Origin of the sequence: Rathayibacter sp. AY1F8, assembly GCF_002932165.1 — a bacterium.
Taxonomy (GTDB): Bacteria; Actinomycetota; Actinomycetes; order Actinomycetales; family Microbacteriaceae; genus Rathayibacter.
In genome coordinates, this window is record NZ_PSVB01000001.1 from 1 (window position 1) to 359121 (window position 359121).

The following is a 359121-nucleotide window of genomic DNA, read 5'->3' on the forward strand; positions in this document are numbered from 1 at the left end:
CCCATGGAGGGCGTCTGCACGATGAACCAGCGTCCGCCGGACGCGTGGAACAGGAGCGCCCCCGCCGGTCCCTCCTCCGCACCGCCCTCATCTGGACGACGACCGCTCTGCTGGCCGTCCTGGTCGCGGCGGCGCTCCTGTTCCACGCGTCCGGCGGACGCTGGTTCATCGTGCAGACGCCCTCCATGGGTACGGCCGCCCCCGTCGGCACCCTCGTCCTCACCGAGCCGACGGCCCTCGAGGACGTCCGGGTCGGCGACGCGGTCAGCTTCCACCCCACCACCACGCCCGACGAGACCTACACCCACCGGGTCGTCGAGATCGCGGACGACGGCACGCTCCGCACCCAGGGCGACATCAACGGTGCCGTCGATCCGTGGGCCACCGGCCAGGACCAGCTCATCGGAGTCGTCACCACGGCGCTGCCGGTGCTCGGCTGGCTCGTGCGCGGCCTGCCGCTGCTGATCATCGGCGCCGTCCTCGTGCAGCTGCTCACCCGCTTCATCGCCTCGCCCACCCAGCGGGCGTCGATGCGGATCCTCGGCCTCTCGCTCGTCGCGTCCGTCACCGTCTTCGTGCTCCGCCCGCTGGTCGGCATCGTCGTCCTCGAGGCCACGGCCGACAGCGGCACGACGAACGCCACGCTCGTCTCGACGGGCGTCCTCCCCATCCGCGTGAGCGCCGAGGGCGCCGACCCCGTCGACCTGGTCTCCGGACAGGTCGGCCGCCTGCAGATCCCGGCGCACGACGGAGACGCCTACGCCCTCTCCTCCGCTCTGCACCTGCCGTTCTGGGGCTGGGTCCTCTTCGTCCTGCTCTGCGCGATCCCGGTGCTCTACACGGTCTTCGTCGGCCTCCCCGGCGAGCCGGAGCGGACCGCCGAGCGCGGCCGCCGCGCCGCCCGCGAGGAGGAGACGGCATGAGCCGGCACCGCCTCTCCGCCGCCTCGCCGGCCGCGCGGCTGCGCACCCTCCTCGCCCGCCCGAGGTCTGCCGTCGCCGCCCTCGCCGCCGCCGCCCTGGCCGCCGTGCTGCTCACCGCCCCTGCCACCTCCGGCGCGTACACCGCCTCGATCCTGAACTCGACCAACACGGTCGGCAGCGCCGCCGCGTTCTTCACCTGCGACGGCGCCCTCGCCGCCGACCGCGGGGCCGCGCTCTTCGCCTACACGCTCGCGCAGCCGAGCGGATCGACGACCGCGCCCGACACGGACTCCGGCCAGTACCCGGGCACCTACCGCTCCACCAGCATCTTCCCGACCGCGATGGTCAGCTCCGCCGCGACGCCCAAGGCCTGCCCGCGCGACGCGGGCGGCTCCTGGACGCCGAACGGCACCAACCAGTACCTGAGCACGCCGCTGGAGATCAGGAACCCCGGCACCTTCAGCACCGAGATCTGGTTCAAGACCACGAACGCGGGCGGCAAGCTCTTCAGCTTCAGCGCGGGAGCCACCGCTCCCGGCGGCCAGTACGACCGCCACACCTACATCGGTGCCGACGGCAAGCTCGTCTTCGGCGTCTACAACGGCGCCGCGCAGACCATCACGAGCACCCGAGCCGTCAACGACGGGCTCTGGCACCACGTCGTCTCCACGCTCTCGCCGACGGCGGGCATCGCGCTCTGGGTCGACGGCGTGAAGGTCGCCTCGAACAGCACGTACCGCACGGCCGAGAACACGACGGGCACCTGGAAGATCGGATACGACAGCCTGGGCGGCCAGTGGCCGAACGTCGGCTCCTCGTACTTCGGCGGGAGCCTGCGCTACGCCGCGGTGTACTCGACGGTCCTCACGCCGGAGCAGATCCAGACGCACTACGCGGCAGGACGCTGAGCGAACGGCCCGGTCGGCGGCGCCTCCGCAGCCCTAGGGTGAGCGGATGAGCACCCCCGCCCTCTCGCGCCGCGCCCGCTTCCACCAGCGGTTCCTCGTGGAGGAGCGCGTGATGGCCCCGGAGGCGCGCCGCGGCCTCGACCGGGCCGGCTTCGGCCTCATCGGCGTCGGCGTCGTCCTCTTCGCGGCCTTCACCGCGCAGGTCGCGAGCGGCACCGGCCTCACCGTCCTCGATCCGGTCGTCGCCGAGTGGTTCCGCGAGAAGCGCTCCGCCGAGGGCACGGTCGTGATGGACGCGCTCGCCACCGTCTTCGGGCCGGTCTACCTGCCGGTCATCATCCTGGCGGTGCTCGTGCTCTGGTTCGTCCTCGCGCGGCACCTCTGGCGGCCGATCCTCCTGGCCGGCGGCATGCTCGTCGGGATGCTCAGCGTGCAGCTGGCCGCTCACCTCGTGATGCGGATGCGCCCGCCGGTTGAGTACATGCTGCTCGGGCCCGACGTCACGTTCTCGTTCCCCTCCGGCCACGTCACCGGCGTGAGCGACTTCTTCCTGATCACCACGTTCCTCCTCGCCTCCCGCCGCTCCTCCCGGAGCTGGATGATCGGGGGCTTCGCGCTCTCGCTCGGGATGATCGCCGGCCAGATCGTCGCCCGGCTCTACCTCGGCTACCACTGGCTGACCGACACGCTCGCCTCGGTGTCGCTCGCCCTGATCGTGCTCGGCTCGGTGATCGTCATCGACACCCGCCGGACCGCGGTCGTGCGGGGCGACGCGGGCTGACCGGCGGGGCGGCTCCCTCTGCGGCGAGGAGCCGACCGCGGGAGCAGGCCCTGTCGTCAGCCCCGGTCGGCCGGATCCTCCTCGGTGACGATCGGCACCGGCTCCGTCACGCCGATCGTGCTGACGATCGGGACGATCCCGGTGCGGGTGAACGGCTCCTCGGCGGCCGGCGCCGGCTCGTCGGGCAGCGGTGCGGGGTCGACCGCGGCCGGCGCCGACGGGTCGGACGCCGTGAGGCCGGATCCGCCGCCCGGCGCCGTGACGACCTGCGCGGTGTCCGCCTGCCCGGCCTCGGCGCCGTCGGGGTAGAGGACGTCGGCGGCGAGGGCCTGCTCGATCCCGCGGTCCCGGCGGGTCCGGGCGCGGACCGGCGCCACCGCCCGCACGATCGGGGTGCGCAGGCGGCGGTAGGCGATCCGGCCGAGCGTGACTCCGCCGGCGAGGCCCAGCGCGATCATGCCCGCCTGGAGCAGGAGCTCGATCCCGGCGCTCGGGCCGGCGTTCGAGGTGAGGCCGAGGACGCCGCGGTAGAGGGTGAGGCCGGGCAGGAGGGGGACGATCGCGCACGCGGTCGTCACCACGGTGGGCACCCGCATCCGCTCGGCCAGCATCTCGCCGAGCAGGCCGATCGCCAGCGCCGGGAGGGCGTTGGCCATGAGCGGCGCGAAGCCCGAGGTGGTCAGCGAGTCGGAGACAAGGAACGCGCCGGCTCCGGTGAGGGCGGCGATGAGCGCGGGCCGCGGCGGGGTGTGCGACGAGAGCGCCCAGGCGCCGGCCGCGACCCCGGCGCCGAGCACCTGCACGGCCGCCGGCCAGGGGCGGGCGTAGGAGTCGACCAGCACCAGCTCGACCCCGAGCGAGCGCGCGCCGTCGAGCACCACGGCGATGCCGACGACGATGCCCAGCGTCAGCAGCCCGACCTCGAGCAGCCGGCCGCCCGCGGTGATCGGGAACCCGTTGATCGCGTCGTCCGCCGCTCCCACGAACGAGAGCCCGGCGAGGAGCACGACCACCCCCGACGCGACGACGAGCGCGGGCGGCAGTACCGCCAGCTCCACGGGCAGCCGCGGCACGACCGCGAGCAGCACCACCGCCACTCCGGTCGCCAGCGCGGCGCCCGCGATCTGCTGGAAGAAGGCGGGCAGGCCCCAGCGGGCGAGCAGCTGGTTGACCAGGTCGATCGCGGCGGCCGTCGCGGCGGCGAGGAGCACGACGAGGGGTCCGCCCCCGAGCAGGAGCGCGACGCCCGCGGCCATCAGCGCGAGCGTGAGGGTGACGACTCCGCGGCGGTAGCGGTGCGGCTGGACGAGGATCGCGTCGAGCCGGTCGTGCGCGGCCTCGAACTGGTGCCGGGCCTCCTCGCGGGCCTCGGCGGAATCGACGGCGTCGGCGACCCGCACCTCCGGCGAGCCCTCGGTGATGGCGGTGACGAGCGCCGTCACGCGGGCGAGCCGCTCGTAGTCGGCGCTGCGGGAGGGGACGACGCGCAGCACGCTCACGCTGGGGGAGTCGTCGCCTCCGTCGTGCACGACCAGGATCGACGTGAAGGTGAGGTCGACCTGGCACTCGATGCCGTACGCGCGGCACACCCGCTGGATCGTCTCGGTCACCTCGGCGGCCGCGGACCCCAGCGAGAGCAGCGTCTCGCCCAGCCGCACGGCCAGCTCGAGCACTCCGCGGACCGTCTGCTCGGCGAGGAGCGCGCGCTGCGCCCGACGGCTCACCGGGGCCGCGGGCCGCTGCCCGCCGAGCTTGCCGACGACCTGCTGCAGAAGACGAGGAGAGCGCACCGTCCAGGGTAGGCACGCAGGGGCCGGTCCGGGGACGGGTTGCGCCGGCTTTCCCGCGGATGTCCGAGCAGCAGTCCTCAGAAGCAGGCGAGCACCCGGGTCGTCAGCCAGAGGGCGGCCTCGAGCTCGGTGTGCAACTCCCGGCCGAGGGCGAGCCAGCGCTCCTCCGCCTCGGCGCTCCTCCAGCCCTCGAACACGTCGCATCCGGACGCCCAGAGCTCCTGCCAGCGGAGCAGCGGTCCGTGCAGGGCCTCCGGGACGCCGATCGCACCCGGATCGTCGATCGGGCCGTCGACCGCCCAGAGCGGATACTCCGCGCAGTGGTCCGGGTACAGGCGGAGGTCGGCGAGCCGCCCCTCCCGATCGGCCCGCGCGCGGGCGAGGGTGTCCTCCTCGGTCGCGAACGGCGGGACGATCCACTCGATCTGCGTGACGGGATCGACGACTCGGCGTTCCACGGCTCCTCCTCCGCTCCTCGATGCGCGCACGACGGTAGCAGGGCCGTTCCGCGCCGCATCGGAGGGGGCCTGCCTACACTGGCGAGCGACTGCGTCCGCGAACGGGCGGGCGGGGCGAGGGGTGGGAGCGCATGAGGGTTCACGAGCGCGCGGTGCGGCACGGGCGGCTCCGGCGGCGGTCCGGGGTGCGGACAGTGGTGGTCGGGATCGCGGCGGTGGTCGGCGTCCTCGCTGTCAGCGCCACCTCGCTCGTGGCGATCGCGACGGTGAGCATCAGCCGGAACGTCGCCGACAACGCGGTCGACCTCGGCGTCGCTCCTCCCACCGCCGGGAACGTGCAGATGGGCGCGGTCGAGGGCGGCTTCGACGTCCTGGTGGTCGGCACCGACAACGACGCCACGCAGGGCGACTCCTTCGGCGTCCGCGACGACACGCTCAACGACGTCAACATCCTGCTCCACGTCTCGGCCGACCACCGCAGCGCGACGGTGATCAGCTTCCCGCGCGACCTGATCCTGGACCGTCCCGCGTGCACCGACCCCGAGACGGGCGTCGTCACCGAGGCGGCCGCCGGCGTCCCGCTCAACTCCGCGTTCCAGTACGGCGGGCTCGCCTGCGTCAACGACACCCTGCAGCAGTTCACCGGCCTGACGGTGCCCTACGCCGGCTGGGTGTCCTTCAACGGCGTCATCGAGATGAGCAACGCCGTCGGCGGGGTCCCGATCTGCCTCACCGGTCCGATCCTCGACACCGACTCGGGCCTGGACCTGCCCGCCGGCACCTCCACCGTCTCCGGGTCGATGGCCCTCTCGTTCCTCCGCAGCCGCCACGGCGTCGGCGACCAGAGCGACCTCAGCCGCATCTCGTCGCAGCAGCAGTACCTGGCCTCCCTGATGCGCACCGTCCGCTCGGCCGACACCCTCTCGAACATCCCCGCCCTCTACGGACTCGCGCAGGCGACTTCGTCGAACGTGCACCTGTCGACGTCGCTCACGAGCCCGGCGACGATGATCTCGCTCGCCCTCGCGCTGAAGGACGTCGACCTCTCGAAGATGGTGTTCGTGCAGTACCCGGCGCTCGACGACCCGGACTACCCGGGCAAGGTCGTGCCGAACGCCGAGGTCGGCGCCGAGCTCATGAGCCGCGTCCTCAACGACCAGCCGGTGACCCTCGCGTCCGACGCTCCGGCGGAGGAGGCGCCCGCGGCGGAGACGCCCGCGGAGGGCGGCGCGGCTCCGACGGATCCCGCTCCCGTCGCCGTCGACGCTCCGGGTCAGACCGCGGCGGAGGAGACCTGCGCGGTGCCGTCCGACTGACCCGACAGGTCTCGCGACGACGAAGGCGCCCGGGCGGTGTGCCCGGGCGCCTTCGTCGTGCGCGGTGCGCGGCCGTCTACGCGCGGCGGCGGCGGAGCACCGTCAGGGCGAGACCGCCGAGGATGCCGAAGGCGGCCAGGGCGAGCGGCGCGGTCGTCGAGACGCCGGTCGAGGCGAGGACGGGGCGGTGGCCGCCCGTCTGCGCCGCGGGTCCGGAGCCGGCCGGGTGCACTGCGGGCCCGGCGCCGGCAGGGTGCGCCGTGACGGCGGCGACCGCGGCGGAGCAGTCGGCCTCTCCGGCGATCGGGTCCTCCTCCGTCAGCGTGTAGTCGTAGGAGGTGCTCGCCACGAGACCGCTCGACGTGCCGCGGGCGATGACGCAGTAGATCTCGCTCGCCGGGTCCTGCAGAGGGTACTCGCCGAGGGAGATCAGGCTCCAGCCGAGCCCGTCGACGCCGACCTCGAGGCTCGAGCCGCCGCCCGTGAGCGTCTGGCGCGCACCCGAGGTCGAGAAGACGCCGATCGAGACGGTCTCGTCCGCGCCGAAGCCGAGGAGAGCGCCACCGCTGGTGGGCTGTCCGTCCGCCGGGGCGGGCTCGGGCGAAGCCCCCTGGGGCCAGATCCGGATCGCGGTGCGCGAGGGGACCTGCTCCAGCGACGACGTCACGGAGCGTCCGCTGGTCTCTCCCGTGGCGGTGACGGAGAAGGTGCCCAGCTGGTCCGCCATGGTGTCGGCGTCGAGCAGGACGAAGGCCTCGCCCGAGAGCGGGGTCGGCGCGGGGGGCACGAGGGCGGAGGTGCTGCCGTCGGGCGCGGTGAGCGTGACGGACACGTCCTCGCCGCGGTCGAATCCGCGGAACGAGGCGACGACGCCGTAGATCCGGAACTCTCCGACCTGGATGTCCGCACCGGCCGGGAGCACCCCGCCGTCCTCCCGGTTCTGGAAGACGACGCTCGTGTCGGGCTGCGTCACGGTCAGCTCGACGGCATCGGAGGCGACACGGGCGCCCGAGGCGTCGAGTCCCTCCGCGACGACGGAGATCGTCTCGCCGGGGAGCGGGAGGTGGGGGTCCACCGCGACGCCGTCCGCGTCGGTGGGGAGCCAGTCCTGGAGGCGGAGCTCGCCGGAGGCGGTGATCACGCTGGTGGTGACGGCCTCCTCCGAGGCGCCGTCGCGGAGCACGACGACGGCGACGGTGCCGGGCTGGAAACCGGTCCCGGACACGTCCAGGCCGCCGGCCCAGCCCTCCGCCGAGGGGATCGCGGAGAACGCCGAGCCCGCTTCGTAGGTGGTGCGGTCGAGGGCGATCGCCAGGGGCGACTGCGCGCTCTCGACGGGCGCGGTGGTCGGAGCCGGAGTGGGCGCCGGAGTCGAGGCCGGCTGCGGCGTCGCCGTGGGCTCCGGAGTCGCGGTCGGCTCCGCGGTGGGAGCCGGCTCGGCCGGTGCGGGGCTCGAGGCGGCGTCAGGGACGACCTCGGTGGCCAGGGCGACGGACGGGAACGCGAGCGCCCCCAGCAGTGCCGCAGTGGTGATGATGGTGACGCCGTGGCGTCGTCGCGCAGAACGCACGATTCCTGCTTTCTCCGAGCCGCTGATCGCGGTCGGCTTCCCCATGAGCGGGGGACGATCGCCCCCTGTGGCCGAGTGTGTCCTATGCGGAACCTCAGCCGGTGCCGGATCCTGCAACGATCCGATCACGCCGCGCGGCGCGAGGTGACGGTTCGGTCACGGCCGGGCGCGGCGATTCTGACGGGCCGGTGGTCGTCGCTCTCCGGAGGCTCCTCAGGCCGGCGGCACGACCAGCAGGACCACGCCGATCGCGGCGCTCACCGCGGCGACCACGCACCAGCGCTCCGCCCGGGTTCCCGCGGGTCCGCGCGTCCGCGCCACGGCGCCGAGACCGATCGCGAGCACGGCGATGCCGATCTGCAGGGCCACCGTCGTCCGGATCAGCGCCCACGCCTCGAAGGCGCTCGCTCCGGTCGATCCGGTGGCGAGGAGCGGCACTCCGCCGACGCCCGCCGGGACGAGCAGCAGGCCGGATCCGATCGCCAGCGCCGCGATCAGGTGGGCGAGCACGTCGTCCAGCGCGGTCCGAGGCGGCGCGCCGACCGGCGCGAGGGCGGCGGTGCCGGGCCTGATCGCGACCGTGCGGAGGTGCATGGGGCGAGCGTAGGCCCGGACCGCACCCGAGCGGACCCCCTGCGGAGGCCCCTGTCCGGTGGGCATTCCGGGGGAGGATCGGCGCTGAGCGAGTAGTCGAGGGCCCCGCCCTCCGGTCGCTCGTCGACGCCGTCCGTGCGGCTCGCTTCACGCCCGTCAGTCGCTGCTCCCGGTCCAGGTCCCTTCGATCACCTGGATCAGGTCGTGCCGCTCATCGGGGCCCAGATCCGGTTCGAACTCGACGACGAGCCGGTCCGACCGGTAGACGTCCCTCGTGTTGTACACCGTCGCCTGCCGCGCGAGATCGAGGGAGTGGTAGCGGTGGATCGACGCCCCGGGCCCGTCGACGCCCTCCACGCACCCACGACGATCTCCGCAGGCCTCCCTGCTCGGAGCGGCAGCGCGCTCGAGTCCGTCCAGCTCCGCGCGGGTGACGTCCCGGATCGTGATCCTCGATCTCGAGTCGTCGAGGAGGAGCCCCGCTCCGAAGACGGCGGCTCCGCCGACGACGGCCCCGACGACGAGACCCGCCGCCCCGAAGACGACGGCGGTCCGGCCGACCGTTCCCGTGGCTCTGCTCGTCGCTGTCATGGAGGTCCTCTCTTCGGCCGGCTGCTCGGGCGGACGGCGGAGTGCCACCGCATCCGGAGAACCTCCCAGCGCTCATCGGCGGAGTCAAGAGCGCACACCTCGATGGCAGGAGATGTGGCGCGATCGTCGACGCAGAGGGTGCAGCAGCAGGCTCCGCATCCGCCCGGCGCCTCCGCCTCAGGCGCCGTCTCCGGCAGGATCAGGGGATGCGCCTGCAGACCCTCACCACCGGATCCGGACCACGACACGTCGGGCTGGTGCACGGTCTCGGCGCGTCGGCGACGACCTGGGGGCCGTTCGTCGAGCGGCTCGTCGCGACCGGCCGCTACACGGTCACGGCCGTCGATCTGCGTGGGCACGGCGCGAGCCCGCGGGCGGAGTCGTACCGGATCGACGACATGGCCGCTGATCTGGTCGAGTCGCTGCCGGCGGGGCTCGACAGCGTGGTCGGCCACTCGCTCGGCGGCGCGGTGCTGCAGCGCGCCGTCGCCGCACTCGCGCCCGGCCGGGCCGTCTACCTCGATCCCGGGTTCGCCCTGTCGCTGCCGACGAGCGGCCTCGCCGGACGGCTGTTCTGGGCGGTGCCGCTCCTGTCGCTCGGCCTCGCTCAGCTCGGACAGGCGCGGGCGGGCGCCGCGGTCCGCGCCGCCTACAGCCCCGAGACCCGCGCGCTCCTCGACGACGCGAAGAAGCGGTTCGACGCGCGGATGGCCGTCGGCGTGTTCCGGGACGTCGCCTTCCACCCGGTCCCGGTCGAGGCGCCGACGGTCCCGTCGACGGTCGTGCTCTCCGACCAGTCGCCGGCGGTGCTGCCGGACGCCCTGGCCGCGCGGCTCGAGCAGCGGGGCTGGCAGGTGCGCCGGCTCCCGGGCGTGCACCACGACATGCAGCTCGAGGACCCGGACAGGACGTTCGCCGCGATCGCGGACGTGCTCTAGCCGCCCCCTCCGCGGGTCGGGCGCCGGTGAACGGGGATTCCGGGTGCATCCGTACCTCGCGGATCAAGACGTCGGGCGATCCCGGAGGCCCGCCCGCTGTCCTCCTGCGCCCGCGGTCAGCGGACGGTCGTCGCGGCGTTGTCGGCGTTGCTGCGCATCGACGGGTCCGGTGTCCTGACCGAGAACGCGGCGGCGAAGGCGGTCGCGGTGCCGGTGCGCGTGGCCGTGACGGTGATCCTCTCGGTGACGGTCTGCCCGTTCGCGAGACTCGAGCGCGGGAAGATCACGATGCTCCCGATGCGGCTGTACGAGCCCGTGGCGGACTCGAACTGCACGGTCGGGGGGAGGATCACCTTCGAGTAGACGGACGTCGACGCGGAGGGTCCGGCGTTCTTCGTGATGAGCGTGTACGTGAACGTCCTCCCCTTCACCGCGGTGGTCGGAGCGGAGACGTCGACGCGCAGGTCGGCCCTCGTGGTCGCCTTCTGCGGAGAGACGGTCAGCGTGCTCGCCGCCTCGACGGTGCCCGCCGGGTTCACCGCGCGGAGGGTGAAGCCGTACGTCCCCGCGGTGGTCGGAGTACCGGTGAGGCGCCCCGAGCCGTCGAGGGCGAGCCCAGGAGGCAGAGTGCCCGACGCGACGGTGACGACCGGCGCCGGGGATCCGGTCGCCGTGTACGTGAAGTCGTAGGCGGAGCCGACCACGCCGGCCGCGGCCGTCCCCGAGAGGGTCGGAGCGGTCGCCGCCGGTCCAACGGCGAGGGTGTGGGGCGTGCCGGTGGTGGTGCCGAAGGTGGTGCGGGCGGACACGGTGAAGGAGGACGCTCCCTCGACGGTCGGGGTGCCGGAGAGGACGCCCGCGGAGGTGAGGGTCAGGCCGGCCGGGAGGGACCCGGAGGCGAGCTCGAACGTCGACGCGCCGCCGGTGGCGAAGGTGTAGGAGAAGGGCGCTCCGAGAGGCGCCGTCGCCGGAGGGGCGTCGGCCGTGAAGACGGGCCGAGCGCCGAGGGCGAGGCTGTGGAAGCTGCCGCCGGACACGGCGGTGGCGCCGGTGAGTCCCGTCGGCACGGAGGCCTCGCCGAAGCCGTCGTAGCCCCAGGCGGTGACGGTGCCGTCGCGGCGCACAGCGAGGCTGTGGTACCCGCCGGCGGCGACGGCGGTGACGTCCGCGAGGCCGTCGGGGACATCGGACTGGCCGTCGCTGTCGCTGCCCCAGGCGACGACGGTCCCGTCCGAGCGCAGCGCGAGGCTGTGGGAGGCTCCGGCGGAGACGGCGGTGACGCCGGTGAGTCCCGGGGGCACGTCGGTCTGCCCGAAGGCGTCGTATCCCCAGGCGGTGACGGTGCCATCGCGGTGCAGCGCGAGGTCGTGGAATCGGCCGGCGGCGATGGCGACGACTCCGCTGAGCCCGTCCGGCACGGTCGCCTGGCCGTAGAAGTCGTATCCCCAGGCGGTGACGGTCCCGTCGCCGTGCAGGGCGAGGTTGTGGTAGCCGCCGGCAGCGATGGCGGTGACGTCGGCGAGCCCGTCCGGCACTGTGGCCTGCCCGTCGCCGTCGTCGCCCCAGGCGGTGACGGTCCCGTCTCTCCGCAGGGCGAGGCTGTGGTTCACGCCGGCGTCGACGGCGACGACGTCGTCCAGACCGGTCGGCACGGTGGCCTGCCCGCTGCTGTCCTCGCCCCAGGCGGCGACGGTGCCGTCGCTGCGCAGGGCGAGGCTGTGGGAGCCGCCCGCGGCGATCGCCGTCGCGTCGGTGAGCCCAGCCGGCGCAGTGACCTGCCCGCTGGAGTCGTCACCCCAGCCGACGACACCGGTCGCAGCGGGAGCCGCGGCGACCGCGGACAGGGGAGCCGTGGTCCCGAGGAGGAGCGCGACGGTCGCCGTCAGCGCGAGCAGGCCGAGCGCCGGCCGAGGCCTCGTCCTCCGCTCAGGGGTCGAGCGGGCCGTACCGGCGTCCGGGTCGGTCGGGCGGGAGGCGGAGGGAGAGCGCATGCTGGAGCCTTCGATCGGGTCGACCGTGGGCGGCCGTCTCCGAACAGTGGCACCCGGTCCCACCGCCGACAACAGCCTCTAGCGGACATGTCCGCAACAGGGCAGGGGCCGGTGCGCGGAGGATGCGGTGGCCTCGTCTCGTCCCCCGCGGAGCATCCCCCACCGGTGCCCGGGGCCGGTCCCGACGGATCGCGCGCAGGCGTCTCGCGCGGACCGATCGCGGCGAGACGTTCTCCTCCCGGCCACCCGTGCCGGACGGCCCGGCCCCTACCGTGGCCGCATGACAGCAGCGGAGTCAGGACGTCCCGGAGCCCGAGAGCGGAGCTCGAGCCGGATCCTCGCGGCCGGCGCCCTGATGCTCGCCTCGGCCGGGCTGCAGCAGCTCGCAGCCGCCCAGCGCTGGGCCGTCGCCGGGCCGATCCTGGGCGAGCAGGCGATCGAGGACCACCGGTACGACTACTCGTGGCCCTCCGATCCGTGGGAGAACGTCGGATCGGCAGCGCAGCTGCTCGGGATCGGGCACCTCCTCGTCGCTCTCGCCGTCCTCGCCGCGGTCGGTCCAGGACGGCGGCGCTCGGTCGCGGTGCTGCGGACCGTGGTCGCCGCGGCGTTCGGCTGCCTCGGCCTGCACGCGGTCCTGTCAGGGATCCTCGGAGCACCGACGATCCTGCAGGCGATGCTCCCGGCGGTCCTGCTGGGTCTGGCCGCACCCGCCGGCCTGCTCGTCCTCGCGGTCCTCGTGGCGAGGACGTCGCCCCTCCGCGCCGCGTCCTTCGTCCTCCTGATCGGATCGACGCTGCCCGGCTACCTCGTCGCGACGTTCGCGATCGCTCCCGCGCTCGTCGGCTACCAGTCGTACGACACCACGCCCTGGACGGAGTCGGTCGTCGCCGCCTCGGTGGCGCTCGCCGGGGCGTCGCTCCTGCTCGAAGCGCTGATCCGCTCGATCGTGCATCGCGCGGGGGCCGTGCCGCGTCGCGAGTCGCCGGGAGCCGACGCGTCCTGATCGAACGGCGGGCTCACCCGGCCCGCTCGGTCGTGCCGATCCCCCCGGACGCGAGGAAGGGCCGCCCCGAGGGACGGCCCTTCCCGCGACTCCGTCGGCCCGCGCTCCTCCAGAGGAGCCGGGCCGACGAGTGCTCAGTGCTGGCGGATCTTGTCGATCAGCTTCCCGCCGAGGTCCTTGACCTTGTCGGTGATGGGGGTGCTCGACTTCGGGCGCTCGGTGACGGTGAACGGCAGGGTGATCGCCTTGCCGGTCTGGTCGCCGGTCACCGTGACGCTGTAGTCGCCGGGCGTGGTGGGCGCCTTCGCCGTGACGGTGAGGCCGCCGCCGGCGAGGTCGCGGGTCGCGGTGCGGTCCGTGAAGAGGGGCGCGGAGCCGATCAGCTGCGTGTCCCCGTTGAAGCCCTTCGCGGTGAGGGTGACGTCGGCTCCGGGGGCGAACGACGAGCCGGAGAGCTCGGCGGTGGCTCCGAAGCTCATCGAGCGGATGTCGCGGTCCACTCCGAGCGCGTTCGTGATGGTGAAGAACGTGTCGGTCTGGTCGGTGAGCCCGGCGACGTTCGCCGCGCCCGGCCCGTAGGCGGCGATGCGCAGCTGCGTTCCGGTGTGCTGCTGCGATCCGCCCTCGGCGGCGGTGCCGTACGACACCTTCATGGTGCTGCCGTCGGCGGTCTTCAGCGCGGTGCTGAGCGAGGTCGGCGGGGTGGAGTCGACGATCTGGCTGGAGTGGGCGTGGTCGGCGGTGACGATGACGAGGGTGTTCCCGTCCGCCTCGGCGAACGCGAGCGCGGCCTGGACGGCCTCGTCGAGGTCGACGGTCTCGCCGATCTGGCCGCACGCGTTCGCGGCGTGGTCCTGCTTGTCGATGCTCGCGCCCTCGACCTGGAGGAAGAAGCCCTTGTCGCCGGTGTCGAGGAGGTCGATCGCCTTCTCGGTCATGGAGCGGAGCGTCGGCTGCTCGGCCGGACGGTCGGGGTTCGCGACGCAGGTCTGCGGGGCGGCGTCCGCTCCGCCGACCGTCGCCGGGGTGGGCGCGTAGCGGACGGGCAGGTTGCCGGAGTTGAACAGTCCGAGCACGGGCGCGTCCTGGTCGGCGACGGTCAGCGCGTCGAGCTGCGCGGCGGTGGCGGCAGTCGTGGCGTCCCCGAGCACCTGGAAGCCGCGCTCCGCGGCCTGCTGGAACAGCGGCTCGCCGCTCCAGTCGCCGGCGCGGGCGACCTGCGCGAAGCTGGCCGAGCCTCCGCCGAGGGTCAGGTCGGCGCGGGTGTCGAGGATCTGCTCGCTGATCGAGCCGAGTCCGCCGTTCTCCAGCGCGTCGTCGCCGCAGCTCGCGCTGTCGGGTCCGTAGCAGCTGCGGGCGTCGACGTGGGCGGCCTGCACGGCCGGGGTGGCGTCCTGGATCTCGGCGGTGGTGACGTTGCCGGTCTTCAGGCCGTTCGCCTTCGCGATCTCGAGGAGGGTGTCCTTGCGCTGCTGGTCGATGTCGACCGAGATGGCGTTGTCGTAGGTCTTGGTGCCGGTGGCCCAGGCGCTGCCGGTGGCGGCGGAGTCGGGCACGTAGTCCGGGGCGCCCTTGACGGCGCCCGTCGCCGGGTCGTCCGCGCGGTAGAGCGAGTAGGTCGTGTACTGGCCGGTGATCGGCAGGGCGTCGATCCCGGGGAAGCGGCCGGCCGCTCCGTACTGGTAGTTGCGAGCGACGGTGATCTCCGAATCGCCCATGCCGTCCCCGATGAGGAGGATGACGTTCTTCGCGTCCTGCTCCTTCACCGCTGCGCGCAGCGAGTCGGAGAGGTCGGCGTCGACCGGGGAGATGCGGGCGGCTCCGCCGGTGGCGGAGAGGTCGGCGGCACCGACGGCAGTGGCGGCGCCGGGTGCGGCCAGGGCGGCGGCGCAGACCAGAGCAGCGGCCGAGAGGGCCAGAGCGGAGCGTCCGCGGTTCGCGGAGCGGAACAGTCGTGTCACGTCGTGGATTCCTTGAGAGGTGAGACCCCGGAAAGGGGCACGCTCATCTCACTCCTCATCGCCGCGTCGGTGGGTGAACGGTGATGCATAGCTGAGTGAACTTTCCGACGAGGGCTCTCGGCCCCGGCGGCCCGCCGGAGCGTCCTGCCGACCGGCGTCCTGCCGACCGGCGCTCACCGGGAGCGTCGGTCGGCAGGGGCGCGGTCGCCGGGAGCCTTTCGGGTCAGCGCTGGACGAGCGGAACGGCGATGTCCGTGACGTTCGCCCCGATGGCGCCGAGCGGAGTCGCCGTGCCGTTCAGCAGTCCGATCTCGTAGAGCGACCCGTTGACGGCGGCGAGGCCGACCGAGCCGATGGAGCTGCCGTTGCGGAGGACGGAGTAGATGTCGAAGCCGGTCGCACCCGCTGCGTCGAGGCCGAGCTTCCCGGTCGGCGCCAGGGTGCCGGCGTTGGCCGGGGACTGGATCGCGATCTGGTCGAGGGCCGTGTCGAGGACGAACAGGGTGGTCGCGCTGTTCGCGTCGAGGTCGTTGTTCGTGTACGCGGCCCCGGCGACACCGGTGGCCACGGCGGGCGCGGCGTAGCTGAGCGTGCCGTCGGCGACCGTCGCGGCGCCCGCGGTGGCGAACGGCTGACGGAGGTTCTGGCCCGTGTCGCTGACCACGCGCAGCGCGTTGGCGGCGGGGTTGAAGTCGACGCCGAAGGAGGTGCCGCTCAGCGCCACGGTGAGACGGGTCACCTGAGTGGCCACGCCGGTGGACGGGTTGATGGAGTAGACGCCGGCGCTCGCCGCGTTGTCGCCGACGCCGTAGAGGGCGCCGTCCTGGACCCGGTAGTCGATGCCGACGAGCGCGGTGTCGCCGCCGGTGAGGCCGGTGACGGCGACGCGGTTCGTGACCTTGCCGGGCTTGGTCGGGTTGAACTGCACGAGCTTCGTGCCGCCGTCGGAGAGTCCGACGACCCGCAGCTTCGCCGCCACGGAGCGGACCGCGTTGATCAGGTTCCTGTCCGACGCGCTGCTGGAGTCGCTGGTCGCCGCGGCGGGAGCGACGCTGCTCGCACCGGCGAGCACGGGTGCCACCGCCATCACGCCCGCGACGGCGACAGCTGCGATACCGACTCTGATGTTCCTGGTCATCGTGCACTCCTCGAGACTTGCGGTCGCCGGAGATCGGCGGCTCGGAGGGGGATACCGTCCGGAGCGCGCGAGCGTTCATCCGATCCGGAGATCCGTGCCCCGTCACTCCAGAGAGCCGTCGGCGAACCGTCGGAGCGCGGCGGCGTAGCGGTCCGGGTCCCGGTGGTCGCTGTCGGTCAGGATCAGCACCGAGCCGGAGACGGCGCGGGTGTACTCGCCGCGGCAGGGGAGGGTGACCACCGTCCTCAGTCCGGCCTCCCAGGCGGGGACGAGGGAGCCGAGGCAGCGCCGCTCGGGGGCGGCGTCCAGCGGGACGTCCCGCGCGTCCATCCGGGCGGATCGCAGCTCGTCGTGCCAGGCGCGGAAAGGCGCTCCGAGGGAGTCGTCGCCGAAGCGCTCCCGCCAGCCGGGGCCGCGCGCGAGGTCGAGGAGGCGTGCGCGCTCGGGGGATCCGTCGGCGGTGCTGGAGAGCTGCCGGAGGAGCGGGCCGGTCTCGACCGCCAGATGCTCGACGCAGTCCTGCCACAGCTGAGGCCAGGCGCGCTGCTCGTCGGCGCCGGGCTCCGCCGACCCGACCCGCTCCGGGGACCGCTCGAGCGGCGGAGGCCCGTCGACCGCCGGAGTGAAGCCCCACGCTTCGCGGATCCAGAGGAGCTCGAGCAGCGCCGAGGGGTTGTCCTCGACCGTGATGACCATCTGCGACGGCCAGGGGTCGCCGGGAAGAGGACGGGATGCGCGCATGGGAGGGGCTCCTTCCGAGGGGATGAGGTCGGATCGTGCCGGAGAAGGCTCCAGGGAGGCTGGGCTCGCGTCGGCCGATGCGCCACTCCTCCCGGCGACCGGCGGCATCGCCGATGATCGTCCCCGCCGGCGATCGAGGACGGCGCCGAGCGCCTCCCGAATGTCGGTGCCCCCGACCTACACTCGGACGCGTTCGAACACATGTTCGATGCGACGAGGAGGGAGCCGACCATGGGCGTGACCGTCGTGGAGCGCATCGCGACTCCGGCCTCGGACACCGTCGCCGTCACCTTCCTCGTCACCAGCGAGGCCGTGGCGGCGGGATTCCCGTCGCCGGCGCAGGACTACTTCGACGGGTCCCTCGACCTCAACGACCACCTGATCCGCGACAGGACGTCGACGTTCATCGTCCGCGTCTCGGGCGAGAGCATGGTCGGCACGGGCATCAGCGACGGCGACGAGCTCGTGGTCGACCGGTCGATCACGCCGACGCACGGGAGCGTGGTCATCGCGATCCTCGACGGCGAGCTGACCGTCAAGCGCCTCGAGCTGCACCCCGGGGGAGTGGTGCTGCGGGCCGAGAACCCGGAGTACCCGCCGATCCACGTCGCCGAGCTGAGCGACCTCCAGGTGTGGGGCGTCGTCACCGTCTGCCTCCACCGGCTGCACCGTGCGCTCTGAGCGGCGCATCGCCCTGGTCGACGTGAACTCGTTCTACGTCTCCTGCGAGCGGCTGTTCGACCCCAAGCTCGCCGGCCGGCCCGTCGTCGTCCTCTCGAACAACGACGGCTGCGTGGTCGCGCGCTCCGACGAGGTGAAGAGGCTCGGAATCGAGAACGGCACGCCTTGGTTCCAGATCGAGCCGCTCATCCGCTCCGGTCGCCTCCCGGAGGTGATCGCCCGATCGAGCAACTACGAGCTGTACGGCGAGCTGTCCGCGCGCGTCATGGAGCTGCTGGGCCGCTACTCCGCCTGGCAGGAGGTGTACTCGATCGACGAGTCCTTCCTCGGCGTCGACGGCGACGTGGCGGAGCGGGCGAAGGTCGGGCGGGCGATGCGGGCGGCCGTCGCGAAGAACGTCGGGCTGCCCGTCTGCGTCGGCTTCGGCCCGAGCAAGACGCTCGCGAAGTTCGTCAACAAGGGCGGAGCGAAGAAGCACCCGCGCCTGGGGGGCGTCTGCGACACCGACTGGTACACGCCCGAGCAGCTCGACGCGCTGATGGCCTCCCAGCACGTCACCGAGCTGTGGGGAGTCGCCGGCCGCACAGGGAAGCGCCTCGCGGAGCTGTCCATCCACACCGTCCGCGACCTCCGCGACGCGGACCCCGCGCTGATTCGCAAGAAGTTCTCGGTCGTCCTGCAGCGCTCCGTCTACGAGCTGCGCGGCATCGACTGCATCCCCCTCGAGCCCGCCCGCACCGTCCGGGACCAGCTGATCTTCTCCCGGTCGTTCGCCACTCCCGTGACGACGATCAGCGACATGGAGCAGGTGCTCTCCGTCTACGCGCAGCGCGCCGCCCACCGCCTCCGCGCGCAGGAGTCGGTCACCAGGACGATGAGCGTGTTCGCGTCGACGTCGCCGTTCGCGGACGCACCCTACGAGTCCGCCGGCGGCCTGGCCGGCTTCCCCGTTCCCACGGACGACCCGGTGGCGATGGTGAGGGCCGCGATCGGCACCCTGCGCCCGCGGCTGCGGGAGGGCGCGCGCTACGTGCGGGCCGGCGTCATCCTCACGAACCTGTCGCCGCGGCACTCCCACGCGCTGCTCGAGATCTTCGACACTGCCTTCGACACGAAGGGCCTCGGCGCCACCATCGACGCCGTGACCAAGCGCCACGGCCGGTCCGCGGTCGGCCTCGGGCTGGCGGGCATCCGCACGGGGCCGGTGTGGACGATGAAGCGCGACGCCCTCTCGCTCCGGGCGACGACGCACTGGGGCGAGCTGGCGACGGCCCACGCGCGGTGAGCCCGCCGGCGGGGAGATCGGGTCATCCGACGCGTAGGCGCCCGGGGCGCTCTCGGGCAGGCTCGTCGCCATCGACGAGTGTCGGTGCGGGGACGGCGGGAGGACCCATGGCCGAGAGCTGGCAGGACGCGTCGGTGCGGGGAGTCGCGATGATCGAGAACGAGCTGGTCGTGCGCGACTTCCTCGAGGTGTGGAGCGCTCGCGACAGCCGCCAGCTCGTCCCGTTCCTGCATCCGGAGGTCGTCTACAGCGCGTCGAGCTCGCAGGAGATCGCGGGGCGGGCGCGGGTCCTCGAGATGTGCGACGAGGTCCATCGGGCGTTCACCGAGATCCGGATCGCCCTCGTCACGATCGCCGTGGCCGGCAGCGTCGTCCTCACCGAGCACGCCCTGCACCTCCGCTCGGACACGGGGGAGGGCCACTGGCTCCGCTGCTTCGGGAGCTACGAGCTCCGCGGAGAGCAGATCGTCACCTGGCGGCAGCTCCATGGCTGATGGCCTCGCGTGACGGCGGTGACCGGGCCCGCGCGCCTCAGGCTCGCCCTGGTGCTGCTGGCGATCGCCTCGGGCGCGACCGACGCGTTCGCGTTCCTCCTGCTCGGCGGCATCTTCACCGCGAACATGACGGGCAACCTGGTGCTGCTGGGGCTGTACCCCCGCTCCGCCTGGCTGACGACCGCGGCCGGAGCGGTCACGGCGATCGTCTTCTTCGCCGGAGCGGCCTACGCCGGGTTCCGCGCGACACGGGCGCGCACGCCGTCGACCGGCGACGGGAGACGTCCGCTCCGCGCGATCGCGCTCGTGGGGGTCGTCCTGCAGCTCGCCGTCGCGGTCGCCTGGCCGACGGTGCAGGGCGGCACGTCGCTGCTCGTGGACTGCGCGTTCATCGCGACCAGCGCGGCGGCGCTGGGGCTGCAGACCGTGCTCGCGAAGCGGATCTCCGGCGCCGCCGGCCTGACGACCACGTTCGTCACGGGCACGCTCACGAGCCTGATGCAGGAGCTCGCCGAGCGCTCGTCCGGGTCGAGGACCCTCCAGGCGCTCATCGTCGCGAGCCTCGCGGTCGGGGCCGTCGTCGGAGCGGCGACCGTGACGCTCGCTCCGGCCTGGGCCCCGACGCCGGCCCTCGTGCTCTCGGCGCTCGCCGTCGTGCTGCTCTTCGCGCACCGCGCGCGAGCCGTGCCCGCGGGAGCGGAGCCCGGGGCCCCGCGTCCCGCGTGACCGGGATCAGGCGTCGAGCGCCCACTTCGGCCGGACCCAGTGGCAGGTGTAGCCGCCGGGGTGCTTGCGCAGGTAGTCCTGGTGCTCCTCCTCGGCGTCCCAGAACTCTCCCGCGGGCTCGACCTCGGTGACGACCGGTCCGGGCCAGCGGCCCGACGCGTCGATCTCGGTGATCGTCTGGCGCGCGACCCTCTCCTGCTCAGGCGAGAGGAAGAGGATCACGGAGCGGTAGGCCGTGCCGATGTCGTTGCCCTGACGGTTCTTCGTCGTCGGGTCGTGCACCTGGAAGAAGAACTCGAGCAGGTCGCGGTAGGAGAGCTGGTCGGGATCGAACTCGATCTCGACCGCCTCCGCGTGGTCGCCGTGGTGGCGGTAGGTCGCGTTCGGCGTGCTGCCGCCGGCGTACCCGGCGCGGGTGCTGAAGACGCCCGGCATGTCGCGGATGAGCTCCTGGAGCCCCCAGAAGCATCCGCCCGCGAGGATCGCGCGCTCCTCGGCCATCAGACGCCTGCCTTCGTGTCGTGCGCGGACTCGCGCGGAGAGATCATCATGCGGGCAAGTCCATCACGACCGGGGACGTCGCGGCGAGCGTCGGACGACTCTCGGAGCAGACCGTCGGCGGGGGAGCCGAGCGTGTCCCGGCCGAGCGCTCCGTCACTGCGATCGGTACGCCGCCGGAGATGCACCGGTGGGAACGAGTCATCTGACCGGGTCGCTCCGGGTGCCCCCGTTCCTACGCTCGTCGGTACAACCGAGGAGAGAGCGGAGCGGACCATGGAGCAGCCGAACGTCGAGACGCGCAGTGCACGGCGGGTGATCGAGACCCTGACCGCCAACGGCGTGAAGTACGTCTTCGGGATCCCGGGAGCGAAGATCGATGCGGTCTTCGACGTCCTCGCCGACGAGGGGCCGGAGCTGATCGTCTGCCGGCACGAGCAGAACGCCGCCTTCATGGCCGCCGCGGTGGGGCGGCTCACGGGCAGCCCGGGCGTCGTCCTGGTGACCTCCGGCCCCGGCACGACCAACCTCGCCACCGGCCTGCTCACGGCCAACACGGAGCAGGACCCGGTCGTCGCGCTCGCCGGGGCCGTGCAGCTCTCCGACCGCCTCAAGCGCACGCACCAGTCGATGGATGCGGCCGCCTTCCTCTCCACCGTGACGAAGTACACGGTCGAGTCGACGGATCCGGACGACGTCTCGGAGGCGGTCAGCAACGCCTTCCGCGCCGCCGTCACCGAGCCCCGAGGCGCCGCGGCGGTCGTCCTCTCGGCCAGCGTGATGGCCGCGCCGACCTCGCAGGTCATCACCCGGGCGGCCACGGGGCCGACGAGCGGTCCGGCGCGCGCCGAGGACCTCACCCACGCCGCCGACCTGATCAACACCGCGGAGCGGCCCGTCCTCCTCGTGGGACTCCGCGCGTCGGAGCCGGCGACCGTGGCGGCACTGCGGGTCCTGATCAGCGAGACGGAGCTGCCGGTGATCGAGACGTTCCAGGCGGCCGGCCTCGTCTCCCGCGAGCTCGAGGACCACTACCTCGGCCGCGTCGGCCTGTTCAAGAACCAGCCCGCCGACCTCGCCCTCGCCGAGTCCGACCTCGTCGTCGCGATCGGCTACGACGCCGTCGAGTACGACCCGGTGATCTGGAACAGCGACGTCGACCGCCGGATCGTCCACATCGACTCCGTCGACGCCCCGCTGGACAACCACTACCTGCCCGCGCTGGAGCTGAAGGGCGATCTCGCGCAGACCGTCGCGGCCCTCACGCCGCTCGTCTCCGGCCTGCAGCTCGACGAGGACGCGGCCGACCGGGTCGCCCGGCACCGGAGCGAGCTGGAGCGGATCGACGACGCGGCGCGGACGGCCGAGGCGGCTCCCGGGACCGTCGATCCCGCCCGCCTCGTGCTCCTGATGCGCGACCTGCTCTCGGACGACGCCACCGTGGCCTGCGACATCGGCTCGAACTACATCTTCATGGCCCGGCACTTCCGCGTGTACGAGCCCAAGCACCTGCTCTTCTCGAACGGGCAGCAGACCCTCGGCGTCTCCTTCCCGTGGGGCATGGCGGCGAGCCTCCTGCGCCCCGGGACCCCGGTGGTCTCCGTCTCGGGTGACGGAGGGTTCCTGTTCTCCGCGACGGAGATCGAGACGGCGACGCGGCTCGGCCTCTCGTTCACGCACGTGATCATGCGGGACGACACCTACGACATGGTCGGCTTCCAGCAGCTGCTGAAGTACGGCCGCAAGTCCGGGGTCCAGCTCGGCGACTACGACATCGAGAAGTTCGCCGCGGCGTTCGGCGCCACGGGCAGGCGGGTGAGCGGCCTCGCCGAGTTCGAGGAGGCCTTCCGCGCCTCCCTCGCCGAGCCGGGCGTCTCGATCATCGACGTCGCGGTGGACTACAGCCGCAACGTCGACATCGCCGCCCACCTGGTCGAGGACGCCTTCGAATGAGCACGCACACGGTCGACTCGACCGACGACTACGCGATCTACCAGAGCTCGACCATGGCCGCCCTGCTGGCCGGGGTCTACGACGGGGACCTGACGATCGGCGAGCTGCTCACCCACGGCGATCTCGGGCTGGGCACCTTCAACCACCTGGACGGCGAGATGGTGATCGTCGACGGCGTCTGCTACCACCTGCGCAGCGACGGCTCCGTCCAGGTCGCGGACGGCGACGACCGGACGCCCTTCGCCGCCGTGCTGCCCTTCCACGCGACCACGACGTTCACGGTCGAGGAGCCGACCGGTCTCGCCGGACTCACCCGGCTGATCGACGACGCGGTCGACGGCGGGAACATCCCCGTCGCCCTGCGGATCGACGGCCGGTTCACCGAGGTCCGCACCCGGACCGTCGGCGAGCAGACGGAGCCGTACCCGCCCCTGATCGAGGCGACCGCCCACCAGAGCGTCACCGGCATCGCCGACACCCGCGGCACGATCGCGGGCTTCCGCACTCCGCAGTTCGAGCAGGCCGTGTCGGTCCCCGGGTACCACCTGCACTACGTCGACGACGCCCGCGAGAAGGGCGGGCACGTCCTCGACGTGACCGTGGCCGAGGTGACGGTCTCGCTCACGACCGTCGCCGGACTGCACCTCGCGCTTCCGGAGACGGACCAGTTCCGCCGCGCGGACCTGGCGATGAAGGACATCGCGGCGCAGGAGGCGCGAGCGGAGGGGTGAGGCGGGCGGGACCTCCGGGGAGACGGGCCGGCTGCGACCCGTCTCTCCGGAGGCCCGTCAGGGCGCGAGCTCCTCGCGGACGATCGCTGCTCCCGCGCTCAGCGCACTGAGCTTCCCCCAGGCGAGGTCGCGGGGCAGCGGCGCCATGCCGCAGTTCGTGCTCGGGAGGAGCAGGTCCGCGTCGACGAACCGGAGGGCGCGTCGCAGGGTGTCGGCGACCTCCTCGGGCGTCTCGACGGTCCCGCTCGCCACGTCGATCGCTCCGAGCATGACCTTCTTGCCGCGGACGAGCTCGATCAGCTCCATCGGCACGTGGGAGTGGTGGCTCTCCAGCGAGACGATGTCGAGCGAGGACTGCTGGAGGAGCGGCAACGACTCCTCGTACTGCCGCCACTCCGACCCGAGGGTCGCCTTCCAGTCGGTGTTCGCCTTGATCCCGTAGCCGTAGCAGATGTGCACCGCGGTCTCGATGCGGAGTCCCTCCGCCGCCCTCTCCAGCGCGGCCACACCCCAGTCGTGCACCTCGTCGAAGAAGACGGTGAAGGCGGGCTCGTCGAACTGGACGATGTCGACTCCGGCGTCCTGGAGGGCTCGCGCCTCCTCGTTGAGGATGGTCGCGAACTCCCACGCCAGCTTCTCGCGACTCCCGTAGTGCCGGTCGGAGAGAGTGTCGATCATCGTCATCGGGCCGGGCAGCGCCCACTTGATGGGCTGATCGGTCTGCTCGCGAAGGAACCGGGCGTCGTCGGCGAACACGGGCCTCTCGAGCCCCACGGCGCCGACGACGGTCGGCACGCTCGCGTCGTACCGGTCGCGGATGCGCACCGTCTCGCGCCGCTCGAAGTCGACACCCGTGAGGTGCTCGATGAACGTCGTGACGAAGTGCTGCCGGGTCTGCTCCCCGTCGCTGACGATGTCCAGGCCCCGGTGGTGCTGCTCGTGGACGGCGGCGCGCAGGGCGTCCTGCTTGCCCTCGGCCAGGGCGTCGCCGGTCAGCCGCCACGGGGACCACAGGGTCTCCGGCTGCGCGAGCCACGACGGCTTCGGCAGGCTGCCGGCGATCGAGGTGGGCAGGAGCGGGAGGGCCGCCGAGGCTCCGCGCGCGCTCATCGGACCGCTTCCGCGTACTCGGCGGCCCACTGCCGCAGCCGCTCCCCGTGCGGCTTCATGAGGTGCTCCTCCGCGAACCGCCCCTGCTCGGCCGCGAGCCGACCGCGCTCCTCGCGGTCGTAGGAGACCGCGGGCCGCACGTAGTCCTGCTGCTCCAGGTCCGGCCGGTAGACGTCGGCGGCGGCCGAGCGCGCGCCGTAGATCTCGGGCCGGTAGATCCTCTGGAACGTCTCCATCGTGCTGATCGTGGCGATGAGCTGGAGGTCCGAGTAGTCCTCCAGCAGGTCGCCGCCGCAGTAGAACGCGAGCGGCGCCGTGCTGCCGGGCGGCATGAAGAAGCGGACCCCGAGGCCCATCTCCGAGAAGTACCGGTCGGTCAGCGAGAGCTCGTCCTGCCGGTACTCGACGCCGAGGATCGGATGGAGGGTCCCGGTGCGCCGGTACGTCCTGCTCGTCGAGACGCTGATGCAGATGACGGGCGGCGTCGACGAGAGCTCCGCGTACTGCGCGGAGTCCCGGAAGTGCTGGAAGAGCGCGCCGTGCAGGACGCCGAAGTCGTCGGGGACGGTGAAGCCGGCCTGCGAGGTGTTGACCGCCGGCAGCCGCACGCTGAAGTCGTGGTCGCGGAGGTAGGAGGAGAAGTTGTTCCCCAGTGTCCCCGGCTGACATCGGCCGGTGCGGCGGTCGAGGATCCGGGTGCGCAGGACCTCCAGCAGGGGGAACTCCCGGTCCTCGCCGTCCGCGGTGAGCCGCAGCCCGACGGAGACGATGTCGAGCCCGACCGTGTAGCGGCCGCGGCTCGGATCGTCGCCCGGCACGAGATCGTTCAACCGGTCGTCGATCATCCGCAGCGCGGTCCGGAGGTTCTCCCGGCGGCGCTCGCCGCGGGCCAGATTCGCGAAGTTGGTGGTGATCCGGGAGCTCCGGGCCGGCGAGTAGTCCTCGTCGAAGGGGGTGAGGGTGATGCTGAAGGCGGGTTCGTTCGTCATGATCGGCCGATCGGTAGGAGGGACTGGGGCGGGGGCACGATCAGTGCGGGTGGTCCTCGGTCAGCTTGAAGCCGAGTCGGCCGTGCGCGAAGGCGGCTCCGGCTCCGATGGCGGCCGCGACCCAGGCTGATTCGGCGAGCTCGGTCTCGGTCGCACCGGCGCGCACGGCGTTCTGGCCGTGGCCGTCGATGCAGTAGACGCACTGCTTGCTGATGCCCACGGCGTAGGCGATGAGCTCGCGGTACTTGAGCGGGATCTCGCGACCCTGCGGAGCGAAGACGGCGGTGTCGAAGGCGGTGAACGCCGCAAGGACGTCGGGGGTCTCCTTCTTGTAGGCGGCGGTGTAGCGGCGGTCGGCTGCGCGGTCGTAGTAGGCGTCGGTCATGGTCTTCCTTCGGAGGTCGGAGAGGGGGCGGAGGGGATGAGGTCACGGCCGGGCGGGGATCTCCAGGCCGAGGTTCTCCCGCAGGGTCGTGCCCTCGTACTCGGTGCGCAGCGAACCGCGCTCCTGCAGCAGCGGCACGACGCGGTCGACGAACTCGTCCAGACCACCCGGGTGCAGGTGCGATCCGAGGACGACCCCGTCGCCGCCTCCGCTCTGCACGAACTCGTCGAGACGGTCGGCGACCTGCTCAGCCGTGCCCACGTACTCCGTGCGGTCGAAGACGGTCTCGGCGAGACCGCGGAGGGTGAGGTCGCGCTCCTGAGCGAGCGCACGCCAGGCGCGCACGGTCCCCGCGCGATCACCGTGGATCAGTGCGCGGCCCTCGATCAGCGGCGGCGCCTCGAGGTCGGGCTCGAGATCGGGTACCGGCCCGTCGACGTCGAAGCCCGACAGGTCCCGGTTCCAGACCTGCTCGAAGAGCACCTGGATCGTGCGCGGTGTGAGTTGCTGATCGCGGATCCACCGCGCTCTCTCCTCCGCCTCCGCAGCGGTGCCGCCGAGGACGACGGCGGCTGACGGGAGGATCCGCACGGAGCCGGCCGGGCGACCCGCCGCCGCGACCCGGGCCGCGATGTCGCGCGCGAACTCGTGCGCCTCAGGTCCCCGGTGGTAGGGGGAGAAGATCACGTCGGCGCTCGACGCCGCGAAGTCGCGACCCTGCGGAGAGACGCCCGCCTGCACGATCACCGGGCGGCCCTGCGGGCTGCGCGGCACGGTGAAACGGCCGGAGACGTCGAACTGGCTGCTCGAGACGGCGAACGACCCCGTCGACGAGTCGGCGAGGAACTCGCCGGAGGGGGCATCGGCTCGCACGGCGTCGGAGGTCCAGGTGTCCCAGAGCGTCGTCACCGCGCGGACGGCCTCCTCGGCACGGGCGTAGCGGTCGGCGCGGTCGAGGAAGCCGCCGCGGCGGAAGTTCGCGCCCGTGAAGGCGTCGAAGGACGTGACCACGTTCCACCCCGCTCGTCCGCCTGAGAGGTGGTCGAGGGTCGCGATCTGACGGGCGAGCTCGAAGGGCTCGTTGAACGTCGCGTTGAGCGTGCCGACCAGGCCGATGTGCTCCGTGACCGCGGCCAGCGCGGCGAGGAGCGGCAGAGTGTCCGGTCGTCCGGCGATGTCATGGTCGAACGGGCGCCCCGCGCGCTCCCGCAGGGCCAGACCCTCGGCGAGGAAGAAGTAGTCGAACCGCCCGCGCTCCGCGGTCTCTGCGACGCGGCGGAACGTCGAGAAGTCGACCTGGCTGCCGGCGTCGGGGTGCTCCCACAGGGTGTGCTCGTTCACCCCGCCCACGTAGGCGGCGAGGACGATCTGCTTCGGTCGCCGCTTCATGACTGCTCCTCGGAGGCGTAGCGGTTCGGGATCGACGTGGGCAGGCCCAGGGCTGAGCGGAGGGTGCGGCCCTCCTCCGTCCCGACGAGCAGACCGCGTCGGCGCAGCTCGGGCACGAGGTCGTCGGCGATCAGCGGCAGATCGGTGGCGAGAACCGCGGGTCGGAGGCGGACGCCGTCGTAGCCGAGCCGTGAGAGCTCGGCGATGCGGTCGGCGACGGACGCGGCCGACCCGGCGGCGACGGCGGCGTCGCCGGTGAGCGGTCGGCCGAGAGCGTCGAGGCGCGAGAGTCTGGCCGCGGCGGACTCCGCCGGGGTGTCGAGGACGACGACGAGGTCGGCGAGGACCCGCAGGCGCTCGCCCGTGCGCCCCGCCCCGCGCTCCGCCTCGGCGATCTCCTGGAGGATCCTCTCGGCGTCCGCTGCGTTCTGAGGCGTCGCGAACACGACGTCGGCCGAGCGCGCGGCGAAACGGTAGGGGATGTCGGCGTGTGCGAGCGCGGCGACGACGGGCTGCCCCTGCGGCGGCCGGGGAGTGATCGCGGGGCCGCGCACCGAGAACCAGCGTCCTGCGAAGTCGACGCGGTGCACCTTGTCGGCGTCGAGGAATCGATCGGTGGCGACGTCGCGGATCTCGGCGTCGTCCTCCCAGCTGTCCCAGAGTCTCCGTGCGACCTCGACGGCGTCGGCCGCCTCCTCGAAGAGCTCGTCGACGACGGCGCGGATCGCGGGGTCCTCGAGAAGGGGCGTGCCCGGCTCCGGCGGCACGATCGCCACGATTCGTCGTCCGACGTGCGAGGCTTCGTCGACGCGTGACGACACCCTGACCTGCCAACCGCCCCGCCCCCGGCTCAGGTGGTCGAGCGTCGCCACGGCCTTCGACACGTGGAAGGGCTCCGTGTGCGTCACGGTGACCGTGGGCACGAGACCGATGCGGCTCGTGAGGGGGGCGACGTAGGAGGCGATCAGCAGCGCGTCGAGCCGGCCGCGGACCTCGTCGGTGCGGTCGTCGGCCAGGAAGGGGTCCGCCGATTGCAGGGCGAAGGAGTCCTCGATCGTCACGAAGTCGATCCCGCCGCGCTCCGCCCGCTGCACGATGTCCGCCCAGTACGCGCCGGTGAAGAGCGCGTCGGGACGGGCGCCAGGCTCGCGCCAGGACGCGGGGTGCCAGCCGGCGCCCTCGAGGGCGACGGCGAGGCTGAGGGGTGGGGCGGCGGTCATCGTGCTCCTCGGATCAGGGTGCCGGCTCGGACGAGCTCCTCGTCGTCGAGTGCGCGGAGGCGGCGCAGCAGCGCGCGCGCGACCTTGTCGTTCTCGCGGAACGACACCGCGTTCGTGCCCGGCCGGGAGAAGGCGCCGACGAACGGCGAGTCGGTGTACGGGCCGATCGCGTACCGGCGGCCGACGCGGCCTCCCGCCGTCGAGCGCAGCAGGGTGTCGTCCTGGTGCACGCGCAGCCTCCCGGTCGACAGGAGAGTGTCGCCGACGTCGACGAGGTCCTCGACCGCCGACCCCGACGCGACGAGCGCTCGCATCAGCGCGTCGTCACTCCTCGCAACGGACGTCCGGGGGAGGCGCGCGTCGACGAGAGCGTCAGCGAGGACGACCTGATCGGTCGCCCCGCCGCTCGCGACGAAGCGGCCCTCCTCTTCGGAGGTCTCCACACGGATGCCCGGGCCGAGGAAGTCGACGACGCCCGCGTCCGAGAGTGCGAGCAGCTCCTCGAGACGGTGCGCGGGCGGCCCGCTCGCGAGGAAGCTGAACCAGCCGAGCCACCATCCGTGCAGATCCTCGATCCGCGAGCGGGGCGTCCACCTCGCGGACGCGGTGAGATCGGCGACGAGGAAGTGGCTGCGCAGAAGCGCGAGGAAGAGCGCCATCGTGGCGCTGTGCTCCTGCCGGCTGCGCAGAGCCAGGTCGTCCCGGATGTAGGCGCGCACCGCCTCCTGCAGCGCCGAGCCGTCGGCGAACCGCACATCGGCGAACGGGCGGTCGAGATCGGGGAGGAGCAGCCTGTCGAGGCTGTCCGGCACAGTGTCCGCGACGAGCGCGGTCAGGGTCCGCGCATCTCCGAGGACCCGCTCGGCGTCGGCCCCGAGTGCGGGGAGAGCGTACCCCCGTCCCGCTTCGGGTCGCGGGCCGCGGGAGCCGGCGAGGACCGAGGCGCGCGGGTCGAGCCGCGAGAACACCTCCGAGAAGTGCGTCCAGTCGGTGCTCACCCGGTCGGGGTGCCCGGTGAAGAGCTCACGGTAGTAGCCCCAGAGCATCTCCTGGGCGATCAGGGGCCAGACGTCCTCGCTGAAGTCGAGCGGGCGGTGTCGCGAGCGCAGCTCCTCGACGACGGACGCCGAGAACCAGCGGGGCTCGGGCGCGGCTCCCTGGAGCGTCGAGCCGATCTTCGAGTGGTAGGGGACCCCGCGGCGGCTGCCGATCAGGATGCGCGGCTCACGTCCCGACGGGTGGTAGCGCAGTCCGCCGGCGTCGTCCCGTTCGAAGCGGCCGCCCCGGCCCTCGGTGAGCAGCACCAGGAGGTCGACCGCGACGAGGCCGAGGCCGCGCACGATCACGTCGTGTCCGGCGCGGAGGGATCCGAGGTCGGCGTCGGCCGTGAACGACGGCGGCAGGTAGGCGAGGCCGTGGCGCTCGGCGAACCCGGCCAGCCGGGTCTCGTCGACCGTCGGCAGAGCGCCGCTGTGCCCGAGCGAGAACAGGACCAGGTCCGCCTCGATCACGTCGCCGGAGTCGAGGACGACCCGCTGCGCACCGTCGTCGCGGCCGAGCACCTCGACGACGCGCGCCGCGTGCTCGCGGACCTCGACGTCAGGGCGGAGAGCGGCGAGCGTCTCCCGGTGGAACCAGCGCAGATAGAGGCTCTGCAGCCGGCGGGTGGGGAAGCTGTCGGCGCGGAGCCCGTCGAGCTCGCGGCGCACGGCTTCGTCGCCCTCTGCGAGCGCGATCCGGCCGGCCCGCACCGCCTCCGCCCACTCGATCAGCGAGGGTCCGGGGCGCACCGGCCCCTCGATCGTCGCGCTCGCGTCGGTGAACATCGTTACGTCGGCTGCGCGCGAGTTGAGCTTCAGCAGCGGCGACTGCTCGTAGCGCCAGATCCGGCCGGGGCCGACGGGGTACGGGTCGACGACGTGGACGACGAGCGCGGCCGGCCCGAGGGCGTCCTCGGCGGCATTCGCGGCGAGGCGCTCGACGACCCCGACCGCGCGGGGACCTCCCCCGACGATCACGAGGGAGCGGGTCCCGTCCGATGGCGCTGACATGCGTCCACGATGACCCTTCCCCCGTGAGGACGCCGCTCTGTGACGACTCGTGACGATGTGAAGAAGTGTGTAGCGGCGGGGTTGGAGCCGGGTGGCCGCGGACCCTAGCGTCGGCCCCCACGGCGTGCAGAACGGTGCGCCCCGACAGGCAGGAGCCTCGAGTGCCCATCGAATTCCTCGGCATCGCCGCGCTCAACGACGGCAGCGAGACACGAGCACGCAGCGGCGCGAGCTTCGACCCGGAGTACACGGTGCGTCTGGCCGCGGCTCATGAGGACAGCGGGTGGGACCGCATCCTGTTCGCCTACCACTCCGGAGCCCCCGACCCCGCCGTCGCCGCCGCTTTCATCGCGTCGCGGCTCGAGCGCATCCAGCTGCTGCTGGCGCACCGGCCCAACGTCTCCTACCCCACGGTCGCGGCGAAAGCCTTCGCGACCCTCGATCAGCTGAGTGGAGGCCGCCTGAGCGTCCACGTGATCACGGGCGGGTCGGACGCGGACCAGGCCGCGGAGGGCGACTACCTGAGCAAGGACGAGCGCTACGCGCGCACCGCCGAGTACATCAGGATCGTCAAGCAGGTCTGGACGACCCGTGAGCCGTTCGATCACGTCGGGGAGCACTACCGCTTCTCCCGGTTCGTCAGCGACGTCTGGCCGGTGCAGCAGCCTCGGCCGCAGATCTCGTTTGGAGGCTCCTCTCCCGCCGCTCTGTCCGTCGGTGCCGCCGAGAGCGACGTCTACGCGCTCTGGGGCGAGCCGCTGCGGGACACCGCCGAGCAGATCCGCAGCATCCGGGAGGCGGCGGCGGCGGCCGGCCGCGACGTCGCGCCGCGCATCCAGGTCGCCTTCCGACCCATCCTCGGGGCCACCGAGGAGCAGGCCTGGGAGAAGGCGGAGGGGATCCTCCGCCGCATCGAGGCGCGCACCCGCGAGACCGCCCCCGGAGGCCTCGCCGCGCCGGAGAACACCGGCTCGCAGCGCCTCCTCGCGATCGCCGCCGCAGGCGACCGTTTCGATCGCGCGCTCTGGACCAGGGCGGGAGTCGCCGCGGGAGCGCGCGGCAACTCGAACGCCCTCGTCGGGACGCCGGAGACGGTGGCCGCCGCGCTGCTCGACTACGTCGATCTCGGGGTCGACATCATCTCGGCGCGCGGCTACGACTACGTCGACGACACCCTCGACTTCGGTCGCCACGTGATACCGCTGGTGCGCGAGGAGGTCGCTCGACGCGACGCCGCGGCCGCCCAGGCCGCCGAGGAGGCCGCTCGTGTCCTCGTCTGACACCGTCGCGGCCGACGAGTTCGTCCATGTGCGGGCCGATGACCCGCGGGCCCGGCCCCTGCTCGACGAGCTCGAGCGCGAGTACGACACCCGCTACGGCACCGCCTGGGGCGAGCCGGCATCGGCCGAGCTCGCGCGCTACCCGAGCGAGGTGTTCGCCCCGCCGGAGGGATCCTTCGTCCTGCTTCTGCGCGACGGCACCGCGATCGCCGGAGGCGCGCTGAAGAGATTCGACGACACGACCGCCGAGCTCAAGCGCATCTGGACATCCTCGGCGCACCGTCGGCAGGGACTCGCCCTGCGCGTGGTCGCAGAGCTCGAGGCGGAGGCCCGCCGGCTCGGCTACTCGACCGTCTACCTCACGACCGGGCCGCTCCAGCCGGAGGCGCAGCGGCTCTACCTCACCGCGGGCTACACACCGCTCTACGACGTGACCCAGCCTCCGGAGGTGGTCGTCCTGCACGGCTATGCGCGGACGCTCACCGATCGGCCGCTCGACGTCGCGAGGATCCGGACCGCGCACGACGACTCCTTCGCGCAGCTCACCGCGTCCCTGCCCGACGGCGGAGCACGCCTGCGCGGTGGCGTCACGGGGCGTGCCTCATGAGCGGCACGATCGCGCCGCCTCGACCGCGGGACACGTCCGGCCCCCTTCCCGGAGGCATCGACCTCGCCCGACTCGGCGAGCGGCCGGTGCTGCCGCTGCGCCACCCGGTGCGCTGGGTGGTCGCCGCACTGGTCCTCGTGCTCCTGCTGAACGCCGGACAGACCCTCTTCACGAACCCGTCGTGGGAATGGCCGAAGGTCGGGACCTGGCTCTTCAGTCCGGCGATCCTGAAGGGGCTGCAGCTGACGCTCCTCGCCACCGCCATCAGCGCCGTGATCAGCTTCGTCGGAGGCATCGTCGTCGCCGTAGCCCGGCTCTCGGGCAATCCGGTGCTGTCGACGCTCAGCTGGGTCTACATCTGGCTGTTCCGCTCGGTGCCGCTGATCCTCGTCCTCATCTTCCTGTTCAATCTCGGCAACCTGTATCCGACCGTCGGCATCGGCATCCCCTTCGGTCCGCAGTGGTCGGTGCCGACGGTGTCGCTGCTGCCTCCGCTCGCCCTCGGCGTGATCGGCCTAAGCCTGTCCGAGATCGCCTACAGCGCCGAGGTCGTCCGTTCCGGGGTGCTCGCGGTCGATCAGGGGCAGCACGAAGCGGCGAAGGCGCTCGGGATCCCGCAGCGCCGCCAGTTCACCCGCATCGTCCTCCCGCAGGCGCTCCGCTCGATCGTGCCCGCCTACGTGAACCAGATCATCGGCCTGCTGAAGGCGAGCTCGCTGCTGTTCTACGTCTCGCTGCTCGACCTGTTCGGGGTCGCTCAGAACCTCGGCAGCACGTACCCGACGGACATCATCCCCCTGCTCGTCGTCGCGACGATCTGGTACCTGGTGCTGACCTCGGCGATCTCGGTCGTGCAGTTCTACATCGAGCGCTTCTACGCCCGCGGCGCGCACCGGGAGCTCGCGCCCACGCCCCTCCAGCGGGTGCGGCGCTCGCTCGCCGGCCTGAGGAGTGCGCGATGACCGCCGCCATCGAGATCCACAACGCGACCAAGTCCTACGGCGACCGGACCGTGCTCCGGGGAGTCGACCTGCGCGTCGAGGCGGGCACCGTCACGGTTATCCTCGGTCCGAGCGGCTCGGGCAAGTCGACCCTGCTGCGGGCGATCAACCATCTCGAGAAGCTCGACGAGGGGTTCGTCTCCGTGAACGGCGAGCTGATTGGGGTGCGGCTGCGCGGCGGTCGGCTCAAGGAGCTGCGCGAGAAGGAGATCCTGCGCCAGAGGGCGAGGATCGGCTTCGTCTTCCAGAGCTTCAACCTCTTCCCGCACCTGACGATCCTCGAGAACGTCACCGAGGCGCCGATCTCGCAGGGGCAGCCGCCCGCGGAGGCCCGCGAGCGGGCACGCGCCCTGCTCGAGCACGTCCGTCTCGCCGACAAGGCGGCGGCCTATCCGAGGCAGCTCTCCGGCGGCCAGCAGCAGCGCGTGGCCATCGCGCGTGCGCTCGCGCTCGACCCCGAGGTGATCCTCTTCGACGAGCCGACCTCGGCTCTCGATCCCGAGCTCGTCGGGGAGGTGCTGCAGGTCATCCGGTCGCTGGCCGAGAGCGGCCGCACCCTCATCGTCGTGACCCACGAGATCGGCTTCGCCCGCGAGGTCGCCGACCGGGTGGTGTTCGTCGACGACGGCCTCGTCGTCGAGCAGGGCAGCCCGAGCGAGGTCCTCGACCGCCCGCAGAATCCGCGGACCCGCGACTTCCTCGGCCGAGTCCTCGGCTGAGCCCCCGCACTCCTCCTCCTCTCCATCCGCACGACAGACACAGGAATCGAATCATGACCAGACCGCACATCACTCGTTGGACCAGAGTCGGGGCGCTTCTCGCTGCCGCCGCGCTGACGACGGGCCTCGCGGCCTGCTCCGGTGCCGCCGCCTCCGACCCGGCCTCCCCGGGAGCCGCCTCCGGCACCACCACCGTCACCGTGGGTGCCCTCTCCAACGGAGCGGCGACCGAGACGGACATCGACGTGCCGGTCGTCGACGAGATCCGCGGCACGCTGCCGCAGGAGATCCTCGACCGCGGGACCCTGACGATCGGCGTCGGCGCTCTCCCCGCAGGCTTCCCTCCGCTCGCGTTCACCGGGACCGACACCGAGACCCTCACCGGCTCGGAGCCCGATCTCGGCCGCCTCGTCGCCGCCGTCCTCGGGCTGCAGCCCGAGGTGGAGAACTCCACCTGGGACAACCTCTTCGTGGGCATCGACACCGGAGGCAGCGACGTCGGCTTCTCGAACATCACCGTCACGGAGAAGCGCAAGGAGAAGTACGACTTCGCCTCCTACCGCGCCGACACCCTCGCATTCCAGGTCCTCGCCTCGAACGACTGGGAGTTCGACGGCGACTACGAGAACCTCGACGGACTCACCGTCGCGGTCAGCAGCGGCACCAACCAGGAGAAGATCCTGCTCGAGTGGCAGGCCCGTCTGCAGTCCGAGGGCAGGTCCCTGGAGATCACGCGATTGCCCGATGCCAACTCCGTCACTCTCGCTCTCGGCTCCGGCCGGATCGACGCCTACTTCGGGCCCAACCCGACGACGGTCTACCAGAACCGGATCTCGGAGGACGGCGCCGACCCGACCCGCAACGCCGGCACGTTCTCCGGAGCGGGCGAATCGCTCGACGGGCTGATCGCGGCGACTGTGAAGAAGGACTCCGGACTCGCCGAGCCGATCGCCCAGGCCCTCGGCTACCTCATCGGGAACGGTCAGTACCAGGACTGGCTGTCGGCCTACGGCCTGCAGGACGAGGCCGTGGACGAGGCCCTGGTGAACCCGCCCGGGCTCCCGCTCGACAACAGCTGAGCCGCCCCCGCCTCGGGCGCCCCGATCGACCAGCGGGGGCGCCCTCCGCCCGCTTCCCCGAGGACTCCCATGCACCTGTTCGACTCGCTCACGCGCGAACGACTCGACCGCCCGACGAGCCGCAAGTGGAGCCTCCGCCCCGGCACCATCGGAGCCTGGGTCGCCGAGATGGACTTCGGTACGGCGCCGGCCGTTCGGAGGGCACTGCACGACGCCGTGGCCGGCGACGTGCTGGGCTATCTGTCCCCCTCGACTGCGGGCGAGCTGGGCGAGGCCGCCGCGGAGTACCTCGCTGAGCAGTACGCGTGGACGGTCGACCCCGCCCGCGTGCACTCCGTCTCGGATGTCATGGCCGCGCTCGGAGTGGCCGTCACCGAGTTCTCCCGCCCCGGCTCACCTGTGATCGTGCCTACCCCCGCTTACATGCCGTTCCTCACCTACCTGTCGGCCATCGGACGCGAGGTGATCGAGGTCCCGGGAACGATCGTCGACGGCCGCTGGGAGCACGACCTCGACGGGATCGATGCGGCCTTCGCGCAGGGAGCGGGCACCCTGGTGCTCTGCAATCCGCACAACCCGACGGGCTCGGTCCTGCCGCGGTCCGAGCTCGAAGGTCTCGCCGCTGTCGTCGAGCGCCACGGCGGGCGGGTCTTCGCCGACGAGATCCACGCGCCGCTGCGGTTCGACGGCGTCCCCCACATCCCTTACGCCTCGGTCTCGGAGGAGGCCGCCCGGCATTCCGTCACCGGAACGAGCGCCTCGAAGGCGTGGAACATCCCCGGCCTGAAGGCCGCGCAGCTGATCACCACGAATGACGCAGACGAGGACGTCTACTCGCGCTTCGGGTTCGCGGTGCAGCACGGCGCTTCGAATCTCGGCGTGATCGCCTCGACGGCCGCCTACCGGGAGGGCGGAGCGTGGCTCGACGAGGTCGTCGACTACCTCGACGGCAACCGGCGCCTCATCGCCGACTTCCTCGCCTCCGAGCTGCCCCGGATCGGGCACCGCACCCCGGAGGCGACGTATCTCGCCTGGTTCGACCTGGGTGCTCTCGGCCTCGCCGATCCCGCGCAGCACCTGCAGCGCGAGGCGGGAGTGACGCTCACCTCCGGACGCCTGTGCGGCGCCGGATACGCCGACCACGTGCGTCTCGTCTTCGCCATGCCGCGTCCCCTCCTCCTCGAGACGCTCGAAGCCGTGCGGGCCGCCGTGTGAACGGCGGAGCGCCTTCGCGGGGACTCGACGAGGTGGGACGGCGGAGCACCGAGGCGGGCGGCATCGCACGACAGTGGCGAGGAGCCGTCCTTCAGCGCCTCCGCTCCCTCTGCACCCCCGATGAGGCCGGGCCGCCGGCGGTGGACCGGGCGGCCTCGCGTGTCGAGGCTGTGCAGCTCGCCCACGAGATCGAGCACGGGTTCTTTTGCCCGGTGCCCGGCCGGGCGCAGGATCCGGAGTGAGACGGGGCGGACCCCCCCTACGTCCCGAAGAGGTTGGCGCGGGTCCCGCCGGGAGCGAGCTCGTCGCGGAGGATCCCGCGGCGGCGCAGGACGGGGACGAGGTCGTCGAGCATCCGGTGCAGGGTGACCGGGTGCAGGTCCCCGGAGAGGAGGAGCCCGTCGCTGCCGCCGTCGTCGCCGAGCTCCTCGACGAAGTCGGCGAACTCCTCCGCGGTGCCGACGAAGCCGGCGCGCTCGGCGACGCGGCCCTTGCGCGCCTTCCTGGTGAGCAGCTCCCGCAGCGGAGCGTCCTCCGTGCCGCCGTACAGGCCGGCGATGGTGCCGTGCGAGACGTGCTCGCCGAACACCGACCGCGGGACGGGGAGGTCCAGGTCCAGCCCGGTGAGGTCGGTCTCCAGGTCGCTCGACCAGCCGAGCGCGATCCGCCGCAGCGCGCCCTCGTCGGGGTGGCGCGACGCCTCGACGACGCGCGCGGCCTCCTCCGGGCTCGACACGATCTCGGGCTTCACGACGAAGAGCACGCGCAGGTCGTCCGCCGTCCGCCCGTGCTGCTCGGCCGCGGCGAGCACGCGCGCCCGGTAGTCGCGCACCGCCCGGGCCTCCAGCGGCGCGAGGGCGAGCTGCACGTCCGACTGCGTGCCGGCGAAGGCCAGGCCGCGGGGGGAGCCGCCTGGGGAGACGACGATCGGGTCGCCGTTCGCGAAGGGGACGGCGTTCAGGGGTCCGTCCACGCGGAAGTGCTCCCCGCGGTGCCGGAACGCGTCGATCCGGGTGCCGTCGGCGTAGCGGCCCGACTCGGGGTCGGCGACCAGCGCGCCCTCCCCCCAGCTGTGCCAGAGCCGGCGGACGACCGCCATCCACTCGTCGGCCCGGTCGTAGGCCGCGTCGTGCGACAGCGGCTCGAGGCCCACGTGGCGGGCGCTGCCGACGTCGGTGACCAGGTTGATCCCGAAGCGGTCGGAGCTGAGGTGCTGCAGCGTCGCCGCCTGCCGGGCGGCGAGGTACGGGGGCGTGATGCCGGCGTTGATCGTCGGCGCCAGCCCGATCCGCTCGGTCGCCGCGAACAGGTACGGCGCCAGGAGGAGCGGATCGTGCTTCGGCCCGCCGTACGCTCCCCGCACCCGCAGGTCGAGCGTCTCCGGGGAGCCGAGCGAGACGGCGTCCTCCATCACGATCAGCTCGAAGCCGGCCTGCTCCAGCTCGCGGGCCGACTGCTGGTAGAGGCCGGGCTTCGTCCAGTCGTGGTTCCACTCCCGGTAGGGGTGCCCCCATCCCTGCGGGCCGAAGCCGCGGGAGAAGAACCAGCCGAAGTGCTGACGGCGCGCCACGCTCACACCTCCGCGAGCGCGGGGAGGGCGCGTGCGCGCACCGCGGCGAGCCCGCGTTCGAGGTCGCGGAGGAGGTCGTCGACGTCCTCGATCCCGATCGACAGCCGGAGGAGCCCGGGGTGGATCCCGGCGGCGGCGCGCTCGGCGGGGGTGCGTCCGGCGTGGGTGGTCGACGCGGGATGCAGCACCAGCGAGCGCACGTCGCCGAGGTGGGTCATGTGGCTGAACAGCTCGACGGCGTCGATGAAGGCGGCCGCGCCCGCCTCGCCTCCGGCGACGGTGAAGGAGAAGACGGAGCCCTGCCCGCGGGGGAGCAGGCGCTGCGCGAGGGCGAACGACGGGCTCGACTCCAGGCCGGAGTAGTCGACCGACACGACCTCGGGCCGCCCCTCGAGGAAGCGGGCGACGGCGAGGGCGTTCGCCGAGTGCCGCTCGACCCGGAGCGACAGCGTCTCGACGCCCTGCCGCAGCAGGAAGGAGTTCAGCGGTGACGGCGTCGGTCCGAGGCGGGAGACCACGATGTCCCGCGTGTACAAGACGAAGGCGCGCCGGCCGTGCTGCTCGGTCCAGCTGCGGCCGCCGAACGACCGCTCCTCCTGGTTGAGGTGCGGGAAGAGCGCGGGGCGCGCCGCCCAGTCGAACGTGCCGGCGTCGACGATCACGCCGCCGAGGGCGGAGCCGTGCCCGGCGAGGAACTTGCTGGTCGAGTGCACGACCACGTCGGCCCCGTGCTCGATCGGGCGGAGGAGGTACGGGGTCGCGAGCGTGTTGTCGACCACGAACGGGAGCCCGTGCCGGTGCGCGATCGCGGCCAGCGCCGGGAGGTCCAGCAGATCGTTCTTCGGGTTCGGGATCGGCTCGCCGAAGAGGACCCGGGTGTCGGGCCCGATCCGCCGCTCCCACTCGCCGAGGTCCGACGCGTCGTCGACGAAGTCCACGCCGATCCCGAGCCGACCGAAGTTCTGCACCAGCAGCCCCCGGTTGCCCTCGTACAAGCGGCGCGACGAGAGCACCCGGTCGCCGGCCTGCAGGATCCCCAGGAGAGCGGAGGCGGTGGCCGCCTGGCCGCTCGCCACCAGGATCGCCTCGGCGCCGCCCTCGAGATCGGCGAGCCGACGCTCGACCTCCTCGGTGGTCGGGTTCCCGTTGCGGGTGTAGAGGAAGCCCTCGTCCTCGCCGGCGAACCGCTCGCGGGCGTGCTCGAAGCTGTCGAACACGAAGCCGGCGCTGAGGTGCACGGGCGTGACGCGCGCTCCGTGGGCGCCGTCGGGCGCGGCACCGGCGTGCACCTGGCGCGTGGAGAAGCCGGCCGCCGCGGAGGCGCGGGATGCGGGCGCGGAGGTCATGGTCGCGGTGGTCGCCGCAGCAGTGGTCGCGGTGGTCGCCGGTGCAGTGATCGTCACGGTGTGCTCCTGTCCAGACGCCCGGAAGGCGGATGCCGGGAGCCTGTCAGGCCGAGGGGAGTGCGCGCCGGATCGTGACGGAGTGTGACTGCGCGGGTCGTGGACGTCGACCGCTCGGCGTCCACGGGTCGTGCCTCAGCTGTGCGTCGTGTTCGCCCGGATCTCCTCGACGGACAGCTCCGGCGCACCGCCCGCCGCAGCCGCCGGGTCCATCCAGACGAAGTCCCAGTGGTGGCCGTCGAGGTCGTCGAAGCTCTTCGAGTACATGAAACCGTGGTCCTGCTCGCCGGCCGGGGTCGCGCCCGCGGCGAGGGCCCTCCCGTGGAGGGTGTCGACCTCCTCCCTGCTGTCGGCGCTGAGGGCGAGCTGCACCTCGGTCGAGGTGGTGGCGTCGATGATCGGCTTGCTGGTGAACTCGGCGAAGAACTCCCGCGTGAGCAGCATCGCGGTGATCGTGTCGCTGATCACCACGCTGACGGCGTTCTCGTCGCTGAAGCCCTCGTTGATCGAGTAGCCGAGCGACTCGTAGAAGGCCCTCGCCCGGGCGAGATCGGCGACGGCCAGGTTGACGAAGAGCATGGTGGGCATCGGTGCACCGTTCCTGTCGGGTCGCCGGTGGCACGCCGCCGCCGGTCGTGACTGCATGATGATGACCGGCCGGCGGCGGTGTCAAGGAAGCGCCGTCGAGAAGGCGGCGGATGCCCGGTGCGGGGCGCCCGGGTGAGACTGCGGCGCGCGAGCGGGGAGCGGCTCATCGTCGTGAAGCCCTTTGGGAAGGGTCGTCACGGCTCCGCGTCCGCGCCAGTTCTGGTGGAAGCCGCGCCTGTACGGAGAAGGCTGTTGTTCCCTCGGCCGCTCGAACCTATGGTCGGCGATCGTGACCGCGGCGGCGGGGCTCCTCCTCCGTGACGGACCGCTCGGAAGGGTTGACCATGCGACGAAGCAGAACGTTCCACCTCTCGATCACCGCTGTGATCGCCTGCCTGACCGTCGGGACGGTCGCACCGGCCCCAGTCGCTCCTGCCGCCTCGACGAGTGTCCCGGTCGTCGTGAGCCGCGTCGACGGCATGTCCACGGGATTCCTCAGCGGTGTCGACGTCTCCTCCGTCCTCTCCCTCGAGGAGAGCGGGGTCGTCTTCCGCGAGAGGAGCGGCTCTCCGGCGGATCTCTTCGCCGTCCTCGCTGATGCGGGCGTCACGGCGGTCCGGGTCAGGGTGTGGAACGATCCGTTCGATGACCGCGGCCGAGGCTACGGCGGCGGGAACGTCGACGTCGGGCGAGCCGTCGAGGTCGGCAGACGCGCCACGGCTGCTGGACTGGGAGTGCTGGTCGACTTCCACTACTCCGACTTCTGGGCGGACCCCGGTCGTCAGCTGGCTCCGAAGTCGTGGGCCGGCTCGACGCCGGAGGCGACGGCAGCAGCCGTGCGAGGCTTCACGGTCAGCGCGCTGCGGAGGTTCGAGGACGCCGGCGTCGACGTGCGCGTCGTTCAGGTCGGAAACGAGACGAACACCGGGATGGCCGGCTACTCCCGCGACGCCACATCGATGGACGCCTCCCTCGCAGCGCTCTTCGCAGCGGGTGCTTCCGCCGTGCGGGAAGTGCTGCCGCATGCTCTTGTCGCTCTGCACTTCACGAACCCGGAATCCGTCGGGCGGTACTCGGCGATCGCCGCGGGGCTCCACCGCTTCGGAGTCGACTACGACGTCTTCGCGAGCTCCTACTATCCGTACTGGCACGGCTCGACCGCGAACCTCACCGAGGTGCTGGCCCAGGTCTCACGGACCTACGGCAAGAAGGTGATGGTCGCCGAGACCTCGTGGCCGTACACCCTGACGGACGGCGACGGGCATCCGAACGTCATCGCCACTGCTCCCTCTTCGAGCCGGTACCCGATCAGTGTGCAGGGCCAGGCGACGGCTCTCCGGGATGTCGTCGCAGCAGTGCGCGATGTCGGATCGACGGGCATCGGCGTCTTCTACTGGGAGCCGGCCTGGCTGCCCGTCGGTCCTCCATCGGCTCTCGCCGCGAACCGGTCGCTCTGGGAGCGCTTCGGCGCGGGATGGGCGACGAGCCGCGCCGCGGGCTACGACCCGGTCCACGTCGGCGGGAGTCACGGCGGATCGGCCTGGGACAACCAGGCCATGTTCGCTGCGGACGGCCGTCCCCTTGAATCCCTGCGCACCTTCGAGTACCTTCGCGGCACCCGCGGTTCCCGCGAGGTCTCGACCTCGGAGTGAAGCAGGTGGTCGATCCTCAGTGGTCCCGCCGCACGACCCGGACGCCCTTCCCCGGAACGACCACGGTCCCGTCCACGGTGCTGCCGGTGATGAGCTCGAGCGTGCCGGGGCTCGCGACCGCCGCGTCCGTCTCGGCATGGTTGATCAGGAAGGTGAAGTCCGCGACGTCACCGTGGCGGACGACGACTTCGAGCCCTTCCACTGTCTCGGCGGGTGGAGTGATGCCGGCGTCCGTGAGCAGGGTGTCGACGAAGTCCGCGAGGTCGTCGCCCCGGAGCCGCGTGGAGAGGTACCAGGCCGATCCGTCGCCGAGCACGTTGCGGGTGATCGCCGGTCCTCCGGCAGCTGGTCCGGTGGCGTACCGCGCTCTCTCGACCGCGCCCTCGAGGGCGATGTCGTCGGTCCAGCCGCTTCCTCGCGCTCCGGAGTCGAGCTCGACGACCTCGCCGTCGCGGAGCGGCAGGAACTCGGGGATCGAGAGGCCGAGGACCTCGCGAAGGGCGCCGGGGAAGCCGCCCTCGTGCACGGCGTCGTTCTCGTCGACGATCCCTGAGAAGTAGGAGGCGGCGAACGTGCCGCCGGCGCGGACGTACTCGGTCACGTTCGAGGACGACGTCCGGTCCATCAGGTAGAGCGAGGGGGCGAGGACGAGGCCGTAGCCGCTGAGATCGGAGTGGGGGTGGGCGAAGTCGACCGTGACACCGCGCTTCCAGAGCGCGGAGTAGAAGGCCTCGATCCGCTCGCGGTGATCGAGCTCGACCGAGGGCCGCCACTCCAGATCGTGCGCCCAGAAGGACTCGATGTCCCACAGGATCGCGACGCGAGTCCGGACGACGGAGCCGAGGACCGCTGAGAGGCGGTCGAGGTCGGCGCCGAACTCGACGACCTCCTTCCAGACCCGCGTCCGCGCCCCGGCGTGGGGGAGCATCGCGGAGTGGAACTTCTCGGCTCCGTACCGGGAGGCCCGGAACTGGAAGAAGAGGACCGCGTCGGCCCCGCGCGCGAGATGGCTCGCGGCGTTGCGTGCGAGCTCACCGGGGCGTTTCGCGATGTTGCGCGGCTGCCAGTTCACCGCCGACGTCGAGTGCTCCATGAGGATCCACGGACGCCCTCCGGCGAAAGATCGCGTGAGGTCGGCGTCCATCGCCAGCAGCACGTGGTTGTCGTGGCGCTCTGCGGCCAGGTAGTGGTCGTTCGAGACCAGGTCGACCTCGCTGCTCCATCTCCAGTAGTCGATCGAGGGGCAGTTGGTGGCCATGAAGTTCGTGGTGACCGGCTTGTCCGAGTAGCGCTTGATCGCGTCGCGCTCCGCCGTGAAGCAGGCGAGGAGCGCGTCCGAGGTGAAGCGGGCGAAATCGAGCCGCTGCGTCTGGTTCACGACGGTGGCCGCGACCCGTGGCGCGTCGATCTCGTCCCACTCCCCGTACACCTGGCCCCAGAAGAGCGTGCCCCACGCCGCGTTCAGAGCGCCGAGCGTCGCGTACTTCGCCTGCAGCCAGGCGCGGAAGGCCGCGACAGAGTAGTCGGAGTAGTCCTCGCTGACCGGAGCGCCGTACTCGTTGTGCACGTGCCAGAGGACCACCGCGGGATGCGCGGCGTAGCGCTGCGCGAGCTGCTCCGTGACGGCGACGGCCGCCGCCCGGTACTCGGGCGAGCTCGGGCTGACCATGCCGCGCGAGCCCCGGCCCAGGGTGACGCCCTCCCGGGTGACAGGGTGGGAGTCCGGGTACGCCTTCCAGAACCAGGCGGGCGGGACGGTCGTCGGGGTCGCGAGGTCGACATCGATCCCGGCGCCGTGCAGCAGATCGAGCAGCTCGTCGAGGAACCCGAAGTCGTACCGGCCCTCCTGCGGCTCGAGCAGTGCCCAGGAGAAGATCCCGACGCTGACGAGGTCGACGCCCGCCTCGCGCATCAGGGCGACGTCCTCCGCCCAGACCTCCCGCGGCCACTGCTCGGGGTTGTAGTCGCCTCCGTAACGCAGCCCCGGCCGCCCCGGGATCCACGGAGCCCGGGGGAGCGGACGCCCGTCGGCTCCGGGGAGCCGGTAGCGGAAGGCGGAGGGGGTGTCGCCGGTAGCGGTGGTCATGCGAGCTGTCTCCTTCGGCTGTGCGCGGTCCCAGTGTCGTGCCCTGGTGCGGGTGGCTGCGCCACTGTTGACAGGATCATACACGTATGGCTAACTGTAACCGCTCACAGGGCACGCCGCCGTCCTCCTCCCGAGCGGAGGCGCCGGGGATCGACAAACCAGCTTCTTCAAGGAGGACGAATGCACATCCCGTTCCGCAGGATCCGCTCCCTCGGCGCCGCCGCTGTCACCGGAGCGCTCCTGCTCACCGGTTGCTCCACCGGCTTCGACGACGGAGCCTCGGGCACTGTCGAGCTGACGTATTGGGCCTGGGCGCCGAACCTCGATCAGGTCGTCGACATCTGGAACGAGGACCACCCGGAGATCCAGGTCACCGTCAGCAAGCAGGACGGCGGCGACCCCGCCATCACCAAGCTGCTCACCGCCGTCAAGGCGGGCAGCGGAGCCCCCGATCTGGTTCAGGCCGAGTACCAGAAGATCCCCACCCTCGTCGCGGCGGATGCTCTGGCCGACATCTCCGACGAAGGCGCCGGCGATCTGGAGGGCAGCTTCTCCGACGGCACCTGGTCGGCCGTCACGCTCGGAGGTGATGCCGTCTACGCGATCCCCCAGGACTCGGGGCCGATGATGGCCTACTATCGCGCGGACATCCTCGAGAGCCTCGGCCTCGGCGTCCCGACGACGTGGGAGGAGTACGCCGCGGCCGCGGAGGCCGTCCACGCCTCCGACCCGGCCCGACACCTGGGCACCTTCTCCTCCAACGACGCGGGCTGGTTCGCCGGCCTCGCGCAGCAGGCCGGAGCCTCCTGGTGGTCGACGGACGACCGGAGCTGGGGCGTCGACATCGACGCCGGACCGACCGAGAAGGTCGCGGCCTACTGGGGAGAGCTCGTCGAATCCGGGGCGATCGGCAACACGCCGATGTACACGCCGGAGTGGAACGCAGGGTTGAACGACGGTTCGCAGGTCGGCTGGATCAGCGCCGTCTGGGCACCCGGCGTGCTCAGCGGCAACGCCCCCGACACGAAAGGCGCGTGGATCGCCGCAGCTCTGCCGCAGTGGGACGCCGCGAACCCCTCCAGCGGGAACTGGGGAGGAAGCACCACGGCAGTCACCAGTCAGACGAAGAAGACCGCGGCCGCTACCGAGTTCGCGACCTGGCTGAACACGGATCCGGTGGCGGTCGCGGCACTCGCCGAGGTCGCGGGCGTCTACCCGGCGGCGACCGAGGCGGCGAGAGCAGCGCTCAGCAGCCCGCCCGACTTCTTCAGCACCCAGGGGGACTTCTCCGACATCGCCGCCGCCGTCTCCGAGTCGGTCGCTCCGTTCACCTACGGGCCGAACGTGAACGTCGCCTTCAGCGCGTACAACGACGAGTTCGCTAAGGCCGCCGCCGCGAGGACGCGGTCCGCCTTCGTCGACGCCGTGGCCGAGATGCAGCGGATCACCTCCGACGACCTCGTGAAGAGCGGCTTCTCCGTGGAGTGACCGGTGCGCGGCCCGCGTCCACCATCGGGCCGCGCGCCTCCCGGCGGCGAGGATCCGGCGCCGCTTCCCGACCGCTCTCGTTCCGAAGGACTCGGCATGGCTCCCCCACCCCTGACTCTCCCGACCGCGCCGCCGAGGAGAGGTCGACTCGGCACCGGCTTCCGCGCCCGAGTACTCGCTCCCTATGCGATGCTCGCACCGGCGATCGTGCTCTTCGCCGCCTTCATGGCCGCGCCGATCCTCTACACCGTCATGCTCAGCTTCCAGAAGAAGCAGGCCGTTGGGCTCGGCCTGGGTTCCGGCGGCCGGAAGCAGGTCTTCGCCGGCATCGAGAACTACCTCGGGTCGCTCAGCGATCCGGAGTTCGGGGCCAGCGTCGGACGGGTGCTCCTCTACGGGCTCGTCCTCATCCCGTGCATGCTCGGTCTCGCGCTCCTCTTCGCTCTCCTCCTCGACGCGAGGCGGGCCCGTGCGGTCTCGTTCTCGAGGGTCTCGATCTTCCTGCCTTACGCCGTACCGGCCGTCATCTCCTCGCTGCTCTGGGGATTCCTCTACCTGCCGGCCGTCTCGCCTTTCGCGTACGTGATTGAGCGGCTGGGCGGGGAAGCCCCCGACATCCTGTCCTCCGGCGCCGTCGTCTTCGGGATCGCGAACATCGCGCTCTGGGGCGGCGTCGGATTCAACATGATCGTCATCCACACCGCCCTCCAGGCCATTCCCTCCGACGTCTACGAGGCGGCACGGATCGACGGGGCGAGCGATCTGCAGATCGCGCTGCGCATCAAGATCCCGATCGTCACCCCCGCTCTGGTGATGACGGCGCTCTTCTCGATGGTCGCAACTCTGCAGGTGTTCGCCGAGCCGACGACGCTGCGACCGCTGACCAACAGCCTCTCGACCTCCTGGTCCCCGCTGATGCTCGTCTACCGGGACGCGTTCACCCGCGACGACATCCACTCCGCCGCCGCGACCTCCGTCGTGATCGCGCTCGCCAGTTTCGCCGTCTCCTTCCTCTTCCTCCGGGTCGTGCAGAAGCGAGCCTTCGGACAGGAGGACTGATCCGTGCCCGGCATCCTTCAGCGGCCCCCCGCCCGCACCGTCGGGCGGACACGGTCCAGGACCGCACGCCGCGACCCCGATCGCGGACGTCCGGGCTGGATCGCGACGACGATCCTGCTGATCGGCGCCGTCTACTGCCTCTTCCCCGTGCTGTGGGTGGTGACGGCGTCCACGAAGAGCGGCGGCGAGCTCTTCTCCACCTTCACGCTCGCGCCCGGCTCGCATCTGATCGACAACGTGGTCGCTCTCGCGCAGTACCGGGGAGGTCTGTTCTGGCGCTGGATGCTGAACACCGCGCTCTACGCGGGCGTCGGTGCAGTGGCCTCTACCTGGGTATCGGCACTGTCGGGATACGTGCTCGCGAAGTTCGACTTCCCAGGCAGGAAGGGCGTCTTCGCCGTCCTGCTGATGGGCGTCCTCGTCCCCGGCGTGATCCTCGCGATCCCTCAGTACTTCCTGCTGGCCGAGGTGGGGCTGACCAACTCGTTCTGGGGAGTGCTGCTGCCGCAGATCATCAGCCCCTACGGCATCTACCTCGCGCGGATCTACGCCGCGGCCGCCGTGCCGACGGAGGTCATCGAGGCCGCCCGGACCGACGGCGCCCGGGAGATGGGGATCTTCACCCGGATCGCCGTTCCGATGCTCCTGCCGGGGCTGGTGACGATCTTCCTCTTCCAGTTCGTCGCGACCTGGAACAACTTCATGCTGCCGTACATCATGCTCGGCGACGACTCGCTCTTCCCGCTCACGGTCGGCCTGAACGGGCTGCTCAACCAGGGCGCCTCCGCGCCGGCGCTCTACACGCTGGTCATCACCGGGGCACTCCTCTCGATCCTGCCGCTGATCGCGATGTTCCTCGTCCTGCAGCGGTTCTGGCGGGTCGACCTGGCGGCCGGGGCGGTGAAGTGACGCGGATGCCTTCGCGCGGAAGAGGCGGGACGCCCTCACGCCCCACGATTCAGGACGTCGCTGTCGAGGCCGGTGTCTCGCGCGGGACGGTCTCGCGCGTGCTGAACGGCGGAAGATGGGTCAGCCCCGAAGCGCACGCGCGAGTGGAGGCGGCGATCACGAGGACCGGCTACCGCGCCAATCCCCACGCCCGGAGCCTGTCCCGCAGCCGCACCGACACGGTGGCCTTCCTCCTCACGGAGGACGCGCGCTCGCTCTTCGAGGATCCGAACTTCGCCACTCTGCTCCGAGGCGCCTCAGCCGCACTCGCGGAGCACGACGTCGCCCTCGTCCTCATCCTCGCGGGGACGGAGCACGAGCAGAGGCGAGCCCTCGCCTACATCGACGCGGGCCACGTCGACGGGGTCCTGCTCATCTCCGCCCACGTCGGCGCACGGCTGCTCACGGACATCCAGAGATCCTCAGTGCCGGCCATCGCCTGCGGCGTGCCGGTCGGCTACGAGAAGCGCATGGGCTATGTCGCCGCCGACGACGAGGAGGGAGCGCGGGAGATGGTCGCTCATCTGCGGAGCCTCGGACGCTCGCGCATCGCCACGATCGCCGGACCGCCCGACACTACGGGAGGGATCGCGCGGCTCGCGGGCTACCGCGCGGAGGTGGGCGGTGCGGAGGCGGTGGAGTTCGGCGACTACGGACGGGCCGGTGGGGCCACTGCGATGGAGGCGCTTCTCGCCGCGCATCCCGACATCGACGCCGTCTTCGCCGCCAACGACCGCATGGCAGCAGGCGCTATCGACGCACTCGCCCGGCTCGGCAAGCGTGTGCCGGAGGACGTCGCCGTCGGCGGATTCGACGATTCGGCCGTCGCCCTCACGACGGACCCGCCGCTGACGACCATGCGGCAGCCCTTCGAGCGGATCAGCGCGGAGATGGTCCGCCTCCTCCTGCAGGCGATCGAGGGGGAGCGCCCGGCTGCCATCACCCTGCCTACGGACCTGGTGAGGCGCGGGTCGACCCAGCCCGGCGTGAGCCCCTGACGACGGCGGTGCCGGTCTGGGCCTCGCGATCACCCGGGCGATCCTCGCCCGGGCAGGCGGGACCGTCACCGTCTCGACGTCGTTCACCCGGCCCGCCGGGGGCCGGTCTTCACGGCGACCCTCTCGGTACCGGCCTGACGGCGACTGCCCGGCAGCGGTCATCATGGGAGGCGTGCGCCGGTGGTCGGGTCCGACACCGCAGCACGGGCAGGAGGGAGCGGGAGTGGTCCGGACCCTCGTCCTCACCGCCGTCGCGGCAGCCCTCCTCGCCGCCGCCTGGACCGCGATCGGACCCTCGCATCCGGTCTTCGCCGCGGTCGCGCAGATGGTCCTCACCAGCTGGGCGGCAATGACCTTCGGCGGGCGCACGCGTCCGATCGAGCAGTCCTGGTTCGACGTGGGTCGCCGCGAGCCGGCGCTGCTGCGAGCGCTCGGGGTCGGCGTCTTCGGCCGGCTGCTCGACGTCGTCGGGTGGAACCGCCTCGTCACCCGCGAGCGCGGCTTCGACGGCACGCGCGCGGGGCTGGCCGCACTCGATCAGCACACCCGCCGCTCCGAGGCGGTGCACCTCGCGTGCACGGCCGTCGGAGTCGCGCTCGCCCTCGCCGCGACGGTCACGGGTGCGACGGGCGGCGCGGCCTGGCTGCTCGGGTCGACGATCGCCGTCCAGCTCTACCCCGCGCTGCTGCAGCGGCTGGTGCGGGCGCGCATCCAGCGGGCGGGGCGGGCGGCGCGCGGTGCACTTCACGTCGCGGACTCGGGAGACAGCGCCCCCGGCGGCGGACCGACCACGGCTCCCGAAGGGCGGTGATCACGGGGTCCCCGACGCGCCGCGATCGTCACCGGGATCGGCCAGGGGATGGCGGCGCGCGAGGACATCGCGAGCCACGTCGGGCGGATCGCGCCGGTCGTCCTCCGCCGCCGTCAGCAGGAGAGCGAGGGCCGTGTCGGCGGGGACCCGCTGCGCTGCGCTGATGAAGCCGACGGCCTGCAGCACGGCGATCGTCCCCGGCGTGAGCGGGGCGCGGGACGCCGCCCAGCGACGGACCTCGGCGTCGTCCGTGTCCCCGGTCAGAGCGTCGGCCAGGGGGCGTGGAGGGAGGGCATGGGCGGGCCGGTCAGTGTCCGAAGCCGTGCTCGTGCTCGAGCTCGACGTCGAAGGTGATGTCGTCCTCGCTCGGCTGCACGGGGAACACTCCCGTGAGCGCCCTGGTGCGTTCGCGGATGCGGGCGACCTCGGCCGTGTTGTCCGGCTCGGGGAGATCGGAGGGAGTGGTCTCGGCGACCAGGGCGGCGCCGGCGTTGAGCAGGAACACCGCCTGCACGGTGCCGCCGTCGGCGCCGATGCCGGTGTACTCCACGCGGTCCGCCGTGCTGCTCGCGGCGAGGGCGACGCCGTACTCGACCAGAGCGTCCGCCGCGTCGTCTCCCACGAGGATCGTCTTGTTCGCGAAGAGGAGGTGCTTCATGCCCCCAGCGTGCGCAGCGCCGAGGCCGACGGGGGAGAGACTTGACAGCTCCTGGGGCGGTCGACAGACGCGACCGCGGCACCCGGTGACGCCCGGTCGTCCTCGGCGTCGCCGAGACGGCACCCGTGGCGTCGGCCGTCCTCTGAGCAGGTCCGCGTCACAGGGACGTGGATCGACGGACCCGTGCTGATGTCGGCCGCCGAGACACCCGGCCGAGAGCAGGGCGACGTGACAGGCGGTGTCAGCGGACCATTCGCCGACGCCCGCGCCGCTTCTCCCCTCTGAGGATCAGGGTCGCGAGGAACGCGGCGAGGAGTGCGCCGATGGTGTTCATGAACCAGTCGTTCGTGTCGCAGGAGCGGCCGATCGCCGGAACGCCCGCCTGGACCAGCTCGATCAGGGCGGACAGGCCGGAGACGGCGGCGGCGACGAGCAGGGGCCGGCCGACCGCGACCGCGAGCAGCAGGGCCCCGGGGAGCAGGAGCGCGATGTTCGCGAGGGTGTCGATGCCGTCGAACGGCACCGAGAACTGCACGGTGCAGAAGACCCGCGGCGTCCCGTCGGGCGGATACACGGTCAGCGCGATCCCCACGACGAAGGCGAGCGCGGCGAGGACGAGAAGAGACCTTTCCGCGCCGCGCCGGTGCAGCAGCCAGGCGATCGCCGTGACCACCGCGACCGCGATCCAGAAGGCGATCGGGACGAGCGCGGCGTGGTCGACGAGGAACGTGCTGATCACGGTGCTCCGCTTCGAGGTGTCGGGTTGCGGGATCGGAAGAGGCCTTCCATTGACGGACGGCCCGCTCCCTCCAGGTCGGCCTGTGCCGACGGCCGGCAGGCCTTCGGCGCGAGTCAGCTCCGGAGGGGAGAGCCTGCTGCGTCGAAGCGGTAGCCGCCGAAGGCGCCGCTGAGCAGCGGGCGCGCCGTCGCGATCGCGGCCTGGACCCGGGGGAGGGCGAGGGAGGCCCGATGCGCCTCGGCGCTCTCCCACAGCTCGACGACGAAGACGGTGTCGGGCTGCTCGTCGTCGACCCCGACCTCGTAGAGCAGGCAGCCGGCGTCGACGAGGTCGTCGTTGTGCTCGGTGAGGACGGCGACGAGCTCGTCGCGTCTGCCGGGGACGGCCCCGAGGGCGCCGACGTTCACGAAGGTCATGCCGCGAGGGTACCGCCGAGGACACCGGCGGCGGGTGGCCGTCCCGACGGTCGGAGTGCGGTCGGGACGTCACGCTGGACGGAGTCGCCGTGCTCCCGCCTGCGACCCGCAGACCGATCGCGCTCGGCCCGAGGCCACGCCCGCTCGGGAGGATCGCCTCGCGAGAGAGGATCCCCGGTGGTCTCCGCGATCCCCGTCGGGTCCCACCGGCCAGGCATGGGCGTGCTCGGACCGACGGAGTGCGCCCGATCAGCCCGCGGGCCTGCTGAACAGGTTGACGACGTTCCCGTCCGGGTCGCGGACGAGGGCGGAGCGGTTGCCCCACGGCATGGTGCTCGGCGGGAGCACCACGTCCTCGCTCCGGGGTGCGAGCTCGGCGAAGGCGCGGTCGACGTCGGCCACCTCGAACTCGAGCAGGACGGAGCGGTTCGACGCGGGGACGACGGCGCCGTCGAGCATCGCGACCGTCGAGGTGCGGGCGATCGCGAGGGTCGCACCCGCTCCCGTGAACTGCGCGAAGACCGGCGCCGGGCGCTCGGCCGGTCGGCCGACGACCTGCTCGTAGAAGGCGACGAGGCCGTCGAGGTCGTCGGTGACAATGCGGAGGGAGGTGAACGACATGGGGCTCCTTCAGGGCCGGGATGAGGTGATGGCACCAGGCTCGCCGGTCGTCGCGACACCGTCCTGTCGGTGTTTCCGCAGATCGTCCGCGACTCCGCGAGGTCCGCGGCGGCCGTCCCCGGAGCAGGTCAGTCGTCGACTACGGACCGCAGCCGTCCGTACTGGAGCGCGAGGTCCTCGGCTCGCAGGGTGCGCTGCGGAGGCCGCTCGTCGGTCACCTCGACCGACAGCATCCGGTCGCCGCGGAACGCCCTGACCCCCTCCCGCAGCCGGCACCACGCGATCAGGTACCAGTGCTCCTCCTTCCCGATCGAGCCGAGCGGTTCGACGTCGCGGACCGATTCCGCGCCGCTGCTGTCGCGGTAGCGGAGCCGGACGACACGATCCGCTCGGAGGGCCGTCGCGAACTCCGCCGGGACGACCGCCTCCTCCTCGCTCTCGAGGAAGTGCACCCGGGAGGCGACCGCGCCGGCGCGGGCGGCCACGTCGTCCGGCAGGACCGCGAGCGTCTTCCGGGCAGCGGTCCTGGCTGCCTGCCGGAACGGACTGCGCTGCAGCGCGCTGAGGCCGATCAGCACGGCGACGGCCTCCTCCACCGTGAACCCGGCCGGACCGAGGGTCGCGGACGCGTCGATGACGTAGCCGCCCGTGCGGCCGGGCTCCGCCCAGATCGGCAGACCCGCCTGCTGCAGCGCGGACAGGTCCCGCTCGATGGTCCGCACCGACACCTCGAACCGCTCGGCGAGACGGCGCGCGCTCCGCGGCCGGGGCGAGACCGCCCGCAACTCCTCGACGAGCCCATACAGACGATCGGTGCGGTTCACCCGACCATCATCCGCCCGAGGCCGCCGCGAGCGCCCGCAGAGCTGGGCTCAGTACTGCGCCTGCTCGTGCACCTCGACCGAGCCGTAGAGGGGGGCGCGTCGGGCGTACCGCACGGCGTCGTCCCGGGTCGGGCAGTCGAGCAGGTAGTAGCCGACGAGGGCTGACCGCTCCTCCGCTCGGGAAGGGGCCGGAGCGCCGCTTCCTCTTCGCGCCGCGGTCAGATCGGTCTCGACGGAGACGTCCCCGGTGGCGTCGGCGAAGCGTCCGGAGCCGACGAGGACGCCGTCCGCCTTCAGCGACGCGTCGTAGTCCGCCCAGGCCGCGTAGTCCTCGGGTGCATCGCCCCCGGCGTAACTGCCGTCGGACCGCATCACGAGCATGATCTTCATCGCGCCTCCTCGTTCATCCGACCACCGTTCCCCCGGCGGCCGCCTCCGCGGGCGGATCGCCCCCGGGAACCGGCACGCCGAGCCTCCGACCATTCTGGGTCGAGGCGACCGTGCGGGGAAGGGATCGCTACGGAGCGGGATCGTCTGCGTCGAGGGCCTGCTGGAGGAGCCGGAGCGCCTTCGGCCCGACTCCGTGGAGGGTTGCGAGACGGTCGAGGCCCACCCGCCTCACGTCGTCCACATCGTGCACGCCCGCGTCCTCGAGCGCACGGGTGGCCGGGGCGCCGACGGCGGGAAGCGGTCGCGGATCCATACGTCCGACACTACGAACCGGACGACCGTGCCGACAGCCGATCATTCGGCGACTTCTGGCGGCGGGTGATTCCGGCGGCTGCCGTCACGACAGCAGCGGCGGCGAAGGCGACCATCGTGCCCGGCCCGTCGAGCAGCGCTCCGAGCCCCACTGCGCCCACGGCCTGTCCGGCGATCAGCACTACGAAGAGCAGGGCCGTGCCGGTCGCCGCGCGGTCCGAGTCGAGAGCGGCGGTCCAGGCGATGAGCGACCCGGTGGCGGCGGTGTATCCCCATCCGAAGAGCAGGCAGGCCGCGAGGGCGGACGGAGTGTCGGCGGCGAGCGCCAGGCCCAGAGTTCCCGCGGCGGCGGTCGCGGTGGTGATGGTCCACGCGGTGCGAGGCGACAGGGTACTGGTCCAGCGGGCGGTGGCGATCGTGACGGCGGAGCGCGAGCCGCTGCGTCGAGCGAGACCTGTCGTCCGCCCGGCCCGTGCTCGTGGTGCCGGAAGGCCGTCGACCGTTCCGCCGATCGGAGGTCGGCACGACGCTCCGGAGGGACTCGAGAACGAGGGACGGAGAAGACCACTGTCTCGATAGCCTCTGGATCGAGACGCCCGGTCTCACGCCCTCCTCCTGCCACCGAGGCAGGGCCCTGCAGCCCCGAGAGGACCGCTATGAGCTTCCCGCCTGTCGACTACGCCACGTACCAGGCCCTGCGTGACGAGGAGATCAGCCATCCCGATGTGGAGGGAGGAGGCTGGAAGCTCGGGCACGCGACGTCCTGGGCGAGGTGGGGCGAGCGCGGTGATCTGGCCGGCCCCGTCACGGCGAGCAGTCCCGAGGAGTTCGTCGAGCTGCAGCCCATGACGACATCCGTCGTGCTGTTCGCGATCAACTGGGGCGGGAAGAACCCTCCCTCCGACCCGACGTTCTGGCAGACCTTCCATTCGCCTGGTCATCGGGGCGACGGCGCACTCCGGAACAGTGTGCGCGCCGCCTACGACGAGGTCCTCGACTCGAGTGCGCCTGTCGCCTACATGTCGGACGTCTTCAAACTGGTTCCGACCCGTGACGCGGGGGCTCTTCGGACGACTCTGCGCGACGAGCAGCAGGCGGGCAGGGACCACGTCGAACGCTGCGCCGAGCTGCTGACCTGGGAGCTGATCACCTGTCGCGAAGGAGCCGACGGCCGGACGCCGGTGGTGGTCGGCATGGGCGACGCCGCGTTCGAATGGCTGTCGGGCACAGGACCGGACACCCGGATCGCCGAAGCACTGGAGAAGGCTCTCGGACCCGACGCCCGGTCGTTCGTGAGGAGGATGCCCCACTACACGTTCGGATCGGCCACCAATCACGAGAGGACGACAGCGCTGACCCGCATCCTTCGGGAGGTTCTCGACGACCTCTGAATCCGCGGCTGATGCTCTCGCTGGTCGCGACTGCTGCCGGACTCCGGGGTCCCGACACCCTCCTGCGGTCCGCGGCCGACGCCTCGTGGTCGTGGTCCCGGGTGGAGGGAGAGGGCGCCCGGGAGAGGTCGTACGCTCAGGCCGCGGGAGCCGGACGCGGAGGCGCCGTGCTGCCACGTTCGACGATCTCAGGGCCGAGGAGGCGCACGACGTACGCCTCCTCGGTGTCGGTCGCGCCTTCGATCCGGCGGACGAGCTGACGCACCGCCATGCTCCCTAGCCGGTCGGGTGCGCTCTCCACGAAGGAGTAGGGGAGCGAGAAGGTGCGCGCGAACTCCTCCGAGAACCGGCCGAGCACGGAGACGTCCTCCGGGCTCCTCGTGCTCCGCGCTCCCAGAACGCTCGGAAGTGCCGCTGCGGCCGCCTCGTTGTTGACGAGCAGGCCCGTCGCCCGAGGGTGCGCGTCGAGCAGGTCTCCGAGCGCCCGGCCGACGTCCGGCTGGGTGGAGGGCGCGAACGACGTGTGCAGTCGGATGCCGTGGGCGTCGGCGGCCTCGAGAGCGGCGTCCTGCAGGCGCCAGACGTAGGCGCCGCCGCGATCGACGACGTGCTGGGGCGGGGACACGAGCACGAGCTCCCGATGCCCGAGGGCGTGGAAGTGCTCGATCATCGCGCGACCGGTCTCCTCGAAGTCGAGGTCGAAGACGTCGACGCCGGAGCAGTCCCTCGGCAGGCCGACGAGGGCGCCCGGCTGCCGGGCGTTGCGCAGGATGTCCAGCCGCGGATCGTCCACGGCGACGTTGAGCAGGACGATCCCGTCGACCATGCGGGAGTCGCTGATGCGTCGCAGGGCGCTCGTGCCGTCGGCGTCGGTGACCAGCAGGATGTCGTATCCGAGCTCGCGGGCCATGTTCGAGACGCCGAGGGTGTACTGCAGCATCGCGGGGGCGAACTCGTCCTCGAGGAACTGCGCCAGCAGGCCGATGACCCGGGTCTGCGAGGTCGCCAGCGATCGCGCGCCCGCGTTGGGCGTGAACTCCAGGCGACGAGCCGCAGCGAGCACTCGTCGGCGCACTTCGGCCGAGATCGGGCGGTTGCCCGAGAACGCGTAGGACGCGGTGCTGCGGGAGACGCCCGCTTCGCGGGCGACGTCTGCGATGGTGGCCACTGTCGTTCTCCTCGGAGGCTGTCGGACGGCGAGGACCGGTCGGACTGCTGCCGGCTCTCCGCTCAGGTGCAGGAGAGCACGCGGCGGTCGCACCTCATGCTCCTGCATCCAGGGGCCGCTGCCGGTCCGGGTGGGGGGCGCCCCAGCTGCGCCCAGCCTGCCGTGGCATGCCCCGCACACGCTCGAGGCGCCCCGTACGGATACGGGGCGCCTCGAGGTCCGGGTCAGTTCAGGGTGAACTGGACGGTGGTGGTGTTCCCGGCGACGTCGTGGACGACCATGGTGTTGGCACCCTTGACCGCGCCGAAGACGCCCGGCTTGATGAAGTTCACGTCGGACCACGCGTTGTCGGTGAGATCCTTCACGCGACCGTTGATGACCGCCCTGTCGATCCTGCCCGCGTCGTACAGCTTGAAGCTCACCTGGTCGTAGACGCCCTTCTCACCGGTGGTGAAGGAGGGCTCGGTCTTGACCGTGGCCGTCGGCGCCGTGCTGTCCAGCGTCACCGCGAAGGTCTTCGTGGGCGCGATGTTGCCCGCGAGATCCTCCGCGTTGTACTTGACGGTGTAGTTCCCGTCGGGCAGCTGCACCGTGGCCGAGTGCGATCCGGTCCTCGCTCCACCGGCGACCGGGGACTGCGTGCTCGTGATGAGCTTGCCGTCCTTGTAGATGTTGGCCACGATGCGCTTCAGTCCGCGGTCGTCCGTCGCGTCGACCTGGACGGCCAGTGCGGAGAAGGGGCCCGCCGTGGTGGGCGACACCAGCGTGACCGCCGGCTTGGTCGTGTCGGCGACGGCGACCGGCGTGAGCGTCCAGAACCGGTCGGCGGTCTGGGCGTCGGTCGCGGTGCTGGTGGTGGCTCCGTCGGTTCCGAGCACGATGGTCCCGTTCCGGTTGTTCCCCGAGGAGTCCTGGAGCGCGACTCCGGACGCCTCGTCGAACGCGTACTGCGCGACGGTGCCCGCCGCCGCCCGGCCGCCGGCCAGAGCGGCCACGTCGGCCGCGGACAGCGCCCGGTCGTAGACGGCGAAGTCGTCGATCGCGCCGTCGTAGGCCGGGTCCCCGTACTGCGACTTGCCCAGGTAGTTCCGGTTGGTGTTCCCGAGAGCCGACGGCTTCACCGTCATGTTCGGGTTCGTGGAGACGACCGTGCCGTTGAGGTACATCGTGCCCTGCGTGCCCGAGACGGTGACGACCACGTTCGACCACTGGTTGAGCGGGAAGTTCTGACCGCCGTAGGTCAGTCGCTGCTCGCCCCCGGCGCCGGTGTTCGTGATGGCGAACCGCGGTCCGGCGCCCCCGGCGTTGAGGGTGAGGAACATGTTGACGTTCTGGCCCGTGCCGAAGTCGAAGACGCGGGAGTAGTTCGTCAGCGACGCCGGCTTGATCCAGGTCGAGACCGACCAGTCGCCGGTGAGTCCGCTGACGATTCCGCTGGGGAGCGACCCGTACGACGCCGTCTTGCAGAAGTCCAGTGCCGTGCCGAACCTGCCCGGCTGGCGGGCTCCGCTGACCTGGCAGTTGGAGGTCGGTGCGCCGTCGGACCACTGGATGACCGCAGCGCCCGCGTCCTTGCTCAGGTTGAGGACCCCGAGCGTCTTGCCCGTCGCGTAGTTCGCGAGGCGGACCTTCCCCTTCCCGTCGGGGATGAGCTGCCACAGCTGCTCGTCTCCGCCGTTCGCGTCGGCGATCACCGCGGCTGCTCCGTTGGACGTTGCGGCGCCGGCGATGGTCAGGGCGCGCCCGCTGGGGGTGTGGACGACGCGGTAGAGGCCCTGGCCCGCTGCCGTGATCCTCCACGCCTGTCCGGTCGCGGTCGCGGAGTCGGCCTGGACGACCGGCGTCCCGTTCGCGGTCGCGCCGCCCTGCGTGGCGAGCTGCAGACCGGAGTTCGCGTTGCCCACGGTGTAGTCGCCCGCCAGGCTGGTCGGGCTCTTCTCCGGGGTGACGATCACCTGGTAGCCGTAGGTCGGGTTCATCACGATGGGCACCGTGATCGATCCGTCGGCGGCGACCTCGTAGGTCGTGTTCGAGATGGTGACCGGGCCGTCGGTCTTCACCGTGCGGCCGTAGGAGGCGGTGAAGTCCACCTGGACGTCGACCTTCGAGCCGAGCGACAGCTCGTCGAGCCCGTTGACCTTGATGGACGTGGCTCCGGTGTTGCCGCCGGCGATGACGCGCACTTCGTCGCCCTCGTCGCTGACGGAGGCGGCGCCGTCGAGCGGGCTCTCGTTCGACGGCGGCGTGGTGGTCACCATCTGGCCGCTCATCTGGGCGTACCAGGTGTAGAGCCAGTACGCGCCGTTGGGGTCGCCGTTCCGTCCGGTGAGGAGGTCGCCCAGGGCGCCCGACTGGTTCCAGAACGGGAGCTCGGCGCGGGTGATCCCGTAGCGCTCGAGCTTCGCGATGTAGCCGACCAGCGGGCCGGACAGGCCGACCTCGGCGGGTGCCGCGTACTCGGTGATGTCGATGGGCGGCTCGGGGAGGTCGAGGTCGTCGAGGATGGCCCGGACCTTCTCGACGTCGCCCTTGATCTTCGAGGAGCGGATCAGCTCGTGCCACTCGAGGACGTCCGGGAGGGTGTCGGTCGCCTTCGCGTGCTCGTAGAACGCGCGCATGTTCGTGATGTTGTCGGAGTAGGCGGGGCCCTGGATCGGCATCTCGGGGTCGAGGGTGCGGATCAGACGGTAGGTCTCGGTCCAGAGATCGAAGAAGGAGCCGTTCGACGCCTGCCAGGTGATATCGGGCTCGTTCCAGATGGCATAGGCGACGATGTTCGTCTTGCCGGACGCCTGGGTGTCCTGGACCATCTTCTCGACGGCCGGGAGCCAGGAGGCCTTGTCGTATCGATAGGGCCAGCCGGGCAGGTAGTCCACCAGGCGGACGACGACGCCCGCACCGGCCGCCTTCGCGGTGTCGGCGACCGACAGAGCGTCACCGGTCGGCTGCTGGGTGCCCCCCTCGGGCTTCTGCACGAAGGTGTGCGGCTTGATGGGGAGGATCTTGTCGAGGGACGGGACGCCGGCGCTCGCCAGTCCGTACAGGGACCCGCTGGCCATGTGAGTGACGGGACGGAAGGGCTGGTCGGCTTCTACGACGAGCGTGGCTGCGGCTCCGGGTGCCGCTTCCGCGGGAGCGCCCACGGCGAGGACGCTCCCCGCTGCGACGACCGCGGCTGAGACGACTGCTGCGAGGACACGACGCCCGCGGATCCGACGGCGCTGTCGCCGGTCGGCATCCGTGGGAGGCGTCTCGCGTAGAGCGATGGATCTGTTCATCTGCTGTATCTCCATTGATCGAGCGATTGGTCGAACCTGTCCGCACAGTGCTGCATAGATCATCGAACCGGTTCGATGTGGATTAAAGCATTAACTGGCCGAGGCCTCAATACCTCTGAGCTCTTCGAGCCTTTCGCGCCTGATGCGACATGATGCGTTCGTATCTTTCCGACACCTCTGCACCAGAAGTTGCGAAAGCTTATGAGGACCGTCGAGTGACGCAGGAAAGAGCTGTCGACGGCGTCTCGTCCTGGGCGCGTCTCACGGGGAGGACCGTGCGGGAGCGGATCCCGGCTGGGCCGCATCGTCCAAGGTCTCGGCCCGGACCGTTCACCGGGGCGGGGTCGAGGGAGAAGCCCCTCCGCCGCGACGAGCGGCAGAGCAGCGACCCTCAAGCGGTTCGGACCTCTACCGTTGCACCCGTGCCCCTCCTTCTCGCCGGCCAGCTGTCGTGAGAGCGCTCGTCGCCTGGCTCGAGCACCGCCAGATCCCGCTCTACCTCGCCGCGATCGCCGCCGGCGCCGCTCTCGGACTGCTGCTGCCCGCCGCGCACCACCTCGAGGTCGCGATCGAACCGGTGCTCGCGCTGCTGCTGTTCGCCACGTTCCTCGGGGTCCCGTTCGCCGCGATCGGACGGTCTCTGCGCGACGGCCGCTTCCTCGCCGCGGTCGGGGTGCTGAACTTCGTCGTCGTGCCGCTCGTCGCCTACGGGCTGTCCCGATTCGTCGCCGACACTCCGGTGCTGCTGTTCGGGGTCCTCCTGGTGCTCCTGACGCCGTGCATCGACTACGTGATCGTGTTCGCCGGGCTCGCCGGAGGGGCGTCCGACCGGCTGCTCGCCGCCGCACCGCTGCTGATGCTCGCGCAGATCCTCCTCCTCCCCGCGTATCTGCTGCTCTTCATCGGTCCTGCGGGGGTGGCGGTGGTCGACGCCGGTCCGTTCGCGCGGGCGTTCCTGCTGCTGATCGTGGTGCCGTTGTCCGCGGCCGGGCTGGTGCAGGCCCTGGCGCGCCGACACAGAGCCGGCCGGATCGTCGAGTCCACGATGCTCGGGCTCATGGTGCCGCTCATGACGGCCACGCTCTTCACCGTCGTCGCCTCCCAGGCCGGCGCCGTGGGCGCCTCGGCCGGCCGGCTTCTCGTCCTCGTCCCGCTCTACGCGGGATTCCTCGTGGTCATGACCGCTCTGGGGCTGGGTGCTGGACGCGTCTTCCGGCTCGACGTGCCCGCGACGCGCGCCCTCGTGTTCAGCGGCGCGACCCGCAACTCGCTCGTCGTGCTGCCCCTCGCACTCGCGCTCCCGGCACCGCTGTCGCTCGCGCCCGTCGTCGTCACGCAGACCCTCGTGGAACTCGTCGGCATGGTCGTCCTCGTCCGACTGCTCCCTCGGCTCGCCCGAGACCGAGCAGTGCGGGCCGGCCCGGTCTGACGCGGACTCACCAGCGCCCGAGACGACTCGGGCCTGCAGAAGGGTCGCCCGGGGAGTCGCCCGGGAGGTGCTCGCTGGTCAGTCCTTCTCCGGTCTGCCCGCAGTCCCCGCGTCAGCGGGCTCATCGGCCGGGGCGACAGGAGCTGCGGACTCGACCGCGGTGGGCTGGACCTCGGCTGATCTCGCATTCCTGGCGGCGAGGCGCTTCTTCTGGGACTTGCCGGTGCTGAACGGGCTCACCCACAGCCAGGAGAAGCGCCGCAGCGACTGGAAGATGAACAGCGACGCCCAGAGGGAGAACACCGTCAGGGCGACCGGGAAGACCGTCGCCGGAAGGGGTGGGACATTCGTCTCGCCGAGCAGGGGGACGAATGCGACGACGACCGCGATCACGAAGAGGTGCAGGAGATAGATCTGGAAGCTCTGCTGCCCCATGGTGACGAAGATCTTCAGTGCGCGGACCTTGACGAGGTACTGGGAGCCGGCGATGCCCGCGATGATCGCGACCGAACTGGCGATCAGGATGACGCCCGGAATGCGGTTGGCGTCGAAGGCGACGATCACCGCGATGATGCCGAGGTAGGCCACCGCGAGCGCGAGCGCCTGCCAGAGCTTCACGCGAGCGGCGAAGCGGTAGAACGTGCGGGGGATGAACATCGCCACGAGGAAGAAGATGAAGTTCTGGAGCACCCGGTCCCAGCCGATGTTGTCGGTGTCCAGCAGGCCGGTGGTCGTCGCCGCGACGGCCAGCAGCCCGGCCACCGAGAGCTGGATCCATCGGGGCACCTTGCGGATCAGCCAGGCGAGGATGCTGAAGATCGCGAGAGCCCAGATGAACCAGTAGCTGCTCGACGGCAGGATGGGGAGCACCAGCACGTTGAGCGGGTCCGTCGGCGAGGTCGCCTCCGACCGTGAGAACGGGACGATGAGGTAGAAGACGACCCGGATGAACGACCACAGCAGGTAGAGGTACACCAGCGCGAGCACTCGGCGGCGCCACAGTTCGGCGAACGTCCACGTCAGCATCCGGGCGGCCGTGAGGCCCGCGATGAAGAAGAACACGGGCATGGGGAAGTAGAGGAGCACGGTCCGGAGCTTCGGGACGTACCCCGCGAGGTCGAAGAATCCGAGGAACAACGACGAGTGGTAGAGCACGACGAGGCTGATCGCGACGCCCTTGGCGAAGTCGATCCACTCCCGCGACTCGGGGCGCTTCACCACGGCGCCGGTCGCACTCGACCCGGTCATCCGCCGCTCCTCGCGTGGGCGCACACGGCGCGATCACTGTTCACCAATTGCTGCGGATCCATTGCGCCCCCAAGATGTCGAATTCGAACCGGATGCGAATGAGCCCCCGGTTCATTCCCCGTACGGGTCCTGAGAGTACGGGAAAGTTTCCGATCACGGACGAGTCGATGGAGTATCGAGGCGGCAAGGGAAGTCCGGACGCCTCGCCGCCGCCTGTCCGCGGAGATCGCCCGTCCGATCCCGGAGTCGCTCGGTCGATCGGGACGGGCGGCGGAGGATCGCAGACGAATGGACCGTCGAGAGACCCGCAGACGGCGCTTTCGTCCAGCCCCGGGGGTCGCGGACCCGAAGAACGAGACGAAACCGGCGTGCGGCTAGGACACCTCGACCTCTCCGGCATACTCCATGACGTGAACGACGCCACCACCGCCCCCAGTCTCGACGGCCGCGAGTTCGTGATGACCTCCTCGACCAACAGCGCGGTCGACCCGGAGTCGCCGTCGCGGTTCCACTACTCCGAGCGCGACGGAGTGGTCTGGGGCGACTACGTCGGCGACACCGTGACCTTCGGCCGGTTCGTGGGCACGCGCACCGGCGACGCCCTGCAGGTCTCGTTCGTGCACCAGCTGATCGACGGCGGGACCGTGGTCAGCGGCACCGGCGGCAGCCGCGTCGAGCTCGACGGAGAGGGCCTGCTGCGGCTCGTCGAGGAGTTCGAGATCGACGGCGACGACCACGTCAGCATCTGCGTCGAGGTCTGACGCTCAGCGCGCCGCGTCGCGGCCGTTCCCCGCGGTGGTGAACCGCGTCATGCCGAGCCGGTTCGTCGATCCGGAGCGGTCGGGGATGTCGGAGGGCAGCAGGTAGGCCTTGCGTACCACCTCGTCGAGCACGACGACCGAGACCACCGACTTCACCTCGGGCCGGGCCGCGACCACGCCGGTGACGAAGTCGTGCACGCCGCCGATGTCGAGCGAGCGGACCAGGAGCATCGCGTCGTGCTCGCCGGTCGTGATGCAGCAGTACTCGACGTCGGGCATCTGGAGGATGCCCTCGCGGAACCGGTGCCACGACTGCGGATGCACCGTCACGAACACCAGGGCGCAGACGTCGAGCCCCACCTTGCCGGGATCGACCAGGGCCGAGAACCCGGTGATGACGCCGGATGCGGTGAGCTGCTCGACCCGGTTGTAGACGCTCGCCCGCGAGACGTTCACGCGCTCGGCCAGGGCGGACATCGAGATGCGCCCGTTCTCGCGCAGGACGGCGAGGATGCGCAGATTGAGGTCGTCGAGCCCGCCCGCGCTTTGTCCAGCGACCGCACCGGCGGCCGGATCGGTGATCGACATAATCCACTCCTTCGTCGCTGCGGGCGGCAGTTCGTCCACGATAGCGGCCCTCTGGAAACGGAGTGCGTCGCGATGTGCCATCGTTTCGCAACACGTCCAGCCGAACCCTCGCCAGGAGGCCTCCATGGTTGTCCGCTCCACCCGCACCCCGCGCTCCGCCCCGACGCGAGTGGTGATCGCCGCTGCGGCGGTCTCGCTCGCCCTCCTCGTGGCGGGCTGCTCCTCGGGCCGCGTCGACACCGCCGACGGCAGCAGCGCGACGCTCACCATCAACAAGGCGTTCGACCTGAAGACCGCCGACCCGGGCCGCATGTACGAGCCGACCGGCCAGATGGTCGACAAGGCGCTCTACGAGACCCTCCTCACCTTCGAGGGCGGCGACGTCTCGCAGGTCGTCGACGGCCTCGCGAGCCTCGAGCAGGCCGACGACGCGAAGACCTTCACCCTCACCCTGAACGGCGAGCACACCTTCTCGGACGGCACCGCGATGACCGCCGACGACGTGGTGTTCTCGCTGCAGCGCGTGATCGGCCTCAAGGGCAACCCCTCGTTCCTCCTCGACGGCGTCACCGTCACGAAGAAGGACGACACGACGGTGGTGCTGACCACCGAGAATTCGACGCCCGCCCTGCCGGCGATCCTGGCGAACCCGGCGCTCGGCATCCTGAACTCGAAGGTCGTGAAGGAGAACGGCGGCACCACCGACGAGACCGACACCGCCGAGACGTTCCTCAACACCACCTCCGCCGGCTCCGGCCCGTACGTGCTCGACACGCTCGACCTCGCCTCGCAGGTCGTGCTGACCGCGAACGAGAACTACGACGGCGACGCCCCGGGCTACGGCCGCGTGGTCATCCAGAACGTCGAGGGTGCGACCCAGAAGATCAACGTCGAGGGCGGCAGCGCCGATGTGGCGCTGGACCTCTCGGGCACTCAGGCGGAGGCGCTCGGCGACTCGGTCGCGGTGACCAGCGACCCGTCGGCGAACGTGATCTTCCTGCTGCTCAACCAGAACCCGAGCGTCTCGGCGATCACGTCGAACCCCGACTTCGTGAAGGCTGTGAAGGAGGCCGTCGACTACGACGACCTCGTCTCGATCGCAGGCAACGGCACCGCCCAGGCGTCCGGCGTCATCCCGAGCATGCTGCTCGGCGCCCTGCCCGAGAGCGGCGCGCTCACCCAGGACCTCGACGCCGCGAAGGCTGACCTCGCGAAGAGCGGCTACGCCGGCGAGTCCGTGACGCTCAACTTCCCGAGCGACATCAGCCTGAACGGCATCGACTTCCCGACCATCGCGCAGCGCATCCAGTCGCAGCTGAAGGACGCCGGCATCACCGTCGAGCTCGCACCGGCCCCCGTCGCCACCGAGCTCGACGCCTACCGCAACGGCACCGAGACCATGGGCCTCTGGTACTGGGGCCCGGACTACCCGGACCCGAGCGACTACCTCGTCTTCACCCCGGGCGACGTCGTGGGCCTCCGCTCCGGCTGGACCGACGGTGCGGCCCCCGCGATCTCGGCGCTGGCCGACGCCGCGGCCACCGGCGGCAGCGACGACGAGCGCCAGTCGCGCTTCGAGGAGCTGCAGACCGCGCTGAACGCCGACGGCCCCTTCATCCCGCTGCTCCAGCCCGGCAACAACATCGCCGCGGCGAAGGACGTCTCGGGTGTCGTCTACAACGCGGTGTGGACCATCGACATCGCGGCCCTCGCCGCGCAGTAGCCCGTGTCCACCACCACGACGGCCGTCCGGACCCCGCGTCAGCGCGGGGGCCGGGCGGCCCACCCGTTCCTCCGCTACGCGCTCCGCCGCGTGCTCACCTCGCTGCTGCTGGTGGTGGGCGTGACCCTCGTCACCTTCATCCTGACCAACCTCGTGTCGGGCGACCCCGTGGCGGCCGCCCTCGGCCAGCGCGCTGCGGAGGATCCGGAGATCGTCGCGCAGTTCCGCGCCCAGTACGGTCTCGACCAGCCGCTCGTCGTGCAGTACTTCACCTACCTCGGCAAGCTGCTGCACGGCGACCTCGGCGTCTCCACCACCACGCACAACCCGGTGGTCGCCGACCTGGCGAAGGCGCTGCCGGCCACCCTGGAGATCGCCTTCGGCGCCATCGTGCTCAGCGTGATCATCGGCGTGCTGTTCGGCACCGTCGCCGCCTACCGGCGCGGCAGGGCCTCCGACCACGTTCTGCGCGTCGTGTCGCTGGCCGGCCTCAGCGTGCCGACCTTCTGGCTCGCGCTGGTCCTCTACTACGTCCTCTACTTCCAGCTGCGGATCGCGCCGGGATCCGGCCGGCTGAGCAGCGACTTCACCACGCCGCCGACGGTGACGGGCCTCTACACGGTCGACGCCCTGCTCGCCGGCCAGCTCGACACCTTCCTCGACGCGGCGTCGCACCTCTTCCTCCCCGTGCTCGTCCTGACCCTCTACACGGTGGGCCTGCTGACCCGGTTCGTGCGCACCGCAATGCTCGAGATCCTCGACCAGGACTACGTGCGGGCCGCCCGCGCGAAGGGGCTGCCGAACCGCGCGGTCACCTTCTCCTACGTGCTGCGCGGGGCGAGCATCCCGATCCTCACCGTCGTGGGCCTCGCCTTCGGCAGTCTGCTCAGCGGCACCGTGCTCGTCGAGGCGGTCTTCGGCTGGCCCGGGATCGGCTCCTACGCCTACCAGGCCGCGTCGCACCTCGACCTGCGCGGCATCATGGGCGTCGGCCTGCTCATCGGCGTGATGTACCTGCTCGTGAACCTGATCGTCGACCTGCTGTACGGCGTGCTCGACCCGAGAGTGAGGCTGGCCTCGTGACGGATCCGCGAACCACCCGGTCCGACCCGCGCGACGGCGCTCCGGCCGGTCCGCGCGACGGCGTCGGTGCCGGAGTGCTCGACCCGGTCGCCGCCCCCGGCCTCCGCCGCCCCCGCCCCCGCCTGCGCCTGGGCCGCTGGTCGGCGCCGCTCGGACTCCTCGGCGCCGCCGTCGGCGTGCTCTGGATCCTCATCGCCGTGCTCGCCCCCGTCATCGCCCCGCACGATCCGCTCGCGCAGGACCTGCCCCTCCTCCAGGCGCCCGGCGAGGGCACGCTGATGGGGACCGACGCGCTCGGCCGGGACGTGTTCTCGCGGGTGATCTGGGGTGCCCGGGTCACGATCCCGCTCGCCCTGCTGCTCGTCGTGATGTCGGTGCTGATCGGCGCGATCGTCGGATCCGTCGCCGGATTCCTCGGCCGTGCGGTCGACGAGGTCGCGATGCGCATCACCGATCTCGTGATGGCGTTCCCCACGGTCATCCTGGCGATGGTGATCGCGGCCGCGCTCGGAGCGTCGCTCCTGAACGCGGTGCTCGCGGCGCTGATCGTGTCGTGGCCGTCCTACGCCCGGCTGACCCGCGGTCTCGTCCTCGGCCTCCGCTCGTCGAACTACGTCGTGTCCGGCCAGCTGCTCGGCTTCTCGCCGCTGCGCTTCCTCGTCCGCGACATCGCGCCCAACATCGTCGGCCCGGTGCTCGTCCTGGCGAGCCTCGACATCGGCACGGCCATCCTCCTGCTGTCGGGCCTGTCGTTCCTCGGGCTCGGCGCGAAGCCGCCGACCGCCGAGTGGGGCTCGATGGTGTCGGACGCCATCCAGAACTTCGATGCGTGGTGGATCGGGGTCTTCCCGGGCCTGGCCATCCTCACCGTCGTCATCGCGTTCAACTTCGTCGGCGACGCCCTGCGCGACGCCCTGGACCCGCGGTCGCAGACGATCCGCGGAGGAGGCGCCACGCTGTGAGCGACGCACTGACCATCAGCGGGCTGCGCATCCGCACCCGCAGCCACGCCGTCGTGGACGGCATCGATCTGGCGCTGCGCCGCGGCGGCATCCACGGTCTCGCCGGCGAGTCGGGCTCGGGCAAGACCATGACCGCCCTGGCGGTGCTCGGACTGCTGCCCGGATCGATGACGGCCAGCGGGAGCATCCGCCTCGCCGACGACACCGGCGACGGCACGACGGAGCTCGTCGGCGCGTCCCGGCAGGTGCTCGGCACGGTGCGCGGACGCCGGGTCGCCATGGTCTTCCAGGACCCGTCGACGAGCCTGCACCCGCAGCTCACCGTGGGCCGCCAGCTCACCGACCACCTGCGCCACCACCTCGGTCTCGGCAAGGAGGCCGCGCGGTCCAGGGCCGAGGCCCTGCTCGAGCGGGTGCGGGTGCCGGACGCCCGGGCCTCCCTCGGGCGCTACCCCCACCAGTTCTCCGGCGGTCAGCGGCAGCGCATCGCGATCGCGGTGGCGCTCGCGTGCGAGCCCTCGGTGCTGCTGGCCGACGAGCCGACGACCGCGCTCGACGTGACCGTGCAGGCCGGAGTGCTGCAGCTGCTGCGGGAGCTGGTCGACGACGGCGGGCTGAGCATCCTGCTCGTCACCCACGACCTCGGCGTGATGAGCGCCGTGGCCGACGAGGTGACGGTGATGCGCCAGGGGCTCGTCGTCGAGTCGGCTCCGCGGGAGCGGCTGTTCACCGCGCCCGAGGACGAGTACACGCGGGCGCTGCTCGCGGCTCTGCCCGGCTCGAGCTTCGAGGAGAGCCCGGAGGAGCTGGTCGCCGAGCTCGTCGAGGGGCACGAGAGGGCCGCCGCCGCGGACGATCCGGGCGCGGCCACGGCAGGCGACGTCGAGAGGGGTGCGCGATGAGCGCGGGAGCGGTTCTCGAGGCCGACGGCATCGTGGTCGAGTACGGGCGGCGACCGCCGCTGCGTGCCGTCGACGGGGTCGGCTTCCGGGTGGCGGCCGGCGAGGTCGTGGCGCTGGTCGGCGAGAGCGGCTGCGGCAAGTCGAGCCTCGCGCGCGCCGTGGTCGGCATCGAGAAGCGCCGCGGTGGCGACGTGCGCCTGAACGGCGTCGACGTGCCCGCGCTCGGACTCCGTCGGCGCAGTCCGGCGATGACCGGAGTGCAGATGGTCTTCCAGGACCCGAACTCCTCGCTCAACCCCCGTCGCCGCATCGGCGAGCAGATCGGCGACGGCGTCCGGGCGGCGCTCGCCCGGGGCGCCGAGGGCTCGGATCCGGCCGACTGGCTGCGCCGCGTCGGGCTCGACCCGGCGATGGCGAGCCGGTTCCCGCACGAGTTCTCCGGCGGCCAGAAGCAGCGCATCGCCATCGCGCGGGCCCTCGCGGCGCGGCCGCGGATGCTCGTGGCCGACGAGCCGATCTCGGCCCTCGACGCCTCGACCCAGACGAGCGTCGCCGCGCTGATGCGCTCGCTCAGCGTCGAGGCCGGCGCGGGCATGCTGTTCATCTCGCACGACCTCTCGGTGGTCCGGCGCATCGCCGACCGGGTGCTCGTGATGTACCGCGGCCGGGTCGTGGAGTCGGGGGACACCGAGACGGTGTGGCAGAGCCCGCTGCACCCGTACACGCGAGCGCTGCTCGCGGCGATCCCGCTGCCGGACGGCCTGGGGCGGCTGCCGCTGGCTCCACTCGACGCCGACCGGGCGGCCTGGCTCGAGGAGCTGCCCGACGCGCTGGAGCGGACGGGCGCGTGAGCGCGGTGGAGGAGGCCCGGGCAGAGGAGTCCGCACTCTGGAGCATGCCGAGGGCCGTGAACCGCAGCCCGCTCCCCGGGGACGGCGCGTTCATGACCGCCGGCTGGGCCGATCCGGAGCCGGTGATCGACCCCGACGACCCGGTGCTCGCCTACACCGCGGAGCGCCGGTCGCGACTGGCGCAGGCGCTGCCCGCCGAGCTGCTGATCATCCCCGCCGGCCTGCCGCGGGTGCGCTCGAACGACAGCGACCACCGCTTCCGCCCGGGCACCGACCACGTGTGGCTGACGGGCAACGGAGTCGCCGAGAGCGTGCTCGTCGTCGACACGACGGGAGGGGAGGCCGGCTCGATCCTGTACCTGCGTGCTCCCTCCGGCCGCGACGGAGACGAGTTCTGGCAGAACGACGCGCTCGGCGACCTCTGGGTCGGGCCGCGGCCGTCGCTCGCCGAGACGCAGGCGGCGCTGGGCATCGAGACCCGGCCGCTGGCCGACTTCACCCGCGACGTGGAGCGGGCCGCGCGGCGGGCCCGGCGCATCCGGGTCCTGCCCACCCTCGACGAGAGCGTCGACGAGCTGGTGCGGAGCATCTGCGGGCCGGAGCTCGGACCGCACCTCGTGCTCAAGGCGACGCTCGACGAGCTGCGCCTGATCAAGAACGACTGGGAGATCGGACGGCTGCAGCTCGCCGTCGACGGCACGGCGCGGGGCTTCGACGACTGCCTCGAGGCGTGGCCGGTCGCCCGCGCGATGCCCCGCGGCGAGCGCTACCTCGAGGGCACCTTCGCCCGCCGCGCCCTGGTCGAGGGACAGGGGCCGGCCTACGGATCGGTCGTCGCCTCGGGAGCGCACGCCACGACCCTGCACTACACGCGGAACACCGGGCCCCTCGCCGACGGCGACCTCGTCCTGATGGACATGGGCGTCGAGCTGCCCTCGCTCTACGCCGCCGACATCACCCGCACCTTCCCGGTCAGCGGGGAGTTCACCCCGCTGCAGCGGGACGTGTACTCGATCGTGCTGCGCGCGCAGCAGGCCGGCATCGACTCCCTGCGCGCGGGAGTGCGCTTCCAGGACTACCAGGACGCGTGCGGGCGAGCCCTCACCGAGGGGCTGATCGACCTCGGCCTGATCCGCTGCTCCGTCGACGAGGCCGTGGCCCCGTCCGCGTCGTACCACCGCCGGTGGAGCATCTCCCGCGCCGGGCACATGCTCGGGATGGACGTGCACGACTGCAACCACGCTCCGCACGAGACGTACCTCGGCGGAGTGCTCGCGGCCGGCCACACGCTCACCGTGGAACCGGGCCTCTACTTCCAGCCGGGCGACCTGACGGTCCCCGCCGAGCTGCGGGGGCTGGGCATCCGGATCGAGGACGACCTCGTGGTCACGGAGACGTCGTCGATCCTGCTCTCGGCGGCGATGCCGCGCACGCCCGACGCGGTGGAGGAGTGGATGGCGAGGTTGGCGGGCTGAGAGATCGGGCCCTCGACGCGATCGGCCGACGCGGCCTACGGGAGCTGCGGGGGCGCGATCAGTTCGAGGAATCCGCCGAGGGCACCTTCGAGGTAGATGATGCGCGTGCCGGCTCGGGCGCCAGCGGTCATCCGGTGAGGTGTCCCGACCGGTCTCCAACCGTGTCCAGCGCAGAGCTCGAGGACACGATCGAGGTCCGAGACCGTGAGCGCGATGTGCACCGTGCCGACCTGTGCGGGCGAGCCGGCGGACTCGAGCTGTCGGGGCGGGTCGTACTGCAGCAGCTCCACACGGTGGGGGCCGAGGGTCACCGTCGCTGCGCGGATCACGGCTCCACGGACGCCGGTGGTCGCCGCCGTGACCTCCACGTCGAGCGTGAAGGTGCGCTCGAGCACGAACCCGAGACCGGAGCACCACAGCACCAGCGCGTCGTCGAGGTCGGCCACGGTGAGACCGGAGTGAGCGACGTCGGAGACGAGCGGTGATGCCATGACATCAGTATCGAGCTCCGACACTCCTGCCTGCGGATGTGCGGCGATCCTCACCCTCCCTGGGTGAGGCCGGTGATGAGGTTGATGGCGACGGCGACGACGAAGGTGCCGAAGAAGTAGGACAGCAGGGCGTGGGCCAGGGCTACGCGGCGTGAGGGGGTGGAGGACTGGGTGATGCTGCTCGCGCTGTAGGCCATCCCGATCGAGAACGCGGTGTAGGCGAAGTCGCTGTAGGACGGGTCCTCGTCCTGGTCGAAGTCGAAGCGGTGGCGGTCGTCGAGGTAGTACATGAGCGCGTACTTGAAGGCGTAGACGGTGTTGACGAGCGCCCAGGCCGCGACGACCCCGACGACCGCGAGGATCGCGGCCGCGGATCCGACGGGGTCCTTCTGCTGGCTGCGGAGGAGTGCGACGACCACGAGGACGAGGCTGAAGAAGGTGGCGGCGATGATGAGCGAGTCGACCAGCTTCCGGGACCGGTCCTCGTGGCGGGCGAGGTCGCGGCTGCGTTCCGGGCCGGCCGGCCACGCCGTCGACCAGGCCCAGACGAGGAACACCGCCGCGGCGATCGCCCAGCGGAGCAGAGGCGACAGATCGGGGACCGCAGTGGACCCTGAGCGCTCGGGCCGGAGATCCTTCAGACGGGCACGATCGGCCCCAGCACATTGAGCGCGACGACGGCCACCAGCTGGACGACGCCCGCGGTGACCAGTCGACCACCGAGGTGCGACGTGTCAGCGGGCCGCTCGGTCACCGAGCCGATCCGTACTGCTCCCGACGTCGTCCGGCACGTGAGTCAGGATGTCGCCCACCTCGCAGCCGAGGACCTTGCAGATGGCGTCGAGTGATGAGGAACTCACACCATCCTCCTGCGAAGAGGGGGCGGTGTCAGCCGGAGAGGGCAGTGCCCGAGAGCGGGTGGGTCAGTCGTCGTCGCTGTCGGGCGCGGGTGCCTGATCGGTGCTGGTGCTCGAGGTGGAGTCGGACCAGACTGCTTGTGCGCCGGAGTCGCCGATGCGGATGACGTCGATGGTCGCTCCGACGGAGATGGCGATCGCTGCGACGGCGAGCACGATTCCGACGAGGGGGCGGCGGGTGGTGGCGGCTCGGTCCTCGGTTCGTCGCGTGCGGCGGAACCAGAGCCACTGGACCAGGGCGACGAGGAACAGGCCGGCAGCCCAGGGGAGCAGGTGGTCGCCGAGCTCGGTGTGCTTCTCGAGGATCGCGGACGGCTCCGTCTGTCGTTCGAGCGCTTCACCGGCCTGCGTGGTGAGCGGGACGGCGATCAGTGCGGCGAGGGCGATGATCGGGGTGAGGATCCCGAACTTGCGGCGGGCGGCCGGCCAGAGGCTGCCGAGGATGAGCATCAGTGCGGCGAGGGGGAGCAGAACCACGACGGCGTGCACGAGGAGCGGGTGGAGGGGGAGGCCGTTGATCTGCCAGTCGTTCATCGGGGGCGCCTTCGGTCGAGAGGGGGGCTGTCCTCGTGACGCTAACGCGCCCCGCCCTGCGCGCTCTGCCGTTGGACGTGTTCGTGTGAGCCCTCGAACGATCACTCGCCCGTCCTCCGAGCCGACTCCCCGCTTCACCGCCGATATGCGAGGAGCCGACCGAGCGGAGTCAGGACGTGTGCCGGCTCGCCGGTGCGATCAGGCGGCGGAGCCGGTCGGTCACGAGAAGGGCACCGGCGGCGTCGATGGTGAGGACGTCGACGTCGAAGCGGTCGGTGACGGTGTCGAGCGTCCCGACGCCGCCGGCGAGGATCGCGGTCGCGAGGACGTCGGCGGTGACGATGTCCTCGGCGATCACGGACACCTGCACGAAGGGGACGTCACCGGGCTCGGCAGGTCGGCGCCAGACGTGCTCTCCGCGTTCGGCGGTCCCGGAGGTGGCGATCGCGCGGCGACCGTCGCCGAGGGGGACGATGCAGAGCAGCGCCTGCCGGTCGCCGTGATCCACGATCCCGACCCTCCAGCTGCCGAAGGGCGAGGTGAGGACGTCGCCACCGACGTCGAGGAGCCAGTCGCCGTCGCCGAGCAGCCGGGCCGCGTGCGCCATGGTGGTCGCTTTGACGGTTCCGGCGAGGTCGATGACCCCGTCGGGCCGGTGCGGGGTGAAGGCGCCGTCCGTCGCCGTTCGCCAGTGCAGCGATTCGGTGTAGGCGGTCCGCATCTGCTCGGACGCGGCCGTCAGCGCGAGCTCGCCGCGGGCGATCCGGGACGCCTCCGACTCCGGCCGGTACAGGCTGAAGCGGGCGTCGGCGTCGGCGAAGACGGCTTCGACGTCGCCGACCGGGGTGTCGTCGGCGGCGCGCAGGCTGACGACGGTGCCCATCGTCGTGAACGTGTGCACGGTCAGAGTCCGGCCTGGTCGATCGCCGATTGCAGGGAGGTGAGGTACCCGTCGCTGGTGTAGGTCGCTCCGCTGACCGCCTGCACGTTCGCGGACTGGGCGGCGAGGACTTCTTGACGCAGGATCGGCGCGGCCCGGTGCGAGATCGACACGGACCGGCCGTCCTTGTCCGTGAGGTGCACGGCCGTGACGTCGGTGATCTGCCCGCCGGCGACGGTGATCGCGACCTGCACAGCGCCGAAGCGAGTCGGAACAGATGAGCCGGTCCACGTGCCGTCGGCCGAGGCGGACGGGCTCGCAGTGGCCGTCGAGCTCGTACCGGCCGACGGGTCGGTGGGCGCGCCGGCGGAGGGCGTCGTCGAGGCGGGGGCGCCGGCCGGGGTCGGCGTGGTCACCGCGGGAGCCGCTCCTTCCGTGGCTGTGGTGGCGCTCGTCCCGGTGGCGAGCGGGGACCCGGTGGCGCCGGCGGATCCCATCTGCCAGCCGACGACGAGGACGGCGAGGGAGGCGAGGACGCTGGCGACTGCTGCTCGTGTTCTCACCAGTCGAACCTCTCCACGTGGATCTGCCGGTCGGGCAGGCCTGCCGCTCGCGCGTCGCGGACGACGAGGTCGGCCCAGGCGGTCGGACCGCAGACGAACAGGTCGGAGTCGAGCAGGCCCGGCAGTGCCGAGGTGATCGTCACACCTCGGGCGACGGACTCGGCGGACATCCACGTCGCCAGCCCTGCGGGCCGCCGGCCGATCATCCCGAACAGCGCGCCGCGGCTGCTGCGGACCAGTGTCCGAGTCTCGTCCCAGAGGTAGGTCTGGGAGTCGTCGGTGGCGCGCAGCAGGACGGTGGCCTCGCCGGGTCGGAGGCCGCCGTGCTCGAGGAGCGCTCGGGCGGGGGTGATGCCGATGCCGGCGGCGATGATCGCGAGCCGCGGGGCGGTGCGGGCGACGTCGGTGAAGATCCCGTAGGGCCCCTCGATCGAGACCGCGGTCCCGGGGCGCAGTCGTGCGAGACGGTCGGTCCCGGCTCCGAGTGCGCGGACGGTGATCCGAGCGCGGGTGTCGGTCGGGACGGCGGAGAAGGAGATCGGGTGCGCATGCCACCAGGTGCCGCGGCTCCAGAACCGCCAGATCGCGTACTGCCCGCCGATCACGCCGAGGCGGGAGAGGTCGCGGCCGGAGAGGTGGAGCGAGAAGACGCCGGGGGCGATCGTCTCGACGGCCTCGACCTGGATCCGGTGCCGCAGGGTGGCGAGTACGGGCACCGCGAACCGGAACCCGGCGATCGCTCCGAACGCCAGGACGTAGAGGGCGAGCCAGTAGACGCGCTGCGGGGTGCTCCCGGCGAGGACCTGGCCGGCGGAGAGCTGGTGGGGGACGGCGACGAGGACCGCCGCGTAGCTGAGGAGGTGGATCGCGTGCCACGCCTCGTACGCGAAGCGGCGGCGCACGGCGACGAGGGAGGTGACGACGACGAGCACCAGCAGGGTGCTGCCGAGCAGCGCCAGGAGCATGTCGGCGCCGGAGTACAGAGCGAGTGTCTCGTTCCACAGCGTCAGCCCGTCGGTGAGGGCGTAGCCGACGGTGAGCAGGGCACCGTGCCCGAGGATCAGAGACAGGGCGGGCTTGCCGAGGCGACGGTGCAGCGCCATCGCGGTGTCCTGGCCGAAGGTGCGATCGATCCAGGGGATCCGGGCGGCGAGGACGAGCATGACCAGGATCAGGTCGGTGCCGACGAGGCCGGCGACGATCCCTGCGGCCGTGAGAGCTCCGGCGATATCGGTGGCCTCCGCGGGCCCGCCGGCTGCGAGGTAGAGCGCGATGGCGAGGGCGACCGAGACCCAGCCGGCGGTGACGAGCGCGTCCGCGGAACGCAGGCGCCGACGCAGGGATCGCTCGCGGTCGGCCTGCGACCGCCGCAGCGTGGTCGGCGCGTGGGGTGCGGGTGCGTTGGTCGGTCGGATCGTGGTGCTCACGGCGGCGCCCTCCGGTCGGTGTCGCATGCGCCGACCTCGGGTTTCCGGGGGCGCGCTCCTACCGTCGCGGGGGAGTCTTGGTGTCGACTATGAGGGATGCGTGCCGATTCCCCGCCGGAGTCCGATTCGTGTTCGAGGTCTCACATGTCACCGCTCGGGCAGCACGACCGTCACCCTCACTCCGGCGGGTCGACAGTTCTCGATGGTGACCGATCCGTCCGCGGTGTCAACGAGAGCTGCGACGAGGGCGAGCCCGAGCCCGCTGCCGCCGTCGCGGCTGGTGCGCGCCTCGTCGGGTCGAGAGAAGCGCTCGAACGCGTGCGGCACGAACTCCTCCGGGATGCCGTGCCCAGTGTCCCGGACGCTCAGCTCGAGGGTGGAATCGTGCTGCTCGAGGAGGAGGGTGATGCATCCGGCAGGAGGTGTTGCGGCGATCGCATTCGCGCCGAGATTGTCGAGGATCCGCGAGAACGCGCTCACCGAGAGCGGGTAGGGCGCGTCGGCGCGCTCGATCGCGGTATCGAGCTCGATGTCGGGGCCGGTGCCGCCGGTGATCGTCCTCAGCCGGTCGACGGAGTCCATCAGCTCGGTCTCCAGCTCGCTCGCCGTCGCGCGCGCGGTGACGGGCGGGGCGGCGTCCAGCCGGGAGAGCTCCAGGAGGTTCGTCGCCAGGCGGGACAGGCGGGCGAGGGACCCCTCGGCGGCGCGGATCTCTTCTTCGAGGGCGTCCGCGTCGCCGAAGTGCCGGTGCGCGAGTTCGAGCTGGGTGATGACGACTGCCAGCGGCGTGCGGATCTCGTGGCTGGCCGCGGACACCATCTGCCGCTCCCGATCGGCGGTGTCCCGCGTCCGGGCGATGAACGCGTTCAACGTCTCCGCCAGATCCGACAGCTCATCAGTCGCCGGGCCTACGGGAAGCTCGCCGCCGTGCCGGTCGCCGAGCGACGCGGCGGTGCGGCGCATCCGCTCGACCGGACGCAGGGCGGCGCCGGTGAGCAGCCATGCGGCGAGGGCGGACAGGATCACGAGGGCCGCGGCGCTGACGAGCAGCGTCCGGTCCAGGGCCGCGACGGTCAGGTCGCTGCCGGCGCCGCTGCGAGCCGCCCACAGCTCCCACGTGCCCGCACTCGTGTCCAGGGTCCGGGAGACGATCGTGAACCGGACGTCCTCGTCGGTCATCACCGTCGAGGTGCCGTCGCTGCCGGTGCTGCGCTCCAGAACCTCGTGGACGTCGTGCGGCATCGTATCGACGGGGACCGCTCCGCCGGGAGCGCGCGCGAAGATCAGGATCCCCTCGGCCGGAGGGTCGGGGGTCTCGGTCGGGTCCGATCCCAGATCGGCGAGATACGGGGCGAGGTCGCCCTCGGCGAGGGTCACCTCGGACGCGACGACGATGCTGCGGAACTGCCCGTGCAGCACGAGGGTGATCACGCCGACCCCGATCAGCGCGACGAGGAGGCTGCCGAGGGTGATCCGGGAGCTGATCGACAGGGAGCGCAGCAACCTCACTCGGCGCGCTCCAGCCGGTATCCGGCGCCGCGGACGGTCGTGATCCGGAGGCCTGTGTCGGCGAGGGCGAGCTTCTTGCGGAGGTAGCTGACGTACTGATCCACGAGGGTCGGCTCGAACGTCTCCGTAGACCCCCACACTTCGGCGAGGATCTCCGTCCGGGTCAGTACCTCATCGAGATGCACGGCGAAGAAGCGCAGCAGCGTGAGCTCCTTGACACTCAGCGCGAAGGGACGCTCTCGGACCGTCGCGCGCACGGACAGGGCATCCAGGCGCAGCGCTCCGATCTGGACCACTGGCTGCGGGCCGCTGGCTCGGCGCCGGATCTGTGCGCGGATCCGGGCGCTCAGCTCGCCGAAGTGGAACGGCTTGGTGACGTAGTCGTCGGCGCCCGAGTCCAGCCCGAAGATCCGGTCCTCGACGGCGTCCCGCGCCGTGATCAGCACGACCGGGACGGTGCTGCCCGACTCCCGCATCCGTCGGCAGACCTCGAACCCGGTCATCCCTGGCAGCATCACGTCGACGACGGCGACATCGACGTCTCCCGCGGTGAAGGCGATCAGCGCGTCGACGCCGTTGTCGACGAGCTGCACGTCGTAGCCGTCCTCCCGCAGTCCCCGCTCGACGAGGGCACCCATCTGCGGGTCGTCCTCGACGACGAGGATCCGGGACATCAGACTGCGCCGGACGTGCCGAGCAGCAGGCCGATCAGGAACGTCGCCGCGAGGGCCAGAGCGCCGCCGACGACGATGCGGATCATCGGGCGCAGAGCCGGGCTGCCGCCGACCCGTGCGCTGATGTATCCGGTCGCGGCGAGGGCGATCAGCACCACGGCGAAGGTCACCGGAACCCTCCAGTCCGGCGGAGGGAGCAGGATCGCCAGCAGCGGCAGCACGGCTCCCAGGAGGAACGCCAGCGCCGAGGCGCCGGCGGCGGCGAGCGGGCTGGCGACCGCTTCCTCGTTCAATCCGAGCTCCGCTTCCAGATGTGCGGTCAGAGCGTCGTTCTCGGTCAGCTCGCGGGCGACCTGATGCGCTGTCTCCGGGGTCAGGCCACGCGCTCGATAGAGCCAGGCGAGTTCTTCGAGCTCCCCGTCGGGATCCTCGGCCAGCTCGACCCGCTCCTTCGCGATCAGTGCGCGCTGGCTGTCGCTCTGGCTGCTCACCGACACGTACTCGCCGAGCGCCATCGAGATCGCACCGCCGACGACCCCTGCGACGCCCGCCGTCAGGATCGGTGCCGTGGCGGTCGTCGCTCCGGCGACACCCACGACGAGAGCGGCGACCGAGACGATGCCGTCGTTCGCGCCGAGCACGCCCGCTCGCAACCAGTTCAGCCGCCCTGAAATCGCGCTGTCGTGCGGTTCCGCGCGGGGCGAGGAGGGCTGAGGCGTGAATGGGGTCGACATGAGGGCCATGCAAGCACCCACCCCTCGGTAGCGCTAGCCAGGCGAGCCTGCCCGATCCCGTCAGTGCTGCACCGGCTGGGAAGAGACGAAGGGGAGAGGCAGAGCCCAGCGCCGGCCGGGAGTTAACCCATGCAGTCAGGGTGACACGGACCCCCGTCATTCGCACTCGGACAGAGTCATCGATGGTGCAGAGCCCCAGTCGAAGCGGCGATCTGCACACCTCGGTGGGCGAGGAGATGCGGACGGTGCCGGCGGGCTGACCGCTGTCAGCCGGTCTGCTGCGGGTCATCAGGAAGCCCTACGGCTCCTAGGCTGACCCGATGAGTTCCCCGGCACCGACCCGCCCATTCGTGGGTGTAGCGCGCATCGCCGTCGGTGCAGCCGCGGTCGCGGTGATCCTCCACACCTACGCGCTGAGCATCGCGGCCGGCGACCCGAATCCGTTCGACTACTTCGGCTACTTCACGAACCAGACCAGCCTCCTCGCGAGCGCGGTGCTCATCGTCGCCGGATCGGTCGCGCTCGCCCGCCGTCCGACGCCGGTGTGGCTGAGCTACGTCCGCGGCGCGGCGACGGCCTACTCGATCGTCGTCGCCGTGATCTACAACACCCTCGTTCCCGGTACCGGGACGGCCCCGCCCTGGGTCAGCGCCGTCCTGCACGTGGTGCTCCCCGCGCTCGTCCTCCTCGACTGGATCGTCGTCGCCGACCGCGGACCGCTCTCCTGGCGCCGGCTGTGGGTGGTCCTGCCCTACCCGATCGTCTGGGTCGTCGTCGTGCTCGTCCGCGGAGCGACCGACGGGTGGGTGCCCTACGGCTTCCTGCTCCCCGAGAACGGGACGCTCTCGCTCGTCCTGCACGTCGCCGGGCTGACCTGCGCGGTGCTCCTCGCGGGCGCGCTCGTCTGGGCACTGAGCCGACGCCGCAGATCGGCCGGTTGATGTCCTGTCCTCGGTCGCCGTGAATCATGAGGCGCGCTGATTCCCGACGTCGGGCGCGTCACCTCTCGTGCGCCGCGGCTCGGCCGCAGCGGGCTCTGATCACGCACGACACGAGATCGATGACCAGCAACCCCGACATCACTTCAGTCTCGCGAACCCGAGCGCCTTGTGCGCGTCCCGTATGGGGATGATCCAGTGGGCGTCCGGCAGGGCGTCTCCATGCCGGACGACGAGCGGCCCGCTCGCAGGGGGGGGCTTAGCGACGCGCGGATAGTGTGCACCGCGTGGTTGACGTCGCTCGGAAGGGACCCCTGAGTCCGGTGATCGCCGCGATCGCCGTCCTCGGGATGATCGTCGCGCCCGTCGTGCTGACCTACCTCTCCATCAGCGAGAGAGGAATCGGCATGGGATTGATGCCCACCGACGCGGAGGCCGCAGCAGGGAAAGCCTTCCTCCTCGCGGCTGGCATCGTCGCCCTCACCAGCGCTATCAGCGTCTGGGTCCTCACCGTCATTCGCGCGACAAGCGGGGCCCATGCTCACCACGGGTGGGAAATCGTCTGGTGCATCCTGGCGTTGCCGACCGCACTCGTCGGCTTCGCCCTCGCGGCCATCGCCTCCCACATGCCTTAAGGCCGTCCCTCGACTCCCGAGCGATGATCACGGCGGCGCGATGCCAGGCCGACCGTCGCGCGCGGATGATGATCTGGCGCGCGTCCGGTAGGGGATAGGTCACAGTGGCACTGTCGAACCGACAAAGTTCGTTAATGACGCCTGAGACGAAACGGTGCTCTGAGGGCATTCACTACTGAGGGGGTGATGTCGGGTGGTCGGTGCTGCTGAGGCGACGCTGGTAGATCGTCTTCGCGGCGGTGACCCGTCGGCGCTGGACGTTCTCTTCCGGATGCACGGCCGCGCGGTCTACCGCGCCGCGGGAAGCTTCCTCGCGGACGCCGGCCAGGCGGAGGACGTCGTTCAGGAGAGCTTCTTCCTGCTCTGGAAGCGCCGCACGAGCGTGCGCATCGTGGGGGAGTCGGTGCTGCCCTGGCTGCTGGTCACGGTACGCAACCTCAGCTTCTCGACCAACCGCCGCGAGCAGCGCCGACGCCACCTGCCCCTCTCCGACGACACCGCCTCTCGCGGCGTCGACGCGGAGACGAGCGACCGGCTGCTCGACGTGCGGCGTCTGGTCGAGCAGATGAGCGCGACGGACCGGGCGATCTGGACGGCGTGCATCGAGGACGACCTCAGCTACAGCGATGCCGCTCGCTCCCTCGGCCTGTCCCACGGGACTGTCCGCAACCGCCTCTCGCGGGTGCGGACATCACTGGCGAGAACCCTGACGGAACGGACAGAAGACCATGGACGATCCTGACCTGAGCGACGAGCAGCTCGAGCGCATCAGCGCACGCCTCGCGCACCGCATCCGCCGCCGCCGACGTCTCGGCCACGCCGCGGCGGTGACAATTGCCGGTGTCGCGGGCGCGGTCCTCAGCGCGGCAGTCCTGTCGGCGGTGACGACGGAGCGCGGCACTCCGGTCGCAGCGCCCGTCACCTGCTGGGAACAGGACGGGCAGGGCGTCGCTCTGTCGGGCGAGATCCAGACGCCCGCGAAGCAGTCCACGGCGTCGCTCGCAGCGGCGTGTGCTGCGCTCGCGGGCACCAACGGAGACGGAACGGACGCCGACTTGTTCTCCCTCGCAGGAACCCAGGTGTGCCAGGAGGGCGGCCGGATCGAGATCTTCACGGGACTGCCCACCACAGTCGACTGCACCAACCCGCCCACGACCCGGACCGGAGTCGACCAGTGACCTTCAGACGCACGAGAACCCTCGCCCTCACCATCCTCTGCCTCTCCGCGGCGCTCCTCGTCAGTGGATGCGCGACGAGTGCCGGCAGCCCCGGTTCCCCACCGACGTCGCAGGTGCCGGGTGAACTGCTCGGCGCCGAAGTCGCGACCAGGCTCGTCTACGAGACCACTTCGGTCGTCGGTGACCAGGGATCGGGCGGATGGCTGCTCGATCACCCCGTCAGCCTTCGCATCACCGGCACCGACGGCCGGTCGCAGCTCAGCGTCGACGGTCCCTGCAACACGCTCACCTACGACCTCCAGTCCGCCGGCCTGCAGACCTCCGTATGGGTGGTCACCGGAGGCCCCGCGACGACGTACGTCGGCTGCCTCGACGCCGCCGACGAACGAGAGCAGTGGCTCATGGACGTGCTGGGCGCCGAGGACGTCAGCCTCACCCAGACCTCCACGACGATGCGCATCCGCTCCGGCCCCGTCACCATCGACGCCACCGCCAGCACGACCCCCATCTCCACCGAGACGCCTGCCGAACCAACAGAGATGACGGAGTCCCTGACACCCACCGTCCCGACGGAGGGCCCACCGGGCACTCCCATCGCCACCGCCGCCTCTGAGGGGCCGATCATCGACGTCCAGCAGCTGACGAACCCGGCGCTCGACCTGGCCAACGGCACCGGAGTCCAGCTCTCGACGCTCAGTGCGGAGGAGAAGAAGCAGTACCCGATCTACGCGGTCGGAACCACGTACGAGGAGCTCGCCGCTTATGACCCCGCTCTCGCGGACCACTACTGGGTCGCACAGGACGAGCCGGTCTGGGCGCTGACCGTGCACGCGCCCGCGGAGAGAACAGACGTGCCCTATGGCTTCGACCTCCATCGGGTGGACGTCTTCACCGCCGTCTACGACGGGATCAGCGGAGAGCTCCTGACGTCACAGGGCGATGTCGACCTCGCGTCTCTCGGTGCGCCCGGCGAGCTGATCACCGCCGGATAGATCCTTAGTTACCGTCCGTATGGGAATCCCCAAACGGGACGCCAGAGGCGATGCGGATGAGGCGAAGCGCGCGATTGCTTGGTGGCGCGCTCGCTACGCTCACGTGATGGTCGGTCTCTCGCAGTGGCGCCGGCGAGCTGACGCTCGCCGTTCGCGCCGCGCCCGGTTCCGGGTTCTGCTCGCTGAGGTCTGTGGTGAGTGCTCGCACCCCTGGGTGGAGCACCTCGCGGACGCCGGCCTGGTCGGCAGCCCCGTGTGCTCGGAGTGCGTCTACGAGCTCGAGCATGGGTTCAGTAGCGGACCGATTTGTCACCGACCGGTTCCGATCGATGTGTTGAGTCGCGCTGATGCCGCTGCGGCGGCGGCAGGGCAGGGCGGCAGTGATCAATTGGTCGGAGGAGGCCAGATTCGGGTCGCAAAAGAAGACCTTGACGCCTCATGTCAGCGTCCGGCGAGAGTGGTCAGCAGGTCCTGGATGCTCGTCTTCTCGACAACCGGGTCGGGGCTGCCGGCGCGGACGGAGGAGAGAACGGGGTCGATCTGCTGGTCGACGTAGGTCCACGTCTGGCAGTTCGCGGCGCTCAGTGCGGGCTCCGCGTCGTCCCAGGCGGTCTCAAGGTCGGTGGCGCGGGCTTTCGCGCCGGCCTGATCGCCGCTGGTGACGAGGGCGAGGGTGTCGGCGGTGATCGTCTGGAAGTTCTGCACGTCGGCGGAGGGGAAGTCGGTCTGAACGGATGCCTTCGCGTCAGCTGCGGACAGCGTTCCCGACGCATCGCAGGCCGGGGCTGCGCCTTCCGGTGCCGGACTGGTGTGCGGCTGGCTGTTGGTGAAGGCGAGCAGCCCGACGACGGCGACGGCGAGGACCGCGAAGGCGACGAGTGAACGGCGTTCGCGGGCGACTGGCGTGGTGTAGTGCTCGGATGCGCCCTTGTCGACATCGGCCTTGCTGAGGGAGAGGTAGACGACGGTGGCGAGGATCGCGAGCAGGAAGATGATGCTGGTGACGAAGGTGCCGAGCCCGAGGCCCTGCTCGTCGGGGGACAGGCCGAGCCAGTCGCCGATATTGGCGCCGAGGGGGCGGGTGAGGATGTAGGCGATCCAGAACGCGAGGACCGGGTTCGCGCCGTAGCGCCAGAGGCCGGTGACGATCGCGAGCAGCGTGAGGGGCAGGAGGATTGAGACGCCAGGGCCCCAGCCGGTGAGCTCGAGAGTCCAGTCGCCGAGGGCGGTGCCGAGCGCGAAGGTGACCAGGACGGTGACCCAATAGAACGCCTCCCGCGGGGTGGTGTCGATGCTGTGGATCGAGAGGGTGCGCTCCTTCGAATACCAGACGCCGAACACGATCACGAGCAGCAGCGAGAAGACGAGGGAGCTGGCCCAGAGAGGCACTCCGAGCTGGTCGGTGAGGATGTCGGTGAGCAGGGTGCCGGTGACGCTCATCACCACGACAGTCAGCCAGTACGCGGCGGGCACGTAGCGTCGCAGCCGCATCTGCACGGCGAGCACGACCGCGGTGACGATGATGAAGATCACAGCCGTCGCGATGAGGCCGACGCCGAGGACCATGTTGATCCAGTCGGCGAAGCTCTCACCGACCGTGGTGCAGAGGATCTTGATTATCCAGAACCAGATCGTGACCTCGGGGACCTTGCTGAGCAGCCGCCGGCCGCGGGACGGTGCTGCCGTCGTTGAGATGTCCATGCCCGCAGAGTCCCAGCCGGGACGTGGGCGGCGGCTCGGGATGCGCCGTGCTGCGTTGTGTTTGCTCACAACGACCCGAAGCTCCGCGGTTCGACCAGGTCGGTACCGAGCCGATGGGCTCAGGTTCTGTGCTTTCACAACGGATGCGGGGGAATCCTCCGCACCCGGAGCCCGCGCATTCGTAGCGTGGACTCCTCCGGCGTGCTGCGCGCCGAGCGAGGAGGACGGAACTGATGCCGAACAGCGGACCCCTGGCCGATGGTGCGATCGCCTATCGGGCGGCGCGACGCTGGCCGCTGATCTCGGCGGGCCTCGCGGTGCTGCTCACGGGACTTCTGGCCGCGCTGATCTTCTACCGGGAGCACGACAAGCCGTTCGGGTTCGACACCGCCTGGATGAACGAGATCATCGAGCACCGGTCGACGTTCTGGTTGGTGCCGTCGCTGGTGATGAACAGCCTCGGCGGCGGGATCGTCGGCACGATCGTGATTCCGCTCGTCGTGTTCGTGGGGCTGCTGGTCTGGCGGGGTCGGTGGGCGGCGACGTACTTCGCGATCGCCGCGCCGCTGAGCGGGCTGCTGGTGCAGATCCTCAAGAACGCTGTCGGTCGTCCGCGGCCGCTGGAGATCCTCGTGAACGCCGACTTCGGCTCGTTCCCCTCCGGCCACAGCGCGAACGCCGCCACGACCGCGATGGTCCTCGCGATCGTCTTCCCGCTGTGGTGGGTCCGCATCGCCGGAGCCCTTTACACGGTGGCGATGATGCTCAGCCGCACCTACCTCGGTGCGCACTGGATCTCCGACACCGTCGGCGGGCTGCTCCTGGGCGCCGGGGTGGCGTTGATCGTCTGGGCGCCGCTCGCGGTCAGGCTGCACACCGAACGTGCTGTATCACCGTCGTTCCGTTGGCGGCGCTTCTCCGGGCACCGTCCGACCAGATGACGGCGGAAGGCAGCGGGCAGCGCTGCCGGTGAGCGGGTCGCTGTGCGCTTGTTCAACGGACCCGGCGAAGCCCCCAGCCCCGGGTACCGCAGGCTGCCCGAGCATGGCGGCATGATGCACCTCACCGATCAGCGCCGCCCTCCGCTCCCTCGGATCCGCTCACATCTCGTCGCCGGCCGGTACGCCGCCTCGACGGTGCCCGAGGCGACGGCGCTGTTCTGGATCCTCAAGGTGCTGACGACGGGGATGGGCGAGACGGCGTCGGACTTCCTCGCGACCGCGTTCGACCCGGTGATCGTGGTCGGCGCGACCGGGCTCGCGTTCCTCGCGGCCCTCGGGCTGCAGTTCGCGGTCCGCCGGTACATCCCGTGGGTGTACTGGCTGGCCGTGCTGATGGTGAGTGTCTTCGGCACGATGGCCGCCGACGTGCTGCACGTGGTCGCCGGGGTCCCGTATCTCGTCTCCACTCTCGGGTTCGCGCTGGCTCTCGCGGCGGTCTTCGTCGTGTGGTGGCGGGTGGAGCGGACGCTGTCGATCCACTCGATCACGACGCCGCGCCGGGCCGCGTTCTACTGGCTCGCCGTCTCCGGGACCTTCGCGCTCGGCACGGCCGCGGGCGATCTGACCGCGTCGACGCTCGGGTTCGGCTACCTGCCGTCCGCGGTCCTGTTCGCGGCGGTCATCGCGGTGCCGGCGCTCGCGCACCGGTTCACGGGGCGGAACGCGGTCCTCGCGTTCTGGGCCGCCTACGTCGTCACGCGACCGCTCGGCGCCTCGGTCTGCGACTGGCTCGCGGATCCGGTCGACCGGAAGGGCCTGGGCCTGGGCACCGGCCCGGTCACGCTCGCGGCCCTCGCGGTGTTCCTGCTGCTGGTCGCGGTGATCGCGCTCCGCCGACCGCGCGCGGCCGTCACGGCGACCCCCTGAGCGCTGGGCTCAGGCGTCGCGTCCGGCGCGGTTCTTCTGCCGCCAGTAGGTGAGGGCGATGCCGGCGAGGCTGAGAACGACGATGCCGACGAGGACGATGTCGATGTACTTCCCCACGAAGTCCGCGACGCCGGGGATCTGCCCGAGGAAGAAGCCGAGGAGGATCACGCCGGTGGACCAGACGGCGGCGCCGAGGGCGTTGAAGCCGACGAAGTGGCCGTAGTGCATCTTCCCGACGCCGGCGGCGACGGGGGCGAAGGTGCGCACGACCGGCACGAAGCGGGCGATGGTGACCGCCCAGCCGCCGAACCGGTCGAAGAACGACTGAGTGCGGGCGACGCTCGAGCGGCTGAAGAGCCCGCTGTCCTTGCGCTCGAAGATCCGCGGCCCGCTCGCGCGGCCGATGACGAACCCGAGCTGGTCGCCGAGGAACGCGGCGGCGGCGACCATCAGGATCACCAGCGGCACCGGCAGGGAGATCACGCCGGTCGCGACGAAGACACCGGTGAAGAAGAGGAGGGTGTCACCGGGGAGGAAGAACCCGATCAGCAGGCCCGTCTCGACGAAGGCGATCAGGCAGACCAGGGCGATCGCCCAGGGGCCGGCGCCGTCGAGGAGGGATTGGGGGTCGATCATCGGTTCTCCTTGCGAGAGGTCGGGTGGGGCTGCGTCGCGGGGATGCGGACGTCGACACCGAGGCCGTGGGGGGCGCGGTTGCGGAGTCGGAGCTCGCCGCCGGCGGCGCGGCTGAGACCGGCGACGATCGCGAGCCCGAGGCCGGCGCCGCCGTCGCGGGAGCGGGCGGCATCCGGGCGGGTGAAACGGTCAGTCGCGACCGCGAGGAACGCGTCAGGAACGCCCGGGCCGTCGTCGTCGACGGAGAGGACGATCTCTTCGGCGCGCTCGACGAGGGTCGCGCTGACGCTGCCGCCGTCGGGCGTCGCAGTGACGGCGTTCGCGAGCAGGTTGTCCAGGATCCGGCCGAAATCGGTCGGGGAGATCGGGTACCGGGCGTCGACGATCGAGGCGGGGGCGACGAAGTCGATCGCGAGGTCCCGCTCGCGGGCGAGCATCCGGGCGCGGTCGACGCTGTCGGCTACCTCCTCCCGCAGAGCCGCCGAGGAGGCGTCGCCGGTAGCGATGCCCGCGTCGATCCTCGACAGGATCAGCAGCCCGTCCGTCAGGGACTGCAGGCGGTCGATCGAGCGGCGCGCGTCGACGACATCGGCGTAGAGAGCCGCCGGATCGTCGCGGACCCGCTCAGCGAGCTCGAGCCGGGTGCGCAGCGCGGCGAGCGGGGTGCGCAGCTCGTGGCTCGCGTCGGCGACGAGCCGCCGCTCCCGGTCCGCCGACTCCCGCAGGTCCGCGATCAGCGCGTTCAGGGTCGAGGCGAGGTCGGAGAGCTCGTCGCGGGCGGGCCCGACCGGGAGCAGCTCGGTGGAGCGTCCCTGGCGCAGCCGGTCGGCGATCGCGCGCATCCTGCCGACGGGGCGCAGCGCGAGGCCGACCAGGACCCAGGACGTCACAGCGAACGCGACGAACAGGATCGCGAGGGCGATCAGGAGCGTCGTGCTGACGCCGCCGACGACGGCCTCGGCGGTGTCGCGGCTCTCCTCGATCAGCGCCTGCGACGCTCCCGAGCGGACCAGCTCGATCGTGGAGGCATCGAGGATGTGATCGAGCTGCTCGCGCACGACGACCGCGACGATCCCGAAGAACAGCATCGCGACCAGCAGGCTCGACACCGTGATCCGCACCCGGATCGACAGGGACCGCCAGCTCACGGCGTCACCCCGAGGCGATAGCCCGCACCCCGTCGGGTGAGGATCTCGACCGACGCCCCGCCCGCGGCCAGCTTGCGGCGGAGGTAGCTGATGTACTGCTCCGCGATGTTGTGGTCCACGAACTCCGCCGACCCCCACACCTCGAGCAGGATCTCCTCCCGCGGCACGAAGTCCCCGGCGCGCGCCGCGAGCGCGCGGAGGACGCCGAACTCCTTGGGGCTCAGAGGCAGGACGGCGCCGTCGACCGTCGCGGCGTGCGCGTAGGGGTCGACGCGCAGATTTCCCAGCACGACCGGTGCCCGGTTCGTGAGGTGCTCTCTGCGGATCATCGCTCGGAGGCGGGCGGAGAGCTCCTCGAAGTGGAACGGTTTCGCGAGGTAGTCGTCGGCGCCCGCGTCGAGGCCGAACACGCGGTCCTGCAGGGCGTCGCGGGCGGTGAGCATGATCACCGGGAGCGTGGCACCGCTCGCGCGCAGGTGCCGGCAGATCTCGAAGCCACTCATCCCCGGGAGCATCACGTCGAGGATCGCCGCGGAGTAGTCCGCTTCGCGCGCCGAATTGAGCGCGTCGACCCCGTTCGAGAACAGGTCGACGTCGTAGCCGTCGCCGGTGAGGCCCCGCTTGATGAGCTCGCCCATCTCGACGTCGTCTTCGACGACCATCACCGCGTCACGCATCCAGGCCTCCTACGGTCATGCTCGCACCCGTGGCGCGGCGGAACCGGCCTACTCCGCGGAGATATGCGGCTTCTCAGCGGTACGCACTGCATACAAAGGCAGCACGTGCGGCCCGATGGAGCAGCACGCCCCTGGTGCGCAGACGATCTCGGACGCGGGCACCGACATGGACGCCGACCTGCAGTCGGCGCGGTGTTGTGCGCTGCGCGCAGTTTTTGCCTGGAAGCCTTCGGCAGCGTACGGGCCTCCGGCGTCCACGCAAGCCGCTGCGCGGCCGGCTCCTCCGAGGTTCTCGACACGCGGTCGCTGCGCTCCCTCCCATCGCGCCGACAACCTCTCCTCCGCCTCCCTCCGGGTTGCGCTCCCACCTCCGACCCTGCTCGGCACTACGTGCCTTCCAGGCAAAAAAACGCTGGGAGAGAAGGAAGAACAAGCGAGCCAGACCACCCCCGCTGGCTTGACAAATCTGATTGAGAATCCTTACCCAGACCGGACACACCGACGCCGCCGAGAAGTGGGCCGAGCTGCACGCCTGGTCCCCGGTCAACGACGAGCACGACCCGCACCGCGGCGACCGGTGGGACGACTGATGCTCACCGTCTAATCGAAACCGTCATGCGTGCAGTGCACCATGACCTACCGGGTGCTCGAGAAGAAGGGCATCGAGTACACCACCGTCGACATCACCACCAACCCCGCAGCGCTCGCGTACGTCACGGAGGAGCTGGGCTACTCCGCCGCCCCCGTGGTCGTCGCGAGCGACCAGGACCACTGGTCGGGGTTCCGCCCCGACCTCATCGAGAAGCACGCCGCATGACCGGCCCGAACATCACCGGTGACGACTACCGGGCCGGGTACCTCGCCGGACAAGCCGACCGGCAAGGCGAAGTCGACTGGCTGGAGAACGAGGCCGACCGGCTCTACCGCCTCGCCTACGGCGACGAGTGCCGCGTCCAGGACCTCACCGTCACACGCGCCGAGCTCGAACAGCGCAGAGCGCTGTCCGAGCCGCCGGTCGAGGTCACCCGCCGCGACGCTCTGGCGTCCTGGGGCATCGAGACACCCCCCGCCGACACCCCCGCGGCCGAGGCCGCGAACGAGAACCCGTCGACGCCGACGGGACCCACCAACCGCACGAGCAGGAGTCTCAATGACGACGTCAAGGCGCCCTACTTTCGTTTGAGCGTCGACGGGGACCTCCGAGGGGGTCGTGGCCGGGGCCGTCCCACAGCGCGCCTATCTCGATCGTCCCGATAGGGGACTGGTTGTCGAGCCTTGGAGGACCGGGCTCCTGCACGGACCAGCCCGTGTACGAGATGCTGATTGCATGCGTTTCACTCACGAACTCGGCGATGGATTCCGACTCGCGCTACGCACCCTCGACACCGTCGAGGAGATGCACGCTCTGACGGTGGCCAATCTTGAGCGTCTAAGGCAGTGGGAGCCATGGGCCTTCTACGACCAAACTCTCGATGGCACTGCTGCCTTCACTCGTGCTCAGCTGTCGGACTTCATCGCAGAATCCGTGTTGCCGACCGTCATCATGTCGGGCGATTCCATCATCGGTTCAGCGTCTCTTCGAATGAACTCCTACACGCAGACAGCGGAACTCGGGTACTGGATCGACGCCGCCACCGAGGGTCGCGGTGCCGTGACTCGCGCCTGCACCGCGCTGCTGACTGAGGTCCCAGCCCGCGGAATCCGTCGAGTCGAGATACGAACGGCGGTCGAGAACGTGCGCAGCTGGCGCGTTGCTGAGCGGCTCGGGTTCACCCGGGAAGGCGTCCTCACCAGCGCGCTGCCTCTAGGGGACAAACGACTGGACGTGGCGGTCTACGGGCGCACCTTCGCCCGCTGACGCCAGATCTTTAGTCCGCCGTTCGCCGTGCAGTGGTGGGAGAACGCTGTCAGGGGCCGCCGTGGAGCCACACGTTGCCGACGGCGACACGGAGCGATCGCAGGAACCGTTAGATACGGGGATCGGTCAGTGGGCGCTCGAAGCGGCGATCGGGTTTGACGAGGCGTAGTGCTCATCACCTCGGTTCAGCTCATCTGTGCAGAGCGAATCGGAGGCGCCGGGGTGAACGTGCGGTTGTCGCGCAGCAGGGCCCAAAGCACGCTCACGCGTCGTCGGGAGAGAGCGAGGAGCGCCTGCGTGTGCTTGTACCCTTCGCTACGTTTCTTGAGGTAAAGGTCGCGGTTTGGTCCTTCGCGGATGACGGAGGTCTGCGCTGAGAGGTAGAGCGAGCGGCGCAGATGTCGGTTGTACCGCTTCGGCCGGTGCATGTTCCCGGTCCGGCGTCCGGAGTCGCGCGGAACGGGTATGAGCCCGGCCGCTGCGGCGAGGTGGCCGTCGTCGGCGTAGTTGTCGAGTGGCCCGGCTGCGGCGAGGAATTCGGCTCCGAGGATCGGACCCATCCCGGGCATCGATTCGATGATCTCGGCCTGCGGGTGCGCGTGAAACATCGTGGTGATCTGGTTCTCCAGCGTTCGGAGACGCTTGTCGAGGGCGAGGATCTGCGTTGCGATGTCGGCGATGATCTGCGCCGCGATCGTCTCGTTCCCGATTTGCGTCTGTTGTCCGCTCGCGGCCTCGAGAGCAGCCTCCGCGACCGCCGGCGCGCCTTGCACGCCGCGGCGAGCCAGCCACTTCGTCAGGCGCACCTGCCCCATCCGGCGAAGCGCGGTGGGCGTCTGGTAGCCGGTGAGGAGGGTGAGAGCGCCCTTGTGTTTGGCGTAGTCGAACGCGCGGTCGAGGCGGGGGAAGATGCCGGTCAGGACGTCGCGGAGCCGGTTGAGCATGCGGACGCGATCAGCGACGAGATCGCCGCGATGTGCGATCAGGAGCTTGAGGTCGGCAATGATCTCGACCGGCAGCCTGATTGGGGTCAGGTCGTGCCGGTGCCGCGCCGTCTCGGCGATCACGTAGGCGTCGCGGGCGTCCGTCTTCGCTTCGCCTCGGTATGCGCCGGCCATCCGGTTGACGATCCGTCCGGGGACGTACAGCGCGGACTGTCCGTGGCTTGCGAGCAGCGCGAGAAGCAGCGCAGACGTGGTGCCGACGATGTCGACTGCCCAGGTGAAGTTCTCGCCGAGAGTAAGCACTTCGGCGAGCGGGTCGAGGATCGCACTTTCGTCGTTGCTGACCTTGCGCGACCAGAGCATCGCGCCCTGGTCGTCGATCGCTGTCACCCAGTGATGCGCCTTTCCTGCATCGATGCCCACCCAGATGTGAGCTTGTCGATCGTTCAACCCGTCCTCCTCAGTCGTGATCTGCCTCGTGTAAGCCCGAGGAGCACCCAACCGTCATCTCCGTAAACAGCGACCGAAACGCACATCTCAATTAGCGGCCAGGGGCACCCCAGAGGACCGGACGGCCACTCCTGCTGAGCCACACGATCGGCGACGACAGATAAGCCACATCCGGCCCCCTCGGGCCGCCACCAAACTTACGGAGACGACAGATGAGCACCAGGACCATCACCGGCAACCTCGCCGCCGACCCCGAGGCCGTGCAGGCGGGCCGCGTGCAGATCGTGAAGCTGCGCGTCATCGAGAACACCGGCGAATACCGCGCGGGGGAGTGGACCCCGCACGACGCCCCGACCACGCATTACGTGGAAGCGAAGTTCGAACTCGGCGAGCACGTCCTCGCCTCCCTCCACAAGGGAGACGCCGTGATCGTCGTCGGCTACGAGCGCACCGTCGCCTGGGGAGAAGGAGAGAACCGCCGCACCGGCCGCGTCCTCGAAGCCGACGCCATCGGCCCCAACCTCACCCGCGCAACCGCCGTCGTCACCACGACCACCCAACGCGCACCCCGCCGCCGCGCGGCCTCCGCGGCTGAGTAGGACTCGGTCCTCCGAGATACTCCGCCATCCGCCGCAGAGTTCGCCGTTCTACGGCCTATATTCGCGGTTCTCCGTAGAGGACGGAGGCGGTCCGGGGTTGGGCTGCTGGAAGCTGCCCACGCCCAGAGCGGCGAGTCCCGCGGACACCGCCGCGCCCAGAAGGCGGAAGACGATCACGAATGCCTTTCCGACGAACTTCAACACGTTTGCCATCACGAGACCATCGCTTTCCGGAACTGATCGCAACGCTAGTGGTTCCGAGCGAATCCCGGTGGGTTCTACTCCCAGCAGTTCTCGACGCGGAGCACGTAGAGGATGACGTGATCCTCCGGGATCGCTGCGCGCACTTCCGGGATCGCCGGGGCGCTCGTCGCCGCGTTGCTGCGCACCACCGTTGATGCCGATTCCGCGCGCGTCCGGTGTGCCAGTTCCCACATGCCTCCATCGTCGCATCCGACGCTGACACGACCCGCTCGAGCGTGGGGGCCGGCGGCGCCGGCCCGTGAGGGGCGACCCCCTCACGCTCCCCGGTGTCCCGTTCCGGGGCGCGAGCTGCACTCGCGCAGCGGCGACGGAGCACCGCCAATGGGAGGCCGCGATGCGGCCCGTTCCATCCGTTTTCTTCACCTCTCCGCGGTTCCAACCTATTTCGCTCCACCGGCTGCGTGCCACCGATCCCGGACGCGCCCTACGGGCTTATTTCGCCCGTGATCGGTGTCACTCCGCCGGCTCCACTCAAACGGTTTTCCCCGCCGGAGAGGCAAAGAAAAACGATCAGCCAGGAGCAGGAGCAACACACATGGACACCCTCGAAGCGATCCTCCGTGACCAGACGGTCACCTACCTCGTCAGCAAGAACATCCTCTGCCCGCGCACCGGGGCCGTTCTCGACTCGCGCACCTGTGTCGTCTTCAACGACGCGGACGGGGATCCCGCGGTCGTCATCTCGCCCGAGGGCTGGCAGCAGATCGCGAAGGAGCCCGCCACCCTCGACCGCCTCGCGGAGCGCGGGATCACCGTCGACATCAACACCGCGCTGGCCGCAACCCGCTGAGAGGAACAGACCATGTACCGCACCGACACCGACACCGGCCTCGCGACCCCCGATCAGGTCGCCCTCATCATCACCGACCAGCGCGCTCACTGGGACCAGAACGCCGACGACAGCGACGACGTGATGCTCGCCGCCGTCCGCAACGCCCACGCCCTGCCGGGCGCCGAGCCCGTCGAGGACGACAGCTCCGCCCTCGCCGCCGCACTGATCGCGTTCCTCACCCCGGACCCCGCCCGCACCGCACCGGTCATCGACGCCGACACCGGATGCGCGACGCCCGAGCAGATCGGCCTCATCGTCGCGTTCGAGCGCAACTACTACGAGGAGCACGAGAGCTACAGCACCGAACGGCTGCTCGCGGGCGTCCGCAACACGCTCACCCTCCCCGGGGTGTGGGTGCTCGGAGGGTTCCCCGTCCGGGAGGACGGCACCGACCACGCCGCCGCGCTGATCGCGTTCCTCATCCCGGCGGTGACTACGTGATCGAGCGCAGCCGTGTCGATGAGCGGCCCGGGGCCGCGCGCGCGGCTCATCAGCTCTCGCGCCTGTCCAGCGGCCGACTCCAGCAGGAGGCCGACCGTGTGCGCCTGCACGGCGAGCGGCTGACGGGGCTGAGTCGGAAGACGAGCCGCCGCCTGATCGAGCAGGAGGAGGCGATCCGAGCGAACCGGATCGCCGCGGCGGACAGCGCCGCTGAGCGGCGGCTCATCGTCGGAGTGGTCGTCGCGACGGGCGCTCTTCTCGCGGTCGGGCTGCGGCTGATCCTCACCTCAGGGCAGCTCCCTCCTCTGTTCTGACGAGCGGGCCGCGCTGACTTGTTGTCATGCTTACAAGTCGGACCTCGCCCACCGTCCCGCCTCCGCCCGCGCATCCCGTCAGGGCGAGCAGCAGTGCTCCTGCCAGTGCGATCCCTGCGGTCGTCCGCCTCATCGTGTCCCCCGATCACTCCGCCGCGGCACGTCGCCGGGCGCGTCACCTCGACGCCAACAGCAGCCGCCCGCCCGGACGGAGTCGTCCTGGCGGGCGGGCAGCCCCCGTCCCGGTCACGCGCGCGGGATGACCACCGAGACGCTCGCGCGCGAGGCGCCCGAGACGGCCGTGACCGTGCCGGTGCCGGCGGCGATCGAGCTCTTGCCCGTGCGGAACACCTTGGTCACCGTGGCGCCCGGGGCGACCGCGGCCGAGGACGCCGTGCCGTAGGGCGTCACGACGGTCAGATCGGCGGCCGCGCGGCCGGTGTTCGTCGCCGTCACCGTGACGACGACCTTCCCGAGGATCAGCCGCGAGGTCGCCTTCGCGGTGACGGAGGCGCCGGGCGCAACGCTCGCTCCGGCCAGCGCCGTCGTCACGCCGTCGACGCGCGCGGTGATCGAGACGGTGCCGGCGGTGGAGCCGGTGCGGATCCGGGGGAGCGCGGCGACGCCGTCGGCGCCCGACAGCACCGCGGCGGTCGTCGCTCCGCTCTCGAAGGCCGCCGGCCCGGTGATCGCGAAGCCCACCGAGCGGCCCGCGAGGGCGCGACCGGAGGAGTCGCGCACCAGCACGGACTGCGCGAGGTCGCGCGTCGTCGCGGTCGGCACGCTCTGCAGCGTCCCGCGCGCCTCCGCCGAGGCCGCGAGGGCGATGCCGTTCACCTCGATCTCGGCCACGCCCGTGGACCCGCCGTACTCGCCGGCTCCCCACGCCGTGAACACGAGCCGCAGCGCCGTCGTGGTCACCGGAGCGAACGTCGCGCGGTTCAGCACGTCGCGCTCGCGGCCGGGAGCCGCTCCGCTCACGGGAGTCCAGACGTCGCCGACCAGGTGCTCGACCCGCCACGACCGCGCGGGGATCAGCCCGCGTCCGTCGGCGTCGGCCGCGTCGCTCGCGAACAGCACCGAGGCGCTGTCGACGGTCACGGCGCTCGGCCAGCGCAGCTCGACGTGCTGCTCTCCGACCCGGGGCCAGGAGCCCCAGATCGTCGAGGCGGCGCCGTCGGCGACCGCTCCGACCGAGGTCCACGGCGAGGTGTACGAAGCGCTCGTCGACGAGGCGAGCGGAGCGATGTCGCCGACGTAGTCGGTGCACGGCACGGTCACGGTGACCGTCGCGGTCCGGGTGAGCTCGTCGATCCGGTCGACCCGCACGGACATGCCGGAGTTGAGCACTGCGCTCTCTCCGGCGAGCACGAACTCGTTCGCCTCGCTCGCGTCGCCCGGACGCTCGAGCAGGTCGCCGGCGTACGGCTGGCCCGGGTTCGAGCGCAGGATCTGCACGCCCGAGACGTCGCGGCGCACCTGGAAGGGACTCGTGTACGCGCCGCCGTCGGACGTCGTGTCGGCGCGGTCGTTGTACTGCGCCCAGTAGCGGATGCCCGTGTCCTGCGGGTCGTTCCAGGTGAGCGCACGCCGGCCGGCGGGTCCGGCTCCGAGGGTGTCGAGCGTCGTGGTGCGGGGTGCGCCGCAGACCGGCTGGCGGGTGTTCGGCAGCGTGCCCAGGCGCGCCAGCGACGGGGACGACAGCGGCAGGAACGACCAGGCGCCGCCCATCACGTCGGTCCGGTTGCCGTACTCCTCGCGGCGGCAGTCCGCGGGCAGCGGGGTGGAGGCGTAGTCGCGGGTCGTGGCGCAGTTCACGCTGTAGGCGTGCGGCAGCGAGAGGTTGTGGCCGAGCTCGTGCGCGAGGAAGTACGCGTCCGGTCCGGGCTGGAACGCGCGTCCGCCGTCATCGGGATCGCCGGACTGCTCGCCGTTGGCCCAGTTCGGGCACGGGTCACCCTCAGGCACCATGGCGACCAGGTGCTTGCCCGGTCCGCGCTGCCAGCCGGTCCTCTGCGCGATCCAGTCCTGCAGTCCGCCCGTGTTCGTGCAGCCGATCGGCTGGTCGACGACCTGCCAGTCGACGACCTGGTCGAGCTCGAAGCGGATCGCCCCGCTGGTCTCGCGGGAGTAGAACCGGTCGACGAGGTCGAGGGCGCGGACGGCGTCGGCGGTCGTGTACCCGCCCGGGACGGTGCCCTGCGGAGCGACGAGCGCGATCGTCACGCGGTGCGTCTGCACCTGGGCGCGCGCCGGGATCTCGACGTCGACGAAGTCGGCGTCGAGGGCGAGGGCGGCCTGCTGCGTCGTCGCGTCCGCCTCCGGCTCGATCACGGTGGGCTCGGCGTCCGGAGCCGCGACGGGGCGGTCCGGAGCGGGAGCGGGAGCGGCGGGAGCGGGGGCCACCGGAGCGGCCGCCGCTGGAGCCGCGGCGGGCCCTCCGGCGACGAGCCCGGAGGCCAGCAGCAGTCCGGTGAGCGCTCCAGGGAGCAGGGCGTGTCGTCGTCGCATGGTCGTCCTCTGGGTCGGTCCTCGCTGAGTGCCCCGAGCGGCAGCAGGCGGGGGCACGAGCTCCCGCCGACCTCCTCGCCGCTGAGGAGTCGGCTGACGTTACCGTGAACATCCGTGCAGGAACGGGCAGATGTCCCTCCGCGGCGGCCCCTTTCCGGGTGGGGACCAGAAATGACGAAGGCCGGGAGCGGGACCCCGGCCTTCAGCGACGATCAGATCTCGGTGTGCCCCAGATCCGCCGCGTCCAGCAGTCGGATCTCGGTCTCACATGCAGGGGTCGCAGGTGGGGGAGGGCCGGCCTTCCAGCCGGCCCGCGAGGGGCGATCCCCTCACACTCTCTAATGGTCTCGGCTGGCTAGGTGCTGGCTGTCAGGCTGGTTCTGGCTCGCTCGGGCGTGACTCATCACACTCTTGACCGCTGTGTCTTGCTGGGGACCTGTCCGTCCGGGCGAGCTAGTACCGGCGTGACGCTGCGATGGCTTGATAGAAGGTTGTCCGCGACTTCGGCCGCGTGACTCGTTAGAGAGATGCCTCCGCGGCGCATCCCACCTGGATGAACCCCTGAGGAGAAGAGGCCACATGATCGTCGCCCGCCACTACGACCACGTCGTCGGAGTCGACACCCACCCCCGCACACACACCTACGCGATCGTCGCCACTAAGACCGGCGAGATCCTCGGAACGAAAGCATTCGCGGTGACGGCGGCGGCGATCGACAGAGCGATCGCCTGGGTGCGAGGCATCGCGGGCGGGTCGGTTCTGTTCGCGATGGAGGGTACGGGCTCCTACGGTGCATCGTTGGGTCGGGCGCTGCTGCGTGACGAGATCGTGTTTTGCGAGGTGCGGCCGCCGAAGAAGTCGAGCCGTGTCCGCGGCAAGACTGATGAAATCGACGCGATCGCTGCCGCGACCTCGGCGATGGGAATCGAGCTCGAGGCGCTGACTCGGCCGAAGGCCGACGGGCTGCGCAACGCGCTCCGAGTGACGCTTGATGCCCGCCGGGATATGGAAGTTCGTCGCACGAGCGCCCGGAACCAGCTCAACGCGTTGGTTCGTACCGCGGACTTCGGGCTCGACACGAGGCGGGCACTCACCGATCGCGGTGTGCAGCAACTCGCCAATCTGGACGCTAATCGTTCCGACGTGGCTGAGCGCATCATCCGCGCTGAAGCTGTCCGGTTGGCCTCGACCGTGATCGATCTTGGACGACAGATGCGACACAACCGCGAAGTGTTAGCTGAGCTGGTCGAGCTTCTCGCGCCCGGGCTGCAGCAGATCTACGGCGTCGGCCCGGTCACCGCCGCAGTGGCAGTCGCGGCATACTCCCACCCCGGCAGGGTGCGGAGCGAGGCTGCGTTCGCAGCTCTCGCCGGAGTGAACCCGATTCCGGCGTCATCGGGGAACACGACACGCCACCGGCTCAACCGTGGCGGTGACCGTCAGCTCAATCGCGCGCTCGACGTGATCGCTCGCGTACGGATGGTCTCCGAGGCGCGCACTCGCGCATACGTCGAGCGACGAACGTCAGAGGGCCGAACTGTCCGCGAGATCAGGCGCAGCGTCAAGCGATACATCGCACGTGAACTATTCAAGGCGCTACAGGTCCGCATGGTGTTGGGCACGTAGCCGTGTGAGTCGACGCCGAGCACGATACGAGGGCGCCTGTTCGACCGTCTACGGGGCGTCAGGGGTGACGAGTCTTACGCGAGGGTCGTGGAGTCCTGATCATCTAAGCGGAACACTGCGCAGCGCGGCGCGGCCGCTGCGAAATCGGCAGCGGTCGACTCCGGGCCGACTTCGAAGATCTGAGCGGCGACTTTTCGGCCCTGGCTGTGCTGATGCCAGTACGCGCTGAGGATCGGGCCGCGCTGTTCGAGGGTCATCTCGGTGAAATTCACGGCCTCTCGTCGTCGGCCGCGCTGGATCTCGCCACGGCCGGCAGCCCTCACGTTCTTGACCCAGGACATCTTCTGCCCGGCGACCACGTACCGAGCCCCGTCCACGACCACGATCGAGACGGGTGTGGACCGCGGCTCGCCGGAGACCCGGCCGACCACGGTCAGAACATGCGGAGGACCGGTGGTGATGCCGATGTTGTTGAGGAACACGATCACCCTGTTGGCGTACTTCAAGAACGGGGGAAGGTTCTTGTCTTGTGGCATGTCCTACGACCTCGCTTCAAACACGCGGCCCCTCGGGCCCGCTGCGGCGTCCAGTATCCACCGGGACCCCGTCGACTCCCTGACCGGCGCCGTGGGGTCTCAGGCCGAGACGACGACCGACCGCTTCATCGCGTGTTGGGTCTTGACTCGAAGCCATAGAAGGGTCCCCCGGGGAGCATGGCTTTAGTGGAAGTTGATCGTGGAGGGCGCAGGTGCCTTCCACGACTCTTCCTGATACGAGTGCGGGTCGTGAGCCTCGCGGGGCGGCTCCCCGAACGGATCCTTCGGCAGCGCCGTCGGCGCTGTGGTGAACTTCGCGCGGAGCGATGCGGCGATGGAGCGAATGCGGTAGATCACGGCGTTCATGTCGTTCTCCCGTTCGGGGTGATCAAGCGTCACCTGCCCGAAGCCTACCGACGTCGTTTCTCCGGCGGGGCGCGAGCTCCGCACGCGCAGCGGTGACGGAGCACCGCCGGCGGGAGCCGCTACGCGGCCGGATTACCCGTTTTCCTTACCTTGTTGCTCGGGCGGTTTCGGCACAGTCGTAGTGTGTCGATCGTCCGAGGACGGCAGGTATGGCTTCCCTGTTATCGCCGCTGCGACGGCTTGTGAAGAATGGCCGCCCGCCGTCCACCCGATGGTTCGACCGCTAATTGAGAGAAGCGAACAGATCGCTGCGTAAGGAAACGTCGGCGTGACCATCACCGCCACGAGGGAAGTGAAGGGAGCGGCCATGCCGCAGATTTGGGCCGGAATCGATGCGGGGAAGGGGCACCATCACTGCGTCGTCATCGACGCAGCCGGCGCCAAGCTCCACTCCGCCCGCGTCGCCAACGACGAGGCGGCGCTGCTCGATCTGATCGCTACTGTGACCGATCTCGCCGGTGTCCCTTCCGCCTCAGTGCACGGCGTTCCGTGTCGCGTGGCCGGCGCTGTTCTCTGTCGCCCTCGCAACCCTCGTTCTCCTGGTCGTAGCGATGCGTCTCGGCACGCCCTCTCGCGCTCGATGGCAGTGGCTGATGCTCGGCTCGGGTGTCGTCGGCGCCGTCACCAGCTGGGTTCCGGCTCTGCGTACCGCCGTGATCGTCGGTTGAGCAGCACACGGCACGACTACACGAGCAGGTGTTCCGCAAAGGGATGGTTTACCGGTCGCAGGGGCACCGCCTCACATTGGCGGCTACTGTCCGGCGATCATCGCGAGGGAGGGCGCCCGGCCCTTCTCGATGTGGGTGAAGGCGATCGACTCGGCGAGGCGGTCGTTGCCGGCGCGGATCGCGTCGAGGAGGCCGTGGTGCTCGTCGGACTGCTGGCGCTGGTCGCGTGCGCTGGTGAGGTAGAACAGCCACGTCATCCGCCCAGTGACGGCGCGCATCAGCGAGGAGAGCAGGGCGCTGCCGGCGACTTCGACGATTGCCTCGTGCACGACGGTCGAGGTCTCGGCGACCTCGAGCCAGTCCTCGCTGTCGAGGGCACGGTGCTCCGCGTCGATCGCGTCGAGCAGCGGTTGCAGTGACGCACCGGCGGCGACGGCCTGTGCGGCCAGCCGCGCGGCGAGGGTCTCGAGGCTGAGTCGGACGTCGAAGAGTTCGACGACGTCCTCGATGCTCCACTGGGCGACGCGGGTGGAGCGGCGTGGGAGCATCCGCACGAAGCCCTCGTTGGCCAGCTGCGGCACGGCCTCGCGCACCGGCAGTCGTGAGACGTGCAGCTCGGCGGCCAGTGAGGCCTCGACCAGTCGCGATCCCTGCGAGTGCTGGCCGAGGATGATCTGCCGGCGCAGCGTCCGGTAGGTCTGGCTGGCGAGCGACTCCTCGGTGCTGGCGAGTGTCATGACGGTCCTCCTCGCGACGCCGGTGCGACCATTCAACACGCTCGGCCCCGCCTGTGCGGTCCGCCGGCCACCGCGCTCGGCCCCGCGCTCAGCCGCCGGGCCAGCTGCGCTCCTTCGGCAGCGGGCGGGCGTAGCTGTCGATCCGGCTGGTGCCGAGCTGCTGCCGGACGAGCGTCTCGACGAGCGCGGCCGCCGCCGCGACCCCGTCGACCACCGGCACGGGCAGCCGCGCGCCGAAGTGCTCCTCGAGCCCCGCCATCCCCGCGCAGCCGAGGCAGATCACCTCGGCGCCGCGGGCGATCGCGCGCTCGCCCGCCGCGACGAAGGCGTCGAGGGTCGCCTGCGGATCCTCCTCCAGCTCGAGCACGCCGAGGCCGGTGTCCTCGATCGCGGCGCAGTGCGCGATCAGGCCGGCGGTGGTGAGGCTGTCCTCGATCTGGCCGACCGCGCGGCGGACCGTGGTGACCACTCCGTAGCGGCGGCCGAGCAGCATCGCGAGGTGCGCGGACGCCTCCGTGATGTCGACGACGGGCACGTCGAGCAGCTCGCGCGCGCCCTCGCGGCCGTGCTCGCCGAAGCCGGCCATCACGACGCCGTCGATGCCGGCCGGCAGCCGCTCCAGGGTGTGCAGGACGGCCGCGGCGCTGAGGAAGCTGTCGTACCAGCCCTCGGCCGAGGCGACGCCCCAGCTCGGCGTGATCGCGACGATCTCGGTGCCCGGCCCGACGGCGAGCCGGGCGCGGGCGGCGGCCGTCTCGGTCATCGACTCGGTCGTGTTGCAGTTGACGACGGCGATGCGCATCAGCGGCCCGCCGCCGCGGGGACGCCGGACAGGCGGATCTCGCTGCCCGCGTCCCGCAGCCGCGCCAGATCGATCAGCGCGGCGGCGACCGCGAGGTCCTGCGCGGCGAGGCCGACGGAGTCGAACACGGTGATCTCGTCGTCCCGGGTGCGGCCGGGAGCGGTGCCGGCCACGACGTCGCCGAGCTCGAGCAGCCCGGCCGCCGCGTCGAGGGCGCCCTCCGCGATCGCGAGGACGAGGTCTCCGGACTTCGCCCGCGCGGTGGCCGCGCTGTCGACGACGAGCGTGCCGAGCGCCATCGCCGCGGAGTCGAGCTCGCGGTGCTCCGGCCGCGGACGGGCGCCCACGGCGTTCACGTGCTGGCCGGCGTGCAGCCAGGCCCCGTGCACGATCGGCTCGACCGACGGCGTCAGCGTGCAGAGCACGTCGGAGCACTCGGCGACGGCCCGCGGATCCGCGGCGCGGGTCACGGGGTGCCCGACCGCCTCCTCGAACCGGTCGAGCGTCGCGTCCGACCGCGACCAGACCACGATCTCGTCCAGGTCGCGCACCGCCTGCAGCGCGCGGACGTGCGCGACGGCGAGGTTGCCGGCGCCGATCAGCCCGAGCACCCGGCTGTCCGCCCGGGCGAGGTGCCGGGTGGCGACCGCGGAGGCGGCGGCGGTGCGCGCCCGGGTGATCAGCGCGCCGTCCAGGACGGCCACGCACTCCCCGGTGAGCAGCGAGGTGACCAGGATGGTCGAGCGCTGCGTCGGCAGCCCGCGCGCTGCGTTTCCGGGTAGGTCCGCCATCAGCTTCACGGCGGCCAGGCCCAGGGCATCGGAGCGGACCGCCATCGGGAGGATCAGCCCGTCGTCCTCGCCCGCGAGGGCCGTCGGCGCGCCCTGGTGCAGCGCCCCGGAGCCGAGGTCCGCGAACACCTGCTCGACCGCGCCGAGCACGTCGACGTCGGGGAGCAGCCCGGCGATCTGCTCGGAGGCGAGGACGAGCGTCATCAGCGCGCGCCGACCGTCGCGCGGCCGGTCAGCTCGGCGAGCGAGGGGGCGCGGGTGACGAGGCCGGCCTCGGCGAGGATCCGCATCCAGCGGTCGGAGGCGGCCTCGTCGATCACGGTCGTGTCCCAGACCCCGCCGGCGGCCATCTCGTCGGCGGCCTCGTGCAGGAGCGCCGAGTCGCGGTCGGGCCAGCGCGCGGCGAGCACCGCGTCGATCTCGGCGCCGGCCTCACCCGCGGTGATCCTCTGCATCGCCGTCTCGATCGCGTCGACGAAGCGCTCGGTGCGGTCGGCGAGCTCCTCGACCCGCTCGGTGCGGGTGTAGTAGACGCTGTTGGGCATCACGCCCGCGTCGAGGTGGCGGAAGACGATCTGCCCGCCGCCGGCCGCGACGAGCTCCTTCGCCGAGAGCAGGTCGAGCACGATCGCGTCGCCGAGGCCGTCGCGGTAGAGCTCCAGCATCATCGCCGTGGACAGGTCGCGCGCCCAGCGGGTGGCGGAGACGTCGAGCCCGGCCTCGCGGATCAGGCCCGCGGTGAACTCGAACGGCGCGCTGCCGCCGGCGCCCGGGGCGAGCACGACCTTGCCGGCCAGCCAGTCCAGCCCGACCGGTCCGGAGCCGTCGCGGGCCACGATCGTCATCGGGAAGCGGTGGTTGAGCTGGCCGACGACGATCAGCTCGCGGCTCGTTCCGGCGTACATCCCGGGCACCCAGAGCCCGCCGAGGGCGAGGTCGGCGGCGCCGGAGTCGAGGTCGTCGAGGACGCCGGTCCAGGGGTCGCAGGCGGTGGCGGTGACGGCGAGGCCGCGCTCGGCGAACAGGCCGCCGACGTCGGCGACGTACTCGGGGAGGTAGTTCAGTCCGTTGGCGGTGGCCGAGACGGTGAGGGTGTCCATGGTGCTCCTTGTGGTGCTGTCCGGTGGATGGTTGCGCCCAACGGTGCCGGAGCGCCAGGGGGCGGGGTGGGTCAGTGGGCGGCGGCGATCGCGTTCTCGTTGACGTCCTCGAGCGAGCGACCCCGGGTCTCCGGGGCGAAGCGGGAGGCGACGACGAGCACCGCGTACATCACGGCGGCGAGGCCGAAGACGCCGGCGAAGGCGAACGAGCCGTAGAGCGCGACCGCGAGGAACGGCATGACCGCTCCGGCGATGTTGCCGATGCCGTTGACGATCGAGGCTCCGGAGGCGCGGATCGCGGTCGGGAAGATCTCGGCGGTCCAGGTGGCGAGGGTCGTGTTGGTGACCATCGTGAAGAACTGGAAGAGGGCGCCGAGCACGAGGATCGCAGCGGTGCCGTTCCCGAAGCCGGCGAAGGCGAGCGCGGTGAGGCAGCCGAGGACTCCGGCGGCGCCGACGGCGGTGCGACGGCCGACGCGACCGGCGATCAGGGCTGCGGTGGTCGCTCCGAGGAGCGAGCCGATGTTCATGATCATCGTGTAGAGCAGGCTCTCCGAGACGGAGTAGCCGCGCTCGACCAGCAGGGTCGGCATCAGGAAGTTCAGCGTGACCTGCGAGCCGAAGGCCATCCAGGACGCGACGCCAAGGGCGGCGGTGCGGCGGATCACCGGGCGGCTGAACACCGCGGCGGGCGAGGCCGACATCTTCACGGGCGGCAGGTCGTCCGGCGAGAGCTCGACGGGCGGACGGGCGGCGGTGGGGGTGAGCGAGTTCGAGGCGAGGATCGCGAGCGAGCGGTTCGCCTCCTCCGTGCGGCCCTGCGAGAGCAGCCAGCGCGGCGTCTCCGGCAGCTTGCGGCGGTAGAAGACGACCAGCAGCGCGGGGACGGCGAGGATCACGAACGACCAGCGCCACACGGAGTCGGGGCCGCCGAGCGGGGTCTCCAGCGGGCCGAGCAGCAGCAGGAACAGGCCGTAGGAGAGGAAGTTGCCCAGGCCCCCGGCGCCGACGTTGACGGCGCCGATCGCGGTGCCGCGGAAGCGGGTGGAGACCATCTCGGAGAGCATGACCAGGCCGATCATGAACTCGCCGCCGATGCCGATGCCGACGATCAGGCGGCTGACGAGCAGCATCTCGTAGTTCATCGCGACGGCGCTGAGCAGGCCGCCGAGCGTGTAGATCAGCAGGTTGAGGCTGAGCGAGAAGCGGCGGCCGTAGCGGTCGGCGAGGTAGCCGGCCAGCACGCGGCCGATCAGTCCGCCGATGACCGTGGCGGTGTTGATCGTCGTGAGCTGGACGTCGCCGATCTGCAGCGTCTCCTTGATGTGGCTGCCCATGGCACCCACCGAGTTCTGCTCGAGGGTGTTGAAGAACTCCCCGGCGAGGATCAGTAGGAAGATCCAGAACTGCGCGCGGGTGAAGCCGATGGAGTCGAGGACGGAGGCGACCGTGTGGCCTGAAGCGGGCGGAGCGGTGGTGCGGGATACAGCAGACATGTGTAGCTCCCAGCAGGGCGAGGGGGAAAGCGGCTCCAGAGTGATGGTCACCGCGAGGACTCCTCTTTTGTATCCCAAATAACGTTTCGGGCAGGTTTCCACGATGCTACAACCTCCCTCTGAGCTGTAGTGACCGCGCAGAAGGGCATACACCTCGAAACGTTCGCTGGCGGTGGTATACAAAAGGGCCTCGATGCGCGCAGAGGCTACATGGACCCGTAATGCGGGAGATGTGGGGCACGAGCCGCCGTCGTCATGCGTCTCACGACCCCGGCTGGCCGCGTCTTCAGGCCCCCCGAGGAGTAGGGGCGGCGACCTGAGAAGCGAACCCGGATCGTCGCGCTCCTCGTGGAGCTGCGCGGGCGCCTTCTCGGCGAAACTATCCGCCACCCCGCCGCTTCACCGTCGGGCCCGTCGTCACCGCAGCTGTCGTCGAGACCGTCGACCACAGCGTTCTTCCGACGCTCGTCCGCAGATCTTGAGCAGCGCCGAGTTCAGCTAATCCTGCGTCCCGTATGGGGATCGTTCAGCGGGTCGCTATGCGGTCGGGCCGCTGCTCTCCGCCGCGTGCCGCGGATCAAGGGAGAGCGTGCTCCCGCTGTCAGCTTGCGCGGACCGACAGGTTCTTGCCGAGCTGGGTCCAGCCATCGCCGGTGGCGTCGCCCGGTACGGCGTCGTCAGGGTGGATCTGTACCGTCCAGTCGTTCTGCTTCGACAGCTTCTCGCCGCAGCCACTCACCGGCTCGTCGCCCTCGTTGACGATGACGCAGTGTCCGGCTCCCTCGCGAGGTAGGGCCAAGTAGAAGTCGAGGCCCTCGACCGAGCCGGCGAACCGGATCGAGTCGGGATCGAGCTTGTCGCCGAGGTTCTCGAGCGAGGGAAGTGCGTCTTGCTCCTGCTGCGCCCTGTCGTAGTCCGAGTACACGGTCGGGTCGTCGTAGATGCTGGTGTCCTGCTGCGCACACCCAGCGAGAAGAGGAAGGGCCATGAGTGCGACCGCGACCGCACCGATCTTGAATCTGTAGGTCGGTCGTTCGTGGCCCATGGCGTCCCCCGTTGCGTTTCGCCCACCCTACTTCGCCTGAACTCCAGAGCACCGGCCCTCATCGCCGCAGCGGAGAGCGCGAGGGCACCCGTTCCGTTGGGGGATCGCTCAGCGGAACGCCGGCGCGGGGAAGAGCGTGGCCGGATCCAGATCGCCGGCGGCGCACTGGGTCCCCCGGAGGAGCTTCAATCGGAAGTGTTAGTGGTCCGGTTTGTCGCTGAAGTGCTCGCGGTCGCTGATGTAATCGATCCGGGTTGCATCGAAAATATCGCTTCCTAAGCGGTCCGCCCCTCTTCTTGTCGAGAGCGTTACCGGATATTGCACAAGTCTTGGCGTGCTGTTTGTGAAGAATGAACAGAACAACATCCGCAGAGGTGAAGTATCCCCGGGAAGGAAGTTTGACCCGCCAGATATGAAGCCCGCGTAGGGCGATTCGCTAAAGAAGAGAATTGATTCTCGGGCCAGAGTATGAGAGCGAAACCAGGAGCGTATTACGACAGAGTTTTGACTCACATAGACTCCGAACAGTCTTGCCCGCACCGCTAAAACAATAGTGACTAGAAGTGCGCACAGAACAATTAAATCTGTAAGCGACCAGTTCCAATTCGGCCCGACTATTCCGAGAAAAGCGGCGCATATAACCGGGTTAACGATCCATGCAATCACTCGAGCCCCATTGCCCGACTTCGGAATTCTTCTCGAAAATAACTTATCATCTTTCATTATTTGTGCCCTATCAATAATCTCTCCTCAACTCGGAATAGTAAAAAAGCTAATTCTAAATTGTGCAGTCATTTCCTCACCCTGCGAGGTCTCAGCCTCGCCGTGCCGGCAGGCGTGAAGCCTGCTCCCTGGGCCGATCGGCGGTGGGCTTAGCGCGTTCCGTACGGGAATCCGTCATCGCGACGAGGGCCGGGTCGCAGGTCACCGAAGTCGTCGGACCAGATTCACGACGAGTAACACCGCGTCTGCGGCCATGCCTGCCGAGCGCCGATCGCCGTTCCGGCGGTGCTTCATGGCCTGCGCGAGCTCGATGGCCGCACGAACGACTTTGCGCAGCTCGGCGTTCTCGGACCCAGGTAGTTCGACCTCAACCACTCGACCAAGGCGGGCCTTCGTGCTGGGGATCGGCGGCTCATCGACGCCAGGCTCACCGTGCCGTGCGTGCTCGTAGGAGGCCGCGGAAAGCGCTTCGAGGGCGGCCACCGCGTCGTTCCCGACGTTCGAGTAGTCCTGCTCCGTCCGAGCTGCCCGGAAGTGTCGCCGCATCTCGTTCAGCTCCCCATCGACGCGCTGCCATCCGGTGGCCTTTCGCGGCGAAATGGGATCGGCCAGTGCGCCGGCGAGCGAGTCGGTCTCACGCTCGTCGAGCATCTCGTGGAGTGCATCGAACTGCTCATTGAGCATGCTGCGCCTGGCCTGCCAGCTGCCGTACCCATCGTTCGCCTGCCAATACTTGCGGAACGTCTCGAAGTCACGGAACGGTGGATCGAAGGTGTCGATGCCAAGGCGCGCGAGGACCGCCTTCAACGCGCGGACGAGTAAGCGTGAGTCGTCATTGCTGAGCGGTGAGCCATGGGTGCCGTGGGCCTCGTACTCTTCGTGCACGACCCGGGCGAGAGGCACCGCGATCTCCACATCGCCGTGCTCCGGGTTCGGTCCGCGCAGGAGCCCCTCGAGGAGATTCACGTCGAGCGCGGACTGCTGAGTCACCTCCGAGCCCCAAGCGTTCGATACCACCTCCTGACCCGAGAGGTAAAAATCCCACGTACGCATGCGCCCACCCTAGCCAGCGGCACCCCGCCCGCTGATCGACCTAGACGAGCGTTCCATCTGTCGCAAGTTCGGGCGTCGGGTGGTGTCCGAAAGAGGATCGCTCAGTGCTTCGGTCTCGTGCAACCATGGCCGCATGTCGACCAGCTCGCGTGTTGTTGTCGTGGATGGCGAGACGTTCGAGGTCACGGCCAGGCCTGATGGGATCCACTTCTCATGGGCTAGTGGCCCCAACCCTGGGTACGGTTTCGGATCCAGCTGGTCAGGGGACTCTCCGCCGACAGATGCGCAAATCCGCCCGATGATCGACAGCTTCCTCTCGCAGATCGATCCCGAAACCGGCTACATCTCCGAGGACTGAAGTCCTGCGTGGATGCCACCTGCGGTGTCCCGTAAGGGGATGGGTTACCGGTCGGGCAGGTGATCCTCCGGATTGATGTCCGCTCGTCGTAGAGGTCCGTCGTAGACGCTGCCGGTGCTCCACATGGCGATGACGGCCCATCCGAGGTCGGCATGTGCGATCGTGCCCTCCGGGATGGTGCGCGAGAAGAGGGCGTAGTCGATCCCCTCGACAGGGAGTACCGAGACGGTCCATCCGTCTCGGTCTTGGGCGAGAGCGAGCGAACGAGCTTCGACTTCCTCGATCACGGCGACCCCATCGCGCTTTCGGGAGTCTGTGGGGAGCGTGCCGAGGAGGAGACAGTCGGCGGCGAGGGAGGCGATCGTCACGGGGTCGGTCACCATCCCGTGTACGTGACCGCGGGGTCCGACGCGAGTCCCGGGGCGCACCATGGTGCGGACCGAGCAGCGCGCGACGTGCAGTCCGCGATCGATCGCGATCGTCGTGTCTTCATCGGTGCCGGCGCCATGAGTCGTGGTCCACAGCTCGCGGCCTGACAGGGGGATGAGCGTCTGCATGTGCTCATCCAAGCCAGTGTCCGTGATCGTGCCAAGGAGTCGTCGCTCATTCACGCTGCCTTACTCCGGTGCTGTCCGTTAGGGGGTCGTCGTCCGGCCGCCGAAGATGGCGTCTCGACGTGTGTCGATTCTCGCGCTCGTCTGCACGGTTCTTCGCGTCAACGCGGCGCTCGTGCAGACGACCGTGGGTATTCAGATGTTCAAGGTCCCCTGCACACACGACCGGGCGCCGCTTCGCCGTTCCGTATGGGGACCGGCCACCGGCACAGTCTGGCCAGTACGGCTAGTGAGCAGCGAGGTAGCACGGAGAGCGCCCGAGTGGGAGGCTTCTGCCGTGAGAAGGATCGTCACGGTGCTGGTGTGCGCAGTCTCGGCCGCGACTCTTGCGGCCTGCTCCAGCTCTGGGATCTCGGTGCAGAGGGCACAGGGCGTCACGGCGATGGTCTCTGCCGCGACCCCGAGTGCCGTGATGGAGGCGAGTTTCACTGGGACGCTCACGACGACCGATCAGGGCTGCCTGGCGGTGAGTGTGGGAGAGACGACGTTCCCGTTGAAGTTCCCGGCTGGTTCGCGTCTCAGCGACGACGGCCAGATGATCGACGTCCCTGGTTTCGGCTCGGTGAGTTCGGGTGAGCTCGTCGAAGGCGGAGGCGGCTACCTCGCGCTGGACGGTGTGCCAGACGAGTGTGCTCCGGGTGGCGAACCCGTCGAGTCGATCGTCTGGCAAAGCCTTCCCGACTGACGCTCGCCATCAGGACTTTCGGGCTACTGCGTCTCCGACGCGAGGCCATGAACGAGCCGACTCGGGACTGCCCTGTACGAGGATCTCCTAACGGACCCCTGCTCGTTGAGCGGCCGGTATCGCCGCGCGAGCATGGGGCCATGTCGAAGAAGATCGAATCCGCCCACCGCAAGCTCGTTGACGCGCTGAAGAAGCACGCCGAGCTCGCCTCCGGGAAGAAGAGCCGACGCGGCCGCATCGAGAGCGCCGCCGCCGTCGTCAAGAGCGCTGCGACCAAGTACGCGGCTCTCGTCTCCGCGCGCACCGACACCGAGAGTCCGTTCAGCGACATCACGGGCCCTCGCCTGGACCGTCCCACGATCGCCTCGCTCACGGCCGCGCGGGACGCGCTCACACGCCGGCTGACGGACACGCCGCTCGGTGCGACTGACTTGTAGCTCCCGCTCCCGTCACCGAAGCAGAATCCGTCCTAACGACGCCCGGTCAGCGATGGTCTAGCTGGCGTCCGGTAGGGGGTCGTTCACCGGGATGGCTCGAGCTCGAGCGCAGCCCGCTTGCGGCGGGAACGGATCCTTCGGAGAACGATGCCGGTCGCCAGGAACCCGAGCCCTGCCGGAATGGTGCCTGCGGTCAGAAGGACGGCGTGGAGCGCGAGTAGGAGGTAGTCGATGGAGGACAACCAGGTCATCGACAGAGGGCCGAGGACGTCCGTTATCAAGAAGGAGAACAGGGAGATGGCCAGTCCACACCAGGCGAGGCTCACTACGGCAGGAGTTGAGGCGACCGGGACGCGCTGACGCGGATGTCTCCGCACCGCAATGTGAGCGGCGACGCCGGCGAGGGCGATCCACGTTCCGACGCCGACCGCACCGAACGCGATACCGAAAACTCCTTCAGAGGGGTCCGAATCGGTCACGCCCGTGGCGACCATGAAGCTGCTGAGCATGAGAACGAGGGCTGCGATCGCGGTGGTGAATCCGACTCCGGAGCAGGTGATGAAGGTGTCCAGTGAGGCTTCGGGTGCGGCGGTCGAGGTCGTCGGAGTTGCCGAAGCGGGAGCGCTGGTCATGATCGGAGGTCCTTGTTGGTGGAACCTCGATGGGGTTCGCCTAGTCGGAGGAGAGTTTGAAGTCGGAGTTTGGCTCGTTGGTGTCGGCCGCGTGCGGTCGATTCGCTCACTCCGAGGATTGTTGCGGCTTCGGGGAGGGTGAAGCCGTCCCAGAGGATAAGCCGGATCAGTTCGGACTGGTTTTCCGGAAGGGAGTTCAGGGCTGCGCGGATGTCGAGGGTGTCTGCGTTGACGGGATCGGTTGGGTGGTTGTCGAAGTGCTGGCGGAGTTTCTGTGTGAGATCGTCGTGTCGGATGGCTCCTCGTGCGGCGTTCGAGTGGACTCGGCGGGCGACGCCGAAGAGCCACATGCGTGCCCGCTCGGGGTCGGCGGGCAATTGCTCGATGCGTCGCCACGCGACGATGAAGGTCTCACTGAGAAGGTCAGCGGCATCAGCGGGAACGGCGACTCGTCGGCCGAAGTAGCTGAGTAGGTCAGCTGCGTTCGCGGCGTGAAGGCTTTCGAGTGCTGCATCCTGGTCGGACCGGCGTCGTCGCGCGATCACTCGTCGGTTCCGAGGGACTCGCTGTCGCACTGGCCCGCCATCTCGATGGAGGTGCTGGTCGTGAAGTAACCGGCCTCCTCGAGCACCTCCCGGATCTCGTCGCCCATGAGGGAGCTGGCGATCACCCCGGGGGTCGCGTCGGGGATGTCTGCCGGCCGGCCGGCGGCTTCCGCCGCGACGTTCGCTTCATCGATCCCCGCCTGATTCGATGCCAGGGCCGCCTCGATGTCCTCCGGAGTGACACGGGCGATCACCGGATCCCAGTCGTGCTGCGCGAGGAACTCGCGGGCCCTCTCGGTCAGCTCGTCGGTCTCCTCAATAGAGAGCCCGCCGCCGTACTCCGGTTGGATCCGGGCGACGACCGCGCACGTTCCGATGTCGGCACCCTCAGCGAGCTCGAACGTGCGCTGCACAGCGACGTCAGGAGTCCATCCCACCCACTGCAGCAGCGACGGCCCCGCGACGGCGGCCGTGGTCCCGACTCCGACCAACCCGATCGCCAGAACCGTCACTCCGACTCCGGAGCGGAACCACGCGCGTCGCGGCGGACGGCTCTCGGCCACTGCCCGGGCAATGCCACGCGCGGCTTCGGCGGCCGCCGGATCCTCGCCCAGCGCCAGCGGCGCAGCTCGTCGCACCAGATCGTCCATGCCGGTTCCCCCTCGGTGATTGCTCGTCACTGTCGACGTGTCCGGCCGAGGCTCGTTCTTAACGTCGGCCGCGAAGATTCACGAGCCGACTAGGGCTGGTTGAAGGATTCTCTGGCGTCGGTGATGGTGCTTCCGTCGCGGAGGGTGAGCGTGACTGTGAAGGTGGGCTCCGGTCCGCCGCGGCCAGTCTCGCCTCCCTCGGTGAGGCCGGTTCCCGGCCACCACGCTGCCCAGTGGCCGTCTGCAATCGTGGCGATGACGCTCGTGCCGTCGCCGGTGCGGATGGTGAGCCCGGTCACGTCCGAGCCGACGTCGCCGCGGGTGAAGACGGCGGGCGGGAGGTTCTCGCCCGCGAACTGACTGATGCCTCCCTGCGTGTATTCCTCAGCGAGCGGCGCGAAGCCGCCCTCGCTTCCAGTGGAACTGACGAGTGCCCTTCCCGCAGTGCTCGTCCCTACCGGAATCTCGATGAGGCACGCTCGCTGACTGGGCGTCGTGTAGGAGACCATCACCCAGTTGCCGCGCCGCTCCCCGATCGCCGGCTGACCGAGCTGCTCCGCGTCACCTGACGCACAGGCCTCGCCGGCGGTGGCCAGGTCGGAGGCGCTGGCAATGTCCGATGTGGAGGTCCAGGAGGCGTACGCGCGGGAGTCGACACCGGACGGCAGGACGGCGAGAGCGACTCCTAGCGCTGCCGCCCCGACCCCGGCGGGAAGGACGAATTGCCATCCCCGAGGGCGCCGAGCGGCGGGCTCTCGAGCGGTCACCGGGTCGCTGTGGAGGATCATCTGGAGCCGCGCAGCGGCGGCCTCGCGAGCCGGGCCGTCGAGCTCGTACTGAGCGGCCGGGTCGAGGTCTTTCGTGGCGAGGAGTTCGGGCGTGGTCATGATGCCTCCAAGGCGGGCGAGTCGGCGTGGTGCTGGCGTGAGGGGGGATCGAGTAACGCCCGCAGCGCGGTGCGTGCTCGGTGAAGTCGGAGTCGGAAGGCGACAGCGGTGATGCCGAGCACTCCGGCCGCGGAGGGAGAGTCGAGCCCTTCCCAGGCCGTCAGCGCGATCGCTTCCTGGTGCTGCGGTGTGAGCTGCTGCCAGGACTGGTAGAGGTCGAGCCGGGTCGCGATCGCGTCCTCCGGCGACCGCGCGGCCGCGTCGGTGTGAGCGGCGACCCGGATCGCGAGGGCGGCGGTGCGGTGCTGACTGCGGAGGTCGTTGAGGAGGCAGTTGCGGGCGATGGTGAACAGCCACGCACGCGTGGGCTCGTCTTCCGATGGCGCGGTGTCGTGTCGGCGCCAGGCGATCAGGAATGCCTCGTGCGCGAGGTCTGCGGCGCGCTCGGGGTCAGTGCGACGCCTCAGGAACCGGACGACGCTGACGTACTCGCGCTCGTACAGCTCGGAGAAGCTCGCCTCGCGGTCGGACTGTGGTGGGCTCATACCTGGGACATGTCGCCAGCCGAGCTGCTGTTACAGGTGATCGAGTACCTGTTGATCAGCAACACGGAACCGACGGCTCGCCCACAGGGTGATGAGCCACGCCACCGAGCCCAAGATCGGCAGGAGCACGACCACGACGGTCCACCCGACGCGCGCAGCGTTGGTGAGGGTCTTCGTCGTGATGAGAGTCACGATCGAGACGATGGGAAGAGCGACGCTGAGGATCGAGAAGACGATCCATGCGACGTCGTAGTAGGTGGGAACCAGGATCACCGCGTCCTCAGTCAGAGCGATCTCCTTTGCTGTCGAGCCAAGGCGACGCTGGTCGAACGGTCGCGGATCCAGCCTCTAGGCCATCGAAGCATCGCGCAAGACCGACCTTCTGCGGTCCGTCTCGCATGGGAATCGCTTAGCCGTCAGGGCGAGGAAAGGGACCCGTCACCGGTACCCGCGAAATATCGCCAACCGAAATCGACAGTCAGGGCGAAAGAGGCATCCGTTGCGCGCACATCCGCTGGAGTCGACTCGGTGATCGACCCTTCGTAGGACTGACGGTTGAAGCCCTGAGGGAGCGGGAGGCCATCGACCTGCAATCGGGAGGCGGCGACGAGAGTCCACCGGACGGTAGCCGTCCCGTTGGCACCTCCACCGGGAAGCCCACGACCACCACCACCGGAGATGTCGCCGCTTTGCAGTAGGTCGACGCCGACCAGAGAATCAACGACTCTCACTCCTGTGCCGTGGATTCCGTTGGTCGCGAGGAATCTGTCGACGGCTTCGGCCGCTACGAGCTGATCGGCGCCGTCCACCGCGTAGACGATTCCTCCGTCGAGTCGGCAGACCGTCGTGATAACTGACCCTGACTCGCCGATCTGATCGGATCCTCCCTCTCCGAAGCACCAGTCCTCCGTCGCCCGTGCCACCTCTCGCACGCCAGGCACGGCGTCCACCGCCATCGCCTCGTCAAACAGCGGACGCGTGTCCTGCCGTGCTGCAGCGACAATGGGCGAGGTTGGTGACGGCCCAGGAATGTCAGCGGCACAACCGGAGAGCGGGATCACGGCGGCTGCAAGAGCGAGCAGACCCCGCCAGAGGAGTCGCCTTTCACGGCCAGAGTCGGGTCGCGCGTGCATGCGCCCAACGTACGACGCTCTGGCCGGTGCGCCCAGGCCGCGTACGCGACTACCCGCCGTCACGGAACCTGATTTCGGCCGTTCACGAGACCTAGAATGAGTGACAAGTTACGTGACGCCTTCGCTCGGCGCGCCATCCCATCAGCACCGTGTCACGTATTCGGCCGTATAAGTGACAGGGGTCCGTGATGCTCGTTGGGTACATGCGCGTCTCGAAGACCGATGGAACGCAGACCACAGATCCGCAGCGCGATGCGCTGCTCGCGGCCGGCGTCGAGGACGCGCAACTGTACTCCGACCTCGCGTCCGGCCGGAAGGATGATCGGCCGGGTCTGCTGTCATGCCTGAAGGCACTGCGCGAGGGGGACACGCTCGTGGTGTGGAAGCTGGACCGGCTCGGGCGCGACCTGCACCACCTGGTGAACACGGTCCATGACCTCACCGCGCGCGGCATCGGGTTGAAGGTGCTGACGGGTCAGGGGGCGGCGATCGACACGACCACCGCTGCCGGCAAGCTGGTCTTCGGGATCTTCGCTGCCCTCGCCGAGTTCGAGCGCGAGCTCATCTCCGAACGCACGATGGCGGGCCTCGCGTCCGCTCGAGCACGCGGTCGGGTCGGCGGGCGCCCGTTCACCATGACGCCCGCCAAGGTGCGACTCGCTATGGCGTCGATGGGCAAGCCGGAAACGAACATCGGTGCCCTCTGCAAAGAACTCGGCATCTCCCGCCAGACGCTCTACCGACACGTCTCGCCCACGGGTGAGGTGCGACCAGACGGCCTCCGCGTCCTCGGACGCAAGAGCACCTAGATACGCAGCTCTCCGACGCCGGCGTAGGCTCCGAAAGACGGCTCCGATGGTTGTGCAGACGACCTTGAAGATCTGTGCAGAGGACCTCGAGAACTGACATGTGCCGCGCGTCGGCGCGGGCGGCAGTGTCCCGTAAGACCCGCCCGATGAAATGCCCGGTGACGGGGCGGCTATCGGGACACTGGAACGGTGGATCAGAAGGCAATGCTGCGCACCCGAGCCGAGGCGCTCGACGAGCTCGACCAGCAGCTGCGTTCCGAGGCCGAAGCGACAGAGTTCGCAGGTCAAGAGTGTGAAACACGCAACCCCTCACCGTCCGGCCATTCCTCGGACTTTGTTCCGTACGTGATTGAGTACGAAGATTCAATGCCGGAGCGCGCAAATCAGAACACTCGCACGCTGATGTTCGGTGTGCTGCTCGGTCTTGCGGGAGGTTTTGCGGCCAGTCTTGTTGCTTGGGGAGATTCGCGCCGTCGCGACCGTCGCGAGGAGACACAAAAACAATAAGAGAGGTCAAAGCCCGGCAAGCGCCTATTGCGCGGCTGATCTCGGAGGACCAGCCCGCGCTTTAGTCGCTAGCCAGTTCGCCAATTAGGGTGCGACCTGTGAGGTGGGATGTACTTCACTTAGACGTGAGTATCCACAAACCGATGTATGTGATGTGAAGGGGTGGTTTGGGCGAGAGCCTGTCCGAATGAGCAGCGGCTGGTGCGCGTGCAGTGGTGGCTGCGAGGTTTGATCATGTGTGGCGTAGAGGTGCCGGTGCTGCCATTGCCGCGCCTCCCTCTTCGGGCGGCCGGTTGGAGGGCCGGCTATGACTAGCTGAACCTCAGCAAGCTGACATAATCTCGCTTATGAGAAGCGGCAGTGGGAAGCGCCCGGGGGAGCGCGCAAGCCCTATACCGCCTTCGACGGGCTTGCGTACCGTCGCTGACGACCCGCACCACTCCTCGAGGCACCGGACCGGTGCAGAACAGGTGACAGCACATGACTCGCGAGCAGAACATCGCCTCCCAGCAGGCCTTCGGTGAGGCGGTCAACGCCGGCGACTTCGCCGCGTTCGACGCACTCGTCGCGCCCGACTCGGTCGATCACGACCCGGCGCCCGGCCAGGCACCCGGTCCAGAGGGATACGCCGCGTTCTTCGGCGACCTGCGGACCGCGTTCCCCGACATGGCACTCGAGGTCGAGAAGCTCGTCGCGGACGACGACAGCGTCGCGTTCGCCTACACGCTGACCGGCACGCAGACCGGTGTGTTCCAGGGCCACGCGCCGACGGGCAAGTCCGTGAAGATCCGCGGCATGCAGATCAGCACCTTCGTCGACGGCAAACTCGCCGAGCGCTGGGGAAGCAGCGACGAGCTCGGCATCCTCACGCAGCTCGGCCTCGCACCCGGCGCCTAGCCGGCGGGACTCCGACGGGTTCCGAAGCTCGTGTGCAACCACACCTCGGAGCCCGTCGAGCGGGGTGTGTGCGAACAAACTGACATAACGTCGATTATCGGAGGTCGCGCGGCGGAGCGGTTTGCTCTAGCGAAACCGGTTGCTCCAACTGCACGCCGGTCGCTTCGACCGCAGCCTCGTTTTGTGCCCACGGGTGATTTGGCGCCCGCGCAGGTCAGCGCAGGTTGCTGCTCGGGGCGAAGGGCCGTCGACTAGTTGTCGTTGATGGGATGGACCGACGCACGATCGTGTGTTGTGCAACTTCTGATCACCGCGGAAAAATTTTGCAGTTACAACTGAAACGCCGTAACGTGGACCTGCGCAGATCAGTTGAGACGCGTGATGGAGGATGAAGGACATGTCTAGAACGCTTGCGATCACGGCACCAGCAAACACCCGGGCCGTGCGAAATGAAGCCGCTGCGGTCGTTCGCGACGCGTGCGATGAGCAGATCACAACTTTCTCCGTGCAGGTCGGCGACCGCACGATTCCTCTCCAGGAGAACGTGTCGAGCTTCCTCCGGTTCATACTCGAGCAGGCCGCGGAAGGCGCATCGTTCTCGATCGCGTCACGGCCCGAGGAGCTCACATCGACGGTCGCTGCCGATCTCGTCGGAGTATCTCGCCCCACGCTCATGAAGATGGCGCGGGAGGGACTCGTCCCGTCGATCAGAGTTGGCACTCACACTCGTTTCAAGTCGGCGGACATCGAAGAGTTCCTTCGCGCGCGAAGCGAAGCGAGAGCAGCAGCGTTTAAGGAGCTGCGTCAGATCGACGACGAGCTGGAGCTTCACGCCGCCCAGTAAGCTCGCGCCATGACCCAGCGCATCTTCGTTGACGCGAACATTCTCATGTCGCGCACGCTGATGGACTGGTTGTTCATGCTTCGCGCGGAGACCGGTCGGATGTTCTCGATCGTGACGAGTGAGGACGTCCTGGCGGAGGTTGAGTACTCGTTGCGACGCCTGCACCCCGAGGCGCCCGGCCGGCTGATCGTTCAAAAGCGGGCGAAGATCGTCGAATGTGTCGATGAGGTCCTTGGTGACTTCGACGCCACCGTTCCGTACAACGGCACCGATCCTCACGATCGCCACGTCCACGCTGCTGCGCTCGCGGCCGGCGCGGATATCTTGCTGACCAACGACGGCGGATTCTCGGACAGCGAGGACGAGCTCTACGAGGTCTACCGCGCGGATGACTTCTTCATCCTCATCGATGACGGAGCGCCCTCACACGTGCAGCGTGTGACGGACAAGCAGCGGATTTACTGGCGAGACAGGGATGGCAGACCCCTCGCTGACGCTCTCCGCGGGGCCGAGTGCCCGCAGTTCGCGGAAAGGGTCACCGGGCACCTCCGTACGCTCTCGGGAATCCGCCGCGACGATCTCGCCCCCGTTCTCCTCACTGCAGAGTGAACGCAGCGAGGCCCAGCACGCGGGAGTCGTGCTGGGCCTCGCTGAGTTCAAGCGCGGACCATTGGACGTCTCAGCCCGTGGCCCGAGCCGCGGGTGTCACCGGACCAAGCGGTGCAGGAACTGAATGGCGTGCTCGACGCGCGTCTTGATCACCTGAAGCTGCGGCAGATCGAATCGTCCCGCTCCCCCGTGCGTTGCGGCGTTGAAGTCGGTGAAGAGCGAGATGACACTGTCGATGTCGTCTTCCACGAACTGAGCGAGCGCGGCGACGTAGTTTCCGGTGCGAGCGAGGAAGAACTGGATCTTCGCGCGGCGGGACACGCCTCCGTTCGGGGTTCGTACGTACTCAGGGTTTGCCTGCTTCACAGCAGAGTCGGGCGCTTCTCGATCGAGAATGCTCGCGAGGATCTCGCGGGCGCTCGTGCAGAAGTGCCGGGCTGCGTCCGGGTTCTGCGGGCTCAAGGCGAACAGTGCGCCGTTCCACCGGTCCTGCAACTCCGGGTCGATGCTCGCGAGTTCGTTGGTGAGCGACGTCACCCGAAGCTCCGGTTCTTGATCCTCGTCATCGGTTGACGGAGCCAACAGTGCATTGAGGGTTGCGACGCTGTTGGCGGCTTCGCCCTCTGCCAGGTCGAGGAAGTTGCGCGAGTCTGACCAGGCGCCTTCGGTGGCTGCCGACTCCACGTCGGCGAAGGATCGCTGCAACGTCGACACCGATCGGGTGTAGGTGACATAGCGCGTCGACGAGTGCGTCTGGGACCGCAGCTTGCTGAGTTCCCGCTCGAGCCGCTGGCGGTTGGCGCGGACACGCGAGTTGTGGGCGGACGCCTCGCGGTTGTACGTGCTGACCGCTTGGCGCACCTTGTTGTTGTAGTTGCGGACTTCCCGGTTGTAGTTACTGATGGCCTGCCGCTGCTTCTGCTCGGCCTGGCGAACCATGCTGCGAAGCTGGGAGGGAGTGACTCTGCGCACCATCACTACCACCGCACCTTCTCGGCCGTGAAGGTGATCCTGGTCCCGGAGCTGATCGCCTCCGCGTACTGGCTCAGCTCCGGATCGGTGAGGTCACCGCCGTCCTGGCGGAAGATGCGCTGAAGCGCGGGCTTGATCTCGCTGACCGGTCGACCGGCATAGCGGCCGTGCAGAGCCGCGAGCGCGCGGCTCCGCTTGCGGGCGACATCGTCGAGGGTCGACTGGACCTGCTGCTGCAATTCGCGGCGAAGCGCTGCTTCGTTGAACGTGAATGACATGGTGATGTGTGAGCTCCCTGCCCGAACGGGCGTTGGGGAAGCGTGCCGTGCATCGAGACGTCGACGAGGGTCCGTGGCTCCGGGAGGAGCCACGGACCTTAGGGGCTAGCCCTTTCCGAGGGTCGAGCCGGCCTTCGACTTGGCGGCCTTGCCGGACGAGTCGGACGCGAGGGTCCTTCCCGCCTTCGACAGGGCAGCCTTCGAGGGCTTGGCCGACCGTGACGACTTCGACATCACGTGCTCCACTTCTCTATATGAGGGAGGCAGCGTCGCGTCAACGGGCCGGAGCCCGCTTCACGCAGAGGCCATGGAACCTCTAAGGTCAAGGAGTCCTTCCACAGACACCCTCGGCCCCGATCTGCCTATGAGCACCGAATCTGCTCAGGAGCAGATCGGGGCTGTTTACATTCACAACTGTAACTCAGTGGTCCGCTCTGCGCCTCTGTCGCAGCGGAAATGTGGTAAACACCTCCTGGTTTATCCACAGGATCTTGAGCCGCCAGGGGGCCGTCAGGGGCCGAAACGGACTGCTTTTCGAGCTGGGTCACGCTTCGGTCACGAATTACACGGCTGAAAGTCAAAGCTGAATGCTTGCTGAGGAAGTTATCCACAGGCAGCCTGCGCAGGACGTCCTCGACCGGTCGCCCGTGAGGAGATCCCGTTCGATCTCTGCCGCTAAGCCGCGCTTTGCGCGGCACGGGGCCCGAATGCGTGCTCACCGCGCCAGCTTCTCACCGACCCATGACACAGGGCCTTTCCGGGCTGAGTGCCATCCCGAATGGGGATCGATCGGCGGGACGCTGAGCGTCCAATTCCGCCACGACATGCATCACGAGACGGCATGGGCCGAGAACTGACATAAGGTCAATTTTGATGAAAAGGGCGCTTGTTTCCGGTGGTTGGGGTCAGCGTAAGGCGCCGTCTCGCGCTGCCACCACTTCGGTGTAGAGCGGAGGCTGGTTGTCGTCCTCGAACATGCCGACCGGTGGCGGCGTGTAGGGCAGCGGATCACCGCCGTCGTTCTCGTCGCGAGAGTCCGCGAACGGCCCATCCATCGACAGGAGCACGTTCATGTGCGGGTCGCAGTGGTTGACCCACCAGGTGCTCGGCCCGTCCGTCTCGTCTCGTCGTGCGGCCTCCCACGCCCGCCACAGGGCTTCGATGCGCTGCACTGCCTCCTTGCTCTCCCACCAGGCCGCTTTCCAGCGCATGCCGCCCCCGGAGCCGTAGGCGATCACCCGGCGCCGGTAGGTGCTGATGAGCTGCTTGCGCACGAACTCATCCGCGGACCCGTAGTGCGTCGTCACTGCCTCCTCGTCTTGCGCCGGAGCGTGCTCCGAGGCGGGTGCGGAGTCCTCACCGCCGAACGGGTCGAAGTCGTCTGCGGTCATGCTTCCTCCATAGCGGCGGTAGTGACGAGGGGCGGCGTGGTCGGTGCGGGCTTGCCCGCTTTGTGGTTCGCGATGGAGGCGTTGATCGACTCCACCAGCGCCTTGGGTCCGTCGAGCCACGGGACGGTGCGCAGGATCGCGGCACGGTTACCGGAGGGCATCATCACCGCGCGCCCGATCTTGCGGCCCTTCCGCGGTGTGGGGAGGTTCGCCAGCTCCGCGACGTCGAGGATCAGTTCGCGCTTCAACGCGCTCGTGGTCGAGCGCACACCCTTGTTCATGCTCGCGGAGGTCGTCTCCCGGTCGTAGGTGCCGATCAGGTCGGACACCATGCGCAGGACCCTGAACCGACCCCTTGACAGCACGGTGCTCGGAGCTGAGTGACGCGATGCGCTCACACGCACCGCTCGAGCAAAGGCTCGCTCCCTCCTCCCTCCGCCGTCACACCCAACTAGGAGGTACCACAGGGGCTCGCGGGTATGTAAACGCCCAGCCCCATGCCCGTCGGCCACCCTTCCCGGCCACAGGGCCACGCCGCCGGGCCTGCGAAGCCCCGCGTTACCTCTTCTAGCGTTCCATAGCGGAACGCAATAAAGTCACTGCCTCGAAGGTAAGTTTCGGCTGGCTGGTATGAATTGCTTGCCCGACCCATTTGATGCCATTCTCATCAGCCTTGATAGACGCGGTTCCAACGGGTTCCGAAAGCTCTTGGGCTGTATCCATACCATGAAGTAGTGCGGCTTCCACTCCTTCGGACGTGAGAAGCTGTTCATGCCACCCGAAAACGTTGGAGGGTCCTCTTCGATATCTATAGAGGATGAAGGCGTCATTAGGTTCCTGTGCCCAGCAGTGAATAAGTTCGATATCACCAGCACGATCTTGCTTTAGGAAGACACGCACTCCTCGCAGGAAGGCGTCGGCTGTATGTTCCGCCTGTGTCATTGCCCAACTCCTCCTAATCGACAGTAGCAGAGGAGAAGAGTAGATTTCTTCTCCTCTGCTACTGACCGAACTTACTCCGTGAACATGATCTCCGGCAGGGGCGCGTAGTCGAACGCGACCTCGGTCACGTCGCTTGCGATCTCTGCCTTCAGCTCCTCGATCTCCGGCGACGCGAGGATCTCGGCCTGCTTCGCTTGTTGGTCCGCCGTGAGCCCTTCCTCCGCAGGCGTGCTCGACCGGCTAAACGGGTTGTCGACACCTGGGTAGTCAATCGAGTACGTCACCCAGTCGGCGCAGCGAGCTTCGCCGCCCTGCTTGCAGTAGAGGGTCTGCATGCCCATCTTTCCGCCGACGGGCCATCCGTAGTACAGGTCGTACGACCGGGGATTGTAGATGCCCAGCAACTCGACCTGCTCGCGGAGCACGCACCTGCCGTCGACGCAGTCGTAGTTGCCCGCGTAGGCCTTGAGATTGTAATTGCCGTTCCCCTGCAGCGTGCTGTTCGTGGAAGCCATCACCTTCTTCATTGCGTTGGTGCTCCAGATGTTGTGCTTGTGGAAAACCTTGTCGAGGCCCCACCCGCGCTCGATGTCTGCATCGTAGAAGCCGCGCCGGATCGGGAAACTCCCATGCGTACTGCTCGACACCGTCGCGAAGGTGTCTGTACTGGGGTAGCCGGCGGGCGGTTGTGCTGCCATCACCGGTCCCGTAGAGACCAGTCCGATTCCGGTGGCTGCGATGCCCGCAATAAGCAGGCTTGCAGCGAAGGAACGGAAACGCTTCATGCGATCCACCTTTAGCTTCTTGTCTCTACTCTCATTGGCACTTCTGAATTCCCTCAATGGCATATCGAACGGCCTTTCATCTGTAGCGTTTTTTCAGATGCGGATTGATCTCCGCGTTTGAAGAAGGCTTGCAGCGAAGTCAGGAACGGTCAAGAGCGGAGCTTCAAGTGGCGGGATAAGTGGCGCGTTCGTGAGCGAGGAGTCTTACTCGGATCTTCGTGAATTCGGCTCTACTTCTTTCTCTCCTCCGCTTTCGCTTGCTTCAGCGCCCTCGGTTGGCGTGGCCGGAAGGGTGGCGGCCAGCGCGCTGGTGAGATCACTTCGGGGGCCGCCCGCAATGCGACTCTCGTTGGCAGCACACTCCGATCGACCATATGAGTATGTGTCACGTTCCAGGCGTGTGGTGAGAGGATGAAAGGTATGACAGGAGCGAAAAATCGCAGCACACCAGTGAAACCACTCCAAGATCGAGCTCATCGAACGCGAGCCGCGATCGTCGCGGCGGCACGCGAAGTCGTCATCGAGGTGGGTAGAGATCGGGCGACAACCGCCAAGGTGGCGGCTCGCGCCAGCGTCGGCATCGGCACTCTCTACCGGTATTTCGTCGATTTCGCGGATGTGCTCGAGGCTGTTTATGCAGAGGATCCGATCTACGATAGACATCAAGCGGTACTGAGAGCTGCGCACAAGGCGACCGACTCGGAGCGCGCCGAGACCGTCGCGGTGGAAGCTCTTCAAGAACTCATAAAGGAACTCAGGGCTGAGTCGCTTCTCGAAGCCGAGCTGCGTCTTTACACCTGATCTCGGGATCGTGCGAGCAACCCGCGGTGTCCGCTCGCATCGCAGAAGGCCTTCGTTTGTTCAGCGAGCGCACGCATCGGATGCCTCGCCACGAGGGACCATCAGCGCTCGCCGCCCGACCGCTCCCCGAACTCCACGAGCTTCGCGAACAGGTCCTCGATCAGCCAGCGGGTGTCGAACGCCTCGCAGACCCGGATCGTGTGCGGTCCTGCGTCGGGCAGGAGCTCGCCGTCCGCGGAGAACCGCGGTGCGCGGCGCTCCCGCCAGCGTCCGCCGGCGGGGTTCATCACGGCGCCGATGGCCGGGCTGTCGCCCAGCGACCGGAAGTCGAGCGGCCCGTACGGGATGGTGTCGTTGAACGCGATCAGCTGGTCCACCAGGTAGTCGCCGAGGGGGCTGGTTCCGCGCAGGCGCGTCCGCAGCTCGGCGTGCCCGACTCCGACTCCGGAGTAGACGGGCATCGGGATCTGCCAGAGGGCGATGCCCGACTCGAGGACGCGGTTCGCGGCGTCGACGTCGTTGATCAGGTTGAACTCGGGGCTGTAGGCGCGGATCTCGTCGTAGGGCGGGCCGCCGACCCAGACGACCACGATGTCGCGGGAGGCGATCGACGGCTCGAGCAGCAGGGCGGCGGCGACGTCGGTCAGCGGCCCGAGCACGGCGATCCACAGGCGGCCCTCGTCGCGCAGCGCCTCGGCCACGATCAGGCGGGCGCCGTCCGACGCCTCGGCGGGCAGGGCCGACTCGGCGCCGTCGACGACGGTCACCGTCGATCCCGCCAACTCCACGATGCGGTCGATCTCGGCGCGCGACTCCGGCATGCTCCCCGGCCGGCCGAAGTGCGCGGCGACGAGGCCGCGGACGTCGAGGGTCTCGGTCAGCAGCGCCTGGACGATCGCGAACTGGTCGTCGGCCTCGTTCGCCGCGTCGGTGCTGACGATCAGGCGGTGCGGGGGAGGCGGGGTCATGCGGACTCGCGCTGCACGAGGGTCGTCGCGAGGATCGGCTGCCGGTCGACCGGGCGGCCCTGCACGACGGCGACGACGGTCTCGGCGGCGACGCGGCCCATGTCCTCCAGGGGCTGCCGGATGGTCGTGAGGGTCGGATCCGAGGTGGTCGCGATGACGACGTCGTCGAAGCCGATGACGGAGACGTCGGCGGGGACGCGGCGGCCGGACGCCTGGAGCACGCGGATCGCGCCGTTGGCCATCAGGTCGGAGGAGGCGAAGACGCCGTCGAGGTCGGGGTGGCGCTGCAGGAGGCGGGCCATCGCGGCGGAACCGCTCTCGAGGGTGAAGGCGCCGTGCACGATCGGGCTGGAGTCGAGACCGAGCTCGGTCAGCTCGTCGCGCCAGCCGCGGATGCGGTCGCGGGCGGGCTCCATGTCGTGCGGGCCGGCGATGATGCCCAGGCGCCGGCGGCCGGAGTCGGCGAGCGCGCGGGCGGCGAGGCGGCCGCCTCCGTAGTTGTCGGAGTCGATGACGATCGCGTCCTCGGGCAGGGCGACGCGAGGGCGGCCGACCCAGGCGATCGGCACGGGGGAGTCGGCCAGCGCCTGGGCGAGGTGGGTGATCTCGTGCTGGAGGATCACGATCGCGCCGTCGACGGCCCGCGAGCGGAGGAAGCGGGGGATGCGGTCGCTGTCGTCGTGGTCGGCGGGCAGCAGCACGGGCTGCACCTCGCCGGCGTAGAGGCCCTTCGCGGCGCCCTTCAGCACCGAGGTGAAGAACGTCCCGGTGAGGCTGTCGAGCTCGTTGAAGGCGACGATCAGGGCGATGGCCCCGGCCCGCCCGCCGCGGAGCATCCGGGCGGCGCTGTTCGCCTCGTAGCCGAGGGACTTCGCGGCGCGCTCGACCGCGGCGGTCATCCGGACGTCGACATTGGTGCCGCCTGCGAGCACCCGGGCGGCGGTGGCGCGCGAGACGCCCGCGGCCTGGGCGACGTCCACCAGCGTGGGTCGAGTCATGCTGCTTCCTTCTGCGAGGGGAGGTTCCGGCTTCCGCGCCTCCCCGCGGAGCACGGTGGGGAGAACGTCGGAGTGAAGACTCGCACGGGGCGGCGGGCGGCCGTCCGGAACTGCTCGATTTGCGAAACTTCCCTTTGATACTAGGCGGAGATCGTTATCTCGCGGAGACCGGTTCTCGCTTGCGTCGTGCTCGCGGGCGGGTTAGGTTGGCCGCCAAGAGATCGTTCTCTGAGGCCCGCCCTCACCGAAACCCTGCGAATCCCCAACGAAGAGGAATTGTCGTGAAAAGAAGCCTGACGGCCGTAGCCGCCGCAGCAGCAGTAGTCGCGCTCACCCTGACCGGGTGCTCGTCCGGAGGGGGAGGAGGCGCCTCGGACGACCCGAACGCCGAAGCCACCTTCTGGTCCTTCACCGGCATCAACGCCAAGGACAGCGTCGACGAGTACCTCGCGAAGATGCCCGACGCGAAGATCAAGCTCTCCGAGGTCGGCAGCACGACCGAGACCGCCACCGCCCTCACCGCGGCCCTCGCCGGCGGCAAGGTGCCCGACCTGGTCATGATCCAGAACGACGACCTGCCCCAGTTCGTCGCCAACAGCTCGAACTTCCTCGACCTGCGCACCCTCGGCGGCGACGACGTCGCCTCGACCTACCTCCCGTGGGCCGCCTCCGCCGCGACCGCCGACGACGGCTCCGTCGTGGGCGTCCCGACCGACGTCGGCGGACTGGGCTTCGCCTACCGCGCCGACCTCTTCGAGCAGGCCGGCCTGCCGACCGAGCCCGACCAGGTCGCCGAGCTCTGGAAGGACTGGCCGTCCTTCATCGAGACCGGCAAGAAGTACACCGAGGCGACCGGCAAGCCGTTCGTCGACAACATCGAGACCAGCGTCTTCTTCTCGACCGTCAACCAGGTCTCGGAGAAGTACTACTCGCCCGACGGCGAGCTGGTCTACGACACCAACCCGCAGGTGAAGGACGCGTTCCAGGTCGCCGTGGACACCAAGGACGCCGGCATCAGCGCCGGCATCGCCGCCTGGTCCTCGGGCTGGGCTCCGGGCCGCGCGAACGGCGCCTTCGCCGTGACGATCGCCCCCTCGTGGATCCTCGCCGGCATCAAGACCGACGCCCCCGACACCGCCGGCAACTGGCGCGTCACCAGCGTCCCCGGCATCGGCGGCAACTGGGGCGGCAGCGTCATCGCCATCCCCGCCCGCGCCGAGCACCCCGAGGCCGCCTGGCAGTACATCAAGACGATGATGTCGGCCGAGGGCCAGACCGACCACTTCAAGGCCTCGGGCACGCTGCCCGCCGCCACCGAGGCGGTCGCCAGCGAAGAGGTCCAGTCGTACACCGACCCGTTCTTCGGCGACTCGAAGATCGGCGAGGTCATGGCGACCTCCGTCGAGCAGTTCCCGTCCTTCTACAACGGACCGGACACCACCCCGATCAACGGGGCGCTCCTCAACACCCTCGTCGAGCTGGAGGCCGGCAACGTGACCTCCGACAAGGCGTGGTCGACCGCACTCGACACGGCCAAGCAGGCCATCGGCGGCTGATCGCCCCACCCACCCGAGCGGCCCGGCGCCTCGCGCGCCGGGCCCCTCCCCCCTTTCTCGACGGAGGTACTCCCGTGTCAACGGTGACAGCAGCACCACCCCGCAAGCAGCGCAAGCAGCCCAGCGCGCCGGTCCAGAAGGCCGCGCGGATCCGCAACTCCCTCTCGGAGCGGATCGCCCCCTACGCGTACGTCGCGCCCTTCTTCATCATCTTCATCGTCTTCGGGCTCTTCCCGCTCCTGTTCACGTTCTACGTCTCGCTCTTCGACTGGAACCCGATCGGCGAGCAGACCTTCGTCGGCATCGCGAACTTCCAGCAGCTCTTCGCCGACTCCCGGTTCTGGAACGCGCTGGTCAACACCTTCGGCATCTTCATCATCTCGACGGTGCCCCAGCTGCTGTTCGCCCTCTTCCTCGCGCACCTGCTGAACCACGCCCGCCTCCGCTGGGCGAACTTCTTCCGCATGGCTCTGCTGGTGCCGTACATCACCTCCGTCGCGGCGACCGCGATCGTGTTCGCGCAGATCTTCGACAAGAACTTCGGCCTGATCAACTGGTTCCTCGGCATCTTCGGACTGCCGTCGATCAACTTCCTCGCCACGAACTACGGCTCCTGGATCGTCATCTCGACGATGGTCTTCTGGCGCTGGTTCGGCTACAACACGCTCCTCTACCTGGCGGGCCTGCAGTCGCTGCCCCGCGAGATGTTCGAGGCGGCCTCCGTCGACGGCGCGTCCAGCTGGCAGCAGTTCCGCCACCTGACGATCCCGGCGCTGCGCCCGATCATCGTCTTCACCGTGATCATGTCGACCATCGGCGGTCTGCAGATCTTCACGGAGGCGCTCCTGGTGGCTCCCGAATCGGGCCTCACCTGCGGCGCCGGCCGGCAGTGCCAGACGCTGGCGCTCTTCCTCTACGAGCAGGGCTTCGGCCAGTTCAAGTTCGGCTACGGATCCGCCATCGGCGTCGTGCTGTTCGTGATCGTGGTCCTCGTCTCCCTCCTCAACTTCTACCTCTCCACCCGCACCCGGAAGGAGGCCGTCTGATGTCGGATGTGATCGACCAGGCCGTCCCGCAGACGCTGGCCCCCACGGTCCAGAAGGCACAGCTGCCGAAGCGGCACGGGAAGGGCGGCGGAGTCGGCTGGCCGACCTACGTCTTCCTCGTGATCGCGGTGCTCGTCTCGATCTTCCCGCTCTACTACATGTTCGTCGTCGCGTCGGTCGGAGCGACCGCCGTCACGTCGATCCCGCCGCGCCTGTACCCGGGCACGAACTTCATGGCGATCGCCGAGAAGGTGTTCGACACCGTCCCGTTCATCGCCTCGATGCTGAACAGCCTCATCGTGTCGCTGAGCATCGCCGTCATCTCGGCGATCCTCTGCGCGATGGCCGGCTTCGCCTTCGCGAAGCTGCAGTTCCCCGGCCGCAACGTGCTGTTCCTCATCGTGCTGCTGACCATGACGGTGCCGGCGCAGCTGAGCATCATCCCGCAGTACCTGATCGTCTCGGCGCTCGACTGGGTCGACACCCTCCAGGCGATCATCGTGCCGGGCCTGGCCAGCGCCTTCGGCATCTTCTGGATGCGGCAGCACATGTCCACGACGGTCAGCGACGAGCTGATCCAGGCGGCCCGCATCGACGGCGCCAACTCGTGGCAGCTGTTCTGGCGCATCGCCTTCCCGGTGGTCCGCCCCGCGGCGTTCGTCCTCGGACTGATCACCTTCACCGCGGTCTGGAACGACTTCATGTGGCCGTTCATCGTCCTCAAGTCGCCGGAGCTGTTCACGGTGCAGATCGCGCTGAAGCAGCTGCAGGCCAACCGCTCGATCGACGTCGCCCTGGCGATGGGCGGATCGTTCATGGCCACTCTCCCGCTGCTGATCGCGTTCTTCTTCGTCGGCCGCCGGATGGTGTCCGGGATCATGGACGGGGCGTTCAAGGGCTGATGCACGACGCTTCCCCAGCACTGCCCGGGACGGACGCCGCGCGTCCTCCCGGGCGGGACTGGCGGGACCGCGCTCTGCCTCCGGCCGAGCGCGCCCGCCTCCTGACCCAGGAACTCACCCTCGAGGAGAAGGCGGCGCAGCTCGGCTCCGTCTGGCTCACCGACTCCGCCGACGACTTCGCCCCGAAGCTCGACGACGGGCCCGCCGCGGGCGACGACCTCTTCACCGGCGGCCTCGGCCAGCTGACCCGCGTGTTCGGCACCGAGCCGGTCACCGTCCCGGAGGGCGTCCGCCGGCTCCGCGAGCTGCAGGAGCGCGTGGTCGCCGGCAGCCGCCTCGGCATCCCGGCCATCGCGCACGAGGAGTGCCTCACCGGCCTGGCCGCGTACGGCGCGACCGCGTTCCCCACTCCGCTCGCCTGGGCGGCCACTTTCCACGAGGAGCTCGTGGGCGAGATGGCGGAGGCGATCGGCTCGGACATGCGCGCCCTCGGCATCCACCAGGGCCTCGCCCCGGTCGTCGACGTCGTGAAGGACTACCGCTGGGGCCGCGTCGAGGAGACCCTCGGCGAGGACCCGTACCTCGTCTCGCAGCTCGGCGCCGCCTACGTGGCGGGGCTGGAGGGGACCGGTATCGTCGCGACGCTGAAGCACTTCGCCGGGTACGCCGCCTCCCGCGGCGCCCGCAACCACGGACCCGTGAGCATGGGGCCGCGCGAGCTCGCCGACACGGTGCTGCCTCCGTTCGAGGCCGCCCTGCGGCACGGCGGTGCCCGCAGCGTGATGACCTCGTACACCGACATCGACGGGGTGCCCAGCAGCGCCAGCCGGCACCTGCTGACGACGCTGCTCCGCGACCGCTGGGGCTTCGAGGGCACGGTCGTCGCCGACTACTGGGCGGTGCCGTTCCTCCAGGCCATGCACCACGTCGCGGTCGACGCGGCCGACGCGGGGCGCCTGGCGCTGCACGCGGGGGTCGACGTCGAGCTGCCGCAGACGGCGGCCTACGGCGAGCTGCCGCGCCTGATCCGCGAGGGCGTCGTCGACGAGGCCGACCTCGACCGCTCCGTGGCCAGGCACCTGCGCCACAAGTTCGAGGCGGGCCTGCTCGACGGCGGCCCGCTGGTACCCGAGGGGGCCGAGGAGGTCGACCTCGACAGCGCCCGCAACCGCGCGATCTCGTCGCGGATCGCGGAGGAGTCGGTCGTGCTGCTGCGCGACGAGGACGTCGCGGGGCTGCTGTCCTCCGGCTCGCTCGCCGTCGTGGGACCGGCCGCGGACCAGTTCCGCAGCCTGGTCGGCTGCTACGCGTTCCCCAACCACGTGCTCTCCAAGCACCCCGGGCACGACCTCGGCCTGTCGATCCCGACGGTGCTGACGGCGCTGCAGGAGGAGTTCGGCGCGTCGCGCGTGCGCTTCGCGGAGGGCGGCTCGATCACCTCCGCGTCGACCGACGGCGTGCAGGAGGCGGTGGACCTCGTCCGCGGCTCCGACGCGGCGGTCGTCGTGGTCGGCGACATCGCCGGGCTCTTCGGCGACGGCACCTCGGGCGAGGGCTGCGACGCGGCCGACCTCCGCCTCCCCGGAGCGCAGGAGCCGCTGGTGACGGCCGTGCTCGAGACCGGCGTGCCCACCGTGGTGGTCGTCCTCTCGGGCCGGCCCTACGCGCTCGGGGCGTTCGGAGCGGCGCGCGGACTCGTGCAGGCGTTCTTCCCGGGAGCGGACGGGGCGGCTGCGGTCGCCGGCGTGCTCTCGGGCCGCGTGGCTCCGACCGGGCGGCTGCCCGTGCAGATCCCGCGGCTCCCGTCCGCGTCGACCACGTACCTGCAGCCGTCGCTCGGGCTCTCGAACCCCGGGATCACGGCGCTGGACGCGACTCCGCTCTACCCGTTCGGCTACGGGCTGACCCGCGGCGCGGTGACGTATACGGAGCTGGCGACGGCGGCGGAGCTGCCGGTCGGCGGATCGCTCGACGTGGCGGTGTCGCTCCGGAACGACGGCGCCGACACGGTCGAGGTGGTGCAGCTCTACGCGGGCTACCCGACCTCGGCGGTGGTGCGGCCGGTCGCGCAGCTCATCGGCTTCGCGCGCGTGCCGATCGCGGCGGGCGAGACGATGACGGTGCACTTCCACGTCGACGCGGCCCGGCTCGCGGTGACGGGGGAGGACGGCCGGCTCGCCGTGGACCCGGGGCCGCTGCGGCTGACGGCCGGCGCCTCGGCGGCGGACGCGGCGGTGACGGCGGAGGTGTCGATCACGGGGGAGCGGCGGCTGCTCGCCGAGCGGGCGCTGCGGACCCCCTGGTCGGTGGCGCGAGGCTGAGCGGTCGGCGCCTCAGGGGGGAGGGGCCGGCCGCTCGCGGGGGCGGGCCGGCGGTGCCGGCTCGCGACCCCGCGGAAGTCGCGGTACTCGCGCGCGAGTCCTGCGACTTCCGCGGGGTCGGCGGCCGGGAGCGCGACGGCCGCGTAGCACCGCAGTCGCCAAGCGCAAGGGGCCCGCGCGAGCCGGGGGCCCGGCCTAGCGTGGAAGGAGCGGCGCCGCCGGTGGCGGCCCGTGGAGAAGACCGATGCAGAGGAGAGTCATGCCCGCCCTGACCGACACGTTCACGCTGTCCAACGGAGTCGCCATCCCGAAGATCGGGTTCGGCACCTGGCAGATCCCCGACGGCCCCGAGGCCTACGACGCGACGACCGCCGCGCTCGAGGCCGGCTACCGCCACATCGACACCGCCCGCGCCTACGGCAACGAGGCGAGCGTCGCCCGGGCCCTGCGCGACAGCGGCGTCCCGCGCGACGAGGTGTTCATCACCACCAAGCTCCCGGCCGAGGTGAAGGACTACGAGGGCGCGAAGGCGAGCTTCGAGACCACCATGGCGGCGCTCGAGCTCGACCACGTCGACCTGTACCTCATCCACGCCCCGTGGCCCTGGCAGGACATGGGCTCCGACCACCGCGAGGGCAACATCGCGGCGTGGAAGGCGATGGAGGAGATCCTCGAGGACGGTCGCTCGCGCGCCATCGGCGTCTCGAACTTCCAGGTCGCCGATCTGGAGTCGCTGATCGCGGCGACCGACGTGGTGCCGCACGCCAACCAGATCCGCTGGTTCGTCGGCAACACCCAGGACGAGACGACCGCGTACTGCAAGGAGCACGGCATCCTCGTGGAGGGCTACTCGCCGCTCGCGACGGGCGGCCTGCTCGACAACTCCGACATCGGCGAGATCGCCGCGAAGTACGACAAGTCGGTGGCGCAGCTCTGCATCCGCTACCTGCTCGAGAAGGACGTGCTGCCGCTGCCGAAGTCGACGACGCCCTCGCGCATCGTCGAGAACGCCGACGTCGACTTCGAGATCTCGTCCGAGGACCTCGCGCACCTCGACTCGCTCGTCGACACGGAGTCCTGACCCGCGGGCGCCTGCTCCTGACGGTCCGGAGGCCGTCGCACTCGAGCTCGAGTGCGGCGGCCTCCGTCGTCTCGGCGCATCCTGCGCCGCCTCCGCTCGCGAGTGCGCAGAAGTCGTCGCAGTGGGCGTCGAGTGCGACAACTACTGGCTTCTCGCCGGACTCCTCCGATCGCGGTTCCGCGAGTGCGCAGGAGTTGTCGCAGTCGGTCTCGAGTGCGACAACTCCTGGAGTCTCGGGGTGCTCGGCACAGGAGCGACGGGGGTCCGGCGTCCCGAGGCCGGTCGCGAGTGCGCAGGAGTTGTCGCAGTCGACGTCGAGTGCGACAACTACTGGCTTCTCGTCGGGCTCATCCGGACCGCGGTTCCGCGAGTGCGCAGGAGTTGTCGCAGTCGGTCTCGAGTGCGACGACACCTGGCTTCTCGCCGAGCCGAGCCGAGCCGAGCCGAGCCGAGCCGAGCCGAGCCGGCCAGGCGCAGCAGGCGGCAGCCGTGCGGCTCGAGCTCGAGCTCGACGGCGCCGCCGACGATCGGCAGCTCGGCGCCGCTCCACACGTCGACGGCCGAGGCTGCGCCGGAGCAGCCCAGGTCGGTCAGGTGCGCGGAGTAGGACCGCGCCGACGAGCCCAGCCAGAACACTCCGCGCCACTGCTCGTCGCCGCGCCACGCCGACCACACCACCAGGTCGCCGTCGCGGACGATCTCGCGGCTGCCGTCGCTGCCGAGCAGCGCGAGGACGTCGTCGTTCGTCAGCAACGCCAGAGTGTCGGCGGGCGTGTCCGGGAGGTGCCCGCCCATCATCAGCGGCGAGCGGAGCAGGCACCACAGCGTCACGAGCGTCCGCTGCTCCGCGGGCGTGAACCGCGAGAGCCGGTCCTCGCCCACGTGCGCGCGCACGCCGATCCGCCCCAGCGGCAGCATGTCGGCGTCGGCCCAGGCGCCGGGACGCTGGTGCGGAGCCCAGCGCGCCGCCCGCTGGAACTGCTCGTGCAGGTGGGCCCAGTCGTCCCAGAAGTCGTCCGAGATCCGCCACATCTGCGCGGTCGACCGCAGCAGCTCGAGGTTCTCGAGCGAGAGCTGCTTGCCGGGGGAGAGGCTCAGCACCATCGGACGGCCGGTCGCGTCGATCGCGCGGGAGAGTGCGGCGATCTCCTCCGCCTGGATCGGCGGGTAGAGCACGTCGTCGAGCTTCACGAAGTCGACGCCCCACGAGGCCAGCTGCGCCATCACGGAGTCGTAGTACTGCTGCGCGCCGGGCGCGCTCATGTCGACGCCGTAGTTGTCCGGGTTCCACGGGCAGACGTTCCCGCGGTCGGCGATGTCGGCGCAGGTCGCCTCTGCCCCGAGCACCGGCAGGCCGAGCTCGGCCGCTCGGCGGGGGACGCCGCGCATCAGGTGCACCCCGAAGCGGAGGCCGAGGGCGTGCACGCGCGCGGCCAGCGCCGTGAACCCGCCCGTCGCCGCGGAGGGGAAGCGTCCGACGGCGGGCTGCGGGCGGCCCCAGTCGTCGAGCACCGGCTCCGACACCTCCTGGTAGTCGCTCGTGCCGGGATCGGGCTCGTACCACTGGATGTCGACGACGACCGTGTCCCAGCCGTGCGGCAGGAGGTGCTCGGCGAGGTACTCGGCGTTCGCGAGCACCTCCTCCTCCGTCACCGAGGCGCCGAAGCAGTCCCAGCTGTTCCAGCCCATCGGCGGGCGGCGGGCGGCCTCCGTGCGCGCGGCGATCACGACAGCTCCAGCGTCACGGTCGCGAAGGAGTGCGGGGGCAGCGTGACCCGCAGGCCTGTGGCCGTGGTCTCGATGCCCTCGAGGGCGACGGGGCTCACCTCGTCGGCGGCGCCGGGCCGGTTGTGCGCGTCGGGGCGGTCGGCGGTGAGGAGGCGGCCGGTCGCGCCGGTCACGGTCCCACCGCGGAAGTCGAGGGAGACCTCGAGCGGCTCCTCCAGGTCGACGTTGGTCAGCGAGACCAGGACGCGGCCGTCCTTCGTGGAGGCGGAGGCGGAGGCGACGGGTATCTCGCGGCCGTCGACCGCGTGCGTCGGGCCGGCGACCGTGGTCGGCAGAACCGTCGCGTCGTGGTGCCCCTTGTTCATCTCGAACACGTGGTACGTCGGCGTGCGGACCATCTCGCCGCCGTCCGGGTCGGTCAGCAGCATCGCCTGCAGCACGTTCACCGTCTGCGCGATGTTCGCCATCGTCAGGCGGTCGGCGAAGCCGTGGAAGACGTCGAAGTGCCAGGCCGCGACCATCGCGTCGCGGATCGTGTTCTGCTGGAAGAGGAAGCCCGGGTGGGTCCCCGGCTCCACGTCCCACCAGGTGCCCCACTCGTCGAGCACCATCCCGTACTTCTTCTCGGGGTCGTGGACGTCCATCACCGCGGCGTGCGAGCGGAGCAGCTCCTCGATCCCCTGCGCGGCCACGATCGTGCTCCAGTAGGTGTCGGCGTCGAAGTCGGTCGCGCTGCCCTTCGCGTGCCAGCTGCCGCCGATCGTGTAGTAGTGCACCGAGACCGACTCCCACGGCACGGAGGAGAAGGGGTGCCCCTCGATCTCGGGGATCACCTCCATCAGCGTCTGCGTCCAGTGGGTGTCGGCGCCGTCGGCTCCGGCCGCCACGCGGTAGAGCGGAGTGTCGTTGCCGCTCTGCACGAAGGTCCCGAACTGCCGCGCCAGGTCGGCGTAGGCGCCGGCGCGCATGTTGCCGCCGCAGCCCCAGGTCTCGTTGCCGAGCCCCCAGAAGCGGACGGTCCACGGCTCCTCCCGGCCGTGGGAGCGGCGCAGGTCGGCCATCGGCGACTTGCCCGCGCCGGTGAGGTACTCGGCCCAGTCCGCCATCTCCTGCACGGTCCCGGAGCCGATGTTGCCCGAGATGTAGGCGTCGGCGCCGAGCAGCTCGCAGAGCGCCATGAACTCGTGGGTGCCGAAGGAGTTGTCCTCCGCGACTCCGCCCCACTGCGTGTTGATCAGGCCGGGACGCTCCTCGCGCGGGCCGATGCCGTTGGTCCAGTGGTAGCGGTCGGCGAAGCAGCCGCCGGGCCAGCGGAGGTTGGGGATGTCGAGGGCGCGGAGGGCCTCGACGACGTCCAGGCGGATCCCGCCCTCGTTCGGGACGGGCGAGTCCTCGCCGACCCAGAAGCCGTCGTAGATGCACCGGCCGAGGTGCTCGGCGAAGTGGCCGTAGAGGTGGCGGCTGATGGTGGCGCCGGGGCGGTCGAGGTCGACGGTGACGGTGCTGTTCACGGAGTGCTCCAGGGTGGTGGCGGACGGGTCGGCGGCGGTGCCGGCGGTGTCGAGGACGCCGCGGTCGGCGGCGGTGCTCACGCGGTCTCGCGGACGAGCCGCAGGACGATCGCGCGGTCGGCGTGGAAGGTCGGCAGGTCCAGGCCCGCCTCGCCCAGCAGGCTCCCCGAGTAGGCGGGGGCCGGGGCGTCGGAGTCCAGCGGAACCGTCGACTCCAGCCAGTGCGGGCTCTGCCAGGGCGGGCCGAGCGAGCCGGGGCGCGCGGTCTCGATCCGGTAGCGCGCCCGCGGATCCAGGCCCGGGAGGCGGACGCGGCGGCGCGAGTCCGCGGTCAGCGCAGGCGTGACCAGCGTGTACAGCGCCTCCGAGCCGTCCGGCGCGACGACGCCGCGCAGCGACGGCGCGTCGGGGTCGGAGTCGTCGCCTCCGACGACCCGGCCGGTCGCGATCAGGCCGCGGTGCTCGCGGTACGCCGCGATCCAGCCCGCCAGCACGGGCTCCTCCTCCGCGTCCAGCTCGCGGAGGTCCCACTCGATCCCGAAGTGGCCGAGGAAGGCGATCGCGCAGCGGGTGTGCAGGTCGCTGGTGCGACCGGTGACGGAGTTGACCGGCGAGGCGACGTGCGAGCCGAGCATCTCCGGCGGCACGAGCAGCCCGGTCCAGCGCAGCATCCGCGAGCGGTCCAGCGGGTCCTGGTTGTCGGAGGTGTGCACGCGGTCGGTGCGCTCGAGGATCCCCAGGTCGACCCGGCCGCCGCCGGAGGCGCAGCTCTCGATCTCGAGCTCCGGGTGCCGGGCGCGCAGCTCGTCGATCAGCCGGTACAGCGCGAGCGTCTGCTCGTGCACCGCGGCCGTCCCGGTGGCGGGGTGGCCCGCGTCGATCAGGTCGCGGTTGTGGTCCCACTTGAGGTACGCGACGCCGAGGTCGGCGACCAGGCCGTCGAGCACGCCGAGGATGTGCGCGAACGCGTCGGGGTTCGTCAGGTCGAGCACCTGCTGGAAGCGGAACCGCGGCGGCAGCTCCTCGCGGGCCCGCAGGATCCAGTCGGGGTGCGCGCGGGCGAGGTCGGAGTCCTCGTTGATCATCTCGGGCTCGACCCAGAGGCCGAACTCCATGCCCAGGCCGCGGACGTGCTCGGCGAGGGGGAGGAGGCCGTCGGGCCAGGCGACGGGGTCGGGCGTCCAGTCGCCGAGGCCGGCGCGGTCGTCGCTGCGGCCGAGGAACCAGCCGTCGTCGAGCACGTAGCGCTCGACCCCGAGGGCGGCGGCGCGGTCGGCCAGCTCGGTGAGGACGGCGAGGTCCTGGTCGAAGTAGACCGCCTCCCAGACGTTGAGCGTCACCGGGCGCGGCCGGCGCGAGGAGCGGGAGACCCCGCGGAGGTGGGCGTGGAAGCGGGCGGCCGCGGCGTCGAGGCCGTGGCCGAAGCTGCCGGAGATCCAGGGGGAGGAGTAGCTCTCGCCGCTCGCGAGGCGCACCTCGCCGGGCAGGAGCAGCTCGCCGCCCCGGAAGGCGAGCCAGCCGTCGCCGCGCTCCACCGCGTGCTCGTGGTTGCCGCCGATGCCGACGTGGCAGAGCCAGACCCGGCCGTCGGCGGAGTCGAAGCCGGGGTTGCCGACCGCGACGACCGTCGTCGCGTCCAGGCCGGTGCGGCCGCGCCGCGAGGAGCGGGAGTGGGTGCCGGTGACGACGGGGTGGCGCTGGGGGATCTTCTCGGTGCCCCAGCGGCCGGAGAAGTCCAGGATCTCGCGGGCCTCGGTCGGGATCCGGAGGGCGGGGTCGACGCCGATCACCTCGAGGTGCCCGGCGCCGTCGTTGCGGACCGAGACGCGGGTCCTGAGCAGTCCGGCAGGGGAGAGAACGATCTCTAGGACCACCCCGATCCGGGCCTGTGCGTCGTGCGCCTCGACGGTCACGGCGGCGCTGCCGGCCTGCGCGACCGCGCCCTCCGCGAGGGCCTCCCCGTCCACCGAGACGGTGTCCACGGTCAGTCTCGGCGACCAGCCGGCGCCCTCCCGGTGCACCCGGAGACCCGGCAGGCCGGCCCAGCCGAAGGTGTGCTCGGGCAGGATCCCGGGCTCGTAGGGGACGTCGGAGGAGCCCTCGATCCCCGTCCGCACGGGAGTTCTTGCGAAAGCTGCGAGATCGTCGTCGCTCGCGTCGAGTCGCGGACCCCAGTGCAGCAGCACGGGCAGGTCGCCTCCCGACTGAGTGAGGAGGGCGGACACGTCATCGGCGACGAGATGGATCACTCTCGGGGATTGCATGTCCCCATTCCTATCGTCGATCCTGGTCTGAGTACAGCGAGAGATCGATCTCGACCCTCGGTCGGATGGACCACCGCGCGGATCGACCCGCGCCGATCGACCACCGCTCGCGCCGCTCATCCCCACCACCCACCGCCTCGACGAGGAGCACCCATGCCGCTGACCCACCCGGCCCCGCACGAGACCCGCCTGGAGCGCGGGGTGCTCGACGCGCGGCGGCGGCTCAACCGCGACTACCTCCTCTCGCTCACCGACGAGGGGCTGCTGCAGAACTTCCTGACCGAGGCCGGGATCGGCGACCAGGGCTGGCACCTGCACCCCTCGCAGGACTCGCGCGAGGCCCGCGGCCTCGACCGGCACTGGGGCTGGGAGACGCCGGGCTCGCAGCTGCGCGGGCACTTCCTCGGCCACTGGCTCTCCGCCGCGGCCCGCGAGGTCGCGGTCACCGGCGACCCGCTGCTGCGCGTCCGGATCGACTCCGTGCTCGACGGACTCGAGCGCTGCCAGGAGGAGAACGGCGGCGGCTGGATCTGGGCGATCCCGCGCGGCTACCTCGACCGCCTCGCGACCGGCCGCCCCATCTGGGCGCCGCAGTACGCGATGCACAAGCTGCTGATGGGCCTCGTCGACCTGCACCTCGACCTCGGCGACGAGCGGGCGCTGCGGATGGCGCGGGCCGCCACGGTCCCGCTGCTGGAGTGGGTCCGCGGATTCGACGACGCCGCGTTCCAGGAGATCCTCGAGGTCGAGACCGGCGGCATGCTCGAGGTCTGGGCCGACCTCCTCGCGATCACCGGCGACCCCGTCTACACCGAGCTGCTCGGCCGCTACGACCGCCGCTCCTTCTTCGAGGGCCTGCTCGAGGGCCGCGACGTGCTGACCAACATGCACGCCAACACCACGATCCCCGAGGTGCTCGGTGCCGCCCGCGCCTACGAGGTCACCGGCGACGAGCGCTGGCGGAGGATCGTCGAGGCCTACTGGGAGCAGGCGGTCACCCTCCGCGGCACCTTCTGCACGGGCGGTCAGACCTCCGGCGAGATCTGGACGCCGCCCTACGCGTTCGCCGCTCGCCGCGGCGAGAAGACGCAGGAGCACTGCGTCGTCTACAACATGATCCGGCTGGCCGACGTGCTGCTGCGCTGGACCGGCGACCTCGCCTACGCCGACTACATCGAGCGGAACCTCTGGAACGGCCTCCTCGCCCAGCAGAACCCGCGGACCGGGATGGTCGCCTACTTCCTGCCGCTCGAGGGCGGCGCCCGCAAGGACTGGGGCAGCCCGACCGAGGACTTCTGGTGCTGCCACGGCACGCTGGTGCAGGCGCACACGCGCCACTCCGGGCTCGTCTTCTACCGCGGCGGCGACGCCGAGCTGACGATCGCGCAGCACGTCGACGCGAGCCTGCGCCTGCCGTCCGCCGCCGGCGACGCGGCGGTGCGGGTCGAGGTGCTCGACACCGCCGGCTACGTCGGCCCGGACGCCAACGCGGGTGCCGCGGGCGACGTGCACCGCCCCACCGCCTCGCGGATCCGGGTCGAGATCGTCTCGGAGGAGGGAGTCGCGCTGCACGTGCGGCTGCGGGTGCCGGAGTGGACCGTCGGCGAGCCGGGGGTCGCGGGCGACGCCGAGCGCGTACGGGCGGGCGACGGCGCGCTCCTGATCGAGCACCCCGGCGGCCGCACGAGCGTCGACCTCGCCTTCGGCACCGAGATCCGCGCCGTGCCGATCCCGGACGAGCCGGGCACGGTCGCCTTCGTCGAGGGCCCGATCGTGCTGGCCGGCCTCGTCGACCGCGAGATCGCGCTGCGGGGGCGCCTCGAGGACGCCCCCGCCCTGCTCGCCCCCGACAACGAGCGGCAGTGGACCCAGTGGCTGCGCGGCTACCGCGCCGTCGGCCAGCCCGCCGCCGTCCGCTTCCGGCCTCTGCACGAGGTCGTCGACGAACCCTTCTCGCTCTACTTCCCGGTCTCGGCCGGGAGCTGATGGACAGGATCCCCTCCGTGACCTGCGCTCCGCGCTCATGACCGCCTCCACCGCCTCCCCCGCCGTCCGGGCGATGCCCCGCGGCCGCCTCCTGCTGCCGATCTTCGCGATGCTCGTCGGCTTCGGGCCGCTCACCATCGACCTGGTGCTGCCGTTCCTGCCGACGCTGCAGGACGATCTCGGCGTCTCGGTGGCGACCGCCCAGCTGGTCGTCACCGGCGCCACCTTCGGTTTCGCGGCCGGCCAGCTCGTCTCCGGACCGCTCAGCGACGCGGTCGGCCGCAAGTGGCCGCTCGGCGTCTCGGCGGCGCTGCACATCGCGGCGAGCCTCGTCGCGGCGATGACCTCCGACACTGCCGTGCTGCTCTCGGCCCGCTTCGTCCAGGGCGCCGCCTGCACCGCCGCGGGCGTCGTCGTCACCGCCATCGTCCGCGACCTCTACAGCGGCAAGCGGCTCGTCACGATGCTCGCGAACCTCGCCGTGATCGTCTCGGTCTTCCCGATCCTGGTGCCCTCCGTCGGCGCGCAGCTGACCAAGGTGATCGACTGGCGCGGCTCCTTCCTCGCGGTCGCCGCCTGGGGAGCGCTCGCGACCGTGATCGCGCTCCTGGTGCTGCCCGAGACGCTGCCCCGCGAGCGGCGGCACCAGGGCGGGCTCGGCCCGTCGCTGCGCAACTCCTTCGGGATGCTCCGCCGGCCGCGCGTGCTGGCGCTCGCCGCCGCCTCGGCCGCGGGCTGGTCGGTCGGCTTCGCGTATCTCGCGACCGCTCCCTTCCTCTACACGAACGTCTACGCGGTCGGGCCCGACCTGTACGGGCTGCTGTTCCTGGTCACCTCGCTCGTGACGATCGCGGTCGGGCAGACGACGGGACGGGTGATCGTGCCCCGGTTCGGACCCCGGTTCGCGATGTCCGCCTCGGCGATCGTCACGGCGCTCGGCGCCGTCGTGGTCGCGGTGCTCGCGCTCACCGGCACGCAGCCGCTGCTCGTCGTCGTCGGCGCGCTGACGTTCGCGCTGGCCGGCCGCTCGCTCGGCTTCGCCCCGGTGCAGTACCTCTCGCTGCAGGGCCCGTCGAGCGAGGCGGGCAGCGTCACGGCGATCCTCGGCACGGTCAGCTTCACGGCGGCCGGACTGGTGATGCCGGTGATGGGCGCGTGGGCCGAGATCTCGCTGATCCCGTTCGCGATCCTGCTGCTGCTCGCGGGGCTGGTCGAGGGCGGCGTCGCACTGCTGTTCCGGCCGGGCTCGCGGCGCTTCGATCCGGGGGCGCAGCGGCTCGAGGACGAGCCGGCCGGGGCCGCCCGACCGGCCGGCCCCCGCGCGCACGACGAGAAGAGCTGAGATGACCCTCCGGGAAGGGACCACCGTGGAACTGCGCTCCGGCGACTACACACTCCGCGTCGAGGCGGGCGGCCTCGAGGTGCTCGCGGGCGAGCGCGTCCTCTACGCGAACGACCGGCCGCTGCGCGTCACGGTCAAGACCGTCGCCGCGATCAGCGAGTACTCCGGCGCGCCCTACGACGCCGTCTCGCTGTCGGAGGGGGCGATCACCGCGAGCGGGACGATCACCGTCCGCTCCGGGTCGGCCTTCGCCGTCACCGATGTCTGGCGCGTCGCGGGCGACGGCTTCTCCGTGCACCGCGACGTCGAGGTGCTGACGGCCGGCGGCGACCTCGGCTTCTCCACCGCCGTCTCGCTCGGGCTGACCGGGTCCGACGACCTCCGCGACTACGAGTGCTTCGCCCCCGGCGCCTGGTACCGCGACAACGCCTTCGGGCCCGCCGACGCGATGGGCCGCGACCCCGGCAGCGAGTACTTCTGGCGCACCGAGACGCACTACGCGCTGCCTCTGTTCGCCGCGCAGAGCCTCGCGACCGGCGAGACCGTGGCGCTCTCGCGCTGGGCGGCCGACGCGACGCTGCCGCGCCTGGACGTGGTCCGCTCGGAGAACTTCACCGACCCGGAGTGCACCGTCGGCTCGATCGGCCTGAGCCGCCCGCAGGGCACGACGCTGAACTACCTCTACTACGGCTTCGGCGTGCGGACCCCGCTCGACGTGCCGCCCGCGGGCCTGTCGATCGACTACGTCCACCCGGGCGCCGACGGCGAGCGCACGATCGACAACCCCTACTCCGGCCTCGACTACGACGCCGCCCCGAAGGCCCTGCAGCGGGTGAACCACCCGGTCGAAGTCGGCTTCCGCCAGCGCTACGCCGTCGCGGTCGACCTCGGCCGGTACGACGACTTCGCGACGATGATGCGCGCCACCTGGCGCAGCACCTACGCCCGGATCCGCGACGACCTGTTCGAGGTCGACAACGAGCGGCACTTCCACCACGGCATGGCGATCCTCCAGCGCCTCACCCGCCGCTACGGCGACTCCTGGGGCCTGCCGTTCGCCTGCCAGCTGCCGGACCTCGACGTCTCGAGCGTCTCATTCCAGTTCGGCTTCGTCGGGCAGCAGCCCGGCATCGGATACCAGCTGCTGCGCTACGGCGACCGCGAGGGCGTGCCGGAGGCGTTCGAGCAGGGCGTCGGCATCGTCGACTTCTGGGCGCGGACCGCGCTGCCCGAGTCGGGCCCGCCGCGGATGTGCTTCAACCCCTCGCTCGGCGGCTTCGAGCCGTACCCGCACTACCTGCGGATGCTCGCCGACGGCGTCGAGGCGATCCTCGACGCCTACCTGCACCTGCGGGACCTCGGTGACGAGCGCCCGCTCTGGCTCGAGTTCTGCCGGCGGACCGCCGACTGGCTGCTCGAGGTGCAGGACGCCGACGGCAGCTTCCACCGCGCCTACAACGCCGACGGCTCGGTGCGGATGGACTCGCGCTCGAACACCCCGAGCGTGATCCGCTTCCTCGTGCAGCTGCACCTCGTGACGGGGGAGGGGCGCTACCGCGCGTCCGCCGTGCGCGCCGGCGAGTGGTCGTTCGCGAACATCCACCGCACGCTGGAGTACCGCGGCGGCACCTGCGACAACGCCGACATCCAGGACAAGGAGGCGGGCATCTACGGACTGTTCGGCTTCCTCGCGCTCTACGACCTGACGGAGGAGCCGCGCTGGCTGGAGGGCGCCGTCCGCGCCGCCGACTACACGGAGACCTGGACCTACGCGTGGTCCTTCCCGGTCCGCGCGCCCTGGGCGCATCCCTTCAACCGGTACTCGATCAGCGGACAGAGCATCATCACCCTCGGCGGCGGCGCCGACGTCTACATGGCGGCCTGCTCGTACAGCTACTACCGACTGCACCTGATCACGGCCGACGAGCACTACCTCGATTTCGCCGAGTTCCTGCACCGCAACATCCGCCAGTCGACCGACGTCGACGGCAGCATCGGCTACGCGATGCCCGGCCTCGGCCACGAGAGCGGCGACTTCGCGACCCAGACCCTGCGCAGCCACCACCACTGGCTGCCCTGGTGCACCTTCGTCGAGGTCGACCCGGCCTCGCGCCTGCGCGACACCTTCGGCGTCTACGAGATCGCCGACGCGCAGCGCCTGCCCGCCGCCGAGCGGGCGAACCGCAACCGCGTCTACGACCGGTACGGGCGGCGGGACGCCTGACGGCGGGCGGGGTCCGGCGGCAGCTCTCGCGGCACCTCCGGCACGCGGAACCGCCTCCGGCTCGCCGGATCCGGCTGTTTCCGCGTGCCGAGGCGCGTTCCACGGGCCGGAGTCACGCCGGCGGACCTCCGGCTCGCGGTTCTACGTCCGGCTCGCTGCATTCGGCGGTTTCCGCGTGCCGCAGATTCATTGAGCTCGGCGCCCGCTCGGATGCGCACTTCAAGCCCTCCGGTCGCGCACTGCTGGCAGGCTTCCTGCTCGCGGCGGCTCTGGGCGGCCGCCCGATCACGGACGTCCATGCGTGGACCAGTGGCAGCTTCAAGAGGTCAGAGGAGACGGATGAAGATTGGCGAAGTGGCGCGGCGCGCGGTCGTCGGGGTGAGTCGAGCGCCCGCAAAAAGTTGTAAATCTCATCTCATCATCCGTGCCCTGATCAAACTCCATCGCAATTGCAGGAACCGAGTCGCCCAGCGAGCACGCGTAGCTCACCTCAGGTGAGATCTCCGGAGACTCACCCGCCGACTTTGATCGGCAGTCGCCCCTCGGAGGCGAGCAGGGCGGAAACTGGTTCCGACCGTGAAGCCGAAGGCAGAGTGCACACGCGCTTCCGATCGCTCTCGTTGGAGCTGTGAGACTGAGGTTATGCGGATCCCGATCGTGTATTGGTACTTCCCCCTTCCCGAGCCCCTGGCGTGGCCCCAGAACGATGTGATTCCGCTCCCCGTTCCAGATGGTGGTGTGGCTGTCAGCGCGTCGATCCGAGTGATTAGCGAGCGCTGGCCCAGCGTGCTGGAGTCGAGGATCGGTCGGCTCTTCGAGTCCGTGCGCGCCCTCCAGCCGCCGCCCGCTGGGCAGGGCCATCCGTCGATGTCCATACCCGTAGAACCGATCGATGAAATCACGACCGTAGTGGAGATGCTCGTCGAGCTCGAGGACGGGAGTGATCCGACTTTCGGGGTTGTGTCGGACGCATTCGACATCGGGATCAGGGGCGTTCGAGCGCTGCAGCAAGCGTACGTAGTCGCAACGCAACATCCGATTGACCTTGTGTCCCGCCAGCTCCTGCCATCGATTTTGCCCATGACGACGCGACTCATCACAGCGTCCGACGACGGTTGGCCAGGCGGTCCGGGAATCTTCCTACCGAACGATATCGGCATCGGAGCTCTTGCGGAACCGACGCCGCTAACAGAGCGGCAGAGTGCTGCGTTTCGCTACGCGTATTTGCACCCGGACCTCGCCTACGCCGGCTATACCGACCTGCGACGCGAGGCCGCTGCCGCCATGCGCCTGCGGGGTGATGTCCGATCGTCGGTGATTCACGCGGCGACTGCTGCCGAAGTTCTGATCGACACAACCGTGCTACATCTTCTGTGGGAGGTAGGTCGTACTCCCGAAGAGGCGGCTCCGGTCTTGAACCCCCCGATCGCCGCGAGAGTGAGGTCGCAGTTCCCGCCGCTGCTCGGAGGAGTGTGGGCGTGCAGGGACATCACCACGGCACCCGGCGCGTGGTTGGTGAACACCGCGAATCTGAGGAACAGGGTGGTGCACTCCTACTTCGAGCCGTCCGTCGAGCAGGCGAATGCGGCCTATTCGGCCACGATCGAGCTGGAGCAATACATCTGCGATCTCCTCTGCAAGCCCCGAGGACGTCAACGATTCCCCCGAACCGCACTCGCCCTCGCGGGAAATCCTGGGCTCCTTCGACGAGGAGTGGAGCAGGGCGAGATCGAACTGATGCGCAGTCCCGAGCAGGAGCCCGGCTGGGTAGTGGCATTTGCAGCGTGGCGAGAGGAGGTCATGACTGTTCGGCAAGACCCGTTCAACGCGACAGGCTGAGCCGAGGCTACCTAAGCGAGTTCCACAAGCGAACGGGACCAGACGGCGTGCCGCCTTCATGAGTAGGGGTAGGTTCGGCACGTGAAGCTCTGGTCATCCCTTGACGGGCAACCCGCCGTGCAAATCGAAATCGATGATGCCCCCGAGGCGGTTTTTATCGACGCCGTCGTCTCATCGCACCGCGCCAAGGTCAGGCGACTCCTGTGGTCGGACTCTATGGACATCATCGAGTGGCATCACGCGCTCGAGCTTCACGGGTTCGGGCCCGAGGACGGCTGGTTGCCGCACGGCACCTCTGTCTATGGTGCTGTCACTGTCGGTGATATCCGATCCCTGCTCAGCGGACTGCCAATCGGGGAGGCCGAAAGGCTCGAAGTTGCTCTGAACGGAAATCGTGGAGGCGACGGGTACTTCGGGGTAGTTCTCACGGCGGGCGCTGTCGCAACCCTCTTGCTCGACTGGGCGGGAGCCATCGAGACTCTTCGTCTCGCCGAGCTCTTCCGAGCGCTCGGCCGGTTGAATCACGGCGTTCCGATGGAAGACGTAGAGGCTTTCCGCCGGACGGGGGCGCTCGGTGATGAGTTCCGCTGGTGGCTCCGGCAGGACTCGTATCGACATATGGATTCGATGGTCGGCCTCACCGGGCTGTCCTACGCGGAGGTCCGAAACGCGCTTGAATCCGCAGGCTTCCACTACGTAGAGCCCTCCGGAGTTCACTGGAGACGCGAAGATGAGGACGAAGACTCTAGTGGCTGACGGACGCTGGTCTCTTGCGATTCGATTTGGCGACTGACATGACGTCAGTTATTGGATACTGCTGACAGCATGTGGAGGCCCGACAACAGCCGTCAGCTACCGAGGTCAAGCACCAATTGCCCGCACCGCACACGCGATCAGTGCCATGGCTACGGCATCTTCAGAATGCGCACCAGCACGTGGCGCGAGCCTAGTGATCATGGCGAGGGCAGCACGAACGGGGGCTCGCCTATGCAAGATCGTCCGACAAATACCACTACCAACTACTCAGCCACGGCCCCGTCGCCGACGAAGGCCGAAATCAAGTCGTCCCGCGAATTCGGGCATTTATTCTATTCTGCCAACGGAGCACCGAACAGAAGCGCATCGCGAGAGGCGTCTAATCTTGCCCTCCAAATCGACGCCTTAGCAGGTTCAATGTGAGACGCGTAGGCTAATAGCCCTAAAATGTGATGTGACATACCCAAAACATCGCGGAAGCCGCAATGGATACTATGTGCATTCGCGCCAAATCGCTCAACCCCAGAGACATGAAACTCGATGCGTGTACGCAGGTGACGCTGTAGACGCAGACTTTCTCCATCAACTGTTAAACCGAGAAGATTTAACCCGTTGGCCCGTGTGCTGAACCGGGTCTTTGATTCGTTAATATGAAAGCCGGTTTTGCCAACCATACGCGCAACTTCACGCAGAACATCGAGGCCCTGACTCCGGCTTAGAACGCGTGCACTGGAAAAGGCCAAATCGTCGGAGTAACGCGTGTATGTTAGTTCAAGCGCGGCCGCGATGCTAGAAAGAGCTGTGTCCAATGGTTTAGCCACCAGATTCGAAATATATCCACTCGTGGACGCGCCCTGTGGCAAATAGCCGATTTTTTCGGATCTTTTATAAGGATACGATGATTTGGTAGGGATTTGATGCACGGTGCGAAGGTATTTTTTTGGAAGCCAAGGCTGACCAACATGGGGTTGGCGCGTGACTATTCTCGAGACCTCGAACGCAACTAGCGGCTCGTATAGTGACGACGCCACGCCAAAAACATGTCTCTCGTCGATTTGATGAAAGAAATCACTGAGATCGACTTTGAGCATCCACTCCGCGTGCAGATGACGAGACGCGCAGTCTTTGATGGAAATACCGTGGCGATAGGAAAAGCAATCACTGTGCACAGTAACTTTTGAGAAGACGTCAGTTAGCAGCCATTTCTGAACTTTCGCCAGCTCCGGGTGTGGAACCGCGATCGATCGCCGCCTCCCACTAGCTCGCTTTCGGATGTTAAACAGGTCATAACCATCAACCTGACGATCAACAACCGCGTGAAGATAATTCCCACTTGTTCCGGAGAGGGCGGCAAGATGGTTGAGCGTCAAAATGGGTTCAACCCCACGCGCTCGCTGTTCCGAAGTTAGCTTTATTGCTCGTTCAACAACCGCACCGTCCAGACCGCTCGGCGCATTCTTTCGATAGAGGTGAGGAGAAAGATTCAACGGTTACCTTCAGTTGTCCGCCCCGGAGGGGCGAGCGGCTCAACGGAGAAGACCGCGACTTTGTTTGAGTCGCTCGGAAGTCTCCGTAAGCGCCAGTTTTCTCCGCGCCCACCCCTCCGGGGCGAGCGTCGTCCGATGGACGCATCGTGCTTTGCAGCCTTCCGGCAGCGCCGCGCGTGGGGCTCGCGACCATGGTCGCGAGCGTTCTCTAACCCGAATCCTTCCCCTCACCTTAGCTGTCGAGGATAGTACATGACCGGCGTCACCCGGCGCGGTGCGCCGTCCTCCTCCTCAAGCTGAGGCTCCAGAGCGGGGAACCACGGTGGTGCTTTCTTAGCGAGCCGCCTTAAGAAGTCCTGCCCCTTGCGTGTCACCGTCAGGTCCATGTTGATCAGCCCCAGGCGTTGTGCAGTGGAGCGAACCTGAGCCAACCTCAGTTGAGTCATATTCGTGACTCGTCTCAGGTCTAGGTTATGACGATACCCACGCCGCGCAGCGACTAGGAAAAGTGCCAGGGGTTGGACGAGCTGAATCTGATCAACAACGCCGATTGCACGCGCCTCTGCGAGATAAAGTGGCTTTGGCTTTTTTTTCGTCACGCCTTTCTCAATGATTCTCGTTCGATTGTCTGGAGGGTAATAATCTCCGAGCCTTCGCTCGTCACCGCTCTCCATCCCAAAACCGCGATCCGCGGGCAACAACGGCGTCCACTTTTTTCGCCCATCACCAGCTTTTCTTTGAAGCAAGATTCTCGGGACCCCATTTCCGATGGTGTGCGCAAAAAAGGTAAGCGACTGCGCTTGCCGGTAGCCATAGGCCTGGTCTAGATCATCTGCATACTTCTGGCATAAGTTTTCGACTGCCTCGAGCTCGTTGTCGGACCAGTCGGCCGAATCAAAGTCATGTCCGGCCGTGTGCCAGAAGACTTCTTTCACGAAAGGCATGAGGTTGATCCACGACCAAGCGCCTTGATTCACCGTATGGACGGCGATATAGATCGAAATGTGACGGCTTGAATTCCAACTCTTGATAGTTGGTGAGTCATAGAAGTGCTGAACAAACTTATAGAGTTCATATCCACTGACAGCCTGATCCGCCACAAATAGAATGTTGTCGATCTTACGCTCACGAAGGTCGTTCAGCGAAAGGTCAAGCTGGAACTGCGTCCTACCTTTTGTTTTAAAGAGGATGTTTTGGACAATTAATTCACTTCCATCACGCTTCCAGTTTTCGGTGGAAACAAAGGTAGAGCCTGTCGCTGAAGGCAATTGTAGAACGGTGTAAGCTGCCGTCCTGCCCTTCAGTTTCTTGCGGGCGGCGACTAAAAGTTCCTTCGTCTCGGCGCGAAATGTCGAACTCGATATGATGTGGATACTGTCCAAAAGTAGCTTCGCCGCTGGCTTATCCCCGCTGTCGAAGTTGGACAACCAAGCTTTGGCACGGGCCGTATCTCGAAGACGCGTGGGCGGCTCAGGCTGGGTCATCAATTTCCTTTCAGGTCTGTTTGGGAGTCAACCATCAGTGTGTCCAGGTTTCCCATCATCGACGATTGTAATCGATGCCTTTTTGTAAGCGATCTTTTTGGCCGGCTTGTCATAACGCCAGTCGAACAATGCGCAGGTCGCGGAAACTGCGCAAAGGCGTCAAGTCGACATGACCTCGCCACGAGTGCGTCCAACGCTTACGACTATTCCCGCCTTGGACCTTCATGCTGCGTCGAGCGCTAGACGCACGTCGCGGTCGCGCAACATTGCGAACGTCGTGCAATAGGGCACTCCGAGCGCCTGACAAGCGTTCGGGAGCGGCCCAGCGCAGGACCTCCGGGCTTATCGGGATGCGGACACTCATAACGCCCCTCCGATCAGCAGCGCGTTTGCCTCATCGTAAACGGAACCTGTGACAAGTCGAATGAGCCGAGTCAGCGGCTGAGGTCTCCGCGATCAGCGCCCTGTCCCTGGCCACGGCCACGGCGAGTCTGCGGAACGGTACTCATTGGCGCCTTCGACGTGACGGCGGCGCTGGGCGGGGTGGCGTGTGCGCGGTCGGCGCTCATGCGCGCCTCGATGACGTGTGGTGGAACTTCCTTGGCTTCCATCGCCTGGATGGTCGACTGACGCCGCTCAGCGCTGTCGTAGGCGACGTCGCCGGCCTCCCGTGCTGTTGAGGCGCGAGGATCGGTCGCCGGGGATGCGGAGTTGGCCGCTGTATCGGTGCTCTGAGCAGAGTCCTGGCGTTCGGCGGGGGCGTCGTTGCGGCAGAGCTGCGCCTGGGCGCGTGCGTCGGCGGCGAGCTCGCGCAGCTCGTCGGGAGTCGCGTCGGCGGCGCCGCCGGCGGCGGCGTCGCGGTCGTAGTCATTGGCGCGCGCTTCCAGCTCGGCTGCCATGTTCGCCGGACCATTGTCGACGTCGGCCACGCCAGCGGTTTCTCGAGCGGCGGCGTCGCTGCGGGCGTCGTTGACGCGGTCGAGTCGATCAGCTTCCGCGATGAGCTGCTGCGCCTCCGTCACCTCGGCGCCGGCACGGGCGCGCTCCGGGGCGACCGTGTCCTTCCACTCCTCGACCAGCGCCGCTCGCGCAGCGGCGACGTCGGCGGGGTCGGGGGTGCTGACCTGGCTGGCGTCGTTCCAGTCGATCGATGTCTGCACCCGGTAGTCCTGGAACCCGGCCGGGTCGGTGTCGCGCTTCCACTCCTCGGCCGCGGACAGCTCTACGGTGGCGACGTCGCCGGCCAGCGCGGCGCAGTAGTCGGTGAGCAGGGCGCGCTCTGCGTTCACGTCCGGCTCCACCCGGTCGCCGACCTGCATGGTGAAGCGGTCGTCGTCGTGGCGGTGGTAGTGCTCGGGCGCAGACGTGCTGGTCCATTCCTTCGCCAGGTCCAACTCCGACTTCCCCCGGCCGGCGGCGTCGCGGAGCACGGCGGTGTCGACGCCGTAGCGGTCGAGTACCTCGCGCTGCACGATGGCAGCGGCCCGTTCTGCGATCGGGTTGTGACCTTTCCACGCCTGCGCGGTCTCCGCGATGTCCTGGACGCTCGCGCGTTCCCACCAGTCGGGCCGGTCCACGACCTGCAAGCTCGCTCGTGCAGCGCCGCGTTCGGCGTCGAACCGGGCCGACAGCTGGCGCGCCTGAGCCAGACCGCTTGAACGGCGTGCCGGAGACCTCGGCCGTCTCGTGAAGATCTCCGGCGGTCCTCCGACCCGGGGTTCCACGTCCGGCTCGCAGGATCCGTCGGTTTCCGCGTGCCGAGGCACATCCCGCGTGCCAGGAGTCTTCCCGGCGGAACTTCCGGCTCGCGGAGTCGGGTCCGGCTCGCCGGATCCGCCCGGTTCAGCGTGCCCAGGCGCGTTCCGCGCCGGAGGTCGCCCCCGCACCCTCAGTCGCGCCACTCCACGTCCACGCGCACCGCCTCCGCACCGAGCTCCAGCCCGCCCGACACCTCGCGCCCGTCGACCCGCAGCACCGCGTCGCGCAGCGTGCGCACCCGTGTCCCGCCCGCCGGTGCCAGCCACTCCGCGCTCGGCACCCGCCGCACCCACAGCGACGCCCGTCCCGGCGACCACTCCAGCCGGTCCACGACCACCCCGCCGCGCGCGCGCAGCCCCGTCACGGCACCCCGCGCCCACGCGGACGGCAGTGCCGGCAGCACCGTCAGCGTCTCGTCATCCGATCCCAGCAGCATCGCCGCCACGAGCCCCGGCAGTCCGCCGCTGGCGTCGAGGTTGAAGATCCTCCCCGCGTCGTGCCGGGTCGTCAGCGTCGGTGACCAGTGCTCGACCGCGAGCCACTCCGCGCAGGTCAGCGCCGCCTCCGCGTCACCCAGCGCCGCCGCCGCGACGCCCACCTGCACCAGCCCGAACGCCATCTCCATCCGCCCGGGAGGAGCGGTCGGCGCCTCGGCCCGCCACGCGATCTTCGCCGCCACCGTCGCCGCCGCGGCGGCCCGCAGCCGCACCGCGGAGGCGCCGGGGCCCTCGAAGGCCGCGTCGCCCGCGTACCAGAGCGGGTACAGCTGCGACGCGTGCCGGTGCGCGATCTCCTCCGCGAACCGCGGGTCGATCCACTCCGCCAGCGTGCCGTCCTCGGCGACCCGGTACTCCGGCAGCTCCGCCACCACCCGCGCCCAGCGCTCGTCGAGCGAGTCGTCGCCGCGGGCCCGGCCGAGCAGCGCCGTCGCCCGCGCGGCGTCCCGCAGCACGGCGACGTCGATCGTCGCATCGACCGCTATCGGCGAGCGCGCACCACCCGGTGTGTTCTCGGGGGAGTAGGAGGGGACGATCCGGCGCACCCCGTCGACCACGGTCGTCCCGGTCTCGGCGAAGCGCAGCACGCCCTCGGCCAGCTCCCACAGCCGGTCGTCGACGATGCCGCGGTCTCCCGTGGCCGCGACGGCGTCGGCGGCGAGGCGCAGCACCCAGCCGCCGCAGCCCGTCCAGAAGAGGTGCGGGTAGCTCGCCGCGAAGTGGTCGGCGCGGCCGTGGGTCGACATCCGCGACGGCAGGAGCATCCCCTCGGACCCGTAGACGAGGCGCGCGTTGTCGCGGTAGTCGTCGAGGTGCGGCAGCACCAGCTCCAGGATCGACAGCGCCAGCTCGGGCGTGCCGGTCGGGATCATCCCCGCCATCGCGCCGTTCTGCACGTTGCCGTTCAGCGTGTAGTCGGCCGACCAGGCCGGCCGCCAGGTGCCCTGCCAGACGCCCTGCAGCGTCGGCGGCAGCTCGCCGGTCGACGCGACGATGTTCGCGCGGCCGCTGAGGTACGCGAGCTCGACGACGCGGCGGCGCGCGCCCTCGTCGCCGGCGCGGGCCTCCTCCCAGAGGTCCTCGGTGAGCACCGCGGAGGAGGCTCCGGCGAGATCGAGGGAGGAGGCGCCGACCAGCCGGCCGTGCCCGTGGCGCTGGGCCTCGCGCAGCTCCTCCCACGAGGTGTCGCCGCTCGTCGGCTCGCCGCCCGCACGCTCCCGGCCCGTCGGCTCGCCGCCCGCCAGCGACAGATCGACGCGGAGGAGCGCGCCCGCCCCGGCCGCGACCGGCACCGTCGAGCGGGTCACGACGCCCTCCACGTCCCACGGCGCCCCGGTCGCCGCGGTGACCGTCGCGCGGATCCGCTCGCCCCCGGTCTCGGCACTTCCGGTCCCGGCGACGGCCAGCAGTCGTCCGACCGCTCCGCCCTCGACCGTCGCCTCGACCACGGCCGACGCGTCCGGCGCGCCCGTGTCGAACGAGGTCGCGTCCCCGGCGCCCAGCCCGAGCTCGACCGTGCTCTCGCCGTCGCGCTCCGACTCCACCCGCAGCCGGACGCTCTCGCCCCCGTGCGGAGCGATCAGTCGCACCGCGTGCCGCCCGCCGTCGAGGTCGGTCCACTCGACCGCGACCTCGCCCAGCAGCGGGTCGAGCAGGCGCCGGCTCGACGCGACCCCGCCGGCCGTGCGGATCGACAGCGTCGCGCACAGCCCGAGCGGATCGGTCCAGATCAGGCCGCCGTCGTAGCCGCTCGCCCGCGCCCCGCGCTCGAGCAGGTCGCTCGCCGCGTCGGCGTCCCCGGCCAGCAGGGCACTCCGCAGCTCGTCCCGCACCGGGGCGAGGTCCGGGGCGGCGGGCCGCGCATTGACGGGGAGGAAGTAGCGCTCGTGCGCCAGCGAGACGGTGAGCGCGTCGGCCGGGCCGTGCACCACGGCGCCGACGCGGCCGCTGCCGACGATCAGGCCCTCCTCCCAGGTCGGGGCCGCAGTGGCGGTGACGAGGGTGGGCGTGCGCGACAGTGCGCCGGCGATCGGGGCGATGATCGGTTCCTTTCGGGCTCGCGGGAGTGCCTGATATGTTGCGTGAACCCTCAAATTACCTCTCCCGGTGCGACGGCGCGCGGGAGTCGAGAGTTAGGAATCCGCGATGACGCGACCGATCACCCTCTTCACCGGCCAGTGGGCGGACCTCCCCTTCGAGGAGGTGGCGCGCCTCGCGGGGGAGTGGGGCTACGACGGCCTCGAGATCGCCTGCTGGGGCGACCACATCGACGTGGCGCGCTGGGACGACGCGGAGTACGTGCAGAGCCGGAAGGACATCCTCGAGCGCAACGGCCTCCAGGTCTTCGCGATCTCGAACCACCTCACCGGCCAGGCGGTCTGCGACGACCCGATCGACGAGCGCCACCGCGACATCCTCAGCGACCGCGTCTGGGGCGACGGCGACCCCGAGGGCGTCCGGCAGCGCGCCGCCCAGGACCTCAAGGACACCGCCCGCTTCGCCGCCGCGCTCGGCGTGACGCAGGTCAACGGCTTCTCCGGCTCGTCGATCTGGAAGGGCGTGGCCATGTTCCCGCCCGCCTCCGACGAGTGGATCGCCGCCGGCTACCAGGACTTCGCCGACCGCTGGAACCCGATCCTCGACGTCTTCGAGGAGGTCGGCGTCCGCTACGCGCTCGAGGTGCACCCGAGCGAGATCGCCTACGACTACTGGACCGCCAAGCGCACCCTCGAGGCGATCGGCCACCGCGCCTCGTTCGGCTTCAACTTCGACCCGTCGCACTTCGTCTGGCAGCAGCTCGACAGCGTCGCGTTCGTGCTCGACTTCGCCGACCACATCTTCCACGTGCACGTGAAGGAGTCGGTCACCAACCTCGACGGCCGCAACGGCGTCCTCGGCTCGCACCTGCCGTGGGCGAACCCGCGCCGCGGGTGGACCTTCGTCTCGACCGGGCACGGCGCCGTCCCGTGGGAGCCGGTGTTCCGCGCGCTCAACGCGATCGGCTACACCGGCCCGACCAGCGTCGAGTGGGAGGACGCCGGCATGGACCGCCTCGACGGCGCCCCCGAGGCCCTGGCCTTCGTGCGGAAGCTCAACGCGATCACGCCGCCGGCCGACGCCTTCGACGCGGCGTTCTCGACCTCGCGCGACTGACCGCGCGGGCGACCGCCTGCATCCCGGAGGCCGGAAGGACCGACTGCCCGCGAGGGCCGTCCGGGCCTCCCGGCCTCCGTCGTGCTGCGAGCGCGTCCGCAACCGGGGCCGGGACGCTGCAGCGGGCGCCGAACGGGCCGGAGAGGGCGATCCGCCCTCGATCGCTGACGCGATCCAGGCCGGTCTCGGCGGCGGGCCCCCGCCCCGACCCGGCGGCGTGCCGGGAACGACGGACGGCCGACCCCCCGCAGGGAGCCGGCCGTCCGGCCTCGCAGGATCTACAGGCCCTGGGAGAGGCGGTAGTACGCCGCGTTCGAGCGGATGTCGGACTCGAAGCCGCGGAGGGTGGTCGACTCGTCGATCACCAGGAGCTCGACGCCGGCGATGCGGGCGAAGTCCTCCCACGCCTCCAGGCCGATCTGCGTCGTCATCACCGTGTGGTGCGCGGCACCGGCGGTGATCCAGGCGGCGGCGCTGGTGCCGAAGTCGGGGGCCGGCTGCCAGACGGCGCGGCCGACCGGCAGGTGCGGCAGCGTCTGCGGCGGCTCGACGTTCTGGACCTTGTTCGCGACCAGGCGGAAGCGCTCGCGGACGTCGCTCAGGGCGACCACCACGGCGGGGCCGGCGTCGGCGGTGAAGACCAGGCGCACCGGGTCCTCGCGGCCGCCGATGCCCAGCGGGTGGATCTCGAGCGAGGCGCGCTTCGACGACAGGGACGGCGACACCTCGAGCATGTGCGCGCCGAGGATGAGCTCCTCGCCGGGCGTCATGTCGTAGGTGTAGTCCTCCATCAGGCTGGTGCCGCCGGGGAGGCCGGCGCCCATGACTGCGGCGATGCGGATGAGGACGGCCGTCTTCCAGTCGCCCTCGCCGCCGAAGCCGTAGCCGTCGGCCATGAGGCGCTGCACGGCGAGTCCGGGGAGCTGGCGGAGCCCGCCGAGGTCCTCGAAGCTGTCGGTGAACGCCTCGAAGCCGCCCTCCTCCAGGAACGAGCGCAGGCCGATCTCGACCGCGGCGCCGTAGCGGAGCGACTCGTGGCGCTCGCCGCCGGGGAGCAGCTCGGGGACCACGTCGTAGCTCTCGACGTACTCCGCGACGAGGGCGTCGATCTGCTCGGAGGTGGCGGCGTCGACGCGCTCGACGAGCTCGTTCACTCCCCAGGTGTTGACGCTGACGCCGAGGCGGATCTCGGCCTCGGTCTTGTCGCCCTCGGTGACGGCGACGTTGCGCATGTTGTCGCCGAAGCGGGCGACCTTCATGCTCTGCGAGGCGGACCAGCCGGCGGCCGCGCGCGACCAGGTGCCGATGGCCTCGGTGACGCGGGCGTCGCTCGCGTGGCCGACGACCGTCTTCCGAGGCACGCTCATCCGGCTGAGGATGTAGCCGTGCTCGCGGTCGCCGTGCGCGGCCTGGTTGAGGTTCATGAAGTCGAAGTCGATGTCCTGCCACGGCAGGGCGACGTTCGCCTGGGTGTGGAAGTGCAGCAGCGGCTTGGCGAGCGCGTCGAAGCCGTGGATCCAGATCTTCGAGGGGCTGAAGGTGTGCATCCAGGTGATGACGCCCACGACGGAGTCGTCGGAGTTCGCCTCGATCATGGTGCGGCGGATGGCGTCGGAGCTCTTCAGCACCGGCTTCCACTCGACGGTCACGGGGATCGCGCTCGCCTCGTTGAGCTGCGCGACGACGGCCTGCGACTGCTCGGCGACCTGGCGGAGGGTGTCCTCGCCGTAGAGGTCCTGGCTGCCGGTCAGGAACCAGACGGTGCGGGTGGCGAGGTCGGGGATGATGCTCTGGTACACGCTCATGCGATGGCTCCGGTGGGGTTCTGTCCGTAGACGTTCTGGTAGCGGTCGAACAGGGCGTCGATCGACTCCTGCGGGATGGGGACGAGCTCGCCGCCCTGGCGCGCGAGGTGCACGGTGCGGGCGACGTCCTCGGCCATGACGGCCGCCTTGACGGCGTCCTTCGCGTCCTTGCCGATGGTGAAGACGCCGTGGTTCTGCATCAGGACCGCGCGCGAGCGGTGCCCGCTGAGGGTCGCGACGATGCCGCGGCCGATGGAGTCGTCGCCGATGATCGCGAACGGGCCGATGGGGATCTCCCCGCCGAACTCGTCGGCCATCGCGGTGATGACGCAGGGGATCGACTCGGCGCGGGCCGCCCATGCGGTCGCGTAGGTGGAGTGCGTGTGCACGACTCCGCCGACCTCGGGCATCTCGCGGTACACGTAGGCGTGCGCCGCGGTGTCGCTGGAGGGGCTGCGGTCGCTGCCGGGGGTGCCGGGGACGACGTTCCCGTCGAGGTCGCAGAGGATCATGTTCTCGGGCGCGAGGTCGTCGTAGGAGACGCCGCTGGGCTTGATCACGAAGAGGTCGGCGCCGGGCACGCGGCCCGAGATGTTGCCGCCGGTCCAGATGACGAGGCCGTAGCGGACGAGCTCGGAGTGCAGCCGCGCGACGTCCTCGCGGACGCGGGCGATCGCCTCCTCGACGGCGGGGGTCTGGGTGGTCATGCGGTGGCTCCCTGGTTCTGCGGGTCGGTGAGGGTCTCGACGGCGGTCTGCTCGACGGCGAGGCCGGCGCGGTAGCGCTCGAGGTAGGCGGAGAAGCCGGCGACGTCGTCCGCGTCGGGGGCGACGGTCTCGAAGCCGGAGTCGCCGAAGACCTGATCGGTGAGGTACGCGTCGAGCGCGACTCCGCTCTGCAGGCGGTAGGCGGCGAGCACCGCCATGCCCCACGGGCCGCCCTCGGAGGCGGTCGCGGCGACCGAGACGGGGGCGTCGAGCGCGCCGGCGAGGAAGCGCTGGGCGACCCCGGCGGTGCGGAACATGCCTCCGTGCGCGAACATCTCGTCGATCCGCACGCCCTCGCCTGCGAGGACGCGCATGCCCAGCGCCAGGGTGCCGAACACGCCGTAGAGCTGCGCGCGCATGAAGTTGGCGAGCGTGAGGCGCGAGTCGGGGGTGCGAACGACGAGCGGGCGGCCCTCGACCAGGCCGGCGATCGGCTCGCCCGCGAGGTGGTTGTAGGCGAGCAGTCCGCCCGCGTCCGCCTCGCCCTCGAGCGCCTCGGCGAAGAGGGTGCCGTAGACGGCGTCGCTGTCCGAGGGTCCGCCGGATGCGGCGGCGAACCGCGAGAACAGGCCGACCCAGCCGGCGAGCTCGCTGGCTCCGTTGTTGCAGTGGACCATCGCGACGAGGTCGCCGGCGGGGGTCGCGACGAGGTCGAGCTCGTGGTGGACGCTCTCCAAGGGGCCCTCGAGGACGACCATGGCGAAGATGCTGGTGCCGGCGCTGACGTTGCCGGTGCGCGGGGCGACGGAGTTGGTCGCCACCATGCCGGTGCCGGCGTCGCCCTCGGGCGGGCAGGCCGGGGCGCCGGGCCGGAGGGAGCCGGTGGGGTCGAGCAGGAGCGCGCCCTCGGCGGTGAGCGAGCCGGCGTCGGCGCCCGCGGGGAGCACGGCGGGCAGCAGCTCGCGCAGCGGCTTCACGGCGCCGGCCGCGCGCGCGTCGTAGAGGTCGACGACGCGCTGGTCGTAGTCGCGGGTCGCCGGGTCGGTCGGGACCATGCCGGAGGCGTCGCCGACTCCGAGGACCTTCTCGCCGGTGAGGCGCCAGTGCACGTAGCCGGCGAGGGTGGTGAGGAAGTCGATCCGCTCGACGTGCGGCTCGGAGTCGAGGACCGCCTGGTGCAGGTGCGCGAGCGACCAGCGCAGGGGGATGTTGGCGCCGAACAGCTCGGTGAGCTCGGCCGACGCGGGCCCGGTGCTGGTGTTGCGCCAGGTGCGGAAGGGGACGAGCAGCCCGCCGTCCGCATCGAAGGGGAGGTAGCCGTGCATCATCGCCGAGACGCCGAGCGCCCCGACGGAGGAGAGCTGCACGCCGTGGCGCGACGAGGCGTCGGCGACGAGGTCCGCGTAGGCGGCCTGGAGGCCCGCGTGGACGGCGTCGAGGGAGTAGGTCCAGCGGCGGTCGACGAACTGGTTCTCCCACTCGTGGCTGCCGACGGCGAGGACCACGGACGGGTCGGCCGCGTCGACCAGGCACGCCTTGATCCGGGTGGAGCCGAGCTCGATGCCGAGGGCGGTGGCGCCGCTCGTGATCACGTCGGCGGGGGTGGGCCTGCGCTGGTCCATCATGCTCCTCGCTCGGGCGATGTGACCGTTCACAAAGCCCCGGGTCAGCGTAGGCGAAACGGCTCGGGGTCGGCAAGCGAGGGGCCGCCCGACGGGGTCCGACTGCTCCTCCTCCGCCGCAAGCCCCTTCCGCCGGGGCCGCCCGCTTGGTCGCATGAGGCATGCGTGAGATCAGACTCGTCAGACTCGTCACCCGCCTCGAGAACGCCGCCGCCCTCGATCCGCTCGTCGGCCGGGTGAAGCGGGCCGTGAACGCGGTGGTCCGGCCGCAGCCGGTGCGGGACGTGCTGCACGGGGTCCCGGTCGGCCACCCCGTCCATCCGCTGCTCGTCCTCGTGCCCACCGGCGCCTGGGTGTCGGCGGCGGTGCTCGACCTGCTGCCGGGGAACCAGCGCGCGGCGAGGACCCTCGTCGGCGTCGGCGTGATCAGCGTCCTGCCGACCGCCGCTTCCGGCTTCACCGACTGGTCGGAGCTGCACGAGCAGCAGACCCGCGTCGGGCTGGTGCACTCGGCGGCCAACGTGGTCGCGACGGGCCTCTACGCCGCGTCGTGGGTGCAGCGCCGCCGCGGGCGCACCACGAGCGGGAAGGTGCTCGGGATGCTCGGGCTCGCCGTCGTGTCAGGCGGCGGCTACCTGGGCGGCCACCTCAGCTACCGCCAGGCGGCGGGGGCGAACCACGCGGAGGACGTGCCGCACCGCTTCCCCTCCGGCTGGCAGGAGCTCGGCGCCCTGGCGGACCTGCCGGAGCGCACGCCGGTGAGGAGGGAGGTCGCGGGCCTCCCCCTGCTCGCCTTCCGGCGGGGCGAGCGGATCGACGTGCTCTCGAACGTCTGCAGCCACCTCTCGGGCCCGCTCGACGAGGGCGAGGTCTCGGCGGACGGCTCGGGGGAGGCGTGCGTCGCCTGCCCGTGGCACGGCAGCGCCTTCTCGCTCGAGACCGGCGAGGTGCTGCGGGGGCCGGCCACCTCGCCGCAGCCGCGGTTCGAGACGCGGGTGCGCGAGGGGCGCGTGGAGGTGCTGCTGCCGCACGCGGGGTGAGGCGGGGGCCGGTGCTTCTCAGGCCTGAGCCGTCGACGCCCGCTCCACCAGCACTGGCGGCACCGGGCGGTCGACGGCGGGCTCCTCGCCGCGCAGCTCCGCGAGCACGACGCCGATCGTGCGGCGGCCGACCTCCGCGAAGTCCTGGCGGATGGTGGTCAGCGGCGGCTGGTAGTGCGCCGCCTCGGGCACGTCGTCGAAGCCGACGACGCTGAGGTCCTCGGGCACGCGCAGTCCCCGCTCGGTGCAGGCGTGCAGGAGTCCGAGGGCCATCTGGTCGTTGCCGGCGAACACCGCGGTCGGCAGAAGCGCGGCTCCGAGGAGGCGGAGGCCGGCGCGGTAGCCGGACTCGGCGCTCCAGTCGCCCTCCACGACGGCGACGGGGTCGAGGCCGGCCGCGCTCATCCCGGCGCCGAAGCCCTCGAGCCGCGCCTGCGCCTCCACCCAGTGCTGCGGACCGGCGAGGTGCGCGATGCGGGTGTGGCCGAGGCCGACGAGGTGCCAGGTGGCCAGTCGCGCACCGGCCGCCTGGTCGACGAGGAGCAGGGAGTCGGCGCCGCGGTCCGTCGCGCCGAGCGTCACCGAGGGGACGCCGATCGCGAGGCTCTCGATCGCCTCCAGCGCGCGCTCCTGCGGGGCGAGGACCACGATCGCCTCCACCGACTCCCGCTGCAGGTGGGCGAGGCCGTCGGCCAGCGACTCCGCGTCCGGCGCCGCGTTCACGACCGGGACCCGGTAGCCCGCGTCGCGCGCCGCCTGCTCGATCGCGGCCATCGCGGTGGCGGTGCCGTAGAAGCTGTGGCTCTCGGCGGCGAGGATCCCGATCAGGCCGGAGCGGCTCGTCGCCAGGGCGCGGGCGGCGGCGCTGGGGCGGAAGCCGAGGTCCTCGATCGCGGCGAGCACGCGCTCCCGGGTGCGCGGCCGCAGCTGGGGGCTGTCGTTGAGCACCCGCGAGACCGTCTGGTACGACACTCCGGCCCGCACCGCGACGTCGCGGATGGTCGGCGCGCGGTCGAGGGGCATGGCCACACCGTAGCGGTGCGTGCGGCCCCGCCCCCTCCCGCGAGACGCCTCCCGGGTGCGCGTCCGTCAGCGGGTCGCGTACCGGAGTGGCGTGCCGCGGGCGCGGGTCAGGGGCCGCCGAGCCAGTGGTCGATGCGGTGGTGGTCGGGGGTGAAGCCGTGGTCGACGCCCCAGAGGACGGCCTGCGTGCGGCTGGTCGCGCCGATCTTGCCGTAGACGCTGCGGATGTAGGACTTCACCGTGTTGGGGCTGAGGTAGGTGAGCGCGGCGACGTCGGCGTTGCTCTTGCCCTGCGTGATGAGCGCGAGGATCTCCGACTCCCGGTCGGTGATGCCCTCGTGGCGGCCCGGCCAGTCGAGGCCCGGTGCGCTGCTCGCCCGCCGCGGAGGATCGCTGACGACGACCTCGCCCGCGGCCACCCGCTCGAGCGCGGCCACCAGCTCCCGCGCCGGCAGGGTCTTGGAGAGGTAGCCGTGGACGCCCTGCTCGAGGGCGTCCGCGATGAGCGTCGGCGCGAAGTTCCAGGTGTAGACGACCACGTGCTCGGCCCGCTCGTTGCGCACCAGCTCCGCGATCTCGTGGTGGTCCGACTCCGGCTGGGCGAACGAGTCGTAGAGGACGACGTCGATCCGGTCGGAGAGGGAGGCGTTCGCGTCGATCTCGGCGACGACCACCCGATCGCGGTAGTGGTCGAACATGTGCGCGAGGCCCGTGAGGACGACGTCGTAGTCGTCGACGAGCGCGACGGTGAGGGGCGCACGGCGGGTCATGGTCGGACGCTACCGCACGGCTCGTCGGGGCGAGCACACCCCCAGGGGTGTACCGCCGCCTCCTCCGGGGTGGTTGCGTAGCCACCGGTCCCGCAACCGCGGAACCGACCAGCGGGCCCCCGCCCGCACAACGGAAGGACGACCGCCATGCTCGGTCTCATCATCAGCCTCATCGTCGTCGGACTCATCGCAGGAGCGCTGGCCCGGCTCATCGTCCCCGGGAAGCAGAGCATCAGCATCGGCATGACCATCGTGCTCGGCATCGTCGGCTCGTTCGTCGGCGGCTTCCTCGGGTTCCTGATCTTCCAGCACGACCCGATGGACGGCTTCTTCCAGCCCGCCGGCATCATCGGCTCGGTCATCGGAGCGATCATCGTCCTGCTCGTCTACACCCGCTTCGCCGGCCGCTCCGCCGCGCGACGCTGACCCGCAGCGCGCGGCGACAGCGAGGTCGCTGCCGACCCGCCCTCCGCGGGCGTGCAGGCACCACGCTGACCGGCGGCCCCGGCCCGGCTCCCTCCACGGGCCGGGCCGTCGTACTGTGCGCGGGGTGCCCGGGCGTCGTCCGCGGTCTCCGACGCTGCGTCCGCGGGTGCCGACGCTCCGTCCGCGGAGCCCGCGCCGCGTCCTCCGACCTCCGCGTATCAGCGGAGGAGTCCGTGGCTGCCGCGTCGGTGGCTGCCGAGGCCGTCGCCGCAGAGTTCGCAGCCGCGCAGTCCGTCGCCGCCCAGCCGCTGCGCACCGGGGTGCGCGATGCTCGGGCGATGCCGCTCGTCGTCCCCGATGCCCTCGTCCCGCTCGCGCTCCGGCTCGCCCGTGCGAACCGCACCTTCGTCAGCGCGGAGGGAGCCCGTCGCCGCATCCGGGAGCGCGCGCTCCGTCCCGCCTCCTACGGCCCGCCGCCCCGCCTCCGGCCCGGCGTGCGCGTCGACGTGGAGCAGGTCGGCTCCTGGCCGGTCTACACGATCCGCCCGCGGGTGATCCGCGGCGGCGTCGTCTACGTCCACGGCGGCGGCTGGGTGAACGAGATCGCGCCCCAGCACTGGTGGCTCGCCGCCCGCATCGCCGACGAGGCCTCCGTCGCGGTGACCCTCCCGATCTACCCGCTCGTGCCCTTCGGCACGGCGCTCGAGGCGCGTGACGGTGTCCGCGCCCTGGCACTGCGGAGTCTTGAGCGGCACGGGGCGACCTGCCTCGCCGGCGACTCGGCGGGCGGCCAGATCGCCCTCTCGACGGCCCTCGCCCTGCGCGACGAGGGGGTGGTCCTGCCGCGCACGACCCTCGTCTCGCCCGCGCTCGACCTCTCCTGGAGCAACCCGCGGATCCCCGAGGTGCAGCCGACCGATCCCTGGCTCGGCACCCCGGGCGGTCGCGTCCTCGCGGAGAGCTGGCGCGGCGCCCTCGACCTGCTCGATCCCGTGGTCAGCCCGCTGTTCGGCGACCTGGCGGGCCTCGGCCCCCTCACCGTCTTCACCGGCACGCGGGACGTCCTCAATCCGGACGCCCACGTGCTGGCCGAGCGGGCGGCGGCCGCCGCGGTCCCGTTCGAGCTCCACGAGGCCGACGGGCAGGTCCACGTGTACCCGCTCGTGCCCACGCGGGCCGGCCGCGAGGCGCAGCACGACCTTGTCGAGGGGCTCCGCGCGGCGGTCTGACCACCGGCCGGCCCAGGCGTCCGGCAGGCTCCTCTCAGTCCGTCTTCCGGACGGCGGACGGCGCCTCCGCCCGCTCGTCCACGACGTCGAGGCGAGCCAGCGCGTTCGCCGTCCCCCGGCGGTCCCGTGTCGCGACCAGGCCGATCATCGCGGCCGCCGCGAGGACGAAGGCGAGCAGCGACCAGAACCCGCCCTCGACGGCGAGCAGGGTCGACCAGCCGCCCGATCCCGCCGCCCAGCGCACGAGCCGCTGCCAGAGGAGCGGTCGCGGCTCGGGACGCAGGCGCACCACCGTCTCGCCGAGGGTCCGTCCGGACCGCAGCACGATCACCAGCTGGAGCAGCGGAGCGACGAACGGCAGGGCGCCGAGAACCACGTCCCCGGGGCTCGAGCGCGTGTCCACCCCCGCGAGCACGAGGCCGACCCCGGTGATCGAGACGAGAGCGCCCGTGATGAGGCTCAGCGCGAGAACGTCGCAGAACATGCCGAACGCGCGGCGGCGGATCGTGACCGGGCGGGCCAGCTCCGGCACCGCGCCCTCGGCCCGGTGGGTGAAGAGGAGGAGGACGGGGGAGAGGAGGGTGCCGAGCAGGGCGCCGGCCGTGTTGGCCAGCAGGTCGTCGACGTCGAAGAGCCGGTAGGCGCACGGGTAGAGGAACCAGTCGCCGGTGAGCTGCGTGACCTCGATGAGGAGCGAGACGGCGAAGCCGGCGACGGTGCCGCCGATCAGCCCGGCGACGAGGCGCCCGCGCAGAGCGAGGTGGCGGACGAGCATCCCGAGGGGGACGAAGAAGACCACGTTCAGGAGCACCTGCGCGGACGCGGGGTTCGTCAGCAGCGCGCGGGGCCCGTCGATCCCGCCCTCCTTCGCGATGTCGCCGACGAAGGCGAACAGGCGCAGCTGCGGACCCGATCCGGTGCGGCAGGCGGCGGCGACCGTCGCCTCGTCGGGCAGGGGGAGGAGCGTGTAGGTGACGAGGGCGAGCGCGTAGACCACGGCGGCGAAGGCCAGCACCGCGTTGCCGATCCCGAGGACGCCGCGCCGCCGGTACTGCAGGGCGGCCCAGGGCACGAGGCCCACGAGGGCGACGGCGGAGCCGAACAGGAGGGCGAGCACGGCGGAGGTCATGCGTCGACAGTAGGAGAGCGGAGGCCCTTCTCGACCGCCCGGCGCATCAGGGGCCTCTGACAGCGCGGTTCGTCCCTCCCCAGCGCGGGATGCGGGCGCTCCTCCACGGATCCGAGCGATCCCCGCCCGCCGCCTCCACGCCCTGCTAGCGTTTCCTGGGTCGCGTCCAAGAAACGCGTGCACCCCCGACCCCTCCACGAAAGACGTCATGCCGCTGCGCTCCCGCCTCCTCGCCCTCCCCGCCGCCGTCGCGGCCGCCGCGCTCCTGCTCAGCGGCTGCACCGCCGAGACGCCGGACGCCTCCAGCACCCCCGTCGACGGCGGGACGCTGACCTACGCGTCCGGCGACGCCGAGCCCACCTGCCTCGACCCGCACGTCGGCGGCAACTACCCGCAGGCGCTCCTCGCGACGCAGGTGCTGGAGTCGCTCGTCTCGCGCGACGCCGACGGCACCATCACGCCGTGGCTGGCCGAGTCGTGGACCGTCTCGGACGACGCGCTCAGCTACGACTTCACCCTGCGCGAGGGCGCGACCTTCACCGACGGCACCGCCCTCGACGCGGAGGCGGTCGCCGCGAACATCGCGCACCTGCAGGACCCGGCGACCAAGTCCTCCACCGGCTACCTCGCCGTGGCGAAGGTCGCCTCCGTCACCGCGGTCTCGCCGACCGTCGCCCGCTTCACCCTGACCGCGCCGGACAGCGCGCTGCTCGAGTCGCTCGCGCAGCCGTGGACCGCGATCGAGTCGCCCGCCGGCATCGCCCGCGGCGAGGAGGCCAACTGCGAGGCGCCCGTCGGCACCGGCCCCTTCACCGTCTCGGAGTGGGTCAAGCAGGACCACGTGACCCTCACCCGCAACGAGGCCTACGACGCGTCGACCGGCCCGACCGGGGACGGCCACGAGGGCCCCGCGCACCTGGCGAGCATCACCTGGCGCTTCATCCCCGACTCCGCCACCCGCTACGCGGCGCTGCAGTCGGGCGAGGTCGACGTGCTCGACAACGCCCAGCCCGACACCCTGAAGGCCGCAACCGGAGCCACCGACCTCGTCGAGCTCGACGCGCCCCGGCCCGGCTCGGTCAACCGCCTCGAGCTCAACGCCGGGCAGGCGCCGTTCGACGACGAGTCCGTCCGCGAGGCGTTCGTCCGCGGCGTCGGCGTGAACGACGCGATCGACTCCCTCTTCTTCGGCACCGCCGAGCGCTCCTACTCCCCGCTGTCCAGCCGCGAGGCGACCGCGTACTCCGACCCGTCGCTCTTCGAGGACGCCGGGTCCGACTCCGAGACGGCCGCCGCCGAGGACCTGCTCGAGAAGGCCGGCTGGGTGGACTCGGACGGCGACGGCATCCGCGAGAAGGACGGCACGCCGCTGACGCTGCGCTTCCCCGTCAGCACCAACCAGTCGATCCCGGCCGAGCAGTCGCTGTTCGAGCAGATCCAGGCCTCGGCGAAGACCCTCGGCTTCGACGTGCGGATCAGCCTGCTCGACCTGTCGAGCTGGTACACCGCGCTCGCGTCGAACGAGTACGAGCTGGTGAGCGCCCCGTACACGAAGGTCGGACCCGACGTGCTGCGGATCCTCTACTCCTCTTCGGGCATCACTCCCGCGCCGAGCGGCTACTTCGCCAACCACGCGCAGATCGCCGACCCCGCGCTCGACTCGCTGCTCGAGCAGGCGAGCGCCACGACCGACGAGGACGCCCGCGCCGACCTGTACGAGCAGGCGCAGCGGATCGTCCTCGAGGGCTACTGGATCCTGCCGCTCTACGACCAGCAGAACCACTACCTGCACCGGTCGGCCGTCCAGGGCCTCGTCGCCCTCGACACCGTGTCGACCCCCTGGTTCGCCGACGCCTGGGTCTGAACCGGCCCCGGAGAGCCGCCTGCACCGATCGATGAGCGGACGCATGCCGGTCGAGTAGTCGCCGCGGCGGCGCATCGAGACCCCGCGATCGGGATGGGCGGATCTCGAGACGCCCGCTCCGCGGGCTGCTCGATCAGCAGGGGTCCGTCCTCCATGCTGGTCGAGTAGCCGCCGTCTGTCGCGCGTCGAGTCCCCGTGCTCCGGAGGGAGCGGGCCTCGACGACGCCCCGCCCCCTCCATCGCCCCGACCAGAGAGGACGCCCGCCCGCATGATCCGCCGCGCGCTCCTCCGCCTCGGCGGCGCCCTCGTGGTGCTGTGGGCCGTCGCGACCGCCGTCTTCGTCCTCATCCGCCTCGTCCCCGGCGATCCGGCGCAGGCGATCCTCGGCGGTCCGGGCTCGCAGGCGTCGCCCGAGGCGCTCGCCGCGGTGCGGGAGCAGTACGGCCTCGACCAGCCGCTCCTCGTGCAGTACCTGGTGCAGCTCGGCAGGCTCGCGCGCGGCGACCTCGGCACCTCCTACTCCCTGCGCACTCCCGTCGCGCAGATCCTCGGGGAGCAGCTGCCCGGCACCCTCCTGCTCGCCGTGCTCGCGCTCACCGCCGCATGGATCCTGGCGCTGGCGACCGCCCTCTGGTCGACCCGGGGCGGACGCCTCGCCGCCGCGGTCGGGTCCGGCCTCGAGCTCACGGCGGCCGCGCTCCCGCACTTCTGGCTGGCGACCGTGCTGATCGCCGTCTTCGCGACCGCGCTGCGCTGGCTGCCCCCGGTCAGCACAGGGTCGCCCGCCGGGCTGGTGCTGCCGACGCTCACCCTCGCGATCCCGCTGGCGGGCTTCCTCGGCCAGGTGATGCGCCGCTCCCTCCTCGACGCGCTGGAGTCGCCGTTCGTGCTCGCCGCTCGGGCGCGCGGCGAGGGCGAGCTCGGCGTCCGCGCCCGCCACGCGCTGCGCCACGCGGTGCTGCCAGGGGTCTCGCTCTCGGGTTGGGCGTTCGGCTACCTGATCGGCGGGGCCGTGGTGGTCGAGACGATCTTCGCGAGGCCGGGGCTCGGCCGGACTCTGCTCGCGGCGGTGACCGTCCGTGACGTGCCGGTGGTGACGGGTGTCGTGCTGGTCACGGCGCTGGCGTACATCGTCGTGACGCTCGCCACCGATCTGCTGACCCGCGTGATCGACCCGCGGCTGGCCCGGCGGGAGGCGGTCGCGTGAGCGAGCTCGAGCTGCGCGCCGCCCGCCCGCTCCGCCGGGGTGCCTCCCGCCTCCGCGCCGGCGAGGTGCTGGCCGTGGTCTTCGTCGTGCTGCTCCTGCTCGCCGCCGTCGCGCCCGGGCTGCTCGCCCCCTCCGATCCGCTCGCCGTCGCCCCGCGCGACGCCTTCACCCCACCGGGTGCCGCGCACCTGCTCGGCACCGACGAGTCCGGTCGCGACGTCCTCAGCCGCCTCATCGCAGGGGCGGGCGCGTCCCTCCTGATCGGCGCCAGCGCCACCGTGATCGGCCTCGTCCTCGGCGCGGTGCTCGGGGTGGTCGCGGCGTTCGGCGGCCGCGTCGTCGACGGCGTGATCGGCCGCGTGCTCGAGGTGCTCTTCGCCTTCCCCGCGCTCCTGCTCGCGCTGCTCGTGATCGTGGTCACGGGTCCCGGAGTCGTCCCCGCCACCATCGCGGTCGGCCTCTCGACCGCGCCGGGGTACGCCCGCATCCTGCGCACGCAGCTGCTCGGCATCCGCGACTCCGGCTACGTCGAGGCGGCGCGCGTGCTGGGGCACGGACCCGTCCGCATCCTCGTCCGGCACGTCCTCCCCAACACCTTCGGGCCGCTCGCCGTGCTGGCGACCCTCGGCGTCGGCCAGGCGATCGTCTGGGCCTCGGCCCTCAGCTACCTGGGCCTGGGCGCCGAGCCGCCCGCGCCGGAGTGGGGCGCGATGCTCTCGGCGGGCCGCACCTACCTCGCGAGCGCGTGGTGGCTGACCGTGTTCCCGGGGCTGGCGATCGTGCTGACCACGATCGCGACGACGGTCCTCGGCGGGCGTCTGCGGGGTGCGCGGTGAGCGCGGTCGTCGTCGAGGGGCTCCGGGTCGCCTTCGACGGAGTCGAGGTGGTGCACGGGGTCTCGTTCCGCGTGGAGCCGGGGGAGTGCGTCGCGATCGTCGGCGAGTCCGGGTCGGGCAAGAGCGTCACCGCGCGAGCGCTGCTGGGGCTGAGCGGAGGCGCCGTGACCGGGAGCGTCCGCGTCGGCGGGACCGAGGTGGTCGGAGCGGGCGAGCGGGAGCTGCGGCGGCTGCGCGGCGGATCCGTCGGCTTCGTCCCGCAGGACGCGCTGCTCTCGCTCGACCCGCTGCGCCCGATCGGCCGCGAGATCGGCGACGTGCTCCGCCTCCACGGCCGCCTCCCCGCGGCCGAGCGCGCGCAGCGGACGGTCGAGGCCCTGGCGAGCGTCGGCATGCCGGAGCCGGCCGAGCGGATGCGGGAGCGCTCCGGCGACCTCTCCGGCGGGCTCCGCCAGCGCGCCCTCCTCGCGGCGGCCGTGGCACTCGATCCGCCGCTGCTCGTCGCCGACGAGCCGACCACCGCGCTCGACGTCACCGTCCAGGCCCGCGTGCTCGAGCTCTTCGCCGAGCAGAAGGCGCGCGGCCGGGCGCTCGTCCTGGTCTCGCACGACCTCGCGGTGGTGGCGGGCCTCGCGGACCGCATCCTCGTGCTCGCCGACGGCCGCGTGGTGGAGGAGGGGACCGCGGCCGAGGTGCTGCGCGCGCCCCGCAGCCCCGAGGCCCGCGCGCTCGTGGCCGCTGTCCCCGCCGGGCGCCCGCGCGGCTCCCGGCTCACCGACCCGACCGCACCGGCGACCCCGCCCGAGACCCCCGGCGAGGTCGTGGTCGCGGCCCGCGGACTCGCCGCCCGCTTCCCGCTGCCCGGCGGAGGAGTGCGGGTCGCGGTCGACGACGTCGACCTCCGGCTGCGGCGCGGCGAGACCGTGGGGCTCGTCGGCGAGTCCGGGTCGGGCAAGAGCACGGTGGCCCGGCTCGTGCTGGCGCTGCGGCGTCCGGACGCGGGCGCCGTCGAGCTGTTCGGCGAGCCGTGGTCGGCAGCGACCGAGCGCTCCCGCCGTCCCCGCCGCCCGCGGATCGGCGCCGTCTACCAGGACAGCCTCTCCTCGTTCGACCCGCGCTGGAGCGTCGGCCGCCTCCTCCGCGACGCCGGCGCAGCCTCCGTGCCCGCGCTGCTCGAGAGCGTGGGGCTCGACCCCGCCCTGGAGCGGCGCTCGCCGCGGACCCTCTCCGGCGGTCAGCGCCAGCGCGTCTCGATCGCCCGGGCGCTGGCGACGCGCCCCGACGTGCTGATCTGCGACGAGCCCGTCTCGGCCCTCGACGTGTCGGTGCAGGCGCAGATCCTCGACCTGCTCGACGACCTGCAGCGACGTCACGGCCTCGCCCTCCTCCTCATCTCGCACGACCTCGGCGTGATCGCGCACATGAGCGATCGCATCGCGGTGATGCGCGAGGGCCGGATCGTCGAGGCGGGGCCGGCCGCGTCGCTCCTCGCCGCACCGCAGGAGGAGTACACGCGCCGCCTGCTCGCCGCCGCCCCTCGCCTCGAGCGCTGAGCCGTCCGCGGCGCCGCGCCCGCCCGCACCGCCGAGGCGCCGCGCTGCCCGCCGGGACACCGCCTCAGCAGTGGTGTCCCTCGAGCGCAGCGGTGTCTCGAAGCGCCCCCCGCGCAAGCCCGCGCCGCGAATCCGCCGCACCTCCACCACGTGTCGGACCTGCGGCGTAGCGTTGCCGAGGTGATGCGCCCGACGACCCAGACCCTCGGCCAGCTCCGTGCCTCCGGGCACGTGCAGAAGAGCCTCCGCACCGAGATCCGCGACAACCTGCTCGACGCCCTGCGCGAGGGCCGCGACCCCTGGCCGGGCCTGCACGGCTTCGCCGAGACGGTCATCCCGCAGGTCGAGCGCGCCGTCATCGCCGGCCACGACATCGTCCTGCTGGGCGAGCGAGGCCAGGGCAAGACCCGCCTCCTGCGCACCCTCGTCGGCCTGCTCGACGAGTGGACGCCCGTCATCGAGGGGTCCGAGCTCGGCGAGCACCCCTACGAGCCGATCACCACGGAGAGCCGCCGCCGCGCGGAGGAGCTCGGCGAGGACCTGCCCGTCGCGTGGAAGCCCCGCGAGGAGCGCTACGTCGAGAAGCTGGCCACCCCCGACACCAGCGTCGCCGACCTCATCGGCGACGTCGACCCGATGAAGGTGGCCGAGGGCCGCAGCCTGGGCGACCCGGAGACCATCCACTTCGGCCTCATCCCGCGCAGCCACCGCGGCATCGTCGCGATCAACGAGCTGCCGGACCTGGCCGAGCGGATCCAGGTCGCCATGCTCAACGTGATGGAGGAGCGCGACATCCAGATCCGCGGCTACGTCCTCCGCCTCCCCCTCGACGTCCTCGTCGTCGCGAGCGCGAACCCGGAGGACTACACGAACCGCGGCCGGATCATCACGCCGCTGAAGGACCGCTTCGGCGCCGAGATCCGCACCCACTACCCGACGGCTCTCGTCGACGAGGTCGCCGTCATCCGGCAGGAGGCGGACCTCGTCGCGACCGTGCCCGATGCGCTCATCGAGATCCTCGCCCGCTTCACGCGGGCCCTGCGCGAGTCGAGCTCCGTCGATCAGCGCAGCGGTGTCAGCGCCCGCTTCGCCATCGCCGGCGCCGAGACCATCGCCGCCGCCGCCCTGCACCGCGCCACCCGCCGCGGCGAGGAGGAGGCGGTCGCCCGCCCCATCGACCTCGAGACCGCCGTCGACGTGCTCGGCGGCAAGATCGAGTTCGAGTCGGGGGAGGAGGGCCGCGAGGACGAGATCCTCGACCACCTGCTCCGTCAGGCCACCGCCGAGACCGTCCGCGCCCACCTGCGCGGCGTCGACCTCGGGCCGCTCGTCGAGGCGGTCGAGAACGGCGCGATGATCACGACCGGCGAGCAGGTGACCGCCCGCGAGTTCCTGGCCGGCCTTCCGCTGCTGGGCGAGGCCCGCGTGTACGACGAGGTCGCCGAGCGCCTCGACGCCGTGGGGGAGGGGCGCCGCGCCGGAGCGGTCGAGCTCGCCCTCGAGGGCCTCTACCTCTCGCGCAAGCTGAGCAAGGAGACGGGCGGGGGCGAGGCCGTCTATGGCTGATGCTCCGCGCGGCAACCGGCGGCTGAAGCGCGACGCGCGCTACGCGAAGTACGACGGGGGACCCGATCCGCTCGCTCCTCCGGTCGACCTGAAGGAGGCCCTCGACGCGATCGGCGAGGACGTGATGGGCGGCACCTCGCCCGAGCGCGCCCTGCGCGAGTTCCTCCGCCGGGGCACCCGCGACCGCGAGGGCCTGGACGACCTGGCCGCCCGCGTCGCCGAGCGGCGTCGCGAGCTCACGCAGAGGAACAACCTCGACGGCACGCTCCGCGAGATCCGCGAGCTCCTCGACAGGGCCGTCCTCGCCGAGCGCAAGCAGCTCGCCCGCGACACGCAGATGGACGACGGCGACCGCGCGCTCGCAGAGATCCAGCTCGACAGCCTCCCGCCCTCGCCGGCCGCGGCCGTCTCGGAGCTCCGCGACTACCGCTGGCAGAGCCCCGAGGCGCGCGCCGACTTCGAGCGGATCCGCGAGCTCCTGGGCCGCGAGATGCTCGATCAGCGCTTCGAGGGGATGAAGCAGGCCCTCGAGAACGCGAGCGACGAGGACCGCGCCGCGATCGACGCGATGCTCCGCGACCTGAACGAGCTGCTCGAGGCGCACGCGCGCGGGGAGGACACCCCCGAGCAGTTCGACGCCTTCATGGAGCAGCACGGCGAGTACTTCCACGAGGGCCCGGAGTCGGTGGACGAGCTGATCGACGCGCTCGCCGCCCGCGCGGCCGCGGCCCAGCGGATGCGCAACTCGATGACCGCCGAGCAGCGCGCCGAGCTCGACGCCCTAGCCCAGGAGGCCTTCGGCACGCCGGAGCTCATGCAGTCCCTCGGCCGCCTCGACGAGACCCTGCGGGGGCTCCGTCCCGGCGAGGACTGGGGCGGCTCCGAGCGGATGGACGGCGAGCAGGGGCTCGGCCTCGGCGACGGGACGGGCGTGTTCCAGGAGCTGGCCGACCTCGACGCCCTCGCCGACCAGCTCGCGCAGACGGACCGCTCCTCCCTCGACGACCTCGACCTCGACCTGCTGGCGAAGCGCCTCGGCGAGGACGCCTCCGTCGACGCGCAGACGCTGAAGCGCCTGGAGCGGGCCCTGCGCGACTCCGGGACTTTGCGCCGCGGCTCCGACGGCCGCCTCGCCCTCAGCCCGAAGGCCATGCGCCAGCTCGGCAAAGCGCTCCTGCGCGACATCGCCGAGACCGTCTCCGGCCGTCAGGGCGCCCGCGACGTCCGGCGCGCGGGCGCGGCGGGCGAGCGCTCCGGAGCGACGCGCTCGTGGGAGTTCGGCGACACCGAGGCCTGGGACATCCCCCGCACGGTGACCAACGCCCTCACCCGCAGCGCCGGCGAGGGCCGACCGGTCGGCTCGGGGGTGCGCATCCTGATCGACGACGTCGAGGTGCAGGAGACGGAGGCGCGCACGCAGGCCTGTGTCGCGCTCCTCGTCGACACCTCGTTCTCGATGGCGATGGACGGCCGCTGGGTGCCGATGAAGCGCACCGCGCTCGCCCTGCACACCCTGATCAGCAGCCGGTTCCGCGGAGACGCGCTGCAGCTCGTCGCCTTCGGCCGACGCGCCGAGGTGATGGACGTCGAGCAGCTGGTGGGCCTGGACGCGGAGTGGGACAAGGGCACGAACCTGCACCACGCGCTGCTGCTGGCCAACCGCCACTTCCGCAAGCACCCGAACGCGCAGCCGGTGCTGCTCATCGTCACCGACGGCGAGCCGACCGCGCACCTCGAGCCCGACGGCGGCGTCTTCTTCGACTACCCGCCGGACCCGCTGACGGTCGCCGTCTCGGTCCGCGAGCTCGACGCGTCGCTCCGCCTCGGCGCGCACACCACGTTCTTCCGCCTGGGCGACGACCCGGGCCTCGCGCGCTTCATCGACTCGCTCGCCCGCCGGGTCGGCGGCTCGGTGGTGAACCCGGAGGCGGAGGACCTGGGAGCGGCCGTCGTCTCCTCCTACCTCGGCGCTCGCGGCGCGGGTCCGGGAGGCGGCGGGACGCCCGGCGAGGAGCTGTTCGGCCGCGGCTGGAGCTTCTGAGCCGCTCACGATGCAGGAGGGATCCGCTCCCGCGCCTGAGGATCAGCGCGTCTCCGCCGCTCCGGAGGCGTTCGTCCCGAGTTCCGACCGCGCCCGGCTCAGAACAGCGGCCAGGGCACCGCGGGCATCCCGCCCCGCGGGCCCGGGAAGCGGCCGAAGGAGCCGAGCCGCTCGCAGCGCTTCGCGAACGCGGCGACCTCGTCCTCGGTGAGCAGCTCCGAGAGCGCCTCGCCGAGCGGTCCGTCGATCTGCGCGCGCAGGAGCGCCAGCGCCGTCAGCTCCTCCTCGAGCAGCGGTTCGCCGATCCAGCCCCAGAGGACCGTGCGCAGCTTGTGCTCGGAGTGGAAGGTGAGGCCGTGGTCGACGCCGTAGCGGTGGCCGTCGGGCAGCGCGAGCACGTGCCCGCCCTTCCGGTCCGCGTTGTTGGCGACCACGTCGAACACGGCCATCCGGCGCAGCGCCGTCGAGTCCTCGTGCACGAGGGAGATGTCCCGGTCCTCCTCGTCGCTGCCGTCGAGGACGTGCCGCCATCCGTCGGGCACGGCGTCGGCGGGCACCAGGTCGACCGCGTCCTGGTCCGGATCGATGTCCTGCCAGAGCTGGACCATGCCCGGCCCGAGCGGACCGTCGCGGAGCCACGTGCGCGGCACCACGTTCCAGCCGAGCGCCTCCGAGACGAGGTACGCGGCGACCTCGCGGCCCGCGAGCACGCTGTCCGGGAAGTCCCACAGCGGCTTCTCGCCCGAGATCGGCTTGTAGACGACGGACGTCTCGCCGAGCTGCGCGAGGAACGTCGCGTTCGAGGCGATCGTGATCCGGCCGGCCAGCTCCAGCTCGCCGTCGAGCCCGCCCGGGTCGCTCATGCGAGCGGGCAGTCGTGCCCGTCGGGATCCATCGGCTCGCCGCAGCGGGGGCAGAGCGGACGTCCGGCGCCGACGACCTCGAGGGTGCGCTTCGCGAAGGCGCGCGCCGTCCCGACCGGGATCTTCACCTGCAGCATCTCGGTGGGCTCGGGCTCCTCCTCGGAGTCGTCGTCCGCCTCGGTCAGCGGGTAGGCCTCGATCACGATCTGCGCGGTGGACGGGTCCCAGCCGAGGCTGAGCCCGCCGACGCGGAACTCGGGCTCCACGGGCTGGTCGAGCGGGTCGTTGTCGACGAGCTCCGGGGGAGTGCCGGCGGGGACGCTGACCGGGTTGCCCTGGGCGGTCATCAGCTGGTCGAGGATCTCGTCGATCTTCTCGGCGAGGAGGGCCGACTGCTGCTTCTCGAGGCCGACGCTGACCACGCGGGGCCCGGTCTTGGCCTGGAGGTAGAAGGAGCGCGAGCCGGGTGAGCCGACGGTCCCCACGACGACGCGATCGGGCCAGTCGAATCCGTGCACGATCGGAGGCATGCCCCCAGTCTACGAGCGCCCGCCTCCGCAGTGGCTGCGCGCGTCGGCCTCGGGCGGTCTGCCGATCGAGCGGCCCGCCCCTCCTGCTGACCGAGCCCCCCGCGGAGCGGGCGCATCGAGATCCACCGCCGCCGAGCACCCGCATCCCTGCCGCTCGATCGAGCCCTGAAGCGGCCCTCCCGAACCCGCGCCTACTCGTGCCCCGCCCCGCCACCCACGGCGGCGTCCGCCACGGGGGCCGCCTTCCGCAGCCAGCCCAGGTCCCCGGCGTCCGTGTTCATCGCGACGACCTCGGGCCGCCCCGCGCCGTAGCGGATGATCGACACCGACGCCGGTCCGACGCTGAGCCTCTGGAACAGGTCGAGGTGCATGCCGAGCGCGTCCGCGAGGATCGCCTTGATCGTGTCTCCGTGGCTGACCGCCGCCCACACCGCGCCGGCCCCGTGCTCCTCCGTGACCGCCGCGTCGTGCCGGCGGATCGCGGACACGGCCCGGGCCTGCATCGCGAGCATCCCCTCGCCGCCGGGGAACACCACCGCGGAGGGCTGGTTCTGCACCGTCGCCCAGAGCGGCTCCGTCGCGAGATCCCGCAGCGAGCGCCCCGACCAGTCGCCGTAGTCGCACTCGGTGATGCCCTTGTCGATCACCGTCGCCGGCGATCCCGTCTGCCGCTCGAGGACGAAGCGCGTGGTCTGCCGGCACCGCTCGAGCGGGCTCGACACCACGGTCGCGAGCTCGACCGCCGCCAGCCGCTCCCCGGTGCGCGCCGCCTGCGTGCGTCCGACGTCGTCGAGCCGCACTCCGGCGGTGCGTCCGGCGAGGATCCCCGCGGTGTTCGCGGTGGTGCGTCCGTGCCGGACGAGGAGGAGCGTGGGCATGGGGCCAGCGTAGGCGGCCGTGCTCCCGCCCCGCCCCGTCGGACCACCGGGGCCGCGCCGGCGCGTTCAGCGCGACTCCATCGCGGGACGGATGCCCCGGCCGCAGCGCCTGCCTAGGGTGGAGGAGCGGCCGCCCACCGCGGCCCGGAAGGGACACACATGGACGGGACGACGCCCCCCGGCATTCCCCAGGACGGCACGGACACCGAGAGCCCCGCCGCGCGCACCGCCGCCGACGGCACCGCTGCCGAGCACACCGACTCCGCGCTCACCGACTCCGCGCTCACCGACTCCGCGACCCCCGCGTGGGCCGCCCCCGAGGCCTCCGGCCGCCACGGCGAGGTCGCCCTGCGGATCCGCGGCCTCCGCAAGCGCTTCGGCGACAAGGAGGCCGTGAAGGACATCGACCTCGACGTCCCCGCCGGCTCCTTCTTCGGGCTCGTCGGCCCCAACGGCGCGGGCAAGACGACGACCCTCTCGATGGCCACGGCCCTGCTCCGCCCCGACAGCGGCGTCGTCACGATCCACGAGGTCGACGTCTGGAAGGACACCCTCGAGGCGAAGCGGCTGATCGGCGTCCTCGCCGACGGCGTCAAGCTGTTCGACCGCCTCACCGGTCTCCAGCTCGTCACCTACTACGGCCTGCTCTGCGGGCTCGAGCGCTCCGTCGTCGTCGAGCGGACCGACGACCTCCTCGCCCTGCTCGGCCTCGATCCGGCCGACCGCACGCTCGTCGTGGACTACTCCGCGGGCATGACCAAGAAGATCGCGCTCGCCTGCGCGCTCGTGCGCGCCCCGCGCCTCCTGGTGCTCGACGAGCCGTTCGAGTCGGTCGACCCGGTCTCGGCGGCGAACATCCGCGACATCCTCACCGGCTTCGTCGCGTCGGGCGGCACGGTCATCGTCTCGTCCCACTCCATGGACCTCGTCGAGCGGATGTGCGACCGCGTCGCCGTCATCGCCGACGGCCGCGTGCTCGCCTCCGGCACCCTCGAGGAGGTCCGCGCCGGCTCCAGCCTCGAGGAGCGCTTCGTCGAGCTGGTCGGCGGCCGCACCCACCAGGAGGGACCGGCATGGTTGCGCATCTCCTGAGGCTGCGGCTGCTCCTGCTCCGCAACTCGCTGACGCGGAACGTGTGGCAGCTGATCGGCGTGATCCTCGGCGGTCTCTACGCGATCGCGGTGCTCGGCCTGGTCGCGGCCGGCCTGGTCGCGCTCGGAGGCACGGACCCGGCGTTCGCGAACGTCGCGATCGTCCTCGGCGGCTCCGCTCTGATCCTCGGCTGGGTGCTCGGGCCGATCTTCCTGTCCGGCTCCGACCAGAGCCTCGACCTGCCCACCCTCGCGACCTTCCCGATCCCGCTGCGGACCCTCCTCCTCGGGCTCGCCGCCGCGGGCCTCGCGGGCATCCCCGGCGTGGTGACCACGCTCGGGGCGCTCGCCTCCGCCGCCGCCTGGTGGAGCCGTCCGATCGGCATCCTGCCCGGCCTCGTCGCCGCGGTGATCGGCGTCGCGACCTGCGTGGTCGCGTCCCGCCTGATCGGCGCGCTCACCACGGGCCTGGGCTCGAGCCGCCGCTACCGCGAGGTGATCGGCGGCGTCGTGCTCGTCGTCGTCATCCTGCTCGGACCGCTCTTCTTCGGCCTGACCAACGTGATCCGCGACGGCCTGGACGTCCTGCCCGTGATCGCGGGCGCCCTCGGCTGGTCGCCGCTCGGCGCGATCTGGGCCGTCCCCGGATCCGTCGTCGCGGGCGACTGGGTCGCGGCGATCGCGCGCCTGCTGATCGGGCTCGCGACGCTGGCCGTCCTCGTCTGGGCATGGGCCCGGGCGCTGCGGCACGCGCTCGCGGAGCCCGCCGCGTCCGGCGCGCACTCCGCCTCCGGATCCGCGGGCCTCGGCCTGTTCGGGCGCTTCCCCGGCACCCCGACCGGCGCCGTCGCCGCGCGTGCCCTCGGCTACTGGTGGCGCGACCCGCGCTACAGCCGCGGGCTCCTCGTCATCCCCGCCGTCGTCGTCCTCGCGGTCTTCTACTCCGCGATCGGCAGCGGGGGCGACACCTTCGTGCTGCTCTCGGCCGTGCTCGTCGGCCTGATCTTCGGCGTGACCCTCTGCGCCGACGTGTCGTACGACGGCACCGCCTGGGCGGCGCACGTCAGCTCCGGAGTGACGGGGTCGGCCGACCGCGCCGGTCGCGTCGTCGCCGCCGCGATCATCGGCGTCCCTGCGGTGGTCGCCGTGGCGGTGGGCACCGCGCTGTACGCGGGACGCGCCGACGCGATCCCGGCCGTGCTGGGCATGGCGCTGGCCCTCGTTCTCAGCGGGTTCGGAGTGTCGAGCGTCGCCTCGTCGCTCGTCGTCTACCCCGTGCCCGGGCCGGGGGACAGCCCGCTGAAGACGCCGCCGGGCTCCGGGATGATCTCGAGCGTCGTGATGCTGGGGAGCATGGCCGCGACCGGTCTGCTGGCGCTCCCGTCGATCGTCCTCGGCGCGATCTCGCTCATCGGCGGCGACCCGGCCTTCGGCCTGATCGGACTGGCGGCCGCCCTCGTGCTGGGCACCGTCTTCGCGCTGGTGGGCATCCGCGTCGGCGGTCGGATCGTCGACCGCCGAGCGCCGGAGCTGTTCGCCGCCCTCGTGACGATCGGCTGACGCGGGTGGCGGGGCGCGGGTGGGCGGTGCCCGCCCGCTCCCCGTCTCCGCCCCGCTCCCCGCCCCCGCGAGTGCGCGAAAGTTGTCGCACTCGAGCTCGAGTGCGACAACTCCTGCACACTCGCGGGAGCGCCGAGTGCCAAGCACTCAAGAGTCGTCGTAGTCGAGCGCGAGCACGATGACTTCTGCGCACTCGAGGGTCGCTCGAGTGGACGAGTGTCGAGTCTCCAAGAGTCGTCGCAGTCGAGGGCGAGTGCGACAACTCCTGCGTGCTTGCGAGTGCGACGACTCCTGCACACTCGCGGGAGCCGACGAGGACCGCGCGCGCCCGCGAGTGGCCGCGCGCCTGCGAAGGCCCGCACACAGGAGCCGCGGCAGAATGTGGACATGCGCAGCCTCGAAGTCCTCCTCGATCCGGAGTCGGAGGCTCGCGTCCGCAGCCAGTGGGAGGCGCTCGAGGCGGCCGGCATCCCGAGCCTCGCACTGCACACGTCCGCCAGCAACCGCCCGCACCTCACCCTGGTCGCCGGGCCCGAGCTGACCGCCCCGGAGCCGGGCGCGCTCGGTCCGCTGCCGGCGACGGCCGACCTCGGTGCCGTCCTCCTCTTCCCGCACGCCGGGCGCTTCGTCCTCGCCTGGGGAGTGGTCCGCTCGCCCGCCCTCGACGCTCTGCACGATCGGGCCACGCGCCTCGTGCCGGGTGGCGTCGACACCTCGCTCCCGGACGCCTGGACGCCGCACATCAGCGTCTCTCGCCGCCTCCGCGCCGAGCAGCTCGGCGACGCCGTCCCCCTCCTCGGCGAGCCGTTCACCGTCGGCCTCGCGGGCGTCCGCTTCTGGGACGGCGACACCCGCACCCTCACCGACCTCTGATCCGGGCGCCGCAGAAGACCCCCGACCTCCCCGCAGCCGCCTCCCCAGCTCCCTCCCTGCGGCCCTTCTCCACAGTTCCCCGGACCCCCGGGGCGGCGTCGGAGGCGGCGGGTAGAGTTCCCCGGGTGACAGAGCCCACCGCGACAGCCCTCCCCGCCCCGCCGCTCGCCGACCCCTCGGCGGAGTCCCGCGGCGGCGTCCGGAGCGACGCGGCGAGCGGCGCCCCGGGATCCGGATCCTCCGAGGCGCAGGCGATCCTCGAGAAGGTCTTCGGCTACGGCTCCTTCCGCGGCGAGCAGCAGGCCATCGTCGAGCAGGTCATCGGAGGCGGCGACGCCGTCGTCCTGATGCCCACCGGCGGCGGCAAGTCGCTCTGCTACCAGATCCCCGCCATCGTGCGCCCCGGCACCGGCGTGGTCGTGTCCCCGCTCATCGCGCTGATGCAGGACCAGGTCGACGCCCTCCGCGCGAACGGCGTCCGCGCCGAGTTCCTCAACTCCACCCAGGACGCGGGCGAGCGCAGCCGCGTCGAGCGCGCCTACCTCGACGGCGAGCTCGACCTGCTCTACGTCGCCCCGGAGCGCCTGGGCAACGAGGGCATGAAGCAGTTCCTCGCCCGCGGCCGGATCGCCCTCTTCGCGATCGACGAGGCCCACTGCGTCAGCCAGTGGGGCCACGACTTCCGCCCCGACTACCTCGCACTGGGCGAGCTCGCCGAGCGCTGGCCCGACGTCCCGCGCATCGCCCTCACCGCGACCGCCACCGAGGCGACGCACCGCGAGATCACCTCGCGCCTGCACCTCGGCGCCGCCCGCCACTTCGTCTCGAGCTTCGACCGCCCGAACATCCAGTACCGGATCGTCAACAAGGTCGAGCCGCGCAAGCAGCTGATCGACTTCCTGCGGCGCGAGCACGCGCACGACGCGGGCATCGTCTACGCCCTCTCCCGCAAGAGCGTCGAGGCGACGGCCGAGGCGCTGCGCTCGGCGGGCTTCGACGCCGTCGCGTACCACGCGGGCCTCGACTCGCGGGTGCGCGCCGCCGCCCAGTCGCGGTTCCTCCGCGAGGAGGGCGTCATCGTCTGCGCGACCATCGCCTTCGGCATGGGGATCGACAAGCCGGACGTGCGGTTCGTCGCGCACATCGACCTGCCCAAGTCGGTCGAGGGCTACTACCAGGAGACGGGTCGCGCCGGCCGCGACGGACTGCCGTCCACCGCCTGGCTCGCCTACGGCCTGCAGGACGTGGTGCAGCAGCGCCGGATGATCGACGAGTCGCCGGGAGACCTGGCGCACCGTCGGCGGATGTCCGCGCACCTGGACGCGATGCTCGCGCTCTCCGAGACGGTCCAGTGCCGCCGGGTGAACCTGCTCGCCTACTTCGGCCAGGAGAGCACCGCCTGCGGCAACTGCGACACCTGCCTCGAGCCGCCCGCCTCCTGGGACGGCACCGTCGCGGCGCAGAAGTTCCTGTCGACGGTCGTCCGCCTCAAGCGGGAGCGCAACCAGCAGTTCGGCGCCGGACACATCATCGACGTCCTCCGCGGCAAGACCACGCCGCGCACCACTCAGCACCAGCACGACGGCCTGGCCACCTGGGGCATCGGCGCCGAGCTCAGCGACACCCAGTGGCGCGGAGTCGCCCGCCAGCTCCTCGCGCAGGGCCTGCTCGGCGTGAACGACGACGGCTTCGGCACTCTCGTGCTCACGCCCGCGTCCGGCTCCGTCCTCAGCGGCGAGCGGAAGGTCGAGCTGCGGCAGGAGCCGGAGAAGCCGGCCCGCTCCAGCGGATCCTCCCGCTCCGGGCGGTCCACCGTCGCCGAGCTGTCGGGCGAGGCTCAGCCGCTGTTCGAGCGGCTCCGGGAGTGGCGCGCCGCGCAGGCCCGCGCGCAGGCGGTCCCGGCCTACATCGTCTTCAACGACGCGACCCTCCGCGAGATCGCGACCGCCGAGCCGGCGACGATGGACGCGCTCAGCATCATCGGCGGCGTCGGCCAGAAGAAGCTGCTCACCTACGGCGAGGCCGTTCTCGCCGTCGTCGCGGGGGAGAGCCCCGAGATCGCCGTCCCGGAACCCGGTGAGGAGGCTCCCGCTCCCCGCCGCGCGCCGGCCGCCCGTGGCGGGTCGTCCCGCTCGCAAGGGGCGAAGCCCTCGTTCGGCCGCGAGTCGTCCGGTCCGCCGGTGTCCGCCGCTCAGCCGCCGGAGGACGACTGGGTGCCGCCGGACGAGCCCGACTGGGAGCCCGGCTGGGACAGCTACTGATCCGTCGCTGAGGCGCGCGGTTCACCACCCGCGACGGAGGCGGGCGCCGGCGCGGGCGATCGTGTTCCGGGCTCCGCGTCGACGATCGTGCCCACCTCGTCACCGACGCGAGCGTCCTCGGTCCGAGGCGTCGGCGAGCGCCCTCAGCCGCCCGCGCCCGTCGACGCCATCCACCCGCCGAGCAGCGTGCAGCAGAACGACACCGCGAGGCCCGCCACCGGCACCCAGAACGCGATGCGCCGCCGCACCAGCAGCACGATCGAGACGGCCAGCGCCGCGAGGAACGGCACCCACACTCCTCCTGCGGCGAGGACCACCCCGCCCTCGATCAGGCCGATGTCGCAGGCGTTCGATCCGCCGCACGAGTCGCTGGCCATCGCGAAGAACAGCCCGAAGAACGACAGCAGCAGCGTCACCGCGGAGGCCACGAGGATCAGCACGATCGTCAGCACCAGGTCCCAGACGCGGACCGGGCGCCGATGCGGCACCCCGGATCCCGGCGCGGCCGGAGGCGCGGGAGGCGCGGCCGCGACGTCCACGGGCGGCGCACCCGGAGTCCCGAGAGACGCGGGCGAGCCGACCACGGGCGGCCCGGCCGCCGGGTGTCGGGCGGGCGGAGGGGGAGGCAGCGGCGGCTCGCTCATGCCGAGAGACTAGCGAGGCGGCCTCCGGTGCGGCGTCCCTCCTCCGCAGAAGCAGCCCGTAGGGACAGCCCGTTCAGCACACGGACGAGCCGCCCCCTCCTCCGCTCCCGTCGGCAGGGACAGCCCGTCCAGCGCACAGACGAGGCGCCCCGCCTCCGCCTGGTCGGTTCCGACAACGCGCTTCCGCCTCCGCCCGGCGCCGTTTGTGCCCGGGCGACGGAACGTTTCCGCCGCGCCGCCGCGCGACCTACCGTGCGAGGACCGCCTCCGCTGCCGCGCCCGTCGGCGCACGACGCACCGGGAGCGGCCCGAACCGCAGACGGTCGAAGGGACACGAACACCATGGTCAGCACCGCTCCCCACCCCCGCTCCGCCGCCGACGCCGCCGACCGGGCGGCCACCGGACGCACGCGGGCCCGGCGCTCCCGCTCGGGCTCCATCGCGCCCACGCCGCCGGTGGACTCCCTCGGCTCCGAGGTCGACGCGCGCCTGGACGAGGACGGCGCCCCCGCCGTCGACGTCGCCGCCCTCGGCGAGACCCTGCTCGGCGCCTGGCGCGAGCAGCGCCTCGCCAGCCGCGCCCTGACCGCCCGCCCCGAGCTGCACCGCACCGACGGCCTCCCGATGAAGGAGCACCGCCTCCGCGTCTCGGAGCAGATGCGCGTGCTCGCGGCCGAGGGCGGCGTGCACCGCGCGTTCCCGGTCGACCTCGGCGGCGAGGCCGACCACGGTGGCAACATCGCCGGCTTCGAGGAGCTGGTCACCGCCGACCCCTCGCTGCAGATCAAGTCCGGCGTGCAGTGGGGGCTCTTCGGCGCCGCGGTCCTGCACCTGGGCACGCGCCCGCACCACGAGAAGTGGCTGCCGGGGATCATGAGCCTCGAGATCCCGGGCGCCTTCGCGATGACCGAGACCGGGCACGGCTCCGACGTCGCGTCGATCGCCACGACCGCCACCTACGAGGACGGCGTGTTCGTGCTGCGGACGCCGTTCCGCGCGGCCTGGAAGGACTACCTCGGCAACGCGGCGGTGGACGGGCGCGCGGCGGTCGTCTTCGCGCAGCTGGTCACCCAAGGGGTGAACCACGGCGTCCACGCCTTCTTCGTCCCGATCCGCGACGAGCAGGGCGCGTTCCTGCCCGGCATCGGCGGGGAGGACGACGGCCTCAAGGGCGGTCTGAACGGGATCGACAACGGCCGCCTCCACTTCGACGGGGTCCGCGTCCCGCGCGAGAACCTGCTGAACCGCTACGGCGACGTCGCCGCCGACGGCACCTACTCCTCGCCGATCGCGAGCCCGGGCCGCCGCTTCTTCACCATGCTCGGCACCCTGGTGCAGGGCCGCGTCTCGCTCGACGGAGCCTCGGTCGCCGCGGCGAAGATCGCGCTGACGGTCGCCGTCACCTACGGCGACCAGCGCCGCCAGTTCACCGGCGGCGGCGAGCGGGAGGAGGTGCTGCTCGACTACCAGCGGCACCAGCGCCGCCTCCTGCCGCGCCTGGCCACCACCTACGCCGCCGCCTTCGCGCACGAGAAGCTGCTGACGGCGTTCGACGAGGTCTTCTCCGGCGCGAACGACACCGAGCAGTCGCGGCAGGACCTCGAGACCCTCGCCGCGGGGCTGAAGGCGCTCTCGACCTGGCACGCTCTCGACACGCTGCAGGAGGCGCGCGAGGCCTGCGGAGGCGCGGGCTTCCTCGCGGAGAACCGGCTCACGCAGCTGCGCGCCGACCTCGACGTGTACGCGACCTTCGAGGGCGACAACACCGTGCTCCTCCAGCTGGTCGCCAAGCGCCTGCTGACCGACGTCGGACGCCGCTTCAAGGGCGCCCAGCCCGCGGAGCTCGCGCGGTACGCCGCCTCGCAGGTCGCGGGGGCGACCGTCGACAACTCGGGTCTGCGCCGTCTGGCCCAGGTCGTCGCCGATCGCGGATCGACGGCCCGCTCGGTCGGCCAGCTGCGGGAGGACCAGCGCGAGCTGCTCACCGGCCGCGTCGAGAGCATGGTCGCGGGGATCGCCTCACGGCTGCGCCCGGCGTCGAAGCTGCCCTCCGACGAGGCGGCCCGCCTGTTCAACGCGCACCAGAGCGAGCTCATCGAGGCGGCGCGCGCCCACGCCGAGCTGCTGCAGTGGGAGGCGTTCACGGAGGCGCTCGCCGGCGTCGAGGACGCGGGCACGCGCACCGTCCTCACCTGGCTCCGCGACCTGTTCGGCCTGGGCCTGATCGAGAAGCACCTCGACTGGTACCTCATCCACGGGCGCCTGTCGTCGCAGCGAGCGGTCGCGGTGACGTCCTACATCGACCGGCTGCTCGCCCGCATCCGCCCGCACGCCGCCGACCTGGTCGCGTCGTTCGGCTACGGGCCCGAGCACGTGCGCGCGGCGATCGCGACCGGCGCCGAGGCGGAGCGCCAGGAGGAGGCGCACGCCTGGTACGAGGCCGCCCGCGCCTCCGGCACCCTCCCCACTCCGGAGAAGCGCCGCTGAGCCCCTCCTCGAGATGCCGCTCCGGTACGCGACACGTCGCGCGAGGCGTACCGGAGTGGCATCCCGTGGCGACAGGACGGGGAGGGGCGCGTCAGGACGCGAGGAACGCCAGCGCCTGGTCGCGCTCGGCGCGCAGCTCGAGCACGGACTCGTCGATCCGCGCGCGGGAGTGCGCGTCGATCTCGAGCCCCTCGACGATCCGCCACTCGCCGTCGACGGAGCGGACCGGGAACGAGGAGATCAGCCCCTCCTCCACCCCGTAGGAGCCGTCCGACTCGACAGCGGCCGAGGTCCACGACGTGCCGTCGACCCAGTCGCGCACGTGGTCGATCGCGGCGGAGGCGGCGGACGCGGCCGAGGAGGCTCCGCGGACCTCGATGATCTCGGCGCCGCGCTTGGCGACCCGCGGCTCGAACTCCGTGTGCAGCCACTCGGCGTCGACCAGCTCGGGCACCGGCCGTCCGCCGACGGTGGCGTGCGTCGCGTCGGGGTACTGCGAGGCGGAGTGGTTGCCCCAGATCGCGACGCCCTCGATCGCGTCGACGGGGGCGTCGAGCTTCGCGGCGAGCTGCGCGACCGCCCGGTTGTGGTCGAGGCGCGTCATCGCGGTGAAGCGGCCGGCGGGGATGTCCGGGGCGCTGCGCCGCGCGATCCAGGCGTTGGTGTTGGCCGGGTTGCCGACGACCAGCACGCGGATGTCGGAGGCGGCGTGCGCGTTCAGCGCGGCGCCCTGGGGCCCGAAGATGCCCGCGTTCGCGGCGAGCAGGTCGGCGCGCTCCATGCCCGCGCTGCGCGGCCGGGCGCCCACGAGGAGGGCGACGCTCGCGCCGTCGAACGCGGCGGCCGGGTCGTCCGTCGCCTCGATCCCGCGGAGGAGGGGGAAGGCGCCGTCCTGCAGCTCGAGCGCCGTGCCCGCGGCCGCGCGGAGGCCGGAGGGGATCTCGAGCAGGTTCAGGCGGACGGGGACGTCCGGCCCGAGGAGCTGACCCGAGGCGATGCGGAACAGGAGCGCGTAGCCGATGGCGCCTCCCGCTCCCGTGACCGTGACCGTGACCGGAGTGCGCTGCTGGTTCATGCGCCGAGCGTATTCCCGCCGGCTGGGGGAGGGGGAGGAGTCAGCCGGACGGCGGGCCCTCGGCGGGAGGCGCCGTCGACCCGCGGAGCACGAGCTTGTTGCGCAGCCGCACGTGCTGCTCGGCCACGCTCCCGCCGTCGATCAGCGTCAGGAGCGCCCGGGCGGCCGCGCGCCCCACGCGGTGCAGCGGCTGCCTCACCGTCGTGAGCGCGGGGACCACCCGGGAGGCGTCGGGCACGTCGTCGTAGCCCACGACCGACAGCTGCCCCGGCACCGAGAGGCCCAGCGCCCGGGCCGCCTCGATCACGGCGATGGCGGAGGCGTCGTTCGCGGCGAGGACCGCCGTCGGGCGGTCGGGCAGCAGCAGCAGCTCGTGGGCGGCGGCGAGGGAGGGGTCGTGCCGGTAGTAGCCGACCCGCACGAGCGCGGGGTCGTAGGGGAGGCCGGCGTCCGCGAGTGCCCGCTGGTAGCCCGCGCCGCGCCGGTGCGACGACTCCAGGTCGGGGCGGCCCGCGACGAAGCCGATGCGGCGATGGCCGAGCCCGATCAGGTGGCTCGTCGCCAGCTGCGCTCCGCCGAAGTCGTCGGTCGCCACCGAATGCAGCTCGGTCTGCGCGGTCAGCGGATCCACGACGACGAGCGGCAGGTCCGACGAGGGGATCACGCCGGAGGGAGTCACCAGGATCGCTCCCGCTACGTGCGCCTCGGTGAGGCGCCGCAGGGACTCCTGCTCCCAGCCCGCCCGGCCCCGGCGGCTCGCCCCGCTGCCGGCGAGGAGGTCGAACCGGGTCCCCCGGAGCGCCGTCGCCACTCCCTGCAGCACCTCCGTGCCGAACGGCTCGAAGTCGCCCAGGAGCACGCCGATGACGCCCGAGCGCTCCGCGCACTCCGTCGTCACGACCTCCTGCTCGGCCTCCGCCGTCGCCGCCCCTGCGGACATCCTCGTCCCCTCCCGCCGTCCCCGCCCGGCCGCGGCGGAACGCGGTGATCGCCTCGCTGCGCTGCTCCGGACGGTTGAGAACACGTCCTTGCAATCGGGAATGTTCCCGGTAACATTGCCCGCAAGACTAGCTGAGGGAAAGCTCAGCAGTCGAGAGAGACGAGTGTCGGGCAGCCTTTCTCCCCTCAGTGCTGAGGGGGTCGAGAGCTGGAGCTCGCGTGGCCACGCTGTGGAAGCCGCCGCGCACGAGCCGTCCGCCGCTCTCCGCGCGTCCTGCGCTCCAGGCGCGGCCGAACGCCCCTCGGGCTGCGCCGCGCTCCGTCCTCTCGCGGCCTCGGGCCGCGCCACCACTCCGCGCCGTCCGGCGCTCGACCTGATCGGCGACGATGCCGATCGAGTGAGGAACACCATGTCCACGCGACGCACCCCCCGACCCCTCTGGCTCGTCCGCTCGGGCGCAGCTCTCGCCGGCTGCCTGCTCCTGTCCGGCGTCGCCGCCGCGGCCGCGGCCGCCGACACCGAGTACGGCTCCGACGACGTCGACGTGAACGTCAGCATCGAGGAGCTGGAGCAGCCCGGCGCCCTCTCGATGTCGATCGACGGCACCTCCGCCACGCTCGCCGAGGAGGGCTCCACCCCGACCGTGCGCGCCTTCACGGGGCAGCTGCCCGACGTGACCGTGACGGACACCCGGACCGTCGACGAGATCCCGGCCGGAGCCGGCTGGTACGTCCTCGGCTCGGCGAGCGCCTTCACCGGCGACGCGGACCAGGAGGACATCTCCTCCGACCACCTCGGCTGGACGCCGGTCCTCGTGGACGGCGGCGAGTCGGGCCTCGTGTCCGAGGGCGACCCGGTCGACACGATCCTCGACGAGGGTGCCGACGCCGTGGGCCTGTTCGACCAGGAGCTGCTCGCGCTGTCGCTCGACTCGCAGGAGACCGCGACGGACGGGTCCTGGACCGTGTCCGCGGGCCTCACCCTGAAGACCGAGGCCGACGTCGCCTCCGGCGACTACTCCTCCGTCCTGACGCTGTCGCTGTTCGAATGACCCCGATGCGCGCAGTCGCCTCCACGGCGATCGGCGCCCTCCTCGCGGCGGGCCTGCTCACCTCCGGCGCGGCTCCGGCGACCGCGGCCGGCGCGTGGTCGCCGAAGGCCTCGTACACGTCGACGGACCGCGGCGACGGCACCTACTCCGTGCCGCTGCTGAACGCCGACGTGCCCGACGTCAGCGTCGAGCGCGTGCCCGCGTCCGAGAACGACGAGGGCCGCGACATCTACTACATGATCAGCACCACGATGCACCTGAGCCCGGGCGCCCCGATCATGAAGTCCTACGACCTCGTCAACTGGGAGATCGTCAACTACGTCTTCGACCGGCTCGAGATCGGCGACCGCTTCTCGCTCCGCAACGGGCAGAACTCCTACGGCAACGGCCAGTGGGCCTCGTCGCTGCGGTACCACGACGGCCGCTACTACGCGGTCTTCAACACCAACAACCTCGGCGGCTCCTACCTCTACTCGACCGACGACATCGAGGACGGGGCCTGGACCCGCACGGCCCTCGGCCGCGCCTTCCACGACCCGTCGCTCTTCTTCGACGACGCGGACGGCGGCACGCCGTACATCTTCTACGGCTCCGGATCCACCAGCGCCGTGAAGCTGAGCGAGGACCTGACGACAGTCGTCGCGGAGTACCCGAACATCCTCCGCACCTCCGACTACCCGGGAGCCGGCTACCTCGGCGGCCTCTTCGAGGGCGCGCAGGTGCAGTACATCGACGGGCAGTACTACATCGTCATCATCACGTGGCCCTCGGGCCAGGGCCGCCAGGTGGCGCTGTTCCGCTCCTCCGAGCTGCTGGGCCGCTACGCGACCGCCGACGGCAGCAACCCCTACGAGGGCAGGGGCGTGCTGAACTCCAGCGGCTTCGCCCAGGGGAGCCTCGTGCCGATCGCGAAGGAGGACGGCTCGACCGCCTGGCACGGCATGTTCTTCCGCGACAGCTTCCCGACCGGCCGCATCCCCGGGCTCATTCCGGCGACGTGGAAGGACGGCTGGCCGACGTTCGGGACGAACGGCTCGGTGCCGGTGGGCGGGAGCTTCCCGAAGCCGATCCGCCTCAGCCCCGAGGAGGAGCTGTTCGAGCGGCAGAAGAGCATCGTCGTCTCGGACGACTTCGACAACGACGCCCCGGCGAAGGCCTACCAGGACGAGTCGTGGACGATCCCGCCCGCGCCCTCCTACGACGCGTCGCTGCTCGGCGTGCAGCTGCTCCAGAACCCGGGAGCGGAGTCGGGGACGGCGCCGTGGGCAGGCCAGTTCGGCGCGACGCTGTCGGCCGACACGACCGACCCGGCGTCCGGCACCGCCGCGCTCCGCGTGGGCACCCGCACGCTCAACGGCTCAGGCCCGAGCCAGATGCTCGCGAACAAGCTGCAGCGCGGCGTGACCTACACCGTGTCCGCGAAGGTGAAGTACACGACCGGCCCCGCGTCGGTCCGCTTCAACCTCTGCGCCGACTTCGGCGCGGGACCCGTGACGATGGCCTCCGCCGCCGTCACGCAGGGGCAGTGGACGACGATCACGGGGACCTACACGGTGCCCGAGACCGCGAACGTCGGCAGCGTGAAGTTCGCCGTCGAGACGCCGTGGGGCAATCCGCAGCCGGCGTCCTCGAGCACCGAGTACCTGCTCGACGACGTCTCGCTCGTCGGCGCCGCTCCCACCCTCGAGCGCCCGACGGCCGCCGAGATCGAGCCGAACGGCTCGACCCTCGCCCTCCCCTGGCAGTGGAACCACGCCCCCGACAACCGCTACTGGTCGCTGACCGAGCGCGAGGGCTGGCTCCGCCTCACCAACGGGAAGGTGCTCAGCGGAACGGCCGCGCACACGCGCCTCTCGGGCTCGCCCGAGATGACGTACCTGGAGGAGGCGCGCAACACGCTCTCCCAGCGCATCGTGGCTCCGAAGCAGTCGGCGGAGGCGGCGTTCGACGTCTCCGGGATGAAGGACGGCGACGTCGCCGGCCTCGCGGCCTACAACCGCGGCTTCTCCTACGTCGCGGTCAAGCGCGTGGACGGCGTCACCACCGTCGGCGTCGTGAACCGCAGCCAGCCGTTCGCGACCACGTTCGACCAGGCGGCCGTGGAGTCCTTCCTCCCCGGCACCACCGCCGCCCTCGGCGACGCCTCGCAGGTGCGCCTGAAGGCCGACCTCGAGCTCTCGGCCCCGGCCGGACAGCTCTGGACGACCTTCTCGTACAGCCTCGACGGGACGAGCTGGACGAAGCTCGGCAGCCGCGTCGGCCCGCAGACCCTCGACGGTCAGCTCACGCACTTCATGGGCCACCGCCTCGGGCTGTTCAGCTACGCGACGAAGACCGCCGGCGGCCACGTCGACGTCGACGAGTTCCTCCTGAGCGACACCCTCTCCTCGGAGGGGAAGGCGCTCGACCGCTCGCAGCTCGACGCGGCCGTCGCTCACGCGGCGACGCTCCGCTCCGACGACTACCCGGCCGACGCCTGGTCCGACCTCCAGTCGGTCCTCGCGAAGGCGCAGGCGGTCGGCACCGCGGGAACGCAGAACCAGATCGACGCCCCGGAGCGCGCGCTCAGCTACCAGCTGGCCCGCCTCGGGACGCTGAAGGAGGCGTCGCTCGATGTGACCGCCGCCGCCGCGACCCGCTGCATCGCGGGGAAGGTCGTCGTGACCGTGCGGGCGACCAACGCCGACGACGTGCCCGTCGCCCTCCGGATGGAGAGCGCCTCCGGCACGAAGACGGTCGCCGCGCTCGCACCCGGCGCCACGACGAGCCACGCCTTCACCACGCGGGCGGCCTCGGTCCCCGCCGCCGAGGTGGTCGTGACCGCGACCGCCACCCTCGACGGCGAGCCGGTGACGACCACGGTGAGAGCGCCCCACCCGGCCGCGTCCTGCGGCTGAGCACTCCGGGGGCGGCCCGCGCGGCCGCCCCCGCCCCCGAACGCGTCAGCGGCACCCGTCGCCGACGATCTCCTGCACGACACGATCAAGGAGGATCCGTGAGATCACCACAACGAGAAGCCGCTCCGAAGGGGCGGTTGCGGCTGAGGCTGCTGGCCACGGCCGCGCTGACCGCGCTCCTGGTGGCCCCCTTCGCCGCCCAGACCTCGTCCGCCGCTGAGGCGGAGCTCATCGTCAACGGCGGCTTCGAGAGCGGCATCAGCAGCTGGTTCGTCAACAACGGCAACGCCGCCGACGCCGGCACCATCGCGACGACCACGGATGCGCGCACCGGCACCGCCGCAGCGCTCGTCACCGGCCGCACGACCACCGGCGCGGGCGCCATGCAGGACCTCAGCGGCAAGGTCGTCGCCGGCCAGACCTACCAGGTCAAGGCGCAGATCAAGTACGAGAACGCCGCGAGCCCCGCGACCAAGCAGTTCTTCGCCACCATGCACTACGGCGGAGGCACCTACACGAACCTCGCGAGCGTCACCGCCACGAAGGGGCAGTGGGCGACGATCAACGGATCGTTCACCATCCCCGCCGGGCAGAGCGTCGCGACCGCGCGCCTCTTCTTCGAGACGCCGTGGACCGCGACTCCCTCGGCCGCGCCCGAGACGCACCTCATGGACTACAAGCTCGACGACGTCTCGCTGGTCGGAGCGGCGCCGCCCGCGCCCGCCTCGCGCACCATCGAGGTCGTGGGCAAGATCCCGGGCGACCACAACCCGCTCATGGGCTGGAAGTTCGGCGCCGACGGCTTCGGCTTCGTCGAGAACGGCCGCGTGTACATGTACATGACGAACGACACCCAGGGCTACGCTCCGAACCCCGCCACGGGCGTCTCGGCGGGCATCGACTACGGCAAGATCAACCAGATCACCGTGATCTCCTCGGACGACCTCGTCAACTGGACCGACCACGGCGAGATCCAGGTCGCCGGCTCCACCGGAGTCGCGCCCTACACCGGCAACTCGTGGGCTCCCGGCATGGCGAAGAAGACCGTGAACGGCGTCGACAAGTACTTCCTCTACTACGCCAACGGCGGCGGCTCCAGCAACGTGATCACCGGCGACTCGCCGGTGGGTCCGTGGACCAGCCAGCGCACCTCCACGCTCATCAACGCGTCCACCCCGGGCGCCGAGGCGGTCGCGTGGAAGTTCGACCCGGCACCGCTCGTCGACGACGACGGCCAGGGCTACCTGTTCTTCGGAGGCGGACCCGCCTCGACCGCGCTCCCCGCGGCCGAGCGCTTCAACAACCCGAAGAACATCCGCGTGATCGAGCTCGGCGACGACATGATCTCGACCCAGGGCACTTCCGCCGTCGTGGACGCGCCCGTCGCGTTCGAGGCGGCCCAGGTGTTCAAGCGCCAGGACAAGTACTACCTCTCGTACTCGTCCCACTTCGGCGGCAACGACTTCGGCGGCAACCAGACCCGCGAGCCCGGCTACCCGGGCGGCGGCGAGATCGGCTACATGATCTCGGACGACCCGATGTCCTGGCCCAAGGAGAACTACGCCGGCGTGATGTTCCCGAACCAGAGCCGCTTCTTCGGAGCCGGCACCGGCGGCAACAACCACCAGTCGGTCTTCGAGCTGGGCGGCAAGTACTACTTCACCTACCACGCGCCGACGCTCAACAAGCGGATCAACGGCGACACCACCCAGGGGTACCGCAGCCCGCACATCCAGGAGCTGCAGTTCAACGCCGACGGCACGGTGCGGCAGGTGGTCGGCGACTACAAGGGCGTCGACCAGGTGAAGGACTTCGATCCGTACCGCACCTTCCCGGCCGAGACCATCGGCTGGAGCAAGGGCATCGCGACGGCGCCGCTCGGCACCCCCGCCGCGGGCGCGACGCAGAACCTCGTGCTGAAGGATCTCGACAACGGCGACTGGACCGCGCTGTCCGCCGTCGACTTCGGGGACACCGGAGCCGCGACGTTCACCGCGAAGGCCAAGGCGCTGCAGGCCGGCGGCACCGTCACCGTCCGCCTCGACTCCGAGACCGGGCCCGTCGCGGGCACCGTCGCGGTGAACGGGACGACCGGTGAGTGGACCGACGTCAGCGCCGCGCTGACCGGAGCGACGGGAGTGCACGACGTGTTCTTCAGCTACTCCGGACCCTCCGGCGACCTGTTCGAGCTCGACACCTTCGCCTTCACCGAGGGCGAGGCTGCTCCGGCGCTCGACATCACGGCGAGCGCTGCGACCCGCTGCATCGCGGGCAAGGCGATCGTCACCGTCCAGGCGAGCAACGGCTCCGACGTCCCCGTCGGCGTGACCTTCACGTCGACGTCCGGCACGAAGTCGTTCACCTCGGTGGCGCCCGGCAAGACCGTGTCGCACGCCTTCACCACCCGTCAGGCGAACCTGCCCGCCGGTGCGGTGACCGTCGAGGCCACGGCCACGATGAACGGCGCCCCCGTCGAGACGGAGGTGAGCGCTCCGTACGCGGCGCGCCCGTGCTCGTAGCGCACGGCTGAACCACCGGGGAGCGCCCCCGGCCCTGCGGGGCCGGGGGCGCTCCTGCGCGTGCGGGGGAGATCTCGATACGCCTCCGGGGCTGCTCGATCAGCATGTTCGCCGTACTGCTGGTCGAGCAGCGGCGCCTCGAGACCCCAGCTCGGTCAGCGGGTGTCGGCCAGGCGCATCGTGCCGCCGGCCTGGGCGGCGAAGGCGCGGGCGGTCGCCGCGATGGTGCGCTGCATGACCCGCGCCGCGGCGGTCGGCGCGAGGTCCGCCGGGCGCGCGAGGCTGATCGTCCGGGTCAGGGTGGGCTTCTCGAGCGTCGGCTCCTCGAGGCGGATCGAGCGCAGCCCCGGGCGCCCCTGCAGCACCATCGCCGGGACGACCGCGACCCCGAGGCCCCGCTCGGCGAAGCGCAGCACCGCGTCCATCTCGGCGCCCTCCAGCACCACGTCCGGCTCCAGGCCCGCGGCGGCGAACGCGGCGTCGGTCGTGCGGCGCAGGTCGTAGCTGGAGTTGAAGACGATCTGCGGGAGGCGGGCGACCGCCGCCAGGTCGAGCGCGCCGGTCGCGGCGAGGGGAGGCTCCGCGGCGGAGGAGACCACGACGAGCTCCTCGACGAGCAGCGGCGTCACCGTGAAGGCGCCGGGAGCGGCCGCGGTCGAGGTCGTCACCAGCGCCAGGTCGAGCTCGCCCCGGGCCAGCCGGTCGAAGAGGCTCCGCGACCCGTCCTCGGCGAGGTGCAGCTCCACGGCGGGATGCGCGGAGTGGAACGCGTGCAGCACCTCCGCGACGAGGCTGATGCAGAGCGTCGGCGTCGCGCCGAACCGCACCCGGCCGCGCTCGAGTCCGGCCAGCTCGGCCAGCTCGCGGCGCACCGATCCGGCGTCGGCGAGCATGCGCCGGGCGAGCGGCAGCAGCAGCTCCCCGGCCGGTGTGAGGGTGCTGCCGGAACGCGCCCGGTGGAAGAGCTCGGAGCCGAGGTCCTGCTCCAGCGCGGCGATCCGGCGGCTCAGCGAGGGCTGCGCGAGATGCAGCTCCTCGGCGGCGCGGGTGAAGCTGCCGAGGCGGGCGACCTCGACGAATCCGGTGAGCTGCTCGAGATCCACATGCATACCCTATGCGCATGGCTGTGCCCAGCATTATGCATTGGAGTAATCGAAGCGCCGTGCCTAGCGTGGAGGCATGACCACTTCAGAGACCACCGCACCGGAGCGTCGGATCTCCACCTCCGTCCTCGTCATCGGCACCGGCGGATCGGGCCTGCGCGCCGCGATCGAGCTCGCCGAGGCGGGCGTGGACGTCCTCGCGCTCGGCAAGCGCTCGAAGTCGGACGCGCACACCTCCCTCGCCGCCGGCGGCATCAACGCCGCCCTCGCCACGATGGACCCCGACGACAGCTGGCAGCAGCACGCGGCCGACACCATCACCGAGTCCTACCAGCTCGCCAACCCGCACACGGTCGAGATCGTCACCTCCAACGCCGCCCGCGGCATCCAGGACCTCGAGCGCTACGGCATGCCGTTCGCCCGCGAGGACGACGGCCGCATCTCGCAGCGCTTCTTCGGCGCGCACACCTACCGCCGGACCGCCTTCGCGGGCGACTACACCGGCCTCGAGATCCAGCGCACGCTCGTCAACCGGGCCGCCCAGCTCGAGATCCCGATCCTGGACACCGTGTACGTCACGCGCATCCTCGTCAACGAGGACGGAGCAGTGTTCGGCGCCTACGGCTTCGACCTCGTCGACGGCACCCGCTACCTGATCCACGCGGATGCGGTGATCCTCGCCGCGGGCGGGCACAACCGCATCTGGCGCCGCACCTCCTCCCGCCGCGACGAGAACACGGGCGACTCGTTCCGCCTGGCCGTCGAGGCCGGCGGCCGCCTGCGCGACCCCGAGCTCGTCCAGTTCCACCCGTCGGGCATCATCGAGCCCGAGAACGCGGCGGGCACGCTGATCTCCGAGGCCGCGCGCGGCGAGGGCGGCATCCTCCGCAACGGCCTCGGCGAGCGCTTCATGGGCAAGTACGACGCCGAGCGCCTCGAGCTCTCGACCCGCGACCGCGTCGCCCTCGCCTGCTACACCGAGATCAAGGAGGGTCGCGGCACGCCGAACGGCGGGGTCTGGCTCGACGTCTCGCACCTGCCGCGCGAGACGATCATGACCCGGCTGCCGCGGGTGTACCAGACGATGCTCGAGCTGCAGATGCTCGACATCACGAAGGACCCGATCGAGATCGCGCCCACGGCGCACTACTCGATGGGCGGGGTCTGGGTGCGCTCGGACGACCACAGCACCGACGTCCCCGGGCTCTACGCGATCGGAGAGGCCTCCAGTGGACTGCACGGCGCCAACCGCCTCGGCGGCAACTCGCTGATCGAGCTGCTGGTGTTCGGCCGCATCGTCGGTCAGGCGGCGGCGGAGTACTCCGCCTCACTGACCGCCCAGACGCGCTCGGCCGCGTCCGTCCAGGTCGCCCGCGACGAGATCGCCGGCCTGCTCGCGGCCGACGGCACCGAGAACGTCCGCGCCCTGCAGCGCGCGATCCGCAACACGATGACCGAGCACGCCGGAGTCGTCCGCGACGAGGAGGGCCTGCTCGCCGGGCTCGCCGAGCTGGACGCGATCGAGGCGCGCATCGCCGACATCGGCGTGCACCCGGACATCGCCGGCTTCCAGGACCTCGCCCACGCCTTCGACCTCAAGTCGGCCGCGATGGCCGCGCGGGCCACCCTCGAGGCCGCCCTCGAGCGCCGGGAGAGCCGCGGCTGCCACAACCGCAGCGACTACCCGGACATCGACCCGGCCCTCCAGGTGAACCTCGTATGGTCGCCCTCCACGGGGATCACCCGCGAGGAGATCCCCGCGGTGCCGGAGGAGATCCAGGCGCTGATCAGCGGCGAGGTCGCCACCGCGGGCAAGCTGCTCGAGTAGCCGGAACCGCGACGGCACGACGCCGGTCGCCCTCACCGCCTGCTCGCCGGGCACCACCGGCGCCCAGGCGCCCCCGGGATCCTCCTGGGGACCACGGACAAGGTCACCGCCCTGGATCCCGCCGGCTCCTGGGATCTCGGCTCGGCAACGCTGCAGAACCAGGTCTTCTCCTGGCTGCTGACCTCCGCCCCCGGATCGACGGATCCCGTGCCGGACCTCGCGGCCTCGGCCGAGTTCACCGACCCCACCCACTACCGCGTCGCCCTGCGCGAGGACGCCGCCTTCGCCAACGGCAATCCGCTCACCGCCTCGGACGTGGTCTTCACCTTCGAGAGCCAGGTGGCGATCACCGCTCCGAACGGCCCCTCGTCGCTGCTCTCCGACATGGTCTCGGTCGAGGCGGAGGACGACTCCACCGTCGTCTTCACGCTGGCCACCCCGGACAACGCCCTCTGGCCCCAGATCCTCACCAGCCCCGCCGCCGCGATCGTCGACGAGGACGTCTTCTCGGCCGACTCCCTCACCACCGACGACGACATCGTCGCCGGCGACGCCTTCAGCGGGCAGTACTCCATCACGAGCTACACGCTGAACTCGCTCGTGCAGCTCACCCGCAGCGACTCCTATGACGGCCTCCTCGGCGCCGCCGCCAACGAGTCCATGATCATCCGCTACTACGCGGACGAGAGCAACCTCAAGCTCGACATCCAGCGCGGCGAGATCGCGGTCGCCTACCGCACGCTGAACGCGACCGACACCGAGGACCTCCGCGGCGAGGAGGGCCTGACGGTGCACTCCGGTCCCGGCGCCGAGATGCGCTTCCTCGTCTTCAACCCCGAGACCATGCCCTACGGCTCCGCGACCCCCGAGGCCGACGCCGACAAGGCGCTCGCCGTCCGCACCGCCGTCGCCGACCTGATCGACCGCGACGAGCTGTCGGACCAGGTCTACAAGGGCACCTACGCGCCGGTCTACTCGATCGTCCCCAGCGCCCTGACCGGATCGACGCCGGCGTACGAGCAGGCCTTCGGCGACGGGAGCGGCGGTCCCAGCGCGGACGAGGCCGCCGCCGCGCTCCAGGCCGCCGGGATCACCTGTCCCGTCGATCTCAAGCTGCAGTACAACACCGACCACTACGGCTCCAGCACCTCGGACGAGTACGCGCTCATCAAGAACCAGCTCGAGCGCAGCGGGCTGTTCACGGTCGACCTGCAGTCGACGGAGTGGACGCAGTACGTGAAGGAGAAGTCGACGTCCTACCCGCTCTACCAGCAGGGCTGGTTCGCGGACTACCCGGACTCGGACAACTACCTGAACCTGCTCTACGGCACCGACGAGGCCCCCTCCATCCTCGGCGCCGCCGTGAAGGACGACGCCTACAACGAGGTCGTGCTGCGCGAGCGGAGCCTGGCGCCCGGCGACGAGCGCACCGCGGCGATCGAGGAGGCGCAGCGCCTCGCGGCGGAGAAGGCGATCACCGTGCCGCTCCTCGAGGGCACGGAGACCGTCATCGCCTCCTCCACGATCTCGGGCATCGACGACACGCTCGACGGCTCCGGCCGATTCCGCTTCGGGCTGCTCCGGAGCGAGTGATCGGGGCGCGCTGATCGGCCGGACGGGCCGCGGCGCCGCAGGAGGGGGAGACCCTCGGCGGCCGCCGCGGCCCGTCCGTGCGTCCGGGGGCGGCACTGCGAGGGCGGCTCTGCCAGGACGGGGCACCCGGATCGATCAGCGCGCCAGCGCCGCCAGCTCCGCCCGGGTGCGGGCCCCGGCCTTGCGCAGCAGGTTCGACACGTGGAACTTCACGGTGTTGCCGCTGATGCCGAGGTCGTCCGCGATCCGCTGGTTCGAGGCGCCGAGCGTGATCAGGTTCAGCACCTCCCGCTCGCGGGCGCTGAGCTCGGCGAGGTCGAGCCCGTCGGGCTGCGCCGGCGGATCGAGGGGGAGGCGGATCGACAGGGTCGACCCCCAGCCCGCGGTCGACGCGACCGAGAGCTCCCCGTCGAGCCCGCGCACGCGCTCGGCGATCGGGCGCAGGGCGTCGTCGCGGGTCGTCAGCTCGCCCCGGCCGTCGTCGCGGATCTCGATGAGCAGGTTGAGCCCGTCGCAGTCCCACTGGATCCGCACCCGGCGCGTCTGCTCCGACTCCACGAACGCCAGCACGGCGCTCCGCACGATCGCGCGGGCCCCGTGCGCCACTTCGCCGGGGAGGGCGCGCCCGGTGGCGGGCGGCTCGACGAACTGCACGTCGAGGTCGCCGAAGCGCACGAGCGGACGCAGGTCGCTCCGGAGCCGCGCGAACGCGCCCACGACGGGCTCCAGCATCGCGCTGCGCTGCTCGTCCGAGGCGGTGCGCAGCTCGACCAGGGCGTTCGCGGCGATGTCGATCGCGACGGTGCGGGCCGCACGGTCGTCGAGGCGCTCGGCGCGCAGGGCGGCGAGCACCGACTCCAGCGCCACCGCGTGCCGGTCGGCCTGCTCGGCCACCGTGCGGGCGTGCTGCTGCAGCAGGGTGCGGGAGGCGGGGGACTCGGCGGGATCCATCCTCCGAACCTACCCGTCCTACCCGCGAGCGGCATCGCCCACCCGATCGGGTAGGCGGACCTCCTCGATCAGGTGGCGCGCGGATCCGGTCGCCGGGCGCACTGTGGATCCATGCCCGCTGACGACCGCACCACCGACCCCGCAGAGGCGCTCGCCGTGATCGCCGCCGAGGTGTCCGCCGCGACCGCCTCGCTGACGACCGACCGCCTCGAGCCCGTCCTCGAGCTGCTCGCCGGCGCCGATCGCGTCTTCATCCACGGTGCCGGCCGCTCCGGCCTCGCCCTGCGGATGACCGCCATGCGCCTCATGCACCTCGGACTCGTCGTGCACGTGGTCGGCGACGTGACGACCCCGGCGATCCGCAGCGGCGACGTGCTGCTCACCGCGAGCGGCTCCGGCACCACCGGGGGCATCGTCCGCGCCGCGCAGGCCGCCGTCGACGCCGGAGCGCGGGTCGCGGCGATCACGACCGCCGCCGACTCCCCGCTGGCCGGGCTCGCCTCCGCCGTGGTGGTCGTGCCCGCCGCCGACAAGCTCGACCGCTCCGGGGCCGCCTCGGCGCAGTACTCCGGCGGGCTCTTCGAGCAGGTCGTCGTGCTCACCGGCGACGCCCTGTTCCACGCGCTCTGGCAGCGCCGCGGCGACAGCGCCGACGAGCTCTGGCCGCGCCACGCGAACCTCGAATGACCCGACTCCCCACCTCGACAGGAAGAAGAACCCCGTGAAGCTCCAGTTCGCCATGGACACCCTCAGCACCGACGCCGCCCTCGAGCTCGCCGCTGCCGCCGCCCCGCACGTCGACATCCTCGAGCTGGGCACCCCGCTCATCAAGAGCGCCGGCCTCTCCGCCATCACCGCCATCAAGGAGGCGCACCCCGACAAGACGGTCTTCGCCGACCTCAAGACGATGGACGCGGGCGAGCTCGAGGCCGACATGGCCTTCGCGGCCGGCGCCGACCTCGTGACGGTCCTCGGCGTCGCCGGCGACAGCACCATCGCCGGCGCGATCGCCGCCGGGAGGAAGCACGGCAAGGGCGTCGTCGTCGACCTCATCGGCGTGCCCGACAAGGCCGCCCGCGCCCGCGAGGTCGTCGCCCTCGGCGCCGAGTTCGTCGAGATGCACGCCGGTCTGGACGAGCAGGCGGAGGAGGGCTTCACCTTCGAGACCCTGCTGCGCGACGGCGAGTCCTCCGGCGTGCCGTTCTCGGTCGCGGGCGGCGTGAGCACCGCCACCATCGAGTCGGTGCAGCGCGCCGGCGCCCTCGTGGCCGTCGCGGGCGGGGCCATCTACGGCGCCCCGGACGTCGGCGAGGCCGCCGCGGCCCTCCGCGCCGCCATCGTCTGACCCGTCGGCGCCGCCGCCCCCGAGGCCCGCTGATCCGGGTCGCGAGGGCGGCGGCGCCCGCGTCCGCGCGGGAGGCGGCAGCGCATCCCCGCCGGACGCCCGGCCCCTCTCGACTCGCCGACGGCGCGGTCCTACAGTGGCTGCGACGACCCTCGACTCCCGCCGCGGGACCGACGGCGCCGTCGCGAGCGGAGGGAAGCCGTGTCCTCGACCGCCCCCGTGCCCGGAGCCGACGCCGACACCTCGACGAAGCTCCGCGACTTCCACCAGATCCTCCTCAACACCGCCGTCGCGAACGTGACGACGAGCTTCCTCTGGTTCGCACTCACGTTCTGGGTGTACCTCGAGACGCGCTCCGTCCTGGCGACCGGGATCATCGGCGGCGCCTACATGCTGCTCGTCGCGGTCTTCGCGATGGCCTTCGGCACGATCGTGGACCGGCACCGCAAGTTCCGCGTCATGGTGTTCGCCGGCGCGGTCACGCTGGTGTCCTTCGGCGTCGCGGGCGGTCTCTTCCTCGCGCTGCCCGAGGCGGCGCTCCTGGACTTCCGCGCCCCCTGGTTCTGGGTGTTCTCGGGCACGATCCTCTTCGGCGCCGTCATCGAGAACATGCGCAACATCGCCCTGTCCACGACGGTGACCCTGCTGGTCCCGGTGGAGGGGCACGCCCGCGCGAACGGCCTCGTCGGCACGGTCCAGGGCCTCGCCTTCGTAGTGACGAGCGTCTTCAGCGGGCTCGCCATCGGCCTGCTCGGCATGGGGTGGACGCTGGTGATCGCGATCGGCCTCTCCGCCGCCGCGCTCCTGCACCTCCTCTTCCTGCGCATCCCGGAGGACCGGCCCGCGCCGACGGGGGAGAGGGCGCCGCTGATCGATCTCCGCGGCAGCATCACCGCGGTGCGGGCGGCGACCGGGCTGTTCGCGCTCATCGTCTTCTCGACGTTCAACAACCTGATCGGCGGCGTCTACATGGCGCTGATGGACCCGTACGGCCTCGAGCTGTTCCCGGTCGAGCTGTGGGGCGTGGTGCTCGGAGTGACGGCGACCGGTTTCGTCATCGGCGGTCTGCTCGTCGCGAGGTTCGGTCTCGGGAGGAACCCGATCCGGACGATGCTGCTGCTCGTGATGGCGATGGGCCTGATCGGCGCGGTCTTCACCCTCCGCGACTGGTGGTGGCTCTACGCCGGCGGCATCTGGATCTACATGACCCTGATCCCGGCGGTCGAGGCCGCCGAGCAGACGGTGATCCAGAAGGTCGTCCCCTTCGAGACCCAGGGGCGCGTCTTCGGCTTCGCGGCGGCGTTCGAGTCGGCCGCCGCTCCGATCACGTCGTTCCTCATCGCCCCGATCGCCGAGTTCGCGCTCATCCCGTACATGGAGTCGCCGGCCGGGCGCTCGGCGTTCGGCGGGCTGCTCGGCGACGGCATCGGCCGGGGGATCGCGCTGGTGTTCCTGGTCGGCGGAGTCGTCATGATCATCGCGGCCGGCGCGGCGATGCTCACCCGCTCCTACCGCGTCATGTCGGCGCACTACCTGCGGGAGGCCGCGGCGAGCGGGGAGGCGGAGCCCGTCGGCACGGAGGCGCCGGAGACGCACCGGACCGCGCCGAGCACCGTCGAGCAGAACCGCTAGCGCCCGCAGACGCCGCCCGTCATGCGCCTCCGGGGGGTCCGGCGGACCGGACGGCGCCGACACGAGGAAGACGTGCCGGACGCCCCCTCCCCAGGGTGCGGCGTCCGGCACGTCGGCTGCGACCACCCGGTCGAGGGGCCCTCCTCGACTCCCGAGCGCTCCGCTGCCCCGCGCCTCCGGAGGGAGACATCGGGGCATGCGGCGCCGGCGGGGGGAGGGCTCTGGTTCCCCGCCCCGCCGGCGCCGGCCGCCCGCGAGGGGCGGCGAGGATGCTCGTTCGGGCGTGCCTCGAGTGACGGCTACATGCCGTCACTGAGCATGGACTGCACCAGCTTCACGTGGCGCTCGAGGTTCAGCTGGCTGAACTCGCTGTTGTAGTTGAGGCCGTAGTTCAAGATGTGACCCGGGGTGCACTGGATTGTCGCGTCCGGTCCGTCCCAGGTGCGCAGCAGTGCCAGGGCCGAGTCCCAGCTGCTGTTCTCGCAGTTCGTGTTGAAGGTGGTCGACGTGCCCAAGCCCACGGTGTGCGAGATCTCGTGCATGGCGGTGCCCTCCACCATGTAGACGCGCTCCTTGCCGAAGCGGATCTGGCCGTAGATGTTCGCATCGGCCGTCGGGGTTCCGGGGCTGTACGAGACGGTCAGGGAGCGGGAGATGTTGCTGAGGCGGTTGTAGCGCGCCACGGCGCGGTCCATCGCGTCGGTGATGCGGGCGTAGGCGTCGGCCTCGTCCGCGGTCGGGCTCGCGACGCGGTTCAGCGTCCAGGTGATCTTCTGCACGGTCGGATCGGTCAGTGCCCAGCGCTGGGCCTTGGAGCCGGTGCAGGTCCACTGCTGAATGGGGGAGCCGTCGATCTGGCGGAAGTCCTTGTTGTCGAGGCAGAGGTCGCTGTGCCGATTGGCGATCTCGGCGTAGCCTCCGCCGACGGAGGTGATCCGCCACTGCTGGGCGGTGCTTCCGTTGCAGCTCCACTGCCGCACCTCCGAGCCCGGAGTGGTGCCGAAGTCGAAGTTGTCGAGGCAGAGGTTGCTGAAGGTGTTCTTGATCTCGGCGTAGCCGGTGCCGAGGTCGGTGACCTGCCAGCGCTGGTTGCTCCCCTCGGTGCAGCTCCACTGCCGCACCTCGGCTCCGGGCTGAGTGCCGAAGTCGAAGTCGTCGAGACACATGCTGCTGTGCTGGTTGCGGATCTCCTGCGCCGATCCGAGGCCGACCGGGGCGGTGGCTGCAGAGGCGGGCGAGCTGATGCCGAAGGTCGTGATGCCGACGACGGCCGCGATCAGGGCGCCGATCAGGCGCTTGGAGGGGTGGGACTTCGTTGTCCGGGACATGGGTGCCTTTCACAGACATCCGGCGTCCCCGAAGGGACGCGGATGAGGGTCGCAGGAAGGAGCCGTGTCCGAAGGGATCGGAGCACGGCAGAGGATGCGCCGGAGCGACCGGGATGGTGATCCGGTCGTCCCGCCGCGGGACGCGTCAGCGCCGACGCTCCGAGTGGGATGGGAAGCTGATCACGACCTGCATGTTGACGTGGACAACCATCGACCGGTCGCGGAGCCGGTGTCAAGTGCCGGTCTCGAGCGGATCCGGTCCGAGCCCCGCCGGGCGAGGGTGATCCGTCCACGCGGATCCCCGAGCTCGCAGGGAGAGAGCGCTCACACCCGCCGTCGCTGCGGCATCGCCCGGGAATCCGCCATTGTTACCGTTAACAAAAGTCGGTACGGTGTCACCTGAAGTGGGCAAGCGCGTCCTCGCGCCTCGCGTCCCACTCCGACCGGTTCGAAGGCGAACCTGAGAGGAACGTCGATGATGACGACAGCACCACCCTCCCGCCGCACCCTCCCGCCGCAGGCCCACGCCCGGCCCCGATGACTGTCGGCCCGGCCGACAGCTTCCACGCGGTGACCGCGGTCGGCGCCCGCAGCGCGCGACGTCTCGTCCTCGCACCCACGTCGACCTCCGCCTCCCGATCACGGGTCGCCAGGCCCGCGTCCCGGGCCGCCTTCCGGCGATTCCCTCCCCGCCAGACGGACGCCGGACTCACCACTCCGCCGGCCGATCGCGCGGGCTCCGTCCTCCCCCTCCGACCCCTCACCTGAAGGACCCCCCATGTCACGAACCCCCCGGCAGGAGCGCACCCGGCGCTCACGCCTCCCCCGAGCGGGCGCCGCGCTGACGCTCGCCATCGCCTGCCTCGGCGGCGTACTCGGACCGATCGGCGCCGCCGGCGCCGCAGAGACCGTCCCCGCTCCCGCGCTGCAGTACTCGTTCGACGGCATCGGCGCGACGCTCGCCAATGGAGCCGTCGTCGCAGACTCCGCTCCGGGCAACCACCCCGGCACCCTGATCAACTCCGGCGCGACCAGCGTCGCGGGTCCCTCCGGCGCCTCCACCGACCGCGCTCTCTCGCTCCCGGGCGGATCGAGCACGTCGGCCGCGCCGCACGTCCGGATCGCCCCGGGCCTGATCCCCGCCGGCACGCAGGACGTCACGATGTCCGCCTGGCTGCGCTGGAGCGGTGCTCCGGACTGCACCTGGCCCTTCACGCTCGGCTCCAGCGTCGACTCCCACGTCCTCTCCACCACGAAGTGCGGACCGGCCGGCTTCGGCGCGATCAAGAGCGGCTCCGAGGTGCGGGCCGCAGGCAACACTCCGGTCGCCGCGAACCGCTGGGTGCACATGGCGGTCGTCGTCAAGGGCGGCCAGTCGGTCTCGACCTACTTCGACGGAGCTCTCGTCGGCCAGGGCAGCACGACCTTCACCGCCGCGTCCGCGATCGGCACGTCCACGTTCTCCGGCTTCCTCGGCAAATCGTTCTACGGCGCGGACGCCTACTGGGCCGGTGCCATCGACGACATGCAGGTCTGGACCTCCGCGCTCACCGCCGGCCAGGTGCAGCAGAGCGCCGCATCCGTGCACTCGGTTCTCGCGAACCAGGACGCCGCCGTCTCGCTCGGCGACACCTCGAACGTGACCTCGAACCTCGCCCTCCCCACGACCGGCGCCAACGGCTCCACTATCACCTGGACGTCGAGCGCCCCCGGCGTCGTCAGCACCAGCGGCGTCGTCACCCGGCCCGCCGCGGGCAGCCCGGACGCCACCGTCACGCTGACCCCGACCGCCGTCCACGGCGGCATCACCGTCGTCGGCCGTGCCACCACCGTGTTCGTCCCGGCGTACGCCGCCGGTGACAGCGCCGAGGCCGAGCTCGCCCGGGCCGTCGCCGACGGCATCAGCAACGATCCCGCTCTCGCCGGACCGGTGCGCGGCAGCCTGAACCTGCCCTCGACCGGAGCCGACGTCGCCGCCACCGCCGCGCGCGCGAACAGCTCCAGCGCCGTGGTCAGCTGGACCTCGTCGAACGAGGCCGTCATCACCTCCGCCGACAAGGGCACCGCGCCGAACGTCGTCGCGAAGGGCTCGCTCACGCGCCCGTCCGCCGACACCACCGTCACCCTCACCGCGACGGTCACGGTGCCCGGCACCACGCCCCTCGTGCGGACGCTCACGCGCACCGTTCCGGCCGCGGCTCCCGTGGCCGCGAGCGACCTCGACGCGTACCTGTTCGCGTACTTCACCGGCGACAGCATCGAAGGCGAGAAGATCCGCTTCGCGACCTCCGACGGCAACGACTCGCTCACGTGGAAGACCCTGAACGACGCCCAGCCGATCCTCACCTCCACCATGGGCACGAAGGGGCTGCGCGACCCGTTCGTCTTCCGCTCGAAGGAGGGCGACCGCTTCTTCCTGATGGCCACCGACCTCTCCGTCGGCACCACCGGCTTCGGCGGATCGACCAACCGCGGCAGCCGCTACCTCGAGATCTGGGAGTCCACGGACCTCGTCAACTGGGGCCAGCAGCGCCACGTCGAGGTCAACCTGCCCAACGCGGGCATGACCTGGGCACCGGAGGCCACCTACGACCCCACCATCGACGCCTACGTCGTCTACTGGACCTCGGCCCTCTTCACCGACAGCACGCGCAACGTCGAGGACGGCAACGGACCGCAGATCCTCACGTCCACCACCCGCGACTTCCGCGACTTCACCACCCCCGAGGTCTGGTTCAAGGCCGCTGACGTCCCCTCGCTCAACAAGAGCAACGGACTGATCGACGCCACGATGCTCAAGGACGGCGACACCTACTACCGCTTCACGAAGGCGACCCAGACCAGCGGCTGCCCCTCGCCCGACATCATCGGACAGAAGTCGACGAACCTCCGCGCCACCACCGCCTCCGGTGCGTGGAGCCTCATCGACACCTGCATCGGCCGCACCGCCGGAACGCCGGAGGTCGAGGGTCCCGAGATCTTCAAGACCAACGAGGGCGACCGGGCGGGGTACAAGTACTTCCTCTGGACCGACAACTACGGCGGACGCGGCTACATCCCGCTCGGCACGAACTCGCTCGAGGGCGACATCCAGTGGACGATCCCCAGCAGCTTCTCGCTGCCGACGTCGCCCCGCCACGGATCCGTCGTCTCCATCACTGCGAAGGAGCGCGACGGGCTCGCCGCGAAGTGGAACCCGTCGCTCCTGGTGACCTCGATCGACGCCGTGGCGCGGACCGTTCAGGCCGGATCGACCACCGTCGACCTGCCCGCCACGGTGGGCTCGACGTTCAAGGACGGCCACCGTGAGACGGTCGCCGTGACGTGGGCGACCGCCGATCTCAGCTCGCTGAAGAAGGCGGGCGACACCGTGCAGGTGCGCGGACAGCTCGCCAACTCGGCAGCGACGCCGGCCATCGCCACCATCACCGCCACGGCTCCTCCCGGACCGTCGCTGACGGCCTCGGCCGCGAGCCGCTGCGTCGCCGGCAAGGTGACGGTCACCGCGACCGGCACCAACACGAGCGGCTCCACGGTCGAGATGACCGTCGGCTCGCAGTGGGGGAGCAGGACCTTCGCCGGGGTCGCTCCCGGCAAGTCCGTGTCCGCCGCCTTCACCACCCGGGCGACCTCGGTCACCGCGGGCGAGGTGAGCGTCGCCTCGAAGGACGCGAACGGCACCAGGACGGCCACCGCGCCGTACTCGGCGCTCACCTGCCGCTAGGCCGGTGACAGGGGAGGGGCGGCGTCCAGCCGCCCCTCCCCTGACCTCCTCCGTTCCGGGGCCTCCGGCCACCGGAGCAGGGGAGCATGGACCCTGGGTCCGTGCTCCCCGCATCCACCTCTCCCACGGAAGTAGACGAACAATGCGGTTCCGACGCACGACGGCCCTCCTGGTCGCCGCGAGCCTGACAGCGGGAGGGGCTGCGCTCGGCGCGGCACCCGCACAGGCCGCGGTGCCCAGCCCGGTCCTCTCCTACGACTTCTCCTCGTCCGCCGCCGTCGGCTCCGCCGTGGGCGCGGGCACGACCCTGACCGACTCCGCTGCCGGCCGCTCCGCCACCGTGCGCGGGACCGGAGCGACGACCGTCGCCGGTCCGCGCGGCGGCACCGACCGCGCACTCCGCCTCCCCGGCGGCGCCGCAGGCAGCTCCGCCGCCTACGCCGAGATCGCGCCGGGACTGACCACGGCGGCCACCACCGACGTGACCATGTCGGCCTGGCTGCGCTGGGAGGGGAACCAGAACTGCAGCTGGGCGTACGCGCTCGGGCAGTCGACCGAGCGGTACCTCTTCACCACGCCCCAGTGCGGAAGCAGCCTGATCGGTGCCGTGAAGAACGGCTCGGAGCAGCGCGCGGCCGACTCCGGTCCCGCCGCCACCGGCCGCTGGAGCCACGTCGCCGTGGTCCTGCGCAGCGGCGTCAGCGTCTCGACCTACGTCGACGGCCGGCTCGCCCAGACCACCCCGACCTCCGCGACCGGAGCGGCGACTGTCGGCACCTCCGCCTTCTCCGGCCTCCTCGGCAAGTCGTTCTACGGCCCCGACCCTCTCTTCGCCGGGGCGATGGACGACGTGCACGTCTACTCCTCCGCACTGACCCAGGACCAGGTGCGCGAGGACGCGGCTCCGGCCGCTGCCGCGATCGCTGCATCGGACGCCGCCGCGGCGACCATCGCCGTGACCGGACCCGTCACCAGCGACCTCTCCCTCCCGACCCGCGGCGCGGGCGGCTCCGTCCTCACCTGGGCGAGCAGCGACCCCGCGGTGATCGGCACCGACGGCTCCGTGCGCCGCCCGGCACCCGGCTCGGCGAACGCCACCGTGACCCTGACCCCGACCGCGACGTTCGCCGGATCCGCCGCCACCGGCACCGCGCGAACCGTCACCGTCGCCGCCGACACCGAGGCCGACGCCACGGCGCGCCTGCGCACCGCCCTCGTCGTCCCGCCGACCGTCGCCTCCGGAACCGCTCTTCCCACGGTCGCCGGCTACACCGTGTCGTGGAGCGCGGACGGTGCCGGCCTGTCCGGCAGCCGCCTCGTGAACGACTCGGCGACCGACCGGGCACTCGCGCTCACCGCCTCCGTGAAGGTCGGCGCCACCACGCTGACGAAGACCTTCCGCACCACCGTCCTCAGCGCCTCCACGGCGAAGACCGTGGTGTCGTACACCCGGACGCCGACCGGCGAGGACAAGGCGAACCAGGACACGATCGCCCGCGGCCTCCACCTGGCACTCGGCTCGTCCGTCGCCGACGCAGCACCGCTCTCGGGCAACTCGGGAGTCCTCTTCGCCGACGGGGTCTTCCTCGGAACCGACAAGGCCGACAACCGCGGCCTCGCGAACCCCTCGCTGTTCACCTTCGCCGACGGCACCGTCGGCGTGATCGCCACGCGCGTCCTGCAGTCGGGCGCGTCCGACGGCACCGGGGCCTCGAGCGCTCTGATCTTCAAGGCCACGGACGCCACCGCGTCCGACTTCACCGAGCTCGGCCTCATCGACCTCGGCACCACCGGCGGCGTCGTCGCGCCGAAGGCCGTCTTCGACACGGACCAGAACCGCTACCTCGTCTCCTGGACGGACTCCTCCGGGGCGGCGAAGTACACGACCGTCACGGACCTCGCCCGCACCGAGCTCCGCGCGCAGGCGTTCTGGCCGAAGGACGGCGGCCGTCGCAGCGTCGTCGTGACCGACGGGAACCGCGGTGCGGTCCTCGGTGGAAGCCCCGCCACCGTCGCCGCTCCCGACCTCTCCGGAGTCTCGGGCCGCGTCGCCGACGCTCTGCCGGGCGGCGCGCTGACCGTCTCCGGCTCCGTCGCCGACTCGCTCGTGAAGAAGTTCGGCCGCACGGTCAACACCGGATCCTCGGTCGCACCGCAGACGATCGATCAGGGCGACACCTCCGCCCTGTCCGGAGTGAAGGCGCAGCTCTCCTACAACGACGGCTCGACCGGCAGCCTCGGCATCGACTGGAACCAGCAGCAGCTCGCCGACCTCGCCGCGAAGGGCCCGGGAACGTACGACCTCTCCGGGACCGTCCGCCAGCGGCAGTACAACGAGCCGTTCGCCTACAACCGCGCGGATCCGACGATCTACCGCTACGAGCGCAACGGGAAGACGCAGTACCTCTTCACCGCCACGGACGACACGAACAACAACAACGTCGCCTCGCAGCACCTGCCGATCCGGGTCGCCGACAGCATCGACCAGCTCAGCGACGACAACGGCGGACGGGCCCGTGAGGTGGACCTCCTCAACCGCACCACGCGGATGGACCGCACCGCCGAGGGCAAGGTGATCGCGGGCTGCTACTGGGCCCCCGAGATCCACGAGATCGGCGGCAAGCTCTCCATCCTGTTCGCCCCGTGCTTCAACCCGGACAACGACCAGTCGAACCAGAACGGTCAGTGGTTCACGGTGCAGGCGCACATCATGCAGCTGCGCGACGGCGGAGACCCCGCGAACCCCTCCGACTGGAGCGCGCCGCGCGCCGTCGTGAAGAGCGACGGGAGCGCCCTCGGACGCCCCGGCACGGGACGCAACATCAGCCTCGACATGACCTACTTCGAGTCCGGTGGAACTGCGTACTACGCCTGGTCCCAGCGCTACGTCGACAACGGAGTGAGCGACCCGGCGACCTGGATCGCCAAGGTCGATCCCGCGAACCCCACCCGCGTCATCGGCGAGCCGACCCCGATCATCGTGCCCTCGCTGACGTTCGAGGACCACCTGTCCGAGGGAGCGTTCGCGATCCAGCGCGACGGGAGGATCACGCTCGTCTACTCCAGCAGCGGCGTCAGCCCGAAGTACATCGTGGGCGGCGCCTGGGCGAAGGAGGGCAGTGACCTGACCGACATCGCGAGCTGGACCAAGTACGACGCCCCGCTCCTGCAGAGCGTTCCCATGCCCGACGGCGTCCTCGACTACCGCACCTACGAGCAGGGTCCCGGCCACGGAGCCGTCACCCAGGACGAGGACGGCAACGACGTGTACGTCTACCACACCTGGGGCAACGGAGTCGGGGGTGACGGCCGCGACACCCGTCTCGCCCGCATCCACTACGCCGCCGACGGCCGGCCGGTCTTCGATCTGACGCCGACGGAGGAGGTCGCACCCGCGAACCGGACTGTGACCGCGAAGGTCACCGTCACGTCGCCGCTGACCGTGACCGCCACGGCGTCGACCCGCTGCGTCAGCGGGAAGGTCGTCCTGACCACTGTGGTCAAGAACGACAGCCGCTCGATCATGGACATCACGACCGTCACCGCCTTCGGCTCGAAGACCGTGACCGGAGTCGCTCCGGGATCGTCCGCGTCGAGCGCCGTCACCACCCGAGCGGTCTCGATCCCCGCGGGGTCGGTGGCCGCGACAGGAAAGGCCGTCGTCGACGGGAAGACCATCAGCACGCAGACGAGCGTCGACTACTCGGCACGCAGCTGCCGTTGAGAAGGCGGGGGAGCGGGCGCCACGATCGCCCGCTCCTCCGCTGTCCCGCCCCGACCGGCACTGCGCCCGACCTGCAGCGCCGCCACCTCTGGAGGACGACCGACGAGATGCACCACAGAGTGAGAACCAGGACCGTCCCGACCACCGGGCTCGTGCTGACGAAGGTCGTGCAGTCGCACCCCCTCACCGAGGAGAAGGACGACGGAGCGGCCGGGAGCGCAGCTGCCGTCGGAGGACACGACCTCCTGCTGATCAACGGCAACGCCCTCCCTCTCTCCTGAGCCCCCCTGCGCCGTACGGACGGGTCCTCGACCCTGATCGCCCGACGATCCCGCCGCGGCGGCATCACCACCGGCTGCGGACCGGGGCGGCGATCGGGCCGTATCCTGCTGTCCGGACCGATCGCTGATGTGCGAACCTCTCCTGAGCGGACTCCCGGATGCGGGCCGACCGTGACCGGTCCGGCCCGTTCCTCTCGTTGCAGCAGAAGACCGCCGTTCCCCAGGAGACACCCGTGATGCGCCTCGATCGATTCCTCGTGTCCCTGGCACGCTCTGCGCGGTGCACGAACCGCTGCGGAGCCTGCGGGCTCGACTGCAGCATCGACGTCTTCATCCTGATCGCGCTCGCGACCGGAGAGAACCGCGACGAGACCCGCCTGCGAGCAGTCCTCGACCTCCGCTCCGGCGACCGTGTCGAGGTCCTCGAGGTGCGCAAGCGGCTCCTCCGGCTCTCCCGCCGGGGCCTGGTGCTCCTGGAGAGAGGCAGGAGGACCGCACTGCAGCGCATCGAGCGCTTCTCGATCACGCGCGACGGCCGGGCCTTCCTGGCGTCCCACGCGAGAGCGCTGGACCTCCTCGCCGAGGAGATCCACGTCGCGCTGCTGTCCCGCTGACGAGCGGAGTGCCAGTGCGGGCGCACGCGGGACGTCTCCTGGTCGGCCGTCGTCGGACCGGTCGTGTCGGTGACGCTCCAGGTGGAGCGACTTCGACACGTGCGTCGCCTCCGACCGCGTCCCGAGCGCTCCGGGGCAGCACGAGGCATCGCCGACCGTCATGGGCGCCGCGCTCGCGACCGTGCTGCCGCGGCGCGAGGCGGTGGCGGCGCTCCTCGAGGACGCCGTCGCTGCTGCATCCTCAGCAGTGCGAGGCGGGCGGGGGACCCGCCTCACGCCGGAACGCGCCCTTCGTGCATCACCCCGTGCTGGAGAGCTGGATGATCTCGGAGATCACCGCGGCTCGAGTGTCGTCCGGTATCCGATCGCCTCCGAGGGAGTGGTGTGACCACAGGCCGTCAGCCGCAAGGCAGGCGATGAACTGGCGGAGAGCGATCGGATCGGTCGCGGTCTCCTCTGCGGAGGGCGTCCACCTTCGGCGCACCTCCGCTACCGGCGCTCGGAGAGCGGTGTCGCTGCCCGTGGCCTGGAGGAGTCCGATCTGCATGTGCGTCGACGGCGTCAGGGCGACGGCGACGTAGGCACTCACGCGCTCCGTCAAGGTGGCCTCGTCCGCGGTCTTCCCCGCGACGTCGATCAGCTGGGCTTCCCAGCCGGCCGCGACGTGCTCCTGGAGAGCATGGGCGAGATCGGCTCGATCGCGGAAGTGGTACATCATTCCACCGCGTGTCAGCCCAGCCTCTTCGGCAGTCGCTTCGAGCGTGACGCGAACAGAACCTTCCCTCGCCGCGACACGGACCGCTGCGTCGAGGATCCGAGTCCGGTTGTTGGGTCGCGTCGCGCGAGGAGACGTCCGAGGGGAAGGCAGGACCTCCTCACCGCTGGGCGGGTTCGGTTCCATGTCGTGATCGATTCCGCCGCTCCCTCGGTCCGAGTGAGCGGCTAGGGACGGCGGGTGCTGAGGCGCCCGGAGGGTGTCGACGCGTCACCGCACGAGCGGGTGCGACAGCGTCGGCCGCCAGTCTGCCATCCTCTCCTGCCGACGTCGGAAGGTGAGGCTCGACCCCCTCGGTGTCGAGCCGTCCTGACGACGGACTGCAGCCGGAGGGACGGCTGTCACGGTCGACGAATCAGAAAGCAACTGTACATTCATGATTGTACAGTTGTGGTACGGTAACGGCCTGCCCAGCTTCGGAGCTGCGGGCGGTCAGATGCACTGCCGGTGCGGGATCCGAGGCTGAAAACCTCCAGCGACTTCATTCCTCAGAAGCCTGGAGGTTTCTTCATGTCCAGAATCGCGGACAAGCCGAACGCCCGCTGGTGGGCGCTCGCCGTTCTCGCCATGACCCAGCTCGTCGTCGTCCTCGACACGACGATCGTCACCATCGCCCTGCCTCAGGCCCAACTGGATCTCGGGATGAGCGACAGCCTGCGCCAGTGGGTCGTCACCGCCTACGCCCTCGCTTTCGGAGCACTTCTCCTTCTGGGCGGTCGGATCGCCGATTACTGGGGCCGCAAGCGCACCTTCATGGTCGGAATGATCGGCTTCGGAGCGGCCTCGCTCTGGGCCGGACTGTCGCAGAGCGGCATGGAACTCGTCATCGCTCGCGGCGTCCAGGGCGCCTTCGCGGCACTGCTCGCCCCCGCCGCACTCGCCATGCTCACCGTGACGTTCGCCCACGGCAAGGAGCGCAATCTCGCCTTCGCCGTCTTCGGCACGGTCGCCGGATCCGGAGCCGCAATCGGCCTGATCCTGGGCGGCGTGCTCACCGAATTCACCGACTGGCGCTGGTGCCTCTTCGTCAACCTCATCTTCGTCGCCTTCGGCCTCGTCGGCGGGGCTCTCGTGCTTCGCGAGAGCAAGGCGGAAGGAGACAACCGCTACGACGTCTGGGGAACCGTCACCGTGACCCTGGGACTGGGCGCGATCGTCTACGGGTTCACCCGAGCCGAGCACGGATGGGGCGCGATCGACACCGTCGCCTTCCTCGCACTCGGCATCGTCCTGCTGACCGTCTTCGTGCTCATCGAACGCAAGGTCGACCAGCCGTTGCTGCCCCTGCGCGTCATCCTGCGTCGTGTGCGAGGCGGCGCGATCCTGATCCAGGCCGCCAATGGCGCCGTGATGATCGGGGCCATCCTCTATCTCGCGTTCTACTTCCAGATCGTGCTCGGAATGGGACCGCTGATGGCAGGACTCGCGAACCTCGCCATGACCGTCGCGATCATGGCGTTCTCACCCGTCACCACGAAGATCCTCAACACGTTCGGCCCCCGACCCCTGATGATCGTCGGGCCGCTCGTCTCGGCAGCAGGGCTCTTCCTGCTCCTCGGCATCACCCCGGACGGAAACTACTTCCTCCAGGTCCTGCCCGCCCTGGTCGTGCTCGGAATCGGACTCTCCATGCTCTTCGTGCCCGTCCAGAACCTCGCCCTTCTCGGGGTCGAGAACGAGGACGCCGGAGTGGCCTCCGCCGTCGTCAACTCCGTCTTCCACATCGGCGGGTCCATCGGTCTCGCGGTGTTCACCGTGTTCTACGCGAGCACCGCGGACTCCGCCATCGCGTCCGGAACGGCCGAGCTCACCGCATTCACCGACGGCTACAAGGCCGTGTTCCTGGCCGCAGCAGTGACCATGGTCGCGGCCTCTCTCACCGGATTCCTCCTCATCCGAGGGAAGAAGGAAGACCTGAACCCCGCCTGGGACGAGGCGGAGGCCGCCCTCGTCCACTGAGACGATGCCGAAGGGGCGGGCCGGTTCGTGCAGCAGCGGCAGACCGGCTCGCCTCTTCCCGTCCGACTCACGACACCCCGTACGTCGCCGACCGACGACCTCCCCTCGATGGGGAGTCGTTCGTGGATCGCAACGGTCCGGTCGTCCGACGCGGCCGCGTCATCCGGTGGGTCTTCTCCCGCGATGCCGGCTGCACCGCCGAGATCATCGAGGGTCGCGACCCGGTCGCCCGGCACATCACCGCAGACCGGAACGACGACGCCCGGCCGCCCTCAGGTGAGAGGCGGCCGGGCGTCGTCGGTCGGAGGACCCGGTCAGGTCAGCCGCAGCGGAGCGCCGGGTAGGCGGCGCTCACGGGAGCGGAGGCGCTGCCGACGGTGGCGACCCCCTGGACGGTGCCGGCGGCGACCGAGGCGGCCCGCGTGGTCACGGCCAGCGAGGCGGTCCGGCCCGCATCGATCTGCTGCGTCTTCGCGCCCCACAGGGTGTTCCAGCGGAGGTCGGCGGTCGACGCGGCCTTGTTGACAGTGGTCAGCGTGACCACCACCTTGCCCGCGACGCAGCGAGCCGCTGCAGTGGCGGTGACGGGCACAGCCGGCGCCTTCACGGTGATCGTCGCCGTGACGGTGCGGTTGGCCGAGGCCACCTCCTGCTCCTTCGAGAGCGAGAGGTCGAGCCGGCCGCTCGCGCGGATGTTCACGCCCTTGAACCAGGTGTTGCGGTCCGAATCGAACAGGCCGCCCGCGTTCTGCGGATCGGTCGCCGTGTGCGGGTCCGGGTAGGGGCGGGCGTGGTAGGCGAGGAGCAGGTTGCCCGACTCGTCCTCGACGAACGAGTTGTGCCCGGTGCCGGCCTGCTGGCGCGAGAAGTACTGCGTCTCGTCCGCGCCGAGGCGGCCCAGGTAGGTGTCCTCGGTGTCCAGCACGGGGAACGCGGTCTGCGTCCACGTCGCGGGGTTGAGGAGGTCGGCACTCGCGTCGGCCGTGAGCAGGCCGAGCGAGTAGTACTTGTCGACCGTTCCGCCCGAGTAGGTGAGGTACATGCGTCCTCCCTTGGACACGATGAACGGCGCCTCGACGACGCCCTGGTCGTTGCCCTCGGTGGTGTCGGACGGGGTCGGCGAGCGCTTGCCCGACTCCCACGGCTGGCTCTCGCCGTAGATGCGGGTGACCGCACCGGTCACCAGCGGGACGGTGCCCTTGGGCCCCATCGTCGCCTTGGCGAGGGAGAGCGTGTTGCCGTTGGGCAGGACCCAGTAGCCCTGGGTGGCGCCGTTCTCCTGGCGGTCGATGTAGCTGACGTCGAAGGCCGCGCCCTCGAGGACGACCGGCTCGCCCCACTTCGTCTGGTCGAGGAATCCGCCCTCGGCGATCGAGGCGTCGGTCCCGGTGTAGGGGATCAGGACGGTGTTGTCGCACCAGCCGCCCACAGGCGCGTAGCCCTTGTTCATGCCGGCGACGATCCACCAGGTGCCGTTGATCTTGTGGAACTCCTGCGCCCAGATGTATCCGCCCCAGCCGTAGAAGGTGTTCGGGTACTGGCTCTGGCGACCGGGCGTGCCGGCGTCGGGGTCGATCACGATCTGCTCGGGAGCGGAGTCGAGACCGGCGATGGTCTTCGAGCGCTTGAGGCCGATCTTGCGGTAGCTGGAGCTCTCCTCGATCGGGCCGAGCGAGTCCTGACCGTAGTGCGAGCCCGTGAGGTAGTAGTAGCCGTCGTCCTCGTTGAAGAAGACGTGCGGATCCGCGCGGGCCTCGTTGACCATCGCCTCGGGGTCCTGCTGGACGGAGCCGGTGACCCGGTAGGTCCCGGGACGCGAGGTGTCGACGGCGGTGGTCAGATCGTCCTGCCAGTCGACGTTGAGCGACTTGGTCGAGCCGTCGTTGTACTCCATCACGGCCTGCCCCGGGAGTGCTGCGGCGATCGCAGCGGATCCGGCGCCGGAGTCGACGGAGCCGCTGAGCGACTTCACACCGGTGTTCTTCAGGTCGACGTACTCGCGGTAGAACGTGCTGAACTCGGTCGAGGTCAGCGCCGTCTCGCCGGCCTGGCCCTGGGTGAACCCGGCGGGGAGACCCGAGCCCTGGACACCGGGGACGCGGGCGTCGGCGCGGGTGGTCGCTCCGGGAGCGGTGCCGGAGGCGAGGTCCGTGAACAGCGTCACGCGGCCCTCGGTGGTGAGCAGATCGGTCCAGAACAGCTTGTAGACGCCGAGGGCGGAGTCGAAGACGATCCGCGGGTCGGTCACGACCGAGCCCGGCGCGACCCGGAGGACGCGCTGGTCGCGGAACGTGCGGCCGTCGGCGGAGCTCCAGAGGTAGACGGAGTCCGTGGCGTTGTTCTGCGACGAGACCGCGCCGAGCGAGCCGTCCTTCGAGCGGAACAGCAGCGGCGAGCCCATCTGGGCGTTCGGGCGCTGCGCCTGATCGCCGTCCTTGAGGACGGAGAGGATCGACTGCGAGCGGTTCAGCGGCTCCCAGGTGGTCGCGCCGGCGGGCAGTGCGGCCGTGAAGAGCGAGTCCGCGCGACGGTCGTCGTTGTACGCCAGCGGGTCGTCCTTCACTCCGTTCGTCGTGGTGACGGTCTTGACGGAGGTGGCGATGCGCCCGCCGGGCACGGCGAGGGTGCTGTCCCACGCGTAGGTCTGCCCGGCGACGGCTGCCTGGAGGCGGACGGCGACGGGAGCGGTGAGGCCCGAGAGGTTCACGGCGCCGGTGGAGGAGACGCGCGCGGCGCCGGCGCCGGAGGCGGTCCACGTCACGGTGTTCCCGAGGACCTGCGCGGGCAGGTCGCCGAGCACGGTCGTGGGGACGTCGAGCGCGGCGCGCAGGTCGGTCGCCACGGTGCTGCTCGTCGCGCCCAGCTCGGCCCCGGTCAGGGCGCGGTCGTAGACGCGCAGATTGTCGAGGAGTCCGGTGAAGTACTCCCCGCCGCCCCAGTTGGCCTTGCCGATCTGCAGGACTCCGCCGGTCGATCCGAGGACCGTCGCGAGCGAGGGGCCGGCCGTCGTGACGGCGACGGGCTTCGCGTCGACGTAGAGGCGGGCGGTGCCGGCGCTCAGCACGAGATCGACGTGCTTCCACTCCGTGCTGCTCGGGCCGGTGAGGTTGCCCGAGGAGTCGCGGGCGCCGCTGTTGGCGTACCGCTCGACGGTGATGCCGTTCGTCCTGTCGAGGACGCCGACGTACTTCTCCTGGGCGTAGTCCTGGGTCGCGGCCGAGCGAGCGGCGAAGACCGACCAGCCGACGTTGTCCGCGGCGGCGGGCTTGGAGTCGTACGACAGAGTGACGGAGTCGCGACCCTTCAGCAGCGGCTGCCCGTCGGTCGCGGTGAGGTCGAGCCAGAACGAGGACGACAGCGAGACGGCGCTGCCCTGCCCGGTGCGGCCGGCGACGAGGGTCGGCGTGCCCTTCACGGCGGCACGGGTCGACCTGTCGGTGAAGGCGCCTCCGCTCGGGGCGGTGTCGAAGGTGAAGTCCGCGAGCAGGCTCTGCGCGGGAGTGGTCGCCGCTGTCGCGGCGACGGCGACCGGCACGGCGGCGCCGGCGGCGAGGGCGATCGTCGCGGATGCGGCGAGGGTGGCGGCGAGCAGGCGCGAGGGCCTGCCTCCGCCCGGGGGTCGTGACGTCATCGTCGACGTGTCCTCTCGGGTTCTGCAGCGAACCGGTGGGCGGACGGGGGATCCCGCCTGCGGTGTGGTCTTCGCACGGTACCGGCGATTGTTCACGGTAACAAGGGAGCACGACCGACAGTTGCGAAATTCCCACACCCGTCGGTCGGCCCTTTCATGCAGAAAGCCGTAGCGGGCGGACCGACAGCTCCGCGCCCGCCCCCGCCCCCGCCCCGCCCGGTCAGTGCCCGCGCGCGATCCACTCCTCGCGGTGCGGCGCCTCCGCTCCGATCGTCGTCGAGTCGCCGTGGCCGGTCCGGACCACCGTAGCGGCGGGCAGCGTCAGCAGGCGCTCCGTGATCGAGTCGATGATCGTCGGGAAGTCGCTGTACGAGCGGCCGGTGGCCCCCGGCCCGCCCTGGAAGAGCGTGTCGCCGGTGAACACCGTGCCGAGCGCCTCGGCGACGAAGCAGACGGCGCCGGGGGTGTGGCCCGGGGTGTGCCGCACCTCGAGCTCGACGCCGGCGACGGGCACGATCCGCCCGTCGACCAGACCGCCGCTCGGGGCCGTGCCGGGGTGCACGGCGTCCCACAGCATCCGGTCGGCCTCGTGGAGCAGCACCGGAGCGCCGGTCGCAGCGCGGACTCCCTCGACCGCGTCGAGGTGGTCGTCGTGCCCGTGGGTCAGCAGTACGGCGAGGAGCCGGCGCTCGCCGACGGCCGCGAGGATCGCGTCCGCGTCGTGGGCCGCGTCGATGACGACGCACTCGGAGTCGTCGCCGACGATCCAGACGTTGTTGTCGACGTCCCAGGTGCCGCCGTCGAGGCTGAAGGTGCCGCTCGTGACGAGCTGCTCGATCCGCGCGCCCATCAGAGCACCACCACCGAGCGGAGCACGTCGCCGCCGGCCATCGTGGCGAAGGCCTCCTCGATGTCCTCGATCCCGATCCGCTCGCTCACGAACTCGTCCAGGGGAAGTCGGCCCTGGAGGTAGAGGCCGGTCAGCATCGGGAAGTCCCTCTCCGGCAGGCAGTCGCCGTACCAGCTCGACTTCAGCGAGCCGCCGCGGCCGAAGACGTCGAGCAGGGGGATCTCGAGCGTCATCTCGGGAGTCGGCACCCCGACCAGCACCACGGTCCCGGCGAGGTCGCGGGCGTAGAACGCCTGGCGCCAGGTCTCGGGGCGGCCCACGGCGTCGATGACGACGTCCGCTCCGAAGCCGTTCGTCAGAGCCTGCACCGCCGCGACGACGCCCGCCTCGTCGAGGCCGCTGGAGTCGATGACGTGCGTGGCGCCGAGCTTCTCGGCCGCGACCAGCTTCTTGGGGTCCCGGTCGATCGCGATGACCGTGCCGGCGCCCGCGAGAGCGGCGCCGACCACGGCGGCCGTGCCGACTCCTCCGCAGCCGATGACCGCGACGGAGTCGCCGCGCGTCACGTTCCCGGTGTTCATCGCCGCGCCGAGGCCGGCCATGATCCCGCAGCCGAGCAGGCCCACCGCGGCGGGGTCCGCCTCCGGATCGACCTTCGTGCACTGCTTCGCGTGCACGAGGGTCTTCTCGGCGAAGGCGCCGATCCCGAGGGCGGGGCTGAGCTCGGTGCCGTCCTCCAGGGTCATCCGCTGCGCCGCGTTGAAGGTGTCGAAGCAGTACCAGGGCTCGGCCCGGGTGCAGGCCCGGCACTCGCCGCAGACCGCGCGCCAGTTGAGGACCACGAAGTCGCCGACCGCGACATGGGTGACTCCCTCTCCGATCGCGCTGACCCGTCCGGCCGCCTCGTGACCGAGGAGGAAGGGGAAGTCGTCGCTGATCCCGCCCTCGCGGTAGTGGAAGTCGGTGTGGCAGACACCGCAGGTCTCGATGTCGACCACGGCCTCGCCCGGGCCCGGATCGGGGACGACGATGTCGACGAGCTCCACGGGAGCGCCCTTCGACCGGGCGATGACGCCGCGCACAGTGGTGGGCATGGGGGCTCCTTCGACGGGGGCGTGCAGGTCCGCTCCACAGTAACGACCGCGGGAGGCGAGTGCGCCGGGTGGACGCGGGCGCTCCCGCCCACTCCGGGGCCGGGCCGCCCGCCTCGCGGACCGCGACCCTGACAGTCGGTAGGGTGCGGGCCATGCGCACTCTGTACCCCGAGATCGAGCCCCACGACTCCGGCATGCTCGACGTCGGCGACGGCCACTCGCTCTACTGGGAGGTCTCGGGCAACCCCGAGGGCAAGCCCGTCGTGTTCCTGCACGGCGGCCCCGGGGCCGGCACCTCGCCCGCCCACCGGCGGCTGTTCGACCCCGAGAAGTACCGCATCGTGCTGTTCGACCAGCGGATGTGCGGCCGCTCCACCCCGCACGCCGGCGAGCCGGAGGCCGACCTCTCGACCAACACCACCTGGTACCTGGTCGCCGACATCGAGCGCCTCCGCGAGCACCTCGGCGTCGAGCGCTGGCTCGTGCTCGGCGGCTCCTGGGGCTCGACCCTCGCCCTCGCCTACGCCGAGACCCACCCCGAGCGGGTCAGCGAGATCGTCCTCCGCGGGATCTTCACCCTCCGCCGCGCCGAGCTCGAGTGGTTCTACGAGGGCGGCGCCGCCGCGGTCTACCCGGACCTCTGGGAGGGCTACACCTCCGTCGTCCCGGCCGGCGAGCGGGGCAGCCTCATCGAGGCGTACTACCGCCTGCTCCACGACGCGGACCCCGCCGTGCACGGCCCCGCCGGTGTCGCCTGGACCACCTGGGAGGCGTCGACCATCACCCTCCTGCAGAAGCCGGAGCTGATCGCGGACTGGTCCGATCCCGTCTTCGCCCTCGCCTTCGCCCGCATCGAGAACCACTTCTTCGTGCACAGGGGCTGGCTGGAGGAGGGGCAGCTGATCCGCGACGCCGGCGTCCTCCGCGACATCCCGGCCGTCATCGTGCAGGGCCGCTACGACATGTGCACCCCGGCCTTCACCGCCTGGGACCTGCACCGGGCCTGGCCCGAGGCCGACTTCCGGATGATCGCCGACGCGGGCCACGCCTTCGACGAGCCGGGGATCCTCGACGCGCTGATCGAGGCGACGGACCGCTTCGCGTCCTGACGGGCGGGGCGGTCCGCGCCTCGCGGCCGGGATGCCCGGGCGCCCGTGCCTGAGCGTCCCGCGCCCGGTGCCGTCGTGTCCCGGGAGCGGGTCTACCCTGATCAGATGCGCGCGGACGACGCCTCCGGGATGGAGGACTGGCCCACCGGTCGGCTGCTCTCCACCGCCTCCCGGATGGTCGAGCACGCCTGGCACGGCGCCCTCGCCGAGATCGGCCTCACCCACGCCGGCCTGATCGTGCTGCACCTCCTGCAGGCGGGTCCCGTCGCGCAGAAGGAGCTGGCCGCCGCGGCCCACGTCGAGGTGCAGACCATGTCGCGCACCATCGAGCGCCTCGAGCGCGAGGGCCACGTCTCGCGCACCACGGATCCGTCGGACCGCCGCCGGCAGCTCGTCGCGCTCACCGACGTGGGCAGCGAGGCCTGGCGCCGGGCGCACCGCCTCGAGGTCGACATGTTCCCGGGCTCGCTCGAGCACGGCCCCCTGCGCGAGGCGCTGCTCGAGATCATCCGCTCGGCCAGCGAGTCGCGCTGGGGCTGACCGCAAGCCCGAGCGGAGCCCGTCCGCGGAGCGCTAGCTTCGTCGGCATGACCTTCAACGACGACTCCCAGCTCAGCGGCGGCAAGGTCCGCCGTCGCGGCCGCACCACCGGCATCGCCGTCGGCGGGGGCGCGGTGGGCGTGGTCGTGCTCGCGCTGCTCTCGCAGCTGCTCGGCGTGAACCTCTCGGGCCTCGGCGAGGTGTTCGGCGGAGGCGGGTCCTCGCCGGAGGGCGTCACCTCCACCGCGGTGGCCTGCGACAGCGGCGCCGACGCGAACACGCAGGTCGACTGCCGCCTCGAGGGTGCGGCCGAGTCGCTCGACCGCTACTGGGGCGAGCAGACTCCGACCCTCGGAGTCGCCTACACGACCCCGACCGGCGTCGACCTGTTCGAGGACAGCACCACCACCGGCTGCGGGAGCGCGACCGCCGCGGTCGGCCCGTTCTACTGCCCGCCGGATCGGACGATCTACCTCGACACCGACTTCTTCGACGAGCTGCGCACCCGGTTCGACACCTCGGGCGGATCGCTCGCGCAGATGTACATCCTCGCCCACGAGTGGGGCCACCACATCCAGAACCTGACCGGCGCGATGGAGTCGGCGGACCGCTCCGGCACGGGTCCCGAGTCGGACTCGGTGCGCCTCGAGCTGCAGGCCGACTGCTTCGCCGGAGCCTGGGTGGGCGACGCCTCGACGGTGCCCGACGAGACCGGCACGCCCTACCTCAAGCCGGTGACGGCGCAGGAGTACCAGGACGCGCTCGGTGCCGCGGCCGCCGTCGGCGACGACCGTATCCAGGAGCAGGCGACCGGCACCGTCGATCCCGAGGGGTGGACGCACGGCTCGGCCGAGCAGCGGCAGCGCTGGTTCGAGGCCGGCTTCGAGGGCGATGCCACCAGCTGCGACACCTTCACGGCCGCGCAGCTCTGACCGGACGCCGCTGAGGGCTCCTCGCCGCTGCCTGCGGACCCCCGCGGGTCAGGACACGGAGTCGGCCGGCTCCTCCATGTACCACTCGGTGAACGAGCGCGCCCGCCCGTCGGGGGCGAAGCGGATGACCCAGAGGTTCAGGTAGGTGCGGTCACCCGGGTAGACGGTGCGCGCCTCCACCACCGCGGTCTCCTCCGTCAGCGCGACCAGGCCCCACGCGAACGTCGGGTCGGCGGGCTCCTCCTCCGCCTGCCACCACTCCACGATCGCGTCGCGCGGAGTGATCGCGTCGCGGTGCGGCGCCGTGAAGTACTCGGCGTCCTCGGTGAACAGTGCGGCCACATCGGCCGCGTCGTCCGTGGCCCAGGCCTTCTCGTAGCGGGCGATCCAGCTCTCGATGTCGATCATCCGCCCATCCTCGTCCTGCCCGACGCGCGCGGGAAGGAGAAGGAGGGAACAAAGCGGCGCCCCGCGCCGTTGAGCCCCGAGCCGGTCGAAAGCAGAGCCGAGCGATACGATCCCGCCGACGACGGCCCGCCCGCCGCCGCGGTCCGGGTGCGCGTCCGCCGCCGACACGAAGGACCGCCGTGCCCGACTCCGACAGACGCTCCCTGACCCGCTCGCCGGACCCGCGCCTCATCACCGCCGTCCTCGCCTTTGCGGGGATGAGCGCCTCCTTCATGCAGACGCTGGTCGTCCCGATCCAGTCCGAGCTGCCGACGCTGCTCGGCGCCGACCGCACCGAGACCGCGTGGGTGATCACCGCGACGCTGCTGAGCGCCTGCATCCTCACCCCGGTCTCGGGCCGCCTCGGCGACCTCTACGGCAAGCGGCGGATGGCTGTGGCCGCGCTGGTCGTCCTCGTGATCGGCTCGATCGTGTGCGCCTTCGCGGGCGACGTGTGGACGCTGGTCGTGGGCCGGGCCCTCCAGGGCGCGGTGATGGGCGTCATCCCGCTCGGCATCTCGATCCTCCGCGACACCCTCCACCGCGACCGGCTCCCCGGCGCGATCGCCCTGGTCAGCGCGACCCTCGGCATCGGCGGCGCGCTCGGCCTGCCGCTCAGCGCCCTCATCGCGCAGAACACCGACTGGCACGTCCTGTTCTGGATGTCCGCTGGCCTCGGTGTCCTCGACATCGTCCTCGTCCTCCTGGTCGTGCCGGTGTCGACGCTGCGCTCGCCCGGCACCTTCGACGTGGTCGGCACGATCGGCCTCGCCCTCGGACTGAGCGGCGTGCTGATCGCCGTCTCGCGCGGCAACGACTCCGGCTGGACCAGTCCCGCGATCCTGGGCTCCGGCCTCGGCGGCATCGCCGTCCTGCTCCTCTGGGGCTGGTACGAGCTGCGGCAGGAGAGCCCGCTCGTCGACCTCCGGGTGGCAGCCCGCCCCGCCGTCCTCTTCACCAACCTCGCCTCGGTGGCGGTCGGCTTCGCGTTCTTCGGCGCCCAGATCACGCTGCCGCAGCGCCTCGAGCTGCCGACCGCGTCCGGCGTCGGCTTCGGCCTGAGCCTGATCGTGGCGAGCCTCGTGCTCGCGCCCTCGGGCCTGGCGATGATGGCCACGTCCCCCCTCGCCGCCCGCCTCTCGGCGCAGTCCGGGCCGCGGCTCGTGCTGATCGCCGGCTCCGGGCTGATCGCGGTCTCGTACCTGCTGATCCTCCCGTTCGGCGGCGAGGTGTGGCAGATCCTGGTGATCAACGCCCTCATCGGGGTCGGCCTGGGCCTCGCCTACGCCGCGATGCCGACACTCATCATGCACGCCGTCCCCGCCTCGGAGACCGCGGCCGCGAACGGGCTGAACTCGCTGATGCGCACCCTCGGCACGACGCTCTCCTCCGCCGTGACCGCGGGCGTGCTCGCGCAGCTGACCGTGTCCGTCGGCGACGTGCAGCTGCCGAGCTCGCAGGGCTTCGAGACCACGTTCGTGATCGGCGCGATCGGAGCGCTGGTCGCCGTCGCCCTCGGCCTGCTCATCCCGCGGGCGCCCCGCCCGGAGGCGCGACCCGCTCTGCCCTGACCGGACCGCGTCGTCGGCCGCGAGTGCTCCTCGCTGAGGAGACCTGGTCCCGGCCGGCGACGCGCGGCCCGCTACTCGTCCTCGAGCAGCATCCGCTCGATCTGCAGCTCGCGCAGCCTCGTCGAGGCCTGCAGGTTCTCGCGCGCGGCGAGCACCAGGCGGCACAGCAGCACCAGCAGCACGATCGCGAGCACCGCGACGGCCGTCACGACGACTCCGTACAGCGCGGTCAGGACTCCCCAGGTCTGGATCATCCCTCGACGCAACGGAGCCGCGCCCGCCCTCGCGTCCCCCGCTCGGCGGAGAGCGCGGGGCGGGGCGGGCAGCCGGTGCAGGGGCAGTGGACGCGCAGAGCCCGGCCCGCGACGGCTCAGCCCGCGAACGCCCCGCGGTACGCCCGCGCCGGGTGCGTCGCCGGCAGCTCGTCCGTCCCGAACAGCTTGCGGCGCAGCGTCCCCTCGGCGTACTCGGTCTGCGCGAGGCCCCGCTCCTGGAGCACCGGCATCACCCTGTCGACGAACTCCTCGTAGCTGCCGGGCAGGATCCAGTTGACGACGTTGATCCCATCGATCCCCGCGTCGCGCCAGCCCGCCAGGTGGTCGGCGATCTGCTCCGGAGTGCCGACGACCCGTCCGCGCAGCTTCGCCGAGAGCCGGGCCAGATCGCGGACGGTCGGCTCGCGGTCGGGGGAGGCGTCGCGGATCCACTGCAGGTGGCTCTGGCCGGCGTAGGTCTCGATCGCCGAGAGCGGCAGGTCGGGGTCGAGCCTCTCGCCCGTCGCCGGGTCGAAGCCGAGGTTCGAGTGCACGAGGAAGGCGTCGGAGGAGAGGTACTCGTCGATCTCGCGCTCGGCGCGGCGCGCCTCCTCCTCCGTGTCGCCGGTGATGAAGGAGAGCCCCAGGTAGAAGGAGGGTGCTCCCGCTCCGCGACCGGCCGCCGCGGCGAGGGCCCGCGTGTCCTCGATCAGCTCGCGGGTCTTCTCCGGCGACCCCGAGAACACGAACTGCGCCTCCGCGTTCCGCGCGGCGAAGCGCCGTCCCGCGGGGGAGGAGCCGGCCTGGAAGAGCACGGGCGTGCGCTGGGGCGACGGAGCCGAGAGGTGCGGCCCCTGCACGCGGTAGCGCTTCCCGACGTGGTCGATGCGGTGGATGCGCGCCGGGTCGGCGAAGGAGCCGCTCTTGTCGCGCAGGAGCGCGCCGTCATCCCACGAGCCCTCCCACAGCTTGTAGACCACGTCGAGGTACTCCTGCGCCCAGGCGTAGCGCTCGTCGTGCTCCTCGAGCCGGTCGTAGCCGAAGTTGCGGGCCGCGCCGTCGAGGGCGCTGGTGACGATGTTCCAGGCGATCCGCCCCTTCGAGAGGTGGTCGAGGGTCGAGACCTTGCGGGCGAAGTCGAACGGATGCGACTGCAGCACCGAGCTCGTGAACGCGAAGCCGAGGTGCTCGGTGCTCACCGCCAGGGCCGAGAGCAGCACGGACGGGTCGTTGCTGGGCAGCTGCAGCCCCTCGCGGGCGTTGACGTCCCAGTCGCCGTCCGCCGGCCCGTAGAGCCCCGCCACGTCGGCGAAGAACATCGCGTCGAAGCGGCCGCGCTCCAGCGTCCGGGCGAGGTCGACCCAGAGCTGCACGTCGTCGAACTCGTGCTGCCGGGCGTCGGGGTGGCGCCAGAGGCCGTGCTGGATGTGGGAGGCGGTGTTCATGACGAACGCGCAGAAGCGCAGCGGGCGGGGCTCGGTGATCACGCTCCCAGGCTAGGCCGGGCGCCTCCCACCGGTCTCGAACGACTCCGCGCGTAGGGTGTCCGACTGTGGAATCCCGCATCCCCGAACCCGCGCACGCCGTCCCTCCGCTGACGGACGCCGTCGCCGAAGCGCTCGACGCCACCACCGTCGCCGAGATCCGCGCCCTGCGCGACGACTTCGCGCGCTTCATGCTCCAGTACAAGTTCGGGATGGACGAGATCGTCACGAAGGTGTCGATCCTGCAGGAGGAGTTCCGCGAGCTGCAGGAGTACAACCCGATCGAGCACGTCACGAGCCGGCTCAAGTCGGCCGACAGCCTGATCGAGAAGATCGAGCGCAAGGGCTGCGAGACGACCTTCGACGGCATCGCCGACGCGATCACCGACATCGCCGGCGTGCGGATCACCTGCAGCTTCGTCTCGGACGTCTACCGCGTCTTCGACCTGCTCACCTCGCAGTCCGACGTGACGGTGCTCGAGGTGAAGGACTACATCGCCGAGCCGAAGGAGAACGGCTACAAGAGCCTGCACGCGATCGTCGAGGTGCCCGTGTTCCTCTCCGGCGGATCGGTCGACGTCTGCGTCGAGGTGCAGTTCCGGACCATCGCGATGGACTTCTGGGCGAGCCTGGAGCACAAGATCTACTACAAGTACGACCGCCAGGTCCCGCAGGAGCTCCTCGACGGCCTCGCCGACGCGGCCCGCACCGCCGCCACCCTCGACGCCGACATGGAGCGCCTCCACCGCCAGGTCCGCGGCCCGCTGCCCGGGGCGCGCACCTACGACGTCTGACGCGCCGCCCCACGCCCCCGATCGGGCCGCCCCGACTCCTGCCGATCGAGCACCCCGCGCAGCGGGCCTCTCGAGATCCCCCTACGGAGTCAGCAGCGGCAGCAGCGCCAGCAGCAGCACCGCGGAGCCGTTCAGTGTCGCGTGCGAGACGATCGCCGCTCCGAGCCGCCCGGTGATCGTCGCGATCCAGCCGTGCGCGAGTCCCGCGGTGACCGTGGTCACGCCGAGCGTCACGATCGTCGCCGGGTTCACCATCTGGTGCCCGTGCAGCAGGGCGAAGACCGCCGTGGACGCCAGGATGCTGAACACCATCGCCCAGACCCGGCGGCCGCGGGTGGGCGGCGCCGACTCCGCGGAGCCCCGGAGCATCCGGTTCCGCACCGCGCGCATCACGACGCCGCGGCAGAGGACCTCCTCGACCAGCGGCGCGACGACGACGGGGATGAGGACCGAGCTCAGCACGAACCACAGCGGGTCGGGGTCGATGTCGAGGTTCCCCTGCGCGTCCTGGAGGAGCGGAGCGAACGCGGCGAGCACGAACAGGATCACGACGCGCACCGCGATGCCGAGCCCGATCCCGATGGGCACGTCGATCCAGCGGAACCGCAGCCCGAAGTCGGCCGCCATCGTGCCCAGCCCGCGGAGCCGAGACGCCGCGAACGGGACGATCAGCGCGACGAGGTAGCTCGCGAGCGCCCCCGCGAAGGCGAGTCCGGCGGAGTAGGGGAGCACGCCGAACCCGAACAGCAGGATGAGCACGGCCAGCGGCAGGACGATCCCGACGATCGTGAGCACGGCGGTCGGCAGGCCCCAGCGGACCCGAGGATCGGGCAGGTAGAGGAGGGAGGAGTAGGGCGCCTGGACCGAGGGGAGAGGCTCGGCCGGCCACGAGGGCGCTGCAGCGGAGTCGGGCGCGAGCGTCGCGGGATCGGGCGGCGGGAAGGCGTCGGGTTGCATGGCCAGGCCAGCCTACGCAGACCGCCTGGACGGGATCCGGGCCGCAGTCACTGCTCGGCGCGGGCCGGAACGGGAGGGATGTGCGGCGGATCGCGACGGCGGGGACCTCCGGGTACGAAGAAACCCCCGCCATGTAGAAGCTAGGCGAGGGTTCCAGTGGCTCCGACGGGCGTCGATCCCGTGACCTCACGATTTTCAGTCGTGCGCTCTACCAACTGAGCTACAGAGCCGTTGCGACGTGATGTCGCTGGAGAGGTGATCTCCTGAAAAAGGCCCTTCCTCTCGGAAGGGCCTCTTTGCGACCCTGACGGGACTTGAACCCGCGACCTCCGCCGTGACAGGGCGGCACGCTAACCAACTGCGCTACAGGGCCTCGTTGCGAAGACAAGCATACTGCCTTCGAGGCTGTTCTATTTTCACGCCCCGACCCTCTCGAGCCGATGCACTTTCCGGTGGTGCTGGTACTTCTGGTGATGCTGGTAGTACCGACCCATCCGTGACCCCAACGGGATTCGAACCCGTGCTGCCGCCGTGAAAGGGCGGTGTCCTAGGCCACTAAACGATGGGGCCGGAGACTCGCGGGGCGACCCTGCGGCCGACCCCCCATGACTACCGACACGCAAGCATAGGGGGCCGCGGCGCAGGATGCAAAATCGACGGTTCCGCAGGCGGCGTGCACCCCGTCCGGGGTTGACCCGGGTCTAGGAGATCGGGCAGGGCCGCGGTTAGGGTGGGGCGGAATCGCTCTTCCCCCCACCCGCGCGCCGGAGCCGCACCGCCGCGGAGGGAGGGCCCCCTATCCCCGAGGTCCCATGCCCCACTCCCTGCGCCGTCCGCGTCCCGCCCGCCTCCCCGGCGCGCCGCGACTCGGGCGACTCCGAGGTGCTGCCCTGGCCTCCGCCGTCGTCGCGCTCGTCGCCGGCCTGCTCGTCGCCACTCCCGCCCAGGCGGTCGAGTACCCGTCGTGGGCCGACGTCGAGGCGGCGAAGGGCGACACCGCCGCCGCCGCCGCTCAGGTCGACCGGATCACGTCCCTGATCGGCGACCTCCAGAGCGAGGTCGCCTCCGCCCAGCAGCTCGCGCAGCAGCGCGGCGACGAGCACTTCGCCGCTCAGCAGGCGTTCGACGAGGCCTCGGACCAGTCGAAGAAGCTCGAGGACCGGGCCGCCGCCAGCGCCGAGGAGGCCGACAAGGCCTCGCAGCAGGCGGGCCTGCTCGCCGCGCAGCTCTACCGCAGCACCGGCACCGACCTGTCCGTCAACATCTTCCTCGACCAGAAGGCCGGCCAGGCCGACCAGCTGCTGTCGAAGATCGGGAGCATGACCAAGCTGGTCGAGCGCTCCTCCGCGATCTACGAGCAGGCCAGCACCGCCCGCAACACCGCATCCTCCCTCGCCGACCAGGCCGAGGTCGCGCAGACGGAGCGCGAGCGCCTCCGCGTCGCCGCCGAGCAGAAGCTGGCCGAGGCGACCGCCGCCCAGGAGGCGTCCGAGGCCGCGCTCGCCGAGCAGCAGGAGCAGAGCGTCGTGCTCGAGCAGCAGCTCGCCGCGCTCCGCGACACCGAGTCGAAGACCGTGGCCGAGTACGAGGCCGGCGTCGCCGCCCGCGAGGCCGAGCGCCTCCGGAAGCTCGCCGAGGAGGAGGCCGCCCGCCAGGCCGCCGCCCAGGCCGAGGCCGCGCGCCGCGAGGCCGCCCGGGCCGCGGCCGCGTCCAGCGGCGGCAGCGGCGGCGGGTACGTCGCCCCCTCGGGCGGCGGCGGCTCCAGCGCCGTCAGCGACTCCGGCTGGGTCCGCCCCGCCGGGGGCCGCATCACCGGCACCTTCGGCCCGCGCGACAGCATCTCGACCGGCGGAGGGTCCTCCGGCTCGTACCACCGCGGCACCGACCTCGCGGGCGGCTGCGGCATCCCGATCTTCGCGGCGCACAGCGGCACCGTCTCCTACGCGGGCCCCAACGGCACCTACGGCAACTGGGTGCTGATCGACCACGGCAGCGGCATCAGCACCGGCTACGCCCACATCATGTCCGGCGGGATCTACGTCCGCGTCGGCCAGCAGGTCCAGGCGGGCGAGCAGATCGCCGCCGTCGGCTCGACCGGCGCCTCCACCGGCTGCCACCTGCACTTCGAGACCCGCGTCAACGGCTCCGCCGTCGACGCCCAACCTTTCATGGCCCAACGAGGAGTCACCCTTGGCTGACGCACAGACGACCGCACGCACCTTCACCCCGGCACCCCGGGAGCGCGCCTGGAAGGGCCGCCTCCCGCTCGTCATCTCCGCCGCCTTCGCGGTCACGGCGGTCACCGCGTCCCTCGGCATCACCCCGGCCCTCGCCGACGACGCGAAGTACCCCTCGTGGGACGACGTGCAGAACGCCAAGAAGGACGAGGCGAGCAAGCAGGCCGAGATCGACTCGATCACCGGCCTCATCGCGAGCCTGCAGACCGCGGTCGACGAGAAGTCGATCACCGCGATGAAGAAGGCCGAGGCCTGGCGCCAGGCCAAGGAGGCGCTCGACGCCGCTGCGAAGGCCGTCGCCGACCTCGAGGAGAAGGCGACCACCGCCTCCGCCAAGGCCCAGACCTCGAAGATGCGCGCCGGCCTGCTGGCCGCGCACCTCTCTCGCGCCGCCGGTGGCGACCTCTCCGCCAGCCTCGTGGCCAAGGGCAAGGACGCGGGCGACCTGCTCTACCAGCTCGGCGCGATGTCGCAGCTCTCGGAGCAGTCGCAGAAGGTCTACGCCGACGCCCTCGCCGACAAGCAGAACGCGGAGTCGCTCGGCGACCAGGCCGACCTCGCCGTCACCGAGCACCAGGCGCTCTCGGACGAGGCCGACGCCGCCCGCAAGGACGCCGACGCCGCCGCCGAATCGGCCCGCTCGTCGCTCTCGGCGCAGGAGGAGAAGTCGCAGGAGCTGGTCGCCCAGCTCGCGCTGCTGAAGGACTCCTCGGTCGAGGCCGAGACCCAGTACCTCGCGGGCGAGCAGAAGCGCCAGGCCGACGAGGCCGCCGCTCAGGCGCAGGCCGAGGCGGAGGCCGCCGCTCAGGCGCAGTCCACCGCCCGCTCCGCCCAGCAGCAGTCCTCGGCGCAGGCCGACACCGCCGCCCCGTCGCGTCAGACCGCGTCCCTCCCGCAGCCCGCCGCGCCGCAGCCCGCGCAGCAGCAGCCGGCTCCGGCTCCGGCTCCGGCTCCGGCCCAGCCCGCTGCTCAGCCGATCGCCCAGCCGGCGGCTCAGCCGCTCCCGCAGCCGGTGACCGCTCCGGTCCTGGTGCCGACCAGCGGCGCCGTCGAGAACGCGATCTCGTACGCGATGGCTCAGCTCGGCGAGGAGTACGTCCTCGGCGGCATGGGCCCGGACCAGTGGGACTGCTCGGGCCTCACCAAGGCCTCGTACGCGTCCTCGGGCATCTACATCGGCACCCACTCGGCGACGAACCAGTACAACACCATGGCCGGCGCCGGCAAGCTCGTCCCCTACAGCCAGCGCCAGCGCGGCGACCTGATCTTCTGGGGTGGCGGCGGGGACTACTACCACGTGGCCATCTACCTCGGGAACAACCAGATCATCGAGGCCGCCGACTACGGCAAGCCCGTGCGCATCTGGAACACCTGGGGCACGCCCGCCGGCATGGTCGGCCGCCCGGCCGCCTGAGCCGCGGCCACACAGCACAACGAGAGAACCCCCTCCTGTCGAGACGACGGGAGGGGGTTCCTTCGTTGATGCGAGGGGTCAGTGACCCTCTTCGGCCAGCTTCTTGATGCCGTCCTGGACGATCTGCTCCGCCTCGGCGGCGTCGCCCCACGCGTCGACCTTGACCCACTTGCCGGGCTCGAGGTCCTTGTAGCGCTCGAAGAAGTGCTTGATCTCGTTCTTCGTCTGCTCCGGGACGTCGCCGATGTCCTGGATGTGCTGCCAGCGCGGGTCCTTCGCGGGGACCACGATCACCTTCGCGTCGGAGCCGGCCTCGTCGCTCATGTTGAGCACGCCGACCGGGCGGACGGAGACGCCCACGCCCGGGAAGACGGGGTACTCGAGCAGCACCAGCGCGTCGACGGGGTCGCCGTCGAGGCCGAGGGTGTTCTCGAAGTACCCGTAGTCCGTCGGGTAGACGAAGGAGGTGAAGAGCACGCGGTCGAGGTAGACGCGACCGGTCTCGTGGTCGACCTCGTACTTGTTGCGGCTCCCCTTGGGGATCTCGACGACGACGTCGTATGCGGCCATGCTCTCTCCTTGAGTCGGTGGCGCCGTGAGCGGCGCATCGGCGGACGGATCGGCCTCCGGAACGCTCGCGCGGGTGCGCGCGCGGGAGGGGCGGATCGCTGGCATTACGTTACTTGATGTGCCCGATCGCCCCCGCCTGACCCCCGCCGTCGCCGATCTGCGGCGGGCGGTGCGCGAGAGCCTCGACGGGCTCGACCCCGGAGCGCTGGTGCTGGTCGCGCTGAGCGGGGGAGCGGACTCGCTCGCGCTCGCGGCGGCGGTCGCCTTCGAGGCCCCGCGGGGCGGGAGGCGGGCCGGCGCGGTGATCGTCGATCACGGGCTGCAGGAGGCGTCGGCGGAGGTCGCGCGGCGGGCCGCGGAGCAGGCGCACGCGCTGGGGCTCGCGCCGGTGCTGCGCGAGGTGGTGACGGTGTCCGCCGAGGGCGGTCCGGAGGCGGCAGCCCGCAGCGCGCGCTACCGCGCCTTCGACGACGCGCTGACCGCGACGGGCGCCGCCGCGATCCTCCTGGGCCATACCCTCGACGACCAGGCCGAGACGGTGCTGCTGGGGCTCGCCCGCGGAGCCGGTGCGGCCTCGCTGCACGGGATGGCGCCGGTCAGCGGGCCGCTGCGTCGGCCGATTCTGGGCCTGCGGCGCGAGACGACCCGCCTCGCCTGCGCCGACCAGGGGCTCGTGCCGTGGGACGACCCGCACAACGACGACCCCCGCTACTCGCGGGTCCGGGTGCGGAACCGCGTGCTGCCCGTGCTGGAGGACGAGCTGGGGCCGGGAGTGGCCCAGGCTCTGGCGCGCACGGCCGAGCAGCTGCGGGAGGACGGGGACGCGCTCGACGCGCTCGCCCTCGACTGGGCGCTCGAGCTGGTGGGCCAGGACGAGGCGGGGCACGTCACGGTCGACGCGCGCGGGCTCGCCGCGGACCCGCCGGCGCTGCGGCAGCGGATCATCCGCCTGGTCGTGGCGAACGAGTTCGGAGTCGCGCTCTCGCGCTCGCAGACGCTGGCGGTCGCCGCGCTGGTCACCGACTGGCACGGCCAGAAGGGCGTCGACCTCCCCGGCGTCCTCGCCACCCGCCGCGGCACCACCCTCGTCTTCGCACCCGCGGCCCCCTGACCCCGTCCCCGCGACGCCGGTCTCCGCGAGATGCCCGACCCCTCCCCGCGAGATGCCGCTCCGGCACGCGACTCGCCGACGGAGGTGTACCGGAGCGGAGTCTCGCGGAGGGGAGAGGGGGGCCGGTCACCCGTAGAGTGGCCGGGTGGAAGCAGCCGACATCGCCGACGACATCACCGAGGTCCTCTACACCGAGGCCGAGATCCACGAGCGGATCCGCGACCTGGCCCGCGCCATCGAGCGCGACTACGCGGGTGAGAACCTGCTCATCGTCGGGGTGCTGCGCGGCGCCGTGATGGTGATGGCCGATCTGGCCCGCGAGCTCAAGCTCGACATCGTCATGGACTGGATGGCCGTCTCGTCCTACGGGAGCGGCACCAAGTCCTCCGGCGTGGTGCGGATCCTGAAGGACCTCGACTCCGACATCACGAACCGCAAGGTGCTGATCGTCGAGGACATCATCGACTCCGGCCTCACGCTCTCGTGGCTGCAGGGCAACCTCCGCAGCCGCGGCGCCGAGTCCGTCGAGATCTGCGCGCTCTTCCGCAAGCCCGCGGCCGCCAAGGTCGAGGTCGACGTGGCCTACGTCGGCTTCGACATCCCGAACGAGTTCGTGATCGGCTACGGGCTCGACTACGCCGAGCGCTACCGCAACCTCCGCGATGTCGCCGTCCTCGCCCCGCACGTCTACGAGTAGCGCCGCGGACACCGCTCAGGAGAGCCTCGAGCGGCTCTTCGCGGTGCCGCTGCTGGGCTACCACATGAGCTACCCGACCTCGCTGCGGGCCGACCTCGAGTTCAACTACTGGTGGCTCGCGCACGCGATCGACGCGGCCGTCGACGCCTTCGAGCGCACGGGCGACGAGGCGCACCTGGAGCGGGCCCGGCGGATCCATCGCGCGATCCGCCTCCGCAACGGCGGGCGCCTGGTCAACGGCTACTTCGACGACATGATGTGGCTCGGTGGCGCGCTCGCCCGCCTCGGGGAGGCCTCGGGCGACCCGCGCTTCCTCGACCGGGCCGACCGCCTGTGGCGCTTCGCCGTCGCGAAGGGCTGGAACCTCCGGCACGGGGCGAGCCTCGCCTGGCGCCGCCGGCAGCTGGACTACAAGAACGCGCCCGCGAACGGCCCGTTCGCGATCCTCGGCGCGCGCCTGGATCGGCTGCGGCCCGACGGCCGGGAGGAGCTCTCGCGCGCCGCCCTCGACTGGATGCACGTGCGCCTCCGCGACGACGACACCGGCTTCGTCGCCGACGGCATCGGCCGCGAGGGAGGCTCCGCGCGCGACGACTGGGCCTTCAGCTACAACCACGCCGTCTACATCGGCGCGGCGCTCGCCCTGCACCGCCTGCGGCCCGACCCCCGCCTGGTCGCCCACGCCTCCCGCACGGCCGAGGACCTGCTGGACCGGCTCGCCCCCGACGGCGTCTTCGTCGACCAGGGATCGGGGGACGGCGCCCTGTTCGGCGGCATCGCCTACCGGCACCTCGTCGACCTCGCCACGACGAGCGGAGTCGCGCCCGCGGTGGCCGCCCGCCTCCGCCGCTTCGTCGCCGGCAGCGTCGCCGCGCTGCAGAGCTCGAGTGTCCGCCGCGGGGTGGTGCTGGCCGGGCCCCGCTGGGACGCGCCTCCGTCGCTGCCCGCCACGCTCTCGGCCGAGATCGGCGCCGTGCTCGCCCTGGAGGCGTCCGCGCGACTGGACCGGTCGCCGGTGCCGTCAGACTGACGGGGTGAAGGCACCCGAGAAGCGCACCGTCGCCGTCGTGATCAACCCGAGCAAGTTCGACGACGTCGGCGCCGCGGAGGACCTGGTCGCGACGATCGCGCGCCGCCACGGCTGGAACGAGCCGCTCTGGTTCGAGACCAGCCCGGGCGACTCCGGTGCCGCCGCGGCCCGCGCCGCGCTCGAGGCGGGCCCGGACCTGGTCTGCTCGATGGGCGGCGACGGCACCGTCCGCGCCGTCGCCACGGTGCTGCGCGGGACCGGCGTCCCCTACGGCCTGCTGCCCAGCGGCACGGGCAACCTCCTCGCGCGGAACCTCGGGATCCCGCTCGGCTCGCTGCCCGAGGCGGTGGAGATCGCCCTGCTCGGGCAGGACCGCGCCATCGACGTGGGCACGGCCGCGTTCGACGACGGCGAGGAGCGGGTGTTCATGGTGATGGGCGGGGTGGGCCTGGACGCCGAGATCATGGACAAGACGGACGAGGAGCTGAAGAAGCGGGTGGGCTGGGGCGCCTACTTCGCGGCGGGGGCGCCGGCGATGTTCAAGGCCGGATTCGAGGTGACCCTCACGATCGACGGCGCTGAGGAGCCTCCGCAGCGCTGCTTCATGGTGCTGGCCTGCAACTGCAGCTCCGTGGTCGCGAACATCGAGCTGGCCGCCGGAGCCGTGCTCGACGACGGCGACCTGGAGCTGGTGCTTCTGCGTCGGCGCTTCGGCCTCGCGCTGGACGTGGCGACCGGCAACCGCAACGGGCTCGCCTCGCTCCGGCAGTGGCCCGGCCGCGAGTTCTCGTTCGAGCTGGACCAGCCGGTGCTCGCCGAGCTGGACGGCGATCCGGTCGGCCGCACCCGCTCCGGGCGCTTCGGCGTGGATCCGGGCGCCCTGCTCGTGCGCCTGCCGGTGCCGACGCCCCGGAGCCCGGGACTGACTCCGCACGACTCGGTGATCGTCGACACGTCCGCCATCGCGACGCTGCTCCCGGAGCCGCCCTCCTCCTGACGCTTGCGCGCTCTTCTTTACGGTTGTAAGTTATCTGACGGACGTAAAGAAGGCGCTTCTCGCGCCGGGAAGAAGGACCCCGTGACCGATCCGCGGCTCACCCGCTCGCGCGAGCTCCTGCTCACCGCGATCACGACGGCCCTCGACCGCCCGGGCGACGACCAGCCCTCCATCACGGAGCTCTGCGGCGCCGCGGGCGTCAGCCGCCCCACGTTCTACCAGCACTTCGGCGATGTGCCGTCCCTGATCGAGGCCGCCGCGGTGGAGCGGATGCACGCGCTGTTCGGCGACGTCGCTCCCGGCACCGCCCCCGCCGACTGGGAGGGCGCGGTCCCGCGCATCGTCCGCGGCCTCCTCGATGGCCTGCTCGTGCACGCCGACTTCTACCGCCGCGTGCTGAGCGGAGGGACGGCCCGCGCCGTGCAGGAGTCGGTCGTCGCGTTCCTCGCGCAGCGGCTCCTCGCCTTCTCGCCCCTCGCCGAGCGCGGATCGGGCGGCGGCGACCACGCCCGCGTCGAGCGCTTCGCCGTCCTCCTCGCCGCCGGCACCACCTGGCTGGTCGTCGGCTGGCTCCTCGACGGCGACGCCCGCCGTCCCGTGGCCTCGGCCTCCGCCGACATCGCCGAGCTCCTCGTCACCGGAGTCGCCTCGCCGCGGCTCGCCGCCCTGCACTCCACGAAGTAGAAGGACCATGACCACCTCCCCGCTCCGCCGCGCCCTGCGCGCCGTGAACCCGCGCCTCGTCGTCGTCTTCGCCGCGATCGCGCTCATCCCGCTGATCTACGCGGGACTGCTGACCTCGGCCAACCTCGATCCCACGCACCACCTCGACACGGTGCCCGCCGCGATCGTCAACGAGGACACCGGCGCGACTGCCTCGGACGGCTCCGCGCTCGCCCTCGGCGACGACCTGACCGAGCAGCTCACCACCGACACGTCCGGCTCGGACTTCGCCTGGACGGCGACCGGTGCCGACGAGGCGTCCCGCGAGCTCGCCTCCGGCGACGTCCTCGCCGTGCTGACGGTGCCGGCCGGCTTCTCGGCCGACGTCGCCTCCGTCGGCGGCGACGACCCCGCCGCGGCCGTGCAGGCGAAGCTGTCGATCGAGACGAACGACGCGGCCAACCTGATCGTCGGCAACATCGCCTCCACCATCGGCACCACCGTGACGAGGACGCTGGAGGAGAAGGTCGGCGCGACCTACCTCGAGAACGTCTACCTCGGCTTCACCGACGTGCACTCCAGCCTCGAGCAGGCCGCCGACGGCGCCGCTCAGCTGGCGGACGGCGCCGGGACCGCCGCGTCCGGCTCCTCCGAGCTGGTCGTCGGGCTCGCGCAGCTGCAGGACGGCACCGCGCAGCTGGCGACCGGCGCCGACTCCCTCCGCTCGGGCGCGGGGAGCGCGGCCTCCGGAGCGTCCGACCTCTCGTCGGGACTCCAGCGGATCGCGAGCGGGACCGGGCAGCTGCCCGACCAGGCGGCGGCGCTCGACACGGGAGCCCGCACGGTCGCCGACGGCGCCCAGCAGCTCGACGGCGGAGCGGCGTCGCTCGCCTCGGGCGCCGCCGACCTCGCCGCGGGGACGTCGACCCTGAAGGACGGCGCGGCCTCGGCGGCGTCCGGCGCCGAGGCGCTGGCCACCGGGTCCGCCTCCCTCTCCGACGGAGCGGGGAAGGCCCTCGCAGGAGCCCAGCAGCTCGCGACCGGCGCGGGAGCGCTCGCGACCGCCACTCCGGGACTCGCCACCGGAGCGACCGGAGTCGACTCCGGCCTCGCCTCCCTGCTCTCTCGGTACGACTCGCTGTCCGACGCCCAGCGCGTGGCCGAACTGACCGCCCTCGAGCAGGGTGCGGCCGCTCTCGCGGGCGGAGCCGCCTCGGCGGACGCGGGCGCGCAGACGCTCGCCTCCGGTGCGACCGCGCTCGTCGGCGACGACGGCAGCGGACTGACGGCGCTCGCCGCCGGTGCCGCCACGGTCTCGGGCGGAGCCGCCGACCTCGCGACCGGCACCGCCGCTCTGTCCACCGGGGCGACCTCCGCCGCAGACGGCGCCCAGAAGCTGCAGACCGGTGCGCAGGCCCTCGCCCAGGGAGCTGCGACCCTCGACGGCGGAGCCGCGCAGGTCGCCGGCGGAGTGGACACCCTCTCCGGCGCGGTCGGCCCGCTCACCAGCGGGATCGCCTCCGCGGCCGCCGGCGCCTCCGACCTCGCCTCCGGGACGGCCGCCCTCGCGACGGGCGCGTCGGACCTCGCGGACGGCGCCGAGACCGCCGCGACCGGCTCGGCCGACGCGGCCACCGGTTCGCAGGAGCTCGCCGACGGGATCGACTCCCTCGCCTCCGGATCGCGCACCCTCGACACGAAGCTCTCGGACGGCGCGGACGACGTGCCCACCTACACCGGCGAGCAGGCGCAGGAGCTCAGCACCGTCGCGGCCGCCCCGGTCGGGATCGACGCCGAGCGGATGAACCGCGTGCCGTCCTACGGCTACGGCCTCGCCCCCTACTTCATGGCTCTCGCGCTCTGGGTCGGCGCGCTGGCCTTCTACCTGATGAGCGCCCCGCTCAGCTCCCGCCTCCTCGCCGCGCGCCGTCCCGCCTGGGTCATCGCGCTGCGCAGCTACCTGCCCGGCGCGCTGATGGCGGTCGCCCAGGGCGTCCTGGCCGCGCTCGTCATCCGCTTCGGAGTGGGCGTCGAGGCGTCGAACCTGCCCGGGCTGATCGGGATCGCCGTGCTCACGAGCCTCACCTTCGTGGCGATCAACCAGGCGCTGATCGCGCTGCTGGACGCCCCGGGTCGGTTCCTGGCGCTGCTGATGATCGTGCTGCAGCTGTCCTCGGCCGGAGGCACCTACCCGGTCGAGACCGCGCCCGCCTTCTTCCAGGCGATCCACGGGGTGCTGCCGCTGACCTGGACGGTGGAGGCGTTCCGCTCGCTGATCGCCGGCGGCAGCATCGGAGTCGCGCACGCGGTCCTGGTGCTCGTGCTCTGGCTGGTCGGGGCGCTCGCCGTGACCGTGCTGGCCGCCGCCCGCCGCCGCCGCGGCCTCGTGCCCGCCCTCCGCGACCCGGAGCCCCTCCTCGAGTCGGCCTGACCCGGGCCGGGCGGGCCCGGCCTGTCCGCGTCTGCCGCCCCTTCTCGCGGCGGCCCCGCCCGGACACCTTCGCCCCCTCCGAGACCGCAGTTGTCGTCGCTGTCGAGCTCGAGTGCGACAACTCCTGCGTTCTCGCGGCGCGCCCCGCCCGGACACCTTCGCCCCCCACCGAGACCGCAGTAGTTGTCGCTGTCGAGCTCGAGTGCGACAACTCCTGCGCTCTCACGGCGCGTCCCCACCGCCGAAGCGCCGATCCCCGCGACCTCCACCCGCAAGGCAGAGGACGCGGACCGGGAAACGCGTGCCAGCGTTTCCCGGCAGTCCGACGCACCCCGCTCTGCGAAACGCACCATCTCGCGAAGCCGACCGCGCGCGGGGATGCGGCCCGCCGCATCCCCGCCAGACCACACAGCCCGCGGCCGTTCGGCCCACGGCGAACGCGTGGGCGGCGCTCAGAGTGCGGGAGGTAGCCTGGCAGGCACAATCTCCTCGTCAGAAAGGCGCCGGGTGTCGCACCCGCAACAAGCATGAACGTGAAGCGCATCTTCCGGGGTCCCATCCTCTACGTCGTCCTGGCGATCGTCGCGGTGTGGATCGGCTCCTCGCTGATCACCATGTCCGGCTTCCGGCCGGTCACGACGCAGGAGGGTCTCGACCTCCTGAAGGACGGCAAGGTCGACTCGGCGAAGATCGTGGACGGCGAGCAGCGCGTCGATCTCACGCTCAAGCAGGCCGACGGCGACAACGGCACGCAGGTGCAGTTCTACTACGTGGCCCCTCGCGGCGCGGAGGTCGTCGACGCGGTGTCCGCGGCGGATCTCGGCAGCACCGGCTACAACGACGAGGTCCCGCAGACCAATTGGTTCCTCTCGGCTCTCGGCTTCCTGCTCCCCATCCTGCTGATCGGCGCGTTCTTCTGGCTGATGCTCTCGGGCATGCAGGGCGGCGGCAACCGCGTCATGCAGTTCGGCAAGTCGAAGGCGAAGCTCGTCTCGAAGGAGTCGCCCAAGGTCACGTTCGGCGATGTCGCCGGCGCCGACGAGGCGATCGAGGAGCTGCACGAGATCAAGGAGTTCCTCAAGGAGCCCGCGAAGTTCCAGGCCGTCGGCGCCCGCATCCCGAAGGGCGTCCTGCTCTACGGCCCTCCCGGCACCGGCAAGACCCTGCTGGCGCGCGCGGTCGCGGGCGAGGCGGGCGTCCCCTTCTACTCCATCTCCGGATCGGACTTCGTCGAGATGTTCGTCGGCGTCGGCGCGAGCCGTGTCCGCGACCTGTTCCAGCAGGCGAAGGAGAACTCGCCGGCCATCATCTTCGTCGATGAGATCGACGCCGTCGGCCGCCACCGCGGCGCCGGCATGGGCGGCGGTCACGACGAGCGCGAGCAGACCCTCAACCAGCTGCTGGTCGAGATGGACGGCTTCGACGTCAAGACGAACGTCATCCTGATCGCGGCGACGAACCGTCCCGACATCCTCGACCCCGCGCTGCTGCGTCCGGGCCGCTTCGACCGCCAGATCGGCGTCGACGCCCCCGACCTGCTCGGCCGCAAGCGGATCCTCGAGGTCCACGGCCGCGGCAAGCCGCTCGCCGGCGGAGTCGACCTCGAGGTCGTCGCCCGGAAGACCCCGGGCTTCACCGGCGCCGACCTGGCCAACGTCCTCAACGAGGCCGCGCTGCTCACCGCCCGCTCCAACGCGCAGCTGATCGACAACCGCGCGCTCGACGAGGCCATCGACCGCGTCATCGCGGGGCCGCAGCGCCGCACGCGGGTCATGCGCGACAAGGAGAAGCTGATCACCGCCTACCACGAGGGCGGACACGCTCTGGCGGCGGCGGCGATGCGCCACACCGACCCCGTGACCAAGGTCACGATCCTGCCGCGCGGCCGCGCCCTCGGCTACACGATGGTGCTCCCGCTGGAGGACAAGTACTCCACGACCCGCAACGAGCTCCTCGACCAGCTCACGTACGCGATGGGCGGCCGCGTCGCGGAGGAGATCGTCTTCCACGACCCCACCACCGGAGCGTCGAACGACATCGAGAAGGCGACCTCCATCGCCCGCAAGATGGTCACCGACTACGGCATGTCCGCGAACGTCGGAGCGGTCAAGCTCGGCCAGTCGTCGGGCGAGATGTTCCTCGGCCGCGACATGGGCCACCAGCGCGACTACTCCGAGCAGATCGCCGAGACGGTCGACGCCGAGACGCGCCAGCTCATCGAGCAGGCGCACGACGAGGCGTGGCAGGTCATCAACGACAACCGCGACATCCTCGACCGCCTCGCGATGGAGCTGCTCGAGAAGGAGACGCTCGACCACGACCAGCTGGCCGAGATCTTCAAGGACGTCCGCCGCATCGACGAGCGCCCGCAGTGGCTCTCGAGCGACAAGCGCCCGCTGTCCGACCTGCCGCCCATCGCGGTCCCGGTCGCCAAGGCGCCGATCGACTCGGGTGCGACCGACGGGGGAGTCTCCTCCGCCGGTGCCGACGAGGTCGCGCCGAAGCGCCCGCCGCTGATCAACCCGCGCCCCGCGACGGCGTAGCGCGCGCGTGCCCGTCGACAAGGCGCGCATCGAGGCGGCCGTCGCCGAGATCCTCGCGGCCATCGGGGACGACCCGGGCCGCGAGGGACTCCTCGACACGCCGCGGCGGTTCGCCGAGGCGTACGAGGAGTTCTTCGGCGGGTTCGACGACGACGCCGCGGCCCAGCTGACCGAGACGTTCGCGGTGGTCGAGGGCGGCCAGGAGTCGCCGCTCGACCAGACGGTGATCGTGCGCGACCTCGCCTTCCGCTCCGTCTGCGAGCACCACCTCCTGCCGTTCCTCGGCGTCGCGCACATCGCCTACCGGCCGCGCGAGCGGGTCGTCGGCCTCGGCCGGCTGCCGCGCGTGGTCGAGACGGTCGCGTCGCGACCGCAGATCCAGGAGCGGATGACCGAGCAGATCGCCGACGCGCTCGAGCAGGGCCTCGCTCCCGAGGGAGTGCTCGTCGTGGTCGACGCCGAGCACGGCTGCGTGCGGATGCGCGGGCCGCGACAGACCGCGAGCTCGACCGTGACGGTCGCCGCCCGAGGCTCCCTCGCCGACCCGGCCGCCCGCGCCGAGATCATCGCGCTGATCGGCGCCGCGCGGGGGGAGTGACGTGGCCACCACCGTCGCCGACCTCACGCCGACCGGCCGCGCCGCGCTCCTCGGGATCCTCAACGTCACTCCGGACTCGTTCAGCGACGGCGGACGCTGGCTGTCCGTCGACGACGCCGTCCGCCACGGCCTCGACCTGACCCGGCCCGCCGGGGACGGACCCGCCGCGTTCGGCGCGGACCTGGTCGACGTCGGCGGCGAGAGCACCCGCCCCGGTGCGGCGCGCGTCGACTCCGCCGCCGAGCAGGGCCGCGTGCTGCCCGTCGTCCGCGCCCTCGCCGCGGAGGGGGTGCGCGTCAGCATCGACACGATGAGCGCTGCCACAGCGGAGGCCGCTCTGGACGCGGGCGCCGTCGTCGTCAACGACGTCTCCGGCGGCCTCGCCGATCCGCGGATGCTCCCGCTCGTCGCCGAGCGCGGCGCCGTCTACATCGCGATGCACTGGCGCGGGCACAGCGCGGGCATGACCGCTCTCGCCTCCTACGGCGACGTGGTGGCGGACGTCCGCGGCGAGCTCGAGCGCCGCGTCGACGCCGCCCGTGAGGCCGGGATCCGGGACGACCGCCTCTTGCTCGACCCCGGCCTCGGCTTCGCGAAGGTCGGCGCGCACGACTGGGCGCTGCTGGCAGGGCTCGACGCGATCGTCTCGCTGGGCTTCCCGGTCCTGGTCGGCCACTCGCGCAAGCGGTTCCTCGCTCCGTTCGCCCCCGCCGGCGCCCCGGCCGCCGAGCGCGACGAGGTCTCCGCCATGCTGAGCCTCATCGCCGCCGAGCACGGCGCCTGGGGCGTCCGGGTCCACGACGTCCGCTCGTCCGCCCGTGCCCTGGCCCTCGCCGCCCGACTCCAGGAGGAGACCCCGTGACCGCGATCGACCCCGCCGCCCTCGCCGTGCGCGACTCCATCACCCTCACCGGGCTGCGCGTGCGCGCGCACCACGGCGTCTTCGACTTCGAGCGCGAGAACGGACAGGACTTCGTGATCGACGCGACGGTCTGGCTCGACACCGCGCCGGCGGCCGAGGGCGACGCGCTGGCCGAGACGGTGCACTACGGCGAGCTCGCGATTGCCCTGGCCGACGCGGTGACCCGCGACCCGGTCGACCTCATCGAGACCCTGGCCGAGCGCCTCGCCCGGGTCGCCCTGGGCTTCGCCGCCGCCGACGTCGTCCGCATCACCGTCCACAAGCCGGACGCGCCGATCCCGCTGCCGTTCGAGGACGTCGCCGTGCAGATCACGAGGACCCGCTCGTGAGGCCGCGGCAGGAGCGCGTCCGCCCGGTGCGCCACGTCGTGCTCGCGCTCGGCAGCAACCTCGGCGACCGCCTCGCGCACCTCGAGGAGGCGCTGCGGGCCCTCGCCACGACGCCGGGCCTGCGCATCGAGGCGGTGTCCAAGGTCGTCGAGTCGCCCGCGTGGAAGCCCGAGGGCGTCGACGAGGACGCGCCCGGGTACCTCAACGCGGTCGTGACCGGCTCGACCGTCCTCGAGCCCGACGACCTGCTCGCGGCGACGGCGGCGATCGAATCGGCCGGCGGCCGGATCCGCGGCGAGGGCGAGGAGCGCTGGGGCGACCGGACCCTCGACATCGACGTGATCGCGGTCGGCGGCGTGCTCCGCGACGACCCGCACCTGACCCTCCCGCACCCGCGGGCGGCCGAGCGGGCGTTCGTGCTCGAGCCCTGGCTCGACGTCGAGCCGGCGGCGGTCCTTCCCGGAGCCGGACCTGTGGCCGAGCTGCGCGCACGGGCGACCGACCGCGTGACCGACCACCCGGCCGGGCTGACCTGGCCGGGGCGCGACTCCGCCCGCGGCAGCACCGCCGACCCCGAGAGCAGGACCCCGTGAGGCGCACCCGCATCAGCACCCTGCTCGGACTCGGCCTCGCCGGGGCCGTCGCGGGGTTCCTCCTCGACCTCGCGATCGCCGCCGCCGGCCGCCCCGTGCTCATCCCGCCGCTGACGGTTCCGCTGACCCTGATCGTGGTCGCGGCCCTCGTGCTCGGCTTCGCCGTCCCGATCCACCGCGCCACGAAGGGCACGCTGCGCCGGCCCATCGATCCGTTCCGGGCGATGCGCGTCGTGGTGCTGGCGAAGGCGTCCAGCCACGTCGGTGCTCTGCTGCTCGGAGCCTCCGGCGGCATCCTGGTGTACCTGCTGAGCCGTGCGATCCCTTCGCTAGGCTCCGTGTGGCAGGACGTCGCGACCATCGTGGGTGCGCTCGTCCTGCTGGTGGCCGGCCTGGTCGCCGAGCACCTGTGCACCATCCCGCCGAGCGACGACGACGACACCGCCGTAGGCGAGGTGAACCACGCCTGACGCCGACGCCCGGACCGCCGCGGGCAGTGAGGACGACGCCATGCCCGCCGAGCCCGAGGACGCGTCGCCGACGACCCGCCGCGACGCGAGGGGACGCCGGCGGAACCGCCTCGACATCACGGGGGAGTGGCGCCGCGTCTCGCCCCGGTACGTCGCGGTCGAGATCGTGTCGGCCGTCGTGTCGAGCGTGCTGCTGCTCGCCGTGCCCGTGGTGCTGATGCTGATCGGCCTGCCGTGGGGCTGGATCCCGCTGGCCGCCGCGGCCGCCCTCGCGGTGACCCTCCTGATCGTGGCCCCGCGCCGTGCGCGCGCCTACGGCTACCTCCTGCGCCAGGACGACCTCCTCTTCCGCCGCGGCATCATGTTCCAGCGCTTCGTGTCGGTACCGTACGGGCGGATGCAGCTCATCGACGTCAACCGCGGGCCGCTCGCCCGGGCGCTCGGCCTCGCCGACCTCCGCTTCGTCACCGCCGCCGCGGCGACCGGCGTCAGCATCCCGGGCCTGGCCGAGCAGGACGCGGAGGAGCTCCGCGACCGCCTGGTCGAGCTCGCCGAGTCGCGCCGGGCCGGCCTGTGACCGAGCTCCGCGCCGTCGAGACGGACCTCGCCGACGGGGAGTGGCACCGCCTGCACCCCGCGACCCCGGTCCTCAAGGGCGGGATCGGCCTGCTGGTCGTCCTCGGCATCGTGATCACGAACCTCCGCGAGCGCCTGGTCGAGCTGTTCCTGCCCGGGCCGGAGGGGTTCGAGAGCGGCGATCCGGTCGACGAGCTGCTGCGCCGCGGTCTCGTCGGCTGGGCGCTGCTGGCGGTCGCGGTGGGCCTGGCGGTCGCCGTCTTCGCGTTCTGGCTGTCCTGGCGGATGCACACCTTCCGCATCACGGACGAGCTCGTCGAGGTGCGCTCCGGCGTGCTCTTCCGGACCAACCGGCGGGCGCGGCTGGACCGCATCCAGGGCATCGCGGTGCAGCGTCCGCTGTTCGCGCGGCTGTTCGGGGCCGCGAAGCTCGAGGTGAGCGTGGCCGGGCAGGACGCGAACGTCCAGCTGTCGTACCTCGGCTCGCGGCTGGTGGACGCCTTGCGCCGCGACATCCTGCGGCTCGCGTCCGGGGTGCGCGAGCGGGAGGCGACGGTCGACGGAGCGGCGCCCGCCGGCGGGTTCCTGGCGCGGCGGCTGGAGGAGTTCGGCGAGCCTCAGGACGAGACGCCGCCCGAGTCGGTCGTCTCGATCCCGCCGGGCCGGCTCCTCGGCTCGCTCGTCTTCAGCGGCTTCACGCTGTTCCTGGCCGCCTCGGTCGTCGCCGTGGTGTTCGTCGCCGTCTACGGCTCGCCCTACGTGCTCTTCGCGATCCTGCCGGGCCTGATCGGCTCGGGCAGCTACTACGTCCGCCAGTTCGTGCGCTCGCTCCGGTACTCGATCGCCGCGACGCCCGACGGCGTGCGGGTCGGCTACGGTGTGCTCTCGACCAGCAGCGACACGATCCCGCCCGGCCGGATCCACGCCGTCGAGATCACGCAGCCGCTGCTCTGGCGCCCCTTCGGCTGGTGGCAGGTGCGGATCGACCGCGCCGGCCACGCGGCCTCCCGCGGGGCGAACGGCGAGCCGAACACCACGATCCTGCCCGTGGGCGACCTCGCCGCGGTCGAGCGCGTCCTCGCCCTCCTGCTGCCCGGACCGGCCGAGGGAGCGGAGTCGACGCCCCTCGGCGACGCGCTCCGGCACCGCGACGCGGCCGGCTTCACCCGGGCGCCGCGCTCGGCGGTGTGGCTCCGCCCCTTCTCGTTCCGGAGGACCGGGTACCGGCTGACGGACGAGGTCGCGATCCTGCGCAGCGGAGCGGTCTGGCGGCGGGTCGCCGTGGTGCCCCTGGCGCGGATGCAGAGCGTCGGGGTCCAGCAGGGACCGCTCCAGCGCCTGCTCGGGCTGGCCTCGGCGCGCGTGCACACGGTGGCCGGCCCCGTCACTCCGCTCGTGCCGGTGATGAGCGCGGCAGACGGACTCGCCTTCTTCGAGAGCCTCGCGACGGCCGGAGTGCGGGCCGCCGACCGCGACGCGAGCCACCAGTGGGGGCGGCGCGCGGCCGCGCCCGCCCTGCCCGACTGGCCCGCTCCGGAGGGGGAACCGCATGCCTGAGAACCGCCGCGACGGACGCCTGGGCGTCGGCGTGATCGGTGCCGGACGCGTGGGCCCGGTGCTCGGTGCCGCGCTCGCCGGGGCCGGCCACGCCGTGATCGGGATCGCCACCACCAGCGAGAGCGGCCGCGAGCGCGCCGACGCGCTGCTCCCCGGAGTCCCCGTGCTCGCGATCCCCGAGCTCGTCGAGCGCAGCGAGCTGGTGATCGTCGCCGTCCCCGGGAGCGAGATCGCCGCCCTGGTCGCGGGGCTCGCCGCGACCGGAGCGTGGCAGCCCGGCCAGCTGGTGCTGCACACGGCGCCTGAGCACGGCTACGGGGTGCTCGCGCCGGCGCTCGCCTCCGGGGTCATCCCCCTGGCAGTCCACCCGGCGATGGCCTTCAGCGGCACCAGCCTCGACCTGGCGCGCCTCGCCGAGACCTACTTCGCCGTGTCGGCACCGGGCCCGGTGCTGCCGATCGCGCAGGCGCTGGTGGTCGAGATGGGCGGGGAGCCGGTGACCGTGGCGGAGTCCGACCGCGCCGCCTACGCGGAGGCCGTCTCGACCGCCACGACCTTCTCGACGGCGATCGTCGACCAGGCGGCGGGACTGCTGGCGGGCATCGGCGTCGAGAAGCCGGGCTTCTTCCTCTCCAGCCTCGTCCGCTCCTCCGTCGACGACGCCCTGCGCCGCGCGGCGGGCTGAGGGGGCGGCGTCGCTCGAGACGCCGCTCCCCAGGTGGGACGCCGCTCGGGAGGCGGTGCCTCGCGGAGGAGCACGGCGTCTCCGTGCCGAGGGCCCCGTTGGTCGCGGGCCCGCCGGTAGCATCGTCGGGTGATCAGCACCGTCCACCGCATCGGCGACCTCCGCGAGCGGCTGCAGGAGGCGCGGCGGACGGGTCGGCGCATCGCGCTCGTGCCGACGATGGGCGCCCTGCACGCCGGGCACCTCGCCCTCGTCGAGCGGGCGCGCGAGCTGGCCGACGTCGTCGTCGTGTCGGTGTTCGTGAATCCGCTGCAGTTCGGTCCGACCGAGGACCTGGACCGCTACCCGCGCGACCTCGAGGGCGACACCGCCCTGCTCGACGCGGCCGGGGCCGACCTCCTCTTCGCTCCGGGAGTCGCCGAGATGTACCCCGACGGGCCGTCCTCCACGAGGGTCGTCGCGGGCGAGGTCGGCGGCCTCTACGAGGGGCGCGCGCGGCCGGGCCACTTCGACGGGATGCTCACCGTCGTCGCCAAGCTCCTGAGCATCGCCCAGCCGGGCATCGCGGTCTTCGGGCAGAAGGACGCGCAGCAGCTGTTCCTCGTGCGCCGCATGGTCCGCGACCTCGACCTGCCCGTCGCGATCGAGGGCGTCGGCATCGTGCGGGAGGAGGACGGGCTCGCCCGCTCCAGCCGCAACCGCTACCTCGACGAGGAGCAGCGCCGCGCGGGCCTCGTGCTCCCGCGCCTCCTCGCGGCCGCCACGGAAGCCGCGGACCGCGGTGCCGCCGCGGCGATCGAGGCCGCCGAGACCGTCGCGCACGCCGAGCCGCTCGTTAAGCTGGACTACCTCGTCGTCGTGGATCCCGCGACGCTCCTCCCGGTCGACGCCGACCACCGCGGCCCGGCACTCGTGCTCGTCGCCGCGATCGTCGGCACCACCCGCCTCCTCGACAACGCCCCGATCCTGCTCGCCTGATCGCGGCCGTCCGCCCCGAACCGAAAGCACCGCGACCCCTCATGGCCGACACCCCCGACGTCCCCGAGTCCACGACCCCCGCCGCCGAGCAGTCCGACTCCGAGCAGGCCGCCGCCGAGCGGGCCGCGCAGCAGGAGGCCTCCGAGCAGAAGGCCGTCCGCCTCGCCAAGCGCGAGCGACTGCTCGAGCTCGCGGGCGACGACCTCGGCGCCGGCGCCTACCCCGTCGCGGTCGGAGTCACCGACACCATCGCGGCCGTCCGGGCGCGCCACGAGGGCATCGAGCCGGACGTGAAGACCGGCGAGCGCGTCGGCCTCGCGGGCCGCGTGGTGTTCCAGCGCAACACGGGCAAGCTCTGCTTCGCGACCCTGCAGGCCGGCGACGGCGAGCGGATCCAGGCCATGGTCTCGCTCGGCGACGTGGGCGAGGAGTCGCTCGCGGCGTGGAAGGAGCTCGTCGACCTGGGCGACCACCTCTTCGTCGAGGGCGAGGTCGTCTCGAGCAAGCGCGGCGAGCTGAGCGTGTGGGTGTCGGAGTGGACGATCGCCGCGAAGGCGATCCTGCCGCTGCCGAACCTGCACAACGAGCTCGGCGACGAGACCCGGATGCGCCAGCGCTACCTCGACCTGATCGTGCGCCCCCAGGCCCGCGAGACGGTCGTCACCCGCGCCCGCGTGAACGCCTCCCTCCGCGATACCTTCGCCTCGCACGAGTTCCTCGAGGTCGAGACCCCGATGCTGCAGGTGATGCACGGCGGCGCCTCCGCCCGCCCCTTCGCCACGCACTCGAACGCCTTCGACACCGAGCTGTACCTGCGCATCGCGCCCGAGCTCTACCTCAAGCGGGCGGTCGTCGGCGGCATCGACCGGGTCTTCGAGATCAACCGCAACTTCCGCAACGAGGGCGCCGACTCCACGCACTCGCCCGAGTTCGCGATGCTCGAGGCCTACCAGGCGTACGGCGACTACAACTCGATCGCCGACCTCACCCAGGAGCTGATCCAGAACGCGGCGCAGGCCGTCGCGGGCTCGCACGTGGTCACCTGGGCCGACGGCACCGAGTTCGACCTCGGCGGCCGGTGGGACCGCATCTCGATGTACGAGAGCCTGTCGCTCGCGGCCGGAATCGCGATCACGCCGGAGACGGAGCTCGCCGAGCTCGAGACCCTCGCCGCGCGCGAGGGCGTCGAGGTGCACGTCCCCACGCACGGCAAGTACGTCGAGGAGCTGTGGGAGCACTTCGTGAAGGGCGGCCTGACGCGTCCGACCTTCGTGATGGACTTCCCCGTCGACACCTCGCCGCTCGTGCGCGCGCACCGCAGCATCCCGGGCGTCGTCGAGAAGTGGGACCTCTACGTCCGCGGCTTCGAGCTGGCCACCGGCTACTCCGAGCTGATCGACCCGGTCGTGCAGCGCGAGCGCTTCGTCGAGCAGGCCCGCCAGGCCGCCGCGGGCGACGACGAGGCGATGCGCCTGGACGAGGACTTCCTCCGCGCCCTCGAGCACGGCATGCCCCCCACCGGCGGCATGGGCATGGGCATCGACCGCCTCCTGATGGCGATCACCGGCCTCGGGATCCGCGAGACGATCCTGTTCCCGCTCGTCAAGTAGGGTCGCAGGAGCCGAGGGGGAGACATGGTCAGGGCATCGAGCATCGTCGCGGCCGTCGCGGCGGGCGTCCTCACGATCGCGCAGTTCGGTGTGGGGACCGCGGTCGCCGCGAGCGTCATCACCTCCTCCGGCGACGTCGGCACCGCGCTGGCCGATCGGCGGGCGGCCGAGGCGTTCACGCCCGACCCCACGATCGCGAGCTTCGCGGAGCGGACCGCCATGTCGGACCGCGGCCGCGCCCTCTACTACGCGTCGAGCCCGTCGGTCGAGCCGACCGCCGGCTTCAACGACCTCTGCGGCTACGGTGCCTCCGATGACATCGTCCTCGGCTGCTACACCGGCACCAGCATCTACATCTCGGACGTCGCCAACCCCGACCTCGACGGGATCCGCGACGTCACGGCGGCCCACGAGATGCTGCACGCCGCGTGGGTGCGGCTCGACGCGGAGGAGCAGGCCGAGCTGGGCGACGAGCTCGAGGCCGCCTACGAGACCCTCCCGCAGGACGGCACGATCGCCGAGCGCCTCGAGCTGTACCGCACCGGCGGCCTCGGCGAGCGCGTCAACGAGCTGCACTCGATCCTGGGGACCGAGGTGGCCGACCTGCCGCCGGCGCTCGAGGCGCACTACGCCGAGTTCTTCGACGACCGCTCCGTCGTCGTGGGCCTGAACGCCCGCTACGAGGCGGTCTTCACCGATCTCGAGAACCGCATCGAGGACCTGGTCTCCCGGATCGAGACGATGTACGCCGACCTCACGGCGCGGATCGATGCGAACAACGCCGAGTACGACGCGCTCAACGTCGAGATCGACGACTTCAACTCGCGCGCCGACAGCGGCGACTTCGGATCGACGGCCGAGTTCGAGACGGAGCGCGCCGATCTGCTCGCCCGCAGCCAGGCCGTCGACGCCACCCGCGCCGCCATCGACGCGGACATCGCCGTGTACGACGGCCTGCGCTCGGAGCTGGAAGGCCTCAACTCCGATGCCGCGGCGCTGAACAAGTCGGTCGAGAGCCAGTAGCGCCCAGCGCCCGCGAAGGCCGCTGGGCGCACGGGCCTCCGGGCTCACGGCTCCCGCGCCGGTGCCGCGGGTAGGATCGCCGCATGGACTGGGAGCTGTGGAACCAGGGGCTGTGGGCCCTCGTGCCGACGATCACGGTCGGAGCCATCTTCTGGTTCGTGATGCGCGCCCTCATCCGCTCGGACCGCAACGAGCGCCGCGCGTACGACCGCATCGAGGCCCGCGAGCGCGAGCGCCGCGGCCTGCCTCCCCGCGACGCCTCCTGACCACCGCCGCCTCGCGAGTGCCTCCCGCGCCCGCTGATCGGCTCCGCACGACGAACGAGGAGGCGCGGTGCCCGCACCCGACTGGGCGGTGATCCTCCCGATCGCGGCTGTCGTCGTCGAGCTCGTGGTCCGCGTGATCGCCGTGATCGTCGTGCCGCGGAACCGCCGTCCGACCACCGGTCTCGCCTGGCTGATGGCGATCTTCCTGATCCCGTACGTCGGCATCCTGCTGTTCCTCTTCATCGGGAGCTACCGGCTGCCGCGCAAGCGCCGCCGGAAGCAGCAGGAGATCAACCGGTTCATCCTGGAGTCGACCGACGGCATCGACCGCGTCGCCCGGGAGCACCCGTGGCCGCAGTGGCTGGAGTCGGTGGTCACCCTCAACCGCAACCTCGGCGCGATGCCGCTGGTCGGCGGAAACGACGCGCGCCTCCAGGGCGACTACGAGCAGACCATCCGCGCGATGGCCGCCGAGATCGACCGCGCCCGCCGGTACGTGCACTGCGAGTTCTACATCCTCGCCGCCGACTCGACCACCGCGCCCTTCTTCGACGCGCTCGACCGCGCGGTGGCCCGCGGGGTGCGGGTGCGGATCCTCCTCGACCACATCGCGTCGATCCGCGTGCCCGGCTACTACAGCGGCACCCATCGCCGGCTGCGCGCCCTCGAGCGGGCGGGCGCCTCGTGGTCGTACATGCTCCCCGTGCGGCCGTGGCGCGGGCAGTACCAGCGGCCGGACCTGCGCAACCACCGCAAGCTGCTGATCGTCGACGGCAACGCGGCCTTCATGGGCTCGCAGAACGTCGTCGACTCCAGCTACAACAAGCGCGGCAACATCCGCCGCGGCCTGCACTGGCACGACCTGATGGTGCGCCTCGAGGGGCCGGTGGTGCAGGGCATCAACGCCATCTTCATCACCGACTGGTACAGCGAGACCGACGAGCTGCTCCTCCGGGAGTCGGAGCCGATGGAGGCGCTGCAGCAGCGCGACACCATCGACTGCCAGGTGGTGCCGAGCGGCCCGGGGTTCGAGGGCGAGAACAACCTGCGCCTGTTCCTGACGCTGCTCTACTCGGCGCAGAAGTCGATCATCATCACCAGCCCGTACTTCGTGCCCGACGAGGCGATGCTCTACGCGATCACGACGGCGACCCGGCGGGGCGTGCACGTGGAGCTCTTCGTCTCCGAGATCGGCGACCAGGCCGTGGTCTACCACGCCCAGCGCTCGTACTACGAGACGCTGCTGACCGCGGGCGTGCGCATCTGGATGTACCGCAAGCCGACCATCCTGCACGCGAAGCACTTCACGATCGACGACGACGTCGCCGTGATCGGCTCGAGCAACATGGACATGCGCTCCTTCACGCTCAACCTCGAGGTCTCGCTCATGGTGCGCGGCTCGGAGTTCGTCGAGGACCTGCGCCAGGTGCAGCAGGACTACCGCGAGCACTCCCGCGAGCTGACCCTCCGCGAGTGGCGGCAGCAGCCGCTCCGCTCGACCCTGCTCGACAACCTGGCGCGGCTCACCTCGGCGCTGCAGTAGCGCGGCTCCCGTCCGCCCGCCTGCGGAGGATGCGCGGCCCCGACTCGTCGCGCAAGTCCCTGTGCGGGCCGCCGCGCCCCGCGTAGCGTCGGAGCGTCCTCAGCACCATCCGGTTCCGCCTGCCCGGCGCCGGGTTCGAGAAGGGAACGGACATGACGGCATCCCGTACGACGCGCATCCTCATCCTCGGCGGCGGCTACGTCGGCCTGTACACGGCCTGGGGCCTCGAGAAGAGGCGGGGGGAGGCGCCGATCGACGTCACCGTCGTCGAGCCGAACCCCTACATGACCTACCAGCCGCTGCTGCCCGAGGTCGCCGGCGGCCACGTCCAGCCGCGCCACGTCACGGTGCCGCTGGTCTCCGCGCTCAAGCGCACCCGCGTGATCCGCGGCGCGATCACCGGCGTGAGCCTCGCCGAGCGCAGCGCCACCGTCGCCGCGATGGACGGCTCCACCCGCACGATCGAGTTCGACCAGGTCGTATTCGCGCTCGGAGCCGTCACCCGCACGTTCCCCACGCCGGGCCTCGCCGAGCACGGCATCGGCTTCAAGACGGTGGAGGAGGCGGCGCACCTGCGCGACCGCGTCATCGAGAACATCGCGAAGGCGGCGCTCACCACCGATCCCGCCGAGCGCCGGCGCCTGCTCACCTTCGTCTTCGTCGGTGGCGGCTACACCGGCGTCGAGGCGCTGAGCGAGCTGCTCGACCTCAGCCGCAAGACGCTCGCCGCGCAGCCCTCCCTCTCGATGGGCGACGTCACCTGGCACCTCGTCGAGGCACTGGACCGGGTCGCCCCCGAGGTCGGTCCCGAGCTCTCGAAGTGGACGCTCGACCACCTCCGCTCGCGCGGCGTGCACGTGCACCTGAAGACGACGATGCCCTCCTGCGAGGACGGCGTCGTGGAGCTCTCCTCGGGCGAGCGCATCCCGACGGCCACGATCGTGTGGACCGCCGGCGTGAAGCCGAACCCGATCCTCGACGCGACCGACGCGCCCCGCGGGCCGAAGGGCCACGTCATGGCGGATGCGCGCCTGCGGGTCACCCGCGAGGACGGCGAGCCGGTGGGCGGCGCCTGGGCGGCCGGCGACGGCGCGCAGGTGCCGGACCTCACCAGCGAGAAGCAGCCCGCGTACTACCCGCCGAACGCGCAGAACGCGGTCCGGCAGGCCAAGCTCCTGGCGCGCAACATCATCGCCGACCTCACCGGAGGCACCGTGGAGGAGTACCGCCACGCCTCCGTCGGGACCGTCGCCGAGTACGGCATCGGCAAGGGCGCGGGCCTGATCAAGGGCGTGAAGCTGCGCGGCCTCCCCGCCTGGCTCGCCCACCGCGCCTACCACGGAGCGGCGATGCCGACCCTGGACCGCAAGTGGCGGATCATCACGGGCTGGCTCGTCGACGCCGTCACTCCGCGCGACCTCTCGCCGATGAGCGCGCTGCAGGATCCGCGCCGCGCCTTCCGCGAGACGGCCGAGGCCACCGATCGCGAGGCCGCTGCGAAGGCCGCCGCGAAGAAGGAGTCGGACGCGTCCTGACGCGCCGGTGAGAGCGCGGGAGTCGCGGTGGTCGAGCGGGATCATCGCGACTTCCGCGCTCCCGCGTCGTGGGCCCCGCCTCGGAGCGCCTCGGCCTGACGGTCTCGGCTCAGGCCCGGCGGCGCGGCTTGAGGCGCACGGTCGGCAGCACGGGCGCGGGGAGCGCGCGTCCGCCGTACCCGTCGACGGTGCCGAACGGTCCTGCGGGATCCGCCCCGGCGATCACGTCGGACTGCCAGCGCTCGCGGGCGGCCGCCACGTCGTCGTGGCTGCGGCCGACGAAGTTCCACCACATCACCAGCTCCTCGGCGAACGGCTCGCCGCCGAGCAGCACCACGCGGGCTCCCGCGTCCCCGGCGGTCAGCACCAGGTGCGAGCGGCCGGGCGTCAGGTAGGCGAGGTCCGAGCGCGGGACGTCCGCACCCTCGACCGCCACGGGGCCGGCGTCGACCAGCACGCCGTACTCCCACGACTCCTCGACCGGCAGCTCGACCCGGGCACCCGGCTCGAGGTCGATCTGCGCGGCGACCAGCGGAGTGAAGGTGCTCGCGGGCACCGACGCGCCGAGCATCCCTCCGACGAAGACGTGCACCAGCGCGCCGGGCAGCTCCACGGGCACGCCGCGGTGGTGCTCGAAGAACGGATCGACGAGCCGCGCCTCCTCGGGCAGCGCGACCCAGAGCTGCACCCCGTGCAGAACGGGCGCGCCCCCGGTCGAGACCTCCGAGTGCGAGATGCCGCGTCCGGCCGTCATCAGGTTGAGCTCGCCCGGGCGCACCACGGCGAGGCTGCCGACGCTGTCACGGTGCTCGATCTCGCCCTCGAAGAGCCAGCTCACGGTCTGCAGGCCGGTGTGCGGGTGCGGCGGGACGTCCATCCCGGCCTCCTCGCCGAGCCGCACCGGGCCGTAGTGGTCGGCGAAGCACCATGCGCCGATGGTCGAGCGCGAGCGCTGGGGGAGGGTGCGGCGCACCTCGATCGCACGCGGACCGCCGAGCGGGACGAGCCGTGCCTCCAGGATCTCGACCGCGCCGGGCTCGCGAGGGACCGGCTCCGCGGCGACGGGGAGCTCGTCGGGATGCTCCTCCAGGTTGCTCATGCGGGAAGTGTATGCCTTCGCATGGACCGGTGGGCGGGACCGCCGCCCGCACCCCTCCGGATCGCGTGCACGCCCAGGGCGAACAGGCCTGCTCACCGGGGGGAGCGCTGGTTACAGTCGACGTATCGGAGCCCACCCCTGCGGGTTCTGTAGGGAGTGACAGCATGTTCGAGAGATTCACCGATCGCGCGCGGCGCGTCGTCGTCCTGGCCCAGGAAGAGGCCAAGATGCTCAATCACAACTACATCGGCACGGAGCACATCCTGCTCGGCCTGATCCACGAGGGCGAGGGAGTGGCCGCGAAGGCGCTCGAGTCCCTCGGGATCTCGCTCGACGCTGTGCGCGAGCAGGTGCAGGACATCATCGGCCAGGGGCAGCAGCAGCCGACCGGCCACATCCCCTTCACGCCTCGGGCGAAGAAGGTCCTCGAGCTGTCCCTGCGCGAAGCGCTGCAGCTCGGCCACAACTACATCGGGACCGAGCACATCCTGCTCGGCCTCATCCGCGAGGGCGAGGGCGTCGCCGCTCAGGTGCTGGTCAAGCTCGGTGCCGACCTGAACCGCGTGCGCCAGCAGGTCATCCAGCTGCTCTCGGGCTACCAGGGCAAGGAGCAGGTCGCCGTGGGCGGTGAGCAGCAGCAGCCTCAGGGGGGATCGCAGATCCTCGACCAGTTCGGACGCAACCTCACCCAGGCGGCGCGCGACAACAAGCTCGACCCGGTCATCGGGCGCGAGAAGGAGATCGAGCGGGTCATGCAGATCCTCTCCCGCCGCTCCAAGAACAACCCCGTCCTGATCGGCGAGCCCGGCGTCGGCAAGACCGCCGTCGTCGAGGGCCTCGCCCAGGCGATCGTGCGGGGCGACGTGCCCGAGACGCTGAAGGACAAGCAGCTCTACACGCTCGACCTCGGCTCGCTCATCGCCGGATCCCGCTACCGCGGTGACTTCGAGGAGCGCCTGAAGAAGGTCACGAAGGAGATCCGCACCCGCGGCGACATCATCACCTTCATCGACGAGATCCACACCCTCGTCGGCGCAGGGGCCGCTGAGGGCGCGATCGACGCCGCCTCGATCCTCAAGCCGCTGCTCGCCCGCGGCGAGCTGCAGACCATCGGCGCGACCACGCTCGACGAGTACCGCAAGCACTTCGAGAAGGACGCCGCTCTCGAGCGCCGCTTCCAGCCGATCCAGGTCGCGGAGCCGTCGCTGCCCCACACGATCAACATCCTCAAGGGGCTGCGCGACCGCTACGAGGCGCACCACAAGGTGTCCATCACCGACGGCGCGATCGTCTCGGCGGCCAATCTGGCCGACCGCTACATCAGCGACCGCTTCCTCCCCGACAAGGCGATCGACCTGATCGACGAGGCCGGCGCACGCCTGCGCCTCTCGATCCTCTCGGCGCCGCCGGAGCTGCGCGACTTCGACGACCGCATCGCCGTGGTCCGCTCCGCCAAAGAGGCCGCGATCGAGGACCAGGACTTCGAGAAGGCCGCGTCGCTGCGCGACGAGGAGAAGCAGCTGCTCGGTGAGCGCCTGCGCCTCGAGAAGCAGTGGAAGTCGGGCGACGTCAAGGCCACCGGCGTGGTCGACGAGGGCCTGATCGCCGAGGTCCTCGCCCAGGCGACGGGCATCCCGGTCTTCAAGCTCACCGAGGAGGAGTCCTCGCGGCTCGTCTTCATGGAGAAGGCCCTCCACCAGCGCGTCATCGGCCAGGAGGAGGCCATCGCGGCCCTCTCGCGGACGATCCGCCGCACCCGCGCGGGCCTCAAGGACCCCAAGCGCCCCTCGGGCTCGTTCATCTTCGCCGGCCCCACGGGCGTCGGGAAGACCGAGCTGGCCAAGGCGCTCGCCGAGTTCCTCTTCGACGACGAGAACGCGATGATCTCGCTCGACATGTCGGAGTACGGCGAGAAGCACACCGTCTCGCGGCTGTTCGGCGCCCCTCCCGGGTTCGTCGGCTTCGAGGAGGGCGGCCAGCTCACCGAGAAGGTGCGCCGCAAGCCGTTCAGCGTGGTCCTCTTCGACGAGATCGAGAAGGCGCACCCGGACATCTTCAACTCGCTCCTCCAGATCCTGGAGGAGGGTCGACTGACCGACGGCCAGGGCCGTGTCGTCGACTTCAAGAACACCGTCATCATCATGACCACCAACCTCGGTGCTCGTGACATCGCCGGTGGTCCCGTCGGGTTCCAGATCGAGGGCGACAACGCCACCGGCTACGACCGCATGCGCGGCAAGGTCAACGAGGAGCTCAAGAAGCACTTCAAGCCCGAGTTCCTCAACCGCGTGGACGACGTCATCGTCTTCCCGCAGCTGTCGAAGCCCGAGCTGCTCCAGATCGTCGACCTCTTCATCAAGCGCCTGGGCGACCGTCTGCTCGACCGCGACATGACGGTGGAGCTGACGCAGCCGGCCAAGGAGCGCCTGATCGAGGTCGGGTTCGACCCGGCCCTCGGTGCGCGCCCCCTGCGCCGCGCGATCCAGCGCGAGATCGAGGACCAGCTGTCCGAGCGGATCCTGCACGGCGAGCTCGGCGCCGGAGACCACATCCACGTGGACTTCGCCGACAACAGGTTCGTCTTCACCACGACCCCGCGTCTGATCTCGATCAGCGCCGGCGCGTCCACCGGAGCGGCCACGGCCGGCCCGGCGACGCCCGACCTGATGTCGTAGCAGGCTGCCGAACGACCCCGTGCCCGTCCCCTCTCGCGAGGGGGCGGGCACGTCGTCGTCCGGGGGTGGGCGCCTGCTCGCAGGATCCCGCGCCCGGTGCGGCCTAGGCTTGTCGAATGGCCGATTGGAAGTACCCGGTGCGCCGCGCGCGCACGAGCGATGTCCCCTTCATCCAGGAGCTCAGCGAGCCGCTCGTGAACGAGCGCATCCTCCTGGGCAAGGACCGCGTGGTGCTCTACGGCGCCGTGCAGGAGTTCCGCATCGCCGAGGACGGGCACGGGACGGCGATCGGCTGCGGTGCGCTCCATGTGATGTGGGACGACATCGCGGAGGTGCGCACCCTCGCGGTCGCGCAGGACTGGCTCGGGAGGGGCGTGGGCCACCACATCCTGGAGCGCCTCGAGAACGACGCGCGCGAGCTCGGCCTGAAGCGCCTGTTCTGCCTCACCTTCGAGGTCGACTTCTTCGCCCGCCACGGCTTCGAGCCGATCGGCGAGAAGGTCGTCGACCCCGAGGTCTACGCCGAGCTGCTCCGCTCTCCCGACGAGGGAGTCGCCGAGTTCCTCGACCTCGCCCGGGTGAAGCCGAACACGCTCGGCAACACCCGCATGCTGAAGACGCTCTGACCGCCGCCACGTCGTAGCCTGTCCCGGTGACTCCGCCGCCCCGCCGCCTGCCCTCCCGGGTCTACCGGCGACGCCGCGCCGGAGTGCTGCTCGCGCTGGTCGTCATCGTCGCGGGCCTGGCGGTGGTGCTGTCGCTGCTCCCGCGGATGACCGGCTCCGACGCCGCGTCGAGCCCCACGCCGACCGTCGTGCTGCCGACGCTCTACCCGACCACCTCGCCCGGTGCGACGCCCGGCGCCGCACCCGCCTGCACGGCCGACTCCGTCGCCGTCACCGCGGTCACGGACGCCACGAGCTACGCGCCCGGCGAGGATCCGCAGCTCTCGCTCTCGCTGGCCAACATCTCGAGCACCGACTGCGTGATCGACGCGGGCACGAGCAAGCAGGTCTTCACGATCACGAGCGGCTCCGAGCAGATCTGGACCTCCACGGACTGCCAGACCGGCGCGGCCGATCTGCCGGTGCTCCTCCAGGCGGGCCGCTCGGTGATGGGCAGCGCGCTGACGTGGGACCGCACTCGCTCCTCCGCCGACACCTGCTCCGGCGGACGCGAGGCGGTCGAGGCGGGCGGCGCCGCCTACAACCTGTCGGTGTCGGTCGCCGGCATCCCCTCGGGCTCGCCCACGCAGTTCCTGCTCCAGTAGTCCGCCCGGGGGACGTGCCGGGCGTGCGTCGGCGCGTAGCATCGCAGGCATGTGGGGGCTGCTCGGCACGATCCTGTCCGCCTCGACCGGCCGGGCGGGGGTGGTCGCGCGGCGCGCGGCGGCCGTGGCCCTCGCGGTCCCGCTGCTGGTCGGCGGAGCGGCGGCGCAGGCCGTGGCGGCTCCGCACCCTGTCGCGGCTCCGCAGCCCGTCGCGGGTGTCGTGCGCGCGGACGTGGACGGCTTCCGGTTCTCGGAGTACTCGGCCGACTTCCGTCTCGACCGCGACGAGGAGGGCCGCTCGACGCTGACCACTGTCGAGACCTTCGTCGCCGAGTTCCCGCCGTCGCAGAACCGCGGCATGCAGCGCGCGATCCCGCTCGACTACGAGGGGCACCCGACCGACGTCGACCTGGTGTCCGTCACCGACGGCGACGGGGAGGCGCGGCCGGTCGACACCGAGCGCGAGGACGGCTTCCTCCTGGTCACCAGCGCGGCGGACGAGTTCGTCAGCGGCAGCCAGACCTACGTCTTCACCTACACGCAGCACAACACGACCCTGCCTGGATCCGGCACGCGCAGCGGCGAGGACGAGTTCTACTGGGACGTCAACGGCACGGGCTGGCGCCAGTCCTTCGACCGCTACGACGTGCGCGTCGAGCTCGCCGGGTCGCTGGCCTCCGCCGCGACGGGGACCGTCAGCTGCTACCGGGGACCGGAGGGCTCGACGACGCCCTGTCCCATCGGCCGCGACGGCGCGGTCGTCACGGCATCGGGGGAGTCGTTGGCTCCGGGGGAGAACGTGACCGTGGCGATCGGCTTCGCTCCCGGGACCTTCACGCCGCGCGACGACCGCTACCTCGCCTCCGGCTGGTCCTGGGTGCAGCTGGGCGGCCTCGCCGCGGTCCTGATCGGCCTCGCGCTCGCCGTGCACCGCCGCCGGACCGTGCTCCGCGACGCTCCCGGCCGCCCGACCGTCGTCGCCGAGTACGACCCGCCCGCGGAGGGGCTGTTCCTCTCCGCCGCGCTGCTGCGGAAGACGTCGAAGGCCCCCGCGGCCGGACTCCTGGACGCCGCCGTCCGTGGTCTCGTGCGCATCGAGGAGACGGGGGAGGGGCGGAAGCAGGAGTACGCCGTGCGGGTGCTCGACCCTGCGACGACGCCGACGCGACGCGCGGGACGCCCGCGGCCCCTCGCGTCCGACGACCGCGAGTTCCTCGACATCGCCCTCGGCCGGGCGCCGGGGACGGTGCGTGAGCTCTCCGGCAAGGACAAGGAGTTCGGCAAGGCCGTCGGACAGTTCCGGACCGCGCTGGGCAACCGGGTGACCGAGGCGGGACTGAAGAAGGCCGGGACGATCGGCGGCAGCGTGCTCGTGATCGTCCCGCTGCTGCTGGGTGTCATGGCCGCCTTCCTGGGCGCGATCCTCCTGATGACCGGCTCCTTCGGCGGAGCGCTTCCGCTCGTGCTGATGCTCGTCGCGATCGTTGCGGCCGTCGTCGGGACGATCCTGGTCTCGAGGGTGCCGCTGACGGCCGCGGGCGCGGAGCTGCGCGACCATCTGCGCGGGCTCGAGCTGTACATCCGCCTGGCCGAGGCCGACCGGATCGCGATGCTGCAGTCGCCCCGCGGGGCGGATCGGCGCACGGTCGGACCGGTCGAGGTGGTCGAGGTGACGGAGCGCCTGCTGCCGTGGGCCGTGCTCTTCGGTCTCGAGAAGGAGTGGTCGGCGGAGCTCGCGTCGGCCTACGAGCGCACCGGCGAGGAGCCGGTCTGGTACTCCGGACCGAACGGCTTCCACGCGGCGGCCTTCGCCGGCAGCGTGTCCTCGTTCTCGTCGTCGACGTCGAGCTACGTCGGATCCTCGTCGAGCTCGTCGAGCGGCGGCGGCGGGGGCGGCGTCTAGGGGCAGGCTGCGACGGGCGGCCGCGGCGGAGCGGACGCGTGCGGTGGTCGCGCGGAGCTGTCGGGTAGTGCCCATGGAGCCCGTGTTCGCCTCCGGTGGCGATCCTCGACCATGCGGTGGACGGGGGCACCCGCGGCTCCGAGCGATGGACGGGTGCCTGTGCAGCATGCCGGGGACGCGGCCGTCAGTGCGCGGGGACCCGCTCCGGACGGATGCGCTCGGGAACGGGGACGAGCGCGTGGGTGATCGCGCTCGAGAGGGTGAAGGCGCTGGAGTCGAGGTGCGAGGAGTGCCCGAGTCGTGTCGCTTCGGAGGCGCGCTGCTTCGCTCCGGAGGCGGGCCGGATGTCTCCCGAGAGGCTGATCTCGCCGAACGCGGCGATCCCGGGCCGCAGCGGCGTGTAGGCGTGCGCGGACGCGATGGCGACCGCGATCGCCAGGTCCGCCGCCGGCTCCATGAGCTTCACGCCCCCGACGGTCGACACATAGACGTCGCAGCGCCGCAGGGGGATGCCCGCCTGGCGCTCGAGGACCGCGAGGATCATCGCGACCCGGGACGCGTCGACTCCGTTCGTGACGCGGCGGGGGTGCTCGCCGTCGTTCGCGATCACGAGCGCCTGGATCTCGACGGGGAGCGCGCGGCGTCCCTCCATCGCGACCGTGACGCAGATGCCCGGGGTGGGGAAGCGGGTGCGGCTGAGGAACAGACCGCTCGGGTCGGGGATCTCGGCGATGCCCTCGGCGGTCATCTCGAAGCAGCCGACCTCGTCCGTCGGGCCGAAGCGATTCTTGAGCGAGCGGACGAAGCGCAGCGCCGTCTGCCGGTCGCCCTCGAAGTGGCAGACCACGTCGACCAGGTGCTCGAGCAGGCGCGGCCCCGCGATGGAGCCGTCCTTCGTGACGTGTCCGACGAGCACGAGGGGGAGCGCCCGCTCCTTGCAGACGCGGATGAGGGTCGCGGCGACCTCGCGGACCTGGCTGGGACCGCCGGGCAGGCCGTCGACGGTGTCGCTCGCGACCGTCTGCACCGAGTCGACGATGAGCAGGTCCGGTCGGACCTCGTCGATCTGGCCGAGCACGGTGGCGAGGTCGGTCTCGGCCGCGAGGAAGAGGCTGTCGTGCATCGCGCCGGTGCGCTCGGCCCGCATGCGCACCTGCGCGGCCGACTCCTCCGCGCTGACGTAGAGGACCCGCTGGCCCTCGGCCGCGGCGCGGCTCGCGACCTCGAGCAGGAGGGTCGACTTGCCCACGCCGGGCTCGCCCGAGAGCAGCACGACCGCACCGGAGACGATCCCGCCGCCGAGCACGCGGTCGAGCTCGCCCACGCCGGTGGGGCGGTGCGCCGCCGACGTGGTCTCGATCTCGGTGATGGGCCGCGCGATGCGGCCGGCGGCCGGAGCCACAGCGGCGACCGCGCGGACGAGGCCGGTGCGCTCGGTGCTCTCGATCACGGAGCCCCACTGCTGGCACTCGCCGCAGCGGCCCACCCACTTCGCGGTCGTCCACCCGCACTCCGAGCAGCGGTACGGGGCGGTGCGCGTCTTCGAGGAGGCCATGAGGTCCTTTCGGGGCGGAGGAGGGGGACGAGCGCGACGCTACGGGGGACCCCCGACACCGCCGCTCGTTCGAACGTGTCTTCGACAGTACCGTCGACCACCGACGCCGGGAGCGGGGCGCGCCAGGCCGGGGGAGAGGTCGCGTGGAAGCCGTCTGTGGAGGAGCGTCGTCGCGGAGGGGCGGAGGCGGAGGATCGCGCCTCGGAAGACGACTCCCGAGCGCCGCTCCGTCGGCGTCGGACGTCTGCGGGAGACTGGGGGACATGCCCTCGACAGTGCACGTCCTCAAGTCCGGCCGCCCGCTCGGAGTCAGCTGGTCCGGCCCCGAGGGCGCCGAGCGGGTCGTCGTCCTGGCGCATCCCGCTCCCGGCTCCTCGGACCTCGACCCCGACCCGGAGGCGACCGCGCGCCACGGGGTGCGCCTGCTCTCGTTCGACCGCCCGGGCTACGGCGCCTCCTCCCTTCTGACCGACCTCGACCCCGCCGGAGCGGGCGTCGGAGCCAGCCCCGAGCAGGCCGCCGCCGACATCGCGGAGTACCTCGCGACCGTCGGCATCGCCTCCGTCAGCGTCGCCGGCTGGTCGGCGGGAGGCCGCGTGGCCCTCGCGCTCGCCGCGAACTACCCCGGCCTCGTGGAGCGCGTCGCCGTGATCGGCACGCCCGCTCCCGACGACGCCGTGCCGTGGGTCGGCGACGAGAACCGTGCCGAGCTCGCGCGCCTGGCCGAGCTTCCGCTCGACGAGGCCGTCCGCTCGCTCACCCGCACGCTCGAGGGCGCCTTCGGCCCGGCCCCCGCCCCGGACGCCCTGCTCGGGATGCTCGGCTCCGGCGACGCCGACACGGCGGTGCTCGAGACCCCCGGAGTCCGCGAGCGCCTCTCGCGCATGCTCGAGCGCGCCGTCGCCCAGGGCGCCCTCGGCATGGCCGCCGACCTCATCAGCTACGGCGTGCAGGAGTGGGGCTTCGCCGTCGAGTCCGCCGAGCCGCCCGCGCTCCTCCTCTACGGCGCCGAGGACGCGGTCGCCGGCCGCCGCCACGCCGAGTGGTACGCCGCACGGCTGCCCGACTCCCGCCTCGAGGTCGTGCCCGGCCGCGGCCACCTGCTCGCGATCCCGGAGTGGGACCGCGTGCTCGGCTTCCTCCTCCCCGCCTGACGGCGGCCCGTCCGCTCGATTGGCGCGACTTCCGGCCGTCGCGTACACTCGACCCCGGTACCGTGTCCGAGCGGCCGAAGGAGCATGTCTCGAAAACATGTGTGGGCTTGCGTCCACCGTGGGTTCAAATCCCACCGGTACCGCCAACGAGAAGGCCCCCCGCTTCCACGGAAGCAGGGGGCCTTCGTCGTTCCCGGCGTCGTGCGGCGGTCGCGACGTGCGGGTCAGCCGGTGTGGAGCAGCCAGGAGCGGCCGGCGCGCAGGGCCCGGTACAGGCGCCTGATCGCGTGGTCGGCCTCGGCCGAGCCGACGTCCGAGAAGGAGCCCGCCCCGCCCCAGAGCCCGAGCGCGTCGGCGGCCGCCGCCCGGACGTCTCGGCGGGTCGTCGCTCCGGCGAACAGCTCGTCGAGCCGGTCCGCGACGCGGGCCCGCGCGCCGTCCTGCTGCGACCGTGCGACGTCGCGCACCTCGGCGACGGCCGCCGTGATCTCGGCGAGCACAGCGGGGATCGTGCGGTCCATCCTCCTGAGCCTAGGAGCGGGAGCGCGAGCGCTGCGAGGCGGCGTGGGTCAGGAGCGTCGCCACGACTCCGACGAGCACGCCCAGCGCGGTCTCGAGCGCCCGGTCGCGCAGCAGCACGAGCTCGTCGACGGGATGCGCGAGCTCGACCATGAGGATCGCGAGCGGAGTGACGAAGGCGAGGGTCAGGCCGTAGTTGCGGCCGACGACGAGCTCGGCGGTCATCTGGAGGAGCACCACCACCACGATCACGGCGAGCGGGGAGAGCGGCAGGGCCAGGAGCGCGGCCGCGATCAGCACTCCGACGATCGTGCCCAGCATCCGGTGTCCCGCGCGCACGAGCCGGGCGCCGGCGTCCGCTCCTGAGACGGCTGCGACGGCGGAGACCATCGCCCAGTAGGGGTGGCCCAGGCCCGTCGCGGTCGAGACGGTGCCCGCCACCAGGACGACGGTCCCGAAGCGGAGCAGGGCGGCGCGCGTCGCCGGACGGGCCGCCGCCGCGCGGAACGAGGTGCGCCACGGCGTCGGGGCGAGGCGGCGTGCGCGGGGGAGCGCGACACCGCTCAGGCCGACGACGAGCGAGAAGGCGGCGGAGCCCGCGGCGAGAGCGACGGCGAGCGGGATCCGCGAGGGCTCGGACGGGACGGACGCGCACGCCGTGACGGCGAACACCGGGAACAGCGGGCCGGGCGGATGCCAGTGCAGGGCGTCGCTGAGGTAGGCGGCCGCGACGGTCACGGCGACCACGACGGGGATGATCAGCCAGTCGCGGTGAGGAGAGAGGGAGACGACGGTGCCGAGGGTCACGGTGGTGACGAGGAACGCGGCTGCCGACAGCTGCATCAGCAGGCGCGGCCGGTGCGTGTGCTGGCGTCCGTAGAGGGCCGTGAAGGCGCCGAAGGTCGCATAGAGGGCGAGATCGGTGCGGCCGAGCGCCCAGAGGACGAGCAGCGGGACGGCGATCGAGACGCCGGCGCGCAGGGCGACGCGATGGGCGCCGGCGTGCGGGCCGAAGGCGAGGAGCTCGCGGGGGTGGGGCAGAACGGGGGTGGCGGCCATCGGGTCCTCTGATCGGGGTCCGAGCGGCGGCGGCCGGAGAAGTGTTTCACGGGTGAAGCAGATATACTTTACGTGTGAATCAGTCTGAAAGCCAGCCGGGCGACGCGGTCGACGAGATCAGGGCGGGCTGGGCGGTGCTGCGGCCCGAACTCGACACCTCCGCCGTCGACGTCGTCGGGCGGCTGATCCGCGCCTCCGCGCTGATCGTCCGGGCTACGGAGGAGCTGCTCGCCGCCCACGGGCTGACCCGCGGCGAGTTCGACGTGCTCTCCACGCTGCGTCGCGCCGGCGCTCCGCAGTCGCCGACGACCCTCCGGACGATCGCCCTCGCCTCCGCTCCCGCGATCACCAAGCGCGTGCACTCGCTGGAGCGTCGGGGCCTGGTACGGCGCGCCGCGAACCCGGCGGACGGGCGCGGCTCGCTCATCACGCTGACTCGCGAGGGGGAGGAGCTGGTCGACCGGGCCTTCCCCGAGGTGCTCGACGCCGAGCGGGCGCTGCTCTCGGGGGTGCCCGCCGATCTGCGGGCGGAGGCGTCGCGCTCGCTCCGCGCGGTGCTCGCGAGCGTCGAGGCCGCCGCGAGTCGGTGACCCGCGTGGTGACTGCGAGGCGGCGGGCGCTCGCTACCGTGGTCCCATGCGCCTGACCTCGAGCTTCACCGTGCCGACGCGGCCGCCGGTGCTGCAGCTGGTCAAGACGGCGGCGGCCACGGTCGTCACCTGGCTCCTCGCCGGCGTCGTCTTCCCGGGGACGCTGCCCGTCTTCGGCGCGATCGCCGCGCTCCTCGTCGTCGCGCCGAGCATCAACCAGTCGTTCTCCAAGGCCCTCGAGCGCTCGGTCGGCGTCATCATCGGCGTGATCGTCGGATCCGTGATCGGCACGGTGCTCGGCGGCGAGAGCATCATCGTTCTCCTCGCGATCGTGGCCGCGATCGCCGTCGGGTGGGCCGTGCGCCTGACCCCCGCCTCCGCGGTGCAGATCCCGATCAGCGCGATGCTCGTGCTCTCGGTGGGCGCGGTCACGCCGAACTACGCGCTCGACCGCATCCTCGAGACCCTGCTGGGCGCGGCGGTGGGAGTCGTCATCAACGTGCTCATCGTCCCTCCGGTCGTGCTGGCACCGGCCGAGCGGGCGATCGGAGATCTCACCGCTCAGCTCGCCGCTGCCCTCGACGACCTCGGCGACGCCCTCCAGGCCCCCGTCCCGCGACGCCGGCTCGACGAGCTGCTCATCAACGCCCGGCTGCTGCAGACCATGCAGAGCAAGGCGGAGGAGGCGATCGCGACCGGCGAGGAGTCCCTCCGCCTCAACCCGCGCCGCTCCGCCCACCGCGACCGGCTGCTGGCCCTCGACTCCGTCGTCCCGCGGCTGGGGCGCATCGTGACCCGGGTCCGCGGCATGACGCGGACCGTGCACGACCTCTACGACGACGAGCTCGTCGGGGAGCCGACGATCGCCGACATCGCCGTCCAGCTGCACCGGGCCGCCCACGATCTGCGGCTCCTCGTGCAGTCCTCGGTCGACGTTCCCGAGCCGGAGGCGATCACCGACGAGCTGCCCGCTCTCACCGCGCCGCTCGTGATCGCGACTCCGCATCCGCAGCACTGGATCCTGCTGGGGGCGCTCGCCGAGGACCTGCGGCGCATCCGCGAGGAGATCGTCGGCGCGGAGTCCTGACGGGCGGGCGCCGAGTGGCGTCGGCGGGAGGGCTGCTCTCGCGAGCGCTCGGCGTCTCACGCCGCGCGACATGCGGCTCGTGGTGGCCTGCGGTGGTCAGCCGTCCTGCTCGCCGTCCTTCCTCGGTCCGCCGCCCTCGACGAGCTCGCCGTCGCCCGGGTCGGCAGCGACCTGGTGCAGTGCCTCGGGATCGCTCGCCTCGGCGTGGAGGGTCTTGCCCTCGGCGATGAGGGAGTCGTCGTCCACGAGGATCCCGGCCAGCTCGGTGATGCGTCCCCGGAGAGCGCCGATCGGGTCCTCGGTGGGCGCGTCCTCCTCGGAGTGGTCGACCTCCGAGTCGGGGTAGCGGCGGAGGGCGGCCTCGTCCCGGTCGGGCTGCGGCGCCCGCGCGTGCTCGACGCAGAGGCGGGCGACCTCCTCCGCGTGCGCGTGCATCACGGAGTGGGAGGCGTCGGGGATCTCCCAGGCCCGCGCGTGCGGCATCGACCGGGCGATCTCCTCCGCCCACTCGCGCGGCACGAGCCGGTCGAACTCGCCGCGGATGACGAGGGCGGACGCGCGGATCCGGGGGACGGTCTCCTCGATCCGGTAGTGCATCATCTCGGGCAGCACGCGGGAGAACCAGCGCGGTCCGCAGAGGAGGTAGGCGCCCGCGGCGAGGATCGCGACCTTGAGGGGCTCGCGGACGCTCGACTGGGCGAAGCGGAGCGCGGCGGTCGGGAGGCGGCGCTCGTGCCGGTTCATCACGGGTCCGAGCAGGACGATGGTGGTCAGCTCCGGACGGCGGGCGGCGAGCTCGGCCACCACCTGCGTCCCCATCGAGTGGCCGAGGACGACGGGATCGTCGAGGCCGAGCTCGTCGATGACCGCGCCGACCAGCTCGGCGTAGTCGCCGATGTCCATGCGCCGCGCGTCGATCGGGTGCGGCACGCCGCCGAACCCCGGCAGATCGAGGGCGTGCACCGGACCGAACTCGTTGAGCGCGGGCGCGAGGCGCTCGAAGTACGTGGCCGCGACTCCGATCCCCGGCACGAGGACGAACGTGCGCTCGCCGTCGCGCCCCACCGTGCTCACCCGCGCCCAGACGTCGCGATGGTGCACGCGCTGGACCGAGACGTCGGTGCTGCGGGTGCGGCGGTGAGGATCCCGCCCCCGGGAGCGCGTGGTCGCGAAGACGTCGCGGACTCCGCGCCGGAGAGTCGTGGCGAGAGTGGGGAGGAGGTCGCTCGGGCGGAGCACGGGGCCTCCTTCGATCGGGGGAGTCGGTCGCTGCGAGCCTAGGCGCTCGCCGCCGGGCTCAGATCAGCATGTCGTCCGACCTGTGGAGGATCAGACGGGCCGGCCCGGTGTGGAGGACGCCGTTCGTCAGAGGAGCGGTCCGGACGCCGCCGCGCCTCCGCATCGCCCGGAACGCCCCGGGGGCGAGCACGACGTCCATCCAGGCGCAGGGGTTCGCTGGTCGTCCGCCCTGGAACTCGATCCGCTCCCCGCCCTGCTCGATCGCGAACGTGCGGCCGGCGAGCGCATCGACGTCGGCGCCGCGGACGATGATGTTGCGGCGGGTGTCGGCGGGGTCGAAGGGCCCTGCGCCGAGCTCGGCGGCGATGTGCTCGAGGGTCTCGACCGCGAAGAGCGTGATCGCCGCGGGGCGGTGCGCGCGCTGGGCGAAGAAGCGGTCGCCGACGATGCCGAGGCCTGCGCGGATCTCGATCCGCTCGGGCTGCTCGTTGCCCTCGGACGGCACCGGGCCATCGGCGGGGCGGCCCTCGTAGCGGTGCAGCGGAGAGACGACGAAGCCCACGAGCTCGATCGCGGCGGCCTCCATGAGCCCACGGTACGCCGTGAGGGGGAGCAACGGCGTCCGCCCGTCGGAGGCTCTGCGAGGCGCTCCGGGACACCGCGACGGAGCCTGGGTTCTCGTGGCCGCGGCGGCGTCCCGAGAGGGAGCCGTCTGCGCCGCCGCCGCCGATTCGCGGAGGGGGCTCCCGGCATGTATAGTCGTACCTCGTTGCGTGCGCCTCTGGCCCACGCGATGGACTGCGCCCGTAGCTCAACGGATAGAGCATCTGACTACGGATCAGAAGGTTGGGGGTTCGAATCCCTCCGGGCGCACTCTGGTTGAGACAGAGCAGAACGGCCCGCTTCGGCGGGCCGTTCTCGTTTTAACGGTCGCTCGTTCCGGTGGCCGTCGGCGTCGGTCTCCCGGTGAGTGCAGGGCGAGGGAACAGCCGGTTCTCCGCCTCGCAGGACGCCTCTTCGCGCCGTCGACGACGTCGACCGTCTTCCGCCCGCATCCGCGATCAGTCCGCGCCCGCGCTCGCGATCAGTCCTCGCAGGCTCTGCGATCACGTGTCGCGAACACGCAGCTCCGCTCTTCTCGCGCGCCGTTTCCTCCTCCACAGCGCCCATCTCGCGCCGTTCTCCACGGATGCAGCCGTACCGGCCGCGGTGACGTCGAACCGAGCAATACTCTCCTTCCGTGGGGCTGAACGGTCGCCGCCGACGCAGTGCGCTCGGTCGGCAGAGGAGAGGACATCGGATGAGTCGAACGGAACAGTCGGGGCGGGACGAGCGCGGACGACCCCGAGCGCGGACGGCGCGAGCGCTGGTCGGCACGACGGCGGGCTGCGTGCTCGTGAGCGGGCTGCTGGGCGGAGGCCTCGCGCCGCCGCCCGCCCTCGCCGCCGACGGTCCTCACACGACGATCGAGAACACCCTCCTGCAGGGAGGCGCGACGAACGCCGGCGTGACGACCGTCTCGGCCTGGGTCCAGAAGGGCGAGACGCTCCGGGTGGACCTCCACCCGCTCCAGGCGGGCTCGGGGACCGGCGAGGGCGAGACCGGCGGCGGTACCGCCCGGGTGACGGCTCCGGGCGGAGCCGTCCTCGACGAGCAGGACTTCGCGCCCGGAGCGGCGCCCTCGGTGTCCGCCGGCGGCTCGTTCGTGGCGGACGAGACCGGCGTCTTCCAGATCCGGGTGTCCGACGACGACGTGACGGCGCCGGTGAACCTCGTCTGGAGCATCGGAGTCCAGGACGCGCGGGGCGCGGCGGTCGCGGGCCGGGTGTGGTCCGAGTCCTATGCGATCCAGTCCGGGGCGAAGGAGTCCTACTCCTCGCCCGAGGAGCGGCGCTCCTCCTTCACCCTCCACGCCGTCACGGAGACGGGCGCCCGCTACGAGCTGGGGCTGCGCGGCTACGACGGAGTCGCCTCGACGGTCCAGGCCACGAACAAGGGCAATGTGAAGGTCGGGACGTCCGATCCGTCCTACCTCTCGGTCCCCATGCCGCAGTCGAGCGAGGCGGGCGGGATCGGGGCTCAGTACGTGCAGGCGTCCGGACGCTCCGGGATCGACGGCCTGCAGACCTACAAGCTCTTCCTGGACCCGCCGTCGTCCGACCTGCCGGAGTCGATCGCTCCGGCCTACCGCGCGCCGACGATCGAGGGCCTCGCCTTCCGCCGGTCGACCGCCGGCTCCGACGCGGGCACGCTGACCGGCGTCCTGGGGACGCAGCCGGGCACCGTCGTCGTGGACGTCGATGCGGACGGGGACGGCTCCTACGACGGCGAGCGCGACGTGCACCTCACCCGGATCGCGGGGACGACCGGTCCCTTCTCGGTCGACTGGGACGGACGGGACGCGAAGGGCGGGACGGTCGACGTGACCGACCCCGACGTCACCTTCCGCGCCTCCATCGGCCGCACGAACGAGTTCCACTTCACGCGGGTCGACGCCGAGACGTCCGCCGGCGGCGTGTCCGTCGTGAGGTCGACCGGCGGCGGCGACGACCCGTCGATGGTCCACTGGGACGACTCGCTCCTCGCCGGATCGAACTCGGAGCGGTACTCCGGCACCTCCGCGGTGACGTCCGGCGACGGCGGCACCGACTCGTCCGGCGGGGTGCACCGCTGGGAGGGCGACGACTCCGGGCGGGGCCGCGTCCCCAACGCCAACGACTCGGTGCACGGCTCCTACGGCGACCTGCGGGCGATCGACGACTGGGCCTACGGCTCGGACGGTGCGGTCGCGGTCGCACGCCTCGATCCGCTCGCGCCGCACGTGACCATCGCGAAGACCTCGTCGGTCGACTCCGCCACTCCGCTGCTCCGCGGCGCCCGCGTGCCCTACCGGGTGACGCTGACCTCGGACGGGACCGGGGACTACTCCGACGCCGCCGTCATCGACTACCTCGACAAGGGCGTGCTCGACGACGCCGAGCTCGACGCCGGCTCCCTCCGCACCTCGCAGGGCACGGCCACGATCGACGCGGAGACGGGCCGCATCTCCTGGGCGGCCGGCAGCCTGCCGGTCGGGGCGACGGCCCAGCTGACCTTCGACGTGATCGTGACCGGCGAGGGGGACCGCGCGCTGACGAACACGGCCTGCCTCGCCGATGCGCCCTTCGCTCCCGCCTCGTCCGGCACGGGGACCGACGCGAACCCCTGCGCCACCGTCCCGCACGACATCGGCGAGGGGTCGCTCCTGATCCGGAAGACCGCGTCCCAGGCGAGCGCCGAGCACGGCGGCACGGCCGGCTTCGACATCGTCGTGGCGAACACCGGATCGGTCGACGCGACGGACGTGACCGTGACCGACGTCCCGACGCTCGACCACCTGCTCGAGGCGACCATCGAGAACGGCGCCGGAGGAACGCAGCCGGCGACGGAGCCCGTCACGGGTCTCGACATCCCCGCCGGCGGTCAGGTGTCGCTGCACGTCAGCGGCCGGGTCGCTGACGGGTACGACGCCGCGACTCTGCCCAACCGCGTCTCGATCACCCACCAGCCCGAGGGCTTCGACCCGCCGACGGTCGAGAACGCCTGCGCTGACGATGCGACGTCGTCCTGCGCCGAGATCCCGGTGCCGCCCGTCGAGGGCAGGCTCTCCATCGAGAAGACGGCGATCGGGAATCAGGTCGACCACGGCGGGCGTGCCCGGTTCCGGATCGTGGTCGCCAACGAGGGGGCTCGCCCGGCGGACGGGGTGACCCTCACCGACATCCCCGAGCTCGCGCACCTGAGCGACGTCACGATCTCCCGGGACGGCGGCCCGGCGTCGTCCGATCTGACTGTCGAGAACCTGTCTCTGGCCCCTGGAGCGTCGACGACGTTCACCGTGACCGGACGGGTCGCCGACGGCGTGGACGCGTGGACCATCCCCAACCGGGCGCGCCTGACCGAGGTCCCGGAGGGCTTCGATCCGACGACCGTCCTGCACCCGTGCGCGGACGACGGCGGAGCCAGCTGCGCCCAGGTGGCGGTGCCTCCGGTCGGACTCGTGCCGACGGTGCTCGCCTCGACGGGAGCGGCGGCCGGGCCCCTCGCGGCCGGAGCCGGCGCTCTGCTCCTGGCCGGCGGCGCCTTGACGGCGCTGCGCCGTCGCTCGACCCGCACCTCGTGAACCGGAGCCCGGGCCGCTGCAGCGCGGCCCGGGCTCCCGGACCCTCTCCTCGAAAGGCACTACTGCATGACCGAGCACGGCCTCCCGTACCGCGTCACCGAGCGCTTCCCTCTCCCCGATGGACGCGTCGGCGTCAGCACCTGGTGGTCCGCCGATCCGGAGCAGCTGGAGCAGCAGCTCCGCACGCGCTCCGGACATCCGCATCCCGAGAGGGAGCCGGTCCGGAGACTGCACCTCGCGACCGCGACGATCGTGCTGATCGAGGAGCGGACCGCGGGAGGCTTCCGCCCGCTCGACCCCCACCTCCGGGCCCGCACCGATCCGCGCTGGCGCCGGGCTCTCCTCCGGTCGCGCAGGTCGGCCCGGCTCCGGCAGATCATCGGCCCGCGGGACCTGCCGAGGACGGATCCGCCGGTCGAGGTGTCACGGCACGTCGATCCGACACGTCGAGTGTGAAGGAGGCGGGCGGAGAGCTCGGCACCTGATGCGCGGTGAGGGTCTCCCCGCAAGGACGCCGTCGGGTCAGGCGGCTTCCTCGAGGTCGTCCTCGACTGCGACGGGCGCGTCGACCGGGGCGCACGGGGGAGCCGACTCGGCCGGGGGCGCCGAGGCCGCGATGCGCGAGCGCTCGAGCCCGGCGAGGAGCACGGCGAAGGCCTCCTCGAGCTCGGCGGTGTCGCGGAGCAGGAAGCGCTCGCCGCTCGTCGGGTCGAGGCGGACCGTCCGGTAGGCCGGGCGGGGGAGATCGGAGACCAGGGTGATGATGCCGAGGACGACGCCGCCGCGGCGGGCGCGCGCGGTCCAGCGGTTGGCGTGGGTGCGGAGAAGGATCATGACCGGGGCCGTCCTCGGTGACGTGGTGCAGGAGCGGGGGGAGGGGGGTGTCGCTGGCGGTGCGGGGATCCTCTCGAAGCTTGCTGCACGAAGGGCCTCCGCTTCCTGTGCTTGACAGCAGAGCCGAGCAGCGGTCACCGGCGCCGGGCGGCCGCCGCGGCGTGCAGGGCCCGCAGGAACTCGGGGACGACCGGGTTCCCGGTGTCGCGGGCGAGCACACCGATCTCACGGCTCGCGCCCGGATCGTCGATCGGGATCTCGCGGACGTCGTCGTCGACCGAGGACGGGCTCGGCGGCAGGATCGTGAGTCCGAGGCCGGCTGCCGCGAGTCCCCGGGCGGCGCGGTAGTCGCCGACCTCGAACGCCGGCACGGGGTCACGGCCGTCCACGGCGAGCAGGCGCCGGGCCGACTCGTGGAGGCCGTAGCCGGGCGCCAGCATGATCAGGTCGAGGCCGCGGAGGTCCTCCACTGTGACCGAGCGCCGCGAGGCCAGCGGATGACGGGGGTCCACGACCGCGAGGAGAGGCTCCGAGTAGAGGGTCGTCGTGGTGGTTCCGGGGAGATCGGGCGGATCCGCGACGATCGCCAGCTCGGACTCGCCCTCCGCCACGGCCCTCAGGCAGAGGGCTCGGGAGCCGTGACGGAGCCCGAAGCCCACCTGCGGCCAGCGGCGGCGGAACCGGCGGATCACATCCGGCACGAAGCTCTCCCCGAGGAGCGTCTGGAAGGCGAGGTCGATCCGGCCGTGCTCCACGTCGCCCGCCAGTCGCACCTCCGCGAGCCCGGCGCGGATCACCGACATGCCGTCCTGAGCGACCTCGGCGAGACGGGTCCCCGCCTCCGTCAGCACCACCCCACGGCCCTCCCGGCGGACCAGGGGAGTGCCGACCAGGGCGGACAGCCGGGCGAGCGACCGGCTCGCGGTGGGCTGCGGGATCCCGAGCTCGGCGGCCGCCGCCGTCACGCTCCCGGTCTGGGCCACCGCGACGAGCAGGGGCAGGAGGCGGAGGGTCGCGGGCCAGTCGTCGGACACGCCACCACCCTAGATCCGGACATGACCAGAACGCATGAACAGTACGAGAAAGGGCATTAGTGATGCACCCGCAGGCGGTCTACCGTCGGAATCATGAGCACCGCCGCACGCACCCGACCGATGCGCGCAGCGGCGCCCTTCTCGCAGCGGCGGCTGACCATCGCCCTCCTCGCCGCCGGGGTCGCGACCTTCGCCGAGCTCTACGCCGTGCAGAGCGTCCTCCCGCAGCTCGCGCGGGAATGGGCCCTCGCCCCGTCCGACGCCGCGCTCACCGTCTCGGCCGCGACCCTCGGACTGGCGCTCTCGGTGCTGCCGTGGGCCTCGGTGGCCGAGCGCATCGGACGGCTCGAATCCATGCGGATCGCGGTCCTCACGTCCGTGGTCCTGGCGCTGCTCGCCTGCGTCGCCCCGACCTTCGAGCTCCTCCTCGTCCTGCGCTTCCTCGGGGGAGCGGCACTGGGTGCCGTCCCGGCGCTCGCCGTCGCGGCGATCCACGACCGGGTCGGGGGCGCCGGAGCGACGGCCGCCGCGACCGCGTACGTCTCCGGGACCACGATCGGCGGTGCCGCCGGACGCCTGCTCGCCGGACCGCTCGCGGCGGCGCTCGGATGGCGCGGAGCCCTGCTCGTCGTGACGGCCGTCTGCGCGGCGGCGGCGATCGTCTTCGCCGTGCTCGCGCCCCGGGGCGGCGGCGCGCGCGAGGCGGCCCCCGGCGGCTGGCGAGGGAAGACGGCGCAGGTGCTCCGCGATCCGATGCTCGTCGCGATCGCGCTGCAGACGTTCCTCGCGGTCGGCGTGTTCGTCGCGGTCTACAACTACCTGGCGTTCCGGCTCGAGGCGCCGCCGTTCGCACTCGCGCCCGCGCTCGTCTCCCTCCTCTTCGCCGCCTACCTCGCGGGAACCGTCTCCTCCCGGCTCGCGGGGAGATGGGGGCCGCGGATCGGCCCCCGCCTCGTCATGCGGATCGGCGTCGCCCTGATGATCGTCGGACTGCTGGTGATGCTCGCCGAGAACGTCGCCGTGGTGATCGCGGGACTCCTCGTCTTCACGGCCGGCTTCTTCGCCCTGCACGCGACCGGCGCCGCCTGGACGGGAGCGCGCGCGGCTCCGGCACTCCGCGGGCACGCCGGCGCGGTCTACACGATCGCCTTCTACACGGGCTCGGCCGCCGGCGGGTGGCTCCTCGGCCTGGCCGTCGGAGCCGGTGGCTGGCCGGCGCTGACGGCGGTGACGATCGGCCTGCTGCTGGTCGGAGCGGGGATCGTCAGCCTCCCGTCGCGCACCACCGCGGCCGGGCGCTGAACCCCCGCCTCCGTCGACCGCACCCCGAGCTCCGCCCGGCACCTCCCCGCAGCGAGCGAGGTGCGACATGATGGCCCGACTGCACGAAGCGGGGGACGGCATGGCGCGGAGCACCGGAGCGGACGGCTCCCCACGCGAGAGCGGCGGGACGGACGAGGGCGGCACCGACCCGCGCTACCACGCGGGCTTCCAGCGCGGCTACGACGGACGCGAGGCCGAGCGGCGCGGCAGCGGAGAGGAGCGCCTCCGCTCCCCGTTCCTGTCGGGCGGGACCTCGTGCATCGGGCGATCAGCTGGCCGGCGAGGTGGCGGGTCCGCTCCCGAGCAGGAGGACGTGCGATCGGTCGACGGCCCGACGGGCTCCCGAGTCTCCGGCCGACGGACCGCTCCGGAGCGCGCGAGAGCGGCGGTGCGGGCCGTCCCGACACCCGCGGAGCCGACCGCGCCCCGACCCGCGGAGCCGACAGTCCCACTCCCGACCGAGCCGACCGTCCCGCTTCCCGCCGAACCCGACCCCGCTCCCGGCGACGCGGCACCCGACTCCGGTGACCGTCACGACGCGACCGACACCGACCCCCGCCCCGCTGTCTCCACTCGCCGCATCGCCGGAACCCTGGCGGTCGTCGGCGCCGTGAGCGTCCTCGTCGGACTCCTCGCCCTCTGGAACAGCTCCCACAGCTGGTACGACTACTCGCCGTCGCAGAGCGCCTTCGGGCCCGAGCAGTACCTCCGCGTGCTCAGCGACAACGCGATCGGACCGTTCCTCACCGTCGGCCTGATCGCGCTCGGCCTGGCGGTCGTGGTCCCGCTGCTGAGGGCTCCCCGCTGATGACGCGGGTCCGCCTGCTCTGGGCCGCCGCGATCGCGGTCACCGTCGTCCTCTGGGCCGCAGTGCTCGCGCTCCCGGTCGTCGTCCTCCTGCTGCCGAACCAGTACCAGGGCGACTCGATCACGGTCCCGCCGGAGCTCTACGTGCGGCAGGCGCTCGCGATGGTCGCGCCGCCGCTGCAGACCGCCGCCCTGGTGATGCTGGGGGCGCTGATCGTCGTCGCGGTGGCTCGGCGCGCGCCCGCGAAGGCCCGTGCGACGGAGGCGGCGAGCGGCTGGGACGACGCCGTCCTCCTCGAGCCGGACGGCCGCGAGCAGCACGGGACGGGCCCCGCAGGCCGCTGAGCAGACGCTGCTGCGTCGGAATCCATCCGCTCCTCCCCGGTCGGAAGCCGCTCCTCCGGATGCACCCGCCCTTCACGCCGGCAGCAGCTGGAACCGCTCCCGCGCCGCTCCGCCGGCGACGAGGTCCGCGAGCAGCTCGCCCAGGACCGGTCCGAACGTGAAGCCGTGCCCCGAGAACCCGGTCGCCAGAGTCACGCGGCCCACGCGGTCGATCACGAAGTCCTCGTCGGGGGTGCTGTCGTAGAGGCAGCTGATCGGAGCGGCGCTCGCCGCGTCCGCGCCCGGGATCCACTCCGCGACGTAGCCGACGAGGCGGGCGAGCGCTCGGGGCTCGGGCTCGAAGGTGCGCTCGTCCGGATCGACGACGACACCGGTGCTGTGCTCGCCCACCTTCACCCCGACTCCGGGCGTCGCGAGCCCGTAGACGACGGGCAGGCCGGCGCGATGGTGGGCGAAGCTCGGCCACGAGTCGAGGGGCAGGTCCGTCGCGAAGTGCGCGGGCTGCTCCTGCGTGACGCGCAGCGGAGGGAGGCGTCGGCCGGCCGCGCGGACGAGGCCGTCCACGAGCGGAGGCGTCCAGGATCCGCCGGCCACGACGACCGCGTCGGCGTCGAGGGCGCCGTCGGTGGTCAGCACGCGCACGTCGTCGGCGCGCTCCTCGATGCCCAGCACTCGCGTCCGCGTCCGGAGGACAGCGCCGCGTCCGAGGGCGGAGTCGAGCATCGCGTCGATCGCGGCCGCCGCGTCGAGGCGTCCGCCCTCGGGGTGCAGCAGGACGTCGGTCTCGAAGCGGAGTCCCGGCCAGCGCCGCTGCGCCTCGTCCGCTTCGATCCGCACCACGGGGATCCCGTCGCGCAGGAGGACAGCCTCGACGGCGGCCAGGACGGCGGGGTCGCCGTGGTCGATCGCGCCGACCGGGTGCAGCAAACGGCGGCCGGTCTCGGCCTCGAGCCGTGCCCAGGCGCGCCCGGCCCGTCCGGTGAGGGCGCGGTAGTCGTCCTCGAGGTAGCCGCGGCGGAAGATGCGCGTCTCGCCGTGGGACGAGCCGCGGTCGTGGCCCCGCTCGAACTGCTCGACGAGCACCACGCGATCGCCGCGCTCGGTGAGGGCGCGGGCTGTCGCCGCTCCGACCAGGCCGGCTCCGACGACGACGACCTCACGGGTCACGGGGTCTCCCGGGAGGCGCGGCGCACGCCGAGCAGGACCACCAGACGGAGGAACCCGACGAGTCCCATGCCGATCAATGCGGCGATCAGCATCAGCACGGCGACACCGGCCACCCAGGTCGTGTCGCCGGTCACCGACTGCGCCGCGAACTCGGTGCAGAACAGCGCCAGCCCGGCGTAGCTCAGGATGAGGACGGTGATCGTCCCGGGACGGCGGAGGCGCTGCGCCGGCGTCCGCCAGAGGGCCGGCGGCTCGAGCCAGCGGCGCAGCAGCCGGATCACGAGGGTGCCGACGAGGCCGAGGAAGCCGGCCGCGATCAGGATGATGCCCGCACCTCCCAGCCCCGACGCCTCGACGCCGGCCAGCTCGAGGGCGATCCCGATCGCGACGCCGACGGCTCCGGCGCCCCCCGCGATCATGGCCGCCCATACTCCGAAGCCGCCGCGGAGGACGCTCTCACGCTCGGGACGTGACGGGTCGGCGTCCATCGGACGCTGCTGACGCGGACGGACCGGCGCAGGGGGAGCCGACGCCGGCGCTGCTGCCGGAGCGGCCGCGGACTCGGACACGCCCCAGACCGGAGCGGCGTCCGGCGTCTGCGACTCGATCACGTTCTCCCGCACCGGCACGTAGCGCAGCGGCGCGTCGATCCGCACCTGCGGCCGCCCGCGCACGACGATCGTCGCCCCCAGGTCGGCCCCGCGCTCCAGCGCGACGGGTCCGAGGAGGAGCCCGACCGCCGGATCGATCCGCCACGCGTCCGACCGGGGAGCCGACCCGTACCACTCCGCCGACACGGCCCCGCCGAGATCGACCGAGATCGGCCGCCCGTCGCTGTAGCTCGTCACCGGCACGAGCGAGCGGCCGGAGTTGCGCACCCGCGCGCCCACCCGCCACCAGTCGTCCCCGGCGTGCGTCAGCCGCACCTCGACGTCGACCAGCGACGCCGGCACCGCCCTCCGCCGTCCGATGACCACCGCGACGACCGCGAGCCCGGCGATGACCAGCCCGCCGAGCAGGCCGACCACTCCGATGAAGATCTCCATGGGAGCAGTCAAGCAGGCGCGGGTCGCCGGCGCGGGCGCGACGAGGTGGCCTCCGGGAGGCTCGATCCCGGCCGTCGTCGCCGCCGCTCCGCGCGGCCGCCCCGTTCCCGACGCTCCGTCCGACCGTCGAGCCCGGCGCGGGTCACTCCGCATACTGAGGAGGCGCGTCGCGTCGACCGCATCGCGGGTCTCGTCGCAGGAGGGGTCGATCATGCGCCACTGGTCGGCCGCCCCCGTGCGCCGGCGCCCTCGTCGACGGGCCGGTGCGATCCTCGCTCTGCTGGGGGCCGCGGCGCTCGCCGTCGCAGCCGTCGCGCTGTCGGACACGGCGGGAGGAGGCGGACCGGAGGCGGTGTCCTCCCCGGCCGGTGCTTCTGCGGCGTCGAGCAGTCCCGCTGCTCCCGCGTCGAGCAGCCCGCCGGCGGTCGTCGAGCCGTCCGCTCCGGAAACGGAGCCGTCCGCTCCACAAACGGAGCCGTCCGCTCCGGAAACGGAGCCGTCCGCTCCACAAACGGAGCCGTCCACTCCGCCCCTCGCGACGCTGGCCGCTCTCGCCTCGGTCGAGGGCCCCGCCGCCGTCCCCTACGACCGCGACCTCTTCGGGCAGGCGTGGTCGGACGTCGACCGCAACGGCTGCGACACCCGCAACGACGTCCTCGGCCGCGACTTGCTCGCCCCCGTGTTCAAGCCCGGCACCCGCGACTGCAAGGTGCTCACCGGCACCCTGATCGACCCCTACGACGGCGCCTCGGTCGCCTTCGTCTCCGGGACCGACACGTCCCGCCTCGTGCAGATCGACCACGTCGTCGCCCTGGGCTGGGCGTGGCACCACGGCGCCTGGTCGTGGACGGACGACCAGCGCCTCGCCTTCGCGAACGACCCCGCGAACCTCGTCGCCGCGTCCGAGCAGACCAACCGCGCGAAGAGCGACGCCGGCCCGGGGGAGTGGCTGCCACCGGCCGCGGAGCTGCGTTGCGGGTACGTGGAGCAGTTCGTGGCGGTGCTCAGCGACTACGGGCTCGGGATCGATGCGCGGGACCGGGTGGCGTCGGAGGCGGTGCTGGCGGTGTGCGGGGAGTGAGGGGGAGAACCTCTTTCCTCTGATGGAGGGTCGTCCCGACGCCGCAACAGCGGCAGACGCGACCGCAGTAGCGTCTTTCAACTACGACAATAGTGAGTAATGGTCTCTTCCGTGACCTCTTTTCTGGGACCCATGCGGCACAAAGTTCAGCACTTACGCAAAATGAGTAACTCTGTCGCTAACACGAGTGCATCTCGACAGAACGTGCTCCGAGCATTTCTAGTCTCGCGAGATGCCTCCCGTTACTCCCGCCACACTCTCACTTGAACTGGGCGTTTCTCAGCGTCGAATCCGAAGCCTCCTCCGCTCCTCCTACGGAACTCTTCCCGCTGAGGAATCTCGGTGGGATCTGACCGAAGAGCAAGCGGAGGCTGTCCGCTCCCGTCTGCTTCGACGAGACATCACCGAGCGTCGGTTCACCTTGGAAGTGGGCGACCAGGTCCTCCGGCGTGATATTCACCGCGCCTACGGAGGGCAGCAGCAGCAGGGGATCGTGACGCCGCGAGCGCTCCGTGAAATCTTCATCTTCACCGATCCGGCGAAGGGAGCTCGATACGGCTACGACCGGTTCGAGGGACTTCGCGAGGACGGGTCCTACTCCTACACGGGAGAAGGGCAGGTCGGTGACCAGGTTTTTCTTCGCGGCAACAAGGCTCTCCGGGACGCGGCGCAGGATGGGCGGGTGCTTCGGCTGTTCACGGTGCAGGGAACGAGCGTGACCTACATCGGTGCCTTCACGACAGGGACTCCGACCTACCGGTGGGAGATCATCCCGGACACCGAAGGGACGCAGCGACGCGGCATCATCTTCACTCTCCTGCCGCTTGCGGCGGACATCACTCGGCTGCCGACCTACGGTGGCACACAGGAGTCCGCCGCCTCGCTCGGCGACTGGACGCCTCCCGAGCACTCCGACATCGTCATCGCGGGTGCGGATGTCAGCCCTCTCGATGACCGGGTCGTCTCCCGAATCGAGTTCGAGCTGCAGTCCGACTTTGGGCTCTGGCTGACCGAGAACGGCACGCCGCCCAGTCGTCTGACGCTCCCGGTCGGCAGCTCACGGGTCGAGCCGGACCTCTACGTCCGATCGAGCGGCTGGATTGTCGAAGCTAAGAAGTCGACCGCCCGGTCCTTCGTTCGCATGGCCATCGGGCAGGTGCTCGACTATGCCCATCTTGCTCAGCGCGAGGGCTACGCGGCAGTCCCCGTCATCCTGCTTCCCGGTTGCCCGGAAGAGGACATGCTGGATCTCATCCGCAGCCTCTCGATCATCACAGCGTTCAGGTCTGACGAGGGCTTCGACCTAATCGATCCGTAGAGGAAAGAAGCCGAACGGCCGGCAGATCGGGGTGGGCCCACTCCAGTCCGGGGAGTTCGCTCGGAAGGAGCCAGAGGAGTTGGTCGTGGTCGGTGCTCTCCGTGGGGCGTGGGCCACGAACCACGGCTCGGAAGCAGTGCAACCGAATGGTGAGAGCGCCGACCTCCGTTTCGTCTGACGTCAGCTTGGGGCCGACCTCGATCTCCACGCTCAGCTCCTCGCGGATCTCCCTCTCGAGGGCGCCTTCAGCCGTTTCGCCAGGTTCTCTCTTGCCGCCGGGAAATTCCCAGAGCCCGCCCGCCGCCTTGTCCGCCCGCCGACGGCAGGCGAGAATACGGCCGCGATCGCTGATGACCGCCGCAACGACGTCGAGAGTGTCCACGTGTCCATCATGCCGGCACCGGTGCAACGACCGCCCTATGCGCGATGGCCGTGCGCACCCCCCTCTTTGACGCCCCACCCACCCCCGTGTTACGTTCGCTCTCGGACATGTGACTGGTCGTGCAGGCAGGATCCGACGAAACGCGTATTGAGCGTCGTCGGGTCCTTTTTTTGTGCCCGGACGCCTCCTGACGCTCCGCCGGAGCACCGATGACGGTGCCGGAGGGGGGCGGGGACGGCGACGGACGGCCGGGCAGCACAGCGCAGGGAAGCGCGCGTCCCCACACACCCGGAGGAGTACCGATGAGTACCCAGGAGAGCGCGAAGGCGATCCTCGAGCACGTCGGCGGCGCCGCCAACGTGGCGAAGCTGCAGCACTGCTCGACCCGTCTGCGGTTCGCGCTGGCGGACGACGCGAAGGCCGACGTCGAGGCGCTGAAGGCGGTGCCCGGCGTGATCGGCGTCGTCACAGGCCCGCAGACGCAGGTCATCGTCGGCAGCGGCGTCAGCGAGATGTACGCGGCGGTCGAGAAGCTGCGCGGCGGCACCACCACGTCAACGGCGCAGGCGAAGCAGCCGCGGTCCCTCAAGCGCCTCGGCGCGACGATCATGGACTTCGTGGTCAGCGTGTTCACGCCGATCATCCCGGCCATCGCGGGCGCCGGCATCTTCAAGTCGTTCCTCGTCCTCGCCTCGGCGCTGGGCTGGCTCGACCCCGCCTCCGACAACTTCAAGCTGCTGTCCGCCATCCCGGACGCGGTGTTCGGCTTCCTGCCGCTGCTCGTCGCGTACACGAGCGCGAAGAAGCTCGACGTGAACCGGCCGCTCGCGCTCGGGCTCGTCGGCGTCCTGGTCTTCCCGGCGTTCACGACGCTGCTCAACCAGGAGGGCGGCGTCGCGCTCTTCGGCATCCCGGTGCCGGTCATCGCCTACAACGCCCAGGTGTTCCCGGCGATCCTGGCCGTGCTGCTGCTCTCGGTCGTCGAGCGCTTCTTCACGAAGCACTCGTGGGGCCCGATCCGCACGTTCTACGTGCCGCTGATGTGCCTCGTGATCGTCGCTCCGGCCACGATCTTCCTGCTCGGCCCCCTCGGCTACTGGCTCGGCTCGATGCTCACCGGCGCGATGATCGGCCTCTACGGGGCGCTCGGCTGGGTGGCCGTCGCGCTGCTGGCCGGCGTGCTCCCGCTGATCATCTCGGTCGGCATGCACAAGGCGTTCATCCCGCCGACCATCGCGACGATGGCCAGCGCGGGCAAGGACACCTTCTACCTCGCCTCCTCGCTCGCCCACAACGCGGCGGAGGCCGGCTCCAGCCTCGCGATCGCTTTGCGCACCAAGAGCGCGACCCTCCGCGCCACCGCCTTCTCGGGCGGCCTCTCGGCCCTCTTCGGGATCACCGAGCCGGCGCTCTACGGCGTCACGCTGCAGAACAAGCGCGCCCTGGTCTCCGTCATCACGGGCAGCGTCGTCGGAGGCGCCTACATCGGCGCCACGCAGGTCGCCGCGTTCGCGCTGGTCAGCCCTGGCGTCGCGAGCATCTCGATGTTCATCGACGGGCTGAACCCCTGGAACCTGCTCAACGCCGTGATCGGCCTGCTGATCTCGGTCGCCGTCTCGTTCGTCGTCTCCTTCGTCATCTGGCGCGACGACGCCTCCGCCAGCGTCCAGGCGCTCGGCGACGTGGCGGCCGCCGCCGGGAGCCCGCTCGCGCTGCAGGCGCCGCTCACCGGCTCCGTCATCCCCCTCTCGGAGGTTCCGGACCCCGTGTTCTCGGCCGGCGTGCTCGGCGAGGGGCTGGCGATCCGCCCCACCGACGGAGCCGTCCGGGCGCCGTTCGCCGGCGAGGTCATCGCGCTGCTCTCCTCCCGCCACGCCGTGGGGCTGCGCCGCGCGGACGGCGTCGAGGTGCTCATCCACGTCGGCATCGACACGGTGCAGCTGGACGGCGCGCCGTTCGAGGCGCACGTCGCGGTCGGCGACCGGGTCGAGGCCGGGCAGCTGCTCCTCACCGCCGACCTGGCCGCGATCACCGCGGCCGGCTACGACACCACGACCCCGGTGCTCGTGACCAACTCCGCCGAGTACACCGTGCTCGTCGAGGCCGCCGAGCGGATCACCGCCGGCGACCGGATCATGACCGTGACGCAGAGAGAGAAGGAGCTCGCCGATGGCGCTTCCTGACGGATTCCGATGGGGCGGCGCCCTCGCCGCCAACCAGGTCGAGGGCGCGTGGCGCGAGGGCGGGCGCGGCCCGGCGGTCAGCGACGTCGCCTCCTACAAGCCGAAGGCGGACCCGAAGGAGTACGCGATCCACCACCGCAACACGGTGGAGAGCATCACGGCGGCGATGTCCGACGACGACACCGAGTACTACCCCAAGCGCCGCGGCATCGACTTCTACCACCGCTACCCCGGCGACCTCGCGCTGTTCGCCGAGATGGGCTTCACCACCCTCCGCGTCTCGATCGCCTGGACCCGCCTCTACCCGACGGGGGAGGAGGCGGAGCCGCTCGAGGAGGGCATCGCCTACTACCTCGCCCTCTTCACCGAGATGCGGCGCCTCGGGATCGAGCCGCTGGTCACGCTCTCGCACTACGACCCGCCGCTCGCGCTCGCGCTGAAGCACAACGGCTGGGTCGACCGCCGCACGATCGGGCTGTTCGAGCGCTTCGCCCGCACCTGCTTCGAGCGCTTCGGCCACCTCGTCGACATGTGGCTGACCTTCAACGAGATCGACGGCATCATCCGCCACCCGTTCACCTCGGGCGGGATCATCGAGGAGACCGTCGAGGGCAGCGTGGAGCAGGCCTGCTACACGGCTCTGCACCACCAGTTCGTCGCCTCCGCCTCGGTCACGAGGACGCTGAAGGAGCTGTGGCCCGAGTCGCGGATGGGCTGCATGCTCACGATGCTGACCACCTACCCCAACACCTGCCACCCCGACGACGTCGCGGCGACGCAGGCGAAGGAGCGGATGCTCTACCTCTGCACCGACGTCCAGGCGGGCGGCGCCTACCCGCGCCTGGCGCTGCGGGCGCTCGAGAGCCGCGGAGTCGAGATCCCGTTCGAGGCGGGCGACGTCGAGCTGCTGCGCGAGCACCCCGTCGACTTCATCTCGTTCAGCTACTACATGTCGATGACGGAGTCCGTGCGCCCCGACGCCGAGCGCACCCCCGGCAACACGGTCCTCGGCGTCAAGAACCCGTTCCTCGAGTCGAGCGAGTGGGGCTGGCAGATCGACCCCGTCGGCCTGCGGATCTCGCTGATCGACCTCTACGACCGCTACGGCAAGCCGCTGTTCATCGTCGAGAACGGCCTCGGGATGCGCGACGAGCTGACCGAGGACGGCCGGGTCCACGACCCGTACCGGATCGACTACTTCCGCGCGCACTTCGAGCAGATGATCCAGGCGGTGGACGAGGGCGTGGAGCTGCTCGGCTACGTGAGCTGGGCGCCGATCGACCTGATCAGCGCCTCCAGCTCGCAGATCTCGAAGCGCTACGGGTTCGTCTATGTCGACATGGACGACCTCGGCCACGGCAGCACCGAGCGCTACCGGAAGGACTCGTTCTTCTGGTACCAGAAGGTCATCGCCTCCAACGGCGCGGATCTGGGATGATCCTCCTCTGCCCGGAGGCGCCGTCCGGCTCTCCGGGCAGAGGCCCCGCCACCCCCACCCCAGCCCTGACGCGGCCGTCGACGGAGACACGCATGCAGACCATCAAGAAGGTGCTCAACTCGAGCGTCGTCCTCGTCGTCGACGAGCGCGGCGTCGAGCGCGTGCTCCTGGGCAGGGGGATCGGCTTCGGAGCGAAGGCCGGCGAGGCGATCGAGCCCTCGAGCGTCGACCAGGTGTTCGTGGCGCTGGACGACTCGGATCAACGCAACCTCGTCGAGCTCCTGGCGCAGATCCCGCCGGAGTTCGTCGAGCTCACCCGCGCGGTCGTCGCCGATGCGGAGGAGCAGGGGCTGAAGCTCGACCCGCACGTGTACCTCGCGCTCACCGACCACCTGCACTTCGCGGTGGAGCGGCAGCGGCGAGGGCTCTCGGTCGCCAACCGGCTGGCCTGGGAGATGCGGACGGTCTACCCCGTGCAGTACGCGGTGGGGGAGCGGGCGGTCGAGCGGATGCGCGAGCGCCTGGACGTGGAGCTGCCCGCCGACGAGGCCGCGAACGTCGCGTTCCACCTCGCCAACGCGGAGCTCGGCAAGGTCGGGATCGACTCGCTCCGGATCGTGCAGCTCATCCGCTCGGTGACCGCGATCATCCAGCACTCCAGTGGAGCCGCGCTCGACCGCGACGACCTCCGCTCCGCCCGCTTCGTGGCGCACCTGCAGTACTTCGCCGAGCGCTTCTTCTCGGGCGGCCTGCTCGAGAGCGAGGACGACTTCCTCTTCACCAGCCTCAGCGCCCGCTACCCGCGCGCGATCGCCTCCGCCGAGCGGGTCCGCTCCTTCGTGGCGGCCGAGTACCAGGCCGCCCTGCCCAACGAGGAGGTCGCCTTCCTGGCCCTCCACATCGCGCGCGCCGCTCCGGAGTAGCGCGCTGACCCCGGAGAACCGCATGCACCGCACCACCCCCGCCCGCCCGACGACGCCCGCGAGCGAGCGCCCGTGAGCGGCACGATCCACCTCGTCCGCCACGCCGAGACCCTCTTCAACGTCGCCGGCCAGCTGCAGGGCTGGTGCGACTCGCCGCTGACCGAGCGCGGCGAGCGCCAGGCGGCGGCCCTCGGCGAGCGGATGCGCGAGGTGCCGCTCGTCGCGGCGTTCACGAGCGACCTCACCCGCACCCGCACCACGGCGGCGGCGGCGCTCGCCGGGCACCCGTCGCTCGAGGCCGAGCCGATGGTCGAGCTTCGCGAGTGGCACTTCGGCGCCTTCGAGGGGCAGCCGAACGCCTCGCTCTGGGAGCCGGTGTTCGCCGATCACGGCTACTCCTACGTGCCCTCCTCCGCCGACTGGCCGCGGATGACCGACGCCGGTCTCGACTCGGTGCTCGACGCGATCCACCGCCACGACCCCTCCGGCCGGGCCGACAGCGGTGCCACCGTGCGCGCCCGCGTGGAGGCCGCGATCGCGCGGTTCGCGCCGGCGGCCGAGCACGGGGACGTGCTGGTCGTGACGCACGGAGCGGTGCTCGGGAGCATCCTCCGTGCGCTCGACCCCGCGCACCGGCCGCAGCGGGGCTACCCGAACTGCGCGGTCGTGTCGGTGACGGACGGCGTCATCGGCGACGTCGACGGGAGCTGCGCGACGGCCTGACCCCGCCCCTCCTCCTCCACGGACGCCCCTGTGCGCTCCGGTCGCCGACCGGACGAGCACGGGGGCGTCCGTCGTGCTCGGGACGCAGGCGGCCCGCACCCGGGCCGCCCCCGGACCTGCACGCGCGGCCGCCTCGGGACCTGCACGTCCGGTGATGCGGGACCTGCACTTTCGGCCACCTCGGCGCTGTACCGAAGTACAGGAGCCCGTCGCGAGAGCGTCCGTAGCGTCTGAGGAGTCAAGAGAAACGACTTCGAGGAGATGACATGCGAGGGCTTCAGCTCAGCGGCGTGAGCCGTGCATTCGGCGGCCACCGGGTCCTGCACGACGTGGACCTGTCCGTGGGCCGCGGCGAGATCGTCGGCTTCATCGGCGGCAACGGCGCCGGCAAGACCACGACGATGCGGCTGATCCTGGGCCTGCTCACCCCCGACACGGGGACCATCACCTGGGACGGCGCGCCGATCACCGCCGAGGACCGCCGCTCGATCGGCTACATGCCGGAGGAGCGCGGCCTCTACCCGCAGATGCGGGTCCGCGAGCAGGTGATCCACTTCGCTCTGCTCGAGGGGCACGACGCCCGGGGAGCCCGTGAGACCGCCGAGGAGGTGATCGACGCGCTGGGCCTGGCCGAGCGGGCCGACACGCTGGTGCAGGACCTCTCGCTCGGCAACCAGCAGCGCGTGCAGCTGGCCGTGTCCCTGGTGGGCGATCCGTCGCTCCTGGTGCTGGACGAGCCCTTCTCGGGGCTCGACCCGGTCGCCGTGGAGACGATGGCCGGCCTGATCCGGCAGCAGTCCGCCCGCGGCGTCGGCGTGCTCTTCTCCTCCCACCAGCTCGACCTGGTCGAGCGCCTCTGCGACACCGTCTGCGTGCTCGACTCCGGCCGTGTGACCGCGAGCGGAGCGGTGGCCGAGCTGCAGGACGACGGCCGCAGCCGCTGGCAGCTGCAGTTCTCCCGCCCCCTGGACGACCTGCTCGTCGCCGAGCTCGGCGTCACACCGGGACTGTCGGCCGAGCCGGTCCCCGGTGAGCCGGAGTCGCTGCTCGTCTCGATCGAGGGCAGCGGCCGGGACGTCCCCGAGCAGGTGCTCGCGACCCTCACCCGCCACGGCGGCCTCCGGAGCATCCGCACCGAGCAGCGCTCGCTGACCGAGCTGCTGTCCGAGCGGCTCACCGCCGCCTCCACCCCTGCGGCCGAGCGCCGCCTCGAGATCCAAGGAGCAGGACGATGACCACCACGCACCCCCGCGCCGCCCACGCCCGGACCGCCGAGAGCTCCGCTCCTCCGACGCCGGCCCGGGGAGCCGCGACGATCGTCCGCCGCGAGATCCTGACCCGCACCGGGAACCGCACGATCCTCACCGCGACCCTCGCGCTGGCCGCGATCGCCGGCCTCGGCGCCGGGATCGGCGGCTGGTTCCTGGTCGACGCGACGAGGGAGGCGGGGACCGTGGTCCTCGACACCCGGATCCTGTTCGCGACCGCGATGATCAGCGCCCTGCTCGCCGCGATGGTCTACTCCTCGTCGAGTCTGGCCTCGGGGGTGGTCGAGGAGAAGTCGTCCCGGATCGTCGAGATCCTGCTGACGAAGATCGGCGTCGCCCCGCTGCTCGCCGGGAAGATGATCGGCGTCGGCCTGGTGACCCTGGCCCAGCTGCTCGTGATCGGCGGCGCCGTCGTCGGCGGGTTCAGCGTGGTCGGCGGGTGGTCGGTCCTCGAGATCGAGCTCGGCCCGAGCCTGGTCTGGTTCCTCGTCTGGTTCCTGCAGGGCTACGTGCTCTTCGCGCTCCTCAGCACCCTGCTCGCCTCGACCGTGTCGAGGCAGGAGGACCTGGGCACCGCCGCCATGCCGCTCTCCGTCGTGCAGATGGCGCTGCTGATCATCGCGCTCTACGTGGTGCCGGCGAACCTCGACGAGGCCTGGGTGCACGCGCTCTCCTTCGTCCCCCTCTTCTCCTCCTACCTGATGCCGATGCGCTTCGGCCTCGACTCGGTCGGCACCCCCGAGATGGTGATCGCCGCCGTCGTCGCCGCGATCACGGTGCCGCTGCTTTTCCGCCTGGTCGTCCGCGTCTACCGCAACAACGCGCTCCGCACCGGCTCCCGCGTCTCGCTCCGCGCCTCCCTCAAGGCCGCCGACGCCTCCTAGGCCCGGCTCCCGATATCCACCACCACCCCTCGGAAGGACACCACCATGACCACCTCGCGCACCGCCTCGACCCGCCCCTCGCCCCTCAAGAAGCTGCTCGTCAACACCGCCCTCCTCGTCGGGGGAGCGGGCGGCGCCTACCTCGTCGTCACCTACCTCTTCTGATCCGCTCGACCGACCGAAGGACACGATCGTGACTCTCCTCGCGACTCCCGGGCTCCGCCCCGCGACCCCCGGGCACCGCCCCGCGGATCCGGCGGCCCTCCGGGCGGCGGCCTCGACCGAGCGGCTGCTCGGCGGCGGACGCCACCGCGTCGCCGCGATCGACCGCCCCGCCTTCGCCGGCCGGAACGCGTCGTGGACGATGACCCTCGACGACGGCGCCCGCGTCTTCGTCAAGCACGTCTCGCCCCGGACGGCGGGCCCCGCGGCCTTCCGCCGCTCCAGGGACTTCGCCGGCTTCGCCGCCCGGAGCCCCGAGCACGCCCCGGCCGGACCCCGCCTGCTGGCGGCCGACGAGGACGACTCCCTGCTGGTGTTCGAGCACTGCCCCGGCACCAGCCTGGCCCTCCTGCTCGTGGAGGAGCGCGTCCCCGCGGACTTCCCCGAACAGGCCGGCCGGCTCCTGGCCCGGCTGCACGCCGGCCCGGCGGCGGGCCTCACCGCGACCTCGCACCCCAGCCCTCCCGTCGAGATGCTGCGCGTCGGCATCCCGCACACCCGCTACGTCGACCTCACCCTCGCCGAGCTCGCCTTCTGGGGCGACCTGCAGCACGACGAGCAGCTCGTCTCGGCCACGGAGGATCTCCGCGAGTGGGAGAGCGGCAACCGCACGGCCCCGATCCACGGCGACCTCCGCCTCGACCAGTTCCACCTCCGCGACGGGCGCCTCCAGCTGCTCGACTGGGAGGAGTTCGGGATCGGGGATCCGGCCCGCGACCTCGGCACGCTGGCGGGGGAGTGGATCCACCGCGCGGTGCTCGACACCGTGACCACTCGGGAGGGCGCCTCCGCTCCTCCCCTCGCCTTCGACACCGCGGCCGCGGACGCCCGCATCGCGGAGCGGATGGCGGCACTGGTCCCGAGGATCCGGCGGATGTGGCTCGCCTACGCCGCCGAGACCGCCGGCGCGGACGACGCCCTCGCCGTCCGCGCCACCGCCCACCTGGGCTGGCACCTCGTCGACCGCACCCTCGCCCGGGCCTCGATGGTCTCCCGCCTCCCCGGGATCGAGCGGGCCGCCGCCGGCATCGGCCGCCGCGTCCTGCTCGCCCCCTCCGCCTACTCCACCGCCCTCGGATTCGACAGGAGCCCGCGATGACCGCCCTCACCACCCGCTCCGTCCTCGACGAGGCCGTGATCAGCGTCGACGCCGCCCGGCTGCGGGCCGAGGTCGACGGGACCGTGATCGAGGCCACCGGGCCGATCGAGCTGCGGGCCCGACTCGCCGCCACCGTCTACACCCACCTGCACCTCCGGAACCCGCTGCTCGGCGAGACCGCCGGAGGCGACGGCCAGGACCTCGCCCCCCGGCTGATCGACGCGATCCCGCACCGCACGGTCCTGCAGCCCGCTCCCTCCGGGGTGCTCGGCTCCGCCACCGTGCAGGGGGAGGAGCGCCGGGTCGTCGAGCTGGGCCGCGTCCGGGTCCTCGTGCCCGAGGTCGATCTCGTCCGCTCCGCCGACGGGGCCGTCGCCGGCGTCCGGCTGCCGAGCTGGCGCACCCGCACCACTCCCGGCTACCTCCTCGCCCTCGGCCCGATGGGACTCGATCCCGCCGACCGGGTCGTGCGCCTCTCGCTCGTCGCCGACTCGGCGGAGGACGCGCTCGCCCTGTGGGGCCCGCTCCTGGAGGCGCTCGCCGCCTCCGGAGCCCGCCACCAGGCCAAGGCGCTCTCGGACCCGCGGGCCTTCCCCCGCTCCGACGCCCTCGTCGTCTACCTGCCCGCCGACTCCGCCGACGACGTCGCCCGGAGGATCACTCCGCTGCTCGATGCCCGGCCCTCGCCCCGCACCGCCGTCTCGGCCTTCGCCGAGAGGCTCGCCGACGGCCTCGCCTACGCCGAGGACCCGGCCGACGAGCGCTCCTCCTACCGCGGACTGAGCTTCGGCCAGCACCGCTCCCGCGTCCTCGCCGAAGCGCTCCTGCGCTCCTCGGCCGAGACGATCCCCGCCGCCGACGCCTGGGCCGACGCCGCCCGCGCCGCGCGCATCGACCCGGACCGCCCGGGACTCACCGCCCGCTAGGGCCCCACGAACCTCCCCTCGATCCCGAGGGGACCACCACCTCAGCCCGAGGTACTCCACGAAAGGGACACATCATGACCACCATCTCCACCGACGCCCAGTCCGCCGACCTCACCGCCCTCGCGGGAGCGCACGACACCTTCGCCACCGTCGACGAGCTCGGCTCGGACGCCGCGACCGAGGCGCCCGCCACCACGCCCCTGTGCGTCGGCATCATCGTCGGCGCCACCCTCGGCGCGGGCTGCTGACCCGGCCCTCCTCCCGCCCGGGTGCTCCCGCAGCACCCGCTCCCCGGCCCTCCGGCCGGACCACCCGCACCACTCCCCGCACGACCCGGCGGATCCGCCGCCACCACTCATCCAAGGAGAACACCATGTCGACCATCACCGCCCAGACCGTCCAGTCCGCCGACCTCGCCGAGCTCGCCACCGCCCACGACACCTTCACCGCCGCCGACGAGATCGGCACCGACGCCGCCTCCGAGGCGCCCGCCACCACCCCGTTCTGCGCCGGCGTCATCATCGGCGTCACCCTCACCGCAGGGTGCTGACGGGCACGGGGCGACCGGTCCTCGACCGCGTCGCCCCGGCCCCTCCCGGGCGCGTGCCGTCCGCTCGCGCCGTCCGCCCATCCCCGTCCGCCCTTTCCGCGGGCACGGTCCGCCCGTCCGCCGCCGTCCTCACCGCCGGCCGCGACCCGATCCGCCCTCCCGCCCGCCGCCCTCTGAGGAGACCGCCATGACCACCCCGCCCGGTGCGCAGAGCGCCGCACTCTCCGACCTCTCGCTCGGCCGCTTCGGCTACTCCCGGGTGGCCCTCGTCCTGACCGGCTCCGCCATGACCCAGGTCATGCCCTACTGGATCCAGTGGGCGCGCGCCGCCGCTCCGGCGACCGAGTTCCGCGTGCTCGTCCGCGACTCGGCCTACCGCTTCACCACCCGGCACAACCTGGAGTCGCGACTGCGCGGCCGGATCCAGGACGACCGCTGGGACGACGAGATCGTCGTCGCCCACGTCGACCTCGCCGAGTGGGCCGACCTCATCCTGATCTACCCGGCCACCCTCGACTACGCCTCGCGCCTCGCGCACGGCATCACCGACTCCCCGTCGCTGCTCGCGGCCCTCACGACGGAGGCGCCGGTGTGCATCGCTCCGTCGCTGCCGCCGCGGGCGCTCGGCAACCCGGTCGTCGAGTCCACCCTCGCGCTGCTGCGCGAGCCGGCCAACTTCACCGTCATCGACCCCGTGCCCGGGCCGAGCGAGTCCAGCGACACGGCGCTCGCCTGGGTGCCGCCCGCGTTCCCCGCGGTGCTGCGCCACCTGGAGTCGCTGCGCACGGCACCGGCTGCCGCGGAGGAGGCGAGGTCGGCGTGAGCACCACTGCCCCTCCGCGGGCCCTCGTCACCGGGCTGCTCGTCACCGAGCTCTCGGCCGGACCCGACGGGACCACCGTCTGGACCCGCCGCCTCGGAGAGCAGGCGCCGCTGCCGTTCTCGCCGGTGCCCGTCCGCCTCGCAGCGCCCGATCCCCGGATCGTGCCGGGAGGCGCCGACCCGTCGATCCGCCGCTACCGCACCACCGCCCGCGCCCTGCTGCCCGCGCTCCTCCACGAGCTGTCGGAGGAGGCGCTCGTCTCCGTCGGCCGCGAGTGGAAGGGCGCGCTGGACGCGCTCCACGGCGCCCGGCCCGCCGGGGAGCCGCTCCCTCCGCGTCCGCTGCAGCGCGCCCGCGGCTGGCTCGCCGGTGGCTGGGCGCCCGCCGCCGAGGAGCTCGGCGCCGGCGGTCTCCTCGAGCTCGCCGACTGGGCGGAGGCGGTCGTCGCCTCGCCGGCCGCGGTCGTGGTCCACGGCCACCCCGGCCTCGCCCACCTCGTCGTCGACGGGACCCGCGTCGCTCTGCTCACGGGCGAGGACGTCGGGCTCGCCGACCCGGTCTGGGACGCCGCCTGGGTGCTCGGGGAGCTCGCAGAGCTGCACGCCTTCCACCCCGCGCTCCGCCCGGCCCTCGACGCGCTCCGCCGCGGACTCTCGCTCGAGGAGGACCACGACGCCGAGCTGCTGCGCGTCGGCACCGCGTTCCGGCTGGCCCAGCACGCCGTCGACTGGCACCGCTCCGGGGGCGCCAGCAGCGATCAGGCGCGGCTGCTGCTGCGCCTGTCCGCCGCACAGCTGGGGGAGCGGGCGGAATGAGCGCCCGCGACGTCCCGACCCTGTCCGCCGCCCTGCCCTCCGGCGCCCGCGCGCTCGTCGTGCACCGGCCGGAGGTCCGCAACGACTCGGTCGCCCTCGCCGTGCCCGCCGGCATGCGCCACGAGCGCGACGGCGAGGAGGGGATGCTGCACCTGATCGAGCACCTCGTCTACCAGGACAGCGAGGGGGTCGCCGGTCTCGTCCGGCAGACCCGCGTCGCCGAGAGCGGCGGCGTCCTCGGCGGTCACACCCACCTCGACTACTCCGAGTTCTTCGAGACGGGCTCTCCCGGGTCGGCCGCCGTGATCGCGGAGCGGCTCGTCGAGCAGGTCTTCCGCCCCGCCTTCCTGCCGGAGCAGATCGCGGAGCAGATCCGCGCGGTCGCCTCTGAGCGGGCCGCGCGCCTCGCCCCCGCTCCGGGCGGCGTGCTGCCGTGGCCGCACCTGACCGCCCGCTACTGGGCCGACGCCCCCAACGCGCACGACGGCAGCGGCGACCTCGACCTCGAGGGCCGCGCGACCGAGCCCGTCCTGCGCGCGCTGCACCGGCGCCACTACAGCCCGGCCGGCTCCGTGCTGGTCGGCGTCACGGCCGACGACCCCGCCCGGCTCCTGGACCGCCTGGTCGCGGCCCTCGCGGAGGCGCCCGATCGCGCGGCAGGACCGGTCGCCGTCCCACCTGGGACGGCCCGCCCCGAGTACCGCGCCGAGCCCGCCGCCCGCCGGCTCGCCGCGACCGCCGCCGCGCCGTCGACCCGCGTCTCCGACGAGCTGCTCGGCGACCTGATCGCCGCCGAGGCGCTCGCTGCGCAGGCCGGACTCGACGCGAGCGCCGGACTCTTCGGCCCGGGCGACACCGTCGCCGACGACCTCTTCGTGCTGGTCGACGACACCGCCGTGCCCGTCGATCCGTGGCACCGCCTCCGCGCCCTCGCGGTGAGCGACGACTCCGCCCTCGAGCACGCCCGGCATCGCGCGGTGCTGCGTGCGGAGCGGCTGGTGCACGACGACGAGCGTCTGGCCCGCACCGTCGCCCGGGATGCCCTGCTGCGCGGTGCGCCCGGCTTCGCGGGCGAGCTCGTCGACTCCCTCGCCGCGCGGCCGCCGCGCCCGCTGCTCGCGGACGCCGCGGCCCGCCTGGCCGAGCAGCCCTTCGCCGCACTGGGCGTTCCCGCCGCCTCCACCCCTCCAGGAAGGAGGAGCCCATGACCGCCGCACCCCCGCTCGCCGTCGTCGACGAGCGCTCCCGCTTCGCCGTCGTCGCCCTCGGCTGGCGCGACCCGGCCGGAGACGACGGGCCCGACCGCGCTGCCCGCCTCCGCTCGGCCGTTCCCCCCGGAGCGGTCTCGCTCGCGTGGACGGCGACGGCCGGGGCGCAGAGCCTCACCGCGGTGCTCCCTCCGGAGGGCGCCGCGGCCTGGACCGCCCTGACGCTCGAGCGCGCCCAGGGAGCCGGGGATCCGGTGCTCGCCGTGGTCGGGCCCGAACGCGCCGTCTGCGAGACGTCCCGGCCCGTCTCCGTGCCCGCCGCGGCTCCGCTGCCGAGCGCTCTGCACCAGTCCCGCGAGCAGGGCTACGAGAGCACGATCGTCACCGGCGCGGACCCGTCCGGCGAGGTCGGCCACGCCGCGACATTCCTGGCGCTGTGCCGCCTCACCGCGGGGGCCGAACCGCTCGTCCCCGCCGCACTGCGCTCCGCCGGCGGCGATGCGGTCGCCCAGGTCGCGCGGGGCCTGCGCTCGAGCCGCCCCTCCCTCACCTGGCAGGTCGTCTCCCCGGCCGGCCAGGGCATCCCGACCCTCGAGACCGTGCTGCGCACCGTCCTCGACGGCCGCGCCGCGCACGGGGAGGGAGCACGCGCCGCGCACGCGTTCGCGCGGGCGAACCTCCTCCGCGCCTGGCGGTCGCCCGAGACGCTCGCGCGCACCCTGGTGGAGTACGAGGTGATGGGCTGGGGCGGCGCCCTGGTGCTCGATCCGGAGCCGGCGCTCGCCGCGGTCGACGAGAGTGCGCTCGAGCGGGCGGTCGCGGGGCTCGTGCGGCCCGTCGCCGACGTGGTCGGCTGGGGCTGAATCCGGCGGGCTCGATCAGCTCCGGCCGGGACGCGTCCCCAGGTCGACGAGCCCGTGCTCGATCGCCGAGACCAGGATCTGCACCCGGTCGCGCACGCCCAGCTTCTCCATCACCTTCACGAACCGCGCCTTCACGGTCGACTCGGTGACGAACAGCTCCTGCGCCATCTCGCGGTTGCTCATCCCGCGGGCGAGCAGGCGGATCACCTCGAGCTCCTTCTCGGTGAGCGCCTCGAGCAGATCGGGGTCCGGCACCGTCTCCGCCGGCACCGACTCCTCGAGCCCCTTCACCACGTGGCGCGTGACCTCGGCGGAGAGCACGGACTCGCCCGCGAGCACCGCGTGCACCGCCGCGATGATCTCCCGCGGCTTCGTGTCCTTGACCAGGTAGCCGGAGGCGCCCGCGCGGAGCAGGTCGACGACGTAGCGGTCCGTGGTGAACGTGCTGAGCCCGAGGATCGCGATGCCCGGGTGCTCGGCGTGGATCCGCTCGGTCGCAGCGACGCCGTTCATGACCGGCATCTGCATGTCCATCAGGATCAGGTCGGGCTGGAGCGTCGCCGCCTGCTGCACCGCGATCCTCCCGTCGGAGGCCTCGCCCACCACCTCGATCGCCGGGTCCTGCGAGAGGTAGTCGCGGAGGATCTCGCGGGTCATCGATTCGTCGTCCACCAGCAGCACGCGGGTCATCGCTCTCGTCCTTCGTCGGTCGCCCCCGCGACGAGCGCACCGGACGCCCGGCCCTCGAGGGGGATGGTCATGGTCGTGGTCCAGCGGCCGCCGCGGGCTCCCGCGTCCAGCCGCCCGCCGAAGACGGCGCAGCGGGCCGACATCGCCTCGATCCCGAGGTGCGAGGAGACGATCGGAGCCGCGGAGGCGATCGCGTTGGAGGAGCTCAGCTGCACCTCGCCCCCCGACACCTCGAGCCGGAGCTGCACCTCACCGGCGGTGTCGCCGTGCTTGAGCACGTTCGTGCCCAGCTCCCGGACCGTGCGCCGCAGCACCTGGCGGAGGCTCGCGGGCACCTGCGCCACGGAGCCCGCCACGTCGAGGCGGACCCGGAAGCCCGCGCGCTCGATCGCGTCGGCGACGTTCCGCACGTCGTGGACGAAGCCGACAGCGGTGGTCGTGGCGCCCGAGACCTCCGGGGTCCCGAGCAGGTCGGAGTCGCCGCGGGCGGGAGCGCCTGCCTCGTCCTCGTCCTGGAGGAGCGTCACGAGGCTCCGCAGATCCTGCAGCGCCTGCTGCGCCGCGTCGCCGATGCTCTCGAGGATGCGCTCGGTCTTGGCCGGGTCCTCGACCGAGGTCGCGCGGCGGGCCTGCATGGCGATGATGGTGACCTCGTGCGCGACGATGTCGTGCAGCTCGTGCGCGAGCCGGGTCCGCTCCTCGTTGCGGATCCGCGCCTGCTCCTCCTGGATGCGGTCGGCCCGGCGCTCGCTCCGCTCGCTGCGGCCCCGGAAGGCGTTCAGGCCCAGCCCGGCGGTGCCGCCGAAGAGGACGAACGCGCCCAGGACGTAGACGGCCGTGCCCATGGCGCGGTCGACGAGCAGCACCGCGGGCAGGAGGACGAGGGTGCCGAGCACGAAGACGAGCCCCGCGCGCCAGGGGAGGAGGAAGGTGACGAAGCCGACCACCACGATGGTCGGGAAGATCAGCGCCGCGAGCAGCAGCGGCGGGGCGCCGAGCATCAGGACGACGGCGTAGACGAGGTAGAGCGAGACCGCCGCGGGGATCGCGCCGGCGAGCAGCGCCAGGAGCGGCAGGTAGGGGAGCGCCAGCTCGATCCAGCCGCGGACCGACGTGAGGTCGACGCTGCCGCCCATCAGGTCGATGACGACGAGGAGCGTGAAGGAGCCGAGGAGGAGGGACCGGGTGATCCAGCCGCCGGGCAGCGTCCGCACGTCGTTCGTCCACCGCGTCGTCCCCACCACGGGACCAGGGTACCGAAGCCTTCTCCGAGCCCCGTCGGCCTTCCGTACAAGGGCGGACTGGTCTTTCGTACAGGAGCGGTGCGACGGGGCGTCGCCATGCTGGTGGAGCGGTCGAGCCGATCGCACCCCTCGATCACAGGAGAACGACCATGGCCCCGATCCTCGCCGCCGCCGCACTCGCCCTCGGAGCCGTCCTCGCTCCCGCCGCTGCTCCTGCCGCCGCTCCCGTGCAGGCCGCCTCGTCCGCCGGCGTGCAGACGGTCGCCGCCTCCTACGAGCTGCCGAAGGTGCAGAAGCCGGGCGGCATGGAGTCGATCCAGGACCGCGGCGCCCTCTGCAACCTCTTCGGGATGTGCTGAGCGCAGCTCTCGGACCGGGTCAGCCCTTCAGCGGGTCGTTGCCCCAGTTCATCAGGGAGTAGCGCCACTTCGTCTCGGTGACATCGCCCGAGGGACGCTGCTTCGCGTGCCGGTGCACGTAGCCGACGACCTTCGTCATGTGGGCGTAGTCGTCGTCGCTCAGGTCGGCCTGCTTCGTGCCGAGCAGCTCGACGATGCGGCGCCCGCTCTCGTGGCCGACGGACTCGCCGCCGCCCTCCGGCTTCTGGCCGACCTCCTTCGACTCGTCGGTGCCGAGCCACTCCTCGAGCTCCTTCGCGGTCATGTTCACGGCGTCGTGGAACTCGTCGCGGGTCGTCCGCTTCTCGTCGTCGGTGGGCATCGCGGGGCTCCTCGGGTCGGTCGGTCCGGGTCGGTCGGTGACCTCCAGCGGAGCGTGTCGGAGGGGGAGAGGTCAAGCCCCGTGCGCGGTTCCAGGGCGCGCGTAGCGTCGGAGGAGTCCGCACCAGCCGACCACCGCCGGCGTCCGCCGCCGGCAGAGAAGAGGCCCACATGCCCTCCCGCAACACCCTCGTCCGCAGTCTCCACGACCTCGGAGCCGCCGCCTGGTTCGGCGGCTCGCTCATGGGCGCCGTCGGCCTGAACGGCGCCGCGTCCACCTCGTCCGACCCGGCGGAGCGCCTCCGCCTCTCCTCGAACGGCTGGGCCCGCTGGACCCCTGTGCAGCTCGCCGCGATCGCCGCCCACGGCGTCGGCGGCATCGGTCTCGTCCTCGCCAACAAGACCCGCCTGGCCAACCAGCAGGAGAGCCGCACGAACACCGTCGTCAAGACCGTCGTGACCGGGCTCGCCGGCGCCGCCTCGGTGATCGCCGCGGTCGCCGGAGCGACGCAGGCCAAGCACGCCGACGAGGGCGCCCCCGGCGTGACCGAGGCGTCGGAGCAGAACTCGCAGGAGCTGACCACGGCCCTCCGCGTGCAGAAGGTCACCCAGTGGGCCATCCCCGTGCTGACCGCCGTCATCATCGTCCTCGGCGCCCAGCAGGGCGAGCAGCAGCGCCCCGTGAAGGGCCTCTTCGAGACCACGGCGCGGATGTTCCGCAAGTAGTCCCCGCGCTCGCGCGCAGACCGTCGGCTGAGAGTGCCCGCCGTCCCCCGAGGGTGGAGGGCGGCTGCTCTCGGCCGACGTTCTGCGCGCGGGGTCCGGCTAGCGGCGCGAGGGCCGGCGGCGGACGGTCAGCGCGAGGGCTCCCGCTTGCGAACACGTCGCCTGGTCGGCGTCGGAGCCCTCGGTCCCCTTTTCGACCGTCTCCGGGAACACGCGCCCACCGATCGCTGCCTCTCGATCAGGCGCTACGCTCCGGCATCCCGCTGCTCCTTCTCGGACGTCAGAGCGTCGATCCCGTTCTCGTGCCCGACACAGCTGGCGACCGTGTCCGGATCGATGCCCAGCGCGTAGCGGACCTCTTGTCCGGCGCTCTGCTGTTCAGTAGTGGCCTCAGGGAACGTCGAGTAATAGGCGTCACTGAAATCGGCCGAGTTGGCCATCGTGTTGAGAGTGGACATCTCGGCGATGTAGGAGCCGCGGATCGTCGCGATCTGCTCGGAGACATCGCTCGGCCAGTGGTAGTACGAGTCGTCCAGGAGCGTGAGTGTCCGTCTTGTCAGATCGAGCCGAGCAGACGCAGCGGCGTGCACGCCGGAAGGGTCCGGGTCGCCACCGTTCAGAAGCTCGTCCTCGCCGGATGAGAAGGCGTCCCTCAGATTCTTGATCGCGATGTTGTTGGGGCAGACGAGGTCGAGATAACGGGACGCCGCTTGTGCGGTGTCGAGCTCGACGAACGCAGGTGTCGCGGGCGCCGCAGGTGCAGGGGTCGTCGACTCGGCCGGAGCTGCTGCGGGCGCGGAAGCCGTGCAGGCAGTCAGGAGGAGCATTGCCGCACTGAGAGCTGCAGGGAAAAGGGCTTTACGCACGGCGGCTACTCCGGGGTCGCCGAGCAGAGCGCCGACGCGAAGGCCCCGGTGCTGGTCTGCTCGGCGATGACCTCGCCGTCGAGGGTGATTCGGCAGCTGATCTCGCCTTCGTCATCGCTGCCGTTCGAGGCGGTCAGCGTGAAGCTCTGGAAGGTGAAGTCGCCTCCGGTCTGGACTTGCAGCTCCTTCGTGAAGGGGAGCGCCTGACCGGTGGCCTGCTCGGAGCCGGAGGTTCCTCCGTCGTAGGTCGACCAAGTGATGGAGGCCGCGGTAGCCGAGCCGGTGACCTCATAGACGAGCGTCCGCGGCACGGCAGCGGCCTCGGAGCTCTCGGCCTGCGCGGTGGCGATCGCGTTCGAGACGCCGCTCGCGAATCCGGCCGTGTAGACGATGGCGAGAATGATCGAGAGGACAAGCGCGATCACGTTGAGGACGGTGCCGGCGATGGCCGTGCCGCGAGAGCGGCCCTTGAGGAAGAGGCCGATGATGCCGAGGACGAGTCCGATGAAGGCGAGGAAGCCCGAGGCGTAGTTGACGATCGGGATAAGGGCGCCGATGAGCGCGAGGATTCCGATGATGAGGGAGGCGAGGCCCAGCCCGTTGCCGGTCTTCTTCGGAGCGGAGGGGGCGGAGCCGGGGAATACGGCGGGGTTGAACTCGGTCATCTGCGGAGTATGTCAGAGGCTGACAGGCAGCTGAGAATCCAGAGAGCGGTATTGCTTAGAGATGCCGTCCCGCCTGTGTTGACCCGGCTATCTCTACATAGGTAGCCTCAATCCCGTGCAGCCACTCCCTCGCCTCACGTCCGCCACCGCGGACGTCCTCCGGACCCTCCTCGATGCCGACGACCCGATCTGGGGCATGGTCGTGATCAAGGCCACCGGACGACCGGCGGGCAGCGTCTACCCGATCCTGGAGCGGCTCGAGGGAGCGGGCTGGGTGGTCTCGGAGTGGGAGGCCGCGAGCGAGCGGAGCGGCCCGCGTCGCCGGCTCTACGAGCTGACCGCGGAGGGCGCCCCGGCAGCCCGGGCCGCCGTCGAGCGGATGCGGTCGACCGCGCGGACGGCGCCGCGAGCGGCGGAGGCGACCGCATGAGCGCGCTTCTGCGGCTCCTGTCGCTGCTGCTGCCCCCGCTCGCCCGCGAGCGCTACCTCGAGGAGTGGCGGGCCGACCTGGCCGGAGCCGCCGAGCTGGGACTGCCCCGGCGCGGCGTCGTCCTCGGAGCGCTCGCCCTGCTGGTGAGCGTCGACCGCGACCTGCCCGCGCACACCGGCGAAGCGCGGGGCACGCTCCCGCGCCGCCTCGCCCGCCGCGGACTCGCGCTCTTCGCCGCGGCCGCGCTGATGCTCAGCGGCATCGCGCTGACCGGCGGCGGGATCGTCCCCGAGCCGGGTGCCGCCTCCGACACAGCCCTGGCCGCCGTCGGCGCCGTGCAGACCGCGGTGCTCGTCGCCGCCGTCGCGGTCGCGGTCCTCGGCGCGGTCCACCTCCTCGGCGCCGCGGCGTCGGCCCGCACGGTGCTCGCGCGGATCTCCCTGGTCGCCGCCGTCGTCGGCCCGGTGCTCACCGCGGCCGGCCTCCTCCTCCCCGGACCCCTCGCCCTCGTCGGCCTGCCCGTCTCCCTCGCCGGACTCGTCTGCGGGGCGATCGTCCTCGGCGGCTCGCGGACCATCGCCCTCGCACCGCGGACGGCGACCCGCGCTCAGCGCCTCCCCGTCGCCCTCGCGGGCCTCGCGCTCGTGGCGGGCGTCTCGGTGGTGGGTGCCGTGGATCTGCTGGTCTGGAATCCGCAGGCGAAGGTCCCCGGCGTGGCCCTGGCGGAGATCTACGCGACCATGTCCGAGCGCGACGGCTTCGAGTTCGGCTCCCACGCGATCTGGGTCACCGGGTGGGCCGCGTTCTGGACGGCCGCCGCGATCGTCGTGACGGTCGGCGCCCTCGTCGGCCGGAGGTCGCCGCTCACTCCGCGGCGGATCGCGGTGCTCATGCTCGCCCTGGTGGCCGGCGCCGTCGTCTTCCGCTTCTTCGCCGGGTTCGGCTTCGGGATGTCGGTCGCCGACACCTTCGTCACGTCCGGCGGCGACGGCTCCCTGGTCTCGGCGATCCTGCCGCCGCTCGGACAGCTCGCGCTCGCCGGCGCCGCGATCGCGGTGGGCTGGGCGCCCCGGGTCGCCCGGCCGACGGCGGCCTCCGCGGCCTGATCGTGCTCGTGCCGGCGGAGACTTTCCCCCGGGCGGCTCGAAATCCGCGAGATCGGGGCGGCCTGCCGACTTACCTCCCTTCCTTGTGAACAGGAACGGCCCGTTCCGGCGCGGCCGAGCGCCCTCCGACCTACTCCAGCCGCCGCAGGAAGCGGGCCGGCTGGTCGAGGAAGCCGCGCCAGGTCCGCACCAGGTCGAGGTCGTCGTAGCGGCAGCGGCGTAGGCCCGTCTCGTCGAGCTCGTAGAGGTCGGCTCCGGGGAGGGCGGCGAGGATCGGCGAGTGCGTGGAGAGGACGACCTGCGAGCCGCCGGCGACCAGGTCGCGCAGCTGCCCGATCAGGGCGAGGCAGCCCGACACCGAGAGGGCCGACTCGGGCTCGTCGAGGAGCCAGAGTCCGCCGATCCGGGAGCGGTTCGCCACGATGTCGAGGAACGACTCGCCGTGGCTCCGCTCGTGGTACCCGCCGTCGATCCCCACCTCCTCCAGGTAGCTGAAGAAGCCGTGCATCGTCTCGGCGCGGAGGAAGAAGCCGCGCTTGGACGCCCCGGCCCCGCGGACCAGCTGGAGGTGCTCGGCCAGGTCCGACTCCGAGGCGCGGGAGGAGTGCATCGCACCCGTGGATCCGCCCTCCGCGTTCAGCCCGTAGGCGAGGGCGACCGCCTCGAGCAGCGTCGACTTGCCCGAGCCGTTCTCGCCGGTGATCACCGTCACCTGGCCGAGATCCCAGCCCTCGGCCAGCACCTGCCGCACGGGCGCGAGCGTCGCGGGCCACCGCGCGAGGTCGGCGGGGTGCTCGGGTCGGGCCTGCACGCGGCGCACCGGGAGGGTCGAGAACACCCGGTCAGTCAAGCAGGTCGACGCTCCAGCCGGCCTCGGCCAGCGCGCGGGCCGTGTCGGCGCGGGGGGAGTAGGGGAGGTCGTCGGCGCCGACCACGCGGTAGTCGGTGTCGCCGGGGCCGACCCAGAGGACGGAGTCGGACGGGCCGGCCCGGTGCAGCGCGGCGCGGACGGCGTCGGCCGGCTCCGCGATCTCGAGCACCTCGCAGCGCTCGACGCGGCGCGCGCCGTCGACCAGGGCGCGGCGGATCCGCGCGGGGTCCTCGAAGCGCGGGTGGTGGTCGGTGACGATCACCAAGTCGGCGCGCTCGGCAGCGGCCCGGCCCATCGGCGCGCGCTTGCTCGGGTCGCGGTCGCCGTCGGCGCCGAGGAGGACGAGCACGCGGCCGGGTGTCACCTCGCGGAGGGCGTCGACCGTGCGCGCGACCGAGTCGGGCGTGTGCGAGAAGTCGAGGAACACCCGCGGCCCGTCGGCGCCGGACACGAGCAGCGTCCGCCCGGGAACGGTGACGTCGATCCCGGAGCCGACCGCCGCGGCCACCCGGTCGCGCGCGTGGCCCGCCTCGACCAGCATCACCAGCGCGAGGGCCGCGTTCGAGGCCATGTGGCGGCCGAGGAGCGGGACGGAGGTGGTCGTCGACCAGCCGTCGCGGGCGGTGAGCCGGAAGCGGGTGCGGTCGACCGCGGTCTCGAGCACGTCGATCCGCCAGTCGGCTCCGTCTCCGGCGGAGAGCGTCACGACCGGGACGGAGGCCTCGCGGGCGACCCGGCGCCCCGCCTCGGTGTCGACGACCACGACGCCGCGCCGGCTCCGCTCGGGCGTGAACAGGCGCTGCTTGGCGCGGAGGTACTCGTCCAGGTCGCCGAAGTCGTCGAGGTGGTCGTGGCTGAGGTTGGTGAACCCGGCGACGTCGAGCATGATCCCCTCCATCCGCGAGCGCACGAGCGCCTGAGCGCTGACCTCGATCGCCGCCGCCTCGACGCCGTCCTCCGCCATCCGGGCGAGGAGAGCGTGCAGCTCGGAGGCCTCGGGCGTGGTGAGGCGGCTGGCGACGACGTGGTCGGCGCTGCGGCGCTCGGCGGTGGAGCTCAGCCCCGAGACGACGCCCAGCTGCCGGAGCACCGCGTCGAGGAGGTGCACGGTGCTGGTCTTGCCGTTGGTGCCGGTCACGCCGAGGAGCACCGGTCCGCTCCTCGTGCCGTACACCTGCGCGGCGACCGGGCCGAGGGCGGTGCGGGGGTCGTCGCTGAGGAGGACGGGCAGTCCGGAGGCGCGCGCCTCGTCGAGCCCGCCCGCGTCGGTGAGCACGGCGACCGCTCCTGCCGCCGCCGCGTCGGCCGCGAACCGGGCGCCGTGGCTCCTCCTCCCGGGGAGCGCGGCGAAGAGGGCGCCGGGGCCCGCCTCGGTGTGCGCGACGGTCACCGCGGTGATGCGGACGTCGGAGCCGTCGCCGTGGAGGCGGAGCCGATCGCTCGCGAGGTCGGCGAGCGCGACACCGGCGGCGTGGAGCGGTTCGAGGAGCCGGAACACCGGCATGCGGGCCTCCTGCGGGGCGGGCGGGGCGGCGTCGCCGAGGGCCCGCGGGCGCCGCCGGGCGACCGGAGGGGGAGGGCCGAGAGGCCCATGCCTCAGCCTGCGCGCCGCTCCCCCCGATCGGGGAGGCCCTTGCCACCGCCCGCGCGGGCCGCTACCCGCCTCCGCCTACTGCCGCGAGAACGCCTCCTGGTACAGCGCCGCGAGCTCGGGGGAGCTCTCACCACTGAGGCCGCAGGTCAGGATCGTGTCGCCGTCGGCCGCGACCAGGTAGTCGACCCCGGTCTCGAACACGATCGGGGCCCCGTCCACCGCCGTCTCCCTGCCCTGGGTAACTGTGACGCCGTCGCCGACCTCGCCCGCGTAGCGCTCGAGCACGTGCAGGGTGACGGTGCTCCCGTCGATCGAGCGGACCTCGGCCCGGAACGCGAGCTGAGCGGGGGCCAGCGCGGCGGCCGTCACCGGCGAGCACGCGGCCATCGGCCCGCCCGTGCTCGGCAGGATCAGCGTCGAGGTGCTGCCCCCGCCCACGCCGAGCGCGAAGGGCAGCAGGAGGGAGGCGGCGGCCCCGGCGCTCAGCGCGCCGACTCCCACGATCAGCCAGGGGGACCGGCGGCGGGAGTGCACCGTCCGCGTGCCCTCACCCGTCGCGGCGGCGATCTGCTCGGCGAGCTCGTCGCGGTCGAGCGCGGGGAGGCTCCGCGCGGGGTCGACCGTGCGGAGGAGGCGGCGGACGTCCTCGTCGTCGGTTCCGGTCATCGGAGTCCCCCTTCGGGCGCGTGCGGGTCGGTGGAGTCGTAGAGCTCGGCGAAGCGGCGCCGCGCGCGATGGAGGCGGATCGAGACGGCGTTCGCCGTGACTCCGAGGACCGCGGCGATCCCGCGGACGTCGAGCTCCTCCCACGCCCAGAGGCGCAGCAGCTCGGCGTCCTGCTCGCGCATCCGGGCGAGCACGAGGCGCACGGTCTCCTCCGCGCCCGACGCCTCGCCCTCGTCGATCTGCACCTGGGGCGGATCGACGACCGCGATCCGCTGGGCGAGCATGACCTGGCGGCGCTGCATCCGCCGGGCGTTCTGCAGCTGGAGCCGGGCGACGCCGATCGCCCACGGCACCGGGTCGTCCTCGGGCACGTCGGCGCTGCGGCGCCAGAGCACCGAGAGCGTCGCGGCGAGCACGTCGTCGGCGGTGGCGGAGTCGGTGCGCCGCCAGAGGTAGCGGCGGACGGGATCGGCGACCGCGGCGGCGACCGCGGCGAACCGGTCGGGACCCGCGAGGGGAGCTGGCATGTGCCTCATGCTCCCTCCTGTCCGGGATCGGCGCACATCTTTCACCGGCGCGCCGGGTGGGACTCCGCGCTCTCCCAGCAGCGCGGGAGCGCGGGTCGTCGCTCAACGCCGCGAGGCGCCGACGAACTCCAGCCAGCCGGCCACGAACGGCTCGATGTCGTCCACCTCGTCCAGCGCGAGAGCGTCCAGATCGACTCCGCGGCACTCCAGCGTGAGGACGTGCCCGCGCACCCACGCGGCCGCGCGCACGGCCCCGGCTCCCTCCCACACCTCGAAGGGCTCCGGAGCCCCGTCGACGGGGATCTCCGCGATCCGCGTAGGAGCGGGCAGCGCCTCCGGCTGCACGAACGAGACGGGCGCCTCCTCCCGGCAGCAGAGCAGCGCGACGTCGTGCCGCGGATCGCCGAGGGTCGTGCGGATCTCGACGGAGGGCCCCGGCCCGCCCGGGACCGCCTCGTCGGCGAGGAACGAGAGCCCCCGGGGGCCGCCCGTCAGCGTCCACTCCGCCAGCAGGCGCGGACCGCTCCAGCCCGAGACCGCCCAGAGCGGGAGGTCGCCGAACGACCCGCGGATCCGCGCGACCCGCTCGGCGAGGTGCGCGGAGAACTCCTCCTCGCCGAGACGCCGCGCTCCGTCCATGGCCCGATCGTAGGTCGGGTGCCGCGGCACGGCCAGACCCCTCGCTACTGTGAACGTCGACCCCCGCCTCCCTTCCCCGCCGAGGAGCCCCATGCCCATCTGGACCCTGCACGGAGACGGCCGCACCGTCGAGCCCGGCGCCGTCGTCGCCCCCGGCGAGCGGCTCGCCTGGCCGGCCACGATCGCCATCGGAATCCAGCACGTCGTCGCCATGTTCGGAGCGACGTTCCTCGTGCCCGTGCTCACCGGGTTCCCGGTCGCCACGACCCTGCTCTTCTCCGGAGTCGGGACGCTGCTGTTCCTCCTGATCACGCGCAACCGGCTCCCCAGCTACCTCGGCTCGAGCTTCGCGTTCATCGCGCCCGTCACCGCCGCGACCGCCGTCGGAGGGACGGGGTCGGCGCTCGCCGGAGTCGTCGCCGTGGGCCTCCTCCTGGCTGCCGTCGGCGTCCTCGTGCAGGTCGTCGGCCTGGGCTGGATCGACAGGCTGATGCCGCCGGTCGTCGCCGGCGCGATCGTGGCCCTGATCGGGTTCAACCTGGCTCCGACCGCGTACCTCAGCTTCAAGCAGGCGCCGATCACCGGGACGATCACGCTCGCCGCGATCATCCTGTCGAGCGTGTTCCTCCGCGGTTTCCTCGGCCGCGTCTCGATCTTCCTCGGCGTGGTCATCGGCTACGTCGTCGCCCTGCTGCGGAACGAGATCGACTACTCCGCGGTCGGTGCGGCCGACTGGTTCGGGCTGCCGCCGTTCACCTTCCCCGACTTCGCCTCCGGATCCACGTGGTCGGGCATCGCGATGTTCCTGCCTGTCGTGCTCGTCCTCATCGCCGAGAACGTCGGACACGTCCGCGGCGTCGCGACGATGACCGACGCCTCCGCCAACGCCAGCACCGGCCGGGCCCTGATCGCGGACGGTGTGGCGACCACCCTCTCCGGCGCCTTCGGCGGCTCCGGCACCACGACCTACGGCGAGAACATCGGAGTGATGGCGGCCACCCGCGTGTACTCGACGGCCGCCTACTGGGTCGCCGGCGTCACCGCGATCCTGCTCAGCCTCTCGCCCAAGGTCGGCGCCGTCTTCAACTCGATCCCGGCCGGAGTCCTGGGCGGCGCCACCACCGCGCTCTACGGCCTGATCGGCGTGATCGGCATCAAGATCTGGATCGACAACCGCGTCGACTTCTCGCGCCCGGTCAACCAGTACACCGCCGCGGTCTCCCTCGTGATCGCGATCGCCGGCTTCTCGTTCTCCTCCGGCGGCTTCGAGCTCGGCGGCATCGTCCTCGGCGCCGGCGCCGCCCTCGTGATCTACCACCTGGGCAACGCCATCGCCCGCTGGCGCCGCACCGGCGCCGACGACGGCGGCCCCCTCCCCGCCATCGGCCAGCTCGGCGGCGACCCGCAGGACCGCTGACCGCGGCCAGCCCCGTCCTGCCGCTCCCGAGACGCCGCCGTGCCGTCCGGACGCCGCCCTCCCGCGGCCGTCCCAGCGCGCACGGCGGCGGCTCGGCGCCGGCCGGAGCCGTCTCTGCTTGCGCGCCGGAGCGACGCGCCCGCTTACCACGTTCGAGGGAGTCCGCAACCCGGTGCGCTCCCAGGCGGCTCCCGCCTAACGTCGAGCGTGACGACCGCAGCAGCGGAACGCCGCACACCGAGTGAGACAGCAAGGAGCACCACCGTGCCGCAGATCATCGAGACCGTCGACGTCAACGTCCCCGTGTCCGTCGCCTACAACCAGTGGACCCAGTTCGAGGAGTTCCCGCGCTTCCTCGACGAGGTCGAGTCGATCCAGCAGGTCACCGACACCCTCACCGTCTGGAAGGTGAAGGTCGGCCCCGTCGAGCGCGAGTTCGAGGCGAACATCACCGAGCAGCACCCCGACGAGCGCGTCGCCTGGAACAGCACCGGCGGCGAGACCGACCACGCCGGCGTCGTCACCTTCCACAAGCTCTCCGACACCGAGACCCGCGTCACCGTGCAGCTCGACTGGGAGCCGAAGGGCTTCCTCGAGACGCTCGGCTCGCTCGTCGGCGCCGGCAGCCACGCCGTGAAGAAGGACCTGAACAACTTCAAGGAGTACATCGAGAAGCAGGGCACCCCTGACGGTGCCTGGCGCGGCGACGTCGAGGCCTGAGCCGTGACCGACGCAGCCGCCTCGTCCGAGGGCGAGAAGAAGGCGAACGGTCTCGGCGACGACGAGACCATCCCGCACTCCGAGGACGGGCTGGCGGTGGGGGTCTCCGGAGACTCGCACTTCAACCCCGAGGAGGACGCTCCCGAGGAGCCCTCCGAGAGCTGACGCTCTCCTCCGGGGAGCCCGACCGCTCTCCTCCGCGAGATGCCACTTGTGCACACGACACGCCGCGAGGCGTGCGCACAGGTGGCATCTCGCGGTTGATGGCTCAGCGCCAGGCCCGGGTGTACTGCGGGGGCACCGGCAGGTCCGCGCCGAGCTCGTGCGCCATCCGCACCGGTGCGTTCGCATCGCGCAGCAGCTCGCGCGCGAGCAGCACGACGTCGGCGTCGCCGTTCGCGACCACGCCCTCCGCCTGCTCCGCCGTGGTGATGAGTCCCACGGCACCGACCAGCGCACCGGTCGCCTTCCGCAGGTCGCGCGCGAACGGCACCTGATAGAGCGGCGCCACCGGGATGCTGGCGTGCACGAGTCCGCCGGTCGACACGTCGAAGAGGTCCACGCCCTCGGCGCGCGCCCACTCCGAGACGGTGATCGTCTCCTCCAGCGTCCAGCCGCCCTCGGCCCAGTCGGTCGCGGAGAAGCGGACGAGCAGCACGAGCTCCCCGATCTCGGCGCGGACCGCGCGGACGACCTCGAGCAGCAGGCGCGCCCGGTTCTGGAGCGAGCCGCCGTAGGAGTCCTCGCGGGTGTTCGAGAGCGGCGACAGGAACTGGTGGAGCAGGTACCCGTGCGCGGCGTGCAGCTCGATCACGTCGAAGCCGGCGTCCGCGGCGCGGCGGGCGGAGGTGCGGAACGCCTCGACGAGGCCGGGCAGCTCCTCCGCCGCCAGTTCGCGCGGCTCCGCGTAGCCCTCGAACGCGACGGCCGAGGGAGCGACGGTCGGCCAGCCGCCGTCCTCCAGCGGCACGGATCCGCGTCCGCTCCACTCGCGGTAGGTCGACGCCTTCCGGCCCGCGTGGGCGAGCTGCACGCCCGCGAGCGCGCCCTGCCCGTGCACGAACTCGACGATCGGAGCCCAGGCGTCGCGCTGCTCGTCGTTCCACAGCCCGGTGTCCCAGGGGCTGATCCGCCCCTCGGGGACGACGGCGGTGGCCTCCGCGATGACGACGCCCGACCCGCCGCGCGCGAGCCCGCCGAGGTGCACGAGGTGCCACGAGGTGGGCACGCCGTCCTGCGCCTCCACCGAGTACTGGCACATCGGTGCCGCCCAGAGGCGGTTGCGCGCGGTCCTCGAGCGGAGCGTCAGCGGCTGGAACAAGGCGGTGTCGGTCATGTCTCTCCTGTCGTGCTTCTCCGCGGAACGCCGCTTCGGTACGCGATACGCCGGTGAGGGCGCACGCCGGCGGCATCTCGCGGAGGGGGTCACGTGCTCCAACCGGGAGGAGAGCCCGGCTATGCCCGGATCAGCGCGGCCAGGTCGACCCGGGCGCGTCCTGCCAGACGGTGCTCGGCGGAGCGAGCGACTCCAGCTCCTCGAACAGCGCGTCGGGGATCTCGAGCGCGTCGTCGGCCGCGAAGGAGTCGTAGTGCTCGGCGGAGGTGGCGCCGACGACCGTCGTCGTCACGCGGGGGTCGCGCGTCGAGAACTGCAGCGCGGCGGCGGCGAGCGGCACGCCCGCCCGGTCGCAGGCCGCTCCCATCGCCGCGACGGCGTCGACGATCTCGCGCGGCGCCGGCTGGTAGGCGTAGGAGGCGACCGGCTCCGGCCAGCGTGCGAGGGCGCCTCCGCCGTAGACCGCCGCGTTGACCACGATCACGCCGCGGTCGACGGACGCGTCGATCAGCTCCTCGGAGGAGCGGTCGACCAGCGTGAAGCGGTTGTGGGTGATCACGGCGTCGAACAGGCCGGTGTCGACGTAGTGGCGCAGCATCGGCGCGGGTCCGCCGGAGATCCCGATCGAGAGGGCGACGCCCGCCTCCTTCATCGCGACGAGCGCGCGGACCGGGCCGTCCTCGGCGAAGGCCTCGTCGTACGAGATGCGCTCCGGGTCGTGCAGGTAGAGCAGGGGGAGGACGTCCATCCCGAGGCGCTCGCGGCTCTCGTCGAGGCTGCGGCGCATCCGCTCGGCCGAGTAGCTGCCGGTGCTCGGGTCGCGGTCGAGCTTGGTGACCACGGTGATCCCCTCGGGGACGCCGCCGCGGGCCTGCAGGGCCTCGCCGATCAGGCGCTCGCTGTGGCCGCCGGCGTACTCGTTGGACGTGTCGACGACGGAGACGGCGCGGGTGGCGGCGTCGGAGTCGAGGACGCGCTCGAGGGCCGGCACCCGGTCGAGGTCGGCGACGCGATCGGGGCGCCAGGAGGTGCCGAGGGTCAGCCGGGTGACGGTGGCGCCGGACGGGCCGAAGGGCCGGAGGCGGGAGGACTGCGGAGTCATCCGCTCAGCCTGGCAGCGCCGGGGTCCTCCCCGCATCCCGCGGTGGATGAACGGTCAGTGGACGAGAGTGCTCAGCCCGACCACGTCGAAGCCCAGGAGCGTCGTCGAGAGCGTCCCGGCGGAGAGGTGGGCGATCCGGAAGACGGCGATGGAGCGGAGCGGCGCGGCCGCCTCCGAAGTCGACGACGTGTCCTGCTCGACGGGATCCTTCCGCGGGGCCTTCCGCGGGGCTCGACGACCGGGCGGCGGACCGGCCCGAGGCCGCCCTGACGGCCGGACGCGGGCCGGTGGTGCGGCCTAGGCTCGGCGAGTGACCGTCGATACCGCCGCCGCCGACTCCTCCGCCCGCTCCGCCGTGCTCGACGCTCTCGCCACTCCGGCGCTGGTGCTCGACGAGGCGGTGCTCGACCGCGACATCGCCGCCGTTGCCGCGGCGGCCCGCGAGCGGGGCCTGGCGCTCCGCCCCCACGCGAAGACGCACAAGTCGCTCGAGATCGCCCGGCGCCAGCTCGCCGCGGGGGCCGTCGGGCTCACGGTCGCGACCGTCTCGGAGGCCGAGGTCTTCGCCGCGGGAGGGATCCGCGACCTCTTCATCGCCTACCCGCTCTGGCTCGACGCCGAGCGCGCCGGGCGGCTCCGCCACGTCCTCGCGAGCGCCCGTGTGCGGGTCGGCGTCGACTCGGCGGAGTCGGCCGAGCGCCTGGCCGCGGCCCTGCCCGAGCGCGAGGGGCTCGAGGTCGTCGTCGAGATCGACTCCGGCCACCACCGCAGCGGCGTGCTCCCCGCCGAGGCCGGCGCGATCGCCGCGGCCGCCGTCTCGGCCGGGCTCGACGTCGCCGGCGTCTTCACCTTCCCCGGCCACAGCTACGCGGCCGGCAACGGAGCGGCGGCCGCCCGCGACGAGGCGCGCGCGCTCGCCGAGTCGGTCGCGTCCCTCGCGGCGTCCGGAGTCGAGGCCCGCGTGGTCAGCGGAGGCTCGACCCCCTCGGCCGCGTTCGCCGACTCCTCGGTGCTCACGGAGCTGCGCCCCGGGGTCTCGGCCCTCGGCGACGCCCAGCAGTGGGAGATCGGCACGATGACGCCCGGGGACATCGCCGTCACCGTCCTCGCCACGATCGTGTCCCGCCGCGGCGACCACCTGATCGCCGACGCGGGAAGCAAGGTGCTCTCCTCCGATCGTGGCGCGGCCTCGAGCGGCTTCGGCCGCCTCCCGGAGCACCCGGAGGCGCGCATCCCGGTGCTCTCGGAGCACCATGCGACGATCACCGGTGTCGACCTGCCCGTGGGGACGCGGGTGCGGATCGCGCCGAACCACGTCTGCGTCGCGGTGAACCTGGCCGACGAGTACCGCGTCCTCCTCCGCGACGGCGGCGGCGCCGTCTGGCCCGTCGACGCCCGCGGGCGGAACAGCTAGGCGATCCGCGAGCGCGGGATCCGCAGGCCGAGCAGCGCGCTCGCCGCCAGCAGCACGAAGGCGGAGGCGAAGGCCGCGGTCGGCGATGCGGCGTCGGCGAGAGCGCCTGCGAGCAGCGGCCCGATCACGCCGCCCAGGTCGGACGCGGCCTGGAACACCGAGACCGGCTTGCCGCCGCGCTCGCCCGCGGCGTCACCGACCAGCGCACCCGGGGCCGTGCCCATGAAGGCGGCCGCCGCTCCGTAGACGCAGAGCAGCACGACGAGCAGCCACAGCTCCGAGACGAACGGCATCGCCAGCATCGCCACCGCCGCGACGGAGAATCCGCCGATCAGCGCCGGGCGCCGGCCGACCGTGTCGACGAAGCGGCCGGCGGGTGCTAGCGCGATCGTCTGCACCACCGCGGCGATCGCGAAGGCGATGCCGGTCCAGGCGGGCTGCCCGCCGAGCCCCTCGACGACGAGCACGGGGACGAGCGTCGCGCGGACGCCCATCGCCGACCAGCCGAGGGCGAAGTTCGCCAGCACCGCGCTCTGGTACCGGCGGTCGCGAGCCACCTCGCGCAGCGGCTTCGTCCTCGCCGCGGCGGACGGTGCCGCGTCGCGCTCCGGCCGCTGCAGCAGGATCAGCCCGACGAGCCCCGCGATCGCGAGCGTGCCGGCGTAGAAGAAGAAGGGGGCGGTGAGCGAGATCGCCGTGAGCACGCCGCCCACCGCGGGGCCCGCCATGCCGCCGAGCAGGAAACCGCCCTGGTAGAAGCCGATCGAGCGGCCGCGCCGCTCCGGGCTCGCGGTGCGCAGGAGGAGCGTCATCGCCGCGACGGAGAACATCGCGGAGCCGATGCCGCCGACTCCGCGCAGCAGGAGGAGGTGCGGGTAGTCGGAGGCGAAGCCGACCAGCGCCGAGGAGAGCGCGACGATGCCGATGCCGACGGCGAGCACGACCCGCTCGCCGAACCGGTCGACGAGCGGCCCCACGAACGGATTCGCGACCAGCCGCATCAGCGCGAACGCCGAGACGACCGCGCCGACCGCCGTGTAGTCGACGCCGAAGCTGCGCACGTAGGTCGGCAGCACCGGCACGACGACGCCGAACCCCAGCATCACGAAGAAGGCGACGACCCCCAGCACGAGCACGTCCCGCGGCAGTCGCTCGCTGTCTCGGGAACGCCACGGGAATCGCACCTGTCGACGCTACCCCTTCTCGAGGGCCCGGCCCGCGCCTCCATGTGTCGAGTTCGCGCCGACCGTCCGACACCCTCTCCGCGATGGATACGGTCCCAGGACCCGATGGATCTGCCGGCGAATGAGGAGACGTCATGAAGAGTTCTCTGTGGTTCGGGTCCGGTCTCGCTGTCGTCGCGCTGGCGCTGACGTCGGTTCTCGGGGCGCAGGTGGCCACGGCCGCTCCGATTCAGCCGAACAAGAACTGCGAGGACGAGTTTCTAGGGGGGTGCGTGAAGTGGTACACCGGCGTCTCGACCTGCGATCACATCGTCGAGACCAGTGCCCCGGAATATCGCAAGAAGGCCTGCGCGGTCTGGGTCACGACGGGGACGATGCACATCGAGCGATGAACGATGGTGGACCGCACGACCGCCTCATCGGCGGTACTCGTATCCGTGCTGCTCCTCGTGGGCTGCACCGAGCCGGGAGGCGATCAGGAGGCCGCTCCCTGTGTCCCGCTCGAGCGCACGTGGAACGACTACGCGCCGGAACTCGATCCCGTTCTGCGTCCACCGTTTCGCGAAGCCCTCGAGGGCTTCGACGAGAGCTCCTCGAACTCGATCGCGTCCGACGCTGCTCGTCTCGCCACGAGCAATCTGCTCTCCGCGATCTCCGGGGATCGACGAGCGAGCGAGTACTTCTGGAACGCCATGGACCTGATCGGCCGTGAGTGCGCCGAGGCGGGAGTCCCGCTGTCGTTCGACCACCACGGCGAGCAATTGACCACGGGGAGCAGTGCCGTCCACGGGCGCCCGCCCTGGGCTCTCGATCCGCCGCCTCAGCCGGAGAGCGGCACGATCGAGCCGACGATCCCGGGGTAGCTCACGTAGTAGAGGACGCCGTCGCGGTGGAGGACGCCGCGGCCGGGGTAGCTCTCGTCCGGTCCGTCGGGCCCGTCGAGGAAGCCCGGAGCCGCGGTGTCGTCGGCGGTGAACCCGTCGGCGAGGAGCGCGGCGCTCCGGTCAGGCCACTCCGCGTCCGGGACCGCCAGCTGCCCGACCACGACCGACACGTCGCCCTGGCCGCTCCACCGGCAGAGCACCCCGTCCTCGGCGATCTCCTGCACGACGGGGTAGTCGGCGTCGTAGACCGTCGCCTCGGGCGAGGGGGCGAGACCGTCCTCGGCGAGCGACCCCTCCTCGTCGGCGGTGAGCAGGTCCTCGCAGGGGAGCAGGGCGGTGGCCGGGGTCGCGGTGGGCAGCGGAGTCGCGCTGCCGGCGCTAGCGGTCGGCACGGCACTGCTCGTCGTCGGTGCGCTCGAGACCAGCGGTGGAGCGGTCGTCGGGGCGGTCCCCTCGTCGGCGCTTCCCGTGCAGCCGCTCAGCGCGAGCAGCCCCGCCCCGCAAGCGAGCAGCGCACCAGCGCCCCTCGCGGTCGTCGTCCGGATCATCGCGAGCCCCCTCGTCCGCGGCGGCCGCGTCGCCGCCCCCTCGATCCTCTCCTCCGCCCTTGTCGGCTGTCCACCGCCCCCGGCCGGCGCCGGGGGCGACTAACGCTTCGGCCCCGCGCCGATCGCCCAGACCCGCGGCGGCACGGTGCCGTTGACTGCGTGGTCGCCGACGATCCGCGCCTTGAACACCCACGGATTGTGGCTCGCGGCCGTGCGCGCGTTGCGCCAGTGCCGGTCGAGGTTCTTGCGGGTGCTCACCCCGGAGGCGCCCAGCGCGTCGAAGAGGTCGGAGGTCGCCCGGGTGGCCAGTTGCGTCAGGACGATCTGGGCCTGCGCCGTCTCGAGCTCGGCGAGGTCGTTCTGCCGCTCGTCCTCGAGCGGGTCGCCGTCGAGGGCCGCCTCGTGCGCCCGCTGCAGCGCGACCGCCGCGCGCTCCACGATCGCCGCTCCCGCATAGGCGGCGGCCGAGACCTGTCCCACCACCTGCAGGATCTGCGGATCCGCCGCGAACGACTCGGCGTTCCCGTGCGAGAAGATCCGGGTCCGCGCCCGCACCTCGGCTGCGATCTCGCGCTCGGCCCCCGCGATCGAGCCCGCCAGCACGGCCAGCAGCACCGCCTGGTAGAACGCGGTCTGGTAGCGGAACCGGGTCTCGAAGTCGATCACGTCCTCGGCCGCGACCACCGCCTCCGTGAAGGTGCTCGTCCCCGAGCCTGTGGTGCGCTGGCCGAAGCCGTCCCAGTCGTCGGCGTGCTCGACGCCCGCCTGGCGAGCGTCGACGATCGCGATCACCTTCTGCCCGGTGTCGGTGCGCTGGGCGAAGGTGTCGATCCAGTCGGCGAAGACGCTGCCGGTGGAGTAGTACTTCGTGCCGGTCACCGTGAACCGCGTCGGGTCGCCCTCGACCGGAGCGACCTTCGTCTGCACGTCGCCGATCGCGACCGTGCCGACCTCGGTCCAGGCGTTGCCGCCGAGCTCGCCGTCGGCGAAGCGCCGGAGCCAGCGCTCGCGGGTCCCGTCGGTCGCGAGCAGCCGGTCCTCGACCAGGGCGAAGTGGCCGCGGAGCGCCTGGGGCAGGTTGGAGTCGGCGGCGGCCAGCTCCGTCAGCAGGCGGAACAGCTGGGGGAGGCTCGCGCCGGCCCCGCCGGACTCCAGCGGCACGCGCACCGCGCCGAACCCGGCGTCCGCCAGCGCTCGGATCTGCGCGACCGGCAGCTCGCGTGCGCTCTCCCGCGCCGCCGCTCCCGCCGCGATCTCGGCGAACAGCGGCCGGAACCGCCCCGCCAGCTCCTCGTAGTCCACCTCGGGCACGGCCCGCAGATCGGTCGCGGTCATCGTCGGCTCCTGTTCCGCTGCGCCCATTCCGGGCGGCTCGTACTCGACGGTAGGGGAGGAGCCCGGTCCGCGGTCCGCCCGTGACGCCCGGTGTCCCTCCGTGACCTCCGGTGTCCCTCCGTGACGCCCGGATCGGGGAATGCCTCGCCCCCGGGGCTGTTGGTCCAGGGGATGTCCTCCACCACTCCCGTCCCCCCGTCCGACCCCCGCAGCGCCCTCGTCGTCGGTGCGACGGGCATCGGCGGCTCCGCCCTCGTCGACCTGCTCACCGAGCAGGGGTGGCCGGTGACCGCCCTCTCGCGCCGCCCGATCGACGCGCGCCCCGGCGTCACTCCGCTCGCCGCCGACCTGCGCTCCGCCGAGGACCTGGCCCGCGTGCTCGCCGACCAGCGCCCCACGCACGTCTTCTTCACCGCCTGGTCGCGCCAGGCGACGGAGGAGGAGAACATCGCGGTCAACAGCGGCATGGTCCGCGACCTCCTCGCCGCGCTCGCGCACGCTCCCGTCGAGCACGTCGCGCTGGTGACCGGCCTCAAGCACTACCTCGGCCCGTTCGAGGCGTACGGGCAGGGCGCGATGCCCGACACCCCGTTCCACGAGGAGGAGGAGCGCCTCGACGCCCCGAACTTCTACTACGCGCAGGAGGACGAGCTCTTCGCCGCGGCCGGGCGCGCCGGGTTCACCTGGTCGGTGCACCGCTCGCACACGGTCATCGGGCACGCCGTCGGCAACGCGATGAACATGGGGCTGACCCTCGCGGTCGCTGCGTCGATCCACCGTGCCGAGGGCACCCCGCTCGTGTTCCCCGGCTCGCTGACGCAGTGGAACGGACTCACCGACATGACCGACGCGACGATCCTCGCCGAGCAGATGCTCTGGGCGTCGACGTCGGAGGCGGGCCGCGACCAGGCCTTCAACGTGGTCAACGGCGACGTCTTCCGCTGGCGCTGGATGTGGACCCGGATCGCGGAGCACTTCGGCGTCGAGCCGGTCGGCCCGGGGGAGGAGCCGCAGCCGCTCGAGCAGCAGATGGCCGGTGCCGAGCCCGTCTGGCGGCGCCTCGTCGACGAGCACGGGCTGATCGAGCCCGACCTCTCCCGCGTCGCCTCCTGGTGGCACACCGACGCCGACCTCGGCCGGAACCTCGAGGTCGTCACCGACATCGGCAAGTCCCGCCTCGCCGGCTTCACGGCGTTCCACCGGACGGTCGACTCGTTCACGGCGCTCTTCGACCGCTACCGCGCGGAGCGCCTGATCCCCTAGCGGTTCGCTGCGGCGCCCCTCGCGATGAGCACGTCCGGCGAGAGCTGGTGGCGCACGAAGCGGAGCGTGAAGCTGCGGCGGTCTCCTCCGGAGACCCGCTCGGCGAGGACGCGGATGCCGAGGACGGCGACGACGCGCCACTGCTCGGTCTCGTGGGCGACGACGGCGCAGAAGAGGTCGCCCGGGCGCACCTCGTCGACGGTGGTGGTGAGGCTGTTCGTTCCGTGGGTCATCTGGCCGCTCCTGGTTCCGGCGGACCTCGCGGACGGCGCTTCGGGTGCGCCGCGCAGCCGTCCGCCGGTCGCTCGAGAGGGGGGCCCGAGCGGCCGGCGGCCGGTCATGCGTGCGACAGCAGGGACGAGCCCGCCGGAACGACCCCGTGCCGCAGGAGCAGTGTAAGACTGCGACCCTGACCGTGGCGCGGAATGTCAACCACTTGCGAGCGCGCTCCCGGGGTTCTCAGGCCCGGAGACGACGGAACCCGCCTCCCGGGCGGGAAGGCGGGTCGTGTCGGTGTGCGGCGGCGGCGCCTGATCGGGAGCGGCTCCGGCGCGGAGGGTCAGGCGGCGGGCTCGGCGCGGCGCAGCGGGACGGCGGCGTTGCTCGTCGGCTCGGGCACGATGCGGAGGCCGGCGCCGCTGTTGGCGCGCTCCATGAGGGCCTCGACCCACTCCGGGTTGATCGTGGGCTGGCGGCTGCCCTTGAACTCGAACTGGATCGGGATGGTCGGATGCATCCACACGCCGCGGCGGCCGGTGCCGGCCTGGGGGCTCGCGTCGAGGGTGAGCAGGAAGCGCTCGTCGCGGCGGAACTTGTTGATGATGACGATCTGGAGGTGGGCGAGGGCGCGGTCCTCGACCTCGATGGCGGCGGGGGGAGTGCCGTACAGGATGTTGCCCATGGTGTGCTCCGATCTGACGTGCGAGTGGCTGACGTCCGTCACTCTATATCGCTAGAAAGACTTCCTACTAGTTGAGCTAGCTACTTACGTCGCGGAGTGCGTTTTCTGTCCATCGCCGCCGGACGACTCGATTCTCCGACGGATCCGGGGCGCGGCAGAAGACCCTCGGAGTGAACTCCTGGGGACGCGCGGCCACGGCCGCGGGGACGCCGGTCAGGCGCGGCGCTGCTCCAGCACGCCGTCGGCGTACTCGCCGATCGGCTCGCCCGCGAGCTCCTGGGCGGCGTCGACCGTCTCGGAGTCGGCCGGGCGCTCGACGATGTCGCGCATCGTCTGCAGGAAGCGGATGACGGTCCCGGCCTCGGAGGGGTTGAGCGTCTCGGCCGCCTCGAGCATGCGGCGGTGCATCTCGTCGAGCGTCTCGCGCACCTCGCGGTGGGAGGTGGGGGTGGCGACGATGCGGATGGCCCGGCGGTCGCTCGGGTGCGGCTCCCTGACCACGTGCCCGCTCTTGACCAGCCGGTCGATCAGCACGGTCGTGGAGGCGGAGGAGATGCCGAGGTAGGAGGCCAGGTCCTTCGGGCTGACGTGCACGCCCTTCTGCTGGCGGCGCATGAGGAACTGCACGGCCAGCAGGTCGTTCTCGCCCATGCCCATGGATCCGCGGGTCCGTCGGCGCATCGCGGCCTCCGCCGTGCGGAAGGCGCGCATCGCGGCGAGGACCTCCACCGCTCCGGGCTCGGTCGCCTCACCCGAGAACCAGAAGGCCCCGGGTCGCTTCAGCGTGACCTCATCCATGCCGAACAGTCTAGACAGTCTCGTAGCAAGAACATCTAGACAAGCCAACCTCCCCCGAGGTGCTTGCCTGGAAGGGCGGCGACCACTACGAAGGGACTACTAGTTAGACGAGCTAGTGACTCATTCGCGAAGGGAGCTGCCCGTGCTGGACGAACTCGACCGCCTGCAGCCGCTCCCCGCCGACGTCGTGGATCCGCTGGTCGGCTCCACCCTGGCCGGTCGCTACCTCGTGCTCGAGCGGGTGGGGGAGGGCGGCAGCGCCGTCGTCTACCGCGCCCGCGACCTCCGCCTCGCCCGCCAGGTCGCGGTCAAGGTCCACCGCGGCGTCCCGGATACCCCCAACGAGCGGGCGCGTCGCGAGCGCGAGATCCGCTTCCTGATCGACTCGCGTCACGCCTCCGTGGTGGACGTCCTCGACCAGGGCGAGATCCCCGGCGAGGAGGGCGACCTCGCGTTCCTCGTCCTCGAGTACTTCGACCGCAGCGACCCGGCGGCCGACTGGTTCGGCTCCGGCGATCCGCGGCTCATCGCGGAGGTCGGCGCTCAAGTGGCCGACGCTCTCGCGCACCTGCACGCGCAGGGCGTCCTCCACCGCGACGTGAAGCCCGAGAACGTCCTCGTCCGCTCGCGCGCCACCGCATCCGGCTTCTCCGCGCACGAGGCCAAGCTCAGCGACTTCGGGATCGCCCGCTCGGTCGACGACGCCCGGCTCACCCGCTCCGACGTGCTGGTGGGCACCGCCGCGTACCTCAGCCCCGAGAGCCTCGGCTCCGGCCCGGTCGGACCGGCGTCCGACGTCTACTCGCTCGGGCTGGTCCTCCTCGAGGCCGTCTCGGGCCGCAGGGCCTACATCGGCACGACGCTCGAGATCTCGATCCAGCGCCTCCACCACGCGCCCGTCGTCCCGGAGACGGTCCCGGCGGAGTGGCGCGAGCTGCTGACCGCGATGACCGCTCTCGATCCGGCCGACCGCCCCTCCGTCGAGGAGGTGGCACGCCGGCTCTGGGCGCGCCTGGCCGGCGGCCCCGCCGCAGCCCCCTCCCGCAGCGGAGTCACGGGCACGGTCGCCCTCGTCGCCGCGGGCCTGGTCGGCGCGGTGACGGCCCTCTCGCTCACCGGCTGGCTGGGCTGAGCGCCCCGAGCGGTCCTCGTCCGCTCAGGTTCCTCGCGAGCGTGCTCCCGTAGGCTCCGGGCGACCCTCGACCGACCCCGAGCCGCGTCGCCGCGGACCGAACGGAGCCGATCCCATGAGCCCGCGCCGCCTCTTCCGCCTGCTGTCGATCGTCGAGGCGGTGACCTGGACTCTCCTGATCGTCGGGATGCTGCTGAAGTACGCGGCCGGAGCCGGCGACTGGCCGGTGAGCGTCGCCGGGCCGATCCACGGGTTCGCGTTCCTCGCCTACGGAGCCGCGGCCCTGGTGCTCGCGGTGAACCAGCGGTGGTCGGCGGGCGCGACGGCGCTCGCGGTCGTCAGCGCGGTCGTGCCCTACGCGACGGTCCCGCTGGAGCGCGGCTTCGAGCGCCGCGGCCTGCTGGAGGGCCCGTGGCGGACGCACGCCACGGACGACCCGCGCGACCGGCGCGTGACGAGCCGGCTCCTCCGCTGGGCGCTCGCGCGGCCCGTGCTCGCCGGGGCGCTGGTCCTGGCTCTGGTCGCCGTCGTCTTCGCGGCGCTGCTGGTGGTCGGCCCGCCCGGGGGCGGCGAGGCCTGATCCCGAGCGCGGCGCGCCTCAGACGGGGCGCGTCTCCGCGTCGATGAGGATCTCGGCGGCGCGACGCGCGTGCAGGGCGGCCTCCGGGGTTCCGGCGATGGCCGCGGTGGTCTGGGCGCCCTCGGCGAGGATCGCGAGCTGCGCGGCGAGCTCGGCGCCGCCACCCGCCTCCTCGGCGAGGGTCGCGAGGAAGCGCTGGAACGTCTCCTTGTGGTCGCGCGCCATCTCGGCGACCATCGGGTTCGACGAGCCGAGCTCCCCGAAGGCGTTGATGAAGCCGCAGCCGCGGAACGAGTCCTCGGAGAACCAGTCGAAGAGGAAGTCGTAGATCGCGAGCAGCTTGCCGCGAGGTCCGTCCGCCGCGGCGACCCGGGTGGTCACGCCGAGGGTCCACTGCTCGTGCCGGCCGTGCAGGACGGCGACCACCACCGACTCCTTGCTCGGGAACTCCGAGTAGAGGCGCTTCAGCGAGACGCCCGCGGCCGTGCGGAGCTCGTCCATCCCCACGGACTGGATGCCGCGCTCGTAGTAGAGCCGGTCGGCGGCCGCGAGGATCGCCTCGCGGGGAGGGCGCTCGTCGAGGATCGGGGACATCCCTCCATGGTAGGCGCTACCAGAACGGGCGTTCTCGGTCGGCTGCCGCGCTCTCCGCAGGGGGTCCGGGGATCGGACGCTGCTGCTAGCGTCGCGCTCGGGTGCGCAGGCGCCCGGGGACGGGAGGCGGACGCATGGTCGTCGCGATGCAGGCCGAGGGATTCGACGGGCCGGAGGCGCTGCGCGCCGTCGAGGTCGATCCGGGGGAGCCGACGCCCGGCAGGGTGCGGATCGCGGTGCGCGCCGCGGGCGTGAACCCGGCCGATGCGAAGCTCCTGCGCGGGATGTTCGGGCGCGGTCGGGTGCCGGTCCGGCCGGGCAGCGAGGTCTCCGGAGTCGTGACCGCGGTCGGCGAGGGGGCCGAGGGGCCGCTCGGCCAGATCCGCGTGGGCGACGAGGTCGTGGCGTTCCGGGTCTCCGGCGGCTACTCCGCCGAGCTGGTCGCGCCCGCGAGCGCGGTCCTGCCCAAGCCCGCCGGGCTCGGCTGGGCGGCGGCCGCGGGCCTGCTGCTGGCCGGGACGACCGCCGAGCACCTCGTCGAGGCCACCCGCGTCTCCTCCGGGGACACCGTCCTGGTGCACGGGGCGAGCGGAGCCGTCGGCTCGCTCGCGGTGCAGCTCGCGGTCGCCCGCGGAGCACGGGTGCTGGGCACCACGAGCGAGCGCGGCGAGGAGGTCGTCCGCCGCTTCGGCGCGGAGCCGGTCCGCTACGGCGCCGGGCTGGAGGAGCGCGTGCGCCTCCTGGCCCCCGGCGGCGTCGACGTCGCGCTGGACACGGCGGGCACCGACGAGGCGCTGGACGCCTCGGTGGCTCTGGTCGCCGACCGCTCGCGCATCGCCACCGTCGCCGGCTTCGAGCACGCCGCCCGCCTCGGCGGCATCCTGCTGCTCGGCGGCGGACCGGGAGCCGATCCCGGCACCGCGCTCCGCGACGCCGCCCGGCCGGGCCTGCTCGACCGCGCCGGTCGCGGGGAGCTCGAGGTCGTGCTCGGGCCCTCCTTCCCGCTGACCGAGGCGGCCGCCGCGCTCGCCCTCGTCGAGTCGGGCCGCGCGCGCGGCAAGACGGTCCTGCTCCCCTGAACGAGACGTCCTCCCTCGACCTGCCGGCCCTCGGGCCCTTCGACTCCGCCGGCGCCGCGAGCCTCCTCCGCAACCACGCCCTCCCCGGAGTGGAGCGGGTCTCGGCCGACGGCCGGCGCCTGGAGCGCCTGCTCACCCTCGACGGGGCGCCGCGGCCGATCGCGCTCGAGGTGACGGAGACCGGGCTGCGGGTGGAGGCGGAGCCGGACGTGCTGACGCCGGCGGCCGCGGTCGTCCGTGCCTGGTTCGACCTCGACTCCGACGTCGTGGCGATCGGCGCCGAGCTCTCGCGGGACCCGCTGCTCGCCCGCTCCGTCGCGGCCCGACCGGGGCTGCGCGCGACGCAGTACCCGGAGGCGTTCGAGGCGGCGGTGATGGCGGTCCTCGGCCAGCAGGTGTCCGTCGCCGCGGCCCGGACCTTCGGCGGACGGACCGCCGCGGCCTTCGGCGCCCCGGGGGAGCGCGGTCTGCTGGCGTTCCCCGAACCCGCCGCCCTGCTCGCGCCGGAGTTCGAGGCGCTGCGCTCGGCGATCGGGATCACCAACGCCCGGGCGCGGACGGTCCGGGCCGTCGCCGAGGCCTTCGCCGCCGGACCCGTGCTCGACCGCGCGGGCGACCTGCCGGAGCAGCGGCGCGCGCTCCTCGCGATCCCGGGCATCGGGCCGTGGACGGCCGACTACCTCGCGCTCCGGTTCCTCGGCGATCCGGACGCCTTTCCCGCCGGCGACCTGGTGCTGCGGAAGGCGCTCGGCCGGGTGAGCACGGCGGAGGCGGAGGCGGCGTCGCAGGCATGGCGGCCGCACCGGGCGCACGCGGCGTTCCACCTGTGGGCGAGCACCGGGGCGGTCTGAGCGGACGGACGACCCGAGTCGAGAGGCCGCGCCCGGACCGGCGGCCGGGACCGGCCGCCGACGGATCAGGTCAGGTACTCGACGTCGTCGTACAGGATCGGCGCGTCCTCGGCGTCGGGATCCTCGACCGGGACGTCCTCGTGCTCGAGGATGACCGCGACGCCCGGGGAGACCAGCACGCAGACCTCCCGCTCGCCGGCGACCGTGAAGCTCACCATGTCGCCGCGGTTGCGCACGGCCTCGACCAGGCGCTTCTCGAGCTCCTCGGTGTCGAGGGAGACGGCGAGGAGGAAGCGGCGGCCGTCGATGCTGAGCGTGGTGCGCCGCATCGTCGCCTCGGGCTCGGGAGGCGTGCCGCGTCCGCCGCGGCCCGGCGTGACCGCCTTGACCCGCAGCGACGAGGCGTGCATCCGGATGACGGCGTTCACGAGCCCGCCTCCGGGCGCGACTCGTGGTGGCGGCGGCCGCCGGAGCGGCGGTCCTCCTTCATCTCGGACTCGAAGAGGTGGCGGCGTCCGCCTGCGAGCTCGTCGCGCGCGGCGCGCTCCTGCTCCCGGAACGCGGCGTAGTAGGTGTCGTCGTAGTCCTCGACGATCTGGAAGGTCCAGCGCCCCTCGATGACGTTGCGGCCGACGAGCTCGGCCTCGATCCGCTCGGCGGTCGCGGCGTGGCCGGCCTCGCGCAGCGCGTCGACGGCCTCGCCCAGAGCGAGGTCGGCCGCGCCGGTGAGCCGGTGGAAGCCGTAGAGCAGACCGCGGGCGTGCTCGACCGTCTCGAGCGCCTCCGAGAGCTTCCCGAGCGCCGCCACGGTGGCGTCGTCGAGACCCTCCGGGCGCAGGTGCGCGGAGTCGGGGTGGTCGTGTGAGCTGCTCATCCAGGTGAGCTTAGGCCGACCTAAATGCTCTGTGACCCCCTTGCGCCGCCGCCGGGAATGGTTCGTGCCCGGAGCGGCAGGGCGGTCAGGTGCACGTCGCGGAGCACTCCGTCGTCGGCGATGGCCGTCAGGAAGGTGCAGGCCGGCTGGCGCCTCCGATCCGTCGGGGAGCCCGGGTTGAGCAGGCGGAGACCCGCCGGGGAGACGGTGTCCCAGGGGATGTGGCTGTGCCCGAAGACGAGCACGTCGGCACCCGGATGGGCGGCGTCGGCGCGGGTCTCGCGGCCGGTCGCCGCTCCGGTCTCGTGCACCACGCGGACGTCGAGGCCGGCGACGCGGGCGCGCGCGACCTCGGGCAGGCGGGCGCGCAGCGGCTCCGGATCGTTGTTGCCCCACGCGGCCAGCAGGAGCGCCGCCCGCTCCTCCAGCGCGTCCAGTGTCGCCTCGTCGACCCAGTCGCCCGCGTGCACGACCAGGTCGGCCTCGTCGACCGCGCGCCACACCTCGTCCGGGAGGGCCTTCGCCCGCTTCGGGAGGTGCGTGTCGGCGAGCAGGAGGAGGCGGACCGGACCGTCGACCTCGGGTGGAGAGCCGTCGGGGCCGGGCTGGAGCAGGGGCATCAGCGGGCGGGGCCGGGCGTCGGCTCCACTCCGCCGTCGGCGCCGGGCTCGGTCGCGGTGCCGGAGCTGCGGAGGCGGGCGTCGAGCGCCTCGAGGTCGGCGGCGAACCAGAGGTGGTCGCCGCGGTTCGACTCGACGACGAAGGCCTGCAGCGCGCTCGACTCCGCCACCGGCCCGCTGACGTCGCCGAGGATCACCAGCCGCTTGCCGTACGAGACGAACTTCTGCACGAACTCGCCGGCGATGCCGGAGCGCAGGCGGACGAACTCGGGGTCGAGCCGGCCGACGGGCACCACGATCGTCTCGACGTCGCCGCCGTAGGTCTCGCCGATCAGCGCGATCGCGTCGTCCGGGGTCGAGAGCGCGCCTCCGTCGTCGTCGAGGAGCAGGAGGGGGACGCCCTGACGGGTCTCGGTTCTCATCGGGCCAGCCAATCACGTCGGCCGGGGAGAGGCGAGCAGTGCCGTCCGGGCCTCCGCTCGGGGCGTCCCCTCCTGCGCCGGTCGTGCTTGCGGGGACACGCCGATCAGGCGTCCGGACGGGCTGCCCGCACCGCCGCTACGAGCCCGGCAGCTCGACGCGGCGCTTGAAGCCCACGTGCGAGTCGACGAAGCCCAGGCGCAGGTAGAAGCGGTGGGCGTCGGTGCGGGCGGCGTCCGAGGTCAGCTGGACGAGCGGCGTGCGGAGCTCGATCGCAGCGACGTCCAGCACCCAGCGCATCAGGGCCGTGCCGATCCCCGCCGACCGCTCGGCGCTCGCCACCCGGACCGCTTCGACGAGCAGGCGGGAGCTGCCGCGGCGCGCCATCCCGGGGATCACGGTCAGCTGCAGCGTGCCCACCACGGCTCCGGTGCGGTCGATCGCGACCACGAGATCGTTGCCCGGGTCCTGCGCGATGCTCCGGAAGGCGGACTCGTAGGCGGCCCCGTCCTCCTCGGCGGCGACGTCTCCGCGCCCGGCGCTGATCGGGTCGTCGGAGAGGAGCCGGACGAGCGCGGGGAGGTCGTCGAGCACCGCGCGGCGGAGGAGGAGGCTCCTCTCCTCGGGGCCGGCGTCGCAGGGGAGGGTCAGGTCGGCGATCATGCCCTCATCCTCCCGCGGCCGCTCGCTGCTCCACCCCGCGAGCGGTGGTCGGAGGCGGGCAGGACGCGGCTGAGAGCGGCAGGGGGATCCTGGTGCCCGGTCCGCACGTCCACGCGCCGCGTCCCGCAGCCGACGCAGCGGACGTACACGACGACGCCCTCGCTGGTCCGGTGGGCCGACTCGGTCGTCCAGCCGTGCTCGTGCGGATCGACGGCGGGGGCGAGCGGCTCGGAGGGGTGCGGGGAGGGTGTGGAGGTGCGCATGGGAGCCACTGTGCTGTCATGGTCTTATGCAGCTCAACCCTTACGGCGAGTACGCGGTCCTGCTCGCCGCCTCCCTCGCGAACGACTGGCCGTCCGACCGCGAGGGCATCGAGGCTCGAACGCGCGAATACGGCATGACGATGGCCTTCGAGTCCGGCCCGGACGACCACGCCCGGACGCGCGACGTGATCGACGAGTGGCTGGAAGTGGTCGACGCGCCGACTCCGAGCGACCGGGCGACGTCGCTGAACCGCCAGATGGCCGCGATCGCCGCGTATCCGCGCCTGACCGACCACGACGACGAGGGCTGGCACCTGCACTACCGCGACCAGGACCAGTCCCTGGCGCACGTCCTCCACGCCGTCATCGCGGTGGGCACGGCGCTGCACCTGACGACCCGGGGGATGAGCCGCCTCCTGCGGTGCGAGGCCGGTCGGGCGCCGGGCGACCACTGCCGGAACGTCGTCGTCGACGTGACGCGGAACGGCCGGCAGCGGTACTGCTCCGTCCGCTGCGCGAACCGGGCCGCGGTCCGGCGGCACCGCCTGCGGCACGCGGAGTGAGTCCGCGCGGCCCCGTCACTCCGCCGCGTCGCCGCCCGGCTTCATCGAGAACGGGGAGTAGTGGTAGCCGTCGAGGTCGTCGAACTGGCGCTGGTACATGAAGGGGTAGTCGTCGGTGTCGCCGATCCGGCCTCCCGCGGCGGCGGCCCGCTCGACGAGCTCGTCGACGGCCGCGCGGCTGTCGAGGTCGAACGAGACGGTCACCTTCGAGGGGGTGCCGGGGGCGCCGATCAGCTCCTCGGTGGCGCCGACGCTCTCGTACATGGCGCGGCTCGCCAGCATGACGGACGTGTCGGGACCGATCGCGAAGCAGGAGACGTCCTCGCGGGACATCTCGGTGTTCAGGGTCCAGCCGAGCGCGGTGTAGAAGGCGGTGGCGCGCTCGACGTCGTCGACCGGGCAGGTGATGAAGAGGCTCATGCGCTCACCCTCGCCATCCGCGGGCGGGCCGTCAAGAGCTCCGCGAGGGAACTCCGGACGGCCCGCCGGGACTCAGCGGAACGACCGCAGCCGCAGGCTGTTCAGCACGACGAAGACGCTCGAGAACGCCATCGCGGCGCCGGCCACGAGCGGCCCCAGGAGTCCGGCCACCGCGAGCGGGATCGCGGCCACGTTGTAGGCGAAGGCCCAGAAGAGGTTGCCCCGGATGACCGCGAGGGTGCGGCGCCCGAGGCGCAGGGCGTCGGGCACTCGGCCGAGGTCGTCGCCGACGAGCGTGATGTCGCTCGCCTCGATCGCCGCGTCCGATCCGGCGCCCATCGCGATCCCCACGTCCGCGGCGGCCAGCGCGGCGGCGTCGTTCACACCGTCGCCGACGAAGGCGACGTGGCGGCCCTCCGCACGGAGGCGCTCGATCACGGCGAGCTTCTCCTCCGGCAGCACCTCGGCGACGACCTCGTCGATGCCGACGGCCGAGGCGACGGCCTGCGCCGCCCGCGGGTTGTCGCCGGTCAGCACCATCACCCGCAGGCCCCGCTCGCGCAGGGCGCGGACGGTGCGGGACGCCTCCGGCCTCGGCTCGTCGCGGAGGACCGCGAAGCCGCGAAGCGCCCCCTCCCAGCCGACGCCGACGACGGTGCCGCCCTCGGCGGTCGCTCGCTCGGCGCGCTCGGCGAGACCGCCCGGCGCGAAGCCCCACTGCTCCTCCAGCCAGCGCAGCCGGCCGGCGACGACCAGGCGGCCCTCGACCCGGGCGCGCACGCCGAACCCGGTGCTGGAGCGGAATCCGGTCGCCTCGGGGACGTCGAGGTGCGCGGCCCCGGCCACGATCGCTGCGGCGAGCGGATGCTCCGACCCGCGCTCGACGGCGGCGAGCATCCGCAGGCTCTCGTCGTCGCTGGACTCGACGACCTGGAAGGCGCCGGTGGTGAGCGTGCCGGTCTTGTCGAGCACGACCGTGTCGATCCGGCGCCCGGCCTCGAGCACCTCCGGCCCGCGGAGGAGGATCCCGAGCTGGGAGCCGCGGCCGGTGCCGACGAGGACGGCGGTCGGGGTGGCCAGGCCCAGCGCGCACGGGCAGGCGACGACGAGGACGGCGACGGCGGGAGAGACGGCGGCGGCGAGGTCGGCGCCGGCGATCAGCCAGCCGGCGAGGGTGGCCAGGGCGAGCACCACCACGACCGGCACGAAGACGGAGGAGACGCGGTCGGCGAGCCGCTGGATGCGCGCCTTGCCGGCCTGCGCGTCCGAGACGAGACGGCCCATCCGCGCGAGCGTGGTCTCGGAGCCGACGCGGTCGACGCGGACGGTGAGCAGGCCGTGGGCGTTGAGAACTCCGCCGGTCACGGTCGAGCCGGGGCCGACCTCGACCGGCACGCTCTCGCCGGTGAGCATGCTCGCGTCGATCGCGCTCGAGCCCTCGAGCACGGTGCCGTCGGCGGCGACGGTCTCGCCGGGGCGCACGCGGAGGACGTCGCCGACGGCGAGCGAGGACGCGGGCACGCGCTCCTCCTGTCCGTCGGCGGCGACGCGCACGGCGTCCTTCGCGCCGAGGCGGAGGAGCGCCCGGAGCGCCGCACCGGCGTCGCGCTTCGACCGCGCCTCCAGGTAGCGGCCGGCCAGCACGAGGACGGGGACGGCGGCGGCGACCTCGAGGTAGATCTCGTCGTGGCCGGAGCGGCTGCCCAGCAGCTCGAACGGCATGCTCATGCCGGGCCGCCCCGCGTCGCCGAGGAACAGAGCCCAGACCGACCAGGCGAAGGAGGCGCTGACACCGAGGCTGATCAGGGTGTCCATGGTGGTGGAGCCGTGCCGCAGCGCCCGCCAGGCGTTGCGGTGGAAGGGGAGCGCGCCCCAGACCGCGACCGGCGAGGCGAGGGCGAGGCACAGCCACTGCCAGTTCGCGAACTGCAGTGGCGGGATCATCGAGAACAGGACCACCGGTACGGCGAGCAGGGCGGAGACGCGGAGCCGGGTGCGCAGGGCGCGCCGCTCGCGGTCGTCGTCGCTCTGCTCCTCCTGCTCCTCCTGCTCCTCCGCGGGAGCCGCCTCGCCGGTGGAGGGGACCGTCGCGCTGTAGCCCGCGGCCTCGACGGCGGCGATCGCGTCGGCCGGAGTCGTGCCGGGCGGGAGGGTCAGCGTCGCGCGCTCGAGGGCGAGGTTGACGGTCGCGTGGACGCCGGGGAGCGCGTCGAGGCGCTTCTCGACCCGCGCGACGCAGGAGGCGCAGGTCATCCCTCCGATGGCGAGCTCGAGCGGGGTGCCGGTGGTCTCGGCCACGTCAGCTCAGGGGAGCGAGGCGGTAGCCCGCGTCGGCGACGGCGGCGGCGATCTCCTCGCGGCCGAGCGGCCGGGAGGAGCCGACCGTGACGGTCGAGACCCCGTCGGGGGCGAGGGACACGTCGACCGCCGAGACCTCGGGGTAGGCGGCGAGCTCCTCGGTGACGCTGCGGACGCAGTGCTCGCAGGTCATGCCCGCGACGCCGAAGCTCTGCACGGACGCGGCCGACAGGGAACCCTGCGCCGCGTGGCCGGCGTCGGAGCGGCCGGCGCCGCCGTGGCCGCCGCACGCGCAGGCGCCGCCTCCGCCGCAGCCGCACCCTCCCGTCGATCCGCTCGCGGTCAGGCCGAGGTCGATCCTGGTGCTCATGGGTCCTCCTGTGTGGTGCGTCCGGTCCGATCCGGTCGATCGGCCCGGTGGGCGTCCGGTCGGCACGCCGGTCGCGGCATACCCCCGGGGGGTACTCCATGGTAAGCCCGCCGGGCCCTCTCGGCAAGGCGGGAGGGCGGAGGAGGGATGATCTCAGGGGCGGCTCGGAGCCGCGCGAGGAGGGAGGGGCGCATGGATCCCGCATCGACGCCGCACTGGGGCGAGCCCCCGCCGCGCACGCCGCCGGCGGTCCCGCTGCCCCCGCGCACGCGGTTCGAGCCGACGGCGCTGCTCGCCGCGCCCCTGCCCGCCCCGGCCGCCGTCCGGGCCCGGGTCCGCCAGGCCGCCCCGGAGCGGCAGCGCCGGCTGGCGGCGCTCGCCGCGGTCACCGAGGGGTTCGCCGTCCTGCGCACTCCCGAGCTCGCCCGGGCGCTGCGCCGGATCGCGGCACCCGCCTCCGCCGCTCCGGCCGCCGCCGCCGCAGTGCTGGCCGTCGGCCGCGACGGACTCGAGCTCGCCGCCGAGCGCGCGGACGCCCTGCGCATCGCCGAGTGGGATCGGATCGTCTCGGTGGGCGTCGGCACCTCGCCCTCGGGTGCCCACCGGGTCCGCGCGCTGGTCCTGGCGGTCCTCGCGCCGCCGCCCGCCTCCGCCGTCCTGCGTGCGGCGAGGCGGCGCCCGCGCACCGTCCTCGTGCCCCTGGTCGTCGCCGCCCCGGCCGCCCTCGGCTGGCGCGTGGCCGACGACCGCACGTTCCTCCTCGCTCTCGACCGCCTCCAGCGCGCCCTCGAGGAGCGTGACCGGTGAAGGCGCGGTTCCGCTTCGCCCTCGCGGCCGTCGCCGTGCTCGGCCTGGGCCTGGCGCTGCGGTTCGTGCTCACTGGGCTGCTCGCCGACCTCGCCGGCGGAGTGGCCTACGTCGTCCTGGTGGCGCTGCTGATCGCGGTGCTCCTGCCGCGCATCCCGGGCGTGACGGCTGCCGGGATCGCGCTGGCCTGGTCGATCGCGATGGAGCAGCTGCAGGCGATCGGAGTCGCAGCGCGCCTGGTCGAGCTGTGGGCGCCGCTCCGCCTCGTCGTCGGCACCACCTTCTCCTGGCTCGACATCGCGGCCTACGTCCTCGGCGCGGTCGTCGCCGCGGCCGTGCACCTCGCCGTCGCTCCGCGCGAGCAGTCCGCCTGACGGGAGTCCGCGCCCCCCGTCTTCTGTTCGCCCGTCGGCCGGGCTGCCGCGGGGCGTCCCGGCGTCCGCCGAGGCGCCGGCCTCGCCCACCGGACCGCCGAGGTGTTCGTGCGCTCCCCGAGGCGCCGCCGTCCCCGCGGTGCCTCGCCGGCGGACGCGGTGTCTCGCCGCAGGAGCGACGCCGACCGGAGGAGCGACGCCGACCGCCGGAGCGGCGCGGTCCCTCCGCCCCCGCGCCCCTGATTAGGGTGAAGCCATGAGCGAGCCGGCACTCCCCGAGACGACGGCCCCGCGGGCCTCGGCCCCGCACGACCACCGCCGCGACCGGCGCATCCCCGAGCCCGTCGACCGGTTCGCCACCGGCGAGGAGTACCCCGAGTACCGCGTCGACCTGGAGCGGATCCGCTTCTCGCCCTACTTCGCCCGCCTCTCCGCGGTGACCCAGGTCATCTCGCCCTCGGGCGTCGGCCAGGTCGTGCACAACCGGCTCACGCACTCGATCAAGGTCACCGCGGTCGCCCGCGCGATCGCGATGCAGCTGACCACCACCGATCCCGCCCAGCGCGAGCTGGTCGAGCGGCTCGGCGGCTGCGACCCGGTGGTCGTGCAGGCCGCGGCCAGCGCGCACGACCTCGGCCACCCTCCGTTCGGCCACCTCGGCGAGCAGGCGCTCGACCGCCTCGCGCGCGAGCGGCTGGGGCTCGCGGAGGGCTTCGAGGGCAACGCGCAGTCGTTCCGGATCCTCTCCGAGCTCGACGTCTGCGAGACGGTGGAGGTGGGGCTGAACCTCACCGCCGCCTCCCGAGCCGCCGTGCTCAAGTACCCGTGGGGGCGGACGGTCCACCGCCCCGGCATCGACTCCGCCGACCCGACCGAGCTGCCCCGCGGCTCGACCGCCAGCCGGTGGGAGACCGCTCCGCCGAAGTTCTCGGCGTACACCCTCGACCTCGACGACCTGCTCGACGCCCGCTCCGGCTTCGCCGCGATCGCCCCCTGGCAGCAGACCCTCGAGTGCTCGGTGATGGACGTCGCCGACGACATCGCCTACTCGCTGCACGACCTCGACGACTTCTACCGCGCGGGAGTGCTGCAGCAGGCGGCCGTCGCCGTGGAGTTCCGCGCGTTCCTCCGCGAGCAGAACGCGCTCGCCGCCCTCGACGCCGAGGAGCTGTGGGCGCGCGCCCCCGGGCACTCGCTCGAGATGCTCCGCCGGAGGCTCGTGGCCCGCGACCCGTGGATCGCGAGCGACGAGCACTTCCGCGCCTCCGTGGAGCGGGTGTCGACCGAGCTGGTCGAGGGGCTCCTCGCGCTCCCGTTCGACGGATCGACGCGCACCGAGCGCGCGATCGAGGCCTTCGTCTCCTCCTGGATCGGCCGCCTGCAGCGCTCCGTGGTGGTGCTCGCCGAGCCGAACGTGCGCTCGGGCCACCTCTCCCTCCTCCCCGACGCCTGGCACGACGTGGCCGTGCTGAAGTTCGTGCACACCCGCTTCGTGATCGACCGGCCGGACTTCGCCACCTACCAGCGCGGCCAGTCGCAGGTGCTCGAGACGCTGGTGACCCACCTCGACGCCTGGCTCGAGGATCCGCGCGACGGCTCGCGAGCCCCGCAGAAGCTGCTCGACCTGATCGAGCTCGCGACCGACGGCTACTTCCGCCTGCGCGCCGACCACCCCGACTGGCTCCCGTCGGACGAGCGCGGCCGGCCGACCTCCGACCCGGCCGCGCTGCAGCGGCTCGGCCGGGGGCGCGGTGTGGTCGACTACGTCGCGACCCTGACCGACGAGCAGGCGATGGCGCTCGCCGCCCGCCTCCGCGGCGATCGCGAGCCGTGGGCGATGGGGACCTGACGCCCCGGCGGGTGGGTTGACACCGCGCGTCGCGTGTGGCCTCGGCGGCTCCTCGCCCGTCGTTCCGGGGGAGGAGCCCCCGCCCGGCCGCCGAGGACGCGTTCCGCGACCGCCCAGCGGGCGTCCAGGAAGCGCAGCCTGAACGACAGCGTAAAATCACGGAGGCACATGCCAGGATCGACAACTCGACAGGGAGTTCCGTTGGACGGAAACGCAACGACCACGCACCGCAACGTCGCATTGCTGTCCGTCGCGACCACGCTGGCTCCGCGCGTGACCACCTCGGCCGAGATCGAGGCGCGGCTCGCTCCGGCGCTCAAGCGCCTGCGGCTCCCCACCGGGCTCCTCCAGCGCGTCGCCGGAGTGCACGAGCGCCGCAACTGGGGCACCGAGCAGGGCTTCGACGGAGCGGCGATCGACGCGGGCAAGCGCGCTCTCGCCGAGGCCGGCGTCCGCGCCGACCAGATCGGCCTGATCATCAACACGTCGGTGACCCGCAAGCACCTCGAGCCCTCGGTCGCCGTGCGCCTGCACCACGGGCTCGGCCTGCCCTCGTCGGCCATCAACTTCGACATCGCGAACGCGTGCCTCGGCTTCGTCAACGGCATGACCCTCGCCGCGCAGCTGATCGACTCCGGCCAGATCCGCTACGCGCTCATCATCGACGGCGAGGACGCCGACGAGATCCAGGTCAACACCATCGAGCGCCTGAGCCGCGAGGGCGTCAAGCGCAAGGACTTCATGAGCGAGTTCGCGAGCCTGACCCTCGGCTCCGGCGCCGCCGCGGCCGTCCTCGGCCCGGCCGACGAGCACCCCAAGGGCCACCGCATCCTCGGCGGCATCACCCGCGCGGCCACGCAGTTCAACGAGCTCTGCGTCGGCAGCGTCGACGGCATGTTCACGGACGCGAAGGCGCTGCTCAAGGGCGGCATGGAGCTCGTCCTCTCGGCGTGGAAGGAGGCCACCCGCGACTGGAACTGGAGCGGGATGGACCGCTACATCACGCACCAGGTGTCGGACGTGCACACCGACGCCCTGGTGAAGGCGGTCGGCATCGACCGCAGCCGCGTCCCCACGACCTACCCCACCCTCGGCAACGTCGGCCCGGCGTCGATCCCGATCACCCTGGCCCAGGAGGCCGAGACCCTGCAGCCGGGCAACCGGGTGCTGCTCATCGGAGTGGGCTCGGGCATCAACACCGCGATGCTCGAGATCGCCTGGTGACCGCGCCCCACCCGGCCGAGCGGATCCGCGGAGCGCTCGGCTCCACGGCCGCCGCGCAGCTGCCCCCGGCCGGGCTCGACGGGCTCGATCCCGCGTGGTCGCGCCTCGTCGACGCTCCGGACGCCCAGGGCGTGCCGCGCCGCTGGCACCTGCTCGACACGGGCGAGGCCCTCGGCACGGAGCCCGTCGGCACCGTCCTCTGCGTGCACGGCAACCCCACCTGGTCCTACCTCTGGCGCCGCCTCGCGGCCGCCACGCTCGAGTCGGCCCGCAGCGGAGGCCCCGCCTGGCGGGTGGTCGCTGTCGACCAGCTCGAGATGGGCTTCTCCGAGCGGACCGGCGCCCTGCACACGCTCGCCGACCGCGTGCGCGAGCTCTCCAACCTCACCGACGTGCTCGGCCTCGACGACGTGGTCACCCTCGGCCACGACTGGGGCGGAGTCGTCTCGCTGGGCTGGGCGGTCGACCACCCGGAGCAGCTGCGCGCCACGATGCTCCTGAACACCGCGATCCACCAGAGCGCCGACGAGCCGATCCCGGCCCCGCTCCGGCTCGCGCTCGCCTCGGGTGTGCTCGGCGCCTCGACGGTCGGCACGCCGGCCTTCCTCGAGACGACCCTCGCGCTGGGGCACCCGGCGCTGCCCTCCGCGGTGAAGGAGGGGTACCGCGCGCCCTACCGGTCCGCGTCGCGCCGCGGCGGAGTGGGCGGCTTCGTCGCCGACATCCCGGTCGACTCCGCCCACCCGAGCGACCCGGAGCTGCAGCGCATCGCCGAGGGCGTCAGCGCCCTGACGACGCCGGCCCTGATGCTCTGGGGCCCGCTGGACCCGATCTTCTCCGACCGCTACCTCGACGACCTCGTCGACCGCCTCCCGCACGCGCAGGTCCACCGCTACGAGGGAGCGGGCCACCTGGTGGCCGAGGACGTCGACTACTCGTCCGCCGTCCTCACCTGGCTGGGCGACCTCTCCGACGGCGAGGAGCCGTTCGGCGGCGACCCCGCCCCCGACGTCCGCCGCCCGACCGCGCCGGTCGAGCCGCTCTGGGCGCACCTCGACCGCAACGCGCAGGACGACTCGCTCGCCCTGGTCGAGATGGCGCCTCCCGGAGGCGGCGGGCCCCGCTCGGTCTCGTGGCGCCTGCTCTCGCAGCGGGTCCGCGAGCTCGCCGCCGGGCTCCGCGCCTCCGGCGTCTCCCCGGGCGACCGCGTCTCGCTCCTCGTGCCGCCCGGTGCCGACCTGACGGCGCTGCTCTACGCGTGCCTGCGCATCGGAGCCGTCGTGGTCGTCGCCGACGCGGGCCTGGGCCTGCGCGGTCTCACCCGCGCGGTCCGCGGTGCCTGGCCGGATCTGGTGGTCGGCGCCCTGCCCGGCCTCACCGTCGCGCGGGCCCTCCGCTGGCCCGGCGGCCGGGTCTCGACGCAGACCCTGCCCCGCGCCTCCGCTTCGGCCCTCGGGGTCGACACCTCGCTCGGGCAGCTGATCGAGCTCGGCCGCGCCGAGCTGGCCGCCGACCCGGAGGCGCTGGGCGAGGCGCCCGCCGCCGACGCCGTGGCCGCGATCCTGTTCACCTCCGGCTCGACCGGCCCCGCCAAGGGCGTCGTCTACACGCACCGCCAGCTCGCCGGCGTCCGCGACGCGCTCGCCCGCCAGTACGGGATCGGACCGGGCACAGGGCTCGTCGCGGGCTTCGCGCCGTTCGCTCTGCTGGGCCCCGCGCTGGGCACGCGCTCCGCGACTCCGGACATGGACGTCACCGCGCCCCGGACGCTCACCGCGGCCGCCGTCGCCGCGGCCGCCGCCCGGGTCGACGCGACCGTGCTGTTCCTCTCGCCGGCCGCACTGGCCAACGTCGTGGCCACCGCCGGCGCGCTCGACACTGACGACCACCGCGCCCTCGCCGGCGTGCGCACCTTCCTCTCGGCCGGCGCCCCCGTCTCGGCGGGACTGCTCGGCGAGGCGCAGGCGCTCATGCCGAACGCCTCCGCTCGCACTCCCTACGGCATGACCGAGGGGCTGCTGCTCACCGACGCGTCGCTGGAGGGCATCCGCGAGGCCGCGTCCGACGACGATCCGCGCGGAGGCGTCTGCGTGGGCGTGCCCGCCGCGGGCGTCCGGCTGCGGATCGCCCCGCTCGACGCCGACGGCCGCGCCGCGGACGAGCCGGAGGAGATCACCGGCACGACCGGCGAGATCGTCGTCTCGGCCGGTCACGTCGAGGACCACTACGAGCGCCTCTGGCTCACCGACCGTGCCGCCCGCGTCGGCGCCGTCCCGGGTGAGCGCTGGCACCGCACCGGGGACGTCGGGCGGATCGACTCCGCCGGCCGCCTCTGGGTCGAGGGCAGGGTGCCGCACGTTGTCGTCACGCCCGACGGTGTGGTCACGCCGGTCGGACCGGAGCAGCGGATCGAGGCGCGCGTCGCCTCGGTCGCCCGCGCCGCGATCGTCGGAGCCGGCCCGCGCGGAGTCGCGCAGCTGGTCACCGTGGTCGAGCTGCGCTCGGGCGCGCGCCGCGTGGTGCTGGCCGAGGAGGCCCTCGCCGCCGAGGTGCGCGCGGCCGTCGACCGGCCCGTCGCCGCGGTGCTGGTCGTCCCGGCGCTGCCCACCGACATCCGCCACAACTCCAAGATCGACCGGGCCGCGCTCTCGCGCTGGGCCGAGGGCGTGCTCGCCGGCGGCCGGATGGTGGCGCCGTGAGGGTCCTGGTCACCGGCGCGAGCGGCCTGCTCGGCGGTGCGGTGGCCGCGGGCCTCGTCGCCCAGGGGCACGAGGTCCGCACCTTCCAGCGCCGGCCCTCCGGGGTCGCGGGCGTCGAGGAGGCGCGTGGCTCGCTGACGGATCCGCGCGCGGTCGAGGAGGCCGTCGACGCGGCCGAGGGCGTCGTCCACCTCGCCGCGAAGGTCTCGCTCGCCGGCGATCCGGGCGACTTCGACCGTGTGAACATCGACGGCACCCGGCGTCTGCTCGCCGCCGCCGCCCGCGCCGGCGTGAGCCGCTTCGTCCAGATCTCGTCGCCCTCCGTCGCCCACTCCGGCTCCTCGATCACCGGCGACGACGCCGAACCCGCCGATCCGGACCGGGCCCGCGGCGACTACGCGCGCACCAAGGCCCGCGCCGAGCTGCTGGCCCTCGCTGCCGACGCCCCCGGCTTCGCGGTGGTCGCCGTGCGCCCGCACCTGGTCTGGGGTCCGGGCGACACCCAGCTCGTCGCCCGCATCGTCGAGCGGGCGCGCGCCGGCCGTCTGCCGCTCCTCGGGCACGGCCAGGCGCTGATCGACTCCACCTACATCGACAACGCCGCCTCGGCGATCGTCGCCGCTCTCGGGCGGGCGGAGGAGGTGCACGGCCGCTCCTACGTCGTCACCAACGGCGAGCCGCGCCCGGTCGCCGAGCTGCTCGCCGGGATCTGCCGCGCCTCGGGCGTCGAGCCGCCGCGCTGGTCCGTCCCCGCCTCCGTCGCCCGCGCCGCGGGCTCGCTCGTCGAGCGCGTGTGGGCCGTGCGGCCCGGCGCCGACGAGCCGCCGATGACCCGCTTCCTCGCCGAGCAGCTCTCGACCGCGCACTGGTTCGACCAGCGCCGCACGCGCGCCGATCTGCAGTGGAGCCCTTCGGTCACCCTCGACGAGGGACTGGCCCGTCTGTCCGCCGCCCGCTGAGGCGCCGGCTCCCGAGACAGAGGGACGGACGGGACCCCGTCGCCGAGGCGAGGGGTCCCGTCCGTCCGGGGGCTCCCGCGACGGATCGCGGGAGGGGAGCCGAGGTCAGTCGGCGAGGATGAGATACAGCGCGCGACGGGTCTCGTCGAGCTTAGCGGACGCGGCGGCGCGCTGCGCCTCGGTCGCTCCGCGGAACTGCTGCACGACGCCCATCAGCTTGCCGACGTTCTCCATGAAGGCGCGATCGGCGTCGCTCGCGCCGGGAGTGGCCTCCCAGGCCGCGTCGAGCTCGTCGGCGTGCTCGCGCACGTAGGTGCCGCCCGCGTCCGTGAGCTGGTACTCGGTGCCGCGGCCCTCGCCGACGGCCGTGATGAGGCCCTCGTCGACGAGCTGCTGGAGGGTGGGGTAGACGGAGCCGGGGCTGGGACGCCACGATCCGTTCGTCTTCTCGGCGATGGCCTTGATCAGGCCGTAGCCGTTCGAGGACTTCTCGGAGAGGAGGGAGAGGAGGGCCGCGCGGACGTCACCGCGTCGGGCGCGTCCTCCGCCGCGGCCGAAGGGGCCGCCGAAGCCGGGGCCGAAGCCCGGGCCGAAGCCGAAGCCGGGCCCGAAGCCGCGGCCGTGACCGCCGGGTCCGCGGCGCTGTCCGCGGCCGGGGTGCTCGTGGCGGGAGGAGTGGTCGCCGTCGCAGGAGTCGCGGCGGTCGTCGGAGAAGAAGGTCCTGGAGTTCATGGGTGTGCTGCTCTCTGTCGTGAGGGGATCCCTTTCGATCGGATCCGGTCGCCCGTCGGGAGCGGCTGCTCCCGATCTGTCGGCGATGGAGTAACGATATATCGGTGACGGATCGGATGTCAACACCTGAATTGCCCGTAGCCTGGGAGCTCCCCGTCGATCGAGAGGTCCCGCATGCCGCGTCCCGACTCCGAGCTCGAGGCGTACCTCGACTCCTCCCTCCTCGCCGGGGACGTCCTCACCGGCCGCGCGAGCAACCTCGGCAACCTGCGCGGCCTCGCCGCCCGCGAGCCCGCGCACCTCTACGGGGTGGACGTGGCCGAGGACTGGACGTTCGAGAGACTGCTCGCGCTGATGGGGGAGCGCGTGGGGATCAGCACCGACCCCTCCTTCGAGAGCGGGCAGGACCGGATCGACGCCCGCCTGACGGTCGCGGGGCTCGCCCGCTACCGCGACCGGTTCGCCGCCGCTGTCCGCGAGGGGGCGCTCCTCCTGTTCGCCACCGCGCACCCGGCGACCCTGATGGACGTCTACCGCCGCTTCGCTGCTGCCGCGACGGAACGGGGCGCTCGCGTGATCGACGTGAACGCGTTCCCGTTCGCCGCCCCCGACGGGATCCGCGTGCCTCTCGCGGACGAGCACCAGGCCCTGTGGTGCACCGGCGGGGTCACCTGCGTCTACCGCGGGGGAGGGCTGCAGCACACGCACTCGCCGGAGCCGATGGACGCGCTGCTCGACCGCCTCGACGAGCTCGGCATCCGCCCCGACCTGGTCGTCGCCGACCACGGCTTCGCGGGCGCCGCCGGTCGGCGGGGGCTGCCGGTCATCGCGATCGCCGACTGCAACGACCCGGCGGTGTTCGTCGCCGAGGCGCAGGGCTCGATCGAGGTGGTCGTCCCGATCGACGACGGGCTGGCCGTCCACCTCTACGAGCCGGTGATCGACTTCGTCCTCCGCGCTCTCTCGGAGCCCGCGCGCACCTGACGGCTCGTAGAATCGCCTTCGGCTCGTCGCGATCCCGGATCCGACGGGCCGACCGTTCTCCCGAGTCCCCGCACTCGCCACCACTGCAGACGGAGCATCCGTGACCCAGCCCCACGACGGCCTCCTCCCGCGCTTCGCAGTCGGCGTCGACATCGGGGGGACGTCGATCAAGGCGTCCCTCGTCGACGTCACCACCGGCGAGCGGGCGGCTCGGCGCTTCGCGGTCGCGAACCCGCTGGGCAAGGAGCCCGAGGACTTCGCCGAGGCGATCGCCGGAATCGTCCGGGACGTCTCGCCGATCGCGGGCACGCCCGTGGGCGTCGGCTTCCCCGGGATCGTCCGCGGCGGCGTCGTCCGCCAGACCACCCACGTCTCGCAGCGCTGGGTCGGGCTCGACGCGCAGGCCCTCCTCTCGGAGGCGACCGGGGTCGACGTCGTCGTCGTCAACGACGCGGACGCGGCAGGGGTCGCCGAGCGCGAGTTCGGCGCGATGCGCGGACGCGAGGGCCTCCTCCTGCTGACCACCCTCGGCACCGGCATCGGGACGGCGCTCGTCCACGAGGGCGTGGTGATCCCCAACTCCGAGCTCGGGCACCTGCACATCGACGGTCCCGACTTCGAGCCGCAGGTCGGCTTCTCGGCCGTCCGCCGCGAGGGCATCACCCTCGAGGAGTGGGCGGGTCGCCTCAGCGTCTACTACCGGCACCTCGAGATGCTGCTCTCGCCGCAGCTGTTCGTGATCGGCGGCGCGGCGGCGCACGTCTTCGACGAGTTCGCCCGCTTCCTCGACATCGGCACCGAGATCGTCCCCGCCCGCTTCGGCAACGACGCCGGATTCACGGGCGCCGCGATGGTCGCCGTCTCGCCCGACCGCCTCGCTCCCTGGTACCGCTCCACTCGCGGCGCCCGCCTCGACCCCGGGGCGCCCGCCATCGCCGACTGACCCCCTCCCTGCATCGAGGGAGCCCCGACCCGTCGAGGTAATCCGGCGGAGCGGGGTCCCTCGACGGTCCGGGGTTCCCTCAGCGGGCCGACAGGCCGCGGTAGACGGCGTCCAGCCGGGCGGCGGCGGCCGGCCAGGAGTGGGCGGCCGCCCAGTCGACGCCGCCGCGGCCGAGTCGCGCCAGCTCGCCGGGCGAGCCCAGCAGGGTCAGGATCGCCTCGGCCCACGCCGCGGGGGAGTCGGAGTCGAGCAGCACGCCGCTCCCGCCGTCGCGCACCGCGTCCACCAGGCCGGTCGTCCTGCGCGCGAGTACCGGAGTGCCGCTGCCGGCCGCCTCGAGCGCGATGAGCCCGAAGGTCTCGGCCGCCGAGGGCACGAGCGCCAGCTGCGCGCTCCGGAGCCGCTCCGCCACCCGGTCGCGGTCGGCGGCCCCCTCGATCAGCACGCGGTCTCCCAGCGGAGCCGCCGCGGCGCGCACCGCGTCGAGGTACGACTCCCGGCCCGGTGCCGCCCCGCCCACCAGCCGCAGCACCGGCCGCTCCGCCGGCGCGATTCTCGCGAGCGCCTCGACCGCCAGCAGCTGGCCCTTGAGCGGCTGCACCCGGCCGACCAGGACGACTCCGGAGCGCTCGCCGCCGCCCGGGCGGAACCGCGCGTCGACTCCGGGCGGCACCACGACGACCCGGTCCGGATCCGCGCCGTACCCGCTGACGACGTCCTCCCGCTCCGAGGCGCCCGCCACCACGATCGCGTCGGCGGAGGCGAGCACGGAGCGCTCCGCGTCGATCCGCTGCTGCGGCTCCGCGACGTCGCCCGGGGCGAGCCGGGCGTTCTTCGCGAGCGAGCCCGAGTGCATCGAGTGCACGTGCGGCCTGCCGGTGAGTGCCCCCGCGAGGCCCGACACCCAGTAGTGCGAGTGCACGACGTCGGCTCCCTCCGCGGCGCGCGCGAACTCCGGCGCCGCGGCCGCCAGCGCGTACTTGTCGCCCGCAGGCACCGGCACGCCGACCACCCGCACACCCGGCGCGAGCATCCGGACGCCCTCGCCGCGGGTCAGCACCTCGATCTCCCAGCCGAGCGCCGCCAGCTCCGGTAGCACCGCCGCGAGGTACACGTTCATCCCGCCCGCGTCGCCCGTCGACGGCTGCTCGAGCGGGGAGGTGTGCGCCGAGACGACGGCCAGACGGGGCATCCCTCCATCGTAGGGACGGCCGTGCGTCCTCCACGGATCCCGGCCCGCGGCTCGCAGCGCCTCCGGAATCGGGTTGAATAGACGGATGCGCTCGTTCGAGCGCGGAGAGCGTGAGGTCCATGGCCCGCCAGAGTCCCCCCGGTGAGGTGCTGCCGTCGGCCGCACCCGGGCCGGTGACCGCCGGCCACGAGCCCTTCTCCGAGCAGGACATCCGCGCCCTCGTCGGAACCGCCGCCGTCGAGAAGGGCACCGCGTACGCGGACGAGGGCCGCGTGCGCGAGCTGCAGTGGTTCGGCGGCCGCACCCGCCTCTTCGGCCAGGTCCGCGGATCCGGGCGCTCGCCGTACGCCGTGAGCGTGCAGCTCCGCGACGAGGGCGAGCACTGGGCCCTCCTCGGCGGCGCCTGCAGCTGCCCGGTCAAGCACGAGTGCAAGCACGTCGCCGCCGTCCTGATCGAGGCCCTGCGCCGCGAGCGCGAGGGCGGAGTGGCCGGTCCCTTCCCGGGCGAGGCCGCTGTCGACGCCGTCCCGGAGTGGCGCAGCGCGCTCGCCCCGCTCCTCGCCGGCGCGGAGCGCTCGCACACCGGCATCCCGCTCGGCCTGCAGTTCGAGCTGCTGCCCGGCGAGCCCGTGCGTCGCCCGCCCGGCCGCTACAACTCCTACCGGCCGCCGCCCGAGCCGCGCCCGCGCCTGGGCGTGCGCCCGGTGCGGATGGGCGACCGCGACCGCTGGGTCCGCACCGGCACCAGCTGGCGCGACCTCGGCTACCTGCACTACAGCCACGACTACGACGAGCGCCAGATCGACGTGATCCGCGAGATGCAGGGCCTGCTCTCCGGGCACAGCGCCTCCAGCTACTACTCGCCCGACACCTGGCTCTACCTCGACCAGTGCCGGAGCGAGGCGATCTGGGCGGCCCTGCACGGCGCCGTCCGCGCGGGCATCGGCCTGGTGATGGGCGACCGCGACCAGACGCCGCTGAAGATCCTCGACACGACGGCCACCGCCTCCATCGACGTCACGCGCACCGCCGCCGGCCTCGAGCTGCGCTCGCTCGTCGCGATCGGCGACCACCCGGCGCCCGAGGAGTTCGGCTTCATCGGCGACCCGGCCGTCGGCCTCTACACGTGGGAGGGCGGCGACGAGATGCGCGCCCGCCCGGTCACGCTCATCCCGTTCGCCGCGCCGCTGCTGTCCTCCGCGCGCACGTTCCTCTGGAGCCGCGAGGCCATCCGCATCCCGGTGGCCGAGGAGTCGGCGTTCCTCACCGAGCACTACCAGCGGCTGCACCGGCTGTTCGACATCGTCTCCCGCGACGGCTCCTTCGAGGCGCCGGCGGTGCCCGAGCCGCGCCTCGGCCTCACCCTCGAGCACACCGACGGCGCGGGCCTGCGCGGCTCGTGGTGGTGGCGCTACGGAGTGGAGGGGGCGCGCGGCGGCGTGGACGCCGAGCGGCTCCCGCTGCGGGTCGGCGAGGACGCGGGCTACCGCGACCCCGAGGCCGAGCAGCGGATCCTCGACTCCCTCGTCGGAGCGGGTCTCGACCCGGAGTCGACGCCCGCCCTGGTGTCCCCGTCGAGCAGGCGCCTGCGTCCCACCTTCGACCTGCGCGGCATGCAGACCGTCGGCTTCCTCACCGGCGAGGTCGAGCGGCTCCGCGAGCTCGGCACCGTCGAGATCGAGGAGATCGGCGAGCGCGTCGAGTACCGCGAGGCGCAGACCGCGCCCGTGGTCGCCGTGCAGACCGTCGCCCAGCCCGACAGCCGCGACTGGTTCAACCTCGAGATCTCCGTCACCGTCAACGACGAGGCGGTCCCGCTGGCCGAGATCTTCCTCGCGCTCGCCCGCGGCGACGAGTACATGGTGCTGCCGAGCGGCGTCTACTTCGCCCTCGACGACGAGCGGTTCGGCCGCCTCCGCGAGCTGATCGCCGAGGCCCGCGAGCTCTCGGACGACCCCGGCGAGACCCTGCGGATCAGCCGGTTCCAGTCCTCCCTCTGGGACGAGCTGGTCGAGCTGGGCGTCGTGGAGGCCCAGGCCGCCGCGTGGCGCCGCTCCGTGGAGGGGCTCTCCGGCTTCACCGCGACCGGTGCGCTGGAGTCGCGGGTCCTGCCCGAGGGCTTCGCCGTGGAGCTGCGGCCCTACCAGCAGCTCGGCTACGACTGGCTCTCGTTCCTCTACGACAACCAGCTCGGCGGCGTGCTCGCCGACGACATGGGCCTGGGCAAGACCGTGCAGTCCCTCGCCCTGGTCACCCGGGTGATGCAAGAGCAGCGCGCCGCGGCCGCGGAGGCGGGCACCTCGCCGCGCCCGTTCCTCGTCGTCGCGCCCACCAGCGTGGTGCCCAACTGGGTCGGCGAGGCCAAGCGCTTCGCCCCGGACCTCCGCGTCGTCGGGATCGACGAGACGTCGAAGAAGAAGCGGAAGGCGCTCTCCAGCGTCATCGGCGAGGCCGAGCTGGTCGTCACCTCCTACGCCCTGTTCCGGCTCGACTACGAGTCGTACTCGGGCATCCAGTGGTCGGGGCTCCTCCTCGACGAGGCGCAGTTCGTCAAGAACCGCCAGTCGGCGACGCACCAGCTCGCGCGCCGGCTCGACGTGCCCTTCAAGCTCGCCATCACGGGAACGCCGATGGAGAACAACGTGATGGAGCTCTGGTCGCTGCTGTCGATCGTCGCTCCGGGCCTGTTCCCCTCGCCCGCCGGGTTCGTCGAGTTCTACCAGAAGCCGATCGAGCGCGAGGCCGACAGTGAGAAGCTCTCGCAGCTGCGGCGGCGCATCCGCCCGCTGATGCTGCGGCGCACCAAGGAGCTCGTCGCCAAGGAGCTGCCGCCCAAGCAGGAGCAGACCCTCGAGGTCGAGCTCGGCCCGAAGCAGCGGAAGGTCTACGACACGTACCTGGCGCGGGAGCGGCAGCGCGTGCTGGGCCTGATCGGCGACTTCGAGAAGAACCGCTTCGCGATCTTCCGCGCGCTGACCGTGCTGCGCCAGGTCGCGCTTGACGCGGCACTGGTCGACGAGGCGCACGAGAGCGTGCCCTCCACCAAGCTCGACCTGCTCGACGAGCTGCTGGGCGACGCACTCGGCGAGGGGCACCGCGTGCTGGTGTTCAGCCAGTTCACGCGGTTCCTCGGCCGGGTCCGCGGGCGGCTGGACGCGGCGGGCATCGAGTACGCCTACCTCGACGGAGCGACGAAGAAGCGCGACGAGGTCATCGAGCGGTTCCGCTCGGGCGCGGCGGGCGTGTTCCTGATCTCGCTCAAGGCCGGCGGCTTCGGGCTCAACCTCACCGAGGCCGACTACTGCATCCTGCTCGACCCGTGGTGGAACCCCGCCACCGAGTCGCAGGCGGTCGACCGCGCGCACCGCATCGGCCAGACCCGCTCGGTCATGGTCTACCGCCTGGTCGCGAAGGACACGATCGAGGAGAAGGTGATGGCCCTCAAGGAGGCGAAGGCCGCGCTCTTCGCCGCGGTCATGTCGGACGACGGCGCGGCGGCCACCGGCGGGATCACCGCCGAGGACGTGCGCGAGCTGCTGGGCTGAGCGCCGCCGCTACTCGCGCACCTGCTCCAGCAGGGTCGTGACGGCGGCGCGGGTGTCGGCGGCGAGCCGTCCGAGGCGGTGCGCGGCACGGATCGACACCGGCCGGTACGGGTGCACGAGCCGCCGGGCCGCCGTGCAGGGCAGCGCGAACGCCGCGACGACGCCCGCGTCGATCCCGTCGAGTCCGCCGTCGTCCCGGCCGAAGACGAGCTCCCGGCCCTCGCGCGCGAGAGCCTCCGGCAGGTCGGCCTCGCCGATCGGGAGGCGCAGCACGGCGAGCAGGCCGGCCGCCTGCACCCGGCGCGGCAGCGGGCGTCCGAGGCGTCCCGCCGCGTGCACCGTGAAGAAGTCGGCCTGCCGCTCGAGGATGCCCGTGACCGTCTCGGCGAGGCGCTCCATCTCGGGGTGCAGCGAGAGCCGGGCGAGCCGGCGGTAGCCGTGCACCGCGACCCGGGCGTCCACCGCGAGGGCCAGCGCGACGGGGCCGGCGAGGGAGGCCGCGGCGCGGTCGAGGAGCGGGCGCGACCTCACCGTCGGCTCCGGCGGGCGGATGTCGATGCCGCGGATCTGCGGCGAGGCCGCGAGCACGTCGCCCAGGGCGTCGGCGATCCGGTGCCGCTCGGCGGCCCAGACGGACGCGAACGCGCGGACCTGCTCGTCGGGGTGGGCGCGCGCGAGGGGGAGCACCCGGGCCACGGTGGCGTGCTCGATCGCCCGCAGGTACGCGGTGGCGACGATGGCCTCGCGGTCCAGCGGCACCTCCTCGAACTCGCGCACCGAGAAGTGCTCGCGCAGGGCGCCGTGCGCGCTGCGGTGGTGGTCCTCGAGGTCGAACGGTTCCGCGATGCCCACGTCGTGCTCCTCCGCTAGTCCGGTCCCTCCATCCTGGGCCCCCGGTGCGAGAGGCGGAAGAGCACGCGCCCATCCCTGGGACACTGGGAGCCGGTCGTCAGGCGGCCGGGGGAGCGGGGCGGGATGAGCGGGGCCCGGACCTCGGCGATCGGCGCCGTCCTCCTCGCCGCCGTCTGCTTCGGCACGACGGGGACCGCCCAGGCCCTCGGAGCGGCGGGCGTGGATCCGCTCCTCCTCGGGGCGGCGCGCATCGTCCTCGGCGGCGCCCTGCTGGCCGCTCTCCTCGGCGTGGAGGCTCTGCGCCGGCGGAGCCGCTCCCGCCCGACCCGCGCCGTCGTGCTGCTCGTCGTGCTCGGAGCGGTCGGCGTCGCCGCGTACCAGCCCGCCTTCTTCACCGGCACCGCGCAGAACGGCGTCGCGGTCGGAACGATCGTCGCCCTCGGCTCCGCTCCCGCCTTCACCGGCCTGCTGGAGTGGCTCGTCCTGCGGACGACGCCGAGCCCGCGCTGGTTCGCCTCGACTGCGCTCGCCGCGGTCGGCGTGGTGCTCCTCAGCGGAGGCGGATCCGGCGGCGTGACACTCCCCGGCCTCGCCGCGTCGGCCGGCGCCGGCGCCTCCTACGCGCTCTACGCCGTCTGCAGCAAGCTGCTGCTCGAGCGCGGGCTCAGCCCCGTCGCCGCCATGGGAGCCCAGTTCGGAGCCGCGGCGCTGCTCGCGCTCCCGTTCCTGCTGCTGGGCGATCCGTCGCGGCTCTCCGGCTCGATCCCGGCCGTGCTCTGGCTCGGAGTGGTGACGGTCGCCGTGGCCTACACCTTCTTCGCGCGCGGCCTGCGAGCGCTTCCCGCGGCGACCGTCTCGACGCTCACCCTCCTGGTGCCGGCGACCGCGACCCTCCTCGGCGTGGCGGTGCTGGGCGAGCGGCTGACCGCGGGAGCCGTCCTGGGCGTCGCGGTGCTGGTGGCGGCGGTGCTGCTGCTGGCGGTGCGGGGGCGCCGCCGTTCCGGTGCGCGGACAGAGGCGCCGGCGCGCTCCGCGGAGTAGCGTCGAGTCCCACCGACCCGACGACGAGGCGGAGCGCATGACCAACCCGTGGCTGGCCCGCCCTGGCAGCGGTCGGCGGCGCGCGCTGGTCGAGGAGTCGTGGGAGCGCGCACGGCGGCGGCGCCTCGATCCGGACCGGCTGACGGCACCGCTCTCGTTCTCGGGAGACGACCTCCGCGAGTACCGCACCGGGCATCCGCTCGCCTCGGTCCTCCCTGTCATCCGCCGCCTGCTGGTGCGCGACGCCGACGAGGACAGCGGCGTGCTCGTCGCGGTGGGCGACGCGCTCGGGCGGCTGCTCTGGATCGACGGGGACCAGCACCTCAAGAGCCTCGCCGAGGGGATGTCGTTCGTCGAGGGCGCGGCGTGGGCCGAGCCCGACGTCGGGACGTCCGCGCCGGGGACGGCCCTCGTGCTCGATCACGGCGTGCAGATCCACGGCGCCGAGCACTTCGCCTCGCTCGTGCACCCGTGGAGCTGCACCGCCGTCCCCGTGCACGACCCCGAGACGCACGAGATCCTCGGAGTGATCGACATCACCGGTGGCGCCGACGTCGTCGCCCCGCAGACCCTCCCGCTGATGGAGGCGACCGCCGCCGCCGTCGAGAGCGAGCTGATGGTGCAGCGGCTCCTCCGCCCGCGGCGGCCCGCTGCACGGAGCACGGCGGCGGCCCGGGCGCCGAGCCTGCGGGTCCTCGGGCGCGAGACGGGCCTGGTGACGGCCGCCGGAGCGACGCTCGAGCTCAGCACCCGGCACGCCGAGATCCTGACCCTGCTCGCCTGGCACCGGGCCGGGCTCTCGGCCGAGCAGCTCGCCCTCCTGCTCCACGGCCGGGACGACGCGGTGGTCACCGTCCGCGCCGAGATGGTGCGGCTGCGCCGCGCGCTCGAGCCGACCCTCCCGCGCCTGGTGCCCCTCTCGCGCCCCTACCGCCTGGCGAGCCCGGTCGACCTCGACGCCCGCCAGGTGCTGGGCCTGCTCGACCGCGGCTCCCACCGCCTCGCCCTGGACGCCTACCGGGGCGCGCCGCTGCCCTCGTCCGAGGCGCCGGGGATCCGGGCGATCGCCGGCGAGCTGCGCCTGCGGGTGCGGGCGAGCGTCCTCGCCGATGCGGCGCCCGCGACCCTCCTCGCCTGGGCGGAGGGCCCTGACGGCCGCGACGACGCGGAGGTGTGGCGGGAGCTCCTGCGCGTCCTCCCGCCCCGCTCGCCCCGCCGTGCCGGTGTCGCCGCCCACCTCGAGACGATCGAGGCGGAGCAGCGCTGAGCCGTCCCGTCCGCTCCTGGGAGTCCCGCCGGAGCCGTGAGGCCGCGGAGCCGTCTCGCTAGCCTCGACGCATGAGCACCCTCGCACCACCTCCCCGGGCCCTCGCGAGCGGAGTCGCGGGGGGCCTGCTCCTGATGGCGGTCTTCACGATGTGGTGGGCGAGCGACACCACGGTCGGCTGGCCGGCTCCGGTGGCGACGACCGCCGTGACCGTCTGCGCGCTCGCGGCCGTGGTCTTCGCCGTGCAGGCCGTCCGCCTCCTCGTCGCCCGGCGGAGGATGGCGGTGGAGCTCACCGACGCCGACCGCGCGGCGAAGCCGAACGGTCTGCTGTTCGGGGCGGTCTTCGCCGCGGAGGGCGTGCTGATCGGTGTCGCGGTGGGCGTCCTCACCGGCACCGGGCTCGACCGGTTCCTCGTGCCGGCCATCGCCGTGATCGTGGGCCTGCACTTCTACCCGATGGCGAGGATCTTCGGCCGGACCCTCGACCTCTGGCTCGCCACCTGGACGACGCTGGTCGGCGCGATCGGAGTCGTCGTGGTCCTCGTCGACGGCTCCGCCTGGCCGCTGGTGTGGTCCTGGGTCGGCGCGGGGGCCGCAGCGGCCACGGTGACCTACGGCGTCTACATGAGCCGGATCGCCCAGCACCTGCTCGCGAGCGTCTGAGGTCCGGGGTCGCGGGGCCGTCCTCCTCGGGCGGCCGCGTCTCCGCCCGGCCGGTCCGGCCTCCGTCCCCGCCGCTCCCGCCGGTGCGTCGACCCGTGCAACGTCGTGCAACCCCCCGCGACGTAGCGTCAGGACCGGGCGCCCACCCCGCGCCCACGACAACGACGTCGATGGAGGTCCACATGACGCTGTACGCCGACCAGGTCGCCGAGCAGGCACCGCAGGAGCCCGGTTCCACGGTCTACGCGAATCCAGGCACGGAGGGATCCGTCGCCTCCTTCCGCTCGCGCTACGACCACTACATCGGAGGCGAGCACGTCGCCCCCGCGAGCGGCCAGTACTTCGAGAACATCACCCCGATCACCGGGAAGCCCTTCTGCGAGATCGCCCGCGGCACCGCCGCCGACGTCGACCGCGCCGTCGAGGCGGGCTGGAAAGCGTTCGCGAGCTGGGGGAAGACCAGCCCCGCCGAGCGCTCGAACATGCTCCTGAAGATCGCCGACCGCATGGAGGCGAACCTCGAGCTGCTCGCCGTCGCCGAGACGTGGGAGAACGGCAAGCCCGTGCGCGAGACCCTCGCCGCCGACATCCCCCTCGCCATCGACCACTTCCGCTACTTCGCCGGAGCGATCCGCGCGCAGGAGGGAGGCGTCTCCGAGATCGACCACGACACGATCGCGTACCACTTCCACGAGCCGCTGGGCGTGGTCGGGCAGATCATCCCCTGGAACTTCCCGATCCTGATGGCCGTGTGGAAGCTCGCGCCGGCGCTCGCCGCAGGCAACTGCGTAGTGCTGAAGCCGGCCGAGCAGACGCCGGCGTCCATCCACGTGCTGCTCGACCTGATCGGCGACCTCATCCCCGCCGGCGTGCTCAACGTCGTCAACGGATTCGGGTTCGAAGCGGGCGCCCCGCTCGCCTCCCACCCGCGCATCCGCAAGATCGCCTTCACCGGCGAGACGACCACCGGCCGCCTGATCATGCAGTACGCCAGCGAGAACCTCATCCCGGTGACGCTGGAGCTGGGCGGCAAGAGCCCCAACGTGTTCTTCGCCGACGTCGCCGCGGAACGCGACTCCTTCTACGACAAGGCGCTCGAGGGCTTCTCGTTCTTCGCCCTCAACCAGGGCGAGGTCTGCACCTGCCCGTCGCGGGCGCTCGTGCAGCGCTCGATCTACGACGACTTCGTCGGAGACGGCCTCGAGCGGGTCAAGCGGATCAAACAGGGCAACCCGCTCGACACCGCCACGATGATCGGCGCCCAGGCCTCGAACGACCAGCTCGAGAAGATCCTCTCCTACATGGACATCGGCAAGCAGGAGGGAGCGAAGCTGCTCATCGGCGGCGACCGCGCCGACCTCGGCGGCGAGCTCAGCGGCGGCTACTACGTCAACCCGACCGTGTTCGAGGGCCGCAACTCGATGCGCATCTTCCAGGAGGAGATCTTCGGACCCGTCCTCGCCCTCACCTCCTTCGACGACTTCGACGACGCGATCGGCATCGCCAACGACACCCTCTACGGCCTCGGCGCCGGAGTGTGGAGCCGCAACGGCGCCCAGCTCTACCGCGCCGGCCGGGCCATCGAAGCCGGCCGCGTCTGGTCGAACACCTACCACCAGTACCCCGCGCACGCGGCATTCGGCGGCTACAAGCAGTCGGGCATCGGACGCGAGAACCACAAGGTGATGCTCGACCACTACCAGCAGACGAAGAACCTCCTCGTCTCCTACGCGGAAGGACCGATGGGCTTCTTCTGAGCTGGTTCGCACGGGCTCCTCGTTCCTCGTCGCCCGTGCCGCGGTCGGCTCGCCGACGTGGCCGGGTGGGGAGGAGCGGGGAGCGTCCGCACCGAGACGGATCCGCTGGCACGCGGATCCGCCGTTCGGTGCTCGGCCCTTCGGGCGAGGCACCTGACGGCGCGCGGGAGAACGGTGCTCGGCCCTTCGGGCGAGGCATCTGGCGGCGCGCGGGAGAACGGTGCTCGGCCCTGCGGGCGAGGCACCTGGCGGCGCGTGGAAGAACGGTGCTCGGCCCTGCGGGCGAGGCACCTGGCGGCGCGTGGAAGAACGGTGCTCGGCCCTGCGGGCGAGGCACCTGGCGGCGCGCGGGAGAACGGTGCTCGGCCCTTCGGGCGAGGCATCGGACGAGGGGGCGCCCCCTCATGTTGATCGAGTAGTCCGCGCTGCGGCGTATCGAGACGCCGCCCGGTGGAGCGTCCGCCGTCAGCGGTCGGGCGCACACAGACATTCCGCACCACGAGCGAAGGAGCACCACCCATGACCTCCACGAGGGTCGACGTCACTGCGGAGGCGGCAAGCATGCTCCGCCGGATGACGGCGCTGCACGGGCCGCTCATGTTCCACCAGTCGGGCGGATGCTGCGACGGCAGCTCCCCGATGTGCTTCCCCGCCGGGATGTTCCGCACCGGCGCCTCGGACGTGCTCGTCGAGTCGCTCCGGCTCGACGGCCTGGACCCGATCGACTTCTGGATGTCCCGCTCCCAGTTCGAGTACTGGAAGCACACCCACCTCACCGTCGACCTCGTCGACGGGCGGGGCAGCGGATTCAGCGTCGAAGCCCCCGAGGGCAAGCGCTTCATGATCCGCAGCCGACTGCTCACCGACGACGAGCTCGTCGAGTTCGGGCTGCTCCCCGCCGGAGCCGTCGAGCCCTGAGCCGGCTTCCCTGACCCGTTCCCCCTGACCCGTTCCCGTCGCAGATCCTCGCCGACCGGCGACATCCCGGTCCAGCGGTGTCAGCCGCCCGGAGCGGGAGCGGGCGGCGCCTTCCCCGTGCTCAGCTGCACGCCCACCACCGAGCCCTTGTCCACGCGGGTGCCCGCGGCCGGACCTGTGCCGGCCACGGTGTTCATCGGCTGCGTCGAGTCGACCTGCGACGTCGCTCCGGGAGTGAGCCCTGCGGCGGTCAGCGCCTGCGCGGCGGAGTCGCTGGTCCGGCCCGACAGGTCCGGCACGGTGACCTGCGGCGCCGCGACGAGCGACTGGTCGGCCTGCGGGAAGTCGGAGCCGCCGTAACGGGAGTCGATCGCCGTCATCAACGGCTTCCAGATCCGGTGGCGTGCCGAGGGCGCCCAGCCGCTGTCGAAGTCGATCGAGTCGAGGTTCACCCTCGACCCGTCCGCGCGTGCCGAGATGCTGCCGACCCAGACCGCGAGGGAGGTCTCGGTCGAGGCCCCGATGGCCCAGGTGTCGGCGGAGTTGTCGGTGGTGCCCGTCTTGGTGATGTGCTGGATGCCGTTCTTCGGATCGTCCTCGACGCCCGTGCCCTCCGCGGTCACCTTGAGCATCGTGTACTGCATCGCCGACGCGACCCTCGACGACACCGCCCGGCTGCAGGTCGTCTCCACCGGCTCTATCTCGCGGCCGTCCGCTCCGACGATCGCCGTGATCGCGACGGGGGTGCAGGTCGTGCCGTTCGCGGCGATGCCGGAGTAGGCGGTCGCCATGGTGAGCGGTGCGATCTCGTTGGTGCCGAGGACCGCTCCCGGCGACTGCACGAGCGCGGTCCCGTCCGCGCGGTGCACTCCGAAGGCCTCGGCCTGCTTGCGGATCTCGCACTGGTCGAGCAGGTGCGACATCCCGGTGAAGCCCGTGTTCAGCGAGTAGATCGTCGAGTACAGCGCCGTCTGGGTGTCGGTGTAGCCGCCGTCGCCGGCGTTCTTGGGGTTGTAGGAGTCGTAGTCCCAGGTGCCCTCGCAGCTGTCGGCGAAGCCGGTCCAGTTCTTCTGCTTCGAGTCGAACTGCTCGAGCAGGGTGTGCCCGCGGTCGAGCCATTCGGCGAGCGTGAACACCTTGTAGGCGGAGCCGGTCTGGAAGCCGTTGCCGCCGCCCGCGGACGCGTCGACGTTGAGGTTGATCGCCGAGAACTCCGGCCCGCTCGCGATCACGTCCGGGTCCTGGCTGTAGCGCTTGTTCTGCACCATCGTGAGGATGCGCCCGGTGCCGTTCTGGACGGCGACCGCCGTCGCCCCGACGTCGAAGCGCGGATCGGAGGAGGGGACCTGCTCGTCCATCAGCTCCTGCGCGGTCCTCTGCAGATCGAGATCGATCGTCGTGTAGACCTTGATCCCGCCCTGCTTGATCGCCGCGTAGCGCTCGTCGTCGGTCGCTCCGAGCGCCGGGTCGTCTCGGAGGACGTGGGTCACGTAGTCGCAGAAGTAGGCCGCGCTGCCGGCCGTCTGGCAGCCGGTGGACGGCGGGGTGATGTCGGGGGTGATCGGCTCGGCGGCCGCGGCGTCGTGCGCGGCCTGGTCGATGCTCCCCGTCTCGAGCATCCGGTCGAGGATGTAGTCGCGCCGCTCCCGGGTCTGCGCGTAGCCGTTCGCTTCGCCGTTGGCCGTGTCGTCCGGACGGTCGAAGCGGAACTTCTCGGGGTTGTTCACGATGGCCAGGAGCGAGGCGGACTGCGCGAGGGAGAGGTCGGCCGCCGGGATGCCGTAGTAGTACTCCGCCGCGGCCTCGATGCCGTAGACGGTGCCTCCGAACAGCGCGATGTTGAGGTAGCCGAGGAGGATGTCGTCCTTCGAGGACACCTTCTCGAGCCCGATCGCGAGCCGCATCTCCTTGAGCTTGCGCTCGGCCGTGGTCGCCGTCGCCTCCGCGTACGCGCGGTCGCGGTCCGCCTCGTCCGGGATCGACTCGGCCTTCTGCACCAGCACGTTCTTCACGTACTGCTGCGTGATCGACGAGCCGCCCTGGGTGTCGCCGTCGAGGAGGTAGGTGCTGGCGATGGCGCGGAGGGTGCCCTGCAGGTCGATCCCGCCGTGGTCGTAGAAGCGCGGGTCCTCGCTCGCGACGAGCGCGTCCTTCACGGAGTCGGCGATCCGGTCGGCCGGCACCTCGATCCGGTTCTGGTCGTAGAAGGAGGCCAGCAGCGTCGGATCGTCCGGGTCGCCCGCGTAGACGTCGCTCTTCTGCATCAGGCGCCCGACCTCGAGGTAGCTCGGGAGGGACTGGAACGCCGAGATGGTGCCGGAGGTCGCCGCGCCGGTGAGCGCGGCGGCGGGGGCGACCACGAGCGAGGCGAGCAGACCCGCCAGGACGCTGACGATCACGAATCCGAACAGCGCGCCGAGAGCCCCGTGGACGGTTCGACGGGGCTGGAAGACGGGGACGTTCGGTCGCTTCAGGATGGATCCTCTCGCTGCACCAGCACCCTAGGCGAGGCCTGCGACATCCCCGACAAGGCGCGCCACGGCCGCGCCGGACGCCCGTCCGCCCGGAGTCGGCGCGACGGCGCCCGCGCAGGCCCGGCGCCTGCGACAGCAGAAGGGGCCGACCCCGGAGGGATCGGCCCCTTCACGGGACGGGCGACGTCTCTACTCGATCAGGTCGCCGTTCAGGTCCGAGATGTCGTTCGGATTGGCCGGAGCCTTGCCCGTGCTCACCTGGAGGGGGATCACCCCGCCGGCGACCGCCGTCTCCTCCGCGCTCGGCGTCGTCGACACGACGGAGCCCTCCGGGATCGTCGCGGAGTCGACCGACTCGTGCATCCCGACGACGAAACCGGCGGCGGTGAGGATCGCCGTGGCGCTCTCGACCGTCTCGCCCGTGACGTCGGGGACCTCGGAGTTCGCCGCCGATCGCGGCGAGTACGCGAGCATCGAGGCCGGCGGTGCCGTGAAGTCGTCGCCGCCGTACTTCTCGTCGAGCGCCGTCATGATCGGCTTCCAGATGGCGTGCCGGGCGTTGGAGGCGCGGATGGTCCCCTTCTCGCCCGTCAGGCTGATGAAGCGCAGGTTCTGCTTGGTGTTGTCGGCGAAGCCGTTGATGCTGCCGACCCAGACCGCCAGGGAGGCGGCCTTGCTGGCGCCCGCCGTCCACACGTCGGCGGCCTCGTCGGTGGTGCCCGTCTTGCCGATGTGCTCGATCCCGTCGAAGGGGTTCGAGGCGTAGGCCGTTCCGGAGGTCATCACCCGCTGCATCGCGTACTGCATCCCTCGGGCGACCTCGGGCGACACGGAGGGCGTGCACGCCGATGCCGGGGCGGCGACGGCGTTGCCCTCGCTGTCGGTGATCCGGTCGATGACGATCGCCGAGCAGGTCGTGCCGTCGTTCGCGATCCCCGCGTAGGCGTTGGCCACCGTCAGCGGCGCGATCTCGTTCGTACCGAGGACCGAGGCCGGCCCGTTGGCGAGCTCGCGGCCGTCGGCGCGGTGCATCCCGAACGACTCGGCGGTGGTGCGGATGTCACAGAGGTCGAGCTGCTGCGCCATTCCCATGAAGCCGGTGTTGATCGAGTTCGTGGTCGCGCCGAGCGCGCTCATCGAGCTCGCGTCCTCCGACGGGTCGTCGTTGCGAGGCGAGAACTTGCCGTAGTAGCCGCCGTCGCCCTCGACGTTGCACTTCTGAGGGTAGGAGCTGAAGCCGGAGGTGGGGGAGGCGAACGACTCGTTGACGGTGTGCCCCGCCTTCAGCCACTGCGCCAGCGTGAACACCTTGTAGGTCGATCCGGTCTGCACGCCGGAGCCGCCGCCCATGCTGAGGTCGACGTTGAGGTTGATCGCGCTGTAGCCGGGGTTCGCGGCGAGGAACTGCTCGTCCTGGCTGTACTGCGTGTTCTGCACCATGGAGAGCACGCGGCCCGTCTTCGCCTCGACGGAGGCGGCCGTCGCGCCGACCTGGAAGCGCGGGTCGACGGAGGGGATGTAGGCGTTGAGCGCCGCCTGGGAGACCTGCTGGATGTCGAGGTCGAGGGTCGTCACGACGTCGAAGCCGCCCTGGCGGATGCGCTGGTAGCGCTCGTCGTCGGTCGCCCCGAAGACGGAGTCGTTGCGGAGGACGTTCAGCACGTAGTCGCAGAAGTACGCGGCGTTGCCGGCGGTGGTGCAGCCGGTCGAGGGCTCCGTGATGTTCGGGGTGATCGGCTCGGCGACGGCGGCGTCGTGCGCGGCCTGGTCGATCCGGCCGTGCTTGAGCTCCTCCGACAGGATGTAGTCGCGGCGCTCCTTGGTGGCGGCGTAGCCGTTGGCGGCGCCGTTCGCCTCGTCGCCCGGGTTGTCGAAGCGGAACTTCGCCGGGTTGTTCACGATCGCCAGCAGCGCGGCCGCCTGCGAGGTCGAGAGCTGGCTCGCGGGGATGCCGTAGTAGTAGTTCGCCGCGGCCTCGATGCCGTAGACGGTGCCCCCGAAGAGGGCGATGTTGAGGTAGCCGAGCAGGATGTCGTCCTTCGACGCCTCCTTCTCGAGTCCGATCGCGAGGCGCATCTCCTTGAGCTTGCGCTCGGGGGTCGGGTCCGTCGCCTCCTGGTAGGCCTTGTCGCGCGCGGCCTCGTCGGTGATCGACTCCGCCTTCTGCACCAGGACGTTCTTGACGTACTGCTGCGTGATCGACGACCCGCCCTGCAGGTCGTCGCCCGTCAGCGTGACGGCGATGGCCCGGAGCGTGCCCTGGAGGTCGATGCCGCCGTGCTCGTAGAAGCGCGGGTCCTCGCCGGCGACGGCGGCGTCCTTCGCGGACTGCGCGACGTCGTCCCAGCCGACCTCCACGCGGTTCTGGTCGTAGACGGAGGCGAGGAGGGTCGTCCCGTCGCTCGCGTAGACGTTGGTGCGCTGCATCAGCTGGCCCACGTCGAGGTAGCCCGGCAGGTTCTGGAACATGCCGATCGTGTTGCTCGTCGCCAGGCCCGTCAGCGCGAGAGCCGGCGTGACGCCGACGGTGATCAGGACGCCCGCCACGGCGCTCATCCCGATGAACCCCATGACCGCCCGCAGCGACATCCCGAGCGGCCGGACGGAGCGGCGGGATGCAGTGGGAAGTGCCATGGAGCGGTCGTCCTTTCGACGCGGCGCGGGGCCGCGGAGATGTGAGGGAGGGTGGCGAGAAGCCTCGCGAGCAGTCGCGCGATCCCCCGAGTTCATGGTACGTGACGGGTGCGCCCGCGGGGCGTCCTCCTCCCGGTGGAGATGAGGAGCTGGCGGGTGATGCGCAGGAGCGGGCGCGTCCGGAGTGCTGACCTCGGGTCGATGCATCCGTATCGTGGGGGGAGCGCCGCTCCGAGGGGCGCTGCAGCACCCGTTCCACCCACCGCTCCGGGGCCCCGGGCGGCCGGCCCCGGCAGAAAGCGCACACCATGGCACGCATCCACGACGACGTGACCCAGCTCGTCGGCAGGACCCCTCTCGTCCGCATCAACCGGCTGGAGGGCGCCGACCAGGCGACGGTCCTCGCCAAGCTCGAGTTCTACAACCCCGCGAACAGCGTGAAGGACCGCATCGGCGTCGCCATCATCGACGCGGCCGAGGCCTCCGGCGAGCTGCACCCCGGCGGGACGATCGTCGAGGGCACGAGCGGCAACACCGGCATCGCGCTCGCGATGGTGGGCGCCGCCCGCGGCTACAAGGTCGTCCTCACGATGCCCGAGACGATGTCCGTCGAGCGCCGGGTCCTCCTCCGCGCCTACGGAGCCGAGATCGTGCTCACCCCCGGCAGCGAGGGCATGCGCGGAGCGGTCGAGCGCGCCCGCGCGATCGTCGACGAGACCCCCGGCGCGATCCTCGCCCGCCAGTTCGAGAACGCCGCCAACCCCGAGGTGCACCGCCGCACCACCGCGGAGGAGGTCTGGGAGGACACCGACGGCGAGGTCGACGTCTTCGTGGCCGGCATCGGAACCGGCGGCACCATCACCGGAGTCGGCCAGGTGCTCAAGGAGCGCAAGCCCGGTGTGCAGATCATCGGAGTGGAGCCGATCGACTCCCCGCTCCTCACCCAGGGCACCGCCGGTCCGCACAAGATCCAGGGCATCGGCGCCAACTTCGTCCCCGCGATCCTCGACCGCGAGGTCTACGACGAGATCATCGACGTGACGCTCGACGACTCCGTGCGGGTGGCCCGCGAGATGGCCGCGCAGGAGGGGATCCTCGGCGGCATCTCCTCCGGCTCGATCATGTGGGCCGCCCTCGAGGTCGCGAAGCGCCCCGAGAACGCGGGGAAGACCATCGTCGCCATCGTCTGCGACTTCGGCGAGCGGTACATCTCGACCGTCCTGTACGAGGACCTCCGCAGCTGAGCCCCTCGAGACGAGGCGGGACGCCCCGCTCCGGACGCGACGGTCGGCCGGAGCGCCGCGTCCCGTCCGGACCGGAGCGTCCCGGGCTCCTCGCCCTGCTCCGCGAGGACGTCCGCACCGCCCGGGAGCGCGACCCCGCCGCCCGGAGCGCGGTGGAGGTCGTCCTCTCCTACCCGGGAGTGCATGCGGTCTGGGTGCACCGCGTCGCGCACGCCTGGTGGCGGCGGGGCCTCCGCCTGCCCGCCCGGCTGCTCAGCCAGGCGGCGCGCGCGGCGACCGGAGTGGAGATCCACCCCGGTGCGACCATCGGCCGGCGTCTGTTCATCGACCACGGCATGGGCGTCGTCATCGGCGAGACCGCGCGGATCGGCGACGACTGCATGCTCTACCACTCCGTCACGCTGGGCGGGAGGTCGGCCCGGCGCGAGCGTCGGCACCCCACGCTCGGCGACCGGGTGGTCGTCGGCGCCGGCGCGGTCGTCCTGGGCCCGCTCGTGCTCGGATCCGACGTCAGCGTGGGCGCGAACGCCGTCGTGGTGAAGGACGCGCCCGACGGGGCGGTGCTCGTCGGCATCCCGGCCCGCGATCTGCGCGATCAGGGCGGGGAGGAGGACCCGCTCGCCGAGTCCGGCCGCTCCACCGGCCCGGCGGGACGCGTCTAGCCGGCGACGCTCAGTCGTCGCCCCTCGGCGAGATGTCGCGCGGGGCGGTCTTGATCTGCGCGAAGGCGTCCAGTGCGTGCGCCCGCGTCTCCTTGAGGTCGACGAGGGGCGCCGGGTAGCCGTCCGCGCCTCCGGTCAGCGTGTCCCCTAGCGTCCACGGCTCGTGCACGGCGGCGCCCTCGACTCCGCCGAGCTCCGGCACGTTGTGGCGGATGTACTCGCCGGCCGGGTCGAACTTCCTCGACTGCGTGACCGGGTTGAAGACCCGGAAGAACGGCGACGCATCGGCTCCCGAGCCCGCGACCCACTGCCAGTTCGCGGCGTTGCTCGCTGGGTCCGCGTCCACCAGGGTGTCCCAGAACCACTCCTCGCCCACCCGCCAGTCGACCAGCAGGTTCTTGATCAGGAACGACGCGGTCACCATCCGGACCCGGTTGTGCATGTAGCCGGTGCTCCAGAGCTCGCGCATGCCGGCGTCCACCAGGGGGTAGCCGGTGCGCCCCTGGTGCCAGGCGTCGATCGCCTCCTGGCCGGGGCGTCCCCACGGGAAGGAGTCGAACCGGGTGTCGAAGTTCGCGGTCGCCAGATCCGGCCAGTGGAACAGCAGGTGGTAGCAGAACTCGCGCCAGAGCACCTCGGAGAGGAACCGGTCGCTGCCGTCGCCGCGGTGCAGGCCCTTCGCGTGCGCCTCCTCCAGGGCGTGCCACACCTGGAAGGGGCTGATCTCGCCCCACCTCAGGTGCGGGGAGAGGTTCGAGGTGGCGTCCTCCGCCGGCCGGTCGCGACCGTCGGCGTAGTCGTCGAGCTGCTCCGCGAGGAACGCGCGCAGCCGGTCGGCCGCCGCCTTCTCGCCGGGGACCCAGCGCTCGCGCAGCCCTCCCGCCCAGTCGGGACGCGTGGGCAGCAGCTCCCAGTCGTCGAGGGAGTCGGAGGCGATCTCTCCCGTGACGCCGTCGAGCGAGCGGGGGCGGGGGAGCGGCGCGCGCGGCGTCGGCTTGGCGCGGCAGGCGCGGGCGAAGGGCGTGTAGACGGAGTAGGGGCCGCCCGCGCCGGTCTGCACGGTCCACGGCTCGAACATCAGCGAGCCCTGGTGGCTCTCGGCCTCGAGGCCGCCGTTGCGGAGCGATTCCTTCGCCGCCGCGTCGACGGTGCGCTCGGCCCTCCCGTAGCGGCGGTTCCAGTGCACGGCTCCGGCGCCGATCTCCTCGGCGAGCTGGAGGACGACGGCCTCGGCCGGCCCGCGGCGCAGGATCAGCGGGGCGCCGTGCTCGCGCAGGTCGGCGGCGAGGGCTGCGAGGCTGCCGTGCAGCCACCAGCGGGAGGCGCCCCCGAGCGGACGGATGCCCGCCGACTCCTCGTCGAGCACGTAGCAGACCGCGACGGGGCCGCCACGGTCGATCGCGGCGCGCAGAGCGGGGTTGTCGGCCAGGCGCAGGTCGTCGCGGAGCCAGACGAGGGTGGGGGAGGTGTCACTCATGGTGACCACCATGATCCGCGAGTCCCGCGCCGCGGCGAAGACCTGGCCGGTCGCTGCGGCCCGTGCTAGCGGGGACGGATCAGGCGGAGGCGATGCCGTCGCGGAGCTTGTCGCAGAGCGCGGTCAGCTGCTTCAGCTCGTCCTCGTCGAGGACGCCGCCGACCTGCTCCGAGATGGTCCTCATGTGGGTGAGCGCGACGCGGCGGAAGAGCGCGTAGCCCTCGTCGGTGATCGCGATGATCGTGCCGCGGGCGTCCGCCGGATCCTCGCTCTTCTCGACGCAGCCGCGGGCGGCGAGCCGGTCGATCAGCCTGCTGACGCTGGGCTGCGTCAGGAGGACGTGCCGGTTCAGGTCGCGCAGCCGTGCGCGCCGACCGGGCTGCCGGGTGAGGTTGAAGAGCACGTCGTACTCGTTCATCGAGATCTCCCGCGAGGGGAACTCGGTGCTCAGGGTGCGCATCACCTGGACCTGGGCGCGGAAGAGCGACTCCCAGGCGGCGACGGCCTCTCTCGACCCCACTGGTCCTCCTTCACGGCACTCAGGAAGCGGTTCCCTGACATCCAGACGCCGTACAGCCTACGCCGGGGTGCTGGGAGGAGGGGAGTCGGAGGAAGGGGGCCGGGGGAACGACAGAAGGCCGGCCGCTGAGGCGAGCGGCCGGCCTTCATTCCCTTGCACCAAGAGTGTCCTGCAATCACTTCTCGCGCTTCCCGCCACAGCAAACGGTCGACGCACTTGAACTATATAACGACCCGGTAACGACGCAACCCTCTCTTTCCTGAATCCTCCCTGAGCCGCCCCGCCCCGCCCGTCGCCGCGCCCGCCCGCGCTCCGCACGACTCTCTCCTGACCCAGGACGCCCCGTCTGCTGCCTCCGACGTCCGCACCGAACCGCAGCCCATCCCTGACCGTCGACGGACACGACGAGCACCCCCTGCCCTCGTCCCCCGCCTCCGCGCCGTCCCCCAGGGCACCGAGGCCCGCGGCTTCGCCCTCTACGTCGGCATC

At 71.9% G+C, this 359121-nt stretch carries 334 protein-coding genes, 5 tRNA genes and 2 pseudogenes; 186 read left to right on the forward strand and 155 right to left on the reverse strand.

Annotation, left to right across the window (positions count from 1 at the left end):
- Positions 1 to 44: 44 nt before the first annotated feature.
- The 3 genes from C5C35_RS00005 to C5C35_RS00015 are packed head-to-tail and all read left to right on the forward strand — an operon-like array spanning position 45 to position 2612.
- Positions 45 to 923 carry a S26 family signal peptidase gene (locus C5C35_RS00005; RefSeq protein ID WP_104262233.1) on the forward strand — a complete coding sequence of 293 codons (879 nt, stop codon included), beginning with the start codon at positions 45 to 47 and terminating at the stop codon, positions 921 to 923.
- The gene (locus C5C35_RS00010; RefSeq protein ID WP_104262234.1) at positions 920 to 1831 is read left to right on the forward strand and encodes a LamG domain-containing protein; all 912 of its coding nucleotides are present in this window, start codon (positions 920 to 922) and stop codon (positions 1829 to 1831) included. Before C5C35_RS00005 ends, C5C35_RS00010 begins: the two co-directional genes overlap by 4 nt.
- A gap of 46 nt (positions 1832 to 1877) precedes the next feature.
- The gene (locus tag C5C35_RS00015; RefSeq protein WP_104226560.1) at positions 1878 to 2612 is read left to right on the forward strand and encodes a phosphatase PAP2 family protein; all 735 of its coding nucleotides are present in this window, start codon (positions 1878 to 1880) and stop codon (positions 2610 to 2612) included.
- Positions 2613 to 2668: 56 nt separating this feature from the next.
- On the opposite strand, the gene C5C35_RS00020 is transcribed toward C5C35_RS00015, so the two are convergent.
- Both C5C35_RS00020 and C5C35_RS16825 read right to left on the reverse strand, forming a co-directional pair.
- Positions 2669 to 4402: a threonine/serine exporter ThrE family protein gene (locus tag C5C35_RS00020; protein ID WP_181134165.1), complete on the reverse strand. Its 1734-nt coding sequence runs from the start codon at positions 4400 to 4402 to the stop codon at positions 2669 to 2671.
- Between the two features lie 77 nt (positions 4403 to 4479).
- Positions 4480 to 4860, reverse strand: coding sequence for a hypothetical protein (locus tag C5C35_RS16825; RefSeq protein ID WP_104324363.1), 381 nt, complete (start codon positions 4858 to 4860; stop codon positions 4480 to 4482).
- A 131-nt stretch (positions 4861 to 4991) separates the two neighbouring features.
- Here C5C35_RS16825 and C5C35_RS00025 point away from each other — a divergent pair, with 131 nt between their 5' ends.
- Positions 4992 to 6176, forward strand: a complete 1185-nt coding sequence (locus tag C5C35_RS00025; protein WP_146078973.1) for an LCP family protein — start codon at positions 4992 to 4994, stop codon at positions 6174 to 6176.
- 76 nt (positions 6177 to 6252) lie between these two features.
- On the opposite strand, the gene C5C35_RS00030 is transcribed toward C5C35_RS00025, so the two are convergent.
- The 3 genes from C5C35_RS00030 to C5C35_RS00040 form a co-directional block, all read right to left on the reverse strand.
- On the reverse strand, positions 6253 to 7746 hold the full coding sequence (locus tag C5C35_RS00030; RefSeq protein WP_146078972.1) for an LPXTG cell wall anchor domain-containing protein: 1494 nt from the start codon (positions 7744 to 7746) through the stop codon (positions 6253 to 6255).
- Positions 7747 to 7959: 213 nt separating this feature from the next.
- Entirely contained in the window at positions 7960 to 8340 is a 381-nt protein-coding gene (locus tag C5C35_RS00035; RefSeq protein ID WP_104262235.1) for a hypothetical protein, read from the reverse strand.
- 156 nt (positions 8341 to 8496) lie between these two features.
- Positions 8497 to 8931 carry a hypothetical protein gene (locus C5C35_RS00040; RefSeq protein ID WP_104226555.1) on the reverse strand — a complete coding sequence of 145 codons (435 nt, stop codon included), beginning with the start codon at positions 8929 to 8931 and terminating at the stop codon, positions 8497 to 8499.
- A gap of 206 nt (positions 8932 to 9137) precedes the next feature.
- On the opposite strand from C5C35_RS00040, the gene C5C35_RS00045 reads away from it, so the two are divergent.
- The gene (locus C5C35_RS00045) at positions 9138 to 9869 is read left to right on the forward strand and encodes an alpha/beta fold hydrolase (RefSeq protein WP_104226554.1); all 732 of its coding nucleotides are present in this window, start codon (positions 9138 to 9140) and stop codon (positions 9867 to 9869) included.
- Positions 9870 to 9985: 116 nt separating this feature from the next.
- Here the strand turns inward: C5C35_RS00045 and C5C35_RS00050 are convergent, their stop codons facing one another.
- On the reverse strand, positions 9986 to 11860 hold the full coding sequence (locus C5C35_RS00050; protein WP_104226553.1) for a DUF11 domain-containing protein: 1875 nt from the start codon (positions 11858 to 11860) through the stop codon (positions 9986 to 9988).
- A gap of 280 nt (positions 11861 to 12140) precedes the next feature.
- Here C5C35_RS00050 and C5C35_RS00055 point away from each other — a divergent pair, with 280 nt between their 5' ends.
- Complete coding sequence (locus C5C35_RS00055) at positions 12141 to 12866, forward strand: hypothetical protein (RefSeq protein WP_146084540.1); 726 nt, start codon at positions 12141 to 12143, stop codon at positions 12864 to 12866.
- A 134-nt stretch (positions 12867 to 13000) separates the two neighbouring features.
- On the opposite strand, the gene phoA is transcribed toward C5C35_RS00055, so the two are convergent.
- The 3 genes from phoA to C5C35_RS00070 form a co-directional block, all read right to left on the reverse strand.
- Positions 13001 to 14827 carry an alkaline phosphatase gene (gene phoA / locus C5C35_RS00060; RefSeq protein WP_258065679.1) on the reverse strand — a complete coding sequence of 609 codons (1827 nt, stop codon included), beginning with the start codon at positions 14825 to 14827 and terminating at the stop codon, positions 13001 to 13003.
- 223 nt (positions 14828 to 15050) lie between these two features.
- On the reverse strand, positions 15051 to 15965 hold the full coding sequence (locus C5C35_RS00065) for a DUF4394 domain-containing protein (RefSeq protein ID WP_219812287.1): 915 nt from the start codon (positions 15963 to 15965) through the stop codon (positions 15051 to 15053).
- Between the two features lie 102 nt (positions 15966 to 16067).
- A complete protein-coding gene (locus C5C35_RS00070; RefSeq protein ID WP_104262237.1) occupies positions 16068 to 16706 on the reverse strand; it encodes a hypothetical protein in 639 nt (212 codons plus the stop codon).
- A 231-nt stretch (positions 16707 to 16937) separates the two neighbouring features.
- Here C5C35_RS00070 and C5C35_RS00075 point away from each other — a divergent pair, with 231 nt between their 5' ends.
- From C5C35_RS00075 to C5C35_RS00090, 4 genes are all read left to right on the forward strand, one after another.
- Positions 16938 to 17387, forward strand: a complete 450-nt coding sequence (locus tag C5C35_RS00075) for a LexA family transcriptional regulator (protein ID WP_104262238.1) — start codon at positions 16938 to 16940, stop codon at positions 17385 to 17387.
- Positions 17377 to 18672, forward strand: coding sequence for a Y-family DNA polymerase (locus tag C5C35_RS00080; RefSeq protein WP_104262239.1), 1296 nt, complete (start codon positions 17377 to 17379; stop codon positions 18670 to 18672). Before C5C35_RS00075 ends, C5C35_RS00080 begins: the two co-directional genes overlap by 11 nt.
- Before the next feature lie 107 nt (positions 18673 to 18779).
- Complete coding sequence (locus C5C35_RS00085; RefSeq protein ID WP_104262240.1) at positions 18780 to 19166, forward strand: nuclear transport factor 2 family protein; 387 nt, start codon at positions 18780 to 18782, stop codon at positions 19164 to 19166.
- 18 nt (positions 19167 to 19184) lie between these two features.
- Positions 19185 to 19892 (forward strand): YoaK family protein, encoded by a 708-nt coding sequence (locus C5C35_RS00090; protein WP_181134156.1) that lies wholly within the window; start codon positions 19185 to 19187, stop codon positions 19890 to 19892.
- Positions 19893 to 19898: 6 nt separating this feature from the next.
- On the opposite strand, the gene msrA is transcribed toward C5C35_RS00090, so the two are convergent.
- Positions 19899 to 20393, reverse strand: coding sequence for a peptide-methionine (S)-S-oxide reductase MsrA (gene msrA / locus C5C35_RS00095; RefSeq protein ID WP_104262242.1), 495 nt, complete (start codon positions 20391 to 20393; stop codon positions 19899 to 19901).
- Positions 20394 to 20666: 273 nt separating this feature from the next.
- Here msrA and alsS point away from each other — a divergent pair, with 273 nt between their 5' ends.
- Both alsS and budA read left to right on the forward strand, forming a co-directional pair.
- Positions 20667 to 22343, forward strand: a complete 1677-nt coding sequence (alsS, locus tag C5C35_RS00100) for an acetolactate synthase AlsS (RefSeq protein WP_104260759.1) — start codon at positions 20667 to 20669, stop codon at positions 22341 to 22343.
- Positions 22340 to 23074 carry an acetolactate decarboxylase gene (gene budA / locus C5C35_RS00105; protein WP_104260760.1) on the forward strand — a complete coding sequence of 245 codons (735 nt, stop codon included), beginning with the start codon at positions 22340 to 22342 and terminating at the stop codon, positions 23072 to 23074. The genes alsS and budA overlap by 4 nt, the downstream gene beginning before the upstream one ends.
- Before the next feature lie 57 nt (positions 23075 to 23131).
- Here budA and C5C35_RS00110 read toward each other — a convergent pair whose 3' ends face one another.
- Genes C5C35_RS00110 through C5C35_RS00135 form a run of 6 tightly spaced genes read right to left on the reverse strand, consistent with a single transcriptional unit; the run spans position 23132 to position 30218 of the window.
- A complete protein-coding gene (locus C5C35_RS00110; RefSeq protein ID WP_104262243.1) occupies positions 23132 to 24184 on the reverse strand; it encodes a methionine synthase in 1053 nt (350 codons plus the stop codon).
- Positions 24181 to 25173, reverse strand: a complete 993-nt coding sequence (locus tag C5C35_RS00115; RefSeq protein WP_104262244.1) for a putative oxygenase MesX — start codon at positions 25171 to 25173, stop codon at positions 24181 to 24183. Before C5C35_RS00115 ends, C5C35_RS00110 begins: the two co-directional genes overlap by 4 nt.
- Before the next feature lie 40 nt (positions 25174 to 25213).
- Positions 25214 to 25558, reverse strand: a complete 345-nt coding sequence (locus tag C5C35_RS00120) for a carboxymuconolactone decarboxylase family protein (protein ID WP_104223293.1) — start codon at positions 25556 to 25558, stop codon at positions 25214 to 25216.
- A gap of 42 nt (positions 25559 to 25600) precedes the next feature.
- A complete protein-coding gene (locus tag C5C35_RS00125) occupies positions 25601 to 26947 on the reverse strand; it encodes an NtaA/DmoA family FMN-dependent monooxygenase (RefSeq protein ID WP_104262245.1) in 1347 nt (448 codons plus the stop codon).
- Complete coding sequence (locus tag C5C35_RS00130) at positions 26944 to 28167, reverse strand: LLM class flavin-dependent oxidoreductase (protein ID WP_104262246.1); 1224 nt, start codon at positions 28165 to 28167, stop codon at positions 26944 to 26946. Before C5C35_RS00130 ends, C5C35_RS00125 begins: the two co-directional genes overlap by 4 nt.
- On the reverse strand, positions 28164 to 30218 hold the full coding sequence (locus C5C35_RS00135; RefSeq protein ID WP_104262247.1) for an FAD/NAD(P)-binding domain-containing protein: 2055 nt from the start codon (positions 30216 to 30218) through the stop codon (positions 28164 to 28166). The genes C5C35_RS00130 and C5C35_RS00135 overlap by 4 nt, the downstream gene beginning before the upstream one ends.
- A gap of 161 nt (positions 30219 to 30379) precedes the next feature.
- Between C5C35_RS00135 and C5C35_RS00140 the strand changes: the two genes are divergently transcribed.
- From C5C35_RS00140 to C5C35_RS00165, 6 genes are all read left to right on the forward strand, one after another.
- Positions 30380 to 31498, forward strand: a complete 1119-nt coding sequence (locus C5C35_RS00140; RefSeq protein ID WP_104223289.1) for an LLM class flavin-dependent oxidoreductase — start codon at positions 30380 to 30382, stop codon at positions 31496 to 31498.
- Positions 31485 to 32105 carry a GNAT family N-acetyltransferase gene (locus C5C35_RS00145; RefSeq protein WP_219812286.1) on the forward strand — a complete coding sequence of 207 codons (621 nt, stop codon included), beginning with the start codon at positions 31485 to 31487 and terminating at the stop codon, positions 32103 to 32105. The genes C5C35_RS00140 and C5C35_RS00145 overlap by 14 nt, the downstream gene beginning before the upstream one ends.
- Positions 32102 to 33067 carry an amino acid ABC transporter permease gene (locus C5C35_RS00150; RefSeq protein WP_104233982.1) on the forward strand — a complete coding sequence of 322 codons (966 nt, stop codon included), beginning with the start codon at positions 32102 to 32104 and terminating at the stop codon, positions 33065 to 33067. Before C5C35_RS00145 ends, C5C35_RS00150 begins: the two co-directional genes overlap by 4 nt.
- Positions 33064 to 33825 (forward strand): amino acid ABC transporter ATP-binding protein, encoded by a 762-nt coding sequence (locus tag C5C35_RS00155; RefSeq protein ID WP_104223287.1) that lies wholly within the window; start codon positions 33064 to 33066, stop codon positions 33823 to 33825. The genes C5C35_RS00150 and C5C35_RS00155 overlap by 4 nt, the downstream gene beginning before the upstream one ends.
- A 53-nt stretch (positions 33826 to 33878) precedes the next feature.
- Positions 33879 to 34904 carry a transporter substrate-binding domain-containing protein gene (locus C5C35_RS00160; protein ID WP_104223286.1) on the forward strand — a complete coding sequence of 342 codons (1026 nt, stop codon included), beginning with the start codon at positions 33879 to 33881 and terminating at the stop codon, positions 34902 to 34904.
- Between the two features lie 69 nt (positions 34905 to 34973).
- A complete protein-coding gene (locus C5C35_RS00165) occupies positions 34974 to 36119 on the forward strand; it encodes a MalY/PatB family protein (RefSeq protein WP_104247108.1) in 1146 nt (381 codons plus the stop codon).
- A 259-nt stretch (positions 36120 to 36378) separates the two neighbouring features.
- Here C5C35_RS00165 and C5C35_RS00170 read toward each other — a convergent pair whose 3' ends face one another.
- From C5C35_RS00170 to C5C35_RS00180, 3 genes are all read right to left on the reverse strand, one after another.
- Positions 36379 to 37689 carry an LLM class flavin-dependent oxidoreductase gene (locus tag C5C35_RS00170; protein ID WP_104262248.1) on the reverse strand — a complete coding sequence of 437 codons (1311 nt, stop codon included), beginning with the start codon at positions 37687 to 37689 and terminating at the stop codon, positions 36379 to 36381.
- A 2-nt stretch (positions 37690 to 37691) separates the two neighbouring features.
- Positions 37692 to 39035 (reverse strand): O-acetylhomoserine aminocarboxypropyltransferase/cysteine synthase family protein, encoded by a 1344-nt coding sequence (locus C5C35_RS00175; RefSeq protein ID WP_104262396.1) that lies wholly within the window; start codon positions 39033 to 39035, stop codon positions 37692 to 37694.
- Positions 39036 to 39227: 192 nt separating this feature from the next.
- A complete protein-coding gene (locus tag C5C35_RS00180) occupies positions 39228 to 39680 on the reverse strand; it encodes a VOC family protein (RefSeq protein ID WP_104238888.1) in 453 nt (150 codons plus the stop codon).
- Between the two features lie 344 nt (positions 39681 to 40024).
- On the opposite strand from C5C35_RS00180, the gene C5C35_RS00185 reads away from it, so the two are divergent.
- On the forward strand, positions 40025 to 41332 hold the full coding sequence (locus tag C5C35_RS00185) for a glycosyl hydrolase 53 family protein (RefSeq protein WP_104262249.1): 1308 nt from the start codon (positions 40025 to 40027) through the stop codon (positions 41330 to 41332).
- A gap of 16 nt (positions 41333 to 41348) precedes the next feature.
- On the opposite strand, the gene C5C35_RS00190 is transcribed toward C5C35_RS00185, so the two are convergent.
- The gene (locus C5C35_RS00190; protein WP_104262250.1) at positions 41349 to 43418 is read right to left on the reverse strand and encodes a beta-galactosidase; all 2070 of its coding nucleotides are present in this window, start codon (positions 43416 to 43418) and stop codon (positions 41349 to 41351) included.
- 180 nt (positions 43419 to 43598) lie between these two features.
- On the opposite strand from C5C35_RS00190, the gene C5C35_RS00195 reads away from it, so the two are divergent.
- The 5 genes from C5C35_RS00195 to C5C35_RS00215 all read left to right on the forward strand — a co-directional run bounded on the left by C5C35_RS00195 (position 43599) and on the right by C5C35_RS00215 (position 48722).
- Positions 43599 to 44906, forward strand: a complete 1308-nt coding sequence (locus tag C5C35_RS00195; protein WP_104262251.1) for an ABC transporter substrate-binding protein — start codon at positions 43599 to 43601, stop codon at positions 44904 to 44906.
- Positions 44907 to 45002: 96 nt separating this feature from the next.
- Entirely contained in the window at positions 45003 to 45965 is a 963-nt protein-coding gene (locus tag C5C35_RS00200) for a carbohydrate ABC transporter permease (protein WP_104223278.1), read from the forward strand.
- Between the two features lie 99 nt (positions 45966 to 46064).
- Positions 46065 to 46874, forward strand: coding sequence for a carbohydrate ABC transporter permease (locus C5C35_RS00205; protein ID WP_258066432.1), 810 nt, complete (start codon positions 46065 to 46067; stop codon positions 46872 to 46874).
- Positions 46875 to 46879: 5 nt separating this feature from the next.
- The gene (locus C5C35_RS00210) at positions 46880 to 47911 is read left to right on the forward strand and encodes a LacI family DNA-binding transcriptional regulator (protein WP_104223277.1); all 1032 of its coding nucleotides are present in this window, start codon (positions 46880 to 46882) and stop codon (positions 47909 to 47911) included.
- Between the two features lie 223 nt (positions 47912 to 48134).
- Positions 48135 to 48722, forward strand: coding sequence for a hypothetical protein (locus tag C5C35_RS00215; protein WP_104262252.1), 588 nt, complete (start codon positions 48135 to 48137; stop codon positions 48720 to 48722).
- On the opposite strand, the gene C5C35_RS00220 is transcribed toward C5C35_RS00215, so the two are convergent.
- From C5C35_RS00220 to C5C35_RS16830, 9 genes are all read right to left on the reverse strand, one after another.
- A complete protein-coding gene (locus C5C35_RS00220; protein ID WP_104233977.1) occupies positions 48723 to 48908 on the reverse strand; it encodes a hypothetical protein in 186 nt (61 codons plus the stop codon).
- 121 nt (positions 48909 to 49029) lie between these two features.
- Positions 49030 to 49380 (reverse strand): hypothetical protein, encoded by a 351-nt coding sequence (locus C5C35_RS00225; protein WP_104262253.1) that lies wholly within the window; start codon positions 49378 to 49380, stop codon positions 49030 to 49032.
- Between the two features lie 241 nt (positions 49381 to 49621).
- Positions 49622 to 50119: a VanZ family protein gene (locus tag C5C35_RS00230; protein WP_181134142.1), complete on the reverse strand. Its 498-nt coding sequence runs from the start codon at positions 50117 to 50119 to the stop codon at positions 49622 to 49624.
- 113 nt (positions 50120 to 50232) lie between these two features.
- Entirely contained in the window at positions 50233 to 50535 is a 303-nt protein-coding gene (locus C5C35_RS00235) for a putative quinol monooxygenase (protein WP_104262255.1), read from the reverse strand.
- A gap of 249 nt (positions 50536 to 50784) precedes the next feature.
- Positions 50785 to 51156, reverse strand: coding sequence for a VOC family protein (locus C5C35_RS00240; RefSeq protein ID WP_104233974.1), 372 nt, complete (start codon positions 51154 to 51156; stop codon positions 50785 to 50787).
- A 128-nt stretch (positions 51157 to 51284) separates the two neighbouring features.
- Complete coding sequence (locus C5C35_RS00245) at positions 51285 to 51980, reverse strand: YafY family protein (protein WP_104262256.1); 696 nt, start codon at positions 51978 to 51980, stop codon at positions 51285 to 51287.
- A gap of 48 nt (positions 51981 to 52028) precedes the next feature.
- Positions 52029 to 52370, reverse strand: a complete 342-nt coding sequence (locus C5C35_RS00250) for a YciI family protein (protein WP_181134123.1) — start codon at positions 52368 to 52370, stop codon at positions 52029 to 52031.
- A 127-nt stretch (positions 52371 to 52497) separates the two neighbouring features.
- Positions 52498 to 52683 (reverse strand): DNA-binding protein, encoded by a 186-nt coding sequence (locus tag C5C35_RS00255; RefSeq protein ID WP_104223264.1) that lies wholly within the window; start codon positions 52681 to 52683, stop codon positions 52498 to 52500.
- Positions 52684 to 52693: 10 nt separating this feature from the next.
- Entirely contained in the window at positions 52694 to 52864 is a 171-nt protein-coding gene (locus C5C35_RS16830; protein ID WP_181065424.1) for a hypothetical protein, read from the reverse strand.
- 474 nt (positions 52865 to 53338) lie between these two features.
- On the opposite strand from C5C35_RS16830, the gene C5C35_RS00260 reads away from it, so the two are divergent.
- Positions 53339 to 54073, forward strand: a complete 735-nt coding sequence (locus C5C35_RS00260) for a hypothetical protein (protein WP_104262258.1) — start codon at positions 53339 to 53341, stop codon at positions 54071 to 54073.
- A gap of 136 nt (positions 54074 to 54209) precedes the next feature.
- Here the strand turns inward: C5C35_RS00260 and C5C35_RS00265 are convergent, their stop codons facing one another.
- Positions 54210 to 55241 (reverse strand): LacI family DNA-binding transcriptional regulator, encoded by a 1032-nt coding sequence (locus C5C35_RS00265; protein ID WP_104226529.1) that lies wholly within the window; start codon positions 55239 to 55241, stop codon positions 54210 to 54212.
- Between the two features lie 224 nt (positions 55242 to 55465).
- Complete coding sequence (locus C5C35_RS00270) at positions 55466 to 58300, reverse strand: LamG-like jellyroll fold domain-containing protein (RefSeq protein ID WP_219814127.1); 2835 nt, start codon at positions 58298 to 58300, stop codon at positions 55466 to 55468.
- 670 nt (positions 58301 to 58970) lie between these two features.
- Here C5C35_RS00270 and C5C35_RS00275 point away from each other — a divergent pair.
- Positions 58971 to 59948 carry an arsenic resistance protein gene (locus C5C35_RS00275; RefSeq protein ID WP_104262260.1) on the forward strand — a complete coding sequence of 326 codons (978 nt, stop codon included), beginning with the start codon at positions 58971 to 58973 and terminating at the stop codon, positions 59946 to 59948.
- Between the two features lie 78 nt (positions 59949 to 60026).
- Here C5C35_RS00275 and C5C35_RS00280 read toward each other — a convergent pair whose 3' ends face one another.
- Complete coding sequence (locus tag C5C35_RS00280) at positions 60027 to 61196, reverse strand: acyltransferase (protein WP_104260246.1); 1170 nt, start codon at positions 61194 to 61196, stop codon at positions 60027 to 60029.
- Between the two features lie 410 nt (positions 61197 to 61606).
- Between C5C35_RS00280 and C5C35_RS00285 the strand changes: the two genes are divergently transcribed.
- On the forward strand, positions 61607 to 61957 hold the full coding sequence (locus C5C35_RS00285) for a hypothetical protein (RefSeq protein ID WP_258060307.1): 351 nt from the start codon (positions 61607 to 61609) through the stop codon (positions 61955 to 61957).
- Between the two features lie 3 nt (positions 61958 to 61960).
- On the opposite strand, the gene C5C35_RS00290 is transcribed toward C5C35_RS00285, so the two are convergent.
- Positions 61961 to 62545, reverse strand: a complete 585-nt coding sequence (locus C5C35_RS00290; protein WP_104223259.1) for an Lrp/AsnC family transcriptional regulator — start codon at positions 62543 to 62545, stop codon at positions 61961 to 61963.
- 124 nt (positions 62546 to 62669) lie between these two features.
- On the opposite strand from C5C35_RS00290, the gene C5C35_RS00295 reads away from it, so the two are divergent.
- The 6 genes from C5C35_RS00295 to C5C35_RS00320 are packed head-to-tail and all read left to right on the forward strand — an operon-like array spanning position 62670 to position 69541.
- Positions 62670 to 64268, forward strand: a complete 1599-nt coding sequence (locus C5C35_RS00295; protein ID WP_104262261.1) for an ABC transporter substrate-binding protein — start codon at positions 62670 to 62672, stop codon at positions 64266 to 64268.
- 3 nt (positions 64269 to 64271) lie between these two features.
- Positions 64272 to 65351: an ABC transporter permease gene (locus C5C35_RS00300; RefSeq protein WP_104262262.1), complete on the forward strand. Its 1080-nt coding sequence runs from the start codon at positions 64272 to 64274 to the stop codon at positions 65349 to 65351.
- Positions 65348 to 66313 carry an ABC transporter permease gene (locus tag C5C35_RS00305; protein WP_258068929.1) on the forward strand — a complete coding sequence of 322 codons (966 nt, stop codon included), beginning with the start codon at positions 65348 to 65350 and terminating at the stop codon, positions 66311 to 66313. The genes C5C35_RS00300 and C5C35_RS00305 overlap by 4 nt, the downstream gene beginning before the upstream one ends.
- Complete coding sequence (locus C5C35_RS00310) at positions 66310 to 67215, forward strand: ABC transporter ATP-binding protein (RefSeq protein WP_104250842.1); 906 nt, start codon at positions 66310 to 66312, stop codon at positions 67213 to 67215. The genes C5C35_RS00305 and C5C35_RS00310 overlap by 4 nt, the downstream gene beginning before the upstream one ends.
- Positions 67212 to 68066: an ATP-binding cassette domain-containing protein gene (locus C5C35_RS00315; protein ID WP_104223255.1), complete on the forward strand. Its 855-nt coding sequence runs from the start codon at positions 67212 to 67214 to the stop codon at positions 68064 to 68066. Before C5C35_RS00310 ends, C5C35_RS00315 begins: the two co-directional genes overlap by 4 nt.
- A gap of 56 nt (positions 68067 to 68122) precedes the next feature.
- Positions 68123 to 69541 (forward strand): aminopeptidase P family protein, encoded by a 1419-nt coding sequence (locus tag C5C35_RS00320; protein WP_219814128.1) that lies wholly within the window; start codon positions 68123 to 68125, stop codon positions 69539 to 69541.
- 35 nt (positions 69542 to 69576) lie between these two features.
- Here C5C35_RS00320 and C5C35_RS00325 read toward each other — a convergent pair whose 3' ends face one another.
- The 10 genes from C5C35_RS00325 to C5C35_RS00370 form a co-directional block, all read right to left on the reverse strand.
- On the reverse strand, positions 69577 to 70032 hold the full coding sequence (locus tag C5C35_RS00325; RefSeq protein ID WP_104223254.1) for a VOC family protein: 456 nt from the start codon (positions 70030 to 70032) through the stop codon (positions 69577 to 69579).
- Positions 70033 to 70082: 50 nt separating this feature from the next.
- Entirely contained in the window at positions 70083 to 70673 is a 591-nt protein-coding gene (locus C5C35_RS00330; protein WP_104262263.1) for a DUF1345 domain-containing protein, read from the reverse strand.
- 93 nt (positions 70674 to 70766) lie between these two features.
- Entirely contained in the window at positions 70767 to 70892 is a 126-nt protein-coding gene (locus tag C5C35_RS17395) for a helix-turn-helix transcriptional regulator (RefSeq protein ID WP_181134125.1), read from the reverse strand.
- Positions 70893 to 70955: 63 nt separating this feature from the next.
- A complete protein-coding gene (locus C5C35_RS00340; protein WP_104226519.1) occupies positions 70956 to 71483 on the reverse strand; it encodes a DUF2231 domain-containing protein in 528 nt (175 codons plus the stop codon).
- A 169-nt stretch (positions 71484 to 71652) separates the two neighbouring features.
- Entirely contained in the window at positions 71653 to 72384 is a 732-nt protein-coding gene (locus C5C35_RS00345) for an FAD:protein FMN transferase (protein ID WP_258066386.1), read from the reverse strand.
- Positions 72385 to 72386: 2 nt separating this feature from the next.
- A complete protein-coding gene (locus C5C35_RS00350; protein ID WP_258066387.1) occupies positions 72387 to 72926 on the reverse strand; it encodes an FMN-binding protein in 540 nt (179 codons plus the stop codon).
- Positions 72923 to 74353, reverse strand: a complete 1431-nt coding sequence (locus C5C35_RS00355; RefSeq protein ID WP_258066388.1) for a ferredoxin reductase family protein — start codon at positions 74351 to 74353, stop codon at positions 72923 to 72925. Before C5C35_RS00355 ends, C5C35_RS00350 begins: the two co-directional genes overlap by 4 nt.
- Before the next feature lie 147 nt (positions 74354 to 74500).
- The gene (locus tag C5C35_RS00360; RefSeq protein ID WP_146084541.1) at positions 74501 to 75862 is read right to left on the reverse strand and encodes a cell wall metabolism sensor histidine kinase WalK; all 1362 of its coding nucleotides are present in this window, start codon (positions 75860 to 75862) and stop codon (positions 74501 to 74503) included.
- Positions 75859 to 76536 carry a response regulator transcription factor gene (locus tag C5C35_RS00365; RefSeq protein WP_104226516.1) on the reverse strand — a complete coding sequence of 226 codons (678 nt, stop codon included), beginning with the start codon at positions 76534 to 76536 and terminating at the stop codon, positions 75859 to 75861. Before C5C35_RS00365 ends, C5C35_RS00360 begins: the two co-directional genes overlap by 4 nt.
- Positions 76536 to 77270, reverse strand: coding sequence for a VIT1/CCC1 transporter family protein (locus C5C35_RS00370; protein WP_258063407.1), 735 nt, complete (start codon positions 77268 to 77270; stop codon positions 76536 to 76538). The genes C5C35_RS00365 and C5C35_RS00370 overlap by 1 nt, the downstream gene beginning before the upstream one ends.
- Before the next feature lie 320 nt (positions 77271 to 77590).
- Between C5C35_RS00370 and C5C35_RS00375 the strand changes: the two genes are divergently transcribed.
- From C5C35_RS00375 to C5C35_RS00395, 5 genes are all read left to right on the forward strand, one after another.
- Complete coding sequence (locus C5C35_RS00375; protein WP_104262267.1) at positions 77591 to 78211, forward strand: Pr6Pr family membrane protein; 621 nt, start codon at positions 77591 to 77593, stop codon at positions 78209 to 78211.
- Positions 78212 to 78495: 284 nt separating this feature from the next.
- A complete protein-coding gene (locus C5C35_RS00380; protein WP_146084542.1) occupies positions 78496 to 78843 on the forward strand; it encodes a hypothetical protein in 348 nt (115 codons plus the stop codon).
- Positions 78844 to 79036: 193 nt separating this feature from the next.
- On the forward strand, positions 79037 to 79585 hold the full coding sequence (locus C5C35_RS00385) for an RNA polymerase sigma factor (RefSeq protein WP_104297603.1): 549 nt from the start codon (positions 79037 to 79039) through the stop codon (positions 79583 to 79585).
- A complete protein-coding gene (locus C5C35_RS00390) occupies positions 79572 to 80021 on the forward strand; it encodes a hypothetical protein (RefSeq protein WP_104262270.1) in 450 nt (149 codons plus the stop codon). Before C5C35_RS00385 ends, C5C35_RS00390 begins: the two co-directional genes overlap by 14 nt.
- A gap of 113 nt (positions 80022 to 80134) precedes the next feature.
- Positions 80135 to 81013, forward strand: coding sequence for a hypothetical protein (locus C5C35_RS00395; protein ID WP_104262271.1), 879 nt, complete (start codon positions 80135 to 80137; stop codon positions 81011 to 81013).
- Between the two features lie 441 nt (positions 81014 to 81454).
- Here the strand turns inward: C5C35_RS00395 and C5C35_RS00400 are convergent, their stop codons facing one another.
- Positions 81455 to 82714 (reverse strand): hypothetical protein, encoded by a 1260-nt coding sequence (locus tag C5C35_RS00400; RefSeq protein WP_104226509.1) that lies wholly within the window; start codon positions 82712 to 82714, stop codon positions 81455 to 81457.
- A gap of 233 nt (positions 82715 to 82947) precedes the next feature.
- Between C5C35_RS00400 and C5C35_RS00405 the strand changes: the two genes are divergently transcribed.
- Both C5C35_RS00405 and C5C35_RS00410 read left to right on the forward strand, forming a co-directional pair.
- Positions 82948 to 83655 carry a phosphatase PAP2 family protein gene (locus C5C35_RS00405; protein ID WP_104247075.1) on the forward strand — a complete coding sequence of 236 codons (708 nt, stop codon included), beginning with the start codon at positions 82948 to 82950 and terminating at the stop codon, positions 83653 to 83655.
- Between the two features lie 111 nt (positions 83656 to 83766).
- Positions 83767 to 84582, forward strand: a complete 816-nt coding sequence (locus C5C35_RS00410; protein ID WP_104226508.1) for a hypothetical protein — start codon at positions 83767 to 83769, stop codon at positions 84580 to 84582.
- Positions 84583 to 84591: 9 nt separating this feature from the next.
- Here the strand turns inward: C5C35_RS00410 and C5C35_RS00415 are convergent, their stop codons facing one another.
- The 3 genes from C5C35_RS00415 to C5C35_RS00425 are packed head-to-tail and all read right to left on the reverse strand — an operon-like array spanning position 84592 to position 87043.
- A complete protein-coding gene (locus C5C35_RS00415) occupies positions 84592 to 85218 on the reverse strand; it encodes a DedA family protein (RefSeq protein ID WP_104226507.1) in 627 nt (208 codons plus the stop codon).
- A complete protein-coding gene (locus C5C35_RS00420; protein ID WP_258066389.1) occupies positions 85215 to 86366 on the reverse strand; it encodes a HAMP domain-containing sensor histidine kinase in 1152 nt (383 codons plus the stop codon). The genes C5C35_RS00415 and C5C35_RS00420 overlap by 4 nt, the downstream gene beginning before the upstream one ends.
- Positions 86363 to 87043 carry a response regulator transcription factor gene (locus tag C5C35_RS00425; RefSeq protein WP_104223238.1) on the reverse strand — a complete coding sequence of 227 codons (681 nt, stop codon included), beginning with the start codon at positions 87041 to 87043 and terminating at the stop codon, positions 86363 to 86365. The genes C5C35_RS00420 and C5C35_RS00425 overlap by 4 nt, the downstream gene beginning before the upstream one ends.
- Positions 87044 to 87647: 604 nt before the next feature.
- Here C5C35_RS00425 and nrdH point away from each other — a divergent pair.
- From nrdH to C5C35_RS00440, 3 genes and pseudogenes are all read left to right on the forward strand, one after another.
- Positions 87648 to 87860, forward strand: a pseudogene (nrdH, locus tag C5C35_RS00430) (glutaredoxin-like protein NrdH); the annotation flags it as partial.
- Complete coding sequence (locus C5C35_RS00435; RefSeq protein WP_104262272.1) at positions 87857 to 88300, forward strand: hypothetical protein; 444 nt, start codon at positions 87857 to 87859, stop codon at positions 88298 to 88300. The pseudogene nrdH and the gene C5C35_RS00435, both read left to right, overlap by 4 nt.
- 70 nt (positions 88301 to 88370) lie before the next feature.
- Positions 88371 to 88901, forward strand: coding sequence for a GNAT family N-acetyltransferase (locus tag C5C35_RS00440; protein WP_104247073.1), 531 nt, complete (start codon positions 88371 to 88373; stop codon positions 88899 to 88901).
- Between the two features lie 185 nt (positions 88902 to 89086).
- Here the strand turns inward: C5C35_RS00440 and C5C35_RS00445 are convergent, their stop codons facing one another.
- Positions 89087 to 90295 (reverse strand): IS110 family transposase, encoded by a 1209-nt coding sequence (locus C5C35_RS00445; protein ID WP_104226504.1) that lies wholly within the window; start codon positions 90293 to 90295, stop codon positions 89087 to 89089.
- A 212-nt stretch (positions 90296 to 90507) separates the two neighbouring features.
- Between C5C35_RS00445 and C5C35_RS00450 the strand changes: the two genes are divergently transcribed.
- The 4 genes from C5C35_RS00450 to C5C35_RS00465 all read left to right on the forward strand — a co-directional run bounded on the left by C5C35_RS00450 (position 90508) and on the right by C5C35_RS00465 (position 92745).
- Positions 90508 to 90894: a single-stranded DNA-binding protein gene (locus C5C35_RS00450; protein WP_104226503.1), complete on the forward strand. Its 387-nt coding sequence runs from the start codon at positions 90508 to 90510 to the stop codon at positions 90892 to 90894.
- Positions 90895 to 91693: 799 nt separating this feature from the next.
- Positions 91694 to 91948: a hypothetical protein gene (locus C5C35_RS00455; RefSeq protein ID WP_104223237.1), complete on the forward strand. Its 255-nt coding sequence runs from the start codon at positions 91694 to 91696 to the stop codon at positions 91946 to 91948.
- 12 nt (positions 91949 to 91960) lie between these two features.
- Entirely contained in the window at positions 91961 to 92431 is a 471-nt protein-coding gene (locus C5C35_RS00460; protein WP_104223236.1) for a hypothetical protein, read from the forward strand.
- Positions 92428 to 92745 (forward strand): hypothetical protein, encoded by a 318-nt coding sequence (locus tag C5C35_RS00465; protein WP_146084543.1) that lies wholly within the window; start codon positions 92428 to 92430, stop codon positions 92743 to 92745. Before C5C35_RS00460 ends, C5C35_RS00465 begins: the two co-directional genes overlap by 4 nt.
- A gap of 246 nt (positions 92746 to 92991) precedes the next feature.
- Here the strand turns inward: C5C35_RS00465 and C5C35_RS16835 are convergent, their stop codons facing one another.
- Complete coding sequence (locus tag C5C35_RS16835) at positions 92992 to 95256, reverse strand: Ig-like domain-containing protein (RefSeq protein WP_181027133.1); 2265 nt, start codon at positions 95254 to 95256, stop codon at positions 92992 to 92994.
- Between the two features lie 579 nt (positions 95257 to 95835).
- Between C5C35_RS16835 and C5C35_RS00475 the strand changes: the two genes are divergently transcribed.
- On the forward strand, positions 95836 to 96882 hold the full coding sequence (locus C5C35_RS00475) for an IS110 family transposase (RefSeq protein WP_104262274.1): 1047 nt from the start codon (positions 95836 to 95838) through the stop codon (positions 96880 to 96882).
- A gap of 74 nt (positions 96883 to 96956) precedes the next feature.
- Here the strand turns inward: C5C35_RS00475 and C5C35_RS00480 are convergent, their stop codons facing one another.
- A complete protein-coding gene (locus C5C35_RS00480; RefSeq protein WP_104262275.1) occupies positions 96957 to 97418 on the reverse strand; it encodes a nitroreductase family deazaflavin-dependent oxidoreductase in 462 nt (153 codons plus the stop codon).
- Positions 97419 to 97601: 183 nt separating this feature from the next.
- Positions 97602 to 97817: a hypothetical protein gene (locus C5C35_RS00485; RefSeq protein WP_146076862.1), complete on the reverse strand. Its 216-nt coding sequence runs from the start codon at positions 97815 to 97817 to the stop codon at positions 97602 to 97604.
- Between the two features lie 334 nt (positions 97818 to 98151).
- Here C5C35_RS00485 and C5C35_RS00490 point away from each other — a divergent pair.
- Positions 98152 to 98301: pseudogene (locus C5C35_RS00490) on the forward strand (transposase); the annotation flags it as partial.
- A 294-nt stretch (positions 98302 to 98595) separates the two neighbouring features.
- Here the strand turns inward: C5C35_RS00490 and C5C35_RS00495 are convergent.
- The 7 genes from C5C35_RS00495 to C5C35_RS00525 all read right to left on the reverse strand — a co-directional run bounded on the left by C5C35_RS00495 (position 98596) and on the right by C5C35_RS00525 (position 106259).
- Complete coding sequence (locus C5C35_RS00495) at positions 98596 to 99249, reverse strand: GntR family transcriptional regulator (protein WP_104224667.1); 654 nt, start codon at positions 99247 to 99249, stop codon at positions 98596 to 98598.
- 88 nt (positions 99250 to 99337) lie between these two features.
- Entirely contained in the window at positions 99338 to 100051 is a 714-nt protein-coding gene (locus C5C35_RS00500) for an aspartate/glutamate racemase family protein (RefSeq protein ID WP_104262276.1), read from the reverse strand.
- Entirely contained in the window at positions 100051 to 101046 is a 996-nt protein-coding gene (locus C5C35_RS00505; protein ID WP_104262277.1) for an ornithine cyclodeaminase family protein, read from the reverse strand. Before C5C35_RS00505 ends, C5C35_RS00500 begins: the two co-directional genes overlap by 1 nt.
- Positions 101046 to 101942, reverse strand: a complete 897-nt coding sequence (locus C5C35_RS00510) for an ABC transporter substrate-binding protein (RefSeq protein ID WP_104262278.1) — start codon at positions 101940 to 101942, stop codon at positions 101046 to 101048. Before C5C35_RS00510 ends, C5C35_RS00505 begins: the two co-directional genes overlap by 1 nt.
- Positions 101943 to 102013: 71 nt before the next feature.
- Positions 102014 to 103438, reverse strand: a complete 1425-nt coding sequence (locus C5C35_RS00515; protein ID WP_104262279.1) for an MFS transporter — start codon at positions 103436 to 103438, stop codon at positions 102014 to 102016.
- A gap of 601 nt (positions 103439 to 104039) precedes the next feature.
- Positions 104040 to 104483 carry a hypothetical protein gene (locus tag C5C35_RS00520; protein ID WP_104262280.1) on the reverse strand — a complete coding sequence of 148 codons (444 nt, stop codon included), beginning with the start codon at positions 104481 to 104483 and terminating at the stop codon, positions 104040 to 104042.
- A gap of 924 nt (positions 104484 to 105407) precedes the next feature.
- Positions 105408 to 106259 (reverse strand): hypothetical protein, encoded by an 852-nt coding sequence (locus C5C35_RS00525; protein WP_104262281.1) that lies wholly within the window; start codon positions 106257 to 106259, stop codon positions 105408 to 105410.
- 133 nt (positions 106260 to 106392) lie between these two features.
- Between C5C35_RS00525 and C5C35_RS00530 the strand changes: the two genes are divergently transcribed.
- Positions 106393 to 106617: a hypothetical protein gene (locus tag C5C35_RS00530; protein ID WP_104262282.1), complete on the forward strand. Its 225-nt coding sequence runs from the start codon at positions 106393 to 106395 to the stop codon at positions 106615 to 106617.
- A gap of 44 nt (positions 106618 to 106661) precedes the next feature.
- Here C5C35_RS00530 and C5C35_RS00535 read toward each other — a convergent pair whose 3' ends face one another.
- Positions 106662 to 107174 carry a hypothetical protein gene (locus tag C5C35_RS00535; protein WP_104262283.1) on the reverse strand — a complete coding sequence of 171 codons (513 nt, stop codon included), beginning with the start codon at positions 107172 to 107174 and terminating at the stop codon, positions 106662 to 106664.
- Positions 107175 to 107508: 334 nt separating this feature from the next.
- Between C5C35_RS00535 and C5C35_RS00540 the strand changes: the two genes are divergently transcribed.
- Positions 107509 to 107916 carry a hypothetical protein gene (locus tag C5C35_RS00540; RefSeq protein ID WP_104267732.1) on the forward strand — a complete coding sequence of 136 codons (408 nt, stop codon included), beginning with the start codon at positions 107509 to 107511 and terminating at the stop codon, positions 107914 to 107916.
- Positions 107917 to 108056: 140 nt separating this feature from the next.
- Entirely contained in the window at positions 108057 to 108353 is a 297-nt protein-coding gene (locus C5C35_RS00545; RefSeq protein ID WP_104262285.1) for a hypothetical protein, read from the forward strand.
- 83 nt (positions 108354 to 108436) lie between these two features.
- On the opposite strand, the gene C5C35_RS00550 is transcribed toward C5C35_RS00545, so the two are convergent.
- The 7 genes from C5C35_RS00550 to C5C35_RS16650 all read right to left on the reverse strand — a co-directional run bounded on the left by C5C35_RS00550 (position 108437) and on the right by C5C35_RS16650 (position 112562).
- A complete protein-coding gene (locus tag C5C35_RS00550; RefSeq protein WP_104262286.1) occupies positions 108437 to 108985 on the reverse strand; it encodes a hypothetical protein in 549 nt (182 codons plus the stop codon).
- Entirely contained in the window at positions 108982 to 109530 is a 549-nt protein-coding gene (locus C5C35_RS00555; protein ID WP_181065430.1) for an RNA polymerase sigma factor, read from the reverse strand. The genes C5C35_RS00550 and C5C35_RS00555 overlap by 4 nt, the downstream gene beginning before the upstream one ends.
- Entirely contained in the window at positions 109527 to 110180 is a 654-nt protein-coding gene (locus C5C35_RS00560) for a hypothetical protein (protein WP_146076863.1), read from the reverse strand. The genes C5C35_RS00555 and C5C35_RS00560 overlap by 4 nt, the downstream gene beginning before the upstream one ends.
- 89 nt (positions 110181 to 110269) lie before the next feature.
- Positions 110270 to 111067, reverse strand: a complete 798-nt coding sequence (locus tag C5C35_RS00565; RefSeq protein ID WP_104262289.1) for a hypothetical protein — start codon at positions 111065 to 111067, stop codon at positions 110270 to 110272.
- Positions 111064 to 111612 carry an RNA polymerase sigma factor gene (locus C5C35_RS00570; protein WP_104262290.1) on the reverse strand — a complete coding sequence of 183 codons (549 nt, stop codon included), beginning with the start codon at positions 111610 to 111612 and terminating at the stop codon, positions 111064 to 111066. Before C5C35_RS00570 ends, C5C35_RS00565 begins: the two co-directional genes overlap by 4 nt.
- A 30-nt stretch (positions 111613 to 111642) precedes the next feature.
- Positions 111643 to 111885, reverse strand: coding sequence for a PLDc N-terminal domain-containing protein (locus tag C5C35_RS00575; protein WP_181065431.1), 243 nt, complete (start codon positions 111883 to 111885; stop codon positions 111643 to 111645).
- 143 nt (positions 111886 to 112028) lie between these two features.
- Positions 112029 to 112562: a hypothetical protein gene (locus tag C5C35_RS16650; protein WP_146076864.1), complete on the reverse strand. Its 534-nt coding sequence runs from the start codon at positions 112560 to 112562 to the stop codon at positions 112029 to 112031.
- A 371-nt stretch (positions 112563 to 112933) separates the two neighbouring features.
- Here C5C35_RS16650 and C5C35_RS00580 point away from each other — a divergent pair, with 371 nt between their 5' ends.
- The 5 genes from C5C35_RS00580 to C5C35_RS00595 all read left to right on the forward strand — a co-directional run bounded on the left by C5C35_RS00580 (position 112934) and on the right by C5C35_RS00595 (position 116411).
- The gene (locus C5C35_RS00580; RefSeq protein ID WP_104262291.1) at positions 112934 to 113554 is read left to right on the forward strand and encodes a recombinase family protein; all 621 of its coding nucleotides are present in this window, start codon (positions 112934 to 112936) and stop codon (positions 113552 to 113554) included.
- Between the two features lie 189 nt (positions 113555 to 113743).
- Entirely contained in the window at positions 113744 to 114061 is a 318-nt protein-coding gene (locus C5C35_RS16655; protein WP_146076865.1) for a hypothetical protein, read from the forward strand.
- A gap of 480 nt (positions 114062 to 114541) precedes the next feature.
- Positions 114542 to 114958 carry an ester cyclase gene (locus C5C35_RS00585; RefSeq protein ID WP_056045707.1) on the forward strand — a complete coding sequence of 139 codons (417 nt, stop codon included), beginning with the start codon at positions 114542 to 114544 and terminating at the stop codon, positions 114956 to 114958.
- A gap of 397 nt (positions 114959 to 115355) precedes the next feature.
- Positions 115356 to 115802, forward strand: coding sequence for a helix-turn-helix domain-containing protein (locus C5C35_RS00590; RefSeq protein ID WP_181065432.1), 447 nt, complete (start codon positions 115356 to 115358; stop codon positions 115800 to 115802).
- A gap of 9 nt (positions 115803 to 115811) precedes the next feature.
- The gene (locus tag C5C35_RS00595; protein ID WP_104262293.1) at positions 115812 to 116411 is read left to right on the forward strand and encodes a PIN domain-containing protein; all 600 of its coding nucleotides are present in this window, start codon (positions 115812 to 115814) and stop codon (positions 116409 to 116411) included.
- A gap of 96 nt (positions 116412 to 116507) precedes the next feature.
- On the opposite strand, the gene C5C35_RS00600 is transcribed toward C5C35_RS00595, so the two are convergent.
- From C5C35_RS00600 to C5C35_RS00620, 7 genes are all read right to left on the reverse strand, one after another.
- Positions 116508 to 117350 carry a hypothetical protein gene (locus tag C5C35_RS00600; protein WP_219813770.1) on the reverse strand — a complete coding sequence of 281 codons (843 nt, stop codon included), beginning with the start codon at positions 117348 to 117350 and terminating at the stop codon, positions 116508 to 116510.
- 38 nt (positions 117351 to 117388) lie between these two features.
- Positions 117389 to 117661, reverse strand: coding sequence for a hypothetical protein (locus tag C5C35_RS00605; protein ID WP_104262294.1), 273 nt, complete (start codon positions 117659 to 117661; stop codon positions 117389 to 117391).
- A 105-nt stretch (positions 117662 to 117766) separates the two neighbouring features.
- Complete coding sequence (locus C5C35_RS17160; protein ID WP_258063410.1) at positions 117767 to 117895, reverse strand: hypothetical protein; 129 nt, start codon at positions 117893 to 117895, stop codon at positions 117767 to 117769.
- Positions 117896 to 118566: 671 nt separating this feature from the next.
- Positions 118567 to 119052, reverse strand: a complete 486-nt coding sequence (locus tag C5C35_RS00610) for a DUF4913 domain-containing protein (protein WP_104262295.1) — start codon at positions 119050 to 119052, stop codon at positions 118567 to 118569.
- The gene (locus C5C35_RS00615; protein ID WP_104262296.1) at positions 119049 to 119384 is read right to left on the reverse strand and encodes a hypothetical protein; all 336 of its coding nucleotides are present in this window, start codon (positions 119382 to 119384) and stop codon (positions 119049 to 119051) included. Before C5C35_RS00615 ends, C5C35_RS00610 begins: the two co-directional genes overlap by 4 nt.
- A 235-nt stretch (positions 119385 to 119619) precedes the next feature.
- Complete coding sequence (locus C5C35_RS16660; RefSeq protein ID WP_146076867.1) at positions 119620 to 119994, reverse strand: hypothetical protein; 375 nt, start codon at positions 119992 to 119994, stop codon at positions 119620 to 119622.
- Between the two features lie 71 nt (positions 119995 to 120065).
- Entirely contained in the window at positions 120066 to 120788 is a 723-nt protein-coding gene (locus tag C5C35_RS00620; RefSeq protein WP_104262297.1) for a hypothetical protein, read from the reverse strand.
- Between the two features lie 411 nt (positions 120789 to 121199).
- Between C5C35_RS00620 and C5C35_RS00625 the strand changes: the two genes are divergently transcribed.
- Positions 121200 to 121580 carry a TetR/AcrR family transcriptional regulator gene (locus tag C5C35_RS00625; protein WP_181127769.1) on the forward strand — a complete coding sequence of 127 codons (381 nt, stop codon included), beginning with the start codon at positions 121200 to 121202 and terminating at the stop codon, positions 121578 to 121580.
- Positions 121581 to 121681: 101 nt separating this feature from the next.
- Here C5C35_RS00625 and C5C35_RS00630 read toward each other — a convergent pair whose 3' ends face one another.
- Positions 121682 to 122548, reverse strand: a complete 867-nt coding sequence (locus tag C5C35_RS00630; RefSeq protein WP_104262299.1) for a nucleoside hydrolase — start codon at positions 122546 to 122548, stop codon at positions 121682 to 121684.
- Positions 122545 to 123546, reverse strand: a complete 1002-nt coding sequence (locus C5C35_RS00635) for a LacI family DNA-binding transcriptional regulator (RefSeq protein WP_104224675.1) — start codon at positions 123544 to 123546, stop codon at positions 122545 to 122547. The genes C5C35_RS00630 and C5C35_RS00635 overlap by 4 nt, the downstream gene beginning before the upstream one ends.
- Positions 123547 to 123827: 281 nt before the next feature.
- Here C5C35_RS00635 and C5C35_RS00640 point away from each other — a divergent pair, with 281 nt between their 5' ends.
- The 5 genes from C5C35_RS00640 (at position 123828) to C5C35_RS00660 (ending at position 130452) form a co-directional block, all read left to right on the forward strand.
- Positions 123828 to 125102 (forward strand): extracellular solute-binding protein, encoded by a 1275-nt coding sequence (locus C5C35_RS00640; RefSeq protein ID WP_104226495.1) that lies wholly within the window; start codon positions 123828 to 123830, stop codon positions 125100 to 125102.
- 83 nt (positions 125103 to 125185) lie between these two features.
- Entirely contained in the window at positions 125186 to 126148 is a 963-nt protein-coding gene (locus C5C35_RS00645; protein WP_104224677.1) for a carbohydrate ABC transporter permease, read from the forward strand.
- Positions 126148 to 127050: a carbohydrate ABC transporter permease gene (locus C5C35_RS00650; protein ID WP_104262300.1), complete on the forward strand. Its 903-nt coding sequence runs from the start codon at positions 126148 to 126150 to the stop codon at positions 127048 to 127050. The genes C5C35_RS00645 and C5C35_RS00650 overlap by 1 nt, the downstream gene beginning before the upstream one ends.
- The gene (locus tag C5C35_RS00655) at positions 127050 to 129371 is read left to right on the forward strand and encodes a glycoside hydrolase family 3 N-terminal domain-containing protein (protein ID WP_104262301.1); all 2322 of its coding nucleotides are present in this window, start codon (positions 127050 to 127052) and stop codon (positions 129369 to 129371) included. Before C5C35_RS00650 ends, C5C35_RS00655 begins: the two co-directional genes overlap by 1 nt.
- A 259-nt stretch (positions 129372 to 129630) precedes the next feature.
- On the forward strand, positions 129631 to 130452 hold the full coding sequence (locus C5C35_RS00660) for an aldo/keto reductase (RefSeq protein WP_104261718.1): 822 nt from the start codon (positions 129631 to 129633) through the stop codon (positions 130450 to 130452).
- A 327-nt stretch (positions 130453 to 130779) separates the two neighbouring features.
- On the opposite strand, the gene C5C35_RS00665 is transcribed toward C5C35_RS00660, so the two are convergent.
- The 3 genes from C5C35_RS00665 to C5C35_RS00675 are packed head-to-tail and all read right to left on the reverse strand — an operon-like array spanning position 130780 to position 135955.
- The gene (locus C5C35_RS00665; RefSeq protein WP_258068934.1) at positions 130780 to 132180 is read right to left on the reverse strand and encodes a glycoside hydrolase family 27 protein; all 1401 of its coding nucleotides are present in this window, start codon (positions 132178 to 132180) and stop codon (positions 130780 to 130782) included.
- The gene (locus C5C35_RS00670; protein ID WP_308470953.1) at positions 132177 to 133772 is read right to left on the reverse strand and encodes an alpha-L-arabinofuranosidase C-terminal domain-containing protein; all 1596 of its coding nucleotides are present in this window, start codon (positions 133770 to 133772) and stop codon (positions 132177 to 132179) included. The genes C5C35_RS00665 and C5C35_RS00670 overlap by 4 nt, the downstream gene beginning before the upstream one ends.
- Positions 133769 to 135955: an alpha-galactosidase gene (locus tag C5C35_RS00675; protein ID WP_104262302.1), complete on the reverse strand. Its 2187-nt coding sequence runs from the start codon at positions 135953 to 135955 to the stop codon at positions 133769 to 133771. Before C5C35_RS00675 ends, C5C35_RS00670 begins: the two co-directional genes overlap by 4 nt.
- A 153-nt stretch (positions 135956 to 136108) precedes the next feature.
- Between C5C35_RS00675 and C5C35_RS00680 the strand changes: the two genes are divergently transcribed.
- From C5C35_RS00680 to C5C35_RS00700, 5 genes are all read left to right on the forward strand, one after another.
- Positions 136109 to 137941, forward strand: coding sequence for a beta-L-arabinofuranosidase domain-containing protein (locus C5C35_RS00680; protein ID WP_181065434.1), 1833 nt, complete (start codon positions 136109 to 136111; stop codon positions 137939 to 137941).
- A gap of 37 nt (positions 137942 to 137978) precedes the next feature.
- Entirely contained in the window at positions 137979 to 139283 is a 1305-nt protein-coding gene (locus tag C5C35_RS00685) for a multidrug effflux MFS transporter (RefSeq protein ID WP_104262304.1), read from the forward strand.
- Position 139284: 1 nt separating this feature from the next.
- On the forward strand, positions 139285 to 141507 hold the full coding sequence (locus C5C35_RS00690) for a hypothetical protein (protein ID WP_219814129.1): 2223 nt from the start codon (positions 139285 to 139287) through the stop codon (positions 141505 to 141507).
- 642 nt (positions 141508 to 142149) lie between these two features.
- Complete coding sequence (locus C5C35_RS00695) at positions 142150 to 143346, forward strand: hypothetical protein (protein WP_104262305.1); 1197 nt, start codon at positions 142150 to 142152, stop codon at positions 143344 to 143346.
- Between the two features lie 81 nt (positions 143347 to 143427).
- Positions 143428 to 144102 carry a hypothetical protein gene (locus C5C35_RS00700; protein ID WP_104262306.1) on the forward strand — a complete coding sequence of 225 codons (675 nt, stop codon included), beginning with the start codon at positions 143428 to 143430 and terminating at the stop codon, positions 144100 to 144102.
- Positions 144103 to 144434: 332 nt separating this feature from the next.
- Here C5C35_RS00700 and C5C35_RS00705 read toward each other — a convergent pair whose 3' ends face one another.
- The 4 genes from C5C35_RS00705 to C5C35_RS00720 form a co-directional block, all read right to left on the reverse strand.
- Entirely contained in the window at positions 144435 to 145589 is a 1155-nt protein-coding gene (locus C5C35_RS00705; RefSeq protein ID WP_104262307.1) for a reverse transcriptase family protein, read from the reverse strand.
- A 227-nt stretch (positions 145590 to 145816) separates the two neighbouring features.
- On the reverse strand, positions 145817 to 147073 hold the full coding sequence (locus C5C35_RS16665) for a hypothetical protein (RefSeq protein WP_146076869.1): 1257 nt from the start codon (positions 147071 to 147073) through the stop codon (positions 145817 to 145819).
- Between the two features lie 434 nt (positions 147074 to 147507).
- Complete coding sequence (locus C5C35_RS00715; protein ID WP_146076870.1) at positions 147508 to 148650, reverse strand: hypothetical protein; 1143 nt, start codon at positions 148648 to 148650, stop codon at positions 147508 to 147510.
- Between the two features lie 311 nt (positions 148651 to 148961).
- Positions 148962 to 151421, reverse strand: a complete 2460-nt coding sequence (locus C5C35_RS00720) for a glycoside hydrolase family 95-like protein (protein ID WP_104262309.1) — start codon at positions 151419 to 151421, stop codon at positions 148962 to 148964.
- A gap of 52 nt (positions 151422 to 151473) precedes the next feature.
- On the opposite strand from C5C35_RS00720, the gene C5C35_RS00725 reads away from it, so the two are divergent.
- A complete protein-coding gene (locus C5C35_RS00725; RefSeq protein WP_104226056.1) occupies positions 151474 to 152481 on the forward strand; it encodes a sugar phosphate isomerase/epimerase in 1008 nt (335 codons plus the stop codon).
- Positions 152482 to 152759: 278 nt separating this feature from the next.
- Here the strand turns inward: C5C35_RS00725 and araA are convergent, their stop codons facing one another.
- From araA to C5C35_RS00740, 3 genes are read right to left on the reverse strand one after another with little or no spacing between them, the layout of a single operon-like run.
- Positions 152760 to 154286, reverse strand: coding sequence for an L-arabinose isomerase (araA, locus tag C5C35_RS00730; protein WP_104262310.1), 1527 nt, complete (start codon positions 154284 to 154286; stop codon positions 152760 to 152762).
- Positions 154283 to 154993 (reverse strand): L-ribulose-5-phosphate 4-epimerase, encoded by a 711-nt coding sequence (locus C5C35_RS00735; protein WP_104224687.1) that lies wholly within the window; start codon positions 154991 to 154993, stop codon positions 154283 to 154285. Before C5C35_RS00735 ends, araA begins: the two co-directional genes overlap by 4 nt.
- Entirely contained in the window at positions 154990 to 156615 is a 1626-nt protein-coding gene (locus C5C35_RS00740; RefSeq protein WP_104233642.1) for a xylulokinase, read from the reverse strand. The genes C5C35_RS00735 and C5C35_RS00740 overlap by 4 nt, the downstream gene beginning before the upstream one ends.
- Positions 156616 to 156776: 161 nt before the next feature.
- Here C5C35_RS00740 and C5C35_RS00745 point away from each other — a divergent pair, with 161 nt between their 5' ends.
- A complete protein-coding gene (locus tag C5C35_RS00745) occupies positions 156777 to 157655 on the forward strand; it encodes a Rieske 2Fe-2S domain-containing protein (RefSeq protein WP_104226053.1) in 879 nt (292 codons plus the stop codon).
- 18 nt (positions 157656 to 157673) lie between these two features.
- On the opposite strand, the gene C5C35_RS00750 is transcribed toward C5C35_RS00745, so the two are convergent.
- Both C5C35_RS00750 and C5C35_RS00755 read right to left on the reverse strand, forming a co-directional pair.
- Positions 157674 to 158678 (reverse strand): LacI family DNA-binding transcriptional regulator, encoded by a 1005-nt coding sequence (locus C5C35_RS00750; RefSeq protein ID WP_104262311.1) that lies wholly within the window; start codon positions 158676 to 158678, stop codon positions 157674 to 157676.
- 107 nt (positions 158679 to 158785) lie between these two features.
- Positions 158786 to 159448: a response regulator transcription factor gene (locus tag C5C35_RS00755; protein ID WP_104262312.1), complete on the reverse strand. Its 663-nt coding sequence runs from the start codon at positions 159446 to 159448 to the stop codon at positions 158786 to 158788.
- A 147-nt stretch (positions 159449 to 159595) separates the two neighbouring features.
- Here C5C35_RS00755 and C5C35_RS00760 point away from each other — a divergent pair, with 147 nt between their 5' ends.
- Positions 159596 to 159874 (forward strand): GlsB/YeaQ/YmgE family stress response membrane protein, encoded by a 279-nt coding sequence (locus tag C5C35_RS00760; protein ID WP_104262313.1) that lies wholly within the window; start codon positions 159596 to 159598, stop codon positions 159872 to 159874.
- Positions 159875 to 160107: 233 nt separating this feature from the next.
- Positions 160108 to 161103: an alpha/beta hydrolase gene (locus tag C5C35_RS00765; protein ID WP_258068936.1), complete on the forward strand. Its 996-nt coding sequence runs from the start codon at positions 160108 to 160110 to the stop codon at positions 161101 to 161103.
- Between the two features lie 34 nt (positions 161104 to 161137).
- Here the strand turns inward: C5C35_RS00765 and C5C35_RS00770 are convergent, their stop codons facing one another.
- Complete coding sequence (locus C5C35_RS00770) at positions 161138 to 162232, reverse strand: VanZ family protein (protein ID WP_181134937.1); 1095 nt, start codon at positions 162230 to 162232, stop codon at positions 161138 to 161140.
- A gap of 208 nt (positions 162233 to 162440) precedes the next feature.
- Between C5C35_RS00770 and C5C35_RS00775 the strand changes: the two genes are divergently transcribed.
- From C5C35_RS00775 to C5C35_RS00800, 6 genes are all read left to right on the forward strand, one after another.
- Positions 162441 to 164096, forward strand: a complete 1656-nt coding sequence (locus C5C35_RS00775; protein ID WP_104262315.1) for an ABC transporter substrate-binding protein — start codon at positions 162441 to 162443, stop codon at positions 164094 to 164096.
- 269 nt (positions 164097 to 164365) lie between these two features.
- Complete coding sequence (locus C5C35_RS00780) at positions 164366 to 165304, forward strand: ABC transporter permease (RefSeq protein ID WP_104262316.1); 939 nt, start codon at positions 164366 to 164368, stop codon at positions 165302 to 165304.
- A complete protein-coding gene (locus C5C35_RS00785) occupies positions 165301 to 166140 on the forward strand; it encodes an ABC transporter permease (protein ID WP_104262317.1) in 840 nt (279 codons plus the stop codon). The genes C5C35_RS00780 and C5C35_RS00785 overlap by 4 nt, the downstream gene beginning before the upstream one ends.
- Complete coding sequence (locus C5C35_RS00790; protein ID WP_104238832.1) at positions 166137 to 167693, forward strand: ABC transporter ATP-binding protein; 1557 nt, start codon at positions 166137 to 166139, stop codon at positions 167691 to 167693. Before C5C35_RS00785 ends, C5C35_RS00790 begins: the two co-directional genes overlap by 4 nt.
- 183 nt (positions 167694 to 167876) lie before the next feature.
- Positions 167877 to 169259, forward strand: a complete 1383-nt coding sequence (locus C5C35_RS00795; protein ID WP_104262318.1) for a magnesium chelatase — start codon at positions 167877 to 167879, stop codon at positions 169257 to 169259.
- Positions 169252 to 171300: a VWA domain-containing protein gene (locus tag C5C35_RS00800; RefSeq protein ID WP_104262319.1), complete on the forward strand. Its 2049-nt coding sequence runs from the start codon at positions 169252 to 169254 to the stop codon at positions 171298 to 171300. Before C5C35_RS00795 ends, C5C35_RS00800 begins: the two co-directional genes overlap by 8 nt.
- 98 nt (positions 171301 to 171398) lie before the next feature.
- On the opposite strand, the gene C5C35_RS00805 is transcribed toward C5C35_RS00800, so the two are convergent.
- The 3 genes from C5C35_RS00805 to C5C35_RS00815 form a co-directional block, all read right to left on the reverse strand.
- Complete coding sequence (locus C5C35_RS00805) at positions 171399 to 172163, reverse strand: SCO1664 family protein (protein WP_104262320.1); 765 nt, start codon at positions 172161 to 172163, stop codon at positions 171399 to 171401.
- The gene (locus C5C35_RS00810) at positions 172160 to 172693 is read right to left on the reverse strand and encodes a DUF3090 domain-containing protein (RefSeq protein ID WP_104262321.1); all 534 of its coding nucleotides are present in this window, start codon (positions 172691 to 172693) and stop codon (positions 172160 to 172162) included. The genes C5C35_RS00805 and C5C35_RS00810 overlap by 4 nt, the downstream gene beginning before the upstream one ends.
- A 191-nt stretch (positions 172694 to 172884) precedes the next feature.
- Entirely contained in the window at positions 172885 to 173571 is a 687-nt protein-coding gene (locus C5C35_RS00815) for a histidine phosphatase family protein (protein ID WP_104262322.1), read from the reverse strand.
- 159 nt (positions 173572 to 173730) lie between these two features.
- Between C5C35_RS00815 and C5C35_RS00820 the strand changes: the two genes are divergently transcribed.
- The 4 genes from C5C35_RS00820 (at position 173731) to recQ (ending at position 179356) form a co-directional block, all read left to right on the forward strand.
- Positions 173731 to 174663: an ABC transporter ATP-binding protein gene (locus tag C5C35_RS00820; protein WP_104226041.1), complete on the forward strand. Its 933-nt coding sequence runs from the start codon at positions 173731 to 173733 to the stop codon at positions 174661 to 174663.
- Positions 174645 to 176222, forward strand: a complete 1578-nt coding sequence (locus C5C35_RS00825; RefSeq protein ID WP_104262323.1) for a transporter — start codon at positions 174645 to 174647, stop codon at positions 176220 to 176222. Before C5C35_RS00820 ends, C5C35_RS00825 begins: the two co-directional genes overlap by 19 nt.
- Before the next feature lie 387 nt (positions 176223 to 176609).
- Positions 176610 to 177095 carry a 2'-5' RNA ligase family protein gene (locus tag C5C35_RS16840; RefSeq protein ID WP_104226039.1) on the forward strand — a complete coding sequence of 162 codons (486 nt, stop codon included), beginning with the start codon at positions 176610 to 176612 and terminating at the stop codon, positions 177093 to 177095.
- A gap of 125 nt (positions 177096 to 177220) precedes the next feature.
- Positions 177221 to 179356, forward strand: a complete 2136-nt coding sequence (gene recQ / locus C5C35_RS00830) for a DNA helicase RecQ (protein ID WP_181132675.1) — start codon at positions 177221 to 177223, stop codon at positions 179354 to 179356.
- 143 nt (positions 179357 to 179499) lie between these two features.
- Here the strand turns inward: recQ and C5C35_RS00835 are convergent, their stop codons facing one another.
- On the reverse strand, positions 179500 to 180000 hold the full coding sequence (locus tag C5C35_RS00835) for a DUF6264 family protein (protein ID WP_219814130.1): 501 nt from the start codon (positions 179998 to 180000) through the stop codon (positions 179500 to 179502).
- A gap of 342 nt (positions 180001 to 180342) precedes the next feature.
- Between C5C35_RS00835 and C5C35_RS00840 the strand changes: the two genes are divergently transcribed.
- Positions 180343 to 182487, forward strand: a complete 2145-nt coding sequence (locus C5C35_RS00840; RefSeq protein ID WP_104262325.1) for an acyl-CoA dehydrogenase — start codon at positions 180343 to 180345, stop codon at positions 182485 to 182487.
- Positions 182488 to 182578: 91 nt separating this feature from the next.
- Here C5C35_RS00840 and C5C35_RS00845 read toward each other — a convergent pair whose 3' ends face one another.
- Positions 182579 to 183562, reverse strand: a complete 984-nt coding sequence (locus C5C35_RS00845) for a malate dehydrogenase (RefSeq protein ID WP_104226035.1) — start codon at positions 183560 to 183562, stop codon at positions 182579 to 182581.
- Between the two features lie 40 nt (positions 183563 to 183602).
- A complete protein-coding gene (locus C5C35_RS00850) occupies positions 183603 to 184502 on the reverse strand; it encodes a LacI family DNA-binding transcriptional regulator (protein ID WP_104226034.1) in 900 nt (299 codons plus the stop codon).
- A gap of 409 nt (positions 184503 to 184911) precedes the next feature.
- On the opposite strand from C5C35_RS00850, the gene C5C35_RS00855 reads away from it, so the two are divergent.
- From C5C35_RS00855 to C5C35_RS00865, 3 genes are all read left to right on the forward strand, one after another.
- A complete protein-coding gene (locus C5C35_RS00855; protein ID WP_104262408.1) occupies positions 184912 to 185553 on the forward strand; it encodes a hypothetical protein in 642 nt (213 codons plus the stop codon).
- Positions 185554 to 185558: 5 nt separating this feature from the next.
- Complete coding sequence (locus C5C35_RS00860) at positions 185559 to 188450, forward strand: family 43 glycosylhydrolase (RefSeq protein ID WP_258066337.1); 2892 nt, start codon at positions 185559 to 185561, stop codon at positions 188448 to 188450.
- 98 nt (positions 188451 to 188548) lie between these two features.
- Entirely contained in the window at positions 188549 to 190969 is a 2421-nt protein-coding gene (locus C5C35_RS00865) for a family 43 glycosylhydrolase (protein ID WP_219814131.1), read from the forward strand.
- Between the two features lie 155 nt (positions 190970 to 191124).
- Here C5C35_RS00865 and C5C35_RS00870 read toward each other — a convergent pair whose 3' ends face one another.
- A complete protein-coding gene (locus C5C35_RS00870; RefSeq protein WP_104226031.1) occupies positions 191125 to 192078 on the reverse strand; it encodes a LysR family transcriptional regulator in 954 nt (317 codons plus the stop codon).
- Between the two features lie 70 nt (positions 192079 to 192148).
- On the opposite strand from C5C35_RS00870, the gene C5C35_RS00875 reads away from it, so the two are divergent.
- Both C5C35_RS00875 and C5C35_RS00880 read left to right on the forward strand, forming a co-directional pair.
- Positions 192149 to 193900 (forward strand): L-aspartate oxidase, encoded by a 1752-nt coding sequence (locus C5C35_RS00875; protein ID WP_104224384.1) that lies wholly within the window; start codon positions 192149 to 192151, stop codon positions 193898 to 193900.
- 207 nt (positions 193901 to 194107) lie between these two features.
- Complete coding sequence (locus C5C35_RS00880) at positions 194108 to 195493, forward strand: ABC transporter substrate-binding protein (protein WP_104262328.1); 1386 nt, start codon at positions 194108 to 194110, stop codon at positions 195491 to 195493.
- A gap of 135 nt (positions 195494 to 195628) precedes the next feature.
- On the opposite strand, the gene C5C35_RS00885 is transcribed toward C5C35_RS00880, so the two are convergent.
- The gene (locus C5C35_RS00885; protein WP_104262329.1) at positions 195629 to 196444 is read right to left on the reverse strand and encodes a response regulator transcription factor family protein; all 816 of its coding nucleotides are present in this window, start codon (positions 196442 to 196444) and stop codon (positions 195629 to 195631) included.
- Between the two features lie 111 nt (positions 196445 to 196555).
- On the opposite strand from C5C35_RS00885, the gene hxlB reads away from it, so the two are divergent.
- From hxlB to C5C35_RS00900, 3 genes are all read left to right on the forward strand, one after another.
- The gene (gene hxlB, locus C5C35_RS00890; protein ID WP_104233664.1) at positions 196556 to 197131 is read left to right on the forward strand and encodes a 6-phospho-3-hexuloisomerase; all 576 of its coding nucleotides are present in this window, start codon (positions 196556 to 196558) and stop codon (positions 197129 to 197131) included.
- A 34-nt stretch (positions 197132 to 197165) separates the two neighbouring features.
- The gene (gene hxlA / locus C5C35_RS00895; RefSeq protein ID WP_104224387.1) at positions 197166 to 197789 is read left to right on the forward strand and encodes a 3-hexulose-6-phosphate synthase; all 624 of its coding nucleotides are present in this window, start codon (positions 197166 to 197168) and stop codon (positions 197787 to 197789) included.
- 201 nt (positions 197790 to 197990) lie between these two features.
- Positions 197991 to 199421: an MFS transporter gene (locus tag C5C35_RS00900; RefSeq protein ID WP_104262330.1), complete on the forward strand. Its 1431-nt coding sequence runs from the start codon at positions 197991 to 197993 to the stop codon at positions 199419 to 199421.
- A 299-nt stretch (positions 199422 to 199720) separates the two neighbouring features.
- Here C5C35_RS00900 and C5C35_RS00905 read toward each other — a convergent pair whose 3' ends face one another.
- Entirely contained in the window at positions 199721 to 200749 is a 1029-nt protein-coding gene (locus C5C35_RS00905; protein WP_104226029.1) for an RICIN domain-containing protein, read from the reverse strand.
- 778 nt (positions 200750 to 201527) lie between these two features.
- Between C5C35_RS00905 and C5C35_RS00910 the strand changes: the two genes are divergently transcribed.
- The 4 genes from C5C35_RS00910 (at position 201528) to C5C35_RS00920 (ending at position 209092) form a co-directional block, all read left to right on the forward strand.
- A complete protein-coding gene (locus C5C35_RS00910; protein ID WP_104262331.1) occupies positions 201528 to 204473 on the forward strand; it encodes an immunoglobulin-like domain-containing protein in 2946 nt (981 codons plus the stop codon).
- Positions 204474 to 204615: 142 nt separating this feature from the next.
- Positions 204616 to 208197, forward strand: a complete 3582-nt coding sequence (locus C5C35_RS00915; protein WP_104262332.1) for a family 43 glycosylhydrolase — start codon at positions 204616 to 204618, stop codon at positions 208195 to 208197.
- A 119-nt stretch (positions 208198 to 208316) separates the two neighbouring features.
- A complete protein-coding gene (locus tag C5C35_RS16845; RefSeq protein ID WP_181027229.1) occupies positions 208317 to 208478 on the forward strand; it encodes a hypothetical protein in 162 nt (53 codons plus the stop codon).
- Between the two features lie 233 nt (positions 208479 to 208711).
- Entirely contained in the window at positions 208712 to 209092 is a 381-nt protein-coding gene (locus tag C5C35_RS00920) for a hypothetical protein (protein ID WP_104249689.1), read from the forward strand.
- Positions 209093 to 209390: 298 nt separating this feature from the next.
- On the opposite strand, the gene C5C35_RS00925 is transcribed toward C5C35_RS00920, so the two are convergent.
- Entirely contained in the window at positions 209391 to 209993 is a 603-nt protein-coding gene (locus tag C5C35_RS00925) for a TetR/AcrR family transcriptional regulator (protein WP_104262333.1), read from the reverse strand.
- Between the two features lie 384 nt (positions 209994 to 210377).
- On the opposite strand from C5C35_RS00925, the gene C5C35_RS00930 reads away from it, so the two are divergent.
- Entirely contained in the window at positions 210378 to 211826 is a 1449-nt protein-coding gene (locus C5C35_RS00930; RefSeq protein WP_104262334.1) for an MFS transporter, read from the forward strand.
- Between the two features lie 319 nt (positions 211827 to 212145).
- On the opposite strand, the gene C5C35_RS00935 is transcribed toward C5C35_RS00930, so the two are convergent.
- From C5C35_RS00935 to C5C35_RS00945, 3 genes are all read right to left on the reverse strand, one after another.
- Positions 212146 to 215457 carry a family 43 glycosylhydrolase gene (locus C5C35_RS00935; protein WP_104261158.1) on the reverse strand — a complete coding sequence of 1104 codons (3312 nt, stop codon included), beginning with the start codon at positions 215455 to 215457 and terminating at the stop codon, positions 212146 to 212148.
- 220 nt (positions 215458 to 215677) lie between these two features.
- The gene (locus C5C35_RS00940) at positions 215678 to 216307 is read right to left on the reverse strand and encodes an MBL fold metallo-hydrolase (RefSeq protein WP_104262335.1); all 630 of its coding nucleotides are present in this window, start codon (positions 216305 to 216307) and stop codon (positions 215678 to 215680) included.
- Positions 216307 to 217401: an S-(hydroxymethyl)mycothiol dehydrogenase gene (locus tag C5C35_RS00945; RefSeq protein WP_104262336.1), complete on the reverse strand. Its 1095-nt coding sequence runs from the start codon at positions 217399 to 217401 to the stop codon at positions 216307 to 216309. Before C5C35_RS00945 ends, C5C35_RS00940 begins: the two co-directional genes overlap by 1 nt.
- Before the next feature lie 152 nt (positions 217402 to 217553).
- Here C5C35_RS00945 and pip point away from each other — a divergent pair, with 152 nt between their 5' ends.
- From pip to C5C35_RS00960, 3 genes are all read left to right on the forward strand, one after another.
- Positions 217554 to 218510, forward strand: coding sequence for a prolyl aminopeptidase (gene pip, locus C5C35_RS00950; RefSeq protein WP_104226020.1), 957 nt, complete (start codon positions 217554 to 217556; stop codon positions 218508 to 218510).
- Positions 218511 to 218615: 105 nt separating this feature from the next.
- Positions 218616 to 219050, forward strand: a complete 435-nt coding sequence (locus C5C35_RS00955; protein ID WP_104247849.1) for a MarR family winged helix-turn-helix transcriptional regulator — start codon at positions 218616 to 218618, stop codon at positions 219048 to 219050.
- A 47-nt stretch (positions 219051 to 219097) separates the two neighbouring features.
- Complete coding sequence (locus tag C5C35_RS00960) at positions 219098 to 219982, forward strand: neutral zinc metallopeptidase (protein WP_104249694.1); 885 nt, start codon at positions 219098 to 219100, stop codon at positions 219980 to 219982.
- A gap of 48 nt (positions 219983 to 220030) precedes the next feature.
- Here the strand turns inward: C5C35_RS00960 and C5C35_RS00965 are convergent, their stop codons facing one another.
- Complete coding sequence (locus C5C35_RS00965) at positions 220031 to 220390, reverse strand: nuclear transport factor 2 family protein (protein WP_104262337.1); 360 nt, start codon at positions 220388 to 220390, stop codon at positions 220031 to 220033.
- Positions 220391 to 220569: 179 nt separating this feature from the next.
- Between C5C35_RS00965 and C5C35_RS00970 the strand changes: the two genes are divergently transcribed.
- Positions 220570 to 222000, forward strand: a complete 1431-nt coding sequence (locus tag C5C35_RS00970; RefSeq protein ID WP_258062342.1) for an MFS transporter — start codon at positions 220570 to 220572, stop codon at positions 221998 to 222000.
- Positions 222001 to 222071: 71 nt separating this feature from the next.
- On the opposite strand, the gene C5C35_RS00975 is transcribed toward C5C35_RS00970, so the two are convergent.
- Positions 222072 to 222254: a hypothetical protein gene (locus tag C5C35_RS00975; protein WP_104224402.1), complete on the reverse strand. Its 183-nt coding sequence runs from the start codon at positions 222252 to 222254 to the stop codon at positions 222072 to 222074.
- A 116-nt stretch (positions 222255 to 222370) separates the two neighbouring features.
- On the reverse strand, positions 222371 to 223699 hold the full coding sequence (locus C5C35_RS00980; protein WP_374953110.1) for an NtaA/DmoA family FMN-dependent monooxygenase: 1329 nt from the start codon (positions 223697 to 223699) through the stop codon (positions 222371 to 222373).
- A gap of 230 nt (positions 223700 to 223929) precedes the next feature.
- Here C5C35_RS00980 and C5C35_RS00985 point away from each other — a divergent pair, with 230 nt between their 5' ends.
- Positions 223930 to 224532, forward strand: coding sequence for a GTP pyrophosphokinase family protein (locus tag C5C35_RS00985; RefSeq protein ID WP_104224409.1), 603 nt, complete (start codon positions 223930 to 223932; stop codon positions 224530 to 224532).
- A gap of 81 nt (positions 224533 to 224613) precedes the next feature.
- Here C5C35_RS00985 and C5C35_RS00990 read toward each other — a convergent pair whose 3' ends face one another.
- The 4 genes from C5C35_RS00990 to C5C35_RS01005 all read right to left on the reverse strand — a co-directional run bounded on the left by C5C35_RS00990 (position 224614) and on the right by C5C35_RS01005 (position 226059).
- On the reverse strand, positions 224614 to 225489 hold the full coding sequence (locus C5C35_RS00990; protein ID WP_104262338.1) for a CPBP family intramembrane glutamic endopeptidase: 876 nt from the start codon (positions 225487 to 225489) through the stop codon (positions 224614 to 224616).
- 157 nt (positions 225490 to 225646) lie between these two features.
- A tRNA-Phe gene (locus tag C5C35_RS00995) sits at positions 225647 to 225719 on the reverse strand.
- Between the two features lie 69 nt (positions 225720 to 225788).
- Positions 225789 to 225862 (reverse strand) — tRNA-Asp (locus tag C5C35_RS01000).
- A 124-nt stretch (positions 225863 to 225986) separates the two neighbouring features.
- A tRNA-Glu gene (locus C5C35_RS01005) sits at positions 225987 to 226059 on the reverse strand.
- Between the two features lie 242 nt (positions 226060 to 226301).
- Here C5C35_RS01005 and C5C35_RS01010 point away from each other — a divergent pair.
- A complete protein-coding gene (locus C5C35_RS01010) occupies positions 226302 to 227687 on the forward strand; it encodes a peptidoglycan DD-metalloendopeptidase family protein (protein WP_104262339.1) in 1386 nt (461 codons plus the stop codon).
- Positions 227680 to 229140 (forward strand): NlpC/P60 family protein, encoded by a 1461-nt coding sequence (locus C5C35_RS01015; protein WP_104262340.1) that lies wholly within the window; start codon positions 227680 to 227682, stop codon positions 229138 to 229140. Before C5C35_RS01010 ends, C5C35_RS01015 begins: the two co-directional genes overlap by 8 nt.
- 78 nt (positions 229141 to 229218) lie before the next feature.
- On the opposite strand, the gene ppa is transcribed toward C5C35_RS01015, so the two are convergent.
- Entirely contained in the window at positions 229219 to 229710 is a 492-nt protein-coding gene (gene ppa / locus C5C35_RS01020) for an inorganic diphosphatase (protein WP_068255683.1), read from the reverse strand.
- A gap of 118 nt (positions 229711 to 229828) precedes the next feature.
- Between ppa and tilS the strand changes: the two genes are divergently transcribed.
- The 21 genes from tilS to C5C35_RS01125 all read left to right on the forward strand — a co-directional run bounded on the left by tilS (position 229829) and on the right by C5C35_RS01125 (position 251867).
- Positions 229829 to 230821, forward strand: coding sequence for a tRNA lysidine(34) synthetase TilS (gene tilS, locus C5C35_RS01025; RefSeq protein WP_104262341.1), 993 nt, complete (start codon positions 229829 to 229831; stop codon positions 230819 to 230821).
- 145 nt (positions 230822 to 230966) lie between these two features.
- A complete protein-coding gene (hpt, locus tag C5C35_RS01030) occupies positions 230967 to 231518 on the forward strand; it encodes a hypoxanthine phosphoribosyltransferase (RefSeq protein ID WP_104224109.1) in 552 nt (183 codons plus the stop codon).
- Positions 231484 to 232548 carry a glycoside hydrolase family 76 protein gene (locus C5C35_RS01035; protein WP_104262342.1) on the forward strand — a complete coding sequence of 355 codons (1065 nt, stop codon included), beginning with the start codon at positions 231484 to 231486 and terminating at the stop codon, positions 232546 to 232548. The genes hpt and C5C35_RS01035 overlap by 35 nt, the downstream gene beginning before the upstream one ends.
- A gap of 4 nt (positions 232549 to 232552) precedes the next feature.
- On the forward strand, positions 232553 to 233545 hold the full coding sequence (locus tag C5C35_RS01040; protein ID WP_104234307.1) for a diacylglycerol kinase family protein: 993 nt from the start codon (positions 232553 to 232555) through the stop codon (positions 233543 to 233545).
- A gap of 81 nt (positions 233546 to 233626) precedes the next feature.
- Positions 233627 to 234229 carry a TetR/AcrR family transcriptional regulator gene (locus tag C5C35_RS01045; RefSeq protein WP_104262344.1) on the forward strand — a complete coding sequence of 201 codons (603 nt, stop codon included), beginning with the start codon at positions 233627 to 233629 and terminating at the stop codon, positions 234227 to 234229.
- Positions 234230 to 234236: 7 nt separating this feature from the next.
- Positions 234237 to 236639 (forward strand): YhgE/Pip domain-containing protein, encoded by a 2403-nt coding sequence (locus C5C35_RS01050; protein ID WP_104262345.1) that lies wholly within the window; start codon positions 234237 to 234239, stop codon positions 236637 to 236639.
- A gap of 527 nt (positions 236640 to 237166) precedes the next feature.
- A complete protein-coding gene (gene ftsH / locus C5C35_RS01055; protein WP_104224104.1) occupies positions 237167 to 239182 on the forward strand; it encodes an ATP-dependent zinc metalloprotease FtsH in 2016 nt (671 codons plus the stop codon).
- 7 nt (positions 239183 to 239189) lie between these two features.
- A complete protein-coding gene (folE, locus tag C5C35_RS01060) occupies positions 239190 to 239780 on the forward strand; it encodes a GTP cyclohydrolase I FolE (RefSeq protein WP_104224103.1) in 591 nt (196 codons plus the stop codon).
- 1 nt (position 239781) lies between these two features.
- On the forward strand, positions 239782 to 240642 hold the full coding sequence (gene folP, locus C5C35_RS01065; RefSeq protein WP_104224102.1) for a dihydropteroate synthase: 861 nt from the start codon (positions 239782 to 239784) through the stop codon (positions 240640 to 240642).
- Positions 240639 to 241031, forward strand: a complete 393-nt coding sequence (gene folB / locus C5C35_RS01070; RefSeq protein ID WP_104347803.1) for a dihydroneopterin aldolase — start codon at positions 240639 to 240641, stop codon at positions 241029 to 241031. Before folP ends, folB begins: the two co-directional genes overlap by 4 nt.
- A complete protein-coding gene (gene folK, locus C5C35_RS01075; protein WP_104224101.1) occupies positions 241028 to 241624 on the forward strand; it encodes a 2-amino-4-hydroxy-6-hydroxymethyldihydropteridine diphosphokinase in 597 nt (198 codons plus the stop codon). Before folB ends, folK begins: the two co-directional genes overlap by 4 nt.
- Positions 241621 to 242094 carry a DUF3180 domain-containing protein gene (locus C5C35_RS01080; protein WP_104224100.1) on the forward strand — a complete coding sequence of 158 codons (474 nt, stop codon included), beginning with the start codon at positions 241621 to 241623 and terminating at the stop codon, positions 242092 to 242094. Before folK ends, C5C35_RS01080 begins: the two co-directional genes overlap by 4 nt.
- Before the next feature lie 40 nt (positions 242095 to 242134).
- Positions 242135 to 242671, forward strand: a complete 537-nt coding sequence (locus C5C35_RS01085) for a PH domain-containing protein (RefSeq protein WP_104224099.1) — start codon at positions 242135 to 242137, stop codon at positions 242669 to 242671.
- Positions 242668 to 244227, forward strand: a complete 1560-nt coding sequence (locus C5C35_RS01090) for a PH domain-containing protein (RefSeq protein WP_104224098.1) — start codon at positions 242668 to 242670, stop codon at positions 244225 to 244227. The genes C5C35_RS01085 and C5C35_RS01090 overlap by 4 nt, the downstream gene beginning before the upstream one ends.
- A complete protein-coding gene (locus C5C35_RS01095) occupies positions 244220 to 244912 on the forward strand; it encodes a Rossmann-like and DUF2520 domain-containing protein (protein WP_104224097.1) in 693 nt (230 codons plus the stop codon). The genes C5C35_RS01090 and C5C35_RS01095 overlap by 8 nt, the downstream gene beginning before the upstream one ends.
- Positions 244913 to 245041: 129 nt before the next feature.
- On the forward strand, positions 245042 to 245890 hold the full coding sequence (panC, locus tag C5C35_RS01100) for a pantoate--beta-alanine ligase (RefSeq protein ID WP_104262346.1): 849 nt from the start codon (positions 245042 to 245044) through the stop codon (positions 245888 to 245890).
- A gap of 41 nt (positions 245891 to 245931) precedes the next feature.
- Positions 245932 to 247500, forward strand: coding sequence for a lysine--tRNA ligase (gene lysS / locus C5C35_RS01105; protein ID WP_104224095.1), 1569 nt, complete (start codon positions 245932 to 245934; stop codon positions 247498 to 247500).
- A gap of 24 nt (positions 247501 to 247524) precedes the next feature.
- Positions 247525 to 248523, forward strand: coding sequence for a hypothetical protein (locus tag C5C35_RS01110; protein WP_104262347.1), 999 nt, complete (start codon positions 247525 to 247527; stop codon positions 248521 to 248523).
- Between the two features lie 83 nt (positions 248524 to 248606).
- Positions 248607 to 248789, forward strand: a complete 183-nt coding sequence (locus tag C5C35_RS01115; protein WP_104224094.1) for a hypothetical protein — start codon at positions 248607 to 248609, stop codon at positions 248787 to 248789.
- Between the two features lie 67 nt (positions 248790 to 248856).
- On the forward strand, positions 248857 to 250332 hold the full coding sequence (cls, locus tag C5C35_RS01120; RefSeq protein WP_104224093.1) for a cardiolipin synthase: 1476 nt from the start codon (positions 248857 to 248859) through the stop codon (positions 250330 to 250332).
- Positions 250333 to 250484: 152 nt separating this feature from the next.
- Positions 250485 to 251867, forward strand: a complete 1383-nt coding sequence (locus C5C35_RS01125) for an NAD(P)/FAD-dependent oxidoreductase (RefSeq protein ID WP_104262348.1) — start codon at positions 250485 to 250487, stop codon at positions 251865 to 251867.
- Positions 251868 to 251976: 109 nt separating this feature from the next.
- Here the strand turns inward: C5C35_RS01125 and C5C35_RS01130 are convergent, their stop codons facing one another.
- Positions 251977 to 252966, reverse strand: coding sequence for a pirin family protein (locus C5C35_RS01130; RefSeq protein ID WP_104262349.1), 990 nt, complete (start codon positions 252964 to 252966; stop codon positions 251977 to 251979).
- A gap of 164 nt (positions 252967 to 253130) precedes the next feature.
- Here C5C35_RS01130 and C5C35_RS01135 point away from each other — a divergent pair, with 164 nt between their 5' ends.
- From C5C35_RS01135 to C5C35_RS01150, 4 genes are all read left to right on the forward strand, one after another.
- Positions 253131 to 255641, forward strand: coding sequence for an ATP-dependent Clp protease ATP-binding subunit (locus C5C35_RS01135; RefSeq protein ID WP_104234294.1), 2511 nt, complete (start codon positions 253131 to 253133; stop codon positions 255639 to 255641).
- Positions 255642 to 255757: 116 nt separating this feature from the next.
- Positions 255758 to 256267 (forward strand): amino-acid N-acetyltransferase, encoded by a 510-nt coding sequence (locus tag C5C35_RS01140; protein ID WP_104224089.1) that lies wholly within the window; start codon positions 255758 to 255760, stop codon positions 256265 to 256267.
- Between the two features lie 26 nt (positions 256268 to 256293).
- Entirely contained in the window at positions 256294 to 256911 is a 618-nt protein-coding gene (locus C5C35_RS01145) for a hypothetical protein (protein ID WP_104226002.1), read from the forward strand.
- A gap of 49 nt (positions 256912 to 256960) precedes the next feature.
- Positions 256961 to 258814, forward strand: a complete 1854-nt coding sequence (locus C5C35_RS01150) for a DUF2207 domain-containing protein (RefSeq protein ID WP_104262350.1) — start codon at positions 256961 to 256963, stop codon at positions 258812 to 258814.
- 184 nt (positions 258815 to 258998) lie between these two features.
- Here the strand turns inward: C5C35_RS01150 and radA are convergent, their stop codons facing one another.
- Positions 258999 to 260369, reverse strand: coding sequence for a DNA repair protein RadA (gene radA, locus C5C35_RS01155; RefSeq protein ID WP_104239282.1), 1371 nt, complete (start codon positions 260367 to 260369; stop codon positions 258999 to 259001).
- Between the two features lie 263 nt (positions 260370 to 260632).
- Here radA and C5C35_RS01160 point away from each other — a divergent pair, with 263 nt between their 5' ends.
- Both C5C35_RS01160 and C5C35_RS01165 read left to right on the forward strand, forming a co-directional pair.
- Positions 260633 to 261523 (forward strand): alpha/beta fold hydrolase, encoded by an 891-nt coding sequence (locus C5C35_RS01160; RefSeq protein WP_104262351.1) that lies wholly within the window; start codon positions 260633 to 260635, stop codon positions 261521 to 261523.
- A gap of 56 nt (positions 261524 to 261579) precedes the next feature.
- Positions 261580 to 261669: transfer RNA gene (locus C5C35_RS01165), tRNA-Ser, on the forward strand.
- Between the two features lie 78 nt (positions 261670 to 261747).
- On the opposite strand, the gene C5C35_RS01170 is transcribed toward C5C35_RS01165, so the two are convergent.
- Positions 261748 to 262044 (reverse strand): hypothetical protein, encoded by a 297-nt coding sequence (locus C5C35_RS01170; protein WP_104262352.1) that lies wholly within the window; start codon positions 262042 to 262044, stop codon positions 261748 to 261750.
- A gap of 10 nt (positions 262045 to 262054) precedes the next feature.
- Positions 262055 to 263101, reverse strand: a complete 1047-nt coding sequence (locus C5C35_RS01175; RefSeq protein WP_104262353.1) for an FUSC family protein — start codon at positions 263099 to 263101, stop codon at positions 262055 to 262057.
- Positions 263102 to 263175: 74 nt separating this feature from the next.
- Between C5C35_RS01175 and C5C35_RS01180 the strand changes: the two genes are divergently transcribed.
- Positions 263176 to 263691: a MarR family winged helix-turn-helix transcriptional regulator gene (locus C5C35_RS01180; protein ID WP_104262354.1), complete on the forward strand. Its 516-nt coding sequence runs from the start codon at positions 263176 to 263178 to the stop codon at positions 263689 to 263691.
- Between the two features lie 46 nt (positions 263692 to 263737).
- The gene (locus C5C35_RS01185; protein WP_104225996.1) at positions 263738 to 264778 is read left to right on the forward strand and encodes an aromatic acid exporter family protein; all 1041 of its coding nucleotides are present in this window, start codon (positions 263738 to 263740) and stop codon (positions 264776 to 264778) included.
- A gap of 96 nt (positions 264779 to 264874) precedes the next feature.
- On the opposite strand, the gene C5C35_RS01190 is transcribed toward C5C35_RS01185, so the two are convergent.
- Together C5C35_RS01190 and C5C35_RS01195 are read right to left on the reverse strand one after the other, a co-directional pair.
- Positions 264875 to 266017: an alpha/beta fold hydrolase gene (locus C5C35_RS01190; RefSeq protein WP_181027267.1), complete on the reverse strand. Its 1143-nt coding sequence runs from the start codon at positions 266015 to 266017 to the stop codon at positions 264875 to 264877.
- 58 nt (positions 266018 to 266075) lie between these two features.
- Positions 266076 to 266603, reverse strand: coding sequence for an MOSC domain-containing protein (locus C5C35_RS01195; protein WP_104225994.1), 528 nt, complete (start codon positions 266601 to 266603; stop codon positions 266076 to 266078).
- Between the two features lie 214 nt (positions 266604 to 266817).
- Between C5C35_RS01195 and C5C35_RS01200 the strand changes: the two genes are divergently transcribed.
- From C5C35_RS01200 to C5C35_RS01210, 3 genes are all read left to right on the forward strand, one after another.
- Positions 266818 to 266890, forward strand: a tRNA-Arg gene (locus C5C35_RS01200).
- A gap of 427 nt (positions 266891 to 267317) precedes the next feature.
- Entirely contained in the window at positions 267318 to 270179 is a 2862-nt protein-coding gene (locus tag C5C35_RS01205) for a DUF11 domain-containing protein (protein WP_146084544.1), read from the forward strand.
- A 66-nt stretch (positions 270180 to 270245) separates the two neighbouring features.
- The gene (locus C5C35_RS01210) at positions 270246 to 270635 is read left to right on the forward strand and encodes a hypothetical protein (protein WP_104262356.1); all 390 of its coding nucleotides are present in this window, start codon (positions 270246 to 270248) and stop codon (positions 270633 to 270635) included.
- Between the two features lie 66 nt (positions 270636 to 270701).
- Here C5C35_RS01210 and C5C35_RS01215 read toward each other — a convergent pair whose 3' ends face one another.
- On the reverse strand, positions 270702 to 271013 hold the full coding sequence (locus C5C35_RS01215) for a hypothetical protein (protein ID WP_104262357.1): 312 nt from the start codon (positions 271011 to 271013) through the stop codon (positions 270702 to 270704).
- A 134-nt stretch (positions 271014 to 271147) separates the two neighbouring features.
- Positions 271148 to 272047 carry a LysR family transcriptional regulator gene (locus tag C5C35_RS01220; protein ID WP_104262358.1) on the reverse strand — a complete coding sequence of 300 codons (900 nt, stop codon included), beginning with the start codon at positions 272045 to 272047 and terminating at the stop codon, positions 271148 to 271150.
- Positions 272048 to 272140: 93 nt separating this feature from the next.
- Here C5C35_RS01220 and C5C35_RS01225 point away from each other — a divergent pair, with 93 nt between their 5' ends.
- The 3 genes from C5C35_RS01225 (at position 272141) to C5C35_RS01235 (ending at position 274522) form a co-directional block, all read left to right on the forward strand.
- Positions 272141 to 273349, forward strand: a complete 1209-nt coding sequence (locus C5C35_RS01225; RefSeq protein ID WP_104262359.1) for an MFS transporter — start codon at positions 272141 to 272143, stop codon at positions 273347 to 273349.
- Positions 273350 to 273416: 67 nt separating this feature from the next.
- On the forward strand, positions 273417 to 274178 hold the full coding sequence (locus tag C5C35_RS01230; RefSeq protein WP_146084545.1) for a hypothetical protein: 762 nt from the start codon (positions 273417 to 273419) through the stop codon (positions 274176 to 274178).
- Complete coding sequence (locus tag C5C35_RS01235; protein WP_104262361.1) at positions 274178 to 274522, forward strand: hypothetical protein; 345 nt, start codon at positions 274178 to 274180, stop codon at positions 274520 to 274522. Before C5C35_RS01230 ends, C5C35_RS01235 begins: the two co-directional genes overlap by 1 nt.
- Positions 274523 to 274594: 72 nt before the next feature.
- Here C5C35_RS01235 and C5C35_RS01240 read toward each other — a convergent pair whose 3' ends face one another.
- Both C5C35_RS01240 and C5C35_RS01245 read right to left on the reverse strand, forming a co-directional pair.
- Positions 274595 to 275689, reverse strand: coding sequence for an FAD-dependent oxidoreductase (locus C5C35_RS01240; RefSeq protein ID WP_104262362.1), 1095 nt, complete (start codon positions 275687 to 275689; stop codon positions 274595 to 274597).
- Entirely contained in the window at positions 275686 to 276735 is a 1050-nt protein-coding gene (locus tag C5C35_RS01245) for a hypothetical protein (protein WP_146084546.1), read from the reverse strand. The genes C5C35_RS01240 and C5C35_RS01245 overlap by 4 nt, the downstream gene beginning before the upstream one ends.
- A 211-nt stretch (positions 276736 to 276946) precedes the next feature.
- On the opposite strand from C5C35_RS01245, the gene C5C35_RS01250 reads away from it, so the two are divergent.
- Positions 276947 to 277816 carry an HNH endonuclease family protein gene (locus C5C35_RS01250; protein WP_181134132.1) on the forward strand — a complete coding sequence of 290 codons (870 nt, stop codon included), beginning with the start codon at positions 276947 to 276949 and terminating at the stop codon, positions 277814 to 277816.
- 427 nt (positions 277817 to 278243) lie between these two features.
- Positions 278244 to 279134 carry a hypothetical protein gene (locus tag C5C35_RS01255; RefSeq protein ID WP_258066406.1) on the forward strand — a complete coding sequence of 297 codons (891 nt, stop codon included), beginning with the start codon at positions 278244 to 278246 and terminating at the stop codon, positions 279132 to 279134.
- On the opposite strand, the gene C5C35_RS01260 is transcribed toward C5C35_RS01255, so the two are convergent.
- A complete protein-coding gene (locus C5C35_RS01260; RefSeq protein ID WP_104262366.1) occupies positions 279097 to 279516 on the reverse strand; it encodes a (deoxy)nucleoside triphosphate pyrophosphohydrolase in 420 nt (139 codons plus the stop codon). The two genes, C5C35_RS01255 and C5C35_RS01260, sit on opposite strands and share 38 nt — an antisense overlap.
- Positions 279517 to 279818: 302 nt before the next feature.
- Here C5C35_RS01260 and C5C35_RS01265 point away from each other — a divergent pair, with 302 nt between their 5' ends.
- The 14 genes from C5C35_RS01265 to C5C35_RS01320 all read left to right on the forward strand — a co-directional run bounded on the left by C5C35_RS01265 (position 279819) and on the right by C5C35_RS01320 (position 293441).
- Entirely contained in the window at positions 279819 to 281699 is a 1881-nt protein-coding gene (locus C5C35_RS01265) for a beta-glucoside-specific PTS transporter subunit IIABC (RefSeq protein WP_104249725.1), read from the forward strand.
- Positions 281686 to 283137, forward strand: coding sequence for a glycoside hydrolase family 1 protein (locus tag C5C35_RS01270; protein WP_104256263.1), 1452 nt, complete (start codon positions 281686 to 281688; stop codon positions 283135 to 283137). Before C5C35_RS01265 ends, C5C35_RS01270 begins: the two co-directional genes overlap by 14 nt.
- A gap of 92 nt (positions 283138 to 283229) precedes the next feature.
- Positions 283230 to 284060, forward strand: a complete 831-nt coding sequence (locus C5C35_RS01275; RefSeq protein ID WP_104225973.1) for a PRD domain-containing protein — start codon at positions 283230 to 283232, stop codon at positions 284058 to 284060.
- A 72-nt stretch (positions 284061 to 284132) separates the two neighbouring features.
- Positions 284133 to 284783, forward strand: coding sequence for a histidine phosphatase family protein (locus C5C35_RS01280; RefSeq protein ID WP_104262367.1), 651 nt, complete (start codon positions 284133 to 284135; stop codon positions 284781 to 284783).
- Positions 284784 to 285073: 290 nt separating this feature from the next.
- Positions 285074 to 286018 carry an ABC transporter ATP-binding protein gene (locus tag C5C35_RS01285; RefSeq protein WP_258059358.1) on the forward strand — a complete coding sequence of 315 codons (945 nt, stop codon included), beginning with the start codon at positions 285074 to 285076 and terminating at the stop codon, positions 286016 to 286018.
- The gene (locus tag C5C35_RS01290; protein WP_104225127.1) at positions 286015 to 286935 is read left to right on the forward strand and encodes an ABC transporter permease; all 921 of its coding nucleotides are present in this window, start codon (positions 286015 to 286017) and stop codon (positions 286933 to 286935) included. Before C5C35_RS01285 ends, C5C35_RS01290 begins: the two co-directional genes overlap by 4 nt.
- Before the next feature lie 193 nt (positions 286936 to 287128).
- On the forward strand, positions 287129 to 288256 hold the full coding sequence (gene lxmK, locus C5C35_RS01295; RefSeq protein ID WP_258066405.1) for a class V lanthionine synthetase subunit LxmK: 1128 nt from the start codon (positions 287129 to 287131) through the stop codon (positions 288254 to 288256).
- Positions 288253 to 289182, forward strand: coding sequence for a T3SS effector HopA1 family protein (locus C5C35_RS01300; protein ID WP_104225969.1), 930 nt, complete (start codon positions 288253 to 288255; stop codon positions 289180 to 289182). The genes lxmK and C5C35_RS01300 overlap by 4 nt, the downstream gene beginning before the upstream one ends.
- Positions 289183 to 289256: 74 nt before the next feature.
- Positions 289257 to 289430 carry a hypothetical protein gene (locus tag C5C35_RS16850; protein ID WP_181027122.1) on the forward strand — a complete coding sequence of 58 codons (174 nt, stop codon included), beginning with the start codon at positions 289257 to 289259 and terminating at the stop codon, positions 289428 to 289430.
- 125 nt (positions 289431 to 289555) lie between these two features.
- The gene (locus tag C5C35_RS16855) at positions 289556 to 289732 is read left to right on the forward strand and encodes a hypothetical protein (protein ID WP_181027123.1); all 177 of its coding nucleotides are present in this window, start codon (positions 289556 to 289558) and stop codon (positions 289730 to 289732) included.
- 187 nt (positions 289733 to 289919) lie between these two features.
- Complete coding sequence (locus C5C35_RS01305) at positions 289920 to 290555, forward strand: flavoprotein (protein ID WP_104225100.1); 636 nt, start codon at positions 289920 to 289922, stop codon at positions 290553 to 290555.
- Positions 290552 to 291370, forward strand: a complete 819-nt coding sequence (locus C5C35_RS01310) for a hypothetical protein (protein WP_104225099.1) — start codon at positions 290552 to 290554, stop codon at positions 291368 to 291370. Before C5C35_RS01305 ends, C5C35_RS01310 begins: the two co-directional genes overlap by 4 nt.
- A complete protein-coding gene (locus tag C5C35_RS01315; RefSeq protein WP_104246981.1) occupies positions 291367 to 292578 on the forward strand; it encodes a pitrilysin family protein in 1212 nt (403 codons plus the stop codon). The genes C5C35_RS01310 and C5C35_RS01315 overlap by 4 nt, the downstream gene beginning before the upstream one ends.
- Positions 292575 to 293441, forward strand: coding sequence for a hypothetical protein (locus tag C5C35_RS01320; RefSeq protein WP_104225097.1), 867 nt, complete (start codon positions 292575 to 292577; stop codon positions 293439 to 293441). The genes C5C35_RS01315 and C5C35_RS01320 overlap by 4 nt, the downstream gene beginning before the upstream one ends.
- 15 nt (positions 293442 to 293456) lie before the next feature.
- Here C5C35_RS01320 and C5C35_RS01325 read toward each other — a convergent pair whose 3' ends face one another.
- Together C5C35_RS01325 and C5C35_RS01330 are read right to left on the reverse strand one after the other, a co-directional pair.
- The gene (locus C5C35_RS01325) at positions 293457 to 294131 is read right to left on the reverse strand and encodes a response regulator transcription factor (protein ID WP_104225096.1); all 675 of its coding nucleotides are present in this window, start codon (positions 294129 to 294131) and stop codon (positions 293457 to 293459) included.
- Positions 294128 to 295375 carry a sensor histidine kinase gene (locus C5C35_RS01330; protein ID WP_258059356.1) on the reverse strand — a complete coding sequence of 416 codons (1248 nt, stop codon included), beginning with the start codon at positions 295373 to 295375 and terminating at the stop codon, positions 294128 to 294130. The genes C5C35_RS01325 and C5C35_RS01330 overlap by 4 nt, the downstream gene beginning before the upstream one ends.
- A gap of 149 nt (positions 295376 to 295524) precedes the next feature.
- Between C5C35_RS01330 and C5C35_RS01335 the strand changes: the two genes are divergently transcribed.
- A complete protein-coding gene (locus tag C5C35_RS01335; protein WP_104225965.1) occupies positions 295525 to 295734 on the forward strand; it encodes a hypothetical protein in 210 nt (69 codons plus the stop codon).
- A 19-nt stretch (positions 295735 to 295753) separates the two neighbouring features.
- Here C5C35_RS01335 and C5C35_RS01340 read toward each other — a convergent pair whose 3' ends face one another.
- The gene (locus C5C35_RS01340) at positions 295754 to 296095 is read right to left on the reverse strand and encodes a DUF3140 domain-containing protein (protein ID WP_104237815.1); all 342 of its coding nucleotides are present in this window, start codon (positions 296093 to 296095) and stop codon (positions 295754 to 295756) included.
- A gap of 170 nt (positions 296096 to 296265) precedes the next feature.
- Here C5C35_RS01340 and C5C35_RS01345 point away from each other — a divergent pair, with 170 nt between their 5' ends.
- Positions 296266 to 296820, forward strand: a complete 555-nt coding sequence (locus C5C35_RS01345) for a hypothetical protein (protein WP_104225093.1) — start codon at positions 296266 to 296268, stop codon at positions 296818 to 296820.
- Positions 296821 to 297065: 245 nt separating this feature from the next.
- On the opposite strand, the gene C5C35_RS01350 is transcribed toward C5C35_RS01345, so the two are convergent.
- The gene (locus tag C5C35_RS01350; protein WP_104262368.1) at positions 297066 to 297647 is read right to left on the reverse strand and encodes a hypothetical protein; all 582 of its coding nucleotides are present in this window, start codon (positions 297645 to 297647) and stop codon (positions 297066 to 297068) included.
- A gap of 44 nt (positions 297648 to 297691) precedes the next feature.
- Complete coding sequence (locus C5C35_RS01355; protein WP_104261034.1) at positions 297692 to 298351, reverse strand: MmpS family transport accessory protein; 660 nt, start codon at positions 298349 to 298351, stop codon at positions 297692 to 297694.
- 115 nt (positions 298352 to 298466) lie between these two features.
- Between C5C35_RS01355 and C5C35_RS01360 the strand changes: the two genes are divergently transcribed.
- Both C5C35_RS01360 and C5C35_RS01365 read left to right on the forward strand, forming a co-directional pair.
- Entirely contained in the window at positions 298467 to 298781 is a 315-nt protein-coding gene (locus C5C35_RS01360; RefSeq protein WP_104262369.1) for a helix-turn-helix transcriptional regulator, read from the forward strand.
- Positions 298778 to 299887, forward strand: coding sequence for a hypothetical protein (locus C5C35_RS01365; RefSeq protein ID WP_104262370.1), 1110 nt, complete (start codon positions 298778 to 298780; stop codon positions 299885 to 299887). The genes C5C35_RS01360 and C5C35_RS01365 overlap by 4 nt, the downstream gene beginning before the upstream one ends.
- Before the next feature lie 130 nt (positions 299888 to 300017).
- Here the strand turns inward: C5C35_RS01365 and C5C35_RS01370 are convergent, their stop codons facing one another.
- From C5C35_RS01370 to C5C35_RS01390, 5 genes are all read right to left on the reverse strand, one after another.
- Positions 300018 to 300725 carry an AAA family ATPase gene (locus C5C35_RS01370; protein ID WP_258066404.1) on the reverse strand — a complete coding sequence of 236 codons (708 nt, stop codon included), beginning with the start codon at positions 300723 to 300725 and terminating at the stop codon, positions 300018 to 300020.
- Between the two features lie 4 nt (positions 300726 to 300729).
- Entirely contained in the window at positions 300730 to 302262 is a 1533-nt protein-coding gene (locus tag C5C35_RS01375; protein WP_104262371.1) for a Mur ligase family protein, read from the reverse strand.
- Positions 302263 to 302427: 165 nt separating this feature from the next.
- A complete protein-coding gene (locus C5C35_RS01380) occupies positions 302428 to 303018 on the reverse strand; it encodes a hypothetical protein (RefSeq protein WP_104237812.1) in 591 nt (196 codons plus the stop codon).
- On the reverse strand, positions 303015 to 303545 hold the full coding sequence (locus tag C5C35_RS01385) for an RNA polymerase sigma factor (protein ID WP_160033683.1): 531 nt from the start codon (positions 303543 to 303545) through the stop codon (positions 303015 to 303017). The genes C5C35_RS01380 and C5C35_RS01385 overlap by 4 nt, the downstream gene beginning before the upstream one ends.
- Positions 303546 to 303647: 102 nt before the next feature.
- Positions 303648 to 304184 (reverse strand): hypothetical protein, encoded by a 537-nt coding sequence (locus C5C35_RS01390; RefSeq protein WP_104225957.1) that lies wholly within the window; start codon positions 304182 to 304184, stop codon positions 303648 to 303650.
- 91 nt (positions 304185 to 304275) lie between these two features.
- On the opposite strand from C5C35_RS01390, the gene C5C35_RS01395 reads away from it, so the two are divergent.
- The 3 genes from C5C35_RS01395 (at position 304276) to C5C35_RS16860 (ending at position 306486) form a co-directional block, all read left to right on the forward strand.
- Positions 304276 to 305601 (forward strand): uracil-xanthine permease family protein, encoded by a 1326-nt coding sequence (locus C5C35_RS01395; RefSeq protein WP_104225956.1) that lies wholly within the window; start codon positions 304276 to 304278, stop codon positions 305599 to 305601.
- 264 nt (positions 305602 to 305865) lie between these two features.
- A complete protein-coding gene (locus tag C5C35_RS01400; RefSeq protein WP_104224157.1) occupies positions 305866 to 306321 on the forward strand; it encodes an SRPBCC family protein in 456 nt (151 codons plus the stop codon).
- A gap of 3 nt (positions 306322 to 306324) precedes the next feature.
- Positions 306325 to 306486: a hypothetical protein gene (locus C5C35_RS16860; RefSeq protein WP_181067804.1), complete on the forward strand. Its 162-nt coding sequence runs from the start codon at positions 306325 to 306327 to the stop codon at positions 306484 to 306486.
- 103 nt (positions 306487 to 306589) lie between these two features.
- Here the strand turns inward: C5C35_RS16860 and C5C35_RS01405 are convergent, their stop codons facing one another.
- Positions 306590 to 307657: an NADH:flavin oxidoreductase/NADH oxidase gene (locus C5C35_RS01405; RefSeq protein ID WP_104262372.1), complete on the reverse strand. Its 1068-nt coding sequence runs from the start codon at positions 307655 to 307657 to the stop codon at positions 306590 to 306592.
- Positions 307658 to 307787: 130 nt separating this feature from the next.
- Positions 307788 to 308759: an aldo/keto reductase gene (locus C5C35_RS01410; RefSeq protein WP_181134131.1), complete on the reverse strand. Its 972-nt coding sequence runs from the start codon at positions 308757 to 308759 to the stop codon at positions 307788 to 307790.
- A gap of 310 nt (positions 308760 to 309069) precedes the next feature.
- On the opposite strand from C5C35_RS01410, the gene C5C35_RS01415 reads away from it, so the two are divergent.
- A complete protein-coding gene (locus C5C35_RS01415; protein WP_258068945.1) occupies positions 309070 to 310173 on the forward strand; it encodes an alanine racemase in 1104 nt (367 codons plus the stop codon).
- Here C5C35_RS01415 and C5C35_RS01420 read toward each other — a convergent pair.
- Positions 310170 to 311357: an MFS transporter gene (locus tag C5C35_RS01420; protein WP_244229579.1), complete on the reverse strand. Its 1188-nt coding sequence runs from the start codon at positions 311355 to 311357 to the stop codon at positions 310170 to 310172. The genes C5C35_RS01415 and C5C35_RS01420 overlap by 4 nt on opposite strands.
- Positions 311358 to 311491: 134 nt before the next feature.
- Here C5C35_RS01420 and C5C35_RS01425 point away from each other — a divergent pair, with 134 nt between their 5' ends.
- Entirely contained in the window at positions 311492 to 311749 is a 258-nt protein-coding gene (locus tag C5C35_RS01425; protein WP_104262374.1) for a hypothetical protein, read from the forward strand.
- Between the two features lie 3 nt (positions 311750 to 311752).
- Complete coding sequence (locus tag C5C35_RS01430) at positions 311753 to 312220, forward strand: hypothetical protein (RefSeq protein WP_104262375.1); 468 nt, start codon at positions 311753 to 311755, stop codon at positions 312218 to 312220.
- Here the strand turns inward: C5C35_RS01430 and C5C35_RS01435 are convergent.
- Together C5C35_RS01435 and C5C35_RS01445 are read right to left on the reverse strand one after the other, a co-directional pair.
- The gene (locus C5C35_RS01435; protein ID WP_146084547.1) at positions 312178 to 312789 is read right to left on the reverse strand and encodes a hypothetical protein; all 612 of its coding nucleotides are present in this window, start codon (positions 312787 to 312789) and stop codon (positions 312178 to 312180) included. The genes C5C35_RS01430 and C5C35_RS01435 overlap by 43 nt on opposite strands.
- 99 nt (positions 312790 to 312888) lie before the next feature.
- Positions 312889 to 314124, reverse strand: a complete 1236-nt coding sequence (locus tag C5C35_RS01445; protein ID WP_104262378.1) for an acyl-CoA dehydrogenase family protein — start codon at positions 314122 to 314124, stop codon at positions 312889 to 312891.
- 171 nt (positions 314125 to 314295) lie between these two features.
- On the opposite strand from C5C35_RS01445, the gene C5C35_RS01450 reads away from it, so the two are divergent.
- A complete protein-coding gene (locus C5C35_RS01450) occupies positions 314296 to 315387 on the forward strand; it encodes an SDR family oxidoreductase (protein WP_104262379.1) in 1092 nt (363 codons plus the stop codon).
- Here the strand turns inward: C5C35_RS01450 and C5C35_RS01455 are convergent.
- From C5C35_RS01455 to C5C35_RS01465, 3 genes are all read right to left on the reverse strand, one after another.
- Positions 315384 to 315620 carry a hypothetical protein gene (locus C5C35_RS01455; RefSeq protein WP_104225949.1) on the reverse strand — a complete coding sequence of 79 codons (237 nt, stop codon included), beginning with the start codon at positions 315618 to 315620 and terminating at the stop codon, positions 315384 to 315386. The two genes, C5C35_RS01450 and C5C35_RS01455, sit on opposite strands and share 4 nt — an antisense overlap.
- Before the next feature lie 326 nt (positions 315621 to 315946).
- Entirely contained in the window at positions 315947 to 316288 is a 342-nt protein-coding gene (locus C5C35_RS01460) for an ATP-dependent DNA ligase (RefSeq protein ID WP_104224199.1), read from the reverse strand.
- Positions 316289 to 316501: 213 nt separating this feature from the next.
- Positions 316502 to 317086, reverse strand: coding sequence for a MarR family winged helix-turn-helix transcriptional regulator (locus tag C5C35_RS01465; RefSeq protein ID WP_104224167.1), 585 nt, complete (start codon positions 317084 to 317086; stop codon positions 316502 to 316504).
- Positions 317087 to 317228: 142 nt separating this feature from the next.
- Between C5C35_RS01465 and C5C35_RS01470 the strand changes: the two genes are divergently transcribed.
- Together C5C35_RS01470 and C5C35_RS01475 are read left to right on the forward strand one after the other, a co-directional pair.
- Positions 317229 to 318218 (forward strand): serine/threonine-protein kinase, encoded by a 990-nt coding sequence (locus C5C35_RS01470; RefSeq protein WP_181133777.1) that lies wholly within the window; start codon positions 317229 to 317231, stop codon positions 318216 to 318218.
- A gap of 115 nt (positions 318219 to 318333) precedes the next feature.
- The gene (locus C5C35_RS01475; protein WP_104225947.1) at positions 318334 to 318798 is read left to right on the forward strand and encodes a DUF3817 domain-containing protein; all 465 of its coding nucleotides are present in this window, start codon (positions 318334 to 318336) and stop codon (positions 318796 to 318798) included.
- 18 nt (positions 318799 to 318816) lie between these two features.
- Here the strand turns inward: C5C35_RS01475 and C5C35_RS01480 are convergent, their stop codons facing one another.
- Complete coding sequence (locus tag C5C35_RS01480; protein ID WP_104224170.1) at positions 318817 to 319392, reverse strand: TetR/AcrR family transcriptional regulator; 576 nt, start codon at positions 319390 to 319392, stop codon at positions 318817 to 318819.
- Between the two features lie 134 nt (positions 319393 to 319526).
- Between C5C35_RS01480 and C5C35_RS01485 the strand changes: the two genes are divergently transcribed.
- Both C5C35_RS01485 and C5C35_RS01490 read left to right on the forward strand, forming a co-directional pair.
- Positions 319527 to 320471, forward strand: coding sequence for an NADP-dependent oxidoreductase (locus C5C35_RS01485; protein ID WP_258068947.1), 945 nt, complete (start codon positions 319527 to 319529; stop codon positions 320469 to 320471).
- A gap of 20 nt (positions 320472 to 320491) precedes the next feature.
- Entirely contained in the window at positions 320492 to 321322 is an 831-nt protein-coding gene (locus C5C35_RS01490; RefSeq protein WP_258068961.1) for a DNA-3-methyladenine glycosylase, read from the forward strand.
- 65 nt (positions 321323 to 321387) lie between these two features.
- Here C5C35_RS01490 and C5C35_RS01495 read toward each other — a convergent pair whose 3' ends face one another.
- The 6 genes from C5C35_RS01495 to C5C35_RS01520 form a co-directional block, all read right to left on the reverse strand.
- Complete coding sequence (locus C5C35_RS01495) at positions 321388 to 321750, reverse strand: hypothetical protein (RefSeq protein ID WP_104224172.1); 363 nt, start codon at positions 321748 to 321750, stop codon at positions 321388 to 321390.
- The gene (locus tag C5C35_RS01500; protein ID WP_104224173.1) at positions 321747 to 322196 is read right to left on the reverse strand and encodes a hypothetical protein; all 450 of its coding nucleotides are present in this window, start codon (positions 322194 to 322196) and stop codon (positions 321747 to 321749) included. The genes C5C35_RS01495 and C5C35_RS01500 overlap by 4 nt, the downstream gene beginning before the upstream one ends.
- 20 nt (positions 322197 to 322216) lie before the next feature.
- Positions 322217 to 322816, reverse strand: a complete 600-nt coding sequence (locus C5C35_RS01505; protein ID WP_104262382.1) for a metallophosphoesterase — start codon at positions 322814 to 322816, stop codon at positions 322217 to 322219.
- Complete coding sequence (locus tag C5C35_RS01510) at positions 322816 to 323238, reverse strand: DUF4180 domain-containing protein (RefSeq protein ID WP_104262383.1); 423 nt, start codon at positions 323236 to 323238, stop codon at positions 322816 to 322818. The genes C5C35_RS01505 and C5C35_RS01510 overlap by 1 nt, the downstream gene beginning before the upstream one ends.
- A gap of 136 nt (positions 323239 to 323374) precedes the next feature.
- A complete protein-coding gene (locus C5C35_RS01515) occupies positions 323375 to 323899 on the reverse strand; it encodes a GNAT family N-acetyltransferase (protein WP_104262384.1) in 525 nt (174 codons plus the stop codon).
- Positions 323896 to 324162, reverse strand: coding sequence for a hypothetical protein (locus tag C5C35_RS01520; RefSeq protein ID WP_104247006.1), 267 nt, complete (start codon positions 324160 to 324162; stop codon positions 323896 to 323898). Before C5C35_RS01520 ends, C5C35_RS01515 begins: the two co-directional genes overlap by 4 nt.
- 26 nt (positions 324163 to 324188) lie before the next feature.
- Here C5C35_RS01520 and C5C35_RS01525 point away from each other — a divergent pair, with 26 nt between their 5' ends.
- Positions 324189 to 324725, forward strand: coding sequence for a CGNR zinc finger domain-containing protein (locus tag C5C35_RS01525; RefSeq protein WP_104262385.1), 537 nt, complete (start codon positions 324189 to 324191; stop codon positions 324723 to 324725).
- 15 nt (positions 324726 to 324740) lie between these two features.
- Here C5C35_RS01525 and C5C35_RS01530 read toward each other — a convergent pair whose 3' ends face one another.
- The 3 genes from C5C35_RS01530 to C5C35_RS17165 form a co-directional block, all read right to left on the reverse strand.
- A complete protein-coding gene (locus tag C5C35_RS01530; RefSeq protein WP_104247008.1) occupies positions 324741 to 325145 on the reverse strand; it encodes a VOC family protein in 405 nt (134 codons plus the stop codon).
- A 72-nt stretch (positions 325146 to 325217) separates the two neighbouring features.
- Positions 325218 to 327443, reverse strand: coding sequence for a cation-translocating P-type ATPase (locus C5C35_RS01535; protein WP_258068953.1), 2226 nt, complete (start codon positions 327441 to 327443; stop codon positions 325218 to 325220).
- 1 nt (position 327444) lies between these two features.
- Positions 327445 to 327813 (reverse strand): heavy-metal-associated domain-containing protein, encoded by a 369-nt coding sequence (locus tag C5C35_RS17165; protein ID WP_104233449.1) that lies wholly within the window; start codon positions 327811 to 327813, stop codon positions 327445 to 327447.
- A gap of 192 nt (positions 327814 to 328005) precedes the next feature.
- Between C5C35_RS17165 and C5C35_RS01545 the strand changes: the two genes are divergently transcribed.
- From C5C35_RS01545 to C5C35_RS01570, 6 genes are all read left to right on the forward strand, one after another.
- The gene (locus C5C35_RS01545) at positions 328006 to 328620 is read left to right on the forward strand and encodes a hypothetical protein (protein ID WP_104262386.1); all 615 of its coding nucleotides are present in this window, start codon (positions 328006 to 328008) and stop codon (positions 328618 to 328620) included.
- A complete protein-coding gene (locus C5C35_RS01550) occupies positions 328617 to 328994 on the forward strand; it encodes a DUF2809 domain-containing protein (RefSeq protein ID WP_104262387.1) in 378 nt (125 codons plus the stop codon). The genes C5C35_RS01545 and C5C35_RS01550 overlap by 4 nt, the downstream gene beginning before the upstream one ends.
- Before the next feature lie 256 nt (positions 328995 to 329250).
- A complete protein-coding gene (locus C5C35_RS01555) occupies positions 329251 to 330843 on the forward strand; it encodes a deoxyguanosinetriphosphate triphosphohydrolase family protein (protein WP_104224182.1) in 1593 nt (530 codons plus the stop codon).
- A gap of 168 nt (positions 330844 to 331011) precedes the next feature.
- Complete coding sequence (locus C5C35_RS01560) at positions 331012 to 332067, forward strand: 3-oxoacyl-ACP synthase III (protein WP_104225938.1); 1056 nt, start codon at positions 331012 to 331014, stop codon at positions 332065 to 332067.
- A complete protein-coding gene (locus C5C35_RS01565; protein WP_258068954.1) occupies positions 332064 to 334766 on the forward strand; it encodes an alpha/beta fold hydrolase in 2703 nt (900 codons plus the stop codon). Before C5C35_RS01560 ends, C5C35_RS01565 begins: the two co-directional genes overlap by 4 nt.
- On the forward strand, positions 334763 to 335725 hold the full coding sequence (locus tag C5C35_RS01570) for an NAD(P)-dependent oxidoreductase (RefSeq protein ID WP_104224184.1): 963 nt from the start codon (positions 334763 to 334765) through the stop codon (positions 335723 to 335725). Before C5C35_RS01565 ends, C5C35_RS01570 begins: the two co-directional genes overlap by 4 nt.
- A gap of 105 nt (positions 335726 to 335830) precedes the next feature.
- Here the strand turns inward: C5C35_RS01570 and C5C35_RS01575 are convergent, their stop codons facing one another.
- On the reverse strand, positions 335831 to 336457 hold the full coding sequence (locus C5C35_RS01575; protein WP_104224185.1) for a PadR family transcriptional regulator: 627 nt from the start codon (positions 336455 to 336457) through the stop codon (positions 335831 to 335833).
- A 174-nt stretch (positions 336458 to 336631) separates the two neighbouring features.
- Here C5C35_RS01575 and C5C35_RS01580 point away from each other — a divergent pair, with 174 nt between their 5' ends.
- Together C5C35_RS01580 and C5C35_RS01585 are read left to right on the forward strand one after the other, a co-directional pair.
- A complete protein-coding gene (locus tag C5C35_RS01580; RefSeq protein WP_104262388.1) occupies positions 336632 to 337441 on the forward strand; it encodes a phosphatase in 810 nt (269 codons plus the stop codon).
- 100 nt (positions 337442 to 337541) lie between these two features.
- Entirely contained in the window at positions 337542 to 338384 is an 843-nt protein-coding gene (locus tag C5C35_RS01585) for an ROK family protein (RefSeq protein ID WP_244229583.1), read from the forward strand.
- A 79-nt stretch (positions 338385 to 338463) separates the two neighbouring features.
- Here C5C35_RS01585 and C5C35_RS01590 read toward each other — a convergent pair whose 3' ends face one another.
- Positions 338464 to 339576: a glycosyltransferase gene (locus C5C35_RS01590; RefSeq protein ID WP_104262389.1), complete on the reverse strand. Its 1113-nt coding sequence runs from the start codon at positions 339574 to 339576 to the stop codon at positions 338464 to 338466.
- A 119-nt stretch (positions 339577 to 339695) separates the two neighbouring features.
- Here C5C35_RS01590 and C5C35_RS01595 point away from each other — a divergent pair, with 119 nt between their 5' ends.
- Positions 339696 to 343121 (forward strand): DEAD/DEAH box helicase, encoded by a 3426-nt coding sequence (locus C5C35_RS01595; protein ID WP_104262390.1) that lies wholly within the window; start codon positions 339696 to 339698, stop codon positions 343119 to 343121.
- 9 nt (positions 343122 to 343130) lie between these two features.
- On the opposite strand, the gene C5C35_RS01600 is transcribed toward C5C35_RS01595, so the two are convergent.
- Complete coding sequence (locus C5C35_RS01600) at positions 343131 to 343973, reverse strand: hypothetical protein (protein ID WP_104225933.1); 843 nt, start codon at positions 343971 to 343973, stop codon at positions 343131 to 343133.
- A 123-nt stretch (positions 343974 to 344096) separates the two neighbouring features.
- Between C5C35_RS01600 and C5C35_RS01605 the strand changes: the two genes are divergently transcribed.
- From C5C35_RS01605 to C5C35_RS01625, 5 genes are all read left to right on the forward strand, one after another.
- Entirely contained in the window at positions 344097 to 345014 is a 918-nt protein-coding gene (locus C5C35_RS01605) for a DMT family transporter (protein ID WP_104262391.1), read from the forward strand.
- 37 nt (positions 345015 to 345051) lie between these two features.
- The gene (locus C5C35_RS01610; RefSeq protein WP_104224191.1) at positions 345052 to 346281 is read left to right on the forward strand and encodes a GAF domain-containing protein; all 1230 of its coding nucleotides are present in this window, start codon (positions 345052 to 345054) and stop codon (positions 346279 to 346281) included.
- 71 nt (positions 346282 to 346352) lie between these two features.
- Positions 346353 to 346946: a hypothetical protein gene (locus tag C5C35_RS01615; RefSeq protein ID WP_104262392.1), complete on the forward strand. Its 594-nt coding sequence runs from the start codon at positions 346353 to 346355 to the stop codon at positions 346944 to 346946.
- Between the two features lie 182 nt (positions 346947 to 347128).
- Positions 347129 to 348703 carry an aldehyde dehydrogenase family protein gene (locus C5C35_RS01620; RefSeq protein WP_104226069.1) on the forward strand — a complete coding sequence of 525 codons (1575 nt, stop codon included), beginning with the start codon at positions 347129 to 347131 and terminating at the stop codon, positions 348701 to 348703.
- A 519-nt stretch (positions 348704 to 349222) separates the two neighbouring features.
- Positions 349223 to 349621 (forward strand): DUF779 domain-containing protein, encoded by a 399-nt coding sequence (locus tag C5C35_RS01625; RefSeq protein WP_104262393.1) that lies wholly within the window; start codon positions 349223 to 349225, stop codon positions 349619 to 349621.
- 80 nt (positions 349622 to 349701) lie between these two features.
- Here C5C35_RS01625 and C5C35_RS01630 read toward each other — a convergent pair whose 3' ends face one another.
- Entirely contained in the window at positions 349702 to 352020 is a 2319-nt protein-coding gene (locus C5C35_RS01630; RefSeq protein ID WP_104262394.1) for a transglycosylase domain-containing protein, read from the reverse strand.
- Between the two features lie 264 nt (positions 352021 to 352284).
- Entirely contained in the window at positions 352285 to 354729 is a 2445-nt protein-coding gene (locus C5C35_RS01635) for a penicillin-binding protein (RefSeq protein WP_159939720.1), read from the reverse strand.
- Between the two features lie 308 nt (positions 354730 to 355037).
- On the opposite strand from C5C35_RS01635, the gene cysK reads away from it, so the two are divergent.
- Both cysK and epsC read left to right on the forward strand, forming a co-directional pair.
- Positions 355038 to 355973: a cysteine synthase A gene (cysK, locus tag C5C35_RS01640; protein ID WP_104237779.1), complete on the forward strand. Its 936-nt coding sequence runs from the start codon at positions 355038 to 355040 to the stop codon at positions 355971 to 355973.
- 95 nt (positions 355974 to 356068) lie between these two features.
- Positions 356069 to 356635, forward strand: coding sequence for a serine O-acetyltransferase EpsC (gene epsC, locus C5C35_RS01645; RefSeq protein WP_104262415.1), 567 nt, complete (start codon positions 356069 to 356071; stop codon positions 356633 to 356635).
- A gap of 10 nt (positions 356636 to 356645) precedes the next feature.
- On the opposite strand, the gene C5C35_RS01650 is transcribed toward epsC, so the two are convergent.
- Complete coding sequence (locus C5C35_RS01650) at positions 356646 to 358112, reverse strand: deoxyribodipyrimidine photo-lyase (RefSeq protein WP_104262416.1); 1467 nt, start codon at positions 358110 to 358112, stop codon at positions 356646 to 356648.
- 79 nt (positions 358113 to 358191) lie between these two features.
- Positions 358192 to 358572: a MarR family winged helix-turn-helix transcriptional regulator gene (locus tag C5C35_RS01655; RefSeq protein WP_104226067.1), complete on the reverse strand. Its 381-nt coding sequence runs from the start codon at positions 358570 to 358572 to the stop codon at positions 358192 to 358194.
- Positions 358573 to 359121: the final 549 nt, after the last annotated feature.

Coding starts and splice junctions, on each gene's coding strand:
- C5C35_RS01185 (WP_104225996.1), top strand. CDS start 263,738: ATGCGCCTGACCTCGAGCTTCACCGTGCCGACGCGGCCGCCGGTGCTG.
- C5C35_RS00965 (WP_104262337.1), bottom strand. CDS start 220,390: ATGATCGACATCGAGAGCTGGATCGCCCGCTACGAGAAGGCCTGGGCC.
- C5C35_RS00040 (WP_104226555.1), bottom strand. CDS start 8,931: ATGACAGCGACGAGCAGAGCCACGGGAACGGTCGGCCGGACCGCCGTC.
- C5C35_RS00770 (WP_181134937.1), bottom strand. CDS start 162,232: ATGACCTCCGCCGTGCTCGCCCTCCTGTTCGGCTCCGCCGTCGCCCTC.
- C5C35_RS01085 (WP_104224099.1), top strand. CDS start 242,135: ATGCCCGCCGAGCCCGAGGACGCGTCGCCGACGACCCGCCGCGACGCG.
- C5C35_RS00115 (WP_104262244.1), bottom strand. CDS start 25,173: ATGACGAACGAACCCGCCTTCAGCATCACCCTCACCCCCTTCGACGAG.
- C5C35_RS01245 (WP_146084546.1), bottom strand. CDS start 276,735: ATGGAGATCTTCATCGGAGTGGTCGGCCTGCTCGGCGGGCTGGTCATC.
- C5C35_RS00375 (WP_104262267.1), top strand. CDS start 77,591: ATGAGTTCCCCGGCACCGACCCGCCCATTCGTGGGTGTAGCGCGCATC.
- C5C35_RS01140 (WP_104224089.1), top strand. CDS start 255,758: ATGGCCGATTGGAAGTACCCGGTGCGCCGCGCGCGCACGAGCGATGTC.
- C5C35_RS00185 (WP_104262249.1), top strand. CDS start 40,025: ATGCGACGAAGCAGAACGTTCCACCTCTCGATCACCGCTGTGATCGCC.
- C5C35_RS00180 (WP_104238888.1), bottom strand. CDS start 39,680: ATGCCCACCATGCTCTTCGTCAACCTGGCCGTCGCCGATCTCGCCCGG.
- C5C35_RS00530 (WP_104262282.1), top strand. CDS start 106,393: ATGTCGACCAGCTCGCGTGTTGTTGTCGTGGATGGCGAGACGTTCGAG.
- C5C35_RS00760 (WP_104262313.1), top strand. CDS start 159,596: ATGCTCGGTCTCATCATCAGCCTCATCGTCGTCGGACTCATCGCAGGA.
- C5C35_RS00525 (WP_104262281.1), bottom strand. CDS start 106,259: ATGCGTACGTGGGATTTTTACCTCTCGGGTCAGGAGGTGGTATCGAAC.
- C5C35_RS00800 (WP_104262319.1), top strand. CDS start 169,252: ATGGCTGATGCTCCGCGCGGCAACCGGCGGCTGAAGCGCGACGCGCGC.
- C5C35_RS00605 (WP_104262294.1), bottom strand. CDS start 117,661: ATGTCATTCACGTTCAACGAAGCAGCGCTTCGCCGCGAATTGCAGCAG.
- C5C35_RS01115 (WP_104224094.1), top strand. CDS start 248,607: ATGGACTGGGAGCTGTGGAACCAGGGGCTGTGGGCCCTCGTGCCGACG.
- C5C35_RS00695 (WP_104262305.1), top strand. CDS start 142,150: ATGCGGATCCCGATCGTGTATTGGTACTTCCCCCTTCCCGAGCCCCTG.
- C5C35_RS00820 (WP_104226041.1), top strand. CDS start 173,731: ATGGACGGGACGACGCCCCCCGGCATTCCCCAGGACGGCACGGACACC.
- C5C35_RS01110 (WP_104262347.1), top strand. CDS start 247,525: ATGGTCAGGGCATCGAGCATCGTCGCGGCCGTCGCGGCGGGCGTCCTC.
- C5C35_RS01095 (WP_104224097.1), top strand. CDS start 244,220: ATGCCTGAGAACCGCCGCGACGGACGCCTGGGCGTCGGCGTGATCGGT.
- C5C35_RS01435 (WP_146084547.1), bottom strand. CDS start 312,789: ATGATCCGGACGACGACCGCGAGGGGCGCTGGTGCGCTGCTCGCTTGC.
- C5C35_RS01210 (WP_104262356.1), top strand. CDS start 270,246: ATGACCGAGCACGGCCTCCCGTACCGCGTCACCGAGCGCTTCCCTCTC.
- C5C35_RS01515 (WP_104262384.1), bottom strand. CDS start 323,899: ATGATCGCCGACCTGACCCTCCCCTGCGACGCCGGCCCCGAGGAGAGG.
- C5C35_RS00915 (WP_104262332.1), top strand. CDS start 204,616: ATGCGGTTCCGACGCACGACGGCCCTCCTGGTCGCCGCGAGCCTGACA.
- C5C35_RS00505 (WP_104262277.1), bottom strand. CDS start 101,046: ATGACGCTCGTCCTCGCCTCCGAGCAGATCGCCGGGCTGCTCCCCGAC.
- C5C35_RS01555 (WP_104224182.1), top strand. CDS start 329,251: ATGAGCGAGCCGGCACTCCCCGAGACGACGGCCCCGCGGGCCTCGGCC.
- C5C35_RS16835 (WP_181027133.1), bottom strand. CDS start 95,256: ATGCGACGACGACACGCCCTGCTCCCTGGAGCGCTCACCGGACTGCTG.
- C5C35_RS16665 (WP_146076869.1), bottom strand. CDS start 147,073: ATGACCCAGCCTGAGCCGCCCACGCGTCTTCGAGATACGGCCCGTGCC.
- C5C35_RS00365 (WP_104226516.1), bottom strand. CDS start 76,536: ATGTCCCGGATCCTCGTCGTCGAGGACGACCCGCAGATGGGTGCCCTC.
- C5C35_RS00625 (WP_181127769.1), top strand. CDS start 121,200: ATGACAGGAGCGAAAAATCGCAGCACACCAGTGAAACCACTCCAAGAT.
- C5C35_RS00925 (WP_104262333.1), bottom strand. CDS start 209,993: ATGGAACCGAACCCGCCCAGCGGTGAGGAGGTCCTGCCTTCCCCTCGG.
- C5C35_RS00475 (WP_104262274.1), top strand. CDS start 95,836: ATGATCGTCGCCCGCCACTACGACCACGTCGTCGGAGTCGACACCCAC.
- C5C35_RS00805 (WP_104262320.1), bottom strand. CDS start 172,163: ATGAGCGACCCGGGCGGGCTCGACGGCGAGCTGGAGCTGGCCGGCCGG.
- C5C35_RS01530 (WP_104247008.1), bottom strand. CDS start 325,145: ATGAGCCTCTTCATCACCTGCCCGGTCGACGACGTCGAGCGCGCCACC.
- C5C35_RS00035 (WP_104262235.1), bottom strand. CDS start 8,340: ATGCACCTCCGCACGGTCGCGATCAGGCCCGGCACCGCCGCCCTCGCG.
- C5C35_RS01465 (WP_104224167.1), bottom strand. CDS start 317,086: ATGGATGAGGTCACGCTGAAGCGACCCGGGGCCTTCTGGTTCTCGGGT.
- C5C35_RS00750 (WP_104262311.1), bottom strand. CDS start 158,678: ATGCCCCTCGACCGCGCGCCGACCATCCGCGACGTCGCGGTGCGGGCC.
- C5C35_RS01610 (WP_104224191.1), top strand. CDS start 345,052: ATGACCAACCCGTGGCTGGCCCGCCCTGGCAGCGGTCGGCGGCGCGCG.
- C5C35_RS01605 (WP_104262391.1), top strand. CDS start 344,097: ATGAGCGGGGCCCGGACCTCGGCGATCGGCGCCGTCCTCCTCGCCGCC.
- C5C35_RS00295 (WP_104262261.1), top strand. CDS start 62,670: ATGGTTGTCCGCTCCACCCGCACCCCGCGCTCCGCCCCGACGCGAGTG.
- C5C35_RS01250 (WP_181134132.1), top strand. CDS start 276,947: ATGCGCCACTGGTCGGCCGCCCCCGTGCGCCGGCGCCCTCGTCGACGG.
- C5C35_RS17160 (WP_258063410.1), bottom strand. CDS start 117,895: ATGTCGAAGTCGTCACGGTCGGCCAAGCCCTCGAAGGCTGCCCTGTCG.
- C5C35_RS00565 (WP_104262289.1), bottom strand. CDS start 111,067: ATGACCACGCCCGAACTCCTCGCCACGAAAGACCTCGACCCGGCCGCT.
- C5C35_RS00515 (WP_104262279.1), bottom strand. CDS start 103,438: ATGTCTGCTGTATCCCGCACCACCGCTCCGCCCGCTTCAGGCCACACG.
- C5C35_RS00885 (WP_104262329.1), bottom strand. CDS start 196,444: ATGGATCCCGCCGAGTCCCCCGCCTCCCGCACCCTGCTGCAGCAGCAC.
- C5C35_RS00855 (WP_104262408.1), top strand. CDS start 184,912: ATGTCCACGCGACGCACCCCCCGACCCCTCTGGCTCGTCCGCTCGGGC.
- C5C35_RS01525 (WP_104262385.1), top strand. CDS start 324,189: ATGCAGCTCAACCCTTACGGCGAGTACGCGGTCCTGCTCGCCGCCTCC.
- C5C35_RS00745 (WP_104226053.1), top strand. CDS start 156,777: ATGCGTGAGATCAGACTCGTCAGACTCGTCACCCGCCTCGAGAACGCC.
- C5C35_RS00290 (WP_104223259.1), bottom strand. CDS start 62,545: ATGTCGATCACCGATCCGGCCGCCGGTGCGGTCGCTGGACAAAGCGCG.
- C5C35_RS16840 (WP_104226039.1), top strand. CDS start 176,610: ATGCGCAGCCTCGAAGTCCTCCTCGATCCGGAGTCGGAGGCTCGCGTC.
- C5C35_RS00390 (WP_104262270.1), top strand. CDS start 79,572: ATGGACGATCCTGACCTGAGCGACGAGCAGCTCGAGCGCATCAGCGCA.
- C5C35_RS01650 (WP_104262416.1), bottom strand. CDS start 358,112: ATGAGTGACACCTCCCCCACCCTCGTCTGGCTCCGCGACGACCTGCGC.
- C5C35_RS01425 (WP_104262374.1), top strand. CDS start 311,492: ATGAAGAGTTCTCTGTGGTTCGGGTCCGGTCTCGCTGTCGTCGCGCTG.
- C5C35_RS00120 (WP_104223293.1), bottom strand. CDS start 25,558: ATGACCGACGCCTACTACGACCGCGCAGCCGACCGCCGCTACACCGCC.
- C5C35_RS00270 (WP_219814127.1), bottom strand. CDS start 58,300: ATGGCCAGCGGGTCCCTGTACGGACTGGCGAGCGCCGGCGTCCCGTCC.
- C5C35_RS01385 (WP_160033683.1), bottom strand. CDS start 303,545: ATGCCAGCTCCCCTCGCGGGTCCCGACCGGTTCGCCGCGGTCGCCGCC.
- C5C35_RS00045 (WP_104226554.1), top strand. CDS start 9,138: ATGCGCCTGCAGACCCTCACCACCGGATCCGGACCACGACACGTCGGG.
- C5C35_RS01405 (WP_104262372.1), bottom strand. CDS start 307,657: ATGACCGACACCGCCTTGTTCCAGCCGCTGACGCTCCGCTCGAGGACC.
- C5C35_RS01485 (WP_258068947.1), top strand. CDS start 319,527: ATGGTCGTCGCGATGCAGGCCGAGGGATTCGACGGGCCGGAGGCGCTG.
- C5C35_RS01375 (WP_104262371.1), bottom strand. CDS start 302,262: ATGCCGGTGTTCCGGCTCCTCGAACCGCTCCACGCCGCCGGTGTCGCG.
- araA (WP_104262310.1), bottom strand. CDS start 154,286: ATGAGCGTGTACCAGAGCATCATCCCCGACCTCGCCACCCGCACCGTC.
- C5C35_RS00240 (WP_104233974.1), bottom strand. CDS start 51,156: ATGTCGTTCACCTCCCTCCGCATTGTCACCGACGACCTCGACGGCCTC.
- C5C35_RS00735 (WP_104224687.1), bottom strand. CDS start 154,993: ATGACCACCCAGACCCCCGCCGTCGAGGAGGCGATCGCCCGCGTCCGC.
- C5C35_RS00235 (WP_104262255.1), bottom strand. CDS start 50,535: ATGACCTTCGTGAACGTCGGCGCCCTCGGGGCCGTCCCCGGCAGACGC.
- C5C35_RS00015 (WP_104226560.1), top strand. CDS start 1,878: ATGAGCACCCCCGCCCTCTCGCGCCGCGCCCGCTTCCACCAGCGGTTC.
- C5C35_RS00755 (WP_104262312.1), bottom strand. CDS start 159,448: ATGACCCGCCGTGCGCCCCTCACCGTCGCGCTCGTCGACGACTACGAC.
- C5C35_RS00615 (WP_104262296.1), bottom strand. CDS start 119,384: ATGGTGTCCGACCTGATCGGCACCTACGACCGGGAGACGACCTCCGCG.
- C5C35_RS00075 (WP_104262238.1), top strand. CDS start 16,938: ATGGGCGTGACCGTCGTGGAGCGCATCGCGACTCCGGCCTCGGACACC.
- C5C35_RS00560 (WP_146076863.1), bottom strand. CDS start 110,180: ATGGACGATCTGGTGCGACGAGCTGCGCCGCTGGCGCTGGGCGAGGAT.
- C5C35_RS00195 (WP_104262251.1), top strand. CDS start 43,599: ATGCACATCCCGTTCCGCAGGATCCGCTCCCTCGGCGCCGCCGCTGTC.
- C5C35_RS01150 (WP_104262350.1), top strand. CDS start 256,961: ATGTGGGGGCTGCTCGGCACGATCCTGTCCGCCTCGACCGGCCGGGCG.
- C5C35_RS00155 (WP_104223287.1), top strand. CDS start 33,064: ATGACCGCCGCCATCGAGATCCACAACGCGACCAAGTCCTACGGCGAC.
- C5C35_RS01345 (WP_104225093.1), top strand. CDS start 296,266: ATGCCCTCCCGCAACACCCTCGTCCGCAGTCTCCACGACCTCGGAGCC.
- C5C35_RS00740 (WP_104233642.1), bottom strand. CDS start 156,615: ATGGACCAGCGCAGGCCCACCCCCGCCGACGTGATCACGAGCGGCGCC.
- C5C35_RS00940 (WP_104262335.1), bottom strand. CDS start 216,307: ATGGGCGCGCGGATCGAGCAGCTCGTCACGAGCGGCACCTTCAGCCTC.
- pip (WP_104226020.1), top strand. CDS start 217,554: ATGCGCACTCTGTACCCCGAGATCGAGCCCCACGACTCCGGCATGCTC.
- C5C35_RS01500 (WP_104224173.1), bottom strand. CDS start 322,196: ATGAGCAGCTCACACGACCACCCCGACTCCGCGCACCTGCGCCCGGAG.
- cysK (WP_104237779.1), top strand. CDS start 355,038: ATGGCACGCATCCACGACGACGTGACCCAGCTCGTCGGCAGGACCCCT.
- C5C35_RS00635 (WP_104224675.1), bottom strand. CDS start 123,546: ATGACTCGACCCACGCTGGTGGACGTCGCCCAGGCCGCGGGCGTCTCG.
- C5C35_RS01395 (WP_104225956.1), top strand. CDS start 304,276: ATGCCCATCTGGACCCTGCACGGAGACGGCCGCACCGTCGAGCCCGGC.
- C5C35_RS01010 (WP_104262339.1), top strand. CDS start 226,302: ATGCCCCACTCCCTGCGCCGTCCGCGTCCCGCCCGCCTCCCCGGCGCG.
- C5C35_RS00910 (WP_104262331.1), top strand. CDS start 201,528: ATGTCACGAACCCCCCGGCAGGAGCGCACCCGGCGCTCACGCCTCCCC.
- C5C35_RS00660 (WP_104261718.1), top strand. CDS start 129,631: ATGCCCGCCCTGACCGACACGTTCACGCTGTCCAACGGAGTCGCCATC.
- C5C35_RS00165 (WP_104247108.1), top strand. CDS start 34,974: ATGCACCTGTTCGACTCGCTCACGCGCGAACGACTCGACCGCCCGACG.
- C5C35_RS01655 (WP_104226067.1), bottom strand. CDS start 358,572: ATGCGCACCCTGAGCACCGAGTTCCCCTCGCGGGAGATCTCGATGAAC.
- C5C35_RS00550 (WP_104262286.1), bottom strand. CDS start 108,985: ATGACCAGCGCTCCCGCTTCGGCAACTCCGACGACCTCGACCGCCGCA.
- C5C35_RS01455 (WP_104225949.1), bottom strand. CDS start 315,620: ATGACCCACGGAACGAACAGCCTCACCACCACCGTCGACGAGGTGCGC.
- C5C35_RS00600 (WP_219813770.1), bottom strand. CDS start 117,350: ATGGTTCGCCAGGCCGAGCAGAAGCAGCGGCAGGCCATCAGTAACTAC.
- C5C35_RS01175 (WP_104262353.1), bottom strand. CDS start 263,101: ATGGCCGCCACCCCCGTTCTGCCCCACCCCCGCGAGCTCCTCGCCTTC.
- C5C35_RS00435 (WP_104262272.1), top strand. CDS start 87,857: ATGACCGGCCCGAACATCACCGGTGACGACTACCGGGCCGGGTACCTC.
- C5C35_RS00510 (WP_104262278.1), bottom strand. CDS start 101,942: ATGGACACCCTCACCGTCTCGGCCACCGCCAACGGACTGAACTACCTC.
- C5C35_RS00050 (WP_104226553.1), bottom strand. CDS start 11,860: ATGCGCTCTCCCTCCGCCTCCCGCCCGACCGACCCGGACGCCGGTACG.
- C5C35_RS00675 (WP_104262302.1), bottom strand. CDS start 135,955: ATGCAATCCCCGAGAGTGATCCATCTCGTCGCCGATGACGTGTCCGCC.
- C5C35_RS00990 (WP_104262338.1), bottom strand. CDS start 225,489: ATGCAACCCGACGCCTTCCCGCCGCCCGATCCCGCGACGCTCGCGCCC.
- C5C35_RS00065 (WP_219812287.1), bottom strand. CDS start 15,965: ATGACCAGGAACATCAGAGTCGGTATCGCAGCTGTCGCCGTCGCGGGC.
- C5C35_RS00260 (WP_104262258.1), top strand. CDS start 53,339: ATGAGCTTCCCGCCTGTCGACTACGCCACGTACCAGGCCCTGCGTGAC.
- C5C35_RS00850 (WP_104226034.1), bottom strand. CDS start 184,502: ATGTCCGCAGGGGCGGCGACGGCGGAGGCCGAGCAGGAGGTCGTGACG.
- C5C35_RS01215 (WP_104262357.1), bottom strand. CDS start 271,013: ATGATCCTTCTCCGCACCCACGCCAACCGCTGGACCGCGCGCGCCCGC.
- C5C35_RS00610 (WP_104262295.1), bottom strand. CDS start 119,052: ATGACCGCAGACGACTTCGACCCGTTCGGCGGTGAGGACTCCGCACCC.
- C5C35_RS00500 (WP_104262276.1), bottom strand. CDS start 100,051: ATGCGCATCGCCGTCGTCAACTGCAACACGACCGAGTCGATGACCGAG.
- C5C35_RS00960 (WP_104249694.1), top strand. CDS start 219,098: ATGACCTTCAACGACGACTCCCAGCTCAGCGGCGGCAAGGTCCGCCGT.
- C5C35_RS00650 (WP_104262300.1), top strand. CDS start 126,148: ATGTCGGATGTGATCGACCAGGCCGTCCCGCAGACGCTGGCCCCCACG.
- C5C35_RS01615 (WP_104262392.1), top strand. CDS start 346,353: ATGAGCACCCTCGCACCACCTCCCCGGGCCCTCGCGAGCGGAGTCGCG.
- C5C35_RS01350 (WP_104262368.1), bottom strand. CDS start 297,647: ATGCTCCTCCTGACTGCCTGCACGGCTTCCGCGCCCGCAGCAGCTCCG.
- C5C35_RS00845 (WP_104226035.1), bottom strand. CDS start 183,562: ATGAACCAGCAGCGCACTCCGGTCACGGTCACGGTCACGGGAGCGGGA.
- C5C35_RS01365 (WP_104262370.1), top strand. CDS start 298,778: ATGAGCGCGCTTCTGCGGCTCCTGTCGCTGCTGCTGCCCCCGCTCGCC.
- C5C35_RS01505 (WP_104262382.1), bottom strand. CDS start 322,816: ATGCCCCTGCTCCAGCCCGGCCCCGACGGCTCTCCACCCGAGGTCGAC.
- C5C35_RS00930 (WP_104262334.1), top strand. CDS start 210,378: ATGTCCAGAATCGCGGACAAGCCGAACGCCCGCTGGTGGGCGCTCGCC.
- budA (WP_104260760.1), top strand. CDS start 22,340: ATGAGCACGCACACGGTCGACTCGACCGACGACTACGCGATCTACCAG.
- C5C35_RS01170 (WP_104262352.1), bottom strand. CDS start 262,044: ATGGACCGCACGATCCCCGCTGTGCTCGCCGAGATCACGGCGGCCGTC.
- C5C35_RS01620 (WP_104226069.1), top strand. CDS start 347,129: ATGACGCTGTACGCCGACCAGGTCGCCGAGCAGGCACCGCAGGAGCCC.
- C5C35_RS00400 (WP_104226509.1), bottom strand. CDS start 82,714: ATGGACATCTCAACGACGGCAGCACCGTCCCGCGGCCGGCGGCTGCTC.
- C5C35_RS00795 (WP_104262318.1), top strand. CDS start 167,877: ATGCGCCCGACGACCCAGACCCTCGGCCAGCTCCGTGCCTCCGGGCAC.
- C5C35_RS00975 (WP_104224402.1), bottom strand. CDS start 222,254: ATGATCCAGACCTGGGGAGTCCTGACCGCGCTGTACGGAGTCGTCGTG.
- C5C35_RS01520 (WP_104247006.1), bottom strand. CDS start 324,162: ATGCGCACCTCCACACCCTCCCCGCACCCCTCCGAGCCGCTCGCCCCC.
- C5C35_RS00655 (WP_104262301.1), top strand. CDS start 127,050: ATGCACGACGCTTCCCCAGCACTGCCCGGGACGGACGCCGCGCGTCCT.
- C5C35_RS00125 (WP_104262245.1), bottom strand. CDS start 26,947: ATGAAGCGGCGACCGAAGCAGATCGTCCTCGCCGCCTACGTGGGCGGG.
- C5C35_RS01130 (WP_104262349.1), bottom strand. CDS start 252,966: ATGAGCAACCTGGAGGAGCATCCCGACGAGCTCCCCGTCGCCGCGGAG.
- C5C35_RS00520 (WP_104262280.1), bottom strand. CDS start 104,483: ATGGGCCACGAACGACCGACCTACAGATTCAAGATCGGTGCGGTCGCG.
- C5C35_RS00340 (WP_104226519.1), bottom strand. CDS start 71,483: ATGAACGACTGGCAGATCAACGGCCTCCCCCTCCACCCGCTCCTCGTG.
- C5C35_RS00685 (WP_104262304.1), top strand. CDS start 137,979: ATGACCGCCTCCACCGCCTCCCCCGCCGTCCGGGCGATGCCCCGCGGC.
- C5C35_RS01300 (WP_104225969.1), top strand. CDS start 288,253: ATGACCGCCCTCACCACCCGCTCCGTCCTCGACGAGGCCGTGATCAGC.
- C5C35_RS01460 (WP_104224199.1), bottom strand. CDS start 316,288: ATGGGCAACATCCTGTACGGCACTCCCCCCGCCGCCATCGAGGTCGAG.
- C5C35_RS00780 (WP_104262316.1), top strand. CDS start 164,366: ATGATCCGCCGCGCGCTCCTCCGCCTCGGCGGCGCCCTCGTGGTGCTG.
- C5C35_RS00860 (WP_258066337.1), top strand. CDS start 185,559: ATGCGCGCAGTCGCCTCCACGGCGATCGGCGCCCTCCTCGCGGCGGGC.
- C5C35_RS00210 (WP_104223277.1), top strand. CDS start 46,880: ATGCCTTCGCGCGGAAGAGGCGGGACGCCCTCACGCCCCACGATTCAG.
- C5C35_RS00690 (WP_219814129.1), top strand. CDS start 139,285: ATGACCCTCCGGGAAGGGACCACCGTGGAACTGCGCTCCGGCGACTAC.
- C5C35_RS01205 (WP_146084544.1), top strand. CDS start 267,318: ATGAGTCGAACGGAACAGTCGGGGCGGGACGAGCGCGGACGACCCCGA.
- C5C35_RS01575 (WP_104224185.1), bottom strand. CDS start 336,457: ATGAACTCCAGGACCTTCTTCTCCGACGACCGCCGCGACTCCTGCGAC.
- C5C35_RS00535 (WP_104262283.1), bottom strand. CDS start 107,174: ATGCAGACGCTCATCCCCCTGTCAGGCCGCGAGCTGTGGACCACGACT.
- C5C35_RS01270 (WP_104256263.1), top strand. CDS start 281,686: ATGGCGCTTCCTGACGGATTCCGATGGGGCGGCGCCCTCGCCGCCAAC.
- C5C35_RS00775 (WP_104262315.1), top strand. CDS start 162,441: ATGCCGCTGCGCTCCCGCCTCCTCGCCCTCCCCGCCGCCGTCGCGGCC.
- C5C35_RS01390 (WP_104225957.1), bottom strand. CDS start 304,184: ATGGACGGAGCGCGGCGTCTCGGCGAGGAGGAGTTCTCCGCGCACCTC.
- C5C35_RS01480 (WP_104224170.1), bottom strand. CDS start 319,392: ATGTCCCCGATCCTCGACGAGCGCCCTCCCCGCGAGGCGATCCTCGCG.
- C5C35_RS00725 (WP_104226056.1), top strand. CDS start 151,474: ATGACGCGACCGATCACCCTCTTCACCGGCCAGTGGGCGGACCTCCCC.
- C5C35_RS00680 (WP_181065434.1), top strand. CDS start 136,109: ATGCCGCTGACCCACCCGGCCCCGCACGAGACCCGCCTGGAGCGCGGG.
- C5C35_RS00585 (WP_056045707.1), top strand. CDS start 114,542: ATGACTCGCGAGCAGAACATCGCCTCCCAGCAGGCCTTCGGTGAGGCG.
- C5C35_RS00935 (WP_104261158.1), bottom strand. CDS start 215,457: ATGACGTCACGACCCCCGGGCGGAGGCAGGCCCTCGCGCCTGCTCGCC.
- radA (WP_104239282.1), bottom strand. CDS start 260,369: ATGGCCTCCTCGAAGACGCGCACCGCCCCGTACCGCTGCTCGGAGTGC.
- C5C35_RS01315 (WP_104246981.1), top strand. CDS start 291,367: ATGAGCGCCCGCGACGTCCCGACCCTGTCCGCCGCCCTGCCCTCCGGC.
- C5C35_RS00985 (WP_104224409.1), top strand. CDS start 223,930: ATGCTCCAGTACAAGTTCGGGATGGACGAGATCGTCACGAAGGTGTCG.
- C5C35_RS00875 (WP_104224384.1), top strand. CDS start 192,149: ATGACCACTTCAGAGACCACCGCACCGGAGCGTCGGATCTCCACCTCC.
- C5C35_RS01595 (WP_104262390.1), top strand. CDS start 339,696: ATGGCCCGCCAGAGTCCCCCCGGTGAGGTGCTGCCGTCGGCCGCACCC.
- C5C35_RS01430 (WP_104262375.1), top strand. CDS start 311,753: ATGGTGGACCGCACGACCGCCTCATCGGCGGTACTCGTATCCGTGCTG.
- C5C35_RS00255 (WP_104223264.1), bottom strand. CDS start 52,683: ATGGATCCGCGACCGCTTCCCGCCGTCGGCGCCCCGGCCACCCGTGCG.
- C5C35_RS00945 (WP_104262336.1), bottom strand. CDS start 217,401: ATGCCCACCACTGTGCGCGGCGTCATCGCCCGGTCGAAGGGCGCTCCC.
- C5C35_RS00425 (WP_104223238.1), bottom strand. CDS start 87,043: ATGCGTGACGCGGTGATGGTCGTCGAAGACGACGTCGAGATGGGCGAG.
- C5C35_RS00570 (WP_104262290.1), bottom strand. CDS start 111,612: ATGAGCCCACCACAGTCCGACCGCGAGGCGAGCTTCTCCGAGCTGTAC.
- C5C35_RS01545 (WP_104262386.1), top strand. CDS start 328,006: ATGGATCCCGCATCGACGCCGCACTGGGGCGAGCCCCCGCCGCGCACG.
- C5C35_RS01340 (WP_104237815.1), bottom strand. CDS start 296,095: ATGCCCACCGACGACGAGAAGCGGACGACCCGCGACGAGTTCCACGAC.
- C5C35_RS00225 (WP_104262253.1), bottom strand. CDS start 49,380: ATGAAGCACCTCCTCTTCGCGAACAAGACGATCCTCGTGGGAGACGAC.
- C5C35_RS01235 (WP_104262361.1), top strand. CDS start 274,178: ATGACGCGGGTCCGCCTGCTCTGGGCCGCCGCGATCGCGGTCACCGTC.
- C5C35_RS16855 (WP_181027123.1), top strand. CDS start 289,556: ATGTCGACCATCACCGCCCAGACCGTCCAGTCCGCCGACCTCGCCGAG.
- ppa (WP_068255683.1), bottom strand. CDS start 229,710: ATGGCCGCATACGACGTCGTCGTCGAGATCCCCAAGGGGAGCCGCAAC.
- C5C35_RS00590 (WP_181065432.1), top strand. CDS start 115,356: ATGTCTAGAACGCTTGCGATCACGGCACCAGCAAACACCCGGGCCGTG.
- C5C35_RS00405 (WP_104247075.1), top strand. CDS start 82,948: ATGCCGAACAGCGGACCCCTGGCCGATGGTGCGATCGCCTATCGGGCG.
- C5C35_RS00870 (WP_104226031.1), bottom strand. CDS start 192,078: ATGCATGTGGATCTCGAGCAGCTCACCGGATTCGTCGAGGTCGCCCGC.
- C5C35_RS00160 (WP_104223286.1), top strand. CDS start 33,879: ATGACCAGACCGCACATCACTCGTTGGACCAGAGTCGGGGCGCTTCTC.
- C5C35_RS00440 (WP_104247073.1), top strand. CDS start 88,371: ATGCGTTTCACTCACGAACTCGGCGATGGATTCCGACTCGCGCTACGC.
- C5C35_RS01445 (WP_104262378.1), bottom strand. CDS start 314,124: ATGACCGCGACCGATCTGCGGGCCGTGCCCGAGGTGGACTACGAGGAG.
- C5C35_RS01050 (WP_104262345.1), top strand. CDS start 234,237: ATGACCACCTCCCCGCTCCGCCGCGCCCTGCGCGCCGTGAACCCGCGC.
- C5C35_RS00955 (WP_104247849.1), top strand. CDS start 218,616: ATGCGCGCGGACGACGCCTCCGGGATGGAGGACTGGCCCACCGGTCGG.
- hxlB (WP_104233664.1), top strand. CDS start 196,556: ATGCCCGCTGACGACCGCACCACCGACCCCGCAGAGGCGCTCGCCGTG.
- C5C35_RS00415 (WP_104226507.1), bottom strand. CDS start 85,218: ATGATCGACCCCCAATCCCTCCTCGACGGCGCCGGCCCCTGGGCGATC.
- C5C35_RS01275 (WP_104225973.1), top strand. CDS start 283,230: ATGCAGACCATCAAGAAGGTGCTCAACTCGAGCGTCGTCCTCGTCGTC.
- C5C35_RS00980 (WP_374953110.1), bottom strand. CDS start 223,699: ATGAACACCGCCTCCCACATCCAGCACGGCCTCTGGCGCCACCCCGAC.
- C5C35_RS01125 (WP_104262348.1), top strand. CDS start 250,485: ATGACGGCATCCCGTACGACGCGCATCCTCATCCTCGGCGGCGGCTAC.
- C5C35_RS00815 (WP_104262322.1), bottom strand. CDS start 173,571: ATGCCCACGCTCCTCCTCGTCCGGCACGGACGCACCACCGCGAACACC.
- C5C35_RS16660 (WP_146076867.1), bottom strand. CDS start 119,994: ATGACACAGGCGGAACATACAGCCGACGCCTTCCTGCGAGGAGTGCGT.
- C5C35_RS01225 (WP_104262359.1), top strand. CDS start 272,141: ATGAGCACCGCCGCACGCACCCGACCGATGCGCGCAGCGGCGCCCTTC.
- C5C35_RS00450 (WP_104226503.1), top strand. CDS start 90,508: ATGAGCACCAGGACCATCACCGGCAACCTCGCCGCCGACCCCGAGGCC.
- C5C35_RS00905 (WP_104226029.1), bottom strand. CDS start 200,749: ATGTCCCGGACAACGAAGTCCCACCCCTCCAAGCGCCTGATCGGCGCC.
- C5C35_RS00835 (WP_219814130.1), bottom strand. CDS start 180,000: ATGAGCGAGCCGCCGCTGCCTCCCCCTCCGCCCGCCCGACACCCGGCG.
- C5C35_RS01410 (WP_181134131.1), bottom strand. CDS start 308,759: ATGACTCCGCAGTCCTCCCGCCTCCGGCCCTTCGGCCCGTCCGGCGCC.
- C5C35_RS01635 (WP_159939720.1), bottom strand. CDS start 354,729: ATGGCACTTCCCACTGCATCCCGCCGCTCCGTCCGGCCGCTCGGGATG.
- C5C35_RS00280 (WP_104260246.1), bottom strand. CDS start 61,196: ATGACCGGGTCGAGTGCGACCGGCGCCGTGGTGAAGCGCCCCGAGTCG.
- C5C35_RS00025 (WP_146078973.1), top strand. CDS start 4,992: ATGAGGGTTCACGAGCGCGCGGTGCGGCACGGGCGGCTCCGGCGGCGG.
- C5C35_RS00630 (WP_104262299.1), bottom strand. CDS start 122,548: ATGACCCCGCCTCCCCCGCACCGCCTGATCGTCAGCACCGACGCGGCG.
- C5C35_RS00135 (WP_104262247.1), bottom strand. CDS start 30,218: ATGTCAGCGCCATCGGACGGGACCCGCTCCCTCGTGATCGTCGGGGGA.
- C5C35_RS00070 (WP_104262237.1), bottom strand. CDS start 16,706: ATGCGCGCATCCCGTCCTCTTCCCGGCGACCCCTGGCCGTCGCAGATG.
- C5C35_RS00370 (WP_258063407.1), bottom strand. CDS start 77,270: ATGTCGACCCCATTCACGCCTCAGCCCTCCTCGCCCCGCGCGGAACCG.
- C5C35_RS00460 (WP_104223236.1), top strand. CDS start 91,961: ATGTACCGCACCGACACCGACACCGGCCTCGCGACCCCCGATCAGGTC.
- C5C35_RS01475 (WP_104225947.1), top strand. CDS start 318,334: ATGAGCCCGCGCCGCCTCTTCCGCCTGCTGTCGATCGTCGAGGCGGTG.
- msrA (WP_104262242.1), bottom strand. CDS start 20,393: ATGGCCGAGGAGCGCGCGATCCTCGCGGGCGGATGCTTCTGGGGGCTC.
- C5C35_RS01380 (WP_104237812.1), bottom strand. CDS start 303,018: ATGACCGGAACCGACGACGAGGACGTCCGCCGCCTCCTCCGCACGGTC.
- C5C35_RS01135 (WP_104234294.1), top strand. CDS start 253,131: ATGTTCGAGAGATTCACCGATCGCGCGCGGCGCGTCGTCGTCCTGGCC.
- C5C35_RS00315 (WP_104223255.1), top strand. CDS start 67,212: ATGAGCGCGGGAGCGGTTCTCGAGGCCGACGGCATCGTGGTCGAGTAC.
- ftsH (WP_104224104.1), top strand. CDS start 237,167: ATGAACGTGAAGCGCATCTTCCGGGGTCCCATCCTCTACGTCGTCCTG.
- C5C35_RS01590 (WP_104262389.1), bottom strand. CDS start 339,576: ATGCCCCGTCTGGCCGTCGTCTCGGCGCACACCTCCCCGCTCGAGCAG.
- C5C35_RS00495 (WP_104224667.1), bottom strand. CDS start 99,249: ATGACACTCGCCAGCACCGAGGAGTCGCTCGCCAGCCAGACCTACCGG.
- C5C35_RS00840 (WP_104262325.1), top strand. CDS start 180,343: ATGGTCAGCACCGCTCCCCACCCCCGCTCCGCCGCCGACGCCGCCGAC.
- C5C35_RS00455 (WP_104223237.1), top strand. CDS start 91,694: ATGGACACCCTCGAAGCGATCCTCCGTGACCAGACGGTCACCTACCTC.
- C5C35_RS01580 (WP_104262388.1), top strand. CDS start 336,632: ATGCCGCGTCCCGACTCCGAGCTCGAGGCGTACCTCGACTCCTCCCTC.
- C5C35_RS00410 (WP_104226508.1), top strand. CDS start 83,767: ATGATGCACCTCACCGATCAGCGCCGCCCTCCGCTCCCTCGGATCCGC.
- C5C35_RS00110 (WP_104262243.1), bottom strand. CDS start 24,184: ATGAGCGCGCGCGGAGCCTCGGCGGCCCTCCCGCTCCTGCCCACCTCG.
- C5C35_RS17165 (WP_104233449.1), bottom strand. CDS start 327,813: ATGAGCACCAGGATCGACCTCGGCCTGACCGCGAGCGGATCGACGGGA.
- C5C35_RS00010 (WP_104262234.1), top strand. CDS start 920: ATGAGCCGGCACCGCCTCTCCGCCGCCTCGCCGGCCGCGCGGCTGCGC.
- C5C35_RS01305 (WP_104225100.1), top strand. CDS start 289,920: ATGACCACCCCGCCCGGTGCGCAGAGCGCCGCACTCTCCGACCTCTCG.
- C5C35_RS01335 (WP_104225965.1), top strand. CDS start 295,525: ATGGCCCCGATCCTCGCCGCCGCCGCACTCGCCCTCGGAGCCGTCCTC.
- C5C35_RS00545 (WP_104262285.1), top strand. CDS start 108,057: ATGTCGAAGAAGATCGAATCCGCCCACCGCAAGCTCGTTGACGCGCTG.
- C5C35_RS00250 (WP_181134123.1), bottom strand. CDS start 52,370: ATGAAGATCATGCTCGTGATGCGGTCCGACGGCAGTTACGCCGGGGGC.
- C5C35_RS01195 (WP_104225994.1), bottom strand. CDS start 266,603: ATGGAGGCCGCCGCGATCGAGCTCGTGGGCTTCGTCGTCTCTCCGCTG.
- C5C35_RS00595 (WP_104262293.1), top strand. CDS start 115,812: ATGACCCAGCGCATCTTCGTTGACGCGAACATTCTCATGTCGCGCACG.
- C5C35_RS00130 (WP_104262246.1), bottom strand. CDS start 28,167: ATGACCGCCGCCCCACCCCTCAGCCTCGCCGTCGCCCTCGAGGGCGCC.
- C5C35_RS01510 (WP_104262383.1), bottom strand. CDS start 323,238: ATGAGAACCGAGACCCGTCAGGGCGTCCCCCTCCTGCTCCTCGACGAC.
- C5C35_RS00085 (WP_104262240.1), top strand. CDS start 18,780: ATGGCCGAGAGCTGGCAGGACGCGTCGGTGCGGGGAGTCGCGATGATC.
- C5C35_RS00825 (WP_104262323.1), top strand. CDS start 174,645: ATGGTTGCGCATCTCCTGAGGCTGCGGCTGCTCCTGCTCCGCAACTCG.
- lysS (WP_104224095.1), top strand. CDS start 245,932: ATGGCCGACACCCCCGACGTCCCCGAGTCCACGACCCCCGCCGCCGAG.
- C5C35_RS00190 (WP_104262250.1), bottom strand. CDS start 43,418: ATGACCACCGCTACCGGCGACACCCCCTCCGCCTTCCGCTACCGGCTC.
- C5C35_RS01035 (WP_104262342.1), top strand. CDS start 231,484: ATGTCGCCGTCCTCGCCCCGCACGTCTACGAGTAGCGCCGCGGACACC.
- C5C35_RS01265 (WP_104249725.1), top strand. CDS start 279,819: ATGAGTACCCAGGAGAGCGCGAAGGCGATCCTCGAGCACGTCGGCGGC.
- C5C35_RS16850 (WP_181027122.1), top strand. CDS start 289,257: ATGACCACCATCTCCACCGACGCCCAGTCCGCCGACCTCACCGCCCTC.
- C5C35_RS01290 (WP_104225127.1), top strand. CDS start 286,015: ATGACCACCACGCACCCCCGCGCCGCCCACGCCCGGACCGCCGAGAGC.
- C5C35_RS01160 (WP_104262351.1), top strand. CDS start 260,633: ATGCCCTCGACAGTGCACGTCCTCAAGTCCGGCCGCCCGCTCGGAGTC.
- C5C35_RS01355 (WP_104261034.1), bottom strand. CDS start 298,351: ATGACCGAGTTCAACCCCGCCGTATTCCCCGGCTCCGCCCCCTCCGCT.
- C5C35_RS01320 (WP_104225097.1), top strand. CDS start 292,575: ATGACCGCCGCACCCCCGCTCGCCGTCGTCGACGAGCGCTCCCGCTTC.
- C5C35_RS01625 (WP_104262393.1), top strand. CDS start 349,223: ATGACCTCCACGAGGGTCGACGTCACTGCGGAGGCGGCAAGCATGCTC.
- C5C35_RS00810 (WP_104262321.1), bottom strand. CDS start 172,693: ATGCCTCCGATCGTGCACGGATTCGACTGGCCCGATCGCGTCGTCGTG.
- C5C35_RS00325 (WP_104223254.1), bottom strand. CDS start 70,032: ATGGCATCACCGCTCGTCTCCGACGTCGCTCACTCCGGTCTCACCGTG.
- C5C35_RS00580 (WP_104262291.1), top strand. CDS start 112,934: ATGCTCGTTGGGTACATGCGCGTCTCGAAGACCGATGGAACGCAGACC.
- alsS (WP_104260759.1), top strand. CDS start 20,667: ATGGAGCAGCCGAACGTCGAGACGCGCAGTGCACGGCGGGTGATCGAG.
- C5C35_RS01325 (WP_104225096.1), bottom strand. CDS start 294,131: ATGACCCGCGTGCTGCTGGTGGACGACGAATCGATGACCCGCGAGATC.
- C5C35_RS00480 (WP_104262275.1), bottom strand. CDS start 97,418: ATGCCACAAGACAAGAACCTTCCCCCGTTCTTGAAGTACGCCAACAGG.
- C5C35_RS01230 (WP_146084545.1), top strand. CDS start 273,417: ATGATGGCCCGACTGCACGAAGCGGGGGACGGCATGGCGCGGAGCACC.
- C5C35_RS00175 (WP_104262396.1), bottom strand. CDS start 39,035: ATGACCTCCGCGCCCGCATCCCGCGCCTCCGCGGCGGCCGGCTTCTCC.
- C5C35_RS00200 (WP_104223278.1), top strand. CDS start 45,003: ATGGCTCCCCCACCCCTGACTCTCCCGACCGCGCCGCCGAGGAGAGGT.
- C5C35_RS00055 (WP_146084540.1), top strand. CDS start 12,141: ATGACAGCAGCGGAGTCAGGACGTCCCGGAGCCCGAGAGCGGAGCTCG.
- C5C35_RS00150 (WP_104233982.1), top strand. CDS start 32,102: ATGAGCGGCACGATCGCGCCGCCTCGACCGCGGGACACGTCCGGCCCC.
- C5C35_RS01560 (WP_104225938.1), top strand. CDS start 331,012: ATGCCAGGATCGACAACTCGACAGGGAGTTCCGTTGGACGGAAACGCA.
- C5C35_RS01450 (WP_104262379.1), top strand. CDS start 314,296: ATGTCCTCCACCACTCCCGTCCCCCCGTCCGACCCCCGCAGCGCCCTC.